A 334985-nucleotide genomic window follows, 5' to 3' on the forward strand; every position below is an offset into this window, starting at 1 on the left:
CTGGTCTTCCGGGGCGCGCCCCGGAAGACCAGCGGCCGCAGCACCTGGGGAAGATTCAAACGGCACTATTGGGGAGTATTGCTCCGGTACTGACAGAAGCGTGGGAGATGGTCAAGAAGCATGTCCGCAAGGGTTCACGGCTGCACGCCGACGAGCACTTCAGCTACGACGACCTCGAGGGTCTGCAGGAGCTGCACCGGGTCAACCACAGCCAGGAATACCAGACCGAGGGCGGGGTCAATACGAACCACGTCGAGAGCTTCTTCTCCCGTATCCAGCGGGCCTATGTCGGCATCCATCACCGTTTCTCGGTACGCTACTTCGACTGGTATGCGGCCGAGATCGCCTGGCGCGAGGACAACCGCCGGGTCGATAATGGCCTGCAGCTCTGGGGCATGCTCTACAAGGCGCTGTCGCGGCCGACATCGCGGAACCTGTGCGGTTACTGGCAAGGCAACCATCCGCCCGATCTCGTATGGGAAGATGGTGTTAGTCCCGAGACGGCCTAGATCGCCGGGTTCCTACTGATTAGACACCCGATTATGCCTGATTAATCTCCCAGAGATGTCGATGTCCATCGACCTTTCCGGCTCGCCGCACGCGGTTTGCCTTGGCAAGCTGGTCAAGCACCTGCGAGACCTTGTTTCCGATCTGGCCCAGCCGAGCATCATCGGACGGAAGACCGACCTCCTTGGCCAGTGCCACCGCGCAGTCGGATGTCGTGATGGGCCTTCCGGCCTCGCGCAGCGTTCTCAGAACGAAACTGCGCCGATCAATGCCATTGAAGACCTCGGCAAGGGTACCGTTGGGATTGGCTTTCCTCCGAGCACGACGGTTGCGTGGTGCTGATGCAGCGTAATCCGGCTCGTAAATCGCGATGACAGCATCAAGGGCGGCCTGCTGCCGTTCCATTTCCGCAATCTCTTTCCGGATCGCCTCGATGCGTTCACCGATCTCGGCGCGCTTCGTCTTCAGTTCGTCCGCAATTCCCATGAACATCAGCTCCTAACACGAGGCGAAGAAGCTACATATTCAGCCGACAGGAGTCTGGTGGCAGTTGCTACCTAATTCCGCGAACTCTTCGACCCGCGGAACATCCCGAGGCGCAGACGCTAGACGAAGGGATGGGACCTCTGCTTTCGAAAGGATCGCGCAATCATGCGTCCCATGTCCGTTCGCCAGGATATGGGACGCCTTCCGGCCAACCGTCGCCCGGCACGGCTACGCCTCGCTTGAACCGCGTCTTCCAGGTCTCCGATGGCACACCATCATCCGGCACATCCCGCCCCGCATTCAGATTAATCTTGGGCGGTGATGCACCGATCGAGCCGCGCGGAAGAGGCGAAGCCATCAGGGTTTTCCGATCGAATGTGACCCCGGTAAGTGCCGTGTAGATCGCCTGCCCGATAGATCGTGCGAGCCGGGGAGGGAATGCGTTGGCGATTTGCCGGATCTGCTGGCTCCGGTCTCCGGAGAATGCCCACTCGTCCGGAAAGTTCTGAAGGCGTTGAAGCATCTGGATCGTGAGACGTGGGAGGTAGTCGATGCCTGTGACATCGGCGGGGGTCGGCGGGCCGTCGACCAGCTTCCTGACATCGAAGCCGGCTGCCGCCCAGGCCTTGGCGGTGTTGTCTTGAGCACCGTTGGCGATCCCGGCAATGGTTGGTGTGTATCGCTGGCCATATCTCGCGATCCAGTGGTCCGCCCACTCGTCGAAACGCTTCTGTTCCACCGAGTACCCATCTCCGGTTTCGCCGTTGCGAGGTCGCGCCTCCGGAGGAGTTCGATGCACCATCAGCAGGTCCTCCAATATATTGACGGTGCTCGCGTCAACGGCTCGGGGCATGTTGAAGCGATGCAGCAGCCCGTCCGCGAAGCCGATGATGACGATGCGCGTCCGAGCCTGGCCAATGCCGAAGTCCTTGCCCTCCAGTTTTTGGATCGTGACTTCGTAGCCTAGATCGCGGAACGCGGCGAGGGCCCGGGCCCGGTGGTCCGAATGCCTGTCGAACATGAATCCCGGAACATTCTCGAAGAAGAAGGCCTTGGGTCTCGCCTCTCGCACAACCCGCACGGCTTCGTTCAGCAGGTCGCGATCGTCCATTTTCCCCAGTCCGTCACCACCCTGGGAATACGGCTGACATGGAATCCCTCCCGCCACCAGATCGACACCACGATAGCGGACGAACGATTCATTTCTGACGTCCTTCCTTATAACCTTCCAACGGTACCAGTTCCGTCGAAGCGTGGCTGCCGCGTCGTCGTCGTTCTCGTAGAGCGCGACAGGGTCGAATCCTGCGGCATGGAGGCCGATGGATTGGCCGCCAGCACCAGCGCAGATCTCCACGCAGTTCAGACGGAAAGGAGGTTGGGCAACCGGATCCTTCCACAGGCTTCCGATCTGCTTCGTGTCGGGAGACAGGAACACCAGCCCCTCCCAGATGTCGAATCCGATGGTGTGGGATTCGTCTGTCTGGAAATCGAAGCCCATCGGTTCTCCAAACCGTCCGGCCGCAAAGGATTTCAGCGACAGGTGCGCCTTGGCAAGGCCGGGACCGAGTTCATCGCCCCGGGCGAGGGCGGACCGCCATTCGTGCCCTGGAAGGTGCTGGCGCCCATAGACCTGTTCGAATTCATCGAATGCTGCGGCAGCCTCGGATCGAATCCTTGCATGGCTGGCCTTGTAGCCGGCACTTTCTATGTCGACTACGTACTCGTAGGCTCCCCAGCCTTCGGGTACCAGCAGGTGCTCCTCGAAGAATTCGTGGATCATGTCGAGCAGTCCGTCCACGCGCCGTTCCAGGGTCCTTGCGGTCAGCCGAGCGGTTTGAGCTGCTCTGTCTTCGAGAGCGGACAGCCGATCATCCCTGCGGTTCTCGTCGTATGACCGGGACATGCGGCGGAGATCGGTCTTGAGAGCGTCGACATCATCGGCGTCCAGTCGCAGCCCGGCATCAATTCGGGTGAAGGCCTCAATGCGGGTGGCTGCATCGGCGTGCGCGATCGCCATGAGCGCGGAAGGCGGCAGGTATACCTTGGCTATGGTTTCCTCCCGCCCGCGGAAAATCTCCCCGAAGCGCAGCAGCGTATTGGCCTCGGCCCGGTCTATGGCGCACTCCGTGCTCAGGAATTCCCGCAGGTCGATTTCCGGGGCGACGTGTGCGAGTTCCTCGATGAGTTTGCCAAGTTTGAAGAATCGTCCCCCGATTTCGGCATGGACCTTCAGGATTTCCCGTTTTGCCTGGCCCATGGCCTTCGCCTGGGTATCATCGAGCACCGGCTTGTTTTTGCCTTTCCGCGCCATCGCTGGCCCTCCGTTTCTGTTCGTCGTACAGCGGCGGAATTGCTGTCCCGGAAAGGGATTGATTAAAACTCTAGCTATCCTGTTCGGAACTAGCCGGTCATGCCGACGGGAAGGTGTCAGGTGCGTTCGGCAGCTTGGGTGGATCCAATGTGCTCAAGCGGCTCTGGCGCTGATGGCAATCGTTACCCAATTTCGGACAACCCTTCGTGGACGTTGCAGCGGCGTCCTTCAGGCAAGCGGCAACATGGGTTAGTATGTAGACCAAAGCTAGTAGTATCCCCTGCGGCAGACTGTCGAAATCGGAGATTGGCATGCCAAACCATGGAAAGAAGGATGGGGACGAAGCCGGCGACGCTGGCTCGATCGCGGCCGACAACGAAACCCTTGGCGATGCGCTGTCAAAGGTTGGATTCGTGCCAGCCAAGGTCGGTAGGAGGACGGTGTCCCAGGGGAAACGCAGAGAAAACCTGAAGAGGTGGAATGCCAAGGACCCGGACAAGTAGCGCCTAGGGGCGCTATTGCGAATCGTTTCCGGGTTCGGACGAACTGCGGTGGCTGGGCCTGTGAAGCTTGGGCAGAGCTTTCTCGTGCGGGTCGGGCTCGCTTGGATCGAAATAGGGAAGCGGCACCTCGAAGCCGGGATCCACAAACCATCGCGCCTCCATCGGATGGTACACGCCGGGCAGGGGGAAATGCTCGTTGATCTCGAGAAAATCGTCGACGTTGCCGGTGAGGATCGGCATACGATGAGCGATGGCGACGGCGGAGATCATCAAATCGTGTCCGAGCCTGTTGCTCTTCTGGCCGCGCTGCACGGTCCACATGTGCCGCAAGCTGGGAACAGACGTCATCCCGGCGTAGACCATAGCCACCTGCGATGTCATTTCCGGAAAAGGAAACGCCATTGACATGAGGTCATCGACCCAATTGGCGATGAGAAGCGCTCTCTGTGGATCGTCCTTTGTCCGGAGGTGGGCTCCGCGCAATAGTTCTGCTATGACGGGATAGCAGAGGGCCAGGCGATCTATGCCGACACGCAAGAGCCATGGGCGCAGTCCAGGAGGCGGCTTCACGCGGCCCATTAGGCTGACGATGTCCGTATCTACCAAAAGAATAGGGTCTATCCGCACGGTAACATCATCCTGTGGTTAGAAACTGCCGTCCTGAAAAAAACTCCGGGGTGAGATCGAATTCCTTCGCTATACTGCGCAGGCTGGCATGATGTCGTCCGAGAGAGGCCGAGATGACGCATAACTTCGATTGGCAGAGACACGAGGCAGAGGCCCGCATCCAGGAGGTGCTGGACGCAGCTAAAACACGCGGCACTCAGAGAGTGGTCGACACCGACGGCAGATTTGACGTGACGTTCGTACCTGGAGAAAAGACACTGGAAGAACTGTTCTCCCGTCCCGGTCCTCTCCCCGACGATGACGATCCCAATCCCTGATCGAGATTTCTGCAACTACGGTGACGGACCGTAACCGGCGACGGCAAAACCAACAAGAGAGCGAGTGTCGATTTTCGATTGCGTCGGCCCACCGCACTGCTGGACATGACTGAATCGTGAGCACCACCAGTCATGGAATCCGTAAAAGCCTCCATTTCTTGCAGCAGAGAGGCGCTGGCGATCTCCCATTCATGAACCCGGTCTCACCGCGGCGACGAATTCTGGTTGACGTCCGAAATAATGTTCACTAAACGTTCTCATTATGAGCAAGACGTTTACGCCCACCTTCCGAATACGCTGACTGATTGGATTTCCGGGACCGTTCCCGGCGCCGCCCAGATTGCTATTCGTTGGAGAGGCCGTCATGACGACTGGAACCGCTCATTCTGCAGACGATGAAGTCTGCATTTCTCCGCACTATCGTCCCCGTTTTCCTCATTCGACGCTCAAGTGCGTTGGTCGTCCTCTGTATCGTTCGCAGCAGGCACGCGATTACGCCTGCTTGCTGGACCTGGATCCTAAGGTGTCCGCTTGGCGCTGCATGCCGCAGCCTATCGTCAACGACTCCGGGGCGCGGAATCCCCGACACCACTATGTCGATTTCGCTGTCGAAACTGAGAGCGAAGCACTGCTCGTGGATGTCCGCTCCCCAGATGCCGGCATCGTCAGTTGGATTGCCAGGTTAGCCGAGAAGCAGGGCTATCGATATCAGGTGGTGTCCCTCTCCGAGTTCGGGGGAGGGCCTCGGCTCCAGAATGCCAGGGATCTCATCCGCTACGCTGGCTATGGTGCACCTCTTGGTGATCGCATCCGAATTCTCGCGGTCTTGGAGGAAATGGGGACGTTGACGCTTGCGGAATGCCTTTCGGTCGTTCGCGAAAGCAAGCCAATGCCGACAATCGCGATGATGATTCTCATGGGGATCCTCGAAGTCGACCTCGATGAAGCTCTGCTCGGACCGGAAACGGTCGTCAGGCGCGCGGCGAAGTAGGAGGGGAGCCATGCAGAAGAAAACTGTAGAGCGGGAAGCCTCGCTCGAAGTGACAACCTATGCCGTGGCCATCAGGAATGCCCTGAGACGGTGCGGATTCTACCTGCGGGCACAGCGGATTGACCGAGCCATTGGCCTGATGCTGCCACCAGACGCGGACGTGGAAACCTACCGGCAGGCGGCCAAGGCAGTTTTGCGGCAGTCACATGAGTTGATCCACTACACCGTAACGACCATCGAACTGGGGCGAAAAGGTGAGACATACTCCGAGGATGCCAGAAAGGTCCTGGCCCAGAATTTGGCTGTCGTCGTACTGATCGAGAAGGGAGCCAAGCTGCCGCCCGAGGTCGCAATCGCTCTGGACCGCATTCTCGACGTGGGATCCGTCAAGCCGATCCATCTGATGTCCGCTACGAAGAGTGCATGGCAGATCGATATCGCCAATGATGTTGCAAAGCAGCTCTGCGAATATCCTCCGAATCTGCTGTTCCAGGCATTGCGGAAAGGGCGGCCGATCGAAATCGTCCTGACGAGGCTTACGGACGCGTCGAAGGTTCCACAGGTTCCTGCATGGGAACCGCGCGTGGAGGAGCTCGAAGGTTACGGGGAGGCCCGCGAATGGGCGTTGAGCTTGGCCGTAGATCTCGACGAGTGGAGGGCAGGCAAGCTCGCCTGGCGCGACGTTGACGCCGGACTTCTCATCAGCGGTCCTCCAGGTACAGGAAAGACATTGTTCGCGTCGGCCGTGGCGCGCTCGTGCAGGGCGAGTTTTTTCGGCACGTCGAGTGCGCGATGGCAGTCCAAGGGCCACTTGGGCGACATGCTCGGCGCCATGCACAAGAGTTTCCGCGAAGCTGCCGACAATGCTCCTGCAGTGCTGTTTCTGGACGAAATCGACAGCATTGGCGATCGCCGGACATTCAGAGGCGACAACGCCAACTACAGTATGCAGGTCGTGAATGCACTGCTGGAACTTCTCGATGGATCCGGTGGACGCGAAGGAGTCGTCGTCATCGCCGCGTCCAATTTTCCGAACAACATCGACGCAGCACTGTTAAGGCCCGGTCGGCTTGATCGTCACATCGCCATTGGTCTGCCCGACCATGCGGCACGGGCACAGATGCTCTCCATGCATCTCGAAAAAGTGCTTCCGCCGGAAGACCTGCAGGAGGTAGCCCGAGCAACAAGTGGCTATACCGGAGCCACCATCGCGCAGGTCGCGAAGGATGCTCGCCGGATCGCACGCAGACAGGGTAGGGAGCTCAGCGTGCAGGATCTACTGGCGCTTGTACCGCCCGTCGCTGTTCTCGGAATCGACGAGCGTTGGGCAGCATGCGCGCATGAGGCCGGACATGCCCTGGTCGGTCTCGAACTCGCTGTAGCCGAGATCGAAATGATTGTCGTCGCGAAAGAGATGGGTCATCGCCATGGTAGGATTGGGTACGTTCAATGGCGGAGGCAGACAACACGTCGCCGAAGCCGTCAATCCTATCTCGACGAGATCGCGATGATGCTCGGAGGTACGGCTGCCGAAAAGGTCGTTCTCGGGGATGTTCTCGAGGGCTCAGGCGGTGTCGATGGGTCAGACCTTCAGCGGGCTTCGGACCTTGCCACTCTCATGCTTGCCAGCCTGGGCCTCGGGTCGCTCCTTTACTGCGATGTATCGACGTCAAAGGACCTCGACGAGCTTCGAAGGCAGAATCCTGTGCTCCGGCGGCAGGTCGAACGGCTTCTCGCGAAGCAGCTTGAACGAGCTGAGGAGATTATTCAGGCCCGCATGAAAGATGTGAAGACACTCGCCGGACTTCTCATGGACCGTGATTTCGTTCCTGGCCGCGAAGTCTTCAGGCTGGTCAACGGATCGTCCGGGGATCAGACGGCTTCCTGACAAGTGACGACATGGGACGGCGCCTTTCGGTGCCGTCCGATCCTATGGTTCTCGGAGCGAAGCTCTAACGCAGACAGTCGGCTCACTGCCGAGGGGGCGGACTTGCCGAGATCGTCGAATTTGCCATCCACCCTAGTCTGTCTTGATCGACCCGCACGCGGCTCCAGCCTCCCTCGACCGCCATCACCACGACCTGCGTGCTCTTGGGGATGACGGTGATGACGGCAAACCTGGTACCGGGTCCGTCGCGAAGGTTGACTGCAGTCTGCGTGTACCGGAGTTCCAAATGATCGGAGGGATTCTTCTCGGTCGCTTCGGACCGGACTATGGCGACCGAGGACGGAGAGGAGGTGGTCGAGAGCGAAGTGGCAGCGGTACCTGCCGCCGGAGGCGAGGATACGGTCATGACGTCCAGTGACGGAAGCGGAGCCTTGGCCTCATCCGATTCGGGGACGGCTGTCTCAGCAATCAACGGAGGCTGCTGTCCGGTTGCCGGCTGCCTGCTCCCGGATGCGAATATGACCCCGAAGACCGGAACGCCCACCAGGATGCCGAGGATCGTAAACATTGCGGCCCTGAGGCTACCACGCCGTTTTACCTGCTCGACAGCGGGAACGGCCGCGATTGGATCGTCTGCGGGCGTAGCGGGCTGGAGCGCCAGGCGCTCTCGGGGCAATGCCGCAAGCATTCGGCACCCTTCAACGAAAGCGACTGCCACGCCAGTTCGGGAAAACTCAACGAGTTCGTTCACGCCGCTGCCGCTGGTGAAGTGCATCGTCTCGTAGAGGCAGATCGGGATCTGCCTGTTGTCCTTGAAGCGGCGGTCGGGGCCACCGTTCTTGTTAGGATGCTTCCAGGTGTGGTCCACGACCTTGGCATCGCTCGGAACGCGCTCGGTCTCGATGAACCGGGAGTCCTGCCATCGGACATTCAGATCGGCGTAGTTGACCGCACCGACCCGGCTGCCATGCTGGACAAGCACGATGTCGGGCATGAAGAACATGACCTGCTTGCCCACATGCAGAGCAGGGGGAGTGACGTTGCTCTTGATCACCGGAGGCAGACTGTAGGCGAGGGTGGTCGCCTTCCTGTTTACAAGGTGAGAAGCGCCCGCGTTACGCTTCCAAGCGGTGAGACTCTGGATCGCGCCTCCGGCTTCGATGTGCCATTTGGCGGCGCACCCCGTGAGGCCATCAAACCCTTGGGCAAGGCGGGTATACGCTGTCTCCGCGTCACCTTCTAGGTCGTAGTAGAGGACCGTCGTCCTGCGATAGGAGTCGAACCAGTTGCCGATCGCCCAGCCAGGCAGTGCGATGATGCAGAGCAGCAGGCCGGGTCCGCCCGTTGCAATTCCTGCCAGAAGGCCGATTACCGCAGCCGTCCATGCCAGTGCATTGGACAAACGCGTCTGGCCGGCCTTCGAGTTGATCTCATTGAGAAGTTCCGAGAAAGACTCGTCGCGCATATGCATGACATCGCCGGACTCGATCTCGATCATCGCGACGTCATCGTTGTCGAAAGTCACCTGAGGCGCCGGTGATCGATGGGGTGTCCCTGGCGAAGACGGGCTTCGCCCGGCGTTGCCCAGCGTGGCGCGATAATAGAGGCCTCCGCGCCCTGCGTGAACATAGTGCCCGCGGGGACCGGTGCCGATGCGCAGGCCTTTCACGCCCACTGAGACGCCGACTCCTCCCTTTGAGAAGTTGAAGCGGAACGGCCCCGCCGAAACCGATTTGCGAATGTAGAATGGCAAATGCGCCCCCGCACCGTAGCCCTTCCCCATACTTCCTGCGAAAATGCGCTCTCGCGATCGTAGAGGTATCTGGAATATTGAATAGGAAGCCGGACTGCGCAAGTGTATTCATGCTGTCGCCTGCAATCGGAGGCGGTGCAGTCCGCATTCTGCCAATATGACCCCATACCAGCAGCCGGTGTCAGGAGTGCAATGGGCGGTAGTCCGATTCCGGTTCCCATATCGGTAGGTACAGAAGGCCACGCAAGGCTTGCACGCAAGGCTTGCACGCAACTCGGATTTTCCTGCCCCGGAGACGTGCGCGTTGGACCATTGTCGTGACCGGCTATCGTCAGTCCGACCTGAAAGCGGAGCTAAAGCCATGGATCGATGCCTTCTCAAGCAGATTAAAACCACGCGCAGCGTTTCGAAACGGAATTTAACGTCAAATCTCGGTCGCGTGCTTGTCGAGGTAGCGGGCGGAACGCTGACGGTTCGCGGGGTGGTGCGGGATGGTCTGAGTGCAGTGCTCAGGCGTGCCCGTGAGGGCGCCCCACGGGCGATCGGCGGCGGCCGAAGAGGGGGCGTGGTCATCTCGGTGAGAGACCTCGCCACTCTTATTGATGCGGTGATGGAGCCAACGCTTTCCGAAGTCCTTGAGCGCTCGGGTTCGAACCTTGCCGCGGCAAACGCATCGTTGTCGGTGAGCGACGCAACCACGAGTCGTTGAAGCGCCAAGGCGACACCCCGCCCATGCGAGAGGGCTGAGAGATATTTCATCTACCGCCCGTCGACGTTTGAGCGGACCGCCCAGATCCCTCAACGTGTGCCGCTTCCCTCACGATTTTTCTGGGGGCAGTTCATTCGCGCTGCGGACGTAGTTTTCGGGATTCGAAGCGAGCTGGAACCGGAGCGTCGCGTTTTGTTTACCACGGTCGTGCGGTCGATTTTGTCATTCCTCATCATTCGGTTGGCGACGAGTGCAATGATACCCGGTCTTCGCGCCGTTAATCCCCGGCTGGCCGAGTGTGGTTGTCGATCTGACCCGTAACTGCAAAGGGCACTGGCACTTTAGTAAGCGGTATTCCGGGAATAAAAGCAGAAGTTGACGGCTTGGCTACTGGACCCGTTGGCCTTCTTTATGCATGACTTGTCATGGAGAGGGCTGAGGAAATGTACGACACTATTTTGAACTCCGGGGATGGATCCGAGCAATCCGTTTTCCAAAGCAACTTGTCTGTCGAAGCTAAGATTGAACGGGCGCGAACGGAACTTCTTGATCTGTCGGCCCGAAACCGGCTTCTGAACGTGCCGCGCTTCTCGAAAAGTGCGAAGACCATTGACATCGTGGACGAGCAGTCTTCCGAAATATTCAGGATACTTGTCACCGAAGGAAAGGCGATGACCTTCCTGGCAGGGGCGAAGGGGCGCGAGCCCAAGGATGGTGATGCAGCCGAAGAACTGATCGAACTTGCTCTTCCGGATGACGACGAGCGTGACGATAGCGGACGTCTTGTTCGACACGGTGACACCAAGCTCCAGACCCGGATGACCCCCAACGCGCTTCAAAAGCGCCTCCTCGATCTCCATTTCGATGCCCGCACCCTAGAGGAGGAGCAAGGGGTCAACATCCTTTACCTGGGGCTTGGTACGCTGAAGTGGATTGACCCCAACAACGCCGAGAACATTCGTTATGCGCCACTCATCCTGGTTCCTGTCGCGTTGGAACGCGGCAGCGCGGCGGAGCGTTTCAAGCTACGGGCGCGGTCTGAGGATTTCGCATCCAATCTGTCGCTCGAAGCCTTCCTGGACCGCATTCATAAGATTCGCATGCCGGATTTCGAAGCGTCTGATGACTTCTCCTTCGAGCGCTATGCCGAACAGGTTGCTGCCGCTGTGTCGATCAAGCCCGATTGGTCGGTACAGCCAAATGATATTGTCCTCGGCTTCTTCTCGTTTGCGAAGTTCCTGATGTATCGCGACCTGGATCCGAACCTCTGGCCCAAGGATGCCAAATTTACGGACCGGCCGCTCATCACCTCGCTCGTATCCAACGGCTTCTCCCGCACCGACGATCTGCTGCCTGACGATGCTCGGATCGACGAGCACATCTCTCCAAACGAGATGACTCATATCGTTGACGCAGATAGTTCCCAAACCATCGCGATCCATGAAGCCAGGCGAGGGCGGGATCTCGTCATCCAGGGTCCGCCTGGAACCGGGAAATCACAGACGATCGCCAACATCATCGCGTCCGCCGTGGCGGATGGAAAGACCGTGTTGTTCGTTGCCGAGAAGATGGCTGCGCTCGAAGTGGTGAAGCGCCGTCTCGATCAGGCAGGTGTGGGCGACGCATGCCTTGAACTGCATTCGAACAAGGCCAACAAAAGGGCGTTCCTTGCGGAACTGCAGCATGTCTGGGAACTGGGAGCGCCGAAGGGTGAACCCGCCGATGCCCTGGACCGCCGGCTTGTGGAAGCGAGGAACAGCTTGAACGCCCATCCGGCTCGGCTTCACCAAGTCTACCGCCCATACCAACTGTCCCCGTATCAGGTCATGGGCCACCTGTCGCGCCTGAGGCGCTTGGGAATGCCTCCGTCGGACATCGAGCTTGCGGATTCCATCTCGTGGACTCCCGAGTTCCGGGAACGCATTGTCGCCATCCTTTCGGAACTTGCCCAGCGGATCGAGGACATCGGTCTGCCCTCGCAGCACGCTTGGCATGGTGTGGGCGTGACAGGTATCACTCCGCTCGATCTGGAGAGGTTGACGAAGAGGTTGTCGGATGCGTCGTCGGACCTTTCGAAGTTGACTGCTTCCATGGGGGACGTGACCGATGTACTCCATCGTGAGCCGACGGCATCGATTTCAGGGTTCAAGGACGACCTCGCGCTCGCAGAGCGTGTCGCGAGCTGCCCGGCAGGTCAGCCGGCCGAAGCGTTGGCCAATCCTGTCTGGAAAACGTCGCTCCAAGACATCGCCAACGTGATCCGGGGCGGTGCGGAGTTCCAGCGCCTTTCCGAGCAGGTTAGGGCGCAGATGCTTGACGAGGCGTGGGAGACGGATCCGCAGCCTCTTGTGACATCGTTCCGCAGACTGCCGAAATCATTCCCGCAGTCCGGATTTGCGACACTCGCGCAATTGGACAACCTGCTGCCGAGGTTCCTGAACGCTGCCGCTTCACTGAAGACGATGCTGGGTGTGAATGCATCGGCAACGCTGGGATCCATTGGCCGATTGGTCACGATCGGCGAGCGCGTTGCGGATGCTCCCGATGCAAGCCCTGATGCTTTCGTCGCTGCCGTATGGGAGCGGGGCCTCGATCAGGCAAGCGATCTCGCCGAGGCGGTCGCCACCTATCGGCAGGTGAGGACGGATATTTCCGGCAAGATTGCCGATCAGGCGTGGGATATCGATCTGGTCCCAACCCGGACCGCCGTCGCGATGCATGGGCACAAGTTCCTGAAGTTCCTCAGCGGGGACTGGCGCAAGGCGAAGGCTCTTCTGAAGACCGTCATGTCCGAGACGCCGCCGGCCGAGACGGTGCGGTTGCTGGACCTTCTTCAAAAGGGCAAGGAGGCCAGATCTGTCATCAAGGACGGCGACAGCCTCGGACGCGCGGCATTCGGCGCAGACTGGCGCGGCGAACGATCCGATCCGAAGCCACTTGAGAGTCTGGTGCTCTGGATGAGGAGTCTCCGGGGCGTGGGCGCTGAAGCGAGGATGATAGCAAGCAGGCTGACCGACAAGTCCTCCGTAGCCGCGCGCTGCGAGCATGTTCGGACGCTGCTCGAGGAGACGCGGAGGCTGTTGCTTTCGCTCTGGAGCGATCTGGGCGACGGGACGGGAGCATTGTTTCCCAATGCTATCGGGCCAGATGAGATTGTACTGACGCAGGCGGTCGCAGTCATCAAGGAGATCGCGGGCGCTGACCGCGCATTCTCGCCTCTTGTGCGCACCCTGCCGGATGATGCCGGAGGCCGGATTGCTGCCATCGAGCGGCTTGCGGCCGCCCAGGCTCGCAGAAGCTCCATTGATGCGTCGGCGGATCTCGGCCGAGCGGCATTCGGGGGGCTTTGGAAGGATTCCTTGTCCGAGTGGCAGGAGCTGTCCGTCATTTGCGACTGGATATCGCGGAATGGCGACATCAGGCTTCTTGTTACTCGTGTCGCCGATCGTGTGGGGGTGGCCGAGAAGGCGCGGCAGGCTGCAGCTCAAGGAGAAGCCTTCGCGACCACCATGTCGGAAATCCTTCAGTTCCTGAAGGCGGACCTGGATGTGCTCTTTGGAACAAGCGATGTGGCCGGCGCGCCATTGTCCCAGATCGGCGCCAAGCTGTTCCGTTGGATCGAGAACGAGGAGCAGCTTTCGAAGTTTGCTGCCTACAATGGCCGTGCAGGCGATGCCGCGAACATGGGTGTCGGTGCCCTTGTCGAGCGTCTTGAGGACGGCCGCATTTCCCCGTCCGATATCATTCCTCATTTCGAAATGGCGTTCTACGAAGCGATCCTGCGTCGTCAGCATACCCAGGATCCTGAACTCGCCCGTTTCGATGGCGAGGTGCATGGCAGACTGGTCGGTGAGTTCGCATCGCTCGACCGCAGCCGCATGAGCCTGTCTCGACTGGAAGTCGTGCGGGCGCATCATCGGAAAATTCCCTCGATCAGTGGTATCGGACCTGTCGGTGTCCTGCGTGCGGAGATGGCGCGCCGTCGCGGCCACATGCCGATCCGACAGCTCATGCAGCGGGCATCGCCCGCGATCCAGGCCCTGAAGCCAGTGTTCATGATGAGCCCGCTGTCGATCGCGCAGTTCCTTCCACCGGGCGTTCTCGACTTCGATCTCCTTGTCATGGACGAAGCGAGTCAGATTCAGCCTGTCGATGCGCTCGGCGCTGTCGCCCGTGCGAAGCAGGTTGTCGTCGTTGGCGACGAACGCCAGCTACCCCCAACGAAGTTTTTCTCGAAAATGACGTCGGGGGCGACCGAGGAGGACGATGATCAGGAGGGTGCTCAAGTCTCCGACATTGAGAGTATCCTCGGCCTCTTCTCGGCCCGCGGTCTGCCGGAGCGCATGCTGCGCTGGCACTACCGCAGCCGCCACCAGTCGCTGATTGCCGTCTCGAATTCGCAATTCTACGACAGCAAGCTGTTCATCGTGCCGAGCCCATACACGCAGGAAGCCGGGATGGGGCTGCGTTTCCATCATGTGCCGGGCGGAGTGTTCGAGGATGGCGTGAACAAGGTGGAGGCCAAGGTCGTCGCCGAGGCGATCATCCGCCATGCCCTGCATTCGCCGCATCTTTCGCTCGGCGTTGCCGCGTTCTCGATCAAGCAGCGGCGCGAAATCCAGGACCAACTGGAATTACTGCGCCGTCTCAATCCTCAGACCGAGGAATTCTTCCACTCTCATCCCCACGAACCGTTCTTCGTGAAGAACCTCGAAAACGTCCAGGGCGACGAGCGCGATGTGATGCTGATCTCCGTGGCTTATGCAAAGAATGCCCAAGGCTACATGGGCATGCGCTTCGGGCCCTTGGGTGCCGAAGGAGGCGAGCGCCGCCTCAATGTCCTGATCAGCCGCGCCAAGCGACGCTGCGAGGTTTATGCTTCCATCACCGACGAGGACATCGATCTCGAACGCGGCAAGGGTAAGGGCGTGTTTGCCTTCAAGCTCTTCCTCCACTACGCGCGGACAGGGCGGCTTTCAATGTCACAGCGCTCTGACCGGGCGATGGAAAGCGTGTTCGAGGAACAGGTCATGGCGGCCCTCCAGGAGAGGGGATACCAGGTCCATCCGCAGGTCGGCATTGCCGGGTTCTTCATCGACCTTGCCGTGGCTGACGATGCGGTCCCCGGCCGCTACCTTATCGGGATCGAATGCGACGGTGCATCCTACCATGACTCCCGTTCGGCGCGTGACCGTGACCGACTGAGACAAGCGGTGCTTGAGGATCATGGCTGGACGATCCACCGCATATGGAGTTCGGATTGGTTCCAGAGGCCTAAGGCCGAACTCGATCGCCTGATTGCCGCCATCGAACAGGCCAAGATGAATGCTTTGTCTGGAGCAGATCACACGCATGCATCTTCTCGGGCGGTTCCGGTGGAAGTCGTGACAATCGAACGCGCCACTGTGACGGAGATCGGTCTCCAGCCGGTATCGACCGATGGAGGTGGCTCGAACCTCTACGAGGAGGCTTCGCTGAAGCCAAATATCGTGGGCGAGCTTCATGAAGCTCCGACAGGGACACTGGTCAAGTTGATCAAGGAGACGGTCGAGGTCGAAGGCCCCGTGCATAGGGACGAGGTGGTGACCCGAATCCGGACTGCCTGGGGTCTCCAGCGGGCAGGAAGCCGGATCGATGCGCATGTCGGCAACGCCATTCGTGTCGCCGTGAATTCGGGTGAGATTCTTCGCTCAGGAGATTTCCTCCTCTGGCCAGGCGCCATAGTTCGCATGCGCGACCGCAACATGGTCACCGCGTCCGGGCTGCGCAGAATCGAGATGATCCCGCCGATGGAAATCGACGAGGGGCTTACCTCGATTATCGAGACGAGCTTCGGCGCGACCGAGGACGAAGCCGTCAATGCCATTGCGAGGGGACTGGGATTCCGCGCCACCAGCAGTCAGTTGAGAGATTTGATCGTGTCCCGGATCGAACTGCTGAAGGAGCAGGGGACCCTGCAGGTTCGTGATGGAATGCTCACCTTGGGGGCGACAACCGCACCCGCATGATGATCTTCGTCGGAGCGATAGAGCGCTTTCGGGCTTGCCATGGTACTTGGCGCGTCCTCGTGGTCGCCACTGCTCTTATGCACGCAGCAAGTCTTCAGGCGGCGAATACTCCCTGCAGTGGGAGGAAGGGTGGCATCGCAGGTTGCCGTGGCGATACGTTCATCTGCAACGACGGCTCGGTGAGCGCCAGCAAGAAATCATGCGCCGCCACGATGGGCGGTGCCATGGGGCTGATGGGTGGCGCATCGCAATCGATGGCCCCGGCGGCAGACGAAGAGTGCCTGTGTCGTTCAGGGTCATTCTGCACAGGGTCTCGTGGCGGACAGTTCTGCTACACCGACAGCGGGGTAAAGAGCTACCTTCGCAAATGAGCTCATTGAATTCCTTCGCCCAGAGAGTTTAGGTTGCCTTGTATTGAGGGGCTGACGATGAAGATATCTGCGCGGATTGTTGTGGCTGGAATCCTTGCTGTCGCGGTGGTGATGGATGCCGTCGCCGAGGAACCGAAATCTTCCGGAACAGGATTCGCCGTTACCGCGGACGGCTGGCTCATGACGAACGCCCATGTCGTAGATGGTTGCGACCGCGTGGAGGTGAAGGGCAGGGGCGTTGCGACCGATCCGAGGATCGATGCGGCGAACGATCTCGCATTGATCAAGGTGAACGCAGACACCCCCATGGTTCCTCTCACCTTCAGGCGTGCGCCCATCCGATTGGGAGAGGACATTGTCGCCATCGGCTATCCCCTCGCGGATCTGCTGGCGGACTCCGTGAAGATCACGACCGGAAATGTCAACGCGCTCGCTGGTCTCAAGAACGATACCCGCTACATCCAGATTTCGACGCCGATCCAGCCCGGTAATTCCGGTGGCCCCGTCGTGGATCGCGACGGTTTCCTGCTGGGGATCACGAGCGCCACCTTCTCGAAGCAGGCCGCCGATCAGATCGGGATCACGGCACAGAACGTCAACTTCGCCATTCGAGCGTCCGTGGCCGATCTCTTCATGCAGTCACAGAACCTCGCGAGCCAGTCCGGAGACCGACAGGAGGGGCAACCCACGTTTTCGACCGCCGATCTCGCGGACAAGGTTACGCCGTCCGTCCATCAGGTGCTGTGCTACGGGAAACCCGACGTCGAAGGTTCGTCGCAGAGACAGGAGACAGTGACTTCGCTTCCCAGATCCTCGGTTTCGGTGACCCTTCTGGACGCTCACGGATACGATGCCATCGGCTTCGACTACGCCACGCTGAAGGATGTGACTTTTCAGGACTGTCGGGCGGCCTGCGAGAGTGACGGTCAGTGCAAGGCGGTGACCTATAACGCGAGGCATCGGTTCTGCTTCCTGAAGAATGATGTTGTCGCGCTGATCCGGAACGCTGATGCGATCGCAGCCTACTCGGCGTCGAAGGCGGCGGACGTGATCATGTCCGACTTCACGAGCTATTCGGGAATGGATATTCCTGGCGGTGACTACAAGCGGATCAGGCAGACCAACTATCTGGAATGCTTCGTCGCTTGCGTCGGCGACAACGCATGCCGCGCCTTCGCCTACGTCTCCAAAAAGAAGGAGTGCTGGTTGAAGAACGCGCTCGGCCGGCCGAGGACAGCAAAGGGTGTCGATCTGGGAGTAAAATAGTCCGCTTACTCCCGCTTTGGAGATGTGCTTCGCGGTAAAGAGGATCGCACGTCCGAACAGGTGTTTCTTGATTTGGAGGAGTGAAGCCCGCGGTTCTTACGTGAGGTTCGCGAATCTACTCTTGGACGAATCAGTGGCATCTTGAATACAGTGCAATCCCTGAGAGTGCTGCCGGCGGGAAGTTCATGCATATTGAATCCATTCGAATCCGCAATTTCCGCCGCCTTAAAGATGTCCGCATCGATCTTGCCTCCGACATCTCGATCTTCGTAGGCGCGAACAACAGCGGCAAGACGTCGGCGACCCATGCTCTCCAGCTCTTTACCGCCGCGTCGCGGGAGCGCTTCTCGATCCATGATTTCAGTTCGGACTGCTGGGATTCGATCGATGAGTTCGGAGCAGGTACCGCCGGCGCCGTTCTTCCAACAATCTCGATGGACATCTGGTTCAACGTAGAGCCGGCGAACCTTCATCGTGTGGTCGATCTCCTTCCAAGCCTCTCATTCACTGGAAACACGGTTGGTATCCGGGTCGAATTCGCAGCCGCCGATTCCGCGGCACTGCTCCGCGATTTCCAGGCCGCGCATGCTCTTGCAGAAGCGAACATTCGTCCTGGAGTGAACGGCGCGCCCGACTACCATCCCTCGCCAAGAACGCTTTGCGATTATCTACGTGACGAAGGTGGTTTGAGACTGCGTCAAGGATTCGAACTTCGCTATCATGTTCTCGACCGCGCATGCTTCGACAACGAACTGCACGAACGCGTAGGGTATGTCCCTCGCCTGATTTCGCCCGACAAGGGGCGGGGCGGGAAAGATATTCTCTCCGGTCTGGTCAAGATCGACTTCCTGCATGCGCAGCGCCACCTTTCGGATTCCTCAGGCGGGACGCGCGCCGAGGAACTGTCACGAGTCCTGGGCAGGTTCTATCAGCGGAACCTCGAGCAACGTGTGGCGGATTTTGATGCTCAGCGGGCCTTGGCTGATTCCGAGACGATGCTCAACGAACATCTCGGCCGGGTCTTCGGCCCGACGCTGGACCGGCTTTCGGAGCTCGGCTATCCCGGACTGGGCAATCCGCGCCTGCTCATCAAGACCGCCCTCAATCCTGCGACGATCATGAGTTCGCAGGATGGGACGAGGGTCCATTATGCGCTCGGTGAGGCCGATCGGCACGGGGTCCTGCCCACGCTTCCCGACCGCTATAACGGACTAGGCTTCAAGAACCTGATCTATATGGTCGTCGAACTGCTCGATCTCCATGCGAGATGGCTCGATGTGGAGGAAAGCAGGCCGCCTATTCATCTGGTCTTCATCGAGGAGCCGGAAGCTCACCTGCACGTCCAGCTTCAGCAGGTCTTCGTCCGCAAGGTTCTCGACATCCTGAAAATCGAAGGCGCCGACGCACAATACTATACGAGCCAGCTCGTGATTTCGACGCACTCGTCCCATATCCTGTACGAGCGTGGTTTCCGCCCGATCCGGTATTTCAGGCGCATGCCCGGTATGGCCTCTCAGACGTCCGACGTACTCAGCCTGTCAGCCTTCTATCATGGGACCTCAAAAGGTTCCCGGAACTTCCTCGAACGCTATCTCAAGCTCACCCACTGCGACCTCTTTTTCGCCGACGCGGCGGTGCTGGTCGAAGGCAACGTCGAACGCCTCCTGCTGCCACAGATGATAGCGACGGCGGCACCCCGCCTCCGGTCCGCATACTTGAGTGTTCTCGAGATCGGTGGGGCATTCGGACATCGGTTTAAGAGCCTCGTGGAATTCCTCGGGATCACGACACTGATCATTACGGACATCGACAGCGTCCTCCCTGGGGCGGAACCTGGGGTCGAAGCCGAAGAGGATGCCATCGAACAGGCTGCCGCTGGTCTCGACGGGGAGCAGGCGGTTCCAGAGGCTGCCATTGGAGAAGCGGCAGAAGCTGTAGCCGCGGACGAAGAGGAGGAACTGGAGGACGACGAGGAAGAATCCGGCCCCGGAACAGCCTGCATGGTCGCCATTGAAGGTGCGGTGACGTCGAACCAGACACTCAGAAAATGGCTGCCCAGAAAGACGCTCATATTCGATCTGCTCGCCGCCAAGGAAGAAGACTGCATCCAGGTCAGGACAGCAGCGCATGACGCACTTGTTCGGGTCTCGTACCAGACAGCAGTTGACGTCGTGTGGAAGGAGGAGGTTCGTGCCCTTGCGGGTAGGACCCTGGAGGAGGCTTTCGCACTGGAAAATCTTGTCTGGTCGCAGAGCAAGGCTCGCAAGAACCTCAAGCTTCGCATCCAGGGCGCGGCCAAGCTCGATCTCGCGGCGATCTCTCTGCGGCTGCACAGGAAGATTGCCAGCTCGAACTTCCACAAGACAGATTTCGCGTTGGCGCTGCTAGAGCAAGATCCAAAGGATTGGTTAGTACCGCGGTATATTGCCGATGGCCTTCGATGGTTGGAAAAGGAGGTCACACCTCCTGAACCCGCCGACGATGACGAGCAAGGCAACGGAAAACACGAAGACGATGAAGGGCTCCTGGTATGACGAGCCGGATCGGCAAGCCCGACACGCAGGCCGATGTCGACCTTCGCGCGGCGCTGGACCAACGCCCGCCAACGAACTTCGTGATGATAGCGGGGGCGGGATCGGGAAAGACCACCTCCTTGATAAAGGCTCTGGCCCATCTGTCCCGCACGCGAGGGAAAGAGCTTCGCATGCGCGGGCAGCAGATCGCATGCATTACGTATACGGACATCGCCGTCAACGAAATCCGAAGCGATGTCGGCAACGACCCCCTTTGCCACGTTTCCACGATCCACAGTTTCCTGTGGTCCCTAATCCACCCATTCCAGACCGACATCCGCGACTGGGTTCTTGCTCGGATCGACGAAAAAACTGCTAAGGAAACCGAACGTTTCGCGAATCCCAAGACTAGAAAGACCTCGCTTCCGGGCATCGAGGCCGCCTTGATCAGGTATCGCCAGCAGAAGGAAATCGTCGCTGGTCTGGAGAGATTTACCTACGGGACCGGCAGCGATTTTGCGCATGGCGTTCTGGGGCACGCTGACATCGTCAAGCTCGTCCCGGCCCTCATCGAGCAGAAGCAACTTCTCCGAGACCTTCTTGCTGCACGATACCCCGTTTTGTTCGTGGACGAGAGCCAGGATACGACGCCGGACTTCATCAACGCGCTTCGGACTGTCGCGCAGACCGTGGGACATGGATTCTGCCTGGGGTTCTTCGGCGATCCAATGCAGAAGATCTACACCGCTGGTGCTGGTGCCATCGCTCCTGAGGAAGGGTGGACCGAGATTCGGAAGCCGGAGAATTTCCGGTGTCCGCAACGAGTCTTGAAGGTCATCAATTCCATCCGCGCCGAGGACGATGGCCTGAAACAGGTTCGAGGCAGGACGACGCGAGTGGGAGACCAGGACGTCCCTGTGGAGGGTACGGCGAGAATCTTTGTGTTGCCCGCGGACGAGCATCGAACCGTCCGTGTCGGACAAGTACGGAAATATCTGGCCCAGGTGAACGACGATCCCCTATGGGAAAGCGACCAAAAGGATGCCGACGTCCAGACGCTGGTGGTCGTGCACCGCATGGCCGCGACACGGCTTGGATTCCCGAACCTGTATGCCTCCTTGAACGACGATGCGCCGGATAGTCTGAAGGACGGTGTTGTCGACGGGACCGCGTGGCCTTTGCGGCCGTTTATCAACTATCTCCTGCCTCTGGTATCTGCCGTACGAGCTAGCGACGAGTTCGAGATCGTAACGATCCTGCGTGACAAGGGCCCCCTTTCCAATCCGGACACACACGGAGATATCGCCGAGACGCTGAAGCGACTTCACGAAGCGACAGTCGAACTAAATCGACTCCTCTCTAACCCCAAGACGACGGTCAGACAGGTGCTCTCGTTTGCTATCGTGTCTACCTTGCTCCTCGTGGACGAGCGCATGTCGCGGCATCTCGCCGTGCCGGTCAACCCGGCCGATGAACTCGATCCGGAGCATCCTCCAATGACTGCGTTTCTCGCAAGCCCCGCGACCGAACTTTGGGGATATCGGAATTACATCGAGGACCTGTCGCCATTTGCCACCCAGCAGGGCGTCAAGGGCGCTGAGTTCGACAGGGTCATGGTTCTCCTCGATGACGAGGAGGGTAAGGGGCAGACCCTGTTTTCTTATGGTAAATATTTCGGAATCACGGAGTTATCGAAGACTGACAATGAGAATATTGCGGAAGGGAAGGACTCGGTCATCGAACGTACCCGTCGGCTCTTCTACGTGTGCTGCTCCCGCGCCGTTCAAGACCTCGCGGTCGTGATGTTCGTACCCAACGTCGCGGAGACCAAGGCTGCTATTGTCAAAAGGGGTTTCTTTCGACTGGAGGACGTCCTCGATGAAGAGACGTTGGGTAGCTGATTCCCCGCCGGATCACTGACTGGCGCGTCAGAGTGAACCAGAATTTGGATTAATCGGACCATTTGTTGGACTGCATGCAGCGTCTGCCGGATACCATTGCGTGCGCTGATATGCATTGCTGTCATGGTCGGCGGTCGGAGATCGTCGAATTTGCCATCCATTCTTCCTGAAACAGAACAAGACCGCATTGCTCCGAATGTTAACCCACATTGTGGATAAGGCGCGTGACAGCAGAGTGGCGAGGCGGGTTCGACATGCATTTTGACAAGGCAACTATCGAGAAGCTGCTCGGGATCGAGGCGTATGATCGACTGCTTCGCAAGTTAAGCGGCGGCACGGCGAATCCTGTGGGATACGAGTTCGAACTCTTCAACTGCGCTTACGAAGTCATCATGTATGCATACGCATTTTCGGTCGACGAAGCAGCGGAGTTCAATACTTCGGCTCATCATCCTGCGGAGGTTCTCGTCACTCAGGGAGCGTTTGCCTTCGTTGATGACGTAGTCGTCGACACCCCTGAGATCACCGTTTTCTATCAGATTAAACACGTCGAAGACCTTACGTGGACCCCGGAGCTGAAATCAGACTTTGATCGGCAGAAGACGCTGATGGATCAAACGTCCCGTGCATATCGTCTTGTCCTCGTGACGCATCGCCAAGATCGCGCGAAGGCATTGCACGTCAGTGAATCGAAGTACCTACCGGAAACGGTATGGGTAGCCTTCCGCAGTCCAGACGGCCCTACGATCGGTGAAAAGGCGCGAGAATTGATGTTGTGCGTGCAGAGCGAAGGGAATGCCCATTTGGTGCAGTGGATGATCGAGTTGGCATGGATGAAAGGTCCGCGATCAGAAACCGCAGCACATACGCTTGCACGAGCCAGTGAACTGTCTCGTGGTGCAGTTAAGGAATTCGCGTCTTCAGAGCAATCACTGTTGCAGTGCATCTCCAGGATCATAGCCTTCGACAACGAGATCGAAATCTTGAAACTCTACGCCGATGGCCACAAGATATCGTATCACCTCAGATGGGATGAAAATGAGTTTGAGGGGTTCGTCGTAATCCGCAACTGGTGTGCGTTCGAACGCAGGCTTTTGGAAGAGACGCCCACAAGCGCTCGCGACCTAATCATGATGGCGATGCAGGAGGAGCAGCTTTGATTTTCGTAGGCACGCAGAAGCCTGGAAATCCTCCAGAGATATCTGGGGCGATCGAAACGTTGGTTCAATACGGCTTCGATCCGCGGCAGACGATCGATGCCGTCGGGATTCTTGGTAAGTATTGGTCCGAGAAACTAGCGTTTTTGAACGGATCGGATCCGATTAGAGTTATGGGGCTTTCGATCGATTTCGACGCATTCTGTGGCCCAATCATCGACGCACTCGGTCGGGCCGGGAGGACTGTCGCAACGCACTGCTTGTGGATTGCTGACGTTCCGGCGAGAGATGAATCCCAGTTCCATGGACTGATCACCAGCGAACACAGGTTCAAACCGGATCTTGCCTGCAGAAGATTGATTGTCGCCACCGCGGTAATGACGGAAGAGAGACATCTCGAATTGCTGGTCGATCGCGCGGCGGAACTCTACAAGCCGAGCGAGATCTGTATCCTAGCTGCAATATCCTCGGAAAAGGTGATGTCCCGGAACAATGCGGAGATCAAGATACAATCTCTCCTGCGCCTTCCCGAACACAGCCCGAAATTCAATCCCAACACATTCGGTCTGTACACGCAACGCCTTCCGTCCGCCAATGTCCATCCGAATTTTATGCCGAAGAAAGTACTGGAAACAGCGTTCCCTGGCATGACCCGCGGAATGAGATGAGGATGAATCGAATTTGGCCGAGTCCCCCAGTAGAAGCTGCGACCTGATTGCCTAGGGTCAGTTCGCTCCAGTCTTTACACCGAGTTGGCGAACGATCTTCCGTATCTGGGTACAAACCGGGCCAAGCAGCGCTGGCAAGTCCTTGGACTCGCCGGGGCTATAAGAAGCCGGTGTCAGTCCATGGAGGTCTGATGGCAAGACGAGCCCGGGAAGCTTAGGATACACTAGGATGCTTCTCCGGCGGCCGAGCCGTCCCATGAACATGCCGAGCTCAAAGAGAACGTTGTCTCGGATCGTCGGCCTGCGATCGCCGCGGCTCGTCTCGACGATGTCCTCGAAGAGCGCGACAGCAACGCCGAAATCGCTCTCTGCGACGGCCGTCTCCAGCGATTCCAGCGGATAGCCGCCCGCCCAGAAGACACCATTAGGCCACACCGTTGGTAGGGCATCGTGCTGGAGGCCAGCCTGGATTTCGTTGGCAACCTCCAGTCCTTCGATAGAAGACATTATGAACATACGCGGCTTCTCGTTTGGAGCAGTCATATGTCTGTTCCGGTCATACAATCGCCTCGACAGTTCCTGTGCGACTGATCTCCATATCAGCGGTGGAAATCTGTCGGCCAGCTTGGTGAATTCGCTGCCGGCCATTCTCACAGCCACCACTGTCTCCACCGCGATGACCGAAGCGGCGCGGCGTTGTGAAGGCTCGATCGCCGCCATCTCTCCGACATGGTCGCCCATCTTGAGCTGCCGGACCTCCTGTCCTTTTACAACGATAGAAACCTGCCCGGAAACCAGGAAGAAGACATCGTTGTCTTCACCGCCTTCTGCAATCAGGACATCCCCCGCATTGAACTCTACGAGCTCCCCACCGGAGGCGATCGCCTCGGCAACGTCGGCGTCTCCGCTATCAAACTGGCGTTTTAGATTGCCGATCAATGCTGCTCGGTTCTCGCCTTCGAAACGATCCTTCATGACGGCTCCTATGAAACTTCAGATGCTTGTTCCAGGCAATGGTCGGGCGATTTTGTCCGGTTCACGGCATCTTCCAGTTATTTGACCGGTATACCGTTTCGGTTTCATCAGCGAAGTCGAAGGATCGCGCCTCCCACATGTTCTTCCCTTCTGCGCCGAATTTGGCTTCCTTGCTCAGCTTGTTGTAGGTCCGGCTGGAGATGTAAGTGCAGTAAGCTCCGTCTCTCACGTCCGACAGTTTTGCGGAGAAGCTGGCCGCCTTTCCGATCCAGATGAGATCGTTGCTGTTCCTTACCCCGGAACGGACGGCTCGAACATTCCCGACATCGATGCCCGAACAGTTTCGTATCTCGATACCGTTGTCGGAGATCGACTTGAATTGTTTCGTCGCCGCAGGTTGGATGATCTTGCGGACACTCCAGTGAATTTCCCGCCCGCAGATGGAGGCGTTACTGTTCTTGGAATCGCCGATGAAGACGCCCATCACGCGATCACCGTCGAAGCTACGCACATGCCCCCCATGCTTGATGATTAGGCGGGTCGAGCAATCGAGAAACGCGCGGATTATCTTCGCCGTCGTAGACCATGGGCATGCCTTCGACAATTTGGCCGACCCCGCGAGGTCGGCGTACAGGAAGGCAGCGTCGATCTTCACCGCGCCGTTCTTCAAAACCACGTCTTCCGTCGTCGGCACAACCCGGCCATCCCGCTGGTCGAATTCAGTGCGGAACAACGTCTCGACACGATCCTTCAGAAAGCTCTCGCTAGCCATCGGATTTCAAGCCTCTCCAGATTTCGCGGTTCGAATGGAACCTTGGGATTCGTCTCCCGAATTGTCCGAAGACACCACGCCATCAAGTGGGGTATCACGCAGACCGCATTTCAGCATCGTTCCACAGCATTGCTCTCCACTGGCACGCGCCAACCAGTGGAAGTCCGCCGTCTTCTTCCTCCGGAGGCGCTCCTGCGTGATCAGCGCGGCAACCGCTGCTGGTCGACAGCAGACCGCACGTGATATCGGTTTCCCGTTCTTCCGGCACCCGACGGGGCAGGGCAGCCAGCTATTTTTCAATCGATTCCGCGCATTGAGTTGAAGTCCGCTGTCGGCAAACCATGCGGACTGGCCAGCGAGCATGTCCATGTACTCGTCCTCGATGCCCAGATCCTTTGCTGCTGCGATAGCCGCGAGCTGGTGCGCGCCCGCACTTCCGTGTGCCAGCTCCTGTTGCGGAGGCCACCGGCCAGTCCTTTCCGCCACCCGCTGAAGCTTGAGAAAATGCCGAAGCAGACCCCACCACACGACGGCGTGATCCTTCGAGACAATTCCTTTGCCCGCATTGAACCCGATGCAGAAATGCTCATCCGACTGAAGGTGGCGTTCATGGCATGTCTTGGGATAAGAGGTTCCAGGCACCAGCTCCTGAACCGCAATTTCGCCGCCCTGATCATGCACCCTGAGATCCACTTCGATCGAGCAGACTGCATTATCGAGCAGGATATGCGCGGACCCGAGTACCTCGGATTCAGTGTGGCTGGCGACCCGGAACCAAACCGGTGCCGCCTGGAGGATATGGTCCAACGGCAATCACTGCTCTCCGGCGCTGTAAGGAGCTGCTACGGAACTGACGGTCCCGCTGCTCACGACTGGCGGTGAACCGAGATGCTCCCCTACCGATTCCGCGTCAAGACCCCAGGCGACGCCACCTTCGAACAGTCGCCGGATGCTGGCCGGAGCGTGGTTGAGCGCGGTCGGGCCAAGTGCGGTCTGATCGCCAGTGCAGTTCCCCTGAAGTTCTTCAGACCGTGAGACCGCCCTGCTGACCGAGCACCGGACACTCCGCTCCCCACGGATGCCTATCCGGGCGATGGGCGTCTCGCCGAACTCAAGACCGATAGCGATGCCCAACTTGTCGATGCCATCGAGTTCTTCTTGGCAGAGTTCAAAGCTCGAGCGCATCCCGCCGGCGGCCTTAACTGCCGACACGACGGAAGCGGAAGCATCCGTCTCCTGAGAAGTGCCCTCGGCCAGAAGACCATGTATGCAGTCGCCGATGAATCGCACCTTGCGACCGGAATAGTCCTCTGACAACGTGGCCGCCAGTTCGCTGCGGATAACGTGGAGGTTGGAAACCATCTCGCCGATCCGGTGTTGAGCTATGCACTCGTCCACGTACTTCGTGAAGCCATCAATATCGCCGAAGATCGACATTAGTCCCATCCTGATGGTGTTCGAAGGCATTAGACAGGCGAAGTCGATCGTCTTCAGAGGCGGCGTATGCCTGTGGAACGAGAAGGTTGCGTCAGTACCTACGTCGAGCACGAACCGGGCTTTTGCGCGGGATGCAGCCGTCATGATGGCGGCATCGGAGAGGCGCTTGGATTGGAAGCTACTGTTCGCCGACAGGCCAAGGTTGCCAATCGGAGAAGTCGGGTTCCCTCGTTCGGCCGCAAGCGTGTCGATGCTGAATAGCGGCTGTAGTCCAAGTTCCTGGCGGACCCTGTTCGACATGAAGATGCCTTCCTCGTTCCCTTCGGCGAGCTTGGCCGCGTAGTTCGCGGGCGCTCCGAGGAATAGCGGCTCTCGCTCATCCTTGGTCCCGCTGTTCACGGCGACGGCCGACCCGCTGTCAACGCCAACTCGAATGCGGGTCGAATAGCGCCCGTTTTCCGTCGTGCGACCGACTTCCTCGATCGCCCGCTTGGCGGCGTCCGCGAAGGCAAGGGCGCGCTCAGCGCGTTCCTTCTCGTTGCCGGATCCAGGAGGAGAGACGATGACGGCATGCATGCGCGAGCCATGGAAATCGACGCGTTGAGCTTCGAATTGTTCGGCGACCTGATCGCAGGCTGCGTAGTTGAGGTGGAGCATGGAAAGGACACGGCGATGGCTAGCCTCCGTTTCACGTTCGCGGTCGGTCATTGCAGCCGCGAAGTCCAGCATCTGAATGTAGACGTGAACTCCCTCAACCTGGATCGCGGTGTCCGGCGGAACGTCGAAGATCAGTGGCTCCGACTTTCCACCCAGCCTCATCTTGGCCTGTATCGTCGCCGCTCTGGCGGTCATGTAGCTCTGGTCGAAGGTTCTCAGGTTGATCGACGTGGCTGGCGCGGTAGCGCGAAATGACCGGATACGCTGGAGACTCTTTTGACGGGACCAACTCATTACAACTTCCTTTGGCTTGCCTTGTGGCAGTTCGAATGCTGAATGACGGATGGGTGGCGCTAATGGCGTGATCCAACTTCCCCGTTTGTTTCATGATTTGTTCTGAGGGGCATTTTCCGGGCACATTTCAGTGCCCGGAGGTGGCCGTATGTGGAGTTGGCCAGTTCTTGCTTCCAAAATGGCCAGTACTAGAGCCAATTGGCCAGTACTAGCGTCGGTTTCTCAATAAGGGTGCTCAAGAGCAGTCTCCGCTCAGCTGCACCCGCTCGTCGCGCCGCAGGTGTCGCACTTCTCGCAGGTGCCGTTGCGCACCATGGTGAAGTTCTGGCACTCCGAGCACATGTTGCCGGTGTAGCCCTGGGCGATCGAGCGCATGCGGCGCTCGGCCTCGACCTTCTTTGCCTCCGCCTTGGCCGATGCCGCGTCGGCGGCCGCCTTGTCGGAGAAGAGGGCGGTCTTTTCCTGGCCGGTCTCGTCGGTCACCGTCTCGGCCTCGATCTCCTCGGCGAGTTCGGCGGCGCGTTCCTCGTAGTCCCGCTTGAAGGAGACGATCTCGGAGGTCGAGATCGCGACCGTCGTGTCGAGCTTGCGGGCGGCGGAGCCGGCAAAGGCCGTCACGTTGCCGCCGGCAGAAGCCTTGGCGGGAGCGGCGGTCGAGGCACCCTTCGGTTCGGAGAGCGACCGGTCGACGCCCGTGCCGCCGACCAGCGTCGGCTTGTAGCCGCGGGTCCAGCCGGTGGAGACGAGGTTGGTCTTGCCCTCCTTGATGCCCTTGCCGAGCGCGGTATTGGAAAAATCCGACGTGTCGACATGGGCGAGATCGTGGCGGCCGAGATAGGAGACGGCGAGTTCGCGGAACACGTAGTCGAGGATCGAGGTTGCGTTCTTGATCGCGTCGTTGCCGATGACCATGCCGGCCGGCTCGAACTTGGTGAAGGTGAACGCCTCCACATATTCCTCGAGCGGCACGCCGTACTGCAGGCCGAGCGAGATGGCGATGGCGAAGTTGTTCATCATCGCACGGAAGGCGGCCCCTTCCTTGTGCATGTCGATGAAGATCTCGCCGATGCGGCCGTCACCGAACTCACCGGTGCGCAGATAGACCTTGTGGCCGCCGACGGTCGCCTTCTGGGTATAGCCCTGGCGGCGGTTCGGCAGTTTCTCGCGTTCGCGGGTGACGCGCTCGATGACCCGCTCGATGATCTTCTCCGTGACCGTCACCGCCTGGGCGGCGGCCGGCTGCTGGATCAGATCCTCGATGGCGTCCTCGTCTTCCTCGTCCTCGACCAGCGAGGCGTTGAGCGGCTGCGAGAGCTTGGAGCCGTCGCGATAGAGCGCGTTCGCCTTCAGCGCGAGCTTCCAGGAGAGCATGTAGGCGCTGCCGCAATCCTCGACGGTCGCCTCGTTCGGCATGTTGATCGTCTTGGAGATCGCCCCCGAGATGAACGGCTGGGCTGCCGCCATCATGCGGATATGGCTTTCGACCGAAAGGTAGCGCTTGCCGATCTTGCCGCACGGATTGGCGCAGTCGAAGACCGGCAGGTGCTCGGCCTTGAGGAAGGGGGCGCCTTCCAGCGTCATCGCGCCGCAGATGTGGATGTTGGCGGCTTCGATGTCCTTCTTCGAGAAGCCGATGTGCTCCAGGAGGTTGAAGCTCATGTCGGAAAGCTGTTCGTCGGTGACCTTCAGCGTCTCCTTCAGGAAGTCGGCGCCGAGCGTCCACTGGTTGAAGACGAACTTGATATCGAAGGCGGCCTTCAGCGCGCCGTTGACGGCTTCGATCTTCTCGTCGGTAAAGCCCTTGGCCTTGAGCGTGCCGGGGTTGATGCCCGGTGCCTGGTTGAGATTGCCGTGGCCGACCGCATAGGCCTCGATCTCGGCAATCTGGGACTCGGAATAGCCGAGCGTGCGCAAGGCTTCCGGAACGGCGCGGTTGATGATCTTGAAGTAACCGCCGCCGGCGAGTTTCTTGAACTTCACCAGCGCGAAGTCGGGCTCGATGCCGGTGGTGTCGCAGTCCATGACGAGGCCGATCGTGCCGGTCGGCGCGATGACCGAGACCTGCGCGTTACGGTAGCCGTGCTTTTCGCCGAGTTCCAGCGCCTTGTCCCAGGCGGCGGTCGCATGGGTGATGAGCGCCGGGTCGGAGCAATCGGCGTGGATCAGCGCAACCGGGTCGACCGACAGCCCCTCATAGCCTTCCGAAAGGCCATGGGCGGCGCGGCGATGGTTGCGGATGACGCGCAGCATGTCGTCGCGGTTCGGCTGATAGCCCGGGAAGGGGCCGAGTTCCGAGGCGATCTCGGCGGATGTCGCATAGGAGACGCCGGTCATGATCGCGGTCAGCGCGCCGCAGATGGCGCGCCCCTCGGCGCTATCATAGGGAATGCCCGAGGACATCAGGAGGCCGCCGATATTGGCGTAGCCGAGGCCGAGGGTGCGGTACTCGTAGGAGAGTTCCGCGATCTGGCGGGACGGGAACTGCGCCATCATCACCGAGATTTCGAGCACGACGGTCCACAGCCGCACGGCATGTTCATAGTCGCCGATCGCGATCTTTCCGGTCTTGGCGTCCTTGAACTGCAGAAGGTTGAGCGAGGCGAGGTTGCAGGCCGTGTCGTCGAGGAACATGTATTCCGAGCACGGGTTCGACGCGCGGATCGGACCGGCGGCCGGGCAGGTGTGCCAGTCGTTCATCGTCGTGTTGAAGTGCAGGCCCGGATCGGCCGACGCCCAGGCGGCGTAGGAAATCTTTTCCCACAGGTCGCGCGCCTTCAGCGTCTTCATGACGCGGCCGTCCTTGCGGGCGGTCAGGTTCCAATCGCCGTCATTCTCCACGGCGCGCAGGAAGTCGTCTTTCAGCGAGACGGAGTTGTTGGAGTTCTGGCCGGAGACGGTGAGATAGGCTTCCGAATCCCAGTCCGTGTCGTAGGTCTTGAACTCCATGTCCTTGTAGCCCTGCTGGGCGAACTGGATGACCCGCTTGATGTAGCTTTCCGGAACCTGGTCCTTCTTGGCGGCGCGGATTTCGCGCTTCAGTGCCGGGTTCTTGGCAGGATCGAAGCAATCTCCGTTGTCGGCCTCGCAGTTGACGCAGGCCTTCATGATCGCCTTCAGGTGCCGGGCGACCATCTTCGAGCCGGTGACGAGGGCGGCCACCTTCTGCTCTTCCTTGACCTTCCAGTTGATGTATTCCTCGATGTCCGGATGATCGATGTCGACGACGACCATCTTGGCGGCGCGCCGCGTGGTGCCGCCCGACTTGATGGCGCCCGCCGCACGGTCGCCGATCTTCAGGAAGCTCATGAGGCCGGAAGACTTGCCGCCGCCCGAAAGCTTTTCGCCTTCGCCGCGCAGGTAGGAGAAGTTGGAGCCGGTGCCGGAGCCGTATTTGAAGAGGCGCGCTTCACGCACCCAGAGATCCATGATGCCGCCCTCGTTGACGAGGTCGTCCTCGACCGACTGGATGAAGCAGGCATGCGGCTGCGGATGCTCGTAGGCCGACTTCGACTTGACGAGCTTGCCGGTGAAGGGATCGACGTAGAAATGGCCCTGGCCGGGACCGTCGATGCCGTAGGCCCAATGCAGGCCGGTATTGAACCACTGCGGCGAGTTCGGCGCGACGCGCTGGGTGGCGAGCATGTAGGCGAGTTCGTCGCGGAAGGTGAGGGCGTCCTCTTCCGACGAAAAATACTTGCCCTTCCAGCCCCAGTAGGCCCAGGTGCCGGCGAGACGATCAAAGACCTGACGGGCGTCGGTTTCGGCGCCGTAGCGCTCTTTCTCCGGCAGCGCCTTCAGCGCTTCGGTGTCCGGAACAGACCGCCAGAGGAAGGAGGGAACGTCATTCTCCTCGACCTTCTTGACGATCTTCGGAACGCCGGCCTTGCGGAAATACTTCTGCGCCAGCACGTCGGTCGCGACCTGGCTGAACTGCGCAGGCACATCGATGTCGGCAGCCCGGAAGACCGTCGAGCCATCGGGGTTCTTGATTTCACTCACCGCCTTGCGGAATTCGATCTCCGCATAGGGCGACTGACCCGGCTTGGTAAATCGGCGTTCGATGCGCATCTGCCTTCGTCCCTCGTTGTTCGGCGCCAGACGGCGCGACAAATCCCGTCCGGCCACTCGGTTCGACGCGTGCAGCCGGTCTCACTTCATATTGTTCAGGTGAATCATTCCTGTGATGATCGACCTGTATCTTGTGGTGAATGTGGCTGCAAACACTAAATATAGTATTAACAGTTTATTTCCGCCAGTCCCCGCATCGCGCTTTGGCGAAAAATTCCGCGCACGAATATCTGCAGGTTGCGCTCACGTCATGTGAACTGCCCCCTCGCTTCGCATCGCGATTTTTCTGGAACGAACCGGTCTCGTTAATCCCGGTCCAGCCGCCGCCGCAACATAAGAATGTATTAACTTTGAAACGGCCGATTCCGTCAAGGGCTGGTTTGTGTCGAAATGGTTAACACCACATCTTGTGTGTTCATCTGTGGAAAACGGGGAAACTGGCGATCTTGATGGAATCATTTGTGTTTTCCGCTGGATCCTCCGGTGACGGGGTGCAAGGGGCGGCCCGCTGTCACGTTCTCGCCGCACGATATCCACGATCGCGTCGATATCTTGCGCTAGCAGAGTATTGCAGTTGCACGAGACGCGCGTATGCGTTAACGACACAACGCATGCGCGAGTTCTCGGATTTACGGTCTGCTAAAGGCTGTGTCGTAGGCTGCTGCCCGATATGCAGGGCCAGATTATGAAGAAGATCGGGAAGCTATTGCCCCTTGTAGTGGTGACGTCGATGGCCGGCAGTGCGGATGCCGAATCACTCATCTTCGAATGCCAGGCGGCGACAGGCGTCGTTGCGGCGGAAAATTTTCGGCTGGCCTGTTCCTCTGTCGAGGGCGAGGTACGCAAGCGCCTGGCCGCTCCGCCGGCCGGGTCTGCCGTGCGGCTCGAAATCGTTGCGCTCGACGAGCGGCGGATCTCCGGCAGGCTTTCTTGGGCGGGGCAATCCGGCGGGAGCTTTACACACGGTCCGACCATCAGCACGAGCATCTCGGATGCCGGGCTGAACGCCCGGACGATCGCGAAGTTTGCCCGCGATCTGGTGCAAGTTTCAGACATTGATTTCAACAGGCTTTGACGATGGGGCTAGCGAAATATGTCAAGGAACCTGAATGGCATGGATGCATTTGAAATGCATGAACGCAGCTATGACCTGCAGGTCATGGACGCCGGCTCCCGTTCGGCAAACCACGCGTCTTCGGCCGATGAGGACGGGTCCGACCGGGTGAACGATATGTTTGCCGCCGTCTCGACGTCGTTTGCCGGGACTGTCACGAAGGCTGCATTGCCGGTCTACAGCAACGACCAGATCGCCGCGTATCTGACGGACGGCTACTGGAATTCGGAGGGCGCGAGCTGGCGCAAGTTCGCCGTCAGCGCCGGTGGGACCATAACCGTCAACATCACGGCGTTGACGGCGTCCGGTCAGCAGTTCGCCAAATGGGCGCTCGAAGCGTGGACCGCCGCCTCTGGATTGAAGTTCTCCTACACGACCGGTTCAGCGCAGATCACCTTCGACGACGCCGGCAGTTACGAGGCCTGGTCCAACTCCACGACCAGCGGCAACACCATTCTCTCCTCCGAAGTCAACATCTCGACGGACTGGATCAACTGGTACGGTCTCACCAAAGACACCTATTCGATGCAGACCTACATTCACGAGATCGGGCACGCCCTCGGCCTCGGACATGCAGGCCCGTACAACGGTGGCGCCACCTACGGGGTCGACAACGCATATCTCAACGACTCTTGGCAGGCGACGATCATGTCGTACTTTTCGCAGGACGATAATACCTATGTGAACGCAAGCTTTGCCTGGATCATCACGCCGATGATCGCCGACGTTCTGGCGATCCGCGATCTCTACGGCACGACGGCGATCAATTCAGGAAATACGACCTATAGCTATAGCTCGTTCGCCGGCGGTGACCCGATTGCAGCAACGATCGTCGACACCGGAGGCGTGGATACCATCGATTTCAGCTGGGTGAGTGTCGCGCAGCGGATCGATCTCAATCCCGAGACCTATTCCGATGTCGCTGGTCTGGTTGGTAATCTCGGCATCGCCCGCGGAACGATTATCGAAAACGCGATCGGTGGCTCGGGCAATGACAGGATCTACGGCAATAGCGCGGCAAACGTTCTGACCGGCGGAGCCGGAAACGACATTCTCTATGGGCGCGGTGGTGCCGACACCCTGAACGGCGGCATCGGCAACGACATCTACATCATGTCGGATCTGGGGGATAAGATTATCGACGCGGGTGGAACCGATACGGTCATCTCATCGATCAGCTTTTCCTTGGCTGCCTACGGGATGGTGGAACGACTTACCCTCTCCGGCAACGCGAACACCAGCGGCACGGGGAACGCGCTCGCCAATATCATCACCGGCAATAGTGGCAACAACGTCCTGAACGGCGGGGCCGGTGCAGACAAATTGGTAGGAGGACTCGGTAACGATACCTATGTTCTTGGAGCCGAAAACGACACGGTCTCGGATGTCGGCGGTATCGACACGATCACGTCGACCATTTCTCGGTCGCTGGCCGGCTACTCGGCGATCGAGCGCCTGACATTGCTCGGCACGGCGAACATTAATGCTACCGGCAACGGTTTGAATAACGTGCTTGTCGGCAACAGTGGCAGAAATATTCTCGACGGCGGCGCTGGCAACGACGTCCTGAATGGTGGAGCAGGGGCCGACAGGCTTATCGGAGGCCTGGGTAACGACGTCTATGTTCTTGGAGCCGAAAACGACACGGTCTCGGATGTCGGCGGTATCGACACGATCACGTCGACGATCTCTCGTTCGCTCGGAGCCTATACAACGATCGAGCGTCTGACACTCCTCGGCACGGCGAACATAAACGGGGTGGGGAATGGGCTCGCCAATCTCCTCTTGGGCAATACCGGAAACAACATTCTGAACGGTGTCGGCGGAAACGACACGATCAGTGGCGGAGCCGGCGCAGACAAGCTTTACGGGGGGCTCGGCAATGACACGCTGGTCGGCGGAGCGGGAGCGGACGCCTTTGTCTTCAACACCACGCTGAATTCGTCGAGCAACGTCGACACGGTCACCGACTTCTCGGTTACGGATGATACAATCTGGCTGGAAAACGCGGTGTTCAAGACGCTGACGAAAACCGGAACGCTCGCTTCCTCTGCCTTCTACGCCAGCACGGCAGGCGTCGCACACGACTCCAACGACCGGATCATCTACGAGACCGACACGGGCAATCTCTACTATGACTCGAACGGCAGTGCCGCAGGCGGCAGGGTCATGTTCGCGCATCTGAATGCCGGCCTCGCGCTGACCTACCAGGATTTCCTCGTCATCTGAGATCTGCCGGTCTCCGTCGAAACGAACACAAAAGGTGCCGTCGATCTCTCGCCGGCGCCTTTCGTTCGTTCGGTTTGCGAAGAGCCTTAGCCTCTGTGGCCCTTGGCGATCGGCTCCTGATAGGTGAAGCCCATGTCCCAGGGGAAGTAGATCCAGGTGTCCTGGCTGACCTCGGTCACGAATGTATCGACGGTCGGGACACCTTTCGGCTTTGCGTAGACGCAGGCGAAATGCGCCTTGGGCAGCATCGCGCGCACCTCTGAAGCGGTCTTTCCGGTGTCCGTCAGGTCGTCGACGACCAGAACGCCTTCTCCGCCGTTCTCCATGAGGTCGGCTGCAATCCCCTTCAGCACGTTCATTTCGCCCTGGCTCACATAGTCGTGGTAGGAGGCGATGCAGACCGTTTCGATAAGGCGGATATTGAGCTCGCGCGAGATGATTGCAGCCGGAACGAGCCCTCCGCGCGTGATGCAGACGATCGCGCGAAATTCCTGGTTGAGGCCGGCAAGGCGCCAGGCAAGCGCACGGGCATCGCGATGGAACTGGTCCCAGGAAACGGGAAAGGCTTTATCGGGGAGGGACATTCTGGGACTCCGAAAGATGTTCGATAGTGGCAGCGCCGGAGAGCCGGCGGGGTTTCGGACGGACTGCCGGAAGCGATCGTCCTCGTGCCGGCTCGAGGCCAAAAACACGATTCGCGCGAGCGGTGCCGCGCGAATGTCGCCCCCGGGCTTCTGTCTTCGATCGCTGCTATTACCGGGTTTTGCCGGCGCCTGGCAAGAGCGCCGCACAACTCGCTCAGCGAGAGAGAAGTGTCAGTGCTGTCATCGAATCCAGCACGGTGCGGGTCACGCCGCCGAAGAGTGCCTCCCACCACCGCTTGTGGCTGTAGGCTCCCATGACGAGAAGGTCGATACTGCTGTCCGACAGCCGGTTTTCGATGGCCGCAGGAGCAGGCATTGCATCCGATGCCGCCTGCGAAACTGTCACGTTGATGCCGTGACGGGCAAGCGTGGCGGCGATTTCCGCGCCGGCGACCGTGGTGGAGCGGCCGCTCTGCTCCGGCGGCTCCACAGAGAACACTTCGACCGTGTCGGCGTTCTTCAGGAAGGGAAGAGCGTCGAAGGTCGCCCGCGCCGCTTCGCGCGAACCGTTCCAGGCGATCAGCACACGCTTGATCGGTTTCGGCTGCTTGAAGATGTACGGGACGAGGAGGACGGGCCGGCCGCTTTCGAACAGGAAGTGTTCCAGCTCTGACCGGCTTTCGGAGAGAATGCTGTCGTCTCCCTGAGCGGCGATCACGAGGTCGCAACTGCGGGCGCTGTCGACCAGCGACGCGGCATTGAAGCCGGCCGATGACAGAAAACTGCGCCACTCGTAGGAGATGCCTTCCCGCGCGCAACGATCGCGGAAGAACTGTTCGATGGTCACCGTCTCGTCATGCGCCATGTCCTGAAGCGCCTGAACGGTTGTCGGGTCCGGGATTTCCATCGGCGCCACCAGCGGTACGGAGGCAATGGCTTCCGCGTGGAGGCCGATGACATGGGAACCGAACTGTTCGGCGATGGAGAGGGAGAATTCGGTAATCTGCCGCGCGTCCTTGGGTGTGTCCAGGACGGCGAGAATGGTCTTATATGCCATGATTGCCTCCTCAGCGGTGACGCGGGGAAGCCCCGCATCAGAATTCTATGCCGCGATTGTCGCGCGCTTCCTTGACTTCGGTCAATCCGCGCGACGAAGAAAGGTCGGTCAGACAGGTTCGGCCGGATGCCCTCGTTCGTCGTGAACGGACTGTTTTTTCTCTGTGATTTCCTCAATCATCGCAGTGATCGCTGCTGTCGCCGCCTCAAGCAAGGCCTTGTCGCGCGAGCGCACGACAAGTTCGGTCGAGAAGCGTTCGCCGTCAAACTTCGGATAGGAGCCGATACTGGCCGAAGGGTGCGCCTTCTGAACGGCCGCGAGCGCCGTGCCGATGTCACCCTCGCCGTAGGGGCAGAGAACGGCCTGCGAGAGGACCCGGGCGCCTGCCGGCAAGGTGGAGATCACCTTGTCCACCATAGCCTGGAAGACTTGCGGCACGCCGGCCATTACGTAGACATTGCCGATGATGAAGCCCGGTGCGGTCGAGACAGGGTTCGGGATGTGGCGGCTTCCCTCCGGCATGCGCGCCATGCGCTGGCGCGCCTCACTGAACTCCATGTTCCGGCGCGCATACATTTCGCCGAGCAGGCGCATGGCCTCGGCGTCATGGGTGCAGGCAACGCCAAACGCACGGGCGACGGCATCGGCAGTGATGTCGTCGTGGGTTGGTCCGATTCCGCCGGAAGTGAAGACATAGTCGTAACGAACGCGCAGCGCATCGAGTGCCTCGACGATCGCATCCTCTTCGTCCCCGACGATGCGGACCTCCTTCAGATCGATGCCGGCGAGCGTCAGAACGTCCGCGAGATGGCCGATGTTCTTGTCCTTCGTCCGTCCGGAGAGGAGTTCGTCGCCGATCGCGAGCATGGCGGCCGTCTTGATGTCGTCAGTCATGGAGGTTGTCCCGGAAGAGATCGTCATACCTATCTAGCGGGCCGTGCCCGGTTTGAGAAGCGCGCCGCAGCGACCTTCTCCACGAAAAGCCGGAAAGTCGTTCGCACGTGTCGTTGTGCTGGATGGTGAACACTGCGTCTCGCAGCCGTGATCTGTTCGTCGTCGGGCCGAGTGCTACATGGGGGATTAGACAAAACGGGTTATCGCCCACAACGAAGGAGATGTTTCGTGGCAAAGGTCCTGGTTCTTTACTATTCGTCTTACGGCCATATCGAAACCATGGCGTATGCCGTCGCCGAAGGCGCGAAGTCGGCCGGCGCGGACGTGACCGTCAAGCGCGTCCCGGAACTCGTGCCGGAGGAGGTTGCCCGGTCCTCGCATTTCAAGCTCGACCAGAAGGCCGAGATCGCGACGGTCGACGAACTCGCCGATTACGACGCGATCATCGTCGGCGCGGGTACACGATTCGGCACCGTCGCCTCGCAGATGCGCAATTTCTGGGATCAGACCGGGGGCCTCTGGTTCAACGGAAAGCTGGTCGGCAAGGTCGGCTCGGTCTTCACCTCTTCCGCCACCCAGCATGGCGGGCAGGAATCGACGATCCTCGGCTTCATTCCGACGCTGCTGCACCACGGCATGGTCGTCGCCGGCCTCCCTTATGCCTTCCAGGGACAGATGGGCGTGGAAGCGGTGAAGGGCGGATCGCCCTACGGTGCATCCACCATCACGGACGGCGACGGTTCCCGCCAGCCTTCGGAAGTCGAGCTCGAAGCGGCGCGCTACCAGGGGGCTCACGTGGCACGCATCGCGACCAAGCTCGCCTGATATTCGGCTCTTCGACAATCAGGGCGCGGGGACAGGTTCCCCGCGCCTTTTTTGTTGGCCGGAACAACAATTCATACTGGCGAAATCCTCCGCAAGTTGTATGAATCATGCGTGATATTTCACATAGACGGCGGGGGTGCAAAGCAATGAACGACAAGAGGGCGGAGCCACGCCTGCGCTCGCTCAAGGGCGCGCGGATTGTCTTCAATAACGGCTTTTCGACGATGGACTGCATGGCGCGAAATCTCTCGCCCGGCGGCGCCAAACTCGTGCTGCAATCGACTGTCGGTATTCCCGATTCCTTCGGTCTCAATTTCGAAGACGGCAGTCGTCACAACTGCTCCGTGCGCTGGCGCACGGCCACGGAGCTCGGCATTTCCTTCGAAGATTGAGACAGCCGCGGGCCTGCTCCTGCGAGCGGTCGCACTGGATACCTCAATCGTCGCGGGCACTCTTGACGAGTGCGAGCAACTCGTTGAAACAGGAGCCCGCGCGGACGTGGCGAAACTGGTAGACGCAAGGGACTTAAAATCCCTCGGAGCGATCCGTACGGGTTCGACCCCCGTCGTCCGCACCAACAGCAAGCGGCCTCGGTCTTCTATTGCGCAGCGAGCGTGAAGGGCTGCTCCACCTCGGCCGTGGTGTCGCCGACCGTATCCTTGATCGTATAGTGCAGCACGTAGTCGCCGGGGTCGGCACCGCTCACATCCAGCGTCAGATGCGTGAATATTTCCTGGTTCCGCACGAAGCCCGTAAAGGTGAAATTGCCGAAACTTTCCTGCGACGCAAGCGTCTGCCCGGAGGTGTCGGTGATCGCCAGGTCAACCGTGAAATTGGCCTGGCGCCTGCCATCTTCGACAGGTTTCCAGTCGAGGCCGAGGAGCTCGACATAGGTGACGAGCGGCTCGCCGGCCTTGAAGACCGAATTGGTCCTCTCGTCGTAGGCGCCGTAGGCAGAAGGCTTTCCGGTGACGAACACCGCCTTCTTGACCGTAAAGGGAAGCGTCATGGCGAAATCGGCAGTCGCTTCGGCCAGCGTCTCGTAAGCCCCGACGACATCGCCGGAGGCCGCTTTCTCTTCCGCAGCTTTCGCCGCGTCGGCCAGCGGGCCGGCTTCCGCCTGGAAACCTGCGAGCAGCAATGCGCAGAGAACGCCGCAAGTGCGGCGGAACCAACGACGGTTCCAACTGCGAAGAATTAACATTTGAAAAGTCCTCCCGCGCCCGATGATTTCGAGAGTTCTTCCAAAAGAGCCGCCCGTCAAGGGGCCGTCTTCAGGTGCGCCAGAACATCGGCATCAGCAGCACGAGGACGGTCAGCACCTCGAGACGCCCAAGCAGCATCAGCAGCGAAAGCACATAGAGTGCGGGTTCGTTCAACGTCGAGAAGTTGCCGGCCGGACCTACGATCTCGCCGACGCCCGGGCCGACGTTGGAGAGCGCGGTGATCACCGAGGACGTCGACGTCAGGAGGTCGTATCCGAATGCACTCATCGCCAGGGAGCCGACGACCCACAGGAACAGATAGGCGCTGAAGAAGAGGAAGACCGTGCGCTGGGTGTCGGCATCCACTGTCTGGCTGCCGTAGCGGACGGAGTAGACGGCGTTGGGGTAGATGAGCTTTCGCAGGCCGATCATCACGATATTGGCGAGGATGACGAAGCGGTGGGATTTGATACCGCCCGCCGTCGAGCCCGAGCATCCGCCCATGAACGTGGCGAAGAAGGCGGCCATCACCACGAATGGTCCCCAGAGCGTATAGTCCTGGCTGGCAAAGCCCGTCGTCGAGAGTACAGACGAGAAGTTGAAGAAGGAGTGGGTGAGGGCCGAGGCGAATTCCACTCCATTCATGAGGTGGTTGTAGACCGCGGTCGCGACGGAGAAGACGCCAAGATAGGCAATGAAGACGCCGATCTGCGGGTCACGCAGCGCATCGAGCCGCCCCCGCACGATGAACACGATCAGGATCGAGAAGGGCAGACTGCAGACGGTCATGAAGAATGTCGAGACCCACAGCAGGAGCCCGCTTCTGAAATAGGCGAACGAGGCATCGTGGGTCGAGAACCCGCCGGTGGCGACGGTGGTCAGCGCATGGTTGATCGCGTCGAAGTGGCTCATTCCGGCGAAGTCGTAGGCGATGGTGCAGAGCAGCGTTATGCCGAGGTAGATCGCGAAGAAGGCCCGGGTAAAGCTCGCGAGGCGCGCGAACGGCTTGTCGGCGATATCGGAGGATTCCATCTTGAAGAAAGACATGCCGCCGACCCTCAGGAACGGCAGGACGAACAGGCCCAGGGCGACGATGCCGATGCCGCCGAGCCATTGCAGCAGCGACCGCCAGACCAGCAGGCCCGGCGGCATGTGATCGAGCCCGGCCATGACGGTGGAACCGGTGGTCGTTACCGCCGACACCGATTCGAACAGCGCCTGCGCAAAGCCGGTGACCTGCCCGGAGAACAGAATCGGCAGAGCGCCGACCACCGAAAAGACGGTCCAGAGCAGGTTGACCAGCAGGAAGCCCAGCCGTTTGGTGAAGACCGGCGGCGGACAGCGCGTTGCCATCGCCGTCATCAGCGAGAGGCCGCCGACCATGAACGAGCAGAGCGCAAAGATCTGCCAGTCGGAATGGCCGTAGTAGAGGTCCACCATGGCGGGGATGAGCATCGCCGTCGCAAGATAGAGACCGCAGATGGCGGCGATGTATATCGAGAAGCGGAAAAGGCTTGCGTTCAATGAGGGCTCCCGTTCGCGGTGCCGCGGAAAGAACCTTTGTCTCCGCAATGGGCATATGCCATAGCGGGAGAAGCGCAATTTTTCAATGGATGGATGACGTGACGCGCAACGACGTGCGGGCGGCCGCAGAAGCCATGCGGGAGATCTTCCCGGTAACTCCCCTGCAGTTCAACGAGCACTTGAGTGCACGGCTCGGGGCAAGGGTCTACCTGAAACGGGAAGACCTGACGCCGGTCCGTTCCTACAAGATTCGTGGTGCCTTCAACTTCTTCCGCAAGGTTATCGCCGCAGGCGGCGGCAATACCACCTTCGTCTGTGCGTCGGCCGGTAATCACGCCCAGGGTTTTGCGTTCGTGTGTCGTCATTTCGGTGTTCCGGGCGTGGTCTTTATGCCGGTGACGACGCCGCAGCAGAAGATCGACAAGACCCGCATCTTCGGCGGCGAGTTCATCACCATCCGCCTTTTCGGCGACATCTTCGACCAGTGCTACGCGGCCGCCCGCGAGCATGTCGAGGCGATCGGCGGCCATATGGTGCCGCCGTTCGACGACGCCGACATCATCGAGGGACAGGCGACGGTCGCCGCCGAGATCGAGGAGCAATTGCCGGAAGGCGAAAAGGTCGATCTCCTGGCCATTCCGGTCGGCGGAGGCGGTCTGTCGTCCGGCATAACCGGCTATCTTTCCGACACGCTGCCGCCGGAGGCCTTCCTGCTTGCCGAGCCTGCCGGAGCGCCGAGCCTCAGGAAGAGCCTCGAAGCAGGCGAGGTGGTGACGCTCGCCAAGGTCGACAATTTCGTCGACGGTGCGGCGGTCGCCCGGATCGGCGATCTCAATTTCGCAGCGCTCAGGCACTTTGCTCCCGAACAGGTGCGGGTGGTCCCGGAAAATGCCATCTGCGTCACGATTACCGATATGCTGAACATCGAAGGCGTGGTTCTCGAACCAGCCGGCGCACTGTCGATCGCGGCCCTCGACCTCATGCCGCGCGAGGCGATCGGGGGCAAGACCGTGGTGGCGATCGTCACCGGCGGCAACTTCGACTTCGAACGCCTGCCGGACGTCAAGGAGCGGGCGATGCGCTATGCGGGCCTGAAGAAGTACTTCATCCTGCGGCTACCGCAGCGCCCCGGCGCACTGCGCGATTTCCTGAACCTGCTCGGACCCGACGACGACATCGCCCGCTTCGAGTATCTGAAGAAGTCGGCGCGCAATTTCGGTTCCATCCTGATCGGCATCGAGACGAAGGACCGGCGGAACTTCCAGGAACTCGTTGGCCGCTTTGAAGGGGCGGGGCTCGGCTTCGAGGACATCACGGAGAACGAGATTCTCGCCAATCTCATCATCTGACGGTGGGAGAGGGCGGGGCGCCGAAACGGCATTCGCCGCCGGCCGCGCCGGACTTTGCACAGAAGCCGCTTTCCTCGGCGTAGGTCCGGGCCTTTTCGATCCGGTTGGTCCAGATGAAGCCCGGGAAGCCGGCGGGCACCATGCGCCACGTCGCGACGTCATCGATGCCGGCGCTGCCGGTATCGCCTTTCTCGTAGGCTCCGAGCAGGATGACGTCGGAGCCGGCCGCCTGCATGCGGTTGTAGAATTTCTCCGGCCAGCCCCACAGCAGGAAGGCGTAATTGACCGGCACGGGCATGAGCGTATTGCGGCAGGCTTCCGGCACGTATCCGCTCCAGCCGAGTGCGAAGTAGCCGAGCAGGCAGTCCTTGGCGCTCCGCGCCGTGTAGCCCTTGAGGCCCGGCGTTGCCGCAATTGCGGCTTCGGTCGGCTCGCCGCCGCCATAGACGGCAAACACGGCCTTGCGATAGGCGGGATGCGAGGTCAGCAATCGGGCGAGAGCATCGCCCTCTTCGGCGCGGCGGCTCTTGAAGTTCACGAGAAAGCGGCCCTCCGGCAGCGCATCGAGAGCCTCGGTCAGTGTCGGCATCATGCCGATGCCCTGGCCGCGGAAGGGAAACGTCTTGCCGCCATCCGCGGTATAGCCGTAGCCGATGTCCACCTGTTTGAGCCGCGTCATCGGTGTTTCCTCGGTGACCCCGTTCGCTTCGGTCCGGCAGTCGAGCGTCCAGTCGTGGAAGACGGCGAAGGCGCCGTCGGGCGTCAGGTGCACGTCGAGCTCCACCACAGCGGCGCCGGCATCGAAGGCAGCGCGCATCGAAGGAACGGTGTTTTCGAGGAATGCGTGTTCGGGCGGACGGATGCGGCCTGCCGTACAGGTTTCGGCGGTAAGCCCCTCACGGTCGAACATCTGGTGTTGGCCGCGATGGGCGAGCAGATGCGGCGCCTCTCCCTCGGGAAAGCGCGAAAACAGGCTGGTGTTCACGCCCCAGAGGAGGGCGAACACCACGGTCGAGGCGATCAAGGCGATGCGAATCATGGTGTCTCCCGGAGCGCGTTCGCCACGAGCCTTGCTCCAATTCCGGCATTTCGGTGGTCAGGGGCCTTCTTCGTGCCGCGCGGATATGCTAACGAGGGCGCATGGCATCGTTTTTCTCGAACATCTTTTCGGCCTTCTCCGGCGCGTCCAAGGACAAGGCTGCCCCGACGGCCACCGCCGAACCTCAGGCCCATGCCGGCTGCACCATTCATGCCGCTCCGATCCGTGAAGGAAGCCAGTATCGCCTGGCCGGCCGCATCGAAAAGGTGGTCGACGGGGAAACGCTGGAGCGCACCTTCATCCGGGCGGATGTCTTCACCTCCGCCGATGATGCTCTCGAATGCACCTTCCGTAAGGCGCGCCAGATCATCGATCAGAACGGAACGGCTCTCTTCGCAGACGGCGTCAGGTCGCGTCCGGTCTGAAGGCCGGCGCTCGATCCCTCGGTTTATTCCTGCTTTGATCGCGGCGACGGTTTTGTCGCAAAACAGTCGACGGATTTGGACGTTCTTCGCGTTTTGCGGCTTGCGCGAAGCCGAGCTTCGAATCCAAGACTACCCCGGAGTATAGCGACTCAAGGCGCATTCGGCGTACCGGAGCGAGGGGCCACGTGGCGACCACACGGTTCGACCGTAGGAATGTTGCCGGAGAAGAGGGGCAAAGGGGATGAACCAGGGCACGAATCTTGCGCTCTTCGTGGTCGAGGCGGTGTTGTACTTCACCCTGCTGACCACGCTCCTTCATTTTCGCCACCGCATCGGTCTCGGTGTGTTCCTGACTGCGCTCGGCGTCATACACTTCGTCGAGACCTATCTGGCCGCCGTCTTCTACGTCGATCTGCCGATCGGCATCGTCTCGCCGGGCTCGTCGATCTTCTTCGCAGGCAAGCTGGTGATGATCCTGATGCTCTACATCAAGGAGGACGCCGCAACGGTTCGCCAGCCGATCTACGGCCTGTTCATCGGCAATGCCGTAACCCTGCTCATCGCCCAGTTCCTGCTGCTCCACCACACGGTGTCGCTTACGCCGGGACAGACGGCGGACGTGGCTTTTCTCCGTGAGATGGGCCTGCTGATGCTCTGGGGAACGGCCCTTCTCTATATCGATTCGCTTGCGCTCATCCTGCTCTACGAACGGATCGGTCGACTGTTCCCCGGACCGACGATCACCAGGATCGCCGCAAGCAGCACGCTCGTGCTCACCTTCGACCAGGTCGGTTTCTACGGCTTGCTCGCCTATCTCTACGATGCGCCGGCGGCCGTGTTTTGGGGCGGCTGGAAAGCCAAGATGGTGGCGGCGCTTCTCTATTCGGCGATGTTTGCGCTTTATCAGATGTTCTTTCGTGACCCCGGCATGGTGCTTGCGCGCCGTCCGATCCGGGACATCTTCACCGACCTGACCTTTCGCGAGCGCTACGAGGACCTGCTGGCCCGGACCGGGCGCGATGTTCTCACCGGCGCCTTCGACCGGGGGCGCATGGAGATCGAAGCGCCACGCCTGCTGCGGGAATCAGCCGAGCGCCGCAAGGCGCTCAGTGTTGCGATCGTCGACGTCGATCATTTCAAGGCGGTGAACGACCGTTTCGGCCATCTCCATGGGGACAGCGTGCTTCGCGAGGTGGCCGACGAACTGCATCGCGGCACCCGCACCGGTGACCTGCTGTTTCGCTACGGCGGGGAGGAATTCGTCGTCGTCCTGCCGGAGGCCAATCACGCCGACGCGATGCTGATCTCGGAGCGCATGCGGCAGGAGATCGCCGCGGGGATCCGCGACCATGGCGGTGAGCCGATTACCGTCAGCATCGGCGTCGCGACGGCACCGGAGGACGGCGCGAACTTCACCAGCCTCCTCGCGGCCGCCGACAACCGCCTCTACCGGGCGAAGAATGCCGGCCGCAACCGCACGGAAGGAAGGCCGGACAGCGGCATCTGAGGCCGCCGCCGGTTCCTTGCCCGAACTTCAGAGGATCAGCCGGAACTTGGCAAATCCCTCTGCGCCGTCGCCTGCATCCTCGATCTTCGCGCCCTTGATGTCCTTAGCGTATTGTCGACCCTTCGGCCCCGTCTCGAAAATCGCCGTGGCGCCCTGGTTCGGGGCGAAGGACCAGTTGCCGTCGGCCGACGGATTGATCTGGCCTTGGTCGACAATGTAGCGGACGATCACGTCGCGGTTTGTGTCCGGAGCGACGAAGATCACCTTGTCGGCTGCGATTTCCGGGAACTTGCCGCCGCCGCCGGCACGATAGTTGTTGGTCGCCACCACGAACTTTCGGCCGGGATCGATCGGCTGGCCGCCAAACTGCAGGTTGACGATGCGGTTGGCTTCCGGATTGATGACCTTGCCGTCGCCGTCGTATTTCGGCGGCTGTGAGAGGTCGATCTGGTAGGTGACGCCGTCGATCACGTCGAAATTGTAGGACGGGAAGTGCGGGTTGAGGAGCGGTGCGTCCTTCGCACCGGGTTCCACCTGATTGAACATCCCCGCCGACATTTCGAGCCAGTTCTTGACCTGCTCGCCGGTCACCAGCACCGCCTGCACCGTGTTCGGATAGAGATAGAGGTCGGCGACGTTCTTGATTGCGATGTCGCCGGCGGCGACGTCGGTATAGTATTCCGGACCGCCGCGTCCGCCCGCCTTGAAGGGGGCAGCGGCCGAGAGGACCGGATAGTCCTTGTATTCGGACTCCTTCAGCATGTCGCGGATGTACCAGGTCTGCGCGTTCGAGACGATCTGCACCGACGGATCGTCCGCGACGAGCGCGAAATAGGAGTAGAGCGGCGCCGAGGTCTTGCCGACCGGCGTGCGGACATATTGCAGCGTGGCCTCGTGCTCGGCACTGACGGAGGCGACGATCTCCGGTTTGTCGGAGACGTCGGCGATGACCTTCCGGTTGTCGTCGCGATGGTAGATCGGTCGCGCCTCGCATGTAAAGTCGACGATCTTCCAGCTCGCGCCGTCCTTTTCCAGCAGGAGGTCGATGAGCCCCAGATGTGAGCCCCAGAAGCCTCCCATCACCGCCGGCTTGCCGAGCAACGTACCCTTGACCGGGTCGGCGCCGGGCACGTCGTCCCAGGTCTTGGGGCCAGGAAAGACGAGGTGCTGGTGGCCGGTGAAGACCGCGTCGATACCGGCGACGCCGGCGAGATAGAGCGAGGCATTCTCCATGCGCTCGCTCTGGCCGTGCCCGTCGATGCCGGAATGGGAAAGTGCGACGACGATGTCGGCGCCTTCCTCCTTCATCACTGGAATCCAGGCGCGCGCCGCCTCGACGATGTCGCGGGTCTGCGCCCGGCCGTCGAGGTTCTTGGCGTCCCATACCATGATCTGCGGCGGGACGAAGCCGATGAAGCCGATGCGGATCGTGTTCTCGTTGCCGGCGCCGTCTCTGATCTTTCGGTCGAGAATGGTGTAGGGCTTGAAATGGAGGTCGTCCTTCGTCGGATCTTCGGCCAGCATGCCCTTCGTAAGGTTCGCGCAGACGATCGGGAAGTTCGCACCCCCCAGCGTGTTGAACATGAAGTCCAGGCCGTAGTTGAACTCGTGGTTGCCGAGCGTGCCGCAGTCGTAACCGAGCACGTTCATCGCCTTGATGATCGGATGCAGGTCCCCGGCCTTCATGCCCTTTTCATAGGCCATGTAATCGCCCATCGGATTGCCCTGCAGCAGGTCGCCGTTGTCGATCAGCATCGAGTTTCCGGCCTCGGCGCGGATCGAATCGATGATTGCGGCTGTGCGGGCAAGCCCCATCGTGTCGTTCGGCTTGTCGGCATAATAGTCGTACGGCATCACGTTGACGTGGATGTCCGTCGTCTCCATCAGTCGCAGGTGCGCCTGGTTGCCGTTCGCCCGGGCCGCGAAGGGATGGAGCACGATGAGGGCGGTGGTCGCTGCAAAGCCTCCGAGGAGGCTGCGTCGGGAAATGGGATGCAGATCAGACAGGGACATGTGGGGTCTTCCTCCGGTGGCTGTCCTCGCGACGGGCAAGACTAGAGCCGTTTGGGCACAACTGCATCCAGAAAATGACAGGCATGTGTCAGTTGTACCCCTGGCTTGTGGGCCGCAGAGGACATCACCTTTCGCAGGCGCACAAACGGCGCAGCATACGGGCGCCGTCGCACCGAATCCGGCGGGCATGATTTTTCGCCGACGCGATGTGCAACGTCATGGACCTGCTGTTCAGCGGGTGAGGACGGGCCGGACTTCCTTGTGGAAGTGTCGGAAATAGGCCGACATCTGGGCAAGCGCATTGCTCGTGCGCAGAACCTCGACCCCGAGACGGCTTGCCCTGCGCCAGCGCACGGTCGCCTCGATCAGCCCGAGATGGTCATTCTGGATCTGCACGGTACTGCCCGCGGCGGCATGAAACGGCGTGGCGAGTTCGAGCGCGAGCCCCGTGCGTGAAACGTCGACCATCCGCGCCGCAGCTTCCTGCTGCAAATACCTGACCTTGCTGTCGACACGGCACCGCTGCCGCGGCGAGCGGCGCGTCTCCATGTTCAGGTTGGACTTCTTCATGGTTCCTCCGGGAATGTTGCCTTCGACACGCAACCTTAGGAGGAGTTCTTTGCCGGACGTTGAATCTTGCTGCTAAAATTGTTGTTATATGCGTCAAAGGCCGACATTCGGCCGGTCGATGATCTCGCGGAGCGCAAAGCTGGAGTTGATCTTCACCACATGCGGCAGGGCCGACAGCCAGTCGCGATGGATGCGCTCGTAATCCTCGAGGTCCTTGGCCGCGACGCGAAGGATATAGTCGTATTCTCCCGACATCAGATAACAGACAAGGACGTTCGGGCACCGCTTCACTGCTGCCTCGAAATCGGAAAGCGTTTTTGCGAACTGACCCGAAAGTGAGATGTGCACGATTGCGATCATCTTGTATTCGAGTACCTTGTTCGACAGCCGCGCGTGATAGCCGCTGATCACACCCGAGCGTTCGAGGATGTCGTGACGCCGCGAACAGGCGGAGGCGCTCAGCCCGACCTTTTCGGCGAGCTCAGCATTGGTCATGCGACCGTTTTGCTGAAGTGCCTTCAAAATCGCAAGATCAATCGCGTCTAGTTCCTGCATTCGAATATCCTTCGATGAACCTGTCTTTGCGTGCAATAATGCGCGAAATTAATGCTGGTCAAAATTGAAATTTGCAAGGACATTTTGCGTCTTCGGTGTTTCAAATTCGGGGTCAAATCACCCGTGGCGAAAACGCCGGCAAGAGAGGAACGAAAATGCTCGTAGGCTGCCCCAAGGAAATCAAGAATCACGAGTACCGGGTCGGGCTGACCCCCGGTGCCGTCCGCGAATACGTGGCGCACGGCCACAAGGTGCTGATCGAGACAGGCGCGGGCGGCGGCATCGGCGCCGACGACAATGCCTACATCGCGGCGGGTGCCGAGATCGTCGCCTCGGCCAAGGACATCTTCACCCGTGCCGACATGGTCGTGAAGGTCAAGGAACCGCAGCCGTCGGAATGGTCGCAGCTGCGTGAAGGCCAGATCCTCTACACCTATCTCCACCTCGCTCCCGATCCGGAACAGACGAAGGGCCTGCTCGAATCCGGTGTAACGGCCGTCGCCTACGAAACCGTGACCGACGAGCGCGGTGGCCTTCCGCTGCTCGCTCCGATGTCTGAAGTCGCCGGTCGTCTGGCGATCCAGGCAGGGGCCACCGCGCTGCAGAAGGCGCATGGCGGCCGCGGCGTGTTGCTCGGCGGCGTTCCGGGCGTGCTTCCGGGCAAGGTCACCGTCATCGGTGGTGGCGTCGTCGGCCTGCATTCCGCGCGCATGGCGGCCGGCCTCGGTGCCGAAGTCACCATCATCGACCGCTCGCTGCCGCGCCTGCGCCAGCTCGACGACATCTTCGCCGGCCGCGTGCGCACGCTCTATTCGACGATCGACAGCCTCGAGCAGGCCGTCTTCGCCGCCGACCTCGTGATCGGTGCCGTGCTGATCCCGGGCGCCGCCGCGCCGAAGCTCGTCACCCGCGAAATGCTCTCGGGCATGAAAAAGGGAGCCGTCATCGTCGACGTTGCCATCGACCAGGGCGGCTGCTTCGAGACCTCGCATGCGACCACGCATTCGCATCCGACCTACGAAGTCGACGGCGTCGTGCATTACTGCGTCGCCAACATGCCCGGCGCGGTGCCGGTCACGTCCACCGAGGCGCTGAACAACGCCACGCTCATGCACGGTCTGGCGCTCGCCGACCGCGGCCTGCGTGCCCTCGCCGAAGACCGGCACCTGCGCAACGGCCTCAACGTGCATCGCGGACGCATCACCAACCGCCCGGTCGCGGAAGCGCTCGGCTATGAGATGCACGCGCCGGAGATGGTGCTGAACGTCGCGTAACGTAAGCCTGCGCCTCGGCGTAGACATTCCGTAACGTTAATAAGATGGCAGGATGTTCCTGCGGGCTTCACGACCGGCCAGTCTCTGGCCGGTCGTTCGCGTTTCCACTCATGCCCGGTCGATACGGCATTGGTAGCAGTTGTTGCTGGCCGATCGGACGTGCACGTAGGCAATGTCGTCCCGTTCGAGAAGTTCGGCGGCATACTGCCTGATCTCCTCGCGCGGCACGACGGCGCCGGAACCGTAGACGATCCGGTCGTTGTCGCCGTAGCCGCGCAGGATGTAGCTCGGGTGCCGCAGGATCGGCGGTAGCGTATCGCCGCCGTCATAACGCTCGCAGGCCTCGGCATGCAGGAAGATCGGCCCGGTCTCCGCGTAGGGCTGGAGTGCGGGGAAGGGGCGGTGTGCCAGCGTGAGATAAGGCTCGCCGGCGCCGACCAGGCGCAGGCAGTGACGGCAGGGAACGCCGTCGCCGTCGGAAACGCGTCGCTCCGGGGCGAGGCCATAGGCGTCGGCCTCTCCCTCGCGATAGCCGGCTGCGGAGGTGGACGATAAGGCGGAAAATTGGATCATGGACATGGTGTCTCCTTTCTATGCCGCCATTTTCCGACACCGCCGTTCCCAGGCCACCCGTTTCCTGCCGACTTGTGAAAAATTCCGCCCAGATTTGGCTATTTCCGCAGATTGCCGCCGCGTGCCCGGATGCACTATGCAATGAATTCGGGCTGTAGAATTCGGGGGAATTATGCGCAGAAAACTTATGTGTGCGGCGCTCGCCTGTGTCGCGTTTGCTGTACCTCATGCCGCGCGGTCGGAAGAGGTGCTCGATCTTGGCAAGCTCAACGACGAGCAGATGACCGAGGCGATCAATTTCGTCACGGGCAACGCGATCTTCGTTCTTTTCCACGAAGCTGGCCACATGCTGGTTTCCGAACTCGGCGTGCCGGTTCTCGGCCGTGAGGAAGACGCCGTCGATGCGTTGTCGTCGATCCTGCTTCTCGAGGCCCATGACGAGACGCTCGACCAGGCGATCACGGATTCGGCGGACGGCTGGTTCCTGGCGAGCGACAAGAGTGCCGAGAACGGTGACGAGCTCGCCTTCTGGGACAGTCACGGGCTCGACGAGCAGCGTGCCTACCAGATGGTCTGCATGATGGTCGGCAACGACGCCGAGGGCTTCAAGCAGTTTGCGGACTCGATCGACTTCCCGCAGGAGCGGCGTGAGGAATGCGCCGTCGAATACGCGCAGACGGCACAGAGCTGGGTGAGCCTGCTTGCGCCTTACAACAGGACCGACGGCAAGAAGGCCGACATGAAGGTGACCTATGAAAAGGTCGCCGACGAGGAACTCGCCGCCTATGCCTCCATGATCCAGTCGGCAGGACTGCTCGAGGTCGTGCGCGACGTGTTTGCCGAAAGCTACAAGCTGAAGGACGGAATCCGCGTCACGGCCAAGGCCTGCGGCCAGCCGAATGCCTTCTGGCATCCGGGCGAACGCGAGCTCACCTATTGCTACGAGCTTGCGCAGATGCACATGACGCTGATCGCCGACTACCTGCTCAACAAGGCGGAATGACGGAACCGGCGCGGCCTCACGAGGAGGCCGCGTCCCGGCGGATCATCTGAAGCAGTTCTTCCTCGGTGAGCGGCTCGACGAGCGCGTCGAAGGTCTCGACCGGCGAGAAGCCGAAACGCTGATAGAGCTGCAGGGCGCGCGGATGGTCGAGCGTGTTCGTTGTGACCGTCACCTTTTTCGGATCGTTCTGCCAGGCGAGATAGAGCGCCTGCAGCAGGAACCACTTGCCGAGGCCCATGCCGAGCACGTGCTCCATCAGCCCGAAATAGGAAAGCTCGACGACGTCATCGTTCTTCTGTGCCAGTTCGAAGAAGCCGGCCGGTGCACCGTTGACGTAGAGAACGTTGATGCTGACCTTCGGGTCGTGGACGATCGCGCGCAGTTCGGCGTCGTTCATGCGCAGCCGGGCGTGCCAATGCCAGCGTCCACCGACCTGGCGCTGCAGGAAGCGGTAGAAGGGCAGCGGAATCTCGACCGCCCGCATGATCGCGGTCTGGATGTTGACAGGGACCGGCAGGCTCGTCTTCGGCGGTGCCGTCATCTCGAGCCGCGTGACGTGCGCGCGAAGCGGACCATGTGCCCTCGGTGCGACCGGTCCGGCGGGGCCGGTGGTGACCGGCGTTTCGGCGCGGCCACCCCATTCCGACCAGGAGCCGTCATAGAGCGTATTGTCGCGATGGCCGAGCGATTCGAGCGCGAGCGTTATCACTGCCGCCGTCACGCCGGAGCCGCAGCTGGTGACGACCGGCTTTGCGAGATCGATGCCGGCGTCGGTGAAGATCGAGCGAAGCTTGGCGAGGTCCTTCAGGTGCCCGCCCTCGGAGAGCGAAAGCGCCGGTACGCTGCGGGCGCCGGGCATGTGTCCCGAGCGCATGCCCTCGCGCGGTTCCGGTTCCTCGCCGGTAAAGCGACCGGCCGGCCGGGCATCGGCAATCTGCCGCGAGCCGGTGTCGGCGATCTCCTGCATTTCCGCGAACGAGGTCAGCCGTTCACGCTGGAAGCTGGTGGCGAAGTTGGCCGGGGCCGGTTCGGGCAGGTCGGTTTCGAGCGGCCGGCCTTCTGCCTTCCAGCCGTCGAGCCCGCCGTCGAGCACGTAGACGCTGCGGGCCCCCATGACGCGGAACATCCACCAGACGCGCGGGGCGGAGAAGATGCCCGGGCCGTCGTAGACGACGATGGTGTCGGTCGCCGAAATGCCGAGCTTTCCGACTTCTTCGGCAAAGAGCTCCGGCGAGGGAAGCGAATGCGGCAGCCCCGTCGTCTGGTCGGCGATCACGTCCTGGTCGAAGAAGACTGCACCCGGAATGTGCCCGGCGGCATATTCGACCGCGCCGTTGCGGCCCTGTGCGGGCAGGTACCAAGACGCGTCGACGATCCTGAATTCCGGCGCACCGAGTTGCTTTTCCACCCAATCGGCGGACACGACGAAGCGACTTTTCTCCGCAGGCATGGTTTTCTCCCGTTGCCGTCAGGCAAGGGCGTCCGGTGTTCCGAAACGGATGCGGAACCGGCGGTTCTCCTTGCCCTTCTTTTCAATCTTGGCGATGTGAATCGCCCCGACCTCCTGGGTCTCGGAAACATGTGTGCCGCCGCAGGGCTGGCTGTCAACGGCGGAGTCTTCGCCGATGCAGACGAGGCTCACCCGGCCCATGCCGACCGGCGGGCGCACGTTCTTCGACTTGACGATGCCCGGATTGGCGACAAGTTCGTCGTCGGTGATCCACTGTACGAAGATCGGATGGTTTTCCGAAACGAGCCGCATCAGCTCTTTCGTCACCGCGTCGCGGTCGATCGTCTCCGTCATGTCGAAGTCGACACGCGATTCGTCCTCGCCGACGGAGGCGCCGGTGATCGGGAAGGGGCAGACGACCGAGAGCAAGTGGCAGGCCGTGTGCATGCGCATCAGCTTGTACCGGCGCGGCCAGTCGACATGCATCACGATCGTTTCTCCGGCCGTCGGAAGATCCTGCCCCTCCGCCGGCATGTGGAGGATGATGTCCTTCGTCGCACCGTGCCGTGTGACGTCGAGCGTGATCCGGGAACCGTCGGCGCGTTCGAGAAAGCCGGTGTCCCCGGGTTGGCCGCCCGAGGTTGCGTAAAAGCAGGTCCGGTCAAATTCGATGCTGCCGTCCTCGTTGACCGCCGTCACCACCGCCTCGCAGGTCGAAAGATAGAAGTCGTCGCGATAGAGAGCGGTGGTCGGCATGGTTTCTCGCTTATGCGGCCTCGAAGGGCAGATCGAACTCGGGTTGCGTCTCGAGCCAGCCGGGCACCGGCAGGGCCTTCGACGCAAGGAAGGCTGGATTGAAGAGCTTGGACTGGTAGCGGTTGCCGTAGTCGCAGAGCATGGTCACGATGGTATGCCCCGGACCGAGCTCGCGGGCAAGGCGGATCGCACCGGCGATGTTGATGCCCGACGAGCCGCCGAGGCAGAGCCCCTCCTGTTCGACGAGATCGAAGATAACCGGCAGCGCTTCCGAATCGGGGATCTGATAGGCGAAGTCGGGTGTGAAGCCTTCGAGATTGGCGGTGATGCGGCCTTGACCGATTCCCTCGGTGATCGAGGAGCCGGAGGATTTCAGTTCGCCGTTCCGGTAGTATTCGTAGAGGGCGGCGCCTTCGGGATCGGCGATGCCGATCTTGACGTCGCGCTTCAGCGCCCGCAGGCCGGCGGCGGTGCCGGCAAGCGTGCCGCCCGAGCCGACGGCGCAGATGAAACCGTCCACCTTGCCGTCGGTCTGCGCGAAGATCTCGCGCGCGGTGGTCGCGACATGAGCGTCGCGGTTGACGGTGTTGTCGAACTGGTTTGCCCAGATCGCCCCGTTCGGCTCCGTCCTTGCGAGCTGTTCGGCGAGGCGGCCGGAGAGCCGGACGTAGTTGTTCGGGTTCTTGTAGGGAACGGCCGGAACCTCGACGAGCTCGGCACCGAGCAGACGCAGCGCGTCCTTCTTTTCCTGGCTCTGGGTTTCGGGAATGACGATCACGGTCCGATAACCGAGCGCCCTGGCGACCAGCGTCAGCCCGATGCCGGTATTGCCGGCCGTGCCTTCGACGATGACGCCGCCGGGCGCGAGCAGGCCTTTCTTCTCGGCATCGCGGATGATGAAGAGGGCGGCGCGATCCTTGACCGACTGGCCGGGGTTCAGGAACTCCGCCTTGCCGAGAATGGTGCAGCCGGTCGCCTCCGAGGCGTTCTTCAGCCGGATGAGCGGCGTGTTGCCGATCGCCTCGAGGACGGAGGGATGAAATGCCATGGGATGAGCCTTCTCTTTGTCGGAAGATTAAGGAGCGACTTTTCAAATCTCAAGACGAAGAAGACAAGGAATTCGGTTCCGCGGTGGAGCGCCTGTATAGAAAAACCGTGCTTTGCGGGCGATTGGCCGCGAGCGCGATCTATCCGGCCGACGGACCCGCGAGCCCGCGAAAGGCCGCGAGCGCCCGTTCGCGCGCCGCCTTGTGGTCGACGATCGGCAGTGGATAGGTCTTGCCGAGGGAAACGCCGGCGTCTTCGAGCACTGAAAGCGGCGCGTCGAAAGGCCTGTGGATGAACCTGTCCGGGAGTGCCTTCAGCTCCGGCACGAAGCGGCGGACATAGGCGCCGTCGGGATCGAATTTCTCGCCCTGGCTGACCGGATTGAAGATGCGGAAGAAGGGGGCGGCATCGGCGCCGGAGCCGGCGACCCATTGCCAGCTCGCGGCATTCGACGCCGGATCGGCATCGACGAGCGTGTCGCGAAACCAGCGCTCGCCCTCGCGCCAGTCGATCAGGAGGTCCTTGACGAGGAAGGAGGCGACGATCATGCGCACACGGTTGTGCATCCAGCCCATCTGCCAGAGCTGGCGCATGCCGGCATCGATGATCGGGTAACCGGTCTCGCCGCGCTGCCACCGCCGCAGCCCTTCCGGATCGTTCCGCCACGGGAAGCCGTCGAACTTTTCCGAAAAGTTGCGGCGTGCGAGCGCAGGAAAGTGAAAGAGCAGGTGATAGCCGAACTCCCGCCAGACGAGCTCCTTGCGGAAGCTGGTGACGTCCTCGGCAGGGACGCTCCCTGAAAGTCCTCGCGTCGCGTGCCACACCCGTGCCGGGGAGATTTCGCCGAGGGCGAGGTGCGGCGAGAGCATGGAGACATGCGGTTCGGCCGGGAAGTCGCGGCCGACGGCATATCCTGCGAGCCCGGTCCTGACGAAAGCCTCCAGCCGCTTGCGGGCGCCGGCTTCGCCCGGCGCCCAGACCTCGCGGAATGCCGCGGCCCAGTCCGGCTTCGCCGGCAGGAGGTGCCAATCATCAAGCGTCTCGGTGTCCGGCCATTCGGCCGGCGCGGGCAGGGTGCTCCGCGCTTCGATCGGGTCCTCGGGCTCTCCGGACGCCTCGAAGGCGCGCCAGAACGGCGTATAGACGCGATAGAAGCCGCCTGTGCCCGTCTTCATCCGCGACGGCTCGTGCAGCAGCTGGCCGGAAAAGCTGTGCACCGCGACCCCGTCGGAGCGAAGCGTCGACTTCAGGTCCGTATCCGATTCGATTCCCGCGGGATCGTAACGTCGGTTCCAGAGGACTTCGGTCGCGCCGGTCTCGGCGATCAGGTCCGACAGAATCGCTTGGGGAGCGCCGCTGCGGAGCAGAAGCCGGCTGCCGAGTCTTTCCAGCGCGTGGCCGAGGGCGACAAGCGAGTGGTGCAGCCACCAGGACTGAGCGGCGCCGAGCGGTCCGTTGTTCGGTTCGCGAATGTAAAGGGGAAGCACCGGCCGCCCCGTTGCGGCCGCATGGGCGAGTGCGCGGTTGTCGTCGAATCGCAGGTCCTTGCGGAACCAGAGAATGACCGGGGTGCCGCCTGGATCGTGCATGTTCCGTCTCGCGGGTGCTCCTGGCGCTATCTTATACGAGATGGATGGCAAGGGGCTATGGCGGAACCTTCCCGCTGGCGGCGGGTGTGGAGGCTGCTCATTTCGTAGCTCCGAACTCGTCGCCACGATCGAGCGGGCGCGCACGGCGCTTTCCGCCGGCGATGTTGAGGCGGCCTTGCTGCTCTCCTCCGGGGCCTATGAGCAGGCGAAGGCGGCGGGCGCCTATGCCGAAAAGGTAAAGGCGAGCCGCGAGCTGATCGACAAGGCGCGGCGCATGCAGGCTGACGCTCTGAAGATCGAAAGCCTCTGCTACGTGGCCATGGCCGATGCGGTGGACGAGGCGCAGGTGAACGGCAAGCTTTCGCGCGGCGGCCGGCAGAAAACGGTCCACGACGAGGACCGTTTCACGCTCGAAGAGGTTGGGATCGACAAGCGGCGTCTGCATGAGGCCCGCAGCATCCGCAATGCCGAGCGGGCGGAGCCCGGCTTCATCGAGCGGGTGGTGGAGGCGCGTCTCGACGAGGGGCTGGAGCCGAGCCGGGCGGGGCTGAAACGCGCAGCAGGCCACGCGATCGGTACGAAGACGGCGACGAAGGACGAGCGCGGCGAAGACCTCTACGAGACGCCGATCGAGGCCGTGCGCACACTGCTGGCGCTCGAAAGCTTCACCACGCATGTCCTCGAGCCGAGCGTCGGCAAGGGGGGCGATCCTGCGGCCGCTCGAGGCGGCGGGCTATGACGTGCGGATCTCCGATCTCGTCGATCGTGGTGTTACGACGCAGCACGGCGAGTGCCAGCAGGTCAGCGATTTCATGGCCATGCGGCGACGCGGCGAACGCGTGGGGCCGGATACGTCCACGGGTGACTTTGCCACGATGTCTCCCGGCTTCAACGGTGTAAACGGCGGTTTGACCGTCGACCGCGCGCTCACTGCGCTTCAGCATGTCGGTAGTGGGTCCGTATCCTATACCGGTGCATTTGTTGCGACGACGCTCGCGCTTGGTGGCGACAATGTGATCAAGTTCGGGCAGTCTTCATCCGTCCGGTCCGGTATGTCCCAAGTGCCCGGAAGCTCGCTGGCGGCCAGTGGTGATACTGTCTCGTTTCAGTGTTCTGTGCCAATCGAGGGATGGTCCTGATCAGCGCTTTTCGAGCAGGAACCAGGTGATGTCATCCGTCGGGAACAGCGGGTCCCGGTGGTAAATGAAGCCATAATCGACCAGATGCAGCGACGGATACGCTTCGAGTATCTCTCCGGCGAAGTCCCGCTTGAACAGCCTGTCGGAGTGCCCGCGATAAGGTATCGCAGTCGGTGACGGGTTGTAGTACTCCGCCACCAGCACATATCGGCGACTGGCTTCGACCAGCCGCTGATACGCCGTCGGCAACTGGTCCGGGTTGACGTGGATCAGCACGCCGGCAGTGAAGGCCATGTCCACCTGTGGCCAGTCGACGGCATCTAGCAGAGATCCGCATGCCGACCGTATGCCGGGAATCCTGGCGAGTTCGTCGTGCGCCGCCGTATTGATTTCGATGGCCTGCAGATCGAGCGACGGCAGAAGATTCCTGATTGCCAGAAGATTGAGGCCGATATTGGCGCCGAGCTCCCGGACCGATGCGACGCCATTCGTCCGACTAAGAATTCTGGCGAACATTGCTGTTTTTGCGGCGATCTCATGAGTTCCGGCGTTGCGGCCAATATAGAGGTCGCCAAATTCTCCGGCCCAGAAATCTTCCTGCGCTGTGACGTACGACAACGGGCTGCCTCCATGCATCTCGTGATTGGCAGATTTAGATACGTCGAACAATCCGAAGATGCAAGCCGTGCACGCCGGTCGGCGCGTTCACTGATCTGATCTTCTCAACACAAGGATAGAACATCATGACTTGGAACGGTTTCAAGGGCCGGGCCAGGCGGATCGACGACGCCGATCTGCCGCTGCTCGGCCTTCAGATCGGCGTCGGTGAGGATGAAATCCATGCCTTCATCGAGGCGGAGACGCGCGGGTCCGGCTTCGATGCGCAGGGCCGGCCGAAGATCCTCTTCGAGCGGCACAAGTTCTACAAGTATGTCGCTCCGGAGAAGCGCAAAGCCGCCGTTGCCGCCGGTCTCGCCAGCCCGAAGCCGGGCGGCTACGGCAAGGAAAGCGAGCAGTATGGCAAGCTCCGGCGGGCAATCGAGATCGACGAGCATGCCGCGCTTCTGTCCTGCTCGTGGGGTCTCGCACAGGTCATGGGGTTCAACTGCAAGCTTGCCGGCTATGACAGCGTCGAGGCCATGGTGCGCGCCTTCATGGACGACGAGGAGGCGCACCTGCGAGCGGCAGTGAACTTCATCCGCAACTCCAGGCTCGACGACGAGCTGCGGCGCCATGACTGGGCCGGTTTCGCCCGCGGCTACAACGGCGAGAACTATCGCATCAACCGGTACGACGAGAAGCTCGCGGCCGCCTATGCCAAGTGGTCGAATATCCGCGACACGCCGATTCCTTCGTCTGTCGACAGCAAGCCGGCAGCACCTGTCCAGCCGAAACCTGTTGCACCTGCTCCCGTGCCGGCGCCGGCATCAACGCCGCCTGCGGCCGCGCCCGCCGTGATCGACCGGCAGGCCGGAAAGGCCGACTGGATCACCGCCCTCGTCAACGCCATCGCGGCTCTCCTGAAAGGACCGAAGAAATGAAAAAGCTGATTGAAGCCGTCGTCCGGTTTCGCACCTGGATCGTCAACCTGGTCCTCGCGCTCGCCGTCATCCTGCCGGACCTCCTGAACTCGCCCGAGATACTTGCCGTCGTGCCGGCGGAATATCAGCGCTGGATCGTCGCGCTCGCCTTCCTGATCAACATCTGGCTCCGTCCGCGCCCAGCCGTCATCAAGACCGACCTCGAGGCGAGTGTCAGCCGAAGCAAACGGCGATGAGTGCGATCTCGAGGAAGCTTCGGAACGTCGAGGGTGGACGGGTCATGTTCTGGTGTCCGGGGTGCGGCGGCGCGCACGCGATCACCGTCGAGGATGCACCCAATCGGCAAGGGCCGATCTGGGGCTACAACGGGAACCCGGATGCGCCGACCTTCACGCCTTCGATCTTCGTCAACGCGCCGGGCCGACATCACAATCCGAGGGCACCTTCCTGCCATTCCTTCGTGCGTGATGGCCGTATCCAGTTTCTCGGTGACTGCACCCATGCGCTTGCAGGGCAGACGGTCGACCTACCTGATTTCGATAGCGGCGACTTATGATAGCTCTCGTCCTCAACGCACTGACTGGCGGGTTGCTGAAAGCCTGGCAGGCCAAGCTTACGGCCGACAGCGACGAAAAGCGGGTGATCGCCGATGCGGCGATTGCCGACATCAACCGACAGATCGAGGCGCGCCGCGAGGCGACCGAGATACGGCGCGCCACCGCCGGTTTTTGGGAAATGCGCGTGGCGATCGCACTCGTTGCTTGGCCGCTCGCGCTGCACCTCGCTCTGGTGACCCTCGACACCATGCTGACCGGCGTTTCATGGGGTATCCCGCGCTTGCCGGCGCCGATGGATGAATGGCAGGCCACAATCCTCCTTTCGCTCTTCGGGCTTCAGGGTGTGACCGGCAGCTTCTGGGCGATCGCGGCGGTGATCAGAGGGCGGCGGTAGCTACCGCCCACGGCGTGAATGCAGACGACCGACCAGCCGACATCTCTAGGACCAAAGGGGCAGGGGCTTGAGCGAGGAAAGCGACATGACCACGGTGAAGGCGCCAGCCTGGAAATGGGAGTGGAACCTCAATACGATCGTGATCCTGATCGGTTTCGCCGGCGGGATCGCCGCATGGGGGGCGACCTGGGCGCGGCTGACGGACGGGCAATCCGCCAATCGCGCCGCGATCGACCGGATCGACAAACGGGTGACGAGCCTCGAGGCGCTGCCCCGGCTGATCGACAATCACGAATTCCGCATCGGCAATGTCGAGAAACAGGCCACCGATTCGGCGACCGCGATGCGGGCGGTGGAAAGCACACTCAACAGCCCCGCCACGGACATGCGGGTGACGCGCGAAATACTGCAGCGGATCGAAGCAAGCCAGAGCGGACGGGGGAGGTGAGTAGGGGGGAAGCGGAACGGACTGCCACACCTGAAAAAAGTGTGGCGAACGGTTCAAGTCCAAACTGCCACACCTGAAAAATCTATGAGCAAATTCAGGTGCTTGCGCGACGTTTCGGGGAGCGGTGGAGGCCTCGCCCGGAATCGAACCGGGGTGCAAGGATTTGCAGTCCTCTGCGTAACCACTCCGCCACGAGGCCGTCCGATGCTTTAAAAGCGAGTGGTGACGGGCGTTTAGAACGGATCAAAGACGAGCGCAAGGGGGAACCTCCGTAGAGGTCCGTTTTTTTGTCGCACGCCCCACTGCCGGGCAGAAAATCACGGATGAGCGTCAGTGCCCGGCGCGATTGACCTGTGGATAGCGCTTGCGCCACCAGATCGCGGCCTTGCGTCTGCGCCGGCGCACCGAGGGCAGTTCCTGCGACAGGATCAGCAGCCCGAGCGGAATCATCCAGAAGCCCAGAACCGGGAGGAAGCCGAGGATACCGCCGGCGACGAGGCCGGAGCCCACGGCAACGCGCCCGTTGCGCGAGCGGGGGAAGGGCAGTTCCAGCCGCCCGAGGATCAGGCGACCTTTCTCCCTGTCGATGTGAAACTTCTTTTCGGCCATTCGCTACCTATATCGCGGAAACGTACCAAAACCTTGTCCCGCCTGGGGAAAAGATGGGTGCTTGGGAGAATTGCACAAGGGCGCGGCATTTTTTTGAAAAAACCGCTTGGCAAATCGTGCCAGCATTTGTATTAGCCCCCTCACGCCGCGGCGAGCGGTGATCCCTGGTAGCTCAGCGGTAGAGCATTCGACTGTTAATCGACAGGTCGCCGGTTCGAATCCGGCCCGGGGAGCCAGTTTCTCAGCAGAAGTGCTGGATGCAAGGCCGGTTCGGTTTCCGAACCGGCCTTTGTTTTTTTCGGAGCCGCCGGCCGGTCTGGTCCTTCCCGCCGTGCTTTTCGACGTCAGTTCGTCGCGATTTGCCCCGATCGCGGAGGGGAAGCCTTGAAAGCGGCCCTTCCTGCAATTATGACACGCCGAGAGACAGACACCCGGCCGCAAGTGGGACGACAATCATGATGGACTTCGAAGCTGCACGCACCAAGATGGTGGACAACCAGATACGTACGACCGATGTGACGTCGCACTCCGTGCTTTCGGCGTTTCTGACGGTACCGCGCGAGGCATTCGTGCCGACCGAGCTGAAGCCGCTCGCCTATATCGACGAGGACCTGCAGATCGGGGGCGGTAACCCGCCCCGCTACATCATGGAGCCGTCGCCGCTCGCCAAGCTCATCCAGCTCGCCGCCATCACCAAGGACGACGTCGTTCTCGAGATCGGTTGCGGCGCCGGCTATGCCGCGGCGATTCTCTCGCAAGTTGCCGGTTCGGTGGTCGCCGTCGAGTGCGACGAGGCCCTGGCGGCCAAGGCGACGGGTACGCTTTCCGAACTCGGCTACGATAACGTGGCGGTGGTGACCGGCGATCTCGAAAAGGGTTATGCGAACGAAGGCCCCTACGACGTCATCTTCGTCAACGGTGCGGTCGAAGAGGTGCCCGAGGCGCTGCTGTCGCAACTCCACGAGGGTGGGCGACTGGTCGCCGTCGTCGGCTACGGCAACGCCGCCCGCGCGCGGCTTTATGTCCGTGCCCACGGCGTGTCCTCCTTCGGAGAGCATTTCAACGCCGCGGTGAAGCCGCTGCCGGGCTTCCGCAAGGCGGCCGAATTCGTCTTCTGACCTCAGCCTGCGACATATTGGCCGGGGATGGCGCCGCCACCCCGGATTGCCTTTGATCGAGCCGATGCGGCATGTTGTTTTTTGGCAACGTCGCGTCGGTTTTCTTTTTGCGACGGAGCGGTCCGGGTTGCGACTTTGCGAGCGTCGGGTCATCTAGGGGAGGGAGCGTCCGCGACAGCTCGGGAATCAAAGCCATGGTTTTGCCCGAGGACCCGTCGGGTTAGCGGAAAAATTTGGAGTTGATGTCCCGTGTCGTTCATTCGAAAGACCGTATGTGCCGCCACTCTGGCGTCCGTTCTGGCGCTGATGCCGGGAATGGCCGCCGCCGAAACGATCTTCGGCGCCATGGCAAAGGCCTATGAGAACAATCCGGATCTCAACGCAGTGCGGGCACGCCTGAGGGCAACCGACGAAAACGTCACCATCGCCAAGGCCGGCATGCGGCCCCAGGTCGCGGCAACAGCGTCGGCGACGCAATTGTCGGTCGGACACGTGAGCGGCATGCCCTCGGGCTACACCAATGACTACAATCAGACGGATGTCGGCCTCTCGATCACGCAGATGATCTTCGATGGATTTCAGACGCTGAACAATGTCCGTGCAGCGGAATCGGGCGTCTTTGCGAGTCGCGAGAATCTGAAGGCCAACGAGATCTCCATCCTGCTCGCAGCCGCGCAGGCCTATGCGGACGTGGCCCGCGACCAGCAGATCGTCGTCATCCGCAAACAGAACCTTGCCTTCCTGCAGGAGCAGCTGAACGCGGCCAATGCCCGTCTCGAAGTGGGCGAGGGAACCCGCACCGACGTCAGCCAGGCAGAGGCGCAGCTTGCCGGCGCGCAGGCGCTTCTTGCCGCCGCGATCGCCCAGCTGAAGCAGAGCGAGGCGACCTATGTACAGGTTGTCGGCGAGGCGCCCTCCGGCGTCAAGCAACCCAGTCCGGCGAGCAAGGCGCTGCCGTCGACCCTCGATGGCGCGGTCGCCTCGGCAATCCGCGAGCATCCGTCGGTTCTCGCCGCCCTGCACGCGGTGGATGCCGCCGGCTACCAGGTGAAGTCGGCCGAAGGCATGCTGCTTCCCGGTGTCGTCATCCAGGGCAATGTAGGCCGTCACACGACGACGAATTCGAGCAGCAGCGATACGGACTATTCGAGTGCCTCGATCACAGCCCAGCTCAAGGTGCCGCTCTACCAGGGCGGCGCGGAATTCGGCCGCATCCGTCAGGCGAAGGAGACGCTCGGCGAACAGAGGATCATGGTCGACTCGGCACGCGCAGCGGTACGCCAGCAGGTAACCTCGGCCTATGCCCAGATGCAGGCCGCGACCGCCGCGATTTCGGCAGCACGCAAGCAGTTGAGCGCCGCCAATCTCGCTCTCCAGGGCGTCATCGAGGAGCGCAATGTCGGGCAGAAGACCACGCTCGACGTCCTGAATGCGCAGGATACCGTGCTTCAGGCCAAGGAGAGCCTCGTCGGCTATCAGCGCAATGCGGTCGTCGCCAGCTATTCGGTGCTGGCGGCATCCGGCAAGCTGACCATCCAGAGCCAGGGGCTCGAGGTCGCCGAATACCGCTCCGAAGGGCACTACGAAGAAGTCAAGGACAAGTGGTTCGGCCTCCGAACGGTCGACGGCCGCTGAGACTGCCTCCTTCCTGAATAAACCTGTGCATCACGCCGAAGCGAACCTGCGGCGTGATTTTTTTCCCCGAGGGAGTATCCTAAGGTGGAACGAATCAATGTCCGGTGCATGGTGCCGGCGATTGAATCTTCAGGGAAAACGGGGAAGAATATGGCTCAGCCAAGTGTAGCGCGTGAACCGTCGATGGAAGAGATCTTGGCGTCGATCCGCCGGATTATCGAGAGCAACGATCCGGAAAGCGCGAAGCTCGACTCGGCCTCCCTGCCGCCGGTCTACGAAGACGGTGACGACGATCTGGCGCTGGCAATCGATGACGCTGCACCTGCCATGTATGCCGCGAACGACCGGGGCGGCGCAGTCCCCTCCGTCCAGACCACCGCTCCCGAACCCGTCGAGAAGCCGTCCCCGAAGAACGTTTCCCTTGCCGATCTCGCCGCACGCGTGCGCTCGTCGAGCGAACGGGTCGAGCCTGTGCTCGGTCGCTCCGTCGAGACGCCGCTGCCGGTCAGCCCGGTGATGACCAGCCGCATGGCAGAGTTGCGCTCGTCCATGCCGCAGGTGGAGCCGGAGCGGAAGGTTGTCCAGCATGCCGCCGAGCCGGCAGAGACCTTTGTCGCACCGAGTGCGCCGGCCGACGTGGTCGTCGAAACACTGCAACCGGTTGCCCTGCAGGGCGAGACGGAGAGCAAGGCGCTCGTCTCGGCCGAAACGCGCGAGCAGGTGGCCCGCTCCTTCGGCGAACTCGCCGAAGCCATCGACGGTAGCCAGCGCCGCTCGCTCGACGAGATGGCGGAGGAAATGCTCCGTCCGATGCTGCAGGAATGGCTCGACGACAATCTTCCGACGCTCGTCGAACGGCTGGTGCGCGAGGAGATCGAACGGGTCGCCCGCGGTCCGCGCCGCTGATTTTCAGCGACGAAGACAGGGACAGGCCGCTTCGGGCCGCTCCGGCGTCCGGGGCGGCTTTCTTGTTGACACTGACGGCCCCGTCCGGTTTACCGCTTAAGTAACATCAATCCGTGTTGATCCCTTCAACGCTTTCTAGGTTTGGTCAGGAAATGCTCGAAAAAACCTACGACGCCACGACAGTCGAACCGAAAATCGCCAAGGCCTGGGAGGACGCCGACGCTTTCCGTGCCGGCGCCAATGCCAAGGCAGGCGAGGATAGCTTCACCATCGTCATCCCGCCGCCGAACGTGACCGGTTCGCTGCACATGGGACACGCGCTCAACAACACCTTGCAGGACGTCATGATCCGCTTCGAGCGGATGCGCGGCAAGGACGTGCTGTGGCAGCCGGGCATGGACCATGCCGGTATCGCCACGCAGATGGTCGTGGAGCGGCAGTTGATGGAGCGTCAGCTTCCCGGCCGGCGCGAGATGGGGCGCGATGCCTTCGTCGAGAAGGTCTGGGAATGGAAGAACGAGTCCGGTGGCCTGATCTTCAATCAGTTGCGCCGTCTCGGCGCCTCCTGTGACTGGTCGCGCGAGCGCTTCACCATGGATGAAGGGCTCTCCGAAGCCGTGGTCGAGGTCTTCGTCAGCCTCTACAAGGAAGGGCTGATCTACAAGGACAAGCGGCTCGTCAACTGGGATCCGAAGCTGCTGACGGCGATCTCCGATCTCGAGGTCGAGCAGATCGAGGTGAACGGCAATCTCTGGCACCTGCGCTATCCGCTGGAAGACGGCGTCACCTACCAGCATCCGGTCGCCTTCGATGAAGACGGCAATCCGACCGAATGGGAGGCGCGCGACTATCTGGTCGTCGCGACGACCCGTCCGGAGACGATGCTCGGCGATACCGGCGTCGCCGTCCATCCGGATGACGCGCGCTACAAGGAGATCGTCGGCAAGCACGTGATCCTGCCGATCGTCGGGCGCCGCATTCCGATCGTTGCGGACGAGTATCCGGACCCGACCGCCGGAACCGGTGCGGTCAAGATGACGCCGGCGCACGACTTCAACGACTTCGAGGTCGGCAAGCGGGCCTGCCTGAGCATGGTCAACATCCTGAACGTCGATGCGACCGTAGGCATCGTCGGCAATGACGATTTCATGGAAGGCCTGACGCCGACCCGCGAGCAGGAGATGGTCTGGTCCGAGCTCGAAGGGCTCGACCGTTTCGCTGCCCGCAAGAAGATCGTCGAGATCCTCGAGGCTGAAGGACTGGTCGACAAGATCGAGCCCCACAAGCACATGGTGCCGCATGGCGACCGCGGCGGCGTTCCGATCGAACCGCGACTGACCGAACAATGGTATGTCGACGCCAAGACCCTCGCCAAGCCGGCGATCGCCTCCGTTCGCGAAGGCCGCACGAAGTTCGTCCCGAAGAACTGGGAAAAGACCTATTTCGAGTGGATGGAGAACATCCAGCCCTGGTGCGTCTCGCGCCAGCTGTGGTGGGGACACCAGATTCCCGCCTGGTACGGCCCGGACGGGCAAGTCTTCGTCGAGAAGACCGAGGAAGAGGCGCTGCACGCCGCCATTCAGCACTACATCTCCCACGAGGGCCCGTGGAAGGCCTGGGTCGAGGAGAAGCTCGAGAACTTCGCACCGGGCGAGATCCTGACGCGTGACGAGGACGTGCTCGACACGTGGTTCTCCTCTGCACTCTGGCCGTTCTCGACGCTCGGCTGGCCGCAGAAGACAGAGGCGCTCGCCAAGTACTATCCGACGGATGTGCTGGTCACCGGCTTCGACATCATCTTCTTCTGGGTCGCCCGGATGATGATGATGGGAATGCACTTCATGAAGGACGAGAACGGCACGCCGGTCGAGCCCTTCCATGCCGTGTACGTACACGCGCTGGTCCGCGACAAGAACGGCCAGAAGATGTCGAAGTCGAAGGGCAACGTCATCGATCCGCTGCAACTGATCGACGAATACGGCGCCGACGCGCTGCGCTTCACGCTGGCCATCATGGCGGCGCAGGGGCGCGACGTGAAGCTCGATCCCTCGCGTATCGCCGGCTACCGCAACTTCGGCACCAAGCTCTGGAACGCGACCCGCTTCGCCGAGATGAACGGCGCGGCGAACGATCCGCACTTCCTGCCCGAAACGACGACACTCGAAATCAACCGCTGGATCCTGACTGAACTGGCACGGACCGAGCGTGACGTGACGGAGGGGATTGCCAACTACCGCTTCAACGACGCGGCAGGCGCCCTCTACCGCTTCGTCTGGAACCAGTTCTGCGACTGGTACCTCGAACTGCTGAAGCCGGTCTTCGCGGGCGACGACGAGGTTGCCAAGAAGGAGGCACAGGCCTGTGCGGCCTATGTGCTGGAGGAGACCTACAAGCTCCTGCATCCCTTCATGCCTTTCATCACCGAAGAACTCTGGGCCCATACGGCGGGCGAGGGCAGGGAGCGGGAGACGCTGCTTTGCCACGCAGCCTGGCCGGCACCCGACTTCGCCGACGAAGGGGCCGCGAGCGACATCAACTGGCTGATCGACCTGGTGTCCGGCATCCGCTCGGCGCGTGCGGAGATGAACGTTCCTCCGGGGGCGGTTGCACCGCTCGTCGTCGTCGCGGCGAACGGCGTCACGCAGGAGCGCCTGCTGCGCCACGAGGCATCGATCAAGCGGCTGGCGCGCGTGGAAAGCATCGCGCTCGCGCCGGAGGCTCCGAAGGGAGCCGCCCAGATCGTCATCGGTGAGGCAACAGCCTGCCTGCCGCTCGGAAGCCTCATCGACATCGGCGCCGAAAAGGCGCGTCTCGAAAAGGCGATCGCCAAGGTCGAGCAGGAAATGAACCGTATCGCCTCGAAACTCGCCAACGAGAAGTTCGTCGCCAACGCCAACCCTGATGTCGTCACCGCCGAACGCGAACGCTATGGCGAACTGGAGATCCAGCGCGCGAGCCTCGATACCGCTCTTAAGCGTTTGGCGGAGGCCAGCTGAGTCGCGGCAACCTTCCGCGAGTCTCCGGATTCCTGTGCATTTTTTGGGGAGCCGCATGCCGCAAGGCATGCGGATTCCTCATATCGATTTGATTCGGCATGGAAAATGTCGCTCGAAGCGCTTCGAGAGCCACGTTGTCTGTGATTGGTCACAAATCTGTGAGTGTGTTTTTAGGGTAACAGATCGTTCGTGTACTGGAAAATATTACCTCAAAATGCGTAATCCGGTTGAGCTATGGGAATTTTGTTGCTCAGTTTCCGATATCTTACGTGTGCGTCAGCATTTTTACGTAAATTTGGGCGGTTCGCGGCGGCAGTGGTCCCTGGTGTGGTAACGTTGTGATATCAAAGACCGTGATTAGAATGCCCAACAGTCGTTATGCCTTGGAGTGGGGAGAGAGATGGCAAAGCAATTTTTTAAATCCGGAGTCGTGTTCGCGGTCGGTTTCGGCGCCCTGGCGTCGGTAGCGAACGCCGGTGGCTTCAGTCGCGGCGAGGCCGATACCGACATCCTGTTTGAAGACGGAACCTACGTGGCGCGGGGCGGCGTCATCTACGTTTCGCCGCATCGCAAATTTGATACCATCGCCGGCGCCGCGGCCACTGATGACCGCTATAGCAACGACTACTGGATTCCGAGCTTCGCCGCGAAGTTCCAGATGTCCGAAAACTTCGGCTGCGCCCTCACCTATACGCAGCCCTTCGGTGCCGATGCGGATTATGGCCCGCAGGCTCAGATGGCGAGCCTTCTCGGCGGCGGCGCGGGCGCCAGCCACAAGGATTTTATCACCAACGAATACGGTGCGACCTGCGACGTCAGCGCGCAGGCCGGCAAGGGGCGTGTCCACTTCCTCGGCGGCGTCTTCCTGCAGGACTTCAAGTACACTGCGAACGCGTATCGCGGCGACTTGACGCTTGAGGATAAGGCAGCCTTCGGATATCGCCTCGGTGTCGCCTATGACATCCCGGAATATGCGATGCGCGCGCAGTTGATGTATCGCTCCAAGGTCAAGCACGACGCCGACGTGGGCTCGTTCGATTGGGATCCGGCGATCGCGCCCTTCGGACTGCAGGACGCCTTCGGCAGTGGCACGCTGCCACAGTCGCTGAAGCTCAGCCTGCAGACCGGTGTCGCCCCTGGCTGGCTGGTTTACGGCTCGGTCAAGTGGACGGACTGGAGCGTTCTGCAGACCCTCGACTACAGCGTCGGCAACCCGATGGCGCCGGGTGGCTACACGCCTCAGCAGGACGTCTATAACTGGAAGGATGGCTGGACACTTCAGGCGGGCGTCGCCCACAAGTTCAACGATCAGTTCGCCGGCACGGTGAATGTCACCTGGGACAGCGGCGTCGGCACCGGTGCAGACATCTACACCGATACCTGGACCGTCGCCGCCGGCGTTTCGGTCAAGGCCGGTCCCGGCGAGCTTCGCTTCGGCGGCGCTGTCAGCTACCTGACCGAAGGCAGTCAGTCCTTGGCGGACGGTGCGAGCTACAATGCCACGGCGAACGGCGATTGGGCCTACGCGGTTTCCGGCTCCTACCGGATCACCTTCTGAGATCCGCATCATTGATATTGAAAAGCCCGGCTTGTCCGGGCTTTTCGCGTTGTGTGGCTGCGGAGGGCGAGGGATTGTGGCAAATCGGCAACATTTTCCCTATCGTTGCGGAGACCCCGCATATCCGGGGATTTTGTCCATTTCCCGCCACAAACGGAGCGCAGCGATGCAGCGACGAATGCTTGAGTTGGGTGTTGCGTAGTTCGTCGGTTGAGTATGACATGAGCCTTGTAGCCGCAGAAAACCTTCTGAATTCCGCAGACGCGCCGAGAAGATCGGTGTTTCGGGATTGCGCCGTGAGTTTTTTGGCGCCTGCGACGTCCGCAGCCGCAGTCTTGCCCGAAATACAAACTACCTTGAAGAAGGTCGCCGATGACTTCTCGTTGCCTGGCAAAGCAACGCATGCCGGAGGAGGCGTGACGGTGAACGGTATGTTCACCAGTGTCGCGGACAATAGTTTCACGGACATGGCAAGTCGAGCCGAACGAGGCCTCGAAGGCTGCCGTCGTCTGTGGTGATGTGGAAGAAATACGCAATCATGCAAACGCCAGACTGGAAATATCCGGGTAAGCTGCTGTTCTCCTCGCTGCTCTTCGTCCTCGCCGGGACGGCGGCGGGGCATGCCTTCGACATCAATGCTGGCGTGAGCAAGGAGTCAGGACCCTTCGACCTCTTCAAATTCGGCTTCAAGGCCTACAAGAACGGCCAGAAGCAGGAGGCTGTCGAAGCCTACCGCTATGCCGCCGAGAAGGGTCACACCGGCTCGCGCTGGGCGCTCGCGAACATGTATGCGGATGGCGACGGCGTCGTCGAGGACGATTTCGAGGCGTTCAAGATTTACTCGGAGATCGCAAGCCAGGGTGTCGAGCCGGGTTCGGAAGATACCGGTTTCTTCGTCAATGCGCTGCTGGCGCTGGCCGGTTATTATCGCAAGGGCATTCCGGGCAGTCCCATCAAGATCGATCTCGCGCAGGCGCGTCAACTCTATTTCCAGGTCGCTTCGACCTTCGGCATTCCGGAGGCACAGTTCCAGCTTGCCCGAATGATGCTGACGGGCGAGGGTGGCAAGGTCAGCACCCAGCAGGCCAAGAAGTGGCTCAATCTGGCGCGCAAGAGCGGCCACCCCGGGGCCATGGCGGTATTCGGGAACCTGATTTTCCAGGAGGGCCAGAGTGTCCGTGGCCTCGCCTTCATGACCGCCGCACTGGACAAGTGCAGCCCGTCCGAGTGTCTGTGGATGCAGGACCTGCAGGAGCAGGCTTTCTCGCTCGCCAGTGAAAACGATCGTCGCGTGGCGATCGCGCTCGCTCCGGAGATCTATCGCCAGCCCGAATGACGGCGGCCGTCAGGCAGCCTCGAAATCGAACCAGCCCGCGACGGGCACGTGATCGGAGGGCTTTTCCCACGTCCGCACGTGCTTTTCGATCTGCCCGGCCCGGAAACGGTCCGTTGCCTCCGGCGAGAGCAGAAGGTGGTCGATGCGGATGCCGTTGTTCTTCTGCCAGGCGCCGCCCTGGTAATCCCAGAAGGAATAGAGCTTCGTCTCGTCGGTCGTCGCGCGCACTGCGTCGACGAGGCCGAGATGTTCGAGCCGGCGGAACGCTTCGCGTGTCTGCGGCAGGAAGAGCGCGTCGCCAGCCCAGACCAGCGGATCGTGGCAGTCGTAGGGCTCGGGGATGACGTTGTAGTCTCCGGCGAGGATCAGCGGTTCCTCGAGCGCGAGACGGTCTTCGGCGAACGCCTTCAGCCGTTCCATCCAGGCGAGCTTGTAGGGATATTTTACCGGATCGTCCGGGGGATTGCCGTTCGGCAGGTAGAGCGAGCAGACGCGCAGCGCACCACCCTTGACTGAAAACACGCCTTCGATGAAGCGCGCCTGTTCGTCCCCGTCATCACCGGGCAACCCGCGATTGACCTCGTCCGGCTTCATCTTCGAGAGCAAGGCCACCCCGTTGAACCCCTTCTGGCCATGCGTCTCGACGTGGTAGCCGAGCGCCTCGATCTCCAGTCTGGGAAAGCCGGCGTCTTCGGACTTGATTTCCTGGAGACAGACGATGTCCGGCGCGGAGCTTTTCAGCCATTCGCAGAGATTTGCGATGCGCGCCTTCACCCCGTTGATGTTCCAAGTGGCGATCTTCATGGATTGCTTCCCTTCGTCTTCCCTTCTTCATAGACGACAGGGCGAATTTTGCCACCGGCTTTTGTGCATTGCCGGCCGCGGCCCCTTTGACATTCTATGACAACACTCCATTCTTCCCTGGCCGGCTCATGGGGGCGGTAGAGCCGGTGGCCGCTCCTTTTGGGGCAAGCAGCGCCGGGCGACAAACGCCCGCAAGAAAAGGGGACACTACTCATGTCAAACGTCAGTACCAAGACGCATCCGGTCGATGAGGTGCTGCCGATGTCGCGGCTCGCGACACTCGGCCTGCAGCACGTTCTCGTCATGTACGCCGGTGCCATCGCAGTACCGCTGATCATCGGCCGCGCGTTGAAACTGCCGCCGGAAGACGTCGCTTTTCTGATCTCCGCAGACCTGTTCGCCTGCGGCATCGTCACGCTGATCCAGTCGCTCGGCGTCACCCAATGGTTCGGCATCCGCCTGCCGGTGATGATGGGCGTCACGTTCGCGTCCGTCGGTCCCATGGTTTCCATGGCCAATATCTCGGGCGGCGCCGATGGCGCGCGCCTCATATTCGGCTCGATCATCGGTGCCGGCATAGTCGCTATGCTGATTGCGCCGCTGGTCAGCCGCCTGCTGCGCTTCTTCCCGCCGGTCGTAACCGGCACGATCATCCTTATCATCGGCGTTTCGCTGATGCGGATCGGCATCAACTGGATCTTCGGAAATCCGTTCGGGCCGACGGCGCCGAACATTCTCGATCCGGCCCATGCCAAATGGCTGGAGGATGTGAAGGCGCTGGCCGCGACCGGGGCAGGGGCCATCCCGGAGATACCGGCCAAGCTTGCGCTGGCCCCGAGCGTGCCGAACGCCGCCTACGCGCCGCTTTCCGGCATCGCGGTCTCGGCCATCGTGCTGGCATCGATCCTGCTGATTGCGCGTTTCGCCAAGGGCTTCGTCGCCAACATTTCCGTGCTCCTCGGCATCGTCATCGGCGGGATCCTTGCCGCAGCCACGGGCATGATGATTTTCGACAAGGTGGCGAATGCCGCCTGGTTCGCGCCGGTCCTGCCCTTTCATTTCGGCATGCCGATCTTCGACCCGGTCCTCATCGTCACCATGACCATCGTCATGCTTGTCGTCATGATCGAGTCGACGGGCATGTTTCTGGCCCTCGGCGAGATGACCGGCAAGCCGGTAACCCAGCCGATGCTGGCGGCGGGCCTTCGCACCGACGGCCTCGGCACGCTGATCGGCGGTATCTTCAATACCTTCCCGTATACGAGCTTCTCGCAGAATGTCGGCCTCGTTGGCGTCACCGGCGTCAGGTCGCGTTTCGTCTGCGTCGCGGGCGGGGTGATTCTGATCATCCTCGGTCTGCTTCCGAAAATGGCGGCCCTGGTGGAATCTCTGCCGACCGTCGTGCTCGGCGGCGCCGGATTGGTGATGTTCGGCATGGTCGCCGCGACCGGGATCCGGATCCTTTCGGGCGTGGACTTTAAGACCAGCCGCAACAATCTGTTCGTCGTCGCGATATCCATCGGGTTCGGCATGATCCCGCTGGTCGCGCCGAACTTCAAGCAGTGGATGCCGCATAGCATTCATCCGCTGATCGATTCCGGCATCCTTTTGGCCTCGATCTCTGCCGTGGTGCTGAACGTCTTCTTCAACGGCACCTCTTCCGCAAGCGATGCGGAAATGCGCGAGGCTGCCCTGGCCGGCGATGGCGGTCACTGACAGGAACAAACCGGCCGGGTCCGAGCCCGGCCGGTTTGCAGAGCGGTATTGGCGACATTAGACCGAAAAGCTGGTCCCGCAGCCGCAACTAGCGACCGCGTTCGGATTCTTGATCTGGAAGGACTGGCCGAGCAGGTTGTCGACGAAGTCGATCTCCGATCCGCTCATGTAGACGAGCGAGACCGGATCGATGACGACCGTCGCGCCATCCTTGGTGATGACGAGGTCGTCGGACTGCGGCGCGCTTTCGAGGTCGAACTTGTAAGAGAAGCCGGAGCAGCCTCCGCCTTCGACGGAGACGCGCAGGGCGTGCTTGTCCTGCTCCCCGGCAACCACAGCCGCGATCCTCTTGGCCGCGGCGTCCGAAAGGGTGATGGTCGATTCGCTCATTTGTCCTCCTGACGGGTTCAAGGCCCGTGGAAAATCGATGGTTGATCCCGGCAGCCGGCCTGAAGCGGCCCCTGTTTGCTCGCTTTTGCCGTCAAATCGGCTCCCGGCACGCTCTCTTGCTTGCGGGATCGTCTGCTATAGGTATGAAGGCGGGCAACGGGCGTCAATGGGGACGAGACGGAACGGACAATGACGATCGACAGGGCTGCATTGGGTTTCGGTACCGGTGAGCGGGCGGTGTACGCTGCGGACCCGTGGTCGTCCCGCGGGCGGCTATTCGCTGAAGTGAGCAGTCCGACGCGCTCCGACTTCCAGCGCGACCGCGACCGCATCGTCCACACGACGGCCTTTCGACGGCTGAAGCACAAGACGCAGGTCTTCATCGGCACGGACAGTGATCACTACAGGACGCGGCTCACCCACACGATCGAGGTCGCCCAGATTGCCCGTGCGCTCGCCAGAGCCCTCAAGCTGGACGAAGATCTCGCCGAAGGTGTGGCGCTGGTGCACGACTTCGGCCATACACCCTTCGGCCACACGGGCGAGGACGCCCTGCACGACGTTCTGAAGCCCTATGGCGGCTTCGACCACAACGCCCAATCGCTGAGGATCGTGACGAAGCTCGAGCGTCGCTACGCCGAATTCGACGGGCTGAACCTCACCTGGGAGACGCTCGAAGGTCTGGTGAAGCACAATGGGCCGCTGTTGACGTCGACGGGCGAAGGCCCGCGCGGACCTGTCCCGAAGCCGATCCGTGACTATTGCGAAATCCATGATCTCGAACTCGACACCTTCGCGAGCCTCGAGGCGCAGGTGGCGGCGATCGCCGACGACATCGCCTACAACACTCACGACATCGACGACGGCCTGCGCTCCGGTTACCTGACCTTCGAGATGCTGGAGGAGGTTCCGTTCCTCGCAGGGTTGATGGCGGAAGTGCACGGGCTCTATCCGGGACTCGAGGCGAGCCGCTTCACCCACGAGATTACCCGCCGCCAGATCACCCGCATGGTCGAGGACGTGATCTCGGTGGCGCAGGAACGTCTGCGGGAGATCACGCCCGGATGTGCGGCGGACGTCCGCCACGCCGACTGCGCGATCGCCACCTTCTCCGCGGGGATGGCCGAGACCGACCGGCAGATCAAACGCCTGCTGTTCAGCCGCATCTACCGCCATCCGGAGATCATGCGGATCCGCGCCGGCGCCGCGCAGATCGTCACCGATCTCTTCCAGGCCTACATGCGAGACCCATCGCTGATGAGCAGCCACTACTGGGTCGACCACATCGCAGGCCTCGACGAACCCGCCAAGGCCCGGCACGTCGGCGACTATCTGGCGGGGATGACCGACACCTATGCGGTCAACGCCCACCGTCGTCTGTTTGACCGGACTCCCGATTTACGCTAGGCAGCGGCCAGCAAATTCCCCTGTACATAACCGGAGCTTGAGAGTTCCGGCGTGGAAAACGAAGATGAATCTTTTCGCCGACTTCGAAACAAGAATTAAGAACGCGCTCGAAACCTTGGAAATCGTGAAGGAAAAGCGTTCCGCGCTTGATTTCGGGCGAATTGTCGTCGAGCCGCCGCGCGATGCAAGCCACGGCGACGCAGCGACCAATGCCGCGATGGTGCTTTCCAAGCCGCTGGCGATGAATCCCCGCGCTCTTGCCGAGATCATCTGCGAGAAGCTGAAGGAAGACGAAGACATTTCCGACGTCTCCGTCGCAGGTCCCGGCTTCATCAATATCCGCGTGTCGACGGCGTACTGGCAGCGACTGCTCTCGGCGGTGATCGCCGAGGGGACCGACTTCGGTCGCTCCGTTCTCGGCTCCGGTCGCAAGGTGAACGTCGAATACGTCTCGGCAAATCCGACCGGTCCGATGCATGTCGGCCATTGCCGCGGCGCCGTCGTCGGCGATGCGCTCGCCAATCTCCTGCAGTTCGCGGGCTACGAGGTCGCCAAGGAATACTACATCAACGACGCAGGCGCCCAGATTGACGTCTTGGCTCGATCCGTGTTCCTGCGCTATCGCGAAGCCCTGGGCGAGGATGTCGGCGAAATCCCGGCCGGCCTCTATCCGGGCGACTACCTCGTCCCTGTCGGCAAGGCTCTGGCGGAGGAATACGGTGTCCGGCTCCACAACATGCCGGAAGAGGAATGGCTGCAGATCGTCAAGGACAAGGCGATCGACGCGATGATGGTGATGATCCGCGAGGATCTCGCCGAACTCAACGTCCACCACGACGTCTTCTTCTCCGAGCGCGCGCTGCACGCCAACGGCGCGGCAGCGATCCGCACCGCGATCAACGACCTCACCTTCAAGGGACACGTTTATCGTGGCACCCTGCCGCCGCCGAAGGGTCAGCTCCCCGAGGATTGGGAGGATCGCGAGCAGACGCTCTTCCGCTCGACCGAGGTCGGCGACGACATCGACCGGCCGTTGATGAAGTCGGACGGCAGTTATACTTACTTCGCCGCCGACGTCGCCTACTTCAAGGACAAGTTCGATCGCGGCTACGACGAGATGATCTATGTGCTCGGCGCCGACCATGGCGGCTACGTCAAGCGCCTGGAGGCGGTGGCGCGGGCTGTCTCCGGCGGCAAGACGAAGCTCACCGTTCTTCTTTGCCAGCTCGTCAAGCTCTATCGCGACGGCGAGCCGGTGAAGATGTCCAAGCGGTCGGGGGATTTCGTGACGTTGCGCGACGTCGTCGACGAGGTCGGCCGCGACTCCGTCCGCTTCATGATGCTCTACCGCAAGAATAGCGAACCGCTGGACTTCGACTTTGCCAAGGTGACGGAACAGTCGAAGGATAATCCGGTCTTCTACGTGCAGTATGCGCATGCCCGCTGCATGTCGGTCTTCCGTCAGGCGAAGGAAGCATTTCCAGACCTCGACTTCGATGGGCTCGACCTGTCGTCGGCGGTGATGGGAGTGATCGAGGATCCGACAGAGCTGCAACTGGTGGCGAAGCTTGCCGAGTATCCGCGCGTGATCGAAGCTGCGGCACAGTCGCAGGAGCCTCATCGCGTGGCGTTTTACCTTTATGATCTCGCCAGTTCCTTCCACGCGCACTGGAACAAAGGCAAGGATCAACCGGAATTACGATTTGTTAACGATAAAAACCGAGAATTGAGCATCGCCAGGCTTGGGCTGGTGCGTGCTGTCGCCTCTGTTCTGAAGTCCGGACTGACCATTACGGGCACTGATGCTCCGGTTGAAATGCGATAGTATTGTCACCATTTCCCCACAAAGCACTGGCATGGCGTGTAGTCGCGTTAGTGAGTGGAACTAGGTAATGGTACAGAAACAAGCCGCATACAACAGTCGCCTGGGCGGCGAAGACTTCGCTGACGACGATCCGTTGGCGGAGCTGGCCCGGATTGTCGGCTTCGAGCCGCCCGCCGCTCGCGACGTACCGCGTGAACCGCAGATGGTCGAAAGCCCGGTCGCTCCGGTTCTGCCAGTCGCGGAGCCGAGCAGTCTGGAAGACGAGCTGCTGCGAGAGTTCGAGAACTACGAACGTGGCCAGCCAGTCGCGGCCCCCGAGAGCGAGCCCGCCTATGTCGCGCCCGAGATCGTGGAAACCGTCCCCGTCCTCGACGCGATCGATGAGCGCGAGGAGCTGGAGCTGAACACGGCCGGCGCCAACGAGGCCGTGCTGGCGGAAGCCGAAGAAACCTTCCTCAACGCCGAGCAGGCCATCATGCCCGAAGCGGCGGAGACGATTTCCTCCGATCTCGCCGATGAACTCGAAATGGCGGTCTCCGCCGGACCTGTCGAGCCGGTTTGGCCGAGGGCTGACGCCGAGCCTCGCCTGAAGCTGCCGCTTGCCAACTTCCATGTCGCGCAACGGCCTGCCCCTCGCTTGGAGCCGGCCTTCACGGCCGAGCGCGAGGAGCCGACTACGGTAGAGGTGGAAGAGGCGCCGCGTCTCAGTCCGGTCGAAACGTCGAGCTGGATGTCCGGACCCGGATCGCAGTCGATCGAGCGCGCGACAGTCGAGGGCGAGGCCCAGCATCCGTCCGATCCCGACTTCGAGGTGTTTTCCGCAGGCGCAGAGAGCTACAGCGCGCCTGCTGTGACAATGCCGGAGAGTACTCCGGTATCCGCAGGGCCGGCAACCAGGACTGAGCCCGACTTCTCTTTCTCCTTCGCAGACGAACTCGCCGCCGACGAGGATCGGTTCGAGCCTGCCTCCGAGGCTGTAGCCGAACCGGCCGCCCCACCGGCGGAGCCTGCTCGCGCGCAATCGGCGGCGATCGACGAGGATGCCTTCGATCCCTTCGCGGACGGCGCTTTCGAACTCGATCTCGATGACATCGAACTCGACTTCTCTGACCTCGAGATTGATCCGGAACCGGCGCAGGTCGCCAAGGCGGAAAGCCTCCACGACGAGCCCGTGGCTGCGAAAGCGCCATCCGTGCCGGTCGAAGTCGCAAGATCTGTGGCGACCGCGGCTCCGGCTGCTGCGCCCCTGCCGGCATCAGTCGCGGCTCCTGCCTTCGCCTCCCCGGTGATCCACGAAGATGAGGAATTGCCCTTCGACCTCTCGGAAATTGCCGAGCAGGACGAAAGTCCCGAGTCGATCGCGGCCCTGGACGTGCCGGAAATCCCGGTTCACGAACCCAGGGAGCCGGTGGTTGCTCGCCACGATTACGATCTCGACATAGACACCGAACTGGCGTCGCTTCTGAGCGACGCCGTGGTTCCCGCGGCGGCCTCGCCTGCGGCACAGCCGGCTCCGGCCGCTGCAGCCCCGGCTGCGACAGCGGCCGCTCCCGCCGCGATTGCGGATGATTTCGAAGCGTTCGAAAAGGCGCTCGAACAGGACTTGAAGCGCTCCTATGAGGGCGACAAGGGTTTCGCCGGCGCGGTCAATCGCATTCCGCTTCAGCCGTCGCCGGAGGAGATCGACTACGACGAGCCTCGGCCTTCCCGTGGCAGGCTTCTCGCGGCCTCTGCCGCCGGCGTTCTGGTGCTTCTGGCGGGCGGTGGCCTCTATGCCTGGATGACCGGTTCGGATTCGGTGGTTCTCGGCTCGGGCGAGCCGGTGGTGATCGTCGCCGACAAGGAGCCGGTCAAGGTCGTGCCCGAGGACAAGGGCGGCAAGACGGTGCCGAACCAGGACAAGGCGGTCTACGACCGTGTCGCCGGCGCGGCCGTCGAAGATCCCAAGCAGCCGAGCCTGATTTCGTCCAGCGAGGAGCCGGTCGACGTCGTCCAGAAGACGCTGATACCCGAGACCTTGCCGCTCGAAGGCGAGAACGAGCCCGATGCCATGCCGACGCCGGTCGGCGAGACGGAGGATCCGCGACTGCTGCCGAGCGACCAGCCCGCGAACCAGCAGGCCGCAGGCAGCACCAGCGATCCCGTGACGATCGCACCGCGCAAGGTGCGCACGATGATCGTCCGTCCGGATGGAACGCTGGTGGCGCAGGAAGTCGAACAACCGACGACGGAAGCTGCGGCTCCGTCGGCACCGGTTGCTCCGGCGCTTGCTCCGCCGACCACGGCACCGGCAGAACAGGCATCGGCCGCGCCGGCCACGCCCACGGACACCGCAAGCCCGCAGACGGTTGCCGAACCCGCGGCGCCGGCCACCGCGCAGCCGGCAAACGCCGGCGCCACCACGCCAGCGGCCGAAACCGCGGCGGTCCCCGCCGAGCCGGCACGTGTGGAAACGGCTGCCGCTCCGGCGGTATCCGCCCCGGTGCCGACGGCACGCCCGGCCGAACAGCCGGTCAATATCGTCAGCACGGTCACCGAACGGGGCAATGTCAAGCCGGTTGAGACGGAGACGGCTTCTTCCTCGGTGCCGGCCGGAAGCTATGTGATCCAGATCGCCTCGCTGCCTTCGGAAGCGGATGCGCAGAAATCCTACAAGAATCTCTCGGCGAAGTTCGGGAACGTGATCGGTGGACGCGCATACGAGATCAAGAAGGCGGAGATTGCCGGCAAGGGAACCTATTATCGGCTCCGGATCGTCGGTGGCAGCAAGGACGAAGCCGTCGCCCTTTGCGAACGCTATCGGGCAGCCGGCGGCACCTGCCTCGTCGCGAAGTAAGGTCGAAAGCCGCGAAATCCATCATGGGATGGCGGAAACCCCGTGTTTCCGCCATTTTTCCTGTGCATGACCTAGCTCGGCGCTTCGGCTTTTCACTTGCGCCTCTTATGATTCGGCCATGAGCACGATGAAAGCGATGATCCTGGGCTGCAGCAGCCTCAAGCTGACGGCCGACGAGAAGGCCTTCTACCGGGACGAACAGCCCTGGGGCTTCATCGTCTTCGCCCGCAACCTCTCTGAACCGTCGCAGATCCGTGATCTCGTCGCCGAGATGCGTGAGACCGTCGGCGGGCGCAATGCGCCCGTGCTGATCGACCAGGAGGGGGGGCGCGTCCAGCGCATCCGCGAACCGATCGCGCCGCGTTATCCTTCCGCAGCCGTGCTCGGCGACATCTACCGCCGCGACCGTGGCCAGGGGCTGCGTGCCGCCTGGTTGATGTCGCGCCTCCACGCCTTCGACCTCCTGAAGCTCGGCATCAACGTCGATTGCCTGCCGGTGCTCGACGTGCCGGTTGCGGGGGCAAGCAACGTCATCGGCGATCGCGCTTACGGCACCGATCCGGTCACTGTCGGGGAAATGGGCGAGGCGGCCGCGGCAGGGCTCAAGTCCGGCGGCGTCCTGCCCGTAATGAAGCATGTTCCCGGCCATGGTCGCGGTATGGCAGACTCCCACCATGAACTGCCGGTGGTGACGACGCCTCTTTCCGAGCTGGAAGCCCATGATTTCGCGCCGTTCAAGCGGCTCCGCAACGAACTGATGGCGATGAGCGCTCATGTGGTCTACACGGCGGTCGATCCCGATCGTCCGGCCTCGACGTCGAGGAAGGTGATCGACGAGATCATCCGCGGGACGATCGGCTTCGATGGCCTGCTGATCTCCGACGACAGCTCCATGAATGCGCTGAAGGGCACGCTCGGCGAACGCGCGGCGGCGATCGTCGCAGGCGGCGGAGACATCGTGCTTCATTGCAACGGCGTGATGGAGGAAATGAGGGCGGTGGCCGCGCAGGTGCCGCCGCTTGCCGGCCGGTCCCGCGAACGGGCGGCGGCTGTCGAAGCAGCGCTGACATCCGTGGGAGAGGCGGACGAGTTCGCACTTCGTGAAGAATTTGAGAGCCTGAGGGCGTCGGCATGAATGGCCGCCCCGGACAGGCCCCGGCCGACCGCCAGAGAACCGGAGGGCAGGGGGTGTCCGCCGCCACGCCGATGGACAAGCTCTGGCAGGAAACCGACGCCGAAAGGCTAACCGGCGAACCGGCGCTCGTCATCGACGTGCAGGGCTTCGAAGGACCGCTCGACCTGTTGCTCTATCTCGCCCGCAACCAGAAGGTCGACCTCTCGCGGATCTCCGTGCTGGCGCTTGCCGAACAATATCTGGAGTTCATCGAGACCGCCCGGCGCATCCGCATCGAGCTCGCCGCCGATTATCTGGTGATGGCGGCCTGGCTCGCCTACCTCAAATCCCGCCTCCTGATCCCGCAGCAGGCGAAGGACGACGGCCCTTCGGGCGAGGAGATGGCCGCAACCCTTGCCTTTCGCCTCAAGAGGCTGGAGGCGATGCGCGAAGCGGCGACGCGCCTCATCAACCGCAACCGCCTCGGCCGCGATGTCTATGCCCGCGGTGCGCCCGAACACGTGCCGACGCGCGTCGAGTCCGCTTATGAAGCGACGCTCTACGATCTGCTGACCGCTTATGCGGCGTTGCGCCAGCGCCAGTCGATCACCCAGGTGACGATCGAACGGCGGCGCGTCTGGTCGCTCGCCGATGCCCGGGCCATATTGACGCGAATGATTGGTGAGATCGGCGACTGGACGACACTTGACCAATACCTCTTGCGCTATGCGACGACTCCCGAGGAGCGGGTGACGGCGATTGCGAGCGCCTTTGCGGCCTCGCTGGAGCTCGTACGCGAAGGGCGCCTCGAAATCCGCCAGGAGGGCGCCTTCGCGCCGATCTACATGCGCGGCGGCCCGCGGGCCGCCGAACTCGCATCCTCGGAGTGAGCGCGATGGTGGAGGTCTTGCAGGAGGAGCGGTTGGATCTCGGCGACGACGAGGAATTCACGCCCGAACGCGACCGCGCCGAGCGGGAGGCCCTGAGGATCGCCGAAGCACTGGTGTTCGCGTCCGCCGAACCCGTCTCGGAGAAATTTCTGGCGGAGCGTCTGCCGCGCGGCATCGACGTGACGGTGCTGATGCAGACGCTGAAGGTCGAATATGCCGGCCGTGGCGTGAACCTCGTGCAGATCGGCGACCATTGGGCTTTCCGCACCGCGGCTGATATCTCCTTCGTCATCCGCAAAGAGGAGAGCGAGGCGAAGAAACTTTCCCGCGCGGCACTCGAAGTCCTTGCAATCATCGCCTATCACCAGCCGGTGACGCGCGCCGAGATCGAGGAAATCCGTGGCGTCCAGACCTCGAAGGGGACCCTCGACGTGCTGATGGAGGCCGGCTGGGTGCGCTTCCGTGGCCGGCGACGTTCGCCGGGGCGGCCGGTGACGCTCGGTACCACGCGTGATTTCCTCGATCATTTCGGTCTGGAAGAGCTGCGCGACCTGCCCGGTCTCGAGGAGCTGAAGGGGGCGGGTCTCCTTTCCGGTCGCATACCGGCCAACTTCAATATCGCCATTCCGACGATCGGCGACGACCTGACCGAGGACGAAGATCCGATCACCCAGCTCGATCTCGAGGAACTCGGCCTCTTGACTCCGGGTGGTGAACCGGACGAATAGGTTCATGTTTTGAACTGCAACAGGTTGCGTCCGGGTCTGCGGGTCGCCGCAAGGCCGCCGTACCCCAAGAGAGCGCAGCCGCTCGGACGGTGGAATGAATTCGAGTACGGCAATCGCACCGCGAGGAAACGCCAGGCGCACGGCCGGTGTGACCTTTGCGGCCCGCCTGAGCTTCGAGGACATCCGTCACAGCTATCACGGCAAGGAAACCATTCGTGGTGTGACACTCACCGCCGAGGCGGGCGAGGTGCTCTGTCTGCTCGGTCCGTCCGGATCGGGCAAGACGACCTTGCTGCGGATAGCCGCAGGCATCGAGGTCCAGACCTCCGGCCGGTTACTCCTCAACGAGCGCGAGGTGGCGGGGCCGTCCGGTTTCGTGCCGCCGGAGCAGCGCGGCATTGGTCTCATGTTCCAGGACTTCGCGCTCTTTCCCCACATGAGCGTGATCGACAACGTCCGCTTCGGCCTCACTGCGCTTCCCGCCGGCGAGGCGAGGGCCGAGGCCATGCTCGCGCTCGAGCGCGTCGGCCTCGCCCATTACGCGGACAAGTATCCGCACGTCCTTTCCGGCGGGGAGCAGCAGCGCGTGGCGCTCGCCCGGGCTCTGGCGCCACGGCCGGGCGTGCTCCTGATGGACGAGCCGTTTTCCGGGCTCGATTCCCGCCTGAAGGACCAGATCCGTGCCGACACGCTGGCGATCCTGCGGGAGACGAGGGCGACTGCCGTCGTTGTTACCCACGACGCCGAGGAGGCGATGCGCATGGCCGACCGGATTGCGCTTCTGCGCGACGGGAAGCTGGTCCAGGTCGGCACATCGGACGACCTCTACCGCCGGCCGAAAGACCTGTTCGCCGCCGCCTTCTTTTCGGAGATCAACGAGTTCTCGGGCGTCGTCAGGGGCGGCGGGGTGGAAACGCCGCTCGGCGTCGCTTCTGCGGGCACGATCCCGGAGGGGCGCGAAGTGTCCGTCGCGGTGCGTCTTTCTGGCGTGCATGTGCTGGCGGAAGGCGGTCCGATCCCGGCCCGCATCGTGTCGCGCAGGTTCTTGGGCGTGGTCGAGATGCTGACGCTTGCTATTCCCGGACGGGAGCAGCCGGTACGCGCGCGCGTCCGGGCCGATCTTCTGGCGCCTGACCTCAAGGATGTGACCCTCAGGGTCGACGCGCAAGACATTTTGGTGTTTGAAAAAGACGCGTAAACGTCTTACATCGATGGTACGCAAAACCGAGGGAGTTTGTAATGGGTTCTTTTAGCATGTGGCATTGGCTGATCGTTCTGGCGATCGTGCTGCTCTTGTTTGGTCGCGGCAAGATTCCGGAACTGATGGGCGATGTCGCCAAGGGCATAAAGAGCTTCAAGAAGGGCATGTCCGACGACGATACCCCGGAACCACCGAGCAAGACCGTGGAGCACAAGGCCGACGAAACGAAGTAAGGCCGTTCCCGGCCGGGTGCATGCGGTCCTTCCAAGGGTCGGTGGCTTCAGGAGCCTGATTTATGCTGGATATTGGCTGGACCGAGCTGTTGGTCATTGCCGTGATCCTGATTGTCGTGGTCGGTCCGAAGGACCTGCCGCCGATGATCAGGGCGTTTGGGAAAATGACTGCCCGGTTGCGCAAGACCGCAGGCGAGTTCCGGGCGCAGTTCGACGAGGCATTGCGTGAGGCCGAACTCGACGAGTTGCGGCAAACGGTGAACGATGTCCGAAGCCTCAACCCGGCAAATGCGCTCCGCGATGCCGTCAACCCGCTACGGCAGGCCGGCAACGAAATCAGGAGCGAGTTGCAGAAGGCGACCACACCGGATGTGAAGCCGGCGGAAGCGTCGTCAGAGGCTACCGCAAGCGAAGGTACCGTCGCGCCTGTGGCGCCGCCAATGGCCGCGCCGTTGACCGGTGTCCCGCCGGAGCTTTCCGCGCCGGTGGCTGCTGCCGCGGAACCGGAGAAGGCAAAGCCGGCCGCGAAGAGGGTCGCCAAGCCCAAGGCCGAGCAAGCGGCTGCCGCGCCTGCCACAAAGGCGGCGCCCAAGCGGGCCGCACCGGCGAAGAAAGCCGAAACGGCGGCGAAGCCCGCCGCCCGCAAGCCGCGCACAGCCAAGAAAGAGGATAGCCAATGAGCGGCGATCTCAAGGACAAGCCGCAGCCGCTCGTCGAACATCTCATTGAACTGCGCACGCGCCTGATCTGGTCGCTCGTCGCGTTCTTCGCCGCCTTCATCGGCTGCTTCGCCTTCGCCAAGGACCTCTTCAATCTTCTGGTGGTTCCTTACAAATGGGCGGTGATCTGGGCCGGCCTCGACGTCTCGAAGGCTGAGCTCATCTATACGGCGCCTCAGGAGTTCTTCTTCACGCAGGTGAAGGTCTCCATGTTCGGCGCGCTGGTCATCGCCTTTCCGGTAATCGCCGCGCAGCTCTACAAGTTCGTCGCGCCCGGTCTCTACAAGAACGAGCGTCAGGCCTTCCTGCCGTTCCTGATCGCCTCGCCGATCCTCTTTCTTGTCGGCGGCGCGCTCGTCTATTTCTTTTTCACGCCGATGGTGATGTGGTTCTTCCTTGCGATGCAGCAGGCGCCGGACCAGAACGGCATCGCGATCTCGCTGATGCCGAAAGTGTCGGAGTATCTGAGCCTCATCATGACGCTCGTCTTCTCCTTCGGACTCGTTTTCCAGCTGCCGGTGGTAACGACCCTGCTTGCCCGGGTCGGCCTGCTCGAAAGCGCATGGCTTGCCGGAAAGCGCAAGTATTTCATCGTCGTCGCCTTCGTGATCGCCGCGGTTCTGACCCCACCTGACCCGGTCTCCCAGATCGGTCTTGCACTGCCCACGATCCTTCTCTACGAGGTAGCGATCTATGCAGCGCGACTCGTGGAGCGCAAGCGCGCCGCTGCGGCTTTGGTCGAGGCGGACGAATCCGCGGGCGCCGGCGAGGTTTGAGCCCGGGCCCAGGCGCGGCTGCGTCCGGCCTGTGACAAACGGCGTCCGGCTTCGGCGCCGCACTGTTTCCGTCCGACGACCACGACAACACGATCTGGAACGACAATGCTTGATATCAAATGGATACGTGAAAACGCCGAGGCTCTCGACGTGGCGCTGGCAAAGCGCAGTGCGGAGCCGCAGGCAGCCAGCCTGATTGCGCTCGACGAGAAGCGTCGTGCCGTCATCCAGAGCCTGCAGGACATGCAGTCGCGACGCAATGCCGCCTCCAAGGAGATCGGCGCTGCGATGGCACAGAAGAACATGGAGCTTGCAGACAAGCTGAAGGCGGAAGTGGCGCATCTGAAGGATGCCATGCCGGCTGCCGAGGAGGCGGAGCGACAGGTCTCTGCCGAACTCTCCGACGCCCTGTCGCGCATCCCGAACATTCCGCTCGACGACGTGCCCGTCGGCAAGGACGAACACGACAACGTGGTGAAGCGTGTCGTCGGCGAGAAGCCCGGCTGGAACCATGCCGCGAAAGAGCATTACGAGATCGGCGAAGCGCTGGGCTACATGGATTTCGAGCGCGCCGCCAAGCTTTCGGGCGCGCGCTTCACGGTCCTGACCGGTCAGCTCGCGAAGCTCGAGCGAGCGCTCGGTCAGTTCATGCTCGATCTCCACACCACCGAGCACGGCTATACGGAGGTCTCCTCGCCGCTGATGGTGCGCGACGAGGCGATGTACGGTACGGGCCAGCTTCCGAAGTTCGCCGAAGACCTTTTCAAGACCACCGACGGCCGCTGGCTGATCCCGACTGCCGAGGTTACGCTCACAAACCTGGTTTCGGGCGAAATCCTCGAGCAGGAAAAGCTGCCGCTGCGCTTCACCGCGCTCACCCCGTCCTTCCGCTCGGAAGCAGGCTCTGCCGGTCGCGACACGCGCGGCATGCTGCGCCAGCACCAGTTCTGGAAATGCGAGCTCGTCTCGATCACCGACGCGGAAAGCTCGATTGCCGAGCATGAGCGCATGACGGCCTGCGCCGAAGAGGTGCTGAAGCGGCTGGGGCTGCACTTCCGCACGATGACGCTTTGCAGCGGCGATATGGGCTTCGGTGCACGCAAGACGTACGACATCGAAGTCTGGCTGCCCGGCCAGAACACCTATCGCGAAATCTCGTCCTGCTCGGTCTGCGGCGACTTCCAGGGCCGCCGGATGAACGCCCGCTACCGCGGCAAGGACGACAAGGGGACGACCTTCGTCCATACGCTGAACGGCTCCGGGGTCGCCGTCGGGCGCTGCCTGATCGCGGTGATGGAGAACTATCTGAACGAGGACGGTTCGATCACGATCCCGGATGCCCTGCTGCCCTACATGGGCGGGCTGAAGCGGATCGAGAAGGCCGCCTGACCGGAACGAGGCACGGATGCGCATTCTGCTCACCAATGACGACGGCATCCACGCCGAAGGGCTGGCGGTTCTGGAGCGTATCGCTCGCGCGCTTTCCGACGATGTCTGGATCGTCGCGCCGGAGACCGACCAGAGCGGTCTTGCGCATTCGCTGACGCTCTCCGAGCCGTTGCGCCTGCGCAAGGTCTCCGACAAGCATTACGCGCTGCGCGGCACGCCGACCGACTGCGTGATCATGGGCATCCGCGAGATACTTGATCGCAAGCCGGATCTGGTGCTCTCGGGCGTCAATGCCGGGTCGAACCTTGCCGACGATGTGACCTACTCCGGCACCGTTGCCGGGGCCATCGAGGGAACCTTGCAGGGCGTACGTTCGATCGCCCTCAGCCAGAGCTACACCTATACGGCCGAAGGGCCGCGCTACATTCCCTGGGAAACCGCTGAAACGCTCGCGCCCGATCTCATTCGCAGGCTGATGACGGTGGAGATGACCGCGGACACGCTGATCAACGTCAACTTCCCGAACTGCGCGCCGAAGGACGTGCAGGGGATTGCCGTCACGGCGCAGGGCAAGCTGGACTTCGGGTTGACGGTCGAACAGCGGTCGGATGGTCGTGGCTTTCCGTATTACTGGCTGCGCTTCGGCGAGCGCCAGGGGCACTTTCGTGAAGGCACGGACATCCATGCGGTCAAGAGCAACAAGATTTCGGTCACGCCGCTCAAGCTCGACCTCACCGACTATAGTGCCCAGGATCGTCTGGCACAGGCTCTTGGATACGGGGTGAACGATTGAAGTCGGCGATGGTCGAAAAGGAAGGCTTTGCCGCGCTGGTTCTGCGCCTGCGCGCCGAAGGAATTTCCGATCTCGACCTTCTGACCGCTGTCGAACAGACCCCGCGTTCGGCGTTCGTGCCGCCGCAGTTCGCCGATCAGGCCTATTCGAGCCGCACCATTCCGATCGAGTGCGGGGCGTTCATGGAAGGGGCAGATCTCGCTTTGCGCCTCCTCGATCGTCTCAACGTGAAGCCGGGACAGCGGGTGTTGGACATCGGCACCGGTAGCGGCTTCATGGCGGCGGTGCTCGGCAGGCTCACCGAGCGTGTCGTCTCAATCGACCGCTACAAGACGTTAGTCGGCGACGCGCAACGCCGGCTCGAAAAGCTCGGTATCCGCAACGTCGTCCTGCGTCAGGCCGACGGCAGCAACGGGCTTCCGGGCGAGGGGACCTTCGATCGCATCCTTTCCACTGCAGCGTTTCCGGCCATGCCGCGCTTCTACGCGGAGCAACTGGTTTCGGGCGGCATCTTCCTGGCCCCGCTGATGGTGTCGGAGGACACCTGCATGATGGTGCGGCTCACGAAGACCGGCAGTCGCTTCGAGCGCGAGGACCTTTTCCAGGTGCCCTACCTGCCGCTCGTGCCCAAGGTCGCCTCCTATCTCTGAGGGACGTCCGCGCACTCGAAAGGGTGCCGTTGCCAAATAGTTCACTGCGATTCCCGCCAGTTAACCGGGCGGTAACACTAACGCGCTTTAATCATCCCACATCCAGTTGAGTATTTTGTGGGTCGAGTTATGCGTGAGAATTCGTCGCTGAAAGCCGAACTGCCTATCGTCCGGATCGCAGGTGCGATGCTGTTGGCGAGTGTCGCTGCCGGATGCAGTTCCGACGCGACCCGCTTCAGTTCCATCTTTTCCCAGGACACGATGACCACCGCGTCAATCCCGCAGCGGGGCGACGGCGGTGTCGGTATCGATGGCCATCCAACGCCGAGCGCCGACATTGCGGGCGCGCAGCCGTCCTATTCGCAGGACTACAGCACCCGTCAGCAGGCGCTGAGCCAGCCCTATCCGGCGCAGCCTGCCGCCTCCGGCTCGGTCGCCCGCATGGCAAGTTCGCCCGTCGCGGTGCAGAGAGCCGAGCTCGCGGCGCCGACGGCGGATGCCGGCCGGCAGCAGGCGATGGCGCAGCCGTTCCCCTCCGCGCAGAAGCCGGCGCAGAAAGCGGTGAATGACGATCTGACCACCGGCAGCAATCCGCCGGCAGGCAACTGGGCGACGGCAAGCGAGTCCCGCGTCACCCTTCGGCCTGGGGAAACGGTCGCTACGCTCTCGAAACGCTTCGGCGTATCCGAAGCGGCGATCCTGAAGGCGAACGGCCTCAGTCAGGCCTCCGATGCTGCCCCCGGGCAGCTGATGATCATCCCGCGCCTCGGTGGCAACGCGGCTCGCGCTGCTGCGGACGTCGCCGCATTGCCGGAAAAGGGCAATATTCCGACCCGACTGCCTCAGCAGGAGCAGAAGGTCGCGGTGCTGCCGAACACGCAGGGCAACCGCGACAAATCGCAGGCGCAATCCGCAGGTGCCACCGGCAAGAGCGTCGCTGGCGCCGGCGAGGGCGGAACCTACGTCGTGAAGCCGGGCGATACGCTGACCAAGATCGCCAAGGCGACCGGCACGCCGATCGACGCCCTCAAGGCTGCGAACGGTCTTTCCTCGACCAATATCCGGATCGGCCAGGCGCTGAAGATCCCCTCGGCTGGCAGCGCGCCGGCTTCGATGAAGGTCGCCGCCGCCAAGCCGTCCGATGCGACTCTGAAGACCGCCTCGATCCCGTCGACCGCTGGGAAGAAGGCGACGCCGGCCGCCTACCAGCCGCCCGCAGCCACCCAGACGGTTGGCGACGTCGCCTCGGCGACGACCAAGGAGGATGCTCCGGAAACCACCGGCATCGGCAAATATCGCTGGCCGGTTACGGGCGCGGTCGTCGCAGGCTACGGCGCGAACGTCGAAGGCAAGCGCAATGACGGCATCGATATCTCCGTTCCCGCCGGCACGCCGGTCAAGGCCGCAGAAAACGGCGTGGTCATCTATGCCGGCAATGGCCTCAAGGAACTCGGTAACACGGTGCTCGTCCGCCACGATGACGGCACGGTCACCGTCTACGGCCATGCCGATACGTTGAAGGTCCAGCGCGGCCAGAAGGTTCAGCGCGGCCAGCAGCTTGCCACGTCCGGGATGAGCGGCAGCGCCAAGCGCCCGTTGCTCCACTTCGAGGTCCGCAAAGATGCAACCCCGGTCAACCCGATGACTTTCCTGGAATAGGTATTGCGCACCAGGAGAGCTTAGAAAAGGTCCGGCCTCCCGGACCTTTTTTCGTTTTTGTCAGCCGCGGTCCATGGTGATGCGCAGGCGCCCCGCGAGGTCCTGGATGTATTGCCAGGCCACGCGGCCGGAGCGGCCGCCGCGGGTGGTTGCCCATTCGAGCGCCTCGGCATGCAGCGTTTCGCGGTCGAGCGGCAGGCGGAAATGTTCTGCGTATCCGTCGATCATCGTCAGATAGTCGTCCTGGCTGCATTTGTGGAAGCCGAGCCAGAGGCCGAAGCGGTCGGAGAGCGAAACCTTTTCCTCAACCGCTTCCGAGGGATTGATCGCGGTCGACTGCTCGTTCTCCATCATGTGACGCGGCAGCAGGTGGCGACGGTTGGATGTGGCGTAGAAGAGTACGTTGTCGGGGCGGCCTTCGATACCGCCATCGAGCGCCGCCTTCAGCGACTTGTAGGCGGTGTCGTCGTGATCGAAGGAAAGGTCGTCGCAGAAAACGATCACCCGGTGGGGCGACGCCTTCATCATGTCGAGGAGGACGGGCAGCGAGGAAATATCCTCACGGTGCACCTCGACGAGCTTCAGCGAAATACCGGTCGTCTCCTTTACATCGGCGTGGACGGCCTTGACCAGCGACGACTTGCCCATGCCGCGCGCGCCCCAGAGCAGGACGTTGTTGGCCGGAAAGCCTTCTGCGAAGCGCAGCGTGTTCTCATGCAGGATGTCGCGGACGTGATCGACGCCGCGGATCAGCGACAGGGCTACCCGGTTCGGGCGCGCGACCGGCTGAAGGTGGCTGCGCGGCGGCACCCAGACGAAGCAATCGGCGGATTCCCAGTCGTTCTCGGCAGGGGCGGGGCCTGCCAGACGTTCCACGGCGACCGTCAGCCGGCGCAGCTCGTTCAGGATCAGGCGGTTGAGTTCCTCGGCCATGAATGTTTCCTCGCGCAAGTGAAGAAGCTCTGCGGCTTTGTCCGCTTTTTCCGGGCGGTAGCATGGCCTTTTGCGGCACGAAAGGGTAAGACGCCTTGAATCGGTACGCACGGCCGCCGTTTCTGTTGCAATCGCTTGGCTCGCCACTATATTCCGGCGACCTGAAGCGGCAGCAGCGGCTGCCGGCAAGCCTTGTTGTCTAGGGAGTTCTTTTCCATGTTCATTACGCAGGCATTCGCGCAGGACGCAGCAGCCCAGGGCGCAACCGGCTTCGGCTCCGGTCTCGAAATGCTCTTCCTTTTCGCCCCGCTGATGGTCGTCTGGTACTTCTTTTTGATCCGGCCGCAGCGCCAGCAGATGAAGAAGCGCGAGGAAACCCTTTCCTCCATCCGTCGTGGCGACCAGGTCGTGCTCGGCGGCGGCATCGTCGGCAAGGTCGCCAAGGTCGTTGACGACAAGGAACTGGATGTCGAGATCGGCGACGGTGTGAAGGTCCGCGTCCTGCGCGCCTACGTCGCGGAAGTCCGCGTGAAGGGCGAGCCGGTCAAGGCCGACGCAGCATCCTGATTGTTGGTGCGGCGCCTCGAGAGGCACGGTCACCGGTTGTCATAACCTGATTTCGAGAGTTTCATGCTGTATATCTCCCGCTGGAAGACGATCCTGATCTGGCTCACCGTTGCGGTGAGCGTGGTGATCGCCATGCCCAACTTCTTCAGCAATGGGCAACTCGCGTCCTTCCCGTCGTGGCTTCCTTCGAAGAAGGTGACGCTTGGTCTCGACCTTCAGGGTGGCTCGCACATCATGCTGAAGATCGAGAAGGCCGACATCATCAAGGAACGGCTGGAGACGACTGTCGGCGATATCCGCAACAACCTGCGTGAGGCGGGCATCCGCTATACCGGTCTCTCCGGTGTCGGGCAGCAGATCCAGGTGCGCATTACCGACGCGGACAAGGTCGAGGCCGCCAAGGAAGCGCTCGCGCCGCTGACCCAGGTGGTCAGTGTCGGTGGACTGACCGGAGGCACCGTGCAGGAAATCACGATGACGGAAGGCGAGGGCGGTCTTCTGCGCTTCGATCTCACCGACGCCGGCATCAACTATCGCACCTCCTCGGCGCTCACCCAGTCGATCGAAGTTGTCCGACGTCGTGTGGACGAACTCGGAACCACCGAACCGCTGATCCAGCGCCAGGGTGAGGATCGCATCATCGTCCAGGTTCCGGGGCTCACCGATCCGCAGCGGCTCAAATCGCTTCTCAACCAGACCGCCAAGCTCACCTTCCACATGGTTGACATGAGCATGCCGGTCGAAGAGGCGATCAATGGTCGCCCGCCGGCCTCCTCCGAGGTCCTCTATTCCATGGACGATCCGGCCGTGCCTTATCTCGTCGAGAAGAGGGCACTGGTCTCCGGCGAAAACCTCGTCGACGCGCAGGCGACCTTCAACCAGCAGACCAACGAGCCGGTCGTTTCCTTCCGTTTCGACAGCAAGGGCGCGCAGCGTTTTGCGCAGGCGACGCAACAGAATGTCGGCCGTCCCTTCGCGATCGTTCTCGACGATCAGGTGATTTCCGCGCCGGTCATCCGTGAGCCGATCGTCGGTGGTTCCGGACAGATCTCCGGCGGCTTCTCGGTCGAAGGCGCAAACGACCTTGCCGTGCTGCTGCGCGCTGGTGCGCTGCCTGCGACCCTGACGGTCGTCGAAGAACGCACCGTCGGTCCCGGCCTCGGTGCGGACTCGATCAGCGCCGGCCTGACCGCGTCGGTGATCGGCGCGATTGCCGTCGTCCTGTTCATGATCGCCTTCTACGGCACGTTCGGCGTGATGGCGAATGTCGCACTCACCGCCAATATCACGATGATCTTCGCTGCCCTGACGACACTCGGCTCGACGCTCACGCTGCCTGGCATCGCCGGTATCGTTCTGACGATGGGGATGGCCGTCGACTCGAACGTGCTCGTCTACGAGCGCATCCGCGAAGAGGTGAAGAACGGCCGTTCGCTGGCGCAGGCGATTGACGTTGGCTTCAAGAAGGCCTTCGCGACCATCGTCGACGCCAACCTGACGACCCTCATCGCCGCTGTCGTTCTGTTCTTCCTCGGTTCCGGCCCGGTTCGCGGCTTCGCGGTCACGCTTGCCGTCGGTATCGTCACCACCGTCTTCACCGCCTTCACGATGACCCAGTGGCTGATGGCCATGTGGTTCCGCTGGCGTCGGCCGAAGCACCTGCCGAAGAGCATTCGCACGGGGATGTTCGACACGCAGAACATCCGCTTCATGGCAATCCGCAAGTTCACCTTTGCCACGGCCGGCGCGCTGATCGTGATCTCGCTTGCCGGCTTCGTTTTCGTCGGCCTCAACCTCGGCATCGACTTCAAGGGTGGATCACTGATCGAGCTCAAGGCGCGGCAAGGGGCGGCCGACATTGGCGACATCCGCGAACGGCTGAGCGAACTGAACCTCGGGGAAATCCAGGCACAAGGGTTTGGCGATCCGTCGAGCGTACTCGTTCGTCTGCAGTCGCAGGAGGGGGGCGAAAACGCCGAACAGTCGGCGATCTCGCTCGTGCGTCAGGAGCTTCAGGACCAATACGAATTCCGCCGTGTGGAAGTGGTCGGGCCCGCCGTTTCGAGCGACCTGACGGCGAATGCCACGATCGGCGTCGGCGTGTCGCTCCTGCTCATCCTGATCTACATCTGGTTCCGCTTCGAATGGCAGTTTGCGGCAGGCGCGATCATTGCGACCCTGCACGACGTGATCCTCACCCTCGGGCTCTTTGTCTTCACCGGCATCGAATTCAACCTCACCAGTATCGCGGCGATCCTGACGATCATCGGCTACTCGCTGAACGATACGGTCGTGGTCTACGACCGCATGCGCGAGAACCTGAGGCGCTACAAGAAGATGCCGCTCGACGTCCTGATCGACGCGTCGATCAACCAGACGCTGTCGCGTACGGTTCTGACGGCGTCGACGACCTTGATCGCACTTCTGGCGCTCTACCTCTTCGGCGGCGAGGTGATTGCCTCCTTCACGCTCGCCATGCTGTTCGGCGTGCTGATCGGCACCTTCTCGTCGATCTATATGGCTGCGCCAGTGCTGATTGCCTTCAAGCTGCGTCCGGAGAGCTTCCAGCAGGAGGAAAAGGCCTCCGAAGGCGAGGCGTTGCCGTCCGGCAAGGCTGGAGCCTGATCGTCGTGGCGGAGGCGCCGGGCAACCGGGGAATAGTGATGCGCGAGGCTCATTTTCCGGGCCGTGCGCCGATCGACGCCTACGGTAACGGAGGCTTTCGCTTCGCCGACATGTCGCATCGCGGCTCGTTGCTTCTGCTGCCCTCCGGCATATATGGCTGGGAGATGGCGGAAGGCGATCCGCTTTCCGTCGACGCCTTCCGGCGTGTGCTGGAGGAGGCGAGCGGTATCGAGGTTTTGCTCCTCGGAACCGGGAAGGACCTCCGTCCGATCCCTGCCGACCTCAAGGCGGCGCTCCGTGAGCGGGGTATTGCGAGCGACCCGATGGGCACGGGCGCGGCGGTTCGCACCTACAATATCATGCTTGCCGAACAGCGTGCCGTGGCAGCCGCGCTGATTGCGGTCTGAGGCGAGGTCTTTTTTGGAAAAGGCGATGCTGGACAACGAAGCCATCTGCCTTGCCGGGCTGCGTGATACCGATCGTGACCGCTACCTTGCGGCCTTGCTGTCACCGGTCGACAAGCGCGCCGGGCTGGTCGCTCTCTATGGCTTCAACGCCGAGATCGCCCGTATCCGCGATGCCGTGCGCGAGCCGATGTCGGGCGAGGTCAGGCTGCAATACTGGCGCGATCTCGTTTCCGGCGTGGAACACGGCGAGACGGCGGCCAATCCGCTCGGGGCGCTGCTCGTCGAAACCATCCGGCGTTATGACCTCCCCGCCGAGGCGCTGCTGCGGATGTTCGACGCCCGCGTTTTCGACCTCTACGACGATCCGATGGAGAGCCGCGGCATGTTCGAGGGCTATGCCGGTGATACGGCCTCCGCTCTCATACAGCTCGCAGGCCTGATAGTCGCCCCGGACGAGGCGGCGAAATGCGCCGAACGTGCCGGCCATGCCGGCGTCGCACAGGCGGTCGCGGGTTCGATCCTGCTTTTGCCGCGGGCCAGGGCGCGCGGCCAGCTCTACATTCCCTTGGAGATATTGAAGGCGGTTGGCCTGGATCGCGAGGGCTTCCTCGCGGGCGAGGATCGTACGCGGATATCCGCCGCCGTCGAAGCGTTTGCCGGACTGGGGCGCGAGCATCTCGCAAAGGCGCGCAGTGCCGGCGTACTGCCCGCGACGATCATGCCGGCCTATCTGCCGGTGGCGCTGGTGGGCGACGTGCTCGATCGGGCCGTAAAGAAGCCTGCACGCGTCTTCGAGGAAGAAATACGGGCGGCGCAATGGCGACGGCAATTGCTACTCATGCGGGCGATGTTCCGGCGGCGGGTCTGAAGCCGGCCAAATTCGCGCAAGCCTCGGCTGCTAGAGCCATTCCGGTCGCGACGTCGCGCGGAGGGTGCCGGAACCGTTCGCATCATCGGTGAAGCGAGCGGAGGAACGAGAGGGAGGCAGATGTGACGCTTGTCACGTGGATGGTGATCTTTGGACTGCTCGCCCTTTTCGCCATCGGCGCGACGCGTATGGCGCGTCGGTCGACGACCGAAGAGTCTCATGATACCGGGCTGGCCATCCTGCAGTTCGGCCGCGCCTTTCCCAACGAAGCGATCCGCAACCTGCGTGCGACGGCTGACGGCAAGGCCGTCTTCGTTCGTCTGCACGACAACAAGACCGGCTTCATGCGCAACATGCGCAGCCATTTTGCATGTCACCTGATCGAGCCGGGAACCGTGAGGGTGCGTGATCTCCCGAATGGCCGGGGACTGTCGGTCGAGTTTCTGGATACGCCGTTCCACAACGGCGACTTCGTTTTCACTTCGCCTGCCGAGGCGGCCGAGGTATCGCTCTGGCTGCTCGGCAACTACATCAGCGCAAACGACCGGCCGGACGCAGACGAGCCGTTCGCCAAAGGCTGACGAAGAACCGTCCTCACGCGCCTTCGAGCCAACGCCTGCAATCGGCGAGTGCTCGAGCGGCGATCAGTTGGCGTTTCATGATCGTCTTGTCTTTGCCACGGAAACGCTTGACGCCTTCGGGCTTGGTGATCGCACCGGGTTCCAGCTCCGGAAACAGTCCGAAGTTGATGTTCATCGGCTGGAAGGACCGCTTTCCGGGTTCCTCGTCGGTGACGATATGGCCACCGGTGATGTGGTTGAGGAGCGAACCCATGGCTGTCGTAGCCGGAGGCAGGCGGACCGGCTCCCCCTTCCGTTCCGCGGCAGCGAAGCGGCCGGCAAGCAGGCCAATCGACGCACTCTCGACGTAACCTTCGCAGCCGGTGATCTGTCCGGCGAAGCGCAGGCCGTGGCGGCTCTTGAGCTGCAGGGTCTCGTCGAGCAGGACCGGCGAGTTGATGTAGGTGTTGCGGTGCAGGCCACCAAGGCGGGCGAATTCCGCGTTCTCGAGGCCCGGAATCATCCGGAAGATCTCCGCCTGCGCCCCGTAGCGCAGCTTCGTCTGGAAGCCGACCATGTTGTACAGCGTGCCGAGCGCATTGTCCTGGCGAAGCTGGACCACGGCGTAGGGCTTGACGGTCGGGTTGTGGGCGTTGGTGAGGCCCATCGGCTTCATCGGCCCGTGCCGCAGCGTCTCGCGGCCGCGTTCCGCCATGACCTCGATCGGCAGGCAGCCGTCGAAATAGGGGGTGCCCTCCCATTCCTTGAAGCCGACGGTATCGCCGGCGATCAGCGCATCGACGAAAGCGTTGTACTGCGCTTCGTCCAGCGGGCAGTTGATGTAGTCCTTGCCGGTTCCGCCGGGTCCGACCTTGTCGTAGCGCGACTGGTACCAGCAGACATTCATGTCGATCGAATCGCGATGGACGATCGGTGCGATGGCGTCGAAGAAGGCGAGCGCATCGGCACCGGTCTCGAGGCGGATCGCTTCGGCGAGCGCGGGCGAGGTGAGCGGGCCGGTCGCAACGATCGTCGAGCCCCATTCCTCCGGCGGAACTCCGGCGATCTCTTCGCGAATCACGGTGATCAACGGATGGCTTTCGATCGCGGCACTGACGGCGGCGGAAAAGCCCTCGCGGTCGACGGCGAGCGCTCCGCCGGCCGGGACCTGGTTCCGGTCGGCCGCAGCCATGATCAGTGATCCCGCGAGACGCATCTCGGCATGGATGACACCGACCGCATTGGACGTCGCGTCGTCGGACCGGAAGGAGTTCGAGCAGACGAGCTCGGCAAGTCCGTCGGTCTTGTGGGCATCGGTGCCGCGCACGCCGCGCATCTCGTGGAGGATGACCGGTACACCGGCCTGCGCCGCCTGCCAGGCCGCTTCCGAGCCGGCAAGGCCGCCGCCGACGATGTGGATGGGGGAAAGGGTCTCTGTCTTCGTCATGCGGGCTGCTTATCACGCGGCGCCGGCGGTTCCAATCGCCCCGAATCAAAAACGGCACCGTGCGGTGCCGTTCGGCGTCTTCTTCATTTCATGGCGCCCCGCGGCTGCGGAGCGACCGGCATCAGTGCTTAGCGAAAGGAGCGTGCCGCGATGTTGCGGATATCGTAGCGGGTGATGCCGATGTCGGAGAGCGCCTGGTTGGACAGGTTGCCGAGCTCGGAGATCGTGCGGCGGTAGCTCATCCAGTTCTTGGCATAGCGGATCGGGTTCATGGTCGTTTCCTCGAGAATCTTGGTTTCGCTGTTCGTGCGGCCTCTCCGCATCAGCGATTGAGCCTTTTATACGCCTGTAAAACAATATTGTGCAGTGCAAATAATGAGCGACTGCTATGCAAATGTGCAAAGCATGACGAAAATTTAGGCCAGGCTCAGAAAATCGGCAGCAAAGCTGGCCGGCGATGGTCACTCCGCCGACCGGTGGGCACAAAAAAAGCCTCCCGCGAGGGGAGGCCTTTCAGGTCTTCCAAATCGGAAGAGGCTGTAAATCAGCCGGCGATGGCGTCGCGGGCAACGCGACGGATGTCTTCGCGGCCGATACCGAGGTCGCGCAGTTCGCGGTCCGACATGCGGCCGAGTTCGTTGATGGTCTGACGGTACTTGCGCCAGTTGCTGAGCGAGCGAGCAAAGTTCATGATTGGTCTCCTTGGACTTGCGGCGGCGGCCGTCCTCGGCGCCGCTTTCGATTTCATGAGCTCAATATATGTTGCGCCGCAAAATCATGTAGAGCCAAGTTTGTATGCCACCTATGCATCAAATGCATGATCTTGCCGTTAAGTGATCGTTAATTGTCTATTTTTGCATCACGGGGGAAGGGAACGTGGGCAGAAAGCACTTCGCCGAAGGGAAGCGGACAAAAAAATAACGCTCACCGGGGGAGGAGGTCCGGTGAGCGTCATTTTGGGTGACTGGCAACTGGGAGGAGGAGTGCTGCCAGTCCTATCGGTGCGACACTGGGAGGAGGAGTGTGTAGCACCGAATTTCGTCGAGATCCCTGGTCGCTGCGAGCGCCTCAGGCGCGATCTCTATGGTTCAAATATAGTACGTCGACTTCGCTTTGTGCAGTGCAATATCATCATGGAAGCCATGCAATCTTCGCATGGCCGGCGAGGGTGTTGCGAAAGACCCGCGAAAGGGCATTGTCATTTCCATTCTCGCAAATCACAGTGCCACAAAATGCGACGCGGCGGTATGCGGCAAGGCACCGCAGCTGGCCGGGGATCTCAGGGGAAGATGATGTATCGCGGAAGGCTGAAGCGCGACTTCGATCTGTGGGTCGAGAAAGGGATGGTGGCCCGTCCTGCCGCCGACGCGATGCTCGCCGAGTATGACCAGCGGCGATCGACCTTCAGCGTCGGCGGCGTGCTGACCATGCTGGCGGCGCTGCTGATCTCGGCGTCGATCCTGTTGCTGATTGCAGCGAACTGGGAGGAGATTCCCCGCGGTGCAAAGGTAATCTCGGTTGTCGCGCTGATCTGGATCTTTCATCTGTCGGCGGGTGTGGCCTTCGCCCGCGGTGCGGATCGCCTCGGCGGGGCAGCCCTGGTGCTCGGCACGATGTGCTTCGGCGGCGCCATCGCGCTGATCGGACAACTCTACCATCTCTCGGGCGACACGGTGGATGCCATGCTGCTCTGGTTCGCGGGTGCAGTGGCCTCGGCTGTGCTCTTCCGCTCCGAAGCCGTGACGGTCGCTGCCGGATTTCTCGCCTTCGCCGTCTCTTTTGCCATGGTCGACCAGTTCGACTGGCAGTGGGACTGGCTTTACGGCTGGTCGCCGATCGCCTGCGCCCTCGTGGTACTGGCCCTGATCTATCGCACCGGCGCGGAGCGTGCCCGTCATTTCGCCTACCTGCTCGGTCTTGCCTGGCTCGGCTGGCTCTACGGGTTGAGCGAGGAGGTCTGGCCGGCCGTCGTCTATGCACTCGTCGGAACGCTCTCCTTCGTGGCGCTGACGGTAAAGGGCTCGCCCCTGGAGGCGATCGCCCGCCGGGCGGGGGCGGCACCCGCCTTCTATGCGTGCGCGCTGGCGGTGCTCGGCCTTCTTGCGCTTCATTTCGAATATGATGCCGGGGGCAGACTTGCCGTGCTCGCGGCAGCGACGATCGCCTTCGTGCTGCTCGCCCTGGCGCTCGCCGGGCGCGACAACGGCGCGGTACGTTACCTTGCCTATACGGTCTTCGCCGGCGAGGTGCTTTATCTCTCGTTCGTGACGATCGATTCCATGCTCGGCACCTCCGGCTTCTTCCTGCTTTCCGGCTTGGTGGTGGCAGTGCTCGCCTTCGTCGTCGTCCGCATGGAAAAGCTCTTTGCCCGCAGAGCCGAGGAGGCCGGCCGATGACCACCGCAACCGGAACCGCAGGCGGACGCTACCATCTCCTCGTCGCGGCAGGCGTATCGGCCCTTTTCACAGCCGTTCTGCTCTACATGGTTGAGCATCGGGCAGCGATCCTGCGCTCCGGCGCGGAGATCGTGCTGAAGACGGTGCCGGTCGATCCGCGTGATCTTCTGCGTGGAGACTATGTCGTGCTGTCTTACGAGGTGTCCCGGATTCCCGTCTCCCTCGTCAAGGGCGACTGGCCGGCGCCCGGAAGCTGGACGCGGATGAACGTGCGGCTGAGACCGGGGCCGGACGGCTACTGGACGGTCGCCGAGGCCGCTTTCGGCGATCTTCCGCCGGCGGAGGGCTCGGTGGTTCTGCGCACGCAGCGTTTCCGTCTTTATACGACGCCGGCCGACGACGGGGGCGAGATCTCCGTCGACTACGGCATCGAGCGCTATTACGTGCCGGAGGGCGAGGGCAGGCCGATCGAGGATGCGCGTAACGACGACGAGGTGTCCGTCGCGGCCCGTGTCGGGGCCGGCGGGCAGGCGCAGATTCGCGAACTCAGGGTGCGTGGCGTGCCTGCCTACGAGGAGCCGCTCTACTGAGCCGGGCCCGAGCTCGGCCGTCATTTTTCCTTTGCGCGGACGGAAACGGGTGATATAGAGACGCGCGCTCCGGAGGGGCCATGCGCGAAGGCAGCATGCGGTTCTTTTGGGCGCGGGTATGGTGGAATTGGTAGACACGCCAGATTTAGGTTCTGGTGCCGCAAGGCGTGGGAGTTCAAGTCTCTCTACCCGCACCAGGATCGCCGCGCGGGCTGCCGGGAGGGGCAAAACAGCCGTTCCTGTCACCCCTTGCGCCATTTTGCCTGGCAAAATGCTTGAAGATTGCGTACCAGCCACGCCCGGGAAAGAAGAATTCCGGCGTCGTGCTCAATGAAAACCACCGGCTGTCCGAGCACGGCCGCCACGACATGAAGGTAAGAACATGCAGGTTATCGAAACGCTCGCTGAAGGGCTGAAGCGCGAAATCAAGGTCGTCGTTCCGGCCAAGGACATGGAACAGCGGATGAACGAGCGCCTCGCCGAGGCCAAGGACAAGGTCCGCATCAACGGTTTCCGCCCGGGCAAGGTGCCGATGTCGCACCTGAAGAAGGTCTACGGCAAGTCGATCATGGCCGAGCTCGTCAACGAGATCATTCGCGAAAAGCCGAGCGCGATCCTTTCCGAGCGCGGCGAGAAGTCTGCGACCCAGCCCGAAGTCACGATGACCGAGGACGAGGCCGAAGCCGACAAGATCCTGAACGCAGAAGCCGATTTCGAGTTCACGCTCTCCTACGAAGTCATTCCGCCGATCGAGCTGAAGCCGGTTTCCGGCCTCAAGGTCGTGCGTGAAGTCGTCGACATCGAAGAAGGCGAAGTCGAAGACCAGATCCGCAAGATCGCCGAAAGCGCCCGCAGCTACGAAACCAAGAAGGGCAAGGCCGCCGACGGCGACCGCGTCACCATGGATTACGTCGGCAAGGTCGACGGCGTTGCCTTCGACGGCGGCACCGACACCGATGCCGAGCTCGTTCTCGGCTCGAACCGCTTCATCCCCGGCTTCGAAGACCAGCTCGTCGGCGTCAAGGCCGGCGATGAGAAGGTCATCACCGTCACTTTCCCGGAAGACTATCCGGCCAAGAACCTCGCTGGCAAGGAAGCGACGTTCGACATCACGGTCAAGGAAGTTGCCGCTCCGGGTGAGGTCGAGCTCAACGACGAACTCGCCACGAAGCTCGGCATCGAATCGCTCGAGCGCCTGAAGGAAGTCGTCCGCGGCCAGATCGAAAGCCAGTTCGGCTCGGTCACCCGTCAGAAGGTCAAGCGTCAGATCCTCGACCAGCTCGACGAGATGTACAAGTTCGAAACCCCCGCACGCCTCGTGGAAGCCGAGTTCGAAAACATCTGGCGCCAGATCAACACCGATCTCGCCCAGTCCGGCAAGACCTTCGAGGATGAAGACACCACCGAAGAAAAGGCCCGCGACGAATACCGCACGCTCGCCGAGCGCCGCGTCCGCCTCGGCCTCGTCCTCTCCGAAATCGGCGAAAAGGCCGGCGTCGAAGTCACCGAGGAAGAAATGCAGCGCGCTCTCTATGCCCAGCTGCAGCAGTTCCCGGGCCAGGAAAAGCAGATCCTCGACTTCTTCCGCAAAACGCCGGGCGCTTCCGCCTCGCTGCGTGCGCCGATTTTCGAAGAGAAGGTTGTTGATCACCTGCTCGGCGAAATCGACGTCACCGACAAGAAGGTGACCAAGGACGAGCTGCTCGCCGACGACGAAGCCGAAGGCGCTGAAAAGCCGGCCAAGAAGGCAGCCCCGAAGAAGAAGGCGGCTGCCAAGGCCGAAGACGCCGCCGAAGGCGAGGAAGCCGCTCCGAAGAAGAAGGCTGCCCCGAAGAAGAAGGTTGCCGAAGGCGACGCCGAGTAATCAGATCCCGTTTCGGGATTGGGAAGGGGCTGCCCGTCGGGCGGCCCCTTTTTGCATGGTGCGGTTCAGCGATTGCCTCCTGCGCAGCCCGCAAGTGCCGGCCGTCGTCGCAGGCAAGAGGCACCGCGCTGGCCGGCTTCTGAGGGTGATGTCACCGAGACGAGAAGAGGCCGTCCCGTTGACCGGCCGCGGACGAGGTGTCAAACATGGCGGATCGCGAGAAGAGCAGGGCGGCGCATCCGAATGACCAATCTCCTGTGGCTGCAGGCCGGAAGCTGCGGTGGGTGCACCATGTCGGTGCTCGACCACGGCGCACGCGGCTGGGTGCGTGAGCTGCAGAATTTCGGCATCGATCTCCTCTGGCATCCCTCGCTCAGCGAGGAAAGCGGCGAAGAGGCGATCGCCATCCTCGGTGACGTCGCGGCGGGACGCACGCCGCTCGACTTTCTCTGTATCGAGGGTTCGATCCTGCGCGGCCCGAACGGAAGCGGGCTTTACAACCGGTTCGCCGGCACCGGCCGCACAATGCTCTCCTGGGTCAGGGAACTGGCGCCGCTTGCCGACTACTGCATCGCCGTCGGTACCTGCGCCTCCTATGGCGGCGTCCATGCCGCCCAGCCCGACCCTGCGGACGCTTCCGGCCTGCAATACGAAGGCTCGATCTCGGGCGGTGTGCTGGGGCCGGATTTCCGTGCACGTTCGGGCCTGCCGGTGATCAATGTCGCCGGCTGTGCGCCGCATCCGGGCTGGATCATGGAGACGCTGGCGGCGCTTCAGATGGGCGACTTCGACGAGAGCGATCTCGATCGCCTCGGCCGGCCGAAATTCTTCGCCAAGACGCTTGCCCATCACGGCTGCGAGCGCAACGAATACTACGAGTTCAAGGCAAGCGCCGAGAAGCTCTCCGATCTCGGCTGCCTGATGGAACATCTCGGCTGCAAGGCGACACAGGCCGTCGGCGACTGCAACCAACGCGCATGGAACGGTGGCGGTTCCTGTACGCATGGCGGCTTCTCGTGCGTGGCCTGTACGTCGCCGGCTTTCGAGCAGACGGAGGATTTCCTGAGAACGCCGAAGGTGGGCGGCATTCCCGTCGGCCTGCCGCTCGACATGCCGAAGGCGTGGTTCGTGGCGCTTGCCGCGCTCTCGAAGTCGGCAACACCGGATCGTGTCCGGCAGAATGCGACCTCGGACCGGGTGGTCCGCGATCCGCGACGGGCGGGCGGGCACGACGAATGACGCGTGTGATCGCCGGCCCCTTCAACCGTGTCGAGGGTGACCTCGAAGTCGCGCTCGACATCCAGGACGGCGTCATCGCCCGGGCCGAGGTGACGGCGACGCTCTATCGCGGCTTCGAGCAACTGCTTTCCGGGCGCCCGGGTCTCGATGCGCTGGTGATCGCGCCGCGTATCTGCGGCATCTGTTCCGTGTCGCAGTCGATTGCCGCGGCCACCGCGCTGCGCAATCTTGCGGGCGGGCTTGCCGCGCCGAATGGCTATATCGCCGCCAATATCGCCCATGCGGCGGAAAATATCGCCGATCACCTGACGCATTTCTATCTCTTCTTCATGCCGGATTTTGCCCGTGCCGAATATGCCGGACGGCCGTGGTTCGAGAACGCGGCCGGTCGCTTCAAGGCAGCGAGTGGCAGCGGTTCCGCTGTCTTCCTGCCGCGCCGCCGGCGCCTTCTCGAGGTGATGGGGATCATCGCCGGCAAGTGGCCGCATTCGCTCGCTTTCCAGCCGGGTGGTACGACGCGGGCGATCGACGTCGGCGAAAGGGTACAGCTTGCCGCCATTCTCGGCGAACTCCAGGTCTTCCTGGAGGAGACCGTTTTCGGCGTCCCGCTCGACGAAATATTCGCGATGGAGACTCCGGAGGAGCTTTCGAACTATGCCGAGCGGGCGCGGGGCGATTTCCCGTTCTTCCTGACGATTGCCGCCGATCTCGGCCTCGGGAGCATGGGAAGGGGGGCGAGCCCGCTGTTGTCCTTCGGAGCTTATCACGAGGCGAACGACTCCTATTTCAAACGCGGCGCCGCATCGGCGGACGGCACGGTTGCTCAGCTGGATGTCGCGGCGATTTCCGAGGACGCGACCTGCGCATGGTTTGCGCCGACCAGTACCGATCCGGCGCTTGCCGAGACGCTGCCGTCGGCTGAAAAGGCGAATGCCTACTCCTGGGCCAAGGCGCCGCGGCTTTCCGGCAGGCCGGCCGAGGTCGGCGCAGCAGCCCGTCTTGCCGTCTCCGGCCATCCGTTGATTACCGCGCTGATTGCCGAAGGCGGCGCGACCTCGGTGCGGACGCGGATTGTCGCGCGGCTCCTCGAGGCGGCGATCCTCGTGCACGCGAGCCAGGGCTGGTGCCGGCAATTGCGGCTGAAGGAAGAGTTCTGCGCCCATTTTGCGCTACCGGACGGTGCGGCGGCGGCCGGGCTGGTCGAGGCGGCCCGCGGTGCGCTCGGCCACTGGGTCGGCCTCAGGGAAGGCCGCATCAGCCATTACCAGATCATCGCACCCACCACCTGGAACTTCTCCCCGCGCGATGCCGCCGGCGTGCCGGGACCGCTCGAAAGCGCGCTCGCCGGGCTCGACACCGGTGGGCTCGGTGCGAAGTCGGCAGCGCTCCAGCATGTCATCCGCTCCTTCGACCCCTGCATGGTCTGCACCGCCCATTGATATTCGTCAGGGCCGGTCAGTGGCTTTCCACTGTTGACAAGCCGGTGAGCACCTGTCGACGAGGGCGGACGCAAGGAGCATGTTGCTCGCGTCGGGCAAAGTAAAGAATCTCCAATGATTTCAGTTTGATGGATCAGGCTCTCTCGAAGAGCACCGATCTGGTCTGCTTCTTGCTGTCCTTAAAGTCCGTAGCCCGCCCTTGTTCTGCAGCGGGTATGTGCTGGCAAGTGGGCTCCCAAGGCTCCGGGCCCGGCGCAGCTTCACGAAAAGGATGCGGTGCGGGTCGCAGTTCCGCGACGGGCCGCTCGGGCAGGAAGGCTGGAGGAGATCAATGGCCGCAACGGAAACCTTCTATGATGTCATACGCCGCCAGGGCATCACGCGCAGGAGCTTCACGAAGTTCTGCTCGCTGACCGCGGCAAGCCTCGGATTCGGTCCGTCGGGCGCCAGAGCGATGGAGGAGGCGCTGGAGACCAAGGAGCGTGTGCCGGTGATCTGGATGCACGGCCTGGAATGCACCTGCTGTTCGGAAAGCTTCATCCGCTCGGCCCATCCGCTGGTGAAGGACGTCGTGCTGTCGATGATCTCGCTCGACTACGACGACACGATCATGGCGGCCGCCGGCCACCAGGCCGAGGCGATCCTCGAAGAGACCAAGGAGAAGTACAAGGGCAAGTATATCCTCGCCGTCGAGGGCAATCCTCCGCTCAACGAGGACGGAATGTTCTGCATCGACGGCGGCAAGCCCTTCGTCGAGAAACTGAAGTGGATGGCCGAGGATGCGATGGCGATCATCGCCTGGGGCGCCTGCGCCTCGTGGGGATGCGTGCAGGCGGCCAAGCCCAACCCGACGCAGGCCACTCCGATCGACAAGGTCATCCGTGACAAGCCGATCATCAAGGTGCCGGGCTGTCCGCCGATCGCGGAAGTCATGACCGGCGTCGTCACCTTCATCACCACCTTCGGCAAGCTTCCGGAACTCGACCGGCAGGGCCGTCCGAAGATGTTCTACTCGCAGCGCATCCACGACAAGTGCTACCGCCGTCCGCATTTCGACGCCGGCCAGTTCGTCGAGGAGTGGGACGATGAGGGCGCGCGCAAGGGCTACTGTCTCTACAAGATGGGTTGCAAGGGCCCGACGACCTACAACGCCTGCTCGACGGTGCGCTGGAACAACGGTGTCTCCTTCCCGATCCAGTCCGGCCACGGCTGCATCGGCTGCTCGGAAGAGGGCTTCTGGGACAAGGGCAGCTTCTACGACCGCCTGACCACGATCAACCAGTTCGGCGTCGAAGCCAATGCCGACCAGATCGGCAAGACGGCGGCCGGCGTCGTCGGTGTGGCGATCGCCGCCCATGCCGGCATCACCGCGGTCAAGCGGGTCACCGCCAAGAACCGCGAAAAGACCGACGCATAACGGGGAGGGGTATCATCCATGACAATCCAGACGCCAAACGGTTTCACGCTCGACAATTCCGGAAAGCGCATCGTCGTCGACCCGGTCACCCGCATCGAAGGTCACATGCGTGTGGAGGTGAACGTCGATGAAAACAATGTCATTCGTAACGCCGTCTCGACCGGGACAATGTGGCGCGGCATCGAGGTGATCCTCAGGAATCGCGACCCGCGCGACGCCTGGGCCTTCACCGAACGGATCTGCGGCGTGTGCACCGGCACCCATGCGCTCACCTCGGTGCGCGCGGTGGAGAACGCGCTCGGCATCAGCATTCCGGAGAATGCCAACTCGATCCGCAATCTCATGCAGCTGGCGCTGCAGGTGCATGACCACATCGTGCACTTCTACCACCTGCACGCACTCGACTGGGTCGACGTCGTCTCGGCGCTCTCTGCCGACCCGAAAGCAACGTCGGCGCTTGCGCAATCCGTCTCCGACTGGCCGCTTTCCTCGCCCGGCTACTTCAAGGATATTCAGGGGCGGCTCAAGAAGTTCGTCGAATCCGGGCAGCTCGGTCCGTTCAAGAACGGCTATTGGGGCAATGCCTCCTACAAGCTGCCGCCGGAAGCGAACCTGATGGCGGTCGCCCACTATCTGGAGGCGCTCGACTTCCAGAAGGAGATCGTCAAGATCCATACGATCTTCGGCGGCAAGAACCCGCATCCGAACTGGCTGGTGGGCGGCGTGCCGTGCCCGATCAACGTCGACGGCACCGGTGCCGTGGGTGCGATCAACATGGAGCGGCTGAACTACGTCACCTCGATCATCGACCAGCTCATCGAGTTCAACGACAAGGTCTATATCCCCGACATCATGGCGATCGGCTCCTTCTACAAGGACTGGCTCTATGGCGGCGGGCTTTCGGGCAAGAATGTGCTCGCCTATGGCGACGTGCCGGAACACGCCAACGATTACAGCGAGGCGAGCCTGAAACTGCCGCGTGGCGCGATCATCAACGGCAATCTTGCGGAAGTTTTCCCGGTCGATCACGCCGATCCGGAGCAGATCCAGGAATATGTCACGCACTCCTGGTACAAGTATCCGGACGAAAGCAAGGGGCTTCACCCCTGGGATGGGGTTACCGAGCCGCATTACGAGCTCGGCCCGAATGCCAAGGGCACCAAGACCAACATCGAGGAGCTGGACGAAGCCGGCAAATATTCGTGGATCAAGGCCCCGCGCTGGCGCGGCAATGCCATGGAAGTCGGCCCGCTCGCGCGCTGGATCGTCGGCTACGCCCAGAACAAGGCGGAGTTCAAGGATCCGGTCGACAAGGTGCTGAAGGATCTCGGCCTGCCGACCTCGGCGCTCTTCTCGACGCTCGGCCGGACAGCGGCGCGCGCGCTGGAATCGCAATGGGCGGGATACCAGATGCGCCACTTCCACAACAAGCTGATCGCCAATATCAAGGCCGGTGACAGCGCGACTGCCTTCGTCGACAAGTGGAAGCCGGAAACCTGGCCTTCGGAAGTGAAGGGTGTCGGTTTCACCGAGGCTCCGCGCGGCGCACTCGCCCACTGGATCAAGATCAAGGACGGCAAGATCGAGAACTACCAGTGCGTCGTGCCGACCACCTGGAACGGCAGTCCGCGCGACCCGCAGGGCAATATCGGTGCGTTCGAAGCCTCGCTGATGGATACGCCGATGTCCGATCCCGCCCAGCCGCTGGAAATCCTGAGGACCATCCATTCCTTCGATCCGTGCCTTGCATGCTCCACGCATGTGATGAGCCCGGACGGTCAGGAAATGGCGAAGGTCCAGGTGCGTTGAGGGGGATCGGCGATGACCGTGCACGAATCCCTCACCGCCTCGGACTCCCACGGCGAGACCGCCGTGGAGCGCCAGAGCGTCTATGTCTATGAAGCGCCGGTGCGCATCTGGCACTGGGTCAACGCCTTCGCGATCTTCACGCTGGCGCTGACGGGCTATTTCATCGGTTCACCTCTCCCGGCGGTGCCGGGGGAGGCGAGTGCGAACTTCCTGATGGGCTATATCCGCTTTACCCATTTCGCCGCCGGGCAGGTGCTTGCCGTGTTCCTGCTCCTCAGGATCTATTGGGCCTTCGTCGGCAACGTGCATGCCCGCCAGATCTTCTATGTGCCCTTCTGGAAGGGGCAGTACTGGAAGGAATGGTGGCACGAGGTGAAGTGGTACACGTTCCTCACCTCCAAGCCGAAGAAGTATGTCGGCCATAATCCGCTGGCGCAGTTCACGATGTTCCTCGTCTTCACCCTGCCGCTCGTCTTCATGGTGGTGACCGGGTTCGCCCTCTACAGCGAAGGCGCCGGGCGTGACAGCTGGGAATATGCGCTCTTCGGCTGGGTATTCTCGATCTTCCCGAACAGCCAGGATCTGCACACCTGGCACCACCTCGGCATGTGGGTGATCCTGCTCTTCGTGATGGTCCATATCTACGTGGCCGTCCGCGAGGACATCATGAGCCGCCAGAGCATCATCTCCTCGATGATTTCCGGCGAGCGCATGTTCAAGGACAGGGAGGACTGAATGGCGGAGGCGGTCGCGACAGCCGCGCCGAAGGTCCTCGTCCTCGGGATCGGCAACATCCTGTGGGCCGACGAGGGCTTCGGCGTCCGGGCGGTGGAGGCCTTTCACAGGGCGTTCGAGGTGCCGGAGAACGTCACCGTGCTCGATGGTGGCACGCAGGGGCTCTATCTCGTCCAGTTCGTCAACGAGCACGACAGGCTGATCGTCTTCGACGCGATCGATTACGGGCTGGAACCTGCGACGCTGAAGCTCGTGGAAGACGACGAGGTACCGAAATTCACCGGCGCAAAGAAGATGAGCCTGCACCAGACCGGCTTTCAGGAGGTGCTGAGCGCCGCCGATCTGATGGGGCGGTATCCCGAACGGCTTGCCCTGATCGGCTGCCAGCCCGTCGATCTCGAAGACTGGGGTGGTCCTCTGACTGGACCTGTCGCGGCGGTGATACCCGCGGCCGTCGAACTGGCGGTCGACATTCTCGGACGCTGGGGGGGCGCGGTCACGCGGCGTCCCGAGGGAGCGGCGGTGCCGCCGCTCCTGGAAAACGACATCGATTTCGAAAGCTACGAGCGGCGCACCGCGCGCGTCGCCGGCGCCAACCTCTAGGGGAACGACAATGAAGAGACTTCGTACACTCGCGCTGTTCGTGCTGGCGGCGCTTCCTGCGACCGCCGAGGCGCATACCGGCGTCGGCCTCCACAGCCACGGCTTCGAAGCCGGCTTTTCACATCCCTTCACCGGGCTCGACCACATGCTTGCGATGGTCGGCGTCGGCCTCTGGGCCGCGAGCCTCGGCGGGCGGGCGCGATACCTCGTTCCGCTCTCCTTCATGGGTGTGATGGTCGCTGGCGGGCTCCTCGGCATCGCCGGCATTGCCTTGCCGATGGTGGAAACGCTGATTGCTGCATCGGTGGCGGCGATCGGTCTTGTCGTCCTCCTGAATGTCCGGGTGCCGACGCCGATCGCCTCGGCCTTCGTCGGCGCCTGTGCGCTGTTCCACGGCCACGCCCACGGGGCGGAACTGCCTGCCATGGCAAACCAGTGGGGCTATGTCGCGGGATTCGTGCTCGCGACCGGTCTTCTCCATGCCGCGGGCCTCGGCCTCGGCATGGCGCGCTTCGGTAACGCCGAGGGACTTTTGCGCCGGGCGGCCGGCGGCCTCGTCGCCGTCGCGGGGCTTGCGTTGTTCGCCGGCTGATCGGTCCGCCATAAGGTCGATCCCGGGGGCTGGGGGTTTCCGGGTCGAGAAAGAGGAAGCAGGAGAAGGCAGATGTGCATCGGAATACCCATGCGGGTCGTCGAGGCGGGCGAGTTCGAGGCGATCTGCGAACGCCACGGCGAACGACATCGCGTTTCGCTGATGCTCGTCGGGGCCCAGGAGCCAGGCACCCATCTGCTGACCCATCTCGGTTCGGCAATCCGGGTGCTCGGAACGGAGGAGGCGAGTGCGATCGACAACGCGCTCACCGGCCTCTCGGAAGCGGTCGACGGGCGTCCCTTCGAGGCGCTCTTCGAAGACCTGATTTCGCGCGAACCGGAACTGCCCGAACACCTGCGGTGACGCTTTGTCGGGAACATGGAAAGTAAAATGACAAGGGCGGAAACCTAGTTTCCGCCCTTGTTCGTTCTGGCGTATGCCAAAGTGGAAAAATCGCTTTCAATTCAATGGAAGGCGCCTTTTCGGTCAACTGGCACGTGCTTTGCTGAGTGTTATGGGAGACCTTCGGTCGCGCTGTTCATGGGAGGAGTGAATGCCGTCATTTCTGGTCCGCGCCTTGAGCGAGCGGATGAAATTGCCCGTCGTCGACGAGACGTCGATCGATGCCTTCCTTGCGCAGGAGGCGTCGGAGCCGGAGCATAGCCTGTTGTTTTTCACCGGCGATCCGGCACAGCGCAGCGAGAGCAACGATGTCGCGGTGGTCATGCCGGAGATCCTGCAGAGCTTCCAGGGCCGGCTCAAGGGCGCGGTGGTCGCCCGGGATGCCGAGGAGAAGCTGAAGGCGCGCTTCCACGTCGTGATGATGCCGAGCCTGGTGGTCACGCGGCGTGACGAGGTGCTCGGCGTCCTGCCGCGTATCCGCGACTGGTCGGAATACATGGAGGAAATCGGCCGCTGGCTGCTGCCCGGCACGCCGGCCCTGCCTCCGTCCGCGGGGCCGAAGGTGGAAATCAACTATTCAGGCAAGGGAGCAAGCGCATGAAGGCCGGGTTTTGGGTCGCCCCCGAGGGCGAGGATGCGGCTATGACCGTCATGCCGATCGACGCGGAGCCGCCAACGGCCACCCGCAGGCTGAACTATCTCGCGACCGCGAGTGCGGAGGATATGATCCGCCGTTGCCGCAGGACGGCGGAGCTGCTGCCGAAGATCGCCGATGCGCTGGCGGTGAAGAAGGCTGACGAACCCGGAACGCTCTTCGACATCACCGATTTCCCGGAGGACGACCGCGAGCTCATCTCGCAGACGCTCGGCGAGGGCGAGGTCGCGGGCGTCGTCGCGCTGCAGAACGGTGTCCTTGCACAGATCCAGGAAGCCGTGATGGCGGGCGTCTGGCGCATCCGTTTCACGAGCGCTGACGGAGTTCTCCTCGCCGACTACATCGAGGTTGCCGCGATTCCGGCGGCCGTCCGCGAGGCGACGTCCGCTCTGCCGGCGAGCTTTTCCGTCGGCGAGCCGCCGGCCGGCGCCATGAACGTCATGCCCGTCCTGCACGAGATCGGCGAGCGCGTCGCGGGCCATCGCGAGGGCGATGCCTCCCACACGATCACCTTCTCGCTGTTGCCGATGAGCCCGGACGACATGGGCTTCCTGCAGGAGACGCTCGGTCCCGGCCCGGTGCAACTGACTTCCCGCGGCTACGGCACCTGCCGCATACTTGCGACCGGTGTCCGCCATGTGTGGTCGGTGCAGTTCTACAACGCCATGGACACGATTATCCTCGACACGCTGGAGATCGGCGGGACGCCGTCCGTCGCGATTGCGGCGGAGGAGGATTTTCGCGACTCGGAAAGCCGCCTGCGGGAGATCGAGGAGGCCTATTTCAAATGAGCGGCTTCGAGAATTTCGGCAAGCGCGAGACGGTGGACGCCGCCGACCGCATGGAATGCGGCATCTGCTGGCATGTCTACGATCCGGCCGAAGGGGATCCTGTCTGGCAGATCGACATCGGCACGGCTTTTGCCGACCTGCCGCCGGACTGGCGCTGCCCGAACTGCGATGCCCCGCAGGAAAAGTTCATGAGGCTCGGCGATGGAGGCTGAAGCGGACCGGCAGACCGCAGAGATGCAGGCGGCGGAGATCGCGCGCCGGCTGGAGGCACGCTATCGCGTTATCGCCGAGACGGCGATGGCCGACGTGCCGATCTGCAATGCCGCGCTCGAAGTCGCAAGCTGCGGTTTCCGCCCTTGGGGCGGCCGCGCCTTCGGTGTCGTCGTGACGCCCTGGTTCATGAACCTGCTCGCCGTCGATCTGCCCGGGGTGGAAAGCCCGCCGGCAGCAAACGGCACGACCGTGCGCGCCTTCCTTCCGGCGGGCGAGGTGGAACTGATCGCCGGCGAGCTGGAGGGTATCGGCCGGGTTGACGCCTGTTCGCTCTTTTCGCCGGTCCTCGAATTTTCCTCGATGGAAGTGGCAATCGAGACCGCCATCGAGGCCGCCAACGCTTTCTTCGATCCCGAGGCGCTGGCCGAGCCGCCTCCGCCCGCGCCGGCCGTCAATCGGCGTGACCTCTTGCGCGGACGTTTCGGGTCTCGCGAGGAGGCGCAGCCATGACGTTTGCGCTCGGTGCCGGTTCGATCAGGATCGACGTGACGGTATCGCGCGGGCAGGTCTGCGCGGTCGCGCTTTCCGCCGATCGTCCGCAGGGACTGGCGCAGATGTTCGTTGGCCGAAATCCGCAGGAAGCGCCGCAGCTCGCCGGCCGGCTCTTCTCGCTCTGCGGGTTTGCCCAGTCGACGGCGTCGACGCTTGCCGTCGCCGCGGCGAAAGGCGAGCCGGTGCCGGACGATAGGCGGCGGGATCTCGCCATGGGCGTGCTCGCCGAGCGGGTGTTCGAGACGCTGCGGGCCCTCGTCATGCAATGGCCGACGAATGCCGGCGCCCGCTCTGCCGCACAGGCAGCGCCGGCGCTCCGCAAGGCGCTTGCCGCGTCGCAGTCGATCATCGCCGGTGCGGCACGGGGCGCCGAGATGGCCGCATCCGTGACGACGCTCGAAGACGCCGCCGCCGCTCTGGGCGCGGCGAAGATGGAAACACCATCTGCCGGCACCCTGTGTGGCGCGATCCTCGCCGAACTGCAGGGTGCCGATAGTTTCCCGCACCGGGCTCCGGACGGTCTCTCGCCGGACGAGGACCCTGCGGTGGTGGACCTGATGCGCCGTGAGGCGGGCTTCTGCACGCGGCCGCATCTCGCCGGACGGGTGGTCGAAACCGGCGCCTATGCGCGGCTCGGCGATGTCCTGCCCGCGCATGGTCCGTATCTTGCCGCCCGGTTCTCCGCTCGTCTTGAGGACGTCCGCGAGAGCCTCGACGCGTTGCGGGCGCTTGCGGAAGGAAAGACAGGGGATCTTGCGGGCTTGATGCGCTCGGGAGAATTGTCCAACAATGCCGGCTTCGGCGCCGTGGAGTGCGCGCGGGGGAGGCTTTATCACGAGGTGGAGATCGGCGCGGACGGCAGGCTTTCGGCCTATCGCATGCTCGCTCCGACGGAGTGGAATTTTCACCCCGCCGGGCCCTTCGTCGAGACGTTACTGTCGAGCCGTATCGGGGAGGGCGAGACAGCGCGCACGAGAGTGTCGCAGCTGGCAGCGCTCTTCGATCCGTGCGTGGCGTTCGAAATCAGGCTGAAGGACGCAGTGCATGCATGAGATGTCGCTGATGGAAAGCGTGGTGGAGATCGCCTGCGAAACGGCAGAAAAGGCCGGCGCCGCGAAGGTGAAAGTGATCCGCCTCGACGTCGGCGTGCTGAGCCACGTCGACCCCGACGCACTTCTCTTCTGCTACGAAGCGATCCGCCGAGGCAGCCTCGCCGAAGAGGCGGAGCTTCGCATCAACCGGGTGGCGGGCGAGGGCTGGTGCCTCGACTGCGGCAAGACGGTGCCGCTTGCGGAGCGCTTCGGGGCTTGTCCAGAATGCGGGCAGTATCATGTGCAGATGACGGCTGGCGACGAATTGAAGATCAGGGATTTGGAGGTGATCTGATGTGCACGGTATGCGGTTGCGGGACGGAGCCCGTTGTCGAAAAAGGTCACGCCCATGCTCACGGGCACGGGCACGGACATCATCACGACGATCATCATCATGACCATGATGACCATCACGCGCACGCGCATCCGCATGGCGATGGGCATTCCCACGATCATGAGCACCAGCATGAGCACGGCGACGAAGGTGTCATCCATTACGGCCAGGGTATTGCCGGCGTCCATGTCCCGGGCATGAGCCAGGAGCGGATCATCCAGGTCGAGCGAGACATCCTGTCGAAGAACGACGGCTTCGCCGCGGAAAACCGGGCCTATTTCGCTCACAATGGCATCTTCGCCCTGAACTTCGTGTCGAGCCCCGGTTCCGGCAAGACGAGCCTCCTGGTGCGCACGATCAGCGACCTCAGGGAACGGTTGGCGATCGGCGTCGTCGAGGGCGACCAGCAGACCTCCAATGATGCCGCCCGCATCCGCGAGACCGGTGCGCCGGCGATCCAGGTCAATACCGGCAAGGGCTGTCACCTCGACGCGCACATGGTCGGCCATGCCGTCGAGGAACTCGCGCCGCCGAAGAACAGCGTGCTTTTCATCGAGAATGTCGGGAATCTCGTCTGTCCCGCCGCCTTCGATCTCGGCGAGGCGCACAAGGTGGTGCTGCTCTCGGTGACGGAAGGCGAGGACAAGCCGCTCAAATATCCCGACATGTTCGCTGCCGCCGACCTGATGATCCTGAACAAGGCCGACCTGCTGCCGCACCTCGATTTCGATGTCGGCGCCTGCATCGCGAATGCGCTCAGGGTCAATCCGAAGCTGCAGACGCTGGTTGTCTCGGCAAGGACCGGCGAGGGCATGCCGGCCTTCTATTCGTGGATCGAGGCGAACGCCGCCATGGCCGTCACCCGGGCACTGGCGAAGGCAGGCTGAGCATGCTGCAGCGGAACCCGGCCCCCTCCCGCTCGATGCCGCCGCGCAGGCTCCGCCTGCGGGTGCGCGGCGTCGTGCAGGGCGTCGGCTTCCGCCCCTTCGCCTTCGGGCTCGCCCGTCGTTACGGGCTTTCGGGGTTCGTGCTGAACGACAGCGAAGGCGTCCTGATCGAGGTCGAGGGCGGGCCGGTCGAGGACTTTCGTGCGGCTCTGCGTGCGGAGGCACCGGCGCTCGCCCGCATCGATGCGGTGGAGGCCGAGGAGCGACCGCTCGGTCATGACGCGGACTTCGTGATCGCGGAAAGCCGCGGCGGCAAGGCGGCGACACGGATCGGCGCCGATGCCGCGACCTGTCCGGAGTGCCTGCGGGAGCTGCGCGATCCGGAAAGCCGCTTCTTCGGCTACGCTTTCGTCAACTGCACCCATTGCGGCCCGCGTTACACCATCACCCGGGCGCTGCCCTATGACCGGGCGCAGACATCAATGGCGGGTTTTGCCATGTGCCCGGCCTGCGCGTCGGATTACCGCGATCCGGAAAACCGGCGCTTCCACGCCGAGCCGGTCGCCTGTCCGGCTTGCGGACCGCGCCTCAGCCACCGGATCGAAGACATCGCCGCAGCGCTCCTCGACGGCAGGATCGTCGCGCTGAAGGGGATCGGCGGCTTCCACCTGTTGTGCGACGCGCAAAACGCCGACGCGATCGCGAAACTGCGCCGGCGAAAGGCGCGCGACGAAAAGCCCTTTGCGGTGATGGTCGGCGATATCGCGACGGCGCGCCGCTTCGCCGATCCGACCCCCGCGGAGGAGGAGCTGCTTTTGGGCGCCGCCCGCCCGGTGGTGCTTGTCGAGGGACGGGGCAGGCTGCCGGCGGGGATTGCGGCTGGCCTTTCCCGTATCGGTGTCATGCTTGCCTATGCGCCGGTCCATCACCTGCTGTTTGATGAACTGGTGCGGCGATCACCGACAACCCCGGTTGCACTGGTCGCGACCAGCGCCAATCCGGGAGGCGAGCCGCTCGCGGCCACCAACGAGGACGCGGAGCGCCGGCTCGCCACGATCGCCGACCTCATCGTCACCCACGATCGCGACATCCTGGTCAGGGCGGACGATTCGGTGATGCAGGTCGTTGCCGGTGCCCCGGCCTTCCTGCGGCGCGCCCGCGGCTTCGTGCCGGAACCGGTCGACCTCGGGTCCGACGGGCCATCGGCGATCGCGCTCGGTGCGGACCTCAAGAACACCGTCTGCCTGACCCGCGGCCGTGAGGCTTTCGTCTCCCAGCATGTCGGTGGGCTCGACAATGCCGAGACGCTGCGTTTTCAGCGCGAGACGGTCGAACATCTCTGCCGCATTCTGGCGATCCGTCCGGATTATGCCGCCTGTGATCTGCATCCGGATTTCCGGTCGGTCCGGCTTGCCGAAGATCTCGGCCTGCCGCTGGTGCGCGTGCAGCACCATGTCGCCCATGTTGCGGCGGTTGCCGCCGAAGACAGGCTGGAGGGCGCATTGCTCGGGCTTGCCCTCGACGGTCACGGCTACGGCGCCGATGGCGGCATCTGGGGCGGCGAACTGCTGATGCTCGACGGCTGCCGCTGGCGGCGCCTCGGTCATCTGGCGACGCTGCCGCTTGCCGGCGGCGACCGCGCCGCGCGCGAACCCTGGCGGATGGCCGTCGGCGCGCTGGTCGCAGCCGGACGGGGCGATCTCGCCCACGAGATCTTTGCGGGGGCTCCGGAGGCCGCGCGGCTCGTGGCCATGCTGGAGGGCGGAATGCGGATTGCCGAAACCTCGAGCCTCGGCCGGCTCTTCGATGCGGCGGCGGCGATCGCCGGGGCTCGCATGGTCCAGACCTTCGAAGGGCAGGCTGCGATGGAATTCGAGGCCATCGCCCATGAGGTGGAGGCGGATACCGAGGGCTACCGGATCGAGAACTGCGTCGTGGATTTTCGGCCGCTGCTGGTGCGGATGGCCGAGCAGGGGCTCAAGGGGGCTGCCGCCTCCAGCCTCTTCCATGCAACGCTCATCGCCGGCCTTGCCGAATGGACGCTCGCCACCGCAAGGACAGAGAGGCTCGACCGCGTCGTGCTCTCCGGCGGCTGCCTCGCCAACCGCAGGCTTGCAGAGGGCCTTCGCGCAAGGCTCTCGGCCGCCGGCATCGAAACCTGCCTGCCGCAGGCGGTGCCCGCCGGCGACGGCGGCCTGTCGCTCGGCCAGGCGGCCTTTGCGCGGCATGTCATCGCGAACGACAGAACACAAGTGGAGGAGCCGTAGGCATGTGTCTTGCTATACCCGTTCAGGTGAAGGAGGTGCTTCCCGGTGAGATGGCGAGGGTGACGCTCGACGGCGTCTCGAAGGTCATTTCGATCGCCCTCGTCGATGACGTGAAGCCCGGAGACTATCTCGTGCTGCACGTCGGCTACGCGCTCGCGAAGATCGAGCCGGAGGAGGCGGAACGGACGCTGGAACTGCTCCGGCTGGCGGCAGAGGGGGCGGCGGCATGAAATACATCGACGAATACCGCGACGGCAGATTGGCCAAGGACATTGCCCGGCAGATCGCCACGCGCGCTCGGCCGGATCGGGCCTATCATTTCATGGAATTCTGCGGCGGTCACACCCATGCAATCTCGCGCTACGGCCTCGAGGACTTGCTGCCCGCAAATGTCCGGATGATCCACGGGCCGGGCTGTCCCGTCTGCGTTCTGCCGATCGGCCGCGTGGACGCGGCGATCGCGCTCGCCATGCGCCCCGAGATCACGCTCTGCACTTATGGCGACCTGATGCGGGTACCCGGCTCGAACGGGTCGAGCCTCCTGAAAGCCAAGGCAGCCGGCGCCGATATCCGAATGGTCTATTCGACGCTCGATGCGATACGGATCGCCGAGGAAGAGACCGACCGCGAGGTCGTGTTCTTCGCCATCGGCTTCGAAACCACGACGCCGCCGACCGCGCTCGCGCTGCGCTTCGCGATCGAAAAGAAGATTGAGAACTTTTCGATCTTCTGCAATCACGTGCTGACGCCTTCGGCGATCCAGAAGATCCTGGAGAGCCCGCAGGTAGGCCTCTCTGACGCAGTCAGGATCGAGGGTTTCATCGGCCCGGCCCACGTCTCGACCGTGATCGGTACCGAACCCTACCGCCGTTTCGCCGATGAGTTTGGCAAGCCGATCGTGGTGGCGGGCTTCGAGCCGCTTGATGTGATCCAGGCGATCCTGATGCTGGTCGACCAGGTGAATGACGGCCGCCACGAAGTGGAGAACCAGTATATCCGCGCCGTCACGACCGGCGGCAACGAGAAGGCGCAGGCCGAAGTGAGCAAGTATTTCGAACTGCGCGACAGCTTCGAATGGCGCGGGCTTGGTGAGTTGCCGCTGAGCGCGCTGGTGCTCAGGCCGCAGTATGCGAAATATGACGCCGAAAAACGCTTCCAGATGGCCACGCCGGACGCGAAGGACAACCCGGCCTGCGAATGCGGCACGATCCTGCGCGGCGTCAAGCGTCCCGCGGATTGCAAGCTGTTCGGCACCGTCTGCACGCCCGACACGCCGATGGGTTCCTGCATGGTCTCGTCTGAAGGCGCGTGCGCCGCTCACTGGACCTATGGTCGCTTTCGGGAAAAGGCGAAGGAAGCGAATGCGGGGAGGGCGGTCGCGTGAACATGGTGCTGAAAGCCTACAAGCGCAAACTCGACATTCGGAACGGCCTCGTCGATCTTTCCCACGGCGCCGGCGGCCGGGCGATGGGGCAGTTGATCGAGGGGATATTTCACAAGGCCTTCGATAATGACTGGCTGCGCGCCGGCAACGACCAGTCGGCTTTCGCGGTGCCCGGTGGGCGGATGGTGATGACCTCGGACGGCTATGTCGTCTCGCCTCTCTTCTTCCCCGGAGGCAATATCGGCTCGCTGGCCGTCCATGGCACCATCAACGATGTCGCCATGGCCGGTGCTGTGCCACTCTATCTTTCGGCGAGCTTCATCATCGAGGAGGGCTTTCCGCTCGCCGACCTGGCGCGGATCGCAGAGACCATGGGAGAAGCCTCGCGCGAGGCCGGCGTGCCGATCATCACCGGTGACACCAAGGTTGTCGAGCGCGGCAAGGCGGACGGCGTCTTCATCTCGACGGCCGGTGTCGGCGTGGTGCCGCCAAGCCTCGATCTGCGGTCGGATGCCGCCCGTCCGGGCGATGCGGTGATCGTCTCGGGCTCGATCGGCGAACACGGTGTGGCGGTAATGTCGAAGCGGGAAAATTTGGAGTTCGACGTCGACATCGTCTCCGATACGGCGGCGCTGCACGGGCTGACCGCCGCCATGGTCGAGGTCGGCGGGGCGCATCTCCGGTTGATGCGCGACCCGACCCGCGGAGGTCTGGCGGCGACGCTGAACGAAATCGCCAACCAGTCGAAGGTCGGGTTCCGGATCGACGAGGACGGCATTCCGATGCGGCCGGAGGTGGCCGCGGCCTGCGAATTCCTCGGGCTCGATCCGCTGAACGTCGCCAACGAGGGCAAGCTGGTGGCGGTCGTCGAACCCGAAGGAGCGGATGCGATCCTCGCGGCGATGCGAAACCATCCGCTCGGCCGCGACGCCGCCATCATCGGCCACGCGGTTGCCGACGAGCACTGCTTCGTACAGATGGAGACCTCCTTCGGCGGCGGCCGGATCGTCGACTGGCTGTCCGGCGAGCAGCTGCCGCGCATCTGCTGACCAGTCATGCGCATCCTGTTGTTGTGTCAGAGTTTCAATTTATTGTTGCATCGTCTTCATGTAGAGCTTCGGGAGGAGGGACGCGTCGTCTCTGTCGAACTTGACATCCACGACGACCTGACGCGGGAGATGGTGGACCTTTTTGCCCCGGACGTGATCGTCGCGCCGTTTCTGAAAAGGGCGATCCCTGAGGCTGTCTGGTCGAACGTTCTCTGCCTCGCCGTCCATCCGGGTATCGAAGCCAGGCTCGCTGCGGACGAGGAGAAAAAGCCGCTCTCGGCCTACCGGACCGAAGAGCTTGCCCACATGCGGCGCAATTTCTACGGCTTCGATCCGAGCTACCATGTGGCGCGGTTCGATTTTATCCATAAGATAGCGAAGTCGAGAACGCCGGCGACGCTGGCCGTTCACCGCGCCGGCGACGGCGGCAGACAGGGGGGCGCAGGGTGCAGGCCTTGATCAATACCCACACGACCGTTCTGGTCGTCGACGACGAGGTACGCTCGCTTGAGGCGATCCAGCGCATCCTGAGCGATGAGTTCGAGGTCATCTGTGCCCGCAACGCCGAGGAGGCGGAGGCCGTCCTCAACGGCGAACTGGTGCAGATCATCCTCTGCGACCAGCGGATGCCGGGCGAATCCGGGGTTTCATTCCTGCGCCGCGCCCGCGAACTCTGGCCGGACACGATCCGCATCATCATCTCCGGCTACACCGCCTCGGAAGACATCATCGACGGCGTCAACAAGGCCGGCATCTATCGCTACATCACCAAGCCGTGGAACCCGGACGAATTGCTCACCTGCCTGCGCGAGAGCGCGAGCCTCTGGCGACTGCAGCACGCGGCCGGCGAGGTGAATGTCGAGGTGAAGCCGGTGAGCGACCGTCTGGAGAAGGTCGTCACCGACAAGCGCCGGAACGCCCAGAAGAGTTTCGGCTTCGACCGGATCGTCCATACGCCGGAAAGCCCGCTCGTGCATTCGATCAGGCTCGCCCGTCAGGCGGCGCAGTACGACATCTCGGTGCTGATCACCGGCGCCTCAGGCACGGGGAAGGAACTGCTCGCACGCGCCATCCATCGGGAATCGGCACGTTCGGACCAGTCCTTCGTCGTCGAGAACTGTGGTGCTCTGCCGGACGACCTGCTGGAAAGCGAACTCTTCGGCTGCAAGAAGGGCGCCTATACGGGAGCCTACCAGGATCGTGTCGGTCTCTTCGAACTCGCCGACAACGGCACGATCTTCCTGGACGAGGTTGGAGAGACGTCGCCCGCCTTCCAGGTCAAGCTCCTGCGCGTGCTGCAGGAGGGGGAAATCCGCCCGCTCGGCGCGCAGCGGCCGCGCAAGGTCAATGTTCGGGTGATCGCCGCGACCAACCGCGACCTTCTTGCCGAGGTCGCCGTCGGACGCTTCCGCCGCGACCTCTATTATCGTCTGGCCGCCTTCCCGATCCACATGCCGGCGCTGAAGGAGCGCGCCGAGGACATTCCGGTGATCGCCGCGCGGATGCTGATGCAGATCAACCAGTCCTTCAACCGCCAGGTTCCGGGCTTCCACCCGCGCACGCTCGATCTCATGAACGCCTATCACTGGCCGGGCAACGTTCGGGAGCTGCACAACGAGATCCAGCGGATGGTGGTGCTGTCCGACGAGAATGCACCGCTGGAACCCTCGCTGCTGTCGCCGGAGATCCTGGGCACGCTCGCCCCGAAACCGAACGGTGCGAGCCACTGCTCGGCGCAGCAGTTGAAGGACATCGTCGCGGAGGTCGAGAGGGCGGCGATCCAGGCGAGCCTTGAGCGCAACCAGGGCAATATCAGCCGCACGGCCGACGAATTGGGCTTGTCGCGGGTCGGTTTGAGAAGCAAACTCGAACGATACGATCTGCGACGTGGCCAGGATGACGATGACGCCGACTGAGGCAATGCTCGGACATCAAAACGGAACGGTCTCCGCTCAGGGCGCGATGGAGCTCGATCGCGCGAGCGAGGCCATGTGGGTGGACGTCATCCGCCGCATGGACGAGGTCTATTCCGAGCTCCTGCGCAACGAGGCCGACCTCGAGCGCAAGAATGCCGAGCTCGAGGAGGCGCAGACCTTCATTTCGAGCGTCATCGCCTCCGTGTCCGATGTCCTGATCGCCTGCAGTGCCGACGGCCGCATCAAGAAGGTCAATCCCGCCTTTCTGAAGTTGACCGGCCTCGAGGAAAAGGCCGTGCTCGGAAGCCGGATCTTCGGCTATCTCGCCGAACGCGACAGGCCGCAGGCGGAAAGACTGATCGCCGCCGGCCATCAGGGCAACGTCATGGAGGGAGATCTGCATCTGATCGCCGCCGACGGGCACGAGGAGTGCCTCGCCATCCGCTGTGCGGCGCTGTTCGACGCCGGTCGCCGCCGCATCGGCGCGGTCCTCACCGGGCGTCCGATCAGTGAGCTCAAGCAGGCCTACGAGGCGCTGCACCGCGCCCACATGAACCTGCAGCAGGCGCAGCGCCGGCTGATCGAACAGGAGAAGATGGCAAGCCTCGGCCGCCTCGTCGCGGGCGTCGCTCACGAGCTGAACAATCCGATCAGCTTCGTCTACGGCAACATCTATACGCTCGACCGGTACCGCAAGAACCTGATCTTCTACCTCGACGCCATTCATCGCGGCGAAGCGCCGGAACGGCTCGCCGAGCTGCGCAAGGACCTGAAGATCGATGCCATCACCGCCGATGTCGGTTCCCTGCTCGAAGGGACGCTCGAAGGCGCGAACCGGGTGAGCGACATCGTCAAGAACCTGCGGCGGCTCTCCTTCAGCAAGGCCGGCGAGCGGCAGGCGGTCGACGTCGGCCGGCTCCTTCGCAATTCCGCCCACCTTGCCGCCAGGGCGAAGAATTCGCAGGCCGAGATCGTCATCGACAGCGATCCGGATCTCGTCATCGAGGGCCACGAGGGGCAATTGCACCAGGTGATCGTCAACCTGATAGACAATGCGCTCCATGCCGTGGAGGGGCGGGAGGGCCCGCGCGTGCATCTCACTGCGCGGAGACTGGATCAGGCGATCGAGCTCACGGTCGCCGACAACGGACCGGGCATCGCCGAGGAGGACATGAGCAAGATCTTCGAGCCCTTCTTCACGACAAAGGCGGTCGGCGAGGGCACCGGGCTCGGCCTCTGGATCAGCTTCACGATCATTGAGGATTTCGGTGGCACGATCACCGCCGGGCGATCGAAGGACGGTGGCGCCGAGTTCAGGGTCGTCTTGCCGGCTGCCGACGGGCGCTTGTAAGCGAGGCGGTGGCTGCCGTCACTCAGATCAGCCGGAGTCCGCGGAAACTCGCGTGACCCTGCCGGCCGATGATGATGTGGTCATGCACGGTGATGCCGAGCGGCTTTGCGGTATCGATGATCGTCCGCGTCATGTCGATATCGGCCCGTGACGGCGTCGGGTCGCCGGACGGATGGTTGTGGACGAGGATGATCGCCGTCGCGGAGAGTTCGAGCGCGCGTTTCACCACCTCGCGGGGATAGACGGGTGTGTGGTCGATCGTGCCGCGCCCCTGCACCTCATCGGCGATCAGCGCGTTGCGCTTGTCGAGGAAGAGGATGCGGAATTGCTCGGTGGTCTCGTAGGCCATCGCCGCGTGGCAGTAGTCGATCACCGACGACCATGAGGAGAGCACATGCCGCTCCTTGAGTTCGCTCTTCAGCATCCGCTGGGCCGTGGTCGCGATGAGCTTCAGGTCGAGTGCCACCGTCTCACCGATCCCTTTCACCTCCTGCAGCAGGGCAGGAGGTGCCCCGAGCACACCTGCGAGCGTGCCGAAGCGGCCGATCAACGCCTTGGCGATCGGCTTGGTATCGCGGCGCGGAATGAGCCGGAAAAGCAGAAGTTCGAGGAGTTCGTAGTCCGCGAGCGCCGCCTCGCCGCTTTCCCGGAAACGCGTCCTCAGCCTGTCGCGATGGCCGATATAGTGCGCCTCTTCCGGAGCCGCCGCAGACGATTTCTGAAGTGGCCGAGGTTTCGCCGGCTGTTCGGCGAAGAAGCTTCGTTCGTCGACGGGGGCAGCATACTCCTCCGCCTCTTCCCGGTCCGGCGCGACGGTTTCGTCGTCTTCATCGTCAGCCGGGAAAAGGGACGGAGGTTTGCCCATCGTCAGCCTCGAAGCGGCGGCAGTCCGGGACGGTCGATACCGGCGGGCGAAAGCGTGAAGATTTCACAGCCCGTCGCCGTCACGCCGACGGCGTGCTCGTATTGCGCGGTCAGTGAACGGTCGCGGGTGACCGCCGTCCAGCCGTCCGAGAGTACCTTCACGTGCGGGCGGCCGAGATTGATCATCGGCTCGATGGTGAAGATCATCCCTTCGCGCAGCTCAGGTCCCTCGTCGGCCCGGCCGTAGTGCAGGATGTTCGGGGAATCGTGGAACAGCCTGCCGATGCCGTGGCCGCAGAAGTCGCGCACGACCGAACAGCGTTCGGCTTCCGCGTAGGTCTGTATTGCCTCGCCAATGGCGCCGGTGCGAGCGCCGGGACGCACGGCTGCAATCCCGCGCATCAGACACTCGTAGGTGACTTCGAGCAGCCGCTCCGCAGCCCGCTTGATCTCGCCCACCGGATACATGCGGCTCGAATCGCCGTGCCAGCCGTCCAGAACATAGGTGACGTCGATGTTGACGATATCGCCCTCGCGCAACGGCTTGTCGTTCGGAATGCCGTGGCAGACGACATGATTGATCGAGGTGCAGCTGGATTTCGTGTAGCCGCGATAGTTGAGCGTCGCCGGGAGCGCGCCGTTGTCCATGCCGAACTCGAAGACGAAGCGGTCGATCGCATCCGTCGTGACGCCAGGCTTGACCATGGAGGCGAGTTCGTCGAGGCAGCGCGCCGTCAGTTGCGACGCCTTGCGCATGCCGTCGAAGGCCTCAGGGCCGTAAAGCCGGATCGCTCCCGTGTTCTTGAGCGGCGCCGTTGCCGCATCGATGTAATTTACCATTCATCCGCTTTCAGGTTGGATGCATTCCGATTGTCAGACCGTACATAATGCAGCAGGGGCGGCTTCGTCCATTGCGATGCGCTGAAATGGCGCGATTTCCGCAGCACTCACCTTGCATTTGACGGCATAGGCCTCGACGCCCCGCCGTCTTGCCTCGGCAAAGGCGCGGGCATAGGCGGGGTCGAGATCGCCCGAAAGGCGGAAGCGGTCGCAGTCCTCGCGCTGGATGAGATAGAGCATGACGGCGCGATGGCCGGCATCCACCATTGCCGTGAGTTCTTCGAGATGTCTGGCGCCGCGCGCCGTCACGGTGTCCGGAAATTCGGCAAGCCGCCTTTCGCGAATGAAATGCACGTTCTTCACCTCGACATAGGCGTCCGGCCGTCCGGTTGAGGAAAGAAGGAAGTCGATGCGAGAGTTCCGGCCATAGCGCTGTTCGCGCCGCAAGGTTTCGTAACTCGCCAGGTTGTCGACGAGGCCCATCCGGATCGCCTCTTCGCCGAGCCGGTTGGCGAGCGCGGCATGGACGCCGACGACGGTATCGTCAGCCTCGATCAGTTCGAAGGCGTAGCGGTGCTTGCGTGCCGAGCCGGCATGATCGGAGAGCCAGATGCGCGAACCGGCATCCGTCAGTCCCAGCATCGAGCCTGTGTTCGGGCAGAAGCCGGTGATCTCGGTGCCGTCCTCAAGCCGCGCGTCGAACAGGAAGCGCTTGTAACGCCGGATGAGTGTGGCGGGGACGAGAGGCGGATCGAACCTCATTGTCCGACGTCACGCCCGTTCGAGGACGTAGGTTCCGGGGGCGTCGGCGATCGCGTTCAGCGCGCCGCCGCCGGGCTTGCGGGCAGGGACCCGCTTGTCGTCGAGCGACTCGATCCAGGTTTGCCAGTGCGGCCACCAGGAGCCCGGCGTCTCTTCGGCCTTTTCCAGCCAGTCCTCGAAGGCGCCGGTGGGCGCGGCGCCGGTCCAGTACTGGTACTTCTGCTTTCCGGGCGGGTTGACGACGCCCGCGATGTGGCCGGAACCGCTGAGGACGAAGGTGACCGGCCCGCCGAACAGGCTGCTGCCGACGAAGACCGATTTTGCCGGTGCGATATGGTCCTCGCGGGTCGCGAGATTGTAGATCGGGATCTTCACGTCCTTCAGCGACAGCGTCTTGCCGGCGATCTTCATCCGGCCCTTGCTCAGCGCATTGTCGAGATAGCAGTTGCGTAGGTAGAACGAATGGTTGGCTGCCGCCATCCGGGTCGAGTCCGAATTCCAGAACAGCAGGTCGAAGGGCATCGGCTCCTCGCCCTTCAGGTAATTGTTCACGAAATAGGGCCAGATGAGCTCGGAAGCCCTCAGCATGTTGAAGGCGGATGCCATCTTCGAGCCATCGAGATAGCCGCTCGCCCGCATGCGCTCTTCCATTGCGTCGAGTTGTTCCTCGTCGACGAACACCTTGAGATCGCCCGCATGGGTGAAGTCGACCTGGGTGGTGAAGAGCGTCGCGCTCGCGATGCGTTTGTTGCGCTCCTTGGCGTGCAGGGCGAGTGCCGCCGAAAGCAGCGTGCCGCCGACGCAGTAGCCGATCGCGTTGACCTTGCCCTCGCCGGTCGCCTTCTCGACGGTCCCGAGAGCAAAATCGATGCCCTCGCGGATATAGGCTTCCCAGTCCTTCGTAGCATGTCGCTCGTCGGGATTGACCCACGAGATGACGAAGACGGTATGCCCCTGGTCCACGCACCACTTGATGAAGGACTTTTGCGGGTTGAGGTCGAGGATATAGAACTTGTTGATCCACGGCGGCACGATCAAGAGCGGCCGCTTGAGGACCGTGTCGGTCGCCGCCTCGTATTGCAGGATTTCGCAGATATCGTTCTGGGCGATCACCTTGCCGGGTGTGACGGCCATGTTCTCGCCGACGGTAAACTTGCTGTAGTCGGTGTGGCGTAGCCGCAGGTCGCCGCCGCCGGCGGCGATATCCTCGGCGAGCATCTTCATGCCGCGAACGAGGTTGTCGCCGTGGCTGGCGACTGTTTCGCGGTAGACCTGCGGATTGGTGACGACGAAATTGGCGGGCGAAAGGGCAGCCGTGATCTGCCGGACGTAGAAGGCCGCCTTGTGCCGGGTGTGCTCGTCGAGCCCCTCGGCATCGCTCACCATGCGCTCCGCCCACTCGCTGCCGATGAAATAGACCTGGCGCAGGAAGTCGAAGAACGGATTGCGCTGCCAGTCCTCGTCGGAGAATCGCTTGTCGTTCGGAAGTTGTGGCGAAGGCTCCGCGGTTTCTCCTCCGGCCAGCCTCTGCGCCGTCCGCGTCCAGGCGCCGAACATGCCGGCAAGCAGATAGCTCTGCGCTTCCAGTGTCCGCTTCGGGTCCGACATCCAGTACTCGGCGACCTTCGACATCGTCTTGACGAGTTCCGTGAGCGGCTGCGACACGGGGTCGACGATTTCGCCCCGCTCGCGCGGCGCAAGCCACGTCGAAGCGGCCTTGCCGAGGTTTTCGAGCGCACGGGCGACGTTGAGTGCCAGCGCTTCGGGATCCTTGACGATGTAGGGTTCAATCAGCTTCGGATCGAAGCCTTGGGCCGTGGCCCCGGATGTAGCACCGTCGTCGGTGTCTCTGCTCAAGCTGTTCCTCCCGAGAGCGCTCCTGCGAGTCCTCTTTTATGTTTGCCTATCCTGCCCGAAAACGACTACAAGTTCCAGCAATACGAAAGCCACTCCTGAAGTATTCGGGAGCAGGGATCAACCGCCGGATGCAGCGTGCGGCCGGTATGGGATATATAGGTATGATTGCAGCGATGTGGGCGATGAAAACGTGGCGTCTTGGCTCCAGTCTGGTACTGGCCTCAGCACTCGGTCTCGCCACGGGATGCTCGTCGACGGGCGGGAAGACGGCCGCGGCCGAGCCGCGTTCCTCCGTGCTCGACGTGACCGTCACCGACGACGCTCGCGCCCCGCAGACGCCGGCGCTCGGCACGTCTCCGGACGGCTACCCGGATTTCTCGCAACCACTGACGGCCGCGAGCGTTCAGATGAGCGACGAGGAGGCGGTGGCCCTGCAGGCGAAACTGTCTGCGCTCGCCTCCGCCCGCAAGGCGGGCACGATCTCCGAGGCGGAATACCAGCAACGCGTGGCAGAGCTGCGCAAGCTCGCCGCCGAGCACGGCGTCGACGTACAGGCGGCGCTGGCCAAATAGCGCTTGCCTTTGTCCTGTTTTGGAAGCAAAGCAATCAAGGTGCGACCGCTCGCTTCGGCCCGCCCGTCGCTTTTTGACGGACATAGATTTGCCGCAGCGTTTCGCCATTGCATCATAACAAAGTCTGTTCCGGTTTCGGGTTCGTTGCGGAACATGTCAGGAGCAACAAACGAACCCGCTTGACGCGGGTGCTGCCGCGCGATCCCACGGGGTTTGAGATGGAAGAGTTTCATAAAGTTCGGCGCCTGCCGCCCTATGTTTTCGAACAGGTCAACCGTTTGAAAGCTAGCGCGCGAGCCGGTGGCGCCGACATTATCGACCTTGGCATGGGCAACCCCGACCTGCCGACTCCGAAAGCCATCGTCGACAAGCTCTGCGAAGTGGTCCAGGACCCGCGCACCCATCGCTATTCGTCTTCCAAGGGCATTCCCGGCCTGCGCCGCGCCCAGGCCGCGTATTATGCCCGCCGCTTCGGTGTGAAGCTCAATCCGGAAACCCAGGTCGTCGCGACGCTGGGCTCCAAGGAAGGCTTCGCCAATATGGCGCAGGCGATCACCGCGCCGGGTGACGTCATCCTCTGCCCGAACCCGACCTATCCGATCCACGCCTTCGGCTTCCTGATGGCCGGCGGTGTCATCCGTTCGATGTCGGTGGAGCCGGACGAGACCTTCTTCCCGCCGCTCGAGCGGGCCGTGCGCCATTCGATCCCGAAGCCGCTCGCGCTCATCATCAACTATCCGTCGAACCCGACGGCGCACGTCGCCTCGCTCGACTTCTACAAGGATGTGATCGCGTTCGCGAAGAAGCATGACCTGATCGTGCTCTCCGACCTTGCCTATTCTGAGATCTACTTCGACGACGCCCCGCCGCCGTCGGTTCTCGAGGTCCCGGGGGCTATGGACATTACGGTCGAGTTCACCTCGATGTCGAAGACCTTCTCGATGCCGGGCTGGCGCATGGGCTTTGCCGTCGGCAACGAACGGCTGATCGCGGCGCTGACCCGCGTGAAGTCCTATCTCGACTACGGCGCCTTCACGCCGATCCAGGTGGCGGCGACCCACGCCCTCAACGGCGACGGTTCCGACATCGCCGAGGTCCGTTCCGTCTACAAGCGCCGCCGCGACGTTCTGGTCGAGACCTTCGGCAAGGCCGGTTTCGAGGTGCCGCCGCCGGCGGCGACCATGTTCGCGTGGGCCAAGATCCCGGAAAAGTTCCGCCCGCTCGGCTCGCTCGAATTTTCCAAGCTTCTCATTGAGAAGGCGGACATTGCCGTCGCCCCCGGTATCGGTTTCGGCGAGATGGGTGACGATTATGTCCGTATCGCGCTGGTCGAGAACGAGCACCGCATCCGCCAGGCCGCGCGCAATCTCAAGCGCTTCCTGTCGACGGCCGACGAGACGATGCACAACGTCATTTCGCTGAACGCCCACCGCCAAGGTTGAGCTTTCCCGCCGACGACGATAACGTCACCGATCATCAGGTCCAGGCGGCCCGTTCGCGGCCGCCTTTCATGCAATTCGTAAGTTTCGGGAAATTGATCTATGGCGGATGCCCTCAGGATTGGCATTGCGGGTCTGGGCACCGTCGGTGCCGCGCTGGTTCGCATTCTTCAGCAGCGCAGCAATGAGCTTGCCATTTCCTGCGGCCGGAAGATCGAGATTGCGGCGGTGTCCGCCCGCAACCGGAATAAGGATCGTGGCATCGATCTTTCCGGGATCGCCTGGTACGACGAACCTCTCGACCTTGCCGCCAATGCCGATATCGACGTCTATGTCGAACTGGTCGGCGGTGCGAACGGTGCGGCGGAGGCATCCGTCAGGGCGGCGCTGGCGCGGGGTCTGCATGTCGTGACCGCCAACAAAGCGCTGCTGGCGCGCTACGGCGTCGAACTGGCGCGCATCGCGGAAAAGAACGGCGCGCTCCTCAATTACGAGGCGGCGGTCGCCGGCGGCATTCCGGTGATCAAGGCGCTGCGCGAATCGCTGACCGGCAACCATTTCTCCCGCGTCTACGGGATCATGAACGGCACCTGCAACTACATCCTCAGCCGGATGGAGAAGGAGGGCCTTTCCTTTGACGAGTGCCTGAAGGATGCCCAGCGGCTCGGCTATGCCGAGGCCGATCCGAGCTTCGACATCGAGGGCAACGACACCGCCCACAAGCTCGCGATCATGACGACGCTCGCTTTCGGCAGCGAGATCGCCGCCGATGACATCTACCTCGAAGGCATCACCAATATCTCGATCGAGGACATCCGCGCGGCGAACGAACTCGGCTACCGCATCAAGCTCCTGGGCGTCGCCCAGAAAACCGATACCGGCATCGAGCAGCGCGTTCACCCGACCATGGTGCCGCTCGATTCGGTGATCGCGCAGGTCGATGGCGTCACCAATGCCGTGGCGCTGGAATCCGACATTCTCGGCGAGCTGCTGATGGTCGGCCCGGGTGCCGGCGGCAGCGCCACGGCATCGGCGGTGCTCGGCGACATCACCGACATCGCCAAGAGCCGTCCGGGTGCCCAGCAGGTGCCGGTGCTCGGTCGCCCGGCGCATCTGCTCGAACCCTATCGTCGCGCACAGATGCGCAGCCACGAAGGCGGCTATTTCATCCGGCTGACCGTTGCCGACAGGATCGGCGTCTTCGCGAACATCGCGACCCGGATGGCCGATAACGGCATCTCGCTCGAATCGATCGTGCAGCGCTCGCAGCCCGATGCCGAGCCCGGTGCGCCGGTGACGATCATTCTCGTGACCCATGCGACGATGGAGGAAGCGGTCCGCAACGCGGTCTCGGCCATCCGCGCGGAGGGATATCTTGTCGGCGAGCCGCAGACGATCCGCATCGAGCGGCCGAAGACGGTGTGACCGCCTCCTGCCTTCCGGGCGGGGCGGCCGAGGCTGTCTCCGGCTTGCTGCGTGCGATCTCGTATGGGCGCGAACCTGGAATGATGACGGGTGGGAAGACAAATGGGCATGATTGAACCGGTCGATCCGGTGCCGCGCGCATTTTTGAGCGTGGAGAGTTCCGTGAGCGGCCAGCGGTGGGTCTCGCGCCTGGATCAGGCCGGACAGAACCGCGCGCTCGCCATCGCCCAGCTTCACGGAATGCCGGAGCTTCTGGCCCGCGTGCTGGCTGGCCGCGGTGTCGGCGTCGATGACGCGCCGGCCTTTCTCGATCCGACCATCCGTTCCCTGATGCCGGACCCGGCCTCGCTTACCGACTGCGAGGCGGCGGCGGCACGGCTCGCGCGGGCGATCGCCGCGGGCGAGCGCATCGCGATTTTCGGCGACTATGATGTCGACGGTGCAGCCTCGTCGGCGCTCCTCTACCGCTTTCTTCAGCATTTCGGCGCTGAGGCGGAGATCTACATCCCCGACCGCATTTTCGAGGGGTATGGTCCGAACCCGGCGGCGATCGGCCAGTTGATCGAGCGCGGTGCTCGGCTGGTGGTCACCGTCGATTGCGGTTCGACGAGTTTCGAGGCCTTGGAGGAGGCATGCCGGCGCGGTATCGACGTCGTCGTCATCGACCACCACCAGATGGCGCACGCCATGCCGGCCTGTCACGCGCTGGTCAATCCAAACCGCGAGGACGACCTGTCGGGGCAGGGCCATCTCTGCGCGGCGGGTGTCGTCTTCCTCGTACTGGTCGCCACGCTGCGCCTGCTCAGGCAGCAGGGCAACAGCCGTGCCGGGTCGCTCGACCTGCTCGCCTGGCTCGATCTCGTAGCGCTCGCGACGGTCTGTGACGTCGTTCCGCTCAAGGGACTGAACCGTGCCTATGTGGTGAAGGGGCTGATCGCCGCCCGCCATCAGCAGAATGCCGGTCTCGCGGCCCTGCTGCGCGTGGCGGGCATCGGCGGACCGGTGACGCCCTATCATTTCGGTTTCCTCGTCGGTCCCAGAATCAATGCGGGCGGTCGTATCGGCGACGCTGCGCTCGGAAGCCGGTTGCTGACGCTCGATGATACCACCGCCGCCGGTGAGATCGCCACCCGGCTCGACGAACTCAACCGCGAGCGTCAGGCGATGGAGGCCGCCATGCTGGCAGAGGCGGAGGCTGAGGCGCTGGCCGAATACGGAACGGGCGAGACCGCCTCCGTCATCGTCACGGCCCACGAGAACTGGCATCCGGGCATCGTCGGACTGCTTGCCGCCCGCCTGAAGGAGAAGTTCAAGCGGCCTGCCTTCGCGATCGCTTTCGATCCTTCGGGAAAGGGGACCGGCTCCGGGCGCTCGATCAACGGCTTCGACCTCGGGCGGATGGTACGGGCGGCGGTCGACGCCGGTCTTCTCGTCAAGGGCGGGGGTCACGCCATGGCGGCCGGCCTGACAGTCGAACGCGCCAATCTGGGTCGGCTGCGCGCCTTCTTCGACGAGGCAGCAGGCAGCCAGGTATCGACGCTTGCCGCCAATCGCAGTCTGAAGATCGACGGAGCGCTGGGTGCATCCGGCGCCACCATTGCGCTGATCGACCAGCTGGAGACGGCCGGCCCCTATGGGGCGGGCCACCCGCAACCCTGTTTCGCGATCCCTGCACACCGGTTGCGGGATTCGCGCCTCGTGGGCGTCAATCATGTCAAGGTGACGGTCGAGGCGCAGGACGGATCGCGGCTCGACGGAATCGCATTCCGCGCCGCCGAAACGCCGCTCGGTGATTTCCTGCTGTCCTCGCGAGGCAACCAGATCCACATCGCGGGCTCGCTCAGCGCCGAGCACTGGCAGGGAACACGGCGCGTGCAGATGCGCATCATCGACGCAGCGAAGGCGTTCTGAGGAATCTCTGGCCGTGTTCGGGAGATTGGAAGTGGCACGCCCTAGGGGAGTCGAACCCCTCTTCCCAGAATGAAAATCTGGTGTCCTAACCGATAGACGAAGGGCGCCTGCGCTTCGTTGTGGCGCCCTTATAGTCAGGGCTTCGGAATCCCGCAAGCGGAAAAATGCATTTTTCCGGTCGCCTGCCAAAAAAGACCGGACGCGGGCCAAGTTACGGGAAAAACTGCCGAAAATGCCTATGGAGACGCCCGACGAGCGGCCGCACGAGGCGTTGTTGCCGTCGTATCAATCTAATTGCGATGAGGAGAAAGTGGCACGCCCTAGGGGAGTCGAACCCCTCTTCCCAGAATGAAAATCTGGTGTCCTAACCGATAGACGAAGGGCGCGTGCGCTTCGTTGTGGCGCCCTTATAGTCAGGGCTTCAGAATCCCGCAAGCGGCTTTTCTCTGTTTTTTGCAAAAAATGTGACGGCTGTGGATTCTTCCGAAGAAAGCACAGGAAAGACGTATTATATCAACTACATAATGGCTGATTCTACGCTGTCTTTAGGCCGTATTGCCTTACGGAAGGCTGCCAAAACGAGCGGCACACCCTCCACCTGTTGAGCTGCAGGGAGCGGGAGGCGCGCTCTACGACTTCGCCTTGCCGAGCAGGCGACCGAGAATCGGCAGAAGCGTCTTCTTCTTCGCAGGTTCTGTCGGCGTTTCCTCGGCCATAGGTGTGGCCGGGTCCGTGCTGGCTTCCTCTTCGGGCTCCGATGCGGTCGGCAGGCCGGCAGCATCGGCGAGGGGAGCTTCTTCGGGCGGCAATCCGGTCGCCTGCTCGTCAGCCGGCAGACCGGCCGGCTCGACGGAGGCATATTGCGGGGCACTGAACAGGCTGCCGGTCATCGGATTTACGCGCCGCGTCGGCATTTCGGCGGGCACGAGGCTCGCGGCCGTCATCGTCGAGGCGCCGGCCTCGACCGGCACCTGCTCCGCTTGCTGGGCGAAAATGCTGGAACGACCGGCATTGATCGCGGCCGGCTGCATGACGACATCGCCGAGGTTGGCGGGGTTGGCGAACGCCGGCGAGGCCGCGTACGAAGGCCGGGCGGCGGCGGCGTCGCCCGGGGCCATGGAAACCACTGTCGGGTCCGAATAGCCGGCATCTGCCGGCCCGGGCTTCCTTGCTGCCACGGCCTTGGCGGGAGAGCCTGTGGTCTGCGCAGCAGGCGCGGCGACTTTCTCGATGGACGCCTTTTCGCCGGTCGTCGCGCAGCCTTGCAGCGCCGTCAGGGCGACGCCGCAGAGGGCGAGGCGAAACGCGATCCCGCGACGCACCGACGATATCGGCAGGCAGTCCATGGAAGAAACCCCGCAGAACTGGTTGGCAGCGGCCCGGCACCGGAACAGCGAGTGAGTCGGCGCGGCCGCAGGTTCTGCATGGAGGTAGCCCGCCAAGCTTGCGCGAGGCGGGCCGAAGCCGTCACCAGGCGCCGGTATTCGGCATCGAGAGCCAGGGCTCGGCCGGGGCCAGACCCTCGCCCTTCTGCAGGATCTCGATCGAGATGCCGTCCGGTGAGCGCACGAAGGCCATGTGGCCGTCGCGCGGCGGACGGTTGATCGTCACGCCGTTTTCCATCAGCGTCCGACAAGTGGCGTAGATATCGTCGACCTCGTAGGCCAGGTGACCGAAGTTGCGACCTCCGGTGTAATCCTCGGTGTCCCAGTTATAGGTGAGCTCCAGGCAGGGCGCCTTGTTGTCGCGCGCGGCCTCGACGTCGGCCGGGGCGGCCAGGAAAACCAGCGTGAACCGGCCCTTTTCGTTCTCCATGCGCCGGACCTCGATGAGGCCGAAGACACGGCAGTAGAAGTCGAGCGACGCATCAAGATCTTTGACGCGTACCATGGTGTGAAGATAGCGCATGATGTCCTCCTAATAACGTGTCCGGATATGGAACAGACGACAGCTTCGAGCAAGGATGAAGCGTCAAAAGGATTTGGGTATATCTTAGACAGGGACTTGCGCGACACCAACCTGCGAATGTTAATCTGATAGTCAAGAATCAGTTAACGAACCGGTGTGACGCGTTTTCGAGGGGCGTGAGGAAATGGCCGACAGGATTTCATCGAAAGGGCTCGCCGAGTTCGAAGAGCTGTCCGGCGAAGCCGTCGAACTTCTCGAGATCACCGGCGTGGTCAAGTGGTTCGACGTCGCCAAGGGGTTCGGCTTCATCGTTCCGGACAACGGCATGCAGGACGTCCTGCTGCACGTGACCTGCCTGCGACGTGACGGCTACCAGACCATCCTCGAGGGCACGCGCATCGTTGCGCTGATCCAGAAGCGCGAGCGCGGTTACCAGACCTTCCGCATCCTCTCCATGGACCAGTCCACGGCGATCCACCCCTCGCAGATGCCGCCGGTGCGCACCCATGTGCAGGTAACGCCGACGAGCGGGCTGGAGCGGGTGCTGGTGAAGTGGTTCAACCGCACCAAGGGTTTCGGCTTCCTGACGCGTGGCGAGGGCACCGAGGACATTTTCGTTCACATGGAAACGCTGCGGCGCTACGGTCTTACGGAACTTCGGCCCGGCCAGAGCGTTCTGGTGCGCTTCGGCAATGGCGACAAAGGGTTGATGGCCGCCGAAATCCATCCCGACAATCCGGGTCCGGCGACCCGGGCCCATTGAGGCACTGTCTCATGATTCGTGAAATCTGGAGAAGCGCTGTCCTGGCGCTTTTTTTGTTGCTTCCGGTCGCGGCGTCGGCGCAAGAGGCCGGCCTGCGCAAGGCGGCACTGGCGATTGAAACGCCGGGCGGCGAGCGCCATGTCTTTCAGGTGGAATGGGCAGGCACGTCGGCCGAACGCGAGCGTGGGCTGATGTTCAGGACCGAGCTTGACGCCGATGCCGGCATGATCTTCGATTTCGGCGAGGCCCGGTCGGTGATGATGTGGATGAAGAACACGCCTCTGCCGCTCGATATGCTGTTCATCGACGAGAAGGGTGTCGTCAGCCGGATCGCCGAGCGCACCGTGCCCTATTCGCAAGATATTATCGCCTCTCCGGGGGCTGTTCGCTATGTGCTGGAGATCAACGGCGGGCGGTCGGCTACGCTCGGCATCGTCCCGGGCAGTCGCGTGGATGTGGACGCGGCCCGGGCATCGTTGAAATGACAGCGTTTTTGTGACCGCTCATGGTGGCGGAAAGTCGATTTTAGCTGTTGCCCCTGACGGGTGAACCGTGTATCTCGGCATTGATCGCTGGAACGGAGTGTAGCGCAGTCTGGTAGCGCATCTGGTTTGGGACCAGAGGGTCGGGAGTTCGAATCTCTCCACTCCGACCACCGCGGTGGTCCTGCGATCGTCCGGGGAGGGGACCTTCCTTCCTTCGCAGTCCTTTGGAGCTCGTTGCGACATGACCGCCAAGATTTATCGCCCCGCCAAGACCGCCATGCAGTCGGGCAAGGCCAAGACGCAGTTCTGGCTGCTCGAATACGAGCAGGAAGTACCGCGCAAGGTCGAGCCGATGATGGGCTATACGAGCTCGGCCGATACGCGCCAGCAGGTCAAGATCACCTTCGAGACGCTCGAACAGGCAGAAGCTTTCGCCAATCGCAACGGTATCGAATACCGGGTGATCCTGCCCAAGGAAGCCAAGCGCCAGGTCGTATCCTATACCGACAATTTCCGTTATAACCGCCTGCAGCCCTGGACGCACTGACCGCGTCCGGCCTTGCAGGACCGCCGTCGTCGTTCGCCGGACCAGAAGGCGACGCACGGAGGCCCCTTAGCTCAGCTGGATAGAGCACCTGCCTTCTAAGTAGGTTGTCGTTGGTTCGAGTCCAACAGGGGTCGCCATTCTCCCCGTTACCCGCGCCCGCCGTCGCGACGTGTTCCCGTCTCGTTCTCATGCCCTCTGGCGACGACTCCCTTGCCGTGATAATGGCGGGACGTGAGGTATTCGCATGGCCCGTTCTCCTTCGTCGTCACCTAAACGCGCGCCGCGCAAGCGCCGCAAGTCGTCCAGCTCGCGTTCGTCCGGCAGCCTCTGGCCATGGGCTGGCGCGCTGATCGTCGTTGCCGGCGCCATCGCCGTTTACGATAGTCGTGATCAGTGGCGGGGGAGCTGGCCGAGGATTGCCGCTCTGGTGCAGCCGAAGAGCGGCGGCGCTGGCAAGAGCGAGGACAGAAAGCCCGCGAGCAAGCCGTCGTCCGCAAAACCCGTTCCACCAGCGCCTGTTGGCGCGTCACCGAAGCCGAAATCCGAACCGGGCCGAACAACGACAGCGGCGCTGATCCCGCCCGCGCCCGTCGGGGCTGCTTCGCCGCAGACCGTGCCGCAGCAGCGACCGGCAGAGGGCGGCCCGGCAGAGGGCGGCATGGAGGGCAGGGGATTTGCCGGAACCTTTTACTATTGCGGTACGTCCGGGCTCGACAATTGCGTGGCGAGCGGCGACACCTTCTGGCATCGCAAGACGAGGATCGTGCTTGCCGACGCCGTCGCGCCGCAGACCGAGAGGGCGAAGTGCCAGGCCGAACGGGACAAGGGCTTTGCCGCCAAGGTCCGTCTCAAGGAGCTGCTCAACGCCGGTACCTTCGATCTCGTCGCGCCGGGCATGCCGGTTGCGGCTTCAGGCAGTGAATTCAAGGTGGTGCTGCGCAACGGGCGTTCGCTCGGTACGGTCCTTCTGAACGAGGGGCTGGCGCAGCCGCGGACCGGGGAACGCAAGGGCTGGTGCCCGTAGGCGACGGTCTTAGAGACGTGAGCAAACAAAGAGAAACCCGCCGCGGCGACGAGCCGGGCGGGTTTCTCGTAAGGATGTCTGGCCCGCGCCTCAGTGCAGGATCTGGCTCAGGAACAGCTTGGTGCGTTCGTGCTGCGGATTGTCGAAGAACTCGGCCGGCGAGTTCTGTTCGACGATCTGCCCCTGGTCCATGAAGATCACGCGGTTGGCGACCTGACGGGCAAAGCCCATTTCATGCGTCACGCAGAGCATGGTCATACCTTCTTCGGCGAGACCCACCATGGTGTCGAGCACTTCCTTGACCATTTCCGGATCGAGCGCCGAGGTCGGCTCGTCGAAGAGCATGATCTTCGGCTTCATGCAGAGAGCGCGCGCGATCGCCACGCGCTGCTGCTGGCCGCCGGAGAGCTGGCCCGGATACTTGTTCGCCTGTTCCGGGATCTTCACGCGCGTCAGGAAGTGCATGGCGACCTCTTCCGCTTCCTTCTTCGGCATCTTGCGGACCCAGATGGGCGCAAGTGTGCAGTTCTCGAGGATCGTCAGGTGCGGGAAGAGGTTGAAGTGCTGGAACACCATGCCGACTTCGCGGCGGACCTCGTCGATCTTCTTGAGGTCGTTCGTAAGCTCGATACCGTCGACGATGATCTGCCCGGCCTGGTGCTCCTCGAGCCGGTTGATGCAACGGATCATGGTCGACTTGCCCGATCCGGAGGGACCGGCGATGACGATGCGCTCGCCCTTCATGACCTTGAGGTTGACGTCGCGCAGCACGTGGAAGTCCCCGTACCACTTGTTCATGTTGACGATTTCGACGGCGACTTCCGTCTGCGAAATTCCGGGTTGAACGGCTTGCTGGGCCATGTTTGTTCCTCTCATTTATCTCTTGTGGCCTCTGTCCAGGCGGCGCTCGACGAAAGCCGAGTAGCGCGACATCCCGAAGCAGAACAACCAGAATACGAAGCCGGCGAAGATAAGGCCGGTGAGCGGGGTCACCGGGGTCAGCCAGCTGGCATCGCCGAAGCTCGCCTTCACGATGCCGAGCAGGTCGTACATGTTGATGATCGACACGAGCGAGGTGTCCTTGAACATGCCGATGAAGGTGTTGACGATGCCAGGAATGACGAGCTTGATCGCCTGCGGCATGATGATCAGGATCATCTTCTGCCAGTAGGTGAGGCCGAGAGAGTCGGCGCCTTCGTACTGACCCTTCGGAATGGCCTGCAGACCGCCGCGGATGACTTCCGCCATGTAGGCGGAGGCGAAGATCGAGACGCCGACCAACGCGCGCACGAACTTGTCGATGTTGTTGCCGGGCGTCAGGAAGAGCGGCAGCAGCACGCTCGCCATGAAGAGCACGGTGATCAGCGGCACGCCGCGGACGAGCTCGATGAACCCGATGGAGGCGGAGCGCACGATCGGCATGTCGGAGCGGCGGCCGAGCGCGAGCACGATGCCGAACGGCAGTGAGACCACGATCCCCACGAAGGAGAGGATCAGTGTCACCATCAGCCCGCCCCACTGGCTCGTCTCGACGTGCGAGAGGCCGAACCAGCCGCCGAGCAATAGCACATAGGCGAGGATCGGCAGGGCGGCGAGGAGCAGCAGCGCGTTGAGCCCCTTGCGCGGTGCAGACGGAACGAGCATCGGGACGAGCAGGCCGACGAAGAGAATGGCGATCAGGATCGGACGCCAGAGCTGGTCGCGCGGATAGGAACCCACCATGAACTGGGTGAACCAGTCACCGACATAGGCCCAGCATGCACCGCTCCAGCCTTCCGGCTGGATACCGCCCTGGACGGTGGTGGCGCAGACCGCACGGTCTTCGCCCGTCCAGACGGCCGAGACGAACAGCCAGTCGAACGCCGATGAGGCGAACCAGAGGATGATCGCACCGAAGACGACCGTCGTGATCGCGTCGAGCGGGGTTGCAAACAGGTTCTTGCGGGCCCAGCCGAACGCCGAGCGGTCGCTGAGCGGAGCGGGCTGGGGCGCCAGGAACTCCTGGCGGAGATAGGAGACGTTGTTTTCGCTCATGTCAGCGCTCCACCAGGGCCATCTTGGCGTTGAACCAGTTCATGAAGAGAGAGGTCGCGAGGCTGATCGACACGTAGATCAGCATCCAGATCGCGATGATCTCGATGGAATGGCCCGACTGATTGAGGATCGTTCCGCCGACCGCGACCAGATCGGCGTAACCGATGGCGACGGCAAGCGACGAGTTCTTGGTCAGGTTGAGGTACTGCGAGGTAAGCGGCGGAATGATGATCCGCAGCGCCTGCGGCAGGACCACAAGACGCGTCGTCGGGCCTCTGCGCAGGCCGAGCGCGCTCGCCGCCTCTGTTTGACCTTTCGGCACGCCCCGGATGCCCGCACGGACGATCTCGGCGATGAAGGCGGCTGTGTAGAACGACAGCGCCATGTAGAGCGACAGGAACTCCGGACCGATGGCTGTGCCGCCCCGCATGTTGAACTTGCCGAGCTCCGGAATGTCGAAGGTGACCGGTGCGCCGATGATCGCGAAGGCGACAAGCGGCAGGCCGATGATCAGCGCGATATTAATCCAGAGGACGGGCGGGCGCTTGCCGGTGGCGAGCTGTTTCTTCGTCGCCCAACGCGCGTAGAGGATGGCTGCGACGACGCCCGCCACGAAGGCGGCGACGACCAGGGACATGCCCTCACCGAAGACTGGCGCCGGCATGTAGATGCCGCGGTTGCTGACGAAGACCGACAGAGGCAGTGCCAACGACGAACGGACGTCCGGCAGCAGCGAGAGAACGCCCTTGTACCAGAAGAAGATGACGAGCAGCGGCGGGATGTTGCGGAACACCTCGACATAGACCGTTGCGAGCCGCGAGATCAGCCAGTTGTGCGAAAGTCGGCCGATGCCGACGATCAGCCCGATGATGCTGGCCGTGATGATCCCGCAAACGGCGATGATCAAGGTATTGACGAGGCCGACTGCGAGCGCCTGCAGATACGTATTGTCGCTCGAATAGGCGATCGGCGTCTGGGCGATGTCGAAGCCCGCCCGGTTTCTCAGAAACTCGAACCCGGCCGTCATGTTGGCGCGAGCGAGGTTCTGGGCGGCATTGGTTCCGGCGAACCAGAACAGCCAGACGATGAAGACGAGGGTCAGTGCCTGATAGACGAACTGACGGAAAGCTGGATTGTACAGCAAAGAGTGCACCGAACGGCTATTGCCGTCCCGGCCCGAGGCGACCACTGCCATGCATTATCCCCTGTTCGCAGCCATCATTTTTCGTAGCTGCCTTTTTTCATTCTGTCGATCGGAAAGGCGCCGTGGCGCCTTTCCGGTATGCTGGTTGCGACCGCTTAGCGGATCGGCGGAGCGTACTGCAGACCGCCCTTGGTCCACAGGGCATTGAGGCCACGCTCGATCTTCAGCGGGCTTCCGGCGCCGACGTTGCGCTCGAAGGATTCGCCGTAGTTGCCGACCTGCTTGACGATGTTATAGGCCCACTTCTCATCCAGGCCGAGGTCCTTGCCGATCGTCTGGTCCTTTTCTTCGCCGAGGAAGCGCTTGATGTCCGGGTTTTCGGACTTCAGCATTTCGTCGACGTTGGCGGAGGTGATGCCGAACTCTTCAGCCGAAACCATGGCGTAGTGTGCCCAGGTCACGACGTCGAACCACTTGGAGTCGTTCTGGCGAACGGCCGGACCGAGGGGTTCCTTGGAGATGATTTCGGGCAGGACCATGTGGTCGTCGGGGTTGGCGAGCGACAGGCGGATCGAGTAGAGGCCGGACTGGTCGGTCGTGTAGACGTCGCAACGGCCGGACTGGTAGGCGGCGTCGACTTCTTCCTGCTTCTCAAACACGACCGGCTTGTACTCGAGGCCGTTGGCCTTGAAGTAGTCGGCGAGGTTGAGTTCGGTCGTCGTGCCGGACTGCACGCAGACGGCGGCGCCCGACAGCTCGAGTGCGGACTTCACGTTGAGGCCCTTCGGAACCATGAAGCCCTGGCCGTCGTAGTAGTTGACGGCGCGGAAGTCGAAGCCGAGCTGCGAGTCACGGCTGGCGGTCCAGGTCGTGTTGCGGGCCAGCATGTCGATTTCACCCGACTGCAGGGCCGGGAAACGGTCCTTCGCGGAGAGGGGGGTGTACTTGACCTTGGTCGCGTCGCCGAAAACGGCAGCGGCGACGGCACGGCATACGTCGACATCAAGACCGGCCCAGTTGCCCGAGGAGTCCTGGGCGCCGAAGCCGGCGAGATTGGAGCCGTTGACACCGCACTGCACGAAACCCTTCGCCTTCACGTCGTCGAGCGTGCCGGCGAATGCAGCCGGTGCACCAAAACCGACGACTGCAGCGCCGAGAGCGACTGACAGAAGCTTCTTGTTCATTTTTCCCAACCTTTGTCTATTGTTCTTGAAAATACCCGACGGTCACGTTCGCTCGAACGATTTCATGCCTCCGCCGGCCCGCTGACCTCCCGGTGCGAGCCGCGCTATCACAGTCTTAAAATGAACCACGGTCAAGACTGCGGTCCGCGAAATGGGGTAGAAAATTGGAAAAATGCCTAATTCGCATCAAAATCAGGCAGGAAATGGCGGAAAAAATCGGAAATTGGCTAAAAAAGCACCGATTCGCCGCATAACCACCATCGAAACACCTGTCGGGGAGGGCGCAACGTGCCTTGACGTCCTTCGTCCGGGATACGACAAATCCGCTCGTCATATTCCCGAGGAAAGGCTTGGTTCTCATGAGAGACAGAAAAGAGATGCTGGCGGCCGCCGGTACGGACACGCGCCTGTGCCACGTCGGCAATGATCCAATGAGCTACCATGGCTTCGTCAACCCGCCCGTGGTCCACGCCTCGACCGTTCTGTTTCCGAATGTGGAGACGATGGAAACGCGGGCGCAGAAGTATACCTACGGCACGCGGGGCACGCCGACGACCGACGCGCTTTGCGAGGCGATCGACGAACTCGAGGGATCGGCCGGCACCATTCTCGTGCCGAGCGGGCTTGCCGCGATCACGGTTCCATTCCTCGCTTTCCTTTCGGCCGGCGACCACGCTCTGATCGTCGATTCGGTCTATGGGCCCTGCCGCCACTTCTGCGATACTATGTTGACCCGCCTTGGCGTGACGGTCGAATACTATGATCCTGACATCGGGTCGGGTATCGAGGCGTTGATCCGCCCGAACACAAAGCTCGTCCACACTGAGGCGCCGGGCTCCAACACCTTCGAGATGCAGGATATCCGGGCGATCTCCGAAGCGGCGCACAGGCACGGGTGCGTCGTTACGATGGACAACACCTGGGCGACCCCGATCTATTTCAAGCCGCTCGATTTCGGCGTCGACGTCTCGATCCACGCGGCGACGAAATATCCGTCCGGCCATTCCGACATCCTGATGGGCACGGTCTCGGCCAACGCCGCCCACTGGCCGCAGTTGAAGGAAGCAAACGGCACGCTCGGCATCTGCGGCTCGCCGGATGATTCCTACATGATCCTGCGCGGGCTGCGGACGATGAACCTGCGGCTGGAACACCACAACAAGAGTGCGCTTTCGGTCGCGAACTGGCTCGAGGCGCGCGACGATGTCGCAAGGGTCCTGCACCCGGGCCTGCCGAGTTTCCCCGGCCACGACATCTGGAAGCGGGACTTCAAGGGCGCGAGCGGCATCTTCTCCTTCGTGCTGAAGGTGGATGAGCGGGAAAATTTCAAGCCGAAGGCGCGGGCCTTCCTCAATGAACTTTCGCTCTTCGGGCTCGGCTATTCCTGGGGCGGCTACGAGAGCCTCGCCGTTATGGTCGACCTCACCGACCGCAAGATCCGCAAGGCGCCGACCGAAGGTCCGGTCATTCGGCTGCAGATCGGGCTGGAAAACGTCGAGGACATCATCGCCGACCTCGAACGCGGGTTCAGGGCTGCCGCAGCCGTCTGAGATCAGCCCTTCGCGCGATAGCCGTAGAGCCAGTCGAGATCGGCGGCGAGGCTCTGCGGCGAGCGTGTCGCGAGCACCAGGTCGCGCGCGATGCGGATCGGGCCGCGCGCGTGGTATGCGAACCGGTTGAACGCGCCGCGTCTGCCGACCCGGGCCGCACGCATCTGGCGAACGCGCTCGTAGGTCGCGAGCGCCTCTGGGAGGGGTGTATTTGCGACAAGCCCGGCGAGTTCGAAGGCGTCTTCGATCGCCATCGCCGCACCCTGCGCGGCAAACGGCATCATCGCATGCGCGGCATCACCGATGAGCGCGGTGTCGCGCCCGTTCTGCCATCGCCCGGGACCTGCCTGGTAGAGCGGCCAGAAGGTGGCGCCGCGCAGGTTGGAAAGCAGCGTGCGGATTTCCGGGTGCCATGCCGAGAACTGTTCCGCAAGCATACGGCCCTGCCGCTCGCTGCCTTCCGCCGACCAGGTTTCGCCGGGATCGAGGCCGGCGGCGATCGCCACGACGTTGAAGCCGCCGATCTCCTTCAGGGGATAGCAGACGAGGTGGGTCTTCGGGCCGAGGAAGGCGGTGACGTTTGAGGGGTCGAGGAAGCCTGGCGCATTGTCGCCAGCCATCGTGAAGCGCCAGGCGATGTTGCCGGAGAAATGCGCCTTGGGCGCCCCCGGGATGCGGGCACGGGTTCTCGACCAGACGCCGTCGGCGCCGATGACGAGATCCGGCTGCTCGCCGATCGCGCGAGCGATCTCCGTGTCGCCGGGCTTTTCGATGCGACAGCCGAGGTGGACCTTGCAGAGCGGATTGCGCAAGACCGCCGAAAGCAGCGCCTGCTGGAGCGTCGATCGGTGCAGGACGCCGTAGGGTGCGCCCCAGCGGTCCCGCGCGAAGGCGCCAACCGGAACGGCGGCGAGCGCCCCGAGGGTCACGCCGGACGTCAGCCGGATTTCCTGTGGTTCGCACCAGCGATGCTCTATGTCGGCAAGGATCCCCAGCTCACGGAGAATTCGCGAGGCATTGGGGGAAATCTGCAGGCCGGCACCGACTTCGCCGAGCTGGGGCGCCTGTTCGACGATCTCGCTGCGGATCCCGTGTCGTGCCAGCGACAGCGCAGCCGTAAGCCCCGCCATCCCGGCTCCGACGATGGCGACGACGTTGGTGGACATGGCCTTGCCGATCGTGAAATGCGGGTGGCGGTCAGGCCGCCTTGACGTGATAGACGCAGCCGGCGGGGTTGGTCTGCTCGGCCTTCAGCGACGGATTATAGCGATAGAGAGTCGAGCAGTAGGAGCAAACCTTCTCGTTGTCGTCGCCCATGTCGATGAAGATGTGCGGATGGTCGAAAGGGGCGGAAGCGCCCGTGCACATGAACTCCTTCACGCCGATCTCGATCACGCGGTGTCCGCCGTCGTTCTGGAAGTGGGGAATGGTGTGCCCGGCCATATGTCTCTCCGAATGCCTTTTCACTTTGCGGCGGACATTATCCTCCTTCGCCGCGAATGTGTAGAGACAAAGACGCCGCAAACCCACAGAAAAGAAACCGATGCGCCTTTGATGCGTGGCTGCGTTTCACTAAGGTGCGCGCCGTCAATCCCAGAACAAGACATGGACCGAAGCGATGAATCTGAATGCGCCGGCATTCTCCCTCTTCTATCACGACGGATTGCAGCTCGCCTATTTCGACGCCGGCGATCCGTCCGGCCCGCCGATCCTGCTGATCCACGGGTTTGCCTCGACGGCGACGGTGAACTGGGTTCATCCGGGCTGGCTGAAGACGTTGGGGGAGGCCGGCTACCGCGTCATCGCAATCGACAATCGTGGCCACGGCGCGAGCGATCGTCCGCACGAGCCGGAGGCCTATCATCCCTCGAGGATGGCGGCGGATGCCGCCGCATTGCTCACCCATCTCGGGCTGCCGGACGCCGACGTCATCGGCTATTCGATGGGCGCGAGGATTTCCGCCTTCATGGCGCTCGAACATCCCCACCGCGTGCGGTCGCTGGTCTTCGGCGGGCTCGGCATCGGTCTCTGTGATGGCGTCGGCGACTGGGATCCGATTGCGGAAGCGTTGCTGGCGCCGTCGCTTTCCGACGTGACCCATGAGCGGGGACGGATGTTCCGCGCCTTCGCCGAACAGACCCGCAGCGACCGCATCGCGCTTGCCGCCTGCATCCAGGAGTCCCGCGTGCTCGTCGATCGCGCCGATATCGCCCGCGTCGACGTGCCCACACTGATCGCTGTCGGCACCAGGGACGACATCGCCGGCTCTCCCCAGGAACTGGCGGCCCTTATGCCGGACGCGAGGGCCGTCGATATCCCGAACCGCGACCACATGCTCGCCGTCGGCGACAAGGTCTTCAAGAAGGCCGTCCTCGACTTCTATCGCGAGATCGGCCGTCAGTGACGACCGCGGTGCTCATTCGCCGGTGAAGACCGGTTTGCGCTTTTCCGCGAAGGCGCGCCGGCCCTCCGCATAGTCGGCACTTTCGAAGGTCGAGGCGCCGGTGACCTCCGCCTCCCGCAGAAGGTCGTCGTCCTTTTCCGCGGCGGCGCGCAGCGCGAGCTTCGACGCCTGCACCGAAAGCGGGGCGTTGGTGGCGATCGTTTCGGCGAGCGTCAGGACCTTGTCGTCCAGCGTATCGGGTGTGGTGATGTTGAGCAGGAAACCGCAGGCGAGCAGTTCGGCGGCGCGCATCGCCGCGCCGGTGTAGAGCGCCCTGCGGGCCATCTGGTCGCCGAGCGAGCGCGCGAAGTCCTGGACGGCGTCGGCCGGATAGGCAAGGCCGAGGCGGGCCGCGGGGACTGCGAAGGCCGCCGTGTCGTCCGCAATCCGGAGGTCACATGCCGCGGCGAGCCCGAAGCCGCCGCCGTAGCAGATGCCGCGGATGGCCGCGATGACGGGTACGCGTGCCGCCCGTATGGCGGCGAAGGCGGAGCTGTTGTCGGCTTCATAGAGCCTGGCGGTCGCCGTATCCTTCCGCACGACGGGGAACTCCGAGATATCCGCGCCGGCGCTGAAATCCCGTCCGCCCGCTCCCGACAGAACGATTGCGCGGGCGCCGGCCTCGCCGCACAGCCAGTGAACGGCGTGGGGGATCGACCGCCACATGGCCGCCGTGACGGCATTTTTTCGTTCCGGATTGTCGATGACGAGGAGGCCGACGCCGTCATGGCTCTCGGCGCGTATTCTTCCGGCAGCGAAATCACGGATTTGCTTCATCGTTTCTGCCCATCTGGTTTGCGTCGCAGATAGCCTATATAATGTAATCTCGATGGAACAGAGGAGACCGGCGATGGCCGCAAAGACTGAAGTCCTCCATGGCGAACACATCAAGTCGATGGATCCGATCTGGGATACGCTTCGCCACGAGGCGCGCGCGGCGGCCGAGCACGACCCGCTGCTCGCGGCCTTCCTCTATTCGACGGTCCTCAACCATCGTTCGCTCGAAGACTGCGTCATCTACCGGATCTGCGAACGGCTCGATCATGCGGATCTGCAGGCGATCCTGCTGCGGCAGACCTTCGAGGAGATGGTGCGTGACTGGCCGGAATGGGGCCAGATCATGCGCGTCGACATCCAGGCGGTCTACGACCGCGACCCCGCCTGCACGCGCTTCATGGAGCCCGTGCTCTATTTCAAGGGATTCCATGCAATCCAGACCCACCGTCTCGCACACTGGCTGTGGAACCGTGGACGGCGCGATTTCGCTCTCTATCTGCAGAGCCGCTCCTCCAGCGTGTTCCAGACGGACATCAACCCGGCGGCGCGGATCGGCAAGGGTATCTTTCTCGATCATGCCACGGGCCTCGTCGTCGGGGAGACGGCGCGGATCGGCGACAATGTCTCGATCCTGCACGGTGTCACCCTCGGCGGCACCGGCAAGGAGGGGAGCGATCGTCACCCGAAGATCGGCGACGGCGTGCTGATCGGGGCGGGGGCGAAGGTGCTCGGCAATATCGAGGTCGGTTGCTGCTCGCGCGTGGCCGCGGGTTCGGTTGTCTTGAAGCCGGTTCCCAAGGGCTCGACCGTGGCCGGCGTTCCGGCGCGCGTGGTGGGCGAGGCGGGCTGCGCCGAACCGGCCCGCTCGATGGACCAGATGCTCGCCTCGGAGGCGTGACCGCAAACGACCGCATTGGCAACGGTGGCCGGAGGACGGCGAGGGGCTCTGGCCGGCGTTCATTTGTCCGCAGCCGCGTCTTTACATCATCCGAGCGGCCGTGCGACAAGCGCCCGAACTTGAATCGCCCCATGGAGAACTGTAGTGAAGCCCGACGAAATCAAGAAGCTCGACGCCTATTTCAAGCGGATGTTCAACCCGGCCATCGTCGTCAAGGCTCGTCCCCGCAAGGACGACTCCGCGGAAGTCTATCTCGGTGACGAGTTTCTCGGCGTGGTTTTCCGCGACGACGAGGACGGTGATCTCTCCTACAATTTCTCCATGGCCATCCTCGACGTCGATCTCTAAGCCTCTAGTTGCAGGCTTTCTGATATATGTCTGCCATTTCAGCATGCAGGGTCGCCCGTATTTCAGGCGGCCCTTCTTTTTGGCGCTGCATGCAACCTGCGCGCGATATTGCATCGCGGAAAACAATTGACAAAAATTGTGCATGTGCTATGTGCGTTCGCAGCGAAATGAAGCAGAAGGGACACTGCCGTATGTTTAATTTCGATGAAGCGAACAGGAAGGGCAAGGAAGCCATGGACGCGATGCTGAAGAATTACGCAGAGATCGCGAAGGGCTTTCAGGCCATCGCGACGGAAGCTACCGAATATTCGAAGAAGTCCTTCCAGGACGCGGTTGCGCATATGGAAAGCCTGGCCGGCGTGAAGAGCGTCGAAGGTGCGGTCGAACTGCAGACGAACTTCGTGAAGGGGGCCTACGAAGGCCTCGTTTCCGAGGCGACGAAGCTCGCGGAAATGTATGCCGATCTGGCGAAGAGCGCCTACAAGCCCTACGAAGCCCCGGTCGCGAAGGCATCGAAGTCCGCCGGCGTTCCGGCCGCAACGGCAGCCTGAAACGAAGCCGTCGCGCCATCGCGCGTCGAATAGATCAAGGCCGGCTACGGGACCCGTAGCCGGCCTTGCGCGTTTACCTTTCACGGCCTGTCCCCGCTTTTCTCGACGGCGGCGGCCGTTATAACGCAAATCTGTTTGCACTCCTTTGCGGGGGGCTTAAAATCACCAAATTACGAACTACCTTAATGTGCTAAGTGTTCGCTGCGGCGCAAGCCGGCCGGCGAACCACTGGAGAATGGAAGAACATGATCGCCACGCCGGTCTTCATGCAGCAGAAAAGTGACGGCGACAACGCCGGTCGCGGCACATCCGTGATCACGCGGACGAAGCCGAAAACCAAGAAGCCGAATCTGTATCGCGTGCTGCTGCTCAATGACGACTACACCCCGATGGAATTCGTGATCCATATTCTGGAGCGCTTCTTCCAGAAGGACAGGGAAGCGGCCACGCGCATCATGTTGCATGTTCACAATCATGGCGTCGGGGAATGCGGTGTCTTCACCTACGAGGTCGCCGAGACCAAGGTCAGCCAGGTGATGGATTTCGCCCGGCAGCACGAGCACCCGCTGCAATGTGTGATGGAAAAGAAGTGAGGATCTGACGTGCCAACATTTTCTCCGAGCCTCGAAAAGGCGCTGCACCAGGCACTGACCTACGCGAACGAGCGGCATCACGAATATGCCACGCTCGAACACCTTCTGCTCGCGCTGATCGACGACGCCGACGCTGCAGCCGTGATGGGGGCGTGCAACGTCAACCTCGACGTGCTGCGCAAGACCGTCGGCGACTACGTGGACAACGAGCTTTCCAATCTGGTGACGGGATACGACGAGGATTCCAAGCCGACCTCGGGGTTCCAGCGCGTCATCCAGCGTGCGGTCATCCACGTGCAGTCGTCCGGTCGCGAAGAGGTGACCGGCGCGAACGTGCTGGTGGCGATCTTCGCCGAGCGCGAGAGTCACGCGGCCTATTTCCTGCAGGAGCAGGAGATGACCCGCTACGATGCGGTCAATTATATCTCCCACGGCATCGGCAAGCGCCCGGGCGCTTCGCAGGTGCGCCCGCCGCGCGGTGTCGAGGAGGGCGAAGCCGAAGCCAAGCAGGCGCGCGACCAGGAAGAAGGTGCAGCGAAGGGCAAGCAGGAGGCACTCAAGGCCTACTGCGTCAACCTCAACGAAAAGGCGCGTGCCGGGCGTATCGACCCCCTGATCGGCCGCAACGACGAGGTCAACCGCACGATCCAGGTGCTTTGCCGTCGTTCCAAGAACAACCCGCTCTATGTCGGTGATCCCGGCGTCGGCAAGACGGCGATCGCCGAGGGACTCGCCAAGCGTATCGTCGAGGGCCAGGTACCCGAAGCGTTGAAGGACGCGACGATCTTCTCGCTCGACATGGGGACGCTGCTCGCCGGCACCCGCTATCGCGGCGATTTCGAGGAGCGCCTGAAGCAGGTCGTCAAGGAGCTCGAGGATTATCCGGGCGCCGTGCTCTTCATCGACGAAATCCACACCGTGATCGGTGCGGGCGCGACCTCCGGCGGCGCCATGGACGCTTCGAACCTCCTGAAGCCGGCGCTTTCCTCGGGGGCGATCCGCTGCATCGGCTCGACCACCTACAAGGAATACCGCCAGTTCTTCGAGAAGGACCGGGCGCTCGTCCGTCGCTTCCAGAAGATCGACGTCAACGAGCCTTCGATCGACGATGCGATCGAGATCATGAAGGGCCTGAAACCCTATTTCGAGGACTACCACAAGCTCCGCTATACGAACGAGGCGATCAAGGCGGCCGTCGAGCTTTCGGCGCGCTATATCTCGGACCGCAAGCTGCCCGACAAGGCGATCGACGTGATCGACGAGACGGGCGCCGCACAGATGCTGCTGCCCGCCTCCAAGCGGCGCAAGCTGATCACCGAGCGGGAGATCGAGGCGACCATCGCGACGATGGCGCGCATCCCTCCGAAGACCGTCTCCAAGGACGACGAGATGGTGCTCGCCAATCTCGAGAAGGAACTGCGTTCGGTGGTCTACGGTCAGGACAAGGCGATCGAGGCGCTTTCGACCTCCATCAAGCTTGCCCGCGCCGGCCTGCGCGAACCGAACAAGCCGATCGGCTGCTACGTCTTCTCCGGGCCGACGGGTGTGGGCAAGACCGAAGTCGCAAAGCAGCTTGCCGCCTCGCTCGGCGTCGAGTTGTTGCGTTTCGACATGTCGGAATACATGGAACGCCACACCGTCTCGAGGCTGCTCGGGGCACCTCCCGGCTATGTCGGCTTCGACCAGGGCGGTCTGCTGACTGACGGCGTCGACCAGCATCCGCACTCGGTGGTCCTGCTCGACGAGATCGAGAAGGCACACCCGGACATCTACAACATCCTGCTGCAGGTGATGGACCACGGTTCGCTGACCGACCACAACGGCAAGAAGATCGATTTCCGCAACGTCATCCTGATCATGACGACCAATGCCGGTGCGACCGAGGGCGCGAAGGCGGCGATCGGTTTCGGCTCATCGAAGCGGACGGGCGAGGAAGAGGAAGCACTCAACCGCCTCTTCACCCCGGAATTCCGCAACCGTCTCGATGCGACGATCCAGTTCGCCCCGCTGCCGACCGAGGTTATCCACCAGGTGGTGCAGAAGTTCGTGATGCAGCTCGAGGCGCAGCTCTCCGAGCGCAACGTCACCTTCGACCTCGCGCCGGAAGCGATCGCCTGGCTCGCCACCCGCGGCTACGACGAGAAGATGGGCGCCCGTCCGCTGGCGCGCGTCATCCAGGAGCACATCAAGAAGCCGCTCGCCAACGAGATCCTCTTCGGCAAGCTGAAGAAGGGCGGCGTCGTCAAGGTCGGGGTCAAGAAGGACGAGACCGGCGCCGAGGTGCTGGATCTCGAGGCGGTGCCGGATGTCGCGCCCGTGAAGCCGAAGGCGGAAGCCGAAGCGCTTGCCGGAGAAGCCAAGACCGCGCGCAAGGCGAAGGCCACGGCAGAGAAGGTCGAAGGGCCGGGAGAGGCTCCGGCTGCGCCGAAGAAGCGAGCCTCGGTTCCCAAGGTGCCGAAGAAGAAATAGCGGTTGGTCTTCGGATGGTGATCTTCTGCCATACAAAGAGGTGAATTGACCCCTCGCGGCCGAGCTGCGAGGGTTTCCGTGTCGGCGCCGCCGACGGTGATCGGGGGAACCGAGGGATGGAGCATGAGAGCGGCGGAATGCCTCGTCTTGGAGATGAGGAGCAGCTGCTCTGGGAGCACGTCCAGATGCTCTGGGAGATCGCCCGCCGTCGCGAGACGGCCCCGGTTCGAAAACTCCTTCATCCCGATTACTCCGGCTGGGTAACCGGTCTCGACAAGCCGCACGACTTTGAGGCCGCCGTGGCGTCGGTCGGACCCGACTCGCCGCGCATTCTCCGCTACCGGCTGCAGCCGCTCGAAGTTACGGTCTTCGACCACGAGGTCGGCGTCGTGCACTATCGCTACGAGGCGGACGTCGAGGCTGCCGGCGGCGGATCGCAGATGATCGCGGGGCGCTGGACGGAGGTCTACAAGCGTCGCGGCCGCGGCTGGTTGATGATCTCCGTGAGCGGCGGACCGGACGGCATGCGCTGAGGTGATGGCGGGGTTGCGGAAAACCGCTGTCTCGCTCCGGGAATCGCCGGTATAGCTTGCCGCGAGCCTTTTCTTCGGATCGGAGCGCCGGTCCCTCCCGTCTTCCGCGGAATCGTCGATGTCCCTATTGAGAGCCGATCCCGAGTCATTTCGCTGGTTCCGGCGTGGTGCAAGCGGCATCTTCAGCCTGCCGGCCCTGATCCTCATGACCTCCTTCGTCGGTTTCGCCGCCTTCGCGCTGGAGGCCGGGATCTCGCGTGGTGCGGCCATGTTCATGACGCTGATGGTCTGGGCGCTTCCCGCCAAGATGATCCTGACGGGAATGCTGGCGAGCGGCGCGCACATCCTGGCGATCATCGTCGCCGTTTCGCTCTCCTCGATCCGCATGATGCCGATGGTGGCCTCGCTCGTCCCGGAAATCCGCACGCCGCGCACGCCCGTCTGGTTGCTACTCTTCCTTTCGCATTTCATCGCGATCACGGCGTGGGTCTTCACCACCCAGAACATCGGCAAGGTTCCGCGCGAGCATCGAACCGTCTACTTTGCCGGCTTCGCGATCACCCTGACGCTTACGAACACGCTTCTCGTCGGCATCTGCTACGGCCTCGTCGAGACTTTTCCGCCGCTGGTGGCCGGGCTGCTGTTCTTCCTCACGCCGGTCTACTTCGTCGCCTCGATCTGGGCGACATCGCGCCAACCCGTCCTTCGCCTGGCGTTCCTCATCGGCGTCGTCGGCGGGCCGCTGTTGTCGATGGTTGTGCCGGGACTGGACGTACTGATCGCCGGCCTCGGTGGCGGAACGCTGGCCTATCTCGTCGACCGGCTGGTGCTTTCCGGCCGGCGGAAGCGTCGAGAGGGAGAGAGCCGATGAACGACTACACGATCTATGCCGTGATCCTCGTGGCGGGCTGGCTGGCAACGGATGTCTGGCGCTGGCTCGGCGTGATTGCCGGCAACCGGATGAACGAGGATTCCGAGGCACTGAAATGGGTGAGGGCGGTCGCCACATCGCTTGTCATGGCGGTGACCTCCAAGCTGATCGTCTTCCCGACCGGCAGTCTCGAAGCCACGCCGCTCTGGCTGCGTCTCGCCGCTGCAGCGCTCGGCTTTGCCGCCTTCCTCGCCGCCGGGCAGCGGGTCATCGTCGGCGTCGTGGTCTCCGTGGCGCTCCTGGCGCTCGGTCTCGTCTTCGTCTGAGGTTCAGGGACCGGAAGGGGCTGCGTCGGTCGCCTCCGCCAGCAGCCAGTCTCTCATCAGCACCGCCTCCGGCGAGAGGTTCGTCGCTTCCGTCAACCAGTAGGCCTTTTCGATATCCGTCGGCCGGTCGAAGAGGACCTTTAGTTCCCCCCGCGACAGTTCGTCCGCAATCAGTGCGGTCGGGCAGAGGGCGACGCCGAGCCCTGCGGTCAGCGAACTCAGGAGCAGGTTGAAATCGGCGAAGATCGGTCCGCTCTCGCGCGGGCTTTCGAGACTTCCTTCGGAAAACCACCGTCGCCAGGCCGCGGGACTTTCATCATGGAGAAGGTCCGCAGCGAGCAGTTCGCGAGGATCGCGGATCGGACCGTTGCGATTGAGATAGGACGGGGCGCAGGTCGGCCGCGTGGCACCGGAGAGGATCGGCAAGGCCCCGGCATCCGGACGAGTGCCGTGCTGGATCAACAGATCGGCCGCCGCCTCGGCCGCCGTCTTTGCCCCGGCCGCATAGGAGATCGCAACCTGTATGTCGGGATGCGCGGCGCGGAAACGGGGCAGCCGCGGCGCCAGCCAATGAGTGACGACCGAAGGAAGGCAGGCGAGCCTGACCGTGCGGCGCCTTGCACCGGCGGAGAGCCGTTCGGCGGCAGCGGCGATGCCGGCGAGGCCCGCGGACACGGCATCGCCGAACTCTCGTCCGGCGGGTGTCAGCTGCACGCCGCGGGCGCTGCGCTCGAAGAGCCTTACGCCGAGCCAATCTTCGAGGCTGCGCACGTGCTGGCTGACGGCGGCCGGTGTCATGCCGAGTTCGGTTGCCGCCTGGCGGAAATTCTCACGGCGAGCGGCGGCTTCGAAGGCGCGGAGGCCTGGCAGGGGCGGGAGCTTCATGGGAACAAGGATAAGTGACACTTACCCTTATGGCAAGGAGATGCCGTCTTGCCAGCCGCCTTGCCGGCGTGCAGTGTCCGTCCTGTTGTTTGCCCTTGAGAGTGCAGGATCGTTCATGACCGCCAAGTCCGCCATCCAGGCCCCCATTCAGGTTCCCGTCGACGCCGCCGAGCGACGCGCCCGTCGCCCCGTCGTCGTCTACCCCAACGGAACGCTGCCGGCTCCGGACATGACACGACTTCAAGAAGCGCGCGCAACACTCGAAAAGATCGACGAAATTATCGTTTCGCCGCGCGAGGGCGGAGCGTTCGAGGCGCCGAAGGGGCATTTCTTCCGCGTCGTCAGCGTCGAGGGGCCGCAGGTCGGCGACCTCAACCTCTGGAATGCCGCGGACCTTTCCGAGCGCTTCTTCAGCGGCAAGACCCGGGCGCTGCATGCGACCCATGTCTCGGTCGGCGACCGGCTCTGGAGCTCGCTGCCGCATCTGCGGCCGATGGCGACGATCACCCATGATACGCTCGCCTGGTACGGGTGGGATGACGACGGGGCGGGCCTGCACGATGTCATCGGCACGCGCTGCGATCCCTATACCAACCGGCTGCTTTCCGGCGGCGACTATCACCACTGCTGCCATTCCAACCTGACACGCGCGCTCGCCGGGGCGAAGGGGCTCGCCTTCCGCGAGGCCGAACCGCACGTCCATGACGTGCTCAACGTCTTCATGTGCACCGGCTTTACGAGGGACACGCACCAGTATTTCATGAAGGCGAGCCCGGTGCGTCCCGGCGACTACATCGAGTTCTTCGCCGAGATCGACCTCATCGGCGCGCTTTCGGCCTGCCCCGGCGGCGATTGCAGCGCCACCCATTCGAGCGATGCTGCCGCGTGCTATCCGCTGAAGGTCGAGATTTTCCGGCCGGACATGGCGCTTTTGAAAGATTGGCCGTTCCCGGAGAGGAGCGGCTATCGCAATCCGGAATAGACGGGAGCAGACGGAATGCGGAAGAGTATCGTCACGTTGCTGCTGTCGGTTGCCTGCATTTCCTGCTCGCCTCCTTCCGGTGAAGCGGGGAAATTGGAAAACGCTCTTTTAGCAATCCCCGTTGGTTCATCGGTCAGATTCGAGGATCTCTCGCAATTTGCCGGAAGAACGATCTGTATGGTTCAGCCATACCAGGACAGTTTGGCTCTACGAGATCCTCTGGCGGATCAGGTGAACGAGTATCTTGCAGATCAAGGATTCGGGGCAAACGAAGCGTATTTTGCGTTTGTTTTGGTCGGTGACAATGAATTCGATGTCGTCAAGCTACCACGCTCGGACAAGCTCGACATCCTCGCGCTTCATCAAGCCTCGAAACTGTCGCGGGGGACGTTGCCACAAGGCTTCGTCCCTCGCAAATGCGTCACCGGTCCAGATGCGGCGATTGCCAAGATTGAGTTTATGGGTCGTGCGTATATCCGCTTGGGGCGGATGCAGTAGCAACGTAGCGACCGGTACGGATCGGTGCCAAGGTCGCTTTACAGCGCCGCCTTGATCTTGTCTGCGTGCGCCTTCAGCACCTCGATGTCTTCCATCTGACCGGAATGCGGCCGGAGCGGCACGCCCTCGTAGCGGGGAATGACGTGAAAGTGCAGGTGGAAGACCGTCTGGCCGGCAGTGGGCTCGTTGAACTGGGTGACGAGAACGCCGTCAGCGTCGAGCGCCTCTTTGGCGGCAACCGCGAGCTTCTGGACGACCGGCATCGTGCGGGCGAGAACCGCCGGGTCGGCGTCGAGCAGGTTGCGCGATCCTTCCTTGGGAATGACCAGCAGATGGCCCGGCGACTGCGGCATCACGTCCATGAAGGCGAGCGTATGCTCGTCCTCGTAGAGACGAACCGAGGGAATTTCGTTGCGCAGGATCTTGGCGAAGATGTTGTTGGGGTCGTAGGCCGGGCTGGTCATCTTGGGGCTCCTCGTTTCGCTGCGTACCTAACGCGACCGAGGGGGCGCGATCAAGCACCCGTCAGTCTTCGCGGCACTGGCGCTCGCCCTTCCTGAACGGGGTGTGTTCGCCGAGATACTCGCCGATCTGTTCGACCTCGCGGCGCTCGTGTTCGAGATAGTCGGCGACGGCACGTCTGAGGCCGGCATGGGCGATGAAATGGGCGGAGTGGGTGGTCACCGGCTGATATCCGCGGGCGAGCTTGTGCTCGCCCTGTGCGCCGGCCTCGACCTTCTGGAGCCCCTTGGCCAGGGCGAAATCGATCGCCTGATGATAGCAGACCTCGAAGTGCAGGAAGGGATGCTCCTCGATGCAGCCCCAGTGGCGGCCGAAGAGCGTGTCGCTGCCGATGAAGTTGATCGCACCGGCGATGTAGCGCCCGCCGCGCTTGGCCATCACCAGCAGGATGTCGTCGGCCATCCGTTCTCCGATCAGCGAGTAGAAGTCCCGTGTGAGATAGGGACGCCCCCACTTGCGGCTGCCGGTATCCATGTAGAAGGCGAAGAACTGGTCCCAGACGGCCTCGGTGAGATCTGAGCCGGTGAGCCAGTCGATCGTGATGCCGTTTTCGAGCGCGGCGCGGCGCTCCTTCTTCAGCGCCTTGCGCTTGCGAGACGCGAGCGTGTCGAGGAAATCGTCGTGGTCCCTGTAGCCGGCGTTCAGGAAATGGAACTGCTGGTCGGTGCGGTGAAGATAGCCCCGTCCCTCGAAGGCGGCGAGCTCGTCTTCAGGCAGGAAGGTGACGTGGGCGGAGGAGGCTCCGAGCCTTTCGGTGACCTCGCGCAAGCCTCCGGCGAGGAGCGCGCGGACCTCGGCCTGATGCCGGCCTCGTGCAACCATCAGCCGCGGCCCCGTCGCGGGGGTGAAGGGAATGGTGACCTGCAGCTTGGGATAATAGCGCCCGCCGGCGCGCTCGTAGGCGTCGGCCCAGCCGTGATCGAAGACGTATTCGCCGCGGCTGTGGCTCTTGAGATAGCAGGGGACGGCGCCGATCAGGATTCCGGCGGCGTCTTCCAGCAGAAGATGATGCCCGAGCCAGCCGGTCTCGGCGGTCGCCGATCCCGACTCCTCGAGCGCGGAGAGGAATCCATGCGAGTTGAAGGGGTTGTAGCCCCCGCCGGCCTTGTCGCGACCCGCACCCTCGAGCGTGGCCCAAAGTTCGGGCCGGATCGCTGCAAGGGACCGTTCGATCCGGATGGATACCTCTTGCTTCATGCTGCTCCCGTCAGGCGGTCGCGACCGTCGTCTCCCGGGGATCGAACCCCTCGAAGGTCATCTGCTCCGCATATTTATAGGTATGCTGTCGCATGATTTCATCCCTGACCGTCCAGGTAATGACCGGAATGCCGCGTTCGCGCTGGGCGGTGACGAAGCTGTTCGGCAGATGGGCGGCGCAGTAGGAGATGAAATCGAGCCCGAGCTGCATCGCTTCGTCGTGGGCGAAGAAGGTTTCGGGCTTGGCGCCTTCGGCCGTCAGTCCGACGGGGTAGGGGCAATCGAGCGCTTTCAGGTCCTTCAGCAGCCAGTGGTCGAAGCTCATCAGCGCGACCTTGCCTTCGTAGCCCTCGAGCACGTCGAGCACGGTCACGGCAAAACCGTCGTCCTCCTCGGCGCTGGTGCCCTTGAGCTCGATCACCAGCGGAACGCGGCCCTTGACGAGCGCCAGCATCTGCCGAAGCGTCGGAATGCGATCGGCGGTGCCGCCGACGGACAGCAGGCCGAGCTCGGCCGCGGTGCGCTCGCGCACATCACCGGCAATGCCGCACAGCCGCTGCAGGTCGTGGTCGTGGAACACCACCGGCACGCTGTCGGCCGAAAGCTGCACGTCGCATTCGATCGCGAAGCCTGCATCGATCGCCCGCTGGAAGGCTGAAAGGGTGTTCTCCCATACGGCCTTGTTCATGTCGTGGAAACCGCGATGGGCGACCGGCAGGTCCTTGATCCAGTTGGCGTCGGTCACTGGCCGATCTCCAGGATCGCGTCGATCTCGACGGCGGCATTGAGCGGCAGGGCGGCCATTCCGACGGCGGCACGGGCGTGCTTGCCGGCGTCGCCGAGGACGTTGGCGATGAGGTTCGAGGCACCGTTGATGACGAGATGCTGCTCGGTAAAGCCGGGCGCCGAGGCGACGAAGCCGTTGAGCTTGATGACGCGGGCGATGCGGCCGAGGTCGCCGAGCGCCGCCTTCGCCTGTGCAAGAATGTTGATGGCGCAGAGTTCCGCGGCCCGCTGGGCGGCCGCGAGATCGACGTCAGCGCCGGCCAGGCCGGTCACCGCGATCTTGCCGTCTTCCATCGGAAGCTGGCCGGAAAGGTAAAGCAGGTTGCCGCTGATGACGTACGGAACATAGTTCGCAGCCGGTGCGGCGGCGACCGGAAGGCGGATACCCATGGCTTCCAGACGATTGTCGATTGTCTCGGACATTCTAGTTTCCCGGTTTTGTTGTAAACATTGAAAAAGAATCTTGCATTACACGAAGGCGTGCCTCGCTTTCGCCGGGACAGTTCTTATATCATCGCCGGCCAGTCCAACAGGAGGTATTGAATGTTTCGCTCGAGCTATGCGGTTGCCGCTCTGGCCACCCTCGGAGCCACCGGCTGGGCGGCGAGCGGGGCGGAAGCTGCCGCCGGCCGTCTGGCGCCGCACAGGGCCATCTACGACGTCGAGCTGAAGGAAGCCTCCGAACGGGCCGGCATCGAGGCAATACGCGGCCGCATGGTCTACGAATTCGACGGATCGGAGTGCAAGGGTTACACGACCAACTTCCGCTTCGTGACCCGAATCGACACGGGTGAGCAGGTGCGCGTAACCGACCAGCAGAGCCGCACCTTCGAGGACATCGCCAACGGCAAGTTCCGGTTCGAGACGAAGTCGTTCACCGACGACCAGCTCGACAAGGACGTCAAGGGCAAGGCCGCCGACGATAACGGCCGGGTCAAGATCGAAATCGAGGGGCCCGCGAAGCGCGCCGTGGAACTGGTCGACAGCCGCTTCCCCGCCGAGCACATGCTGGAAGTCATCGACAGGGCGAGGAAAGGCGAGACCTTCTTCGAGGCACGCATCTTCGACGGGTCGGAGGACGGCGACCGCAGCTACCTGACGACGACCATCGTCGGCCATCCGACCGAGCCGGGCAAGGACGAACCGGACGCCGGAAAGGCCGGCGCAATGGCCCCGGCGAAGTACTGGCCGGTCTCGATCGCCTACTATGACGACAAGACGGCCGGAGACCAGTTGCCGGTCTACACCCAGTCCTTCAAGCTTTACGAGAACGGCGTCACCCGCGACCTGACCCTCGACTACGGCGACTTCATCCTGAGCGGTCATCTTTCGAAACTGGAGATGCTTGAGGACCGCGGCTGCAAATAGTCTTCCGGAACCGTATCCCGGAATGATCTTTGCCGACAAAAGCCTTGATTTCCTGACGAAGTCGCTATATGGCGAGCGGCATTCCACACGTAAGGCATGGGATTGTCCGGGAGAAATCCGGACGTTTCCGCCGGTGGCATTCTCGAAGAGGGTGCTGTTCGCCTTGCGGAGGTTCAACCGGAAAAGGAGAAAAAGGCATGGCATTGCCTGATTTCAGCATGCGCCAGCTTCTGGAAGCTGGTGTTCACTTCGGTCACCAGACGCACCGCTGGAACCCGAAGATGAAGCCGTACATCTTCGGCGATCGTAACAACATTCACATCATCGACCTCGCGCAGACCGTGCCGATGCTTTCGCGCGCCCTGCAGGTCGTTTCCGACACCGTCGCCCGCGGCGGCCGCGTGCTGTTCGTCGGCACCAAGCGTCAGGCCTCCGACCTGATCGCCGACAGCGCCAAGCGTTCGGCCCAGTACTACGTCAACTCCCGCTGGCTCGGCGGCATGCTGACCAACTGGAAGACCATTTCGAACTCGATTGCTCGCCTCCGCAAGCTCGACGAGATCCTCGCTTCGGAAGCCCAGGGCTATTCGAAGAAGGAGCGCCTCAACCTCGAGCGCGAACGCGAAAAGCTGAATAAGGCTCTCGGCGGTATCCGCGATATGGGCGGCACCCCGGACCTGATGTTCATCATCGACACCAACAAGGAAAAGATCGCAATCGATGAAGCCAAGCGCCTGGGTATCCCGGTCGTTGCCATCATCGACTCGAACTGCGATCCGGACCAGATCGACTACGCGATCCCCGGCAACGACGACGCCTCGCGCGCCATTGCTCTTTACTGCGACCTGATTGCCCGCGCGGCGATCGACGGTATCGCACGTCAGCAGGGTGCCTCCGGTCGTGACATCGGCGCCTCAGCCGAAGCCCCGATCGAGCCGGCGCTCGAAGACGAAGCCGGCGCCTGACGATGGCGAGCGGCGGAGCCCTTTCGGTCTTCGCCGCGTTTTCCTGATACGGGACGGGGCCGCTCTCAGCGATGCTGTTGGCGGCCTGTTCCTTTGCGGCGCGGACGTTTCGAACTCGCCGCCGCGATAGTCACCAGAGTTTATTACCGTGATGGCGCTGCTTCATCACGTTGTCATACTTCCGGGTACAGTTCGTGCCCCAAACAGGGCGCCTTCCGTCGTTTCGGGGGCGGGCGCACCGCTTGAACCGACAAGAGGCAAACAATGACCGAGATCACTGCTGCAATGGTGAAGGAACTGCGCGAAAAGAGCGGCGCAGGCATGATGGATTGCAAGAAGGCGCTCGCCGAGACCAACGGCGACATGGAAGCCGCCATCGACTGGCTGCGCGCCAAGGGCATCGCGAAGGCCGACAAGAAGTCCGGCCGTACCGCAGCGGAAGGTCTCGTCGGCATCGCCAGCGCCGGCACCAAGGCCGTCGTCGTCGAAATCAACTCCGAGACCGACTTCGTCGCCCGCAACGACGCCTTCCAGGACCTCGTTCGCGGCGTTGCCGGCGTTGCGCTTTCGACCGACGGTTCGGTTGACGCGATTGCCGCCGCCACCTACCCGGCAACCGGCAAGTCCGTCGCCGAAAGCTTGAAGGACGCGATCGCCACCATCGGCGAAAACATGACGCTGCGTCGCGCGACCCTGCTCTCGGTCGAAGACGGCGTCGTCGCCACCTACATCCACAACGCAGTCGCCGACGGTCTCGGCAAGCTCGGCGTGCTGGTCGCGCTGAAGTCGACCGGCAACAAGGACGCGCTGAACGCCATCGGCCGCCAGGTCGCCATGCACATCGCCGCCACCAATCCGCTCGCCATCCGAGCCGAGGAAGTCGACGCGGCTGTCGCCGAACGCGAACGCAACGTCTTCATCGAGCAGTCGCGCGCTTCCGGCAAGCCGGACAACATCATCGAGAAGATGGTCGAAGGCCGCATGCGCAAGTTCTTCGAAGAAGTTGCGCTGCTCTCGCAGGCCTTCGTCATCAATCCCGACCTGACGGTCGGCGCTGCGATCAAGGAAGCCGAGAAGGAAGTCGGCGCTCCGATCGAAGTTACCGGCATGGCTCGTCTTCTGCTCGGCGAAGGCGTCGAGAAGGAAGCGACCGACTTCGCCGCCGAAGTCGCAGCCGCCGCCAAGGGCTGATCGGCGCTTTCGTCCTTCATTGGAAAAACATGGGCATCGCGTGACAACGCGATGCCCTTCGTGTATCCGGCATCTAGTCATTCAAGGAGCGATCATGTCTTCCGCACCTCTCTATAAACGCGTTCTTCTGAAGGCCTCCGGGGAAGCCCTGATGGGCAGCCAGGGTTTTGGTATCGACGTGGCGGTCGCGGACCGTATCGCCTCCGATATCGCCGAAGCGCGGGCCATGGGTGTGGAGGTCGGCGTCGTGGTCGGCGGGGGCAACATCTTCCGTGGTGTCGCGGTGGCCTCCAAGGGCGGAGACCGGGTGACCGGCGACCACATGGGCATGCTCGCGACCGTCATCAACGCTCTGGCGCTCGCAACCTCGCTGCGCAAGCTCGACATCGACACGGTGGTGCTCTCGGCCATCGCCATGCCCGAAATCTGCGAAAGCTTCTCGCAGCGCGCGACGCTCTATCACCTGTCGCTCGGTCGCGTCGTGATCTTCGCGGGCGGCACGGGCAACCCCTTCTTCACGACCGACTCGGCTGCGGCGCTTCGTGCCGCCGAGATGGGCGCCGAGGCGATCTTCAAGGGAACCCAGGTGGATGGCATCTATTCGGCCGATCCGAAGAAGGATCCGACCGCCACCCGCTTTGAAAAGCTCACCCACGACGAGGTTCTGCAGAAGGGCCTTGCGGTGATGGACGTCGCCGCCGTCGCGCTGGCGCGCGAGAACCACATTCCGATCATCGTCTTCTCCATCCACGAAAAGGGCGGGTTCCGTGACATCCTCGCCGGTGGCGGCAGGAAGACGGTCGTTTCCGACACCTGAAACGCCGGGGCATTCTTTCTCCAGGCCGCCGGCCATATCGACTACAGGAGTATCATCATGACTGCAGAGGTTGATCTCAACGATCTGAAGCGCCGAATGGAAGGCGCGATCAACGCGTTCAAGCACGACATAGCGTCGCTGCGCACCGGCCGCGCTTCGTCCAACCTGCTCGACCCGGTTCAGGTGGAAGCCTACGGCTCGCGGGTGCCCCTCAACCAGGTGGCCAACATCACCGTCCCGGAGCCGCGCATGCTCGGCGTATCCATCTGGGACAAGTCGATGGTCGGCGCGGTCGACCGGGCGATCCGCGAATCGAATCTCGGCCTCAATCCGATCATCGACGGTCAGAACCTGCGCATTCCGCTGCCGGAACTGAACGAGGAACGCCGCAAGTCTCTGGTCAAGATCGCCCACGATTATGCGGAGAAGGCGAAGGTCGCCGTTCGCCACGTGCGTCGCGACGGTATGGACGGCCTTAAAAAGGCCGAGAAGGACGGCGTTATCGGTCAGGACGAGAGCCGTGCGCAGTCGGACAAGGTGCAAAAGATGACCGACGATACTATTTCTGAGGTCGACCGCTTGCTCGCGGAGAAGGAAAAGGAAATCATGCAGGTCTGAGGACGCCGGGCGCGTCCCTTGTCGTCCTGCCGAACGGAGAACCGGATCGAACATGTCCATATCCGAGAGCCGCGCTGCCCCGCAGCATGTTGCGATCATCATGGATGGCAACGGCCGTTGGGCAAACGCGCGCGGCCTGCCGCGGGCGGTCGGTCACCGCAAGGGGGTCGAAGCAGTCCGGGAGGTCGTTCAGGCAGCCGCCGACGCGGAGATCAAGTACCTGACCCTCTTCGCCTTTTCATCGGAGAACTGGCGGCGCCCTCAGGCCGAGGTCAATGATCTGTTCGGGCTTCTGAAGACCTTCGTCCAGCGCGACCTTGCGGAACTTCATCGCAAGGGCGTCCGCATCAGGGTGATCGGCGACCGCGTGCACCTGCGCGACGACATCCGCCTGCTCCTGCTCGAGGCGGAAGAGACGACGCGCGCCAATGGTGCGCTGACCTTGATCATCGCGTTCAACTACGGCTCCCGCGACGAGATCGCGCGAGCCTGCGCAGGGATCGCGGCGGACGTCCAGGCCGGCCGCCTGCAGCCTTCGGAGATCGACGCGCAGATGATCAACGACCGGCTGGATACCGCCGGCATTCCGGATCCGGACCTCGTTATCCGCACCAGCGGCGAGGAGCGGCTCTCCAATTTCCTGCTTTGGCAGGCGGCCTATGCGGAACTGATGTTCGTGCCGGAATACTGGCCCGATTTCACCCGCGAAATCTTCTTTTCGGCACTCGATCGCTATGCGGCGCGCGACCGGAGATTTGGCGGGCTGTCGGCCACGCCCGTGGCTGTGAGCTCGTAACGATGGCCCAAGAACTCCGTCTTCGCATTTATTCGGCAATCGTCCTTGCCGCGATCGTGCTCGCCGCGACCTGGATCGGAGGTCTGGCGTTTCGCATCGTCGCCTCGGTGATCGGCCTGCTCGTCTATCACGAGTGGTCGATGATAACAGGGCTCGCAGAAAAGAGCGTGCGCGGCAATGCCTGGGGATGGTTTTCCGTCCTGGCCGTGATCGCGACGTTACTGCTGACTTCGGGCGAGATGACGGTTCCGCTCTTCGCCGGTCTGGTGCTGACGGCGGCACTGCCGGCAATCGCAGGGCGCTGGAGCTGGTGGCAGCCCGGCGGCATCTTCTATGCGGGCCTGAGCGCGATCTCGCTTTCGGCGATCCGCGGCGAGGATTCGCTGGGCTTCACGGCCATGCTCTTCGTCTTCGCGGTCGTCTGGGGTACGGATATCCTCGCCTATTTCGTCGGCCGGGCGCTCGGCGGACCGAAGCTCGCGCCCAAGATATCACCCGGCAAGACGTGGTCCGGTGCCATTGGCGGCACGGTTGCGGGTGTTGTTGGTGGGATTGCCGTCGCGCTCGCCTATTTCCAGAGCGTCGCGCTGTGGGTCCCGGCCGTCGCCTTTGCGCTCTCGGTGTCGAGCCAGATCGGGGATCTCTTCGAGTCCTTCATAAAGCGTCGCTTCGGCGTGAAGGACTCCGGACGGATCATTCCGGGACACGGCGGCATCATGGACCGCGTCGACGGACTTGTTTTTGCCTGTTTTTCGGCTTTCCTTCTGGCTGTCGGCTATTCGGCCGTCACCGGCGCCGGAATAGAATCGCTCGGCGGCTTCCTGCTCGGCCTCTGACGCAAACCATCAAAGGGAGCGGAAATGGATCAGATCACGGCGTTTTTCGGGTTCCTCACGGGCTATATCCTGCCCTATGTGATCATCCTCTCGCTGCTCGTCTTCGTGCATGAGATGGGGCACTATCTGGCCGGGCGCTGGTCCGGCATCCGCATTCTCGCCTTTTCCGTCGGCTTCGGACCGGAGCTCGTGGGCTTCACCGACAAGCATGGCACGCGCTGGAAGATTTCCGCGATCCCGCTCGGCGGCTATGTTCGCTTCTTCGGCGATGCGGACGCGGCAAGCCGTCCGGGCGGCGAACTGGAAGGCCTGAGCCCGGCGGAGCGCGAACAGACGCTCGCCGGTGCGCGGCTGTGGAAACGGGCGGTCACCGTCGCCGCCGGTCCGATCGCCAACTTCGTTCTCGCGATCGTCATCTTTGCGGCGATCTTCGGCGCCTACGGCAAGCCGGTTGCCGATCCCGTGGTCGCCGAGGTCAAGGCAGAGAGCGCAGCCGAGGCGGCGGGTGTCAAGCCGGGCGACCTGCTGATCGCGCTCGACGGTTCCAAGGTGGAGACGTTTGATGACGTTGTCCGTTACATCACCATGCGGCCGGAAATCCCGGTCGTCGTGACCGTCAAGCGTGGCGAGAGTCTCCTCGATCTCGACATGGTGCCGCGCCGGACGGTTACGACCGACCGCTTCGGCAACAAGATGGAAGTCGGCCAGATCGGCATCGTCACCAACAAGGACAGCGGCAATTTCCGCATCGAGCCGCTGTCGCCGCTGCAGGCCGTGGGCGAGGGCTTCCGCCAGACCTGGCACATCGTCACCGGAACTGTCGACTATATCGCCAACATGTTCGCGGGGCGGATGAATGCCGATCAGCTCGGCGGGCCGGTGAGGGTCGTGCAGGCGTCCGGCCAGATGGCCTCTCTCGGCGTTCTGGCGCTCCTCAATCTTGCGGCTGTGTTGTCCGTTTCTCTTGGACTGTTGAATTTGATGCCAGTTCCGGTCCTTGACGGAGGCCATCTTGTGCTCTACGCGCTTGAGGCCCTGCGCGGGAAACCGGTCGGGGCGGCGGCTCAGGAAATTGCCTTCCGGATCGGTCTGGCGATGATCCTGTCGCTGATGGTTTTCGCGACGTGGAACGACATCAGCCGGCTGATCGGATGAGGCCGTCTTGAAAGGTAAGATACAATTTGTTTACGATGTTTCAAACTCGTAGTGGCGATTGGGTCACGGATACAAACGAAGTAAATAGAAATTAACGTCCACACTTGCTTGTAGGGTAAAACCCGTTAAAACCACTCACGGGCCGGAGTCGGCATACGGCTGCGGGACATTGGGAAGAAGGTTGGAAATACACATGAAGGCTGGTTCAAAGTTTTTGAACGCAGTATCGGCGGTCGCTCTGTCTGCTGGTGTTGTTTCATCTGGCGCAGGCGTTGCCTTTTTCGCATCGGCGGTTGTTGCCGAAGCGGCGGTTATTCAGCGTATCGATGTCCGGGGTGCCCAGCGGGTCGGCGTCGAGGCCGTGCGTTCCAACATCACCATCAAGCCGGGCAAGAGCTTCTCGAATGCGGATATCGATGAGTCCGTGAAGCGCCTTTACGAGACCGGCTTCTTCTCGGATGTCCGGATTTCCGTTTCCGGCGGCACGCTTGTGGTTTCCGTCGTGGAAAACAAGCTGGTCAATCAGGTGGTCTTTAACGGCAACCGAAAGATCAAGGACGACAAGCTGCAGACGGTCGTGCAGACCCAGTCGCTCGGCCCCTACAGCGAGAGCCTGATCGCAGCCGACATCCAGCGCATCAAGGAAGCCTATTCCGCGATCGGTCGCAGCGACGTCGAAGTGACGACCCAGGTCGCCGAAGTCGGCGAGGGGCGCGTCAATCTCGCCTTCGTGATCAATGAGGGTGAGCGCACCAAGATTTCCCAGATCAACTTCGTTGGCAATCAGGCCTATAGTGACGGTCGCCTTGCGTCTGTCATCCAGACGAAGCGTTCGAACATGCTGTCGTTCCTGACACGTCGCGACGTCTACAATGAGGACAAGCTGCGCGCCGACGAAGAGGCGTTGCGCCAGTTCTACTACAATCACGGTTATGCCGACTTCCGTGTCGTTTCCTCCGATGTGTCTCTGAACGAGGCAGGCAACGAGTACACGATTACGCTGACGGTCGATGAAGGTGAGCGCTACAAGTTCGGCGACATCAAGGTTGAATCGACCGTCGAAGGCGTCGATGGCGAAGAGCTGAAGCGCTACGTCGAGTCGCGTGCCGGCGATACCTACAGCGCCAAGGATGTTCAGAAGTCGATGGAAGCGATCTCGCGTCGCGTCTCGTCGGCAGGCTATCCGTTTGCTCGCGTCGTTCCGCGCGGCGACCGCAATTTCGAAAACAACACGATCGGCGTGACCTATCTCGTCGATCAGGGCGAGCGTGCCTACGTTGAGCGCATCGAGATCCGCGGCAACACCCGGACGCGTGACTACGTCATCCGCCGCGAGTTCGACATCAGTGAAGGCGATGCCTTCAACCAGGAAACCATCTCGGCGGCCAAGCGTCGTCTCGAGGCGCTCGGATACTTCACGACGGTCAATATCTCGACCGCGCCGGGCAGCGCTCCCGACCGCGTCGTCGTCGTCGTGGAGGTCGAAGATCAGCCGACCGGTTCGTTCGGGGTCGGCGCCGGCTACTCGGTCGGTGGTGACGGGTTCGTCCTGGAAGCGTCGATCGAAGAAAAGAACTTCCTCGGTCGCGGCCAGTTCATCCGTTTGGCGGCTGGCGGCGGTTTCCAGAATGCTCGCAGCTACAACTTCTCCTTCACGGAGCCGTACTTCCTCGGTTACCGTCTGGCGGCCGGTTTCGATCTCTTCAAGAGCTCGACGAGCAGCAACGATCACTACGATTACGACGAGAAGGGCGGTACCGTCCGTGTTACTGCGCCGATCACCGAAGATCTGGCGACGACGCTGAAGTACACCTACAAGGAGATTGACTACAGCTCAAGCGGCACTGACTACGCCGCCTTGTCGCAGCCCTATAAGGATCTGGTGGACGGCAGCCCGTGGAAGCAGTCGATCATCGGCAATACCTGGGTCTACAACACCCTGGACGACCGCATCATCGCGCGTGAAGGCATGTACCTGAACGTCACGCAGGAATATGCGGGCCTCGGTGGCGATTCCGACTTCTACAAGATCTACGGCCGCTTCCGTTATTTCCACAGCCTGTCCGATGAGCTCGACATCATCGGCTCCGTTTCGCTGGCTGGTGGCCACGTGGTTTCGACCAACGGATCGCTCAAGGTCTTCGATCAGTTCATGATCGGCGGCAAGGATCTGCGTGGCTTCGAAAGCAGCGGTATCGGCCCGCGCATGGCAAATGGCGATGCGCTCGGCGGCACGACCTACTTCACGGCTTCGGCTGAGGCGAGCTTCCCGATGCCGGGCATCCCGCAGGACTTCAACCTGCGCGGCGCGGTCTTTGCCGATGCCGGTACGCTTTACGGCAATGACGTCGCCAACAGCGCTGGTGCAGTTGGCACGGACATGTCGTGGCGCGCCTCCGTCGGCGCCGGCATCGTCTGGGTGTCGCCCTTTGGTCCGCTGCGCTTCGACTATGCTGTCCCGGTCGTCAAGGAAGACTTCGACAAGGTTCAGAACTTCCGCTTCAGCATGGCGAACCAGTTCTGAGTTGAGTGCTCCCGGACTGCAGGCAGTAATACGTTCTGGGGCTATGGCTTATGGAGCATGAGTATTTTTTTCCGCCCCATGATGGCATAAGCTTGGCTTCGTTGGCTGCGCAGATCGGGGCGGAACTCGAAAACGAGAATCACGCAGATCGACTGATCCACTCCGTTTCGCCCGTGTACCGGGCGAAACGGGGGCAGATTTGCTATATCCTCTCGCGCAAGAACCGCGAGGAACTGCAGACCTGCGAGGCCTCGGCGATCCTGTGTGACAAGGCGTTGCGTTCTCTCGTTCCTGATCACGTTCCGGTCCTGCTGACCAAGACGCCGCACACCGCCTTTGCGATGGCAGGTTCCATCCTGCATCCGAAGGCGATGCGGCCGCTGATGACGGCTGAAAAGGCGGAGGGCATTTCGCCGGCTGCGTTCGTCGATCCGACGGCAAGGCTTGAGCCGGGTGTCGTCGTCGAGCCGATGGCGGTGATCGGCGCTCACGTCGAGATCGGCAGTGGAACGCGGATCGGCGCCGGCGTGGTGGTCGGCGAGCATGTCCGCATCGGCCGGGAATGCTCGATCGCTTCCGGCGCGACCATTCTGGCGGCGCTGATCGGCAACAACGTCATTATCCACAACGGTGCCCGCATCGGTCAGGATGGTTTCGGCTATGCGCCGGGTCCGCGCGGCATGCTGAAGATCGTTCAGGTCGGGCGGGTCATCATTCAGGATCACGTCGAGATCGGCGCGAACACGACAATTGATCGCGGCACGATGGATGACACCGTGATCGGCGAGGGTACGAAGATCGACAATCTCGTGCAGATCGGTCACAACGTGCGGATCGGCCGTCATTGCGGCATTGTGAGCCAGGTCGGCATTGCCGGCAGCGCGAAGATCGGCGACGGCGTGATGATCGGTGGTGCCTGTGGCGTCAACGGACATATTACGATCGGCGACGGGGCACAGATCGCGGCGATGAGTGGCGTTCTGGCAGACGTGCCACCCGGCGAACGCTATGGCGGCGTGCCGGCTCGGCCGCTCAAGGATTATCTGCGCGAGGTGGCTGCGGCGCTCGGCCAGGCGGACAGCCGCGCAAAGGAGAAAGGGGGCAAGAATGACTGAAGACGCGAAGCCGACATTGGGTTCGGCGGATATCCTCGAGATCATGAAGCTGTTGCCCCACCGCTATCCGTTCCTGCTCGTGGACCGGATCATCGAGATCGACGGCGACAATTCCGCGATCGGCATCAAGAACGTCACGGCGAACGAGCCACATTTCACCGGCCACTTCCCTGAGGCTCCGATCATGCCGGGCGTACTGCTCGTCGAGGGAATGGCCCAGACAGCGGGTGCGATCTGTGCGCGCAAGCAAGGCGAAGGTGGCAATCTCGTCTACTTCATGACGATCGACAACGCGCGCTTCCGTAAGCCTGTCGTTCCCGGTGACCGCGTCGAGTTCCACGTCGTGAAGCAGAAGCAGCGCGGCAACATCTGGAAGTTCCATTGCGAGGCAAAGGTCGACGGCGCGCTTGCAGCCGAGGCCGATATCGGCGCCATGATCATGCGCAAGGACGATAAATGAGCGGTATCGCAGCAAGCGCCGTCATCCATCCGCTCGCGGTCGTCGAGGACGGTGCGGTTGTCGGCGAAAACGTGAAGATCGGGCCATTCTGCCATGTCGGCCCGAAGGTCACGCTCGGCGACGGATGCGAGCTGCTGTCGCATGTCTCAGTAACGGGGCTTACGACCATCGGTCGGAATGCGCGGATCTTTCCGTGCGCTGTCATTGGCGGCGAGCCGCAGAGCGTGCATCACGAGGGCGAGGAAACCACGCTCTCGATCGGCGACAACTGCACGATGCGCGAAGGCGTGACGATGAACGCCGGCACGGTCGGCGGTGGCGGCAAGACCATCGTCGGTAACAACAACCTGTTCCTCGCCAATTCGCATGTCGCCCATGACTGCAGGCTCGGCGATCACATCATCCTGTCGAACAACGTCATGCTGGCGGGGCACGTCACGGTCGAGGACCGGGTGATCCTTGGCGGCGGATCGGCCGTGCACCAGTTCACCCGCATCGGTCGTCAGGCCTTCATCGGCGGGCTGTCGGCGGTCAGCTACGATGTCATTCCCTACGGCATGCTGAACGGCAATCCCGGCGTGCTCGGCGGTCTGAACGTTGTCGGCATGACGCGTGCAGGCGTCGAGCGCTCGGTGATCCACCGTGTTCGTCGCGCCTTCAAGCAGATCTTCGAAGGCGAAGGTTCGGCGCGCGCCAATGCCGCCGCCATTCGCGAGGAATACCTCGACTGCCCGCAGGTGATCGAGATCCTGGACTTCATCGCCGCCGAGAGTGACCGGGCGCTTTCCTCGCCCTTCCGCGGAAAGAACTGACGGCGATGTCCGCCCCTGCCGGAGAGCATGACGGTCGGCTGGCGATCGTCGCCGGCAGCGGCATGCTTCCGCATTTCGTTGCCGAGGCGGCGCGCGAGGCGGGCGAGGACCCTTTCATCTTCCGGCTCAGCAACGAATCCGACCAGACCTGGGACGGTTTCGACAGTGCGGTGATCGGCGTCGGCGACATGGCCGGGCTTTCCCGTCTCGTGAAGGCGAAGGGTATCGGCCGCGTGGTGCTGTCCGGTGGTGTCAAGCGTCGTCCGGCCTTTCGCGAAATCCACGTCAATCTGCGCTCGCTGATGAAATTGCCGATGGCGGTGAAGACCCTGCTTGCGGGCGGCGACGACGCGGTCTTGAAGATGGTGATCGCGCTGATCGAGGCGCAAGGTTGCAAGGTCCTCGGGGCACACGAAATCGCGCCTGATCTCCTTGCCTCTACTGGCCCGCTCGGCAGCATCAAGCCTTCCGGCGACGACATGCGCGACATTGCGCGGGCCGCCGAAGCCGCGGAAGCGCTCGGAAGGCTGGACGTGGGGCAGGGCGCCGTCAGCGTCGGCGGCCGCATCGTGGCGCTGGAAGGCGTCGAGGGTACGGACGCCATGCTGGCACGCGTGGCCCGGCTTCGCTCGGAGGGCCGTATATCGAGCTACCGCAAGGGCGTGCTTGTGAAGCTCTGCAAACCGCAGCAGGATATCCGGGCCGACTTGCCGGCAATCGGGCGTTCGACGGTGGAGAACGCCGCGAAGGCGGGGCTTGCCGGCATTGCCGTCGAGGCGGGTCGCGCTCTGATCATCGAACGAGCGGCGGTGCTGGAGGCTGCCGACGCCGCCGGTATCTTCGTCTGCGGGATTGATCTTGGTCTGCCGGGAGGACTGGTGTGAGCGCGAGGAGCCTGAAGATCGCGGTCATCGCGGGAGAGGTCTCCGGCGATCTTCTGGGCGGCGATCTCGTGGCAGCGCTCAAGACCCGGTACTCCGGTCCGCTTGAGCTGGTAGGTGTTGGCGGCGAGGCGTTGCAGGCGCAGGGCCTGAAATCGTTCTTCGATTTTTCCGAACTCTCTGTGATGGGACTGACCCAGGTTCTCGCGCGGCTTCCGCGCTTCATCAAGCTCATCTCGTGGACGGCCGACGCGATCATCGCCGAAAAGCCCGACCTGCTACTGATCGTCGACAGCCCGGACTTCACGCATCGCGTAGCGAAGAAGGTCCGCAAGGCACTGCCCGACCTGCCGGTGGTGGATTATGTCTGCCCAAGCGTCTGGGCCTGGAAGGAATACCGCGCTCGCGACATGCTCGCTTACGTCGACCGCGTGCTTGCGATCCTGCCGTTCGAGCCCGAGGTCATGGAGCGGCTCGGTGGCCCAGAAACCCGCTTCGTCGGCCACCGGCTGACCGCCTATCCTAAACTCGTCGAGACGCGCGCTGCCCGCATCGCAAGGGGCGTCCCGAGCGGAGGGGCCACGCGGACGGTCCTTCTGCTGCCGGGGTCGCGCAAGGCGGAGGTCGCGACGCTCCTCCCGATCTTTGGCGAAGTCGTGCACCAGTTCGTCGAGCGCAACGGACCAGCGCGTTTCCTGCTGCCGGCCGTGCCGAAACAGGTGGAGCGGATCCGCGCGATCACCGATGGCTGGACGGTGCGGCCGGAAATTCTCCTCGGCGAGGAGGACAAGTGGCGGGCCTTCGAAGTCGCCGACGCCGCGCTGGCCGCCTCGGGCACGGTCATCCTGGAGCTCGCGCTCGCCGGCATCCCGACTGTCTCGGCCTATAAGGCGGACTGGTTGATCACGCTCCTGAGGAATCGCATCAAGGTCTGGTCCGCGGCGCTACCGAATATCATCGCCGACTACCCGGTCGTACCGGAATATCTGAACGATGCAGTCCGGCCCGGTCCGCTGGTTCGCTGGCTGGAGCGGCTTTCGGCCGATACGCTCGACCGCAGGGCCATGCTCGCCGGGTTCGACGAGGTCTGGGCCAGGATGAAGACCGAGACGGCGCCGGGCGAGGCGGCCGCAGCCATCGTTCTCGATCTCCTGCGGCAGAGGGGTGTTGTCTCTTCGCTCTGAAACGGGCGTCCGTGGAGACGCGCGCCGCTACGCACGCGTCGCCCAGGAGGCGAACGGATCGGGCAGGTTGCGCCACGCCTCCGGCGTGAAACCGTCCGCAAGAACGAGGCAGTCGTCGAGTTCGGCGCGGATATCCTTCTCGCTCACGGGATCGCAACCGATGAAGACGAGTTCCTGCCGGCGGTCGCCCCAGACGGGATCGAGATAGGGCGTCATTGCGCGCAGGAAACCCGGGTCGTCCGGCCATTGTTTGCGCGGCACGGAAGCCCACCAGAGCCCCATCCGACCGGTGCGGACGAGCGGCCCGGCCTGGCTGAGTTCACCGACATGATGCGGCCGGGTTGCGAGCCAGAAGAAACCCTTGGCACGAATAACTCCCGGCCATGGGCTGTTGAGGAAAGCCTGAAATCGCGTCGGGTCGAAGGGCGCGCGCGCCTTGTAGACGAAGGAGCGGATACCGTATTCCTCCGTCTCCGGAATGTGGTCCTTGAAGCCGTGCAGTTCCTTGAACCATAGCGGATGCGTTTCGGCCTCGGCGAAATCGAAGAGACCGGTTCCGAGGATGTCGCCCGGCGCCACCGCTCCGAAATCCGTTTCAATGATCCGCGCATCGGGGTTGAGCCCGGCGATGATCTTGCGGGCGGCGTCACGGTCTTCGGCGCCCGCGAGACCGATCTTGTTGAGCACAACCACGTCGGCGAACTCGATCTGCTCGACGAGCAGGTCGACGATGGTGCGGGCGTCTCCGGGGCCCGCCGTCTCGCCGCGGTCGGCGAGGAAGTCGGAAGAGCTGTAGTCACGCAGGAGGTTCGCCGCATCGACCACGGTGACCATGGTGTCGAGCCGGGCGATATCGGAGAGGCTCATGCCGCTCTCGTCGCGGAATTCGAAAGTGGCGGCGATCGGCAACGGCTCGGCGATACCGGTCGCCTCGATCAGCAGGTAGTCGAAACGTCCCTGCGCGGCGAGGTCGCGCACCTCAGTGAGAAGATCATCACGCAGCGTGCAACAGATGCAGCCGTTGCTCATCTCCACGAGCTGTTCGTCGGTGCGGGAAAGGGCGGCGTCCCCGCCGCGCACCAGCGCGGCATCGATGTTGATCTCGCTCATGTCGTTGACGATAACGGCAACCCTGAGGCCGCTGCGGTTCCGCAGCACATGATTGAGCAGGGTCGTTTTGCCGGCGCCCAGGAAGCCCGAAAGGACGGTGACGGGGAGCTTGTTCATTGGGTCTGTCCTGCCATTGATGACGTAATACTATAACAAGTTGAGCGCAAAAGAAGGCGGATGTCGCCATCCGCCGTCTTCAGTTTCTCCTGATTACCTGGAAAGGCAGTCGACGAGCGAGATCGCCATGGCGCGCAGGAGGTCGCCATAGAGGGCCGGACCTTCGGCGAGAGCCCCGCCTGCCGGATCGAGCACGCCGGACTTTGCCGCCGTGCCCTCGGTGACGACGTTCAGCAGCTTCGGCTCGAACTGCGGTTCGGCGAAGACGCATGCCGCGCCGAGTTCGCCGATCTTGGCGTGTATCGCCGAAAGGCGCTCCGCGCCCGGCATCGTCTCGGGGCTCACGGTGACGGAGCCGGCAACGCGGACGTGATAGCGGTTCTCGAAATACTGGTAGGCGTCATGGAAGACGACGAAGGGCTTGTCCTTGACCGGCGCGATGGTCGCGGCAATCTCCCGATCGAGTGCGTCGAGCTGCTTGTCGAGCATTTCGGCATTCTTCCGATAAGCGTCGGCATTGGTCGGGTCTGCGGCGACAAGCGTGTCCCGGATCTCGGCGGCCATGGCCTTGGCGTTCATCGGGTCGAGCCAGAGATGCATGTCCGTGCCCCCATGCTCATGCTCGTCATGGTGTTCCGCTTCGCTGCCCGCCTCGGCAGCATGGTCTTCGTGGTCGCCGTCATCATGGGCCTCGAAGGGGCCACCTTCGCGGAAGGGAAGCTTGACGAGCCCGGGTGCGTCACTCAGGGCGACGACCTTGGCGTCGCCCGGCAGCGCTTCGAGCGGCTTGTCGAGGAATGCCTCGAAATCGTGCCCGATCCAGAAGACGACGTCGGCATCCTCGAGCTTCTGTGCGTCCGATGGCTTCAACGAGTAGGTATGCGGCGAGGCGGCGCCGCCGACGATGAGTGCGGGCTCGCCCACACCTTGCATGATTGCGGCGACCAGCGAATGCACCGGCTTGACCGAAGCGACGACCCGAACCTCGGCTGCGGCGAGGGAGGGCATGACGAGCAGCGCGGCGACCGATGCTGCCGCGCGGAAGAGGCTTTGATTCATTTCGAGGCTCCTGCTTGCGAACGGTATGTAATGTTATTACATCAATTGCGTAATGCTATAACGTGTGTCATAGCCGTTCGCAACAGCAAAACGTCAGGTCACCATGCTTCATTCTGCCAAACCGGGCGGCAAGCCGCTCGTCAGTCTCTCCGGCGCCGGCGTTCGCCGTAACGGTCGCTGGCTCGTCCGCGGCGTCGATTTCACCGTTCACCGCAGCGAGATCGTGACCCTGATCGGGCCGAACGGATCGGGAAAGTCGACCAGCGCCAAGATGGCGATCGGTGTCTTGCGGCCGGACGAAGGGCAGGCGGTGCGCGAGCCGGGCCTGACCGTCGGATATGTCCCGCAGAAGCTCGCCGTCGACTGGACGATGCCGCTCACCGTGCGTCGGCTGATGACGCTGACTGGCAGGCTTTCCGAACGAGACATCCTCGAAGCGCTGGATGCCGTCGGCATCGCCCATCTTGCAGGTGCCGAGGTCCAGCACCTTTCGGGAGGTGAGTTCCAGCGCGCCCTGCTGGCAAGGGCGATCGCCCGCAAGCCCGACCTGCTGGTGCTCGACGAGCCGCTCCAGGGTGTGGATTTTGCCGGAGAGATTGCCCTTTACGATCTCATCACCTCGATCCGCAACCGCACCGGCTGCGGCATCCTGCTGGTTTCTCACGACCTGCATGTCGTCATGGCGGAGACGGACACGGTCATCTGCCTCAACGGCCACGTCTGCTGTCGCGGCACGCCGGCCCATGTCAGCCAGAGCCCGGAATATATGCGCCTCTTCGGGGCAAGGGCGGCCGGTACGCTCGCCGTCTACCGTCACGAACACGACCATACCCATCTGCCGGACGGGCGGGTACTCCATGCCGACGGTTCGGTGACGGAACACTGCTATCCCGGCGACGGCCATCACGGCCACGCGGGACACGATCATCACGATCACGGTCATGACCACGATCATGACGGCGCCCATCAGCATGAGGCTGCCAGCGGCCCGGCGCACGGCGAAGAAAGAAGGGGCGACCGCCATGCTTGACGACTTCTTCACCCGCGCGCTGATCGCCGGCATCGGTCTCGCTCTGACGACCGGGCCGCTCGGCTGCTTCGTGGTCTGGCGGCGAATGGCCTATTTTGGTGACACCATGGCGCATTCCGCCCTGCTCGGGGTTGCCCTCTCGCTGCTCTTTTCGGTGAACCTGATGGCGAGCGTGTTCGCGGTCGCGGTCACGGTCTCGCTGGTCCTTCTCCTCCTGCAGCGTCGGCAGGCGCTTTCCGCCGATGCACTGCTCGGCATACTGAGCCACGCGACGCTCGCCGTCGGCCTCGTCATGGTCGCCTTCATGTCCTGGGTGCGCTTCGATCTCATCGCCTTCCTGTTCGGCGACATTCTCGCGGTTACGCCCACCGACATTGCGATCATCTGGGGCGGCGGAGCGGCGGTGCTGGCTCTTGTTGCCTGGCTCTGGCGACCGCTGCTTGCGGCGACCGTCAATCCCGAGGTTGCTGAGGCGGAGGGCATGCATCCAGAACGGTCACGGCTGGCCTTCATGCTGCTGATGGCGCTCGTGATCGCGATTGCGATGAAGATCGTAGGGATCATGCTGATCACGTCGCTCCTGATCATCCCGGCGGCGGCCGCACGTCGCTTTTCGTCGACGCCGGAGATGATGGCCGTGCTCGCCTCGCTGATCGGCGCGCTTGCCGTCGCAGGCGGCCTGTTTGGATCGCTGACCTATGACACGCCGTCGGGACCGTCGATTGTCGTCGCGGCGACGGTCCTGTTTCTCGCAAGCCTGCTGCCCTTCAGGCTGCGGCGTGCCGAGACCACAGCCCGTTGAGAAAGTGAACCCGGAGGAGACCATGACCACACCGCAACTGACGCGCAATCAGTCTCTCGTCTTCGACACGCTCATGCGGTCGGAAGGGCCGATGTCGGCCTATACGATCCTCGACCGGCTGCGTGATCACGGGTTTCGGGCGCCTCTGCAGGTCTACCGCGCGCTTGAGAAGCTGGTGGAATTCGGGTTGGTCCATCGCCTTGAGAGCATCAACGCCTTCGTTGCCTGCTCCCATCCGGCGGAAGAGTGCTGCCGGCACGGCACGGTCGCCTTCGCGATCTGTAACAGCTGCGGCGGCGTCACCGAGTTTCACGACCACTCGATCGACCACCGGCTCTCCGAATGGGCCAAGGGACAACAGTTCAAGGCGGAGAAGACGACCATCGAGATCCGCGGTCTCTGCCGCCAGTGTAGCTGAGGGGAGGCGATAAGTGCCCCTCAGAGAGGCCGCAGCTCGCGCGCAAACCGCTGCCAGTTGCGGACGTAGTTCTCGGCCGAGAGCCTGAGGCCCGCGGCGGCCCGCTCGTCGAGCGTGCGAACGATCCGCGCCGGCGAGCCGACGATCAGTGAATTGTCGGGAAATTCCTTGCCTTCCGTCACCAGTGCGTTGGCTCCGATCAGGCAGTTGTTGCCGATCTTCGCGCCGTTGAGCACCGTCGCCCCCATGCCGATCAGCGAATTGTCGCCGATCGTGCAGCCGTGGATGATCGCGTGATGGCCGATCGTGCAGCCCTTGCCGATCCGCACCGGAAAGCCCGGATCGACGTGTACCATGGCGCCTTCCTGGATATTGCTGCCGTCGCCGATCACGATCGGCTCGTTGTCGCCGCGCAATACCGATCCGAACCAGATTCCGACGTCGAGCCCGAGTTCGACCTGGCCGATCACATGGGCATCGGGCGCAATCCAGAAGCGCTCGGCGGCGGGCGTCTTCGGGACGAAGTTTCCGAGCGCATAAAGGGGCATTGCGGCACTCCGTGCTACCGGCTGGCGTTGGTTGCGTGGCTTCAGCGAAGTCTCAGCACCACCGGCGCGCGGCCTCCGGGTGCGCAGACATGCAGGTGGATATTGGCTTCCGGCTGCGAGTAGCGCCAGGCGCGCGCGCCGTGGCAGAGGAGAAGACCGATCAGGTCCTTCGTCATCGACCTTTTCCGACCGAGATCGGCGATCCGCATCGCCGCCTCGTGGAGTGGATGCAACGTGTTACGGCTAGGCCTTCTCGCCTCTCCGCCATGGGGCGAGAGGCCGAAGCTGTTCTCGTTCGATGCCATGTCTGCTACCTCGTACTCACTACATTTCGAGGTGGCCGACGGGCGTCCTGCTTACTGCAGGGAAGCCCAACAGCCAAATCCTTTGCTCTTCAGCGCCTTGCACGCGTTCACGGCTGCCTTCTGGTCGGCGAACCCGCCGAAGCGTGCACGGTGGACCTGTTCGGAACCGCTGCCATAGGCGACGGTGAAGGGGGAGGCGGAACGCAATACCTTGCCGCCTTCGTCCTGCGCCTTGCGCAGAAGCTCCATTGCGAGTTTCTTGTCGGCCGCGGCGCCGATCTGGATCACCCATCCCGACGGGGCCTTCGGGGTCGAAGCGGTCACGGTGTTGTCGATCTCATCGATAGCAGGCGCAGGCGCCGCAACCGGTTCGAGAGACGCCTGCTCGTTCGTGACGCGGGCGGTCTTCAGGCTCGATTCCGGCATATAGGCAGGCGCGGGCTCGGGCACCGGAAGGCTGGCGGCTGCCGGAGCGGCGACGGGAGCGGTGACGGCTTCCAGCGCAGGACTGGCGCTGCCCGTGCTCGCGTAGGCGGTCTGCATGCCGGCCGGTTCGTAACGGATTTCCGGAAGCGGGCCGCGCGAGGGAAGATCGACGGCAGACGCAGAAGCGGATGCCGCGGCCGCCGAAGGCTCTGCCGAGAGGGGCGCTTCCGGTGCGATGGTCGATTCGCTGCGGGCAACGACAAAATCGCCAGTGCCGGACCGCGAGGCTTTCGGAAGGTAGCGAAGCACGAGCTGCTTCATCGTCTCGTTGCGCTTGGCGCCGGAGGAGGACCCCATGACGACGCCGACGATCGAGTGGCCGTCCGCCTGGGCCGACGTCACGAGATTGAAGCCGGCGGCACGCGTATACCCGGTCTTGATGCCGTCGACGCCACGAACGGCACCGAGCAGGCGATTGTGATTGCCGATCACCTGATTACCGAACTTGAAACTGCGGGCCGAAAAGTACCCGTAGTACTGCGGGAAATGCTGGCGCAGCGCGATGCCGAGGCGCGCCTGGTCACGCGCGGTGGTCATCTGCGCGGTGTTCGGCAGGCCGTTGGCGTTGCGGTAGGTCGTCTTGCTCATGCCGAGGCTGCGGGCCTTGGCGGTCATCATCTTGGCGAAACGGGCTTCCGAACCGCCGAGGTACTCGCCGAGGGCCGTCGCGATGTCGTTCGCCGAGCGGGTGACGAGTGCAAGGATCGCCTGCTCGACGGTTACCGAGCGACCGGCGCCGACGCCAAGCTTGGACGGCGGTTCGGCCGCGGCATTGGCGGAAACCGGGACGCGGCTGTTCAGGCCGATCTTGCCAGAATTCAGGGCCTCGAAGGTCAGATAGAGCGTCATCATCTTGGTGAGTGACGCAGGGTAGCGCAGGCTGTCGGCGTTCTCGCTGTAGAGCACCTTGCCGGTATTGGCGTCGATCACGATGCCGGCATAGGTCGGGGCCGCATTCGCCGGCGCGCAGACAATGAACAACAGCGCCGAGAAAGCCATGGCAGTCACCATCACCTTGCGTGCCGACGCCGAGAGGATGGAGGTCAAGCCTTGGAAATACCTGATATTTTTCACCGCGAAACTCTTCGTATGCTAACGACGACGAATTGAGCGCGCCCCCACGCGACCATTTCGCCAGAGCTTACGGCGGCAGCCTTACCAAGAGGTTTATAATGAATCATTTCTTGCTGGTTCATCTGCAATTTTAGTGAAAGCAGATGAAGACGCCGCCGAATGATCGAGATGAGAAGTGACGTAGGTGCGAACAGCCGTATCGATCGCGCTCCAGTCGGAAAGGAGGGCGCTCGAGAACCGGTAGAGGACGCTGAGGTCGCGGCCGACATGGATGTCCCTCTGGCAGTCGCCGCTGCTGGCCGGCGTTCCTTCGGGAGGGAGGATGCAGCGGACCGCGAAATCGGACTCTCCTGGACGATGGGCGGTGAGGAGGACCTCGTTGCCATATCCGGCATCGGATTTCAGGCGGTGCAGGGTAAGTCCGTGTGGACCGTTTTCGGGTGGCCCCTCGAAAAGATGGCTGTAGATCGGCTCCACGCGTCCGGACATGTCGCGGGACATCGTGCTTTGCGACAGCTGTACGAAGATGAGTCCGTCGGGCTGGGTGACGTCGTCGAAGCGCGCGCGCAACTCACTGCGATACCCCGACATCTCCGGCCAGAGCAGGTAGAGATCGGCGCGTTCCGCGGGGCCGTCGCGGCGCTGGGCCTCGAAGCGGATCGTGTTGGCGGTCAGGCGAAGCTGATCCTGCCCGATTGTTATCAGAAAGGCCTGCGTGCTGTCGCTGTGTCCCGCAAGCGCCAGTTCGGCACCCAGTCGTCGGCCGCCGAGATTGATCACAACGGAGAGCGCGGCAAGGACCGCGATGAGCGCGGTCGCGGTGTAGACGAACCGGTTGGATATCAGGGGCAGATGCTCGGAGGTTTGTCCAGGTGCAGCCGACTTCTTCATGTGACGTCCCGTCCGCCGGCAGTCGCTGATGCAGTCTGTTACGCGAGACCAGAGGGGAGGCCCGTCTACGTCGGCGGGCGGAGCATCACGCGCTGCGAATGATACAGTGCCTGAAGAAATAGTCGGATGATGGTTAATGCCGCGTAAAAGGGGCGAATTGCCTCGCACGCCGGTCTGGAAGGCGAAAGCCGGTCCCGCGGGGCACGGGACCGGCTTTTGGTTCGGTCAAGGGACGGGGTGACGGAATGACCGAACCGTAAGCGCGTATCTGGCGTGTCAGTTCGAGCCGACACTGCCGACCGCAGTCGCGCGACCGTCCTGCAGTTTGACCCAGCGGCCGGGATCGTCGGCCGACTGACGCTTCAGGTAAGTGTATTCCGTGTCCGACCAGAGCAATACCTTGTTGCGCATGTTGTCGAGAATGAAGTCGCCGCGGTCGGTGCGAACCGTCAGGACGGCGTGGCCTTCGCCGTTCGGCTGCAGGACGACCGTCATCAACAGATCGGCCGGCGAGAAGCCGCGGTCAATAAGGAGCTTGCGCTTCAGGAGCGCGTAGTCCTCGCAGTCTCCGACCGAACGTGGGTAGGCCCAACGCTCCTCGACGCCATAGATCTCCTCGTCCGTCAGCGGTTCGATGGAGGTGTTGACGGTGTAGTTGACATCGAGAAGGGTTCGCCAGGCCTCCTCCGTCAATACCGCCGGACCGGTGTCGCCACCCTTGGCGCGGCATTCGTCCGGATAGCTCCGGCAGAACTCGTAATGCCCGATCGGCGGGTTCGCCTTGCCGACCACACGCATGTTGGACGGCATTGCCGCGGCCGGCAGCGCGATGGTGCTGCTGAGAAGGGCCACCAGAACTGCAACACTCAGACTTCTTTTCTTGGTCATTTGTCGTCTCCCCGTGTTGGGAAGACAATGACAGGCGCGGTTTTACTCTGCGCAAAGATACGAAGTAAAAATCGCCATTTACTTGAGTATAATTGCGTGAAAAATAGAAGAAAATAAGAATAAATCTGTACTTGTATTTGATGATATTTTGCATAAAATTTTACATACTCTCACATACGCGGATGCTGGGCGTCATCCGCATGAGGCGACAAGTGACTGAAAAGAAATCGAAATTCTTGAATTTGTGCCGCAGCTCCGGCTGTGACGGTTCCGACGATCACGCTGCGCAGGCGATGGACGCCTGCCGTCAAGCGATACCGGAAGCCGTCACGCGCGGAAAATCGAGGGACGCGAACGCCCCTTTCATGTTCAGGATTTCTTTAGCGTAATTGAAAGTGGTGAGCGCGCGGCGAAACCGGCGCGTTTCCTGGGAGGGGCAGCTCGCCGCCTCTCCGCGTGATCAGAGGAACTCGGTGAGAGCTTCGCGGGACTGCAGGGTGAGGAACTCGATCGCCACGCCCTCGACGAAATGTCGGACGACGCGGCCGCGCATGTTGCCCACGCGCACCGCCGTGCCGATCGGCGGGCGAATGTCGATGTCGATGGCAGCCCCCGAGAGCGACAGGTCCATGAGGCGGCATGGATAGCGCCGGCCGTCTTCCAGGACAAGCTCGGTGCGCGTCTGGCGTGGCGTGAGGCGATCGTGGCGGCGATCCTCGGGCAGGCCGAGTTCGTGCTTGTTGGCGATCCAGGTGAGCTGCGCGGCGAGCTTCTCGCGCTTGCGGCCGGTCGCCACGATCGACATGACGAAGCCGTCCTCGGTCAGCTTGATCGTGTTGCCTTCCAGACGCCCGAGGTGGTCGATATAGGCGATGACCTTCTCGCCGGGTGCTGGACGGCCCGCACAAGCGAACCGCACGTCGCCCGGCGACATGTCAACGACCTGGCAGACATACTCGTCGTAGCTGGCGAGCATCAACCGTCCCTGAAGGCTGACGCTGACACGCTGGAACGCCCGACGCCCGGCGGGAGAAACTGCACTACCGGTCTGGGATGCCTGCGAAGTGAACATGGTGTCGATTCTTGGCGGTTCAGCTATGGTTAAATCCTTACCGCCGAGCGGTTAACAGAAAGTTTTGCGAGCGTTGTGCCAATCCGCAGCCAAAGGGTGAAACCGCCGCGGTTAATCTTGTTTTCGAAACTGGATTGCATGCTAACATTGCCTGTGGCACATCGTGCCCATTGATTTCGAAGGGTCTCCTTCGGCACCAACTGTCGAGCACGGCTTTCCCGTGCATTCGATTGGCCGTCCGGTTATCAAGCCGGACGGCTTTTTTTTGCTCCTTGTCTCCTGTAAGGCTCCGATGACGAGTGGTCACAGGGATGCGCCAGACATGGATGAAATGCCGAAACGGCCTTCGGGCGACGATTGGCCGGGTGGCGAATCAGCCGACGGTGGCGCGGAGCGCGCGCCGGTTTTCAACATGCCGACCGGCATTCTGCTTTGCCTTGCGGGGCTGGCCGCGATCTATTTCGTCCAGTCGACGCTGTTGTCGCCGAATTCTGCCGAGTGGCTCGTCATAGAGTTCGGCTTCTCGCCGCTGCGTTACGTCTACGGCTTCTCGGAGCAGGGTTACGAATGGCTGTGGACGCCGCTGACCTATTCCTTCCTGCATGGCAGCCTTGAGCATCTCGCCTTCAATGGCCTGTGGCTTGCGGCCTTCGGCACGCCGGTGCTGCGGCGGATCGGCGGATGGCGCTTCGCAGCGTTGTGGGTGGTATCGGCCGCCGGCGGAGCGCTGATGCACGCGCTCGTGAACTGGGGCCAGCCGACGCTGATGATCGGTGCGTCAGGGGTCATATCCGCACTCATGGGAGCGGCCTGCCGCTTCGCCTTCGGGCCGGGAAGATCGGTTCGTGTCCAGCCTGACCGGCCGCTCCCGAGACTTTCCATTCCCGCGGCGCTCCGTCAGCGGACGGTGGTGGTGTTCATCGTCGTCTGGCTCTTCGGCAATCTCGTGATTGCGATCGGGCTGCCGCTGGTGGGCGCGCTCTCCGGGGCGGTTGCCTGGGATGCGCATATCGGCGGCTTCCTCGTCGGCTTTCTGGGATTTGCCGCCTTCGACCGCCCGCAGCGACGTGGTTGAACCGGTCTGACGATCGCGGAGGCGCAAACCCCTCGTTTGGCAGGGTTGGCCGAACCGTCGAACTTGTTGCAAACTTCCTTGAATAGGGGCACCATTTTCAGTGTTCCGTCGCGGCCGGGAGGGGCTGATGGCGGTCCATTGAATGCCAGCGATCTGGAAAAGGAGGAACCATGTCTGCAACGGTCAGGAGTATGCTCGAAGAGAAGGGCCGCAACGTCGTCACCATTGCGCCCGATACCACCCTTGCTGACGCCGCGCGCATCCTGGAGGAGAACCATATCGGCGCTGCCGTGGTTTGTGACGCGAAGGGAAAGATCGCCGGAATCTTCACCGAACGTGACCTCGTTCGGGCCGTCGGTCGCAGCGGTTCGATCAGTCTGAGCCAGTCGGTCGCCGCCGTGATGACCAAGAACGTCCACTGCTGCAGCGAAGAGACGACCGTCAACGAGCTGATGGAGGTGATGACCGGCCGGCGTTTCCGTCACGTTCCGGTGGAGAAGGACGGCAAACTCGCCGGCATCATCTCGATCGGGGACGTGGTGAAGTCCCGCATTCGCGACATCGAGACAGAGGCGGAACAGATCAAGGCCTATATCGCCGGATAGCGGGCCGCTGCCGCCGACGGCTCAGCGAATGGAGGCTTCCTGCATCCGCTTGAGTTCGCCCAGGCGGAGCTTTGCCTCCTCATAGCCGCGGTCGATCGCTTCGCCGGCGCGGTGAAACTCCGAAAGGCCGATATCGTTGACGCGCGGTTGCAGGGCCAGATCCGGCGGGTCACCGGCAAGCCGGGCGCGCGAGATGCGATCCTGGATAATGTTGAAGGCCTGAACCATGACGCCGGTCATGCCGAGGCGGCCGTGATGCTTCCGCGGCTCTCCTTCGGGCGACGCGATTTCGGCAGCCTTGTGCTTGACGACGGCCGAGCGGCCGAAAAGGTCGTAATGCAGGTTTACAGCCATCACCAGCGGCTGTTCGTAGGCACGACAGACCGAAACCGGCACCGGATTGACCAGTGCTCCGTCGATCAGCGTGCGGTTGTTGCAGTGAACCGGTTCGAAGATGCCGGGAAGGGCGTAGGAGGCGCGCAGGGCCGTGATCAGCGGTCCGCCGTCGATCCAGACCTCATGGCCGGTCTTGAGCTCGCAGGCGACTGCGATGAAGGGCTTCGGCAGATCCTCGATTGCAAGCCCCTGCAGATGTTCCTGCATCCGCTTGGTGAGGCGCATGCCGCCGAGGAGGCCGCCACCGCCGATCGTGAGGTCGAGCAGGGATGCGATGCGTCGCATCGTCAGCGAGCGGGCAAAGAGTTCGAGCTCATCGAGCTTGCCGGCCAGATAACAGCCGCCGACCAGTGCGCCGATCGAGGTGCCGGCGATCATGCTCACTTCGACGCCTGCTTCGTCGAGCGCCCTGAGCACACCGATATGCGCCCATCCGCGGGCGGCTCCGCCGCCGAGCGCGAGCGCGATCGGTGCCTTTTTCGGTGGCGAGGGAACAGGGCCGGGATCGATGACGATCGGCTCCTGGCCGCTTCCCTGGACGGGCCCCGCGGCAGACGGATTGTTCCTCGTATTCCAGTTCAGCATCTACGCACACCCTTGGCTGAACGCTCCCAATGCCTGGATTAACGCACCGGAGACTTACCAAACCGTTTAACGAAAGGGCGCCGATGTGTCGTCCTGGATCGAAGTCAGCCCTTTGATGCGTCTCCGTAGACTGCGTCCGGGTCGAAGTGCCGGTCGTGGTCGACGATCTCGAGTCGCGCTTCGCCGCCGGCCAATGTCGCACGCCTGTAGAAGCACGAGCGGCGGCCGGTGTGGCAGGTGGCGTCATGTCCGGCGACCTCGACCTTCAGCCAGACGGCGTCCTGGTCGCAGTCGACGCGCATTTCCCTCACATGCTGGAGATTACCGGAGGTTTCGCCCTTCTTCCATATCTTGTTGCGGGAGCGGCTGAAATAGTGCGCGATCCCGCTTTCCAGCGTCAGGCCGAGTGCTTCGGCGTCCATGTGGGCCACCATAAGCAATTCGCCGTCGCGCGCATCGGTCACGACTGCGGTCACGAGGCCGTTGGCATCGAATTTCGGCGTGAAGGCACCCTCCGCCTCCAGCGCGCCCTTGTCCGCCGGGGGAGGTTCGAACGTGATGGTCATGACCTGTCTTTCGGACGTGTTACGGGGGTCAACGGCCACGCACCATGGACATGAAGCGCGCCTGTTCGGCGGCATTGTCCTTGAAGCTGCCGGTGAAGGTGGTGGTGAGCGTGGTGGAGCCGGATTTCTGGACCCCGCGCATCGCCATGCACATGTGCTCGGCTTCGACGAAGACAGCCACGCCGCGCGGGCTGAGACCATGGTTGATCGCATCGGCGATCTGCGCGGTCATCGCTTCCTGCGTCTGCAGACGGCGGGCGAAGACCTCGACGATGCGGGCGATCTTCGAAAGCCCGAGCACGCGGCCGGACGGCAGGTAGGCGATATGCGCCTTGCCGATCACCGGCAGCATGTGGTGCTCGCAATGGGAAAAGAACGGGATGTCACGGACGAGCACGATGTCGTCATAGCCGGCGACTTCTTCGAAGGTCGTGCCCAGCACGTCCTCGATGTCGGCGTCGTAACCGGCGAAGAGCTCGCTATAGGCCTTCACGACGCGCTTCGGGGTGTCGATCAGCCCTTCGCGGGCGGGGTCGTCGCCGGCCCAGCGCAGCAGCACGCGAACGGCTTCCTCCGCTTCCTCGCGGGTCGGCCGAGCGCTCTCCTGCGACAGTTTCTTGGCGAATGCGTCCATGCCTTCGGTCTCCCGGTCCGTCGACGGCCCGACGGCGTTTTGTGTTCTTCCAGCCTGTAAATGCGTAACTCGGCTCATGATGGCAAGCCCATATCTCTCGTTTGTCCGTGGCCGTGCGCGACAAGGCTCTTGTTTTCTTTGGACCGCGTTTGCACTTCTTATATAGTGAGACCGACGCGGCATGTGAAGGAATGACGGTGCGACACACTGTTGCCGGGGCGTCGACAGTTGCCCGGAACGGGCCGCTAATAGCATCGCATTCTAGGGTTCGATAGCGCATGGACGACATTTACAACAGCAAGATCCTCGAATTTGCCGGCAATATCGCGCGGATCGGAACCTTGCCGGATGCCGATGCGGTCTCCGAAAAGCACTCCAAGCTCTGCGGCTCGAAGGTCAGGGTCTACCTGAACATGGATGGTGGCGTTGTCACCGATTTCGCCCATGAGGTGAAGGCCTGTGCCCTCGGTCAGGCGTCCTCCTCGATCATGGCGCGCCATGTCGTCGGCGCCACCGCAGACGAGATTCGCCGGGCGAGGGAAGATATGCTCGCCATGCTGAAGGCCGACGGCGATGGGCCGACGGGCCGTTTCGAGGACATGCGGTTCCTGAAGCCTGTGAAGGACTACAAGGCGCGGCACGCCTCCACCATGCTGACTTTCGACGCCGTGGTGGATGCAATCGACCAGGTCGAGGCAAAACGGCCGGCCGCGGTGGCGGGCTGACGATGTGCAATGCTCCCGAGTGTGGCGGCGGTCACGATCATGAGCTGCCGGTGCGCCGTGGTCGCAATTGGTCCGGCCCCTTCGCCAAGACACCCGGCCGGCTCCTCGGCATGGGGTTCATCCGCCTTTATCAACTGACGCTCTCCGGCTTCGTCGGCAATTCCTGCCGCCACATGCCGACCTGCTCGGAATACGGTTACGAGGCGATCGCCCGACATGGGCTCTGGGCGGGCGGCTTCCTGACGCTCTTCCGCGTCGGACGCTGCGGGCCGGGTGGCACCTGGGGCTACGATCCGGTGCCGGAGACGCTGGACGAGCGCTACCACTGGTGGGCGCCCTGGCGCTACTGGCGGGTGGGCCTGCACCGGTCGGACATAAGCCGTTGAGAGCGAAACACGGGGTGCGTCTCCGCGGCTGACGCCTCCGCTGCGAGAGAGAGGAAACGACGTCATGACGGTTCCGATGGAGTATCGACAAGCCACAAGGGATTTCGAGAACTTCCTTGTTTCCGTTCGTGACCGCGCCGGCCTCGGCACCACCAACCAGGCCTTCACCATGGTGGATGGCGTGCTGCGCACGTTTCGCCGTCGCCTGGAGCCGGCACAGGCGATCGCGTTCGCGCAACTATTGCCGGCCTGTCTGCGCGCACTCTTCATTCGCGAGTGGGACCTCGACGAACCGCGAAAAGCCTTCGGCCCGAGGGAAGAGATGACGCGGGAAGTGAAGGCGCTGCGGCCAGACCACAATCTCTCGACCGAAAGCGCCATCGCGGATGTGGCGGCCGTTCTCAGGGAGACGCTCGGCGATGCGGTGCTGGATCAAGGCCTTTCCGACCTGCCTGACGGGGCGAAGCAGTTCTGGTTCAGCTAGAGTATCGTTGCCTTGACCGACACGGATACTCTAGCCGGCTATCGCCTTTACTCCCGGCGGATTTCCCGGTATCACGCGCGACGTCGCGGCCGGTCGACTCCGGCCCTTTCACCACCCGCATTCGTTGGCGGGACTGGATAAGGAGAACTTCATGTCTGCTTCCGTTTCCCTGAAATTTCCCGATGGTTCCGAGCGCAGTTTTCCTGCCGGCGCGACCGGTCGGGACGTCGCCGAATCGATCTCGAAGTCGCTGGCCAAGAAGGCCGTCGCCGTCACGCTGAACGGTGTGATGACCGATCTTGCCGATCCGGTCACCGACGGCGCGAAGATCGAAATCGTCACGCGCAGCGATCCCCGCGCGCTGGAACTCATCCGTCACGATGCCGCCCATGTCATGGCCGAGGCCGTGCAGGAGCTCTGGCCGGGAACCCAGGTGACGATCGGTCCGGTGATCGAGAACGGATTCTATTACGATTTTGCCAAGGACGAACCCTTCACGCCCGACGATCTGCCGAAGATCGAGAAGAAGATGAAGGAGATCATCCAGCGCAACAAGCCGTTCACCAAGGAAGTCTGGCCGCGCAACAAGGCGAGGGAAGTCTTCGCCGGGAAGGGTGAAGCCTACAAGGTCGAGCTTGTCGATGCGATCCCGGAGGACCAGGACCTCAAGATCTACTATCAGGGCGACTGGTTCGACCTCTGCCGCGGCCCGCACATGGCCTCGACCGGACAGATCGGAACGGCCTTCAAGCTGATGAAGGTCGCCGGTGCCTACTGGCGTGGTGACTCGAACAACCCAATGCTGACCCGCATCTACGGAACGGCCTGGGCGGAGCAGGAACATCTCGACAACTACCTGCACATCCTGGCGGAAGCAGAAAAGCGCGACCACCGCAAGCTCGGCCGCGAGATGGATCTCTTCCATTTCCAGGAAGAAGGCCCCGGCGTCGTCTTCTGGCACGGCAAGGGCTGGCGCATGTTCCAGACGCTGGTCTCTTACATGCGTCGCCGGCTTTCCGGTACGTACCAGGAAGTCAACGCACCGCAGGTGCTCGACAAGTCGCTGTGGGAAATCTCCGGCCACTGGGGATGGTATCGCGACAACATGTTCAAGGTGACGGTCGCCGGCGAGGACCACGAGGACGACCGTGTCTTCGCGCTGAAGCCGATGAACTGCCCGGGTCACGTACAGATTTTCAAGCATGGGTTGAAGTCGTACCGCGAACTGCCCGTTCGACTTGCGGAATTCGGCATCGTTCACCGTTACGAACCGTCCGGCGCTCTGCATGGCCTGATGCGTGTGCGCGGCTTCACGCAGGACGACGCGCACGTCTTCTGCACCGACGACCAGATGGCGGCGGAATGCCTGCGCATCAACAACCTGATCCTCTCGGTCTACAAGGACTTCGGCTTCGACGAGGTCGTCGTGAAGCTCTCGACCCGTCCGGAGAAGCGCGTCGGTTCCGACGAGCTCTGGGACCGCGCCGAGGGCGTCATGATGGAAGTGCTGCAGAAGATCGAGGCGCAGTCCGGCGGGCGCATCAAGACCGGCATCCTGCCGGGCGAGGGCGCCTTCTACGGGCCGAAGTTCGAATACACGCTGAAGGATGCGATCGGCCGTGAGTGGCAGTGCGGTACGACCCAGGTCGACTTCAACCTGCCGGAGCGTTTCGGCGCCTTCTACATCGACCAGAACTCGGAGAAGACCCAGCCGGTGATGATCCACCGGGCGATCTGCGGCTCGATGGAGCGGTTCCTCGGCATCCTGATCGAGAACTTCGCCGGGCACATGCCGCTCTGGATCGCTCCGGTCCAGGTGGTTGTCGCAACGATCACCTCGGATGCCGATGCATACGGCAACGAGGTGGCGGACGCCCTGCGCGAGGCCGGAATGACGGTGGAGACCGACTTCCGCAACGAGAAGATCAACTACAAGGTCCGCGAACATTCGGTGACCAAGGTTCCGGTGATCATCGTCTGCGGCAAGCGCGAGGCGGAGGAGCGCACGGTCAATATCCGTCGCCTCGGCTCGCAGGAGCAGGTGTCGATGTCGCTCGGCGAGGCGGTTTCCGCGCTCTCCTGGGAAGCGACGCCGCCAGACGTCAAGCGCAAGGTCGAGGCGAAAAACGCCCGCGCCTGATCAGTCCGCGATCATGAATGAACGCCGGCAGGCTCTTCGGGGGCTGCCGGCTTTTTCGTGGTGTGCGGGGAGCTGAAAGGCGTGTCAGTTCAGGATCAGTTCGACGTCGATGTTGTGGCCGGCTTCGACGGTGAAGTCCTTCTGGTAGATCTTGTCCTTGTTGCGGGCGATCGCCGTATAGCCGCCCTCGGCGAGGACCATGACCGGGAAGGCGCTGACACTTTCGGCGACCACGTCGCCGGAGGCCGTGAGAATCGACCAGGCGGTATCCGCGATCGCCTCGCCACCGGCCTCGGACACCAGCTTGAAGCTGATCTGCGAGGCGCGGTGCTGGATGGTCGCTTCCGTGAGTTTGCCGGCCTCGACCTTCAGGTCGGCCCGCACCACGGCGTTGACCGAACCGTATTCCGAAACGACGTGGTAAGTCCCTGTGTTCAGCCGCACGATGGTGTTCGGTTTGACATTGGCCATCACCAGCCCGCGCTCGCCGTCTTCCTGCGTTTCCGAAGAGTAGACGCTGAATTTCAGATCGGCCGTCGGAATGCGGGTATCGTCGCCCGAGACGGCGTTCAGAAGAATGCCGCCGGCGTCGAGCACCAGGACCTGCTTGTCGACGTCGCCGCTTTCCGGAACCGTGAGTTTCTTTGTGGCGCCGGCACGGCCGAACGAGACGTTGACGAAATAGTCGCCCGGCGAAAGCTGGAAATCGGCCGATCCTCCCTCGGAACTGGCGACGAGCGGCAGTTTTCCGTCATCGGCGGGAATGGGACTGAAAACGCGCCAGGAGAGGCCCTGCTGAACCGGCTCTCCATCGCCGGTGAGCTTGGCTTCGAAGACGATGTTCTTGGCGACCGGAGGCTTCAGCGTCGCGCCAAAATCCGGGGAGAAGGCCTTGAGCTTCGGCATTTTGGCGGTGCTGTCGAGTTGCTTGAACGACTTGAACGCATCGTCCGCTCCCGTCGATGGCATCGCCGGCAGGCTGACCGCCAGCATGAGGGCCAGGCGGGCGACAAAACGATGAACTCTCATGGGATGCACAATCAGTTGACTTCCTCACCAATGGAAGCAACTTCAATCCGAATGCGATGGCAATTTCAAGACTTGTCCGTCGTGCTAGCCGAAGGGAAAGCAAATCAACATGAAAAATGACATCCGCCTTGCCGAATATCTGGCGACTCGCCGCTCCGTCCCCGCCTTCCAGATGTGTGAACCCGGACCGTCGAGAGAGGAGATTGAAGCGATTCTGACGCTGGCCGTCAGGGTTCCCGATCACGGCAAGCTGGCGCCCTGGCGCTTCATCGTCTATCGGGGCGCCGAACGGGCGCGGATCGGCGATGCGCTCCTTGCCATGGCGATGGAGAAGAACCCCGACCTGAGCGGCGAGATGCAGGCCGTCGAGAAGACCCGGTTTACCCGGGCGCCGGTCGTGATCGCCGTCGTCAGCCGTGCCGCTCCGCACCAGAAGATCCCGGAATGGGAGCAACTGATGTCGGCCGGTGCCGTCTGCCTCAACCTGTTGATGGCGGCCAATGCACATGGCTACGTCTCGAACTGGCTTACCGAGTGGTTCGCCTATGACGAGGGTGCCTATCCCTTGCTCGGCGTGGCTCCTGGAGAAAAGGTCGCCGGTTTCATCCATATCGGCTCGACGACCTTCCCCGTCACCGAGCGTCCGCGCCCGTCACTCACGGACGTCGTAACATGGGTCGGTGGAGACGAATGATGTTCTATACGACCGATACGAACCGGCACGGCCTGCCGCACGATCCATTCAAGGCGATCGTGACGCCGCGGCCGATCGGCTGGATCGGCTCGAAGGGGCGGGACGGCTCGATCAATCTCTCGCCCTATTCCTTCTTCAATGCCGTCAGCGACCGGCCGAAGATCGTGATGTTCTCATCGAGTGGACGAAAGGACACGTTGCGCAACGTCGAGGAGACTGGCGTCTTCACAACCAGCTTCGTCGGCGCAGAGATCCTGAAGCCGATGAACGAATCATCGGTCGTCGTGCCCTATGGTGTCGACGAGTTTTCGATTGCGGGCCTCACGCCCGTCGCCGGCAAGATGGTCGATGCGCCCTATGTCGGCGAGGCGCTTGCGGCCTTCGAGTGCAAGGTTACGGAAATCCACTGGCTGAAGACGGCTGTCGGCGGATTCTCCGACAGCTACGCGGTCTTCGGCGAGGTCGTCGGCATCCATATCGATGAACGGGTGCTGCGCGACGGCCGTTTCGACGCCGCGCTGGCAAGGCCGATGGCGCGGATGGGTTATATGGACTATGCGGAGGCGTCGGCGACCTTCGAGGTCTTGCGGCCGGCGCCGCCCTCGCAAACCTGACGCTGTCTCACGAGAAGAGGCGATTGACTGTCGCGACCTGTTCCGGTCGCTCGCAGATCATGGCGGAAAAGCCATCCCGCAACGCGGTCCTACACGCCTCGGACACGCGGTCCTCGTCGGCCTCCGCTCCCAGCCAGTCAATGGCGGAGACGCCGGCCGACGCCGCGCCGAGCAATATGAGCCCGCGTGCGGTCGCCAGGCCGCAGGGAAGGGGCATCGAGTCGAGGGAGGCGACTACCCCGAGGTTCGCGGCAAGAGCCGTGGGACTCCATGCAAGTGCCGCCAGACGTCCGGATTTTCCGGCAAAACTCATCGCCGAAAGCGGCCCTTTCGGATTGTCGCCGGCAACGGCAAGGATCGCCGTGCGGCCGACCACACGGCCCGCCTTCGCTTCTTCTACCGACAGCATGATATCGGCCTTCTGCACGTCCACGCCACAGGTCGCGCCGCAGAGCAGGATTGCATCCGGCCCGTGGGGGACAACGAGGGAGAGGGCCAGGGTGAGCGCCTCCGTGTCGTGAGCTTGCGGAACAAGCGCGAGAAGTGCGGGCGGAGTCGTCTGCGTGCCCATTCTTCGGACGAATGCTTGGAGAGCATCCTCCATATTCGCGATCTCGCTCAGCCGATCTCCCCGCATGTCGATTGCAACGGCGTCGGCGCCGGCAAAGTCTCCGCGCTCGCCAAAAAGCCCCTGCAAAAGCACGGACCTGATGCGCTGGCCGCCGAGCTCAAATCGCCCATGTGTTTTCAAGGGAAGCCTCGTGGTTAACGGATATGGTGAACCAATCTTAAACACTTTGGCGATAACGTGAAACCGTGGCTGAAAGGCCATGGGGACTCGCTTGAATCCGCTGGGGCTGGAATTGATCGTAGAGACATTTCTTCGTTGGGTTGAGACCGCAAGGGCGGTGGATCGCGCGCGGGCGGCCAATGCTCTTGCACGGGCGTTCCTGCGCTCGAGAATGGCCGCCGAAGAGCGGCGCGCTGCCAAGGTGGCGATGACGTATCTGCTGGACGACCCGTCGCCGCGGGTTCGCCTTGCGCTCGCCGAGGCGCTTGCCGACTCACAGGAGGCGCCGCGCCCCCTGATGATCTCACTTGCGGAGGATCAGCCCGAGATCGCCTCTCTGGTGATCCTCCGGTCCCCCGTTCTCAGTGAAATGGATCTCGTCGATCTCGCCGGCCGGGGATCAGGCGCAACCCGCATGCTCATCGCCGCCCGTCCGCATATCGGTCGGGGACTTGCCGCCGCGCTCGCGGAGATCGGCGATGCGGCGGAGACACTGGTACTGCTCGAGAACCCGTCGGCCGCGATCGCACGCTTTACGTTGAAGCGGATCGCCGAACGGCACGGCGGTGATGAGAATGTCCGGGCATTGCTGCTCGATCGCGACGACCTTCCGGCCGATGCCCGCCAGCTGCTCGTCCAGCATGTGACGGAAGCGCTCACCAGCTTCGGCCTTGTCAGGGCGGCGGTCGACAGCCGTCGCATCGATAATCTGATCCGCGAGGCGGGCGCCAGTGCGACGATCACCATTGCCGCCAACGTACTGCCCGACGAACTTCCATCGCTGGTCGAACATCTGCGCGACACCGGCCGCTTGACGCCCGCCTTCCTCATGCATGCCCTGTGCTCGGGGCGCACCGACTTCTTCGCTGCCGGCATGGTGAGCCTGTCGGGTGTCGATGAACGACGCGTCCGGTCCATCCTCGCGACGGGGCGCTTCCATGCGGTTCGCGCGCTCCTCGAAACGACAGGGCTGCCGCGGGAGGTAAGCCCGGTTTTCGTCGAGGCGATCATGCTCTGGCGGAACGCGATCCAGGCAGCCTGTGGCAGCGAAATGGAGAGCGTTTCCGCTCGTCTGATCGAGCGTTATCGCAAAGAACCGCCGGAAAGCGAGACCGCAAGAGCGCTTCTCGACATGGTCGAGAAGCTCGCGATCATCGACCAGCGTCGTCTTGCCCGTGATTACGCGACCGGGCTTGCGCTCACGGCGGCCTGAGACGATTTAAGGCGTCAGTTTCTTGGCGACCCAGGAATAGCCGTCTGCGACCACGTGCAGGGGTGTCTCGAACACCATCTTGATCCGTTCGGTTCCGGGCAGAACGCCGCGGATTTTCGCGACGGCCCTGGCCGTAAGGCTCTCCTGTTGCTCAACGGGCGGCTTTGCCATATCGGCAGGCGGCGCTTCGGCTGCCTGGGGGGCGGCCGCGGCCTCGTTTCCGGCATTCTCCGGAGGCTGACAAACGGCGATCACCATGGGGTAGCTGGCGCCCGAATAACCTTCGAGGACTTGCTCCGACGCGGCGTGGCAAAGCTCGATCGAAACCCATTTCTGGTCGGCCGTGTCGATATAGTGGCACTGGCTGACACTGTCGTCGCAGCCGAGAATGGTCATCATGATGGCGGCTGTTTTCATGCGGCTGGTCCCCTGAATCTGCATCGCGTTAAGATCTGTTAACGCCGGCATTCGAGCGACACCATGGCGAATGCCGATCCTGAACGGAATTTAATGAACAACGGCGTGCCCGGCCGCCACTTGATCGATGCGGCGAAAGCCGCCATTGCTTGGCTGCCTCGGCCAGTGTGCCGGGCCTTGGCCAATGTTGAAACCGGGTTTGTTCTTCCATGACCGTGACGATCACTGCCGAACCGCCCCGCCAGGCGGACGTCCTGCGCCTTCTCGAACTGTCGGACGCCTACATGGCCTCGCTCTATCCGGCCGAGAGCAACCATATGCTGGATATTTCATCGCTGGAGAAGCCCGGCGTGAACTTCTTCGTCGCACGCCACGACGGCCGCATCGTCGGCTGCTGCGCGCTGGTGGAGGCGGGTGACGGCACTGCCGAGATCAAGCGCATGTTCGTCGATCCCGAGGCTCGTGGCCTGTCGATCGGCCGTCTGCTCATGGAGACGATCGAGGCGCTCGGAAGGGAGAGGGGCGTTTCCGCAATCCGGCTCGAAACCGGGATCAGCCAGCCGGAAGCGTTGGGGCTCTATCGCCGCTTCGGCTACGGAGAGATCGGGCCCTTCGGCGATTACAGGCCGGATCCTTTGAGCCTCTTCATGGAAAAGCGGCTCTGACGGCTGCCGGCACGGGAAGGATCTTCCCGCGCTTTTCTCACGGAGCCGAGGCCTTGCGGATCAGGGGCGTCTCGGGCGGGAGCTCATCGATCACCGGCTCCATGCCAGCCGCATCGCGCGGCTCGGACAGCTCGACCTCGCGCATCCATTCCCGCCAGATGGAGACGATGAGCGCCATCAGCACCGGGCCGATGAAAAGGCCGAGGAAGCCCATGGTCTTCACGCCACCGACGAGGCCGAAGAACGTCGGCAGGAACGGCAGCTTGATCGGCCCGCCGACGAGACGCGGCCGGACGGTCTTGTCGACAACGAAGAGTTCCACCGTGCCCCATGCGAGGAGCCCAAGCCCGGCGACATAGGAGCCCCGCGCCAGCAGGTAGGTGGAGACGAGGGTAAATGAGAGCGGCGCGCCGCCGGGGACAAGCGCCATGACCCCCGTGAGGACGCCGAGCGTCACGGGTGACGGTACTCCGGCGAGCCAATAGGCGGTGCCGAGCACGATGCCTTCGCCGATGGCGATCAGGGTCATGCCGGTCACGGTCGAGCTGATGGTCGCCGGCACGACGCGGGAGATGCGTTCCCAGCGGGTCGGGAGGATTCGCTCCCCGAGCATGTCGAGCTGGCGGGTGAAATTCGAGCCATCCCGATAGACGAAGAACAGGGCGATCAGCATGAAAAGCAGGGTCAGCACCAGGTGGAAGGCTCCATCGCCTGCCGCGATCAGTGCCCGGTAGATGTTGCCGATGTTGGCGCCGCTGACGATCTGGATGAGTTCGCCTATGGCACCCGGTGATCCGATGTGCTCCTGCCATTTTTCCCCGAGCCAGGGCCCGACGCCCGGCAGCGCGGTGATCCAGTCGGGCGGCGGCGCGCCGGAGCGGTTGACCTCGAGTGCCCAGCCGATCCACTGCCGTGTTTCGCCGATCGTATAGCTGACGGCGATGCCGATCGGCACCACCAGGAAGGCGATGATGAAGAGGATCGCGAGCGTCGCGCCGAGCGTGGTGTTGCCGCCGATCCTGCGCAGGAGCTCCTTGTAGAGCGGCCAGCTCGCGAATGCGATGACAAGCGCCGCCAGCACCGGCACCACAAAGCCGTGGAAGAAATAGATGCCGGCGATCACGATCAGGACGAGGAGCCAGCGGGCTGCGGAAATCGGCGGAATAAGGGCCGTCCGGCTCGGCGCCACCGGCCCGAGCCAGCGTGGTGCGTTCGGTTTTTTGTTGTTCTCGGTCATGCTCACGACGATAGGCACTCGATCTCTTCGGCCTTGCGATGAAGGCGTGGCCCGAGCGCCGCAGACTTGCGGGCGGGCGCTACACACTTGTTACACCACGGCAGCATTCAAGCTCAAACAGTGCCGGGTGACGGCTGTCGACCTTATATCAGGGATGTTTGTGTCTGACTAATGACATCTCTCCCGGACCTGCGAATGCTCACCATCGGCCTCGCGGCACTCCTGCCGTCAGATGTCGAGGTTCTCGGCGAAGATCGCGCGCTCCTGGATGAAGCGGAAGCGGGCTTCGGGCTTCGAGCCCATCAGTGCGTCCACCGCGTCGCGGGTACCCTCGAAATCGACGTCGTCGATCTCGACCCGCAGCAGCGTGCGCTTGCCGGGGTCCATGGTCGTCTCCTTGAGCTGGGCCGGCATCATCTCACCCAGACCTTTGAAGCGGCCGACTTCGACCTTCTTACCCTTGAACACGCTCTCCATCAGCTCCGCCCGGTGGGCATCGTCACGGGCGTACACGGTCTTCGCACCCTGGCGGATGACATAGAGCGGCGGCACGGCGAGATAGAGGTGATTGCCGCGGATGAGCTCTGGCATTTCCTGATAGAAGAAGGTGATGAGCAGCGAGGCGATATGGGCGCCGTCGACATCCGCATCGGTCATGACGATGATGCGTTCGTAGCGGAGGTCTTCGTCGCGATACTTCGTGCGCGTGCCGCAACCGAGGGCCTGGACGAGATCGGCGATCTGCTGATTGGCCATCAGCTTCTCGCGGCTGGCGTTGCCGACGTTCAGGATCTTGCCGCGCAGCGGCAGGATCGCCTGATTGGAACGATTACGCGCCTGCTTGGCCGAGCCGCCGGCCGAGTCACCTTCGACGATGAAGAGCTCGGCGCCTTCCGCGGTGTTCTGGGCGCAATCGGCAAGCTTGCCGGGCAGGCGGAGCTTGCGCACCGCCGTCTTGCGGTTGACTTCCTTTTCCTTGCGCCGCCGGAGGCGTTCCTCGGCGCGCTCGATCACCCAGTCGAGCAGCTTCGCCGCTTCGGCCGGATTGTCCGCGAGGTAATGGTCGAAGGGATCGCGCAATGTGTTCTCGACGATGCGCTGGGCTTCGACGGTTGCGAGCTTGTCCTTGGTCTGGCCGACGAATTCCGGCTCGCGGATGAAGACGGAGAGCATGCCGACGGCGGAGATCATCACGTCGTCGGTGGTGATCTGCTGCGCGCGCTTGTTCTGCGTCAGTTCGGCATAATTCTTGAGCCCCTTGGTGAGCGCGATGCGCAGGCCCGCTTCGTGCGTGCCACCTTCCGGCGTCGGGATCGTGTTGCAGTAGGAGTGGAGCGCGGGGTCGCCGCCATACCAAGTGACTGCCCATTCCATGGCGCCGTGGCCACCGGTCTTCTCCGTCCGTCCGGCGAAGATCTCGCGGGTGACGGTGAAGTCCTTTCCGAGGGTTGCAGCAAGATAGTCCTTGAGACCACCGGGGAAATGGAAGACGGCCTTGTCCGGGACGTCGCCGCCTTCCGGCACGAGGCTCGGATCGCAACTCCAGCGGATTTCGACGCCGCCGAAGAGATAGGCCTTGGAGCGGGCCATGCGGAAGATGCGCGCCGCCTCGAACTTCGCCTTGTCGCCGAAGATCTGCGGGTCCGGGTGGAAGCGCACGCGTGTGCCGCGGCGATTGTGGACCTCGCCGAGTTCTTCGAGGCCACCGAGCGGCACGCCGCGGGAGAAGCGCTGGCGATAGAGTTTCCGGTTGCGGGCAACCTCGACCTCCAGGCTGTCGGAGAGTGCGTTGACGACGGAAACGCCCACGCCATGGAGACCGCCGGAGGTCTCGTAGGCCTTGCCGTCGAACTTGCCGCCGGCATGGAGCTTGGTCATGATGACTTCGAGCGTCGACTTGCCCGGCACCTGCGGATGGTTCTCGACCGGGATGCCGCGGCCGTTGTCGGTGACCGTCAGGAAGCCTTCGGCGTCGAGATGGACGTCGATGAAGTCGGCATGGCCGGCCACCGCCTCGTCCATCGAGTTGTCGATGACTTCGGCGAAGAGGTGATGAAGCGCCTTCTCGTCGGTGCCGCCGATAAACATGCCCGGCCGCATCCGCACCGGCTCCAGTCCTTCGAGCACCCGGATCGAGGACGCGCCATATTCGCTGTCGGTCGACGTAGCAGGCGCGGCGCGCGGCTTCGCGGCCTCGTTCGAAGGCTCGGATGGCGTGGTCGGGGCAGGGGTCTGCTCGGGCCTCGGGCCGAGAGGCATGCCGGCAAAGAGATCGCTGTTGTCGTCCATGGCGTCGTTCAATAATCTATTTCGTCGGGCGGAACCAGCATGGCGTCCACACCTGATCGCCCTTGCGAATCACCCGAATTGTGCCAGAAAGGCGGCGCAGGCGCGACGTGGTCGGACCGGCGCCGCGTTCGTTCAGGCAAGCTTTGCGGTCGCCGGCCGGCAATGGCAAGGCGCGTTCCGGCAAGGAGGCGACGGTCGTCGAGATGTCCACAGCTCATTTCCGCCTTGCTCGCGCTTTCGGCGCATTGCTGTTCCTTGCAGGCGCGACGAAGGCCGATTCCGGTGCGCTCCAACCCTTCAAGGACGAACTCTTTTCCAGCCAGACGGTGATCGAGACCGGCGATGGCGGCGACTTCAAGGTCGTCGACTATCAGGAGATGCGCGACATCAACGGCCGCGACCAGATCCCCGAACGCAGAGTGAAGTCCGCCTATGTCTCGCTCGGGGTGCGACGCCAGCAGGTCGACGAGACCCCGGAGCTCGGCACACGGAAGCTCGCCGTCACGCGGACCGGCGTCGCCGAAGGGAGCCGCTTCACCGTGATCTTCATCCACGGGCGCGGCGGCGACCGCAGGCTGGGCGCGAACGACTTCACCTTCGGCGGCAACTTCAACCGGCTGAAGAACCTCGCGGTCGAGAACGGCGGGACCTACTATGCACCGAGCGTTCCCTCTTTCGACAGCGACGGGGTAGCGGCGATCGCCGATCTGATCCGCTTCAGCGCAGTGCAATCCTCCGGAAGGCCGGTCGTGCTTGCCTGCGCCTCCATGGGCAGCTTCATCTGCTGGGGGATTGCGCGCGATGCGGCAAGCGTCGAGAGGCTCGCGGGAATGGCGATCCTCGGCGGCGCGACCGATCCGGCCTTCATCGGCAGCGCCGCCTACAAGCGGAAGCTTCCGCTGTTCTTCACCCATGGCAGCCGCGACAGCGTCTACGCGGCCGACGACCAGATCGCGTTCTACCGGCGCCTGCATGGCGAGAAATATCCGACGCGCTTCACCCTCTTTCAAACCGGCTCCCACGGCACGCCGGTGCGCATGAGCGACTGGCGGGAAATTCTCAACTGGATCCTGGCCCGGTAAGGCGACAGGCGCTCGCTCCCGACCGTCGGGTCACCTATTGCGATGTCGGCCGCTTTGTCCTGCAAAACCAGTGTGGCCGCTTTCCTTTCATCGCCGCATTTGCTAGTCGGGCAGGGACGTTAGAGAGGGGTAGGAGTTTGCCATGACACCGAATGTTCGTCCGCTGGTCGCCGGAAACTGGAAAATGAACGGCACGCGTGCCTCGCTCGACCAGATCAAGGCGATCGCGGAAGGCGTGAAATCACCCCTGTCGGAGAAGGTCGAAAGTCTGATCTGCCCTCCGGCGACATTGCTGTATGTCGCGACCGCGCTCTGCGACGACAGCCCGCTCGCGATCGGCGCGCAGGATTGCCACCAGAACGTCTCCGGTGCCCATACCGGCGACATCTCGGCCGAGATGATCGCGGATTGCTTCGGAACCTACGTCATCGTCGGCCATTCCGAGCGCCGCACCGACCACGCCGAAACCGACGATCTCGTCCGGGCGAAGGCGGAGGCCGCCCATGCGGCCGAACTCGTTGCGATCGTCTGCATCGGCGAGACCGAGGCGGAACGCAAGGCCGGTCGCACGCTCGACGTGCTGAAGGGCCAGCTTGCCGGATCGCTCCCGGATGCAGCAACGGCGGCGAACACCGTCATCGCCTACGAGCCGGTCTGGGCGATCGGCACCGGTCTCACACCGACGGTCGAGGATGTCCGGGAAGCCCACGCTTTCATGCGTTCCGAACTCGTGAAGCGCTTCGGCGCCGAGGGAGAGAAGATGCGCATTCTCTACGGCGGCTCGGTCAAGCCTTCGAACGCCAAGGAACTGATGGCGGTCGCCAATGTCGACGGCGCGCTGATCGGCGGAGCGAGCTTGAAGGCCGCCGACTTCCTCGCCATATACGGCGTCTATGGCGAACTCCTCGCCTGATTTGGTGCCGAGGGGCTTTCTTTGATGCGACCTCTCATGTAAAGAGCCGCCAATCCTTTCAGATTTTGCCCATGGGCAGGATGGAACATCCATGCAGACCGTTTTGATTGTCATTCATCTCATGATCGTGCTGGCGCTCGTCGGCGTCGTGCTCATCCAGCGGTCCGAAGGCGGCGGCCTCGGCATCGGCGGTGGCTCCGGCTTCATGTCGGCACGCGGCACCGCGAACGCGCTGACCCGCACGACGGCAATCCTGGCGACGCTGTTCTTCATCACCTCGCTCGGCCTCGGCATTCTCGCCCGCTACGAGGCGAAGCCGACCGACATCCTCGACCGCATCCCGGCTGGTACCTCCAACGGCTCCAACGTTCTCGACCAGCTCGGCGGCGCGCAGGCTCCGGCCTCGGGCACGACGGCCCCCGCTTCGGGCACGACTGCTCCGGCCGCCGGCACCACGGCTCCGGTCACAGGCACGCAGGGTGAGGCCCCGGCCCAGAAGCCGGCCGACCCGAACGCCGTTCCGACCGGCAACTGATCGGGCTTTCAATCTCCACTCCGGCGGGCTCTCGGGTCCGCCGGTTTTCTTTTGTCAAGTATTCCGCCTCGCCTCAGAAAAAAGACGGGAAACGATCTTTTTTGGCTGGCGGAATCAGTCTCGAAAAGGTATCCGGTGACTCCCATGGCGCGATATGTATTCATCACAGGCGGCGTGGTTTCCTCTCTAGGCAAGGGCATCGCGGCCGCGGCACTCGGAGCATTGTTGCAGGCGCGGGGCTACCGCGTGCGCCTGCGCAAACTGGACCCCTATCTCAACGTCGACCCGGGCACGATGAGCCCGACCCAGCACGGCGAAGTGTTCGTCACCGACGACGGGGCGGAAACCGACCTCGACCTCGGTCACTATGAGCGTTTCACCGGCCGTTCGGCGACGAAGACCGACAACATCACCACCGGTCGGATCTACAAGAACATCATCGACAAGGAGCGTCGCGGCGACTACCTCGGCGCGACCGTTCAGGTCATTCCGCACGTCACAAACGAGATCAAGGACTTCGTCGTCGAGGGCAACGAGGACTACGATTTCGTGATCTGCGAGATCGGCGGCACGGTCGGCGACATCGAGGCGATGCCGTTCATCGAGGCGATCCGTCAGCTCGGCAACGAACTCCCGCGCGGCACCGCCGTCTACGTCCATCTGACGCTGATGCCCTATATCCCGGCGGCCGGCGAACTGAAGACCAAGCCGACACAGCATTCGGTCAAGGAGCTGCAGGCGCTCGGCATTCATCCCGACATCCTGCTGGTCAGGGCAGACCGCGAAATTCCGGAGGCCGAGCGCCGCAAGCTCTCGCTCTTCTGCAACGTCCGTCCTTCGGCCGTCATCCAGGCGCTTGACGTCGCGAACATCTACGACGTGCCGATGGCCTACCACAAGGAAGGCCTCGACAACGAGGTGCTGGCCGCCTTCGGGATCGAGCCCGCGCCGAAGCCGCGGCTGGAGCAGTGGGAAGAGGTCTGCAACCGCATTCGTACGCCGGAAGGCGAGGTGACCATCGCGATCGTCGGCAAGTACACCGGCCTCAAGGACGCCTACAAGTCGCTGATCGAGGCGCTTTATCACGGCGGCATCGCCAACCGCGTCAAGGTCAAGCTCGAATGGATCGAATCGGAGGTCTTCGAGAAGGAAGATCCCGCTCCGTATCTCGAGAAGGTCAACGGCATCCTGGTGCCCGGCGGCTTCGGCGAGCGCGGATCGGAAGGCAAGATTCTCGCCGCCCAGTTCGCGCGCGAGCGCAAGGTGCCCTATTTCGGCATCTGCTTCGGCATGCAGATGGCCGTCGTCGAAGCGGCCCGTCATCTCGCCGGCATCGAGAAGGCCTCCTCGACCGAATTCGGCAAGACCGACGAACCGGTCGTCGGCCTGATGACCGAATGGATGAAGGGCAACCAGCTTGAGAAGCGCGCCGCCTCCGGCGACCTCGGCGGCACGATGCGCCTCGGCGCATACAAGGCATCCCTCAAGAAGGGCACGAAGATCGCCGAGATCTACGGTTCGACCGAGATTTCGGAGCGTCATCGCCACCGCTACGAGGTGAATGTCGACTACAAGGACCGGCTGGAAGAATGTGGCCTCGTCTTCTCCGGCATGTCGCCGGACGGGCTGCTTCCGGAGACGATCGAATATGCGGATCATCCGTGGTTCATCGGCGTCCAGTACCATCCGGAGCTGAAGAGCCGTCCACTCGATCCGCATCCGCTGTTTGCGAGCTTCATCGAGGCAGCGGTCGAGCAGAGTCGTCTGGTCTGACGAACGGCCATATTGCCGAGACTATGATGAAACCCGGCTGCGACAGCCGGGTTTTCTATATCCAGGCGTCGAAGCCAAGGTCCGCGCAAGCCTCCTGCGCCATCCTGTTCGCAATCCTTGGAGGTTCTCATGCGTATCGCTGCAATGCTCACGTTCTCGTCGCAGGATATTCTTGGTGCAACGGGCGTTTCCCGAAGTTCGGGAGACTCAGATTTCTCCGCGCTTCTGGATGAGAAAAGCAATCCTCGCTCGTTCATCAGCGAAGAGGATCTCGAGGCGCGCAAGACTGAACAAGAGGTTGGGCGTAAGGCGGAGAAGAGAGCTGCGCAGGCCGACGTTATCTCGCAGTTCCTCGATTATTCGGAGATGACGTTCGCCGAGAGGATCCGCGCGACCTGGCTCTCCGACCACAATCTGACCGAAGAACAGCTTGCGGCGCTGCCGGACGACCAGCGCAAGGCGATCGAGGACGAAATAGAGGAGGCCGTCAAACGGCAACTCGGTTTCGAAGGCGAGAGTGGCGGTTCATCGGCGATGGTCGCCGCCGAAGGCGATCATCGCTGACGAGACTGCGCGTCAGTTGACCAGCCGGGCGCCCGCCGCGGTGCCGCCCGAACCGCCGCCCGACGAGGCAAAGGGCTCGATCTGCCAGTTGGCGGCGTTCATGATCATGCTGTTCACGACCATCGAAATACGGTTCACCTGATTGGTGGTCGAGTTGTAGGTGACGTCGCGGTTCGGCAGGTAGATTATGCCTTCCAGCGTCTCGCCGAGTGATCCGTTGAAGATGTACTGCTGCGAATAGAGATTGTTTGCCGGGTTGCTCGTCTTCTCGAACATCAGGATGCCTTTGTAAGTACCGCTGGTCGGCGCGATGCCGCGGAACTTGACGCCGCCGTTGATGCGGATCTCGCTGTACACGTTGGGGAAATAGAAGGTCACGCCCTCGGCGACCACAGTCGCGTTGCTATTGATGATCATCCGGCCCCGGATGATGTGCAGGCCGGGTTCGAACGTGATCGTCGGACTGCCATTGAAGCCCGTATCGCAATGGAGGCCGGGCTTCAACGAGACCACCTGGTCGTTGATCCAGCCGCTGCTGGTGCAGTTGGAAGGCACGCTCGGCTCGGGCAGCGCGCCGGCATAGGGATCAGGATCGACGGAACAGCCGACCTGCATGTTGGAGATGGTTCCGCCGTTCTTGATGTAGTTGGTGCCCTTCACGCAGAACTTGGCGGTATCGATCGTCGAGCCGGCGTTCATGATGAAGGCGGGGGCGGCCTTCGAATGGACGTGGATCTCGCAGGCCTTGGACGTGATGTTGGCACCCGAGTTGGTCAGCACGTCCTGACCGCGACTTGCTAACACGTAGATGCAGGGGCCTCCGGCCGTCGCCGACGTGGCAGCGATGGCCGTCGCAGTGACCGACACGTCGAGGGACGAAAGGCCGATAAGGCTCAGGAACGGGCTGTCGCTGTTGCCGGCATACACGCCGCTGAGACTGCCGTCGCTATTTCTGGTGAGCGTCAGGGCCTTGCCGTAGTCGACGCCCGCATCCCCGCCGGAGGCCAGGAACTGCTTGGCCGTCTCGAACTGGCGACCGGTGTCCGTCTCGTGCACTGCGGCCAGCACCGCGCTATCGAGCAGTCCCTGCAGCCGCTCCTTCTCGAGATAGGCGCTGGCCACGTCGATTGCGCCGCCGGCGACCAAAAGGAGCACAGTCACGAGGAGGGCCGTTATGATGCCGAAGTTTCCGGAGCGGTTTTGGAGTAGTCCTCGAAAGACGTGAAAAAGAAGCGAAAGTCTGTTCGTCTGCATTATCTTGCTATCTAAAAAGCCATTCATGAAAAGGCGAACGCCCGGTGGCGGGAGCCAACTGGAGATCATTCTCACAGCCTGACAGCTGGTCGTGAAGATTCGACCAAGATATATGGTTATCGATATTGAACGATATGGTCCGGAGCCGGGCGGCTCAAAGGTTTCGCGCGTCGGAGCGCATGCTGTCAGCCTTCGAGAGGCCTCAGCAGCAGAACGGAACAGGGGGAGCCGGGGGCAAGTTCCGGCGCATGCGGTGGCCGGATGATCAGGCAGTCCGAATTGGCGAAGGTCGTCATCATCGAAGAGTCCTGCTTTTCGTATGCCTCCGCCACGAGACGACCCTCGTCGTCCCGGGTGAGCCGTGCCCGCAGGTGGTCCTGCCGCCGGTCGTTGGCGCGCAGGACGTTCGCCGTTCTCGCGATCGCTTCACGGTTGCGCGGCGCCCGACGCGCGAGCTTGCACACCAGCGGTTCGAGGAACAGCAGGCCGCAGACCATGCTCGAAACCGGATTCCCGGGGAGGCCGAGGACGCGCATGTCTCCGAGCGAGCCGACCATCAGCGGCTTGCCCGGCCGCATCGCAATCTTCCAGAAATCGAGGCGCATCCCGGCGTCGACCAGCGTCTTTTGAACGAGGTCGTGGTCGCCGACCGATGCACCGCCGAGCGTCACGAGAACGTCGGCTCCCGCCTCCTGAGCCTTGCGGACGGCGGCGGTGATCTGCGCCTGATCGTCAGGCACGATGCCGAGATCGAGGACGTCTGCGCCGTTCTCACGCGCCAGGGCGGCAATGCCGAAACTGTTTGATCCGACAATCTGGTCGGGGCCGGGCCGTTCTCCCGGCCGCACGAGTTCGTCGCCGGTCGCCAGAATGGCGACCAGCGGCCGCCGATAGACAACGACCTCGCGATGATTCAGCGCCGCGGCAAGCGTCACGCGTGCGAAGTCCAGGGACTGCCCGGCCGTAAGGACCGTTTCCCCCTCGGCGAAGTCCTGCCCGCGGGGCCGGATATGACGGCCTGCAATGGCAGCAAAAGTCGTTCGGATGCAGCCGTCTTCGAGCTTTTCGGTGTCTTCCTGGATCAGGACGGCATCGGCGCCTGCCGGCACCGGCGCTCCCGTGAATATCCGCACGGCTTCTCCTGCGCCGACCGTCCCGTCAAAACCGTGGCCGGCGGAGGCCGTGCCGATCACGCGAAGAATGGCGCCGGGGACGGCGGCATCCCTGCTCCTCAGCGCATAACCGTCCATGGCCGATGCGTTGAACGGAGGTTGTGTCAGCCTCGCGACAAGGCCTTCGGCGAGCACGCGGCCGGTCGCGTCATGGAGGTCGAGAACTTCGGTCCGGCCGATCGGTGTCGCCGGATCGAGGAGCCTGGAACGCGCTTCGCTGACCGAAAGAAGGGTCATCTACGAGGCCTCGGGATAGCGATAGTGCCCGGATTTCCCGCCGGTCTTTTCGATCAGCCGGATGCCGCCGATTTCCATGCCCTTGTCGGCGGCTTTCGCCATGTCGTAGATCGTCAGGCACGTGACCGATACGGCGGTCAGCGCTTCCATCTCGACACCTGTCTGTCCGGTGAGCTTGACGGTTGCGGTGACCCTGAGGCCCGGGAGCTGCGGTTCCTCGTCGATGTCGATGGTGACCTTGGACAGCATCAGCGGGTGACAGAGAGGGATCAGATCGGATGTCCGCTTCGCCGCCATGATGCCGGCGATACGGGCGGTGCCGATGACGTCGCCCTTCTTGGCGTTCCCTTCGCGGATCAGCGCAAGGGTCTCCGGCTTCATGCGGATCCGGCCCTCGGCGACGGCGATGCGAACGGTTTCGGCCTTGTCACCCACATCGACCATGTGGGCTTCGCCCGAGGCTGAGATGTGTGTGAGACCGTCGGTCATTCCGCGGCCATGACCCCGGCGCCACCGCCGAGCAGCGCCTTCGTCGCGGCCGTCACGTCGTCCTTGCGCATCAGGCTCTCGCCGACGAGGAACGTGGTGATGCCGCTCTTCTTGAGTCGGACGCAGTCGGCATGGGTGAAGATGCCGCTTTCGCCAACCAGCAGCCGCTCGGCCGGCACCGTCGCAGCAAGCCGTTCGCTGACGGCGAGGTCGACCTCGAAGGTCCTCAGATTGCGGTTGTTGATGCCGATCATCGGCGAGGTCAGCTTCAGGGCTCTTTCGAGTTCCGCCTCGTCATGGACCTCGATGAGCACGTCCATGCCGAGTGCCATCGCCTCGGCCTCGAGCATGGTCGCGTCCGCATCGGAAAGCGACGCCATGATCAGGAGAATGCAGTCCGCACCCCAGGCTCGTGCCTCGTGCACCTGGTAGGCGTCGAACATGAAGTCCTTGCGCAGCGCCGGCAGCGCGCAGGCGTCGCGGGCAGCCTGGAGGAATTCGAGCCTGCCCTGGAAGCTCGGCGTGTCCGTGAGCACCGAAAGACAGGCGGCTCCGCCGGCCTCGTAAGCCGCGGCGAGTGCCGGCGGATCGAAATCCGGGCGGATCAGCCCCTTGGACGGACTCGCCTTCTTGATCTCGGCAATCAGCCCGAAGAGGCCGGCTGCGCGCTTTTCCGCCAACGCGCGGAAGAAACCGCGGGTAGCCTCCCGGTCGGCGGCGATCGCCTTGAGCTCGGCAAGGGGAACCGCCGCCTTCGCCGCGGCAATCTCCTCACGCTTGTAGACTTCGATGCGCTTCAGGATATCGGTCATGGCGCGAGCTTAGCCCTGTGCGACGGAATTGGAAACCTCGATCAGCTTGTCGAGCGCCGCGGCCGCGGCGCCCGAATCGAGCGACCGGCTGGCGAGCACCATACCCTCGCGGACGTTTTCCGCCTTGCCGGCGACGACGAGCGAGGCCGCAGCATTGCAGAGCGCCACGTCGCGATAGGCGGTCCTTGCGCCGGCAAGCACATCACGCAGCGCGGCCGCGTTGACGACGCCGTCACCGCCGCGGATCGCCTCCAGCGGAACGACCGGGACGCCGAAATCCGCAGGCGTCAGCTCGAAGGTGGTGATCTCGCCGTCCTTCAGCGCGGCGACCATGGTCGGACCGGTCGTCGTGATCTCATCGAGACCGCTTCCGTGGACGACCCAGGCGCTCGTCAGGCCGAGATCGCGGAGCGCCTCGGCGCCGGGCACCAGCCATTCGGGCGAATAGACACCGAAGAGCTGCCGCTTGACGCTGGCGGGACTCGAAAGCGGGCCGACGATGTTAAAGATCGTGCGGGTACCGAGTTCGACGCGGGCCGGGCCGACATGGCGCATGGCGGGATGATGAAGCTGGGCGAACATGAAGCCGATGCCCGCCTCACGAATGCAGCGCGAGATGGTTTCCGGATCGATGTCGAGCTTGACGCCGAGCTGCGAGAGCGCGTCGGCCGTTCCCGATTTCGAGCTCAACGCCCTGTTGCCGTGCTTGGCGACCGGAACACCGGCGCCAGCGACGATCAGCGAGGCGAGGGTCGAGATGTTGTAAGTATTGGTGCCGTCACCGCCGGTCCCGACGATGTCGATGGCGTCTTCGGGGGCTTCGACCGGAACCATCTTGGAGCGCATGATCGAGACGGCGCCGGCGATCTCGTCGACCGTCTCTCCGCGCACGCGAAGCGCCATCAGGAAGCCGCCGATCTGGGCCATACTGGCCTCGCCCGACATCATGACTTCGAAGGCGTCGCTGGCTTCGCTACGGCTCAGCACCTGGCGCGTTGCGACCTTGGCGATAAATGGTTTCAGTCCGGACATGCTGTCGTTTTCCCCCAAGGTCTAGCGAACCATCGCCTGCTCGGCGAGCGTGCGATTGATGGTCACGCCGTATTCGCTCTGCAGACGATTGACCATCTGGTCGAGGATATCGTCACCGGCGGCCTTGGCAAGCGCAAGGACCTGGGCGTCATCATCACCGAGGATGTTTGTCGTCGGCTGTTCGCTGACCGCGGTCACCTTGAGCAGGATCTGCGTTTCCGGGTCGGCGCCGGGAGCCGCCGCAACGGTGCCGTTCGGACCGGAGAAAGCAGCGGTCACGGCCGAGCGTCCGAGGATGGGGTCGTCGCTCGCGCGGCGAATGCCGCTCTTGGTTTCGACCGCGAGGCCGAGTTCCTTGGCGAGCGCTGCAATGGTTTCACCTTTTGCGAGACGGTCCTTGAGGCTCTCCGCCTTGGCGCCGAGGGCGATCTTCTGCTGTTCGGCTGTCCAGTCGGCCGTTGCCTTCTCGCGAACTTCGTCGAGCGTGCGGTCGCGTTCGGGCACGATCTCGCTCACGTCGAACCAGAGATAGCCGTCGCTGCCGATGTTGAGCGGCAGGGCCTCGATACCGACGTCCGTCTTGAACACCTCGGCCAGCAGTTGGTCGCGGGTCGGAAGCGTGACCTCGGCTTCAGCCATGTCGCGGCCGCGTCGGTCTACGGGCTTGACGCTGACCGGCTTCAGCTTCAGCTGCGTGGCAGCTTCGGCAAGCGTGGAGCCGGAGGCGCGCAGATCCTCGAACTGGTCGTGGATCGTCATGATGTCTTCCTGGGCGGCGGCCTCGGCGAGCGCCTTGCGGATGTCGTCCTTTACCTCGTCCAGGGTGCGCGTGCGGCCTTCCTTGATGTTGGTGACGCGCAGGATGACGGGCCCGAAGGTTCCTTCGACAACCGGCGTCGTGCCGCCTTCCGCGGTGACGGCGAAGGCAGCGTCCGCAAGGGTCTGGTCGGGCATCTGCTCGCGGGTGAAGTCGCCGAGCAGCACGTCGCTCGCCGTCTTGCCCTGGTCGGTGACGAGCTGGTCGAACGGCGTCCCGGAGGCAAGTTCGGCCTGCGCCGCCTCGGCCATCTCGCGGGTCTCGAAGGTCAGCTGTTCGACCGTGCGCGTGCCGGGGATCTCGTAATTCTTCTTGTGGGCTTCGTAGTCCTGCTTGATCGCCTCGTCCGAAATGGAGGAGAGATCGGCGATATCGGACGGTTCGAGCTTCACATAGGAGAAGCTGCGATACTCCGGCGCCCGGTAGCGGCTCTTGACGGTCTCGAACCAGGCGCCGAGCGCCTTGTCGTCCGGCGCAGCGATCGGGTCGATATTGGCTTTGGTGAGCAGGAGATAGTCGAGCGAGCGGTTCTCGTCACGATAGCTCTTCAATGCGTCGACCAGCACCTTCGGGGGCTCGAATCCGTCGGCCGTCGCCTCGACGATCTGGCTGCGGACGGCAACCTTCGAACGTTCGCTGATGTAGTCGTCCTCGCGCAGGCCGGCATTGCGCAGTCGCGACGTGAAGAGCTGACGATCGAACTGGCCGGACGGCGAGTGGAAGGCCGGGTCGTCGGCAATCAGCTTCGCAAGGCGGTCCTCGGAGAGCCCGAGGTTCATTTCTTCCGAAAGCTGGTCGAGGGCCGCACCTGCGGCAAGCTGGGCGAAGACCTGGTTCTCGACGCCCAGCGCGCGCGCCTGTTCGGAGGTGATCTCCGTGCCGAAGCGGCGGCCGAGATCGGCAAGCTGCCGCTGGTAGGCAAGGCGGAACTCGTTGACCGAAACGTTTTGGTCGCCGACGGCGACCACCGTTTCGGAAACGCCGTTCATCAAGGATCGTGATGCGCCCCAGATGCCGAAGGAAACGGCGAGAATGAGCAGAAGGAATTTTGCCACCCAAGTATGGGCGGCCTTTCGCATGACGACGAGCATCGGGACGCAAACCTCATTTCTTTTGCTCGCCAATCGGCGAAGCAGATGACGTTCCATAAATCAAACCCGCAAGGAAATGAAGGCGTGATCTCGGAAATCTGGGCCGGCGGCGCGGGGGCGAGGCAGCGGGTATCCGTCCCGCGCCGCCGAACTTGGCCGTCTGCCTATGACAAATATCAATGTTCGATGCGCACAGCTCTTTCTATAGTGGGGCACAGACGCGGATCGGTCGAACGAGGAACCTCCAGGTGACAGCTCAAGCAGAGACACCGGTGAGCATCCGGCGAGAAGGACTGACCTCGCAGGAGGTTGTGGCTGCACTCGAAACCTATGGCGCAAACGTGCTGCCGGTCGGCAGGCCGCCATCGTTTCTGAAGGTGCTGCTCATGCAGTTCCTCAGCCCCCTCATTTACATCCTCATGGTCGCGGCGGTGGTCTCCGCCTTCGTCAGCGAGATCACCGACGCGCTTTTCATCGCGGTCGTCCTGGCAATCAACGGCATCATCGGCGCCGTGCAGGAGTATTCTGCGGGGCAGTCCGCGAGCGCCCTTCGCGCGCTGGAGGAGCCGCGAGCGACCGTCGTCCGCGACGGCATTCGTCAGGTGATCGATGCAACCGGACTGGTGCCGGGTGATCGCGTGCTGCTGGAATCCGGGCAGCGAGTCCCCGCCGATATCCTGCTCGACGCGTCCGACCACCTGCAATGCGACGAGGCCACCCATACGGGGGAATCGAGGCCCGTCTACAAGTCCACGGATGATCCTGTCTTTGCGGGGACGATCGTCGCTCGCGGCCGGGGGGAGGGACTGGTGACGGCGACCGGCAGTCGCACTGAACTCGGCCGGATCGCAGACGCCATCCGCGAGCGCACGACGGCCAAGCCGCCACTCATGATCCGCATGGAGGAATTCACGCGCCGGATCGCAGTCGCCGTCGGCGTCGCGATCCTGTTCCTTTTCGCGGTCGGCTGGTGGCGCGCCATGCCGGTGGGCGATCTCTTCACCATGTCGATCGGCCTCGCCGTCAGCGCGATCCCTGAGGCCTTGCCGATCGCCATCTCGGTCGCACTTGCGATCGGCATGCGGCGCATGGCCCGCGTCAACGTCATCGTCCGAAATCTGCCGGCGGTGGAATCGCTCGGCTCCTGCACGATGATCGCGACCGACAAGACCGGCACGCTCACCCTGAACGAGCTGACGGTGACGGATATTCGCCTGCCCGACGACAGTCACTGGGTTCTGGAGGCCGGATCGCATCCGTTGTCGGGCGGCATCAAGAGCCGTGACGGCGGCAAGGATGGCCCGAATGCCGCCGTGCGGCGGCTGCTCGGCGTCGGGAGCCTGCCGAACGAGGCGGAGATCAGTGTCGACGGCGCCGAAACCTGGCGGCCGGTCGGCGATACGGTGGACGTGGCGCTGCTTGCCGCAGCCCACAAGGCCGGCATCAGCCGGTCGATCCTTCTCGAGAGATTTCCGCTCGAACGGCGCATTCCTTATGAGCCTGAGCAGAAATACGCCGCCTCCTTCCACCAGGTCGAGGATCGTATGCAGGCCTTCGTCAAGGGCGCGCCGGAACTGCTGCTGTCGATGTGCAAGACGATGGAGACGACCGAGGGTGCCGTGCCGATCGACCGCATCCATGTGCACCGCCAGATCAAGGAGATGGCCCGCGAAGGGCTGAGAGTGCTCGCCTTCGCCGCCGGAGAGATCGGCGTTTCCGGCGACGGCGAATACGGCGGGCATCTGCTGATCGACCTGAACTTTCTCGGCCTTGTCGGGATGCAGGATCCGATCCGCCCGGAAGTGCCGGCCGCGCTCGACGCCTGCCGCCAGGCCGGTATCGGGGTCGCCGTCATCACCGGTGACGACCCGACGACGGCGAGCGTGATCGCCCGTCAGGCTGGCATGCGGTTCGAGGAGGCGGACGTGGTGACAGGCGACCAGATCGCCGACGCCGTCGCCGCAGGCGAGAGCGTGCTCGACGGGATCACCCGGCACGGACGCATCTTCGCACGCGTAAAACCGGACCAGAAGCTCGCGATCATCCGCTCTCTCGCCCGCAACGGCCACTATGTTGCCGTGACCGGTGACGGTGTCAACGACGCGCCGGCGCTCAGGCACGCCCACGTCGGCGTGGCGATGGGGCACGGCGGAACCGAGGTTGCCAAGGAGAGCGCCGACATCATCCTCACTGACGACAATTTCGCCTCGATCGTCGCCGGCATACGGGAAGGGCGTGTCGCCTACAACAACATCCGCAAGGTGATCTTCATGCAGATCTCCACGGGTGCCGCCGAGGTCCTGCTCTTCCTGCTTGCCATGGTGCTCGGCGCGCCGATGCCGATGACGGCCGTGCAACTGCTTTGGCTCAATCTCGTCACCAACGGCGTGCAGGACGTGGCGCTGGTGACCGAGCCCGCGGAAGGCGACGAGTTGCGTTCGCCGGTGCGGCGGCCGGGAGAACCGATCTTCGACCGGCTGATGCTTCGACGCATCGTTCTGGCGACCCTGGTCATGGGCGGCGGCGGCTTCGCATTTTTCTACTGGGCGACGACGTCCGGTTTGTCGCATTTTGCCGCGAGCAACCTCCTGCTGTTGCTCTTCGTACTCTTCGAAAACGTCCAGTGTATCAACAGCCGCTCTGAGCGCCGTTCGGTCTTCCGGCAGTCGCATTTCTCGAACCCGTTCCTGCTGCTCGGGGTCCTGGGTTCGCAGGCGCTGCACATCGGCGCCATGTATGTGCCGGGCGTGAACGACCTCCTGGAAATCGCGCCGATTTCGCTGGAGCAGTGGCTGTTGCTGCTCGTCGCCACAGCACCGCTTCTCGCGGTGAGTGAAGTCGACAAGTGGCTGTTGCGCCGGCAGGAGTCGATGAAGCGCGGCAACGACGACAGCAAAGCGCAATAAGAAAAGGCCCGGAAGACCTTGGTCTGCCGGGCCCTGTGTTGCTGCCTTGACTGCGTTCTCAGCGTTGCGAAACCGGAACGTAGTCGCGCCTCGGTGCGCCGGTGTAGAGCTGGCGCGGACGACCGATACGCTGCTGCGGATCCTCGATCATCTCGTTCCACTGGGCGATCCAGCCGACGGTGCGGGCAAGCGCGAAGAGAACGGTGAACATGGTGGTGGGGAAGCCGAGCGCACGCAGCGTGATGCCGGAGTAGAAGTCGACGTTCGGATAGAGCTTCTTCTCGATGAAGTAGTCGTCGTTGAGGGCGATCTTCTCGAGTTCGAGTGCGACCTTCATCAGCGGGTCGTCGCCGTGACCGGTCGCTTCGAGGACCTCGTACATGGTCTTCTGCATGATCTTCGCGCGCGGATCATAGTTCTTGTAGACGCGATGACCGAAGCCCATCAGGCGGAACGGGTCGTTCTTGTCCTTGGCACGGGCGATGAATTCCGGAATGCGATCGACGGAGCCGATTTCCTGCAGCATGTTGAGGGCTGCTTCGTTGGCGCCGCCGTGGGCCGGACCCCAGAGGCAGGCGATGCCGGCTGCGATGCAGGCGAACGGGTTGGCGCCCGACGAGCCGGCGAGACGGACGGTCGACGTCGAGGCGTTCTGCTCGTGATCGGCATGCAGGATGAAGATCCGGTCCATGGCGCGGGCGAGCACCGGGTCGACCTTGTAGTCGTCGCAGGGTACTGCGAAGCACATGTGCAGGAAGTTCGCCGCGTAGTCGAGGTTGTTCTTCGGGTAAACGAAGGGCTGCCCGACGTGGTACTTGTAGGCCATGGCGGCGATCGTCGGCATCTTGGCAATCATGCGCAGCGACGCGACCATGCGCTGGTGCGGATCGGTGATGTCTGTCGAGTCGTGATAGAAGGCCGAGAGTGCGCCGACGGTGCCGACCATGACCGCCATCGGATGGGCGTCGCGGCGATAGCCGGAGAAGAACTTGCTCATCTGTTCGTGCACCATGGTGTGGTGCGTGACGCGGTAGTCGAAGTCCTTCTTCTGGGCCGCAGTCGGCAACTCTCCGTAGAGAAGCAGATAGCAGACTTCCAGGAAGTCACCCTTTTCGGCGAGCTGTTCGATCGGATAGCCGCGGTGCAGCAGGACGCCGGCATCGCCGTCGATATAGGTGATCTTGGATTCGCAGGACGCAGTCGAGGTGAAGCCCGGATCGTAGGTGAAGGAGCCGGTGTGCTTGTAGAGGGCCCCGATGTCGATGACACTCGGCCCGATGGTTCCTTCCTTCACCGGAAGGTCGACCTTCTTGTCGCCAAGTGCCAGTGCTGCGCTTTTTTCCGTCATGCTAATCCTCCGAAATTGGCGGTCCGGCGCCTTCGAAAAGGCGTCGCAGGTTAAGCGTCCCGAGTTAGCTATATGATCCAGACGTTAATGCCAAGCTAGCCAAAGGGCAAATTGTGCGATGCGAAATGCCAGCAACATATCGTGATTTCCGCGGCTTATTGCTGTGCCATCAGGAGGTGTTTTTGACTTCCGTCCGCTCGCTTTGATTGCTACAGTCTGCCGGGGAGGTGGATGCCGCAGCGTCGGCGTCCGGTTCTCCGATCGGGGCTGGGGCCGTCTTGGAAAAGATCGCGGAAGACCGCGCCGGGACCGGGGCAGGGGAGAGCCCGGCATTCGCCGTTGCCGTCCCCCTCAACGCGGCATTGGTCGCGGACTCGCGCTCGGCTGGCGCACTCGTCGTTCGACAGGCGACGAGCCGGGAGAGCTTTGTTGCGCGCATCTCCCGTTCAGCCACTGCCATCGCGTCGTCGGGCCGCGCGGCGATCGGTCGCGAGGAGGCGTTCGGGCATATCTTCCTCTTCGTGCCCGTCGCGCTCGGGGCCGGTGCCGTCATCTGGTTTGCCTTGCCGCAAACCTTGCCGGTTGCAGCGCCCATGCTTTTGTTGGCGGTGTCCACCGTCTTCGCGGTGCTGTCGCGCTTCGGCAGACCTGTTGCATATCGGACATGGTCGGCGTTGGCGCTCTGTGCCGCCGGAATGCTGCTTGCCGATGCCGAGGTCCGCAGGCTGCAGACGGTCATTCTCGACACGCCGGTCACGACCCAGGTGACGGGACGGGTGCTCCGGCGGGAAGCGGGGGCGGCCGGCGAGTGGCGCTATCTCGTTCGCGTAGAGGCCACGGCAGAACCGCAGATCAGGCGCATGCCGGAAGAGGTCGTGCTCATGACCCGCGCCCGCCACGAGCCGTTTGCGCTCGGTGAGAGGCTGCATGGCAGAGCGCGGCTGTCGCCGCCTTCCGGCCCTGCCTTGCCCGGTCTCGATGACTTTTCGTTCGCCAGCTACTTTGGCGGCATCGGCGCAGTCGGCTACTTTCTTGGAGCGCCGACGCGCGCGGAGGGGGCGCCGGCGACCGGAGCCCGCGCATGGTGGGAGGCGGCCGAGCAGACGCTTCTTGTCGTCCGCGACGCCATCACGCAGCGAATCAGGAGAACAGTTCCGGGCGACGCCGGCGGCTTTGCCGCCGCGATCCTCACCGGCGACCGGCGATCGATGTCGGCGGCGACGACGGAGGCATTGCGGCTTTCGGGACTGGCGCACATCACAGCGATTTCCGGCCTCCACATGGCACTTGCCGCCGGCATCTTCTTCGTCGGTCTGCGCAAGCTGCTCAGCCTCTCGCCGGCAATCGCCCAGTCCTGGCCGATCAAGAAGATCGCTGCCATGGCCGCGCTGGCCGCTGCCTTCCTCTACCTGATGATCTCCGGCTCGCAGGTCTCCGCTATCCGCGCTTTTCTGATGACGGCGATCATGCTGGTTGCCGTCCTGTTCGACCGCCCGGCGATCAGCCTGCGCAACCTCGCACTGGCGGCGATCGTCATTGTCGCCGTTTGGCCGTCACAGGTGCTCGGTGCGAGCTTTCAGATGTCGTTTGCCGCCACCGCAGGACTGATTGCCGGCTACGATGGCTGGCGACGGGGTGCAGCGCGGCAATCGCGCTACGCGCCGGACTTCCCCGGTCGGAAGATCCTTTCCTTCCTGTGGAATTTCGCGGCCGGCACCTTCGTGACGTCGCTGATCGGCGGACTGGCGACGGCGATCTTCGCCGTCGCCCATTTCCATCGACTGGCACCTTACGGTCTCGTCGCGAATCTCGCGGCAATGCCGATCATCTCCGTGGTGGTGATGCCGGCGGCGCTTGCGGCAATGCTGCTCATGCCGTTCGGCCTCGATACGCCCTTTCTAATTCTCGCTGGCGAGGGGCTCGAGATCGTCATCGTGATCGCGACCACGGTCGCGAGCTGGAGCGAGGGGACGTCCTTCGGCCGATTCGGGGACTGGTTTCTGCCGCTCGCCTCCACGGGGCTCCTGCTGCTCACCCTGCTGCATACGCGGCTGCGCTGGATCGGCGCGGCAGCGCTTGCCGCGGCGATCGGGCTTGCGATGCTCCTGCCGCCGGAAGACACCGCCGACCTCATCGTCTCGGAGGACGGACGGCTGGCGGGGCTGCCCGCTGTCGACGGCAGGACGATTGCGACCAACCGCAGCAAGCCGTCGGACTTCCTCTTCTCCCAATGGCAGCACGCGCTTGCGCGACCCGATCATCACGGCCCGCTCCGCAGCGCAGACGATCCTGTCACCGAAGTCCGGGCGACCGGAACGGACCGGTTTTCCGTCGAACAGATCCGGACCGTTCGCGAGATGATGCGGCGGCAGTTCGAAGCGGCGATCCCCGGCCGCTTCCTCTGTACTGGAAAGGCCTGGTGTGTCGCACGGCTTGAGAAAGGGTGGCGTGTCGCAACTGTCGATGATCCGGCACTTCTCGGTGCCGCCTGCGATGCGTCCGACATCGTCGTCACGCCGCGCCGTTCACCTTTCGGTACCTGCCGTTCCGGCGCGCGGATGATCGATGCCGAAGCGCTACGGCGCACGGGCGCAACCGAATTCCATCTCGGGAATCACGACAATCGAGAGATCCGCCAGCGCACGGCGTTCACCACTCTCGACAGGCCGTGGCAGCGGCATCGCCTTTACGATTGGCGAACCGGCAGCTTCGCCGACGAACAGCCCGCGAAGCGCGCGCCGATGGCACAGGTCAGTGATAGCGGCGGATGAGTCCGACGAGCTTGCCCTGGATCTTGACACGATCGGGGCCGAAGATGCGGGTTTCGTAAGCCGGGTTCGCAGCCTCGAGCGCGATCGAATCGCCCCGGCGACGGAAGCGTTTCAGCGTCGCCTCCTCGTCGTCCACGAGTGCCACGACGATGTCGCCGGGCGTTGCGTTGCTGGCGTTGCGGATGATGACCGTGTCGCCGTCGAGAATGCCGGCCTCGATCATCGAATCACCCTTGACCTCGAGTGCATAGTGCTCGCCTGAACCGAGCATCTCGGCCGGAATGGTGATTTCGTGGGTGTTGTGCTGGATCGCCGAGATCGGCACGCCGGCCGCGATGCGGCCCATGACGGGGACGGCGACGGAACTCGAGCGCTCCTCTGCAGGCGGCTTGGCGGCAGGCGCCGGCTGTCCCTTGCCGAGGCTTCCCTCGATCACGCTCGGCGAGAAACCCCGCCGCGGCTGCAGGCTGGGGGAGTAGGCTTCCGGCAGCTTGATCACTTCCAGCGCCCGGGCCCGGTTCGGCAGACGCCGAATGAAGCCACGCTCCTCGAGCGCCGTGATGAGGCGGTGGATGCCGGATTTCGAGGCGAGGTCGAGCGCGTCCTTCATTTCGTCGAACGACGGCGGCACGCCCGATTCCTTCATCCGCTCGTGAATGAAGAGAAGCAGTTCCTGTTGCTTGCGCGTCAGCATGATCCAGAGCCCCGTCGTGTGAAACAAATCCAGAACATACACTATCTGTTCCATATGTGTTCCGCAAGTACTTAAATATTGGTAAGCAATTGGAGCTCCGGCGCATTTTTTCCGTGCATCCACCCGTTCCGGACTGCTGCCGGGCGGGGGCTGGTTCGCCTTGCAAAGGGAAGGCAAATCGCGCACATCAAACGCGACCGACAAGGAGGGAGCGGAATGTCCACTGCCATCGAGGCGCCGCGTGGCGTCGATCACATCGTCTTGCCCGTGCACGGGCTGAAGGTTGCGCGCGAGCGGCTCGGCGTGCTTGGCTTTACGGTCGCCGCCGATGCGCTGCATCCCTTCGGCACCGAGAACGCCTGCGTCTTCTTCTCCGACAAGACCTATCTGGAGCCACTCGCCGTGGCGGGCCGGGAGGCGTGCGAGGAAGCCGCCCGTAAGGGCAACGTCTTCGTTGCGCGCGACCGCGCCTTCCGCTTCCGCGTGCCGGATGGCGAGGGGCTGTCGGGGATAGCGGTTGCCTCGACGGATGCGGCCGCAGACCATGCGATCTATACCGAGCACGGCCTCTCCGCGGGCGAAATCCTGCACTTTTCGCGGCCCTTGAGGTTGCCGGATGGCACCGAGGCGACGGCCTCGTTCCGGCTTGCCTTCGCCGCGGACCTGCGCGCGCCCGATTTTCTTCTCTTCTCTTGCGAACGGGCCAATCCACTGCCGGCGGATCGTGCCGCGCTCGAACGCCACGGCAATGGCGTGACGGGCGTCTCGGCGGTCGTGCTGACGGAGGAAAACCCCTCCGACTTCCAGGAGGTGCTGGAAACCGTCTTCCACCAGCGAGAGATCGAGGCGCATTCCTTCGGTCTCGTCGTCCCTTCGGCAAACGCGAAGATCGAGGTGCTGACGCCGGCCGGTCTCACCGGCTATTTCGGGCTCGACGCCCCGAATGCCGGGCGTGGGCTCATGGGGGCGGCGATCGTCTTTCGGACGGCCGATATCGGCGTGACAGAACGCTTGCTGGCTGCTAATGGCGTTCGCCATGCACGCAAGGATGGTCGCCTGATCGTGCCGCGTGAAGCGGGGCAGGGCGCGCATTTCGTATTCGAGGAAGTTTGATGAGCAATCCGACCAATTCCGAAGTCGTCGTCGGCGAAGGTGCCGCCAAGGTCGTCTTCTCCAATTCCAGGCGCTTCTCGCTGATTGCCGGTCCCTGCCAGATGGAAAGCCGCGATCATGCCTTCATGATGGCCGGTGCGACCAAGGAGATCTGCGACAAGCTCGGCATCGGGCTCGTCTACAAGTCGTCCTTCGACAAGGCCAACCGCACGTCCTTGTCCGGCAAGCGGGGCATCGGCCTCGAAAAGGCGATGGAAGTCTTCGTCGATCTCAAGAAGGAATTCGGCTTTCCGGTGCTGACCGACATCCACACCGAGGAGCAATGCGCGATCGTCGCCCCTGTCGTCGACGTCCTGCAGATCCCGGCCTTCCTCTGCCGCCAGACCGATCTTCTGGTCGCTGCCGCGAAGACCGGTCGGGTCATCAACGTCAAGAAAGGCCAGTTCCTGGCTCCGTGGGACATGAAGAACGTGCTCGCCAAGATCACCGAAAGCGGCAATCCGAACGTGCTTTTGTGCGAGCGTGGCGCTTCCTTCGGATACAACACGCTGGTCTCGGATTTCCGTTCGCTGCCGATCATGGCGGCGATGGGCGCGCCCGTGGTGTTCGACGCCACCCACTCGGTGCAGCAGCCCGGCGGGCAGGGCGGTTCGACCGGAGGTCAGAGGGAATTCGTGGAGACGCTGGCACGCGCCGCGGTTGCCGTCGGCGTTGCCGGTCTCTTCATCGAGACCCATGAGGATCCGGACAATGCCCCCTCTGACGGCCCGAACATGGTGCCGCTGAACGACATGCCGCGACTCCTCGAAAAGCTGCTCGCCTTCGACGCGGTCGCCAAGGGCGCCTGATTCCGCAAGGCATCGTCTATATAGAGAGCGCCGACCCCGGCGGGGCTGGCGCTTTTTGTTGCCTTCTCTTCTTTCCGGTCGCCGGTCGGAGATGTCACACTGCGTGCATTGTATTTTTTCCGTCTTCGATTAAGACAGGCGCCATCCTCAATCCCACCCAGCACCAGGGAGGCACTCATGACTGCAATCACCGACATCATCGGCCGCGAAATTTTGGACAGCCGCGGCAATCCGACCGTCGAGGTCGACGTCTATCTGGAAGACGGCAGCATGGGTCGCGCAGCCGTTCCGTCGGGTGCCTCGACCGGCGCGCACGAGGCGGTCGAACTGCGTGACGGCGGCAGCCGCTATCTCGGCAAGGGCGTCGAGCGCGCCGTCGAGGCCGTCAACACCGAGATCTTCGACGCGGTCGGCGGGCTGGATGCGGAAAACCAGATCCAGATCGACAAGGTGATGATCGAGCTCGACGGTACGCCGAACAAGTCGCGCCTCGGCGCCAACGCCATCCTCGGCGTCTCGCTCGCCGTCGCCAAGGCCGCCGCGGAAGCTTCCGGCCTGCCGCTCTATCGCTATGTCGGCGGACCGAACGCCCATGTGCTGCCGGTCCCGATGATGAACATCATCAACGGCGGCGCCCATGCCGACAACCCGATCGACTTCCAGGAATTCATGATCATGCCGGTCGGCGCCGAAACGATGCGCGATGCCGTGCGCATGGGCTCAGAAGTCTTCCATACGCTGAAGAAGGAACTGGCCGCCCAGGGGCACAACACCAATGTCGGCGACGAAGGCGGTTTCGCGCCGGGCCTCGAAAGCGCGCCGGCCGCCCTCGACTTCATCGTGAAGTCGATCGAGAAGGCAGGCTATCGTCCGGGCGAGGACATGTATCTTGCGCTCGACTGCGCCTCGACCGAGTTCTTCAAGGACGGCAAGTACGTGCTCGAAGGCGAGGGCCGCACGCTCGAACCGGAAGCCATGGCGGAATATCTCGCCGAACTCGCCGCCAAGTACCCGATCATCTCGATCGAGGACGGTATGGCCGAAGACGACTGGGATGGCTGGAAGGTCCTGACTGACAAGATCGGTTCCAAGTGCCAGCTCGTCGGCGACGACCTTTTCGTCACCAATTCCTCGCGTCTGCGCGACGGCATCCGCATGGGTGTCGCGAACTCGATCCTCGTGAAGGTGAACCAGATCGGTTCCCTGACCGAGACGCTCGACGCCGTCGAAACCGCGCACAAGGCCCGCTACACCGCCGTCATGTCGCACCGTTCGGGTGAAACCGAGGATTCGACGATCGCCGACCTCGCGGTTGCCACCAATTGCGGACAGATCAAGACCGGCTCGCTCGCTCGCTCCGACCGGCTTGCCAAGTACAACCAGCTGATCCGCATCGAAGAAATGCTCGGTCCGCAGGCCCGTTACGCCGGCTCGTCGATCCTGCGCGGCTGACGTTCGAGCTTCTAGGCGCTGATTGGCCCGTGTCCCGCAAAGGGGCGCGGGCCAACTTTTTTCCCCGTCCCCGTTATGGTCAACGATCGATTAAGCAATCGCCGCTAGTTTGATCGAAAATCGTTTTGCGTATCAGGGCTCGCTCGATGTGGACCAGGCAGCACAAGAACCGGAAACTCGGACGCTTCGTCCTCCCGCTCGTGACCGTCGCATTCCTCTCCTATTTCGGTTATCATTCGATCCATGGCGATCGCGGGCTGATCGCGGCAGACGAGTTCGAGAAGCTGCGGTTCAAGCGCGATGCCGAGTTGGCTGAACTGGTATCGCGTCGCAAGTCGCTCGAGCGGCAGGTCGAATTGCTGAGCGACGGTTCGCTCGAACGCGACATGATCGATGAGAAGGCGCGCTACCAGCTCAACGTATCGCGCCCTGACGAGATCGTGATTTTCAACGATCAGATAAATTAACCGAAATCCAGTTAATTACCGTTTTCAATTATAATTCAATATGATGTCGTGAATGCGAGCCATGCATTTCTGGCATTGCGGCCGCGCGCTTTCTTGCCTATCCTTCGCGCCGACGTAAATTCGAAAACACCTAGGGAGGGACGAATGGCGCCGCGAAAACCTGCGACCGCGAGCGGTCGCAAGCCGACGACCAAGTCTGCCGCAAAGAAAGAATTGACCGAAGGGCTGGTTGCGGAATTCGACCGCCAGAGCGAGCTTGACGCGTACCGCGAAATGCTCCTCATCCGCCGCTTCGAGGAAAAGGCCGGCCAGCTCTACGGCATGGGCTTCATCGGCGGCTTCTGTCACCTCTATATCGGCCAGGAAGCCGTCGTCGTCGGCGTCCAGATGGTGCTGAAGGAAGGCGACCAGGTCATCACGGGGTATCGCGACCACGGCCACATGCTGGCCTGCGGCATGAGCGCACGCGGTGTCATGGCCGAACTCACCGGCCGTCGCGGCGGGCTGTCCAAGGGTAAGGGCGGCTCGATGCACATGTTCTCCAAGGAGAAGAATTTCTACGGCGGTCACGGCATCGTCGGCGCACAGGTGTCGCTCGGCACCGGTCTCGCCTTCGCCAACAAGTACCGCGAGAACGGCAATATCTCGGTCGCCTATTTCGGTGACGGCGCCGCCAACCAGGGCCAGGTCTACGAAAGCTTCAACATGGCGCAGCTCTGGAAGCTGCCGGTGATCTACGTGATCGAGAACAACCGCTATGCCATGGGCACCGCGGTCTCGCGCGCCTCGGCACAGACCGATTTCTCGCAGCGCGGCGTCTCCTTCGGCATCCCCGGCATCCAGGTCGACGGCATGGATGTCCGCGCGGTCAAGGCTGCGGCCGAGCAGGCTGCGGCCTATGTCCGCTCCGGCAAGGGGCCGGTCATCCTCGAAATGCTGACCTACCGCTACCGCGGCCACTCGATGTCCGACCCGGCGAAATACCGCTCGAAGGACGAGGTGCAAAAGATGCGTTCCGAACACGACCCGATCGAGCAGGTGAAGAACCGGCTCATGGAAAAGGGTTGGGCGAGCGAGGACGAACTGAAGGCGATCGACAAGGACGTCCGCGACATCGTCGCAGACAGCGCCGATTTCGCCCAGTCCGATCCGGAGCCGGACGTATCCGAGCTTTACACCGATATCCTGTTGTGAGTGGGGAGGGTTAGCCCATGTCAGTCAATATCCTCATGCCGGCCCTGTCTCCGACGATGGAAGAGGGCACGCTTTCCAAATGGCTCAAGAAGGAAGGCGACAAGGTCACCTCCGGTGACGTGATCGCCGAAATCGAGACCGACAAGGCGACGATGGAAGTGGAAGCAGTCGACGAAGGCGTGATCGGCAAGATCCTCGTCGACGCCGGCACCGAAAACGTCAAGGTCAATACGCCGATCGCCATCCTGCTGCAGGAAGGCGAGAGCGCTGCCGACCTCGCGGCCGCACCGAAGGCCGAGGCCGCGCCCCAGGCAGCTGCGCCGCAGGTCGAGCAGCCGACGGCGGCCGGCTCCGCCGCAGCACCTGTCGCGGCGCAGCCGCTTGTCGCCGCCGACCCGGACATTCCGGCCGGCACCGAAATGGTCACGATGACCGTGCGTGAGGCGCTGCGCGAGGCGATGGCCGAGGAAATGCGCCTGAACCCGGACGTCTTCGTCATGGGCGAGGAGGTCGCGGAATACCAGGGTGCCTACAAGATCACGCAAGGCCTGCTGCAGGAATTCGGGCCGAAGCGCGTCGTCGACACGCCGATCACCGAGCACGGCTTTGCCGGCGTCGGCGTCGGTGCCGCCATGGCAGGCCTTCGCCCGATCGTCGAGTTCATGACCTTCAACTTCGCCATGCAGGCGATCGACCAGATCATCAACTCGGCCGCCAAGACGCTCTACATGTCCGGCGGCCAGATGGGCGCACCGATCGTCTTCCGCGGCCCGAACGGGGCAGCTGCCCGCGTCGGTGCCCAGCACAGCCAGGATTATGCCGCCTGGTATAGCCAGATCCCGGGTCTCAAGGTCGTCATGCCGTATACGGCTGCCGACGCGAAGGGGCTCCTCAAGGCTGCGATCCGTGACCCGAACCCGGTGATCTTCCTCGAAAACGAGATCCTCTACGGCCACTCGTTCGAGGTGCCGAAGCTCGATGACTTCGTTCTGCCGATCGGCAAGGCGCGCATCCACAAGACCGGCAAGGATGCGACCGTCGTCTCCTTCGGCATCGGCATGACCTATGCGGTCAAGGCGGCGGAAGAACTGGCGAAGGAAGGCATCGACGTCGAGGTCATAGACCTGCGCACCATCCGCCCGATGGACATTCCGACCGTCATCGAGTCGGTCAAGAAGACCGGCCGTCTGGTCACCGTCGAGGAAGGCTATCCGCAGTCCTCCGTCGGCACCGAGATCGCGACCCGCGTCATGCAGCAGGCCTTCGACTATCTCGACGCGCCGATCCTGACGATCGCCGGCAAGGACGTGCCGATGCCTTATGCCGCCAACCTCGAGAAGCTCGCGCTTCCGAACGTCGGCGAGGTCGTCCAGGCGGTCAAGACCGTCTGCTACAAGTAACGGGAGGGCTTGGAAATGCCGATCAATATCACCATGCCGGCCCTCTCCCCGACGATGGAAGAGGGCAATCTTTCCAAATGGCTGGTCAAGGAAGGCGACAAGGTCAGCCCCGGTGACGTGATCGCCGAGATCGAGACCGACAAGGCGACCATGGAAGTCGAAGCCGTCGATGAAGGCACGCTGGCGAAGATCGTCGTGCCGGCCGGCACCGAGGGCGTCAAGGTCAATGCGCTGATCGCGATCCTCGCCGGTGAAGGCGAGGACGTGAGCGCGGCGGCCGCCGGCGGCGGTGCCGCAACACCTGCGCCGAAGGCCGAGGTCGCGCCGGCCGCCAAGGTCGAGGCTGCCCCGGCAGCTGCTCCCGCTGCCGCCGCCCCGGCTGCTGCTCCGGCCGTTGCCAAGTCCGGCGAGCGCGTGTTTGCCTCGCCGCTCGCCCGTCGCCTTGCCAAGGAGGCCGGCGTCGAACTCTCGGCCGTGGCGGGTTCCGGTCCGCACGGGCGCGTCGTCAAGAGCGACGTCGAAAAGGCCGTCGCCGGCGGCGTCGCCAAGGCAGCGCCTGCTGCTGCCGCGCAGGCCGCACCGGCTCCGGCGCTCGCCAGGGCACCGTCGGACGATGCCGTGCTCAAGCTCTTCGAGCCGGGTTCCTACGATCTGGTGCCGCATGACGGCATGCGCAAGACGATCGCCAAGCGGCTCGTCGAATCCAAGCAGACGATCCCGCATTTCTACGTGACGGTCGACTGCGAACTCGACGCGCTGCTTGCCCTGCGCGCCCAGCTCAACGACGCGGCACCGCGCAAGGATGGCGCTCCGGCCTACAAGCTGTCGGTCAACGACATGATCATCAAGGCCCTGGCGCTCTCGCTGCGGGATGTTCCGGATGCCAACGTCTCGTGGACGGAAAGCAACATGGTCAGGCACAAGCATGCCGATGTCGGCGTGGCTGTTGCGATCCCGGGCGGCCTGATCACCCCGATCATCCGCAATGCCGAGCTGAAGTCGCTGTCCGCCATCTCCAACGAGATGAAGGACCTCGGCAAGCGCGCCAAGGAACGCAAGCTGAAGCCCGAGGAGTACCAGGGCGGCACGACCGCGGTCTCCAACATGGGCATGATGGGCGTCAAGCACTTCGCAGCCGTCGTCAACCCGCCGCACGCGACCATTCTCGCGGTCGGCGCGGGCGAGGAGCGGGTGGTCGTCAAGAACGGCGAGATGAAGATCGCCAATGTCATGACGGTCACGCTCTCCACCGACCACCGCTGCGTCGACGGCGCGCTCGGGGCCGAACTGCTCGGCGCCTTCAAGCGCTACATCGAAAACCCGATGGGCATGCTGGTCTGACGCGGAGGCAGGTTCGCGATGAAATCCGTTCTCGCCTACGGTGACAGTCTGACCTGGGGCTACGATCCCGTCGCGCTTGGTCGTCATGCTCATGAGGATCGCTGGACGAGCGTCCTGCAGAAGGCGCTCGGGCACGGCGTCAGGGTCATCGCCGAAGGCCTGAACGGGCGCACCACCGCCTATGACGACCATCTGGCAGATGCCGAGCGCAACGGCGTGAAGCTGCTGCCGAGCGTGCTGGAGAGCCACAAGCCGCTCGATCTCGTCATCGTCATGCTCGGCACCAACGACATGAAGCGGGGCGTGGCGGGCACTGCGATCGCGGCGGTCAAGGGCATGGAGCGGCTGGTCAAGCTCATCCGTCTCCACGACTGGGGTTTCGATTTCGAGGCCCCGGAGATCCTGGTCGTTTCGCCGCCGCCGATCTGCGCGACGGCGAACGCGCCGTTTGCCGCGATGTTCAAGGGTGCGATCGAGGAATCGGCGATGCTCGCCAGTCTCTACCGCGACATGGCGGATGATCTCGGCTGTGGTTTCTTCGATGCCGGTTCGGCGGCGAAGACGACGCCACTCGACGGCATCCATCTCGACGCGGAGAACACCCGGGCGGTCGGACGCGCGATCGAACCGGTCGTGCGAATGATGCTCGGACTGTGAACGGCTTTCGGGGAAATTTGACCAAGATCAAGGAGAGCGTCTGACGAGCGTATATGGCTCACTTCGTAAACCTTCACGAGGAGAAGAAGTTATGTCGAATACGCCGCACGAAATCCAGGACGAGTTTCCGGAACTTGTCGGGAAGATGCACGAGCTCAAGGCGAGCGACGAGCATTTTGCCCAACTGCTCGAGGACTATCGCGAGATCAATCGCGCCATCCACCGGGCAGAGACGGAAGTGGAACCGGTCGGCGACGCGCAGATGGAAACGATGCGCAAAGAGCGGATGGTTCTGAAGGACGAGATTTACGGGATGCTGACGAAGGCGTGACCGCCGGAGGCTTCGTCCCTTGGAAGGGCTTCCCGCGACCGGGGAGCCCGTTCCCGACAAAGAGGAGATGAAGGCCCGTGTCCAACGCTTATGACGTCATCATTATCGGTTCCGGCCCCGGCGGCTACATTGCGGCGATCCGCGCGGCCCAGCTCGGGCTGAAGACGGCCATCGTCGAACGCGAGCACCTCGCCGGCATCTGCTCCAACTGGGGCTGCATTCCGACCAAGGCGCTGCTGCGCTCCGCCGAAATCTACCACTATGCCAAGCATCCCGGCGACTACGGCGTGAAGATCGAAGGCACGGTTACGCCCGACCTGAAGGCGATCGTCGCCCGCTCGCGCGGCATTGCCGCCCGCATGAACGGCGGCGTCGGCTTCCTGATGAAGAAGAACAAGGTCGACGTGATCTGGGGCGAGGCGAAGCTTTCCAAGCCCGGCGAGATCGTCGTCTCCAAGACGACAAAGGCGATCCAGCAGCCGCAGGCGCCGCTGCCGAAGAACACACTCGGCGAGGGCACCTATACGGCGAAGCACATCATCGTTGCGACCGGTGCCCGCCCGCGCGCGCTGCCCGGCATCGAGCCGGATGGCAAGCTGATCTGGACCTATTTCGAGGCGATGAAGCCGGAAGAAATGCCGAAGTCGCTGCTCGTCATGGGTTCCGGCGCGATCGGCATCGAATTCGCCTCCTTCTACCGCACGCTCGGCGTGGACGTCACCGTCGTCGAGGTGATGAGCCAGGTCATGCCGGTCGAGGACGCGGAAATTTCCGCGCTCGCCAAGAAGCAGTTCGAGAAGCAGGGCATGAAGATCCTGCTCGAAGCCAAGGTCGCCAAGGTCGAGCAGGGTGCAAACTCCATCACCGCCCATGTCGAGAAGAAGGACGGTTCGATCGAGAAGATCACCGCCGACCGGATGATTTCGGCCGTCGGCGTGCAGGCCAATGTCGAGAACATCGGTCTCGAGGCGCTCGGGGTGAAGACCGAACGCGGCTTCATCCAGATCGACGGTTACGGCCGCACCAACGTGCCGGGCATCTACGCGATCGGCGACGTCGCCGGCCCGCCGATGCTGGCCCACAAGGCAGAACACGAGGCGGTGATCTGCGTCGAGAAGATCGCCGGACTGCCGAACGTCCATCCGATGGACAAGGGCAAGATCCCCGGCTGCACCTATTGCCATCCACAGGTCGCCTCGGTCGGCCTGACGGAAGCCAAGGCCAAGGAGCAGGGGCGCGACATCCGCGTCGGCCGTTTTCCCTTCGTCGCCAACGGCAAGGCAATCGCGCTCGGCGAGGACCAGGGTCTCGTCAAGACCATCTTCGACAAGAAGACCGGCGAGCTCCTGGGGGCCCATCTGGTCGGCGCCGAAGTGACCGAACTGATCCAGGGCTTCGTCGTGGCGATGAACCTCGAAACGACCGAGGAAGAACTGATGCACACGATCTTCCCGCATCCGACCATTTCGGAAACGCTGAAGGAAAGCGTCCTCGATGCCTATGGCCGGGCGTTGAACGCCTGAGTGTTGTGATGCCGGCAACGGCATCGTATATGAAAGTCGATATTGACCGACAAAGGGATTGGGGCAATGCAGGGTTTGGGTTGGATTTTGACGATTGTGATCGGCGGCCTCGCCGGCTGGCTCGCGGGCAAGCTGATGGACGCACGCTTCGGCATCCTGATGAACATCGTGCTCGGCATTGTCGGCTCGGTGGTCGCCAATGCCGTGCTTGCGCAGTTCCACATCTCGGTGGCGGGCGGTGCGCTCGGCTATCTCATCACCGGCTTCCTCGGCGCAAGTCTCCTCTTGTTCGTCGTCAAGCTCGTCAGGCGCTGACACGGTGACGCCGGCATAGCCGTCCTCGGGTGGCATGCCGGGTCGCAACACGGGTTTCGGAGCCGCCTGGAGCGGCAAAAGGCAGGTAGACATGGTTACGATCCTCGACCGGATGACCCCTGAGGAAAAGCGCGTCCGGCATCCGGAGAAGGCCCACAGGCCGGATACGGAAGTGCTGCGCAAACCCGAATGGATCCGCGTCAAGGCACCGACCTCCAAGGGCTATGCGGAGACGCGCGATCTCGTGCGCTCGCACAAGCTGGTGACGGTCTGCGAGGAAGCCGGCTGCCCGAACATCGGCGAATGCTGGGACAAGAAGCACGCCACCTTCATGATCATGGGCGAGATATGCACCCGCGCCTGTGCCTTCTGCAACGTCGCGACCGGCAAGCCGAACGCGCTCGATCAGGACGAGCCCGAGAACGTCGCCAAGGCGGTGAAGCAGATGGGCCTCACCCACGTCGTCATCACCTCGGTCGACCGCGACGATCTGGAGGACGGTGGCGCCGAGCATTTCGAGAAGGTGATCTGGGCGATCCGCGCCGCTTCCCCGGAAACGACGATCGAAATCCTGACGCCGGACTTCCTGAAGAAGCCGGGCGCGCTCGAGCGTGTCGTCGCCGCCAAGCCGGACGTCTTCAATCACAACCTGGAAACCGTTGCCGGCAACTACCTGACGGTCCGCCCCGGCGCGCGTTATTTCCACTCGATCCGGCTCTTGCAGCGGGTGAAGGAACTCGACCCGACCATGTTCACCAAGTCCGGTATCATGGTCGGTCTCGGCGAGGAGCGCAACGAGGTGCTCCAGCTCATGGATGATCTCAGGACCGCCGATGTCGACTTCCTGACGATCGGCCAATACCTGCAGCCGACCCGCAAGCATCACAAGGTCGAGCGCTTCGTCACCCCCGACGAATTCAAGTCCTACGAGACGGTCGCCTATTCGAAGGGCTTCCTGATGGTGTCGGCAAGCCCGCTCACGCGCTCATCCCATCACGCCGGCGACGATTTCGCGCGGCTTCGGGCGGCGCGGGAGAAGCTTCAGGCCGCGCGCTGAGGTTCCCTTCCGTAGGTTCGGTTGCGGGATCGGCGACCGGTGTCGAGGATACGGTCTTGCTTTTTGAAACCAGCGTTCTCCGGAGAGTGGCTTCTTGCCAATCCGGATAAAGCTGATTAGCTCTCGGTCATGCCCCAGTTCGAAACCCGCCGTATCGTCAAGCACTCGCCCGGCCAGATGTATGCGCTCGTCGCCGATGTCGAGCGCTATCCCGAGTTCCTGCCGCTGTGCGAGGCGCTCACGATCCGCACGCGACGGGAGCGGGACGACAAGACGCTGCTCGTCGCCGACATGACCGTCGGCTACAAGGCGATCCGCGAGACGTTCACGACCCAGGTGCTTCTCGTGCCGGCTGAGCACGTGATCGACGTCAAGTATATCGAGGGTCCGTTCAGATATCTTGACAACCGCTGGCGTTTCGAGCCGGCGGGCGAGGGCGGTTGCTCGGTGCATTTCTTCATCGATTACGAGTTCAAGAGCCGCATCCTCGGCGCAGTCGTGGGCTCGATGTTCGACCGCGCCTTCCGGATGTTCTCCGAAGCGTTCGAGAAGCGGGCGGACGAGATCTACGCCGCCTAGGGCATTTCCGGTCAATTCGGGGCCGGTTCCGTTTCCCGATTGGTGCGTGCGATCCGGTGGTGAGCCGGTCGCAGCGCGATGCGCGCCATCGGGCGCCTGTCAATCGGAAACCCGAAGGGACGGTCGCCTTTGCGGCAATACTGGCGCAAAGCTGCTCTACCGTATCTATGGATATGCGCGTCGTGTCTCTGCTTGATCTTGCCGCAAATTCGCTCTGTCAGAACAACTCCGAATTAGCCGGAAATGCTCTCGTGCGCTCAGGGCTTGGCCCAGTGGCCGGTGACGGCGATCATCGCCATCAGTTTCAGCGTATTGCCGAAGTAGTCTTCCTCGGCGAGGGGCCTGCTCTCCATCGCGGCCCACAGGGCATCGAGCCAGTCCTGATTTTCGGAATCGATCATGGCGGAAACGGTCAGCATAGAGATGAAGGCCATTTGGTCGTGGCCGGCGTCCGGCGCGGGTTTTCCGTTCAGTCGGTAGGTGTCGGCGAAGCGCTCCGGCCGGCCCTCGGTCGTCTGTCTTGCCCAGGCGTTCAGTGGGCGCAGAGCCTTGTGTGCCCGCTCGTCGCCGGTGAGCAGGAAATCCAGACCGACCCGCCACGGATAACGGGCGGCATTCCACGAATAGGCGCCATCGTAGTCGCCTTCGAGAAAGCCGCTCGGCGCGGGTTTCGGCTGGTCCGGAAGGCCAACGATGAAGTCGGGCATGAGGCCGGTGCGGGGGGAGTATTTCTCGCCGACGGTGGCCATGACGCCATAGATCGCGTCGCGCAGGTCAAGCCAGCGCCTATCACCCGTTCGTTCGGCGAAGGCGGCGAAATGGGACTGCATGAAGTCCGACGAACGCGTCGTCGCGGCATAGGTCGCGCCGTCTCCCGTCTTGGCCCAATCGCCGATCAGCAGCATATTGCCGGGCAGGTCGACTTCATGGGCGAGAATGGCTGCGAGCATGTGCCGCGCCTCGGCGCCATAATGGAACGTACCGTCATTGCCCCAGCGGCGCTCGGCGAGCAGCATGGCATAGGCGATGTCGAGATCGCCGTCGGTCGCGCTGCTGGTGCCCCGGACGTCCTCGCCGGCGTCCGTGCAATCCGCCACCTGATTCCAGGCCATCAGGCCCGGATCTGAACGGGCCGGATGGTCGTGGAAGAAGCGGACCATACCGTCGAACAGGCGATGGGCGTCGTCATCGAAATCCGCCATCATGACGGTCGCGAGCATGCCGTAGCCATGGGCCTCGGAAACCGTGATCGTCGTCTCGGCCGAGCCGCCATAGGTGGGCTTGCCGTCGCCATCGGTACGCACCAGGACGCGGCCTTCGCCGCAGCCTTCGCGAAGATAGACCGACTTCCACTGTCCATAGAATCTTGTGAGTGCCCGATCGAGTGTCGCTTGGTCGGGTCTCGGCGCAATGGATCCAGGGGCATAGGGTGAGGATGCGGCCGGCACGGTCGACGCCGTCACGCAGAGCGCCAGGGCCGCCTGCGGCACGGTGCCGGCGATTTCCCCGATCCAGCGCGTCCAGAACATCTCAGCCCGCGGCCTCGATCAGCATTTGAAGCGCGGTGCGAACCGTCGCGAGACGTATTTCAGCGCGGCCGAGATCGCCGTAGCGCATTTCACGGTGGATGACCCGGCCGTCGCGGCGCCGTGCCGCGATGTGCACGAGACCGACGGGCTTTTCGGCACTACCGCCGGTCGGGCCGGCAACGCCGGTCACCGCGACCGCGAGATCGGCCCCCGAGTGACGAAGAGCGCCGGCCGCCATCTGCAGCGCCGTCTCGCGGGAGACTGCGCCGAACGAGTCGAGCACGGCCTTGTCGACGCCGAGCATTTCCACCTTCGCGCGGTTCGAATAGGTAACGAAGCCGCGATCGACGACGGCCGACGAGCCGGAAATCTCGGTAAGTGTCCCGGCGATCAGTCCGCCGGTGCAGGATTCGGCGGTGGCGACCTTCAAGTTGCGTTGCGTAAATTCACTTACGATGCGTGAGGCAAGCGCTTCGATCTCCGGTGGAAAGACCGTCATGCCTTGGCACCTCCATAGACGACGGTCGCGGTTGCGATCGCGGCGATCCCTTCGCGCCGCCCGACAAAGCCGATCTTCTCGTTGGTGGTCGCCTTGACGGAGCAGCGGTCGAGCGAGATGCCGAGAATCTCCGAGAGCTTCTCCCGCATCGCCTGGCGGTGCGGCCCGACCTTGGGGGCCTCGGCGATCAGCGAGATGTCGGCGTTCATGATCGTGCCGCCGTTGTCGCGGACGATCTTTGCCGCGTGTTCGAGAAAGATGCGCGAGGGCGCGCCCTTCCATTGCGGATCGGAGGGCGGGAAATGGTCGCCGATGTCGCCGGCGCCGCAGGTGGCGAGCAGCGCGTCGGTCAGGGCGTGCAGGGCGACGTCGGCGTCGGAATGTCCCTTGAGCCTCTGGTCGTGCGGAATGAAGACGCCGCAGAGCGTGACGCCGTCACCGGCCTCCAGCTGGTGCACGTCATAGCCGTTGCCGGTACGCACGTCGGGAAGGGCGGAGGAGGAGAGTCTGGCGTCGGCCATGGCGATATCCCGCTGGACGGTGAGTTTGACGTTGTCCGGCGACCCCTCGACCAGACGGACGGGGATGCCGGCCCATTCCGCGATGGCGGCATCGTCGGTGAAATCGTCCCGTCCCTCCGAGGCGGCGCGTGCATGCGCGGCCATGATCGCCGGAAAGCCGAAGCTCTGGGGTGTTTGGGCCGCATAGAGCCCGGTGCGGGGCACTGTCTCGATCACGAGCCCTTCGGCCGAGCCGCGTTTCAGCGTGTCGGTGACCGGAATAGCCGGCAGTACGGCCTCGGCACCGTCCTCGAAGGCGGCGCGGATACGCTCCAGCATCGCCGTATCGACGAAGGGCCTGACGGCGTCCTGGATCATCACATGGGTGACGTCGCGGCCGGCAAGCGCCTTCAGGCCGGCTTCGACCGACTGCTGGCGCGTGCGCCCGCCGAAGGTGACGACGATGTCCCGTCCGCCTTTCAGATACCGGCAAGCATCCTCGAACAGCGCCTCGTCATCGGGATGGATGACTGCGACGATCGGACCCGTTGCCGGCCAGTCGACAAAGCGCTGAAGTGTATGGGAGATCACCGGCTTTCCGCCGATGCGGCGATACTGCTTCGGCCCTTCCGCGGAAGCGCCGGCCCGCTCGCCGCGCCCTGCAGCGACCGCGATGACAGCGATTGAAAGGGCCTCGAAATTTGCCATACGCGGAGATTGTTCCTGACACAAATAACACGTAAGGGAGCAGTAGAGCGTCGGCGCCAGGATTTCCAGAGTGCGCCGAATTTTTGTTCCGTTCGGCGGTTTTCGCTTGGCAAGTCGCTCAAGGCTGGCTAAAAATAGTGCAAATCCGATCCGTGCCTGAAAGATAATCATTTGCAATCCAGAGCACTTCACATGCCGTTTCAGATCGGGCCGGTGACCGTTCGCAATCGCGTCGCGCTGGCGCCGATGTCCGGGGTGAGCGACCTGCCGTTCCGTCAGCTCGCTTGGCGCTTCGGGGCGGGACTGGTCGTCACCGAGATGGTTGCGAGCCGGGAACTGGTGCTGAATGCGGCCGAATCCTGGATGCGGCTGCGCGATGGCGAGGCGCGTCCGCATGTCGTGCAGCTCGCCGGCCGCGAGGCCCACTGGATGGCGGAAGCCGCACGGATCGCCGAAGCCAACGGCGCCGACGTAATCGACATCAACATGGGTTGCCCGGCCAAGAAGGTGATCGGCGGCTATGCCGGGTCGGCGCTGATGCGCGATCCCGACCATGCTCTCTCCCTGATTGAGGCGACCGTTAACGCGGTGAGTATCCCGGTGACGCTGAAAATGCGGCTCGGCTGGGACGAGAACTCGATCAACGCGCCGGAGATCGCGGCGCGCGCCGAGCGCGCGGGTATCCGGCTCGTCACGATCCACGGCCGCACTCGCATGCAATTCTACGAGGGCCGCGCCGACTGGGATGCGATTGCCGCAGTGCGCGACGCGGTCAAGATCCCGCTGATCGCCAACGGCGATGTTTCGAGCTGCGAAGACGCAGAGGAAATTCTGAGGCGGTCCGGCGCCGATGCCGTCATGCTCGGTCGTGCCTGCCAGGGGCGGCCGTGGCACGCCGGCGTTCTTGCCGGCGCCCGTGCACCAGAACGGGCGGAAATTGCCGCGATCGCCGTCGAACATTACGAGTTGATGTTGGCGCATTACGGGACCGATGTCGGCCTGCGCCATTTCCGCAAACATCTGGGTTGGTATCTCGAACGCTTTGCTCCGGGACTCGCGGCCGCCCGCAAGGCCGAGATCATGACCGCCCGCGATCCCCGTTTCGTCGTCGCGTCCCTGTCTCGCGCGCTCCAAGAGGCGGCGGAAGAAGAAAACGACCGGCAGGAGGCCGCCTGATGTCGCAACCGCAGGAAACCCGGGACAACAGCCTGGCCCTGACTGTCCTGAACGCGATCCAGAATCCGGTGATCCTCGTCGACGCCGGAGGCTTCGTCACCTTCGCGAACTGGGAGGCGGAATCCTTCTTCGGCGCGAGCGCCAGCCATCTCGCCCGCCATCAGGTGGCGAGCCTGATCCCGTTCGGCAGCCCGCTGCTCGCCCTGATCGACCAGGTGCGGGAGCGGCGGGCACCCGTCAACGAATACCGTGTCGACCTGAGCTCGCCACGCCTCGGCGAGGACAAGCTCGTCGACCTCTACGTGGCCCCGGTGGTGAGCGATCCGGGCTCCGTGGTCGTGGTGTTCCAGGAGCGCTCGATGGCTGACAAGATCGATCGTCAGCTGACCCACCGCGCCGCCGCCCGTTCGGTGACGGGGCTCGCCTCGATGCTGGCACACGAGATCAAGAACCCGCTTTCCGGCATTCGCGGCGCGGCACAGCTTCTGGAAAGCTCGGTGACCGACGAGGACCGGGCGCTGACACGCCTCATCTGCGACGAGACGGACCGCATCGTGTCGCTGGTCGACCGTATGGAGGTCTTTTCCGACGAGCGGCCGGTGGACCGCCAGCCGATCAACATCCATTCGGTGCTCGACCACGTGAAGGCGATCGCCAAGGCGGGCTTTGCCCGCGACATCAAGATCACCGAGAGCTACGACCCGTCGCTGCCGCCGGTTTACGCAAACCGCGACCAGCTGGTGCAGGTGTTCCTCAACCTCGTCAAGAATGCGGCCGAGGCGATCGGCGACCGCGCCGACGGCGAAATCCAGCTGACCACCGCCTATCGGCCGGGCATCCGCCTTTCGGTTGCAGGCTCGCGCGAGAAGATCTCGCTGCCGCTCGAATTTTGCGTGCACGACAACGGTCCGGGGGTTCCCGCCGACCTGCTGCCGCATCTCTTCGACCCCTTCATCACCACGAAGACGAACGGATCGGGACTCGGCCTCGCGCTGGTCGCGAAGATCATCGGTGGTCATGGCGGCATCGTCGAATGCGACAGCCAGTCCAACCGCACAACCTTTCGTGTGCTGATGCCCGTCTCCCGGGGTGTCGCGCTCGAAGACCCGACCCCGGCGAACTCCACAGGAAGCCTCTGATGACTGCCACCATCCTTGTTGCTGACGATGATGCCGCTATCCGTACCGTGCTCAACCAGGCGCTGACGCGGGCGGGATACGACGTCCGGATCACCTCCAATGCCGCGACGCTCTGGCGCTGGGTCTCTGCCGGCGAGGGCGATCTCGTCGTCACCGACGTCGTCATGCCGGACGAGAACGCCTTTGACCTGCTGCCGCGCATCAAGAAGGCAAGGCCCGATCTGCCGGTTCTGGTGATGAGTGCGCAGAACACCTTCATGACGGCGATCAAGGCGTCCGAACGGGGCGCCTATGACTACCTTCCGAAACCCTTTGATCTCACCGAACTGATCGCAATCATCGGCCGCGCGCTCGCCGAGCCGAAGAAGAAGCCGGCTCGTGTCGACGACGACATGCAGGATGGCATGCCGCTGGTCGGGCGCTCGGCCGCCATGCAGGAGATCTACCGCGTTCTCGCGCGTCTCATGCAGACCGATCTCACGCTGATGATCACAGGCGAGTCCGGCACCGGCAAGGAGCTCGTCGCCCGCGCCCTGCATGACTATGGCAAGCGCCGCAATGGTCCCTTCGTCGCGATCAACATGGCGGCGATCCCGCGCGACCTCATCGAGTCGGAGCTTTTCGGCCACGAGAAGGGGGCCTTCACCGGCGCGCAGACCCGCTCGACCGGCCGCTTCGAGCAGGCCGAGGGGGGGACGCTGTTCCTCGACGAAATCGGCGACATGCCGATGGATGCGCAGACGCGCCTGCTGCGTGTCCTGCAGCAGGGTGAATACACAACCGTCGGCGGCCGCACGCCGATCCGCACCGACGTCCGGATCGTGGCGGCCACCAACAAGGACCTGAAGCAGTCGATCAATCAGGGCCTTTTCCGCGAGGACCTCTACTATCGCCTCAACGTCGTGCCGCTGCGTCTGCCGCCGCTGAGGGATCGCGCCGAAGACATCCCGGACCTCGTCCGCCATTTCATCCAGGAGGGCGAGCGACAGGGTCTTGATTCGAAGCGCTTTGACCAGGAAGCGCTCGAAGTCATGAAATCCTACGCGTGGCCCGGCAATGTCCGCGAGCTGGAAAACCTCGTCCGCCGCCTGATGGCGCTTTATCCACAGGATGTCATCACCCGGGAAATCATCGAATCCGAACTGCGCTCCGATATCGCCGATAGCCCAATCACCAAGGCGAGCGTCGCGTCGGGGCCGATGACCATCGCGCAGGCCGTGGAAGAGAACATGCGCAGCTATTTCGCCGGTTTCGGCGATGGTTTGCCGCCGCCGGGGCTCTATGATCGCGTGCTGACGGAGATGGAATACCCGCTCATCTTGGCGGCGCTGACGGCCACCCGCGGCAACCAGATCAAGGCGGCGGACCTGCTCGGTCTCAACCGTAACACGCTCAGAAAGAAGATCCGCGAACTCGGCGTATCGGTCTACAGGAGTTCCCGGTCGGCTTGACACCCGCCGGGTGCCGTTGCAATTTCGCCACATTACGTTGCTCAAAAGTCACGAGACGGTGCCGAGTCCGCTCAGGCCGTTTCGTTCGTCCGTTCGGACGAGACTGTTTCCTTTGTGGTGCGCACAGCGCTGATATTGGCCCGGCGGGCGGGAAGTGATTTGAGATGGACACCCGAAGGATCGATCCCGTGGCGGAGGGTGACGCCGCACTGGTGAACGACCGCCGCGCCTCCTTCGCTTTGCCTGGCCTCGTCCTTGCCGGCGGCGCGCTCGCCTGCGCCGTCTTTACGTTGCCGGTCCTGCTCGGGTTGACCCCTATCGCGCCGACCTCGAATGTCCTCATTGCGTCGGCCGTGCTGAACTCGCTGTTCGTGGTCGGACTCATGTTCCTGATCGGGCGGGAGGTCAGCCGTCTCGTGAGGGCGCGCACGCGCGGTCGCGCGGCAGCGAGGCTGCATGTCCGCATCGTCGCGCTCTTTTCTGTGGTGGCGATTACGCCCGCCATCCTCGTGGCCATCTTTGCCAGTATCACGCTGAACGTCGGTCTGGACCGCTGGTTCTCGCTCCGGACGCAATCGATCGTCAGCTCGTCGATGAATGTCGCGCAGGCCTACATGCTCGAAAACGCGAGCTACCTGCAAGGCCAGACCATTTCGATGGCGAACGACCTCGATCGCAACCGCGCACTCTTCTTCCTCGATCGGACCGGTTTCGTGCAGCTCATGACCCGCCAGGCGAAGGGGCGCGGCATGCTGGGCGCCTTCCTCGTGCGTCAGGACGGTTCGGCGATCACCCAGGCCGAGATCAAGACCGACAAGCCCCTGCCGGCGATCCCGAAGGACGCACTCGAAAGCGCGGCTGCAGGCCAGCCGACGCTGATCCCGCCGGGCGTGACCAATCTGGTCGGCGCGATCATCAAGCTCGATTCCATCTCCGGCACCTTCCTCTACACGATCCGTGCGGTCGACCCGAAGGTGATGGCGGCGATGCGGCTGATGGAGGACAACACCGCCGAATACAAGGCGATGGAGGCCGGCCGCACGTCGCTGCAGATCGCATTTGCCGTACTGTACCTCGGTTTCGCCCTCATCGTCCTGCTCGCGGCAATCTGGACGGCGATCGCGATCGCCGACCGTATCGTCCGGCCGATCCGCCTTCTGATCAGCGCCGCCGACAACGTCGCCTCCGGCAATTTCAACGTCATCGTTCCCGTCCGCTCCGCCGATGGCGACGTCGGCAGCCTGTCGCTCACCTTCAACAAGATGATCTCGCAGATCCGCACCCAGCGTGACGAGATCCTGGAGGCCAAGGACGAAGTCGACGATCGCCGCCGCTTCATCGAGGCGGTGTTGTCGGGCGTCACGGCGGCCGTGATCGGTGTCGAGGACGACGGTGTGATCACCATCGTCAATCCGTCGGCGGAGTATTTCCTTGCCCAGTCGTCCGAAGAGATCGTCGGCAAGAAGCTTTCTATTGTCGCACCCGAAATCGATCGGGTGATGGCAGAGGCTGCAGTGCGCCACCGCGGAGAATACCGCCAGCAGATCAACCTGATCCGTGGCGGCAAGGAGCGGACGCTGAGCGTCCAGGTGACCCGCGAGGAGACCCGCGGCGCCGCCGACGCCTATGTCATTACGCTCGACGACATTACCGATCTCGTCATTGCGCAGCGTTCGACCGCCTGGGCTGACGTGGCGCGCCGCATCGCCCACGAGATCAAGAACCCGCTGACGCCGATCCAGCTTTCGGCAGAGCGGATCAAGCGCCGTTACGGCCGCCAGATCGACGAGAACGACCGCGCCGTATTCGACCAGTGCACGGATACGATCGTCCGGCAGGTCGAGGATATCGGCCGCATGGTGGACGAGTTCTCGGCCTTCGCCCGCATGCCGAAGCCGGCGAAGCAGCGGTCCGACCTGAGGGATATTCTGCGCGATGCGGTCTTCCTGCGCGAGATGGGTAACAATGACGTAACCTTTTTGCGCGAGTTCGGTGACAAGCCGCTCGAAGGCAGCTTCGACGCGCGCATGCTCGGACAGGCGGTCGGCAATATCATCAAGAATGCAGTGGAGGCCATCGAGGCCGTACCGGCCGAAGAGCGGCGGGGCGGCAAGGTGCTGGTACGCTCGGCCTATGACGAGGGGCAGGACAGCTTCGTGGTCGACGTCATCGACAACGGGCGCGGTCTGCCGGTCGAGAACCGCCATCGTATCCTGGAACCATACATGACGATGCGCGAGAAGGGCACGGGGCTCGGGCTCGCGATCGTGAAGAAGATTATCGAAGAACACGGCGGTCAGCTCGAATTGCATGACGCGCCGGCGGAGTTCGACCACGGGCGAGGGGCCATGATCAGGATCGTCCTGCCGCGCCTCGACGCCGGCGTTTCCGCCGCAGGTGAAAGTGACAGGGAAAAGGTCCATGGCCTCTGATATTCTTGTAGTCGACGATGAAGAAGACATCCGCGAAATCGTCTCGGGCATCCTGAGCGACGAAGGTCACGAGACCCGCACAGCCCACGACGCGGACAGCGCGCTTGCAGCAATTTCCGATCGCGTGCCGCGGCTCGTGTTCCTCGACATCTGGATGCAGGGAAGCCGGCTCGACGGCCTGTCGTTGCTCGACGAGATCAGGACCCGCCATCCCGAGCTGCCGGTGGTGATGATTTCCGGCCACGGCAACATCGAGACGGCGGTTTCGGCGATCAAGCGCGGTGCCTTCGACTTCATCGAGAAGCCGTTCAAGGCCGACCGGCTGATTTTGATCGCCGAACGGGCGCTCGAAAATTCCAAGCTGAAACGCGAGGTTTCGGAGCTGAAGAAGCGCGCCGGCGACACCGCGGAACTGATCGGGACCTCGGTCGCCGTCTCGCAGTTGCGCCAGACGATCGACAAGGTCGCCCCCACCAACAGCCGTATCATGATCTTCGGCCCGTCCGGTTCCGGCAAGGAACTGGTGGCGCGGATGATCCACAAGCGTTCGACCCGCTCCGGCGGTCCCTTCGTCACGCTGAACGCAGCGGCGATCACGCCGGACCGGATGGAGATTGCGCTTTTCGGCACAGAGGGCTCGCCCGGCCAGCCGCGCCGCATCGGTGTGCTCGAGGAAGCCCACCGCGGCATTCTCTACCTCGACGAGATCGGCGAGATGCCGCGCGAGACACAGAACAAGATTCTGCGCGTGCTCGTGGAGCAGCAGTTCGAAAGGGTCGGCGGCTCGAAGCGCGTGAAGGTGGACGTCCGCATCATCTCGTCGACGGCCTACAACCTCGAAAACCAGATTGCCGAGGGGCGCTTCCGCGAGGACCTCTTCCATCGTCTGGCAGTGGTGCCGATCAAGGTGCCGGCGCTCGCCGAGCGGCGGGAGGACATCCCGTTCCTGGTCGACATGTACATGCGCCAGATCTGCGAGCAGGCGGGCGTGCGTCCGCGCAAGATCGGCGAGGACGCGATGGCGGTGCTGCAGGCGAACGACTGGCCGGGCAATATCCGCCAGCTCCGCAACAACATCGAGCGGCTGATGATTCTTGCCCACGGCGACGGTCCTGATTCGCCGATCACCGCGGAGATGCTGCCGCAGGACCTCTCCGACATGCTGCCGAAGGTCTCTGCGCGCAACGACACCCACATCATGACGTTGCCCCTGCGCGAAGCGCGCGAGATGTTCGAGCGCGACTACCTGATCGCCCAGATCAACCGGTTCGGCGGCAACATATCGCGCACCGCGGAATTCGTCGGCATGGAGCGCTCCGCCCTCCATCGCAAACTGAAGTCTCTTGGCGTATAAGCGAGCCCGGCGGCGCGAGCCGCCGTCATCACATCCGTCGAAAGAGGCATCATGAAAGTCATCATTTGCGGCGCCGGGCAGGTGGGCTACGGGATCGCGGAACGTCTGTCCCAGGAAGACAATGATGTCTCGGTGATCGACACTTCGGCCTCGCTGGTCGGCCACATCACCGAAACGCTCGACGTGCGCGGCTATGTCGGCCACGGTGCCCACCCGGACGTGCTGGCAAAGGCCGGTGCCGACCAAGCGGACATGATCATCGCCGTGACCCTCTACGACGAGATCAACATGGTCGCTTGCCAGGTGGCCCATTCGCTCTTCAACGTGCCGACGAAGATCGCCCGCATTCGTTCACAGAGCTACCTCCGTCCGGAATATTCCGACCTCTTCAGCCGCGACAACATGCCGATCGACGTCACCATCTCGCCCGAGGTCGAGGTCGGCAAGATGGTGCTGCGGCGCATCTCCTTCCCCGGCGCGAACGACATCGCGCGCTTTGCCGACGATCATATCGCGATGGTGGCGATCGAGTGCATGGAGGACTGCCCGGTCGTCAACACGCCCCTGCACCAACTGAGCCAGCTCTTCCCGGACCTGATGGCGACCGTCACCGCGATCTATCGCAACGGCCGGCTCCACGCCGTCCATTCGACCGACCAGCTTCTGGTCGGCGATCTCGCTTACGTCATCTGCCAGCGGGACCACATCCGCCGCACTCTCGGGCTCTTCGGCCACGAGGAGCAGGAGGCCGGCCGCATCGTCATCGCCGGAGGCGGCAATATCGGCTATTTCGTCGCCCGGACCATCGACGAGATGCAGCCGAGGATGAAAGTCAAGATTATCGAGGGCGACCGTGAGCGGGCTGTATCGGTCTCCGACCAGCTCCGCCATGCCATCGTTCTGCACGGTTCAGCGCTCGACCAGAACGTCCTCATGCAGGCGGACATCCAGGATGCCGACCTCATGGTGGCGCTCACCAACAGCGATCAGACCAACGTGCTGAGCGCGGCGATGGCCAAGCGTCTCGGCTGCAAGTCCGGGATGATCCTGATCAACGATCCGTCCTATCAGGACCTGACGACCTCGATCGGCATCGACGCCTATATCAATCCGCGGGCCGTCACTATTTCGCGCGTGCTCCAGCACGTCCGCAAGGGGCGAATCCGCTCGGTCTACGCCGTCCAGAAGGGCGCCGCGGAGGTGATCGAGGCCGAGGCGCTGGAAACCTCTCCACTTGTTGGGCGACCGTTCCGTGATCTCGAGCTGCCCGAAGGCATGCGCATCGGCGCGATCTACCGCGATGGCGCGGTCCTGCGGCCGGACGGCAGCACCAGGATCAAGACCAAGGATCGCGTGGTGCTCTTCGTCACCGCGGCCGCGATCCGCGACGTCGAGCAGATGTTTCGCGTCTCCATCCAGTACTTCTGATCGCCGGGAGTTCCATCGATCATGCCGAGAATTGCCTATGTCAATGGCCGCTACGTCAACCACGGCGAGGCGGGCGTCCATATCGAGGATCGCGGCTACCAGTTCGCTGACGGTGTCTACGAGGTTTGCGAGGTGCGCCACGGCGTGATCGTCGACCTCACCCGCCATCTCGACCGGCTCGACCGCTCGCTATCGGAGATCCGGATCAATCCGCCGATGACGCGGGCGGCGCTCACCCATGTCATCCGCGAGGTGCTGCGGCGCAACCGCGTGCGCAACGGCCTCTTCTATCTGCAGGTGACCCGCGGTGCCGCGCGGCGCGACCACGTGTTTCCCGCCGCCGGTACGCCGTCGACCCTGGTGGTGACCGCAAAGAGCACCAGTCCGGAGGTGATCGCCGCCAAGAACGTCAGCGGCATCAAGGCGATCACGCTTCCCGACAACCGCTGGGAGCGCGTCGACATCAAGACGGTCGGTCTTCTGCCGAATGTCCTCGCCCGCCAGCAGGCGAAGGAAGCGGGCGCGCAGGAGGCGATCTACATCGACCGTGACGGCATGGTGACGGAAGGGGCGGCGACCAATGTCTGGATCGTCGACAAGGAGGGGAATCTCGTCACCCGTCCGGCTGACCCCGGCATCCTGCGAGGCATCACCCGCACGACTTTGATGGGTGTCGCCGACAAGCTCGGAGTGTCGATCGTCGAACGCCGGTTCTCCCGCGAGGAGATGCTGGAGGCCCGTGAAGTGTTCATCACGGCGGCGACCAGCATCTGTTTTCCGGTCGTCGAGATCGACGGCCGCACCATCGCCAACGGTCATCCCGGCGACGTATCCCGAAGCATTCGTCAGACCTTTTTCGACATTGCGGAAAAGACTGCGATTTGATACCAACTTCACCGCGAAGGGGTCGTAAGGGCACTTCCTGGTCGGCTGACACGCGCAAACAATAATTCACCGGTCAAAGCACCGGCAAAAAAGAAAGAAGCGGCGCCATGGCGGAACGTTCTCAGAATTTGCAGGATCTTTTCCTCAACACTGTTCGCAAGCAGAAGATTTCGTTGACGATTTTCTTGATCAACGGCGTCAAGCTGACTGGCGTCGTCACGTCTTTCGACAATTTCTGCGTCCTTCTGCGCCGTGACGGGCATTCGCAGCTGGTTTATAAACACGCGATTTCGACCATCATGCCGGGACAGCCGATGCAGATGTTCGAAAGCGAAGAGAACGCGGCTTCATAGGGTCAAAAGCAATCAACACGCGCGATACCAAGAGCGATTCCATAGTCCCGGAGGATGAAAAACACCGGGACGACATGTGCGCTGTCGTCGTCGTTCCGCTGGTGAAACCCTCGCGCGCTGCTGCGGCGGGCCAGGCCGACGGTGCGGGGGCGCAGCCACCTGCTCCGACCCGATCCAACGAAGCCCGCCTCGAAGAGGCAATCGGCCTTGCGCGCGCCATCGACCTGACGATCGCGGCGGGTCTGCTCGTGGCCGTCAACCAGCCGCGGCCGGCGACACTGCTCGGCACCGGCAAGATCGCCGAAATCGGCGCACTGCTCGACGAGCACAATGCCGGGCTCGTCATCGTCGACCATCCGCTGACCCCGGTGCAGCAGCGCAATCTCGAAAAGGAATGGAACGCCAAGGTCATCGACCGGACGGGCCTCATCCTGGAAATCTTCGGCCGGCGCGCCTCTACCAAGGAAGGCACGCTGCAGGTCGAGCTTGCCCATCTCAACTACCAGAAGGGCCGGCTGGTCCGGAGCTGGACGCACCTTGAGCGTCAGCGCGGCGGCGCGGGCTTCATGGGCGGCCCCGGCGAAACCCAGATCGAAGCCGACCGTCGCCTCTTGCAGGAGCGGATCGTCAGGCTGGAACGGGAGCTGGAGCAGGTGGTGCGCACCCGCCAGCTCCACCGTGCCAAGCGCCGCAAGGTGCCGCATCCGATCGTCGCCCTCGTCGGCTACACCAATGCCGGCAAGTCAACGCTCTTCAACCGGATCACCGGTGCCGGCGTGCTCGCCGAGGACATGCTGTTTGCGACGCTCGATCCGACGCTCCGGCGCATGAAGCTGCCGCACGGGCGTACGGTTATCTTGTCGGATACGGTGGGATTCATCTCGAACTTGCCGACCCACCTCGTCGCCGCCTTCCGCGCGACGCTCGAAGAGGTGCTGGAAGCCGATCTCATCCTCCATGTCCGCGACATGTCCGACCCCGACAACGGAGCGCAGGCGTCGGACGTCCTGCGCATCCTTTCCGAGCTCGGTATCGGCGAGAAGGAAGGGGCCGAGCGCATCATCGAGGTCTGGAACAAGATCGACCGGCTGGAGCCGGAAAGCCACGACGCGATTCTGCAGAAGGCCGCCTCGCGCGCCAACGTCATTCCCGTCTCGGCGATCAGCGGCGAGGGCGTCGACCAGCTGATGGCGGTGATTTCCGAGCGGCTCTCGGGCGTACTCACCGAAACGACGGTGATCATCCCGTCCGACAAGCAGGCGCTGATCTCCTGGGCCTACGAGAACGCCGTGGTCGACGGCCGCGAGGACCGCGAGGACGGCTCCGTCAGCCTCGACCTGCGGCTGACCGAGCGCCAGGCGATCGAGCTCGAACGCAAGCTCGGCAATGACCGCAAGCGTGACAAGGAAGACTGGGAACGGTGAGGGGCGTTTTGCTTCCGTAACGACGAGAGGAGTTGCAGATGCATGCCGATGCCGAAAAGATCGAAGCCTTCTTCTCCGACACCAAGGCTTGGCCCACGGAACTGCGAGCGCTGAGGGCGATCCTGCTCGACTGCGGGCTTGCGGAAGAATTCAAGTGGCGCGGGCCGTGCTACACCTATGACGGCGGCAACGTCGCCATCATCTGGGGCTTCAAGGAGAATGCCGCGCTCGGCTTCTTCAGGGGCGTGCTGCTCAAGGACCCGGAAGGTCTGCTCGTCGCGCCCGGCGACAATTCCCGCGCCGTGCGCATGTTCAAGTTCACCGGCCTCGACCAGATCACCGCAATCGAGACCACCATCCGGGACTATGTCCGCGAGGCGATCGAACTCGAAAAAGCCGGTGCGAAGGTCGACCTGCCGAAGGACGACATCGTCTACCCCGAAGAGCTTCTCGCCGCGCTGGAGGAGGACCCGGAATTGCAGGAGGCCTTCGAGGCGCTGACACCCGGCCGCAAGCGCGGCTATGCGCTGCATTTCGCCCAGCCGAAGCAATCCGCCACCCGTGTCTCGCGGATCGAAAAGAGCCGCGACAGAATATTGGCGGGAAAGGGGCTGCAGGAGCGGTGACGAGCATGGCTCTTCCGGGCGTTTCGCTGGGGCAGCCGTTCTCCGAACGAAAAGACCACCCGCCGTTGGCGGGTGGTCTCGTGGTGCCCTTGCTAGCTTTTGTTTGAGCCAGGTGTCGAGGACGCCGCTCAGAATTCCTCCCAGCTGTCGTCCTTGAGCGCCGCGTTGCCGTTGAAGGCTCCGGCGACCTTCGCCGCCATCTGGCGTGCCGGCGAGGGTACGGGCTTCGACGTGGCAGCGGCCGAGACCGGCGCGGAGCGGCGAACACCTGCCGAGCCGCCGATGTTGAACTGCGACAGGAGATTGAATAGCTGCTCGGCCTCGCGGGCGAGGCTGTGGGCCGCAGCCGTCGTCTCCTCCACCATGGCGGCGTTCTGCTGCGTGCCCTGGTCCATGGTGTTGACAGCGGTGTTGATCTCCTTGAGCCCGGTCGCCTGCTCCTTGGATGCCTCGACGATCGCGCCGACATTGTCGTCCACGCGGAGAACCTGGCCGACGATCTCCTGCAGCGCGCGGCCGGTATCGCCGACGAGCGTAACGCCGCTCTTCACATGCTCGTTGGAGGCGCTGATCAGTTCCTTGATTTCCTTTGCCGCCTTGGCCGAGCGCTGGGCGAGTTCGCGCACCTCCTGGGCGACGACGGCAAAACCCTTGCCGGCATCACCGGCGCGGGCTGCCTCTACACCGGCGTTCAGCGCAAGGAGGTTGGTCTGGAAGGCGATCTCGTCGATCACGCCGATGATGTTGGCGATCTCGCCTGCGGACTGCTCGATCTTGCCCATGGCGTCCACAGCCTGATTGACGACACCGCCGGAGCGCTCGGCATTGTCCTTGGTCCGGCGCACCAGTTCACCGGCTTCCTGCGCCCTGTGGCTGGAGTCGGCGACGGTGGTGGTGATCTGTTCCAGGGCGGCAGCCGTTTCCTCGACCGATGCGGCCTGCTGCTCGGTCCTCTTGGAAAGGTCGTTCGAGGCCGACTGGATCTGCTGCGAGGCGGCCGCGATCGCTCCCGCATTCTCGGAGATCGTGTGCATGGTGCTGCGCAGTCTCGTCGAAGCGCCGTTGAAGTCGACGCGCAGCTTCTCGAGCGTCGGAAGGAAAGGCTCGGTGATCGACTGGGTGAGATCGCCTTCGGCAAGCGCGTTCAGCGAGCGGGCGAGCTGGTCGACATTCTCCACCCGCTGGGTGACGTCGGTCGCGAACTTGACGACCTTGAACACCTTGCCGTTCATGTCGAAGATCGGATTGTAGGAGGCCTGGATGTAGGCCTTCTTGCCCCCCTTGCCGATGCGCAGGAATTCGTCTGCAACGAATTCGCCGGCCCCGAGCTTGCCCCAGAAGGCCCGATAGGCATCACTGGCAGTGTAGCCGGCGTCACAGAACATCGAGTGATGCTTGCCCTGTATCTCTTGAAGCGAGTAGCCGAGCGCCTTGAGGAAATTCTCGTTGGCGGTCAGGATTTCACCCTTCGGCGTAAATTCGATGACGGCCTGGGCCCGCGAGATGGCGTCGAGCTTGCCGGCATCCTCGGCCGCCTTCAGTTTCTGCGCGGTGATGTCGGTCGCAAACTTCACGATCTTGTACGGCTTCCCGTTGCGGAAGACCGGATTGTAGGACGCCTCGATCCAGACTTCCCGTCCGCCCTTGCCGATGCGCTTGTATTGCCGCTGGTCGAACTCGCCGGCTCCGAGTTTTGCCCAGAATTCACGGTAGGCGGGGCTGTTTACCTCGGCCGGATCGACGAATGTCCGGTGGTGCTGACCGACGATATCCGGGAGCGTATAGCCGAGAGCCTTACAGAAATTCTCGTTGGCTGTGATGATGGTTCCATCCATCCTGAACTCGATGATCGCCTGGGAGCGGCTCATCGCTTCCAGAACGGCCTTTGCTTCCGATCCACTACCAAATCCCAACATCTGCATCTCCGAAAAAGGCGCTCCCAGTGGTTGATCCCAAAAGGCGGGCGCGCCGGTGCCCCTCTGATTTCTATGGGGCTAATTCTTGCATGGTGCAGTTTACGAACGGTGAACGTCTCGCACGCCGCAAAGAACAAATCCGGACATTTTCGGGCGTTTCTTGGCACTCTCGGTCCTGAGGTGCCGTGGTGGGTGCGCGCGAGGTCCCCCGCGCGCTGCTATGGGAGGTAACTTACGGTGCTATTTCTCTGGTTGCGGGCGTCCCTTCGCCGCCTGCCAAAGCTCCTCCATCCGCTCCAGCGTGGCGCCTTCGAGGGTCTCGCCTGACGCTTCAAGATTTTTCTCTATATATTTGAAACGTTGTCTGAATTTTGCGTTCGTTCCGCGCAAGGCCTGTTCAGGGTCGGTGCCGACATGGCGGCCGATATTGACGAGTGCGAAGATCAGGTCGCCGAGTTCGTCGGTGATCTTATCAGGGCGACCCTCGACAAGTGCCTCGCGCAGCTCGCCGATCTCCTCCTCGATCTTGTCAAGGATGGGGGCGGCCTCGGACCAGTCGAAGCCGACCTTGGCGGCCCGTTCCTGCAGCTTGATCGCTTCCGTCAGTGCCGGAAACGAGCGCTGCACCGTACCGAGATGTCCGTCGTGGTGCACTTCGGCGACGCCGCGGCGGCGGCGCTTCTCGCTTCGCTCCGCCTTCTCCTCGGCCTTGATCGCGTCCCACTGCACCTTGACGGCCTCGGGTGTCGCCGCGTCCGAGACGGCGAAGACGTGGGGATGGCGGCGGATCATCTTCCCGGTGATCGCCTCGACGACGTCGCCGAAGGAAAAGAGGTCGGCCTCTTCCGCCATCCGCGCATGGAAAACCACCTGCAGCAGAAGGTCGCCGAGCTCCTCGCAGAGGTCGTCTGGATCGTTGCGCTCGATCGCGTCGGCGACCTCGTAGGCCTCCTCGATCGTGTAGGGCTTGATCGTCTCGAAGGTCTGGACGATGTCCCAGGGGCACCCGGTCTTCGGGTCGCGCAGCGCCGCCATGATCTCGATGAGGCGGCCGATATCCTTGGAAGCTTCCATATGCGTTTTCGCTCCGGGCGGACAGGCGCCGCCTTCCGTTCGTGTCAGTTGAGGGGAATGTCGTTCCCGCCCTTCGAGGATTGGTATGCGGCCGAGAGGCGGTCATAGGTCTCGCGAATGCGCCGCGACTGTTCCTCGAGCGCCGGGCGTTCGCGGGGCTCCGCCCCCGCGACGAGGTCGGTGAGGGCATGGGAATGCCAGAACGCATTCGCCCTGCGGTAGCCGCCGGGTTCGAGTCCGAAGACCTCCTTCAGGATCTTGAGGTCGTGCGGGATGGCGAAGGCGTCTCGGCTGTCCTCGTGGCTGAAGAAATAATAGAAATTGTCGAAGCCCGCCCAGGTGATCGCCGACATGCACATGGTGCAGGGCTCGTGGGTCGACAGGAAGATCAGGTCGCGTGTGTCCGGCCGTTCGGCGAGCTTGTAGAACCTCTTCAGCGTGTGGACCTCGCCGTGCCAGAGCGGGTTCTCCGTCTCGTTGTTGGTTTCGGCAAGAACCAGCGAGAGATCGGATTTCCTGAGTACGGCCGCGCCGAACACCTTGTTGCCGGCGGCGACCCCGCGGGCGGTGAGCGGCAGGATGTCGTGTTCTATGACGTCGAGAAGGCGTGCGGCGGGGACGGGCGTTGCGGTGGTCAAGGCGCTGTTCCTGTTGTTGTCCGGGCTATCCTTGGCTGCCCCGGCGGCAAAAGTCAAAACGACGATCGCCGAAGACAGGTCGCGGCGGGCACCGGTGAGATTTGCTCGGATTTCGCGGATGCCTAGCAAAGAAATGTGCGCCTCGCGAGGGCGACGGATTCCTGTTTCTTCAAACCATTGCCGCGAACGGCGATATTGGGCCAGTCTGCAACAGGGTCGAGTTATGGCTGCAACCGAGTACCAGCTTTCCGTCTTTCCCGCCTTCGTCAAGGTGGCGGGTGCCGTCGTCGCCGTGTTCGGCAACGGGGCGGAGGCGTTTGCCAAGGCGAGGCTCATCAAGAACACCTCGGCCCGCGTGATCGCCTATGCCGACCGGCCGCGTGCCGACTACGCGGAATTCCTGGCGACCTCGGACATCGAGGTCCGCCGCGAACCCTTCGCCGCGACGCAGGTGGAGGGCGCTGTGCTCGTCTTCGCCGCGACCGGCGATGCGGCGGCAGATCGTGCCATCGTTGCCGCCGCCCGCGACCGTAACATTCCGGCGAACGCCGTCGACCAGCCCGAGCATTGCGATTTCTTCACGCCGGCGCTCGTCAACCGCGCACCGATCGCTGTTGCGATCGGCACGGAAGGGGCAGGCCCGGTGCTCTCCCAGATGATTCGCGCCGAGATCGACCGCCGGCTGCCGAAGACGCTCGGACGCCTCGCGCGTCTCGCCGAGGATTGCCGCGCAGCCGTCGACCGGACCGTGCCGCGCGGTTCTGCGCGCCGGGCCTTCTGGCGCCGGTTCTTCCGCGGCGATGTCGCGTCGGCCGTGGAAAAGGGCGATGTCGCTGGCGCCCGGCGCAACGCCGTCCGGCTGATGCGGGGCAGTTCCTCCGCCGAGCCGGGCCGGATTTTCCTGGTCGGTGCCGGTCCCGGTGCCGAAGACCTGCTGACGCTGCGCGCCCATCGCCTGCTGATCGAGGCCGATACCATCGTCTACGACGCGCTGGTGCCGCAGGCGGTGGTCGACATGGGCCGGCGCGATGCCGAGCGCATTTCCGTCGGCAAGCGCAAGGGCTGCCATACCAAGTCGCAGGACGAGATCAACGCGTTGCTCGTCGCTCTCGGGCGTGCCGGAAAGCGTGTCGTGCGACTGAAATCCGGCGACCCGCTCGTCTTCGGGCGTGCCGGCGAGGAAATGGCGGTGCTGCGCAATGCCGGCATCCCCTATGAAGTCGTGCCGGGTATCACTGCCGCCTTCGCTGCCGCTGCCGATTTTGAGCTGCCGCTGACGCTGCGCGGCGTCGCCTCGTCGCTGGTCTTCACCACGGGCCACGACCTGAACGGCGAAGCGCTGCCCGACTGGGCGCGGCTTGCCCTTTCCGGAGCCACCGTTGCCGTATATATGGGCCGGACCGTCGCCGCGTCCGTCGCCGCGCGCCTGATGGCGGCTGGTCTCGCCGACGACACGACCGTCGCGGTCGTCGAGAATGCCGGACGGGACGAGCGCCGCCTGCTCCACGGCACGCTGCGGGAGCTTCCCGACCTCGAGGCGCGCACCGAACTCGAGGGCCCGGTGATGGTGATCATCGGCGATGCCGTCGCCGGCGCGAATTTCGACCGTTCCGAACCGCTGCGGGGCAAGGTTGCCCGCCGCGCCACACTCGTGAGGATCTGACATGGCAGAGAAAGTACTGACCGCAAATCGCCTCGGCGACGGGATCGCCGTCTGGCTCGATGCGAACGGCCAGTGGACCGAGAACCTGCAGGAGGCGTTCGTCGCCCGCCATCCGGAGGCCGTCGAGGCGCTGGAAGCTGCCGGCCGTCGTGCCTTTGCGAGTAACCTCGTTCTCGACGTCAATGTCGTCGACGTCGAGGAGCAGGGCGGCGTCCTGCGGCCGAAGCGCCTGCGCGAGCGCATCCGCGCGCTCGGTCCCACCATTGCCTATGCGGACGGCCACGGTTTTGCCGATCCCGACTTCATTGCCGCCTGAGGAGCCTCATGTACCGCTACGATGAATTCGATCACGCCTTCGTTTCTGCCCGCGTCGAGCAGTTTCGCGACCAGGTCGCGCGCCGGCTGAACGGCGAGATCGCCGAGGATGCCTTCCGGCCGCTGCGCCTGATGAACGGCGTCTATCTGCAGCTGCACGCCTACATGCTGCGGGTCGCCATCCCCTACGGGACGCTGAATTCGCGCCAGATGCGCATGCTCGCCCATATCGCGCGGCGCTATGACCGCGGCTACGGCCATTTCACGACCCGGCAGAACATCCAGTACAACTGGCCGCGGCTCGTCGATACCCCGGACATCCTGGCCGAGCTCGCCAGTGTCGAGATGCATGCGATCCAGACGTCGGGCAACTGCATCCGCAACGTGACGGCCGACCATTTCGCTGGCGCCGCTGCGGACGAAGTCGCTGATCCGCGTCCCTATGCCGAAATTCTGCGCCAGTGGTCCTCCGTCCATCCGGAGTTCTCCTTCCTGCCGCGCAAGTTCAAGATCGCCGTCACCGGCGCGCCGAGCGACCGCGCGGCGATCCAGGTGCACGACATCGGCCTGCATCTCAAGAAGGACGAGAGCGGCGCGCTCGGCTTTGCCGTCTATGTCGGCGGCGGGCAGGGGCGTACACCGCTTCTCGCCAAGAAGATCCGCGATTTCCTGCCGGAGGAGGACCTGCTCTCCTACGTGACGGCGGTTGTGCGCGTCTACAATCTCCACGGCCGGCGCGACAACAAGTACAAGGCGCGCATCAAGATCCTCGTCCACGAGACCGGCGTCGAGGAACTGACGCGGCAGGTGGAGGCGGAATTCGAGACGATCCGCGACGGCGAACTGAAACTGCCAGACGCCGATATCCGTGCGATCGAGCGATATTTCGCATTGCCGGCGCTCGCCGAGCGTCCGGAAGGCTGGGCCGATCTCGCCCGCGCCAAGAAGGCCGACCCGGCCTTTGCCGCCTGGGTCGCCCGCAATGTCGCACCCCACAAGCACCCCGACTACGGCATGGTGACGATCTCGCTGAAGCCGATCGGCGGTACGCCGGGTGATGCGAGCGCTGAGCAGATGGACGCGGTCGCCGACATCGCCGAACGCTATGCCTTCGACGAGATCCGGGTGAGCCACGAGCAGAACCTCGTCCTGCCGCATGTAGCGCTCGCCGACCTGTCGGCCGTCTACGCGGCCCTGGTGGAGACCGGTCTTGCGACCGCCAATGCCGGGCTAATCACCGACATCATCGCGTGCCCGGGTCTCGACTACTGCGCGCTGGCGAATGCCCGCTCGATCCCCGTTGCCCAGGAAATCTCCAGACGCTTCGCTTCTGCCGAACGGCAGGAGGAGATCGGTGCGCTGAAGATCAAGATTTCCGGCTGCATCAATGCCTGCGGCCACCACCATGTCGGCCATATCGGCCTGCTGGGTGTGGAAAAGAAGGGCGCCGAACTCTACCAGATCACCCTCGGCGGTTCCGGCGACGAGAATGCCTCGATCGGCGAGATCATCGGCCGCGGCTTCGAGCCGGAGAAGGTGACCGACGCGGTGGAAACCATCGTCGACACCTATCTGGGTCTGCGGCTTTCGCACGAGGAGACCTTCCTCGACGCCTATCGCCGCGTCGGCCCGCAGCCGTTCAAGGATGCCCTCTACGGGGAAGCGGCGGAAGCCGCGTGAGGAAGAACTGATGACCAGCATTTGGAAAGAAACCGGATTCGTCGAGAACGATCCCTGGGTGATCGAGACGGACGAGCGCAAGGCAGGCGAGGGGGAAGTACCCGTTCTCGGTCTCGCGAGCTTCCTTGAAAGGGTCGAGGAGAGCAATGAAGGCGGCTTTGGCGTGCTGATCGCGCCGGCCGACGACGTCACGAAGCTCGCACCCTATCTCGACAGGATCGCGCTGGTGGCGCTTGCCTTTCCAGCCTTCGGCGACGGGCGAGCCTTCAGTCACGCATCCATCCTGCGCGGCCGTCTCGGATATACCGGGGAGATACGCGCCATCGGCGATGTACTGATCGACCAGATCCCGCTGATGCTCCGCACAGGCTTCGACAGCTTCGCCGTGACCAACGAGGTCGCGAGGCGGCGGCTTGCCGAGGGTCGGCTGCCTGGGATCGCCGACCACTATCAGCCGGCCGCACGATCGGCGACCGTCCCCGGCGGCTACAGCTGGCGGCGGACCAGCCGCGCGGGTGGATAAGATATCGCGAAACTACTATATTTGCGCCGAAGATTTGACTGTGCTCAAGGTCACGGTCGTCCAGGCGAGGCATACGGTCGCAAAAAAGTTCGGGCGACCGTGACGGAATGCCCGGTTTCGCAGCCGCAGCACATAGGGTATATGGCCCCGGTGGCCGACAGAGAGACGAAACAGGAAGCGACACAGCATGAATGCTCCAGTGATGACCAAGTCCGCGGAATTGATCGTGCCGGAAGGCGTCTATGCCGAGACCGTGCTCAGCGTGACCCACTATACCGACCGGCTGTTCCGGTTCCGGATGACGCGTCCCGCGGGCTTCCGCTTCCGCTCGGGCGAATTCGCGATGATCGGGCTCATCGTTGACGGCAAGCCGATCTACCGCGCCTACTCGATCGCGAGCCCTTCCTGGGATGAAGAGCTCGAATTTTTCTCGATCAAGGTTCCCGATGGTCCGCTTACCCAGCATCTGCAGCGCATCCAGCCGGGTGACAAGGTGCTGATGCGCAAGAAGCCGACGGGGACGCTGGTGCTCGACGCGCTCACCCCCGGCAAGCGGCTCTACATGTTCTCGACCGGCACCGGCATCGCACCCTTTGCAAGCCTCATCCGCGATCCGGAAACCTACGAGAAGTTCGAGGAGGTCATCCTCACCCACACTTGCCGGGAAGTCGCGGAGCTGAAATACGGTTTCGACCTGATGGAGGAAATCCGCAACCACGAGTTCCTGGCCGAAATCGTCGGCGACAAGCTCAAGCATTATGCGACGGTCACCCGTGAGGACTATCCCTTCCGCGGCCGCATCACCGACCTCATCGAAAACGGCAAGCTGTTCGCCGATCTCGGCGTGCCGCCGCTGGACCCGGCGGTCGACCGCGGGATGATCTGCGGCTCGTCGGACATGCTGAAGGACACCAAGGCGCTGCTTGAAAAGGCGGGCCTCACCGAAGGTGCCAACAGCAAGCCCGCGGAGTTCGTCATCGAGCGCGCCTTCGTCGGCTGACGCGATCCTTTCGGTAAGTCACGAAAAAAACGCCCGGATTTTCCGGGCGTTTTTCGTTTGAACAGTATCGATGTGTAGAACTCAGGTTCCGGCGAGGTGGGAGATCAGCGCTTCCATTGCCGTTTGCGCTTCGCTGGCGTCGCCCTTGTGGATCGCCCGGATGACGCTGACATGGAAGGCGACCGAGCGATCCATCTTTTCGGGCGTCGCCCGCGCGAACCAGAGCCGGCGCGAATGCGTCTGCAGCGGTGCCAAGGCGGCAATGAGGAACCGGTTCGGGCAGGCCTCCTCGACAATCTCGTCGAACTGCTTGTCGGCCGAGAGAAACCCTTCGAAGTCGCCGGCGACGGCGGCCGCGGTCATCGCCTGGGCGCAGGCCAGCAGTCCTTCGCGTTGCTCGGCATTGGCGCTTTCGGCGACGAGAGAGGCGGCGAGGGGTTCGAGCTTGTGCCGCACCGCCATGATGTCCTTGTGATCCTCCGGGTGAATTTCGGTCACGAGCAGGCCGACTCGCGGCTTCACCTCGATCAGCCCCTGCCATTCGAGCTTCTGGATGGCCTCACGCACGGGCGTGCGTCCATGTCCGGCGAGATCGATCAGTTCCTTCTCAGTCACCCTGGCGCCGGGCCTGAGCTTCAGCGTCACGATCTCGCGCTCCAGGGCGAGATAGGCGAGGTGGCTCAGCGATCCGGCTTGTTTCGACATTGATGGTCCTTTCTGATATATCAGATATTGACATGTCGCATTCGAGATGGCAAGCTCCACTGATATATCAGCAAAGGAGCTCCACATGTGGAAGGGTGTATTTCCCGCGGTAACGACCAAGTTCAAGGAAGACGGCGCGCTTGACCACGCCGAGATGGAGCGCTGCTTTGCGCTGCAATTCGAGGCGGACGTAGACGGTATGATCGTTTGCGGCTCGCTCGGCGAGAACATGACGCTGGATCCGGAAGAAAAGATCGAGATCCTGAAGATCGCGAAATCGGTTTCCCGTGGCAAGCCGGTTCTGATGACGATCTGCGAAAGTGCCACGCGTCGTGGCAAGGCAACGGCCGTCGCCGCCGCCAAGGCCGGCGCCGACGGCTTCATGGTCCTGCCGGGTGTGCCCTACAAGTCGGCGCCGGCCGAAACGATCAACCACATCCGCGCCGTCGCCGTCGCCGGCGAGCGCCCGGTCATGGTCTACAACAATCCGATCGGCTACGGCGTCGACGTCACCATTCCGATGTTCGAGGAACTGGCGAAGGACGACCTGATCGTCGCGATGAAGGAGTCGACCGACGACGTCCGTCGCGTCACCGAGGTCTTCAATGCCTTCGGAAACCGCTTCGACGTCTTCACCGGCGTGGACAACCTGGCGCTCGAAAGCCTGATGATGGGTGCCGACGGCTGGGTTGCCGGTCTCGTCGTCGCCTTTCCGAAGGAAACGGTCGCCATCTACAAGCTCGCCAAGGCCGGCCGCTACGAGGAGGCGCGTGCGATTTATCGCTGGTTCCGTCCTCTGCTCGACCTCGACGTGTCGACGTTCCTCGTCCAGCAGATCAAGCTTGCCGAGGTCTTCGCGATCGGCTCCAACGACCGCGTTCGCGAGCCGCGCCTGCCGCTGTCCGGCGAGCATCGCGCCCGTGTCGTCAAGGTCATCGAGACGGCACTCGCCGACCGTCCGGTGCTGCCGGCGCTCTGAGCGCATAGCGCAGGGATTACGTAGAGGGGCGGCTCGACCGCCCCTTTTCCGTTGGGTCGAGCCCGATATGATTCTGCTGGGGCACCCTTGGCGGCGCATGCGTCGCTGACGCTACTCGTGTCTGAGCGCCTCGATCGGGTTCATCTGCGCGGCGCGGCGGGCGGGGAAGTAGCCGAAGATCATGCCGATCGCCGCCGAGAAGACGAAGGCGAGGGCGATCACGGCCGGGCTTGTGACGAAGGGCACGTTGAGCAGGACGACGGCGCCGTAGGCGAGACCGAGGCCGAGCAGGATTCCAATGATGCCGCCGGAAAGCGACAGCGCGACTGCTTCGACCAGGAACTGCAGCAGCACCTGCTTTTCCAGCGCCCCGATCGCGAGCCGGATGCCGATCTCGCGGGTCCGCTCCGTAACCGACACCAGCATGATGTTCATGATGCCGATGCCGCCGACCAGCAGGCTGACGGCGGCGACGGCTCCCAGAAGCCCCGTCATCAGCGTCGTCGTGCCGGTGAGCGTCGAGGCCATCTGCGCCATGTCGTTGACGGAGAAATCGTCCTCGCGACCCGCGATGATCTTGCGCCGTTCCCGCAACAACCGTTCGACATCCGCTTGCACCTTCGCCGTCGAAACGCCGTCGCGGGCTGACAGCGTGATGCTCGAGACATCGGTATTGCCGCCGATACGTCGCTGGAAGACCTTGATCGGCATGACGACAATGTCGTCCTGGTCTGTGCCCATGCCGCTCTGGCCCTTCTTCTTGAGGACGCCGATCACCTCGCAGGATACCGACCCGACCCGGATCTTCTGTTCGAGCGCCGGCGTCGAACCAAAGAGTTCCGAACGCACGGTATTGCCGATCACGCAGACCGCCTGGCCGCCGCGTTCCTCGGTCGGGAGGAATGCCCGTCCCGAGGTGAAACTCCAGTCCATCGCGGTGAAATAGTCGCTGATGGTGCCGACGACGGTGCTCGTGTGGTTCTCTCCTCCGAAGATCGCGACCTGACTCGACTGGTTGACCGGGGCGACCGCCTGCAATCCGTTGATCTGTTCGCGGATCGCCTCGACGTCCCGCGTCGTGAAGCTCTTGGCAGTCGTGCTGGCGCGACCCGGCCCGAACTGTCCCGGCCGCACGAAGAGAAGATTGGTGCCGAGCTTGGAAATCTCGGCCGTGACCTGCGCGGTCGTGCCGTTGCCGATCGTCACCATCGCGATCACCGCAGCGACGCCGATGACGACGCCGAGCACCGTCAGAAACGATCGCAGAAGGTTGCGGCTGATCGCCCGCAGCGCGAGCTTGACGGTCTCATAGAACATGGGCCGCGGCTCCGCTGTTTGCGCTGTCGTGGTCGAGCCGGCCGTCGACAAAGCGCAGGTGGCGACCGGCATAGGCGGCGATGTCCTCCTCATGGGTCACCATGATCACCGTAATGCCGTGCTCACGGTTGAGCCCGGTGATCAGTTCCATGATCTCCCGGCTGGTCTTGGTGTCGAGATTGCCGGTCGGTTCGTCGGCGAGCAGCACGGCCGGGCTGGTGACGATCGCCCGCGCAATCGCGACGCGCTGCTGCTGGCCGCCGGACAGCTCCTGGGTCGTGTGGTGCTCGCGACCGGCGAGCCCCACCTGCTGCAATGCGATTTCGGCGAGCTTGCGCCGCTCGCGGGCCTCCATGCCGCGATAGACGAGCGGCAGCTCGACGTTCTCGAGTGCCGAGGTCCGGGCGAGCAGGTTGAACCCCTGAAAGACGAAACCGAGCATGTAGCGCCGCAGCAGCGTGTGCTGGCCACGGTCGAAGGCGGTCGTGTCGATCCCCTGGAACAGGTAGTGCCCCGAGCTCGGCACGTCGAGGCAGCCGAGGATGTTCATCGCTGTCGACTTGCCAGATCCGGAAGGCCCCATGATTGCGACGAATTCGTGCTTCTCGATCGCCAGGTCGACACGGTCGAGCGCACGGATCGTCGCTTCGCCGGTCCCATAGAGCTTGGTGACCTGCCGGAATTCGATGAGGGGAGGCGTCGCCATCGCGCTCTCCGCTCAGCCGCTCTTGGCCGTGGCATCGGTGATCACCAGCTCGCCCTCGGCGATCTCTCCCTTGGTCACGACCGTATTCTGACCGTCGCTGGCGCCGATTTCGATGTTGACGGCGGTCGGGACACCATCGCGCATTACCCAGATCGCGCGCTCGCTACCCTCTGGCTCGGCTGTGGTCAGCGAGCCCATCCGCGGCGGCCGGAACATGCTGAAAACGCCGCTGCCACCGCTTTTCCCTGCAGTCAGCGTCTCCGGTGGCGTGTAGCGGAGTGCGGCATTCGGGATCAGGAGTGCGCCCTCGATCGACTGGACGACGATGTCGGCGGTCGCGGTCATGCCCTGCCGCAGCAGCATCTCGTCGTTATGAACCTTCAGGATGCCCATATAGGTCACGACGTCGTTGACTGTCTCCGAGGCGTAGCGGATTTCGGTGATCTCCGCCGGAAAGCGCTTGTCGGTGAAGGCGTCGACCGTGAACGTCGCTTTCTGGCCGACCGCTACCTGGCCGACATCCGCCTCGTCGATATCGACCTGTAGCTCCATCTCCTTGAGGTCGCCGGCAATCGTGAAGAGCGTCGGAGCCTCCAGGGAAGCCGCAACCGTCGCGCCCGGATCGACGTTGCGCGACAGCACGATTCCGTCGATCGGCGAGACGATGGTCGCTTTGGCGAGGTTGACCTTGGCGAGATCAAGCGAGGCTTCGGCCGAGATTACGTCGGCCTTCGCGCTTTCGACCGTCGCGATCGTTGCCTCGTAGGTATAGCGGGCGGAGTCGAGATCCTGTTGCGTCGAGACCCGGTTGCCGACCAGGCTGGTGAGGCGGTCGAGCGAGACCTTCGCCGACTTCTGGTCGGCTTCCGCCTTGGCGACGGCCGCCTTCGCCGACAGCAACTTTGCCTCCGCGCTCTTCACGTCGGCCTCGAGCTTGGCGGTGTCGAGCCGCGCGACCACCTCGCCCTTCTTCACCGGGCTGTTGTAATCGACCAGTACGTCGCGAACGGTACCGGACAGCTCGCTGGAGACGTCGACGCTGACCGTCGGCTCGATCGAGCCGGTCGCCGTGACGATGACGGTGAGGTCGCCCTTCCTGGCCTCGGCGGTGGTATAGCTGTAGGTCGTGGACTGGCCGCCGTAGAGATAATAGCCGACGCCCAGCCCCGCGACTGCGGCGACGGCCAGTCCGCGCCAAAGCCATCGCGTGCCGCCCCGTTTGCGCGAGCTCTCCAGCAGTCTTGCCAGTTCCGCCTGCCCGGCGTCGGCAGCCGGCTTTTCTCCGGTGTCGTTCATCTTCCGCCCATCGCATACGGTCTCGAAATGTGTTCTCTTCGTATCGGACAATTTTCGCGCGCAGTGATTGACCGAAATCAAATCGCAAGGCGTGGCACGCTCGCTGCTTCGACAACCGTATGTGGCACAAGACAGTTACGATCCATAATGAAATATCGGTAATGAAGGAGCTGAGCCCGGGCCGAGGAGAAGCTAGCGCTTGGCCGCCGCAGCGGTCTCAAGTCCGAGCAGCGCCGCGCCGATGAGTCCGGGTTCCATTCGGCATTCCGCAGGGATGACGATCGGATGGGCGAAGCGCCGGAGGATGCGCCGGCGCACCGCCTCGTCGATGGCGAGGATGAGGTTGGGGGCATTCGAAAGTCCGCCGCCGACCGGCAGGATCGTCGCGCCGGTCACATTGACGACGAGCGCCAGCGGGCTCGCGATCACATCGACATAGACGTCTATGGTCCGTCCCGCTGCCGCATCTCCCTTCGACCAGGCCTCGATGATCTCCTCGCTCGTGAGCCGAGTTCCGTGGATGTGGTGATGCAGTCTCTCGAGCCCGCGGGCGCTGCAGGTCGCGTCGATGCAGCCCATCTGTCCGCAACCGCACGAAAACCGCGGCAGGTGGACCGGCGGATTGCCGGCCTCGGTCGCGGCGACCGGCCCGTGCCCCCATTCTCCGGCAAAGCCGCCGTCGCTGTTGATGAGCTTGCCGTCGATGACGAGACCGCCGCCGACGCCGGTGCCGAGGATGACGCCGAACACGACCCGGTGGCCGCGACCGGCACCCAGTCCGGCCTCCGCCAGCACGAAGCAGTCGGCGTCATTGGCGACGACGACGGGAAGCACCAGCGCCGCCTCGAGGTCGGCAACCAGCGTGCGCCCGTGGATACAGGGAATGTTGGCGACAACGGCGCGTCTGGTGTCCGGATCGATGATGCCGGCGATCGAGAGCGCGACGCAGTCGGGCCGCCCGCCGGCGGCGTCGATCACCGTGCGCAGCGCGGCGACGAAGGCGTCGAAATCGTCGGTCGGGGTCGGGATGCGCGGAAACTGGCGGATGTCGTCGGGACCGGTCGCGACGGCGCCCTTGATTGCCGTTCCGCCGATGTCGAAACAGACGATCATCGGTCGGCTCCGGCCGGTGCGGTCGCGTCGAAGACGCATTCGCCGCCGATCCAGGTGGAGCGGAGTTCGAGGTCCGGCGAAAGGACGATGAAATCGGCGTCGCAGTCGGGCACGAGCCGGCCCTTGGACGGCGCTCCGATCGCTTCCGCCGGGTAGGCGCTCGCCATGCGGAGTGCCTCTCCGAGCGGCAGATCGAGCCTCCGGTGCGCAAAACGCACGCTGGAGAGCATGTCGATGTCGGCGCCGGCCAGCGTGCCGTCCGCGAGCGTCAGTCGCCCGTCGCGGCGGTAGACCTGCCGGCCGTTGAGCTCGAAACCGGTCTCGTCGCTGCCGATGCTGGACATCGCGTCGGTGACGAGAAAGATCCGGCCGGGACCGCTCTTTGCCCGGAGCGCCAAGCCCATCGTCATGGGATCGACGTGGAAGCCGTCGGCGATCAGGCCGCAGTGAAGCGCGCCCTCGGCGAGAGCGGCGCCGACGAGCCCGGGCTCCCGGTTGCCGAGCTGGCTCATCGCGTTGAAGAGATGCGTGACCAGGCTTGCGCCGGCCGCCACGTAGGCTCCGACATCGGCCGCCTTGCAGTCGGTATGGCCGAGGCTCACCTTGAAACCGGCATCGACCAGTGTTGCGACCTGAGCCGGTGTCACACTTTCCGGTGCGACCGTGATCATCGCCCGGCCGATCCGGTCGCCGCAGGCGACGAGCGCCGCAAGGTCATCGGCGGCCATCGGGTGAACGAGCGCCGGGTCATGCGTGCCCTTGCGGGCGAGTGAAAGATGGGGGCCTTCGAAATGGAGCCCGAGATAGCCCCGCAATCCTCTCACCACCGCCTCCGCGGCCGCCTCGATCGCTTTTCCTCGCACGTCGGCAGTGTCGGTGATCAGCGTCACCATGAGTGCCGTCGTGCCGAAGCGGGCATGCGTATCGCAAATGGTGCGGATGCCGTCGAGCGTCGGCGCATTGTTGAAGAGCACGCCACCGCCGCCGTTCACCTGAAGATCGACGAAACCCGGCACCACCGTCGCGTCGTCGAGGATGAGAAGCCGGCAGCCCGCCGGGCGTTCTGCCGCCGGAAGGAGGGTCGTGACCTTGCCGTCCTCGATGACGAGCCCGGTGTCGGTCAGGAGTTGTTCGCCGTCGAAGATGCGGTTCGCGGTGACAAACAGTGGGCTGCTCATCTGGTCTCGGTCACTTTCTTCAAGGCGGCGGGCTTGTCGGGATCGAAGCCGCGGGCACGCGAAAGCGCCTCGACGAAACCGTAGTAGGGAACGATGAGCGCCAGGGCGTCGGTGAGCGGATGGCCCGTCGCGACGAAGGGCAGGGCGTGGGCACCCGTGGCGGCACCGGACGTGATGAAGCACGCCGCATTCTTGGCGGCGAGCGCCGAGACCGTCCCGGCGATCGATACCTCCGCCTTGTCCCGGGCGGCGAAGGCGACGACCGGGAAGTCCCGTTCGACCAGCGATACCGGACCGTGCAGCACTTCCGCGGACGAATAGGCTTCGGCGTGGAGCTCGCAGGTCTCCTTGCATTTCAGGGCCGCCTCGGCGGCGATCGCGAGCGTCGGTCCGCGTCCGAGCATGTAGAGCGAATCCGTTACGGAAAGCGGTTCGAGCATGCTCGTCCAGTCGAGGGCGAGCGCGGCCTGGAGGTGTCCCGGAAGTTCGGCGACGGCGCGGACGAGGTCCGCATTGCCATTCCATGCCGCGATGATCGCGAGCCCGGCGACGGCGGAATTGACGAAGGATTTGGTCGCCGCGACGGCAATCTCGGGACCTGCCTGTATATCGATCGCAAGCGATGCCACCTGCGACAGCGGCGAGGGCACGGTGTTGACGAGCGCGAACGCCAGTGCTCCGCCGGCCCGGCTTCCTTCGGCCATGGCGACGATGTCGGGGCTCGCCCCCGACTGAGAAACGGCGAAGGCGGCGGCCCGGCCGAGCTTCAGCGGCGCGCCGTAGATGGAGGCGAGCGACGGGCCGAGAGAGGCGACCGGCAGCCCGAGTTCCAGTTCGACCGCGTATTTCAGGAAATGGGCCGCGTGGTCGGAGGAGCCGCGGGCAATGGTCACGACGACATTCGGGTCATGCTCCCGCAGGGCGCGGCCGGCCGCTGCGATTTCGTCTGCCGAGCGTTCCAGAAGCCGCGCTGCGGCAACCGGGATCTCGTCGATTTCCTCTCTCATTTTGGTGGGCATCGATCAGTCCGGATCAGGTGTTCTAGGGGGAGCCGATGGTCAGCTCGGCGACGAGGTCGTAGGCATCGCTGCGATAGAGCGCGCGCGACATTTCCATGACGCGGCCGCTCTCCAGATAGGCGATGCGCTGCACGGCGAGCGCCGCCGAGCCGGGTGGGACGCCGAGAATCTCCGTCTCTTCGTCCTTCAGCACGACCGCGGATATCCGCTGGTTCGCCCGGATCGGGCGGAAGCCCCGCGAGAGCAGCAACTTGTACAAGGAATCGTCGACTGCGTTCGGATCCGGCAGGATGTCGTCGGGCAGGCTCGTGCGTTCGAAGGCGATCGGCATATCGTTCGCCGTGCGCACCCGGATCAGCCGGGCGACACGCGCGCCGCCCACCAGCCCGAGCATCATCGTTTCCTCCGGTGTCGGAAAGAACAGGCCGCGTTCGATCCAGCGTGATCCCGCCACCATGCCGCGCCGCCGCATGTCTTCGGTGAACGAGGTCAGCTGGCTGAGCGGCTGCTGCATCCGCGGCACCGGCGTCACCACGAATGTGCCCGAACCTCTGCGTCTTACCAGAAGACCCTCGGCCACAAGGTCGTCGATCGCCTTGCGGACGGTGACGCGGCTGATCTGGGCGACGTCGGCGATGTCCCGCTCCGCGGGGAGAGCGTCGCCATGTTTCAACCGACCCGACGACACCGCGTCCTGGATCATCTTCTTCAGCCGCACATAAAGAGGGCCGCCACGAACCGTCTGCAATTGCTCAAGGGGAAGAGTCTCGCTCATATCCGGTGTGTGCCCCATGGCCGGGCGGGGAACAAGTGCCAATTGCCGGCAAAACCCGAAATTGTTTCTGCGGTCATTGACATCCTTCCGGTTGCTTGTCGCAAAGATAATACCAACTAGCAACCGGTGCCGCAAATGGTTTTGCTATATGGCGCCAAATTCTCATCGATGAAAGAAATGTGCCGCGAAAATCAGTGATTTACGGCAATATCCAACAAAAAGTGGATATGCGCTGTAGACGATTGGGCTTTCTTTGGTATTGTAAATTAACCATTTCGGGTGAGTGCCGGAGCTGGGCGCGCATGGAAGAAGATGCGCTCTCGCGGATATGGCGACTATGAAAATGGATTTCATAAGCAAGCACAGAGGCGCCGCTTCGACGTTGACGCATACCGTAAACTGACGCAGTCTGTGAAAATCAATTACGCATAGCAGGGGACGAAGTCATGAAAGTCGCCGTCATCGGGCTGGGATTCCGTCTCGGCTATCTGGGTCGGATATTCAATGAGATCGACCCGGATTTCGAGATCGTCGGTTATGTCGATCCGGCGCCGGCCGGTCTGCAGACGCTCGAAGAGCGCGGCATCTCGCCCGGCCGCTCCTATCCCAGCCCCGAGGCGCTGATCGCGGGCGAGAAATTCGACCTTCTGATGATCGGCTCGCCGAATCACCTCCATCTGGAACACATCCGTATCGGTCTCGAGGCCGGGCTGACCGTCTTCACCGAGAAGCCGATCGTCGTGTCGATCGAGGAGAGCTATGCGCTCGCCTCGTTGCTGGCGAAATACGGCCATGACCGGCTTCTGGTCGGCCTCGTGCTCCGCTACTCACCGCTTTATCGTGATCTGCGCAAGGCGCAGGCCGACGGACGTTTGGGCGAGGTCGTGTCCATTGAGGCCTCCGAGCACATAGAGCCGTATCACGGTGCCTTCTTCATGCGCGACTGGCGTCGCTACGGGCGCTATGCCGGCGGTTTCATGCTGGAAAAGTGCTGTCACGACCTCGACCTCTACAACGGCGTCGTCGGTGCGCGCCCGCGTTTCGTCGCGAGCTTCGGCGGCCGCAAGAGCTTTGTGCCGTCGAACGCGCCGGAGGCGGCCGGTGCCAACGATCTCGAAGTCTATCATCGCAAGCCGAGCGGCTGGATGGGATCGGACCGGGTCTTCGACAGTGACGCCGACATCATCGACTACCAGACCGCGATCGTCGAATACGAGAACGGCGCGTCGATGACCTTCCACACCAATCTCAACGTGCCGGACCAGTTCCGCCGCTTCTGCGTGATCGGGTCGAAAGGCATGGCCGAGGGCGATTTCGTTCGCGGCTACATGAACGTCCACGACGCCCGAACCAACGAGAGGACGGTCGCCAACACCTACACGGCGCCGTCAGAAGAATCCCAGCATTACGGCGCCGACGAGCAGATGGCGGCCGACGTGCTCGCCTTCGTCAACGAGGGGCGTCCGCAGCCGGTCTCGGCGATCGATGCGCTCGAGGCCGGCATCCTGGCGCTTGCGATGGACGAGGCGCGCCTTGGCCGCAAGGTGGTCGACCTCGCGCCGGTCTGGACGCAGTTCGACGCTTGTCTCCAGGGCCGCGAGCCGGCTCCGCTCACCGCCCGCTCCGCCTGAGGCCCGCCATGCAAGCCAGACGAAGCGCCATCATCTTTGCCTGGTTGCTGCTCGCACCGGCGGTTCTCTACGTCGCGGCGATCGTCGCCTATCCGCTCGTCGATACGTTGATCCTGTCGTTCACGGACGCCTCGCTGAAGCGCGTGACCAACTGGGTCGGCTGGGTGAACTACGACAGGATCTTCAACGCCACCTTCGCCGAGGTCATCCTGCGGACCTTCGTCTGGACCTTCTTCTCCGTCGCAATCAAGATGGTGATCGGCACCTTCGGTGCCACCATGCTGAACGCCGCGGTGCCCGGCCGGGCGCTTTTCCGCGTGCTGACCATGCCGCCGTGGATCGTGCCGATGGCGATCGGCATCTTCATGTGGGGCTGGATGTACAACGGCCAGTTCGGCATGATTTCGGGCCTCCTGCAGCGTTTCGGCTTCGTCGACGGGCCGGTTGCCTTCCTCGCCCACGGTTCGACCGCCTTCTGGGCGACGATCTTCACCGACGTGTGGATCGGTGTGCCCATGGTGACGCTCTACATGCTCGCCGCCATCCAGGCGATCCCGCAGGATCTCTACGAGGCCGCCTGGACGGACGGTGCCGGCCGGTTCTACCGCTTCCGCCGCATCACGCTGCCGCTGCTCCTGCCGGCGATGATCACCATGTCGATGATCTCGCTGATCTCGACCTTCAATTCCTTCGACATCATCTGGATCCTGACCCAGGGCGGCCCGAGCGGCGAAACCACGACGATGATCATCGACACCTACCGCACGGCGATCGGGTCGAAGAAGTACGGGGAGGGCGCTGCCCGCGCGGTGCTGATCTGCATCTTCCTGTCGATCTTCTGCATTGCCTACTTCCGTGTCACCAGCCGCCTTGCCGCCGGAGAAAAGCGATGAGACAGCCCAAGTCCATGATCAACCGCTACAGATGGTACGAGATCGTCGGTATCTATGCCGGCATCGCGGTCTTCCTCACCTTCGTGCTCGCTCCCTTCGTCGAGGGCTTCCTTGTCTCGCTGAAGCCGCTCAGCCAGCTCTTCTCGTCGCCTTACCGCTTCTGGCCGGAAGACGGCTCCTTCGAGGCCTACCGTACGATGTGGGTGAGTGTGCCGGGTTTTGCCCGCTACATCTTCAACTCCTTCTTCATTTCGGGCGTGGCGACGCTCGTGGTGCTGCTGCTTGTCGTGCCGGCGGCTTACGCCTTCGCACGCTTCGACTTCAAGGGTAGGGGGCCGCTGCTCGGCGCCTTCCTCGCAGTCAACATGTTCTCAGGCGCCGTTCTGCTCATTCCGCTCTTCCGCCTGATGCGCTCCTTCGGCGTCCTCAACACCTATCTCGCGATGATCGTCCCCGGTGCCGCTTTCCTCATTCCGACGGCGATCTGGCTGCTGCGGACCTACATGATGCGCATCCCGAGGGAGCTCGAGGAGGCCGCCTATGTCGACGGCGCCGGCTATTTTTACACCTTCCGGCGGGTGGTCCTGCCGCTCGCCGCACCCGGCATCGCCGTCGTCGCCATCACCACCTTCATCGGCGCCTATGCCCAACAGTTCATCTTCGCGCTGACCTTCAATTCCAAGAGTGAGTACATGCCGCTGCCGATCGGCCTCTTTGCCTATTTCGGACGGCAGGAGGTGGTGTGGAACGAACTGATGGCCGCAAGCTTCGTCGGGATCGCACCGGCGCTGATCGTGATCTTCTTCCTGCAGCGCTATCTGGTGAGCGGGCTCACCGCCGGCGCCGTCAAGTAGGAGACGACCTGCCATCTGAAATACCGAAAGACCAACCTGTCAAAAAAAGGGGAACCACAGATGAAAAGGACTTTCTGCATTCTCACCGGTACGCTGGCGCTGCTCGCCGGTTCGGCGCTGCCGTCGCTCGCCGCCGACCAGGAGATCAGCTGGATCTATTGCGGCGACAAGATCGACCCGATCCACGAGAAATACATCAAGGAATGGGAAGGAAAGAACGCCGGCTACAAGGTCGTTCCGGAGGTCGTCGGCTGGGCGCAGTGCCAGGACAAGGCGACGACGCTCGCCGCCTCCGGCTCTCCGGCCGCGCTCGCCTATGTCGGTTCGCGCACGCTCAAGGAATTCGCCGAGAACGACATGATCGTTCCGGTTCCGATGACCGATGAGGAGAAGGCGAGCTATTACCCCAACATCGTCGACACCGTCACCTTCGACGGCACCCAGTGGGGCGTGCCGATCGCCTTCTCCACCAAGGTCCTCTACTGGAACAAGGATCTCTTCAAGCAGGCCGGTCTCGATCCGGAAACCCCGCCGAAGACCTGGGCCGAGGAGATCGCCTTTGCCAAGCAGATCAAGGAGAAGACCGGTATCGCCGGCTACGGCCTGCCGGCCAAGACCTTCGACAACACGATGCATCAGTTCATGCATTGGGTTTACACCAACAACGGCAAGGTGATCGACGGCGACAAGATCGTCATCGACAGCCCGGAAGTGCTGGCCGCGCTCCAGGCCTACAAGGACATCGCGCCCTACTCCGAGGAGGGGCCGACCGCCTACGAGCAGAACGAAGTGCGTGCGATCTTCCTCGACGGCAAGCTCGGCATGATCCAGGCCGGCTCCGGTGCGGCCACCCTCCTCAAGGAGCGCGGCCTGAACTGGGGCATTGCGCCTCTGCCGCTCGGCCCCTCTGCCAAGGGCGAAGGCACGCTGCTCATCACCGACAGCCTCGCGGTCTTCAAGGGTTCCGGCGTCGAGGACAAGGCGATCGAATTTGCCAAGTTCATCACCTCGCCCGGTCCGCAGGGCGAGTATGAGCTGCAGGGCGGTGCCGGCCTCACGCCGCTGCGTCCCGGCCCGAAGGTGGACGAATTCGTCGCAAAGGATCCCTACTGGAAGCCGCTGATCGACGGCATCACCTATGGCGGCCCGGAACCGCTCTTCACCGATTATCGCGGCTTCCAGAACGTCATGATCGAGATGGTGCAGTCGGTCGTCACCGGCAAGGCCGAACCCGCGGATGCCGTGAAGAAGGCCGCCGCCGAGCTCGACCAGTACAAATAAGCCGCAAGACGGTCGCGGGCGAAAAGCCCGCGACCCCGCTTATGCAGGAACGGCCGGCACCCGCACGCAAGACGCCGGCAGCGCGGAGAAACAGGGACGTGGGTCAGCTTAATCTCAACCGGGTCGTCAAGTCCTACGGCCATTTCGAAGTCATCAAGGGCGTGTCGCTGGAGATCGGCAACGGCGAATTCGTCGTCTTCGTCGGTCCCTCCGGCTGCGGAAAGTCGACGCTTCTGCGCATGATCGCCGGGCTCGACGACACCAGCGGTGGCGACATCGTCATCGACGGCGAGCGCGTCAACGACAGGCCGCCGGTCGAACGCGGCATCGCCATGGTCTTCCAGTCCTATGCGCTCTATCCGCACATGTCGGTCTTCGAGAACATCGCCTTTCCGCTGCGGGTCGAGAAAATGCCGGAGGCGACGATCCGCGAGAAGGTCGAGGCGGTAGCCACGATCCTGAAGCTCGAACAGCGGCTGGAGCAGCGGCCGGGCATGCTCTCGGGCGGCCAGCGCCAGCGTGTGGCGATCGGCCGGGCGATCGTCCGGGAGCCGAAGATATTCCTCTTCGACGAGCCGCTTTCGAACCTCGACGCGGCCCTTCGCTCGGACATGCGCATCGAGCTCACCAAGCTGCATCGCGACCTGAAGGCGACGATGATCTACGTCACCCACGACCAGGTCGAGGCGATGACCATGGCTGACCGCATCGTCGTGCTGAACGCCGGCGACGTGGCTCAGGTCGGAGCGCCGCTCGAACTCTATCACAAGCCGCAGAACCTTTTCGTTGCCGGCTTTATCGGCAATCCGAAGATGAACTTCGTGCCAGTGACCTGCACGGGAGCCGGCGAGGACGGGGTCACCATTTCCTATGAAGGGCAGACCGCGACGATCGCCGTCGAGGCCTCGGCCGGTCTCGTCGGCGAGACGCTGACGCTCGGCATCCGGCCGGAACATACGACGCTCGCCGCCGGCGACCTCGCCATCCGCGTGGTGCCTTCGGTGATCGAGCGGCTCGGCATCAACACGATCGCCTATGCGAGCCTGCCGTCCGGCGAACCCTATTGCGCGCTCCTGCCGGGCTCGGCCCCGATCCGTGCCGAAGAGCCGATCCTGACCGGCATCATGGCGGCGGACTGCCACCTCTTCGATCCTTCGGGCAGGGCGCTCGAGCGGCGCATCGACTGGCGCAGGCTGGAACTGCCGGCCGCCGTCACCGCTGGGGAATGACGCTCGGACGGTTCACTCAGGGCGGAAAACCCTCATACTGGGGAAGGTCGTCGGTGATCTCGTGCCATGGCGCCTTCGAGCCGACGAAGATGTGCATCGCCGGCCGGATCGACGGCGCGTCGATCAGCGTGCCCATCGGCACGTGCACCTTCACGGTGCCGCACTCGGCGATCCACGAATAGACGAGCGAACCGCAAGTGCGGCAATGCATGTCGTGGATGCCGTCCGGATCACCATGCCGAAAGAGGTTGTCCGTACCGGCCGTAACCTCGAAGTCCTCGACCGTGACGCCGGCGATTGGCTTGAAGGCCGAACCGGTGGTCCGCCGGCACTTCGAACAGTGGCAGTTGATCGCGTAAAGGAAATTGTCCGCGACCTCGTAGGTCACGGCACAGCACATGCAACCGCCGCGCAGGCGTCGCTCCTTGGGCAGTTCATCATTGGATGACATGCCTTTTCTCCTCCCGATGCGAGGCACTCGTGATCCTGCACGCACGAGACGCTACCATACCACGCAGCGACCGGCGACTGCCGGTTTCAACTGCAGTGCGCGTGTCACGCCACCTCGACGCAGTGCGGATCGGCCGTCATCGGCCATATGTCGCGCCTTGCGCGCCGGTAGGGATTGGTCGCCGGATCGTTCGGGTAGGGGGAGCCGGCCGAGCAGTAGAGGATTTCCGACGCGATCTTCGAAAAGGCGGCGTAGAAGTGGTTCGTCGACTTTATCACCAGGATGCGCTTGCTCTGCGGATCGATACCGAGGGCCGTGAAAAGCGACGGATCGTAACTCTGCACACGCACGCTGCTCAGCACGATGTCGATCCCCTTGTGGCGGATGTGTGCGGCGTCTCCGAAGGGGGCCACGCTCTCGCCGAAGCGCATTTCGGCATTCGGCACGACGCGCACGACTTCGACAAGCCCGTCGATCGGGTTGCCGGTGCCCGGCGCAGACTTCGCCCCGAAACGCAAGGGGATTTCCGCCCCTTCGCCGGCCGCCATGCAGAGCTGGACGGCGATCGGGTCCCAGATCATGCCGACCGCCACGTCGGTCGCGCCGCGCAAGAGGAGTTCCTCGAGGATCACCGTCGAATCCCCCGCCGTGCCGCCGCCGGGATTGTCCCACATGTCGGCGATGACGACCGGTCCACGGGGGGCCGTGAGTGCGCGGTTCACGGCCTCTTTCTCGTCGATCTGCGGCATCATGAATGTGCCGCGCAACGAAAAGAGTTCGAGCCCGAGTTTGCGGGCGAGGCGCTCGCCCTTCTCGGGTTTCGCATTGGTGACGGCAATCATCTTGGTGCCGAGTTCCGGCACGTCGCCGGCCATGAAACCGTGGATGACGGAAAGCGACAGCACGTCCTCGTCTTCGGCTTCGATCGCCGTCAGCCTGTCGACGAAGGAGCGCATCGGCTCGCGCGAGGTCGGGAAGACGTCGATCATCCGGCAGTCGAAGACCGACATGACCGGCTTCACCCGGCCCTCCAGCGTGTCGACGGCGATCCGCCAGAGGTCCTCGGCGCGGGCGACGAAATCCGTGTGCGGGAATTCCTTGAACACGACGAAGAAGTCGGCCGCCGCCACGCGCTTGGCCGTCAGGTGGCTGTGGGGGTCGAGCTCGGCGCAGAGCAGCACGTCCGGCCCGATGATCTCGCGGATGCGCGTGAGAAGGTCGCCCTCCGGATCGATGTAGCCGGCCGCCACCATGGCGCCGTGCAGGCCGAGCACGACGGCGTCGACCGGCATCGCCGCTCGCAACTGGTCGAGGATCTCGTCGCGCAGTCCCTCGTAGGTCTCGCGGTTGACGAGGCCGGCGGGATCGGCCCAGGCCGCCGTCCCTTCGATCAGCGTCCAGCCCTTCTCCGCAGCAGCCCTGCGGCCGACGGTGATCGGCGCAGTGCAGAGGGTCGGCGTCTGCGGATGCGTGCCCGGAGGGGCATAGAGGGAATCCTCAAACGCGCGCCGGTCGATGCAGATCGGCGAGAAGGTGTTGGTTTCCGTTGCGAGGGCGGCGGTGAAGATGCGCAAGACGATGGCCTTTGGTGTCGTGAGAGAAGAGCCTCACCCCATCGGATAGGGCAGGTAACCCGTAAAGCCGCTGATCTTCCAGCGGCCCTCGTGCAGACGGCAGCAATAGAGCGTCTGCCATTTCATGACGTCGAGACCGCCGTCGGTCGTTCGTATGCCACCGTCGAACTTCTTGCGTACCAGCGCGGCCTCGCCGACGATCTCGATCTCCTCGAGCCAGGTGGTGCGGAAGATCGCCGTGCGCGGATCCTCGCCATAGGTCTTGCCGGCGAAATCGCGCGCCTGCCGCAGCCACTCGTCGCGATAGGCGGCGAGCGTCGGAAAGGCTAGCGTCCAGCGGTCCGGGTTCGGCTCACGATTGCCGCTGACGCCGAGAAAGCCTTCCTCGATGAAGTCGCCGGCGACCATCGACCAGTCGGCGGAAAGGAATGCGTCGATGTCCCGCGGGACCAGCATCTCCCAGATCGCATGGCGAGCCACGTCGGACGCGGCGAACGGATTCTTATAGGGGTCCCGATGGAGTGTCATTGCTAAATTCTTTTCATCAGTGCCAATTATCTCTGGCAAAATTCGGTTTTCCGTGATGATTTGTCAATCAAGTATGAAAACAATTTGCGACGAGTGAGTCATGGCGATCAGGCGTTACGGCAGTGAGCAATCCGGTGCAGGCGGGCAGCGCCTGCCTTTTGCCCGCGCCGTCGAGGCCGATGGTTGGCTGCATGTTTCCGGCCAGGTCGCGATGGAGAACGGCGAAATCGTCCAGGGTGGCATCGTCGAGCAGACCCACAAGGCGATCGCCAACCTGATCGCCATCCTGCATGAGGCCGGTTACGGCGTCGAGCACGTCGTGCGTTGCGGTGTGTGGCTCGACGATCCCCGCGACTTCTGGAGCTTCAACAAGGTCTACCAGCAGTATTTCGGCGAGCATCCGCCGGCCCGCGCCTGCGTGCAGTCGTCGATGATGGTCGATTGCAAGGTCGAGATCGACTGCATAGCCTACAAGCCTTCGAAATAGCGTTCGGAAGCGGGGAAGGGGCTGCAGTGGACATTTTCGCGACATTACAGGAAGAAGCGGGGCAGTTTTCGCCCTCCGAGCAACGCATCGTGGATATCCTGCTCGACCAGTTCGATTTCGCCGTCAATGCCTCGATCATCGAGCTTGCCGAGCGCGCCCAGGTCTCACCGCCGACCGTCACGCGCTTCTGCCGGCGGCTCGGTTGCCAGAGCTTTGCCGATTTCAAGGTGAATCTCGCCCGCACCGCCTATGTCGGCGTGCGCTACCTCAATCCGGAGGCCGAGAGCACCAAGCCAGCGGATGTCGCGGCGGACGTGATCACCAAGGCGCAGAACGCGCTCTACCTCGTTCACCGCGCGCTCGATCCGGACATGCTGGAAAAGGCCGCGGATCGCCTGTCGCGGGCCGAGATGCTCTACGCCTTCGGCTCCGGTGGCAATTCCTCGATGATCGCGGGCGAGATCCAGAACCGGCTGTTCCGGCTGGGCGTGCGGGTGACGGTCAGCAACGACCACAGCATGCAATTGATGATGACGGCGGCGGCACGCTCGAACGACGTCGTCATCGGCTCGTCGCTCTCCGGCCGCAACAGCGAACTCGTGCGCTGCTTCAATCTCGCCCGCGAGAACGGCATCGCCACCATTGCGCTGACCCAGAGCGACAGCCCCGTCGCGCGCGCCGCCGAGATCGTCATCGGCATCGACCTGCCGGAGGGCGAGAACATCTTCCGCCCGACCTCGACCCGCTTCGCCTATCTCGCGGTGGTCGATGTGCTGGCGAGTCTCGTCGCCTACCGCAATCGCAAGACCTCACAGATCACCCTGCGCCACATCAAACAACAGCTGGTCGAGCATCGCGACGGCGACGACCGGCAACTTCTGGGAGATTAGCCTTGTTCGCTGCCCGTCACTCCGCTTTCCGGGAGGCTTCGCCGTGAATCGCTCCGTTGCCGTCGTGACGGGTGCGGCCGGCGATATCGGACGAGCGATCGCCGCACGGCTCGTCGAAAGCCACGACACCGTCGTGCTTCTCGACATCGACGCCGAAGCATTACGCGGCGCTGCCGAGAGCACCGGAGCGCCGGACCGCATGGTTCCCGCCGTCTGCGACGTCACGAGCGAAGAAGGCCTTGCGGACGCCGCCAGCCGGGCGGCACGGCTGGGGCGGGTGAAGACACTCGTCAACAATGCCGGCGCGGCGCGTGCCGTCAGCCTGCACGATACCGACGGCGAGATCTGGCGGAAGGACAGTGCGCTCAACCTCGAAGCGCCGTTTCTCTGCTTCCGCGCCTTCGAGGACGCCTTGAAGGAGAGCGGCGGATCGGTGGTCAACATCGCCTCGGTGAACGGTCTCGCGGTCTACGGCCATCCCGCCTACAGCGCAGCCAAGGCAGGCCTCATTCATCTGACGAAGCTGATCGCCGTCGAGTACGGAAAGTTCGGCATCCGCGCGAATGCGGTCGCCCCCGGCACGGTGCGCACCCGCGCCTGGGAGGCGCGCGCCGCCGCCAATCCTCAGGTCTTCGAGGAGGCGAAGCGCTGGTATCCGCTGCGCCGCATCGTCGACCCTGACGATGTCGCGAACGCCGTTTTCTTTCTTGCGAGCGAGCAGGCGGCGGCGATCACGGGCGTCTGCCTTGCCGTCGACTGCGGCCTGACGGCCGGCCAGGCCGAACTCGCCGGCACCTTCTCGCAATCGCCGCACTACTGAGCAAAGATCGAAGGGGAACGCATCATGGCCAGGGCCCAATTCCGTCTCGAAAACGCCTGGTATCCGACGGCGGGAAGCGCAGGCGGCGGCTTCGTCTTCACGCTGGTCAATCTCTCCGCGGAAGCGATCACGGATTTCAGGCTCGCCTATACCTCGCTCACCCGTGTCAGCGAGGCCCCGGCCTGCGGCAATGCCACCTTCCTGAAGCGCAACGCCAACTTCCACCAATATGCGCCGCCGGCGGGCTTCTCGCTGGCACCGGGCGCATCCTGGCGTTTCACCGTCGAGGGCCTGCTGCGCCCGGCGCGCCACAGGACGGACGGGGCAAAGTCGGCCTACCTTACGCTCGCCGACGGGAGCCATCGTGCCGTCGAGGTCGGCGACCTGATGCTGGAGGGGCGCCACAGCGAGCCGGCGCCGCAACTGCTGCCCGAGGGTGAAGTGCGGGAACCGTTCTCGATCCTGCCCTGGCCGGCAAAGGCGTCGCTGACCGCCGGCGAAACCGTCCCCGTCGCGCTCCATCCCGCAGCAGGCGCTACGCTTGACGAATTACGGGCGATCGAGACCGTTCTTTCCCTGTTCCGGCGGCTCTATTCGGTCGCCCATGTGCCGTTCGCGCTGGCGCCGGTCCATGAGGGTCGGGTCCTGCGCTTCTCGAAACAGGACGGCATTGCACCGTCCGGCTACGAGCTTTCCTTCGACGCCGACGCCATCACCTTGCGCTACGGCGATGCGGCGGGCCTGCAATACGGCCTGACGGTGCTCGCCCAGCTTCTCCACGGCGCGCGGACGAAGCCCGATGCCTTCCGTTTCCCGGCATTGGGGACGATATCGGACGCGCCCCGCTACGGCTGGCGCGGCTGCCATCTCGACGTGTCGCGACAGTTCTATCCCGTCGCCGATGTGAAGCGGCTTATCGACATCCTCGCCTGGTTCCGGATGAACATCTTCCACTGGCACCTGACGGACGACGAGGCCTGGCGGCTCGAAATCAGGGCCTTCCCCGAACTCACGACCGTCGGCGTGCTGCGCGGGCCGGACGAGCCGCTGCTGCCGCAGCTCGGAAACGGCGCCGAACCGGTCGGCGGCTTCTATACGCAGGAGGAGGCGAGGGAGGTCGTCGCTCACGCCGCCGCGCTTGCGATCGAGGTCGTTCCGGAAATCGACATTCCCGGCCACAGCACGGCCGCGCTCGCCGCGCTTCCCGATCTCGTCGACGGGCAGGAGGCGCCGGACAGCTATCGATCCGTCCAGGGCTATCCCAACAATGCCCTCAACCCGGCGATCGAGCGGACCTACGAGTTCCTCGGCAAGGTCTTCGACGAGATGGTCGACATCTTCCCGTCGAAGCTCATCCATATCGGCGGCGACGAGGTGGCCGCGAACACCTGGATGGCCTCACCGCTTGCCCGCAGCCTCATGGAACGGGAAGGGATCGAAGGCACGTTCGGGCTGCAATCCTATTTCATGAAGCGTATCCAGGGGATGCTCGCCGAGCGCGACCGGAGGCTGGCCGGCTGGGACGAAGTTTCCCACGGCGGCGGCGTCGATCCGGCGGGGACGCTCCTGATGGCCTGGCAGAAGCCGGAGGTCGGCCTCGGACTCGCAAGACAGGGCTATGACGTGGTGATGACGCCGGGCCAGGCCTATTACCTCGACATGGTGCAGGCGCGCGAATGGCAGGAGCCGGGCGCGAGCTGGGCGGGAACCGTGCCGCCGCACCACACCTATACATACGAGGCGGTCGGCGAATTCCCCGACGAGTTGAAGCCGCGCATGCGCGGCGTGCAGGCCTGCATCTGGTCGGAGCATTTCCTCAATCGCGATTATTTCAACCACCTCGTGTTCCCGCGCCTGCCGGCAGTCGCGGAGGCGGCATGGACCCCGACCGAAGGCAAGGATTGGCTGCGCTTTGCGGCGATCGTCCGCCTGAGCCCGCGCTACTGAGGGGAAACGTAAATGACCTTGCGCATTGCCGTCGGCGGCATCCACACCGAGTGCAGCACGTCCTCCCCGGTGCTCATGCAGCCAGAGGATTTTCGCGTGTTGCGGGGGGATGACCTCCTCGCGGCCGACTATTTCAGCTTTCTCGGCGGTGACGGGATCGAACCGTTGCCGTTGCTGCATGCACGCGCGGTGCCCGGCGGTCCCGTGGCGCGAGGGACCTACGAGGCTTTCAAAGCCGAGTTCCTGGAGCGGTTGAAGTCGGCGCTGCCGGTGGACGGGCTCTATCTCGCCATGCACGGCGCGATGAACGTCGAGGGCATGGACGACGCCGAGGGCGACTGGATTGCTGCGGCGCGTGCTGTGGTCGGTCCCGAGGTCCCGGTCGCCGCGAGCTACGATCTCCACGGCAACGTGACCCAGAAGATCATCGACCAGCTCGACATCTTCGCCGGCTACCGGACTGCGCCGCATATCGACGTGCGTGAGACCATGGTGCGTGCCTGGTCGATGTTGCTGCGGGCGCTCGTGACCGGCGAGCGGCCGGGCGTCGCCTGGACGCCGGTTCCGGTGCTTCTGCCGGGCGAGCGCACCTCGACCGAGGACGAGCCGGCGAGCGGCCTCTATCGCAAGCTGCCGGAGCACGACGCCCGCCCCGGAATCTGGGACGCCAACCTGATGGTCGGCTATGTCTGGGCCGACGAGCCGCGCGCCACCGCCTGTTCGGTGGTGACGGCGACCGACCGGGCCGCCGCCGGACGGACGGCAAGCGAAATCGCGCAGTCCTACTGGGATGCACGCGAGGACTTCCGCTTCGGTCCGGTGACGGGCCCGCTCGAAGACATGCTGGACATCGCCGAGAGGGCGGACACACGTCCGGTCATCCTCGCCGACTCGGGCGACAATCCGACCGGCGGAGGGGTCGGCGACCGTGCCGATGTTCTGAAGGCGCTGATCGCACGGAATTTCGACGGTGCCGTCATCGCCGGCATCACCGACCTACCGGCGGTTGACGCCTGTTTCGCGGCAGGCGAGGGCGCCTGCGTTCGGCTAACGATCGGCGGCTCGCTCGACCCGGCGAGCCCTTCGGTCGAGGCGGAGGTGACGGTGGAGCGCCTCGACGATCCGGGTTCGTCCGCCGACCGGCAGGCGGTGGTGGTGATCGGCGGCATCACGCTGGTGCTCGCGGCGAAGCGCCAGCCCTATCACGCCATCGCGGATTTCACGCGCCTCGGGCTTGATCCTGCCGATGTGCGGCTGCTGGTGGTGAAATCCGGCTATCTCTCGCCCGAGCTCGCGCCGATCGCCAATCCGAACTTGATGGCGCTGACCGACGGCGTCATCAACCAGGATATCGAGGCATTGCCGAACCGCCGCCGCGGCCGGCCGACCTATCCCTTCGACAAGAATTTCGCCTATCGGCCGGAGGTCCGCTTCTCCGCCCGCTGGCGCGATTGACGTCGCCTACACACCACGCGGCGCGGACGACGATGCGTCCCGCGACCATATCCGCGCAATTTTGCAAGCGTGCCGCCATGCTGACGAGCCTGTCGATCATCTTCCGCCATCCGCCGGTACGCGTCAGCGCGCTTGCGATCTTCCTCTTCGGCTTTTCAGGCGCGGCGACATCGCCGTACATGTCGCTGATCGGCATCCGCGAACTCGGATTGTCGGATCACGCCTATTCCGTGCTGATCTTCGTCGCCGCCCTGGTCAATGTGAGCGCCAGCATCACCGCCGGCATCCTGGTCGACCGGCTCGGACATTATCGTCGTCCGATGATCGCCACTTCGCTCTTCGGCGTCGCCGGCTTCGCCATGGTCTACGCCTTCCCCGCAGTACCCGTCTTCGTGCTTGCGATGCTCGTCTTCATCCCGGTCTTCGGCTCGGTCAATTCGCTGATCTTCGCCAACATCCGGGCCGTGTCGGCCGGCATGGCGGCGCGCGACCTGATCGCCGTCAACTCGGTCGTCCGGGCCGTGCTCTCGCTCTCCTGGGTCCTGGTGCCGGGTCTCGTCGGCGCGCTTCTCGTCGGCGCGCCGTCCATGCTGCCGTCTTTCCTCTTTGCGAGCCTGGCCTGTGGCGGCTGTTTCCTCATCTTCGCCTTCATGCTGCCGCGCGGGGCCAAAGGAGAGGGCAGGGCGCCACCGCGACACGCCGCCTTCCTCGCCTCGCTCGGCGAGATCGCCTCCGGCAAGGTGCTGCCGCGCGTCCTGGCGATCGCGTTGATATCGTCGATGCTGCACGTCAACGGCGTGGTTCTGCCGCTCGTCGTCACCGGCAAGGCACGGGGCACCACGGTGGATGTCGGCACGATTGTCGGCATCGTCGCCTTCCTGGAGATTGTCTTCATCCTCTTCTGGGGCTGGGTCGAACGACGGACCTCTGCGCGTTTCGCGATCACTGCGAGCGCATGCGTCTACGCCGTCTACCTCGTCTTCCTCGGGCTCGCCGATGCCCCGCGTGACGTTTACGTGCTGACGCTGGTCGCCGGGCTCGGCGCCGCCGGTATCATCTCCGTTCCGATCACCTATCTCCAGGATCTCATCGCCGAGCGGGCCGGGCTCGGCAGTTCACTGATCGCCGTCAACGTCTTCCTGAGCGGCGGCCTGAGTTCGCTGGCGTTTGCCCTCGGCACGGCGATCAGCGACTATGCCGGCACGGCGATTCTGGGAGCCTTCGTCGGGTTGTGCGGCATCGTGCTGCTGCGTCTCCTCGATCGCTCCGGCACTGCGGCGTTGCGGGAGGCAGACGATGAAGGAACGTGACGGCGGAGGCGATTGCAGAAAGCCTGTTCTGGAAGTCTGCGTCGATGATCCCGCCGGCCTCGCCGCGGCGATCGAGGGCGGCGCGGACCGGATCGAGCTGTGCTCGGCGCTCACCGTCGGGGGGCTCACCCCGTCGCACGGCTTTATGGCCCATGCCGCCCGTTCACCGATCCCCGTCCACGCGCTGATCCGGCCGAGAACCGGCGATTTCGCGTTCACGACGGACGATGTCCGCGTCATGGTCGATGATGTCCGCGCCGCCCGGTCGGCGGGGCTTGCGGGCGTCGTGATCGGTGCTTTGCGTCCGGACGGTCAGCTCGACGTCGCGGCGCTGGAGGCCCTGATCGCCGCGGCCGACGGCATGGATCTGACGCTCGACCGCGCTTTCGACCTGGCGGCCGATCAGGAGGAGACGCTGGAGACGGCGCTCCGTCTCGGTTTTTCACGCATTCTCACCTCCGGCGGTGCGAAGACGGCGATCGAAGGACTGCCGCGCCTCGAACGGCTCGCCAAGCAAGCCTCCGGCCGTATCTCGATCATGCCGGGATCTGGCGTGCGGCCGGAAACCGTAGGAGCTCTGCTCGCACTGCCCGGCGTCTTCGAGCTTCATGCCTCGTGCAGCGAGCCGGCGACGACGACCGATCCACGGCTCCCGGCCTTCGGTTTCTTGCAACCGGGTGAAAGACGCACGACGGTCGAGGCTGTTCGGGCCGTGAAGGCGGCGATGGTGGTGGCGCGGAGGTAAGGGAGCCCGACATTGTCCCCCATGTCTTAGGTACACGATGTTACCTATGTCTTCGGTATGGACAAGGGGAGAATGGTGAGCGCGCAGGGATTCGAACCCTGGACCTACTGATTAAAAGTCAGTTGCTCTACCGGCTGAGCTACGCGCTCCCGTCGAGGGGCAAATCGGCTCCTCTGGAAGTGCGCGGAACATATGCAGGCGACCCCGTGCGGTCAACCCAAAAATCACGCCGAAAACGGGGAAAAACCGTCCAATTGCCGCACGCGCGGAAAGGTGATTGGCAAGCAAGCCCATCGGAAGGTAGGAAGGCCGCATCGAAGGATAGCGGAGACCCGACGTGTCGATTGCCGATATTTCCCTGTTGAGTGCGCTTCTGGCTGGCGCGCTGTCGTTCCTGTCGCCGTGCGTGCTGCCGCTCGTTCCGCCCTATCTCTGCTACATGGCCGGCATCTCGGTGGAACAGTTTCGCGGCGAGGGGCGGGCGGAGGCCGATCCGGCGGCGAGGCGCGCCGTCATGCTGGCGGCACTCGCCTTCACGCTCGGATTCGCGACCGTCTTCGTGGCGCTCGGCGCCGGCGCCTCGACGATCGGCACGCTGCTTCGGCAGCATCTCGACCTGCTCGCCAAGATCGGCGGCCTCATCATCATCGTCATGGGGCTCAATTTCCTCGGCGTCTTCCGGATCGGTTTCCTTGCGAGCGAAATGCGCTTCCAGGGGCAGGGCAAGCCCGCCACCCTCGGCGGCGCCTATGTGATGGGGCTCGCCTTCGCGTTCGGCTGGACGCCGTGCATCGGACCGGTTCTCGGCGCCATCCTCGGCGTGGCCGCCGCGCGCGAGACCGTCGGCGACGGGGCGATGCTGCTCGCGATCTATTCGCTCGGCCTTGCGGTGCCCTTCTGGATCGCCGCCGCCTTCTCCGGCGCCTTCATGCGCTTCCTCGTGCGCTTCCGCCGCCATCTCGGCCTGGTCGAGAAGCTGATCGGTGCGCTTCTGGTGCTGACCGGGCTCGCCTTCATGTTCGGTTTCGTCTCGAACCTCGCGATCTGGTTCCAGCAGACCTTTCCAATCCTCTCGCAAATCGGCTAAGTCCGGGGAGCGGGCTGAGCGCCCGGACGCGGAAGAGGATACGGGACGCGCCCATGGCTGACATCATCGCACTGGTCCTCCCGTTCTTCGGGCTGATCCTGATCGGCTACATATCAGGCAAACTGGGCCGGCAGCCGGCCACCGCCCTCGGCTGGCTGAATTTCTTCGTCATCTACGTGTCGCTGCCGTCGCTGTTCTTCAAGCTCGTGTCGCGCACGCCGCTTTCGGAGCTGACGCGCATCGATTTCATCGCCGCCTCGCTGGCGGCAACCTACACGATCTTCCTGCTCGTCTTCCTGATCGGCCGCTTCCTCCGGGGCAATTCGATCGCCGACTGCACGATCCAGGCGCTCGCCGGCGCCTACGGCAATATCGGCTATATGGGGCCGGGGCTCGCGCTTCTCGCTTTCGGCGAGGCGGCGGCGGTGCCGGTCGCGCTGGTCTTCTGCTTCGAGAATGCCGCCCATTTCATCGCCGCCCCGGCGCTGATGGCCTTTGCGGGTGGCGATGCCCGGCCGCGCGCGGCGGTGGCCGCCGACGTCGTGAAGAGGATCGTCACTCACCCGTTCATCATCGCGACCGCCATCGGCTTCCTGGCCGCCGCCTTCTCCTTCGAGCCGCCGCTGGCGCTGCAGCGCCTCATCGACTACCTCGCCCAGGCCGCGGCCCCTTGCGCACTCTTCGCCATGGGGGTCACGCTGGCACTTCGCCCGCTGAAACGCATTCCCGCCGAGATCGGCTACATCGTGCCGATCAAGCTGCTCCTGCATCCGCTGCTCGCCTGGATCGTGCTCGGTCTTGCCGGCAATTTCGATCCGCTGTGGATCTACACCGCCGTCCTGCTCGCCTCGCTGCCGACGGCGACCAACGTCTTCGTCATCGGCCAGCAATACGGCGTCTGGCAGGAACGTGCGTCTGCGACGATCCTGATCACCACCGTGCTTTCGGTGCTGACGGTCTCGGGCCTGCTCTATGCGATCACGACCGGTCTTCTGCCGCCCGACCTCTTCCCCTGACGCTCAGCCGTTCCTTCAGGAAGAGCGGCAGCGCGGAGAAACCGCGTCCGGGCTCTACACCCTCGCGCATCACCAGCTGGCGCAGCGGTCCGAAGCCGGACAGCAGGTGGAGCCCCGCGGTTCTCAGAACCTGTACCGGCAGGAAACCGGACAGCAGCGAACGGTTGAGGAGGTCGACGCTCGCCGTGCGGCTGACGACGTCGATGCGGCGGCGGCGGTCGAAGCTGTCGCCCGCACGGGCGTCGATCGGCCGGTCTGCATGGGAGCAGAGGATCTCGACGAGCGCCATCACGTCGCGCAGGCTGAGGTTGAGCCCCTGGGCGCCGATCGGCGGGAAGGCGTGCGCCGCCTCGCCGATGAAGGCGGTTCGGCCCTTGCCGAAGCGTGCCGCCGTCATGCCGGAGAGCGGCCAGGCCTGAACGCCGGCCTCCACCGTCACTTTCCCGAGCATCGACTGCATTCTCTTTTCGACCTCGCCGCTCAGTGCTTCCAGCGAAAGAGAGGTAAGCCGCGTCGCTTCGGACGGCTCGACGACCCAGACGAGGCTCGAACGCAGGCCGGGCAGGGGAACCTGGGTGAACGGCCCCGATTCACCGTGGAATTCGGTGGAAACGTTGCGGTGCGGCAGCGTGTGCGCAAAGTTCAGCACCACCGCCGTCTGCGGATAGGACCAGCTCCGCACGGCAACACCGGCACTTTCGCGCGTCTTCGAGCCGCGGCCGTCGGCGCCGACGACGAAGTCGGCAGTCACCTCTTCGCCGTCTTCGAGCGTAATCGTGACGCCATCGGCACCGATCTCGATGCGCGTGGCCGCACCGGCGATGCTGGTGATGTTGTTTTCGGCGGCGACCGCCTTCTTCAAGACGGCGATCAGCGCTTCGTTCGGGATGTTGTAGCCGAAGGCGTCGAGGCCGATTTCGGCGCTGCGAAAGGCGACGACCGGCGCCCGCAAAAGCCGGTTGGTGCCGTCGATGATTTGCATGGTCGAGAGCGCTTCGGCCGACGGCCGGATTTCGTCCCAGAGCCCGAGCCGTTCCATGAAGCGGATCGATTGCTCCATCAGCGCTGTGGTGCGCTGGTCGACGATCTCGCGCTCCGGCGCGACGAGCGCCACCGAGCGACCGCCGCGCGCAAGCGCCAGCGCGGCAATGGAGCCGGCCAGTCCCGCACCGACAATCGCAACTTCGAAATGCTTCATCGCTTCCATCCGTCTCAACCGTTTGTCCCGGACGCGTGTATCGCAATTCATCGATACGAACCTTGCCGCACATCCGCGGTCACTCCGGTCTTCGTCGTTCGATATAGGCGCTTCGCCTGTCCGAATCCATGGGACAAATGCGACCGGTGGCCTGACGCGAACAGGCCAGACGGGGTCGGTTCGGCAGGCGCGCGAAACCGGGGAACGCCGAGCGCGCGCCGTTGCAAAACGTGCCGATTCGTCGGATACCCGTAGGCGAGGCGAAGAGGGGACCCACAGAGAGCATGAAAATATTCAACTACCGCCGTGTGCCCTATGCCGAAATCCGCGCCTTTTCCGTTCATGTCCTGACGGCCTCCGGGTCCTTCCTCGCCTTTCTCGGCGTGGTGGCGGCCGCCGAGCGCCGTTTCGTCGACATGTTCTGGTGGTTGGGTCTGGCATTGCTCGTCGACGGAATCGACGGACCGATCGCCCGCAAGGTGCGGGTCAAGGACGTGCTCCCCAACTGGTCCGGCGACACGCTGGACAACATCATCGACTATGTAACCTACGTGCTGCTGCCGGCCTTCGCGCTCTACCAGAGCGGCATGATCGGCGAGCCATGGTCGTTCGCCGCCGCCGGCATGATCGTGGTGTCGAGTGCAATCTACTACGCCGACATGGGCATGAAGACGGACGAGTATTTCTTCTCCGGCTTCCCCGTCGTATGGAACATGATCGTCTTCTCGCTGTTCGTCATCGACGCTTCGGCGACGACGGCAATGACCGTCGTGGTGGTGTCGGTTGTACTGACTTTCCTGCCGATCCATTTCCTGCATCCGGTCAGGGTGGAACGGTTGCGGCCGGTCAACATCGCGATCTTTCTCGCCTGGTGCGCCCTCGGCGGCTACGCATTGCTTCTGCATTTTGCGACCCCGCAATGGGTGGTCGCCTGTTTCGTCGCGACCGGCATCTACCTCTACGGGGTCGGCGCCGTGCTGCAATTTTTCCCCTCGCTGGGACGCAAGTAGGAGGTCTCCACGTGGCAAAGACGCAGGCAATCCTGATCCGTGAGCTCGGCGGTCCTGACGTCCTTCGTCTCGAAGAGATCGAGCTTGCCGCACCCGCTGCCGGCGAGGTGCAGATCCGCCACGCCGCCGTCGGTCTCAACTTCATCGACGTCTACTTCCGTACCGGGCTCTACAAGGCGCCGAACGGGTTGCCCTTCGTGCCCGGCAAGGAAGCGGCAGGAACGGTGACGGCCGTCGGTCCGGGCGTGACCGACTTCCGCGTCGGCGACCGGGTGGCCTATGCCGGTGCTGATGGCGCCTATTCGGTAGAGCGCAACGTCGCCGCCCGCCATCTCGTCAAGGTCCCCGACGATATCCCGCTGGAAACGGCGGCCGCGATGATGCTGAAGGGCATGACTGCGGAATACCTGCTCAACCGCACCTACAAGGTCGGTCCTGGCACGGTGCTTCTCTTCCACGCGGCGGCCGGCGGCGTCGGTCTGATCGCCGGCCAATGGGCGAAGGCGCTCGGCGCGACGGTCATCGGCACTGCAGGCTCGCCGGAAAAGATCGAACTCGCGCTCCGCCACGGCTACGACCACGTCATCGATTACCGCAACGACGACTTCGTCGCCCGCGTCAAGGACCTGACCGGCGGCAAGGGTGTCGATGTCGTCTACGATTCCGTCGGCCGCGACGTCTTCCCGCGCTCGCTCGATTGTCTCAAGCCGCGCGGCATGTGGGTGCTGTTCGGCCAGTCGTCCGGGCCGGTGGAGGCGTTCGACATGAGCCTTCTGGCACAGAAGGGCTCGCTCTATGCGACGCGCCCGTCGCTCTTCGCTTACATCGCCACGCCGGCCGAACTTGCCGATTGTGCAAAGTCGCTGTTTGATGTTGTGCGGAGCAACAAAGTGCGTATCAATATCAATCAGACCTATCCTCTGGCCGACGCCCGTCGCGCTCATGAGGACCTGGAATCAAGAAAAACGAGCGGAACGACCTTGCTGATCCCCTGAATGCGCACGCGGACAAGGGGCTGCAAGGATGAAAAGAGGGGATCGCGTGACGGACATCGAGGCATCGCGAACCGGCAGCCTTCTGGCGGTCCGCGGCTTGACGAAGCTGTTCGGCAGCTTTGCGGCCTGCCAGGGTATTGATTTCGACATCAGGCCGGGAGAGATCCACGCCCTCCTCGGAGAAAACGGCGCCGGCAAGTCGACGCTGGTAAAGATGCTGTTCGGCGTGCTCGCTCCGAGCGCCGGCGAGATCGCCTGGCAGGGAAGCGTCGTTTCGATTGCTTCGCCCGCGGCCGCGCGCAAGCTCGGCATCGGAATGGTCTTCCAGCACTTTTCGCTCTTCGAGGCGCTGACCGTCGCCGAAAACATCGCGCTTTCGCTCGATGACGGAACCCCGCTCGCCGCCGTCGCAAAGAGGGCGGAGGAGCTTTCCCGTCTCTACGGCCTGCCGCTCGATCCCGGCGCCCATGTCGCCGACCTTTCCGTCGGTGAACGCCAGCGCATCGAGATCGTCCGTGCGCTGTTGCAGAACCCGAAACTCATCATCCTCGACGAGCCGACGTCGGTGCTGACCCCGCAGGAAGCGGACCGGCTCTTCGAGACGCTCGATAAGCTGAGGGCCGAGGGCCGTTCGGTTCTTTACATCAGCCACCGGCTCGAGGAAGTGCAGCGCATCTGCGATCGCGCCACGGTGCTGCGCCACGGCCGGGTCACCGGTGAATGCGACCCCCGCAAGGAGACGCCGGCTTCGCTCGCCCGCATGATGGTCGGCAGCGACGTGGCGGTCGTGCGCAACACCGGCACGGCGGACGCAGGCGCGGTACAGCTCGAGGTGCGAGCGCTTTCCGCGCCGGCCCGCACGCCCTTCGCCGTCGCGCTGAAGGACATTGCGTTGACGGTGAGGGCAGGGCAGGTGCTGGCTGTCGCCGGCGTCGCCGGCAACGGCCAGAGCGAGCTCTTCGACGCCCTGTCCGGTGAGTATCCGGTCGCCGATCGCGACGCGATCCGAATCCGCGGCCAGGCGGTCGGCCGCCTCGGCATCAACGAGCGGCGGCTTCTCGGCGCCGGTTTCGTTCCGGAAGAGCGGCAGGGCCACGCCGCGATCGGTGCGCTGCCGCTTTCCGACAATCTGGTGCTTGCCCGCCATCGCTCGGACCGCAAGGCATTCCTGGCCGGCGGCATCTTCGGCCTCGTCCGGCACTCGGTCGTCCGGGCTGCGGCCAAGCGGATCGCCGAGGCGATGGATGTGCGCAAGAGCGGCGACGATCCGCTCGCCGGCTCGCTTTCGGGCGGTAATCTGCAAAAATTCATCGTCGGGCGCGAACTCGACCGCCAGCCCGCGGTCCTGGTCGTGAACCAGCCCACCTGGGGCGTCGATGCCGGCGCCGCGAGCCGCATCCGCCAGTCGCTGATCGATCTCGCCCGCAACGGTTCGGCGGTGGTCGTCATCAGCCAGGACCTCGACGAGATCTTCGAGATCGCGACAGACATCGCGGTGATCTCGGAAGGGCGCCTGTCCCCGGCAGAGCCCGCCGCCGTCATGACCCGCGAGAAGATCGGCCTTCTCATGGGCGGATTGCACGAAAGCAAAGCCGAGCCAGAGCCCGCCCATGCGCATTGAACTCGAAAAACGCCCCGGCGGCTCGCCGCTCTTCTCCGTCCTGTCGCCACTTCTCGCCATGGTCCTGACCGTCGTCTTCGGCGGCATTATGTTCTGGCTGCTCGGCAAGGACCCGGTCGATGCGATCTACTCCTTCTTCATCGAGCCGCTGCTTGAGGTCTGGTCGCTGCACGAACTGGCGATCAAGGCCGGCCCGCTGATCCTGATCGGCGTCGGGCTTTCGGTCTGCTACCGATCGAACAACTGGAACATCGGCGCGGAAGGCCAGTTCATCATGGGCGCGATCGCCGGGTCGATCCTGCCCGTGGTCTTCTTCGAATGGCACTCGCCGCTGGTCTTGCCGCTGATGCTGGTTATGGGCGCGATCGGCGGCGCGCTCTATGCCGGCATCCCGGCGCTCTTGAAGGCCCATTTCAACACCAACGAGATCCTGACGAGCCTGATGCTCGTCTACATCGCCCAGCTCTTTCTCGACTGGCTGGTGCGCGGCCCCTGGCGCAATCCGGAAGGCATGAACTTTCCCGAAACGCGGACTTTCGCGACCGAGGCAGTCCTGCCGGCCGTCGTCGAGTCGTCCGGACGCGCGCACTGGTCGATCGTCTTCGCGCTGGTCGCGGCGGTGCTCGTCTGGTTCATGATGCGTTTCACGCTCAAGGGCTTCGAGATAACGGTGCTCGGAGAGTCGGCAAGGGCAGGGCGCTTCGCAGGCTTTTCCTCCCGCAAGATGATCTGGTTCTCGATGCTGCTTTCGGGCGCCTTCGCAGGCTTTGCTGGCATCACCGAGGTTTCGGGCTCGATCGGCCACCTTCAGCCGATCATCTCGCCCGGCTACGGTTTCACGGCGATCATCGTCGCCTTCCTCGGCCGCCTCAATCCGCTCGGCATCGTTGCGTCCGGGCTGGTGCTCGCGCTCACCTATCTCGGCGGCGAAGCCGCGCAGCTTTCGATCGGCGTCTCGGACAAGGTCACCCGCGTGTTCCAGGGGCTCCTCCTTTTCTTCGTCCTCTCCTGCGACACGCTGATCCACTACAGGATCCGCATCGTCGTCGACCGGGTCAGGACCGCGATCGAGGGAGGACGCAACTGATGTTCGAGGCGATCCTTCTCACCGTCATCACCGCAGCCACCCCGCTCGTCGTCGCGGCACTCGGCGAACTCGTGACCGAACGCGCCGGCGTCCTGAACCTCGGCGTCGAAGGCATGATGGTCATGGGCGCGGTCGGCGCTTTCGCGGTCACCCAGATCACCGGTTCGCCCTACATCGGGCTCGTCGCCGGAATTGTCTGCGGGGCGCTGTTCTCGCTGCTCTTCGGCTTCCTCACGCTGACGCTCGTCGCCAACCAGGTCGCCACCGGCCTTGCGCTGACGCTGCTCGGACTCGGCGCCTCCGGCATGCTCGGAGAAAGCTATGTCGGCGCGCCCGGCATCAAGCTTCAGCCGATAGCCATTCCGCTGCTTTCCGACATTCCCTTCATCGGGCCGGTGCTCTTCCGGCAGGACATCATCTTCTACCTGTCGGTCGCGCTGGTGATCGGGGTCAACTGGTTCCTGTTCAGGAGCCGCACGGGGTTGAAACTCAGGGCAATCGGCGACAACCACGCTTCGGCGCACGCGCTCGGAATCCACGTTATCCGGACACGCTACCTCGCCGTGCTCTTCGGCGGCGCCTGTGCCGGGCTTGCTGGCGCCCAGCTCTCGCTCATCTACACGCCGCAATGGGTAGAGAACATGACGGCCGGACGCGGCTGGATCGCGCTCGCGCTCGTCGTCTTCGCATCCTGGAGGCCCTGGCGCGTGCTTGCCGGCGGCTATCTCTTCGGTGCGGTCTCCATCGGGCAGCTGCACGCACAGGCGATGGGTGTCGGCATTCCGTCCCAGTTCCTCTCGGCCCTGCCCTATGCCGCGACTATTGTCGTCCTCGTCATCATTTCCCATAATCGCCGCACGACACTGATCAACACGCCGGCCTGCCTCGGCAAGGCCTTCGTACCGGACAGGTGACGGCAGCAGGCAGCGTTCCGAAAAACCTTCCAACACAAAAGGGGTCACCATGAAAAAACTAGCATTCGCACTCGCCGCGACCGCGGCGATGGTTTTCTCGATTGCCAGCGGCGCCCAGGCCGAGGACAAGAAGAAGATCTGCTTCGTCTATGTCGGTTCGAAGACCGACGGCGGCTGGACCCAGGCCCATGACCGCGGCCGCCAGCAGCTCGAAAAGGAGCTCGGCGACAAGATCGAGACCGCCTTCCTCGAAAACGTCCCGGAAGGCCCGGACGCCGAGCGCGCGATCGAGCGCATGGCCCGCTCCGGCTGCGCAATGATCTTCACGACGTCCTTCGGCTTCATGGACGCCACGCTCAAGGTCGCGGAAAAGTTCCCGGACGTGAAGTTCGAACACGCCACCGGCTACAAGACGGCCCCGAACGTCGCGACCTACAACTCGCGCTTCTATGAAGGTCGCTACATCCAGGGGCAGATCGCCGCCAAGATGTCTGAGAAGGGCGTCGCCGGCTACATCGCCTCCTTCCCGATCCCGGAAGTGGTCATGGGCATCAACTCCTTCGTCCACGGCGCACAGTCGGTCAATCCGGACTTCAAGGTCAAGGTCATCTGGGCGAACACCTGGTTCGACCCCGGCAAGGAAGCCGACGCCGCCAAGGCGCTCATCGACCAGGGCGTCGACATCCTGACCCAGCACACCGACACGACCGCTCCGATGCAGGTCGCCGCCGAGCGCGGCATCAAGGCCTTCGGTCAGGCCTCCGACATGATCGCCGCCGGTCCGAACACGCAGCTGACGGCCATTACCGACACCTGGGGCGCCTACTACGTCAAGCGCACCAAGGTGCTGCTCGACGGAAGCTGGAAGTCCGAGCAGATCTGGGACGGTCTGAAGGACGGCATCCTGACCATGGCGCCGTACACCAATATGCCCGACGACGTGAAGAAGATGGCCGAAGAGACCGAAGCCAAGATCAAGTCGGGCGAGTTGCATCCGTTCACCGGTCCGATCAACAAGCAGGACGGATCGGCCTGGCTGAAGGAAGGCGAAAAGGCCGACGACGGCACGCTGCTCGGGATGAACTTCTACATCCAGGGTGTGGACGACAAGCTGCCGCAATAAGCGTCTGCTCCAGCTTCGACTGTTCTGTGGAGGGCGCCGGATGGCGCCCTCTCTTTTTTGGCCAATTGTCCGGTCATGGCCACACAAGCCCGTTTACAAAAGTCATACTATATGATTTATAAACACTCGTCTTGGGAGAAGACTCAAACGGGAGGAAATCATGAAGTTGTTGAAGGCGCTTGCGAGCGCGACGGTTCTTGCTGGCTGCATGTTCGGTTCCGCGATGGCGGACGGCATGGTCGTCGGGTTTTCGCAGATCGGCTCGGAGTCGGGCTGGCGCGCGGCCGAAACCACCCTGACCAAGCAGCAGGCTGAGAAGCGCGGCGTCGACCTGAAGTTCGCCGATGCGCAGCAGAAACAGGAAAACCAGATCAAGGCGCTGCGCTCGTTTATCGCGCAGGGCGTGGATGCGATCCTCGTCGCCCCGGTCGTCGCGACCGGCTGGGACGAAGTTCTGGAAGAAGCCAAGGACGCCGAGATCCCGGTCATCCTCCTCGACCGCACGGTCGATGCGAGCAAGGATCTCTATATGACGGCTGTTACCTCGGACCTCGTGCACGAGGGCAAGGTTGCAGGTGAATGGCTGGTCAAGACCGCAGGTGACAAGTCCTGCAACATCGTCGAACTTCAGGGCACCACCGGTTCCTCGCCGGCAATCGACCGCAAGAAGGGCTTCGAGGAAGCAATCGCCGGTCACGACAATCTCAAGATCGTCCGCAGCCAGACCGGCGACTTCACCCGCACCAAGGGCAAGGAAGTCATGGAAAGCTTCCTGAAGGCAGAAGACGGCGGCAAGAACATCTGCGCCCTCTATGCCCATAACGACGACATGGCGGTCGGCGCCATCCAGGCGATCAAGGAAGCCGGCCTGAAGCCGGGGACCGACATCCTGGTCGTCTCGATCGACGCGGTGCCGGACATCTTCCTCGCCATGGCTGCCGGTGAAGCCAACGCCACCGTCGAGCTGACGCCGAACATGGCAGGCCCGGCCTTCGATGCGCTGGAAGCCTTCAAGAAGGACGGCACCATGCCGCCGAAGTGGATCCAGACGGAATCGAAGCTCTACACCCAGGCCGACGATCCGCAGAAGGTCTACGAGGAGAAGAAGGGCCTCGGCTACTGATCTGCCCGTCCGGGTGCCTCGGTCCGGTCTCCCTTGCCGGGTCGGGCACCTGCAACCCTGCTTGCTGTCGCAACACCGGCGGCAGCAAGCGGCGATGTTTTCCTTGGACGGGAGCTGGGATGACCGACGACCAATCCATGATTCTCGCGGCCTCAGGGCTGTGCAAGTATTTTCCGGGAGCGATTGCGCTTGACCACGTCGATTTCGGGCTGAGGCGAGGGGAAATCCACGCGCTCCTCGGTGAGAACGGCGCGGGAAAGTCCACGCTCGTCAAATGCCTGACCGGCGCCTACCGGCGTGATGCCGGCCGTATCGTGCTCGACGGCGCGGAGATCGATCCACGCGACACGCATGCCGCCCAGAAGCTCGGCATCGGCACCGTCTACCAGGAAGTGAACCTGCTTGGTAACCTGTCGGTCGCCGAAAACCTCTTTCTCGGCCGCCAGCCGCGCCGTTTCGGCATCGTCGATCCGAAGCGGATGAATGCGGCGGCGGAAAGCCTCCTTTCCACCTACGGCATCGATATCGACGTGCGCGCGGAGCTTTCCCGCTACCCGGTGGCAATCCAGCAGGTGGTGGCGATCGCGCGTGCGGTCGACCTCTCCGGCAAGGTGCTGATCCTCGACGAGCCGACGGCGAGCCTCGACACCCGCGAAGTCGAGATGCTCTTCTCGATCATGCGGGATCTGAAGGCACGGGGCCTCGGGATCATCTTCATCACCCATTTCCTCGGCCAGGTCTACGAGGTTGCCGACCGTGTGACCGTTCTGCGCAACGGCTGTCTCGTCGGTAGCCGGGAAACAGCGACGCTCGATCGGCACTCGCTGATCTCGATGATGCTCGGCCGCGATCTGGAGGCCGTCGAGGCGTCGCCCCACCGCAAGTCGGCCGAAGACCGGCCCGTATGTTTCAAGTTTTCCGGCTACGGCAAGCGAGGGCACATCCAGCCCTTCGACCTTTCGCTCCGGCAGGGCGAGGTGGTCGGTATGGCCGGGCTCCTGGGTTCCGGCCGCACGGAGACGGCGACCACGCTCTTCGGGATCGCGCCCGCCGACAGTGGGTCGGCAGAGATCGACGGCAGGCCGGCCAGCATCGGCAACCCGCGTGACGCCGTCGCCCACGGCCTCGGTTTCTGTCCGGAAGACCGCAAGACCGACGGCATCATCGGCGATCTCTCCATTCGTGAGAACATCGCGCTGGCGCTGCAGGCGCGCCGTGGCTGGTGGCGTCCGATCCGGCTTGCCGAACAGATCGAGCTCGCCGACCGCTACATCGCCGCACTCGACGTGCGCACCACCGATCGTGAAAAGCCGATCCGCCAGCTCTCGGGCGGCAACCAGCAGAAGGTGATCCTCGCCCGCTGGCTCGCCACCAATCCGCGCTTCCTCATCCTCGACGAGCCGACGCGCGGCATCGATGTCGGTGCCCATGCCGAGATCATCCGGCTGATCGAGGAACTCTGCGACCAGGGGATGTCGCTCCTCGTGATCTCCTCGGAGCTCGAGGAGCTGCTCGCCTACAGTTCGCGCATCATCGTGGTGCGCGACCGTCGGCATGTGGCGGAGCTCGTGGGCGAGGAGATGACGACGGCCTCGATCGTCGATGCCATCGCCGCGCAGCATACGGAAGGAATGGAAGCATGAATGCGGCACTCCGCTCGCTCGGAATCAGGCTTGCGCCGCAGCTGATCGCGCTTCTTGTGATCCTGGCGCTGAATTTCATCGCCTTTCCGAGCTTCTTCGATATCGGTGTCCAGAACGGTCGCCTCTACGGCAGCCTGATCGACGTCCTCAACCGGGGTGCGCCGGTCGCGCTGCTCGCCGTCGGCATGACGCTGGTGATCGCCACGAAGGGCATCGACCTTTCGGTGGGCGCGGTGATCGCGATCAGCGGTGCCGTGGCGGCGACCGCCGTCGCCGACGGACAACCGCTCGTCGTCGCGCTTGCGCTCGCCATCGCCGTCGGCCTTCTCTGCGGCGTCTGGAACGGTCTGCTCGTCGCCGTTCTCGACATCCAGCCGATCATCGCGACACTGGTGCTGATGGTCGCGGGTCGCGGCATCGCGCAGCTCATCACCGAGGGGACGATCCTGACGTTCACCGACCAGTCCTTCGCCTTCATCGGTAGCGGGGCGCTCTTCCTCGTGCCGGTTCCGGTGGTGATCTGGGTGGCCTTTGCGCTCGCGATCGCGGCGCTGGTGCGGCGGAGCGCCCTCGGCATGCTGGTCGAGGCGGTCGGCATCAACCGCCGTGCCAGCACGATCGCCGGCGTGCGCACACCCGTGCTGCTCGTCGTGGTCTACATGCTGTGCAGCCTTGCGGCCGCGATCGCCGGCATCATCGTCGCGGCGGACATCCGCGGCGCGGACGCGAACAATGCCGGGCTATGGCTCGAACTCGACGCCATCCTGGCGGTCGTCGTCGGTGGCAACTCGCTGCTCGGCGGGCGTTTTTCCATCGCCGGCTCGATCCTCGGGGCGATGATCATCCAGGCGATCAACACCGGCATCCTGCTCTCGGGCTTCCCGCCGGAATTCAACCTCATCATCAAGGCTGCGATCATCGTCATCATTCTGGTGGTGCAGTCGCCGGCCGTGCAGTCCTTCGCCGCCGTCTGGCTCGGACGAACGACGCGCGCCGGGGAGTAGTCGGACATGAACTCGAGATATCTGCCCGTCCTCGCGACCGTCGTGATCTTCGTCGTCGCCTATGCCGTCTGCGCCCTGCAGTTCCCGGCCATGCTGTCCCTGCGCGTCGTGAGCAACCTGATCACCGACAACGCCTTTCTCGGCATCGCCGCCGTCGGCATGACCTTCGTGATCCTCGCCGGCGGCATAGATCTTTCCGTCGGCGCGGTGATCGGCTTTGCCGGCGTGTTCCTGGCTGTCCTCCTCAGAGACACCGGCGTGCATCCGCTGGCCGCCTTCGCCCTGCTGCTCGTCATCACTACGCTGTTCGGCGCGCTGATGGGGGCAGTCATCCACTATCTCGAAATGCCGGCTTTCATCGTCACGCTCGCCGGCATGTTCCTCGCCCGCGGCATGGCTTTCCTGCTCTCAATCGACAGCGTGCCGGTCGACCACGAATTCTACGCCCTTGTGCGCAAGAGCTTCTACAAGTTGCCGGGAGGCGGACGCCTGACACTGATCGGCGGTGCAATGCTGCTCGTCTTCGCGATCGGCATCTTCATCGCCCACCGCACGCGGTTCGGAGCGAACGTGTATGCGCTCGGGGGCGGCGTGCAGACGGCCCGTCTGATGGGGGTGCCCGTCGGGCGCACCACGATCCTCACCTATGCCTTCTCGGGCCTGCTCGCCGGCGCATCGGGGATCGTCTTCTCGCTCTATACCTCGGCCGGCTATCCGCTCTCGGCAGTCGGCGTCGAGCTCGACGCGATCGCGGCCGTGGTCATCGGCGGCACGCTGCTGACCGGTGGCACAGGCTTCGTCGCCGGGACCTTCGTCGGCATCCTGATCCAGGGACTGATCCAGACCTACATCACCTTCGACGGTACACTTTCGAGTTGGTGGACTAAAATCCTAATAGGCTTTCTGTTGTTTGCGTTTATCCTGTTGCAAAAGGGAATTCTTGGCCTGTCGCGAAAGGACAGCAGCTAGCCCGAACGAGGAGAATGTCGCTTGCCGAGTGAAATGCCTGATCCCATGGGGCTCGTCCGCCGAAAGCATACGAGCCACCGGCAAGTTGTCGAGGAAATCGGCAAGGCCATCGTGTCTGGCGGTTTTCCGGTCGGTAGCGTCCTTCCCGGCGATCCCGAGCTGGCGAAGCGCTTCCACGTCTCCCGGACGGTGCTGCGCGAGGCCATGAAGACGCTCGCCGCCAAGGGGCTCGTGGTTCCCAAGGCGCGAATCGGAACGAGAGTCACCGATCGCCAGTTCTGGAACATGTTCGACGGCGACATCCTGAGGTGGCATTTCGAGGCCGGCGTCAGCGAGGAATTCCTTCTCAATCTCTACGATATCCGCGAGGCGTTCGAACCGGCCGCCGCAGCGCTCGCGGCAGAGCGGGCGAGTTCCGACCAGATCACACTCCTGCGTCAACTGGCTGAAGCCCTCGGCAATCCGGATCACACGACCGAAAGTCTTGCTTTCGCAGACCTGCGCTTCCACCTTGCGCTGGCAACGGCGTCCCACAATCCTTTCATGCGGACGTTGGGGAGCCTGATCGAGGCGGCGCTTTTTGGCGTCTTCCGCATGTCGTCCGGCTCCCCCGACGGCCAGCGGGCCGCGGAAGTGCGTGCCTCGCACATGGCGATCGTCGACGCGATTGCCGCCCGTGACTGCACGGCCGCCCGCCAGACGATGGAGAAGGTGATCCGGATCGGCCGCGATCGCGCCCGCGCGACCTTCTCCGAAGAGGCTGCCGACCGACCCTGAGAGGCTTTCGATCCAGATGGTCTTGCGACCACCCCGGAGTAGGTCTAGGGATTGCGCAAACGAGTGCGTTTCTGGAGAAAATCACATGGCACGCAGCTGTCTCGCCGTCATCCTCGCCGCAGGCGACAGCACCCGCATGAAATCGTCGGTGTCGAAGGTGCTTCACCCGGTCGCCGGGCGGGCGATGATCGCGCATGTCACGGCTGCGGTCGCAAGGGCCGGGATCAGCGATGTCGCTCTGGTGGTCGGACGGGATGCCGACGCTGTCGAGAAGGCGGCCGCAGTCGACGGCCTTCGGGTCTCGTCGTTCCTGCAGAAGGAGCGGCTCGGAACGGCGCATGCGGTGCTCGCAGCGCGCGAGGCGATTGCGCGCGGCTATGACGACATCCTGGTCGCCTATGGCGACGTGCCGCTGATCACGGACGGGCCCTTCGCCGCCGCCCGCGCCGCCGTCGCCGAAGGCCACGACGTCGCCGTCATCGGGTTTCATACCGGGCAACCGACCGGCTACGGGCGCCTTCTCGTCAAGGACGGCGAACTGGTGGCGATTCGCGAGGAAAAGGACGCGAGCGACGCCGAGCGCGCGGTTACCTGGTGCAACAGCGGCCTGATGGCGATCGACGGGCGCAAGGCGCTGGCGTTGCTGGAGCGCATAGGCAACGACAACGCCAAACGGGAATTCTACCTGACGGACGTTGTCGAGATTGCCCGGTCGCTCGGGGGCAGGGCGGTAGCCGTCGATGCCTCGGAAGAGGAGCTCTCCGGCTGCAACAACCGCGCCGAGCTCGCCCATCTCGAGCGGCTCTGGCAGCAGCGCCGGCGCCACGAGATCATGCTCTCGGGCGTCACCATGATCGCGCCGGAAACAGTCTTCCTTTCCTACGACACCAAGATTGGCCAGGACGCGGTGATCGAACCGAACGTCGTCTTCGGTCCCGGCGTCACCGTAGAGGGCGGCGCCATCATCCACGCTTTCAGCCATCTCGAGGGGGCTCATGTCGCCTCGGGGGCGACCGTAGGCCCGTTCGCGCGGCTGCGGCCGGGTGCTCATCTCGCGGAGGGGGCGAAAGTCGGCAATTTCTGCGAGGTGAAGAAGGCGGAGATCGGCGCGGGCGCCAAGGTCAACCATCTGACCTATATCGGCGATGCCTTCGTCGGCGCGGGAAGCAATATCGGCGCCGGCACCATCACCTGCAACTACGACGGCGTGAACAAGTTCGAGACCCATATCGGGGCCGGTGCCTTCATCGGGTCGAACACCGCGCTCGTCGCGCCGGTTTCCGTCGGTGACGGTGCCTATGTCGGTTCCGGCAGTGTGATCACCGAAGATGTGCCCGCCGACGCGCTGGCACTCGGACGCGCCCGGCAGGTCGTCAAGCCGGAGAGGGCAAAGCAGATCCGCGAGCACAACCTCGCCATCAAGGCGGCGAGAAAGGCGAAGGGCTGATCGCGATAGCTTGCGTAACGCGGCGAAACCGAAAGTGACCGGAACGCCGATTGCGCAAAACTGGAAACTGGATAGGACTGGCTTCGCTGATGAAACCAGACGGAGAATCTTATGTGTGGCATTGTCGGAATTGTCGGTAACAAGCCGGTCGCGGACCGCCTCGTCGACGCCCTGAAGCGGCTGGAATACCGCGGCTACGATTCGGCCGGCGTCGCGACGATCGACAATGGCGTGATGGATCGCCGCCGCGCCGAAGGGAAGCTCTTCAATCTGGAGAGGCGGCTTGCGGACGAGCCCCTCGGCGGCAATATCGGCATCGCCCACACGCGCTGGGCGACCCACGGCGTTCCGAACGAAACCAATGCGCACCCGCACTTCGTCGAAGGCGTCGCGGTCGTCCACAACGGCATCATCGAGAACTTCGCCGAACTGCGCGAGGAGCTCGCCCGCGAAGGCGCGCATTTCACCACTCAGACCGATACCGAGATCGTCGCCCAGCTGATCGCAAAATACCGTCGCCAGGGCTACGACAACCGTGCGGCCATGCTCGCCATGCTGAACCACGTCACCGGCGCCTATGCACTGGTCGTGATGTTCGAGAACGATCCGGACACCATCATGGCCGCGCGGTCGGGACCGCCGCTCGCGATCGGCTTCGGCAAGGGTGAGATGTTCTTGGGCTCCGACGCGATTGCGCTGGCGCCATTCACCAACGACATCGTCTACATGGTCGACGGCGATTGCGCGGTCATCCACCACGACGGCGCGGAGATCACCGACTTTTCCGGCAAGCCCGTCGAGCGCCCGCACCAGATTTCCCAGGCGAGCGCCTTCCTCGTCGACAAGGGCAATCACCGCCACTTCATGGAGAAGGAAATCCACGAACAGCCGGAAGTGATCTCTCATGCGCTGTCGAACTACATCGATTTCCACAGTCAGAAGGTCCATCTCGATGAGATGGCGATCGATTTCGCCAAGGTGTCGCGCCTTGCCGTTTCCGCCTGCGGAACGGCTTATCTCTCGGGCCTCGTCGGTAAGTACTGGTTCGAACGCTATGCGCGGCTGCCGGTCGAAATCGACGTCGCTTCGGAATTCCGCTACCGCGAGATGCCGTTGTCGAACGATCAGGCCGCACTCTTCATCTCGCAGTCCGGTGAAACCGCCGACACGCTCGCCTCGCTGCGCTACTGCAAGGAGCAGGGCCTGAAGATCGGCGGCATCGTCAACGTCAAGGAATCGACGATCGCGCGCGAGTCGGACGGCATCTATCCGATCCTCGCCGGCCCCGAGATCGGCGTCGCCTCCACCAAGGCCTTCACCTGCCAGCTCGCTGTGCTGGCGTCGCTCGCAATCGGCGCGGGCCGCATGCGCGGCACGCTGACCGAGGCGGAAGAAAAGCAGATGGTGCGCAGCCTGTCGGAACTGCCGCGCATCATGAGCCGCGTGCTCAACGACATTCAGCCGCAGATGGAAAGCCTGGCGCGCGAGCTGTCGAAGTTCCACCACGTACTCTATCTCGGCCGCGGCACCAGCTATCCGATGGCGCTCGAAGGCGCGCTGAAGCTCAAGGAAATCTCCTACATCCACGCCGAGGGCTATGCCGCCGGCGAGCTGAAGCACGGACCGATCGCGCTCATCGACGAGAACATGCCGGTCATCGTGATTGCGCCGCACGACCGCTTCTTCGAGAAGACGGTGTCCAACATGCAGGAGGTCGCCGCCCGCGGCGGCCGGATCATCTTCATCACCGACGAAAAGGGGGCCGCAGCCTCTACGTTGCCGACGATGGCGACGATCGTACTGCCGAACGTCGCCGAGCTCATCGCGCCGATGGTCTTCGCCCTGCCGGTCCAGTTGCTCGCCTATCACACGGCAGTGTTCATGGGCACCGACGTCGACCAGCCGCGCAACCTCGCGAAGTCGGTGACCGTCGAGTGATGCTGCGCCCGGAGCGGCAAGGTGACGAAGCCGCCATCGGCGCCGTCACCGCCGCGGCGTTCGAGGGGCATCCGCACAGCGACGGCAGCGAGCCGAAGATCATCGAAAGGCTGCGGGCGGCGGGCGTCCTGACGCTCTCGCTGGTCGCCGAGCAGCAGGGCGAGGTGGTCGGTCACGTCGCCTTCTCACCGGTCACCTTTTCAGGCGGCGAGCCGCGCTGGTTCGCGCTCGGCCCCATTTCCGTCCGGCCGGACCGGCAAGGGCAGGGGATCGGCAGCCGCCTCGTGCGCGAGGGCCTTCGACGCCTCGGCAACGGCGGCGCGAGAGGTTGCGTCCTCGTCGGGGAGCCGGCCTACTACCGGCGCTTCGGATTCAGCACCGAGCATGATCTCTCGACCCCCGGTATTCCTCGCGAGTATTTGCTCGCTTTGCCCTTGAACGGTCCGGTGCCATCCGGCATTGTCGCCTTCCACCCCGGTTTCTTTGGCGATGCAGCATAGCGGCAAGCGATGAACGATCTCCCCGAAAGGACGTCCCTGGCGACGCGGCTGAGAAACAATTTCCTCGCCGGCCTAATCATCTGCGCGCCGGTGGCGATCACGATCTGGCTCACATGGTCCTTCATCCGCTGGGCCGACAGCTGGGTGAAGCCCTACATTCCGAGCCGGATCGACCCCGAGAGCTACCTGAAATTCGCAGTTCCGGGCTTCGGCCTGCTGATCGCCGTCGTCTCGATCACCTTGATCGGCTTCCTGGGGAAGAATCTGATCGGGCGCTCTGTCGTCGATTTCTCCGAGCGCGTCCTCCACCGCATGCCGCTGGTGCGCACGCTTTACAAAAGCCTGAAGCAGATCTTCGAATCGGTGCTCAAGGACCAGTCGTCGTCCTTCAAGCGGGTCGGCCTCATCGAGTTCCCGAGCCCCGGCACGTGGGCAGTGGTCTTCATCGCCACCGATGTCCGCGGAGAGATCGCCGCCCGGCTCAACGAGGACGGCCGCGAGATGGTCGCCGTCTTCCTGCCGCCGACGCCGGTGCCGACCGCGGGCTTCCTGATGTTCGTGCCGCGTGACCGCATCAAGCTGCTCGACATGACACCCGAGGAAGCGGCGAAGCTCCTGATCTCCGGCGGCCTCGTCATGCCGGACTACAAGCCGCGCAGCATGGAAACCGTCTTTCCGGTCTGGAAGCCCTGAAATAGCCGAGAATTAGCCGGCTAAGGACAATTCCCCCGGTTGCTCTCACCCGGCTCTGAGGAAGCGGATCGCCTCGTCGCGGCGGAAGAGATAGAGCAGAATACGGAGCGCGCGCCCGCGTTCTGAAACCAGGTCCGCATCCTTCTCCAGAATGTAGGCGGCGTCCTTGTGGGCGGTTTCAAGCAGGTCGCCGTGATGTTCGAGACTTGCGAACCGGAAACCCGGTGTTCCTGATTGCCGCGTGCCGAGGAGTTCGCCTTCGCCGCGCAGCTTCAGATCCTCCTCCGCGATGAGGAAACCGTCCTCGCTCTCGCGCAGGATCGAAAGCCGCGCATGGCCCGTCTCTCCGAGCGGGGCCTTGTAGAGGAGAATACAGCTCGAGGCCTCCGCGCCGCGCCCGACCCGGCCGCGCAACTGGTGGAGCTGGGCGAGCCCGAACCGCTCCGCATGCTCGATCACCATGATCGTCGCGTCCGGCACATCGACGCCGACCTCGACCACCGTCGTCGCGACCAGAACGCGGGTTTCGCCGTTCTTGAATGCCATCATGGCCGCATCCTTCTCGGGTCCGCTCATGCGGCCATGGACGAGCCCGACATCCGCCCCGAGCGCCTGCGTCAGGATCGCGTGGCGCTCCTCCGCCGACATCAGCTCCGTCACGTCCGATTCCTCGACGAGCGGGCAGATCCAGTAGGCCTTCTTGCCCTCGCGGACGGCGCTCCGGAGGCGATCGATGATCTCGTTGGTTCGCTCGGAAGGGACGGTCACCGTCTGGATCGGCTTGCGGCCCGCGGGCTTTTCCGTGAGCTTGGAGACGTCGAGGTCGCCGAAGGCAGCGAGAACGAGCGTGCGTGGAATGGGGGTCGCCGTCATCACCAGCATGTGGGGCGAGACTCCCTTGGCGGTGAGCCGCAGCCGCTGGTGCACGCCGAACCGGTGCTGCTCGTCGACGACGGCGAGCTGCAGGTTGCGATAGCTCACCGTGTCCTGGAAGAGGGCGTGCGTGCCGATGATGATCTGTGCCTCGCCGCTCGCGATCTTCTCGAGGATCGCCTCGCGTTCGCGGCCCTTGGTGCGGCCGGTCAGCACGACCACCGACATGCCGGCCGCCTCGGCGAGCCGGGAAATGGTCGCGTGGTGCTGCCTTGCCAGAATTTCGGTCGGTGCCATCAGCACCGCCTGGCCGCCGCTCTCGATTGCCGCCGTCATCGCAAGCAGTGCCACCAGCGTCTTGCCGGCGCCGACATCCCCCTGCAAGAGACGCAGCATGCGGGTCTGTCCCGCCATGTCCTTCAGGATGTCGGCGACCGCCTGTTGCTGGCCGGCGGTCAGTGAGAAGGGCAGGGCCGCGAGGACCTTGTGGCTGATCGCCCCCGTCGCGTGGACGGGCGAGCCCGCCACCCGCCGCAACCTCTGCCGCACCAGCGCCAGCGACACCTGGCCGGCGAGAAATTCGTCATAGGCAAGCCGTCGCCGCGCCGGCGCCTGTGGCTCGACATCGGCGGTATCGCGCGGATTGTGGAGCCTGAGAATGCTCGCCTTGGGCGGCTCGAAACCCTGCCTCTGGACAAGCGGCGGGTCGATCCATTCGGGGAGCTCGGGAACGCGTTCCAGCGCGCCCTCTATCGCCTTGCGCAATACTTTCGGCGACAGCCCGGCGGTCAGCGGATAGACCGGTTCGACGCGCGGCAGGCTGTCCGCCTCGCTCGCTTTCACCACGTAATCGGGGTGGACCATCGAGGGGCGGCCGTTGAACCAGTCGACCTTGCCTGAGACCATCACGGTCTCGTCGACCGGAAACGTCTTTTCGAGCCACGGCCCCTTGGCATGGAAGAAGGTCAGCGCCAGCTCGCCGGTGTCGTCGTGCAGGAAGACGCGGTAAGGCACGCTCCTGTTGCCGCGCGGCGGCGGCTGGTGTCGGTCGACGCGGCCGGTGACGGTCACGATCGCGCCTTGCGGGGCGAGCGCGATGCCGGGCTGGTAGCGCCGGTCGATCAGCCGGTGCGGCGCCAGCATCAGCAGGTCGATCACCCGGCAGTCGTCCGCGTCGTCGCGCCCGAGCAACGTGGCGATCAGGCCGGCGAGCTTCGGCCCGACGCCTGGGAGCGAAGCGACGGGGGCGAACAGGGGATCGAGCAGGGCGGGGCGCATGGTGGCTGCCAAAATGCGACGATAATTACGTGCTTGGCAAGGCTGACAATCCACATCCCAGGGGCTATAGAGGCGCATCAACAGGAAGGGATGCCGAAATGACAGGATTGACCCGCACCAGCGCCGATCTCGACCCGCGCCGTCGGCGCATCCTTTTCCGTTGCTGGCACCGCGGCATCCGCGAAATGGATCTCGTCCTCGGCCAGTTCGCCGAACAGGCGATCGCGGATCTCTCCGACGCCGAGCTCGACGAACTCGAACGCATCATGGCCGAAGAGGACAACGACCTCGTGAAATGGATCACGGGTGCAGAAGCGACACCCGAGCGCCATCGGACACCGCTCTTCGAGCGCATCGCGACCTGTCGTCCGGACTTCTCGCCGGTCACCATGGAATCCACCGGAAAGGCCGAATGATCTCTCTCTTCGATGCCAAGACGATCGCGCGGGCCGAAACCGCACTGACGCTTTCGAGCGTGCCGGACGGCATGGACGCCTTCCTGATCGCCGAACTCGCGCGTCAGGGCCGCCCCGTCGCCTACGTGCTCTCCGACGGCCAGAAGCTCGCGGACATCGAGCAGGTGCTCTCCTTCGCTGCGCCGGAAATCCCGGTGCTGACCCTGCCGGCCTGGGACTGCCTTCCCTATGACCGCGTTTCGCCGAGCGCCGATGTCTCCGCCCGCCGCCTGACCGCGCTCGGCGGCCTGATCGCCCACCGCCGCAAGCCGCATCCCGGCGTCGTCCTCGTGACGGTCAACGCGATGCTGCAGCGGGTCGCCCCGGCCGACGTCATCGAGAGCCTGGCCTTTTCCGCCCGCCCGGGCAACCAGATCCGCATGGACGATGTCGCCTCGCGCCTCGAACGCAATGGCTTCGAGCGCGTCGCGACCGTCCGCGAGGTCGGCGAATTCGCCGTCCGCGGCGGCATCCTCGACGTCTTCGTGCCCGGCGCGGAAGAGCCGGTTCGCCTCGATTTCTTCGGCGACACGCTGGAATCGATCCGCTATTTCGATCCGGCGAGCCAGCGCACGACGGGGCAGGCCCGCTCCCTTGATCTCAATCCGATGAGCGAGGTGACGCTCACGCCGGAGAGCATCGCCCGCTTCCGCAAGAACTATCTCTCGCTGTTCGGGGCCGCCACCCGCGACGACGCGCTTTATGCCGCCGTCTCGGAGGGGCGACGCTATGCCGGCCTCGAGCACTGGCTGCCGCTCTTCCACGATCATCTGGAGACGGTCTTCGACTATCTCGAAGGCTTCCTCGTCGTCACCGACCACACCGTCCGCGAGGCCGCCGAGGAACGGGCAAAGCAGATCCTGGACTATTACGAGGCGCGTCACCACGCGGGCGATGCCGGCAAAGGGCATCTCTCACAGGGCACGCCCTACAAGCCCGTGCCGCCCGAGCGCCTCTATCTCACTGCGGCGCAGTTCGTGAAGGCGCTCGACACCGTGGCGCCGATCCGTCTCACGCCCTTCGCCGAGCATGAGGGGGAAACGCGGAAGGTGGTGGAAATCGCCGCCCGCCCGAGCCCGCGCTGGGCGAAGACCGCCATCGACACCGCCGAGGGCAATCGCGTCAACGTCTTCGACCAGGCGGTCCGCTACATCGCCGACAAGCGCGCCTCCGGCGCCAAGGTGCTCGTCGCCGGCTGGTCTGACGGTTCGCTCGACCGCCTCTGTCAGGTGCTTGCCGAGCACGGGCTCGAAAAGCTGGTGCCGCTCAAGTCGCTGAAGGACGTCGACACGCTGAAGAAGGGCGAGGGCGGTGCCGCCGTCCTCAGTCTCGAAGGCGGGTTCGAAGCGGGCGATCTCGTCATCGTCGGCGAACAGGACATTCTCGGCGACCGCATGGTGCGCCGCTCCAAGCGCCGCAAGCGCGCCGCCGATTTCATCTCCGAGGTCGCAGGGCTGGACGAAGGGTCGATCGTCGTCCACGCCGAACACGGCATCGGCCGTTTCGTCGGCCTGCGGACCATCGAGGCCGCCGGCGCGCCGCATGCCTGCCTCGAACTCCTCTACGCCGACGACGCAAAGCTCTTCCTGCCGGTCGAGAACATCGATCTCCTGTCGCGCTATGGTTCCGAAGGCAGCGATGCCCAGCTCGACCGCCTCGGCGGCGGCGCCTGGCAGATGCGCAAGGCGAAGCTCAAGCGCCGCCTGCTCGACATGGCCGACGGCCTGATCCGCATCGCCGCGGAACGGCTGACGCGGTCCGCGCCGGTGCTCGCCACCCAGGAAGGCCTCTACGACGAATTCGCCGCCCGCTTCCCCTATGACGAGACCGAGGACCAGATGAACGCCATCGAGGCGGTGCGCGGCGATCTCGGCGCCGGCCGTCCGATGGATCGCCTCGTCTGCGGCGACGTCGGCTTCGGCAAGACGGAAGTGGCGCTCAGAGCCGCCTTCACCGCTGCGATGAACGGCGTGCAGGTCGCGGTCGTCGTGCCGACCACGCTTCTCGCCCGCCAGCATTTCAAAACCTTTTCCGAGCGCTTCCGTGGCCTGCCGATCCGCGTGCAGCAGGCCTCCCGCCTCGTCGGCACCAAGGAGCTCAACCTCGTCAAGAAGGAAGTGGCGGACGGCAAGACCGACATCGTCGTCGGCACCCATGCGCTTCTCGGCTCCGGCATCAAGTTCGCCAATCTCGGCCTCCTCATCATCGACGAGGAGCAGCACTTCGGCGTCAAGCACAAGGAACGGCTGAAGGAGCTGAAATCGGATGTCCACGTCCTGACGCTGTCGGCGACGCCGATCCCGCGCACGCTCCAGCTTGCGATGACAGGCGTTCGCGAACTTTCGTTGATCACCACGCCGCCCGTCGACCGCATGGCGGTCCGGACCTTCGTCTCGCCCTTCGATCCGCTGGTGATCCGCGAGACGCTGATGCGTGAGCACTATCGCGGCGGCCAGAGCTTCTATGTCTGCCCGCGGCTTTCCGATCTCGCCGACGTGCAGGCCTTCCTGCAGTCCGACGTGCCGGAGCTGAAGGTCGCTGTCGCGCACGGCCAGATGGCGGCCGGCGAGCTGGAAGACATCATGAACGCCTTCTACGACGGCCGCTACGACGTGCTGCTCTCGACCACCATCGTCGAATCGGGCCTCGACGTGCCGACCGCCAACACGCTGGTCGTCCACCGCGCCGACATGTTCGGCCTCGCCCAGCTCTACCAGCTGCGCGGCCGTGTCGGACGCTCGAAGGTCCGCGCCTTCGCGCTGCTGACCCTGCCGGTCAACAAGGTGCTCACTTCCTCGGCCGAGCGCCGCCTGAAGGTCCTGCAGTCGCTCGACACGCTCGGCGCCGGCTTCCAGCTCGCGAGCCACGACCTCGATATCCGCGGTGCCGGCAACCTGCTCGGCGAGGAGCAGTCCGGCCACATCAAGGAAGTCGGCTTCGAGCTCTACCAGCACATGCTGGAAGAGGCGGTCGCCGAGGTGAAGGGCGTGGACGTTGTCGAGGATACCGGCTGGTCGCCGCAGATTTCCGTCGGCACCTCGGTGATGATCCCCGACGACTACGTGCCGGATTTGCATCTGCGCCTCGGCCTCTATCGCCGCCTCGGCGAACTGACCGAACTCGGCGAGATCGACGCCTTCGGCGCGGAGATGATCGACCGCTTCGGCCCGATGCCGGCGGAAGTCCAGAGCCTGTTGAAGATCGTCTACATCAAGGCGCTCTGCCGCAAGGCGAACGTCGAGAAGCTCGAGGCCGGGCCGAAGGGCGTCGTCGTCCAGTTCCGCAACAAGGAATTCCCGAATCCGGCGGCACTCGTCGGCTACATCGCCAAACAGGGCACGATGGCGAAGATCCGCCCCGACCAGAGCGTTTTCCTCACCCGCGATCTGCCGACCCCCGAAAAGCGGCTCGCCGGCGCGGCGATGGTCATGACCCAGATGGCCGAGTTGGCGCGTCAGCCCTGACGGTCGACTTCGGCCGGCGTTTCAGGCTCAGCCGAAAGCGCCGCCTGCGGCGCCGCGGCAAGCGAGGGCGGCAGCGGCACGCCGCGCTGGCGCTCGCGGATCACGGTCAGCAGTCCCGAGCCGACGATGAGCACAATGCCGGCGAACATCGGCAGGTCCAGATGGTCGCCGAAGAGCACATAGCCGAAGAGCACCGCCCAGATCATCTGGCTGTACTGGATCGGCCCGACGACCGCCGCCGAGGCATAAAAGGAGGCGACCATAAGCAGGACGTTGCCGACGGTCGCGAGGATGCCGAACGACGCCAGCAGCGAAAAATCTTGGACCGTCGGCCAGACGAAACCGGGCGCCATCAGCGCCCCGGAAATCAGCAGGCTGCCGAGAAAGCCGGCGCCATAGAGCGACACGCTCTTTTCCGCCGGACCCACTGCCCGGTAGATGACGATGGAAACGGCGCCGGTGAAGCCGGAGACGAGCGCCGTCAGATGCCCGAACGACAGTTCCCGGAAACCCGGCCGCAGGACGACGAGCACGCCGACAAAGCCGATGACGACGGCCGACCAGCGCCGCGCGCCCACCTTCTCCTTGAGGAAGATCACCGACAGGATGGTCGCGAAGGACGGCAGCAGGAAGATCAGGCTGAACGCCTCCGCCATGCTGAGCTCGGTGAAGGCGATGATGCTGCCGACGGTGCCGATCGCGGAACAGACGAATCGCAGGAGCCAGAGCGGCCGGTTGGTCGTGCGCACGAGGTCGGACCAGAGGTCGCCCCGCTTCAGCAGGAACGGGACCGCGATAAGGCCGAAACAGGAGCCGAAGAAGGCCGCTTCGAGCGGCGGCACGCGGCCGTCGATAAGCTTCACCGAAGCGTCGCTGATGGCATAGGCGACAAAGCAGACGAAGGCGATCAGGACGCCTTTGAGGGTGGTGTCTTGGGACAAGGGGGATCTTCCGGGGAGAGATGCGACGCTCTCTGGATAGGTCCCTTCCTGACCGGCGTCAATTCAGTTTTCGCTGATCTTCGGCCTTGAGGCGCGCAATGTCCCGGAGCGCATTGGCGAGGACCTCCGGCGTCTGCGCACCGCTGACGGCATATTTCTGGTCGAAGATGAAGAAGGGAACGCCGTTCACGCCCATCTGCTGGACGGCATCGATTTCGGAAAGCACATGCGCCTTGTCGGCATCACCCTCGAGCAGAGTCGAAATCACCGCGCGGTCGAGCCCCGCCTTCTCGGCGATGTCGAGCAGGACGGCCCTGTCACCGACATTGCGGCCTTCCTCGAAATTCGCCTTGAACAGCGCGGAAACGACGCGCTGTTGAGCCTCGCGGTCCTCCGTGCCGGCCCAGTGAATCAGCCGGTGGGCGTCGAGCGTGTTCGGGCCGATCCTGATCGCATCGAAGTCGAAGGCGATTCCGACCTCGCGGCCCAATTCCTTCAACTGCTCGTGGGCGCGGTCCATGTTCTCCTTGCCGCCGAGCTTGCGGGCGAGTTCAACCTGCTGGTCGACGCCTTCCGGCGGATAGTCGGGATTGAGACGGTAGGGACGCCAGTTCACATCGACGGAGATCTCGTCCTGCACCTCGGCGATCGCGAGGTCGAGACGCGCCTTGCCGAGGAAGCACCAGGGGCAGACGACGTCCGAGACGATGTCGATGGTGATGCGCTGCATGGGGCGTCCTTTCAGTGATCTTGGGCGGCGGAAAGCATCTGTTTCCGCCACTTAGGGCCAAGGGCCGCGCACTTCAAGGCGTTACCTTTTGGGAACCACCCCTGAAACGCGACCAGAAAGGGTGAGGGCGCGGGATCACTGCGCCCGTGCATCCCACCATGTCGGCAGCTGGTAGCCGTAAAGCGGCACCTGTTCTGGCCGGGCGATGTGCTTCCAGTGCGCCACCCACTGTTCGCCGAGATGGTAGAGCGGCACGACATAGTGGCCGGCGACCAGCAGGCGGTCATAGGCGCGCACCGCCGCCTGGAAATCCTCCTGGGTGCGCGCGTTCATCAGGGCGTCGATCATCCGGTCGATGTCCGGATCGGCGACACCCGCATAGTTGAAGCTGCCCTGCGCGTCCTTCGAGGCCGAGCCCCAGCGGTTGACCTGCTCCGCACCCGGCGACAGCGAAGAGGTGTAGGCCTTGATGATCATGTCGTAGTCGAAGCTGTTCGAGCGGGCCTGGTACTGCGCGTCGTCGACCGTGCGGATCGCCATGTCGACGCCGATCATCTTCAGCGCCCGCTGGTAGGCGACCGCCATCTTCTCCTGCCCGGCGTTCTGGGTCATCACCTCGAAGGCGAGCGGCTTGCCCGCGGAATCCACCATCTTGCCGCCCTGGATCGTATAGCCGGCCTCCCTGAGCAGGCCGACCGCCTCACGCAGCACCTTGCGGTCGCTGCCGGAAGCATCCGTCACCGGCATCGTGTAGGTGCCGGCGAGGATTTCAGGACCGAGCTTGTCCTTCGCCGGCCCGAGCAGCGCCAGCTCGCGCTCGTCGGCGGCGTTGCCGTAGGCGCCGAGCTTGGAATTCTGCCAGAAACTCTGGGTGCGCTGGAAGGCGTTGTCGTAGAGCGTCTTGTTCATCCATTCGAAGTCGAAGGCGAGCGACAGTGCCTCGCGAACCCGCACATCGGCGAAGATCGGCCGGCGGGTGTTGAAGACGAATCCGAGCATGCCGGAGGGAAGACCGGGCTTGAACACTTCCTTGACGACGTCACCCTTCTGCACGGCGGGGAAATCGTAGGCGCGGTCCCAGTGATTCGCGTCGCCGTCCGGATAGACATCCACGTCACCCTTCTTGAAAGCTTCGAAAAGCGTCGAATCCTGCAGGAAGTAGGTGACCGAGATTTCATCGTAATTGTCGAAACCGGCCTTTGAGGGAATGTCCTTGCCCCAGTAATCCGGGTCGCGCTGCCAGACGATCTTTTCGCCGGGCTGGATCGACTTGATCTTGTAGGGGCCGGAAGCGACCGGGATCGCAAGCGACGATTGTTCGAAGGTCGCCGGATCCAACGCGTGCTTCGGCAGGATCGGCATCGACAGCGCGAGGATCAGCGGCGTCTCGCGATTGGCCTTGTCGTTGAAGGTGAAGCGAACGCTGCGTTCGCCGACCTGTTCCATCTTGGCGACGGCGTCGAGACGCTTGTTGTAAGGCGGACGACCCTTTTCGGCGAGCAGATTGAAGGAGAAGATCACGTCTTCCGCGGTCACCGGCTTGCCGTCGTGCCAGTGCGCCTTCGGATTGAGATTGAACTGGATGAAGCTGCGCTCCTCGTCCCATTCGACGCTTTCGGCGAGCAGGCCGTAGAGCGAAAACGGTTCGTCGCTCGAACGCTGCATCAGCGCCTCGTAGAAGAGATTGCCGTATTCCGGGTCCCATACGCCGCGCGCCGTCGTGCGCATGCCCTTGATGACGAAGGGATTGAGGCTGTCGAAGGTGCCGACGACGCCGTAGGAGATCTTGCCCCCCTTCTTCACCTGCGGGTTCACGTAGGGGAAGTGTGTATAATCCGCAGGCAGCGCCACCTGGCCATGCATGGCGATGCCGTGGACGGGCTCGGCCTGGGCCAGCCCGGAAAAGCCCAGGAGGAGGATGGGAAGAAGAAGGCGGCGCACGTCGATTCCTTTCGGCTAATGTCGGATTCGCCGGCGGAGGCTATCACGAAGACCGTAAAACCAACACATCAGGCGACCATTTTCGCCCCGCGGTGCAAGGAAGGCCCAAAGAAGGGCTGGATATTCGCCGTTGCCCGATGTAACAGGTGTGTCCGGGTAGCCAAGGTCATGTATTTGCCTCATTTGAACGACAGGTGACTGGCAGCACGACCGAGCGGTACCGTACCGTGAGTGCGGTTCGGGTTGGTTTTCAGGAGACGGAATTCGTATGATGCTTAATGCAAACAAAGCCACGCGGGCGGTTCTTTCCGCTCTTGTCCTCGCCATCGGCACTGCCGCCGTTCCCGCGGTTTCTGCCGCACAGGATGCAGGCGCTGCCGCTCCGCCGAAGTGGTTCAAGACCTGCCAGAAGCAGGAGGACAACGACGTCTGCGTGGTGCAGAATCAGCAGCTCGCCCAGAACGGTCAGCTCCTGACTGCCGTCGGCCTCATTAGTGTCGAGGGCAAGATCAACCGCAAGATCCTGCAGGTCACGGTTCCGACCGCCCGCCTGATCCCGCCGGGCATCATGATGCAGATCGACGGCGGCAAGGGCCAGAAGCTCGACTACGCCGTCTGCCTGCCCGACCGCTGCACGGCCGAAATGCCGATGACCGACGCGGTCATCGCCAGCCTCAAGAAGGGCAACGAGGTGGTCTTCACCTCGATCAACTTCCGCCGCGCGCCGAACCCGATCAAGATCTCGCTCGAAGGCTTCACCGGCGCCTATGACGGCGAGGCGATGTCGCAGTCGCAGGCCGAGGAGCGCCAGCGTCTCCTGCAGGAAGTCATGCAGAAGAAGACCGACGAGAGCCGCAAGGCACTCGAGGCCGCTCAGGACAAGGCGAAGACCGGCAACTGATTGCCGACAGTGCATCAATGAAAAAGGCCCGGTCTCCCGGGCCTTTTTTGTTTGTGTCGCCGTGCGATCGGCGATCGTCTAGTGGGCGAAGTTGATCCGCGGCTTGTAGCGGCCCGCCTGTTCCATCACGAAGATCTGGTTCACTTGTGGGTTGCGCAGCGGAACGTCGCTGTCGTCGTGCTCCAGGTTCTGCTCCGAGACATAGGCGACGTATTCCGTCTCCTCGTTCTCCGCGAGCAGGTGATAGAAGGGCTGGTCCCTGTTCGGCCGGACCTCCGCCGGTATCGAGTTCCACCATTCTTCCGAATTCGCAAACTCCGGATCCACATCAAAAACGACGCCCCGGAACGGAAAGAACTTGTGGCGGACGACTTCCCCGATGCCAAATTTTGCGTTGCTCTGTTTCATGGCGTGAACATCCTTTCCCCTAAGAAATTGGGGTCGATGACGCCGACAATCAAGGGTTTAGAGTGATAGCCGTTCAATGTGCGACAAGACCGCGGCGCACACCCGGTCGTCAGGATCGACGTTTGATCGGCGCTGTCGCAAGCATGAGCCCGCCCATCACCAGCACGATGCCGACGGCGTGATAGGTCTCGAAGCGTTCGCCGAGCAGGATGACCGCCATGATGATCGAGGTCGGCGGCATCAGGTAGAGGGTGACACCGGCCATCGCCGGACCGAACACGCGCACGGCATGCTGGAAGCAGTAAAAGGCCGCGAGCGAGGCGAAGGCGATGATCCCGGCAAGCTTCGTCCAGTCGCTCGCACTGTCGGGCAAGAGCCCGCCGGTCACCACTTCGTAGAAAGCAGGCGGCAGGAGCACGATGGCGCCAGAAAACGCCAGCAGGCCGAAGAGCGGCAGCGGCGGCATCGCCGCGACGCCCGGATGGCGCAACAGCAGCGAATAGAGTGCGAAGGCGATCGCCGCGACGAGAATGCCGAGATCGCCGATGTTGAAGGTGAGACTCTTCGCCGCCGCCCAGTCCCCCTTGAGCACGATGACCGCGACGCCGGAAAAGGCGATCGCCATGCCGAGGAGTTCGCCGGGGCGGATTCGACGCCCCTGCAGCAACCACTGCAGCAGGATGATGAACAGTGACGAGGTGGTATAGATCAGCGTCGCGTTGGAGGCGGTCGTCAGCGTCAGCGCCCAGTAGACGAAGCCGCCGCAGATGCCCATGCCGAGAAAGCCGAGCACCAGCCAGATCGCCGTATGCTGCCGCACGAAGGTGAGACAGGTCCGCCGCTCGGCATAGACGAAGGGAAAGATGATGATCGCCGAGCCGATCCAGCGCAGGAACGCTGTGGTGAAGGGGGCGATCTCGCCGGTGATGCCGCGGCCGAAGATGAGGTTGCTGGAGAAGAAGACCGGCGCCAGGAAATAGAGAAGCCAGTCGAGTGCCCGCGGTTGCGCGGCCTTGCTGCGGTCAGTCATCGGAACTCCGGAGAAAAGACGGAAGGCTTCGCGCCGGCGGCGCGGGCAGGCGAGTCTCAAACCGGGAGCCTATCGCTCTCTACATCGCGAGAAAAGGCGACTTCTTCGATCGTTTCCTGAACGAAGATATGAAGAAAAAATCCCTTGATGTTGTTTAAAATAGAAAAACCGGCGACGCATAACGTCGCCGGCTTGTTTGACCGCCGGCCCGAGGGCCGGACGAAACCCGGATCAGACCGAGTAGTACATGTCGAATTCAACCGGATGCGGGGTCATTTCGAAGCGCATGACTTCCTGCATCTTCAGCTCGATGAACGAGTCGATCTGGTCGTCATCGAAGACGCCGCCGGCGGTCAGGAACTTGCGATCCTTGTCGAGCGATTCGAGTGCTTCGCGCAGCGAGCCGCAGACCGTCGGGATCTTCTTCAGTTCCTTCGGCGGCAGGTCGTAGAGGTCCTTGTCCATGGCCTTGCCGGGATGGATCTTGTTCTTGATGCCGTCGAGACCGGCCATCAGCATCGCCGCGAAGGCGAGATACGGGTTGGCGGTCGGGTCGGGGAAGCGGATTTCGACGCGCTTCGCCTTCGGGTTCGAGCCGAACGGAATGCGGCAGGAGGCCGACCGGTTGCGCGCCGAATAGGCGAGCAGAACCGGAGCTTCATAGCCGGGAACCAGGCGCTTGTAGGAGTTGGTCGACGGGTTGGTGAAGGCGTTGATCGCCTTGGCATGCTTGATGATGCCGCCGATGTAGTAGAGGCAGTTCTCGGAAAGGCCTGCATATTCGTCGCCGGCGAAGGTCGGCTTGCCGTCCTTCCAGATCGACATGTGGACGTGCATGCCCGAGCCGTTGTCGCCGAAGACCGGCTTCGGCATGAAGGTCGCGGTCTTGCCGTAGGCATTGGCGACCTGGTGCACGACGTACTTGTAGATCTGCATCTTGTCGGCATTGCGCACCAGCGCGTCGAACTTGACGCCGAGCTCGTGCTGGGCGGCCGCCACTTCGTGGTGGTGCTTTTCGACGACGACGCCCATTTCGGCGAGCACGGTCAGCATTTCGGAGCGCATGTCCTGCAGGCTGTCGACTGGCGGAACTGGGAAATAGCCGCCCTTGACGCGCGGACGGTGACCGAGGTTGCCCGTTTCATAGTCGGTGTCGTCGTTCGACGGCAGTTCCGACGAGTCGAGCTTGAAGCCGGTGTTGTAGGGGTCGGCCTTGTACTTGACGTCGTCGAAAACGAAGAACTCGGCTTCCGGGCCGACATAGATGGTGTCGCCGATGCCGGATGCCTTCAGATAGGCTTCCGCCTTCTTGGCGGTACCGCGCGGGTCGCGGTTGTAGGCTTCGCCGGAGATAGGGTCGAGGATGTCGCACATGATGACCATGGTCGACTGGGCGAAGAACGGGTCCATGTGAACCGTCGCCGGATCCGGCATCAGCACCATGTCGGACTCGTTGATTGCCTTCCAGCCGGCGATCGAGGAGCCGTCGAACATGACGCCGTCGGCGAACATGTCTTCATCGACGCAGCAGACGTCCATCGTCACATGCTGCAGTTTGCCCTTCGGGTCGGTAAAGCGCAGGTCGACGAACTTGACGTCGTTGTCCTTGATTTGCTTCAGAATGTCGTTTGCAGTCGTCATTGGTCATATTCCTTGGGTGAGATGACGATAGACTGGTCCGCCTCTGGAAGAGAGCGGATGTTTTAGATGGCGTCGACGCCGGTTTCGCCGGTACGGATGCGGACGACTTCCTCCACATTCGAAACGAAGATCTTACCATCGCCGATCCGGCCGGTCTGCGCGGCGTTGCGGATCGCGTCGATGACGGCTTCCACGTTTTCGTCCGCCAGAACCACTTCGACCTTTACCTTCGGCAGGAAATCCACGACGTATTCCGCACCCCGGTAAAGTTCGGTATGGCCCTTCTGGCGGCCGAACCCCTTGGCCTCCGTGACGGTGATGCCTTGCAGGCCGACTTCCTGAAGGGCTTCCTTCACTTCGTCGAGCTTGAAGGGCTTTATGATCGCTTCGATCTTTTTCATGAGAAAATTTCTCTCCGCTTCTCTCATTGCAGCAGGATGATCCCACTCGCCCGTATTGATGCACGTGCCGTGCCAGTTGGCGACAGCTTTTTCGGAAAAATGCCGGATTTTTTCAGTTGCAGGGACAAATCATGTGCATTTCCGGGGAAAATGATCGCGAAATCGGAGCGAAAATGCCGCAGGAAGGCAAAATTCGCCGATTTTTCGAGGGAATCCGTAAGTGCCGTACATGCCTGCAAAGCAGACCCTATGTGGCGTCAAAATAGGCAAATGCACTATTGTTGGTCATTCTTGCCGCAACCGCGATGCCTGTTGTCTTTCCGCCCGGAATGGGTTCAATGGAGGCATGGCAAGGGGACACTGCAACTGGCTGCTGACGCCGTCGGCGATGGGAGAGGTGGACGCTGCGGCTGCGGCGTCGGGCATCGATTCCTATGGCCTGATGGAGAAGGCGGGGCAGGCGGTCGCCGCCGCCGTCCTCAGGCTCTTTCCCGGCGCAGAACGCTTCGTCGTCCTCTGCGGCCCCGGCAACAACGGCGGCGACGGCTATGTAGCGGCACGCGCCTTGCACGAAACCGGCGCTCCTGTCGCACTCTTCCACTTCGGCGATCCGGCGACCCTCAAGGGTGATGCCGCGACCGCCCGTTCGCGCTGCCCGATCGAGGGCGCGCCGCTCGACACCTGCCGTCCCGCGCCCGGAGACGTGATCGTCGATGCGATCTTCGGGGCGGGCCTCGCTCGCGCCGTGCCGCCGGCGGTCGCCGATATTGTGCAACGGGTCGACGAGGCCGGCCTGCCGGTGGTCGCGGTCGATCTCCCCTCGGGGATCGACGGGCGCACCGGCGTCGTCATGGGCGCCGCCTTCCGGGCGCGCCACACAGTCACCTTCATGACCCGCAAGCCGGGGCATCTCCTGCTTCCCGGCCGGATGCATTGTGGCAGCGTCGAGACCTTCGACATCGGCATCCCGTTCCGCCTGGTCGAGGCGAAGGGGGAGCGCCTCTTCGTCAACGGTCCGGAAGCGTGGGATGCGGCCATGCCGCAGACGGATGCCGCCGCCCACAAGTTCCGCCGCGGTCATCTCACCGTGTTTTCCGGCGGGGCCGCTGCCACGGGCGCCGCGCGGCTCGCCGCCGCCGCGGGCCTGAGGGCAGGGGCGGGGGTCGTCACCGTCGCTTCACCGAAAGAGGCGGTCGCCGCCAATGCCGCCCATCTGACCGCCGTGATGCTGAAGGCGGTCGAGACCGAGAGCGACCTCGCCGACTACCTTCACGACGAGCGGCGCTCCGTCTTCGTTCTCGGCCCCGGCTTCGGCGTCGGCGCAAAGGCCCGCGCCTTTGTCACCGCGCTTGCCGCCGCCGGCCGCCGGCTGGTCCTCGATGCAGACGGCATCACTGCCTTCGCGGAGGACCCGCAGGCGCTCTTCTCTGCCTTTGCGGATAGCGTGCCCCGTCTCGTGCTGACGCCGCATGAGGGCGAGTTCGCGAGGCTCTTCCCCGATCTTGCCGCCGATCCGGCGCTGAGCAAGGTCGACCGGGCGAGGCAGGCCGCCGCGCGCGCCAATGCGGCGGTCATCTACAAGGGCGCCGACAGCGTGATCGCCGCGCCCGATGGCCGCGCCTTGATCAACGGGAATGCCCCGCCGTCGCTTGCCACCGCCGGTTCCGGGGATGTGCTCGCCGGCATCGTCGGCGGGCTTCTGGCGCAGGGCGTGCCGGCCTTCGAAGCGGCAGCGGCAGGCGTCTGGCTGCATGGCGATGCGGCGCAGCGGGCGGGTGCGGGCCTCACCGCCGAGACCCTCATCAACCATATCGATCGGTGGCATTAGCAGAATCCGTTTTCCCTGGCGGCGGGCGAGGGTGTATCGATCATCCACCAGCGCGCCGGAGATTCGCCCCATGTCGCCCCTTCACATCCTGATGCTCGTCCTCGTCGCCGCCGTCTGGGGCTTCAATTTCGTGGTGATCAAGCTCGGCCTCGACAATTTCCCGCCGCTCCTCTTTTCCGCGCTCCGCTTCCTTTTCGCCGCCCTGCCGCTCGCCTTCTTCATCCGCCGGCCGGATGTGCCCTGGCGGCTGATCCTCGGCATCGGCCTGATGCTGGGCGTGGTGAAGTTCTCCTTCCTCTTCATCGGCATGAATGTCGGCGCACCGCCCGGGCTTGCGTCGCTGCTCCTGCAATCGCAGGCCTTCTTCACCGTCCTGCTCGCCTTCCTGATCTATGGTGACCGGCCGCGGCCGCTGCAGGTCGCCGGCATGGTCCTCGCCTTTTCCGGGGTCGCGCTCATCGCCAGCTCGATCGATGGTACATTCACCGTCGCGGGCCTCGTGCTCGTGCTTGCCGCCGCTGTCGCCTGGGCCTGCTCGAACATGCTGATGAAGAAGGTCGGCAAGGTTCAGATGCTGAACCTGATGGTCTGGGTGAGCCTCGTGCCGCCGATCCCGCTCTTCATCATCTCCGCGCTGTTCGAGGGCTGGGACCGCGACCTGCAGGCGCTGGCGAACCTCAATCTCGAAGGGGCAGGGGCCGTGCTCTTCGTCGCCTATGGCGCCACCGTCTTCGGTTTTGCGGTCTGGGGGGCGATGATCAGCCGCTACGGGGTTTCGACCGTCGCACCCTTCTCGCTGCTCGTCCCGGTCTTCGGCATGTCGTCGGCAGCCCTGGTGCTCGGCGAGGATTTCGGGCCGCTGCGTGTCATCGCCGCCGCGCTGATCGTCCTCGGTCTGGTGATGAACGTCTTCAATCCGCGCTGGCTCGCCCGCAAGGCTCCGGTCGGCGAAGCCGCCGGCTCCTGAGCGAGCGGCAACCCAAGAAGCAGGCCGAGGCGGTTCCGCCCGTCAGAGCAGGCGACTGCGCCGCAGCATGCCCTCGTCCTCGAGCAGCGGATAACCGATCGAGGCGACCAGCGAATTGATCTCCTTGAGGTCGCGCATCGTGTCGATGTGCAGCGAGCTCGATTCGAAGCTCGCAATATTGCCGTCGCGCAGCCGCTGCAGGTGCCGCTCCTCGCTCTGGCGCACGAGGTTGCGCACAACCTCCTTGCGGGCGACGAGCTGGCGGGCATATTCGACGTCGCGGTCGACCAGCAGGTTGAAGGCGAGGCGCGCGTTCTTGACCACTTCGTTGTGCATGGCCTTGAGCTCGCTCCAGCCTTCGTCGGAGAAGGCGACCTTGCGATCATGCTTCTTGCGCGCTCTCGTCGCCATGTTCTGGGCGATGATATCCGCCGCCTGCTCGACCTTGATCGCCGCACTCAGCAGGTTCTGCGATTGCGCCGCCGATTCCTCGTCGAGCGCGCTTTCCGAAATCCGCGCGAGATAGAACTTGATGTCGCGATGGGTGCGGTCGATCTCGTCGTCGAGCGCCTCCAGGCGCTGCAGCTTCTTCGGATCTAAGGTCTCGTAGAGTTCGAAGATGCGGTTCAGCATCACCTCGGTCTTGTCGCAGACGCTCAGCACTTCGCGGGTGGCGTTGGCGATCGCCTGTTTCGGGTTGGCGAGGTCGGCAGGGTTGAGTGCCGATAGCCGTTCCTCCGGACCCTCCGTCTCGACGGCCTCAGGCTTCGCCAGCAGACGTTCGAGCAGCCTGGCCACGACGCCGGCGAACGGCAGGCCGAGGAGAAGCACCGCGCCGTTGAGCGCCAGGTGCACCATCACGACGGCGTCGCCGGGATGGCTCGCGAAAAGTTCCGACGGCACCACGAGGACGAGCTGGACGGCGAGCGCGGCGAGCGTGCCGAGCCCGCGGATGACGACGTTGCCGAGCGGCACGACGCGGGCGGCGCTTTCGGCGTTCTTGGTCAGCATGGCGCCAATCACCGCGGCGCCGAAATTCGCACCGAGCACCATCGGGATGATCAGCACCGGCGGCAGCAGCCCGCGGTCCGCAAGCGAGGCGAAGAGCAGGATGGTCGCAACACTGGAGTGGAAGGCCCATGCCAGCAGCGCCGAAAGCAGGAAGGCTGTGATCCAGTCGCGCGAGAGATAGTTGATGAGGAGCGGCAGGATCTGGCTGGTGCGCAGCGGGTCGGAGGCCTCGCCGATCAGCCTCAGCGACAGGAGCAGCAGACCGAGCCCGAAGAAGATGCGGCCCGCCTGCCGCCAGCCACGGGTTTCCGAGGCGCGGAATGCCACGGTGCCCATCAGCAGCAGGATCGGGATCAGGAGCGAGAGATCGTGGCGCAGGATGCGCACGACGAAGGCCGAGCCGAAATCGGCGCCGAGCAGGGTGGCGATGCCGATCCCCGACGAGACATAGCCACCGGCGACGAAGGAGGCGACGATCAGCGCGACGGCGGTCGCGCTCTGCAGCGCCACGGCCAGCGCGAAGCCCGCGGCGCCGGCGGTGACCCGGTTGCCGACGGCGAGCCGCAGCTTGTCCTTCAGCACATGGCCGTAGGCGCGTTCGATACCGGTGCGCACCATGCGCGTCGCCCACAGGAGCAGCGCGACGGCGCCGGCGAGATTGATGAAGACGACGATGCCCGACATGAGGAACCCGGAATGTTGAGGGAAACGGCCCTTCCAAGCCGCAGCCGGAAAGCCTCCGCTATTTCCGGCCCCGATGAGGTCGGCAATACGACGGACCATATCCCAGATTCGCCAGTGTCACAATTTCGTCATGTAGGCCGGGTCGACCTTGTCCCGGAGGTCAGGAAACCGCCGTCTGCAGCACCCTTGCGCCGTTCGGCGCATTGACCTTCCCGCCGGTGATGAAGAAGGCGAAAACGTCGCGCGGCTTCTTCTCGACCACCGCCTCGTCGGCGATCCTCGGCAGGTCGTCCGGCATCGCGCCCCCGGCGTAGCGTTTCAGCCGGCCGGCCCAGGCGTCGATTTCCCTTTCCGGATAGCAGGTCGGAATCTCGTCCTCGCCCTTCTGCAGCCGCGCATAGACGAAATCGGCCGTCGGCTCGGCGAACATCGGATAGTCGTGGTGGTCGGCACAGACCGCCGCGACATTGTATTTCTTCAACAGCGCAATGAGTTCCGGCACCTGGAAGGAGGCATGTCGCGGTTCGACGACGTGGCGAAGGGCAATACCGTCCTGGCTTTTCGGCAGCAGCGCCAGAAAGGCCTCGAAATCGTTGGGTTCGAACTTCTTCGTTCCCATGAACTGCCAGAGGATCGGCCCGAGATGCGCGCCGAGCTCGGTGATCCCCTGGGTCAGGAACTTCTCGACGGACGGCCCGGCCTCGGCGAGCACCTTGCGATTGGTGCAGAAACGGCTCGCCTTCAGCGAAAAGACGAAGCCCTCCGGCACCTCCGACGCCCATTTGGCGAAGGTCTCCGGCTTCTGGCTGGAATAATAGGTGCCGTTGACCTCGATCGCCGTCAGCTCCCGGCTCGCATATTCGAGCTGTCTCTTCTTCGGCAGCTTCTCCGGATAGAAGGTGCCTTCCCACGGATCGAAGGTCCAGCCGCCGATGCCGGTACGGATTGTGCCTGCCTGGGTCATGACGCTGCCCTCACTTCGGTTTGTGGTTCAAGGGTGTTTGTGGATCTTCGCCGAAACCGCGAGCCGAGACTCCGCCATCAATCTCGGGAACCAGCCGGTAGACCTTTGCATCATCGATGCGCGCCACGGATATCGCCGGCACGCAACGCCCGGCGCACGCGATCGAGCTTCGCAATGTCCGCGAAACCGACCGTCGCTCCCCACGCGCCAGCTTCCTCGATCTCCACGGAGACCTCCGCCACGCGTTCACCTTCACGAATGAGCTGCACTGATTTACGGGTCATCGCTGACGCCTCCGTGTGAAACTCGCATCCCAGCGCTGCGGATCGGGACGGTACGCGGTGACCAGGACGGCAGGCTCCTGCTTGCCTGTCGCAACTGCCCGGATGATGGGTTCGATCAGGAGCCCGTCGTCGACCAGTTCCTGCACTGCATGCACCGACACCCTGAACTTGTCTCGCTCGACGAGCTGACAGACAAGCTCAAGGGTCTCGCTCATCGCTCACTCCGCCGCCTGCACCTTCCGCATCGGTCGCCGCTCCAGGAGTTCCTTGAGGAACTGGCCGGTATAGGAGCGCTCGGCCTCGACGATCTGCTCCGGTGTGCCGGTCGCGACGATCTCGCCGCCGCCGTCGCCGCCCTCGGGACCGAAGTCGATCACCCAGTCGGCGGTCTTGATGACCTCGAGATTGTGCTCGATCACCACCACCGAATTGCCCTGCCTGACGAGCTCGTGCAGCATTTCGAGGAGCTTTGCCACGTCGTGGAAATGAAGCCCCGTCGTCGGCTCGTCGAGGATGTAGAGCGTGCGGCCGGTCGAGCGCTTGGAGAGTTCCTTGGCGAGCTTGACGCGCTGCGCCTCGCCGCCGGAGAGCGTGTTCGCCTGCTGGCCGACCTTGATATAGCCGAGGCCGACGTCGAAGAGCGATTGCAGCTTGTCGCGCACCGCCGGCACGGCGGAGAAGAATTCGACGCCTTCCTCGACCGTCATGTCGAGCACGTCGGCGATCGACTTGCCCTTGAAGGTCACGTCGAGCGTCTCGCGGTTGTAGCGCTTGCCGTGGCAGACGTCGCAGGTCACGTAGACGTCGGGCAGGAAGTGCATCTCGATCTTGATCACCCCGTCGCCCTGGCAGGCCTCGCAGCGGCCGCCCTTGACGTTGAAGGAGAAGCGGCCCGGCTGGTAGCCGCGCGCCTTCGCCTCGGGCAGGCCGGCATACCAGTCGCGGATCGGCGTGAAGGCGCCGGTATAGGTCGCGGGGTTCGAGCGCGGCGTGCGGCCGATCGGCGACTGGTCGATGTCGATCACCTTGTCGATGAACTCGAAGCCGTCGATGCGGTCGTGCTCGGCCGGGTTTTCGCGCGCGCCCATGATGCGGCGTGCCGCCGCCTTGTAGAGCGTCTCGATGAGGAAGGTCGACTTGCCGCCGCCGGAAACGCCGGTGACGGCCGTGAACACGCCGAGCGGGATGCTGGCGGTGACGTTCTTCAGATTGTTGCCGCGCGCGCCGATCACCTTGATCTGCTGGCTCTTCTTCGGCTTGCGGCGTTCGGCTGGAACCGCGACGCCGAGCTCGCCGGAGAGATATTTGCCCGTCAGTGAATTCGGATTGGCCATGATCTCGGCAGGAACGCCCTGCGCCACCACCTCGCCGCCGTGGATACCGGCCGCCGGGCCGATGTCGACCACGTAATCGGCGGAGAGGATCGCATCCTCGTCATGCTCGACGACAATCACCGTATTGCCGATGTCGCGCAGGTGCTTCAGCGTCTCGATGAGGCGGGCGTTGTCGCGCTGGTGCAGGCCGATCGACGGCTCGTCCAGCACGTAGAGCACGCCGGTCAGCCCCGAGCCGATCTGCGAGGCGAGCCGGATGCGCTGGCTCTCGCCGCCCGATAGCGTTCCGGAATTGCGCGACATCGAAAGATAGTCGAGCCCGACATCGTTCAGAAAGCGCAGCCGCTCGCGGATCTCCTTGAGAATGCGCACCGCGATCTCGTTCTGCTTGTCGCTGAGCTTTGCCGGCAGCGTCTCGAACCAGGCACCGGCGACGCGGATCGACATCTCGGTGACTTCGCCGATGTGCAGCCCGTTGATCTTGACGGCGAGCGCCTCCGGTTTCAGCCGGTAGCCGGCGCAGGCCGGGCAGGGGGCTGCCGACATGAATCGCTCGATTTCCTCGCGCGCCCAGGCGCTGTCAGTCTCCTTCCAGCGCCGTTCGAGGTTCGGCACGATGCCCTCGAAGGTCTTGGTCGTCGTATAGGCCCGCGCGCCGTCGGCATAATGGAACTCGATCTTCTCCTCCGTGCCGTGCAGGATCGCCCGCTGCGCCTCGTCACTCAGGTCCGACCAGCGGTTCGAGAGCTTGAAACCAAAAACCTTGCCGAGGGATTCGAGCGTCTGGTTGTAGTAGGGGGAGGAGGATTTCGCCCAGGGCACAATCGCCCCGTCGTTCAGCCGCCGCTGTGCCTCCGGCACGATCAGCGCCTCGTCGATCTTCTGCTGTGAGCCGAGCCCGTCGCAGGTCGGGCAGGCGCCGAAGGGATTGTTGAAGGAGAAGAGCCGCGGCTCGATCTCCGGAATGGTGAAACCGGAGACCGGGCAGGCGAACTTTTCGGAGAACATCACCCGTTCATGCGTCTCGTTCAGCGACTTGTTGGCCGAGCCGCCGGCGGCCGTCTCCGAAGCCGGCAGCGGCTTGTCGGCGAACTCGGCGATCGCCAGCCCGTCGGCGAGCTTGAGGCAGGTCTCCAGGCTGTCGGCGAGGCGCGCGCCGATGTCGGAGCGCACCACCACGCGGTCGACCACCACGTCGATGTCGTGCTTGTACTTCTTGTCGAGCGCCGGCGCCTCGGCGATCTCGTAGAACTGCCCGTCGATCTTCACGCGCTGGAAGCCGCGCTTCATCAGGTCGGCGAGTTCCTTCTTGTACTCGCCCTTGCGGCCGCGGATCATCGGCGCGAGGATATAGAGGCGCGCCCCCTCCTCGAAGGCGAGGATGCGGTCGACCATCTGGGAGACCGTCTGGCTCTCGATCGGCAGCCCCGTCGCCGGTGAATAGGGAACGCCGACGCGCGCGAAGAGCAGGCGCATGTAGTCGTAGATCTCGGTCACCGTGCCGACGGTGGATCGCGGATTGCGCGAGGTCGTCTTCTGCTCGATGGAGATTGCCGGTGAAAGCCCGTCGATCTGGTCGACGTCCGGCTTCTGCATCATCTCCAGGAACTGCCGGGCGTAGGCCGAAAGGCTCTCCACGTAGCGGCGCTGTCCCTCGGCATAGATGGTATCGAAGGCGAGCGAGGACTTGCCCGAGCCGGAAAGGCCGGTCATCACGATCAGGCTGTTGCGCGGCAGCTCGAGATCGATGCCCTTCAGGTTGTGCTCGCGGGCGCCGCGGATGGAAATGGTCTTCAGTTCACTCATGGACAAGGCTCGCTTGGAGAAGGACAGTCCTTATTTAGTCATGACTGTGCCTCTGTCGAGGCGGAACAGGACGTCGCGGGTCACATTTCGAGTCGGTTGACAGGATCATAGACAATCATTAGAACAAATAAAGAACATTTTTCGCTGTGGATTAACGGTTAAGACTTTCCATCGCCGCCCGCGATTGGTTTAAGGTGGCGGAAATCGACAAATGCGGGTGCGGCCGGTCCGGCGCCCTCTCTTCCCAAGGTGTGTGTTATGGCTGGTAGCGTGAACAAGGTAATTCTGATCGGGAATCTCGGCGCGGATCCGGAAATCCGCCGGACCCAGGACGGCCGTCCGATCGCCAACCTGCGCATCGCGACCTCCGAATCCTGGCGCGACCGCAACACCGGCGAGCGCAAGGAAAAGACCGAGTGGCACACCGTGGTGATCTTCAACGAAGGTCTCTGCAAGGTCGCCGAACAGTATCTGAAGAAGGGCTCGACGGTCTATGTCGAAGGCCAGTTGCAGACCCGCAAGTGGCAGGACCAGAACGGCAACGATCGCTATTCGACCGAAGTCGTCCTGCAGGGCTTCAATTCGAACCTGACCATGCTCGGCGGCCGCGGCGAGGGCGGTGGCGCCTCGCGTGGCGGCAGCGATTTCGGCGGCGGCTACGGCGACGACTACAACCAGCCGTCCCGTGCGCCGGCCCGCACCGGCAACCAGGCTGGCGGCGGCGGCAATTTCTCGCGCGATCTCGACGACGACATCCCGTTCTGATTCCGGGACCACCGTCCGGCCGGGCGCGCGCCATATCTTCTCGTTGATCCGAAAGGGGGCTTTCGATGGGAGAGACGAAGACGGATACCGGACCCGCGACCTGGCGCATCGTGCTCGCGGCACTGCTCGATTTCTTCACCGCCGTTTTCGTGCTCGGCTTTCTGGTCGCCTCGGTGACCGGCGGCCGCACGGAGGGCGGTTTCCAGCTGAACGGCCTGCCGGCCTTCGTGCTGTTCGCCCTGATCGTCGCCTACTTCGTCGTGTTCAACCGCTATCTCGGCGGCACGATCTGGAAGCGCATCCTGAAGGCGCAGCGCTGACCTGACCATCGGCGGGGCTATACAGCCCCTTGTTTGCGATGCGCAGGAGCGGTATTGCTGCCGACGGCTCGATGCCGGCACCCGCGTCCCTTGCGGTTGACCATTCAGAGAGAAAGTCCCATGCGCCTCATCCGTTAGCGACCTTGACCACGAAAATCGTTGCGCGTCGCCGCCGGCTTTTTGCCGCCGCGTGTTCGTGCGTTTTCTTGGGTCAATGTCCGGTTCCCGCAGCCAGACACGGCGCGGCGAACCGCACTATCGGATACATCGTCATGGAAAAACTGAATTACGGCCGCGCCGAGCGCGGCATCATTCGCTCGGGCGTCTTCGAGCTCGGCTACGCGATCGAAGGGCAGGGGCTCCCCGTGCTGGTCATCGGCAGCAGCCTCTACTACGCGCGGACCTTCTCGCCCGGACTTCGCCGCTCGGCCCGCCTCCACTTTGTCGATCACAGATGCTTCGCCCGGCCGCTCGGGTCGGTGGAGGCGAGCGACTTCGCCTTCGACCGGATCATCGCCGACATAGAACTGGCACGGCAGGCCTTCGGGCTGGAGCGCTGCGCCATTCTCGGGCATTCGGGCCACGGTTACATGGCACTCGAATATGCGCGTCGTTTTCCCGACCACGTGTCCCACGTCGTGCTCGCGGGCACCGGCCCGAACCAGGGAGCTGAGCTCGCGCAGTGGGCGGAACGACGCTGGGCCGAGGAAGCCTCGCCCGAGCGCAAGGCGATTTTCGACCGGGAGATGGCGAAGCTTGCCGGTGACATCGCCGCCCATCCTCACGAGCGCTTCAAGCACCTGCTGATCCGGCTTGGCGCACGCAGCTGGTTCGATCCCGGTTTCGATGCGCGTCCGCTATGGGACGGCGTCTGGATCAACGACATCGGCTTCGATCATCTATGGGGCGAGGTGTTCCGTGATATCGACATGCACGCGCTTGCGCGCGGCGTCACGGCGCCGGTGCTACTCGCACTCGGGCGTTTCGACTACCTCATCGCACCGCCCGCGGCATGGGAACCGTTCCGGGGCGACTTCGCGCGGCTGACGATCGAGATGTTCGAACACAGCGGGCACACCATGCAGTTCGAGGAAAGCGAACGCTTCGACGCGACGCTCCTCGACTTCCTGCACCGTAGCTGAGAGAGCGGGCGCCGGCGGCAACGCCGGCGTCTCACCCGGCGAAGGCCGATTTGACCCCGTCGACGACGAACTGCACCGAGAGCGCCGAAAGCAGCACGCCGAGCAGGCGGGTCAGCAGCGCGCGGCCGGTGACGCCGAGAAAGCGGTTGAGGCCCTCCGCCAGCATCAACGCCAGGAAGACGAGCGCCAGACACACGGCGATGACGCCGATCAGCCCGACCCGTCCGGCGATGCCGTCCATCGTGCCGGCGATCAGCACCGTCGCGGAGATCGCGCCGGGGCCGGCGATCAGCGGGATCGCCAGCGGGAAAACGGCAAGGTGATGGATGTGGTCGCGGGTGATCGCGTCGTCCTTGGTCTTCTCTTTCCGCTCGTTGCGCTTCTCGAAGATCATCTCGAAGGCGATCGCGAACAGCATCAGGCCGCCGGCTATCCGGAAGGAGCCCATCGAGATGCCGAGCACGCCGAGGATGCCCGAGCCGAAGACGGCGAAAACGGCAAGGATTCCAAAGGCGATGAGCGAACCGCGGACCGCCACCTGGCGCCGCTGCGCACCGGTCATGCCCTGTGTGAGGCCGAGAAAGAGCGGCGCCAGGCCCGGCGGATCGAGCGTCACCAGGAGCGTGGTGAATGCCGTTATCAGTGCGTCCGTCGGTGCCATCGAGTCTGCCTCTCCTGCTATTTCGCGAAGAGTAGCACCGACAGCCTCGAATTTGTCTAGGTATTTGATCGTTCTGCCTTTCCAGCGCCGCAAAAGCTGTTCAAAACCTGCTGCGAAATTGGCGCCACGGCGCCCTTTCGGCTATAAGCTAGACAGTGATTCCGAACAGAGATCGTGACCAGATTTGACTGAGCAAAGCACTCCCGGCGGCGGCAAGTCCCCGTCCGACATCGAGCCGATTTCCATCATTGAGGAAATGCAGCGGTCGTATCTCGACTACGCCATGAGCGTAATCGTCAGCCGCGCCCTTCCGGACGTCCGCGACGGCCTGAAGCCGGTCCATCGCCGCATCCTGTACGGCATGTCCGAACTGGGCATCGACTGGAACAAGAAGTACGTCAAGTGCGCCCGCGTGACGGGTGACGTCATGGGTAAGTATCACCCCCATGGCAACGCCGCGATCTACGACGCGCTGGCGCGCATGGCCCAGGACTGGTCGCTGCGCCTGCCGCTGATCGACGGTCAGGGCAATTTCGGCTCGATCGACGGCGACCCGCCGGCGGCCGAACGTTACACCGAGTGCCGCCTGCAGAAGGCCGCCCATTCGCTGCTCGACGACCTCGACAAGGAAACCGTCGACTTCCGCGACAACTACGACGGCACGCTCTCCGAGCCGGTCGTCGTTCCGGCGAAGTTCCCGAACCTGCTCGTCAACGGCGCGGGCGGCATCGCCGTCGGCATGGCGACCAACATTCCGCCGCACAATCTCGGTGAAGTCATCGACGGCTGCATCGCCATCATCGACAATCCGGCGATCGAGCTGCCCGAACTCATGCAGATCATTCCGGGCCCGGATTTCCCGACCGGCGCGATGATCCTCGGACGCTCGGGCATCAAGTCGGCCTATGAGACCGGCCGTGGCTCGGTTATCATGCGGGGTGTCGCCAGGGTCGAACCGATGCGCGGCGACCGCGAGCAGATCATCATCACCGAGGTTCCTTACCAGGTGAACAAGGCGACGATGATCGAGAAGATGGCCGAACTGGTGCGCGAGAAGCGCATCGAGGGCATTTCCGACCTGCGCGACGAGTCCGACCGCGAAGGCTACCGCGTCGTCATCGAACTGAAGCGCGACGCCAATGCCGACGTCATCCTCAACCAGCTCTATCGCTACACGCCGCTGCAGACCTCGTTCGGCTGCAACATGGTGGCGCTGAACGGCGGCAAGCCGGAGCAGATGGCGCTCCTCGACATGCTACGGGCCTTCGTCTCCTTCCGCGAGGAGGTCGTCAGCCGGCGAACGAAGTACCTGCTGCGCAAGGCGCGCGAACGCGCGCACGTCTTGGTCGGTCTCGCCATCGCCGTCGCCAATATCGATGAGGTCATCAATCTCATCCGCCGCGCGCCCGATCCGCAGACGGCCCGCGAGCAGTTGATGGAGCGCCGCTGGCCGGCGCACGACGTCGAGGCACTGATCCGGCTGATCGACGATCCGCGCCACCGGATCAACGAGGACCTGACGTACAACCTCTCGGAAGAGCAGGCCCGCGCGATCCTCGAGCTGCGTCTGGCGCGCCTCACCGCGCTCGGCCGTGACGAGATCGACGAGGAGCTGAACAAGATCGGCGCCGAGATCGCCGACTACCTCGAAATCCTCTCCTCGCGCCTGCGCATCCAGGAGATCGTCAAGGCTGAACTCGCCGCCGTTCGCGACGAATTCGGCACGCCTCGCCGCACCGAGATCGTCGAAGGCGGTCCGGACATGGACGACGAGGACCTGATCGCCCGTGAGGACATGGTCGTCACCGTCTCGCATGCGGGCTACATCAAGCGCGTGCCGCTCGCGACCTACCGCGCACAGCGTCGCGGCGGCAAGGGCCGCTCCGGCATGGCCATGAAGGACGAGGATTTCGCGACCCGCCTCTTCGTCGCCAACACCCATACACCGGTCCTGTTCTTCTCCTCGCGCGGCATCGTCTACAAGGAGAAGGTCTGGCGGCTGCCGATCGGCACCCCGACCTCGCGCGGCAAGGCGCTCATCAACATGCTGCCGCTGGAGCCCGGCGAACGCATCACCACCATCATGCCGCTGCCGGAAGACGAGAAGACCTGGGAGAACCTGGACGTCATGTTCTCGACGACCCGAGGCACGGTACGCCGCAACAAGCTCTCGGATTTCGTTCAGGTCAACCGCAACGGCAAGATCGCGATGAAACTCGAGGAGGAGGGCGACGAAATCCTCTCCGTCGAGACCTGCACCGATCGCGACGACGTGCTGCTCACCACCGCGCTCGGCCAGGCGATCCGCTTCCCGGTCGACGAGGTTCGCGTCTTTGCCGGCCGCAATTCGATCGGCGTGCGCGGCATCACGCTCGCCGACGGCGACCGGCTGATCTCCATGACCATCCTCGGCCATGTGGATGCCGATGCCGCCCAGCGTGCCGCCTATCTCAAACGTTCGGCCGCCGAGCGTCGCGCCAGCGGGGTGGATGAAGAGGACATCGCGCTTGTCGGCGAAGAGGTGGGCGAACTCGCCGACCTTTCCGAAGAGCTCTATCAGGAGCTCAAGGTCCGCGAGCAGTTCGTGCTCACCGTTTCGGAAAAGGGCTTCGGCAAGCGCTCGTCGTCCTACGACTTCCGCACTTCGGGCCGCGGCGGCAAGGGTATCCGCGCCACCGACACCTCGAAGACGGCGGAGATCGGCGAACTGGTCGCCGCCTTCCCGGTCGAGGAAAACGACCAGCTGATGCTGGTGTCCGACGGCGGCCAGCTGATCCGTGTGCCGGTCGACGGCATCCGCATCGCAAGCCGCGCCACCAAGGGCGTCACGATCTTCTCCACCGCCAAGGACGAAAAGGTCGTCTCGGTCGAGCGGATCAGCGAGCCCGAAGGCGAGGCCGACGTCGAGGATGTGGCGGACGAGATGCCCGCAGAGGGCCAGGGCGACGCCGAGTAACGAACACGGAATAGGCCGTCGGGGCGATCCGGCGGCCTATTTCTTCGGATCATTGCGGCGCTCAGGTGCAGATGCGCATGAAAAGAGCCTCGCGCCAGCCTGTGGCGGAGGCTCGATTTCTGATCGAGGCCGACGGAGCAAGATGCCCGCCGTAGCCGCAAGTGTGGATCCCTGCGGCCGGTATCGTTTCCTGGAGGTCCGGGCGGCCGAGCGCCGCTAGAAGGCCCTATGTCTTTCCATCAGCGACTTGTAGTCTTCGCTCTCGCGACGCAGCGCCGAAACGGTCGTTGTCACGGAGGCGACGAACATCCCGCAGATGAGGGCTGCGAGTACGGCAAGTGTCATGAACATCTACGTCCTCCTCGTCTCTCGTCTGCTGTGGCTGCGCCTATGGTGAAAGATCAGTGCCCGAAAGTGTGGTAGCTCGCCGTCATCGGCGGCCCGTAAAACTTGGCGTCGTTCTTCTCGCTCATGTAGAACGTGACGGAGGTCGCAAGCATCGCCGTCATGGTCGCGAGCCAAACCAAGTTGATAAGGGTCACTTTATCAGTCATGGCCTTCGTCCTTTCTGAAACTGCCGCATCGCGCAAAGAATGCTCTGCCCATGGCATTGTTCCTCTGCATCATGAAAATCTGATATCAAGGTCAGGCTGAAGCACGCCTTAATGGCTTGTTCATCTGGCGTTCATCTTTCCGCCCGCCGTTGTGCAACGCAGCATCGATCGCAGCCGATACTCCAAAAGAGCCTGACAGGGAAGGGGTGTGCGGGTGCGAATTCGGCGGAGCGGCCCGGTCCGACGGGTGCGCGCGCGACCTTCTTTGGTACATGCGGCGAACGTCGCCCACCGGCCAAGTCCCTTGCGATTTCCGACTGTCCGTGACAAAAGGCTCCAAACAAAGAATCCGGGACGCCATGACCATTGCCTTCTACCCAGGATCGTTCGATCCGATGACCAACGGGCATCTGGACGTTCTCGTTCAGTCCCTGAACGTCGTGTCGAAGGTGATCGTCGGTATCGGCATTCATCCCGGCAAGGCGCCGATGTTCAGCTATGACGAGCGGGCGGACCTGATCCGCCTTTCACTCGCCGAAGCGATGCCTGCGCGGGTGGGCGACATCTCCGTCGTTTCCTTCGACAATCTTGCCGTCGATGCGGCCCGCCGCCATGGCGCAAAGCTCCTCGTGCGCGGGCTCCGCGACGGCACCGATCTCGACTACGAGATGCAGATGGCGGGCATGAACTACCAGATGGCGCCCGATCTGCAGACGATCTTCCTGCCGGCCGGCACTGCGTCGCGACCCATAACGGCGACACTGGTCCGCCAGATCGCCTCCATGGGCGGAGACGTCAGCGCCTTCGTGCCGGCATCGGTCCTGACGGCACTCAAATCCAGGCTCAAGTCCTGACCTGTTAGCAAAACACTACGGAGCCACCATGAAGCTGCTTCATCTTGCCTTTGCCGCAACGCTCGCGGTCGCCGGACTTTTCGGCACGGCCAACGCGCAGTCGAACGAGAATATCCTCACAATCCAGTTGAAGGACGGACCGGTTGTCATTGAATTGCTTCCGCAAGTCGCTCCGAAACATGTCGAGCGCATGAAGGAGCTCGCCAGCAAGGGCGAGTATGACAACGTCGCCTTCCACCGGGTGATCGACGGCTTCATGGCGCAGACCGGCGACGTGGAATTCGGCGACCTCAAGGACGGTTACGATCCGTCACGTGCCGGAACCGGCGGCTCCAAGCTCCCCGACCTTCCGGCTGAATTCTCCAATATTCCGTTCGAGCGTGGCACCGTCGGCATGGCCCGTGCCCAGGACCCGGACTCCGCAAATTCGCAGTTCTTCATCATGTTCGCCGATGGCGGCTTCCTCAATGGCCAGTACACGGTCGTCGGCAAGGTCGTCGCGGGCATGGAATATGTCGACAAGATCAAGCGCGGCGAAGGCGCCAACGGCGAAGTCAGCGATCCCGACGCGATGCTCAAGGTCACGGTCGGCAGGTAATCTTAAAACGGGCCTCCGTGCCCCCCCGAGAGGAGTAAATCTATGGCCGAGATCAAGGATCCGGAAAACACCATCATCATGGAAACCACCAAGGGCAAGGTCGTGATCGCGCTGAAGCCCGAGGTCGCGCCCGGCCACGTCGCCCGCGTTAAGGAACTGACGCGGGAAGGGGCCTATGACGGCGTCGTCTTCCACCGCGTGATCGAGGACTTCATGGCCCAGACCGGCGACGTGCAGTACGGCAAGCAGGGCGGCCCGAGCTTCAATCCGGCGCGCGCCGGCATGGGCGGTTCCGACAAGCCGGATCTCAAGGCCGAGTTTTCCGCCACGCCGCACGTGCGCGGCACCTGCTCGATGGCCCGCTCGCAGAACCCGAACTCCGCCAACTCGCAGTTCTTCATCTGCTTCACCGACGCGCCCTGGCTCAACAAGCAGTATTCCGTCTGGGGCGAAGTCGTCGAAGGCATGGAGATCATCGACCAGATCAAGCGCGGCGAACCGGTGCGCGATCCGGATTCGATCGTCTCGATGAAGGTCGCCGCCGACGCATGAGCGAGAGCCGCTTTCAGAGCCCGCCCGGCGTCCATGACGCCCGGGCGGGTTTCGCGTTTTCCCGAAGCCGAGACACCATGCGCGTAGACCTTTTCGATTTCGACCTGCCGGAGGAACGTATTGCGCTGAGGCCCGTGAGCCCGCGCGACAGTGCCCGCATGCTCGTCGTCAGGCCGGATGGCGGGCCGGTGCTCGAAGACCGCCACGTCTTCGACCTGCCGTCCTTCCTGTCACCCGGCGATGCCCTCGTCTTCAACGACACCAAGGTCATCCCGGCGCAGCTCGAAGGCAAGCGGTTGCGTGAGGGCGCGCAACAGACGCCGGTTTCAGCCACCCTTCACATGCGGATCGGGCCGGAACGCTGGAAGGCCTTTGCCCGTCCCGGCAAGCGCATCAAGGTGGGCGACCGCATCGAATTCGGCCATACCGGCGATACCTGCCTGCTCGGAACCCTCGGCGCCGTGGTCGAGGAGAAGGGCGAGGCGGGAGAGGTGACGCTGCGCTTCGATTTCTCCGGACCGGCGCTCGACGAGGCCATCATGACGGTCGGGCATATCCCGCTGCCGCCCTATATCGCCTCCAAGCGCGGCGAGGACGAGAAGGATCGCACCGACTACCAGACCGTCTATGCCCGCGAGGAGGGCGCCGTCGCCGCCCCGACCGCCGGGCTTCATTTCACGCCGGCGCTCTTCGAGGCGCTCGACAGGGCCGGCATCGAACGCCATTTCGTGACACTCCATGTCGGCGCCGGCACGTTCCTGCCGGTCAAGGCGGACGACACCGACGATCACAAGATGCATCTCGAGACCGGCCATGTCAGCGCAGAGACGGCGGCGCGGCTCAACGCCGTGAAGGCGAGGGGCGGGCGCATCGTCTGCGTCGGCACGACGTCGCTCCGGCTGGTCGAGAGCGCGGCAGACGCCTCCGGTCTCATCGAGCCGTGGTCCGGCCCGACCGGCATCTTCATCACGCCGGGCTATCGCTTCAAGGCGGTGGACGTGCTGATGACCAATTTCCACCTGCCGAAATCGACGCTCTTCATGCTGGTTTCGGCCTTTGCCGGCCTCGACACCATGCGTGCGGCCTATGCCCATGCAATCGAATTCGGCTATCGATTTTATTCCTACGGCGACGCCAGCCTGCTTTTCCGGAAATCCTGACCATGCACGAGAAATTCGAGTTCAAGCTCAAGGCCACCAGCGACAAGGCCCGTCTCGGCGAGATTTCGATGCCGCGCGGCGTCATCCGCACGCCAGCCTTCATGCCGGTTGGCACCGTCGGCACCGTCAAGGCGATGTATCTCGACCAGGTGCGCGAGCTTGGGGCCGACATCATCCTCGGCAACACCTATCACCTGATGCTGCGGCCGGGGCCGGAGCGCGTCGCGCGCCTCGGCGGCCTGCACGAGCTCATCCGCTGGCCGTATCCGATCCTCACCGACTCCGGCGGCTTCCAGGTCATGTCGCTCTCCGGCCTCAGGAAACTCGACGAGCAGGGCGTCACCTTCAAGAGCCATGTCGACGGATCGACCCATCACATGTCGCCCGAGCGCTCCATCGAGATCCAGGGGCTGTTGGACAGCGACATCCAGATGCAGCTCGATGAATGCGTGGCGCTTCCCGCAGAACGCAAGGAAATCGAGCGCGCCATGGAAATGTCGCTGCGCTGGGCAGAGCGCTGCCGCGTCGCCTTCGGCGAGCAGCCCGGCAAGGCGATGTTCGGCATCGTGCAGGGCGGGGACATCCCGGACCTGCGCATCCGCTCTGCGGAAGGATTGAAGCAGCTCGATCTCAAGGGTTATGCCGTCGGCGGGCTTGCCGTCGGCGAGCCGCAGGAGGTGATGCTCGACATGCTCGACATTACGCTGCCGGTCCTGCCGACCGAAAAGCCGCGCTATCTGATGGGGGTGGGCACGCCCGACGACATCCTGAAATCGGTCGCCCGCGGCGTCGACATGTTCGACTGCGTGATGCCGACCCGCTCCGGCCGCCACGGGCTGGCGTTCACCCGCCGCGGCAAGGTCAACATCCGCAACGCCCGCCATGCCGAGGACATGCGTCCGCTCGACGAGCAGTCGAACTGCCCGGCAAGCCGCGACTATTCCCGTGCCTATCTCCACCATCTCGTCCGCTCGAACGAGGCGCTCGGCGGCATGCTGCTCTCGTGGAACAATCTCGCATACTATCAGGAGCTTATGCAGGGCATCCGCAAGTCGATTGAGGAGGGCCGTTTCGCCGATTTCATGGCCGAAACCCAGGAAATGTGGGCGAGAGGCGATGTCGACGCGCGCTGAGAATATATCGTACATCGACGATATGCGATATTAGGGTAGGGCGATGGACGAGGGCGAAACCGAGGGGCCGACGCCGCGCATGCTCGCCTGGGCCCGCAACTCGGCGGCCTACCGGCTCTCCCGCAAGATGATGACCGAGCGCGAGCTTTCCGACGCCGTCTCACGCAAGGCGAGACAGAAGTTCGAAGAGATCAGTGACGAACAGGTGGCGGCGCTCGCGGCCGTTGCCGTCGACTTCGGCCGGCAGCTGCGGGCGCTCGATGATACTTCCTATGCCGAGATCAAGGTGCGGTCCTCGGCGAGGAGCGGTAAGTCGAAACGCGCGATCGCCCGCAAGCTCGTCGACAAGGGCATCGACCGGGAGACCGTCACGGCGGCACTGGCCGAGACCGACGATCTGCCGTCCGCACTGATCTTCGCCCGCAAGCGCGGCTTCGGTCCGTTCCGCCGGGCCGAAGGCGACGAGAAGCGCGAGACGCGGGAATTCTCCGCATTCGCCCGAAACGGCTTCAGCTTCGACATCACGCGCAGGGTGATGGCGATGGAGCGCGACGAGGCGGAAGCAATCCTCGCGGATCAGGCGACACTCGGTTCTCTGTGAGAGCCGAGGCCGCGATACGTCGAGAGGCGACACCGCGGCACTTCATTATGGAAGCCACTCGCTGCTAGTTCCAGATTGAATGCATGCTAGTTCCAGATTGAATGCAACGCTGTTCGAAAATCTACACGCTTTGGTTTTCCATAGCCAATAGATGCCTACTGAAGATTTCCTTTGG

At 63.4% G+C, this 334985-nt stretch carries 314 protein-coding genes, 9 tRNA genes and 1 pseudogene; 212 read left to right on the plus strand and 112 right to left on the minus strand.

Annotated features, from left to right (window positions below):
• Positions 1-107 precede the first annotated feature (107 nt).
• Positions 108-509, plus strand: coding sequence for a transposase (locus tag DFR48_RS09960; RefSeq protein ID WP_114363017.1), 402 nt, complete (start codon positions 108-110; stop codon positions 507-509).
• 31 nt (positions 510-540) lie between these two features.
• Here DFR48_RS09960 and DFR48_RS09965 read toward each other — a convergent pair whose 3' ends face one another.
• The gene (locus tag DFR48_RS09965; RefSeq protein ID WP_210205979.1) at positions 541-993 is read right to left on the minus strand and encodes a hypothetical protein; all 453 of its coding nucleotides are present in this window, start codon (positions 991-993) and stop codon (positions 541-543) included.
• A 163-nt stretch (positions 994-1156) separates the two neighbouring features.
• Positions 1157-3304, minus strand: a complete 2148-nt coding sequence (dcm, locus tag DFR48_RS09970; RefSeq protein ID WP_114363018.1) for a DNA (cytosine-5-)-methyltransferase — start codon at positions 3302-3304, stop codon at positions 1157-1159.
• A 311-nt stretch (positions 3305-3615) separates the two neighbouring features.
• Between dcm and DFR48_RS09975 the strand changes: the two genes are divergently transcribed.
• A complete protein-coding gene (locus DFR48_RS09975) occupies positions 3616-3807 on the plus strand; it encodes a hypothetical protein (RefSeq protein WP_114363019.1) in 192 nt (63 codons plus the stop codon).
• Positions 3808-3819: 12 nt separating this feature from the next.
• Here the strand turns inward: DFR48_RS09975 and DFR48_RS22195 are convergent, their stop codons facing one another.
• Positions 3820-4215: a PIN domain-containing protein gene (locus DFR48_RS22195; RefSeq protein WP_245415578.1), complete on the minus strand. Its 396-nt coding sequence runs from the start codon at positions 4213-4215 to the stop codon at positions 3820-3822.
• Positions 4216-4547: 332 nt separating this feature from the next.
• Between DFR48_RS22195 and DFR48_RS09985 the strand changes: the two genes are divergently transcribed.
• From DFR48_RS09985 to DFR48_RS09995, 3 genes are all read left to right on the plus strand, one after another.
• Positions 4548-4751: a hypothetical protein gene (locus tag DFR48_RS09985; RefSeq protein ID WP_114363021.1), complete on the plus strand. Its 204-nt coding sequence runs from the start codon at positions 4548-4550 to the stop codon at positions 4749-4751.
• A gap of 364 nt (positions 4752-5115) precedes the next feature.
• On the plus strand, positions 5116-5742 hold the full coding sequence (locus DFR48_RS09990; protein WP_114363022.1) for a hypothetical protein: 627 nt from the start codon (positions 5116-5118) through the stop codon (positions 5740-5742).
• 10 nt (positions 5743-5752) lie between these two features.
• Positions 5753-7630 carry an AAA family ATPase gene (locus DFR48_RS09995; protein ID WP_114363023.1) on the plus strand — a complete coding sequence of 626 codons (1878 nt, stop codon included), beginning with the start codon at positions 5753-5755 and terminating at the stop codon, positions 7628-7630.
• 82 nt (positions 7631-7712) lie between these two features.
• Here the strand turns inward: DFR48_RS09995 and DFR48_RS10000 are convergent, their stop codons facing one another.
• Positions 7713-9413: an SH3 domain-containing protein gene (locus DFR48_RS10000; protein ID WP_114363024.1), complete on the minus strand. Its 1701-nt coding sequence runs from the start codon at positions 9411-9413 to the stop codon at positions 7713-7715.
• Positions 9414-9744: 331 nt separating this feature from the next.
• On the opposite strand from DFR48_RS10000, the gene DFR48_RS21765 reads away from it, so the two are divergent.
• From DFR48_RS21765 to DFR48_RS10035, 7 genes are all read left to right on the plus strand, one after another.
• Positions 9745-10092 (plus strand): hypothetical protein, encoded by a 348-nt coding sequence (locus DFR48_RS21765; protein WP_147273521.1) that lies wholly within the window; start codon positions 9745-9747, stop codon positions 10090-10092.
• 443 nt (positions 10093-10535) lie between these two features.
• The gene (locus tag DFR48_RS10005) at positions 10536-16100 is read left to right on the plus strand and encodes a DUF3320 domain-containing protein (protein ID WP_114363025.1); all 5565 of its coding nucleotides are present in this window, start codon (positions 10536-10538) and stop codon (positions 16098-16100) included.
• 482 nt (positions 16101-16582) lie between these two features.
• Positions 16583-17737: a trypsin-like peptidase domain-containing protein gene (locus tag DFR48_RS10015; protein ID WP_425359250.1), complete on the plus strand. Its 1155-nt coding sequence runs from the start codon at positions 16583-16585 to the stop codon at positions 17735-17737.
• Between the two features lie 185 nt (positions 17738-17922).
• Positions 17923-20271 carry an ATP-dependent nuclease gene (locus DFR48_RS10020; RefSeq protein ID WP_114363027.1) on the plus strand — a complete coding sequence of 783 codons (2349 nt, stop codon included), beginning with the start codon at positions 17923-17925 and terminating at the stop codon, positions 20269-20271.
• On the plus strand, positions 20268-22151 hold the full coding sequence (locus DFR48_RS10025; protein WP_114363028.1) for a UvrD-helicase domain-containing protein: 1884 nt from the start codon (positions 20268-20270) through the stop codon (positions 22149-22151). Before DFR48_RS10020 ends, DFR48_RS10025 begins: the two co-directional genes overlap by 4 nt.
• A 254-nt stretch (positions 22152-22405) precedes the next feature.
• Positions 22406-23311, plus strand: a complete 906-nt coding sequence (locus DFR48_RS10030; RefSeq protein WP_147273522.1) for a hypothetical protein — start codon at positions 22406-22408, stop codon at positions 23309-23311.
• On the plus strand, positions 23308-23976 hold the full coding sequence (locus DFR48_RS10035) for a hypothetical protein (protein WP_114363030.1): 669 nt from the start codon (positions 23308-23310) through the stop codon (positions 23974-23976). The genes DFR48_RS10030 and DFR48_RS10035 overlap by 4 nt, the downstream gene beginning before the upstream one ends.
• Positions 23977-24033: 57 nt before the next feature.
• Here the strand turns inward: DFR48_RS10035 and DFR48_RS10040 are convergent, their stop codons facing one another.
• The 5 genes from DFR48_RS10040 to DFR48_RS10060 all read right to left on the minus strand — a co-directional run bounded on the left by DFR48_RS10040 (position 24034) and on the right by DFR48_RS10060 (position 32179).
• Positions 24034-24951 carry a TIR domain-containing protein gene (locus DFR48_RS10040; RefSeq protein ID WP_114363031.1) on the minus strand — a complete coding sequence of 306 codons (918 nt, stop codon included), beginning with the start codon at positions 24949-24951 and terminating at the stop codon, positions 24034-24036.
• A 61-nt stretch (positions 24952-25012) separates the two neighbouring features.
• A complete protein-coding gene (locus DFR48_RS10045) occupies positions 25013-25723 on the minus strand; it encodes an adenylate/guanylate cyclase domain-containing protein (RefSeq protein ID WP_114363032.1) in 711 nt (236 codons plus the stop codon).
• A gap of 6 nt (positions 25724-25729) precedes the next feature.
• Positions 25730-26530 carry an E2 domain-containing protein gene (locus DFR48_RS10050; RefSeq protein ID WP_147273523.1) on the minus strand — a complete coding sequence of 267 codons (801 nt, stop codon included), beginning with the start codon at positions 26528-26530 and terminating at the stop codon, positions 25730-25732.
• Between the two features lie 6 nt (positions 26531-26536).
• Positions 26537-28111, minus strand: a complete 1575-nt coding sequence (locus DFR48_RS10055) for an adenylate/guanylate cyclase domain-containing protein (RefSeq protein WP_114363034.1) — start codon at positions 28109-28111, stop codon at positions 26537-26539.
• A gap of 252 nt (positions 28112-28363) precedes the next feature.
• Positions 28364-32179 (minus strand): vitamin B12-dependent ribonucleotide reductase, encoded by a 3816-nt coding sequence (locus DFR48_RS10060; RefSeq protein WP_114363035.1) that lies wholly within the window; start codon positions 32177-32179, stop codon positions 28364-28366.
• Positions 32180-32864: 685 nt separating this feature from the next.
• On the opposite strand from DFR48_RS10060, the gene DFR48_RS10065 reads away from it, so the two are divergent.
• Positions 32865-33254, plus strand: coding sequence for a hypothetical protein (locus DFR48_RS10065; RefSeq protein WP_147273524.1), 390 nt, complete (start codon positions 32865-32867; stop codon positions 33252-33254).
• A 39-nt stretch (positions 33255-33293) separates the two neighbouring features.
• Entirely contained in the window at positions 33294-35522 is a 2229-nt protein-coding gene (locus DFR48_RS22350; protein ID WP_170141843.1) for a M10 family metallopeptidase, read from the plus strand.
• Between the two features lie 86 nt (positions 35523-35608).
• On the opposite strand, the gene gpt is transcribed toward DFR48_RS22350, so the two are convergent.
• From gpt to DFR48_RS10085, 3 genes are all read right to left on the minus strand, one after another.
• Positions 35609-36106: a xanthine phosphoribosyltransferase gene (gene gpt / locus DFR48_RS10075; RefSeq protein WP_114363038.1), complete on the minus strand. Its 498-nt coding sequence runs from the start codon at positions 36104-36106 to the stop codon at positions 35609-35611.
• Between the two features lie 214 nt (positions 36107-36320).
• The gene (locus DFR48_RS10080; RefSeq protein WP_114363039.1) at positions 36321-37163 is read right to left on the minus strand and encodes a universal stress protein; all 843 of its coding nucleotides are present in this window, start codon (positions 37161-37163) and stop codon (positions 36321-36323) included.
• A gap of 108 nt (positions 37164-37271) precedes the next feature.
• A complete protein-coding gene (locus DFR48_RS10085) occupies positions 37272-38057 on the minus strand; it encodes a competence/damage-inducible protein A (protein WP_114363040.1) in 786 nt (261 codons plus the stop codon).
• A 228-nt stretch (positions 38058-38285) separates the two neighbouring features.
• Here DFR48_RS10085 and wrbA point away from each other — a divergent pair, with 228 nt between their 5' ends.
• The 3 genes from wrbA to DFR48_RS10100 all read left to right on the plus strand — a co-directional run bounded on the left by wrbA (position 38286) and on the right by DFR48_RS10100 (position 39459).
• Entirely contained in the window at positions 38286-38882 is a 597-nt protein-coding gene (wrbA, locus tag DFR48_RS10090; RefSeq protein ID WP_114363041.1) for an NAD(P)H:quinone oxidoreductase type IV, read from the plus strand.
• Between the two features lie 146 nt (positions 38883-39028).
• Positions 39029-39274 carry a PilZ domain-containing protein gene (locus DFR48_RS10095; RefSeq protein ID WP_114363042.1) on the plus strand — a complete coding sequence of 82 codons (246 nt, stop codon included), beginning with the start codon at positions 39029-39031 and terminating at the stop codon, positions 39272-39274.
• 100 nt (positions 39275-39374) lie between these two features.
• Positions 39375-39459 (plus strand) — tRNA-Leu (locus DFR48_RS10100).
• A gap of 21 nt (positions 39460-39480) precedes the next feature.
• Here the strand turns inward: DFR48_RS10100 and DFR48_RS10105 are convergent.
• A complete protein-coding gene (locus tag DFR48_RS10105; protein ID WP_245415579.1) occupies positions 39481-40086 on the minus strand; it encodes a hypothetical protein in 606 nt (201 codons plus the stop codon).
• Positions 40087-40156: 70 nt separating this feature from the next.
• Positions 40157-41611 (minus strand): TrkH family potassium uptake protein, encoded by a 1455-nt coding sequence (locus DFR48_RS10110; protein WP_114363043.1) that lies wholly within the window; start codon positions 41609-41611, stop codon positions 40157-40159.
• Between the two features lie 98 nt (positions 41612-41709).
• On the opposite strand from DFR48_RS10110, the gene ilvA reads away from it, so the two are divergent.
• A complete protein-coding gene (gene ilvA / locus DFR48_RS10115) occupies positions 41710-42960 on the plus strand; it encodes a threonine ammonia-lyase (RefSeq protein ID WP_114363292.1) in 1251 nt (416 codons plus the stop codon).
• Here the strand turns inward: ilvA and DFR48_RS10120 are convergent.
• Entirely contained in the window at positions 42953-43999 is a 1047-nt protein-coding gene (locus DFR48_RS10120; RefSeq protein WP_114363044.1) for a glycerophosphodiester phosphodiesterase family protein, read from the minus strand. The genes ilvA and DFR48_RS10120 overlap by 8 nt on opposite strands.
• A gap of 101 nt (positions 44000-44100) precedes the next feature.
• Between DFR48_RS10120 and DFR48_RS10125 the strand changes: the two genes are divergently transcribed.
• Together DFR48_RS10125 and DFR48_RS10130 are read left to right on the plus strand one after the other, a co-directional pair.
• Positions 44101-44424, plus strand: a complete 324-nt coding sequence (locus DFR48_RS10125) for an HlyU family transcriptional regulator (protein ID WP_114363045.1) — start codon at positions 44101-44103, stop codon at positions 44422-44424.
• Between the two features lie 241 nt (positions 44425-44665).
• Positions 44666-45931 carry a GGDEF domain-containing protein gene (locus DFR48_RS10130; protein ID WP_114363046.1) on the plus strand — a complete coding sequence of 422 codons (1266 nt, stop codon included), beginning with the start codon at positions 44666-44668 and terminating at the stop codon, positions 45929-45931.
• A gap of 27 nt (positions 45932-45958) precedes the next feature.
• On the opposite strand, the gene DFR48_RS10135 is transcribed toward DFR48_RS10130, so the two are convergent.
• The 3 genes from DFR48_RS10135 to DFR48_RS10145 form a co-directional block, all read right to left on the minus strand.
• Positions 45959-47944, minus strand: a complete 1986-nt coding sequence (locus DFR48_RS10135; protein ID WP_114363047.1) for a bifunctional 2',3'-cyclic-nucleotide 2'-phosphodiesterase/3'-nucleotidase — start codon at positions 47942-47944, stop codon at positions 45959-45961.
• 231 nt (positions 47945-48175) lie between these two features.
• Positions 48176-48514: a PilZ domain-containing protein gene (locus DFR48_RS10140; protein ID WP_114363048.1), complete on the minus strand. Its 339-nt coding sequence runs from the start codon at positions 48512-48514 to the stop codon at positions 48176-48178.
• A 93-nt stretch (positions 48515-48607) separates the two neighbouring features.
• Complete coding sequence (locus tag DFR48_RS10145; protein WP_114363049.1) at positions 48608-49069, minus strand: Lrp/AsnC family transcriptional regulator; 462 nt, start codon at positions 49067-49069, stop codon at positions 48608-48610.
• Between the two features lie 155 nt (positions 49070-49224).
• On the opposite strand from DFR48_RS10145, the gene ald reads away from it, so the two are divergent.
• Positions 49225-50343 (plus strand): alanine dehydrogenase, encoded by a 1119-nt coding sequence (gene ald, locus DFR48_RS10150; protein ID WP_114363050.1) that lies wholly within the window; start codon positions 49225-49227, stop codon positions 50341-50343.
• Positions 50344-50451: 108 nt separating this feature from the next.
• Here ald and DFR48_RS10155 read toward each other — a convergent pair whose 3' ends face one another.
• A complete protein-coding gene (locus DFR48_RS10155; protein WP_114363051.1) occupies positions 50452-50922 on the minus strand; it encodes a DUF1203 domain-containing protein in 471 nt (156 codons plus the stop codon).
• Positions 50923-51088: 166 nt separating this feature from the next.
• Here DFR48_RS10155 and DFR48_RS10160 point away from each other — a divergent pair, with 166 nt between their 5' ends.
• Positions 51089-51919 carry a DUF4344 domain-containing metallopeptidase gene (locus DFR48_RS10160; RefSeq protein WP_114363052.1) on the plus strand — a complete coding sequence of 277 codons (831 nt, stop codon included), beginning with the start codon at positions 51089-51091 and terminating at the stop codon, positions 51917-51919.
• Positions 51920-51935: 16 nt separating this feature from the next.
• Here DFR48_RS10160 and sseA read toward each other — a convergent pair whose 3' ends face one another.
• From sseA to DFR48_RS10180, 4 genes are all read right to left on the minus strand, one after another.
• Positions 51936-53369, minus strand: a complete 1434-nt coding sequence (gene sseA, locus DFR48_RS10165; protein WP_114363053.1) for a 3-mercaptopyruvate sulfurtransferase — start codon at positions 53367-53369, stop codon at positions 51936-51938.
• 18 nt (positions 53370-53387) lie between these two features.
• Positions 53388-54125, minus strand: a complete 738-nt coding sequence (locus DFR48_RS10170; RefSeq protein WP_114363054.1) for an alanyl-tRNA editing protein — start codon at positions 54123-54125, stop codon at positions 53388-53390.
• 10 nt (positions 54126-54135) lie between these two features.
• Positions 54136-55173: a cysteine synthase A gene (locus DFR48_RS10175; RefSeq protein ID WP_114363055.1), complete on the minus strand. Its 1038-nt coding sequence runs from the start codon at positions 55171-55173 to the stop codon at positions 54136-54138.
• Between the two features lie 139 nt (positions 55174-55312).
• The gene (locus DFR48_RS10180) at positions 55313-56761 is read right to left on the minus strand and encodes a cryptochrome/photolyase family protein (RefSeq protein ID WP_114363056.1); all 1449 of its coding nucleotides are present in this window, start codon (positions 56759-56761) and stop codon (positions 55313-55315) included.
• Here DFR48_RS10180 and DFR48_RS10185 point away from each other — a divergent pair.
• Positions 56760-57500 (plus strand): hypothetical protein, encoded by a 741-nt coding sequence (locus tag DFR48_RS10185; protein WP_114363057.1) that lies wholly within the window; start codon positions 56760-56762, stop codon positions 57498-57500. The two genes, DFR48_RS10180 and DFR48_RS10185, sit on opposite strands and share 2 nt — an antisense overlap.
• 1 nt (position 57501) lies before the next feature.
• Entirely contained in the window at positions 57502-57900 is a 399-nt protein-coding gene (locus DFR48_RS10190; RefSeq protein WP_147273525.1) for a hypothetical protein, read from the plus strand.
• Here DFR48_RS10190 and DFR48_RS10195 read toward each other — a convergent pair whose 3' ends face one another.
• The gene (locus DFR48_RS10195) at positions 57901-58569 is read right to left on the minus strand and encodes a pseudaminic acid biosynthesis-associated methylase (RefSeq protein ID WP_245415580.1); all 669 of its coding nucleotides are present in this window, start codon (positions 58567-58569) and stop codon (positions 57901-57903) included. It abuts the gene before it with no gap.
• Between the two features lie 74 nt (positions 58570-58643).
• Between DFR48_RS10195 and DFR48_RS10200 the strand changes: the two genes are divergently transcribed.
• The 5 genes from DFR48_RS10200 (at position 58644) to DFR48_RS10220 (ending at position 60840) form a co-directional block, all read left to right on the plus strand.
• Entirely contained in the window at positions 58644-59441 is a 798-nt protein-coding gene (locus tag DFR48_RS10200) for an N-acetylmuramidase family protein (RefSeq protein WP_114363060.1), read from the plus strand.
• Entirely contained in the window at positions 59438-59677 is a 240-nt protein-coding gene (locus tag DFR48_RS10205) for a hypothetical protein (RefSeq protein WP_114363061.1), read from the plus strand. Before DFR48_RS10200 ends, DFR48_RS10205 begins: the two co-directional genes overlap by 4 nt.
• Positions 59674-59997 (plus strand): ubiquitination-like system serine protease family protein, encoded by a 324-nt coding sequence (locus tag DFR48_RS10210; RefSeq protein WP_114363062.1) that lies wholly within the window; start codon positions 59674-59676, stop codon positions 59995-59997. Before DFR48_RS10205 ends, DFR48_RS10210 begins: the two co-directional genes overlap by 4 nt.
• Positions 59994-60392: a hypothetical protein gene (locus tag DFR48_RS10215; protein ID WP_114363063.1), complete on the plus strand. Its 399-nt coding sequence runs from the start codon at positions 59994-59996 to the stop codon at positions 60390-60392. The genes DFR48_RS10210 and DFR48_RS10215 overlap by 4 nt, the downstream gene beginning before the upstream one ends.
• A gap of 85 nt (positions 60393-60477) precedes the next feature.
• A complete protein-coding gene (locus DFR48_RS10220; RefSeq protein WP_114363064.1) occupies positions 60478-60840 on the plus strand; it encodes a hypothetical protein in 363 nt (120 codons plus the stop codon).
• Between the two features lie 125 nt (positions 60841-60965).
• Here the strand turns inward: DFR48_RS10220 and DFR48_RS10225 are convergent.
• Positions 60966-61039: transfer RNA gene (locus DFR48_RS10225), tRNA-Cys, on the minus strand.
• 131 nt (positions 61040-61170) lie between these two features.
• Positions 61171-61449 (minus strand): PGPGW domain-containing protein, encoded by a 279-nt coding sequence (locus DFR48_RS10230; protein ID WP_114363065.1) that lies wholly within the window; start codon positions 61447-61449, stop codon positions 61171-61173.
• 161 nt (positions 61450-61610) lie between these two features.
• Between DFR48_RS10230 and DFR48_RS10235 the strand changes: the two genes are divergently transcribed.
• The 6 genes from DFR48_RS10235 (at position 61611) to DFR48_RS10260 (ending at position 69662) form a co-directional block, all read left to right on the plus strand.
• Positions 61611-61685: transfer RNA gene (locus tag DFR48_RS10235), tRNA-Asn, on the plus strand.
• Positions 61686-61907: 222 nt separating this feature from the next.
• Entirely contained in the window at positions 61908-62567 is a 660-nt protein-coding gene (locus DFR48_RS10240) for a protein-L-isoaspartate O-methyltransferase family protein (RefSeq protein WP_114363293.1), read from the plus strand.
• Between the two features lie 306 nt (positions 62568-62873).
• A complete protein-coding gene (locus tag DFR48_RS10245) occupies positions 62874-64202 on the plus strand; it encodes a TolC family outer membrane protein (RefSeq protein WP_114363294.1) in 1329 nt (442 codons plus the stop codon).
• A 183-nt stretch (positions 64203-64385) separates the two neighbouring features.
• Positions 64386-65108, plus strand: a complete 723-nt coding sequence (locus tag DFR48_RS10250) for a PopZ family protein (protein ID WP_425359247.1) — start codon at positions 64386-64388, stop codon at positions 65106-65108.
• A 152-nt stretch (positions 65109-65260) separates the two neighbouring features.
• Complete coding sequence (locus tag DFR48_RS10255) at positions 65261-68104, plus strand: valine--tRNA ligase (RefSeq protein ID WP_114363067.1); 2844 nt, start codon at positions 65261-65263, stop codon at positions 68102-68104.
• A gap of 400 nt (positions 68105-68504) precedes the next feature.
• Positions 68505-69662 (plus strand): OmpP1/FadL family transporter, encoded by a 1158-nt coding sequence (locus DFR48_RS10260; protein WP_114363068.1) that lies wholly within the window; start codon positions 68505-68507, stop codon positions 69660-69662.
• Here DFR48_RS10260 and DFR48_RS21770 read toward each other — a convergent pair.
• Positions 69652-70131 (minus strand): hypothetical protein, encoded by a 480-nt coding sequence (locus tag DFR48_RS21770; RefSeq protein WP_147273526.1) that lies wholly within the window; start codon positions 70129-70131, stop codon positions 69652-69654. The genes DFR48_RS10260 and DFR48_RS21770 overlap by 11 nt on opposite strands.
• Before the next feature lie 69 nt (positions 70132-70200).
• Here DFR48_RS21770 and exoR point away from each other — a divergent pair, with 69 nt between their 5' ends.
• Complete coding sequence (exoR, locus tag DFR48_RS10265) at positions 70201-70998, plus strand: exopolysaccharide production regulator ExoR (RefSeq protein ID WP_114363069.1); 798 nt, start codon at positions 70201-70203, stop codon at positions 70996-70998.
• A 9-nt stretch (positions 70999-71007) separates the two neighbouring features.
• Here exoR and xth read toward each other — a convergent pair whose 3' ends face one another.
• The gene (gene xth, locus DFR48_RS10270; protein ID WP_114363070.1) at positions 71008-71802 is read right to left on the minus strand and encodes an exodeoxyribonuclease III; all 795 of its coding nucleotides are present in this window, start codon (positions 71800-71802) and stop codon (positions 71008-71010) included.
• 213 nt (positions 71803-72015) lie between these two features.
• Here xth and DFR48_RS10275 point away from each other — a divergent pair, with 213 nt between their 5' ends.
• Positions 72016-73518: a nucleobase:cation symporter-2 family protein gene (locus DFR48_RS10275; RefSeq protein ID WP_114363071.1), complete on the plus strand. Its 1503-nt coding sequence runs from the start codon at positions 72016-72018 to the stop codon at positions 73516-73518.
• Positions 73519-73575: 57 nt separating this feature from the next.
• Here the strand turns inward: DFR48_RS10275 and erpA are convergent, their stop codons facing one another.
• Entirely contained in the window at positions 73576-73908 is a 333-nt protein-coding gene (gene erpA / locus DFR48_RS10280; RefSeq protein WP_114363072.1) for an iron-sulfur cluster insertion protein ErpA, read from the minus strand.
• Positions 73909-74097: 189 nt separating this feature from the next.
• Here erpA and DFR48_RS10285 point away from each other — a divergent pair, with 189 nt between their 5' ends.
• The 14 genes from DFR48_RS10285 to DFR48_RS10350 all read left to right on the plus strand — a co-directional run bounded on the left by DFR48_RS10285 (position 74098) and on the right by DFR48_RS10350 (position 90128).
• Positions 74098-75315: a deoxyguanosinetriphosphate triphosphohydrolase gene (locus tag DFR48_RS10285; protein WP_114363073.1), complete on the plus strand. Its 1218-nt coding sequence runs from the start codon at positions 74098-74100 to the stop codon at positions 75313-75315.
• 64 nt (positions 75316-75379) lie between these two features.
• On the plus strand, positions 75380-77140 hold the full coding sequence (gene argS, locus DFR48_RS10290) for an arginine--tRNA ligase (protein ID WP_114363074.1): 1761 nt from the start codon (positions 75380-75382) through the stop codon (positions 77138-77140).
• Between the two features lie 67 nt (positions 77141-77207).
• A complete protein-coding gene (locus tag DFR48_RS10295; RefSeq protein ID WP_114363075.1) occupies positions 77208-79976 on the plus strand; it encodes an SPOR domain-containing protein in 2769 nt (922 codons plus the stop codon).
• 118 nt (positions 79977-80094) lie between these two features.
• The gene (nagZ, locus tag DFR48_RS10300) at positions 80095-81111 is read left to right on the plus strand and encodes a beta-N-acetylhexosaminidase (protein ID WP_114363076.1); all 1017 of its coding nucleotides are present in this window, start codon (positions 80095-80097) and stop codon (positions 81109-81111) included.
• On the plus strand, positions 81108-81980 hold the full coding sequence (locus DFR48_RS10305; RefSeq protein WP_114363077.1) for a segregation and condensation protein A: 873 nt from the start codon (positions 81108-81110) through the stop codon (positions 81978-81980). Before nagZ ends, DFR48_RS10305 begins: the two co-directional genes overlap by 4 nt.
• An 8-nt stretch (positions 81981-81988) precedes the next feature.
• A complete protein-coding gene (scpB, locus tag DFR48_RS10310; RefSeq protein WP_114363295.1) occupies positions 81989-82708 on the plus strand; it encodes an SMC-Scp complex subunit ScpB in 720 nt (239 codons plus the stop codon).
• A 94-nt stretch (positions 82709-82802) separates the two neighbouring features.
• Entirely contained in the window at positions 82803-83906 is a 1104-nt protein-coding gene (locus DFR48_RS10315; protein ID WP_114363078.1) for an ABC transporter ATP-binding protein, read from the plus strand.
• A gap of 41 nt (positions 83907-83947) precedes the next feature.
• A complete protein-coding gene (locus tag DFR48_RS10320; protein WP_112688429.1) occupies positions 83948-84142 on the plus strand; it encodes a twin-arginine translocase TatA/TatE family subunit in 195 nt (64 codons plus the stop codon).
• A 62-nt stretch (positions 84143-84204) separates the two neighbouring features.
• Positions 84205-84822: a Sec-independent protein translocase protein TatB gene (gene tatB, locus DFR48_RS10325; protein ID WP_114363079.1), complete on the plus strand. Its 618-nt coding sequence runs from the start codon at positions 84205-84207 to the stop codon at positions 84820-84822.
• Positions 84819-85637, plus strand: coding sequence for a twin-arginine translocase subunit TatC (tatC, locus tag DFR48_RS10330; protein ID WP_114363080.1), 819 nt, complete (start codon positions 84819-84821; stop codon positions 85635-85637). The genes tatB and tatC overlap by 4 nt, the downstream gene beginning before the upstream one ends.
• 105 nt (positions 85638-85742) lie before the next feature.
• On the plus strand, positions 85743-87026 hold the full coding sequence (serS, locus tag DFR48_RS10335) for a serine--tRNA ligase (RefSeq protein WP_114363081.1): 1284 nt from the start codon (positions 85743-85745) through the stop codon (positions 87024-87026).
• Positions 87027-87042: 16 nt separating this feature from the next.
• Complete coding sequence (gene surE / locus DFR48_RS10340) at positions 87043-87819, plus strand: 5'/3'-nucleotidase SurE (RefSeq protein ID WP_114363082.1); 777 nt, start codon at positions 87043-87045, stop codon at positions 87817-87819.
• 8 nt (positions 87820-87827) lie between these two features.
• Positions 87828-88469: a protein-L-isoaspartate(D-aspartate) O-methyltransferase gene (locus DFR48_RS10345; protein WP_425359248.1), complete on the plus strand. Its 642-nt coding sequence runs from the start codon at positions 87828-87830 to the stop codon at positions 88467-88469.
• Between the two features lie 129 nt (positions 88470-88598).
• Positions 88599-90128, plus strand: coding sequence for a LysM peptidoglycan-binding domain-containing M23 family metallopeptidase (locus DFR48_RS10350; RefSeq protein ID WP_114363084.1), 1530 nt, complete (start codon positions 88599-88601; stop codon positions 90126-90128).
• Positions 90129-90188: 60 nt separating this feature from the next.
• Here DFR48_RS10350 and DFR48_RS10355 read toward each other — a convergent pair whose 3' ends face one another.
• Entirely contained in the window at positions 90189-91061 is an 873-nt protein-coding gene (locus DFR48_RS10355) for an ATP-binding protein (RefSeq protein WP_114363085.1), read from the minus strand.
• Positions 91062-91277: 216 nt separating this feature from the next.
• Between DFR48_RS10355 and yajC the strand changes: the two genes are divergently transcribed.
• The 5 genes from yajC to DFR48_RS10380 all read left to right on the plus strand — a co-directional run bounded on the left by yajC (position 91278) and on the right by DFR48_RS10380 (position 96109).
• Positions 91278-91628 (plus strand): preprotein translocase subunit YajC, encoded by a 351-nt coding sequence (yajC, locus tag DFR48_RS10360; RefSeq protein ID WP_112688415.1) that lies wholly within the window; start codon positions 91278-91280, stop codon positions 91626-91628.
• A 63-nt stretch (positions 91629-91691) separates the two neighbouring features.
• Positions 91692-94253: a protein translocase subunit SecDF gene (gene secDF, locus DFR48_RS10365; protein ID WP_114363086.1), complete on the plus strand. Its 2562-nt coding sequence runs from the start codon at positions 91692-91694 to the stop codon at positions 94251-94253.
• Between the two features lie 38 nt (positions 94254-94291).
• Positions 94292-94660 carry an Mth938-like domain-containing protein gene (locus DFR48_RS10370; protein WP_114363087.1) on the plus strand — a complete coding sequence of 123 codons (369 nt, stop codon included), beginning with the start codon at positions 94292-94294 and terminating at the stop codon, positions 94658-94660.
• A gap of 25 nt (positions 94661-94685) precedes the next feature.
• Complete coding sequence (locus DFR48_RS10375) at positions 94686-95528, plus strand: phytoene/squalene synthase family protein (protein ID WP_114363088.1); 843 nt, start codon at positions 94686-94688, stop codon at positions 95526-95528.
• Between the two features lie 122 nt (positions 95529-95650).
• Positions 95651-96109 (plus strand): hypothetical protein, encoded by a 459-nt coding sequence (locus tag DFR48_RS10380; protein WP_114363089.1) that lies wholly within the window; start codon positions 95651-95653, stop codon positions 96107-96109.
• Positions 96110-96122: 13 nt separating this feature from the next.
• Here the strand turns inward: DFR48_RS10380 and trmFO are convergent, their stop codons facing one another.
• The 3 genes from trmFO to DFR48_RS10395 form a co-directional block, all read right to left on the minus strand.
• On the minus strand, positions 96123-97535 hold the full coding sequence (trmFO, locus tag DFR48_RS10385) for a methylenetetrahydrofolate--tRNA-(uracil(54)-C(5))-methyltransferase (FADH(2)-oxidizing) TrmFO (protein WP_114363090.1): 1413 nt from the start codon (positions 97533-97535) through the stop codon (positions 96123-96125).
• A 128-nt stretch (positions 97536-97663) separates the two neighbouring features.
• Positions 97664-97807, minus strand: coding sequence for a DUF1127 domain-containing protein (locus DFR48_RS10390; protein ID WP_112688511.1), 144 nt, complete (start codon positions 97805-97807; stop codon positions 97664-97666).
• 272 nt (positions 97808-98079) lie between these two features.
• Positions 98080-98226, minus strand: coding sequence for a DUF1127 domain-containing protein (locus tag DFR48_RS10395; RefSeq protein ID WP_112688403.1), 147 nt, complete (start codon positions 98224-98226; stop codon positions 98080-98082).
• A 601-nt stretch (positions 98227-98827) separates the two neighbouring features.
• Between DFR48_RS10395 and DFR48_RS10400 the strand changes: the two genes are divergently transcribed.
• The 26 genes from DFR48_RS10400 (at position 98828) to DFR48_RS10525 (ending at position 123111) form a co-directional block, all read left to right on the plus strand.
• Positions 98828-99931, plus strand: coding sequence for a DUF2157 domain-containing protein (locus tag DFR48_RS10400; RefSeq protein WP_114363091.1), 1104 nt, complete (start codon positions 98828-98830; stop codon positions 99929-99931).
• Positions 99928-100521 (plus strand): GDYXXLXY domain-containing protein, encoded by a 594-nt coding sequence (locus DFR48_RS10405; RefSeq protein WP_114363092.1) that lies wholly within the window; start codon positions 99928-99930, stop codon positions 100519-100521. Before DFR48_RS10400 ends, DFR48_RS10405 begins: the two co-directional genes overlap by 4 nt.
• Before the next feature lie 112 nt (positions 100522-100633).
• Positions 100634-100718: transfer RNA gene (locus tag DFR48_RS10410), tRNA-Leu, on the plus strand.
• Between the two features lie 185 nt (positions 100719-100903).
• On the plus strand, positions 100904-102385 hold the full coding sequence (tig, locus tag DFR48_RS10415; protein WP_114363093.1) for a trigger factor: 1482 nt from the start codon (positions 100904-100906) through the stop codon (positions 102383-102385).
• A gap of 243 nt (positions 102386-102628) precedes the next feature.
• Positions 102629-103624, plus strand: coding sequence for an NADH-quinone oxidoreductase subunit B family protein (locus tag DFR48_RS10420; RefSeq protein WP_114363094.1), 996 nt, complete (start codon positions 102629-102631; stop codon positions 103622-103624).
• Positions 103621-105063: a nickel-dependent hydrogenase large subunit gene (locus DFR48_RS10425; RefSeq protein WP_114363095.1), complete on the plus strand. Its 1443-nt coding sequence runs from the start codon at positions 103621-103623 to the stop codon at positions 105061-105063. The genes DFR48_RS10420 and DFR48_RS10425 overlap by 4 nt, the downstream gene beginning before the upstream one ends.
• A gap of 331 nt (positions 105064-105394) precedes the next feature.
• Positions 105395-106480, plus strand: coding sequence for a hydrogenase small subunit (locus tag DFR48_RS10430; RefSeq protein WP_114363096.1), 1086 nt, complete (start codon positions 105395-105397; stop codon positions 106478-106480).
• An 18-nt stretch (positions 106481-106498) separates the two neighbouring features.
• A complete protein-coding gene (locus DFR48_RS10435; RefSeq protein WP_114363097.1) occupies positions 106499-108289 on the plus strand; it encodes a nickel-dependent hydrogenase large subunit in 1791 nt (596 codons plus the stop codon).
• A 12-nt stretch (positions 108290-108301) separates the two neighbouring features.
• On the plus strand, positions 108302-109024 hold the full coding sequence (gene cybH / locus DFR48_RS10440) for a Ni/Fe-hydrogenase, b-type cytochrome subunit (protein ID WP_114363098.1): 723 nt from the start codon (positions 108302-108304) through the stop codon (positions 109022-109024).
• Complete coding sequence (locus DFR48_RS10445) at positions 109025-109627, plus strand: HyaD/HybD family hydrogenase maturation endopeptidase (RefSeq protein WP_114363099.1); 603 nt, start codon at positions 109025-109027, stop codon at positions 109625-109627.
• 10 nt (positions 109628-109637) lie between these two features.
• Entirely contained in the window at positions 109638-110219 is a 582-nt protein-coding gene (locus tag DFR48_RS10450; protein WP_114363100.1) for a HupE/UreJ family protein, read from the plus strand.
• A 72-nt stretch (positions 110220-110291) separates the two neighbouring features.
• Positions 110292-110582, plus strand: a complete 291-nt coding sequence (hypC, locus tag DFR48_RS10455) for a HypC/HybG/HupF family hydrogenase formation chaperone (protein WP_114363101.1) — start codon at positions 110292-110294, stop codon at positions 110580-110582.
• A 190-nt stretch (positions 110583-110772) separates the two neighbouring features.
• Entirely contained in the window at positions 110773-111222 is a 450-nt protein-coding gene (locus tag DFR48_RS10460) for a thioredoxin domain-containing protein (protein WP_114363102.1), read from the plus strand.
• Positions 111219-112067: a hydrogenase expression/formation protein gene (locus DFR48_RS10465; RefSeq protein WP_114363103.1), complete on the plus strand. Its 849-nt coding sequence runs from the start codon at positions 111219-111221 to the stop codon at positions 112065-112067. Before DFR48_RS10460 ends, DFR48_RS10465 begins: the two co-directional genes overlap by 4 nt.
• Entirely contained in the window at positions 112064-112279 is a 216-nt protein-coding gene (locus DFR48_RS10470; protein WP_114363104.1) for a rubredoxin, read from the plus strand. Before DFR48_RS10465 ends, DFR48_RS10470 begins: the two co-directional genes overlap by 4 nt.
• The gene (gene hybE / locus DFR48_RS10475; RefSeq protein ID WP_114363105.1) at positions 112269-112790 is read left to right on the plus strand and encodes a [NiFe]-hydrogenase assembly chaperone HybE; all 522 of its coding nucleotides are present in this window, start codon (positions 112269-112271) and stop codon (positions 112788-112790) included. Before DFR48_RS10470 ends, hybE begins: the two co-directional genes overlap by 11 nt.
• Positions 112787-113884: a nickel-dependent hydrogenase large subunit gene (locus DFR48_RS10480; protein ID WP_114363106.1), complete on the plus strand. Its 1098-nt coding sequence runs from the start codon at positions 112787-112789 to the stop codon at positions 113882-113884. Before hybE ends, DFR48_RS10480 begins: the two co-directional genes overlap by 4 nt.
• Positions 113877-114218 carry a hydrogenase maturation nickel metallochaperone HypA gene (gene hypA / locus DFR48_RS10485; protein ID WP_114363107.1) on the plus strand — a complete coding sequence of 114 codons (342 nt, stop codon included), beginning with the start codon at positions 113877-113879 and terminating at the stop codon, positions 114216-114218. The genes DFR48_RS10480 and hypA overlap by 8 nt, the downstream gene beginning before the upstream one ends.
• Complete coding sequence (gene hypB / locus DFR48_RS10490) at positions 114218-115144, plus strand: hydrogenase nickel incorporation protein HypB (protein ID WP_114363108.1); 927 nt, start codon at positions 114218-114220, stop codon at positions 115142-115144. Before hypA ends, hypB begins: the two co-directional genes overlap by 1 nt.
• Positions 115145-115146: 2 nt before the next feature.
• The gene (hypF, locus tag DFR48_RS10495) at positions 115147-117411 is read left to right on the plus strand and encodes a carbamoyltransferase HypF (RefSeq protein WP_114363109.1); all 2265 of its coding nucleotides are present in this window, start codon (positions 115147-115149) and stop codon (positions 117409-117411) included.
• Positions 117412-117413: 2 nt separating this feature from the next.
• Positions 117414-117641 (plus strand): HypC/HybG/HupF family hydrogenase formation chaperone, encoded by a 228-nt coding sequence (locus DFR48_RS10500; RefSeq protein ID WP_114363110.1) that lies wholly within the window; start codon positions 117414-117416, stop codon positions 117639-117641.
• Positions 117638-118795 carry a hydrogenase formation protein HypD gene (hypD, locus tag DFR48_RS10505; RefSeq protein ID WP_114363111.1) on the plus strand — a complete coding sequence of 386 codons (1158 nt, stop codon included), beginning with the start codon at positions 117638-117640 and terminating at the stop codon, positions 118793-118795. The genes DFR48_RS10500 and hypD overlap by 4 nt, the downstream gene beginning before the upstream one ends.
• Positions 118792-119844, plus strand: coding sequence for a hydrogenase expression/formation protein HypE (gene hypE, locus DFR48_RS10510; protein WP_280956426.1), 1053 nt, complete (start codon positions 118792-118794; stop codon positions 119842-119844). The genes hypD and hypE overlap by 4 nt, the downstream gene beginning before the upstream one ends.
• A 6-nt stretch (positions 119845-119850) precedes the next feature.
• The gene (locus tag DFR48_RS22225; RefSeq protein WP_245415581.1) at positions 119851-120303 is read left to right on the plus strand and encodes a formyl transferase; all 453 of its coding nucleotides are present in this window, start codon (positions 119851-119853) and stop codon (positions 120301-120303) included.
• The gene (locus DFR48_RS10520; RefSeq protein ID WP_114363297.1) at positions 120303-121760 is read left to right on the plus strand and encodes a sigma-54-dependent transcriptional regulator; all 1458 of its coding nucleotides are present in this window, start codon (positions 120303-120305) and stop codon (positions 121758-121760) included. Before DFR48_RS22225 ends, DFR48_RS10520 begins: the two co-directional genes overlap by 1 nt.
• Positions 121747-123111 (plus strand): ATP-binding protein, encoded by a 1365-nt coding sequence (locus tag DFR48_RS10525; RefSeq protein ID WP_245415582.1) that lies wholly within the window; start codon positions 121747-121749, stop codon positions 123109-123111. Before DFR48_RS10520 ends, DFR48_RS10525 begins: the two co-directional genes overlap by 14 nt.
• A 22-nt stretch (positions 123112-123133) precedes the next feature.
• On the opposite strand, the pseudogene radC reads toward DFR48_RS10525, so the two are convergent.
• The 4 genes and pseudogenes from radC to DFR48_RS10545 all read right to left on the minus strand — a co-directional run.
• A pseudogene (radC, locus tag DFR48_RS10530) lies at positions 123134-123880 on the minus strand (RadC family protein); the annotation flags it as partial.
• 98 nt (positions 123881-123978) lie between these two features.
• Complete coding sequence (gene map, locus DFR48_RS10535; RefSeq protein WP_114363114.1) at positions 123979-124815, minus strand: type I methionyl aminopeptidase; 837 nt, start codon at positions 124813-124815, stop codon at positions 123979-123981.
• Positions 124816-124848: 33 nt separating this feature from the next.
• The gene (gene sfsA / locus DFR48_RS10540; RefSeq protein ID WP_114363115.1) at positions 124849-125577 is read right to left on the minus strand and encodes a DNA/RNA nuclease SfsA; all 729 of its coding nucleotides are present in this window, start codon (positions 125575-125577) and stop codon (positions 124849-124851) included.
• A gap of 9 nt (positions 125578-125586) precedes the next feature.
• On the minus strand, positions 125587-127434 hold the full coding sequence (locus tag DFR48_RS10545) for a PHA/PHB synthase family protein (RefSeq protein ID WP_114363116.1): 1848 nt from the start codon (positions 127432-127434) through the stop codon (positions 125587-125589).
• A gap of 182 nt (positions 127435-127616) precedes the next feature.
• On the opposite strand from DFR48_RS10545, the gene DFR48_RS10550 reads away from it, so the two are divergent.
• The 4 genes from DFR48_RS10550 (at position 127617) to recJ (ending at position 132781) form a co-directional block, all read left to right on the plus strand.
• Positions 127617-128006 carry a hypothetical protein gene (locus tag DFR48_RS10550; RefSeq protein ID WP_425359249.1) on the plus strand — a complete coding sequence of 130 codons (390 nt, stop codon included), beginning with the start codon at positions 127617-127619 and terminating at the stop codon, positions 128004-128006.
• A gap of 218 nt (positions 128007-128224) precedes the next feature.
• On the plus strand, positions 128225-129448 hold the full coding sequence (locus DFR48_RS10555) for an LL-diaminopimelate aminotransferase (protein WP_114363298.1): 1224 nt from the start codon (positions 128225-128227) through the stop codon (positions 129446-129448).
• A 99-nt stretch (positions 129449-129547) separates the two neighbouring features.
• Positions 129548-130870: a homoserine dehydrogenase gene (locus DFR48_RS10560; RefSeq protein ID WP_114363118.1), complete on the plus strand. Its 1323-nt coding sequence runs from the start codon at positions 129548-129550 to the stop codon at positions 130868-130870.
• Positions 130871-130978: 108 nt separating this feature from the next.
• Positions 130979-132781 carry a single-stranded-DNA-specific exonuclease RecJ gene (gene recJ, locus DFR48_RS10565; protein ID WP_114363299.1) on the plus strand — a complete coding sequence of 601 codons (1803 nt, stop codon included), beginning with the start codon at positions 130979-130981 and terminating at the stop codon, positions 132779-132781.
• Between the two features lie 32 nt (positions 132782-132813).
• Here the strand turns inward: recJ and DFR48_RS10570 are convergent.
• The 4 genes from DFR48_RS10570 to gloA form a co-directional block, all read right to left on the minus strand.
• Positions 132814-132888 (minus strand) — tRNA-Glu (locus DFR48_RS10570).
• A gap of 204 nt (positions 132889-133092) precedes the next feature.
• Positions 133093-133167: transfer RNA gene (locus DFR48_RS10575), tRNA-Glu, on the minus strand.
• Positions 133168-133410: 243 nt separating this feature from the next.
• A complete protein-coding gene (locus DFR48_RS10580) occupies positions 133411-134127 on the minus strand; it encodes a hypothetical protein (protein WP_114363119.1) in 717 nt (238 codons plus the stop codon).
• A gap of 121 nt (positions 134128-134248) precedes the next feature.
• A complete protein-coding gene (gene gloA / locus DFR48_RS10585; RefSeq protein WP_114363120.1) occupies positions 134249-134689 on the minus strand; it encodes a lactoylglutathione lyase in 441 nt (146 codons plus the stop codon).
• Positions 134690-134873: 184 nt separating this feature from the next.
• Here gloA and DFR48_RS10590 point away from each other — a divergent pair, with 184 nt between their 5' ends.
• The 6 genes from DFR48_RS10590 to DFR48_RS21775 all read left to right on the plus strand — a co-directional run bounded on the left by DFR48_RS10590 (position 134874) and on the right by DFR48_RS21775 (position 137508).
• Positions 134874-135452 carry a cold-shock protein gene (locus tag DFR48_RS10590; protein ID WP_114363121.1) on the plus strand — a complete coding sequence of 193 codons (579 nt, stop codon included), beginning with the start codon at positions 134874-134876 and terminating at the stop codon, positions 135450-135452.
• An 11-nt stretch (positions 135453-135463) separates the two neighbouring features.
• The gene (locus tag DFR48_RS10595) at positions 135464-135937 is read left to right on the plus strand and encodes a DUF192 domain-containing protein (RefSeq protein ID WP_245415583.1); all 474 of its coding nucleotides are present in this window, start codon (positions 135464-135466) and stop codon (positions 135935-135937) included.
• Between the two features lie 93 nt (positions 135938-136030).
• Positions 136031-136107, plus strand: a tRNA-Pro gene (locus tag DFR48_RS10600).
• A gap of 71 nt (positions 136108-136178) precedes the next feature.
• Complete coding sequence (locus DFR48_RS10605; protein ID WP_114363123.1) at positions 136179-136484, plus strand: ETC complex I subunit; 306 nt, start codon at positions 136179-136181, stop codon at positions 136482-136484.
• A 60-nt stretch (positions 136485-136544) separates the two neighbouring features.
• Positions 136545-136621 (plus strand) — tRNA-Arg (locus DFR48_RS10610).
• A 107-nt stretch (positions 136622-136728) separates the two neighbouring features.
• Positions 136729-137508 carry a nuclease gene (locus DFR48_RS21775; protein ID WP_147273527.1) on the plus strand — a complete coding sequence of 260 codons (780 nt, stop codon included), beginning with the start codon at positions 136729-136731 and terminating at the stop codon, positions 137506-137508.
• A gap of 90 nt (positions 137509-137598) precedes the next feature.
• On the opposite strand, the gene DFR48_RS10625 is transcribed toward DFR48_RS21775, so the two are convergent.
• From DFR48_RS10625 to DFR48_RS10640, 4 genes are all read right to left on the minus strand, one after another.
• Complete coding sequence (locus DFR48_RS10625; RefSeq protein WP_112689790.1) at positions 137599-138369, minus strand: amino acid ABC transporter ATP-binding protein; 771 nt, start codon at positions 138367-138369, stop codon at positions 137599-137601.
• Between the two features lie 15 nt (positions 138370-138384).
• Positions 138385-139542, minus strand: coding sequence for an amino acid ABC transporter permease (locus tag DFR48_RS10630; RefSeq protein WP_114363126.1), 1158 nt, complete (start codon positions 139540-139542; stop codon positions 138385-138387).
• A 1-nt stretch (position 139543) separates the two neighbouring features.
• On the minus strand, positions 139544-140737 hold the full coding sequence (locus tag DFR48_RS10635) for an amino acid ABC transporter permease (RefSeq protein ID WP_114363127.1): 1194 nt from the start codon (positions 140735-140737) through the stop codon (positions 139544-139546).
• 104 nt (positions 140738-140841) lie between these two features.
• Positions 140842-141870 (minus strand): amino acid ABC transporter substrate-binding protein, encoded by a 1029-nt coding sequence (locus tag DFR48_RS10640; RefSeq protein WP_114363128.1) that lies wholly within the window; start codon positions 141868-141870, stop codon positions 140842-140844.
• Positions 141871-142229: 359 nt separating this feature from the next.
• On the opposite strand from DFR48_RS10640, the gene DFR48_RS10645 reads away from it, so the two are divergent.
• The gene (locus tag DFR48_RS10645) at positions 142230-143420 is read left to right on the plus strand and encodes a cystathionine beta-lyase (RefSeq protein WP_114363129.1); all 1191 of its coding nucleotides are present in this window, start codon (positions 142230-142232) and stop codon (positions 143418-143420) included.
• Positions 143421-143422: 2 nt separating this feature from the next.
• Here DFR48_RS10645 and DFR48_RS10650 read toward each other — a convergent pair whose 3' ends face one another.
• Positions 143423-144586, minus strand: a complete 1164-nt coding sequence (locus tag DFR48_RS10650) for an FAD-dependent monooxygenase (protein WP_114363130.1) — start codon at positions 144584-144586, stop codon at positions 143423-143425.
• Between the two features lie 31 nt (positions 144587-144617).
• Positions 144618-144863 carry a zinc-finger domain-containing protein gene (locus tag DFR48_RS10655; RefSeq protein WP_114363131.1) on the minus strand — a complete coding sequence of 82 codons (246 nt, stop codon included), beginning with the start codon at positions 144861-144863 and terminating at the stop codon, positions 144618-144620.
• Positions 144864-145038: 175 nt separating this feature from the next.
• Here DFR48_RS10655 and DFR48_RS10660 point away from each other — a divergent pair, with 175 nt between their 5' ends.
• Positions 145039-145824 carry an alpha/beta fold hydrolase gene (locus DFR48_RS10660; protein ID WP_114363132.1) on the plus strand — a complete coding sequence of 262 codons (786 nt, stop codon included), beginning with the start codon at positions 145039-145041 and terminating at the stop codon, positions 145822-145824.
• 12 nt (positions 145825-145836) lie between these two features.
• Here the strand turns inward: DFR48_RS10660 and DFR48_RS10665 are convergent, their stop codons facing one another.
• Positions 145837-146640 carry an enoyl-CoA hydratase-related protein gene (locus DFR48_RS10665; protein WP_114363133.1) on the minus strand — a complete coding sequence of 268 codons (804 nt, stop codon included), beginning with the start codon at positions 146638-146640 and terminating at the stop codon, positions 145837-145839.
• Between the two features lie 73 nt (positions 146641-146713).
• Between DFR48_RS10665 and cysE the strand changes: the two genes are divergently transcribed.
• From cysE to DFR48_RS10705, 8 genes are all read left to right on the plus strand, one after another.
• Positions 146714-147538 (plus strand): serine O-acetyltransferase, encoded by an 825-nt coding sequence (gene cysE / locus DFR48_RS10670; RefSeq protein WP_112689781.1) that lies wholly within the window; start codon positions 146714-146716, stop codon positions 147536-147538.
• A gap of 144 nt (positions 147539-147682) precedes the next feature.
• A complete protein-coding gene (locus DFR48_RS10675) occupies positions 147683-147886 on the plus strand; it encodes a DUF3126 family protein (RefSeq protein WP_112689780.1) in 204 nt (67 codons plus the stop codon).
• A 191-nt stretch (positions 147887-148077) separates the two neighbouring features.
• On the plus strand, positions 148078-148437 hold the full coding sequence (locus DFR48_RS10680) for a phasin family protein (RefSeq protein ID WP_114363300.1): 360 nt from the start codon (positions 148078-148080) through the stop codon (positions 148435-148437).
• Between the two features lie 245 nt (positions 148438-148682).
• Positions 148683-149030, plus strand: a complete 348-nt coding sequence (clpS, locus tag DFR48_RS10685; RefSeq protein ID WP_114363134.1) for an ATP-dependent Clp protease adapter ClpS — start codon at positions 148683-148685, stop codon at positions 149028-149030.
• Between the two features lie 9 nt (positions 149031-149039).
• On the plus strand, positions 149040-151499 hold the full coding sequence (gene clpA, locus DFR48_RS10690; RefSeq protein WP_114363135.1) for an ATP-dependent Clp protease ATP-binding subunit ClpA: 2460 nt from the start codon (positions 149040-149042) through the stop codon (positions 151497-151499).
• A gap of 137 nt (positions 151500-151636) precedes the next feature.
• A complete protein-coding gene (locus DFR48_RS10695) occupies positions 151637-152032 on the plus strand; it encodes a nuclear transport factor 2 family protein (protein ID WP_114363301.1) in 396 nt (131 codons plus the stop codon).
• Positions 152033-152150: 118 nt separating this feature from the next.
• Positions 152151-152903 carry an AzlC family ABC transporter permease gene (locus DFR48_RS10700; RefSeq protein WP_114363136.1) on the plus strand — a complete coding sequence of 251 codons (753 nt, stop codon included), beginning with the start codon at positions 152151-152153 and terminating at the stop codon, positions 152901-152903.
• A complete protein-coding gene (locus DFR48_RS10705; RefSeq protein WP_114363137.1) occupies positions 152900-153229 on the plus strand; it encodes an AzlD domain-containing protein in 330 nt (109 codons plus the stop codon). Before DFR48_RS10700 ends, DFR48_RS10705 begins: the two co-directional genes overlap by 4 nt.
• Before the next feature lie 3 nt (positions 153230-153232).
• Here DFR48_RS10705 and DFR48_RS10710 read toward each other — a convergent pair whose 3' ends face one another.
• Positions 153233-154114, minus strand: a complete 882-nt coding sequence (locus DFR48_RS10710; RefSeq protein WP_114363138.1) for a LysR family transcriptional regulator — start codon at positions 154112-154114, stop codon at positions 153233-153235.
• A 115-nt stretch (positions 154115-154229) separates the two neighbouring features.
• Between DFR48_RS10710 and DFR48_RS10715 the strand changes: the two genes are divergently transcribed.
• Both DFR48_RS10715 and DFR48_RS10720 read left to right on the plus strand, forming a co-directional pair.
• Positions 154230-155096, plus strand: a complete 867-nt coding sequence (locus DFR48_RS10715; RefSeq protein ID WP_114363139.1) for an urea carboxylase-associated family protein — start codon at positions 154230-154232, stop codon at positions 155094-155096.
• 15 nt (positions 155097-155111) lie between these two features.
• A complete protein-coding gene (locus DFR48_RS10720; protein WP_147273528.1) occupies positions 155112-155594 on the plus strand; it encodes a hypothetical protein in 483 nt (160 codons plus the stop codon).
• Between the two features lie 38 nt (positions 155595-155632).
• Here DFR48_RS10720 and DFR48_RS10725 read toward each other — a convergent pair whose 3' ends face one another.
• From DFR48_RS10725 to DFR48_RS10740, 4 genes are all read right to left on the minus strand, one after another.
• Positions 155633-156058 (minus strand): HIT family protein, encoded by a 426-nt coding sequence (locus tag DFR48_RS10725; RefSeq protein ID WP_114363141.1) that lies wholly within the window; start codon positions 156056-156058, stop codon positions 155633-155635.
• Positions 156059-156119: 61 nt separating this feature from the next.
• Entirely contained in the window at positions 156120-157313 is a 1194-nt protein-coding gene (locus tag DFR48_RS10730; RefSeq protein WP_114363142.1) for a GNAT family N-acetyltransferase, read from the minus strand.
• Between the two features lie 10 nt (positions 157314-157323).
• Positions 157324-158058 (minus strand): glycerophosphodiester phosphodiesterase, encoded by a 735-nt coding sequence (locus DFR48_RS10735; RefSeq protein ID WP_114363143.1) that lies wholly within the window; start codon positions 158056-158058, stop codon positions 157324-157326.
• Complete coding sequence (locus DFR48_RS10740; RefSeq protein ID WP_114363144.1) at positions 158055-158522, minus strand: RidA family protein; 468 nt, start codon at positions 158520-158522, stop codon at positions 158055-158057. The genes DFR48_RS10735 and DFR48_RS10740 overlap by 4 nt, the downstream gene beginning before the upstream one ends.
• Before the next feature lie 120 nt (positions 158523-158642).
• Here DFR48_RS10740 and DFR48_RS10745 point away from each other — a divergent pair, with 120 nt between their 5' ends.
• The 14 genes from DFR48_RS10745 (at position 158643) to lpxB (ending at position 172821) form a co-directional block, all read left to right on the plus strand.
• Entirely contained in the window at positions 158643-159467 is an 825-nt protein-coding gene (locus DFR48_RS10745; RefSeq protein ID WP_114363145.1) for a cell envelope integrity EipB family protein, read from the plus strand.
• Positions 159468-159664: 197 nt separating this feature from the next.
• Positions 159665-160432, plus strand: coding sequence for a 30S ribosomal protein S2 (rpsB, locus tag DFR48_RS10750; RefSeq protein ID WP_112689767.1), 768 nt, complete (start codon positions 159665-159667; stop codon positions 160430-160432).
• A gap of 264 nt (positions 160433-160696) precedes the next feature.
• A complete protein-coding gene (tsf, locus tag DFR48_RS10755; RefSeq protein ID WP_114363146.1) occupies positions 160697-161623 on the plus strand; it encodes a translation elongation factor Ts in 927 nt (308 codons plus the stop codon).
• 94 nt (positions 161624-161717) lie between these two features.
• The gene (gene pyrH / locus DFR48_RS10760; RefSeq protein WP_112689765.1) at positions 161718-162440 is read left to right on the plus strand and encodes a UMP kinase; all 723 of its coding nucleotides are present in this window, start codon (positions 161718-161720) and stop codon (positions 162438-162440) included.
• Between the two features lie 57 nt (positions 162441-162497).
• Positions 162498-163058: a ribosome recycling factor gene (gene frr, locus DFR48_RS10765; RefSeq protein WP_114363147.1), complete on the plus strand. Its 561-nt coding sequence runs from the start codon at positions 162498-162500 to the stop codon at positions 163056-163058.
• Between the two features lie 52 nt (positions 163059-163110).
• On the plus strand, positions 163111-163854 hold the full coding sequence (locus DFR48_RS10770; protein WP_114363148.1) for an isoprenyl transferase: 744 nt from the start codon (positions 163111-163113) through the stop codon (positions 163852-163854).
• A 2-nt stretch (positions 163855-163856) separates the two neighbouring features.
• Entirely contained in the window at positions 163857-164690 is an 834-nt protein-coding gene (locus tag DFR48_RS10775) for a phosphatidate cytidylyltransferase (RefSeq protein ID WP_114363149.1), read from the plus strand.
• 24 nt (positions 164691-164714) lie between these two features.
• The gene (rseP, locus tag DFR48_RS10780; RefSeq protein WP_114363150.1) at positions 164715-165845 is read left to right on the plus strand and encodes an RIP metalloprotease RseP; all 1131 of its coding nucleotides are present in this window, start codon (positions 164715-164717) and stop codon (positions 165843-165845) included.
• A gap of 193 nt (positions 165846-166038) precedes the next feature.
• Positions 166039-168369: an outer membrane protein assembly factor BamA gene (gene bamA / locus DFR48_RS10785; protein ID WP_114363151.1), complete on the plus strand. Its 2331-nt coding sequence runs from the start codon at positions 166039-166041 to the stop codon at positions 168367-168369.
• Positions 168370-168419: 50 nt separating this feature from the next.
• Positions 168420-169484, plus strand: a complete 1065-nt coding sequence (lpxD, locus tag DFR48_RS10790; protein ID WP_114363152.1) for a UDP-3-O-(3-hydroxymyristoyl)glucosamine N-acyltransferase — start codon at positions 168420-168422, stop codon at positions 169482-169484.
• Positions 169477-169944, plus strand: a complete 468-nt coding sequence (gene fabZ / locus DFR48_RS10795) for a 3-hydroxyacyl-ACP dehydratase FabZ (RefSeq protein ID WP_114363153.1) — start codon at positions 169477-169479, stop codon at positions 169942-169944. The genes lpxD and fabZ overlap by 8 nt, the downstream gene beginning before the upstream one ends.
• Complete coding sequence (gene lpxA, locus DFR48_RS10800; RefSeq protein ID WP_112689757.1) at positions 169941-170756, plus strand: acyl-ACP--UDP-N-acetylglucosamine O-acyltransferase; 816 nt, start codon at positions 169941-169943, stop codon at positions 170754-170756. Before fabZ ends, lpxA begins: the two co-directional genes overlap by 4 nt.
• A gap of 5 nt (positions 170757-170761) precedes the next feature.
• Positions 170762-171640: an LpxI family protein gene (locus tag DFR48_RS10805; protein WP_114363154.1), complete on the plus strand. Its 879-nt coding sequence runs from the start codon at positions 170762-170764 to the stop codon at positions 171638-171640.
• The gene (lpxB, locus tag DFR48_RS10810) at positions 171637-172821 is read left to right on the plus strand and encodes a lipid-A-disaccharide synthase (RefSeq protein ID WP_114363155.1); all 1185 of its coding nucleotides are present in this window, start codon (positions 171637-171639) and stop codon (positions 172819-172821) included. The genes DFR48_RS10805 and lpxB overlap by 4 nt, the downstream gene beginning before the upstream one ends.
• Positions 172822-172848: 27 nt before the next feature.
• Here lpxB and DFR48_RS10815 read toward each other — a convergent pair whose 3' ends face one another.
• The gene (locus DFR48_RS10815; RefSeq protein WP_114363156.1) at positions 172849-174048 is read right to left on the minus strand and encodes a GTP-binding protein; all 1200 of its coding nucleotides are present in this window, start codon (positions 174046-174048) and stop codon (positions 172849-172851) included.
• A 93-nt stretch (positions 174049-174141) separates the two neighbouring features.
• Complete coding sequence (gene znuA, locus DFR48_RS10820) at positions 174142-175107, minus strand: zinc ABC transporter substrate-binding protein ZnuA (protein ID WP_114363157.1); 966 nt, start codon at positions 175105-175107, stop codon at positions 174142-174144.
• Between the two features lie 103 nt (positions 175108-175210).
• Here znuA and DFR48_RS10825 point away from each other — a divergent pair, with 103 nt between their 5' ends.
• From DFR48_RS10825 to DFR48_RS10835, 3 genes are read left to right on the plus strand one after another with little or no spacing between them, the layout of a single operon-like run.
• The gene (locus DFR48_RS10825; protein ID WP_114363158.1) at positions 175211-176137 is read left to right on the plus strand and encodes an ATP-binding cassette domain-containing protein; all 927 of its coding nucleotides are present in this window, start codon (positions 175211-175213) and stop codon (positions 176135-176137) included.
• Complete coding sequence (gene znuB / locus DFR48_RS10830) at positions 176130-176939, plus strand: zinc ABC transporter permease subunit ZnuB (RefSeq protein WP_114363159.1); 810 nt, start codon at positions 176130-176132, stop codon at positions 176937-176939. The genes DFR48_RS10825 and znuB overlap by 8 nt, the downstream gene beginning before the upstream one ends.
• Before the next feature lie 22 nt (positions 176940-176961).
• Positions 176962-177357, plus strand: a complete 396-nt coding sequence (locus tag DFR48_RS10835) for a Fur family transcriptional regulator (protein WP_114363160.1) — start codon at positions 176962-176964, stop codon at positions 177355-177357.
• Positions 177358-177377: 20 nt separating this feature from the next.
• Here DFR48_RS10835 and DFR48_RS10840 read toward each other — a convergent pair whose 3' ends face one another.
• From DFR48_RS10840 to DFR48_RS10870, 6 genes are all read right to left on the minus strand, one after another.
• A complete protein-coding gene (locus DFR48_RS10840) occupies positions 177378-177905 on the minus strand; it encodes a gamma carbonic anhydrase family protein (RefSeq protein ID WP_114363161.1) in 528 nt (175 codons plus the stop codon).
• Between the two features lie 41 nt (positions 177906-177946).
• Positions 177947-178210, minus strand: a complete 264-nt coding sequence (locus DFR48_RS10845; RefSeq protein WP_114363162.1) for a hypothetical protein — start codon at positions 178208-178210, stop codon at positions 177947-177949.
• 51 nt (positions 178211-178261) lie between these two features.
• Entirely contained in the window at positions 178262-179707 is a 1446-nt protein-coding gene (locus DFR48_RS10850) for an SPOR domain-containing protein (RefSeq protein WP_114363302.1), read from the minus strand.
• 156 nt (positions 179708-179863) lie between these two features.
• Entirely contained in the window at positions 179864-180661 is a 798-nt protein-coding gene (locus tag DFR48_RS10855) for a hypothetical protein (protein ID WP_114363163.1), read from the minus strand.
• Between the two features lie 276 nt (positions 180662-180937).
• The gene (locus DFR48_RS10860) at positions 180938-181549 is read right to left on the minus strand and encodes a transglutaminase-like cysteine peptidase (RefSeq protein ID WP_114363164.1); all 612 of its coding nucleotides are present in this window, start codon (positions 181547-181549) and stop codon (positions 180938-180940) included.
• Positions 181550-182009: 460 nt separating this feature from the next.
• Entirely contained in the window at positions 182010-182621 is a 612-nt protein-coding gene (locus DFR48_RS10870) for a PilZ domain-containing protein (RefSeq protein ID WP_114363166.1), read from the minus strand.
• Positions 182622-182943: 322 nt separating this feature from the next.
• Between DFR48_RS10870 and DFR48_RS10875 the strand changes: the two genes are divergently transcribed.
• Together DFR48_RS10875 and DFR48_RS10880 are read left to right on the plus strand one after the other, a co-directional pair.
• Positions 182944-183696, plus strand: coding sequence for a rhomboid family intramembrane serine protease (locus DFR48_RS10875; RefSeq protein ID WP_245415584.1), 753 nt, complete (start codon positions 182944-182946; stop codon positions 183694-183696).
• A gap of 170 nt (positions 183697-183866) precedes the next feature.
• Complete coding sequence (locus DFR48_RS10880) at positions 183867-184301, plus strand: CBS domain-containing protein (RefSeq protein ID WP_114363167.1); 435 nt, start codon at positions 183867-183869, stop codon at positions 184299-184301.
• A gap of 21 nt (positions 184302-184322) precedes the next feature.
• Here the strand turns inward: DFR48_RS10880 and DFR48_RS10885 are convergent, their stop codons facing one another.
• From DFR48_RS10885 to folE, 3 genes are all read right to left on the minus strand, one after another.
• Complete coding sequence (locus DFR48_RS10885; protein ID WP_114363168.1) at positions 184323-185282, minus strand: patatin-like phospholipase family protein; 960 nt, start codon at positions 185280-185282, stop codon at positions 184323-184325.
• A gap of 104 nt (positions 185283-185386) precedes the next feature.
• Positions 185387-185848: a phosphoribosyl-AMP cyclohydrolase gene (gene hisI, locus DFR48_RS10890; RefSeq protein ID WP_114363169.1), complete on the minus strand. Its 462-nt coding sequence runs from the start codon at positions 185846-185848 to the stop codon at positions 185387-185389.
• A 28-nt stretch (positions 185849-185876) separates the two neighbouring features.
• Positions 185877-186482 carry a GTP cyclohydrolase I FolE gene (gene folE, locus DFR48_RS10895; protein ID WP_112689740.1) on the minus strand — a complete coding sequence of 202 codons (606 nt, stop codon included), beginning with the start codon at positions 186480-186482 and terminating at the stop codon, positions 185877-185879.
• A gap of 278 nt (positions 186483-186760) precedes the next feature.
• Between folE and DFR48_RS10900 the strand changes: the two genes are divergently transcribed.
• The 4 genes from DFR48_RS10900 to thrS all read left to right on the plus strand — a co-directional run bounded on the left by DFR48_RS10900 (position 186761) and on the right by thrS (position 190217).
• Positions 186761-187207 carry an iron-sulfur cluster assembly scaffold protein gene (locus DFR48_RS10900; protein ID WP_114363170.1) on the plus strand — a complete coding sequence of 149 codons (447 nt, stop codon included), beginning with the start codon at positions 186761-186763 and terminating at the stop codon, positions 187205-187207.
• A 2-nt stretch (positions 187208-187209) separates the two neighbouring features.
• Positions 187210-187593 carry a membrane protein insertion efficiency factor YidD gene (gene yidD, locus DFR48_RS10905; RefSeq protein ID WP_114363171.1) on the plus strand — a complete coding sequence of 128 codons (384 nt, stop codon included), beginning with the start codon at positions 187210-187212 and terminating at the stop codon, positions 187591-187593.
• Between the two features lie 64 nt (positions 187594-187657).
• On the plus strand, positions 187658-188077 hold the full coding sequence (locus DFR48_RS10910) for a DUF2267 domain-containing protein (protein WP_114363172.1): 420 nt from the start codon (positions 187658-187660) through the stop codon (positions 188075-188077).
• 151 nt (positions 188078-188228) lie between these two features.
• Positions 188229-190217: a threonine--tRNA ligase gene (gene thrS, locus DFR48_RS10915; protein WP_114363173.1), complete on the plus strand. Its 1989-nt coding sequence runs from the start codon at positions 188229-188231 to the stop codon at positions 190215-190217.
• 84 nt (positions 190218-190301) lie between these two features.
• On the opposite strand, the gene DFR48_RS10920 is transcribed toward thrS, so the two are convergent.
• The gene (locus tag DFR48_RS10920; protein ID WP_114363174.1) at positions 190302-191246 is read right to left on the minus strand and encodes a hypothetical protein; all 945 of its coding nucleotides are present in this window, start codon (positions 191244-191246) and stop codon (positions 190302-190304) included.
• A gap of 109 nt (positions 191247-191355) precedes the next feature.
• Between DFR48_RS10920 and DFR48_RS10925 the strand changes: the two genes are divergently transcribed.
• Together DFR48_RS10925 and DFR48_RS10930 are read left to right on the plus strand one after the other, a co-directional pair.
• The gene (locus DFR48_RS10925) at positions 191356-191940 is read left to right on the plus strand and encodes a nitroreductase family protein (protein ID WP_114363175.1); all 585 of its coding nucleotides are present in this window, start codon (positions 191356-191358) and stop codon (positions 191938-191940) included.
• Entirely contained in the window at positions 191940-192554 is a 615-nt protein-coding gene (locus DFR48_RS10930) for a flavin reductase family protein (protein WP_114363176.1), read from the plus strand. Before DFR48_RS10925 ends, DFR48_RS10930 begins: the two co-directional genes overlap by 1 nt.
• Positions 192555-192561: 7 nt before the next feature.
• On the opposite strand, the gene DFR48_RS10935 is transcribed toward DFR48_RS10930, so the two are convergent.
• Positions 192562-193386: an aldolase/citrate lyase family protein gene (locus DFR48_RS10935; protein WP_147273529.1), complete on the minus strand. Its 825-nt coding sequence runs from the start codon at positions 193384-193386 to the stop codon at positions 192562-192564.
• Here DFR48_RS10935 and DFR48_RS10940 point away from each other — a divergent pair.
• Positions 193385-194557: a DUF2336 domain-containing protein gene (locus DFR48_RS10940; protein WP_114363178.1), complete on the plus strand. Its 1173-nt coding sequence runs from the start codon at positions 193385-193387 to the stop codon at positions 194555-194557. The genes DFR48_RS10935 and DFR48_RS10940 overlap by 2 nt on opposite strands.
• 6 nt (positions 194558-194563) lie before the next feature.
• Here the strand turns inward: DFR48_RS10940 and DFR48_RS10945 are convergent, their stop codons facing one another.
• The gene (locus tag DFR48_RS10945) at positions 194564-194974 is read right to left on the minus strand and encodes a hypothetical protein (protein ID WP_114363304.1); all 411 of its coding nucleotides are present in this window, start codon (positions 194972-194974) and stop codon (positions 194564-194566) included.
• Between the two features lie 63 nt (positions 194975-195037).
• Between DFR48_RS10945 and DFR48_RS21930 the strand changes: the two genes are divergently transcribed.
• Together DFR48_RS21930 and DFR48_RS10950 are read left to right on the plus strand one after the other, a co-directional pair.
• Complete coding sequence (locus tag DFR48_RS21930) at positions 195038-195187, plus strand: hypothetical protein (RefSeq protein ID WP_170141845.1); 150 nt, start codon at positions 195038-195040, stop codon at positions 195185-195187.
• Positions 195184-195639, plus strand: coding sequence for a GNAT family N-acetyltransferase (locus DFR48_RS10950; RefSeq protein ID WP_114363179.1), 456 nt, complete (start codon positions 195184-195186; stop codon positions 195637-195639). The genes DFR48_RS21930 and DFR48_RS10950 overlap by 4 nt, the downstream gene beginning before the upstream one ends.
• A 37-nt stretch (positions 195640-195676) precedes the next feature.
• Here the strand turns inward: DFR48_RS10950 and DFR48_RS10955 are convergent, their stop codons facing one another.
• Both DFR48_RS10955 and parE read right to left on the minus strand, forming a co-directional pair.
• Positions 195677-196876, minus strand: a complete 1200-nt coding sequence (locus DFR48_RS10955) for an AI-2E family transporter (protein ID WP_254007924.1) — start codon at positions 196874-196876, stop codon at positions 195677-195679.
• Between the two features lie 228 nt (positions 196877-197104).
• Entirely contained in the window at positions 197105-199165 is a 2061-nt protein-coding gene (parE, locus tag DFR48_RS10960; protein ID WP_114363306.1) for a DNA topoisomerase IV subunit B, read from the minus strand.
• Between the two features lie 203 nt (positions 199166-199368).
• Between parE and DFR48_RS10965 the strand changes: the two genes are divergently transcribed.
• From DFR48_RS10965 to DFR48_RS10985, 5 genes are all read left to right on the plus strand, one after another.
• Positions 199369-200247, plus strand: a complete 879-nt coding sequence (locus tag DFR48_RS10965; protein WP_114363307.1) for an alpha/beta hydrolase — start codon at positions 199369-199371, stop codon at positions 200245-200247.
• Between the two features lie 142 nt (positions 200248-200389).
• Complete coding sequence (gene tpiA / locus DFR48_RS10970; RefSeq protein ID WP_114363180.1) at positions 200390-201160, plus strand: triose-phosphate isomerase; 771 nt, start codon at positions 200390-200392, stop codon at positions 201158-201160.
• Between the two features lie 91 nt (positions 201161-201251).
• Complete coding sequence (gene secG, locus DFR48_RS10975) at positions 201252-201695, plus strand: preprotein translocase subunit SecG (protein ID WP_114363181.1); 444 nt, start codon at positions 201252-201254, stop codon at positions 201693-201695.
• Between the two features lie 135 nt (positions 201696-201830).
• Positions 201831-203468 carry a CTP synthase gene (locus DFR48_RS10980; RefSeq protein ID WP_170141846.1) on the plus strand — a complete coding sequence of 546 codons (1638 nt, stop codon included), beginning with the start codon at positions 201831-201833 and terminating at the stop codon, positions 203466-203468.
• 129 nt (positions 203469-203597) lie between these two features.
• A complete protein-coding gene (locus DFR48_RS10985) occupies positions 203598-204032 on the plus strand; it encodes a hypothetical protein (RefSeq protein ID WP_114363183.1) in 435 nt (144 codons plus the stop codon).
• Positions 204033-204044: 12 nt separating this feature from the next.
• On the opposite strand, the gene DFR48_RS10990 is transcribed toward DFR48_RS10985, so the two are convergent.
• The 6 genes from DFR48_RS10990 to DFR48_RS11015 all read right to left on the minus strand — a co-directional run bounded on the left by DFR48_RS10990 (position 204045) and on the right by DFR48_RS11015 (position 210936).
• Positions 204045-205313 carry a TadE/TadG family type IV pilus assembly protein gene (locus DFR48_RS10990; protein ID WP_342634916.1) on the minus strand — a complete coding sequence of 423 codons (1269 nt, stop codon included), beginning with the start codon at positions 205311-205313 and terminating at the stop codon, positions 204045-204047.
• Positions 205314-205471: 158 nt separating this feature from the next.
• Entirely contained in the window at positions 205472-206695 is a 1224-nt protein-coding gene (locus DFR48_RS10995) for a molybdopterin molybdotransferase MoeA (RefSeq protein ID WP_114363185.1), read from the minus strand.
• On the minus strand, positions 206696-207184 hold the full coding sequence (gene moaC / locus DFR48_RS11000; RefSeq protein WP_114363186.1) for a cyclic pyranopterin monophosphate synthase MoaC: 489 nt from the start codon (positions 207182-207184) through the stop codon (positions 206696-206698).
• Positions 207181-207996, minus strand: coding sequence for an indole-3-glycerol phosphate synthase TrpC (gene trpC, locus DFR48_RS11005; RefSeq protein WP_114363187.1), 816 nt, complete (start codon positions 207994-207996; stop codon positions 207181-207183). Before trpC ends, moaC begins: the two co-directional genes overlap by 4 nt.
• 9 nt (positions 207997-208005) lie before the next feature.
• Positions 208006-209028, minus strand: coding sequence for an anthranilate phosphoribosyltransferase (trpD, locus tag DFR48_RS11010; protein WP_114363188.1), 1023 nt, complete (start codon positions 209026-209028; stop codon positions 208006-208008).
• 21 nt (positions 209029-209049) lie between these two features.
• A complete protein-coding gene (locus DFR48_RS11015) occupies positions 209050-210936 on the minus strand; it encodes a peptidylprolyl isomerase (protein WP_114363189.1) in 1887 nt (628 codons plus the stop codon).
• Positions 210937-211184: 248 nt separating this feature from the next.
• On the opposite strand from DFR48_RS11015, the gene DFR48_RS11020 reads away from it, so the two are divergent.
• Entirely contained in the window at positions 211185-213842 is a 2658-nt protein-coding gene (locus DFR48_RS11020; RefSeq protein WP_245415586.1) for a cation-translocating P-type ATPase, read from the plus strand.
• Between the two features lie 58 nt (positions 213843-213900).
• On the opposite strand, the gene gltA is transcribed toward DFR48_RS11020, so the two are convergent.
• Complete coding sequence (gene gltA / locus DFR48_RS11025) at positions 213901-215190, minus strand: citrate synthase (protein WP_114363191.1); 1290 nt, start codon at positions 215188-215190, stop codon at positions 213901-213903.
• 278 nt (positions 215191-215468) lie between these two features.
• Here gltA and DFR48_RS11030 point away from each other — a divergent pair, with 278 nt between their 5' ends.
• Positions 215469-217961 carry a ComEC/Rec2 family competence protein gene (locus DFR48_RS11030; RefSeq protein ID WP_114363192.1) on the plus strand — a complete coding sequence of 831 codons (2493 nt, stop codon included), beginning with the start codon at positions 215469-215471 and terminating at the stop codon, positions 217959-217961.
• Here the strand turns inward: DFR48_RS11030 and lexA are convergent.
• Positions 217942-218655, minus strand: a complete 714-nt coding sequence (gene lexA, locus DFR48_RS11035; protein WP_114363308.1) for a transcriptional repressor LexA — start codon at positions 218653-218655, stop codon at positions 217942-217944. The genes DFR48_RS11030 and lexA overlap by 20 nt on opposite strands.
• Positions 218656-218871: 216 nt before the next feature.
• Here lexA and DFR48_RS11040 point away from each other — a divergent pair, with 216 nt between their 5' ends.
• From DFR48_RS11040 to DFR48_RS11100, 13 genes are all read left to right on the plus strand, one after another.
• Positions 218872-219768, plus strand: a complete 897-nt coding sequence (locus tag DFR48_RS11040) for a VOC family protein (protein WP_114363193.1) — start codon at positions 218872-218874, stop codon at positions 219766-219768.
• Positions 219768-220616: a 3-deoxy-8-phosphooctulonate synthase gene (gene kdsA, locus DFR48_RS11045; protein ID WP_114363194.1), complete on the plus strand. Its 849-nt coding sequence runs from the start codon at positions 219768-219770 to the stop codon at positions 220614-220616. Before DFR48_RS11040 ends, kdsA begins: the two co-directional genes overlap by 1 nt.
• Before the next feature lie 177 nt (positions 220617-220793).
• Complete coding sequence (eno, locus tag DFR48_RS11050) at positions 220794-222068, plus strand: phosphopyruvate hydratase (RefSeq protein WP_114363195.1); 1275 nt, start codon at positions 220794-220796, stop codon at positions 222066-222068.
• 146 nt (positions 222069-222214) lie between these two features.
• Positions 222215-222535, plus strand: a complete 321-nt coding sequence (locus DFR48_RS11055) for an FtsB family cell division protein (protein WP_114363196.1) — start codon at positions 222215-222217, stop codon at positions 222533-222535.
• A gap of 144 nt (positions 222536-222679) precedes the next feature.
• Complete coding sequence (gene pdhA / locus DFR48_RS11060; RefSeq protein WP_114363197.1) at positions 222680-223729, plus strand: pyruvate dehydrogenase (acetyl-transferring) E1 component subunit alpha; 1050 nt, start codon at positions 222680-222682, stop codon at positions 223727-223729.
• A 17-nt stretch (positions 223730-223746) separates the two neighbouring features.
• A complete protein-coding gene (locus DFR48_RS11065) occupies positions 223747-225129 on the plus strand; it encodes a pyruvate dehydrogenase complex E1 component subunit beta (protein WP_114363198.1) in 1383 nt (460 codons plus the stop codon).
• A gap of 15 nt (positions 225130-225144) precedes the next feature.
• Positions 225145-226470, plus strand: coding sequence for a pyruvate dehydrogenase complex dihydrolipoamide acetyltransferase (locus DFR48_RS11070; RefSeq protein WP_114363199.1), 1326 nt, complete (start codon positions 225145-225147; stop codon positions 226468-226470).
• Positions 226471-226488: 18 nt separating this feature from the next.
• Positions 226489-227127, plus strand: coding sequence for an SGNH/GDSL hydrolase family protein (locus tag DFR48_RS11075; protein WP_114363200.1), 639 nt, complete (start codon positions 226489-226491; stop codon positions 227125-227127).
• Between the two features lie 91 nt (positions 227128-227218).
• On the plus strand, positions 227219-227458 hold the full coding sequence (locus DFR48_RS11080; protein WP_114363201.1) for an HP1242/YdcH family protein: 240 nt from the start codon (positions 227219-227221) through the stop codon (positions 227456-227458).
• Positions 227459-227535: 77 nt separating this feature from the next.
• On the plus strand, positions 227536-228981 hold the full coding sequence (lpdA, locus tag DFR48_RS11085; RefSeq protein WP_114363202.1) for a dihydrolipoyl dehydrogenase: 1446 nt from the start codon (positions 227536-227538) through the stop codon (positions 228979-228981).
• Between the two features lie 66 nt (positions 228982-229047).
• Complete coding sequence (locus tag DFR48_RS11090; protein ID WP_114363203.1) at positions 229048-229296, plus strand: GlsB/YeaQ/YmgE family stress response membrane protein; 249 nt, start codon at positions 229048-229050, stop codon at positions 229294-229296.
• A 91-nt stretch (positions 229297-229387) separates the two neighbouring features.
• Positions 229388-230353 (plus strand): lipoyl synthase, encoded by a 966-nt coding sequence (lipA, locus tag DFR48_RS11095; RefSeq protein WP_114363204.1) that lies wholly within the window; start codon positions 229388-229390, stop codon positions 230351-230353.
• 129 nt (positions 230354-230482) lie between these two features.
• Positions 230483-230932 carry a type II toxin-antitoxin system RatA family toxin gene (locus DFR48_RS11100; protein ID WP_114363205.1) on the plus strand — a complete coding sequence of 150 codons (450 nt, stop codon included), beginning with the start codon at positions 230483-230485 and terminating at the stop codon, positions 230930-230932.
• A gap of 257 nt (positions 230933-231189) precedes the next feature.
• Here the strand turns inward: DFR48_RS11100 and DFR48_RS11105 are convergent, their stop codons facing one another.
• The 3 genes from DFR48_RS11105 to DFR48_RS11115 are packed head-to-tail and all read right to left on the minus strand — an operon-like array spanning position 231190 to position 234168.
• The gene (locus DFR48_RS11105; protein ID WP_114363206.1) at positions 231190-232461 is read right to left on the minus strand and encodes a family 8 glycosyl hydrolase; all 1272 of its coding nucleotides are present in this window, start codon (positions 232459-232461) and stop codon (positions 231190-231192) included.
• Between the two features lies 1 nt (position 232462).
• Complete coding sequence (locus DFR48_RS11110) at positions 232463-232960, minus strand: CinA family protein (RefSeq protein WP_114363207.1); 498 nt, start codon at positions 232958-232960, stop codon at positions 232463-232465.
• A complete protein-coding gene (locus tag DFR48_RS11115; RefSeq protein ID WP_114363208.1) occupies positions 232957-234168 on the minus strand; it encodes a bifunctional 2-C-methyl-D-erythritol 4-phosphate cytidylyltransferase/2-C-methyl-D-erythritol 2,4-cyclodiphosphate synthase in 1212 nt (403 codons plus the stop codon). Before DFR48_RS11115 ends, DFR48_RS11110 begins: the two co-directional genes overlap by 4 nt.
• Positions 234169-234360: 192 nt before the next feature.
• On the opposite strand from DFR48_RS11115, the gene dusB reads away from it, so the two are divergent.
• The 10 genes from dusB to DFR48_RS11165 all read left to right on the plus strand — a co-directional run bounded on the left by dusB (position 234361) and on the right by DFR48_RS11165 (position 246436).
• Positions 234361-235344 (plus strand): tRNA dihydrouridine synthase DusB, encoded by a 984-nt coding sequence (gene dusB / locus DFR48_RS11120; protein ID WP_114363209.1) that lies wholly within the window; start codon positions 234361-234363, stop codon positions 235342-235344.
• On the plus strand, positions 235344-236483 hold the full coding sequence (locus DFR48_RS11125; protein WP_114363210.1) for a two-component system sensor histidine kinase NtrB: 1140 nt from the start codon (positions 235344-235346) through the stop codon (positions 236481-236483). Before dusB ends, DFR48_RS11125 begins: the two co-directional genes overlap by 1 nt.
• The gene (gene ntrC, locus DFR48_RS11130) at positions 236483-237934 is read left to right on the plus strand and encodes a nitrogen regulation protein NR(I) (RefSeq protein WP_114363211.1); all 1452 of its coding nucleotides are present in this window, start codon (positions 236483-236485) and stop codon (positions 237932-237934) included. Before DFR48_RS11125 ends, ntrC begins: the two co-directional genes overlap by 1 nt.
• 164 nt (positions 237935-238098) lie before the next feature.
• Positions 238099-240366: a sensor histidine kinase NtrY-like gene (locus tag DFR48_RS11135; protein ID WP_114363212.1), complete on the plus strand. Its 2268-nt coding sequence runs from the start codon at positions 238099-238101 to the stop codon at positions 240364-240366.
• On the plus strand, positions 240356-241720 hold the full coding sequence (gene ntrX, locus DFR48_RS11140; protein WP_114363213.1) for a nitrogen assimilation response regulator NtrX: 1365 nt from the start codon (positions 240356-240358) through the stop codon (positions 241718-241720). Before DFR48_RS11135 ends, ntrX begins: the two co-directional genes overlap by 11 nt.
• Positions 241721-241771: 51 nt before the next feature.
• Positions 241772-243148 (plus strand): Trk system potassium transporter TrkA, encoded by a 1377-nt coding sequence (gene trkA / locus DFR48_RS11145; RefSeq protein WP_114363214.1) that lies wholly within the window; start codon positions 241772-241774, stop codon positions 243146-243148.
• Between the two features lie 21 nt (positions 243149-243169).
• Positions 243170-244033: a D-amino-acid transaminase gene (locus DFR48_RS11150; protein WP_114363215.1), complete on the plus strand. Its 864-nt coding sequence runs from the start codon at positions 243170-243172 to the stop codon at positions 244031-244033.
• Positions 244034-244140: 107 nt separating this feature from the next.
• The gene (hfq, locus tag DFR48_RS11155; RefSeq protein WP_112689690.1) at positions 244141-244386 is read left to right on the plus strand and encodes an RNA chaperone Hfq; all 246 of its coding nucleotides are present in this window, start codon (positions 244141-244143) and stop codon (positions 244384-244386) included.
• A 74-nt stretch (positions 244387-244460) separates the two neighbouring features.
• A complete protein-coding gene (hflX, locus tag DFR48_RS11160; protein WP_114363216.1) occupies positions 244461-245810 on the plus strand; it encodes a GTPase HflX in 1350 nt (449 codons plus the stop codon).
• A gap of 38 nt (positions 245811-245848) precedes the next feature.
• Positions 245849-246436: a YdeI/OmpD-associated family protein gene (locus DFR48_RS11165; protein ID WP_114363217.1), complete on the plus strand. Its 588-nt coding sequence runs from the start codon at positions 245849-245851 to the stop codon at positions 246434-246436.
• A gap of 128 nt (positions 246437-246564) precedes the next feature.
• Here DFR48_RS11165 and DFR48_RS11170 read toward each other — a convergent pair whose 3' ends face one another.
• From DFR48_RS11170 to DFR48_RS11180, 3 genes are all read right to left on the minus strand, one after another.
• Complete coding sequence (locus tag DFR48_RS11170) at positions 246565-248358, minus strand: methyl-accepting chemotaxis protein (RefSeq protein ID WP_245415587.1); 1794 nt, start codon at positions 248356-248358, stop codon at positions 246565-246567.
• A gap of 234 nt (positions 248359-248592) precedes the next feature.
• Positions 248593-249426, minus strand: a complete 834-nt coding sequence (mazG, locus tag DFR48_RS11175; RefSeq protein ID WP_114363219.1) for a nucleoside triphosphate pyrophosphohydrolase — start codon at positions 249424-249426, stop codon at positions 248593-248595.
• A gap of 44 nt (positions 249427-249470) precedes the next feature.
• A complete protein-coding gene (locus DFR48_RS11180; RefSeq protein ID WP_114363309.1) occupies positions 249471-250064 on the minus strand; it encodes a deaminase in 594 nt (197 codons plus the stop codon).
• A 223-nt stretch (positions 250065-250287) separates the two neighbouring features.
• Between DFR48_RS11180 and cysG the strand changes: the two genes are divergently transcribed.
• The 5 genes from cysG to DFR48_RS11205 all read left to right on the plus strand — a co-directional run bounded on the left by cysG (position 250288) and on the right by DFR48_RS11205 (position 255245).
• Positions 250288-251727 (plus strand): siroheme synthase CysG, encoded by a 1440-nt coding sequence (gene cysG, locus DFR48_RS11185; protein ID WP_114363220.1) that lies wholly within the window; start codon positions 250288-250290, stop codon positions 251725-251727.
• Between the two features lies 1 nt (position 251728).
• Positions 251729-252043 carry a DUF2849 domain-containing protein gene (locus DFR48_RS11190; RefSeq protein ID WP_112689683.1) on the plus strand — a complete coding sequence of 105 codons (315 nt, stop codon included), beginning with the start codon at positions 251729-251731 and terminating at the stop codon, positions 252041-252043.
• Between the two features lie 8 nt (positions 252044-252051).
• On the plus strand, positions 252052-253722 hold the full coding sequence (locus DFR48_RS11195) for a nitrite/sulfite reductase (protein WP_114363221.1): 1671 nt from the start codon (positions 252052-252054) through the stop codon (positions 253720-253722).
• A gap of 10 nt (positions 253723-253732) precedes the next feature.
• On the plus strand, positions 253733-254245 hold the full coding sequence (locus DFR48_RS11200; RefSeq protein ID WP_114363222.1) for a DUF934 domain-containing protein: 513 nt from the start codon (positions 253733-253735) through the stop codon (positions 254243-254245).
• Positions 254246-254432: 187 nt separating this feature from the next.
• Positions 254433-255245: a ferredoxin--NADP reductase gene (locus DFR48_RS11205; protein WP_114363223.1), complete on the plus strand. Its 813-nt coding sequence runs from the start codon at positions 254433-254435 to the stop codon at positions 255243-255245.
• Positions 255246-255326: 81 nt separating this feature from the next.
• On the opposite strand, the gene DFR48_RS11210 is transcribed toward DFR48_RS11205, so the two are convergent.
• Positions 255327-255950, minus strand: coding sequence for a GntR family transcriptional regulator (locus DFR48_RS11210; protein WP_114363224.1), 624 nt, complete (start codon positions 255948-255950; stop codon positions 255327-255329).
• Between the two features lie 85 nt (positions 255951-256035).
• Here DFR48_RS11210 and DFR48_RS11215 point away from each other — a divergent pair, with 85 nt between their 5' ends.
• The gene (locus DFR48_RS11215) at positions 256036-256929 is read left to right on the plus strand and encodes a dihydrodipicolinate synthase family protein (protein ID WP_114363225.1); all 894 of its coding nucleotides are present in this window, start codon (positions 256036-256038) and stop codon (positions 256927-256929) included.
• 111 nt (positions 256930-257040) lie between these two features.
• Here DFR48_RS11215 and DFR48_RS11220 read toward each other — a convergent pair whose 3' ends face one another.
• The 7 genes from DFR48_RS11220 to DFR48_RS11250 all read right to left on the minus strand — a co-directional run bounded on the left by DFR48_RS11220 (position 257041) and on the right by DFR48_RS11250 (position 264333).
• Entirely contained in the window at positions 257041-258246 is a 1206-nt protein-coding gene (locus DFR48_RS11220) for an ABC transporter permease (RefSeq protein ID WP_114363226.1), read from the minus strand.
• A complete protein-coding gene (locus tag DFR48_RS11225; RefSeq protein ID WP_114363227.1) occupies positions 258236-258952 on the minus strand; it encodes an ABC transporter ATP-binding protein in 717 nt (238 codons plus the stop codon). Before DFR48_RS11225 ends, DFR48_RS11220 begins: the two co-directional genes overlap by 11 nt.
• Positions 258953-258964: 12 nt before the next feature.
• Positions 258965-260248, minus strand: a complete 1284-nt coding sequence (locus DFR48_RS11230; RefSeq protein WP_114363228.1) for an efflux RND transporter periplasmic adaptor subunit — start codon at positions 260246-260248, stop codon at positions 258965-258967.
• Between the two features lie 192 nt (positions 260249-260440).
• Positions 260441-261361 carry an ROK family protein gene (locus DFR48_RS11235; RefSeq protein WP_114363229.1) on the minus strand — a complete coding sequence of 307 codons (921 nt, stop codon included), beginning with the start codon at positions 261359-261361 and terminating at the stop codon, positions 260441-260443.
• Positions 261358-262539, minus strand: coding sequence for an N-acetylglucosamine-6-phosphate deacetylase (gene nagA, locus DFR48_RS11240; protein WP_114363230.1), 1182 nt, complete (start codon positions 262537-262539; stop codon positions 261358-261360). Before nagA ends, DFR48_RS11235 begins: the two co-directional genes overlap by 4 nt.
• Positions 262536-263558, minus strand: coding sequence for an SIS domain-containing protein (locus DFR48_RS11245; RefSeq protein WP_114363231.1), 1023 nt, complete (start codon positions 263556-263558; stop codon positions 262536-262538). The genes nagA and DFR48_RS11245 overlap by 4 nt, the downstream gene beginning before the upstream one ends.
• A 22-nt stretch (positions 263559-263580) precedes the next feature.
• Positions 263581-264333 (minus strand): GntR family transcriptional regulator, encoded by a 753-nt coding sequence (locus tag DFR48_RS11250; RefSeq protein WP_114363232.1) that lies wholly within the window; start codon positions 264331-264333, stop codon positions 263581-263583.
• 446 nt (positions 264334-264779) lie between these two features.
• On the opposite strand from DFR48_RS11250, the gene DFR48_RS11255 reads away from it, so the two are divergent.
• From DFR48_RS11255 to DFR48_RS11275, 5 genes are all read left to right on the plus strand, one after another.
• The gene (locus tag DFR48_RS11255; RefSeq protein ID WP_114363233.1) at positions 264780-265964 is read left to right on the plus strand and encodes a Gfo/Idh/MocA family protein; all 1185 of its coding nucleotides are present in this window, start codon (positions 264780-264782) and stop codon (positions 265962-265964) included.
• Positions 265965-265972: 8 nt separating this feature from the next.
• Positions 265973-266857 carry a carbohydrate ABC transporter permease gene (locus DFR48_RS11260; protein WP_114363234.1) on the plus strand — a complete coding sequence of 295 codons (885 nt, stop codon included), beginning with the start codon at positions 265973-265975 and terminating at the stop codon, positions 266855-266857.
• A complete protein-coding gene (locus tag DFR48_RS11265; RefSeq protein WP_114363235.1) occupies positions 266854-267711 on the plus strand; it encodes a carbohydrate ABC transporter permease in 858 nt (285 codons plus the stop codon). Before DFR48_RS11260 ends, DFR48_RS11265 begins: the two co-directional genes overlap by 4 nt.
• Before the next feature lie 60 nt (positions 267712-267771).
• Positions 267772-268992 carry an ABC transporter substrate-binding protein gene (locus DFR48_RS11270; protein ID WP_114363236.1) on the plus strand — a complete coding sequence of 407 codons (1221 nt, stop codon included), beginning with the start codon at positions 267772-267774 and terminating at the stop codon, positions 268990-268992.
• Between the two features lie 98 nt (positions 268993-269090).
• Entirely contained in the window at positions 269091-270221 is a 1131-nt protein-coding gene (locus DFR48_RS11275) for an ABC transporter ATP-binding protein (RefSeq protein ID WP_114363310.1), read from the plus strand.
• Between the two features lie 16 nt (positions 270222-270237).
• Here DFR48_RS11275 and DFR48_RS11280 read toward each other — a convergent pair whose 3' ends face one another.
• The 3 genes from DFR48_RS11280 to DFR48_RS11290 all read right to left on the minus strand — a co-directional run bounded on the left by DFR48_RS11280 (position 270238) and on the right by DFR48_RS11290 (position 272774).
• Positions 270238-270672, minus strand: coding sequence for a GFA family protein (locus tag DFR48_RS11280; protein WP_114363237.1), 435 nt, complete (start codon positions 270670-270672; stop codon positions 270238-270240).
• Between the two features lie 104 nt (positions 270673-270776).
• Positions 270777-272246, minus strand: coding sequence for a M81 family metallopeptidase (locus tag DFR48_RS11285; RefSeq protein WP_114363238.1), 1470 nt, complete (start codon positions 272244-272246; stop codon positions 270777-270779).
• 33 nt (positions 272247-272279) lie between these two features.
• Positions 272280-272774 (minus strand): hypothetical protein, encoded by a 495-nt coding sequence (locus tag DFR48_RS11290; RefSeq protein ID WP_114363239.1) that lies wholly within the window; start codon positions 272772-272774, stop codon positions 272280-272282.
• 100 nt (positions 272775-272874) lie between these two features.
• On the opposite strand from DFR48_RS11290, the gene DFR48_RS11295 reads away from it, so the two are divergent.
• From DFR48_RS11295 to DFR48_RS11325, 7 genes are all read left to right on the plus strand, one after another.
• Positions 272875-273261 carry a RidA family protein gene (locus DFR48_RS11295; protein WP_114363240.1) on the plus strand — a complete coding sequence of 129 codons (387 nt, stop codon included), beginning with the start codon at positions 272875-272877 and terminating at the stop codon, positions 273259-273261.
• A 26-nt stretch (positions 273262-273287) separates the two neighbouring features.
• Positions 273288-274151, plus strand: coding sequence for a MurR/RpiR family transcriptional regulator (locus DFR48_RS11300; RefSeq protein WP_114363241.1), 864 nt, complete (start codon positions 273288-273290; stop codon positions 274149-274151).
• 43 nt (positions 274152-274194) lie between these two features.
• Positions 274195-274971 (plus strand): SDR family oxidoreductase, encoded by a 777-nt coding sequence (locus DFR48_RS11305; RefSeq protein ID WP_114363242.1) that lies wholly within the window; start codon positions 274195-274197, stop codon positions 274969-274971.
• Positions 274972-274995: 24 nt separating this feature from the next.
• Positions 274996-276918 carry a beta-N-acetylhexosaminidase gene (locus DFR48_RS11310; RefSeq protein ID WP_114363243.1) on the plus strand — a complete coding sequence of 641 codons (1923 nt, stop codon included), beginning with the start codon at positions 274996-274998 and terminating at the stop codon, positions 276916-276918.
• Between the two features lie 18 nt (positions 276919-276936).
• Positions 276937-278373: a M81 family metallopeptidase gene (locus tag DFR48_RS11315; protein ID WP_114363311.1), complete on the plus strand. Its 1437-nt coding sequence runs from the start codon at positions 276937-276939 to the stop codon at positions 278371-278373.
• 77 nt (positions 278374-278450) lie between these two features.
• A complete protein-coding gene (locus DFR48_RS11320) occupies positions 278451-279683 on the plus strand; it encodes an MFS transporter (RefSeq protein WP_114363244.1) in 1233 nt (410 codons plus the stop codon).
• Positions 279670-280428 carry a copper homeostasis protein CutC gene (locus DFR48_RS11325; protein ID WP_114363245.1) on the plus strand — a complete coding sequence of 253 codons (759 nt, stop codon included), beginning with the start codon at positions 279670-279672 and terminating at the stop codon, positions 280426-280428. The genes DFR48_RS11320 and DFR48_RS11325 overlap by 14 nt, the downstream gene beginning before the upstream one ends.
• A gap of 73 nt (positions 280429-280501) precedes the next feature.
• Here DFR48_RS11325 and DFR48_RS11330 read toward each other — a convergent pair.
• Positions 280502-280577: transfer RNA gene (locus DFR48_RS11330), tRNA-Lys, on the minus strand.
• A 188-nt stretch (positions 280578-280765) separates the two neighbouring features.
• Here DFR48_RS11330 and DFR48_RS11335 point away from each other — a divergent pair.
• Both DFR48_RS11335 and DFR48_RS11340 read left to right on the plus strand, forming a co-directional pair.
• On the plus strand, positions 280766-281515 hold the full coding sequence (locus tag DFR48_RS11335) for a cytochrome c biogenesis CcdA family protein (protein WP_114363246.1): 750 nt from the start codon (positions 280766-280768) through the stop codon (positions 281513-281515).
• A 53-nt stretch (positions 281516-281568) separates the two neighbouring features.
• A complete protein-coding gene (locus tag DFR48_RS11340) occupies positions 281569-282531 on the plus strand; it encodes an AEC family transporter (protein ID WP_114363247.1) in 963 nt (320 codons plus the stop codon).
• On the opposite strand, the gene DFR48_RS11345 is transcribed toward DFR48_RS11340, so the two are convergent.
• On the minus strand, positions 282494-283729 hold the full coding sequence (locus tag DFR48_RS11345; protein WP_114363312.1) for a UbiH/UbiF family hydroxylase: 1236 nt from the start codon (positions 283727-283729) through the stop codon (positions 282494-282496). The genes DFR48_RS11340 and DFR48_RS11345 overlap by 38 nt on opposite strands.
• A 284-nt stretch (positions 283730-284013) precedes the next feature.
• Between DFR48_RS11345 and pcsA the strand changes: the two genes are divergently transcribed.
• From pcsA to DFR48_RS11420, 15 genes are all read left to right on the plus strand, one after another.
• On the plus strand, positions 284014-284739 hold the full coding sequence (gene pcsA, locus DFR48_RS11350) for a phosphatidylcholine synthase (protein WP_114363248.1): 726 nt from the start codon (positions 284014-284016) through the stop codon (positions 284737-284739).
• 11 nt (positions 284740-284750) lie between these two features.
• Entirely contained in the window at positions 284751-285734 is a 984-nt protein-coding gene (locus tag DFR48_RS11355) for a quinone oxidoreductase family protein (protein ID WP_170141847.1), read from the plus strand.
• Positions 285735-285762: 28 nt separating this feature from the next.
• Positions 285763-287355, plus strand: coding sequence for an ABC transporter ATP-binding protein (locus DFR48_RS11360; RefSeq protein ID WP_114363250.1), 1593 nt, complete (start codon positions 285763-285765; stop codon positions 287353-287355).
• Complete coding sequence (locus DFR48_RS11365) at positions 287345-288442, plus strand: ABC transporter permease (protein ID WP_114363251.1); 1098 nt, start codon at positions 287345-287347, stop codon at positions 288440-288442. Before DFR48_RS11360 ends, DFR48_RS11365 begins: the two co-directional genes overlap by 11 nt.
• Positions 288442-289356: an ABC transporter permease gene (locus tag DFR48_RS11370; RefSeq protein WP_114363252.1), complete on the plus strand. Its 915-nt coding sequence runs from the start codon at positions 288442-288444 to the stop codon at positions 289354-289356. Before DFR48_RS11365 ends, DFR48_RS11370 begins: the two co-directional genes overlap by 1 nt.
• A 49-nt stretch (positions 289357-289405) precedes the next feature.
• A complete protein-coding gene (locus DFR48_RS11375) occupies positions 289406-290479 on the plus strand; it encodes a BMP family ABC transporter substrate-binding protein (RefSeq protein WP_114363253.1) in 1074 nt (357 codons plus the stop codon).
• Positions 290480-290639: 160 nt separating this feature from the next.
• Positions 290640-291602, plus strand: a complete 963-nt coding sequence (ytfQ, locus tag DFR48_RS11380; RefSeq protein ID WP_114363254.1) for a galactofuranose ABC transporter, galactofuranose-binding protein YtfQ — start codon at positions 290640-290642, stop codon at positions 291600-291602.
• Positions 291603-291721: 119 nt separating this feature from the next.
• Entirely contained in the window at positions 291722-293245 is a 1524-nt protein-coding gene (ytfR, locus tag DFR48_RS11385; protein ID WP_114363255.1) for a galactofuranose ABC transporter, ATP-binding protein YtfR, read from the plus strand.
• Entirely contained in the window at positions 293242-294249 is a 1008-nt protein-coding gene (locus DFR48_RS11390) for an ABC transporter permease (protein WP_114363256.1), read from the plus strand. The genes ytfR and DFR48_RS11390 overlap by 4 nt, the downstream gene beginning before the upstream one ends.
• A gap of 6 nt (positions 294250-294255) precedes the next feature.
• The gene (gene yjfF, locus DFR48_RS11395; RefSeq protein ID WP_114363257.1) at positions 294256-295218 is read left to right on the plus strand and encodes a galactofuranose ABC transporter, permease protein YjfF; all 963 of its coding nucleotides are present in this window, start codon (positions 294256-294258) and stop codon (positions 295216-295218) included.
• 33 nt (positions 295219-295251) lie between these two features.
• Positions 295252-295995, plus strand: coding sequence for a FadR/GntR family transcriptional regulator (locus tag DFR48_RS11400; protein WP_114363258.1), 744 nt, complete (start codon positions 295252-295254; stop codon positions 295993-295995).
• Positions 295996-296080: 85 nt separating this feature from the next.
• Complete coding sequence (gene glmU / locus DFR48_RS11405) at positions 296081-297442, plus strand: bifunctional UDP-N-acetylglucosamine diphosphorylase/glucosamine-1-phosphate N-acetyltransferase GlmU (protein WP_114363259.1); 1362 nt, start codon at positions 296081-296083, stop codon at positions 297440-297442.
• Between the two features lie 111 nt (positions 297443-297553).
• Positions 297554-299380, plus strand: a complete 1827-nt coding sequence (gene glmS / locus DFR48_RS11410) for a glutamine--fructose-6-phosphate transaminase (isomerizing) (protein ID WP_114363260.1) — start codon at positions 297554-297556, stop codon at positions 299378-299380.
• The gene (locus DFR48_RS11415) at positions 299377-299880 is read left to right on the plus strand and encodes a GNAT family N-acetyltransferase (RefSeq protein WP_114363261.1); all 504 of its coding nucleotides are present in this window, start codon (positions 299377-299379) and stop codon (positions 299878-299880) included. Before glmS ends, DFR48_RS11415 begins: the two co-directional genes overlap by 4 nt.
• A gap of 9 nt (positions 299881-299889) precedes the next feature.
• Positions 299890-300573, plus strand: a complete 684-nt coding sequence (locus DFR48_RS11420; RefSeq protein WP_114363262.1) for a DUF502 domain-containing protein — start codon at positions 299890-299892, stop codon at positions 300571-300573.
• Between the two features lie 45 nt (positions 300574-300618).
• Here DFR48_RS11420 and recG read toward each other — a convergent pair whose 3' ends face one another.
• Positions 300619-302724, minus strand: coding sequence for an ATP-dependent DNA helicase RecG (gene recG / locus DFR48_RS11425; RefSeq protein ID WP_114363263.1), 2106 nt, complete (start codon positions 302722-302724; stop codon positions 300619-300621).
• Positions 302725-302822: 98 nt separating this feature from the next.
• Between recG and DFR48_RS11430 the strand changes: the two genes are divergently transcribed.
• On the plus strand, positions 302823-303140 hold the full coding sequence (locus DFR48_RS11430; RefSeq protein ID WP_114363264.1) for a succinate dehydrogenase assembly factor 2: 318 nt from the start codon (positions 302823-302825) through the stop codon (positions 303138-303140).
• Complete coding sequence (mfd, locus tag DFR48_RS11435) at positions 303137-306643, plus strand: transcription-repair coupling factor (RefSeq protein ID WP_114363265.1); 3507 nt, start codon at positions 303137-303139, stop codon at positions 306641-306643. The genes DFR48_RS11430 and mfd overlap by 4 nt, the downstream gene beginning before the upstream one ends.
• On the opposite strand, the gene DFR48_RS11440 is transcribed toward mfd, so the two are convergent.
• The 3 genes from DFR48_RS11440 to DFR48_RS11450 form a co-directional block, all read right to left on the minus strand.
• Positions 306634-307584 carry a DMT family transporter gene (locus DFR48_RS11440; protein WP_114363266.1) on the minus strand — a complete coding sequence of 317 codons (951 nt, stop codon included), beginning with the start codon at positions 307582-307584 and terminating at the stop codon, positions 306634-306636. The two genes, mfd and DFR48_RS11440, sit on opposite strands and share 10 nt — an antisense overlap.
• 58 nt (positions 307585-307642) lie before the next feature.
• On the minus strand, positions 307643-308314 hold the full coding sequence (locus tag DFR48_RS11445; protein ID WP_114363267.1) for a DsbA family oxidoreductase: 672 nt from the start codon (positions 308312-308314) through the stop codon (positions 307643-307645).
• A 135-nt stretch (positions 308315-308449) separates the two neighbouring features.
• The gene (locus tag DFR48_RS11450; protein WP_114363268.1) at positions 308450-310255 is read right to left on the minus strand and encodes an extracellular solute-binding protein; all 1806 of its coding nucleotides are present in this window, start codon (positions 310253-310255) and stop codon (positions 308450-308452) included.
• A gap of 268 nt (positions 310256-310523) precedes the next feature.
• Between DFR48_RS11450 and DFR48_RS11455 the strand changes: the two genes are divergently transcribed.
• Positions 310524-311156: an invasion associated locus B family protein gene (locus DFR48_RS11455; RefSeq protein WP_114363269.1), complete on the plus strand. Its 633-nt coding sequence runs from the start codon at positions 310524-310526 to the stop codon at positions 311154-311156.
• Between the two features lie 78 nt (positions 311157-311234).
• On the opposite strand, the gene hspQ is transcribed toward DFR48_RS11455, so the two are convergent.
• The 4 genes from hspQ to DFR48_RS11475 all read right to left on the minus strand — a co-directional run bounded on the left by hspQ (position 311235) and on the right by DFR48_RS11475 (position 314636).
• The gene (gene hspQ / locus DFR48_RS11460; RefSeq protein ID WP_114363270.1) at positions 311235-311564 is read right to left on the minus strand and encodes a heat shock protein HspQ; all 330 of its coding nucleotides are present in this window, start codon (positions 311562-311564) and stop codon (positions 311235-311237) included.
• 109 nt (positions 311565-311673) lie between these two features.
• Positions 311674-312594: a DMT family transporter gene (locus tag DFR48_RS11465; protein WP_114363271.1), complete on the minus strand. Its 921-nt coding sequence runs from the start codon at positions 312592-312594 to the stop codon at positions 311674-311676.
• Between the two features lie 231 nt (positions 312595-312825).
• Positions 312826-314235 carry a type I glutamate--ammonia ligase gene (gene glnA, locus DFR48_RS11470; protein ID WP_114363272.1) on the minus strand — a complete coding sequence of 470 codons (1410 nt, stop codon included), beginning with the start codon at positions 314233-314235 and terminating at the stop codon, positions 312826-312828.
• Positions 314236-314297: 62 nt separating this feature from the next.
• The gene (locus DFR48_RS11475; RefSeq protein WP_015916113.1) at positions 314298-314636 is read right to left on the minus strand and encodes a P-II family nitrogen regulator; all 339 of its coding nucleotides are present in this window, start codon (positions 314634-314636) and stop codon (positions 314298-314300) included.
• A 346-nt stretch (positions 314637-314982) separates the two neighbouring features.
• Between DFR48_RS11475 and DFR48_RS11480 the strand changes: the two genes are divergently transcribed.
• Both DFR48_RS11480 and DFR48_RS11485 read left to right on the plus strand, forming a co-directional pair.
• The gene (locus DFR48_RS11480; RefSeq protein WP_114363273.1) at positions 314983-316464 is read left to right on the plus strand and encodes an NAD(P)H-hydrate dehydratase; all 1482 of its coding nucleotides are present in this window, start codon (positions 314983-314985) and stop codon (positions 316462-316464) included.
• A gap of 70 nt (positions 316465-316534) precedes the next feature.
• Entirely contained in the window at positions 316535-317431 is an 897-nt protein-coding gene (locus tag DFR48_RS11485) for an EamA family transporter (RefSeq protein ID WP_114363274.1), read from the plus strand.
• Between the two features lie 42 nt (positions 317432-317473).
• Here DFR48_RS11485 and DFR48_RS11490 read toward each other — a convergent pair whose 3' ends face one another.
• From DFR48_RS11490 to uvrA, 5 genes are all read right to left on the minus strand, one after another.
• Entirely contained in the window at positions 317474-319126 is a 1653-nt protein-coding gene (locus DFR48_RS11490; protein ID WP_114363275.1) for a Na/Pi cotransporter family protein, read from the minus strand.
• A gap of 160 nt (positions 319127-319286) precedes the next feature.
• Positions 319287-320090: a DUF72 domain-containing protein gene (locus DFR48_RS11495; protein ID WP_114363276.1), complete on the minus strand. Its 804-nt coding sequence runs from the start codon at positions 320088-320090 to the stop codon at positions 319287-319289.
• 110 nt (positions 320091-320200) lie between these two features.
• Positions 320201-320374 carry a hypothetical protein gene (locus DFR48_RS21935; RefSeq protein ID WP_170141848.1) on the minus strand — a complete coding sequence of 58 codons (174 nt, stop codon included), beginning with the start codon at positions 320372-320374 and terminating at the stop codon, positions 320201-320203.
• Positions 320371-320589, minus strand: a complete 219-nt coding sequence (locus tag DFR48_RS11500; protein ID WP_114363277.1) for a hypothetical protein — start codon at positions 320587-320589, stop codon at positions 320371-320373. The genes DFR48_RS21935 and DFR48_RS11500 overlap by 4 nt, the downstream gene beginning before the upstream one ends.
• Positions 320590-320592: 3 nt before the next feature.
• Positions 320593-323514, minus strand: a complete 2922-nt coding sequence (gene uvrA, locus DFR48_RS11505; protein WP_114363278.1) for an excinuclease ABC subunit UvrA — start codon at positions 323512-323514, stop codon at positions 320593-320595.
• Between the two features lie 258 nt (positions 323515-323772).
• On the opposite strand from uvrA, the gene DFR48_RS11510 reads away from it, so the two are divergent.
• The 3 genes from DFR48_RS11510 to DFR48_RS11520 all read left to right on the plus strand — a co-directional run bounded on the left by DFR48_RS11510 (position 323773) and on the right by DFR48_RS11520 (position 325741).
• Positions 323773-324279, plus strand: a complete 507-nt coding sequence (locus DFR48_RS11510) for a single-stranded DNA-binding protein (RefSeq protein WP_114363279.1) — start codon at positions 323773-323775, stop codon at positions 324277-324279.
• A 65-nt stretch (positions 324280-324344) separates the two neighbouring features.
• Entirely contained in the window at positions 324345-324599 is a 255-nt protein-coding gene (locus DFR48_RS11515; RefSeq protein ID WP_114363280.1) for a hypothetical protein, read from the plus strand.
• 272 nt (positions 324600-324871) lie between these two features.
• Positions 324872-325741: an alpha/beta fold hydrolase gene (locus DFR48_RS11520; protein ID WP_170141849.1), complete on the plus strand. Its 870-nt coding sequence runs from the start codon at positions 324872-324874 to the stop codon at positions 325739-325741.
• Positions 325742-325772: 31 nt separating this feature from the next.
• Here the strand turns inward: DFR48_RS11520 and DFR48_RS11525 are convergent, their stop codons facing one another.
• The gene (locus DFR48_RS11525; protein WP_114363282.1) at positions 325773-326402 is read right to left on the minus strand and encodes a MarC family protein; all 630 of its coding nucleotides are present in this window, start codon (positions 326400-326402) and stop codon (positions 325773-325775) included.
• Positions 326403-326586: 184 nt separating this feature from the next.
• Here DFR48_RS11525 and gyrA point away from each other — a divergent pair, with 184 nt between their 5' ends.
• Positions 326587-329358: a DNA gyrase subunit A gene (gyrA, locus tag DFR48_RS11530; RefSeq protein WP_114363283.1), complete on the plus strand. Its 2772-nt coding sequence runs from the start codon at positions 326587-326589 to the stop codon at positions 329356-329358.
• A 216-nt stretch (positions 329359-329574) separates the two neighbouring features.
• On the opposite strand, the gene DFR48_RS22355 is transcribed toward gyrA, so the two are convergent.
• Entirely contained in the window at positions 329575-329709 is a 135-nt protein-coding gene (locus DFR48_RS22355) for a hypothetical protein (protein ID WP_256481255.1), read from the minus strand.
• 50 nt (positions 329710-329759) lie between these two features.
• Positions 329760-329912 (minus strand): hypothetical protein, encoded by a 153-nt coding sequence (locus DFR48_RS21940; protein ID WP_170141850.1) that lies wholly within the window; start codon positions 329910-329912, stop codon positions 329760-329762.
• A gap of 359 nt (positions 329913-330271) precedes the next feature.
• Here DFR48_RS21940 and coaD point away from each other — a divergent pair, with 359 nt between their 5' ends.
• The 6 genes from coaD (at position 330272) to recX (ending at position 334810) form a co-directional block, all read left to right on the plus strand.
• Positions 330272-330766: a pantetheine-phosphate adenylyltransferase gene (gene coaD / locus DFR48_RS11535; RefSeq protein ID WP_114363284.1), complete on the plus strand. Its 495-nt coding sequence runs from the start codon at positions 330272-330274 to the stop codon at positions 330764-330766.
• 28 nt (positions 330767-330794) lie between these two features.
• Entirely contained in the window at positions 330795-331364 is a 570-nt protein-coding gene (locus DFR48_RS11540) for a peptidylprolyl isomerase (RefSeq protein ID WP_114363285.1), read from the plus strand.
• A gap of 42 nt (positions 331365-331406) precedes the next feature.
• Positions 331407-331916 (plus strand): peptidylprolyl isomerase, encoded by a 510-nt coding sequence (locus DFR48_RS11545; protein WP_114363286.1) that lies wholly within the window; start codon positions 331407-331409, stop codon positions 331914-331916.
• A 77-nt stretch (positions 331917-331993) separates the two neighbouring features.
• Positions 331994-333076, plus strand: a complete 1083-nt coding sequence (queA, locus tag DFR48_RS11550; protein ID WP_114363287.1) for a tRNA preQ1(34) S-adenosylmethionine ribosyltransferase-isomerase QueA — start codon at positions 331994-331996, stop codon at positions 333074-333076.
• A 2-nt stretch (positions 333077-333078) separates the two neighbouring features.
• Positions 333079-334209, plus strand: a complete 1131-nt coding sequence (gene tgt / locus DFR48_RS11555; protein WP_114363288.1) for a tRNA guanosine(34) transglycosylase Tgt — start codon at positions 333079-333081, stop codon at positions 334207-334209.
• A gap of 43 nt (positions 334210-334252) precedes the next feature.
• A complete protein-coding gene (recX, locus tag DFR48_RS11560) occupies positions 334253-334810 on the plus strand; it encodes a recombination regulator RecX (protein ID WP_114363289.1) in 558 nt (185 codons plus the stop codon).
• Positions 334811-334985 lie beyond the last annotated feature (175 nt).

The sequence above is a fragment of the Ciceribacter lividus genome (assembly GCF_003337715.1).
GTDB lineage: Bacteria > Pseudomonadota > Alphaproteobacteria > Rhizobiales > Rhizobiaceae > Allorhizobium > Allorhizobium lividum.

What these genes read in the sequence shown, in the direction of transcription:
- DFR48_RS10315 (WP_114363078.1), top strand. Translation starts at nt 82,803, where the DNA reads ATGAATTCGAGTACGGCAATCGCACCGCGAGGAAACGCCAGGCGCACG.
- DFR48_RS11015 (WP_114363189.1), bottom strand. Translation starts at nt 210,936, where the DNA reads ATGCTCGTCGTCATGCGAAAGGCCGCCCATACTTGGGTGGCAAAATTC.
- DFR48_RS11295 (WP_114363240.1), top strand. Translation starts at nt 272,875, where the DNA reads ATGGCGATCAGGCGTTACGGCAGTGAGCAATCCGGTGCAGGCGGGCAG.
- DFR48_RS10465 (WP_114363103.1), top strand. Translation starts at nt 111,219, where the DNA reads ATGAAGGCCGGGTTTTGGGTCGCCCCCGAGGGCGAGGATGCGGCTATG.
- DFR48_RS10250 (WP_425359247.1), top strand. Translation starts at nt 64,386, where the DNA reads ATGGAAGAGATCTTGGCGTCGATCCGCCGGATTATCGAGAGCAACGAT.
- DFR48_RS10430 (WP_114363096.1), top strand. Translation starts at nt 105,395, where the DNA reads ATGGCCGCAACGGAAACCTTCTATGATGTCATACGCCGCCAGGGCATC.
- DFR48_RS11115 (WP_114363208.1), bottom strand. Translation starts at nt 234,168, where the DNA reads ATGGCAAATTTCGAGGCCCTTTCAATCGCTGTCATCGCGGTCGCTGCA.
- DFR48_RS10705 (WP_114363137.1), top strand. Translation starts at nt 152,900, where the DNA reads ATGAACGACTACACGATCTATGCCGTGATCCTCGTGGCGGGCTGGCTG.
- DFR48_RS11495 (WP_114363276.1), bottom strand. Translation starts at nt 320,090, where the DNA reads ATGACCCAGGCAGGCACAATCCGTACCGGCATCGGCGGCTGGACCTTC.
- DFR48_RS10180 (WP_114363056.1), bottom strand. Translation starts at nt 56,761, where the DNA reads ATGCACGATCCAGGCGGCACCCCGGTCATTCTCTGGTTCCGCAAGGAC.
- DFR48_RS10445 (WP_114363099.1), top strand. Translation starts at nt 109,025, where the DNA reads ATGGCGGAGGCGGTCGCGACAGCCGCGCCGAAGGTCCTCGTCCTCGGG.
- DFR48_RS11365 (WP_114363251.1), top strand. Translation starts at nt 287,345, where the DNA reads ATGCGCATTGAACTCGAAAAACGCCCCGGCGGCTCGCCGCTCTTCTCC.
- yajC (WP_112688415.1), top strand. Translation starts at nt 91,278, where the DNA reads ATGTTCATTACGCAGGCATTCGCGCAGGACGCAGCAGCCCAGGGCGCA.
- DFR48_RS11325 (WP_114363245.1), top strand. Translation starts at nt 279,670, where the DNA reads ATGAAGGAACGTGACGGCGGAGGCGATTGCAGAAAGCCTGTTCTGGAA.
- DFR48_RS10870 (WP_114363166.1), bottom strand. Translation starts at nt 182,621, where the DNA reads ATGTTCACTTCGCAGGCATCCCAGACCGGTAGTGCAGTTTCTCCCGCC.
- DFR48_RS10095 (WP_114363042.1), top strand. Translation starts at nt 39,029, where the DNA reads ATGAACGACAAGAGGGCGGAGCCACGCCTGCGCTCGCTCAAGGGCGCG.
- DFR48_RS10725 (WP_114363141.1), bottom strand. Translation starts at nt 156,058, where the DNA reads ATGACCAGCCCGGCCTACGACCCCAACAACATCTTCGCCAAGATCCTG.
- DFR48_RS11110 (WP_114363207.1), bottom strand. Translation starts at nt 232,960, where the DNA reads ATGACGGTCTTTCCACCGGAGATCGAAGCGCTTGCCTCACGCATCGTA.
- DFR48_RS10935 (WP_147273529.1), bottom strand. Translation starts at nt 193,386, where the DNA reads ATGGCCTTTCAGCCACGGTTTCACGTTATCGCCAAAGTGTTTAAGATT.
- DFR48_RS11245 (WP_114363231.1), bottom strand. Translation starts at nt 263,558, where the DNA reads ATGCCCACCAAAATGAGAGAGGAAATCGACGAGATCCCGGTTGCCGCA.
- tig (WP_114363093.1), top strand. Translation starts at nt 100,904, where the DNA reads ATGCAGGTTATCGAAACGCTCGCTGAAGGGCTGAAGCGCGAAATCAAG.
- hypC (WP_114363101.1), top strand. Translation starts at nt 110,292, where the DNA reads ATGTGCATCGGAATACCCATGCGGGTCGTCGAGGCGGGCGAGTTCGAG.
- DFR48_RS10030 (WP_147273522.1), top strand. Translation starts at nt 22,406, where the DNA reads ATGCATTTTGACAAGGCAACTATCGAGAAGCTGCTCGGGATCGAGGCG.
- yjfF (WP_114363257.1), top strand. Translation starts at nt 294,256, where the DNA reads ATGAACTCGAGATATCTGCCCGTCCTCGCGACCGTCGTGATCTTCGTC.
- DFR48_RS10125 (WP_114363045.1), top strand. Translation starts at nt 44,101, where the DNA reads ATGGCATCGTTTTTCTCGAACATCTTTTCGGCCTTCTCCGGCGCGTCC.
- cysE (WP_112689781.1), top strand. Translation starts at nt 146,714, where the DNA reads ATGGCCGCAAAGACTGAAGTCCTCCATGGCGAACACATCAAGTCGATG.
- DFR48_RS10655 (WP_114363131.1), bottom strand. Translation starts at nt 144,863, where the DNA reads ATGGCCGGGCACACCATTCCCCACTTCCAGAACGACGGCGGACACCGC.
- parE (WP_114363306.1), bottom strand. Translation starts at nt 199,165, where the DNA reads ATGGACGACAACAGCGATCTCTTTGCCGGCATGCCTCTCGGCCCGAGG.
- DFR48_RS10525 (WP_245415582.1), top strand. Translation starts at nt 121,747, where the DNA reads ATGACGCCGACTGAGGCAATGCTCGGACATCAAAACGGAACGGTCTCC.
- DFR48_RS10500 (WP_114363110.1), top strand. Translation starts at nt 117,414, where the DNA reads ATGTGTCTTGCTATACCCGTTCAGGTGAAGGAGGTGCTTCCCGGTGAG.
- DFR48_RS11105 (WP_114363206.1), bottom strand. Translation starts at nt 232,461, where the DNA reads ATGTTCTGGACGCGCTGGATCGGGGAAATCGCCGGCACCGTGCCGCAG.
- hypB (WP_114363108.1), top strand. Translation starts at nt 114,218, where the DNA reads ATGTGCACGGTATGCGGTTGCGGGACGGAGCCCGTTGTCGAAAAAGGT.
- DFR48_RS10845 (WP_114363162.1), bottom strand. Translation starts at nt 178,210, where the DNA reads ATGGCATCGAACGAGAACAGCTTCGGCCTCTCGCCCCATGGCGGAGAG.
- DFR48_RS11040 (WP_114363193.1), top strand. Translation starts at nt 218,872, where the DNA reads ATGTCCACTGCCATCGAGGCGCCGCGTGGCGTCGATCACATCGTCTTG.
- DFR48_RS10900 (WP_114363170.1), top strand. Translation starts at nt 186,761, where the DNA reads ATGGACGACATTTACAACAGCAAGATCCTCGAATTTGCCGGCAATATC.
- DFR48_RS10230 (WP_114363065.1), bottom strand. Translation starts at nt 61,449, where the DNA reads ATGGCCGAAAAGAAGTTTCACATCGACAGGGAGAAAGGTCGCCTGATC.
- DFR48_RS10590 (WP_114363121.1), top strand. Translation starts at nt 134,874, where the DNA reads ATGGCCGACAGGATTTCATCGAAAGGGCTCGCCGAGTTCGAAGAGCTG.
- DFR48_RS10460 (WP_114363102.1), top strand. Translation starts at nt 110,773, where the DNA reads ATGCCGTCATTTCTGGTCCGCGCCTTGAGCGAGCGGATGAAATTGCCC.
- DFR48_RS10550 (WP_425359249.1), top strand. Translation starts at nt 127,617, where the DNA reads ATGAAAACGTGGCGTCTTGGCTCCAGTCTGGTACTGGCCTCAGCACTC.
- DFR48_RS10105 (WP_245415579.1), bottom strand. Translation starts at nt 40,086, where the DNA reads ATGTTAATTCTTCGCAGTTGGAACCGTCGTTGGTTCCGCCGCACTTGC.
- DFR48_RS10400 (WP_114363091.1), top strand. Translation starts at nt 98,828, where the DNA reads ATGTATCGCGGAAGGCTGAAGCGCGACTTCGATCTGTGGGTCGAGAAA.
- DFR48_RS11260 (WP_114363234.1), top strand. Translation starts at nt 265,973, where the DNA reads ATGCAAGCCAGACGAAGCGCCATCATCTTTGCCTGGTTGCTGCTCGCA.
- DFR48_RS21940 (WP_170141850.1), bottom strand. Translation starts at nt 329,912, where the DNA reads ATGACTGATAAAGTGACCCTTATCAACTTGGTTTGGCTCGCGACCATG.
- DFR48_RS11070 (WP_114363199.1), top strand. Translation starts at nt 225,145, where the DNA reads ATGCCGATCAATATCACCATGCCGGCCCTCTCCCCGACGATGGAAGAG.
- sfsA (WP_114363115.1), bottom strand. Translation starts at nt 125,577, where the DNA reads ATGAGGTTCGATCCGCCTCTCGTCCCCGCCACACTCATCCGGCGTTAC.
- DFR48_RS11075 (WP_114363200.1), top strand. Translation starts at nt 226,489, where the DNA reads ATGAAATCCGTTCTCGCCTACGGTGACAGTCTGACCTGGGGCTACGAT.
- erpA (WP_114363072.1), bottom strand. Translation starts at nt 73,908, where the DNA reads ATGAGCGAATCGACCATCACCCTTTCGGACGCCGCGGCCAAGAGGATC.
- DFR48_RS10740 (WP_114363144.1), bottom strand. Translation starts at nt 158,522, where the DNA reads ATGTCCGAGACAATCGACAATCGTCTGGAAGCCATGGGTATCCGCCTT.
- trpD (WP_114363188.1), bottom strand. Translation starts at nt 209,028, where the DNA reads ATGTCCGGACTGAAACCATTTATCGCCAAGGTCGCAACGCGCCAGGTG.
- secDF (WP_114363086.1), top strand. Translation starts at nt 91,692, where the DNA reads ATGCTGTATATCTCCCGCTGGAAGACGATCCTGATCTGGCTCACCGTT.
- DFR48_RS21930 (WP_170141845.1), top strand. Translation starts at nt 195,038, where the DNA reads ATGGCGAATGCCGATCCTGAACGGAATTTAATGAACAACGGCGTGCCC.
- DFR48_RS10885 (WP_114363168.1), bottom strand. Translation starts at nt 185,282, where the DNA reads ATGCTGAACTGGAATACGAGGAACAATCCGTCTGCCGCGGGGCCCGTC.
- DFR48_RS11310 (WP_114363243.1), top strand. Translation starts at nt 274,996, where the DNA reads ATGGCCAGGGCCCAATTCCGTCTCGAAAACGCCTGGTATCCGACGGCG.
- mazG (WP_114363219.1), bottom strand. Translation starts at nt 249,426, where the DNA reads ATGGAAGCTTCCAAGGATATCGGCCGCCTCATCGAGATCATGGCGGCG.
- DFR48_RS10720 (WP_147273528.1), top strand. Translation starts at nt 155,112, where the DNA reads ATGCGGAAGAGTATCGTCACGTTGCTGCTGTCGGTTGCCTGCATTTCC.
- DFR48_RS11225 (WP_114363227.1), bottom strand. Translation starts at nt 258,952, where the DNA reads ATGGCGACGCCTCCCCTCATCGAATTCCGGCAGGTCACCAAGCTCTAT.
- DFR48_RS10680 (WP_114363300.1), top strand. Translation starts at nt 148,078, where the DNA reads ATGTTTAATTTCGATGAAGCGAACAGGAAGGGCAAGGAAGCCATGGAC.
- DFR48_RS11255 (WP_114363233.1), top strand. Translation starts at nt 264,780, where the DNA reads ATGAAAGTCGCCGTCATCGGGCTGGGATTCCGTCTCGGCTATCTGGGT.
- DFR48_RS10390 (WP_112688511.1), bottom strand. Translation starts at nt 97,807, where the DNA reads ATGAACCCGATCCGCTATGCCAAGAACTGGATGAGCTACCGCCGCACG.
- DFR48_RS10085 (WP_114363040.1), bottom strand. Translation starts at nt 38,057, where the DNA reads ATGACTGACGACATCAAGACGGCCGCCATGCTCGCGATCGGCGACGAA.
- DFR48_RS11475 (WP_015916113.1), bottom strand. Translation starts at nt 314,636, where the DNA reads ATGAAAAAGATCGAAGCGATCATAAAGCCCTTCAAGCTCGACGAAGTG.
- DFR48_RS11480 (WP_114363273.1), top strand. Translation starts at nt 314,983, where the DNA reads ATGGCAAGGGGACACTGCAACTGGCTGCTGACGCCGTCGGCGATGGGA.
- DFR48_RS09990 (WP_114363022.1), top strand. Translation starts at nt 5,116, where the DNA reads ATGACGACTGGAACCGCTCATTCTGCAGACGATGAAGTCTGCATTTCT.
- DFR48_RS10855 (WP_114363163.1), bottom strand. Translation starts at nt 180,661, where the DNA reads ATGAAGAAGTCGGCTGCACCTGGACAAACCTCCGAGCATCTGCCCCTG.
- DFR48_RS10145 (WP_114363049.1), bottom strand. Translation starts at nt 49,069, where the DNA reads ATGCAGGAACTAGACGCGATTGATCTTGCGATTTTGAAGGCACTTCAG.
- DFR48_RS10435 (WP_114363097.1), top strand. Translation starts at nt 106,499, where the DNA reads ATGACAATCCAGACGCCAAACGGTTTCACGCTCGACAATTCCGGAAAG.
- DFR48_RS10120 (WP_114363044.1), bottom strand. Translation starts at nt 43,999, where the DNA reads ATGATTCGCATCGCCTTGATCGCCTCGACCGTGGTGTTCGCCCTCCTC.
- DFR48_RS11510 (WP_114363279.1), top strand. Translation starts at nt 323,773, where the DNA reads ATGGCTGGTAGCGTGAACAAGGTAATTCTGATCGGGAATCTCGGCGCG.
- DFR48_RS10135 (WP_114363047.1), bottom strand. Translation starts at nt 47,944, where the DNA reads ATGTCCCTGTCTGATCTGCATCCCATTTCCCGACGCAGCCTCCTCGGA.
- DFR48_RS10185 (WP_114363057.1), top strand. Translation starts at nt 56,760, where the DNA reads ATGTTCCGTCTCGCGGGTGCTCCTGGCGCTATCTTATACGAGATGGAT.
- pyrH (WP_112689765.1), top strand. Translation starts at nt 161,718, where the DNA reads ATGTCTTCCGCACCTCTCTATAAACGCGTTCTTCTGAAGGCCTCCGGG.
- DFR48_RS10625 (WP_112689790.1), bottom strand. Translation starts at nt 138,369, where the DNA reads ATGGCCCAGCAAGCCGTTCAACCCGGAATTTCGCAGACGGAAGTCGCC.
- nagZ (WP_114363076.1), top strand. Translation starts at nt 80,095, where the DNA reads ATGAGCACGATGAAAGCGATGATCCTGGGCTGCAGCAGCCTCAAGCTG.
- DFR48_RS11135 (WP_114363212.1), top strand. Translation starts at nt 238,099, where the DNA reads ATGGACACCCGAAGGATCGATCCCGTGGCGGAGGGTGACGCCGCACTG.
- DFR48_RS11360 (WP_114363250.1), top strand. Translation starts at nt 285,763, where the DNA reads ATGAAAAGAGGGGATCGCGTGACGGACATCGAGGCATCGCGAACCGGC.
- DFR48_RS22195 (WP_245415578.1), bottom strand. Translation starts at nt 4,215, where the DNA reads ATGTCAATGGCGTTTCCTTTTCCGGAAATGACATCGCAGGTGGCTATG.
- pcsA (WP_114363248.1), top strand. Translation starts at nt 284,014, where the DNA reads ATGAAAATATTCAACTACCGCCGTGTGCCCTATGCCGAAATCCGCGCC.
- DFR48_RS11400 (WP_114363258.1), top strand. Translation starts at nt 295,252, where the DNA reads ATGCCTGATCCCATGGGGCTCGTCCGCCGAAAGCATACGAGCCACCGG.
- coaD (WP_114363284.1), top strand. Translation starts at nt 330,272, where the DNA reads ATGACCATTGCCTTCTACCCAGGATCGTTCGATCCGATGACCAACGGG.
- DFR48_RS10355 (WP_114363085.1), bottom strand. Translation starts at nt 91,061, where the DNA reads ATGGCCGAGGAACTCAACCGCCTGATCCTGAACGAGCTGCGCCGGCTG.
- DFR48_RS11485 (WP_114363274.1), top strand. Translation starts at nt 316,535, where the DNA reads ATGTCGCCCCTTCACATCCTGATGCTCGTCCTCGTCGCCGCCGTCTGG.
- DFR48_RS10860 (WP_114363164.1), bottom strand. Translation starts at nt 181,549, where the DNA reads ATGACCAAGAAAAGAAGTCTGAGTGTTGCAGTTCTGGTGGCCCTTCTC.
- DFR48_RS10060 (WP_114363035.1), bottom strand. Translation starts at nt 32,179, where the DNA reads ATGCGCATCGAACGCCGATTTACCAAGCCGGGTCAGTCGCCCTATGCG.
- DFR48_RS10260 (WP_114363068.1), top strand. Translation starts at nt 68,505, where the DNA reads ATGGCAAAGCAATTTTTTAAATCCGGAGTCGTGTTCGCGGTCGGTTTC.
- DFR48_RS09965 (WP_210205979.1), bottom strand. Translation starts at nt 993, where the DNA reads ATGGGAATTGCGGACGAACTGAAGACGAAGCGCGCCGAGATCGGTGAA.
- DFR48_RS22355 (WP_256481255.1), bottom strand. Translation starts at nt 329,709, where the DNA reads ATGTTCATGACACTTGCCGTACTCGCAGCCCTCATCTGCGGGATGTTC.
- trkA (WP_114363214.1), top strand. Translation starts at nt 241,772, where the DNA reads ATGAAAGTCATCATTTGCGGCGCCGGGCAGGTGGGCTACGGGATCGCG.
- glnA (WP_114363272.1), bottom strand. Translation starts at nt 314,235, where the DNA reads ATGACGACTGCAAACGACATTCTGAAGCAAATCAAGGACAACGACGTC.
- DFR48_RS11150 (WP_114363215.1), top strand. Translation starts at nt 243,170, where the DNA reads ATGCCGAGAATTGCCTATGTCAATGGCCGCTACGTCAACCACGGCGAG.
- hspQ (WP_114363270.1), bottom strand. Translation starts at nt 311,564, where the DNA reads ATGAAACAGAGCAACGCAAAATTTGGCATCGGGGAAGTCGTCCGCCAC.
- xth (WP_114363070.1), bottom strand. Translation starts at nt 71,802, where the DNA reads ATGAAGATCGCCACTTGGAACATCAACGGGGTGAAGGCGCGCATCGCA.
- DFR48_RS10910 (WP_114363172.1), top strand. Translation starts at nt 187,658, where the DNA reads ATGACGGTTCCGATGGAGTATCGACAAGCCACAAGGGATTTCGAGAAC.
- lipA (WP_114363204.1), top strand. Translation starts at nt 229,388, where the DNA reads ATGGTTACGATCCTCGACCGGATGACCCCTGAGGAAAAGCGCGTCCGG.
- DFR48_RS11375 (WP_114363253.1), top strand. Translation starts at nt 289,406, where the DNA reads ATGAAAAAACTAGCATTCGCACTCGCCGCGACCGCGGCGATGGTTTTC.
- DFR48_RS10255 (WP_114363067.1), top strand. Translation starts at nt 65,261, where the DNA reads ATGCTCGAAAAAACCTACGACGCCACGACAGTCGAACCGAAAATCGCC.
- DFR48_RS11420 (WP_114363262.1), top strand. Translation starts at nt 299,890, where the DNA reads ATGAACGATCTCCCCGAAAGGACGTCCCTGGCGACGCGGCTGAGAAAC.
- DFR48_RS10275 (WP_114363071.1), top strand. Translation starts at nt 72,016, where the DNA reads ATGTCAAACGTCAGTACCAAGACGCATCCGGTCGATGAGGTGCTGCCG.
- DFR48_RS11080 (WP_114363201.1), top strand. Translation starts at nt 227,219, where the DNA reads ATGTCGAATACGCCGCACGAAATCCAGGACGAGTTTCCGGAACTTGTC.
- DFR48_RS10285 (WP_114363073.1), top strand. Translation starts at nt 74,098, where the DNA reads ATGACGATCGACAGGGCTGCATTGGGTTTCGGTACCGGTGAGCGGGCG.
- DFR48_RS10420 (WP_114363094.1), top strand. Translation starts at nt 102,629, where the DNA reads ATGACCAATCTCCTGTGGCTGCAGGCCGGAAGCTGCGGTGGGTGCACC.
- DFR48_RS10175 (WP_114363055.1), bottom strand. Translation starts at nt 55,173, where the DNA reads ATGGCATTTCATCCCTCCGTCCTCGAGGCGATCGGCAACACGCCGCTC.
- eno (WP_114363195.1), top strand. Translation starts at nt 220,794, where the DNA reads ATGACTGCAATCACCGACATCATCGGCCGCGAAATTTTGGACAGCCGC.
- rseP (WP_114363150.1), top strand. Translation starts at nt 164,715, where the DNA reads ATGGATCAGATCACGGCGTTTTTCGGGTTCCTCACGGGCTATATCCTG.
- uvrA (WP_114363278.1), bottom strand. Translation starts at nt 323,514, where the DNA reads ATGAGTGAACTGAAGACCATTTCCATCCGCGGCGCCCGCGAGCACAAC.
- tpiA (WP_114363180.1), top strand. Translation starts at nt 200,390, where the DNA reads ATGACACCGAATGTTCGTCCGCTGGTCGCCGGAAACTGGAAAATGAAC.
- DFR48_RS11515 (WP_114363280.1), top strand. Translation starts at nt 324,345, where the DNA reads ATGGGAGAGACGAAGACGGATACCGGACCCGCGACCTGGCGCATCGTG.
- DFR48_RS10645 (WP_114363129.1), top strand. Translation starts at nt 142,230, where the DNA reads ATGAGAGACAGAAAAGAGATGCTGGCGGCCGCCGGTACGGACACGCGC.
- DFR48_RS11215 (WP_114363225.1), top strand. Translation starts at nt 256,036, where the DNA reads ATGTGGAAGGGTGTATTTCCCGCGGTAACGACCAAGTTCAAGGAAGAC.
- DFR48_RS11250 (WP_114363232.1), bottom strand. Translation starts at nt 264,333, where the DNA reads ATGAGCGAGACTCTTCCCCTTGAGCAATTGCAGACGGTTCGTGGCGGC.
- DFR48_RS11455 (WP_114363269.1), top strand. Translation starts at nt 310,524, where the DNA reads ATGATGCTTAATGCAAACAAAGCCACGCGGGCGGTTCTTTCCGCTCTT.
- DFR48_RS11195 (WP_114363221.1), top strand. Translation starts at nt 252,052, where the DNA reads ATGTACCGCTACGATGAATTCGATCACGCCTTCGTTTCTGCCCGCGTC.
- dcm (WP_114363018.1), bottom strand. Translation starts at nt 3,304, where the DNA reads ATGGCGCGGAAAGGCAAAAACAAGCCGGTGCTCGATGATACCCAGGCG.
- cysG (WP_114363220.1), top strand. Translation starts at nt 250,288, where the DNA reads ATGGCTGCAACCGAGTACCAGCTTTCCGTCTTTCCCGCCTTCGTCAAG.
- argS (WP_114363074.1), top strand. Translation starts at nt 75,380, where the DNA reads ATGAATCTTTTCGCCGACTTCGAAACAAGAATTAAGAACGCGCTCGAA.
- DFR48_RS11265 (WP_114363235.1), top strand. Translation starts at nt 266,854, where the DNA reads ATGAGACAGCCCAAGTCCATGATCAACCGCTACAGATGGTACGAGATC.
- DFR48_RS10815 (WP_114363156.1), bottom strand. Translation starts at nt 174,048, where the DNA reads ATGAACAAGCTCCCCGTCACCGTCCTTTCGGGCTTCCTGGGCGCCGGC.
- ytfR (WP_114363255.1), top strand. Translation starts at nt 291,722, where the DNA reads ATGACCGACGACCAATCCATGATTCTCGCGGCCTCAGGGCTGTGCAAG.
- DFR48_RS10665 (WP_114363133.1), bottom strand. Translation starts at nt 146,640, where the DNA reads ATGAAGCAAATCCGTGATTTCGCTGCCGGAAGAATACGCGCCGAGAGC.
- DFR48_RS10775 (WP_114363149.1), top strand. Translation starts at nt 163,857, where the DNA reads ATGGCCCAAGAACTCCGTCTTCGCATTTATTCGGCAATCGTCCTTGCC.
- DFR48_RS11500 (WP_114363277.1), bottom strand. Translation starts at nt 320,589, where the DNA reads ATGAGCGAGACCCTTGAGCTTGTCTGTCAGCTCGTCGAGCGAGACAAG.
- DFR48_RS11125 (WP_114363210.1), top strand. Translation starts at nt 235,344, where the DNA reads ATGTCGCAACCGCAGGAAACCCGGGACAACAGCCTGGCCCTGACTGTC.
- DFR48_RS11545 (WP_114363286.1), top strand. Translation starts at nt 331,407, where the DNA reads ATGGCCGAGATCAAGGATCCGGAAAACACCATCATCATGGAAACCACC.
- DFR48_RS10700 (WP_114363136.1), top strand. Translation starts at nt 152,151, where the DNA reads ATGTCCCTATTGAGAGCCGATCCCGAGTCATTTCGCTGGTTCCGGCGT.
- DFR48_RS09985 (WP_114363021.1), top strand. Translation starts at nt 4,548, where the DNA reads ATGACGCATAACTTCGATTGGCAGAGACACGAGGCAGAGGCCCGCATC.
- DFR48_RS10295 (WP_114363075.1), top strand. Translation starts at nt 77,208, where the DNA reads ATGGTACAGAAACAAGCCGCATACAACAGTCGCCTGGGCGGCGAAGAC.
- DFR48_RS10920 (WP_114363174.1), bottom strand. Translation starts at nt 191,246, where the DNA reads ATGAGAGTTCATCGTTTTGTCGCCCGCCTGGCCCTCATGCTGGCGGTC.
- DFR48_RS10210 (WP_114363062.1), top strand. Translation starts at nt 59,674, where the DNA reads ATGAGTGCGATCTCGAGGAAGCTTCGGAACGTCGAGGGTGGACGGGTC.
- tsf (WP_114363146.1), top strand. Translation starts at nt 160,697, where the DNA reads ATGACCGAGATCACTGCTGCAATGGTGAAGGAACTGCGCGAAAAGAGC.
- DFR48_RS11490 (WP_114363275.1), bottom strand. Translation starts at nt 319,126, where the DNA reads ATGTCGGGCATCGTCGTCTTCATCAATCTCGCCGGCGCCGTCGCGCTG.
- DFR48_RS21935 (WP_170141848.1), bottom strand. Translation starts at nt 320,374, where the DNA reads ATGACCCGTAAATCAGTGCAGCTCATTCGTGAAGGTGAACGCGTGGCG.
- DFR48_RS09975 (WP_114363019.1), top strand. Translation starts at nt 3,616, where the DNA reads ATGCCAAACCATGGAAAGAAGGATGGGGACGAAGCCGGCGACGCTGGC.
- DFR48_RS10450 (WP_114363100.1), top strand. Translation starts at nt 109,638, where the DNA reads ATGAAGAGACTTCGTACACTCGCGCTGTTCGTGCTGGCGGCGCTTCCT.
- DFR48_RS11220 (WP_114363226.1), bottom strand. Translation starts at nt 258,246, where the DNA reads ATGTTCTATGAGACCGTCAAGCTCGCGCTGCGGGCGATCAGCCGCAAC.
- hypA (WP_114363107.1), top strand. Translation starts at nt 113,877, where the DNA reads ATGCATGAGATGTCGCTGATGGAAAGCGTGGTGGAGATCGCCTGCGAA.
- DFR48_RS11390 (WP_114363256.1), top strand. Translation starts at nt 293,242, where the DNA reads ATGAATGCGGCACTCCGCTCGCTCGGAATCAGGCTTGCGCCGCAGCTG.
- DFR48_RS10375 (WP_114363088.1), top strand. Translation starts at nt 94,686, where the DNA reads ATGCTGGACAACGAAGCCATCTGCCTTGCCGGGCTGCGTGATACCGAT.
- ntrC (WP_114363211.1), top strand. Translation starts at nt 236,483, where the DNA reads ATGACTGCCACCATCCTTGTTGCTGACGATGATGCCGCTATCCGTACC.
- DFR48_RS10580 (WP_114363119.1), bottom strand. Translation starts at nt 134,127, where the DNA reads ATGGACTGCCTGCCGATATCGTCGGTGCGTCGCGGGATCGCGTTTCGC.
- DFR48_RS10930 (WP_114363176.1), top strand. Translation starts at nt 191,940, where the DNA reads ATGTTCTATACGACCGATACGAACCGGCACGGCCTGCCGCACGATCCA.
- tatC (WP_114363080.1), top strand. Translation starts at nt 84,819, where the DNA reads ATGAGCGGCGATCTCAAGGACAAGCCGCAGCCGCTCGTCGAACATCTC.
- glmU (WP_114363259.1), top strand. Translation starts at nt 296,081, where the DNA reads ATGGCACGCAGCTGTCTCGCCGTCATCCTCGCCGCAGGCGACAGCACC.
- hypD (WP_114363111.1), top strand. Translation starts at nt 117,638, where the DNA reads ATGAAATACATCGACGAATACCGCGACGGCAGATTGGCCAAGGACATT.
- DFR48_RS11055 (WP_114363196.1), top strand. Translation starts at nt 222,215, where the DNA reads ATGTGGACCAGGCAGCACAAGAACCGGAAACTCGGACGCTTCGTCCTC.
- DFR48_RS10155 (WP_114363051.1), bottom strand. Translation starts at nt 50,922, where the DNA reads ATGTCCATGATCCAATTTTCCGCCTTATCGTCCACCTCCGCAGCCGGC.
- DFR48_RS10320 (WP_112688429.1), top strand. Translation starts at nt 83,948, where the DNA reads ATGGGTTCTTTTAGCATGTGGCATTGGCTGATCGTTCTGGCGATCGTG.
- hisI (WP_114363169.1), bottom strand. Translation starts at nt 185,848, where the DNA reads ATGACCATCACGTTCGAACCTCCCCCGGCGGACAAGGGCGCGCTGGAG.
- moaC (WP_114363186.1), bottom strand. Translation starts at nt 207,184, where the DNA reads ATGACCGACGGTCTCACACACATCTCAGCCTCGGGCGAAGCCCACATG.
- DFR48_RS11320 (WP_114363244.1), top strand. Translation starts at nt 278,451, where the DNA reads ATGCTGACGAGCCTGTCGATCATCTTCCGCCATCCGCCGGTACGCGTC.
- DFR48_RS10605 (WP_114363123.1), top strand. Translation starts at nt 136,179, where the DNA reads ATGACCGCCAAGATTTATCGCCCCGCCAAGACCGCCATGCAGTCGGGC.
- serS (WP_114363081.1), top strand. Translation starts at nt 85,743, where the DNA reads ATGCTTGATATCAAATGGATACGTGAAAACGCCGAGGCTCTCGACGTG.
- DFR48_RS10350 (WP_114363084.1), top strand. Translation starts at nt 88,599, where the DNA reads ATGCGTGAGAATTCGTCGCTGAAAGCCGAACTGCCTATCGTCCGGATC.
- DFR48_RS10560 (WP_114363118.1), top strand. Translation starts at nt 129,548, where the DNA reads ATGGCGGATGCCCTCAGGATTGGCATTGCGGGTCTGGGCACCGTCGGT.
- bamA (WP_114363151.1), top strand. Translation starts at nt 166,039, where the DNA reads ATGAAGGCTGGTTCAAAGTTTTTGAACGCAGTATCGGCGGTCGCTCTG.
- DFR48_RS10650 (WP_114363130.1), bottom strand. Translation starts at nt 144,586, where the DNA reads ATGTCCACCAACGTCGTCGCCATCGTCGGAGCCGGGATGGCGGGGCTT.
- DFR48_RS22350 (WP_170141843.1), top strand. Translation starts at nt 33,294, where the DNA reads ATGGATGCATTTGAAATGCATGAACGCAGCTATGACCTGCAGGTCATG.
- DFR48_RS11445 (WP_114363267.1), bottom strand. Translation starts at nt 308,314, where the DNA reads ATGCAGCGCATCACCATCGACATCGTCTCGGACGTCGTCTGCCCCTGG.
- yidD (WP_114363171.1), top strand. Translation starts at nt 187,210, where the DNA reads ATGTGCAATGCTCCCGAGTGTGGCGGCGGTCACGATCATGAGCTGCCG.
- DFR48_RS10130 (WP_114363046.1), top strand. Translation starts at nt 44,666, where the DNA reads ATGAACCAGGGCACGAATCTTGCGCTCTTCGTGGTCGAGGCGGTGTTG.
- DFR48_RS10850 (WP_114363302.1), bottom strand. Translation starts at nt 179,707, where the DNA reads ATGGTGACTGCCATGGCTTTCTCGGCGCTGTTGTTCATTGTCTGCGCG.
- DFR48_RS10840 (WP_114363161.1), bottom strand. Translation starts at nt 177,905, where the DNA reads ATGCCCCTTTATGCGCTCGGAAACTTCGTCCCGAAGACGCCCGCCGCC.
- sseA (WP_114363053.1), bottom strand. Translation starts at nt 53,369, where the DNA reads ATGCCTGCGGAGAAAAGTCGCTTCGTCGTGTCCGCCGATTGGGTGGAA.
- DFR48_RS10470 (WP_114363104.1), top strand. Translation starts at nt 112,064, where the DNA reads ATGAGCGGCTTCGAGAATTTCGGCAAGCGCGAGACGGTGGACGCCGCC.
- DFR48_RS10480 (WP_114363106.1), top strand. Translation starts at nt 112,787, where the DNA reads ATGACGTTTGCGCTCGGTGCCGGTTCGATCAGGATCGACGTGACGGTA.
- DFR48_RS11520 (WP_170141849.1), top strand. Translation starts at nt 324,872, where the DNA reads ATGGAAAAACTGAATTACGGCCGCGCCGAGCGCGGCATCATTCGCTCG.
- DFR48_RS10140 (WP_114363048.1), bottom strand. Translation starts at nt 48,514, where the DNA reads ATGAAGAAGTCCAACCTGAACATGGAGACGCGCCGCTCGCCGCGGCAG.
- folE (WP_112689740.1), bottom strand. Translation starts at nt 186,482, where the DNA reads ATGGACGCATTCGCCAAGAAACTGTCGCAGGAGAGCGCTCGGCCGACC.
- hybE (WP_114363105.1), top strand. Translation starts at nt 112,269, where the DNA reads ATGGAGGCTGAAGCGGACCGGCAGACCGCAGAGATGCAGGCGGCGGAG.
- gltA (WP_114363191.1), bottom strand. Translation starts at nt 215,190, where the DNA reads ATGACGGAAAAAAGCGCAGCACTGGCACTTGGCGACAAGAAGGTCGAC.
- DFR48_RS10205 (WP_114363061.1), top strand. Translation starts at nt 59,438, where the DNA reads ATGAAAAAGCTGATTGAAGCCGTCGTCCGGTTTCGCACCTGGATCGTC.
- hypF (WP_114363109.1), top strand. Translation starts at nt 115,147, where the DNA reads ATGCTGCAGCGGAACCCGGCCCCCTCCCGCTCGATGCCGCCGCGCAGG.
- DFR48_RS11090 (WP_114363203.1), top strand. Translation starts at nt 229,048, where the DNA reads ATGCAGGGTTTGGGTTGGATTTTGACGATTGTGATCGGCGGCCTCGCC.
- DFR48_RS10875 (WP_245415584.1), top strand. Translation starts at nt 182,944, where the DNA reads ATGGATGAAATGCCGAAACGGCCTTCGGGCGACGATTGGCCGGGTGGC.
- DFR48_RS11165 (WP_114363217.1), top strand. Translation starts at nt 245,849, where the DNA reads ATGCATGCCGATGCCGAAAAGATCGAAGCCTTCTTCTCCGACACCAAG.
- DFR48_RS11540 (WP_114363285.1), top strand. Translation starts at nt 330,795, where the DNA reads ATGAAGCTGCTTCATCTTGCCTTTGCCGCAACGCTCGCGGTCGCCGGA.
- DFR48_RS11370 (WP_114363252.1), top strand. Translation starts at nt 288,442, where the DNA reads ATGTTCGAGGCGATCCTTCTCACCGTCATCACCGCAGCCACCCCGCTC.
- tatB (WP_114363079.1), top strand. Translation starts at nt 84,205, where the DNA reads ATGCTGGATATTGGCTGGACCGAGCTGTTGGTCATTGCCGTGATCCTG.
- DFR48_RS10055 (WP_114363034.1), bottom strand. Translation starts at nt 28,111, where the DNA reads ATGAGTTGGTCCCGTCAAAAGAGTCTCCAGCGTATCCGGTCATTTCGC.
- DFR48_RS10630 (WP_114363126.1), bottom strand. Translation starts at nt 139,542, where the DNA reads ATGAGCGAAAACAACGTCTCCTATCTCCGCCAGGAGTTCCTGGCGCCC.
- queA (WP_114363287.1), top strand. Translation starts at nt 331,994, where the DNA reads ATGCGCGTAGACCTTTTCGATTTCGACCTGCCGGAGGAACGTATTGCG.
- mfd (WP_114363265.1), top strand. Translation starts at nt 303,137, where the DNA reads ATGATCTCTCTCTTCGATGCCAAGACGATCGCGCGGGCCGAAACCGCA.
- DFR48_RS21770 (WP_147273526.1), bottom strand. Translation starts at nt 70,131, where the DNA reads ATGTCCGTGAAACTATTGTCCGCGACACTGGTGAACATACCGTTCACC.
- DFR48_RS10215 (WP_114363063.1), top strand. Translation starts at nt 59,994, where the DNA reads ATGATAGCTCTCGTCCTCAACGCACTGACTGGCGGGTTGCTGAAAGCC.
- DFR48_RS10015 (WP_425359250.1), top strand. Translation starts at nt 16,583, where the DNA reads ATGGATGCCGTCGCCGAGGAACCGAAATCTTCCGGAACAGGATTCGCC.
- DFR48_RS11280 (WP_114363237.1), bottom strand. Translation starts at nt 270,672, where the DNA reads ATGTCATCCAATGATGAACTGCCCAAGGAGCGACGCCTGCGCGGCGGT.
- DFR48_RS10370 (WP_114363087.1), top strand. Translation starts at nt 94,292, where the DNA reads ATGCGCGAGGCTCATTTTCCGGGCCGTGCGCCGATCGACGCCTACGGT.
- cybH (WP_114363098.1), top strand. Translation starts at nt 108,302, where the DNA reads ATGACCGTGCACGAATCCCTCACCGCCTCGGACTCCCACGGCGAGACC.
- DFR48_RS10040 (WP_114363031.1), bottom strand. Translation starts at nt 24,951, where the DNA reads ATGAAGGATCGTTTCGAAGGCGAGAACCGAGCAGCATTGATCGGCAAT.
- tgt (WP_114363288.1), top strand. Translation starts at nt 333,079, where the DNA reads ATGCACGAGAAATTCGAGTTCAAGCTCAAGGCCACCAGCGACAAGGCC.
- DFR48_RS11205 (WP_114363223.1), top strand. Translation starts at nt 254,433, where the DNA reads ATGAATGCTCCAGTGATGACCAAGTCCGCGGAATTGATCGTGCCGGAA.
- DFR48_RS11430 (WP_114363264.1), top strand. Translation starts at nt 302,823, where the DNA reads ATGACAGGATTGACCCGCACCAGCGCCGATCTCGACCCGCGCCGTCGG.
- recX (WP_114363289.1), top strand. Translation starts at nt 334,253, where the DNA reads ATGGACGAGGGCGAAACCGAGGGGCCGACGCCGCGCATGCTCGCCTGG.
- trpC (WP_114363187.1), bottom strand. Translation starts at nt 207,996, where the DNA reads ATGACCGATATCCTGAAGCGCATCGAAGTCTACAAGCGTGAGGAGATT.
- DFR48_RS11230 (WP_114363228.1), bottom strand. Translation starts at nt 260,248, where the DNA reads ATGAACGACACCGGAGAAAAGCCGGCTGCCGACGCCGGGCAGGCGGAA.
- rpsB (WP_112689767.1), top strand. Translation starts at nt 159,665, where the DNA reads ATGGCATTGCCTGATTTCAGCATGCGCCAGCTTCTGGAAGCTGGTGTT.
- DFR48_RS11525 (WP_114363282.1), bottom strand. Translation starts at nt 326,402, where the DNA reads ATGGCACCGACGGACGCACTGATAACGGCATTCACCACGCTCCTGGTG.
- DFR48_RS11235 (WP_114363229.1), bottom strand. Translation starts at nt 261,361, where the DNA reads ATGATCGTCTGTTTCGACATCGGCGGAACGGCAATCAAGGGCGCCGTC.
- surE (WP_114363082.1), top strand. Translation starts at nt 87,043, where the DNA reads ATGCGCATTCTGCTCACCAATGACGACGGCATCCACGCCGAAGGGCTG.
- hfq (WP_112689690.1), top strand. Translation starts at nt 244,141, where the DNA reads ATGGCGGAACGTTCTCAGAATTTGCAGGATCTTTTCCTCAACACTGTT.
- nagA (WP_114363230.1), bottom strand. Translation starts at nt 262,539, where the DNA reads ATGAGCAGCCCACTGTTTGTCACCGCGAACCGCATCTTCGACGGCGAA.
- pdhA (WP_114363197.1), top strand. Translation starts at nt 222,680, where the DNA reads ATGGCGCCGCGAAAACCTGCGACCGCGAGCGGTCGCAAGCCGACGACC.
- DFR48_RS11465 (WP_114363271.1), bottom strand. Translation starts at nt 312,594, where the DNA reads ATGACTGACCGCAGCAAGGCCGCGCAACCGCGGGCACTCGACTGGCTT.
- DFR48_RS10710 (WP_114363138.1), bottom strand. Translation starts at nt 154,114, where the DNA reads ATGAAGCTCCCGCCCCTGCCAGGCCTCCGCGCCTTCGAAGCCGCCGCT.
- DFR48_RS11200 (WP_114363222.1), top strand. Translation starts at nt 253,733, where the DNA reads ATGACCAGCATTTGGAAAGAAACCGGATTCGTCGAGAACGATCCCTGG.
- ytfQ (WP_114363254.1), top strand. Translation starts at nt 290,640, where the DNA reads ATGAAGTTGTTGAAGGCGCTTGCGAGCGCGACGGTTCTTGCTGGCTGC.
- DFR48_RS11210 (WP_114363224.1), bottom strand. Translation starts at nt 255,950, where the DNA reads ATGTCGAAACAAGCCGGATCGCTGAGCCACCTCGCCTATCTCGCCCTG.
- DFR48_RS10940 (WP_114363178.1), top strand. Translation starts at nt 193,385, where the DNA reads ATGGGGACTCGCTTGAATCCGCTGGGGCTGGAATTGATCGTAGAGACA.
- ntrX (WP_114363213.1), top strand. Translation starts at nt 240,356, where the DNA reads ATGGCCTCTGATATTCTTGTAGTCGACGATGAAGAAGACATCCGCGAA.
- DFR48_RS11290 (WP_114363239.1), bottom strand. Translation starts at nt 272,774, where the DNA reads ATGACACTCCATCGGGACCCCTATAAGAATCCGTTCGCCGCGTCCGAC.
- DFR48_RS10635 (WP_114363127.1), bottom strand. Translation starts at nt 140,737, where the DNA reads ATGGCAGTGGTCGCCTCGGGCCGGGACGGCAATAGCCGTTCGGTGCAC.
- DFR48_RS10005 (WP_114363025.1), top strand. Translation starts at nt 10,536, where the DNA reads ATGTACGACACTATTTTGAACTCCGGGGATGGATCCGAGCAATCCGTT.
- clpS (WP_114363134.1), top strand. Translation starts at nt 148,683, where the DNA reads ATGATCGCCACGCCGGTCTTCATGCAGCAGAAAAGTGACGGCGACAAC.
- DFR48_RS10000 (WP_114363024.1), bottom strand. Translation starts at nt 9,413, where the DNA reads ATGGGGAAGGGCTACGGTGCGGGGGCGCATTTGCCATTCTACATTCGC.
- gloA (WP_114363120.1), bottom strand. Translation starts at nt 134,689, where the DNA reads ATGCGCTATCTTCACACCATGGTACGCGTCAAAGATCTTGATGCGTCG.
- DFR48_RS10160 (WP_114363052.1), top strand. Translation starts at nt 51,089, where the DNA reads ATGCGCAGAAAACTTATGTGTGCGGCGCTCGCCTGTGTCGCGTTTGCT.
- DFR48_RS11100 (WP_114363205.1), top strand. Translation starts at nt 230,483, where the DNA reads ATGCCCCAGTTCGAAACCCGCCGTATCGTCAAGCACTCGCCCGGCCAG.
- DFR48_RS10955 (WP_254007924.1), bottom strand. Translation starts at nt 196,876, where the DNA reads ATGACCGAGAACAACAAAAAACCGAACGCACCACGCTGGCTCGGGCCG.
- recG (WP_114363263.1), bottom strand. Translation starts at nt 302,724, where the DNA reads ATGCGCCCCGCCCTGCTCGATCCCCTGTTCGCCCCCGTCGCTTCGCTC.
- hflX (WP_114363216.1), top strand. Translation starts at nt 244,461, where the DNA reads ATGTGCGCTGTCGTCGTCGTTCCGCTGGTGAAACCCTCGCGCGCTGCT.
- DFR48_RS10170 (WP_114363054.1), bottom strand. Translation starts at nt 54,125, where the DNA reads ATGCCGACCACCGCTCTCTATCGCGACGACTTCTATCTTTCGACCTGC.
- DFR48_RS11065 (WP_114363198.1), top strand. Translation starts at nt 223,747, where the DNA reads ATGTCAGTCAATATCCTCATGCCGGCCCTGTCTCCGACGATGGAAGAG.
- lpxD (WP_114363152.1), top strand. Translation starts at nt 168,420, where the DNA reads ATGGAGCATGAGTATTTTTTTCCGCCCCATGATGGCATAAGCTTGGCT.
- DFR48_RS10835 (WP_114363160.1), top strand. Translation starts at nt 176,962, where the DNA reads ATGACCACACCGCAACTGACGCGCAATCAGTCTCTCGTCTTCGACACG.
- DFR48_RS22225 (WP_245415581.1), top strand. Translation starts at nt 119,851, where the DNA reads ATGCGCATCCTGTTGTTGTGTCAGAGTTTCAATTTATTGTTGCATCGT.
- DFR48_RS10965 (WP_114363307.1), top strand. Translation starts at nt 199,369, where the DNA reads ATGTCCACAGCTCATTTCCGCCTTGCTCGCGCTTTCGGCGCATTGCTG.
- DFR48_RS10995 (WP_114363185.1), bottom strand. Translation starts at nt 206,695, where the DNA reads ATGACCCTTCTTTCGGTCAGCGAAGCGCGTTCCAGGCTCCTCGATCCG.
- DFR48_RS10020 (WP_114363027.1), top strand. Translation starts at nt 17,923, where the DNA reads ATGCATATTGAATCCATTCGAATCCGCAATTTCCGCCGCCTTAAAGAT.
- DFR48_RS10640 (WP_114363128.1), bottom strand. Translation starts at nt 141,870, where the DNA reads ATGAACAAGAAGCTTCTGTCAGTCGCTCTCGGCGCTGCAGTCGTCGGT.
- ald (WP_114363050.1), top strand. Translation starts at nt 49,225, where the DNA reads ATGCTCGTAGGCTGCCCCAAGGAAATCAAGAATCACGAGTACCGGGTC.
- DFR48_RS10305 (WP_114363077.1), top strand. Translation starts at nt 81,108, where the DNA reads ATGAATGGCCGCCCCGGACAGGCCCCGGCCGACCGCCAGAGAACCGGA.
- DFR48_RS10990 (WP_342634916.1), bottom strand. Translation starts at nt 205,313, where the DNA reads ATGAATGGCTTTTTAGATAGCAAGATAATGCAGACGAACAGACTTTCG.
- DFR48_RS10770 (WP_114363148.1), top strand. Translation starts at nt 163,111, where the DNA reads ATGTCCATATCCGAGAGCCGCGCTGCCCCGCAGCATGTTGCGATCATC.
- DFR48_RS10240 (WP_114363293.1), top strand. Translation starts at nt 61,908, where the DNA reads ATGGACTTCGAAGCTGCACGCACCAAGATGGTGGACAACCAGATACGT.
- DFR48_RS10950 (WP_114363179.1), top strand. Translation starts at nt 195,184, where the DNA reads ATGACCGTGACGATCACTGCCGAACCGCCCCGCCAGGCGGACGTCCTG.
- DFR48_RS21765 (WP_147273521.1), top strand. Translation starts at nt 9,745, where the DNA reads ATGGATCGATGCCTTCTCAAGCAGATTAAAACCACGCGCAGCGTTTCG.
- DFR48_RS11170 (WP_245415587.1), bottom strand. Translation starts at nt 248,358, where the DNA reads ATGCAGATGTTGGGATTTGGTAGTGGATCGGAAGCAAAGGCCGTTCTG.
- DFR48_RS10925 (WP_114363175.1), top strand. Translation starts at nt 191,356, where the DNA reads ATGAAAAATGACATCCGCCTTGCCGAATATCTGGCGACTCGCCGCTCC.
- DFR48_RS10245 (WP_114363294.1), top strand. Translation starts at nt 62,874, where the DNA reads ATGCCGGGAATGGCCGCCGCCGAAACGATCTTCGGCGCCATGGCAAAG.
- DFR48_RS10220 (WP_114363064.1), top strand. Translation starts at nt 60,478, where the DNA reads ATGACCACGGTGAAGGCGCCAGCCTGGAAATGGGAGTGGAACCTCAAT.
- znuB (WP_114363159.1), top strand. Translation starts at nt 176,130, where the DNA reads ATGCTTGACGACTTCTTCACCCGCGCGCTGATCGCCGGCATCGGTCTC.
- DFR48_RS10200 (WP_114363060.1), top strand. Translation starts at nt 58,644, where the DNA reads ATGACTTGGAACGGTTTCAAGGGCCGGGCCAGGCGGATCGACGACGCC.
- secG (WP_114363181.1), top strand. Translation starts at nt 201,252, where the DNA reads ATGCAGACCGTTTTGATTGTCATTCATCTCATGATCGTGCTGGCGCTC.
- DFR48_RS10395 (WP_112688403.1), bottom strand. Translation starts at nt 98,226, where the DNA reads ATGAACTTTGCTCGCTCGCTCAGCAACTGGCGCAAGTACCGTCAGACC.
- DFR48_RS11345 (WP_114363312.1), bottom strand. Translation starts at nt 283,729, where the DNA reads ATGAAGCATTTCGAAGTTGCGATTGTCGGTGCGGGACTGGCCGGCTCC.
- DFR48_RS10555 (WP_114363298.1), top strand. Translation starts at nt 128,225, where the DNA reads ATGGAAGAGTTTCATAAAGTTCGGCGCCTGCCGCCCTATGTTTTCGAA.
- DFR48_RS10595 (WP_245415583.1), top strand. Translation starts at nt 135,464, where the DNA reads ATGATTCGTGAAATCTGGAGAAGCGCTGTCCTGGCGCTTTTTTTGTTG.
- exoR (WP_114363069.1), top strand. Translation starts at nt 70,201, where the DNA reads ATGCAAACGCCAGACTGGAAATATCCGGGTAAGCTGCTGTTCTCCTCG.
- frr (WP_114363147.1), top strand. Translation starts at nt 162,498, where the DNA reads ATGACTGCAGAGGTTGATCTCAACGATCTGAAGCGCCGAATGGAAGGC.
- DFR48_RS09995 (WP_114363023.1), top strand. Translation starts at nt 5,753, where the DNA reads ATGCAGAAGAAAACTGTAGAGCGGGAAGCCTCGCTCGAAGTGACAACC.
- DFR48_RS10405 (WP_114363092.1), top strand. Translation starts at nt 99,928, where the DNA reads ATGACCACCGCAACCGGAACCGCAGGCGGACGCTACCATCTCCTCGTC.
- lpxA (WP_112689757.1), top strand. Translation starts at nt 169,941, where the DNA reads ATGAGCGGTATCGCAGCAAGCGCCGTCATCCATCCGCTCGCGGTCGTC.
- DFR48_RS10695 (WP_114363301.1), top strand. Translation starts at nt 151,637, where the DNA reads ATGCCTCGTCTTGGAGATGAGGAGCAGCTGCTCTGGGAGCACGTCCAG.
- fabZ (WP_114363153.1), top strand. Translation starts at nt 169,477, where the DNA reads ATGACTGAAGACGCGAAGCCGACATTGGGTTCGGCGGATATCCTCGAG.
- DFR48_RS10825 (WP_114363158.1), top strand. Translation starts at nt 175,211, where the DNA reads ATGCTTCATTCTGCCAAACCGGGCGGCAAGCCGCTCGTCAGTCTCTCC.
- map (WP_114363114.1), bottom strand. Translation starts at nt 124,815, where the DNA reads ATGGTAAATTACATCGATGCGGCAACGGCGCCGCTCAAGAACACGGGA.
- DFR48_RS10745 (WP_114363145.1), top strand. Translation starts at nt 158,643, where the DNA reads ATGTTTCGCTCGAGCTATGCGGTTGCCGCTCTGGCCACCCTCGGAGCC.
- DFR48_RS11340 (WP_114363247.1), top strand. Translation starts at nt 281,569, where the DNA reads ATGGCTGACATCATCGCACTGGTCCTCCCGTTCTTCGGGCTGATCCTG.
- kdsA (WP_114363194.1), top strand. Translation starts at nt 219,768, where the DNA reads ATGAGCAATCCGACCAATTCCGAAGTCGTCGTCGGCGAAGGTGCCGCC.
- DFR48_RS10025 (WP_114363028.1), top strand. Translation starts at nt 20,268, where the DNA reads ATGACGAGCCGGATCGGCAAGCCCGACACGCAGGCCGATGTCGACCTT.
- DFR48_RS10425 (WP_114363095.1), top strand. Translation starts at nt 103,621, where the DNA reads ATGACGCGTGTGATCGCCGGCCCCTTCAACCGTGTCGAGGGTGACCTC.
- dusB (WP_114363209.1), top strand. Translation starts at nt 234,361, where the DNA reads ATGCCGTTTCAGATCGGGCCGGTGACCGTTCGCAATCGCGTCGCGCTG.
- thrS (WP_114363173.1), top strand. Translation starts at nt 188,229, where the DNA reads ATGTCTGCTTCCGTTTCCCTGAAATTTCCCGATGGTTCCGAGCGCAGT.
- DFR48_RS10065 (WP_147273524.1), top strand. Translation starts at nt 32,865, where the DNA reads ATGAAGAAGATCGGGAAGCTATTGCCCCTTGTAGTGGTGACGTCGATG.
- DFR48_RS21775 (WP_147273527.1), top strand. Translation starts at nt 136,729, where the DNA reads ATGGCCCGTTCTCCTTCGTCGTCACCTAAACGCGCGCCGCGCAAGCGC.
- DFR48_RS09960 (WP_114363017.1), top strand. Translation starts at nt 108, where the DNA reads ATGGTCAAGAAGCATGTCCGCAAGGGTTCACGGCTGCACGCCGACGAG.
- DFR48_RS10080 (WP_114363039.1), bottom strand. Translation starts at nt 37,163, where the DNA reads ATGGCATATAAGACCATTCTCGCCGTCCTGGACACACCCAAGGACGCG.
- DFR48_RS10880 (WP_114363167.1), top strand. Translation starts at nt 183,867, where the DNA reads ATGTCTGCAACGGTCAGGAGTATGCTCGAAGAGAAGGGCCGCAACGTC.
- glmS (WP_114363260.1), top strand. Translation starts at nt 297,554, where the DNA reads ATGTGTGGCATTGTCGGAATTGTCGGTAACAAGCCGGTCGCGGACCGC.
- DFR48_RS11190 (WP_112689683.1), top strand. Translation starts at nt 251,729, where the DNA reads ATGGCAGAGAAAGTACTGACCGCAAATCGCCTCGGCGACGGGATCGCC.
- znuA (WP_114363157.1), bottom strand. Translation starts at nt 175,107, where the DNA reads ATGAATCAAAGCCTCTTCCGCGCGGCAGCATCGGTCGCCGCGCTGCTC.
- DFR48_RS10805 (WP_114363154.1), top strand. Translation starts at nt 170,762, where the DNA reads ATGTCCGCCCCTGCCGGAGAGCATGACGGTCGGCTGGCGATCGTCGCC.
- DFR48_RS11270 (WP_114363236.1), top strand. Translation starts at nt 267,772, where the DNA reads ATGAAAAGGACTTTCTGCATTCTCACCGGTACGCTGGCGCTGCTCGCC.
- DFR48_RS10660 (WP_114363132.1), top strand. Translation starts at nt 145,039, where the DNA reads ATGAATCTGAATGCGCCGGCATTCTCCCTCTTCTATCACGACGGATTG.
- lexA (WP_114363308.1), bottom strand. Translation starts at nt 218,655, where the DNA reads ATGCTGACGCGCAAGCAACAGGAACTGCTTCTCTTCATTCACGAGCGG.
- DFR48_RS10715 (WP_114363139.1), top strand. Translation starts at nt 154,230, where the DNA reads ATGACCGCCAAGTCCGCCATCCAGGCCCCCATTCAGGTTCCCGTCGAC.
- trmFO (WP_114363090.1), bottom strand. Translation starts at nt 97,535, where the DNA reads ATGACGAAGACAGAGACCCTTTCCCCCATCCACATCGTCGGCGGCGGC.
- recJ (WP_114363299.1), top strand. Translation starts at nt 130,979, where the DNA reads ATGATTGAACCGGTCGATCCGGTGCCGCGCGCATTTTTGAGCGTGGAG.
- DFR48_RS10045 (WP_114363032.1), bottom strand. Translation starts at nt 25,723, where the DNA reads ATGGCTAGCGAGAGCTTTCTGAAGGATCGTGTCGAGACGTTGTTCCGC.
- DFR48_RS10730 (WP_114363142.1), bottom strand. Translation starts at nt 157,313, where the DNA reads ATGAAGCAAGAGGTATCCATCCGGATCGAACGGTCCCTTGCAGCGATC.
- DFR48_RS10985 (WP_114363183.1), top strand. Translation starts at nt 203,598, where the DNA reads ATGCGTATCGCTGCAATGCTCACGTTCTCGTCGCAGGATATTCTTGGT.
- gpt (WP_114363038.1), bottom strand. Translation starts at nt 36,106, where the DNA reads ATGTCCCTCCCCGATAAAGCCTTTCCCGTTTCCTGGGACCAGTTCCAT.
- DFR48_RS10345 (WP_425359248.1), top strand. Translation starts at nt 87,828, where the DNA reads ATGGTCGAAAAGGAAGGCTTTGCCGCGCTGGTTCTGCGCCTGCGCGCC.
- DFR48_RS10945 (WP_114363304.1), bottom strand. Translation starts at nt 194,974, where the DNA reads ATGAAAACAGCCGCCATCATGATGACCATTCTCGGCTGCGACGACAGT.